Raw genomic sequence first — 461,373 nt, 5'->3', positions numbered from 1 at the left:
AAACTCTTTAATTGTTGCTTCGTAGCACTTCCTTTTACGATAGCGACAGGTTTTTCACCCCAATAACTATCTTTTATACCGACAACAACAATTTCTTCAACAGCTGGATGCGTATATAACACACTTTCTATCTCTTCTGGGTAGATATTGATTCCTCCAAATAAAATCATATTCTTCTCTCTACCAACAATATATATAAAGCCTTCTTCATCTTGGTAGCCCACATCCTGCACTGTCATCCAGCCACCTTCGGACAATTGCGGGATTATAGCTCCATCCGATACATAGCCCATAAAAAACTGATTACTTTTTACATAAACAGTTCCTACCTCGCCTACCTGTACTTCTTCTCCTACTTCATTACATATTCGAACTTGTACATTATGACAAGGTTTCCCTACTGAATTCGGTTTTCTTTCACTCTCTTCATCGACCAATGCCGTTACAAAGCTTAGCTCAGACGCACCATAAAACTCATATCTTTTTGCATAAGGAAACACATTCTTCATCTTTTCTTTTGCTTCAGCTTCCCATTTCGCTCCTGACGAAATAATTTTCATTTCACTTTCAATTACTTTATTTTCTTTATACAAAGACTCAAGCATTGTAGGAACTGTATACATTACAGAAATATTCTCTATCTTTATACTAGATAGCACTTGAACTGGTACAAACTTTCTCATTATGTGTACCGTTTGCCCTAAAAACAATGCACTTATTGCTCCATATAAGAATAAAGAATGAACAAGCGTCCCAGCTATTAAAATAGAATCTGTATTTTTCATATAAAAATCATGTACATTGCAATCAAAACTATGTACCCATGACTGTTGAGCACGTAAAAACGCTTTTGCTTTTCCAGTCGATCCTGATGTAAATCCCATATAAAAAGGAGCGTTTTGTACATTTTCTACAGGATTATATGCAGGAGGATAGTTCTCAATCATTTCTTTCCATTCTTCAATCTCAATAATCCTTCCTTCTTCGCACGATATATCACTAAGCCTATACTGCTCCGCCACAATAATATCCGGTTTACTAATCGTTATTCTTTCTTTAAGTTCATCTCGTTTCCATTTTATATCTAGCGGCACACAAACCCATCCAGCCATTGCGGAACCCGCAAATATTTGTAAAAACTCAGTACAATTTTCTAATACAATTGCTACTGTTTTATTCTTCGATTCTTTTTCATTCAACCAGTTTGCTACTTTACAAACTGACTCGAACCAATCTTTATATGTTAACACTCTATCATTTTCTTTAATCGCTATTTTATTCGGTTGTAAAGAGGCATACTTTTTGTATTCTTTTGTAATCCCCATATGTGACGTCCTTTCTTTACAAAATAATAAAGAGAAACACGCAAGTAACGTGTTTCTCCTTTTTCTTATCCTGCATTTGTAATTTTTTTATTCTTCAAAGCAGGCGTAATAATATGTTTCAATGAGCGATGTAATCTTGTCACAAGAATTGCTGCTATAATCGCTTTTATGCAATCCCCTGGTAAAAATACGACACTTACTTTCATCGTTTCCCATATGGAAATATCCATTACGAAAGCTTGGACAATGATACCAAATACATAAACTACGAAAATACCACCAATTATATTAATGCATAATACTTTTATAATAGAAACTTCACGTAAACGTTCAATTAAATAACCAATTACAAATGCTCCTGCAATGTAACCAAGTAAATATCCCGCACTTGGCCCAACAAATACGCCTGGACCCCCGCGTCCACCAGCAAGTAATGGTGCTCCAACTCCAACTATAAGTAAGAAAATAAGCTGACTTAATGCACCGAGACGTGATCCTAACAGTCCACCAGCAAGCATAACACCAAGTGATTGTAATGTAATCGGAACTGGTGTAATAGCAAGAGCAATTGGAGGTATTAACCCTAACACTCCCATAATCGAACTAAATAAAGCGACGAAAACTAAGTTTTTTGTATTCATATTTGCTTCTCCTATTTGTAAACTTGAAATCTATTTTAGATAACATATTATAGGAGTTATATTATCTTTCTATTCACCTTTTGTCAACTTCAATTTAATTCAAGTTAACAAATATAAGTTCAATTATTTCTCTTTATGCAAATGCTCAAGTTCTTTCCGAAGCGCCTGTTTTAAAAACTTCCCAACAGACGTTTTCGGAATTTCCTCCATAAATACAATATCGTCGGGTAACCACCATTTCGCAAACTGTGGCTTTAAAAACTCATATAATTCTTCTTTTGTAACAGTGCTATTTTTCTTTTGTACAACGCAAGCAACTGGACGCTCTTGCCACTGGGGATGAGGAACTGCAACGACAGCCGCTTCAAATATAGCATCATGTGCCATTAGAGCATTTTCAAGGTCAACTGAGGAAATCCATTCTCCACCGCTTTTAATAACATCCTTCGTACGATCAACAATCTTTACGCATCCTTCCTCGTCAACCGTAACGACATCTCCTGTATATAACCAACCATCACGAAAACCTTCGACAGTACGCTCATCGTTATAATAGCTTGCAGCGATCCATGGCGCTCGTAAACATAGTTCTCCCATCTCCGTACCATCCCACCCCACTTCACCATTTGTACCGACTACTTTCATCTCTACACCAGGGACAAGATATCCTTGCTTTGATCTTATCTCAAGTTGTTCTTCATACGCCAAATCTGTTTCATAGCTTTTTAGACGTGCAAGCGTTACGAGTGGACTCGTTTCAGTCATGCCATATGCATGTACGAAAGGAACATTATATTTTTGCTCAAATGCTTTAATAACACTTTTCGGTGCAGCTGCGCCTCCGCATAGTAATCTCGTTATACTAGATAAATCGTAACTATTATTTTCTAACTCCTGTAAAACACCGAGCCAAATTGTCGGCACACCCGCAGCTATCGTTACTTTTTCAGTTTGAATCATTTCTAATAAAATTTTCGGAGTAAACATCGGCCCCGGAAGAACTTGTTTTGTCCCAAACCAAGTAGCGGCAAAAGGAAGTCCCCAAGCTTTCACATGAAACATTGGCACAATAGCCATTGCTGCATCACTTTCCGATAAAGCTGTCGTATCCGCTAATCCGAGTGCCATACAGTGCAACACTGTACTACGATGTGTATAAACAACACCTTTCGGATTTCCTGTAGTCGCTGACGTATAACACATACCAGCAGGTGTATTTTCATCGATATCTTTAACAAATTGGAAATTTGGGTCGCCTTCTTCTAAAAGTTTCTCATAATGATATACAGGCTGAAGTGTAGTTTTTGGGAGCTCATCTTTATCAGTCATAATAATGTATGCTTGTACAGTCGATAATTCCGACTGGATATTCTCAATGAGTGGTACAAGATCTTCATCAATAAGTAAAATACGATCTTCTGCATGTTGAATAATGTATGAAATATGTTGAGGAGATAAACGAATATTAATTGTGTGTAAAACGGAAGCAATACCTGGAATAGCAAAATATGCCTCCACATGTCGATGATGATTCCACGCTAACGTTCCTATACGCTCGCCTTCTTTAATTCCAAGCTTTTTCAACGCACTTGAAAGTCTTCTTGTCCTTTCCCCTAGCTGCTTATACGTTAGTGTTGTAACTGTATCATGTGTCCGTGAAATGATTTCTTTCTTTGGGAATAGTTTTTCTGCCCTTTCCATCATAGAACTAATTGTTAGAGGTACATTCATCATCATATTGTTTACATCCTCCCTTTAAAGCGTTTTCATTTTGTTCATTATAACAGACTTCTACAAATAATTACGAAATTTTTCTGTATTTTCTGAATTATTTCTTTGGAAATAATTCAGAAAATACTAGGAGAAAATATACTAAAATTCTTTCTTACGATATATAAATACCGAAATAAAAAAAGAAAAGATATATAGGGTAACGCCAAATATTGTATATAGAATTGAAACGTATACAGATGAATTTAAATTTGATATTGGAAATTGTTCTATTAGATAGCCAATTACACTTTGTAATCCAAAATAAGTAACAAGTCCCCCACATGCGCCTCCAATTGTAATAGCATCAGATTTTTCTGCTCCAAAAACATAGAGGAGTGGATAGGCTATTGCTCCGGCATTAAGAATGATGAAAGTCCCTAAAGAAACACTCTTAAATATACCATCATCAATTGGTGTATCTGAAACTAAACCATATACATAAAATATGCCATAAGATAATAAGGTACCAATAATTACAACTAAAAAATAGAAAAAGTAATGGCTTTGCACAATATTACTTCTAGTAACTGGTAAAGTAAGTACATATTTTTCATAACCCGACTTACTCTCATATTTAATAACTTCAAGTGCAGGAATCGCAGCAAATAAGATAATGAACGTAGCAATTAAACGGTACATTGAAGCATCACCAAAATAAAAAACGAATCCCGCTCCCAATATCGCTATTCCCATGAACGTAAAGAAAGTTCGATACACTAGGTAATAGTTTGTCAATAATAAACCTCTCATTTATTTTTCACTCCTCGTTAATAAAACACTCATTTCTTCTATCGAGATTGTTCTATGAGCAATCCCACTTGGTAATTTATGTACATCTGATACGAGTACATTGAAATAAGAACCATGGTTCCTCTTTGCCACAACTATATCTTTGTTGATTAAAGTTAGTTGTTCCACGTCAACATCTACAATGGCGTAACTGCCCAAAACATTATCTTTTTCTTCATTCAATAAAATTTCTCCATCTTTTATAATGATAAGGTGGCTAGCTATTTTTTCTACATCACTCATAATATGAGAAGAAAGTAATATACCACCATTACTTTTACTCACAAAACTTTTTAATTCCTCTAACACACCCTCCCTAGATGAAGGATCAAGACCTCCCGTCGCTTCATCTAGGATTAATAATTTTGCATTATGCGACAGCGCAATAGCTATAGAGAGTTTCATTGACATCCCACGTGAGAATCCACCTACTTTTTCATTGGTAGATAAAGAGAAAGTATTAACTAATCGATAAAAATTTTCCCTATCCCAAGATTCAAACATCTTTTCAAAAACCTTATTTAGTTGTTTTATTGTAAGATGAGCTGGTAGATTCATTGCATCAAATACGACGCCTATCTTTTCCTTAATCTTGGCATATTTACTTATATTTTCTTCACCAAATATTTTTACTGTACCGCTATCTTTAGAAATTAATTCTAGTACTGTTTTAAAGGTTGTTGATTTCCCAGCCCCATTATCACCAATAAATCCAACAATTGATCCAGGCGGCACATTGAAGGAAACATCTCTTAAAACAACTTTGTTTCCAAATGATTTACTCAAATTTTTAATTTCTAGAAGGTTTGACATCATTCCACTCCTATCTTAACTTTTAATAAAAAACGAATAAAAATATGTTTTTTCCTATTAAAAATTGTCTACTTTTTCTCTCACTTTCTTTTTCAGTTTAAAAATGAAACGATTACTATATTCTTTATTTTCTACTAAAATCCGATACGTCTCTAACACTCCTAAAACACGAACAAAAAGATAAAACCCGATAGCAATAAGTACAACACAATAAGGATAATACTGCACGAGCTCTCCTGAAGTAATTCGTTTTTTCTCAAATAAAAATGGTATCGCTCCTGCTGCTATGAAACAAAGCCCAACGATTACTACTGCAGCATACTTCTTTTTAATAGTCGCATATCTTTTTGTCAATTCTTTTAAAAAGTTTGGATCAAATAGTAATTCTTCTTTTTTTAATACATTGTATCGACTCTCTTCTATCGTTACAGGTACCATCATCGCTCCAATGCCAAGGACAGCAATAATAATTACAAGGAATGTAGACATTGTTACATCTTCTTTAAATAATAAATACGGTATTGTAGATAAAATAAGCAAACTAAACCCTAATGCGATATATTTAGAAATTTTTTGCCCATATACGATATACCCTTCTGCCATTTCTTTACTTACATAATATCCATGCTCCTTTTCATTACTTTGCTCAGCAGTTTCTTTTAATAAGTAATCAAGAGATATTTCAAATACATTTCCAATCATTATTAGTTTCTCAGTTTCAGGAAAACCTTGACCGTTTTCCCATTTACTAACTGCTTGCCTTGTCGTGTTTAATTTTTCAGCTAATACTTCTTGCGAAAGGCCCTTTTCCTTTCTTAATTTAAATAACTTTTCACCAAATCCCATGTGTGTGTCCCCCTTTGTTTTCTTAACTAAATTGTATGTAAACATTGCTCTTATCTCTATCTTCCTGCGGTTGCACTTTGTCAACTTACGGTTGCGATTATGTTATATAGCGGTTTTGTATACGATTTAGCTGTTTTTTCTATGATTATTACGTTAATAAAATAATACCTCTCAATAACCAATTATAACAATTAAAGGTGATTATTGTTAAAAAAAACAAAGAAACTCCTTTATTCATTTAAAGGAGTTTTCGTTATGAACCATTCTAAGATGACTACTTTTTCTTCTATATATTTTTCCGTGTATGTAATGAATGATGAGCATCTCATACAGTATATGTTTTTATCTCTTTTTTTAAGACGTACTCATATATATGTAAAATGTCACTTATATTAACTTAATGTAAGATGTTTCGTATACGACGTTTTATATTACCACTTCTCAATAATCATAACGGCTTTTGTTTAAACTTTTCATAATTTCGTACTTTTAATGAGAGAATATGGCCACAATCCGTACAAATATAAGCATCTACTGGAGATGATGTAAACATCGTTTCCTTTTTCCGTATTTGTGCATATCCGACAAACTCACCTTCTCCTATGTTTTGAGAACCACAATTAGAGCATGTCTGCACGTCTTTCTGTTTCATGAGAGCACCACCTTTAATCTGTTTTCACTCCCTTCGACAGTTCACTTCCATTTCCCTTCCAAAAACCTCCTTATTCTCTTACATTTCAACAGGAATCTTAGAATATAAATCGTATATATACTATGAAATATATTTATTGACGGAGGAATTTTAAATGAGTACTATTATGACAATCGATACAGCAAGTGAAATTGAAAACGCAGAAATAGATATGCTATCTTCTAGATTAAAGGCATTACAAGCGATAGCTGGAAATCCAATGCAAGTACAAATGAAAAAGTTCGGGAGTGCCACTGCCTTTTCATCAAAAGTAATTGCTGGTCCTGCTTTTAACACAGTAAAGGGTATTGCATTCACAAGTACAGATGAGATAGATGAAATCATCTCTTATTATCAATCACTACACATCCCTTGTCGTTTTGAAATTACACCGGCTCAAGGCACAACTGAACTATTTCAATACTTATCTCAAAAAGGCTTTTACCAATCTAGCTTCCATACCGCTTTATATAGTATACCGGGACAAGATTTTTCGCTCCCCCCTTCTAACATTTCAGTACGCAAACTGAAAGAAAATGAGTTTCATACTTTTGCAGATATTTATGTTCAGGGCTTTAACATGCCTTCATTTACAAAAGATGGCGTTCGTCGAAATAATGAAATTCTCTACAATCAGCCTGGGTGGCATTTTTTCATAGCCGAAGTTCAAAATACTCCAGCTAGTATAGGGGTACTCTATATAAAGTGAAACTTTAATCAGTGGGGGTTTTGTTCATCCCCCACTGATTATTAGTTGAACCAATCGGGCGTTTACGGGCAGTTGATCTCCCACCTAACTTCTTTGCTCCACCTGAATTTTGAGGTGGGAGTTTTACTGCCCGTTAATGCGGGATAAATAAAGGTGTCGCCTCATTAGCTACTTCTGCTACTTTGCCAGAATTTCAACGTAAAGGTTGTCATACTGCATTAATTCAAAAACGAATTGAGACCGCTGTTGAATCCAATTGCAATTTAATAGTTGGACAAGCAAGGTTCGGTAGCGGCAGTCAAAATAATATGGAACGTGCCCATATGAAAATTGCTTATACAAAATCAATATGGACTGCGAAAGACATCTAATTAACTTTCTTTTTCTTTCCATTACGAATGTATACATTTTATGACAATTCCTTTTCTATCCTGTTACTCATTTGAATATTCAAACTAGATTTGTTACGCTATTACTAGATACATCATTCAACTTGCAATATGAAAAGAGAATTCTAATCAAACTACAAGGAGGAAAAATGTATGACAAATCATGATCATGGTTTAAAAGAAAAAGTAGAAGGTGCCATTGATAAGGTAAAGGGTGAAGTAAAGGAAGTTGTCGGGAAAGTAACTGACAATAAGAAATTACAAGCCGAGGGAAAATGGGATAAAGTGAAAGGCACTGCTAAAGATACTGTCGGTAATGTAAAAGAAAAAGTACATGAATATAAAGAACATAAGAAAGAAAAATAAAAAAAGAGCCATCTGGCTCTTTTTTATTTACCCTCATTCTTCTCTAACACATACAAATCTTCTTCAATATTCGTTAATTTCTCACTTACAAGTTTTCTTGCATCTCCAATTGCTTGATTGTATGCAAATGGTCCTACTAATTTAATCATTTCTTCTATTAAACGTTCTGCTTGGAAACGTCCAATTTCATCTAAATCTTCTTCAACGAAAAATTGCTGAATTTGTGCTACAAGCTCTTCTTTTTTATCAGTTGGTATTTTTATGTTCATCATCATTCGTTACTCCTCTATATTTAAGATAATACTTTTCTTAACTCTACCATAGAAAAGCGATTTCCTGGACAAGTTTTTGTAACCCCTTCTAACTCCCTATGGCCGAGTATATTTCCTTTCTCTATGGCAAACTGCTTCATAAACATTTTACATAAAGAATATAATGAATTCATTTGTGCAGTAGTTGGATCATATTTATCAAAGTTCCCCGTCATACATATTCCAATTGTATCACTATTATTATCTTTCGCATGTGCTCCAATATGTAAACCTCGCCCTTCGACTACAGTTCCATCTTCTTCAATAAAATAATTGTAACCAATCCCGCTCCATCCTCTTACCTTTTGATGAAATTCGTGAGTTTTATACACATCCCATCCATCTTCTGACGTATGGTGGATAATCAGTTTATTTACTTTTTCTAAAGGAACTAACTCATTTTGAAATGTTAAATTTGCACATTTAATTTCCATATGAACATCCTCCTCTTACAAATCGATCATAATAACTGTTTTATCATCTGGTCTTATTCTATTTTCTTCTTCTAGCTCTTCAATGATTGCTACATATTCTTTTATACTATTCTTTCTTATATATATCACAATTTGTTCTAACGACCACTCTGGATGGAACAATCCGTCCGAACAAATAAAGATTCCACTTACTTCAGCTACATGTAATTCACCATATTGTAAATAATCCATAGCTTCTTTCATCCCATTTGCAACTGAGTAGCCATTTGGCATATTTGCAAGATACCGATTGTATTTTAACTGCTCCCGAACATCTTGAAAAACGTGTTCTTCAGGTACAGGTAACCCCTTTTCTCTATCTTCCTCTCTCTTCTTTTTTGCACGTTTACTAATTCCTCGAACCGTATCTTTCGTTAATACTCTCATCGCTCCATCCTGAAGTATTGCAACGATCATACAATCACCTAACTGTGCATATTCGAGTTTCTCGCCTTCTATTTGAACTGCTGCAATACATGTACACCACAGATGGTCTTTTTTTCTCGTATCAACCTTGTACTCTAGCATCTTGTTTTGCACTAGTTCATTCGCCTTTGCAACTTCACCTTGTAAACTATTAATCTCCCGTAACGAAGTAAAATGACTTGCAAATAAATGCGAAGCGATGTATGCTCCATTATGTCCTTCTTCATCACAAAACGGGACGAGCGGTGTTGCTCCATCACATACACCGTACATCATTTTATCTTCATTACAAAAAAATGAATCCTCACACTCTTGTTTTAAAGGACTCTTCTGTTGGTACGTTGTTATCTTCATATTTGTATCCCCTCCCAAATTATTAAACACTTAAACTATTTAGATTAATCTAATTTTCCGAAATAAACTGTTTTTCCCTAAAACTTTCAATTTCATATATAATCTTGAAATAATATGATTATTTAGTGAAGGACGGGAAAGAGATGGTCAGATTTCTTGGTGTTATTTTTGGTTCTATTATTATTGCAATTGCCTTTAATCTTTTCCTTATCCCACATAAAATTTTAAGTAGTGGAATTGGCGGAATTGCTATTATTTTAGGAATTGCAACCCCTGTGAACACAGGCATTATTAACTTTGTATTGAATTTACCTATCCTTATTTTAGGATACATAGGTCTTGGAAAAAAAGTAATTTTTAACACAGTTGTCTCTGTAATTGTATTATCTGTTGCACTATACTATGTTCCTATAAAAGTCGTAGCAACAGACCCACTTTTATCTTCTGTATTTGGCGGTGTCATCGCCGGCGCTGGTATTGGCCTTGTCTTTAACTGCCATGGTTCAACTGGTGGATTTGATATTATCGGTATGTTGTTATCTCGTAAGCGAGATATTAAACTTGGTGGGTTTCTTATTGGATTAAATACAGTTGTTGTTGTCATTGCAGGATTTTTCTTCACTTGGGATGTTGCCCTTACAAGCTTACTTTCAATTTATGTAACTGGTAAAGTAATTGATGCCGTTCATACAAAACATCGTAAAGTTACACTTATGATTGTAACAAATCAAGCGGAAGAAATGAAAAAAAAGCTTCTTTCAACTGTAGTACGCGGAATTACGTTACTTGATGGTGAAGGTGCTTATTCAAACGAGAAAAAACGTGTACTTATGACAGTCGTTTCTCGTGAAGAGTTAGCAAGTATGAAACTAACGATTTCCGAAATTGATCCTCATGCATTCGTTAATATTACAGAAACTGTTGAAGTGTTAGGATTGTTTAGAAAAGCATAAAAAACTAGGTGGACCTTCACCTAGTTTTTATTTTGCATAAATTCAATTCGATTTCCAAACGGATCTGATACGTAAAATCTAATCACGTCTGGTCGTGCATTATCATCTATTACTTCAACACCTTGCTTTATTAACTCTTGTTTAAATTCATCAATTTTCAAAACATAAAAAGCTGGATGTGCTTTTTTAGCTGGATTAAAGTTTTGCTCGACTCCAATATGAATCTCTTGATTTCCACACTTAAACCAACATCCGCCACGCTTCTTTAACCCTTCTGGTTTCGGAATTTCCTTCATACCAATTTTATTACCATAAAATTCTCGTGCTACTTCTTCACATCCTACAGGTGCCGCCACTTGTACATGATCGATCCCTTGAATATAGCTTTTCATTTTTCTCCCCCTCTTCTAGTCTAATGTTATAACGAAAATACATTGATGTAACTTACAAAAAATTAATAAAACAATATAAGATTCTCTTATTACTACCTTTTATACCTTCCACTAAAAATAAAAAAGAAAATTCACTATGTAATTTCCATTTTTTATAGAAATACACATCACACCTATATTATAGTTATTAATAGATCCATCTTTTTTAGATGCCAGTTGTACGGAGGAAATATTATGAGTCGTAAAAAATATTCATCTACTCAAAAAAAGCGTCAACCAAACGTATCTGGACGCCTGCGAAACCATATACAAAATCGTTCCTTAGCAGAAATGTATGCATCTCTTTTTGAACATAACCCTGATAGTATTATTTCATTGAATTTAGAAGGATTTATTTTACATATTAACCCCTCTGCTGAAAGAATATTAGGTTATACTTCTAACGAATTGGAGCGAAAAACAATCACTTCTATTTTAGAAGCACATATTTCTGATCAAGTGCTACAATACATAAAAAACACTTCAGCTGACAATCAAAAAGAGTATATCGTCTCTATTTATCATAAAGACGGATATTTACTAGATGTTGTAACAAAATTAGTTCCTATTTTTGTTAAAAATCGTTTAACAGGTGTATACGCCATTATGAAACCCCTTGAAAAATCAGAAAGAATTGAGAAAGTATTACAAGAGAGTGAGAAACGATTACGCACATTAATGAATTCAATGCCTGCATTTGTTATTTTTAAGGATCATGAAGGACGCTGGCTTGAGGCGAATGACTATGCGCTTTCTTGTTTCAATTTCCATAACGTACCTTATCATGGAAAAAGAGATAATGAACTCATTCAATATAACGAAGCGTACCGAGAATCTTTTTTGCATTGTGAAGAAGTCGATGAACTAACATGGCAAAAAGGACAAATTCTTCACGGAGAGGAATTTATTATACATAGAGATGATTTCGACCTAGTTTTAAGTATTTCAAAAGTTCCACTCTTCCACTCTGATGGCTCACGCAAAGGTCTTATAGTGATGGGAAGGGACGTTACCGAACTAAAAGAAACTGAAAAATTATTACGGAAATCCGAAAAACTTGCAGTAGTAGGACAACTGACAGCTGGAATTGCACATGAAATTAGAAACCCACTCACTTCATTAAAAGGATTTTTAACATTATTACATCCAGAAATAAATGAGGAAAATAAATGGTATGTGGACGTTATGCTGAGTGAGATTTCACAAATGGAATCTATAACAAGCCAATTTATGGCAATGTCTAAACCACAAGTGTTATCTATTCATTCATGCAACATACAAACATTAATTGAAGAAGTTGTAACTTTTATTTTACCAACAGCAATTATGCATAGCGTTCATATCATCATGGACCATTTCGATTATATTTCTGACATTCAATGTGACAGTAATCAATTAAAACAAGTTTTTATTAACATAGTAAAAAATGCGATCGAGGCGATGCCTGATGGTGGTAACATATTCATTCAAACAACTTCATTAGAACATGATTTTGTTTCAATACGCATTATCGATGAAGGTTGTGGGATTCCTGAAGAGCGCATGGCTCGTCTTGGCGAACCTTTTTATAGCTTGAAAGAAAAAGGAACTGGCCTTGGCTTAATGATGTGCTATAAAATCATTCAAGAGCATCACGGAAAATTATTCATTTCAAGTGAATTAAACATAGGAACAACTGTCGATATCCAATTACCAATTGCTACATCTCAGCCTGTAACAAACTCGTAACTATACATCTACAAGATATTATAAGTAGTTCAGTTATTATGGAAAACATCTACACTAAAAAGCTCAAAGTCCCTATATGACTCTGAGCTTTATTTTGTATAAAACACATTTCATTAAATCCACTCTATTCCATGTTCACGAATAAACTGAATATCATTCTCGTAATGTTCAAGGTGTCCTTCATCTATCATCTTTTGGAAGTTTATATCGCCTTCTTTAGCTTTTCTTTTCATATATTTACATAACCCTTCTAATCGTAGCAATACCATCTCAAGACAATCTTCTTCCATACCCCCACCGTAAGCTTCAAAAAACAATTTAACCCTTTGCTTTATACACTCCGCATGCTGTAATGAATTATAATAAACTGCCTCACCTGTTTCCGTATAATAAACTCTACTTAATGGGACACAAGTGTAAAGAGTATAGGCTATGTCCCAAAGTCTTGGTCCAGGACCAGCAACATCAAAATCAATAATACCTACTGGTTTTTCGTTATTAAAAATAATGTTATATATTGCAAAATCATTGTGGCATACAACCTCTATTTTATTTGGAGTATTATCCATTGGTTTCCAATCATCTGCTAAAGGAAAATCACTCACAGCATCATGATACAGACGGAGTATCTTCGCTATTTCTTTTAAAACATCATTAGACCTCATGTACTCTTTTAAAGGATAATTACCAGCTTTCCCTTCAATAAATGATAATATCTCTCTATCTTTATCATCAATACCTAAAAACTTTGGTGCATAACTAAAACCTTTGTTTTCCAAATGATTTAATAGCTTATGAATTTTGGTACTGCCTTGCTTTAATTCTCGTCGAACTGTATCTTCCGAACGATATACGTTTGAGACATTGCCTCCCGTTAGCATTTCTTCATTTTCGTAGTTTGCCATCTAATAGTTTCCCCCATTATTAGAATAATCGACACTCCCGCTCATTAACACAACAGGAATCCCTTTGCTTTTCTTTATATTTTAACATAACTTTCCTATTCCCTTTTAATCCCTTAAATTGCAACAAAAAAACCGAGTATAAAATCTTTATGATTTTACACTCGATTTAGTCTACTATTTATGCATGTGAAAACATTTTTTCATACCATTCTGTTGCCTTCTCTACTTCATTCATCGTTAATTGATGTCCTCTATTTTCCCAATGCATTGTTACATTAGCATTTGCATTTTCTAATAGCACCTTCAATTCCTCTGACTCAGAAGGTGAACAAATTGGATCATTTGTTCCAGCAGCAATAAACACTGCTTTCTCTACTAAATTAGGAAGCTCTATCCCTCTTCTTGGGACCATTGGATGATGAAGAATGGCACCTTTTAATGCATTTTCATAATGGAATAATAAACTCGCTGCAATATTTGCTCCATTTGAATACCCAACAGCTACGATATTATCTCTATCAAATTCATATGTTTTTGCTGCTTCATTTAAAAATTCATTTAATTCCTTCGTACGGAAAACAAGATCCTCTTCATCAAAAATACCTTCTGCTAATCGGCGGAAGAAACGAGGCATCCCATTTTCTAATACATTTCCACGAACACTTAATACAGAAGCTTTTGAATCAATTCTTTCTGCAAGCGGTAGTAAATCTAATTCATTTCCTCCCGTACCATGAAGCAATAATAGCGTTGGTTTTGACTCATCTTTTCCTTTTTGAAAAACATGTTTCATCATTTTTCTCCCCTTTCAATTCCTTATATAATTAGACTAATTCTCTTACTTCAATTGATAATAACCCTTGTTCAATCTGTTTTTTATGCTGATCATATCGCTCTGATAATTTTAATTCCTCACCCATCGTCTTCTCCACGCCCTTTTTTGTTTCATTACAAAAAACGTTTATTTGCTAAAATTCATTATTCATTTTGTCCATATGATAAATTTCAATCCGCAATGCTACTTCATCTTATTTTCGAGATATTCCTCTAAAAACTAACACACTTCATCTCGCTCAGAAATTATCTCGAATTCGAGATAATTAACAAAAAAACTACAGTTCTTATGATTATATTTAAAATATTGATTTTATGATTTTGACTATCCTTCAAAAATGTCTTGAATTCGAGATTTATTATAGTCTAATTAGTTTTTATTGTCAATGCGTATATCGTTTCATTTTTTCATCAAAAAGAATATTCCGACAACTAATCTCCATCAAATAATTTTTTTTAAAAAGAGCAACAGACAAGCGGGAACATACATGTAATAAACTTCTAATTTTTCCATAATCAAAAAAGCCATACAGATGTATGACTTTTTACTCATATTTTTTGTTCAGCTACATATTTACTTCCCAATTACGGAAGGAAACAATTCCGAAAGTGGAACTACTCTCCCCATCTCATCTTTAAACACAATATGCTCTCTCGTTAAATGGCGCGGGCTCTTTACCCCCGCCGCTGCCGCTAATGAAAACAAACTATATCTCATGCTAATAATGTAGTTCATTACTCTCCATTTCTTCTCATATGGATCTAACGCTTTTTGGTAGTGCGGATTCGTAGTTGCAACCCCCGATGGGCATTGCCCTGAATTACATTGAAGCGCCATAATACAGCCACTTGCCATCATGAAGCCGCGTGCTGAATTTACGGCATCTGCACCGATAGCTAAAGCAATCGCTACTTTATCTGGTGTGATTAATTTCCCTGAGGCAAACACCTTTAATTTATCCCGAACACCGTAATGATTCGCCGTATCAATAAATGTAAGTAATGCCGGTATAAGCGGAAGCCCCATACTATCTGCCATCGATTTATATGTTGCACCTGATCCACCTTCTGAACCGTCGATTGTAATAAAATCTGGATAGATGTTTAATTCTTTCATTGCTTTTAATAAATCTTCCAAAGGCTTCTGTTGACCAATTACAATTTTCATGCCCACTGGTTTACCACCTTTTTCTTGCAAATCTTGAATAAAATATAAAGCCTCTGCCGCACTATTAATAAATGAAAATCGATTTGGCGAATTAATCGTTTCACCTTCTCGTACTTTCCGAACGGAAGCGATTTTCTCATTTACCTTCTGTCCTTCTAAATGACCACCACGTATTTTTGCTCCTTGCCCAAATTTCAATTCAAACGCTTTAATATTACTTTCTTTCGCCTTCTCCATAAATTCCTTCATCGAAAAATTCCCGTCCTCGTCACGGTATCCGAATAATCCCGGACCAATTTGCGCAACGATATTCGCACCCGTATGTAGATGTTCTGGAATTACGCCTCCTTCCCCAGTATTAATCCACGAACCACCTGCCATTTTTGCACCAAAACCAGCTGATAAAATATAATTTTCTCCAATCGCACCGTAAGATGTCGCTGACGCTCCAAACATCCCATACAGTTTCCATGGATATTTACGATTTTCGCCGACTATAATTGCATCATCTTCTTCATACAACCAAAGGTTTGTTGTATCCGCTGTCAATTTTTCTCTTCTTGAAAATAACCCTTCTTTATGAATCATATACTTTTTCCCCTCACGTTCTTGCGTGAGATTCACACTTAATTCATCTGTTAATGTGGGGAATAATGTATTAGCAATATAATAGCCAGATGCCTCAAAATCCCGTTTTGATCCAAAACCAAGTATTTCAGAACGGTATTTTGCTAGAAACATAACACTTTGAAAATCGTAGCGCGAAAAAGGCTTTCCGTCAGTATCATGATCAAACCAATATTGCCGAAATTCTGGACCTATTTTTTCGAGTAAATAGCGCATTCTACCTAAGTATGGATGCAGTTTTAATATAGAATGATGCGTCCGTTTTTTAATAAAAAATGTAATGATAAAAAAGACAATTAAAAGTAGCATCAAAAAGAGCAATATACTAATAATAACGAGTAGCGCTTCACTCATTCCGCTTCCCCCTATATATATAAAATTCCATAATAAAAAGAGAACACTCGATGTGTTCTCTTTTTATCCTTATTCACACTAGCGTAGCAAGATGCTCTTTCGCGTCATATTCAACTAAACTTTCAGCATTTTTAATTCGCTGAACAAAATCTGGGTTAGCGATTAATGGTCTTCCGAACGCCGCTACATCAATTGTTCCCTCTTGCAATGCTTCTTCTGCCTCTTTCGGATTCAAATTGCCCACCCCAACAATAGTACCATCCCAATATTTTCTTACTAATTGATGAAAATTCTTTCCGTCAGCAATAACTGCCGTATAATTCATCGTTGAAGGGTGAATCATCGTTAATCCAACTTCTTTGAACATGTTTACAAAAATTTCAATCGCAAGTTCCGGGTTTTCCCACATATAAGCAGGATTATCACCTTTAAAGGCAGAGAAACGAAGAAGTGTTTTAGTAGCTCCAACTGCCTCTATTACAGCCTCTGTTACTTCTTTCATAAATGTTAATCTTTGCTTTAAGTCCCCGCCATATTTATCTGTGCGCTTATTTGCACATTCATAAGTAAATTGATCAATTAAATATCCGTGTGCACCGTGAATTTCTACTCCATCAAATCCAGCTTCGATTGCGTTTTTTGCAGCTTGTGCATATTGACCAATAACTTCTTTTATTTCTTCTATTGTCATTGCTTCTGGTGTATCAAACGGTTTACGAAAACGCGGAACATTACCCTCCGCAGCAATAGCAGACGGTGCTTGCGGCATTTGACCACCCATTATTTCGTGATGACTCATACGTCCAACATGCCATATTTGAGCAATAATCGTCCCGCCTTCTTTATGTACTGCCTCTGTAACAGGTTTCCAAGAATCAATTTGCGCTTGTGTATAAATACCCGGTACTCCCGGATTCCCTTTTGCTCTCGGGCTAATGACAATTCCTTCTGTAATAATTAATCCAATCCCATCAGCAGCACGTTTTTGGTAATACTCTACTACATCAGTACCAACTACCCCAGTCTCATTATTTGCAAAACATCTCGTCATCGGTGCCATCGCTATGCGATTACGAAGAGACCAAGATCCAATTTGAATCGGATTAAACACCTTTGTTTCATCAATGTTTTCAAAAGACCCCCAAGCGTTTATATTTGTTCCTGCATAAATATTTGCTACTTTATTGTTTGAGCTTGTCATTTTTCTTCCCCCTTATAAAAAACTTACTATAATCGCATCATACTTACTTTTAAATAGTAACGTCAATTTATACGTCTTTACCATTAAAAATTCGAATATTAAACAAATAGAATGATATAAACAAAAATTAAAGAGGTTTCCTAATTAGGAAACCTCTTTTAGTTGACCATATAAGGCTAACAATTCTTTTATCTCTTTTACATAAAGAAAATAAACAATTATTATCTCCTCACATATGAAAAATTCCGTAACAATAGAAATGAGAGCGGCTCAGTATTCTTCTAAAAATAAAAACTTATATACCTAAAACAATGAAAGCCCTACCTCTCTTTCATCCTTACGGCTCCTTGTCCGTGCCAGTGTGAATCAGGATTGCAAAAATTAAGTAACTATTTTATCGAAGTATTTAATTAAACTTCGAACATTCGTAAAAGAAATTTAAAAATAAAAATGGATTAAATTGTAGTAATAACAAAAGGGGTTAATGCTCTAAAAGTGGTTTGAAAAAGTTGAATGTCTTTGAAATGATTGATTCTCTATAATTATGTTCCCAAAAAATTCAAGATCTTTTTTGGGATATAATACATTATCTACAATGAATCTTAACAAAAGCTTTTTATTTGATTTTCTGTGATACCTTCAATTAATCCCAGTTCACTAATCAAAAATTCATGTGCATTATCTAACATTTTCTTTTCGCTTGCATTAAGTGCTTTTTCTTTCTGCATACGCAATAAATCACGTACAACTTCAGCACCTTCTTGTATTTTACCCGTCTTTATTTTGTCCGCGTTCGCTTTATACCTTTGTTTCCACGTAAGTAATCTATCGGATTCCCCATGCTGAAAAATATCTATTATGTGTGTTAATGCCTTTATATCTGTGACTGGTCGTATATTTGAAGTCAATACTTTCCCAATAGGAATCATCACTTCCATATTACTAGCCGACATTTTTATAACATAATACTGTTTTTTTTCTCCTGAGATTTCCTTTTCTTCTATGGCTTTAATTATACCTGCTCCGTGCATTGGATAAACTATGTTATCGCCAATTTGAAACAAATAATCCACCTCCATATATGGTAACCTTCTCAATCTTAACACACATTTATTTTTTTAGCAAAATTTTTATAATATCACAAAATTATTTTCTATGTCAATTTATTTACACATAAAAATTCAAGCTGTACAGAAACACTAAAAAACCCGCAATTTTGTTACCTTTTCACACCCATTTCCTTCAATTTTATATACCTTCTAAAACAAAAAAATACATCACTACATATAAGTAGCGATGTATTTTTATATAATGTGCAACATGAAAGACAAAAATGGTTACTTCAAAACTTCACACACGATTCTTCGCTTATATACTAACCTGTTTACTAATCGTTTCGCGCGCTAAAAGAAAACTCATAATCACTTGCGCAGCTACTCTACTCGTCATATCCCTAAAATCAAGAGTTGGATCAATTTCTACTATATCCATCCCTTGAACGAGTGGCTCTTTACCAAGGAATTCAATTGCATCAAGTAAAGTTGTACTATCCATTCCACCAGGACCGATTGCTGGACAGCCTGGCGCAAACGCTTGGTCTAATACGTCCATATCAAGAGAAATATAAATAGAAGTCACACCTTGTTTTCTTAATACTTCAATACTTTCTGAAATAAGGTCTTTTATTTCTCGCTCTCTTACATCTTTCATTGTATACACTGTCACGCCATGCTCTTTTGCATATTCATGGTACGCTCGTGCATTTGAAAAATTACGAATCCCAATTTGAACGAGTTGTTTTCCTGTAATCACATCGTTTTCTAGTAAACTACGGAACGGTGTACCATTTGATGGACCACCATCATCTAAATTACGTAAATCATGATGGGCATCAAATTGAATAATACCGACCTTTCCTTTACTATTTGCAAAACCAGTTATACTCGGAAAACTAATCGAGTGGTCACCACCAAGAACGATTGGTATCATTTTCGGATTTACTTTCGTCAAGTGACCAACTGTTTTCACAATTCGGTTATGACTCTCTTTTATATCTGTCACATGCATCGTAATATCACCGCAATCATGAAGAACACTTTCTTTCATATCGTGTTCTTCTGTAATTGCGTACGTGCTATATGCATCTAACATTGAACGAATTGTTTTTGGCGCAAAACATGCTCCCGAATGACTAATAGATGGTTTAGAAAGGGGTGCTCCAATTAAGGCCGCACCGAATATTTCCTCCCCTTCCTCCCAATCTTTAATCATCTCGCTCCATTTCGTCACTTCACGATCGATAAACTTTGCATTTTTCTTTAAATAGTGGCCGTGCTCCACGATTGTTCACCTCTTGTATATGCTATATTACCATTCTTCCATACTGTATTTACATGACTTACGCCGTAATGGTACGGTACGTAAGCGTAATTATAAGCATCCCATAAAACTAAATCCGCCTTACGACCAACTCTAATTTTCCCAGCTACATCGCCTCGATTAATGGCATAAGATGAGTTAACTGTTACGGCATTCCAGACTTCTTCTGGTGTCATTTTCAGTTTCAGCATTGCAATACTCATAATAAGCTGAATGTTTTCAGTTGGACAGCTTCCTGGGTTAAAGTCTGTAGCTAAAGCAACAGCAACACCTTCATCGATCATTTTGCGGCCGCGTGCGAAACTTTCTTTATTTAAATAGAAAGTTGTTCCTGGTAATAAAGTCGCTACTGTATTAGAATTCGCAAGCATTTCAATTCCTTTATCAGAAGCGCCAACTAAATGGTCTGCTGACGCTGCACCGATTTCAGCGGCTGCTTCCGCACCACCAAGAGGGTCGATTTCATCTGCATGAATTTTCACATCAAAGCCCAGCTCTTTCGCTTTTAATAAAAATTCTTTTGATTCTTCTACAGAGAACACACCTGTTTCACAGAAAATATCAACGAACTCAGCTAATTGCTTCTCTTTCATCTCTGGTAATAGATCTAGCATCCATTGTAAAAATTCTTTCGATCTTCCTTTATACTCTTTCGGAACTGCATGAGCACCTAAAAATGTTGAAACTAAATCAATTGAATGCTCTTTTTGTAATTGTGCAGTTACCTCTAATTGTTTCCATTCTGTCTCATCATCTAATCCGTAACCACTCTTCGCTTCTACGGTTGTTACACCGAAAGATAGCATACGGTCTAAATGAAATTTCGCTTTTTGAACAAGTTCTTCTTTCGATGCTTGTTTCGTTGCATTTACAGTTGCAAGAATACCTCCGCCTTGTTCTAAAATTTCTAGGTACGGAACTCCTTGTAATTTCAGCGCGATTTCATTTTCACGAGATCCACCAAATACAAGATGAGTATGCGGATCTACAAGACCAGGAGAAACCATTTTCCCGCCGCAATCAATAACCTCTTTCGCTTGTAATCCTTTAGCCTCTTCCGCTGTTCCAACGAAAGTAATCACGCCATTTTCAATTCCGACAGCACCGTTTTCAATAACAGGAAGCGTGTTCATCGCTTCCCGTCTTAACAAGCCATCTTCTTGATCCATTGTTAGTAATTGACCGATATTTATTAGTAAAGTGTCCAGCATGTTTCTTCCTCCTTATTTCATCATTGGAATGTTAACGCCTTTTTCTTTCGCAGTTTGAACCGCTAAGTCATAGCCAGCATCAACGTGACGAACAACACCCATACCAGGGTCAGAAGTTAATACGCGTTCAATACGTTTTGCCGCTGCTTCTGTTCCATCTGCAACGATAACCATTCCAGCGTGAAGTGAATAACCCATACCAACGCCACCACCGTGATGAACAGACACCCAGCTTGCACCGTTTACACTGTTAATTAATGCATTTAAAATTGGCCAGTCTGCTACTGCATCACTACCGTCTTTCATAGATTCTGTTTCACGGTTTGGAGATGCTACTGATCCACAATCTAAATGGTCACGGCCGATAACGATCGGTGCTGATAATTCACCATTAGCCACCATTTCATTAATAATGCGGCCAAATTTTGCACGCTCGCCATAACCAAGCCAACAAATACGTGATGGAAGACCTTGGAACTCAACTTGCTGACGTGCCATACGAATCCAATTACATAAATGCTCGTTATCAGCAAACTCGCGTAAAATCACTTCGTCTGTTTTATAAATATCTTCTGGATCACCAGAAAGTGCTACCCAGCGGAATGGTCCTTTTCCTTCACAGAATAACGGACGAATAAATGCTGGAACGAATCCTGGGAAATCAAAGGCATTTTTCAAACCTTCATCGAAAGCAACTTGGCGAATGTTATTTCCGTAATCAAATGTAATCGCACCTTTTTCTTGCATTGCAAGCATTGCTTCCACATGTTTTGTCATACTTTCTTTCGATAATTGTACGTAACGTTCTGGATCTTCTTCACGAAGTTTCGCTGCTTCTTCTACTGTGTAACCTACTGGAATATAACCGTTTAATGGATCATGTGCAGAAGTTTGATCCGTAACTAAGTCAGGGATAATATTACGGTTTACTAACTCAGGTAAAATTTCTGCTGCATTACCTAATAATCCAATTGAAATGGGCTCTTTCTTCTCTTTATACTCGTTTGCAATAGCCAGTGCTTCTTCTAATGATTCTGTATACTTATCACAATATCTCTTTTCAATACGACGATCGATACTACGCTTATCTACATCAATAGCAATTACAACACCGCCGTTCATCGTTACAGCAAGCGGTTGTGCCCCGCCCATGCCACCTAAACCAGCAGTAATCGTTACAGTACCTTTTAATGAACCATCGAAATGTTGACGTGCCGCTTCTCCAAATGTTTCATATGTTCCTTGTAAAATCCCTTGTGTTCCAATGTAAATCCAGCTACCCGCTGTCATTTGTCCGTACATCATTAGGCCTTTTTTCTCTAGTTCACGGAAGTGATCCCAGTTCGCCCATTTTGGTACTAAGTTTGAGTTCGCTAAAAGAACACGAGGCGCATCTTCATGCGATTTAAAAATTGCAACTGGTTTTCCTGATTGAACAAGTAACGTTTCGTCGCTTTCTAATGTTTTTAATGAATCAACAATTGCATAGTAGCTTTCCCAATTACGAGCTGCACGGCCAATTCCTCCGTATACAACTAATTCTTCTGGTTTTTCAGCTACTTCAGGATCTAAATTGTTCATTAACATTCGAAGTGCAGCTTCTTGAACCCATCCTTTCGTTTGTAACTCAGTACCTCTTGCCGCACGAATTGTTTGTTGTACTTTTTCCATTTCAATCTCTCCCTTTTCTCGTTTTATAGTGCTGCATTTACATCCAATCTTTCCTTTATTGAATAGTTCGTTTTTAACCAATGCGTGATATTTTCGATATCCGTTGAGAATATACGGTCATTTTTAATAGAAGGCACTTGCTGACGACCTTGATGATAGAACGTTTTTGTAACTGTACTCATGTTTTCAATCCCGCGATATTCTGCTGCTTGCATCGCACAGATCATCTCAATTGCAAGAACGCGTCTTGCATTTTGAATAATTTGATGCGCATGACGTGAAGCAATTGTTCCCATACTTACGTGATCTTCTTGGTTAGCTGACGACGGAATTGAATCTACACTCGCTGGATGAGCTAACGTTTTATTTTCTGAAACGAGTGAAGCCGCTGCATATTGCATAATCATGGCACCTGATTGAAGTCCTGGTTCTGGACTTAAAAATGGTGGTAAGTCATTTAATTGCGGATTTACTAGGCGTTCAATACGGCGCTCTGAAATATTTGCAAGCTCCGCCATCCCTACTTTTAAGAAGTCCATTGCAAATGCAATTGGTTGTCCGTGGAAATTACCACCAGAGATTACTTTTTCCCCGCCATCAAAAATAAGTGGATTATCTGTTGCTGCATTCATTTCAATTTCTAATTTTTCTTTCACATAATTTAAAACTTGCCAAGAAGCACCGTGAACTTGCGGGATACAACGAAGTGAATATGCATCTTGTACACGAAGTTCTCCTTGTTTTGTAATAAGTTTACTATCATGAAGAATGTCACGAACTCTGCTTGCTACTTCCACTTGCTCTTTATAACCACGCGCTTTATGAACATTTTCATCGAATGCATCAATAATGCCGCGTAATCCTTCCATTGTCATAGAAGCAATTAATTCAGATTGATAAGCCGTTGCTTCAGCTTCTATATAAGAAAGAACCCCTTGCGCTGTCATCGCCTGTGTACCATTGATTAACGCAAGACCTTCTTTTGCTTCAAGTTCAATAGGCTCAAGTCCTTCTTCTGTAAGAGCAACCATCGCATGAACTCGTTTTCCTTTGTAGAACACTTCACCTTCACCTAATAAAACGAGAGCAAGATGAGATAAAGGTGCTAAATCACCGCTCGCTCCTAGTGATCCTTGTTGAGGAACGACCGGATGAATTTTACGATTTACAAACTCAAGAAGCATATTTACAACAAGTGGTCTAACACCCGATACTCCTTTAAGCATCGTGTTCGCTCGTAAAATTAACATACCGCGTGATACTTCTTCCGGGAATGGATCGCCTATTCCGCACGCATGTGACTGAATTAAATTATGCTGAAGTGCCTTTACATCATCTTTTTGAATAAGCACATCACTAAACTTTCCAAATCCAGTTGTAATACCGTAAACGACTTTTCCATCCTCTACGATTTTCTCAACTACTTCGCGGCACTCCGCTACCTTTTGCATACTATTTGGACAAGCTGTTACACCTTCACCTTCAAGTAACAACCTCTTCATTTCTTCAACTGTCAATGTATGTCCTGTTAACGTAATCATTCTTTTTCCTCCTTATAAAGGCAAAAGGGGACCTTATCTTTTTAAGACAGACTTCTGTCCTAAAAAATAAGGCCCCCTTCTAACTAATAGACTATGGGCAAATCATATGTGATTAATTCCTAAACCAATCGCCTCATGCTCAGATCCTTTTACAGGTGCACCAATCGTTCCATAAAGTGCAACAGCAACCCATTCGCCTTCTTTTTTTCCGTCGTATGGTGTACCGCGCACAATTGCAAAGCGAAGTCCTACTGTACGAAGAACGTCTGCTAACTGAATTTGACCTCTCGTCACTCCGTACAAAGCTTCCATAATTGCATGATAAAGTGCATGTGTTTCTCTGTAAACATCTGTTTCAATAACTCGGTTGCTCTTAGCCGCTGTTTCCATTGCTGCTACTACTTTTTGCGAATTCATAGAACCAACTTTCCCAGTACAATATTTCCAACCTTTTGGAATAGATAATACGGGACTTTCATTCTCATCCGCAAGTGCCAACAGCATAGCCATACGACCAATTCGATGTGTTCCTTGAAGAAGCATGTGACTCTCTCATTTCTTTTGAATTATTTGAATATTACTTAATTTAAGAATATATGAAAACGGTTAAATCGTCAATAGTTTAAAATATTATTCAAGAAATTTTTTATCCCTCTCATACTTGTGTACACAATTTATTTACAGATTTTTTTCAGACGTGCTATAGTCTCACTAACAGATACAAAGGGGCGAGATTTCAGTGGCGAAGCGAAAAGATATTCATTTTCGAATTGAAGAAAAATTACTTGCAAGGTTTGAATCGGCACTCCATTACGAAGCTTTAAAGAAAACAGACGTATTAACACATGCAATCCAACAATTTTGCATAAAGGTGGACTGTGAAAAAATGAATGATGTAAAACGCCAATACAACGTAAGTAGCCATTTACAAACACGTATCGATACGCATAAACATTTCGAAGAGAAACGAGTGAATGTAGATGAAGTCGTCATTGAACATTTACAACTCCAAGGGGAGGAAAAAATATTAGAGGTCGGGTGCGCTAACGGAAAATTCCTTTCCCTTTTGCAAACGAATGGTCATAAAGGACATCTAACCGGTTTTGATCAATCAGAAACTATGCTTTCTGAAGCCGCTATAACGAATAATATGATTGAATGGAAACTCGGTGATGCCAGTAAACTTCCTTTCGAAGCTAATTGTTATGATTGGGTAATCGCAAGGCATATGTTATACCACATGAAAGATGTCGAAAAAACTATTCAAGGATTCCATAAAATAATTCGTCCTGGCGGCGCCCTTTTAGCTACAACAAATTCTAAAGTTTCATTGCCTCGTATAGATGAAATGTGTAACAAAATGTTAGTCGCATTTGATTTACCAAAAACATCACCGTCAGCAGCTCCATTTTGTTTAGAAAATGGTAAAGAGCTATTACAATCTGTTTTTCCAACTGTTGAAGAAACAATTATTCATAATGCACTTGTTTTTCATCATGCCACTCCAATCGTAAACTATATTTCTAGCATGTTTCCGTCACTGAATATACCTGATAATATGTCTCTTCACACCGAAATGAAGGACTGGCTGAAAAAAGAAATAGAAAATGAATTAACAATTCATGACGGTATATGGAGCGATCCGAAAACGTTAGTGATTTATCGATGTAAAAAGGAAATAAGCTAGCATTTGCTAGCTTTTACACGTTTTCTGGTAACAGATTCTCCATCATCATATTGCCCTTTCCACTATAAAAATTTGTATTATGTTCATTCACTACTCCAAAATAGGAGGCAATCGCTAGTCCAAATGGCACAAATGCATGTCCTTGTGCTGTAATAATATTTGCGTGCTGTACAACTTCTGTATACACAAAATTTTCTACTGGAAAACAATCTAATTTTTGATAATCTATGGTCACTGTATAAGAGATTTCTTTTAGTAAACCTGCTCTTGCTAACGCATACGGTCCAGCACAAATCGCTGCCACTAATTTTCCTTGCTCAGAAAATTGACGAATAACTGAAAAAAGCAATTTCGCCTCTTTCATATGTATTTCATCTCCGCCCGGAATGATAATCCCCTCATATTCTTCTACACGCACTTCACTTAATTCTATATGCGGCTGTACTTGTAAGCCTGTTTCACTTATAATCATTTCTTTTGTTAAACCCGCTGTAATGATTTCATATTTCTTTTTCAGCAATGCTGTTGCTACCGTTATTTCAAACTCTGCAAATGTCGGGTATACGAATAATAATATTTTTTTCATAGCCTTTTCTCCCTTAGCCACCCTATAAAATATGCCTCTAATTCGTCCACTGATAATATATTAGTGTCCACATAAGTTACGGGAAATTGTTTATACCATTCTTTTTCAACTTCTACTACTTTAAATTGTTCCTCAAATGTACTTCGATTTCTTGTCCTATCATTATTTCTCCTATCATACAAACTCTCTTTCGAAACATCTAAATAAAAAATTGCATCCGAACGGCATTCTCTTAATTTATACAATTCATCTTTTAATTCTGTTTCTATACCCCACTCTTTCCCTATCACTTTCGGATAAAAGAGTGTATAAAATTCAATATCTTCTGGCCCACGATCAAAAATCACGACTGAACTTTTCACATTTTGAAACTCTTTTATTTTTGCTTCAATAAACATTTTTTGATTTGTAATAAACCCCTCTTTTGTACACATATCCAAATTTAATTTTTTTCGCTTTTCTACAATTGGATAAGGATTTTCATATATAACTGAAAGCCCACATCGCTCTAAGCTTTTGGCCAATGTTGTTTTTCCACTTGCCATCGGTCCTTGAAGTGAAATTACGTATACCATCCCTCTCATTCCCTTTTCTTATAATACATTGATAATATACAGAATTTTGAAAACTATCAACAAGATATATATCATCTTGTTTCTTATTCTTATCTAACTTATAATAAAAAATAGAGGTTATGACGGACGCATCAATAATGTAAGCTTGGAAATCCAAGCTTACATTATTTTTTGCTTTCCCTTTTCTTATAAAAAGAGTATACTAGATTAGAACGTATGTTCTTAATAATTACATACAGTAAGGAGATAGAACAATGGTATACGACACAAAAGCAATTTCTTGGAATGAATCTTTAAAACAACTTCAACGCCGCTATACAAACAAACAAGTTGACCGAAAAGAATTTGAAGATATTGAACTGATGGAATTCTTCCGCGATAACGACTACATTCCTTTACCTACACATATAAGCGGCCTATCAACAACACGTTTTACTTCTTACTCTATTTTCACAACTGAAGATAAAGATCGTAAAGTTGGCACACTCATCATTGAATATGTAGAAAATGACAATGATATTTTATGTGTTGAACAACTATACTTCGTTTAAATCACAACGCTTGGTCAAAATGATCAAGCGTTCTTGCTTTCTATGAATCTCATTGCTTATAATATAAATAAAATACAAAATATTGCTTTCGTTAAAGGAGGGCATACAATTGCTTGAAGGATGGTTTAGTTGGTTTATAGTCGTTTGGACTGTTGTATTATTAGGGCTTATGTCCATTGGTGGATATTTCATGTTCAGAAAATTCCTAAAACGGTTACCAAAAGAAGACGGTATGTCCATTTTGGATTGGGAAGATCACTATATTAATAAAACGAGACACTTATGGGCTGACGAACAAAAACAATTGTTAGAAGAACTAGTAAGTCCCGTTCCGGAATTATTTCGCGATGTTGCTAAATCAAAAATTGCTGGGAAAATTGGGGAACTTGCACTACAAGACAATGCCTCTCAAATAACACAAGATTTAATTATTAAAGGATATATTATTGCCACACCAAAGCGTGATCATAAATTTTTAGTTAAAAAATTGCAAGAAAAAAAGATTGATTATTCGAATTATAAAACTTTACTTGCAAAATAATCTTCATTTTTTTCCTATTTTCAACAAGTTAACATCAATGGTAAACGTTTTATACGTCGTGGTTGGGACAGAAGGTGCTAACAATACCAATAAAAAATACAGCGTCAAAGACGCTGTATTTTTTATTTTATCCATATACAATTTTCACGTTAATTTCATATCTTTTTCATTATAAAAACCGTCTTCTTTTTCCATTTCCTTCTGTAATTTTGTAAAGGAACGGTACATTGCAATTCTCCATGAAACAATCATTGCAAACGCAAGTAAGAAGAACATACCGCTAAGTTGTCCTAAATCAAGAGATTGACTTAAGTATGTTTTAAACACGATACGCACTACAAGTAATCCAATTAAAATAAATACAAATGCTTTTGAACGCTTCAAATAAATCTCTTGTCCGCGTATTTCAAATTTAGATGTTTTAATAAGAAAAATAGAAAAAAATAAACCGACACCAATCGCTTCTAACATTTCTGCTGGAGTTAATCGAAACTCTGGAAAAACATACATCAATGCTCCCGTGCTCATAAAAAACGGTGGGAGTATAATTTTTTTCAATGTTGCAGGTTTCTTAGCTGCTTTTAAACGAATAAACATCGCACCGACAGCCATACAAACAGCAACGATACTTGATAACAGAACTATGTTCATATTTTCTCATCCTTTTTTGTGGCTATATGAAAAATATAATTTCATTATATGCTTTTCCGTTAGTATTTCCAACATTTTCACAGAATAATACTAAAAACCGGTAAATCCACCAAATAAACTTGAGAAATATACGATGATTTTCGTCATCCAATTAAAGTATAGGAAGATTCCCATGACAATCATAATGTATCCTCCGACTTTCATGAACGCCATACTATTTCTTTTAATCCAAGACATTTTCGTAATAAAGAATGAAAGTACGAAAAAGGGAATCGCAAATCCAAGTATGTAAGCAATCATATAAATCATTGCCGATTCTGGATTTGTTGCCGCTAATCCAATTACAGACACTAATATAGGCCCAGTACAAGGTGTCCATCCAGCAGCAAATGCCAATCCAATTAAAACTGAACCAAAATAACCACTCGGACGGTTTTTAAAAGCAAATTTACGATCTTGCATTAAAAACTTCGGCTTAAATACACCGACAATAATAAGACCGAATACGATGATAAATATACCACCTAACTGTCTAATTAAATCTTTATAATCCGTAAAAACTCCTCCGATAAAACTTGTACCAAATCCAATTGCGATAAATATAATAGAAAACCCAAGTAAGAAAAACGCTGTATGTATCATACTTCTTTTGCGAAGCATTGCATTTTCTTCTTTCAATTCAGAAACCGACATACCTGTTATGTATGATAAAAATGCCGGATAAAGCGGTAAGCAACATGGGGATATAAATGATAAGAACCCAGCTCCAAACGCTAAAAAAATACTAATATCTTGCATTATTCCACTGCTACTAAAAATATAGACAAATGTACATTCTTAGAGTATTCCTGCTTCTGCGTGTCCTGTCTCGCCACTAATTCGCTACTACAGTTTGCTGTAACACTCCACAGGCGTAAATTCCGATGTAGCCCACCGTACATATATACAATCTATTTACGTTAGTATTGTATATTTTTTTGCTTGTAAAAGGTTGATTGACGCGTTCAAATCTCTATCTATTACATTTCCACAGTCACATTCGTATACTCGGTCGGACAGCTTTAAGTCTACTTTCTTTTGACCGCAACATGAGCATAACTTTGACGAGGGATAGAATGTATCTACTTGACGTAGTTCGATTCCATATTCCTCACATTTCGTCAATAACCATGTTTTAAATGTATAAAAGCACTGCTTAGCAACTGCTTTAGATAGATGTTTGTTCTTCATCATACCTTTCACATTCAAATCCTCCACTGTAATAAACGTTGGCTTGGTTTTCACCACATCATTTACAATAGACTTTACATACGCTAATCGAATATTTGCGAGCCGGGCATGTAGTTTTTGCACCCTAAGAATGTTTTTCTCTATATTCGCTCTTTTGTTAGTAACAGATTGTTCACCTCTCTTTTTTATATTTTCAAATTTACGTGATAAAGAACGTTGCTCACGTCTTAACCGTTTTTCTATCTTTTTTACTTGTATTGTTTTGTTGATGTTTTCATGAACGATACCATCGCTACGTATAGCGAAATCCTTCACCCCTAAATCAATACCTAAACCTGTTTGATTGAGTATTGGCTTCGTTTCTGCTTCTTTCCATTCGCAAAGCACAGATACAAAATATCTTCCTGCTCTTTTACCTATCGTTCCACTTTTTACAATCGCATTTTTGGGGATATACCCATATTCTTTTAACCTCATCCAACCAATCGTTGGAACTTTTACTCTATGTCTTTCTACTGTCCAATCTGTTTTGTTATTTTTCGGAAAATAGCACTTCACATCTTGCTTCTTCTTTTTCTTATATCGTGGAAACTTAGATAAACCCTTAAAAAACCGCTTAAAAGCTTTATCTCCATTCATAATGGCTTGTTTTACAGCTTTACTCGACACTTCTTTTATCCACTGGTCACATTCTTTTGTATAGACATTGTTCAACCATTTTGAAAAGTCATACCCACCTAGAAACTTTCCTTCGGCTTCATACAACTCTTTGTTTTTAGAGATATACATGTTGTAAACATATCTACACACACCAATAGTCTGATTTATTCGGGTTATTTGTTCTTTTGTTGGATGGATTTCTATTAGATATGCTTTTTTCATAGCTCTTCATCCTCCGACATTTTCTTTTGTATTTCCTCAATCCATATACCCTACAACTACATACATGAATGATAGATATCAAATACTGAGCAAGTTCTTCTTGTGGAGACAACTTTTCATTAGTAACAATGATAACTTTGACTCCCATCTTATGAAGAAATCCCTCAAACCAGTCATAACCAAAACGAACAAACCTATCTTTGTGTGTGATGACGATGGTTGAAACATTTCTCTCCATGCAGTCATCAAGCTTATGTTTTACTACGTATGTCCACGTTTACCTATGTTTTCACTTACCGTTGTTTCCTCCTCTCCCTAAATATTGTAGCAAAAACATATAAAAATACTATGAACAATTCGTGAAATCACTTTAGCAACGTGACAATAAGAAAAACTACCCTTTCAAACAGTTTCTAAAATAACGTTTTCATTTCCTTCTATTATATAGAAAAATCTCAATTAGACTACAAAACCTCTCTAATGTTATTAACATAACAAAGATAACATAGTTTCTCAAATGATTAGCATATTACTAGTACGTCTATTTACATATTGCTTAAAAAATATTTTTTTCAAATGCTGCCTTTATACAATACAAAGCTGATTTTACAATACTTCTATTATTACTAATTTCAAGATTATGCATAAATATCATACTTTTATTATTATTCTATAAAATTTTGCACTTTTCTTTCATTTGACCCTTCATTTTTAATTTTGTATACTCCCTCTAGTTATATATGTCCGTTACGGAACAATTTCATATAGATGGGAGGAATTTTTCATGCTTCGTTATTCTCTTTTAGTTTTATTAGGAGCGTGTAGTTATGGGGTTTTAGCTATTTTTGTTAAACTTGCATATGCAGAAGGATTTTCACTTGGAGAGGTAATTGGTAGCCAGTATTTGTTCGGTTGGATTATTTTACTTGCTATTACACTTCTATTTTCTAGACATCGTGTTCCACTAAAACAAATGTTAATTTTATTCGTCGCAGGAACGTCTGCAAGTTTTACCGGAATTTTTTACTACGCTTCTTTAAAAACTGTACCAGCTTCTATTGCAATTATACTTTTATTCCAGTTCGTTTGGGTTGGGATTATCATTGAAGCAATTACAACGAAAACATTACCTTCAAGAGAAAAAGTTATTTCAGTAATTTTCTTACTTGCAGGTACATTTTTATCAAGTGGGTTATTAGAAACATCAGCTGGTGATTTCGATACGACTGGAATCATTTTAGGCTTATTATCTGCTGTTACATTTGCAACATACATTTTCGTAAGTGGTAAAGTTGCCGTTGAAGTACCTTCTTTACAACGCGGTGTCCTTTTAATGGCTGGCGCTTTAACTTTAGTCATGATCGTATTCCCGCCAACATTTATTTTTAACGGAGTGATTTCTCAAGGCCTTTGGAAATACGGCTTAGGATTAGGAATATTTAGTATCGTTATTCCGTCCATTGCCTTTACAATCGGTATTCCAAAAATCGGGTCTGGCTTAGCAACCATTCTTGGCGCAGCAGAACTGCCAGTTACAACAATTATGTCTGTATTCGTTTTAAAAGAAGCTGTACTATCTTCACAATGGGTCGGTGTATCACTTATTTTAATCGGTATTGCAATCCCGCAAATTGCATATGCAATGCGTGGACGTTATAAAAAACAGCATACTCATAAAAAAGTTGCAGCATAAAGTGAAACTTTAATCAGTGGGGGTTTTGTTCATCCCCACTGATTATTAGCCTTCACCAATCGGGCATTTATGGGCAGTTGATCTCCCACTTAACTTCTTTGCTTCAGCCGAATTTTGAGGTGGGAGTTTTACTGCCCGTTAATGCGGGATAAACGAGAGAGGATTTTCATTTGAAAATCCTCTCTTTTATTATTGTGTTATATAATGAATACAAATACTTCACTTAAGAAAGAGGGGGATAATAAGTGGCATCCATTCCAAATCAATTAACAGAAAAACTTATTTCCATTCGTCGGCATTTACACGAATATCCAGAACTATCGTACGAAGAATTTGAAACGACAAAAGCAATAAAAAATTGGTTAGAAGAAGCTAATATTACTATTATTGATTCCAATTTAGAAACAGGAGTTATCGCTGAAATTTCTGGTAATAAAAACGGACCGGTTGTAGCGCTTCGTGCTGATATCGATGCCCTTCCTATCCAGGAAGAAACAGACCTTCCATACACTTCAAAAATACAAGGTAAAATGCATGCTTGTGGGCATGATTTTCATACAGCTGCTATATTGGGTGCGGCTTACTTATTAAAAGAAAAAGAAGCTTCTCTTAACGGAACTGTTCGCTTTATATTCCAAGCTGCTGAAGAAAGTGGAAACGGAGCATATAAAGTTGTTGAAGCTGGACATTTAAAGAATGTGCAAGCCGTGTTTGGTATGCATAATAAGCCCGATTTACCAGTAGGTACAATCGGTATTAAAGACGGTCCACTAATGGCTGGAGTAGATCGATTTGAAATTGAAATTCATGGTGTTGGGACACATGCAGCTGTGCCTGATGCCGGCGTCGATCCTATCGTTGCATCATCTCAAATCGTTATGGCACTTCAAACAATTGTAAGCCGAAATATTAGTTCTTCTCATAACGCTGTCGTAAGTGTAACAAACATTCATTCAGGGAATACATGGAACGTTATTCCTGAAAAAGCTACATTAGAAGGAACTGTTCGTACATTCCAAGCTGAAACACGTGAAAAGATTCCGGCATTAATGGAACGTATCATTAAAGGCGTTTCTGATGCACTAGGTGTAAAAACAGAATTTCGATTTTACCCAGGTCCTCCTGCTGTTCAAAACGATAAAGTACTCACTGATCTTTCTATTCAGATTGCAGAGAAAATGAATCTAAACGTTATCTCTCCTACACCATCAATGGCAGGAGAAGATTTTTCTTTTTACCAACAAGAAATACCAGGTTCATTCGTCTTTATGGGAACAAGTGGTACACATGAATGGCATCATCCAGCTTTTACAGTAGATGAAAAAGCATTGCCTATTAGCGCGGAGTATTTCACCTTATTAGCCGAAGGAGCTATTCATCAATTTATTGCAAACAAAAAGCCGTTAAGTTACCCTTAACGGCTTTGCTTATGCTGTTAAATCTCGTTTTATAAATACAGTATAGGAAACCCCTAAAAATACAGCTAAGTATAGAAGAAGCATACAAGAAGCAAATGGGAATGTTACTCCCTCAATAAAGCTTCCACCCTTTAAAAGCCCATATAAATCTGTATTCGCTGGTAATAAATATTTCGCCCATTCATATCTTGCTGCTGGAATTAGCGCTATTCCTCCTGATAAAGCAAGAAATAAAGAAATACCAATTGCACCTCCGCTCGATCTCGTTAAAACAGAAATCATAAAAGCAAATGCAGCATATACAAGAGTTGGTAACCAAGATAAAATATAATATTTACTTGCTTCTACGAAAATATTTTGTTTTATTATATTTCCATTTTGAACGACAAATTCAGTCCAAGCTGGTTGTTGGAATTTATAAATAATCAACCCGCATAATACGGAAAAAATCATATTAAATATAAATAATAATGCCGCAAATATAACGATGGCCAAAAATTTCGATGTTAAAATTTTAAATCTGCTCGCTGGACGAATCGTTAAAAATTTATATGTTCCCCAGCTATATTCATTCGCAAAAATTGTACTCGCATATACGAGAATAAACGGAAGTAAAATAGGAAAAACAATAAAACCAGTATCTCTCATGAAAGAAAGTGGAGAACTACTTGCTGGCGCTGTATTCGTATCTAAATGCTTCATTTTAAGCTGGTATTCCTTTACAAGCTCGTCCCCTGACTTTTCTGTTAAAATATCCTCTTTTTTCATGCCGAGCTTTTTCTCAATTTCTACAGTGCGTTCTGTATAATCCGCTTTCCACCCTTTTGTTTCTGGCTCTAAATACTTTACCGTAACCCATCCTAACCCAATAATTAATACCGCAATAACTGCAAAAGGAATAATCGTTCGCTTTCGCTTAAATATTTTATACAGCTCGTTATAAACTAAATTAAACAATATCTTTTCCCCCTGTTAATTCTAAAAACTGCTCTTCTAGCGTTTTTCTTTCTTCATATACACGATAAACTTGAATGTTTTTCTCCATCAATGTACGAAGAATTTTTGGGATTTCTTCCTCTTTCACGTTTATAATTAATTCGTTTTCTTTTACTAAAACATCGTATTCTAAAACCTCTGCCGCTTTATTCGCATCATCTACACGTATATGTATTTCTTCTGTTTCTTCCTTTTTATCACTTTGAATATTTTGTGTTGCGACATATTCTCCATGCTGAATAATAATAACCCTGTCACACATTAATTCAACTTCTGAGAGTAAGTGACTAGAGACAAGAACAGCTTTTCCTTGTTCATGCGCAATTTTCTTTATGTACATCCGCATTTCATGTATACCACTAGGATCTAATCCGTTCGTTGGTTCGTCTAGTATTAATACATCTGGATTATGTATAAGTGCCTGAGCAATTCCTAAACGCTGTCTCATGCCGAGTGAATATGCTTTTACTTTACGGTCAATTACTTGTCCCATTCCTAATAGTTGCACTACTTCATCGATACGCTCTTCAGTCACATTCCCATTCATTCGTCCGAAATATGTTAAATTTTCATAGCCGCTTAAGAAAGGATAAAATTCTGGTGTCTCAATTACAGCACCAATTTTCGCAGCAGTTTTTTCAAATTGCTGTTTTACAGATTGACCATCAATCCATACTTCTCCTTCTGTCATGCGAATCATTCCGACCATCATTCGCATTAATGTCGTTTTTCCAGCACCATTTGGTCCTAATAAGCCAACTACTTCACCTTTTTTCACTTCAAAACTAATATTTTCTACTAACGTCTTTGAACCAATTCGTTTTGTTAATCGATCAACTTTTACGATCGCTTGCTCGTTTATCATTCCATACAACCTTTCTTCTTAACTCTTTTTTTCAGTTCTTCCCACTGTATCATGATTAATAACATGTGTAAAATGAAGAAAAAGCCATGATTTCTCATGCCTTTCTCCTTGTTTCATATGACTTTTCACCCTTTAACCTTTGTGTAAACCTACAACATTGCCACATTGATATTATAATGACGGTTATCATAACAACTGCTGTTTCCATTACCGCGTACGTCGTAATCGGTACATTTGTTACTCCTTGGATTCCTACTGCTTTCATAAAAATAATAATAAATAATTTCAAAAATAACATACCATGAATTAGCCCGAAAACGAGTGCTCCTCCGCAAATTAATAATTGCTCCTGACATAATAAACATAACATTTCTTTTCTTGTCATATGCATCACTTCATTCGATGTAAACTCCTCTTTTCTTATCTGTAAAAGAGAAGCTGTCATTTTATATGTAATGAAAATACACACGAAAACTACAAATAGAAACATAGCATAAAACCACTTTGCAAATATAGGTGTATATTCCGCTTTACTTATTACAACTTCATTGAATCGGAATGATATCATAAAAAAACAAAGCATTGTATTCATAGCAATCCACATAAATTGTTTCAACCTTTTGGCAGCAAATGTTTGTATATTTTTTCTCGCTAACCGAAATAAAGACATAATTTCCCCCTACCTTGCTTCATAACATACGCATTCTATACTACTAGTGTATAAAAATATGACATTTTAAACATCGCACTACAATCGGAATCTTCACTAAGTCTTTAGTCCTAGAAACCAAGCATATTTACCTCTTTAGCATTGAACAAAAAAACAAAAAACGGAAATGCACTTTAGTTACATTTCCGTTTTTTGTTTAACGAGGTGAATCTTTATATAACTTAATTATCATGACTGCCTTGTAACTTCATCAACTATTCAACCTTCGCATCTTCCACTTCAATCCTTTTCTTCTCTCTTGCAATTTTCAAAAACTCTAACAACTCTGGATTGTTATTCATTTTTTTATAAGCCACTGACATTTCTGCAACAAAATTAGAATCACATAACTCTTTATATACAACTTCTGTTTTATACAATTTATTTGCGGATACAGGTATTACTGTAATTCCAATACCTGCTGCTACAAGCCCCATGACAGTTTGATACTCCGTTGCTTCTTGTACAATGTGCGGACTAAAACCGACATCGCGGCATAGCGATAAAATTGTATCGTATAACGCTGGCCATACTGGTCTCGTAATAAATACGAACGGTTCATCCCTTAAATCTTCGATATGTATTTCGTCCTTTTCAGCAAGTGGATGCGCCTTCGGTAAACATAACGTACACGAAAGTTTTTGAATTGGTTCTAACTCAAGTAATTGCGTTGGGATTGGCGGACGTAAAAATCCAATATCAATTCGATTATCATGAAGTGCATGCACCTGATCCGGTGTTGACAATTCATGTAATGCAACAGACACTCTTGGAAATTTCTTTCTATACTCCCTGACGATTGACGGTAAAATATCATATATCGCCGCACCTACAAAACCAATTGAAAGTGATCCAACTTCTCCCCTTTGAGCACTTTGTGCAACTTCTACTGCTTTTTCAATTTGTTCAAACGCTTTTTTTACTTCTTTTAAAAACATTTCTCCTGCTTCTGTTAATTCAACCTTTCTCTTCGTTCTTGAAAATAACATAACTCCCATTTCTTTTTCTAATTGCTGAATTTGTTGACTAAGCGGTGGTTGTGTCATTTGTAGACGAGCAGCCGCTCGTCCAAAGTGCAATTCCTCTGCCACTACAACAAAATATTGCAAATGCCGTAATTCCATTTTGGACACCCTTTTCATTTTCGATTAATACATCTAATATATTAATAACATATAATTTATATATTAGACAAATATTTCGAATGAACGTATAGTAGAAATTGTGAATTATTTTTTACAATTTTTATAAAAAAAACAAAGAGGTGGTTACTGTATGAAATGGTGGAAGTTAAGCGGACAAATTTTATTATTATTTTGTTTCGCTTGGACAGGTGAATGGATTGCAAAACAGGCACACCTCCCAGTTCCAGGAAGTATAATCGGTATTTTTTTATTATTAATCTCATTAAAATTTAACATAGTGAAAAAAGAATGGATACAAGACGGTGCAGACTTTTTATTAAAAGAACTTATTTTATTTTTCATCCCTTCTGCAGTCGCTGTCATTCGTTACAAAGATACACTATCACAATATGGAATCGATCTCATTTTGATTATCGTGATTAGTACACTTTGTGTCACTCTCGTAACAGGACTTTTAACAGAATTGCTATTAAAGCGGAAAGGATCAACACAATGATTGGCTTTCTTTGTTTACTATTAACACTATTCACATATTGGGTATCTAAAAAAATGTATCAACGCTGGAATTGGAGCTTACTTTCTCCCCTTCTTGTATGCCCAATCATTTTAATTGCTTTATTACTCGGATTAGATACACCATACGAAACCTACGAATCTGGTAGTCATTGGCTAACAGAATTATTAAAACCTGCTACAGTTGCTTTCGCATGGCCAATCTATAAACACTTTAATTTATTAAAAAAACATGGAACGGCCATTTTAATTAATGTCATTGTTGGTTCATTTCTATCGGTTATTACTTCCGCACTATTAGCTGATTTTTTTCAAATTGACTCTACAATAGAACAAAGCTTAGCACCGCACATTGTAACAACACCTATTGCAATGGCTATTTCAGAAATGATTGGCGGCATGTCACAATTAACAGCCGTTTTCGTCGTATTAACTGCCTTAACTGGAGCATTACTCGGTCCTACGCTCATACGCATATGCCGTATTAAAACAGCGCTCGCAAAAGGGATAATGCTAGGTACTAGTGCGAATGGAACCGGAACATCAAAAGCATTTGAAATCGGTCCTGTAGAAGGTACAATTGCAAGTTTATCAATGCTTTTAACAGCTGGAGCTAGTTTAGTTATCGTTCCGCTTTTCTTATCTTGGATACAATAAAAAAGAAAGTGTTTAAACACTTTCTTTTTTATTTGTATATTTATATAACAGATCATAATCTTCCGGAAACGATAAAGATAATTTTTTCACTTCATCTATTTCATGTATTAACTCATCAGGGTCTTGTATTTTCATGTTACCGCCTATTAACTTTACCATATAGTAATGCACATGAACTGGTATCTATATATTATCTCCTTTTTTTACATAAATTGTCTATAACTTCCATTTTATAACCCGTTTCTTCCCACATACTTCACGAACACAACACTCTTCAAGCTCTTCTTGTCCTCCGCTCGGCACAGACCATCGCTTCTCTTCATTTACTTTTCCTTGTAATACCATTAGAAATTCATTCTTTTCATTCATTCATACATATAGCTGCTGTACCAATCCATCTTTTCATCCTATCTCCCCCATACTAAATTTCTATCTTTTTTATATTTATCCTTGAAAAAAGAGGAAAAAAGTAAAAAGATGACGAAAGTTTACATCAACTTCATGAGCAGTCCCTTCTTAGAAATTCAATATGGAAGGATGAAATTATGATTTCTAAATATGTTGTGGAGTGTGTCTTTTGTGAAGAAAACCGAAAACCTCGGCAAGCCATTGTCACAGTGCCTGCTACTTCTCAGCTACTAGCCATTCAAAAAGTACGGGCTGAATGCAAACGCCGCTTTGGAAAAACTTTATTATTGCAAACAGAAATTAAAGAAGAATTACTCTTTGAACAAAAAGAAAGCTGACCATAAATTGGTCAGCTTTCTTATCCGATCATATTTTCACATGAAGATTAGGGGCATCCTCTTTAAGGATCGGGATTTACCCATTATGTGCGTTCCATAATGGTCATCGAACAATATATTTCTATACAATAAACTATTGAATAGAATAGGGCAAAACTTGTTCGCATTTTTAGAAAAGGGATAGGGATATAATTCAAGTAATACTTCGAATACTCGAACTTTACACTCATTATATTAAAGCAAATCTTTTTATATGTGAAATATGAATTACTTACATAATTCATTCGTAAAATATATTAATAGTTTTCTTTACTCTACTAACAACATACATTCAGCTAGTATCGGTGTCATAATAATTGCCACATATTCCCCTCTCCAATATTCCAATTATCTATCATATGCGCACTTCTATACAAACAAAAAGCACCCTAAACGGATGCTCTTTCTACTTTTCTATATTGATACTATGTACTTACTCTTGATTAATCAAAATAACAGCTGGACCAGAAACAACTACTCCGGCCACTTCTATCTTTTCAAATTCCATCACTGTAATAGATATAACCCCTTCTCTTTCCATCAATTCCTTACTCAGGACATCAGTCGGTATCGCTTTCACCGCCCTACCTCCTTTTCATTTTATACAAAATTATAAAAAACTACCCAATGCCTCTAAATATATGCATCACCTCCGCTTTCATTCCTTATTCCAGTCAAAATTCACATCCCCTTTCTATAACATATTGAAAAATAAAAAAGGCACTCGCCAAAGCGAATGCCTTTCCATTATTTACTCTCTAGTACTTTTAACATTCTATTAATAAATGCTGCCGATTCCCCACGTGTTGCAAAACCTTTTGGCATAAACTCATTATTCTCATTCCCTTTTACGATACCTAACCCATAAACACGTTGAACCGCCTGTTTATCATACGCTAAATTTTGATCCGTAAATGGTAATGGAACTAAATTACCTTTAATATTTTTGTATTGCAATGCACGATCAATCATAATGACAGCTTCATCACGTTTAATCGTATCATTCGGAGCAAATATATCATTTCCTCGTCCACTTATAATCCCAGCACTAGCTGCACGATTAATACCATCTACTAACGATGGATGGGCTGTACTTAAATCTTTGAAATTCGATTTCCCCTCTGGTAATTGCAATGATCTTGAAACTAAATTCGCAAATTCACCACGTGTTACAAGACGTTCTGGCCAGTAAGAACCCTTTCCGTCTCCAACCATAATACCTCTTTTATCTAATTCACGAATATCTGCTTCATACCAACCGCCAGTTATATCATCTTTATGATTCGCATCATAATAAGCTTTCGTTCCCTGTAAAAATGGCTCCCACGCATTATTCTTTATCATAATGGCCGGACAATTCTTTCCGCTCCAAAATTGATGTTTTTTCACATTTTCTAAAGGAATATTTAATTCCCCCATTAAATAGGCTGCTAGTTTGCGAGCATTTTCCACAGCTTTATTATAATCACCATCTTGGTTGACAGCAATTTCAATTGCAATTGATTCTCTATTACCAGTTCCATCTGCTCCATCTCCAGCATGCCAACCATTTTCATTTAATGGTAGATGTTGATAAATTTCTTTATCATCTACTGTAAAATGCCAAGATGCTGAACGATCAGTCGTTCCCGTTGCCTGATCATATAAATATAGTGCATGGTTTCTAGCATTTGCTCCAACACTATAATTGTCTGTCTCATGAATCGTAATATATTTTGGCTTCATAGCATAGCCTGGGCGAATACTTTCATTTCCTGTCGGTACAATCATTTCCTTTAATGTTACACCATAAATATCCGCTGTTTTCTCTTCTATTGGTGCAGCATACATAACGGCTGCACGTTTTGTACGTGTTGGCGTTGTGTCTTGAATAAGCGAGGCCTTTGTCCCTTCAAATTTTGATGAAGGTGAATAAATCCATTTCACCTCATTATCTATTTGGACTTGGAACCACTCTCCAACTTGTCCAATTGCAATAATTGTTTGCGGCTGTAATACTTTCTCTTCTTTATAGGAATTAAATGGTGCGGAATATGTAGCTGTCTCTTCATTAATTACTAACTTTTCATTTGATAAGTGATAAACTTCCTTAACCTCTACATTTCCTTCACTACTTTGTATCCACCCAGATCCAGATGATGTTTCAACATAGTAAGCGTTTCCTTTTCGTTTTTCAGCTTTCACTACTTGATTAGAAAGCTGAACACCTGTCGCTTTTTGTAAATCAGCAGAATCATATAAAGATGCTGAACTTATTATATGTACAAGAAAATCTCCTTGCGTTTCATTTGTTATCCCTTTGTTCTCTCCACGCCCATCTTCATCTTTCATATGGTTTTCAATACTTTTTAAAGCTTGCTCTTCAGTTGAAATGGTTACGGTCTTTTCTACTGTGTCAGCATAGGAAAAACTTGGAATCGTTACCATACTAAATACAATTGATGCAGCTAAAACATTATAAAATCCTTTTTTCATACTAATTATTTAACACGCTTATATCTTAATTCGTGTTAACTTCCCTCCCTAATCTAAAAATTTTAAGGCTATCTAGCAAACTTCTAAACTAAATAACCCTTTACAATATAACAAACTCTATCTCATTCGTATAGATAGGAATGACTACTATTTTCCTACTTTTTCTATATTGGAATATAGAAAAGAAGCTATAAAAGATATAGCTTCTCCTCTCACTATTTCAATCTCGTTGTACCTTATACTCTATAACTCTATCATCTTTATCAAATTGCAAAACAAGACATTCACTATCTATAGAAATAAAACCACGTTCATTCCCAAGATAGTACAAAGTGGTAATTCCCTCTTCCCAATTTCTTGTTTCCATAGGGGGCCCTAATAATTTTGTGATTTCTTCGCTTGATTTCCCTATCAATTTATGCTGCTGTAATAGGTCATCTACCATATGTACTCGTTTTTCTTCATAATTTAACCACCGATCCTGATTAAAGTTTGAAGTATATTTATTTATACTTAATTGTACAGTGCATACTATCAATGGAATGAGACCCACGATCATTATAGTGAACAGTTGTTTCTTACCTTTATTACTTCTTGCCGAAACATGTAATATAAACTTTTGAATAATAACTAATAAAATAAAAGGCATTACTACCACAAACATACTCATTACACTCAATGGCACATGAATCATATCAATAACGAAAATAAACGCAATGTACATTAATATATACAAACAAAAATAAATGTACAACATTCCCCACAATATAGCGCTTTTACCTTTCTCCATCCAAATAACACCTTCTTTATCCCACTATTTGCGGGCAGTTAGACTCCCACCTCAAAATTCGGCTGTACAGGGTAGGAGCCGGGTTGCCCATAAAACCCTACTGATTAAAATTTTACTTTATTTTCACTTGGCAACATAATTCATCTGGCCAATCATATCTCTAATCTTTTGTAGTTCTCGTGCTGTATATATTACTTTACTTGTTAAAACTTCATTTCTGAAAAACGTTACAATTTCCTCTCTATCTTTAAATCTCAGCAATTCTTCATTAGAAAGATCAATAACTTCTTTTCCGCTTTCATTTTCAAAATATACAATCGGTTTTACTTTTTCTTTTACAATATCTACTTGCATTTCTTCCAAACAATTATATAAAGTTTGAGATAGTATTTTCGCTTTATACGCTGGATTCCCTTCATTTCTTACTTGCATAGTTAATGAAGTTCCCTCCGTAATAAATTCAAATGTCTCTTCTTTTTCAATTTCATGTTGATACTTACCAATTTCCTCCATCATAAATGAATATACACCAGCATTTTCTCTCGTTAAACCATGAATTAATGTCCCCGTCCATTCTTTCGTCTCAAGTAGATAAATGCCAGTTTTACATAAGATGAGGTGATGGATTCGATTATCATTTATGTCACGTTTATCTCTATATTTATTACTTCTCATAAAAACGTTCGGTATAATATGAAACTCTTCTTCTAGTAATATTCCTTGCTCAACGAAACCTCGCTTCATATAATGTAATGTTTCATGCACATTCACTTCAGCACCATTTTTGGTATATTCTCGTAAATCCGCAATTAAATTTTGAAACATATGTATTTCACTACTATGCTTATCTTGCATTTCACTACGTTCTTTACTATGTTGAACAGCCAATTGATTTTTCATCATACGCATATTTTCAAGTTCTCTAGCTGTATTCACTTGTAAATCATTATATTTTTTCTGTTCCATATTCTTTAAAGTATCCTGTTGTTCTTTATACCCTGTAATCGTAGCTGCAATCTCATTTTCATACGTTTCAATCGCTTGTTTCTTTTCAAACTCTACTTGCTGACTCTCTGATTCTAACTGTTTATTTTTATAAAACAGTACAAACACTACAGCTAATAATATTAAAATCCCACCTATTAGCACATACTCCATATTATTACTCCTCTATTTCATTTCCGATTATTTTTAAACATATACCAATTACATTATACTATGTTATCAATATATATTTTTAATAAAGTGAAACTTTAATTGGTGGGGGTTTTTTCCATCCCCCACTGATTATTAGTTGAACCAATCGGGCTTTTACCGGCATTTGATCTCCCACCTAACTTCCTCACATTCGCCGGATTTCGAGGTGGGAGTCTTACTGCCCGCAAATAGCGGGATAAAAGGCACCTCAGTCGAGATACCCTTTAATTTCACTTTATTGTTCACCATACTGAATATAACTTGAATCATAGTATACCCATTGATTTGCCCCTAAGCAAAGCCATCCATCTTGCCTACTCCATACTCGATATGATTCACCATGATGTAACTGTCTTATAACATTCCCGTTTAATGATGGGGCGTCTCGTAGATTCACATTATCACCAGAAATAATTGCCACATAATGTTTATACTGAATATAACTAGGATCATTATATACCCATTGATTCGTCCCTATGCAAAGCCATCCATCTTGTTCACCCCAAATTTCATATGATTCACCACGATTTAGCTGGCGAATCACACTAGATTGTAAAGTTGGCCCACTTCGCAAATTTACATTATCACCATTAATTACAGCAACTCCGTATACTGGGGTTGCATTATTAGGCGTGGAAACATTACCTCCACCACTTGCTCCATTTCCTTGTAAAGCTTCTAATGAAACAGCTGCTGATACATCACAATTTCCTACACCTGAAATTTGCCCAGAATCTGTGTACTGCCATGCTGTCCACTCTGTCCATCCACCAGCATCAGCAGGCGGTGTACTAGAATATCTGGAAATCCAAAGTGGAATGTCACTTAACCCGTTAATTCCAAATTCATTAATATACCAAACTCCTGTATATAACATTACATCTTTCCCTGTAGCTTGTTTCACATAATTTACGAAACTTCTTGCCCAATTCGATATAGTCGCACCCGTTAAACTACTATTGCTAGTATCCGTTGGCGATTCTAAATCTAAAACAGGAATTAAGTCCGTCTGATTACTCTGTAATATACTCACAAAATATTTCGCTTCTGAAATTGCATCATTTTGTTTTGGGTGCGCAAAATGATATGCACCGATTAATACATTCGCACTTTTCGCAGCTTGTACATTTTGAACGAAAGTAGGGTCAATATAGTTCACACCTTCCGTCGCTTTTGCGTACGCCGCTGGAATGCCAGATGACTTCACAGCATTCCAATTAATGTTTCCTTCCCAATGAGACACATCGATAAACGTAATATTTGAACTGGATCTATTTTGCATATAAAAGCTCCTATCAAATTTTGTTATTCTGTATACAATATGTACAACTCTAGTTAAAGGACACGACAAACCTCTCACATATTTTAAAAATTTTATTATATGCTTTTAATACTTGAGAGAATAGAAAAAAGACCTTGTAATTCTACAAGGCCTGTTGCAAACTCCCTTTATTTTGTAGTAAGTACATATTGTAGTAAAGTCCTTGTTCACTAAGTAGCTCTTGATGTGTTCCTCTTTCTATGATTTCCCCTTCATGCATAACAAATATTTGATCCGCATCTTGGATTGTAGACAATCTGTGTGCAATCGCTATCGTTGTTCTACCTTTTCGCATTTGCTGCAATGCCGTTTGGATAGCCTCCTCTGTTTCTGTATCAATATTTGCCGTCGCTTCATCTAACACTAATACTTTCGGATTAGTTGCTATCGTTCTAGCAAAAGCAATTAATTGCCTTTGACCACTAGAAAATGCAGCTCCTCTCTCGACAACTTCTGTATCATACTGCTCCGATAATTTTTCAATAAACGTATTCGCTTGCACAAATCGCGCTGCTTCTTCTATCTCTTCATCCGTTATCTCTTCATTATACATACGAATGTTTTGCTTTACATTTCCCGCAAATAAAAATGCATCTTGCAGCACAAGACCAATTTTTTTTCGAATTTCTTGTTCTTCAAACTTCTCTAAACCCACTCCGTCTATTACAATATTACCTGATCTAATATTGTAAAATCTCATTAATAAATTCATAATTGTACTCTTACCACTACCAGTGTGTCCGACAAAAGCAACCGTTTGCCCTGGTTTTACGTGAAAAGATACATTTTTTAAAACGTCACGCTTTCCATCATATGAAAAAGTAACATCTTTAAACTGAATTTCCCCGTTAACTACTCGTGGATTTTCACTCCCCATTTGAACAGGAGCTAAATCTTTATCATCCATTAAATGAAATACACGCGATGATGAAACGAGCGCTTGTTGGAAGAAAGATAGTTTCATCATCATCTCGTTTACCGGCTGGAAGAAGCGATGAATATAGTTAACGAAAGCATATAAAACCCCTACTTCAACAGGACTCTTTAAAGCGTCAATTCCAAATAAACCAAGAACTAACGCAATTGCTACAATATGAACAAGATCTGTCGCTGGACGTAAAAGTAATGCATCTAATTTCAATGTACGACGTCCAGCACTATAATGCTTATTGTTCACTTCTTCAAACTCTTTTCTCATCCGCTTTTCTTGCCGGAACACTTGAACAATATTCATCCCTTGAATGGACTCATTTAACTTTGCATTTAATACACTTAGTTGATTACGTACCTCTAAATAAAAAGCTGCACTTTTCCGGCGATACAGTACCATAATCGCAAACATAATTGGAATTAATATGAGAGAAAATAGCGCTAATTTTACATCTAGTAAAAACATCGCTACTAAAATCCCCACTAAAAAGACTACATTTTTCACGAATGTTGATAGTACACTAACATAAAAATCCTTAATCGCTTCCGTATCATTCGTTATACGAGATACGAGCGTACCAATCGGCGTACGATCAAAGAAGCTTAATGATAACTTTTGAACATGTTCATACACTTCAACTCGCATATCTTGAACAATCTTAAAAGCGATATTTTGAAAGTACAATAAGTCTAAATACGTAAATAATACTTTTAATAAGTGAGCAATAATATACACTACAAATAGAGTAACAAGTGCTGATTGTTCAAAGTTACGTGGTACTAAGTGTTCATCAAGAAATTGTTTAATTAAAAAAGGACCCATCATTTCAGCTACAGTTGCACCAACTAGAAATAAAAAAGCTAACGCTAATAACCCTTTATATGGTCTCATATAAGAAAGCAATCTCCTTAAATCACTCTGCTTTTTCTCAGCCATCATACGCCTCCTTTCTCTACCAGTTCCTCTAACTGCTGGCTTTCATACATTTCTTTATACCAACCATTTTCGTTCATTAGTTGTTCATGTGTTCCTCGCTGCATAATCTTACCCTCATCAATAACAAGAATAAGATTTGCATGCTGAATCGCACTTAAACGATGTGCAGTAATAATCGTCGTTTTTTCTGCTCTTTCTCGTTTCAATGCAGTTAATATAGTTTCCTCTGTTTTTGCATCTACAGCTGATAAACAATCATCTAAAATTAAAATTTCAGCATTCGTTAATAACGCACGTGCAATTGAAATCCGCTGTTTTTGGCCTCCTGATAGCGAAACTCCTCTTTCACCTACTACCGTGTCATATCCTTCCGGAAATTGAGTAATATCATTATGAATACAAGCAATCTCAGCAGCCCTGCTAATTTCTTTATATGTGGCATCGGCCTTTCCAAAAGCAATGTTCTCCCCAATACTCGCTGAAAATAAAAAATGATCTTGCGGTACGTATGAAATTGCAGAGCGTACACCGTGAAGTGTTAAATCTCGAATATCCCGCTCACCAACTTTTAATTCACCATTAAAGTGGTCATACTCGCGAATTAAACATTTTAATAACGTCGTCTTCCCTGCACCGGTACGCCCTACAATTCCTAACGTTTCACCTTTTCTTAAGTTAAAGTAAATATCTTTTAAGTTTAATAGTTCATTCTTTTTATAAGAAAACGAATCAACTGCAAACGAAAGATCACCACTTGCTATAGCATGTATAGCATTTTCCTTATTCACTACATCCGAAGTTTGTGAAAGTATTTTCTCCACACGATCATACGAAGCACGTCCACGCTCCATAATATTAAATAGCCATCCAAAAGCTAACATTGGCCATACAAGAGTCCCTAAGTATGTTGTAAATGTTACTAATTCTCCTACAGTTAATTCGCCCCGTACAACTAATAATGATCCGTAACAAATTGCGATTAAAAATGAAAATCCGACAATTAGAGCAATCGTTGGATCAAATAACGAGTCAATACGTGCGACTAACATATTTTTATGTACGACATCTTCCGATTTCTTCCGAAACGATTGTAGATCCTCTTTCTCTTGTCCAAGTGAGCGAATTACCTTCATCCCACTCATACTTTCTTGTACTTTATCATTGATTTCAGAAAACGATTGCTGTGCTTTATGAAATCTTCTATGCAATAAAGTTCCATAATAATTTGTAGAAATAGCTACAATTGGCATCGGAATTAAACTTAATAACGTTAACTTCCAGCTAATTGTAAACCCCATCGCTACGAGTACACATCCTCCAACAGCTAATGAATCAACGAGTGTTAACACACCTGACCCAGCAGTTTGCTGAATCGCCTGAATGTCATTTGTCGCATGCGCCATCAAATCGCCCGTACGACGTGATTGATAAAAAGATGGGCTCATCTTTGTAAAATGTTCATATAAATTCTTTCGCAGTTGACGAGCTAGTTTTAAAGAAGATCCAAAAATCATAATACGCCATAAGTAACGTAATATATACATCATCATTCCTACAACTACTAATAAAATAACCCAGTTCAACAATTTTTCAGACGTTAATGTTCCATTATTAATTTCATCTACTACAATTCCTAGTACCCTTGGCGCTACAAGTTCAAGAAGCGCGACACCAAATAACATAATAATTCCAATTATGTACGCTCGTTTTTCTTGTTTAAAAAACCAAGCTAAATTTAAAAATACTTTCATATTTATCCTCCTCTCTTAAAATGAGCGATATTTTCAGTTTATCAAAAATGCAGAATTTTTAAAAGTTTTAAATACCTTTTATATCCAAAAGAAAAGGGCACTCGGTAAGAGTGCCCTTTTGCGCTTATTTTGTTTGTTGCTTGTTCATCGCGCTCATCATTTGATTGATTTTCTTTTGGGAAGGTTTTTGTCCCATTTGCATCATCATCATTTTTAACATTTGTTCGTTAATTGGTGGATTTTTTTGTAAGTAATTCATCATATATTTGCGGGCAATGAAAAATCCTAACGCCACGCCTGCTACTAGTGCTACTACGCCCACTAGAATACCTAACCACATTGGCATATCTTTTCCTCCTTCATGTTGTCTACCTTACAGTGTACTAAAACCTTTTCAATAAGACAAGATACTATTCGACATTTTTTACACATATGTTCGTACTTGTTTGAGAGGATTTAACCATCCGTACTTTTTATTTTCATAATCCATCGCTAAAAATGTTAACTCACACTTTCTAAGCACCTCAAAGAAAGTTGTTTCCATGGATACATTTCCAGAAGTATTCATTCGAATATATTGTGGTTTCACCATTATTTCGCCATATTCGGCTCCTGTATAGAGCGTATGAGTATGATGTGTTCTTTCATATTTGCCAAGAACATGCAAAGCTTGTTCTAATTTATGATGAAGTTTCATTACTTGTAACGGCATCGTAATATACGTCATTTGTTTATATAATACTTTCTTCTCCGAAAGGGACCCAGATTCTGAAAATCGAGCAAATAAATCAAAAAACAAATATTCACGACCAAAGTAAGCTTTCGCAATATCCTCTTGAATTAAATACAATTCATACGTTTTCATTTTTTCCCTCCCGATCTGGACAACCTTTTCCCTACATTATATAAGAGAAAATTTGCAATGATTGTCTGACTACGGAGAGAGAAAAAACTTTTCCTGTCGAAAAAACTCAATTACATAGAAAAATCTCCCCATGCTGGAGAGATTTTTCTAAAATCATTAAAGTATTTCTTTTACTTTACGAACAACGTTCTCTACAGTAAATCCATACTCTTCCATAATTTTCTCACCAGGAGCAGAAGCACCGAATGTGTCGATACCTAGTACATCTCCATCAAGACCTACGTAACGGTGCCATCCCATTGTAGCACCCATTTCAATTGCGAAACGTTTCGTTACTGCTTTTGGTAGTACAGATTCTTTGTACTCAGCAGTTTGAGCTTCAAAGCGATCCATAGATGGCATGCTAACAACAGCTGCATCAACGCCGTCTGCTGCTAAAGCTTTTTGCGCTTCGATTGCTAAGCTTACTTCAGATCCAGTTGCAAGTAGGATTACATCAGCCGTTTCTTTCTTGCTTGTAGAAACTACATATGCACCTTTTGCTACTTTTTCATAAGTATCGTCTTTTGCACCTTCTAATGTTGGAAGATCTTGACGAGTTAACACTAATGCAGTTGGTGTTTTTGTAGATTCTAAAGCTAATCTCCAAGCTGCAACAGATTCGTTACCGTCAGCTGGACGAAGAACAGAAACGTTTGGCATTGCACGAAGTGCCGCTAATTGTTCAACCGGCTCATGCGTTGGACCATCTTCACCAACAGCGATACTATCATGTGTGAATACATACGTTACAGGCAATTGCATTAATGCTGCAAGGCGAATTGCTGGACGTAAGTAGTCAGAGAATACGAAGAACGTACCACCGTAAGTTTTTAAACCGCCATGTAGTGCAATACCGTTCATTGCTGCACCCATCGCAAACTCACGAACACCGTACCAAATGTTTTTACCGCTGTAATCAGCTCTTGTGAAGTCTTTTTCGTTATTCATGTATGTTTTGTTAGAACCAGCAAGGTCAGCTGATCCACCAAAGAATGATGGTACAGACTCTGCAATAGCATTAATTACAGCACCTGAAGAATTACGTGTTGCTGCTTTTGATCCTAATTCATAAGTTGGTAAACTTTGTTCCCAACCTTCTGGAAGAAGACCATTCATTGCTGTTTGCAGCTCGTTTGCTAATTCTGGATATGCTTGTGCATATTCACCAAGCATCGTGTTCCATGCAGCTTGTGCAGTCTCGCCAGCATCTTGTACCGTTTTACGGAAGTTGTCATATACTTCTTCTGCTACATGGAAATCTTGTTGAGCAGTCCAAGCATATGCTTCTTTCGTTAATTTTGTTTCGTCTACACCAAGCGGAGAACCATGTGAAGCTGATTTTCCTGATTTGTTTGGAGAACCGAAACCAATTGTCGTTCTTACTTCAATTAGCGTTGGGCGTTTTTCGTCAGCTTTCGCTTCTTCAATTGCTTTTGCAATTGCTTCAATATCATTTCCATCCTCAACACGGATAACTTGCCAGCCGTATGCTGTATAACGATCTTCTACACTTTCAGAGAATGAACGATTTAAATCGCCATCTAAAGAAATGTCATTAGAATCGTATAACACTACAAGACGACCTAATTGTAAATGAGCAGCTAATGAAGATGCTTCAGCAGAAACGCCTTCCATTAAATCGCCATCACCACAAATAGCGTATGTATGATGATCTACTACATTGTACGCATCACGGTTATACTTTGCTGCTAAATGTCTTTCAGCCATCGCCATACCAACAGCTGTTGCAATACCTTGTCCAAGTGGACCAGTTGTTGCATCTACACCTGCTGTGTGACCATACTCAGGATGTCCTGGAGTTTTGCTTCCCCATTGACGGAAGTTCTTTAAATCATCCATTGTTAAGTCATAACCAGATAGATGAAGTAGGCTGTATAGTAACATTGAGCCATGACCTGCAGATAATACGAAACGATCGCGGTTAAACCACGTTGGGTTATTTGGATTGTGTTTCATAAATTGAGTCCATAATGTATAAGCCATTGGTGCTGCACCCATTGGCATTCCTGGGTGACCAGAGTTTGCTTTTTCAATCGCATCAATGGATAATGTGCGAATCGTGTTGATAGAAAGTTGTTCGATTGAATGTGACATGCTATTCTTCCCTTCGCGTATGTTAGTAAACGTTTTATACATTTATATGATAGCTTCCCACGCAAAATTATACAACATGTATCGACAAATATGTTGATGTTTTTTTGATTTTTTATAAAAAAAACAGTGATTCAGGGAATGTATGGGCATTCAATATGACATACTTTTTAATTGTTTTTATTTTAAAAATAAAGATAATTATCTGTATATTTATACAAATATACTATTTTCTGATATATCTCCTTTTTGATAACCTTTAAAAATACAAAAAGCATCTGAATTAGATGCTTTTAAAATTCGTTAAACAATCCGTTTTCGAATCGAACTTGAAATAAAATCAATTATAATTACCATTAAAATGATGCCTAATAAAATAATTCCCACGCGGGACCAATTCCGTGAACTCAGTGCAAAAATTAATGGAGTACCAATACCACCTGCTCCAATAACACCTAAAATCGCAGCGGATCGTACATTAATTTCGAATCTGTATAACGTATACGATAGAAAATCCGGGAACACTTGTGGTAATACTGCATACCAAAGTATTTGAAACCGATTTGCACCTGTTGCGATTAACGCTTCCGTCGGTCCCTTGTCTATATTCTCAATTCCTTCCGAATATAGTTTCCCTAACATTCCGATAGAGTGTAATCCTAAAGCTAAAACTCCGGCGAAAGAGCCTGGACCGACAGCTTTTATAAATAAAAGGGCCATAACTAATTCAGGAAATGTACGAACAAAACTAAGTACAAATTTCCCAGTTACTGAAGTTAATTTTCCACTACTCATATTCGTTGCCGCCCAAAAAGCAAATGGAACAGATAAAAAGGCAGAAATAAATGTACCTAATATCGCAATTGCCAACGTATCAATTAAACCATGTAATAAATCTTCACCATCTGGTAAAGATACATAGGACCAATCTGGGTTCAGTACGCCTGTCATAATTGCTTTTGTAATTTCTCCCGCTGTATCCTTTATTCCCTCTAGCGGGACTCCTGAAAAGGCCCATACATATATAACTGTAAGTGCTATAAAAATAATCCAGCGATATACACTCGGTTTCTTCGGTTTCGGTACGATTATCGTCGTTTTACTCATTATAATTTCTCCCGCAACAATGTACTTACATAATCAATTAGCAATACAACAACAAGAGTATAAATAATAATAGAAGCAGTTTGTTGATATTGTAAAAATCCAAGTGTACGATCGTAATATAATCCAATACCACCCGCTCCTACTAAGCCTAGAACAGCTGCTGCACGCACATTCACCTCAAATGTATAAAGGACATAGGAGACAAAGTGCGCTTTTACTTGCGGAATTACCCCATAAACAATCCATTGCACCTTATTTGCTCCTACCGCTGTCATCGCTTCTAATGGACCTGGATCAATTGATTCAATTGACTCATACAACAATTTCGCCACGAGTCCAATTGAGAAAAAAGTAAGCGCTAAAATACCTGGAAGTGGTCCTATTCCAAAAATAGCTACGAAAATTGCCGCTAATAATAAATCTGGTATTGTCCGGATAAAATTTAAAATCAATCGAGCTGGACTGTACAAAAACGCGCTAGTAAACACATTACTTGCCGCAAATAGTGCAATTGGAATAGCTAAAATCGCTCCTAAAGTCGTCCCAATAATTGCCATGCGTATTGTATCTAACATTGCTGTTGTAATAACTTGAAAATAGCTCCAATCTGGCGGCACCATCTCTTTCAGCAAATCCATCATATTAGGAAAACCAACTACTAGTTTTGCAAATGATGCGTCGACCTGCACACTACTTCCCCACAAAAGTAAAATAACTAGAATAGCTGTTAACATATGTTTCAATTTACTCGGCGGCTTCGGTATCGATTTCGAATATATCGTCACGTCATTCATTTAGCTGCCACCTCTAATAATTCGCTTTTCTGAGCTACGTCCCCATAAATTTCAGCAAATTTTTCATCCGTTGCCTCTTCTACTGAACCATCAAAAACAATTTCACCTGCATGTAATCCAATAATGCGTGTAGCATATTGCCTAGCTAAATCAATAGAATGTAAGTTTACAATTGTCGTAATTCCAAAATCTTCATTGATTTTCTTCAAATCATCTAGCACTTGCTTTGTTGTCAACGGATCTAACGATGCAACAGGTTCATCTGCCAATATGATTTTCGCTTCTTGCGCCAACGCTCTAGCAATCGATACACGTTGCTGTTGTCCTCCTGATAATTCATCAGCCCTCGCATATGCTTTTTCTAAAATATTCACTCTTTTTAACGATTGAAATGCAAGCTCCAAATCCTCTTTTGGAAATAGACCTAACGTTGTACGCAGTGTCGAATGATACCCAACACGGCCAGCTAATACATTCTTCAATACCGTTGACCGCTTTACAAGGTTAAAGCTTTGAAAAATCATACCTATATCCCGGCGCATACGTCGTAACCCTTTTCCTTTTGCAGCAGTAATAGACTCACCTTCTATTATGATTTCACCTTCCGTAATCTCATGAAGGCGATTTACCGATCTGAGAAGTGTAGACTTTCCAGCCCCGGATAACCCTACCATTACAACAAACTCACCTTTTTGAATTTTTAAGTTTATATTATTCAATCCTTTTGTACCATTCGGATACACTTTGGAGACATTTCGAAACTCTATCACACATCTTACCTACCTTCTATGTATTCAAAACGGCAAACTAACTGAAACTACACCCCTTCCAGTTAGCTTCCATTTCCATATGTATTATTGCGTTTTTACTTTCTTTCCGTATTCACGAACGATATCAAATTTACTATCATCAGATTTAACGTATCCTTCATGTGAGTATACTTCTTTAATGATTTTGTGCCCTTCCTCATTCTTTCCTATTTCAATGAAAGCATCCTGTAATTTCTTGCTCCACTCTGCATCTAAATCAGAACGTACAGAAATCGTATCGTTTGGAATTTTCTCCGTAAATTTCACTATTTTCGTTTGATCGAATATATTAGGATAATCTTTTTTTACAATATTACGAGCATCTTGGAATACAACAGCTGCATCTACATCACCATTTAAAAGAGCAATAAGTGACTGATCATGACCTTTTAATGTAACAGGTTTCACATCTTTCAACGGATCAATTCCCTCTTTTAACAATACAGCCGCAGGCCATACATACCCCGCTGACGATGTTACATCTTGATAACCAATTTTTTTACCTTTTAAATCTTTTACACTGTTAATATTAGAATCTTTCTTAACAACAAACTCAGATTTATAAAAGTCTACTAAATCTTTTGTAGGAGCGCCTGTCTCATCATCTACACCAAAACGTTGTGCCTGTAAAATTACATTTGCAGCCTTTTTCTCATGCGCTAACACATACGCTGTTGGAGGTAAAAAGCCTACATCTACTTGCTTAGATGCCATCGCTTCTACAATTGTATTGTAATTCGTTGAAATACTAACTTTTACCGGCATATTTAATTTATCACTTAATAGCTTTTCCAACGGTTTTGCCTTCGCCTCTAACGTATCTGCATTTTGAGAAGGAACAAATTGAACATTTAAAGTCTTCGGTACATAACCTTTTTTCGTATCTTCATTTTTACTTGCACTTGATTCCTTCGTTCCACAGCCACTTAATAATCCCGCTGCTAGTACAACTGTTGTACTCATTACAAAAACTTTTTTCAACATATTAATGCCTCCATTTTTGTTTTTATAAAATAACCTTCCGTAAACATGAAGAAATATATCACACATTTTCACGAATAATCCCCTATTTACAGAATCTTTACACATTCTATACATTCACATTAAATTTCCCTTCATATATTTGATATGCTTAATTAGTAGATAACAATAGAAAAGGTGAATGATATTGAATCAAAATCAAATTGTAACTTTAAACATCTTATTAACAAGCGATATACATGGTACTGTTTATCCAATTCACTACCAAGATAACTCCCAAGCAGACATTGGTTTAGCTAAGATTTCCACTCTTATAAAAAAAGAACGTTCTCAAAACACAAACGTTCTTTTAATTGATAACGGGGACTTCATTCAAGGAACACCATTTACTTATCATTACGCTACATACGAAAAAGATATGGAAAACCCAATGTCCTTATTAGCCAACTACTTAGAGTATGACATTGCAATTATCGGAAATCATGAATTTAATTATGGAATGGATATATTAAATAATGCTGTGGCTACTGCAAATTCCCCTTATCTATCAGCAAACATTTTAGATAAAAACAGAAAAGAACCTTATTTCGGGAAACCATATATAATAAAACATATTGAATCAAATATAAAAATTGCTATTTTAGGGGTGACAACGCATTACATCCCCCATTGGGAACAAGCACATCATATTAAAGATTTACAATTTGAAGATGCATTTGAAACAACAAAAAAATGGGTTTCTTACATCCGTAAACATGAAAAACCAGATTTACTAGTCGTAGCCTATCACGGGGGATTTGAACGCGATTTACAAACCGGAGTACCGACTGAAGTTTTAACAGGTGAAAACCAAGGATATGCAATGTGCCATGAAATTGAAGGCATAGATATTTTACTAACAGGCCACCAACACCGAGAAATCGCTCACACCGTGATGAATGGTGTAACAATTTTACAGACCGGATGCAATGGACACTCAGTTGGAAAAGTAACAGTAACATTCGAAAAAGCAGAACAAAAATGGGTGAAAAAAGAGAGTTATTCAGAGTTATTGCCCGTACAAGGAATTGCGGCAGACCAAGATGTTCTTTCCTTGGTTGACGATTATGAAGAGAAAACACAAAATTGGCTTGATAAACCTATTGGACTAATCTATGGGGACATGCAAATTTCAGATGCTATGCAAACTCGTTTGCAAGACCACCCTTTTATTGAATTCATAAATAAAATACAGATGGATATAGCTAATGTTTCAATTTCTTGCACAAGTTTGTTCCATAATACATCTCCAGGTTTCCCGAAACATGTAACAATGCGTGACATCGTTTCTAATTATATTTATCCAAATACATTAAAAGTAATTAGAATAACCGGAGCGGATATAAAAGATGCTCTCGAACTCTCTGCTTCTTATTTCACATTAAAAGCAGATGGATCCATCATCGTAACCCCTACCTACATAGAACCAAAGCCGCAACACTATAATTACGATATGTGGGAAGGGATTTCGTACGTATTAAACATTTCAAAACCAATTGGTGAGAGAGTAGAGTCTTTGCAGTATAAAGGCACTCCTCTTAATATGAATGAAGAATATGACGTTGTTATGAATAATTATCGTGCAAGTGGCGGCGGGAATTTCTTTATGTTTCAAAATAAACTAGTAGTAAAAGACATACCAACAGATATGTCTGAACTTATCGCTAACTATATATTGAAGCATAAAAGGATAGAAGCAACGAAAAATGAAAACTGGAAAGTTATTAAATAACAATTTTAAAAAATAAAAAAAGATGGGCTGCGCCCATCTTTTAATTTAATTTTGCATTATCTTGCTTTTTTAAAGCTTTTAATTTCGCCGGTGTAACATCCGTTCCTTCTTCGTTAACGACTTTAATTCCTTTTAATTCGTTTAACATATTTTGACGAAATCCTTTTAAATATTGTTCACGTAGCGATTGGCGCTCACGTTGTTCTTCTTCAGTTAAGCCTTCAGCTTTTGCTTTTTTCGCTAAGAAGTTAATGCGTTCAATGAGTTCTTGACTTGGCATCTCGAATCCCCCTTCTACTCAAAACTGATTATTATCATACAATAGTTAGTCCTCTTTATCAAGCAATTGCTTTGTATACTCTACATACCTTCGATGTACAGTTGCTTTTGAAACATCATGACCAAAACCACGAAGTGTTGCTGCAATTTCTTCAAAAGTTAATTCATTCCGGCGCAAACGTACAATTTCCTCAATTGGCACTTCTTTTTTCTCACGTCCTACGCTTAAATGACGATTTTTCAAATTATTCTCTGGACGAAATCCTTTCTCCACTGCTCTTTGCATGCCACGTTTAATTTTTAAATTGTGGATCTTTCTTTGATACTCTTCAACGATCCCAATTATATTTAGCACCATCGAATCAGAATCTGAAAGCTGTAATTCACCACTATGCGTGTGCGTATAAACTTTTATCCCCTCTTTATGTAAACAATGCATTAACGCAATCTTTGCATTTCCTCTACCAAGACGCGTTTCATCTTGTATAAGTAGTACATCAACTTGTTCATCTCGAATTGTATCTAGCACTTCTAATATGCCATTACGTTCAATTGTATAACCGCTAGCCTGCTCTTCAATTACCTTTGTAACATCCATTTGATAGCGCTCAGCTAAATGCAATAATTCATCTTTTTGACGCAATAATGATGTTTCCTGTTCTTCTTTTGTTGTGCTCACACGTGCATAAATAATTGCATTCATTTTGAACCCTTCTTTCTCACTATATTTTCCTTATAGTGTATCATAAATTCGCCTTTCGTTCGAACTTATGTTTGTAGAATGTTTTTTCGCATGTTATACTTAATAATAAGAAAAATGAAAGAAAACGAGGTGTTAGAAAACATGGAAAAGTTAACGAAACGCCAGCAAGACATTCTCGACTTTATTAAGCTAAAAGTACAAGAAAAAGGATATCCACCTTCCGTACGTGAAATCGGTCAAGCAGTCGGCCTCGCTTCTAGTTCTACAGTGCACGGACATTTATCACGACTAGAAGAAAAAGGATATATCCGACGCGATCCAACAAAACCACGCGCAATTGAAATTTTAGGTGACAACCGAACGGAAACACAATCTGTTATTCAAGTTCCAATCGTCGGAAAAGTTACTGCCGGTTTACCGATTACAGCAGTCGAAAGTGTAGAAGATCACTTCCCACTTCCAGCTAGTATCGTTGCTGGAGCAGATCAAGTGTTTATGTTACGTATTTCTGGAGATAGCATGATTGAAGCTGGTATCTTTGATGGTGATTTAGTTGTTGTTCGCCAACAACAGTCTGCAAACAACGGTGAAATTGTAGTTGCTTTAACAGAAGATAACGAAGCAACTGTTAAACGTTTCTATAAAGAAAAAGATCATTTCCGTCTACAACCGGAAAACTCTTCACTAGAACCTATTATTTTAAAACAAGTGTCAGTTATTGGAAAAGTAATTGGCGTATATCGTGATTTACATTAAAAATAATAAAAAGAAGATAATTCCCTTATTTATATAGGGCATTATCTTCTTTTTATATTTTGATAGATTTCCGTTCATTCAAAAGAATTCATTTCATTAATTATTAACGCGTTTCAATAGTAACATCTCCAGCAGCGGTTTTACCGCTAATCTTTTTACTACCATTACCAATCGTTATATTTTTATTGTCCTCTTTAAAAATTGTCACGTCTCCAGCAGCGGTTTGCCCAGTGATAACTGCATCTTGTGGTTTTTCCAATAAAGTAATATCTACATCTCCAGCAGTTGAACTTGCCTCTAAATCATATTTAGAATCATGATCAATAATATCTATATCCCCACTAGCCGTTTTTGCTGTTACTTTCCCTATTACTTTTTTAAAATTCACCTTACCAGCTTTTGTAGACCCCTCTACACTCTTTGCTGTTACATGTTTCAAATCCACTTCTCCGGCGAGTGTTTCAACACTTACGCGGTCACTTTTCACATTACTTATTTCTATTTGTCCAGCGGATGAATTTACTTTTATCTCTTGATAAGAACGTTCAGGTACTAATATAGTCAATCTAGGCGTTTGAAATCCAAAATTGTAAAATGAAAAATCAAATGAAACACCTTTTTCTATTTCCCCTATGACTTTTAACGTATCACCATCTTCAGCAATACGAATCTCCTGTTTACTTACGTCTCCTGTTTGCTTTACATAAAAAGAGGAATCAGGAGATTTTTGGACAACAATATCTCCTGCATCTAACTTAACTTCTACATTTTTTAGCGTTTCGTTTTTAATTACGTCCTCTTTATCTCCTTTTTCTGCAGTTTGTACTGCTTTTTCATATGTTTGTGAAATCCCTATTACTCCAATAATGATACAAGCGATAGCTACTAATAATATCTTTTTCATCATCTACTCCCCTTTTATCATTTTGAAGTTCCAGACTACATAGCGTACACATAATCTTTTAAACCACCTCGTACTATAATAAGCTACAATACATAACAACAAACCTACTCCAACAAACGTTATACTAACGAAAAGATCCAACCATATAAAAGTGCCCATAAATACTTTTACAATAACGAAAAATGGTGTCACTACACTAGCAATCCCACCGACCCAAAAAGAAAATATAAAACCGATAATTGCAACTAACGGGCCTAACACAATAATAAAATTAAACAAGCTAAGTCCAACCGCCGCCATGACAGCTCTTGTTATATTCGAAGTCGATGGATCCTTTTTCATCTCATCAAAGCGATACAAAGCAAGCAAGTCTTTCGCAATTACCTTTGGAGAGCCAAGTCCCTTTATTATTTCTGATTCAGTTTTCCCCTCTTCCATCCCAAACTGAAAGTGCTCTTCATAATCAAATAAAATATCTTGTCGCTCTTCTTCTGGTAACTTTCTAAGATGACTTGATAATTCTTTAAGAAACTGTTCTTTACTCATCCCATTCCACCCCTTCAATAATTTCTTGAACACCTTTAGCAAAATCACGCCACTCTGTTACTAATAACGTAAGTTGCATCTCTCCTTGCTCTGTTAGTTGATAATATTTACGGGGCGGTCCTTCCGTGGATTCTTTTAAATACGTTTGAAAATATCCCTCTTTCGTTAAACGACGTAATAACGGATATACAGAACCTTCCGATATTAAAAATTTATTAGAGATTTGCTGAACAAGTTCATAACCATAACAATCCTTACGTTTTACAAGTGCCAATACACACAGTTCTAACACACCTTTTTTAAACTGAACGTTCAAGGACAATCCCCCTTTCTCATTTTAGTACTGTTCAATACACGGTACCTGCTTTACCCATAATATACCACTCAGTACTATTTATTGCAAGGTACTAAATTATATTTATTCCCTAAATTTACAAAATACAAATATAAAAGCCCGAATAAGATCTGTTATAACTGACCATTATCCGGGCTATCATTCAACTCTAATTACAATAATACAAAATTTCATTCAATCTTTCTCCTCTATGAACCCACTTCCATTTGTGACCCTAATAAATTTCGAAACACACCTTTTCTCTCTTTAGCCAATTGATTAAATTCACCCTTTTGAACAATTTCACCTTTTCCTAAAACAATAACTTGATCTGCATTACGGATCGTAGATAACCGATGCGCAATAACAACAATAGTCATCGTTCCTTTCAATCTTTCTATTGCTGATTGGATCTTTACTTCATTTTCAGTATCTAATGCACTCGTAGCTTCATCTAATACTAAAATGGATGGTTGTCTTAAAATAGCTCGAGCTAGTACAAGTCGTTGACGTTCACCACCTGAAAGTCTCACTCCACGATCTCCAATGAGAGTATCAAGCCCTTTTGGAAGCATTCGTACAAATTCAGCTGCCGCCGCAAAATCTAATGCAGTCCAAATTTGTTCTTCACTCGCATTCGGCTCAATCATCAATAAATTTTCTCTTATGCTTGCATTAAATAAAAAAGGATCTTGTGGCACATAACTAATAGCCCGTCTCAATGACAATAAATTTTCACTTGTAAGAGGAGTTCCATCTATTAATACTTGACCTTTCTCTGGTTGAATCAATCCCATTAAAACATCGATTAATGTACTCTTCCCAGCTCCCGAATGTCCCACAATAGCCGTCATACTATTGATTGGTATTTTCACATTAATATTTTGAAGTGCATACAAATGCTCCTTCTTATTATACCGAAAATAAATATCCTTACATTCAATACCCTGTTCTATACAAATCGGCTTTATATGTTTTTGCTGATGTATATCCTGCATTTCAATCGCTTCAATACATTCCCCTTGTAATTCCCATAATGACTTAAAAGCAGGAATGCTTGCAGCAAGCTGTTCTAAATTTGACTGAATTGTCATAAATCGTGGCCATATCCTCGAAAAGATGAGTATGATTAATAGTAATTGGGCCGGTTGAGCTTTAAATATACTTACTGATAATAATATAAAAAATGCAATTAAAATAGCCATTGAAACTTTATAAAACAATTGAGAGTTCGATCTTATTCTCATATACTCCATTTGTTCGTTACTCATCTTTCCTGTTATAGATTGTAACCAATCTAAACGTGATGCTTCCAAAGTATTACTCTTTATATCTTTAATTCCATTAAAATGATCTGTTATACCAGAAAGATAGCCTTGTGCCAATTTTGAGGTCTTACCGCCTAGTATTCGTGCTTTTTTTATAAAAACACGAGAAGCTACCAAGAATAATAAGCCAAAGACCAAAACAAATATAGTTATTTGGGGTGATAATAAAAACGCAATCCCCACCTGTATGAATGTAAACAGAATAGCAGCTAACAATTGTAAAATTAAATTAACCCCATAACTTACGCGAGCTAATTCTGTAGTTAATATATTTATTAGATTTGTTTTCCTTTTCTCTAAAAAAAAACTCCACTTCGCTTTTAAAATCATACTATATGTTTCTATTCTTAATTCTCGTACAAAAGCTTGTTGCGTTCTCGCATCCCTTAGCGTTATGTTTCTTTGTAGTAGATTTTGACCTAACACTATTAGTATATATATACCTAAAATAGAAATTAAACTTGTTGTTTTAGGGAAATTCTGTAAAAACCTATAGACAGGTGCAATAAAAGCAGTCTCCTCACCTACATTGATTATTCCAGTCATACTTATCATAGGAATTAATAAAATAATACCTATCCCTTCAAGTAAACTTATTAAAACCATACCAAACAAATTCACATACAGAATTTTCCCTGCAGAAGAATATAATTTCTTCATAAAATATATAATATGATTCATCGATGTTCCCCCTATAACAAAGCAAGCTCCTTTGTTTTCCTCCAAAGACATAGAAACGGACGTAAAGGAAAATATAAAAAATGAAGAGATTTAGGTAACGGTAATGTTTTTGCATCAATTGGATAAGGATAAAGTTGGCTCAAAATAAATATAATTTTTTGCTGATTAGACATCAGTGAAAATAAATGTCTACTATGATAAGCAAGTACTTCTTCAGGAACAGGTTCAGAATGCAAGTTGATCATTTTCTTGAAATAAAACAGTGCTTCTTGTGCTAGCTGCTTCGAATGTTTTTTAGCTACTAATCCCGTCATTCTTTCATTTAGTCGTGTACCTAGCAATTGTGATGCCAAAATTAATGCTTGTCCTCCCAAATGAAGTATTTGGTATTTTCTCATTAATTTATGAATCTCATTCCAGTTAAGATCTTGATCGACAATTTTTTTTATGTCTACTAACCAACGTAACCTGGACCAACCATGTCTGGCACCATGAGATACAAGAAATAAAAATAAGTCTTCCTTTCCTAACATATATACCGAATTACTCGTAAGTGTACTTTTTCTCTTTCGCTTCCAAAGTTCTTCAAACCCAGGTTCCTTACCCGGTCCGGGATTTAACCTCCAATGAATTTCAAGTTTGATTCGCCTTGTTGGATGGAAAAATGTTATATGGTGATGCCTCCATTTCCAATCACTTAATATCGTTTGAATATAATCATCTTTCACATATCCTTGCTCTAAAAGTAGTTTTTCTACTTTTTCTAAATTTTGAATAGGAATGAGAACGTCCAAATCGCAGGATGTTCGCAAAGAAATATCTCCATATAAATCCTGAGATAGTACAGGCCCTTTTAGAAACATCGTACGAATCTCATTTTCATTAAAAAGTTTATTTATTCGTTCCATTTCAGCACTTAAATAAAGCATTTGAAATGTATTATTTTTATATTTTCTATTTAAAGTTTGTACAACATGTGAAGGAATTCGTTCCTCATCTACCTGTTTAAGTTTTTTATAAATCACCGGATAAACACGATGATGCATAGCTTGCTCAAGAAAAACCTCCCAATCAATATCTGCAAACCATTCACTACTGTAAGTTTGCAATGTTTCGTCATCTTGTAACTTCAAAATTGCAAAAAGAAATTTCAATTCCTTAGACATGAACTCTACATCAAGACCAAAATCATTCCTCATTTTACTCTCCTTTAATAGTGTCCTCACTTAACCTCTTTGCAAATGATCCAACGACAGTAAACTTCTCCATCCCCTCTGATCCAGTAACATAAAAAGAACCGCTACGTAACCATGCGTGTGCAATTAATTCTCCATTATTATCCTTAGCGGTTCCTAAATAAAGAGTACTATCAATATGACGTTTTTCGAGCATTTTCATCCCAGCTATAGCTTTAACAAGGCACTGACTTTCCCAAAAAGTATAAAGACTCATAATAGAAATTGCTTCGGACACCTTTTTTAGCGTATCTCCGTGCGGTTGAATATGAGTACTTGACGTTTCACTCATGTAATCTCCTAAAGAAGGTGCAACTTTGGAAAATGTAATATTTTTTAGTACACGTGCCCATCCTAAAAAAATAAAAGCCTCTAAAAATAAGAGCTTTGTTTTCATGTTCAGTGATAAAAACATCCTTAACCTTTTCACAATATTTATTAATCCCTTCCTAACAGTTCTTTTGAAATTACGAATCTATCTATTAGGCTGATCTTTTATTTGAATTAACCCTTCTTGAAACAAACACTCTAAAAAGGAAAGAACTTGCTCTTCACAATCTTTTCGTTCAATATCATAGTTAGATACTAGCATAGTAACAAGCTGATTAATTATTATTGGCTTTTCAATAAGCTCCCATATTTCTCCGCCTATTTCACCTAAGTTATAGTAATTTCCTTTCTGGACATTTAACATAACTTTTTCTCCATCCATATCGCTTACTATATTACCCTTACTTTGGACAACGTTATGTTCTAATGATATTTTTCTCGAGTGGACAACCATCAACCATACTCCCTTTCTGTATAGCACTTAAAATAACTTCCACAAGCTCATGAGCTGTAAATCTTGAGGCCGGGCGGCTTACTTGAAACATTTCCATTCCACTTGCAATATTAGTTGAAGTTTCAAAATGCCATTCCATCAATCCTAATTTAGAAATCAAAGAACTCCTAAAAGTATGACGGTATAATTTATACAAGCGTGCGAGCCCTTCTATACGGGTCATCTCAATATCTTCTCCCTGTGTTTTTACTAATTCAATAACACCAGCAAGAGGTAATGGATCAGGAAAGAATTGAGAATTCACAGGAACAGCATACTTCGTTTCTCTTTCAAACAAAGAGCTATATTGCGTTATTCCCATTCCAAACTCATCTAAACTTTCTTTCCATAATTTTTGTTGTGGATAAGATGGATGGACTATTGGGGTATTCTTACATAAAAGAGACACAGCGACTATATCATCACTTAAAAACTGGTATCCTTTACTTAAAAAAGCCGAGGCTAAAGTTGATTTTCCGGCTCCTGAATCACCAATTAGAGCATATGCTTTCCCTTCTATAGCAATTACGCTTCCATGCAACGGAAGTACTTTGCGTTGCATTAAAAGTGCACCCATACAAGTCCCCAGAATATATAGTCGGATTTTATTTTCTTCCGCCCCTGGCATAGGTGAAAAAATAATTCTCTCGCCCGCTTGGACAGAAAATATTGCAGTCTGAGGAACATGAAACATCACTACATCATCTTCCACTACAATTATTTTTTTCTGTTCTTCGCTATATTTATCCCATTGTTCAGATAAATCCGTTATTTCAATTTGAACATCCGCCATTTCTTTCTTTTCATTCAGCTCAGACAATTCGGGTAATGGGATTTCACTTACTATTTTTAACCCGAAGGCTTTGTATAACACATTCTCCATAGAATTGATCATCCTATTCACCCCACATTGTCAATTTTTTGAAAGCTCTTATATAACAAAGTTATATAAGAGCTTATTTTCCAGTGACTTAACTATACTTCACTGGATCATCTGGATCAGGTTGAATCGAGTCAGGATATTTATGTCCAGGCCCCGCCATAGTCATATTAATATTAAGTACTTCTAATACAGGTTGTTTCCATTCCTTTTTCATACGTATCACCTCCTTTCATATTGATTTTTTTATAAATCGATAGAAGATTAAGCTGCGCATTAAAACTCTAAAATCTAGATCAAATGCATACTCTGGTCGAGGTTCTTTACAGAGTTTCGAGATAGCTTTCTTAATTACCTCTACATTTAGAAATTCAGAGATTATTGGATCTACACTAAGTTCTTCAACTTCCTCAATGAATTCATTCCAAAAAGGAGCCATACGGTAAACACCATCTGCACCTTGAACACCCCGAACCCGTTGATTTAATCGTACTTTATCAGGAAGTAAATTTTTTGTAGCTCTCCGAATAAGAGATCGATCTACACCATTTTGAACATACTGTTCTTCCGGGACTGACAAACAAAATTGAACAATCCGTAAGTCATTTGTAGGATCGCGATCCCATAAAGCATAACGTAACGATAATTTCGTTTCATACGTTCCATTTATGCTCCAATAATATGTTTTTTCAAACTGTTCTCTTTTCATGTCATATGCATTTGAGATAGAGGTACCTGTTATATCAATATCCTGTTCTTTGAGTCTATCAAAAACATTCATTTTTTTTGCAAATTCCGGATTGATTATCCTAGGAAAAACATCTTGTTCCTCTGAAGAAAGTAACTGATGTAAAAATGGAAATGCCTTTCTTTTTACCACTTCAAAAACACGTGATTTTTTCACGCCTAGATTTCTACTATATAAATATAGTTCACGATAAAAACGCATCCAATGTAGCTTTTTTAACAACATTGCCTGATAATCTAAAATAGGCCCCCACGATACTGTCCAATTACCTCTTTGGCCACTAAGGAGTACCCCTATTCCATGCTGAGATGCTTTTTCATAAACTCCACTCAACCAAAAAGTATTCTCAAAAAATTTATATGGCATCTCCATTGTTTCCAGCCAATCATCAATTTCCGATAGTGGGCTTCTCTCCGGCAGTTCTAAATAATAATCCTGTATATTCCCTACATGCTTTACAGTTGATTGAATAAATGGTCTTTCGTCGGCTATCCTACCTTTGTGTGTCCAATCTACAAATCCTTCTACTGGGACATAGCTAAACGTATGTAATTTTTTATTTTCAGCACGTAAATCTTTTGCAGCAAAGCTAACGACAGAACCAGAGTCTAGCCCTCCGCTCAAATGAGCTCCTACTTTGTGATGTGTTCTTAAACGTGCCTTCACCGCACTTTGATACACATCTCGAAATGCCTCTTCATACTCTTCATTTGATTTTAAATTAAGCATTTTCCCAGTAGTTGGTGTATAGTATCGCGAAAAATTAACTTTGCCATTCTTTACCGAAATAGTGTGTGATGGAGGCACCTGTTCTATATATTTATAAACTGTTTGCTGTGAATCTACTGATTCGAAATTTACAGGTATAGCTAAAAATTCAGCAAGCCACTGCTCATTCAATTTTTTCTCAACATATGGTAGAGTAAATAACGGATTTATAATAGTGCAAAAAGCAAACTTTTCCTCACCACGATAAAAATAAAGGGTTCGGCTTCCCGAAAAATCTCTTGCTCCAAAAAGGGTTTGTTTTTTCTCATCCCAAATCATAAAGGCAAAATCGCCTACCAAATATTTTGGAGCCGCTTCCCCCCATTTCTGATAAGAGAGTAAAATCAACTCACTATCTGTCATGTTTTTTCTATCTGCATAATCCACTTGTAATTTTTCAAATAACTCATTACGATTATCAATAATAGCATCTGCTGTAATTGCCAGTTGCTTTTCGTAATTATAAAAGGGTAATTGTTCACCAACAGATTCTGGTGTGATCCACTGTGCGTGACATCCCAGAAAAACATTTTCTTTATGCCATATTTGAATATCATCAGCAGGGTACTTTTGTAAATAACTCATTAACTGTGTGCCATGCTGAATCGATATAGTTTCTTCATTAAAATGAATAATACCTGTTATAGCACTCATTTTCCCCACCCCTTATACAACAAGTTACCGCAAAGGTTCTTTTTTATTTAATACAACTTTTCCCCTTGACTTAATTCTTTTTAAAGAACTAAAATATACATTTTAACTCCCAATCAACCATACATCCTAATTCACCTATAAACCTAGGTATAGATACATTTAAATTATCATTATATTACTTTCACGTCAATATAATAATGGAAATATACACCAAATAAACAACGTTAATGTTCATTATAATGAACATTAATATGTACTTGTTTCTCTGTGAATTATCCCATGTTATATAATATTTATAATCGCCTGAACAACTCTCCACTGATCCTCATCCATCATATTGGACCCAGAAGGAAGACAAATCCCCTTTTCAAATAACCTTGCGGATACATCATTATCTTTCTGATGAGAATAATACTTACTTTCTTTAAAAAGTGACTGCATATGTAGTGGCTTCCACGTAGGACGTGCTTCAATATTCTCTTCTGCTAAAGTTGTCAATAATTTTCCAATAGAGATACCCGATTCCTTTTCATCAATCATCATAGTTGTAAGCCAACGATTCGAGCGAGTATTTTCTAATTCCGGCATAAAATAAAATCCAGGTATGTGAGATAATTCTTCATAATACCGATTAAATATACGCCTTCTCGCCCTCACTCTATCTTCTAACACTTCTAATTGCCCTCTCCCAACACCAGCTAAAATATTACTCATTCGATAATTATATCCTATCTCACTATGTTCATAATGTGGTGCTGGATCCTTTGCTTGCGTCGCTAAAAATTTCGCTTTCACTAATGCTTCCGTATCATCAGATACAAGCATTCCACCACCCGAAGTTGTAATAATTTTATTTCCGTTAAATGAATAAACCCCAAACCTCCCAAATGTACCGCTTGCTTTCCCTTTATATGTAGAACCTAGAGATTCTGCTGCATCCTCAATGATAGGAACATCATATTGATTACAAAGCGAAAGAATTTCATCTAATTTAGCACTCTGTCCATATAAATGAACAAGAATAACGGCCTTCGGTAATTTCCCCGCCTTATTAGCATCATATAATGCATGTTCTAGCGCTTGTGGTGACATATTCCATGTTTCCGATTCTGAGTCAACAAACACTGGTTCAGCACCTAAATAAACAATCGGATTCGCACTCGCTACAAAGGTGAAACTTGAACAAAACACTGTATCTCCCTCTTGAACATCTAATAACCGTAAAGCTAAATGAATGGCAGCCGTACCTGAACTAACTGCAGTCCCACCTTTAACTCCTACAAAAGATGCAAGTTCTCTTTCAAATTCATCTACATTTGGGCCAAGAGGGGCAATCCAGTTTGAGTCAAATGCATCTTGAATATATTTTTGTTCATTTCCGCCCATGTGCGGTGAAGAGAGATAGATTCGTTTTTTATGCTGAACTGTTTGCATGTAAACACACCCTTTATACATATTTTAAATATTATGTATCTAAAAACATATGCTTTAATACAGGGATCTCTGGAAGTCTTCTTAAACTATTAATTGTATAATGCGCTTTATAATCTTGCTCAACTATAAGATTACGGTAAATCCCATCTTCTCTATTAATATGAATTGTTATCCAATTTAGTTTCTTAGCAGTTATAAAATCCTTACTTAAATTATCTCCTATATAAACACACTGCTGATGAGGAACCTGTAGTTCCTTACTTATTTTTTCATAAGGAATTTGGCTCGGTTTCCAATATTCTTTTCCAAGCTTATCAGTGAGAATTATCGAATGAAATCTCCCTTTTAACTTTAATGCATTAATCTTCTTTTCTTGGGTAACTAAATATCCGTCTGAAATAAGTCCTATTTTAACGGTATTAACTAAATTATTTAGTACCCACTCCGCTTCATCCAACAATTGAATATCTGGTTTATGAAACCTATACTGTTCTATCAAATTACTAATCAAATTTTCATCGTAAGGAATGTTTAACTTTTCAAGCGTTTTATTAAACACAAACCTTCTTTCCCCAAAATCGAATAATTGAATTGCAGCATTATAAAATCCAGTTTTCTTGTAGTTCTCTTCAATCCACTCATCCACTGCTTTAAAACCACTTACGATATAATCCTTTTCTTTATATAAAGTATCATCCATATCAAAAACAATTGCTTTAATCACCATGTTAAGTACTCTCCGTAAAAACCGCTTCATCATATCTAAGCATCGTTAAGTTTTCTCTCCAATTGAAATCTCGCTCCGTAAACATTTCCCCTTGACACATTTCAATTGTCCATAGTGGAAAATTTGCTCCCGCTTCAATCGATAACGGAATCCCTCCACCAAAACGAGGATTTATTTCAATAAACGTAATTTGCCCATCTTCCTTTTTAAAACATTGTAAAGTAATACATCCAACAGGATTAGGAAGAGCTTTTATTACACTTTCTGCAGCTTTGATAATTTCATTATCCTTCTTGGTCATCCCTTTACTTACCTCACCTGCTCGTGTCTCTATACGTAACCTAGGAACAATCGTTTTTATATTTCCATAAAAATCTACCATTATATCTATAGTATATTCTTCCCCTGAAACATACTCTTGTATCATCGCGTTAGGTATATACTCCTTAAAAAATTCCAATTCCTTTTCATTCATTATTTTTGTTACACCTTTACTAGAACTTCCATCATAAGGCTTAATCAATAATGGAAATTGATATTCTTTTCTTTCAATTTCTTCATCACTATATACTCTGGGCGTTGGTATATTATTAGAAACAAAGAAGTTATACGTGTATTTTTTGTTATTGGCTATTTTATTTAATTCCATACTAGAAACAAGTACTTTTACACCAATACTTTCAAAAACCTTCGCATTATTAGCCAAAAGAATCAATTCTGTATCAATTAACGGAATTATTAGTTTTATGCCTTCAGATCTACATATCTTCAATAACTCATCTATATACCCTTTTTCATTTACACGTGGAACAACAAAATGCTTATCGCTAAAGTAAATAGTAGGAGCAGTTTCTTTTAAATCTGCAGTAATGATGTTCCCGTTCATTTTTTCTTGCTCAAAAACTTCCTTAAATTTTTTTATTAAAGCTACTCTCCTACCAGAACTAGTAAACAAGATATTCATATTATTTTTCATCATGTTTTATACTCCCTTTAAAAATTGGCATAGTTGCGTGGCTACCATTTTGTATGCCTTCTGATTTTAAGACTTTACTAAAAGTTAAATATAAAATTTTTAAATCTAGAAGAAAACTTTGATTCTCAACATACCATACATCCAGTTTAAATTTTTCATCCCATGAAATGCTATTTCTCCCATTTACTTGTGCCCATCCAGTGATTCCAGGTTTTACATGATGTCTTTTAGCTTGTTCATTAGAATATAAAGGCAAGTATCCCATTAATAATGGCCGCGGTCCTACTAAACTTATATTACCTTTTACAACATTTATAAGCTGCGGCAATTCATCTAAACTATATTTTCTAAGAAATTTCCCAAATGAGGTTAACCTAATTTGATCAGGTAAGAGCTCACCATTATTATCCCTTGCATCGGTCATTGTACGAAATTTGTAAAGGTGGAATGTTTTTTCATATAACCCTGGACGTTGCTGCTTAAATATGATCGGAGAGCCTAGCTTAATTCTAACTAAAATAGCTACTATAAGAATAGGCAATGAGAGAATTAATAACAATGAAAAAGAAACTAACAAATCAAAAAGTCTCTTCATATATAATTATACTCCTCACTCAAATTTTTTAGAGCGTCTTCCTAAACCATATCAATATAATAAATAAAAAGAAGGAAGGGCTACTGATTCCCTTCCTTTCACTCTTGAGTCTATTAAAAACAAATCATTTTTTATTAGACTCATAGACAATAATATAAAAAATCCGTACTAACAAATACAATTAGGATTATATGAGGATGATAGGACAAAAAATTGAAAAGAAACTTAACTCGATTAGTTTTACATAAGCCAGATATAATTCATTTTAGTCATTACTACTAATAATTGTTCCTAAAATTCTAAGCAAAAAAAGAAAAGCTACTATGCTTATTAAAAGAACATAGTAGATTTTCTTTTTTCTATATTAATAACTAAAAGTGAATAAACACATTATGCGTTTATAAATCCGAATGTTTTGAATACTGCTAATGACCCAATTTCCTTCCATATAATATTATTATCAGTAACTGCACTACCGGAAACTGATGAAAAGGTAGGCATAGTGGTATATGACGTACCATCATTTAATGCTTCATATACATGATTACCCGAATTAATTCTACTACCTTTCGAATAATATTTAGATGCTACCCATGTTTGATTATTTGCATATCCGCCTGTAGTACAAATCCATCCAACATATCCCGCGACAGTCGGGTTTGAATTTTTCACTTCTTGTCCTAATCCATAATAACCTGATGTTGGGATACTTGACATTCGGTAGTATGGATCAATCACACCGTAAATAATATTTCCTTGCAGAAATTCTTTCCCTGTAATCATCATTGTTGCATTATTTAACACATTGTTTTTCATTACAAGTTGAAGAGTATTACTTGCTGTTCTATTATCAATTCCTACTTGTGCTAAGTTCGTAGCAGTTACATTATTATTTTGAATTACTGCTTGTTTCCCTGCAAAAGCTACATCTAAAATAATAATAGCTCTTGGAAGAGTATCATTTGTAATTTTTATAACATTCCCACTTAACATGATATCATCAGACACATTTTGAATATTTAAGACTGTTCCATTTGTTTTTTCAATGTAACAATTAATTATTTTGAATGATTTGAAATTATTTACTGTAAGTAACGTATTATTTATATCCGTACTAATGATCTTACAATCTCTTAATTCTAACGAATTTGCTGTACTTGATTGTGTGCCTAAAAACACAATGTCTTTAAAGAAACAATTTGTATACGTTCCCGCAAATAAAGTTGGATTTTTCACATTTTTAAATATTGTATTTTCAAAAATCCAGCCTGGTTTAAATGTTCCTGCTGTTGAATAATTTAAATATAATACATCTTGTCCTTCAAATACGCAATTCGATATCGTTTGTGGTTCATTTTTCACTTCTAGAGTCCACTGATACAACGATGACAAAGAGTTAAGTTTATCCACGTCATTAAAAAAACGACAAGAATCAACCCTAACTACATATGGGAATGGTGTATCAATAATCATTTTACTGTTACAAAAAACATTATCAAATATATTAATAGATCTGTTTCCATATACACCTTGAGCATTTATTTGTGCTCCATACACATAATTATTAGAGAAAATAACATCTCCTGCTAAAAAGACCTTTGCTAGTCGGATATTATTCCCTGTTACAATTACTCTATCTGCGCCACCATTAATTGATACCCCAACATAAGCATTTGAAATGGTATTCATGATAGAATTGTTTACTATATAAATAAATTTCCCATTTACAACAATAATGTTATATTTTTGATTGTCATGAAAATTATTTCTTTCAATATAGATATATTGGTTCAAATCATATCCATCTTCAATATCAATTCCACTTTGTGGATCAGTACCTGCGATATGATGAATGTCATTATCACGAATGTACACATTCTTTGCGCCACCTACAGTAATCCCTTGTCTACGACAATGATGTAAGTTGCATTTCTCAATATAAGTATATTGAGAAAAAGAAGGGACCCGAACATTTATTAAACAATTTGTGGGAGCAGGAACAGTACTTTGATGAAGAACGATTTTAGCATAACTTGCTCCATTAGGAACTTCCACTTCATCAAAAAATTGCACATTAATTTTAGCGGATATAAATGCGTTACTTAAATTATAAAAAATAACATCATAATAATCGGATGTTATATCGGTACCCAACCCGCCAAATCCATTCCCATAAAGACCGAAATAACCATACTTTACAATAGCAGCTTGCTTCATATCAATTTGTAATTTGGAGCGTATCTTTGTCGTACTACTTACTAACGAACCATCTGTTGTACTGATTGAGCCTTGTTCAAATGAACTAGCTAATGATGTTGGAAAAGGCGAAATCTGACCAAAAGTACTGTTAAGTGTAATGGCATCTCCTGTACAATTCAAAATATCTAGATTATCTAAAGATACAAATCTTGTATTATTCCCTCCATCGGCAGTCGGAGTAAAACTCCCCACTGCAACGCCGTATCCTCCCTCATGTGTTCCTCCGCTAGAGTAATCATGCGTATCTTTATCTCCCTGGATAATACCATTTGTAACCCTAGAGTAGACTTGATTTTTACAGAAACTCACAATCGCATATCCCGTCAAGTTATTTGTTTCCATTTTTAAAGTTGCACCATTCAAATTTAGCGTTAGGTAACTTTGTGGTTCAATTGGTTTATTTTTATCAATCAAGTACGTTCCTTTTGGTAATACAACTTCTGTATATCCTTGTTGAGATGCCCACTTTAAAGCATTATTAATACCTTGAGAAGTGTTAACGGCATCAGTTCCATCATTTTTAGCATTCCATCTATTTAATTCAAGCACATATGTGTTTGAATTAAATGTATCTTCTGGGGATTTTGGAACCCATTTTGATTTTGTACTATCATAAGTCAAAATATCATTATTCGAAGGCATCTTGCTTGTTAAATCTACGTCACTAAGATCTCCCAGATTAGCCAAATCAATTTACACCTCTTTCTTGTTTTTCTATATATTATGTTTAGCGAGGTAAATTGATTGGATATTAATAATAGAGAAAAGAATAAAAGCGGCTGAACATAAAGTGACTTTATATCTCAAATTTTTACCGTTAGACAGTAGAAACGTTGAAAGAACATGAACAGAGACGTATAGTATGATAGCCGATTTAAATGCTACATTTTTATTCTACTTGCAAAATACTCTATTACTGATTTATCAAAGTTTTGATCAAATTTCCTTGCAAAATATTGATCTGAGCTTTCTATTGAATTGATATCTTCCAAGGTGAAGGTAATCGGATGATTTCGGGTTTTAAAAGTCTGGCCCCACCTCAAGTATATTAAATTATTATTTACAACTTGAGATTTGTACTCCGAATTCATTATTATTGTCTGAAAAAACCATTCATCTGGACATAAAGCATTTTTAAAAGCATCATAGTACCATTCATTTCTTTCTAAAAAATCTATAATATATCTTGCAATATCCAAAGGGATACAAAACCACGATGAACCGTGATAAAGTGAGAACTCTTCAGGCAACTTATATGGGTTGGGAAACATGTTAAATCCCCAACCATATAAACGCATAATTATTCTTCTAAAAACTCTAAAAGGATGAAATACATTGTATTGTTTCCTTGCTACCTTTGGCCAACTGATATTCTGAAAAGAAACATCTGAATTACTCCTTTCAATATGAGTTGCTGTCATAAATATTTTGTTTTTATTATTTAATAGAAAATCTTTAAATCCGTTTTTCACCAATAAATCTTGACCACTTCTAAGGCACACAAAATCGTAACTTTTTTGTGTATCTATTACTTTTTTTAGCAACAAAATCGTAGCATCTATCTGGCTTATATCACCCCATTTTACGTCTATATTCTCATGCAAAACTTCCACATTAGGATTTCTTAATATTTTCCTACATAATTCATTGTGTGTTTTTTTATCAATATGAACAAATACATCGGCTTGTTCTTCTGAGATAATTTGGTTAATAAACCCATTTACTTGATCTGGATTTTTGTGGATTTGTAAGATATATGCTGTACGCGGAACTGTAGTATTCTCAATACGGTTCTTTGAAAGTAATTCAGAAAATTCAGTTAAATTAGGTACCATACCTTTACAGTCGTTCATAATTTCCTCCACTAAAATAAATTGACTAAATTCACACGTTCATTATATAAAACCATGAGAACTAATTTAAGTTAGATATTTTTTGCTTATTCATTTACATTTTCTATACCAGAAAGCTATTATTCCTCATATTGCTCTTCAACTATTTTTAATATTTCTGAAATAAGTTTTTTTTTGTTAATAACTTAGATAGAATTTTGTTAACAATTTGTCTTACTATATCCCGTAAATATTTAAACTCTTCATGTTTTCTAAACGTAATTAAAAAAATTACATTGGGAATAATAAGACACAAAATACTGCGTATTACCATATTTATAAATATATCGGTATAAAAGATATTGCCAAGAGTATCTGTTATGATTACAGAAACAAAAACTAGAAATCCAAACAAACTATATCTAACAAAATATAATTTTACCGATCTTTTGAAAACAAATTTAAATATAACATACGGATCGTACCAAAAATAGGTACACAATCTGCTGATAACAGTACCCAAAAATACACCTGCAATTCCTATTTGCTTCGCGAGAATTATAGAAACTACAATATTTATAACAGCCGCTATAATAGGTCTATATTTTCCTTTTTTAAATAAGCCAGTGGTTTCTCTAAAAGTTGTGGCCGCATTTTGCATTCCAGCAGTAAAAAAATTTAGTATTATGGCAAATATTATGTATTTATTAAACACATAATTCTCACCTAACCATAGAGTTATAAATGGATTCATTAAATTCCAAAGACAAACCGTACAAAATCCATATATCCAAAAATTAGCGAAATTTATCACACGAAAAATAAAATATTTTTTTTCCGCATCTTCTTTAACATTTAAATTCCCGACACTGGCAGTAATAGAATAAAAAAAATACCCTAACAAGGTATTTAATGTGTTTAAAATCAACAAATAGTTCGAATACATACCAACCCAAATAATTCCAATAAATTTAGAGATAACAATATTATCAGTTCCGTTAATTACTACACCACTAATTTTGTATAATAATAAAGCATACAAATTTTCAAAGAATAGCTTTCTATCTTTTTTGGATAGTTTTGCATTATTTTTCCCTTGTAAATATGGATATAATTTATTTGCCTTATTTGCAATATATATATTTTCAATCACTCTCAATGCTAATTGAACTATTAGTACCAAAATATAATTACTTGTAGCTATCAATAAAAAAACTTGTAACGAGTGGGATATGATTGTGAATATACTATGTATTTTAGAAATAACATGATTACGTTGATCAGCAATAATAATTGATTGCTTATACACAAAATAATATGATGAAACTGAACTTACTAAAAATAAGAGATAGATCATGTTAATATTTTCAATTATAGTATGTGCATTCGTTATATAAGGAAGAAATGGTAACAGTGATAACCCTAGTAACAAAACTATTAATCCTATTAATCTGTATGCTTTTTGATATAAGTTCATTAATGCCTGTATTTTATAAATATCATTTTCAGCTAAAGGCCTGTATAAACTATAAATTATAGCAGTATCAAAACCCAAATTAGCTAGTGAAAACATAATTAATATACTTGTAAAAAGTCCATCCACACCTAAATATTCTATGCCGAGTGTATAAATAAAAGCCGTTCTAACAATGAACCCCATACCAATACTGATTATTTGTCCAGACAAACCAAATAATATATTTTTCAGGGAATTTTGTATTCTCATAATAATACCCTCTATTTTTAATTGTTTTGTTTAAGTATTGCATTTACTTTAATACTAATCTTTCTCTTTAAAATAGGAAAAAATTTTGTTATTCTGTATTTTAATAATGCTTTTCTTCGCTGCGCTTTAAAATCATAATCTAAAAACCAATCTAGTAAATCTTTATCTAATATATAAGTGTAGTTTTGCTTCATCCGAACTTGAATTAGATTCCAATACATAACAATAAACGTATTTGTAAAAAACTTAACCTCATTATTTAAAGATTTTTTGACGTACTGAAAAAGATTATTTGGGATATTGAATCCATACTCCCGAGGATCTTTTCCTTCAGCAACAATTCCCATAATAGTTCTTAAACATTTTTCACATTTACAACAATTTTCTTCATTTTTAAAACATACCCTGATGTTAACCGATTCCTTATTAATTGAATAATGGTCCACAACCACTTTAACTTTATCCTGCCTAGTAAGTTCGTATCCATCGTGAAAAACTTCACCCGATGCATATTTTATTTCATTGTCCACTGTTGGGTCAGATGCACAAGTAACTTGATATAAAGGGGAATTAGAACTTGCAATATATATGCATTTTATCTTAAGTTTGAAAGCTATAGGAATAGCTGCAGATATTATTGCTAATCCATGGTGTAATCCATGCCACCATGTATCTTCTAATTTGTCTCTAAAGTCATGATCAACATTCCCAGCGATTATAAAAGTACCATAATTAGATTGTATAAGAATGTTTTCTAATCCATTATCTTTTGCAAAATTTATAACATTTTCTTTATCTGCATCCCACACATTACTGCTCTCTATATCATCTTCATGCCATCCATATTCAGTAACCAATAACGGCTTTTTATCCTTTATTCTTATAAAAGTAGTAAGTGCATCAAGGCCTCCACTAAATAGAGATGATGCCTCTAGTCTAGGAATATAAGTATTGTCAACAATTTTATCTACAACAATAGAACCCATAAATTTGACATTAGGAAACATGTTTTGATATGCATTCTTTATATTATTTAGACAGACATAAAAGGATTTATCTAATTCTTTTATCACTATTGTTGAATCAGTAATCCATATAAGAGGGACTACATTCGCAACAAATGGAATAGCTAAAATGCTATTTGGAATATCAGATAAATCATAGTTGTATTCAAGAAACATATGATTACTTGTTTTAAAATACTTTTGTAAATCCCCCTTGATACTAAAAAAGTAATCCACCCTGTTATTTTTTATTATAATTTTATCAAGAATTATACTATTCATTTTTTCCTCCTAATAAACCACCTATTTTGCCGCATTATTCTAATTAATTAGAGAATTGTCTTAACCATAGATTTACCACATCAAAATCTACCTTAACATCTGTTATTATTTCTGAATTAATCATTTTTTCAAGATTATTAAAATCAGCTCTATCGATTAAATTTAAATTGTATGTCTCGCCCATCCCCTGGGCTCTTTCATCTATTGAAATAATTATTGTACGTTTTTTATGTCGCATTGCAAATATACCGCCATGTAAACGCGTTCCGATATAATCCACCTCTGTATTAAGTATTTTTTCGTATTCTTCTATAGTAGGTGGCACAATTTTTATTTCTTGTATATCTTTTAATTCTTTAAAATATTCAAGATCTCCCGCGTCTTGTATCCAAAAATAAACATTTTTATAATTTTTATTAAGTACATCTATCAATAATTGATCCTTTACACAATTCTTAGAATGATGAGTAAGTGTAAAAACAACTGATTCTGATTTTTTTGTCGGAATTTCCTTACAAAATTCAGGTGTAAGGGACCACAATGTTGCACAACCTGTATTTAAAGCTTTAAACCCCATTTCTTCTAAAAATCTTTTTGTCCTTTCGTCTCTAACACTATGTACATATTCATGTGATAGAACTTTTTTATATAACAACTTTGTATATGCATTTATCTTATTACCTTTCCCTGCACCAACACCAACTAAAATACTCCCTTTTAAAGGAGCACAATTAAACATATTAATATTCCATTGAGGAAAATGAGTAAGCATGTCCATCACTAGCAAGTTTGAACCACCTACAAACTTATATTTAGCACTACTATAAATCTGTACTCGATGTGAATTTCTTGCTACTTGATACCAATGAAATGGTGAAACATGAGTGGGTAATGTTAAAACATATGCATTTTTAGTTATATCAGATAGCTGGTACTTTACACACTTCATTATTATGTCATCGCCCTTGTTAAGAGAACCTACCGACGTATCTAATACTAAAACATTTTCCATGAAAGCAATTCCTCCAAGTATCTTTTATAAACAACAAAAGATTTTTTAATTTTATAACTTAATCTATTATCATTCAATTAATCTATATACCTTTTCCACTTCTGCTTCATTACCATAATTCCGTTGACTAGTATTATTCACAATTTTATTTCTGAATTCGACATTATCAACCATTTTTTTTATTCCCCCTACAATCCCCTCAACACCCATTGGACAAATCCATCCATCTACACCATTCTCTAACTGGCTTTTTGCAGTTGGAAAATTAGTTATAAGTACTGGTTTTTTAAGAATTTGCGCCTCACGTACCGTCACAGCCTTTCCTTCATATCTGGATGGTTGCACATATATATCACATGCTTTTATATACGGATACGGATTGGTCTTCTTGCCTAGCAGAAAGAATCTATCTTGAAGCTCTAGTTTATCTATCAATATTTTAAGTTCAGTTTCTTGAGGTCCATATCCAACAATGTACCACTCAATATCATATCCTTGATCCAATAGTTTCCGAAAGGCATGTATAGCATCATCAATTCCCTTAGCGTGTGAAAGTCTACCTACAGTAACTAGTTTTATCCGTCCAAGATTAGCTGGTATTTCATGAGTAATATCTTGATTAGATTGCTCACGTATAAACTCAGGAGATATTATATTTTCAATAACTTGTACTTTTTTATTAATATAAGGAATGCTACTAAGAAATGTATCTCTACAACTTTCAGAAACAGCCACGATATCATCTACTTCTTTCCACATTTTATATTCCATACTTTTATTAAGTTGTATGTTGGAATAATCTGTATGGATCCACCCGATTTTTCTTTTCGCTCGAACTTTATTACCTATGAAATAATGTGGCCACAAAAAACTAATCGCAACATCGTACTCTTCTTCCAACCTTGGAAGAAATGGAAGAGACATTCTCCAGCCATATTGAATGACAAAGTATCCTGGCTCTTCACTCTTCACACACCCCCCATGCACAGTACCCATAACTTTCCCTATCAATCTTGTTATCCCAATAGAGATATGCCCCTCTTGTACTATTTGTTTAATTGATTTCCTAAAAGTAGTATATTTTTTTAATTCTTGTAACAAATTCGGTTCTTTAGGTAATAAAGAAAAAAACTCTCCCTCATGTTTAAATAACATTAAATCTATATCGTATCTACTGTAATCAATTGTATTTAACAAACCAATCAAGCTTCTTTCTACTCCACCAATTGCTAAATCAAAAGATGTAATCAATATTTTTTTCTTTTTCATCATCGAATACCTCACAAAATCTATTGTGGACTTCTATTTTCCCATATGGTAATTCGCTTTCTCCACCCAACAAATCACCATATAGCTCAAATATACAAATTGGTAATAAGTCAGATTACCTTATGGCTTCCTTACACTCTATTCCATATAACGTTAACCAATCAAGAATGTTATTATTGATATCAAAACCTAATCTTGAAATGTTGTTAATTATAACTCCCCTTTCAGGTCTTTCTTTTAATAGAGCTTTATAAATTTCTGTGGACCATATTTCAATTTTTTCATCTAAGCCCACAAACGAAATTATACCTAATCCCATATCAGTATTTTTAGGTATTGTATCCGCTACAACACAAGGTACGCCTGCACATTGTGCTTCCAATGTCACAATACCAAACCCCTCGAATAAAGAAGGGAATATTAAAACATCAATAACATTCATAATTATCGGAATATCTTTTCTCACTCCCAAAAATCTAATATTTTCATAAATACCTAGTTCTTTTGCTTTCAATTCAATAGAAGTTTTTAACGGACCATCCCCTGCTAAAATTGCGATAAAATTTGTATCTCTCTTTAAAATCTCCTTTAAAACATGTAAGATGAAAATATGATTCTTTGATTCTGAAAAACGACCTATATGCCCAATTAATTTCGCAGCATCCGGTATACAAAGTTCCTTTCTTACACTGGCAATATCCCCTATATTCACATCAATAAATTGATTAATATCTAATCCATTTTTAATCAATTCAACCTTATTATTGTGAAACATCCTTTCACCAAATAAAAAACGTGCAGCTTCAGCACTACACGCACAATAATCTGTTCCAGCATATTTAATAATAGATTGCAGAACCTTCAGGGTAATTCTTGCTGTGACTCCAGATCCTTGTGGCCAATTATTACTATGAGAATGACAAATTCTCTTTTTTATACCAGCCATTTTTGCAGCCAAAGCTACAAAACCACCTTGATAATCCGTATGTGCATGTACAGCTATATATTGACCATTAGACATTATCTTTATAAGTTCTTTAATATATAACAGAGGCCCTACTTGTCCTAAACTTGGTATTCCATATAATCTCCCACCTAATGCTGCTATTTCATCTTCATAATCACATTTCCCACTTCCATGAGATACAAAATCAAATTGAAGCTGCTTTCTATCTATTTTCCTATATATATTCATCAATAAAGTTTCAGCGCCACCCCTATTCATAGCACTGACAATGTGCAAAACCCTTTTGTTTTCTTTAGCCTTAACCATTGAAATCTACCCCAATCTTACAACCAATCCATATATTTAACACTTTATTATCCAAGCAAATTGCTCCTATAGACAATTCTCAAAGTAATTACATGTTCATATACAAAATAAATAAAATAACATACTAGAACTGCATAATAAATAAGCTTTTGATCTTTATCAGTAAATAACTTTACAACCCAAGAAATTAATATTAATTGATACAATCCAAAATAAATCGAAAACCTTGCAAAAATCCAATTTTGAGTTGAAATAATCATGAAAACTAAACCTAATAATGCCATGTTTACGATATAATCACTTTGTGGAAAAAGTGCTCTTAGTTTGTGCCTCCCAATAAAAGCAAGGATGAGCGGAGTTGCTTCCACAACAACCCGAAGAATATTAGCTCCACCTTCTTGAAAATCCTTATAGTGACCATATTGTGTATCCCCTATAGTTGCAAAGAAAACTTCTGCAAATTGATTAAATCCTATTACAATAAGTACTGCAATAAAGAGTAGTATAAATGTTATTGTCGACCAAGCTTTCCTTCGAACTAAAAAATAAATAGGAATTAATACAAGAGCGCTTTGGTGAAAAGTTGATGCAAACAAAACTATCAAAAAATATTTTTTCCAATTCCCATCTAAAATATATTTTGTAGCGGTAAAAATAATTGCTGCTGCTAAATACTGTCTCAATCCATTCATTGAAACTAAATACATACCCGATGCTATATATACATATAAACTTAACTCAATCATTCTTGAATATTTATATAGAACTGCTACTATTAATATATTTGTTATTAAAGCCGTTATAAAAATCAGAACTTGAGGATCATTCGTATACATTTTTAAAATCATTTGCAAAATACTAAACCCGATATTCTTGCTATCTTGAACATTCTCCCAGTTAAAATCAGTAACTTTAAAAGCGTGCATATAAAAATATGTGTCGCCAATATTATTTCTAAAACCAGATACTACTACAAGAGAGAGAGTCGCCATTAAAATCAATAATCGATTCGGCTTTAACATCACAATTCCTGTAGTTACCGGCATAGCAAAATACCTTGCAAAAAATGCGAGTATGAATACGATAAAAAGATTTATCCAAAGTATAGTCATTATTATGTCCTCTCATTTACTTACTAAGTAAATCCCTATATATTTACTTCCATTCTTGTTTTCATTGTAATGTAACTATAAAGAATAATCCCAAATGGTAATGCGCAAATCGTCAGACCTTTGCATGGCGACTCTTGTATAAATCTTTTATTTCTCGCCATGAAGCTGCTTGATACATAATGTACAGCTTGCCTATACTTGAATACTCGATTAGTAAATGGTAATTTCATAAGTTCCTTACGATAAAAAGCAAAACCTCTTGGGTTTTTACGATATTGATTTAGCATATTCATTGATGATCCATCATCCATGTATTCCACATAGCAAAGAGGTTCATTCAACATTAACATTTCATATTGTCGATCAAGCATATAATACTTATATGCTAGTCCTACATATTTTTCATTTTTAAAAATTGGGTATGGATATTTCTTAGTCAATTCTGTGCGATAGACCAATTTTTTATCACCTGTAACACCATGTTTGTTGTAAAGATCAAAAAGCGTGGAGTATTTAAGGTCCTCTGGTAACTTTGAGCCAATTATTTGCCCATTTATATACAAGTCCAGTCCAATTATTCCACTAACTTCATCATTCCCATAACTATTCCAAAAAGAAAGGATTTTTTCTACAGCATCATCTGGCATGTAATCATCAGAATCAATACAAACGTTTAACTCCGTATCAATCATTTCATAGGCTGTATTATGAGCACCATGCATCCCTTGATTTTGTTGCCAATGATACATAATTTTGATATATTTTTCAGCAATCCAGCTATCCACCAATTCTTTTGTGTTATCACTAGATCCATCATCTATTATTAACCATACAAAATCCTTACATGTTTGACGTTTTAAACTCTCATAACAATTTTGAAGACAATACGCTCTATTATAAGTAGGGGTGAAAATCGTTAAATTCTCCAAATTACTCACCTCGAAAGTACGGAATAAAAATCTTGGGTTAATTCTGCCGTATGCTTAATATCGTATCCTTTTTCTAATAATAATTGAGCTGATATATTCCTCGAGAAATTACTAGTTTCTAATTTTTTCATTTTTTCTATCCAAGCCACTTTATCCGTTAGAGGCAAATGTTCAACTAAATTCATTCCCAAGTCCACTTCTTTCGTAATAGTATCCGATATGATACAAGGTAAACCAACCCCTTGCGCTTCTACAAGTGTGACTGGTAATCCCTCATGAATAGATGGAAAAACAAATGCATCAAATGCTTGAAGTATACGTTCTACATCACCTCGTACCCCAAGAAATCTTATATTCTTCTCTATATTCAAATCTTTTACTTTTTTTTCAATTTCCATGCGAAGCGGCCCTTCACCAGCTAATAACAGTATTGAATTTGGCCGGAATTGAGTTAACTGAGCAAATAAATCTATAAGATAGGTATGATTTTTTTGATAAGCGAATCTTCCGACATGACCTATAACAAAAGCTTCCTGTTCAATTTGTAATTCCTTTCTTACTTGTTTTCTTATTTCAGGACGGAACAAAAATCTATCACAATCAATTCCATTTTTTAAGATTTTGGCTGTATCAGCTTTATCTGCAAATAACCATCTCGCAGCTGCATTTGAACATGCTAACAAATGTGTTGCACATGTAGATATAGATTTTCCTGCATGCCATTTATAGATTTTCGCCGCAGTTCCTCCCTCACTACTAGTATTATGACTGTGAGCAATCCTAACCGGTATTCCCGCCTTCTTAGCAGAACGAAGTACAAATCCGCTCATTTTATCCATGTGTGAATGTACAATTCTATATTCTTGATGAGAGGTAAAGAAAGTATCCAGTGCTTTTATATATCCTCTATGTCCAACGTTTGTGATATATGGAATTCTATGAATTTCCCCGCCTAACTTTACTATTTCTTCATCAAACACTCCTTCTTTACATGTTAAAAAATCAAATTGAACTTTGGAACGATCTATATTGCGATATAAATTCATAATTAGCGTTTCGGCGCCGCCTCTATTCATATTTACGACTACATGTAATACTCTTAATGGAGTGCCCAATTTAAATCCTCCATTTCATCCATATATGTTGTATAAATTTCTTGTTTCTCTTTTAACACTTCATTAACTGAATATTCACTTGTAATAATAGTACGTCCACACTGTCCAAACTGAGCTTGTAATTTAGTATTTTTAGAAATAAAATTTATTCTTTCAGACATCGTCTTTATATCATCACGATCTACAATCCAACCATTTTTATTATTAATAATTAATTCCCTATGTCCCCGGTTATCAGTAGCTACAACCGGAAGTCCACAAGCCATGGCTTCCATAATATTAACTGGCAAACCCTCCCTGTAACTGGATGCAACGGCTAGGTCACACATCTGCAGCAAAGAGGCTATATCATTTCTATAACCAAGAAAGTGCACCATACTACTCACGCCTAGTTGCATCGCTATTTTTTTACACTCTTCTATTAACGGACCTTCTCCAGCAAGTAAAAGCTTCGCATGTGGCATTTCATTTTTCAATTGTGCTAATACACGGATTAAAAAGCTTTGATTTTTATTCTTATTAAATTCAGCAGCATAAAACATTAAAAAATCTTGTGATTTATAGCCACATTGTAGCTTTAATTCTCGTTTCTCAAGTTCAGTTACAAGAGTAAACCGTTGTACATCTATTCCTACACCGTGAACTAGCTTAGTATCTTTCACTGGAAAGCGATGTTTAACTGCTAAATCATAATCTTCTTGGTTAATTGTTATTAGACAATCCGTATGAGTAGCTAGAATTCTTTCAATCGGATAATAAAGCAACCAATTCATATACGGTGATCCTTTACAAAAGTGAAATCCATGTGCTGTATATACGACTTTCGTTCCTTGCCGCCTGGCTTTCTGAGCAGCTAAACGAGCAATTACTCCTCCCATAGGCGTATGACAATGAATGATATGATATTTATTTTGATCAATAATTGATTTTAGTTTTTTATATGCGTGGAGGTTTTGTATACTAAGAGGTGACCTTTGAATAGGAATATTATATTTTCGAGTTACGTACGGAAGATGTATATTCCCATTCGCTGCAACATGTACTTCCCATCCTTGTTCTGAAAACCATTTCAAATACGGTAAATGAAAAGCCTTAAAATGATAATCTACAGTTGCACAAAACAGAACTTTTTTAGACACCATCCCACGCACCCGTCTTATATAAATTTTTTCTATTAACCTGATACAGGTATTAACAGTTTTAAAGTTTTACGCTGATTTACTAACTTTAACAATCGTTTTCTTAATTCTACTTCGTTTAAATCTGTATAACTTGAAATAAACTCTTCAATTTCTTCTATACGAACATTCATTTCTTGTCCTACGTAAATCCTCGGATGAATTTGCTTTTCATTCATTTCATCTTCTTTTAGTAATTCTTCAAAAAGTTTCTCCCCTGGGCGTATACCAGTAAATTCTATTCCTATTTCATCCACAGAATTTCCTGATAATCGAATAAGATTTTTGGCAAGGTCGACTATTTTCACTGGTTCTCCCATATCCAATACAAAAATCTCCCCACCTTTAGCTAAAGAACCAGCTTGCACTACGAGTCTTGATGCTTCCGGAATTGTCATAAAATACCGAACCATATCAGGATGAGTAACTGTAACTGGTCCACCATTTTGAATTTGCTTCTTAAATAAAGGTATAACACTCCCTCTACTTCCTAAGACATTCCCAAAGCGTACAGTAACAAACTTTGTATGACTTATTTTATCTTTATGTTGAATTACCATCTCAGCTAATTTCTTTGTTGCTCCCATAACACTCGTCGGGTTCACAGCTTTATCAGAGGAAATCATAACAAACGTTCCTACTCCATGTGCTCTCGCTGCCTCTGATACATTCATAGTTCCAATCAAATTATTTTTAACAGCCTCTTCAGGATTATTCTCCATTAGTGGTACATGTTTATGTGCAGCTGCATGATATACAACATTTGGAAGATGTTTATTCATTATTAAATTCATCTTTTTTTCATCTTGTATATCTGCGATTTCAGGAATAAACGTGCCTTTCATATCTCCATATTTTCTGTTTAATTCCATTTCTATAGAATAAATACTGTTCTCCCCATGCCCTAGTAAAATCAACCTTTTCGGCCTGAATTTTGCAATTTGTCTACAAATTTCCGAACCAATTGAACCTCCTGCACCAGTAACTAAAATAACTTTGTTAGTTATATAATCTGAAATAACATCCACATCAAGTTCTACAAGATCGCGCCCTAATAAATCTTCTACTTGAACATCTCTGAATTCGTTCACCGATACTTTACCCGTTACTAAGTCTTCTAACATCGGAAGAATTTGAGTTTTCACTTCTGTTTTTAAACATCTTTTCAAAATAACATTTTGCTCTCTTTTGTTTAATGAAGGAATTGCTAAAATTATTATTTCAATATTCAGTTTTTTAACAACATACTCAATTTGATTCTTACCACCAATTACTGGAATACCCCAAATATCAAGGTTATGTTTTTTTACATTATCATCAATAAATGCGACTGGCATTAATTCGGCAGCACTATTCTTTAACAACTGCCTTGCAACCATGGTCCCAGCAGATCCCGCACCAACAATTAACGTTCTTTTTTTATCACCCTTTTTTACATAATAAATATCTCTGTACATTCTCCATATAAAACGTGAACCACCAATTAATAAAATATGAATCATCCAAGTTACAACTAACAGCCGAAAATACATTTTTTGCATGATTAGTTGCTGCACAACTGCTGTAGCAATTATAGAAAATGTAACAACTTTGCATATAATGAGTAATTCTCCTATACTTGCATATTCCCAAGCTTTATTATACAACTTATATATTAAAGCAAATAAATGATGACTGACTAATAGAGTGATAGAGCTAATAATTGATGATAAAGTGATAACACTAAAGCTAGCATTTACAAAGAAATAACTAAAGAAAATAGCACTTAACACAATCATTGAATCCATTAAAAGCAATAACGATATCCTCCGCCGATACGTCATGTAACTTCCTCCTTTAATCAATTCCATACTTAACTCTTTCAAATTTAAAGTTTCTAACTATATTCTCTTTATTAAAAGCACATAGTTAGAAACTTTAATAAAACATGGGCATCTAACCCGGCCTCACATTACACTCTTGATGACTCGCATCTAAGGTTGTTTTCACAACCCACAGCATAATCGAGTGCCTCCGTTGATAGCGGTAAGGAGACATCACCACATCGTAGCTCTTTAAAAAATTCTTTATAAAGAACATCTTAATATAAGGATATTAAATTCTTTTTTTAAAAGTACATTTATGTTATTTATACTTTTCCATTCAAAATCGCACCTAATATCCTACTTTTCGTAAAACTTAACGCCCTTTTCGTTTCAAGCGCATCTTCATTCACAGTATGATTATAACGTATCACCAATAATACACCTTCACACTTATCAGCCAATACACTTGTATCTGTTACTTCTAGTACAGGAGAAGAATCAAATAATATAATATCATATCGTTCCATTGCCTTTTGAACTAACATATCCATTGCACTCGAACTAAGTACTTCGGATGGATTGAATGGTACCGGTCCGCTAGTTAATACATCCAGACTTTCCATCTCTGTTTTTTTCACGGCGCCCTCTAAAGTTGTTTTTCCGTTCAATATATCAATTAATCCAATTGTATTTTCTACTCCAAACATTTCATGAATCGTTGGTGTTCGTAAATTTGCATCTATTACCAATACTTTTTCACCTTTTTGTGCTATTGAGACTGCTAAATTAACTGTAATCGTTGATTTCCCTTCACCATACCTCGGAGAAGTAATAACTATAGTTCTGCTTTTATGAATAGATGAAGATAATTGAAGGTTTGTTCGAAGCGAACGATACTGCTCCGAAATTTTCGATCTTGGAGCGGTATGTACAATTATACTTTCTCCTTTAACTTTATTTGTTTTTCGTCTATTTTTGTAAGCCACTCCGTTCCCTCCCCCAATAATACCGTATTTTTTTTACTGAATTTGTCTTTCACATTTTTTCTATTCATTTTAGATATTCCGCCCAAAACAGGGACATCTAACAATTGTTCAATTCGCCGTTCCGATTTGATTCTCTCATCAAGTGAATCCAATAAAAAAATGAATCCAATACTGAGCACCATACCTATAGAGAATGCAATTAGTATCGTCTTAAAGTGATTTATATTTATAGGCATAGAATTTTTTTGAACTGGGTCTTCTGGTAATATACTCACATTATTAAAATTCAGTATATTCGCTACTTCTTTCTTATAAACAGCGGCTGTAGTATTTGCAATTTTATGAGCAAGCACAGGATCTATATCCACTACATTTATTCTCATAATCTGGGACCCTTGCACACTTTCTGTACTTATTTGTCCACTTAATGCACCTGCAGATCTGTTAATATTCAATTCAGCAGCCACTTTTTCTAATATTACAGGCTCATTTACCATCGCTTTCAATGTATTCATCGTTTCAGCATTAGCTTGAACAATAACCCTTGCTGAAGAGGCATATAATGGTGTTTTTACATATATAGTATACATCGCTCCTGCTACTGTAGTGAGAGTTGTAAATAATAGAAGTATCCAAATTCTTTTTCGTATAATAGTAAATAGATTTTTCAAATTTATTTCCTTATCCATAACTTCCCTCCTCATTTAAAACCAATGAGCTTCAACTTGAAATTGGCATCGAAAACTTAAGAAAAAAAACAATATTTTTATTCTTTTTAATATACAAACATTTCTAGTTAATGCCATTTTAGTTCTTTATACAGAACGAGTCAACACAAATTATTTTCACTAAATTACTTCCTGATGACACTAAAAAAAATGCGACAACATTCGAGTTTTTTCACTGTAGATAAATGACGAAAAAGCCCTAATACCGTAGTATTAGGGCTTTTTTCTCTCTTAGTATAGAGACATATATTGATCGCGTTCCCATTGGTGAACTTGCGTGCGGAAAATATCCCACTCAATTTCTTTTGCTTCAATGAAGTGCTCAAGTAAATGATCACCTAATGCGCCACATACGATTTCATTAGATTGTAAAGTAACTAATGCTTGCGCTAATGTTGCTGGTAAGTCAACGATACCTGCTTCCTCGCGCTCTTCTTTTGTCATTACATAGATGTTACGGTCTACTGCAGCTGGTGGAGTTAATTTGTTTTTAATTCCATCAAGACCTGCTGCTAATAATGTAGCCATTACTAAATACGGGTTTGCAGCTGGGTCAACACTACGTACTTCTACGCGTGTACTAATACCACGAGATGCAGGGATACGCACTAATGGACTACGGTTTTGTGCAGACCATGCTACGTAACATGGAGCTTCATATCCAGGTACTAAACGTTTGTAAGAGTTTACAGTTGGGTTTGCTACCGCTGTAAATGCTGGCGCATGTTTTAAAATACCTGCGATGAAGTGACGAGCATCATCACTTAGTTGTAATTCACCGTTTTGATCGAAGAATACGTTCTCACCATTTTTAAATAATGATAAGTTACAGTGCATACCTGAACCATTTACACCGTATAATGGTTTCGGCATAAATGTTGCATGTAAACCATGTTTACGAGCAATCGTTCTTACAACAAGCTTGAATGTTTGAATATCATCGCATGAGCGAATTGCATTTGCATATTTAAAGTCAATTTCATGTTGACCTGGTGCAACCTCATGGTGAGATGCTTCAATTTCAAAGCCCATTTCTTCAAGTTCAAGAACGATATCACGACGACAGTTTTCCCCTAAATCCATCGGCGCAAGGTCGAAGTATCCACCGTTATCGTTTAATTCTAATGTTGGATTTCCTTTTTCATCAACTTTAAATAGGAAGAATTCTGGCTCTGGTCCAAGATTGAAATCTGAGAATCCTAATGCTTCCATTTCTTTTAACACACGCTTTAAGTTGTTACGTGGGTCGCCATCAAATGGAGTACCATCAGCATTGTAAATATCACAGATTAAACGAGCTACTTTACCTTTTTCAGCTGTCCAAGGGAAAATTACCCAAGTATCTAAATCCGGATATAAATACATATCAGATTCTTCAATACGTACGAAACCTTCAATAGAAGATCCATCAAACATCATTTTGTTATCAAGAGCTTTTGTTAATTGGCTCACTGGAATTTCTACGTTTTTAATTACCCCTAAAAGGTCCGTAAATTGCAGACGGATATACTTTACATTCTCTTCTTTCGCCAAACGGAAAATATCTTCTTTTGTGTACCTAGCCATTAAAAATTCCTCCTTAGTCCCTCTAAACACCTTCAGAATCAGTTATCTTTAGTGAAAAAACCTTGAAATGTCACCTTGTCGCAATGAAGTCCGATTAAATCTACCTGTATGTTGTAGTTCATCTCGAAGAATTTTGCGAAGATCGGATTTTGAAATTTCTTTCGTTTCTTCTTTTACTTTCACTGCTTCTGTTTGATTTTCTTTCATTTGCAATACTTGTTTAATTCCGGCCATATTTAAGCCTTGATCTAACAAATCTTTAATTTCCAACAATTTATCTACATCGTTAAATGAAAATAATCTGCGATTCCCTTTTGTACGGGTTGGAAAAATAAGATTATGCTCTTCATAGTAGCGAATTTGACGTGCAGATAATTGTGTTAAATCCATTACAATACCAATAGGAAACAGCGGAGCAGAACGTCTATCTTCTTTCATCATTTCAGTTCCTCCTTCGCCTTAACTGCTTCTCATTTTATACCACGTTATGTTTAGTGTCAATAGATGTTAGCTTTTCTTACATGGTTTTTTATAAATTTTTTCATTCTTTTTTCTAATGGCACAAATCATTACTTTCACACGAAAAAAAGCTGTCGAAATCGACAGCTTCCCTTTAAGAAATTGTTAATAGATTTTTTTCAATTAACGCATCAATTGCAGAACAAATCGCAATTTTCACATGAGAATAAGTCAATCCACCTTGTACGTATGCAACATACGGAGGACGAATCGGACCATCCGCAGATAATTCGATACTTGCACCTTGAATAAATGTCCCAGCAGCCATAATTACATCATCTTCATATCCCGGCATATAGTTTGCATACGGAGTGAAATGAGAATTAATTGGAGATGCATATTGAATCGCTTGACAGAATGCAATCATACGATCTTTATCGTCAAATTGAACAGATTGAATTAAATCCGTTCTTGGTGCATTCCATGCCGGTGATGTATTCAGCCCTAATTTCTCTAAAAATGCCGCCGTAAAAATTGCACCTTTCAGCGCTTGACCCGCCACATGCGGCGCTAAGAAGAAACCTTGATACATTTCTTGCAGACTGTATAAAGATGCCCCTGCTTCCGCACCAATCCCTGGAGATGTTAAACGATATGCACACGCTTCAACATACTGTTCTTTACCGACAATGTAACCACCCGTTTTAACAATTCCCCCGCCAGGATTCTTAATAAGAGAACCTGCCATTAAGTCCGCACCAACATGACATGGCTCGTTTTCTTCAATAAATTCGCCATAGCAATTATCTACAAATACAATAACATCAGGTTTAATCTCTTTAACAAACGCAATCATCTCTTTAATTTGTGAAACTGTAAACGACGGACGAGTAGCATATCCTTTTGAACGTTGAATACCAATCATCTTCGTGTTACTACGGATCGCAGCTGCAACAGCTTCAAAGTCCACAAATCCCTCTTCAGTTAACGGAACTGCGTTATAACCAATATTATATTCTTTAAATGAGCCTACACCTTTTCCGCGCACACCAACGATTTCTTCTAACGTATCATACGGTTTCCCCGTTATGTATAATAACTCATCTCCCGGACGTAAAATACCAAATAAAGCTGTTGAAATTGCGTGAGTACCTGAAATAATTTGAGGACGAACAAGACCGGATTCTGCCCCAAATACATCCGCATACACTTTTTCTAATGTGTCACGACCAATATCATCATAACCATAACCTGTCGTCGGAATAAAATGCGAATCACTAATTTTATGTTTACGAAAACTTTCTAGCACACGAAATTGATTACTCTCAATTACTTCATCCACACGTTTATGCACTTCTATAATTTGACTTTCTACTTCTTTTACGATTGGAGCAATTTTTTCTCCATTTTTCAAACGATCAAACATTATTATTTTCTCCTTCTCCCACTAAAAATCTCTTTAATTGCCCATTAAGCGATGAATGAGCAAATATATATCCTGTACAATCATATACAAATTTATCTTCTAGAAACTCCATTTTAGTTAATAACGTTTCCGTCTTTAAAAGCGTTAACAACCTACCTTCACTCGGAGGAATTTCCACTTGATAATCATCCATTTCTTCCTTCATCTTCATTTCTATCGCTTCTTTTATACGCAGTAAATCACTTTCTTCAAAAGCACTAGTCATTAAGAAATCCCTTTTCGGAAATGGAATGAAGTTTTGATGCAATTTATCTTTTTTATTATATAACGTAATAATAGGAATATGATTAATTTCAAGGTCTGACAATAATTGTTTTACTGTCTGCTCATGCCCTACATAATTAGGATCTGCTGAATCAACAACATGTAAAATAACATCCGCTTCCCCAGCTTCTTCTAACGTAGATCGAAAAGCAGCAATTAGTGACGTAGGTAAATCTTGTATAAAACCAACCGTATCAGTCAAAAGCACTGTATAACCAGAAGGTAACGGCATCTTTCTTGTCGTCGGATCTAGCGTTGCAAACAATAAGTTTTCTTCAAACGTATCAGCTTCCGTTAATCTATTAAACAACGTAGATTTCCCTGCATTTGTATACCCAATTAACGCAACTTGAAACACTTTATTATCTTTCCTTCTCTCACGATATCTTTTTCGATGTTCTACAACAATCGCAAGTTGCTTCTTTATTTCATCAATACGTGATCGAATATGACGACGGTCCGTTTCGAGCTTCGTCTCTCCCGGCCCTCTCGTACCAATCCCACCACCAAGACGTGATAAAGACAAACCTTGCCCCATAAGGCGCGGCATTGTATATTGCAACTGAGCTAACTCTACTTGAAGCTTACCCTCTCTCGATTTCGCACGTTGCGCAAAAATATCTAGTATTAACTGTGTTCGGTCAATCACTCTCGCATCTAATACTGAAGATAAATTCCGAATTTGACTTGGTGTTAACTCATTATTAAAAACAATAACAGCCGGCTCTAACTCTTCCGTCATCGCAGCAAGCTCTTCTAGTTTACCTTTTCCTATATAAGTTGCAGGATGAAACTTCGGACGCTTTTGCGTCGTTGATACTAACACTTCCGCTCGCGCAGTCTTTGCTAGCGATGCAAGTTCTTTCATGGAATGCATAAATTTTTCATCATCATCTTGCGACAATTGACAGCCAACTAATATGACTTTTTCTTTTTCTTCCATCAAATATGTTCACTCATCCTTTTCGAAATTTAAACCTTCTAATATAATAGCAGAGGAAGCATATTTCATCTAGTTAGCGGGGGAGAAAATTCATGGCATGGGAGATTTTTAGCATCATAGGCACAATCGCCTTCGCACTAAGCGGAGCCATTGTTGCAATGGAAGAAGATTATGATATTTTCGGGGTATATATTTTAGGAATGGCAACCGCATTTGGGGGAGGTGCCCTTCGTAATTTATTAATCGGTTATCCAATCGTCGCATTTTGGCAACAAGACATGTTATTCCAAATCGCACTATTATCAATGACGATTATTTTTCTTTTTCCAAATAAATTAATTAGACATTGGAAAAAGTGGGAAAACATCACGGACGCCATCGGTTTATCAGCATTCGCTGTACAAGGAGCACTATATGCTCAAAAACTAGATTTACCAATTAGCGCTACAATCGTAGCTGCTGTTTTAACAGGCATCGGCGGCGGTATTATTCGCGACCTTTTAGCTCGCAGAAAACCTCTTGTCCTCCGAGCTGACGTATATGCGTTTTGGACGATTTTAGCAGGTTTCTTAATTGGCGCTAAAATTATCGTTAGCGATTGGGCTCTATACACCTTATTCATTTTAATTGTTTGCTTCCGCATGATTTCTATTCATTACAAATGGCATTTACCGCATAGACGTATTGATACAAAGGAACGTTCAATGCATAAATAGCACTCTAACCTCTTTACATATCGTAAAGAGGTTTTTCTTTTCTAACGAGTTTTTCTTTACATAATGTTAATACTAATTTTTAAAGCGAGGTGAATACAAATGACAAACCATGTTAATAAAGGTGCTCAAAAAAGCTCAGTAGACCAAATTACACACGATCCTAATTCAGCACACGAAAAAAGCGCTAAAATGGAACGCTTCCATAAATCTTACCAAGAAAAAGCGAAAAAAGAGTAACGTACTTATACATCAAAAAATAGACGCACAGTTTACGTACTGTGCGTCTCCTCTTCAAGCATCAAATCCATACTTGATATCCCAATTAAATCATATTTATCATACGTATCCTCTTGTAACAATCGCATAGCTTGTGTGCGAATTGATTTTTCAACAATATTCCGTACGTATCGCCCATTACTAAACGATGTAATTTGTGACGAATACTTTGCCGCGTGTAAATGATCTCGAAATTTCCACTCTGCTTCTTTCGACAACTGATATTCACGTTCTTCATACATTCTCTTTCCAATTTCCAACAACTGATTTACCGAGTAATCCGCAAATTCAATAATAAACGGAAAACGAGATTGTAATCCTGGGTTTAATGAAAGAAAATGGTTCATCTCTCTTGAATATCCAGCTAAAATTAATACAAAACCGTGTTGCTTATCTTCCATATGCTTCACAAGTGTATCAATAGCTTCCTTCCCAAAATCCTTCTCTCCACCCCGCGCTAATGAATACGCCTCATCAATAAATAAAATCCCTCCCATAGCCTTCTTTATTAAATCCCTTGTCTTTTGTGCTGTATGTCCGATATACTCACCTACAAGATCAGCACGTTCAGCTTCAACTAAATGCCCCTTCGATAAAATATTCATCTCAAACAACAATTTCCCTATCATTCTAGCAACGGTTGTCTTCCCAGTACCGGGATTCCCCCTAAATAACATGTGAAGCACTTGCTTCTCAGACTTCAACCCCACCTCTTGCCTTTTTTTATTTACATAAATCCAAGCATAAATTTCTTTTATTATCTTTTTTATATCATCCATCCCAACAAGTTTTCCCATCTCTTCTTCAATTCTCTGCAACATCTCATGTTTAGTAGTGGTTTCACTTGAAATTACCGTTTTATTTTCTGATGCCGGTAACGAAATTTTCTTTCGATGGTTTAATACAATATTAATTTGATTGTTATTTTTCTTACGCATCGATTGTTCCATACAATCACCTCATTTTATCCACTCACCAAATATTATTATTCCAGTCCCTCTTGCAAATGCCTATTTTCAGAAAAGTTTGCTATAATATAAGAAATAATCAAGGTGGTGGGACTATGGAAACAACGGAATTCCATGATACAATACAAGCCTTTTCTATTTTTTTATTGAATAAAGGCCGAAAGTCTTCAACCATTAAACGTTATGTTTATGACATTGAAGATTTTGGACATTGGTTAGAAAAAAACAAAAAGCTCCCTTCCAGTAATATATGGGCAACACTTTGTACAAAAGACTATGAAGATTACTTTTCAGACTTAAAAAAGAATCGACACTACTCTGAGAAAACAATGCATCGTGTATTTATTGTATTAAATAGAATGCATCATTTTCTTAACATTCCAAATCCATTAAAGAATATGGAAATTACTATTCAACCAAACCGTGCATTGCGTAATGAAGATTTCATTTCATCCGATGAAGAAAAAAGATTAAAGCATATAGTCACTTCATTAGAAGGACTTTCAGAAAAACAACGTCCTGTTCGTCCGTTATTAATGGATCGTAATATCGTCATTTTAAGTCTATTAATCGACTACGGACTATCCTTACAAGAGCTTACAGCATTAACTATGCATCACGTTCATTTTGAAACTAATACACTTTCTATTCCAGCAACCGCAGGAGTAGAAAGAACAATCCCATTAGCAGTCGAAGACAAAAAACAACTGTACACATATTATAAAAGTATTCCAGAACCAGTTCGTCCTAAATACCATAGTAATGACCCATTGTTTGTTGCATTCGATTTTAACCGTGGAACATACAGATGGGTATATGAAAACGACGCACCAAAAGCACTAACAGAAATCGCTATTCAAAAAATGATCCGACTTGAAGTAGCAAGAGCGAATTTACGTAAAGGCATTTCTGGACAACATTTCCGGAACACATTTATTTTACGCCTAATAAAAAAACAAACCCCAGAGCCAGAGATCATAAAATTAATTGGCTTCAAATCAAAAATTTCACTAAAACGGTATTATCAATATGCTGAAAATAAAAAAAACGCCCTATAATAAGGCGTTTTTTTATTTTTTTCTCGAAACAATTAATTTCACTATGACCATTTAACTACTCCCTGCATCTACTATGATGAGTTTCGTTCACATTCTTATTAGAAAGGAGAGATTTAATGTCTCGCTTTAACGACAATCAAAATAAATACTCCAATCCATGCTTTCCAACTAGCGCTGGACGCATTCCAACTACCCCAACGATTCCAATTACTAAAGCGCAAATTAGAACATTCCGCGCAATCATTAACGATTTAATAAAAATAATCCCTAAACTTTTCGCCAATCCATCTCCCAAAAACATAGAGGATCTAATAGATACATTGCACCTACTAAGCAAATTCATCTGTTCACTAGACACTACTTCCGCTCTGAAAGCACAAGGATTAGCCATCATTAAAAACTTAATAACTATATTAAGAAATCCAACCTTTGTAGCAAGTGCTGTATTTATTGAACTTCAAATTTTAATTAATTATTTACTTTACATTACAAAGTTATTCCGAATTGATCCTTGTACACTCCAAGAACTCCTTAAATTAATTGCAGAGTTACAAACTACTCTAGTTAATTCAGCTTCGTTCGGCAGAGGACCTACTGGACCTACTGGACCTCAAGGTAATACGGGCGCTACTGGTGCCACTGGTCCTAGAGGTAACACAGGCGCTACTGGTGCTACCGGACCTAGAGGTAACACAGGCGCTACTGGTGCTACCGGACCTAGAGGTAACACAGGCGCTACTGGTGCTACCGGACCTAGAGGTAACACAGGCGCTACTGGTGCTACCGGACCTAGAGGTAACACAGGCGCTACTGGTGCTACCGGACCTAGAGGTAACACAGGCGCTACTGGTTCCACTGGACCTAGAGGTAACACGGGTGCTACCGGTGCCACTGGACCTCAAGGTGCTCAAGGTAACACAGGTGCTACTGGTGCTACCGGACCTAGAGGTAACACAGGTGCTACTGGTGCTACCGGACCTAGAGGTAACACAGGCGCTACTGGTGCTACCGGACCTAGAGGTAACACAGGCGCTACTGGTGCTACCGGACCTAGAGGTAACACAGGCGCTACTGGTGCTACCGGACCTCAAGGTAACACAGGCGCTACTGGTGCTACCGGACCTAGAGGTAACACAGGCGCTACTGGTGCTACCGGACCTAGAGGTAACACAGGCGCTACTGGTGCTACCGGACCTAGAGGTAACACAGGCGCTACTGGTTCCACTGGACCTCAAGGTGCTCAAGGTAACACGGGTGCTACCGGACCTCAAGGTGCTCAAGGTAACACGGGTGCTACCGGTGCCACTGGACCTCAAGGTGTTCAAGGTAACACAGGTGCTACTGGTTCCACTGGACCTCAAGGTGTTCAAGGTAACACGGGTGCTACCGGTGCCACTGGACCTCAAGGTGTTCAAGGTAACACGGGTGCTACTGGTTCCACTGGACCTCAAGGTGTTCAAGGTAACACGGGTGCTACTGGTTCCACTGGACCTCAAGGTGTTCAAGGTAACACGGGTGCTACCGGTGCCACTGGACCTCAAGGTGTTCAAGGTAACACGGGTGCTACCGGACCTCAAGGTGTTCAAGGTAACACAGGTGCTACTGGTTCCACTGGACCTCAAGGTGTTCAAGGTAACACAGGTGCTACTGGTTCCACTGGACCTCAAGGTGTTCAAGGTAACACGGGTGCTACCGGACCTCAAGGTGTTCAAGGTAACACGGGTGCTACCGGACCTCAAGGTGCTCAAGGTAACACGGGTGCTACCGGTGCCACTGGACCTCAAGGTGTTCAAGGTAACACGGGCGCTACTGGACCTCAAGGTGCTCAAGGTAACACGGGTGCTACCGGACCTCAAGGTGTTCAAGGTAACACGGGTGCTACCGGACCTCAAGGTGTTCAAGGTGACACGGGTGCTACCGGACCTCAAGGTGTTCAAGGTAACACGGGCGCTACTGGACCTCAAGGTGTTCAAGGTAACACGGGCGCTACTGGACCTCAAGGTAACACAGGTGCTACTGGTATAGGAGTTACCGGACCTTCTGGACCTTCTGGTGGGCCTCCTGGACCTACTGGGCCTCAAGGTGCTCAAGGTGGCACGGGTGCTACCGGACCTCAAGGTATTCAAGGTAACACGGGTGCTACCGGTGCCACTGGACCTCAAGGTGTTCAAGGTGACACAGGTGCTACCGGACCTCAAGGTGTTCAAGGTGGCACAGGTGCTACCGGACCTCAAGGTGTTCAAGGTAACACGGGTGCTACTGGTTCCACTGGACCTCAAGGTGCTCAAGGTAACACAGGTGCTACTGGTTCCACTGGACCTCAAGGTGTTCAAGGTAACACGGGTGCTACCGGACCTCAAGGTGCTCAAGGTAACACGGGTGCTACCGGACCTCAAGGTGTTCAAGGTAACACGGGTGCTACCGGACCTCAAGGTGTTCAAGGTAACACGGGTGCTACCGGACCTCAAGGTGTTCAAGGTAACACGGGCGCTACTGGACCTCAAGGTGCTCAAGGTAACACGGGTGCTACCGGACCTCAAGGTGTTCAAGGTAACACGGGTGCTACCGGACCTCAAGGTGTTCAAGGTAACACGGGCGCTACTGGACCTCAAGGTGTTCAAGGTAACACGGGCGCTACTGGACCTCAAGGTAACACAGGTGCTACTGGTATAGGAGTTACCGGACCTTCTGGACCTTCTGGTGGGCCTCCTGGACCTACTGGGCCTCAAGGTGCTCAAGGTAACACGGGTGCTACCGGACCTCAAGGTATTCAAGGTAACACGGGTGCTACCGGTGCCACTGGACCTCAAGGTGTTCAAGGTAACACAGGTGCTACCGGACCTCAAGGTGTTCAAGGTAACACAGGTGCTACCGGACCTCAAGGTGTTCAAGGTAACACGGGTGCTACTGGTTCCACTGGACCTCAAGGTGCTCAAGGTAACACAGGTGCTACTGGTTCCACTGGACCTCAAGGTGTTCAAGGTAACACGGGTGCTACCGGACCTCAAGGTGCTCAAGGTAACACGGGTGCTACCGGACCTCAAGGTGTTCAAGGTAACACGGGTGCTACCGGACCTCAAGGTGTTCAAGGTAACACGGGTGCTACCGGACCTCAAGGTGTTCAAGGTAACACGGGCGCTACTGGACCTCAAGGTGTTCAAGGTAACACGGGCGCTACTGGACCTCAAGGTAACACGGGTGCTACCGGACCTCAAGGTGTTCAAGGTAACACGGGCGCTACTGGACCTCAAGGTGTTCAAGGTAACACGGGTGCCACTGGACCTCAAGGTATTCAAGGTAACACGGGTGCTACCGGACCTCAAGGTGTTCAAGGTAACACGGGTGCCACTGGACCTCAAGGTATTCAAGGTAACACGGGTGCTACCGGTGCCACTGGTATAGGAGTTACCGGACCTACTGGGCCTAGCTTCCCAGTAGCGACAATCGTTGTAACAAACAACATCCAACAAACCGTACTCCAATTTAATAACTTTATTTTTAGTACTGCAATTAACGTAAACAATATTATCTTTAACGGCACAAATACAGTTACTGTTATTAACGCTGGTATTTATGTAATTAGCGTATCTATTTCTACAACTGCGCCAGGATGCGCTCCACTTGGAGTAGGAATTTCAATTAATGGAGCTGTTGCTACTGACAACTTCTCTTCAAATCTAATAGGCGACTCACTTTCATTTACTACAATCGAAACATTAGCTGCTGGAGCAAACATTTCTGTCCAATCTACTCTTAACGAGATTACGATCCCTGCAACAGGAAACACTAACATTCGTCTTACTGTATTTAGAATCGCTTAAATTTCACTATTTATTGTTTATGGCAAATAAAAAAAGAGCGAGAAACTCGCTCTTTTTTGTTATGTACAATAATTCATTACTACTCTAATTCAATTGAAACATTTTTTTGTGGTACAAATGTAGAAATTGCATGTTTATAAATAAGCTGTTGCTTACCTTCTGTTTCCAGTAGGACTGTAAAGTTATCAAAACCTTTAATTAATCCACGAAGCTGGAAACCATTTAATAAGTACAGCGTAACGAACGTATTCTCTTTACGGAGTTGATTTAAAAACTGATCTTGAATATTGATTGATTGCTTCATGTCGAATCCTCCTCTTTTTCTCTACTTAACTATTATTCGACTTTAGTTGTAGCTTTCCTTCTATGTATCGTAAAATTTCTGACGTTTTTTCACCATCAGTAACATCGAACCACGCGACATCCATCTTATTACGGAACCACGTTAATTGACGTTTTGCATAACGGCGTGAATTCGTCTTTAATTGTGATACCGCTTCTTCTAAAGATACACGATTCTCAAAATAATCATATATCTCTTTATAACCAATCGCTTGAATAGATTGACAATCTCGCACTCCTCTTTCATGTAAACCTTTTACTTCTTCTAATAAACCTTGTTCAATCATTAGGTTAACACGTAAGTTAATGCGATCGTATAGCATTTCTCGATCCATTGTCAAGCCAATTAATGAAACATCGTACAGTAACTCATTTTCTTGTTTTTCGAGCTGGTTACTCATTTTTTCACCCGTCGTGTGAAAAATTTCTAACGCCCGAATAACACGCCTTACATTATTGGCATGAATACGCTCCGCACTTTCTGGATCTACTTCTTGCAACTTTTTATGTATATATTCCACACCGCGTTCTAATGCTAATTTTTCCATCTGTTCTCGGTATGTAGCGTCCCCAGCCTCATCTGTAAACTGGTAATCGAATAGAACAGATTGTATATAGAGACCGGTTCCACCAACAATAATTGGTAATTTCCCGCGCTCAGTAATTTCTCGAATGCACTTACGGACACGTTCTTGAAATTCCGCCACAGAAAATGAATCTTCCGGATCTTTTATATCAATCATATAATGCGGAATTCCGTCCATCTCATCTGTCGTCACCTTTGCAGTCCCGATATCCATCGTACGATAAATTTGCATGGAATCACCACTAATAATCTCACCATTCAACGCTTTTGCAAGATCGATACTTAATTTCGTCTTCCCGACAGCAGTTGGCCCAATGATGACAGCAACTTTTTCACGTTGCACTTCTCCCATATCATTCAACTCTCTTTATGTAATATACTCCATCTATTGATTATACCCAATCTTACCAATTTTAACGGCATGATTGCAAGTTCTTTGAATCTAGTACATGAAATTATACATAAAAAAAGAGCATAGCTTGTCCAATTCTGCATATACATGATAAAAAATAGCTCGGAGAGGGTGCAATGACTATGAAACAAGCGACTATCGATTTTCCATTATTAATAAAGGACCTTATTTTAGCGACCGCTACAAAAGAACAAAATTGTTCACAAGAAGAATTATACTTCGCACTAAATTGTTTACTACGTTCCTTTCATTCTACTCTTCAAGAAACAGCATTACATCCAGAAAATAAAAATACAGAGTATATGCAAACTCAATTTTGCACCGCGTATAAAATTATTACAGGTAAAACAATTTACCCTTTTCAATAATTCTTATATAAAAAAAGCGGCCGCTTAGACATTTTCAAGCAGCCGTTTTTTATTTCAATACCTTATTTTATAACTTTCACTTTAACGGATTTACGACCCCAACTATCAGCAGTGCTATCTGAACCAACTAAAACGTCAATACGGTTTCCTTTAATCGCACCACCAGTATCTCCAGCAATTGCTTCTCCATATCCTTCCACCCACACTTTTGATCCAAGAGGAATTACTTTCGGATCAACAGCAATAACTTTCATATTTGGATTCGCTGTTAAATCATGCCCCATCGCAGTTAACACACGACCACCATATGTGCCATTTTCACTCGGATTAGCTGTGTAAGCTGTCGCTTCTACTGTTATTTCACGACCAGCAGGTGCACTTGTTTCAGTAGATTTCGCCACTGGCTTAGCTGCTGGCTTAGCTGCCGGCTTCGCTTGTGCTACTGGTTTACTTGATGCCCCACTTTTAACAGATTCTTTTCCGTTAACTGCCGTATCATTTTTAGCCGGAGTTTTCTCCTTAACTGATGTATCATTTTTAACCGCCGTTTTCTCCTTAGTTGGCGCTTCATCTTGAGCTGGAACTTCTTTTCTTTCAATAACAGGTGCTGTACCTGTTAAAAATGGTACGTGAACATACGCCGCTTTCCCGCCATATTCGAATTGTAACCATTCGTTTTGTACTTGATTTGTCGTTTCAATCAAGTCATCTTTTTTAAGCGTGCCAAGAATTTCTGAATCAGTATTCGCTCCAGCACGAACGTTTAATACGTTTGCTGTTACATAATAAGAACTTTTCGTAAACTCAGCACTTACAAACGCTTCTTTGCCATCTAATTTAATTTTGGACCATCCGTTTTCTGTATTTATAACATCTAATTTATTTCCACTTAACATTTTACCTACAAGCTTTGATTCTACAGTCGGGTTTTCTCTAACGTTTAATACATCTGTTGTTACAATCGTTTCCGCTTTAGCAGAACCTGCAAAAATCCCAAGACCAAAAACTGCTGCTGTTGCTATACCTAATAATTTTTTCATGAATAGCCTCCATTTGCTTTGTTTTCGTGTTCTCATTATAGCAACAGTTTTTTGGGGAATTTCGAAAATCACACAATTACAAAGCACTCGTAATAAACGATTAATGATTTGTAACATAAATTTCCATATTAAAGAATTGTATTCCCATCAAAATTAGCAATAGTTTTCATATATTTCTCACACATTAGCATAAGAATTTTTTTCCAGAAAAAATTACAGTATTACTTTTTTGTTACAAAAAAATCACTTTTCATTACATCTTTTACCAAAATCCATCATAATCCAATTATTAAATTACTTTTTGTAACAAAAAAGGAACAACTCCTATTAGCTGTCCCTTTTTATCTTTTATTTAACTTTCTTCTTCCAAACACCTATCATAATAGCTGAAACAATCGTCCCAATTAATATAGAGAAAATATATAGCAACGGTTTATTCACTAATGCGATAACAAACAATCCACCATGCGGTGCCGGCAATGTAATTTGGAATAACATAGATAAGGCACCCGCGATACTTGAACCAGCAACACAACTTACAATTACACGTACCGGATCGGCAGCGGCAAATGGAATAGCACCTTCTGTAATAAACGACGCTCCCATAATATAATTTGTTAAACCAGATTTACGTTCCGCTTCTGTAAATTTTGTTTTAAAGAATGTAGTTGCTAATGCAATCGCAAGTGGCGGTACCATACCACCAGCCATAACAGCAGAGTGCACTCCAAAATTCTTTGCTTCTATTGCAGCAATACCAAATGTAAATGCAGCTTTATTAATTGGACCACCCATATCAATTGCCATCATACCACCTAAAATAAGTCCTAATAATATAGCATTCGTACCACTCAAACCATTTAACCATCCTGTTAACATTTCATTTAATGCTACTACAGGCGGGTTTACTACTTTTTGCATAACAACTCCTGTAATCAACAATCCAAAGACTGGATATAACAAAACAGGTTTAATTCCTTCTAACTGTACTGGTAATCCTGAAAATAATCTTTTCAATCCTAAAACAACATATCCAGCTAAGAAACCAGCAATTAATCCACCTAAAAATCCCGCATTCGCTTGTGCTGCTAAAAACCCACCTACAACACCAGGCATAAAACCAGGTCGATCAGCAATAGAGCTTGCAATAAATCCAGCTAAAATTGGTACAAGGAATAAGAAGGCTCCTTTTTCTCCACCGCCAATAGCCATTAATATTTCAGCAATAGGACCTTTTGCCTTAATTCCACCGAACATAAACGCTAGCGCGATTAAAATCCCGCCACCAACGACGAATGGAAGCATATTACTTACACCGCTCATTAAATGCTTATAAATTCCCAACCCTTTTTCTTTCTCTACACTTTCTGCCTTCCCATCCTGTTTTACACCCTTAAAGATTGGTGCATCTTGTTTTACAGCTCGATTAAGAAGGATTTCAGTTTTTCTAATACCATCAGCAACCGGCACTTGAATGACATGTTTTCCAGCAAAACGATTCATTTCTACTTGTTTATCTGCCGCAACGATAATCGCTGTTGCACGTTCAATATCTTCTTTCGTTAAACCATTCTTTATACCTGTTGATCCGTTCGTTTCAACTTTAATGGCTATACCTAACTCTACTGCTTTTGCTTTTAAACTATCCGCAGCCATATATGTGTGAGCGATACCAGTTGGACAAGCTGTAACAGCTAATACGTATGGTTCATTCCCTTCTGGCTTTGCTACTTCAACTTCTTCTTTTTCTTCTTCTTTTTCATTCTCTTTTTCATCAAATAAACGAAGAAGTTCCTCTTCATCCTTTGCTTCTAATAATTGTTTACGAAAACCTTCATCCATTAATAATGTAGATAGACGAGACAACGTTTCTAAATGAGTATTATTCGCCCCTTCACTTGCAGCAATCATAAAGAATAAATGAGAAGGCTGTCCATCAAGCGACTCATAGTTGATACCGCTTACACTTCTACCAAAACAAATCGATGGTTGTTTAACGGCATTCGTCTTCGCATGAGGTATAGCAATACCTTCACCAATTCCTGTTGTACTTTGTGACTCTCGCTTTAAAATAGCTTCTTTAAATTCAGCTTTATTATTTAAACAATTCGCACCATTTAATTTCTCAACTAATTCATCTATGACAGCTTCTTTATTTGAAGCTGTCATATTCATAATGACTGTATCCCTTTTTAATAGTTCTGTAATTTTCATATGTTGCTTCCCCCCTATCGCTTAACTACAACTACTTGCGACAACAATTCTTCTACTTTTTCCTTTGTACATAAATCTGCTGAAAATGCTGTTGCACTCCCCGTTGCAACACCATATTGAAATGCTTTTTCAATATCTTTTGTCTGTTCATATTTACCTACAAATCCTGCAACAAGGGAATCTCCCGCCCCAACTGAATTAATTACAACACCTTTTGGAACAGTTGCTTCATATATACCTTCTGCCGTAAATAATAAAGCTCCATCTCCTGCCATTGATACGATAACGTGCTCTACACCTTGTTCGATTAATTTTCTTCCATACGGTAAAATGTCTTCTACTGTTGAAAGCTCCACTCCGAATAACTCACCAAGTTCATGATGATTTGGCTTTATTAAAAATGGCTTATTTTTAGTTACATGCTGCAGTGCACTTCCACTTGCATCTACTACTACACGAATACCTTTTTCGGCTCCAAACGCTGCGATTGATTCATAAAAGGTAGTTGGAATAGAGGAAGGTACACTTCCGGCTAGTACAACACAATCTCCAGATTGCATACTTTCGATTTTTTTCATCAATTGTTCAAATTGCTCATTTGTCACACTAGGACCTTGTCCATTTAGCTCTGTTTCTTCTTGCCCTTTTATTTTCACATTAATTCGGGAATCTCCGTCTACTTGAACGAAGTTTGTTGTTACACCTTCCGCATGTAATACATCTTTAATAAATTTACCGGTAAATCCACCGGTAAATCCAAGCGCTACATTTTCAACATCTAAACGATGAAGAACGCGAGAAACATTAATGCCTTTCCCTCCTGGAAATTTCATATCTTTCTCTGCTCGGTTTACTGTTCCTAAATCGAAAGAATTAACTTGTACTACATAATCAATAGATGGGTTTAAAGTAACTGTATAGATCATTGTTTATCAGCCTCAATTACATTGGTTTGTCTTTTATATTTTTCTAAATCAATTTCTAAATGATTTGTAATAATGCTTGCATCTTCAACATTTGCAATTTTTGCAAACGCAACTTCTGAAAATTTACTTTCATCAATTAAGAAATACCCTTCGTTCGCTAATGTTAATGCCATTTGTTTCAAGAGTGCTTCTTCTGGATCTGGCGTTGTATACCCTAACTGTTCATGTACACCATTAGCTCCTAAAAAACATTTATCAAAGCGATACTTCTGCATACTTTCCTGTGCCATAGCACCAATTAAAGCTTTCGTCCTACTCTTCATCATCCCGCCTAGTAAATACGCACGAATATTATTTTCAACTAAAGCTTCAATGTGCATAAGTCCATTCGTTACGACAGTAACATCTTTATTTATTAAAAATGGAATCATTTCAAATGTTGTACTTCCTGCATCTAAATAAACGCAATCCCCTTGTTCAACAATACTAGCCGCATGCTTGGCAATTTGTTGTTTTATTTGAATGTTTTTGGATGATTTTTCAATCATCGTTGGCTCCTGTCCTTTTCCTGTTAAAACAGAGGCACCACCATGAACTCTTTTTAATAACCTTTGTTTTTCCAATTGTGCTAAATCACGACGAATTGTCGATTCAGAGCTTTCTGTTCTTTCCACTAATTGCTGTAATTTAACCACTTTTTTTTCTTTCACAAGTTGTAGTATCATTTGATGACGTTCAGGAGTTAACATCTTCTTCACCTCTTCTTTGATTACAGTATAATGAAAGTGATCACAAAAATCAACCATAAACAGTCATAAATAATCACTAACAATCACAATCGGTTATAAACAACAAAAAAGAAACCTATTTGATACAACAATCAAATAGGTTTCTTCTCTCGCTTCACTTATAAAGAAGCTTTATAAATTGCAAGAACATCATCTTTATTTAATTTTTTAAAGTTACCGAATTCACCATAAGCCATCGCTTTATCCGCCATCAAGTCAATTTCACTTTCTCTAATAGCGTAATCAGCTAATGTTACTGGCGCTTCAATCGAAGTCCAAAATTGACGTAACACCTCAATTCCCTTTAATGCAATCTCTTTATCGGTCTTCCCATCTGTTTCTACATCGAATACACGAATAGCGAACTGTTTAAAACGACTAATATTTTCATCTACAACATGCTTCATCCAGTTCGGGAATAAAATCGCAAGGCCACCCCCATGTGGTATATCATGAACAGCAGAAACTGCATGCTCAATATTATGGGTTGCCCAATCTCCTCTTACTCCCATTGCTAAAATACCGTTTAAAGCCATCGTTCCGCAATATAAAATCGTTTCCCTATGCTCATAATTTTCTAAATCATTTAAAAGCTTAGGAGCTGTTTCAATTACTGTTTTTAAAATAGACTCACAATAACGATCTTGTAATTCTGTATTCATGCCGTGATGGAAATATTGCTCTAATACGTGCGACATAATATCGACCATACCATAAATTGTTTGGTCTCTCGGCACAGACGCAGTATGTACTGGATCTAAAATTGAAAACTGAGGGAATGTAACCGGACTGCCCCAGCCGTACTTTTCATTCGTTTCCCAGTTTGTAATTACAGAGCCTGCATTCATTTCAGAACCTGTTGCCGCAAGAGTGAGTACAGTACCGAACGGTAACGCCTCGCTAGCAAATGATTTTTTCGTTACAATATCCCATACATCTCCATCATATTTACTACCAGCAGCAATCGCTTTCGTACAGTCGATTACACTTCCTCCGCCAACCGCTAAAATAAATTCGACTCCATTGTCTTTACAAATTTGAATCCCTTTCTTTACTGTTGATAAACGAGGATTCGGTTCAACACCCGTCAACTCAAACACTTCCGCATTTATATCCTTTAAAATAGAAATTACATTATCATAAATACCGTTTCTTTTAATACTTCCTCCTCCATATACGAGAAGAACTTTTTTACCGAACTGTGGAATTTCAGTTTTTAACTGCTCTAATTGTCCTTTACCAAAAATAAGTTTTGTTGGATTACGAAATACAAAATTTTGCATATATCTTTACCATCCCTTCCATATGAAAAGCAACTATACTTTTGTATACCACACTTTTTTAATTTCACAAACAAATTTGCTTAACAAAAAAACCCCAGCCTTAAAGGCTGAGATTTTTTATTGATAATAAGGCGAGATCATTAAGTAAACAATAACACCAGATAAACTTACATATAACCAAATCGGCATCGTCCAACGTACAATTTTACGGTGACGTGTTAATTGATTCGTAAAACCAAATACTAGTGCGAACAATGCAAGTGGTACAATAATCGCCGCAAGGATAATATGTGTAATTAAAATGATGAAATACACATATTTAATGAATCCTTCTCCACCGAAATGTGTTGCTGGTGCCAAGTAATGATACGATAAATATGACACACAAAATAATAAAGTCGTTGTAAATGCTGCAAGAATAAAGCCACGATGCATTTTCACATTCTTTTTAATAATAGAGAATAAAGCTGCTAATAAAAATACAAACGTAAAACTATTAAAAATTGCATTTAACATTGGTAAGATAGTTACATCAAAATGTACTTCTCCTTCATATCCCACGGGTCCAAAGAACAAAAATAAAATAATCGCATTTACAATTACAGAAAGCGTTATCACAATAGGAGCATAGCTTTTCTGATTAGTTGATTGATTCACCAATATGGTCACTCCTCTTCCTTCAAATATGTATACGTAACCTCACTATTTTAACATATTATTCACAGTGTAAATGTGACAATAGTTTGACACAGTAAGACTACACAAAGAAAAAATCCTTCTTAATAAAACTTCTTAAGAAGGATTTTATCGCTTTATTATTTAAATAGCAATGCAATTAGTTTTTATTAAAAAACGTATTGCTATACGCTTGATATATTTCAGACACTTGATATCCCATTAATGAAATTGCTGTTAATGAAAAGAAACCAATCATAAGAAATCGAAACCACATATAAATCTCCTCCTTGTATTTAGCTTAAAAAGCGTTGGCTACATAACAAGTTGGATGGCATTCTTCTTCATCACTTTCCTTCTTCTTCACAATCGCCGTTATAAAACGAATCATAAAGAATATAACAAAAGGAATTTGTTTATCATTTATATTGGCATAGTTTAGCAACGGTTCTCGTTGTAAATCGAACGGGGATGAGAAGGAATAGAACATACCTTGCTCTTCCATATATACGATTACAATTTTCATACAAAATACTATCCCGAGAAACGAAACAATATCTTGCCATTCTGTCGTATATAACAGATTATATAGTTCTAATACGTACTCTTCCATCATCATCCCCCCTTCCTTTTTTACCATTTTGCTCTCCTTCATATAAAAAGTCAAGAAAAAAGTTTATATTCACTATGACAATAGTAATTACTCTTTTCTTTACTTATATATGAAGCTTTTCTAGCAATGATTGGATATACCATTCTTCGAAAACAAGATATCATAGGAAGTTCGATAGCCGAATTCATGCTATCGGTAAAATAATATGTGACGTCAAGAACAGGACGCTAAAACATCGGAATACGAATCTGTACGGTATAGTGATAGTACCTAGCTCACGAACCTATATGGTCTGTCGTGAGAGTGGTGATGGCACACCGCACTCTTGCACGTCAGCGATACCAGAAATGGACTTCGCCTTTGGTAGCAAGAATCCCACTGACATTAGTCAGCTTGCCCCTTTAAGGGTGGGAGTGTCAAATAACCTATTGTTGTTTTTTATTTATGTAAATTACTTTGTCGTATTCACATCTAAAGTTTTAAGAGATTCTTTTCCATCTCTCAAATAACTATTTATGAGACTTAAAAGTAACTTCCCACCAACCAACATCGCACGTTCATCAAAATCAAATTGAGGATGATGATGTGGATATGTTGCTCCTATTTCTTCATTACCCGCACCTGTGAAGAAAAATGCTCCTGGAACATGTTCTAAGTAATACGCAAAATCTTCTCCACCCATAATCGGTGGTACTTCAATGACTCTGTCTCTTCCAAGATCACGTTTCGCAATCTCCATAAAATGACTCGTTTCATCTAAATGATTTATTAATATTGGATAACCGCGTTTATATTGAATATTAACTTCAGCATGAAGAGACTGACAAATCCCCTCAACAACTCGTTTAAATTCCTTCTCCATAAATTCTCTCACTTCAGTATCTAACGTCCGAATTGTCCCTGTAAATGTAGCAGTATCCGCAATAATATTATCTGCTTGACCAGCATGGAATGTACCAACTGATAATACAGCAGATTGCAACGGATCTACTTTTCTACTAACTAAAAGTTGCAATTGATTAATAACTTGTGTTGCAACGATAATGGCATCTACAGTATGATGCGGCATACCGCCGTGACCACCTCTCCCTTGAATCTTCACTTCAAAAGTATCAGCTGCAGCCATCATTGCTCCAGCTTTCGCCCCAACAATTCCTACAGGCATTTGAGAAGATAAATGTGTGCCAAAAACAACATCTACTCCTTCTAAACAACCATCCTCAATCATGGCAATTGCCCCACCAGGTTCTTTCTCTTCTGCATGTTGATGAATAAGGATTATTTTTCCTGAAAGTTGGTCTCTGTTATCACTTAATATTTTTGCAACACCTAAAAGTGTTGCTGTATGTCCATCATGGCCACAAGCGTGCATTACGCCAGGAACCTTTGATCTATATGAAACTTGCTTTTCATCTTGAATCGGCAGTGCATCAAAATCAGCACGCAACGCGATCGTCTTCCCAGGTATTCCACCTTCAATTACGCCGATTACCCCTCTTCCCCCGACATCTATTTTCACATCAATATGAAAACTTTTTAAGATTCCAGCTATTTTTTTCGGTGTTTCTATTTCTTGAAACGATAGCTCTGGGTATTGATGAAAATCTCTTCGCCACGAAACCATTTGATTATATAAACTTTCCAATTCTTTATGCCATGTTTCTATCATAAAAATTCTCCTTTCTTTTTAACACTTTACATAAAAGTACATAATATTCTGCATTTAATCAATAAAAAAGAGAACTTTCTTTAAAAGTACTCTTAATTCTCCAAAATATGAAACATTCTATTCTAATTATTATTTTGCTTTAATACAAAAACTGAAAGTTCAGGTACACTCCAAAACCTGACAGGCATTCGAGTCGTTCCAATACCTCGATTTACATATAAATGTAACGGCTTACTCTTACCTTCTAATTCATACATACCTTCAACATAGCTCTCAGCTAATTTTGTAGTAATTAATGGACCTACAAAAGGAATCTGAACTTGTCCTCCGTGACTATGTCCTGACATTTGAAAATCAACTGGATAACGAGCTACTTTGTCTACAACATCAGGCTCATGTATTAATAGCATATTGAAATCTTGTTGTCTTAAGTTTTTTAAAGTCGAATCTATTTGTGGTTTCCCTAATAAAAAATCATCCAAACCTGATATTGTAATATACTTGCCATTTTCCGATTTAATTTTCTGTACTTCATTTACTAAAACAGAAAAACCAGCTTCCTCCATATACTTTTTGTAAAATAAACTACCACCTCCACCTCTATCATGATTCCCAAACACAGCATATTTTCCTAGGGGAGCATGAATTTTCTGCAAAATGACTTTCGCTTCTTCTCTTTCCTCATTATAAGATCCAAACTTATCTATTAAATCTCCTGTAAAAACTACTATATCTGGATGTAACTCATTCATCTTCTCCACCAAATTTTCTAATTGTTTCAGTGTAAACTCTGGCCCTAAATGCACATCTGAGAATTGCAATATCCTTTTATTATTAAACTCTTTAGGAATCGTCGAAGCTTCTATTTCATTCCACGTGACTGTTACTAGTTTTCGTTCTATTTCTGTCGCATAAAAATACAAGCTTACTGAAATCATTACTATACTTATTAAACCAGTAATGATAATTTTTTTAAAGTTTGATATGTTTTGTTCTTTCTTCACACGATGAGTATTCATGTTTTCACCTCTAGAAGTACTTTAAAGCCTTATTGTTACATTAATGTGACAACATGAACAATGTTAGTTATATCCAATTTCATCCCGCTCACTTCCACAAGTTTATACAGAAGTCACAACATATTTTTATACTACCTTATTTCATATCTTATAATTAAGAAACTACCTTCTAATAAAGAGCAACCTAAAATAAAGAACAAATCTGTATCCGCTTAAATTGAATGTTTATAAAGTGGTCCTAAAAAATATTACAAATATCATTTTTTTTTGCGAATGTATGTACGTACACTTGTTCTCGGATGTTTTATACGTTATAATAACAACTTAAATAGCATTATTTACATATGAGGTGAAAAACATGAATAAAACAGAATTAATTAAAAGCGTAGCACAAAATGCTGAGATTTCTCAAAAGGAAGCTACTGTAGTTTTACAAACTGTAGTAGAATCAATCACTAACACTTTAGCTGCTGGTGAAAAAGTACAACTTATCGGATTCGGTACATTCGAAGTTCGTGAAAGAGCTGCTCGTACAGGCCGTAACCCACAAACTGGTGAAGAAATGCAAATCGCAGCTTCTAAAGTACCTGCTTTCAAAGCTGGTAAAGAACTAAAAGAAGCTGTAAAATAATAAAAAATGGCCTTCTCGTTTATGAGAAGGCTATTTTTTTCATGACATAATTAATAAAAATCTGACCATTGTGCTGTTTCTTTTGTTCCTTTATACAAATAAAACCTTTACTTTCAAAGAAAGGTTTTGCTGTAATACTCGCCTCTGTATATATATCCCTATGCTGCAAGTTCACTGCTTCTTTTTCTAACTTCTGTAATATGTATGAAGCTATCCTTTTCCCTTGATACTCTTTATGCGTAAATAAGCGATCTACGTAATGATCATCATTATAATCCCCAAATCCTACTATCACACCTTTATAATCAGCAACGTAACAAATATTCTTTTCTAAAGACTGTAGCCATCTCTCTCTATCTAGTCGCTCTGGGGCCCACGCCTGTAGCTGTAACTCGGTATAATCTTTTGCATTAACCGTATGGACCGTTTCATAGAACAATTGTAATACTTGCTCTAAATCCTCCTTCTGGAATGTTCTAATTATAATATTTTTTAACATATATGAGTCTCCTTCTTAAACTAACACTTAGCTTTTCTACTATCTAAGATTCAATATTTCTGCTATATTATATCTTTTTTCTTTCTATACGAACAAAAAACAATACTTAATTCAAAGTATTGTTTTTTGTATAAAAGCATCTTCAATTATTCTATAAATTTTATTATTTTAATTTCACTCTTTGTAATCTTAATGCATTTAATACGACTGATACAGAACTGAACGCCATCGCTGCACCTGCAACCCAAGGTGCTAAGAAACCGAGCGCTGCAATCGGGATTCCTAAACCGTTATAAGCTAATGCCCAGAATAAATTTTGCTTAATATTTCTTATCGTCATCTTACTCATAAAGATTGCATCAGCAATACTATTTAAATCACCACGGATTAACGTAATATCTGCCGCTTCCATCGCTACATCCGTTCCTGTTCCAATTGCCATACCGATATCCGCCGTAGCAAGAGCAGGAGCATCATTTATTCCATCTCCAACCATTGCTACTTTCTTACCTTGCGCTTGAAGTTTTTTCACTTCTTCTGCTTTTCCTTCTGGTAATACTTCTGCAATTACATGATCAATGCCAACTTGCTTAGCAATTGCCTGAGCAGTTTGTGTATTATCTCCTGTAATCATAACAACGTCTAGACCCATTTTCTTAAGTCTTGCGATAGCTGCTTTTGAAGTATCTTTTACAGTATCTGCAACAGCAACTATACCAGCATATTCTTTATTGATCGCAATAAGCATTGCTGTTTTTCCTTCTCGCTCTAGTTCTTCCATCGCTTTAGAAACTTCTTCAATATCAATATTAAACTTCTTCATTAATCGGCGTGTACCAATTAATAATTGTTGCCCTTCGACAACAGATTCAATACCAAATCCCGGAATCGCTTCAAACGTTTCTGAACTTGGGATATCAATTTTCTTTTCTTTAATTCCTTCTACAATTGCTTCTGCAAGTGGATGCTCAGAATTTCTTTCTGCCGCACCTACTAAACGTAGTATTTCTTCTTCATGGAATCCATCTGCTACAATTACATCTGTTAACACAGGCTTCCCATTTGTCACAGTACCTGTTTTATCTAGAATAACTGTATCTAATCGGTGCGTTGCTTCTAAATGTTCTCCACCTTTAAATAAAATGCCATACTCAGCTGATCTGCCTGATCCAGCCATAATAGATGTTGGTGTTGCAAGACCTAATGCACATGGACAAGCGATAACAAGTACTGCTATCATTTTTTCAAGTGCTCCGCCAAAATCACCAGGTGTAACAAATATCATCCATACCGCAAATGTGATTATAGCAATCACAACTACAACAGGTACGAAAATACCTGAAATTTGATCAGCTACCCTTTGAATAGGAGCTTTCGAACCTTGAGCCTCTTCCACTACTTTAATAATTTGAGCTAATGCAGTGTCTCTTCCTACCTTAGTTGCCTTAACTTTTAAAAATCCATTTTTATTCATTGTAGAACCGATTACTACATCCCCAATTGTTTTATCAACTGGAATACTCTCGCCTGTTAACATCGATTCATCTATCGCTGATTTTCCTTCTACAATTTCTCCATCTACTGGGATTTTTTCACCCGGTTTAACATAGACAACATCACCAGCTACCACTTCTTCGATTAAAATTTTCATTTCTGTTCCATCTCGCACAACTGTAGCAGTTTTCGCCTGTAATCCCATTAATTTTTTAATTGCTTCTGATGAACGTCCTTTTGCTTTCGCCTCAAATAATTTACCTAAAATAATTAATGTAATAAGTACTGCACTCGTTTCAAAATATAAATCTGTCATATGTTCTGAAGAACCAATTGATTGAATACTTAAATAAACACTATAGAAATAAGCTGCGGACGTTCCAAGTGCCACAAGAACATCCATGTTTGCACTTTTATTGCGTAGCGCTTTATAAGCACCAATATAAAACTGGCCTCCAATTATAAACTGTACTGGAGTTGCAAGAGCTAGCTGCACCCATGGGTTCATAAGCATATCAGGTAAATAAATAAAAGATGTAAATGAAAAATGACTCACCATTGCCCACAATAACGGAAATGATAAAATAAACGAAAAAATAAACTTCTTCTTTTGTCGCTCAATTTCTTTTAAGCGGTGATCTGTTGATGAATCTTGCTCATCTGATTTTACTTCTAATTTATATCCTAACTTTGTAATCGCGCTCTTCATTTCATTTACATTAATTTCATCAGGATTAAAGTCAACTGTAGCCGATTCTAAAGCAAAATTTACTGTTGCTTTATTCACACCTTCTAGCTTATTCAAACGTTTTTCTACTCTATTCGCACATGCTGCACATGTCATTCCCGAAACAGTAAACTCAGCTTTATCACTTACAATTCCATATCCTAACGATTCAACTTTTTCTTTAAATTGTTGCGGATTAGTTTTAGTTGGATCGTATATAATTTTTGTTTTTTCAAGTGCAAAATTTACATTTGCATCTTGAACACCTTCTACTTTTTTAAGACCTTTTTCAATTCTATTTGCACATGCTGCACATGTCATTCCTGATATTTGAAGATTGGCCTCTTTTTGTTCATTCATGTCTCTCACCTCTATATACCCTTATAAGGTATAATTTTTAGCAAAATAAATCGTACTTCGTTTAAAGTACGATTTATTTCCGTATCTAAAAATAATTATTGAACATCGTATCCTTGATCTTCAATTACAGCAACGATATCTTTTAACGTTACAACTGATGAGTCGATAGTAACTTCAACAGTTCCTTCTGATAATTGAACTTTCACTTGTTCAACACCGTTTAGTTCTTTCACGCTGCCTTCGATAGAATTTACACAATGTCCACAAGACATACCTTCAACTTGTAATGTTAACTGTTCCATTTAAAATCCTCCTCTTGTTTCTTCATTGTTTGTTAATCACAACTACATCTTACCATACCCCCCTAAGGTAATCAATGGTTTTGTATCATGATTTTAATTCTTTTCTAAAATCTTTATTTTTTTTCTCCAATTATGAATTTATATATCTTCTCCTATATAAATAAAAGCCAAGCTAGTCAAATACTAGCTTGGCTTTTATGCTTTTGAAAAACGTTCAAATACTGTCATTAATTCTTCAATTGCTTCGTCACCATTACCATTTTTAATAGCTCCTGAAACACAATGACTCGTATGATTTTTTAAGACACCCATTCCTACTTTTTTCATCGCTGCATTAATCGCAGAAATTTGAACTAAAATATCCACGCAATAACGATCATTTTCAATCATATTTTGAATACCACGGACTTGGCCTTCAATTCTCTTTAATCTATTTATAATTTGTTCTTTTTCTTTTTCTGATCTATGTGTTACTGATTCATGGTCCTTATGATCCATATTATCACCTTCTTAAAGTTTCTCTTCATCCAATAAAACAATTACTTTTATGAGTATACCAATTATATCATCAAATATCTATGTAGGATACCCCATATGAGTATATTTTCGCTTTATGATTATTCTTAACACATCATTAGCTTCTCAGTCTCAATTAATATGATACCCTTTCTTTTTTTCAAAAAAACAATAATAAGCAGGGATTGTCCATCCCCGCTTATTATTCATCCACAAATATAAAAGTCTCAATTTTCACACGTGTAAATCGAGGCTTTTTTCTTCCTATATATAATTATTGCTGGTCACATACTTTTGTATCATTCACTACTGAAGTTCCTTCAACGGTTACCGTATGAAAACAGTCATTTACACGAACTGTCACAACATTATCTTGCCGATCAATGATATGATATTCATTAAAATTTTTATTCAGAGCACTGCGAATTTGTTCTCCTTCATAAATTGGAATGCCATGTGATAAAACCCAAATAAGCCCAGCGATAGCAAGAATAGTTTTCATACGATCTACCTCCTTGAGAATATAGTGAACTTTAAATCCGCGCTTTTTCAGCTTTACTAATCATAAATTGAATTAACCAAGCCCTTTTGGAAGTAAGTTCATTTCGTCTATTTTATGTTTATGCTAATTGTGACCGAATTGTGACAACTTTTTGTCTGTTTAGACGAAAAGTTGAAACAAAACTTTCAAAAAGGACAATTCTACTTATAAAAAAGGTTATGGAATGTTTCATCCATAACCTTTTTTCAGCCCTATTCTACAACTCATCCACCGTACTTCATGTGATTTTTGTAGACTTATTTTATTTTTATTCATCAACATCAAAACAAAATCTTGAAAAAACCTCCCACACGAGTTTATTTCTACTACTTACCCCAGTCTTTTCAAAAATGGATTTTAAATGATCTTGTACCGTGTATATAGATATACAAAGTTCATGGGCTAATTCCTTTGTCGACATACCTGTAAGAATTTTACGTATTACTTGCTTCTCACGTGTTGTAAAACTATACGCTTCCGTAATAAGCGGAAAGATTTCTTCCGGTCTTGCTCTTTCGAATAGAACAACATAACCACCCTGAAAACTACTTGTACGTTCTAACTTACTGGCCCGAATGATTAAAAAATGTCCATAGGCTAAAGGTATACAAACTTTTTCTTCTCTATTCATACAACCTACATTATATTCGTTAGCCTTTACTTTCGAACAAACCGCACGTATTGGCCTTGGTATTTCTTTTATATTTAACTGTTCATACTTTCTAAGATTTGAGAGCCAATCGCTGCCATCTTGATTCCAATATAATAAATTAAAATCCTCACTTAATATAATCGTGCCTGTCCCTATTACCTTCTCTTCTGAAAAAGGTTTAGGAAATGCCTTTTTTAAAGCCTCTCCAGCAATCGGGACTACCGTTTCCAAATACTTACAATCATCTATATGAAAAGCGGGACTTGTACTCCCTCGAAATAAACTAAGATGCCCAAAACAGTTCCCCTTACTCATACAAACGCCCCTTAATTCATCTCCAAAACTTGCTGGTTTTAAAATATTTCGGTATCTAGAGCTTTTCTTTTGTTCACCATTTGTCACCATACTAAGAGAAGCAACATGAGGATAGTGTTCTGATAAATATTTAAATTTATTAAAATCATCTTCTAGAAATTCATTCATAAACAATTGTGGATGAATCTTTTCAACACTTTCATCCGTAAATGCCCCAGTAGATAAAAAAGAAATTGGGTCTATAGCTGTAAAACAAGCGGCGTCAAAATCAATGACTTTACGTATTAAGTGGAGAAATGACTCTTGAAATGTCCTTATAGAACTTATACGATTCGCTACCATTGTAATTTCTTTCGTTATTTTTTCATACATCCTCTTCCCCCCAGATTTACGGGATTGTTTCCCTTCATAATTTCATTCCATAATAAACCTATAATACACATACTTAGGAGGTTAAAAATGAATTGGAATGATACTACCGTAAATTCATATGAACAAAGAATTCCATGTAAAATCCCAGGCTACTACAACCTATATGAAATGATGAATCATTTCTTGTTTACTACACTCCCTAAAGAAAATATGAATCCAAATTTACTAGTTATAGGTGCTGGTGGCGGACAAGAAATTCTCTCAATAGGCAAACAAAATAGCAACTTATCTTTTACAGGTGTTGATCCATCTGAAAGCATGCTACAGCTAGCTAAAAAAAGAATTGAAAGCGAAGGCATACAAAATCAAATTCACTTTGTACATGGAACTGTCCATTCATTATTAACCAATCCATTATTTGACGCTGCTACTTGTATGCTTGTTCTTCATTTCATCCCAACTATTAAGGAGAAAAAAGAGCTTCTTAATGAAATTAGTAGTCGCTTAAAACCTGGTGCTCCATTCTTTCTCTCTACAATAAATGGTGTACCCCATACAAGTATGTTTTCTGCACAATTGAATGCTTGGCGCAACCACATGATGCAAAATCAAATTCCATTAGAAGATTGGAACCGATTTGAAAATTCTTTTGAAACAGAAATATTTCCTATTTCCGAAACGAATCTACTAGCTATCATGGAGGAATGTGGATTTACTCAAATCAATCGCTTTTTCACAAGCTTTTTAATTGATGGATACGTAGCAATAAAACAATAATGAAAAAAGGTAAGCAATTGCTTACCTTTTTTCATATACATCTTCTACACTTGACTAATAAATCTCAATCCTTTACTTAAAGAAGTCGGCACAACAGATGCATGATTCTCCCCTTCAGCTTCATAAAACATAAATCTAAACTGATCGTGTTTTACTTGGAGAAGGCGCTCTGATAATTCGTTTGCACCTACAACCATATGCTCTCGTTCCAATGACCCAACTGTAAGGAATACTCCCGTTTCAACTTTAGCATTGTTTAATTCATTTATAAGATTCTTTTCTTTTTCAAGCACGGATTGGTTATTCCACCAAATAGATGGACTACTTATAAAATAATTTTGAAAGGCATTTACGTTTGTGAATAGTATATGTAAAGCAAATAGACCACCTAAAGAATGTCCAAATAACGTTTGCTTTCCTTTATCAATCTCAAATTTTTTTTCAATTTGTGGTTTCAATTCTTCTTCAATAAAAGTAAAGAAATTATGTGCTCCCCCTGTTTTAGGCCACGCTTTACCGTCCGGTTTTAACGGGGCATCTTTTGAAATTACGACAGGTGTAAGATCATAACATCTTTCTTCTCCTGAAAATGCGCCTTCAATTTGATAACCAATACCTACTATAATTGCTGGTGACACACCTGTTTTTTCTGCTCTTACCGATTGTATTTTAATAGCTTCATGGAACGTTTGGAAAAAGGCGTTCCCATCTAATACATATATAATAGGATAACCAGAATCCGGTGCTGGCTGCTTCGGTTTTGAAATATGAATTTGATACTCACGATTCTCTAATGTCGAATACATTTTCCACTGTTCGGTATTAGATACAATAATTTGTTGTTTTTCAATAGCAGTATTCATTATGCACATCCCCCCTTAACTCGTTACATACATCTCTACTTTTTCCTCTTGAAATACACTATCATAACCGAAGCAAACGGGAGCTCCGTTATATGGATCTATCATGACACGCGCATCGATATGAAATACCTCTTTTAGCACCTCGTTTGTAATAATTTCTATAGGACTACCAGTTGTAATAATGTTTCCTTCTTTCATTGCGATAATTTCATCTGAAAATCTAGCTGCGTGGTTAATATCATGTAATACCATTACGACCGTACAATTATGTTCTTTATTCAGTTTCTCAACGATTTGCAGTACATCTAATTGGTGTGACATATCAAGGTATGTCGTTGGCTCATCTAATAATAAAACTTCCGTCTCTTGCGCTAAGGCCATTGCTAGCCATACTTTTTGTCTTTGTCCACCTGATAAATTCGCAATTTGTCTCGTTCGAAACGCTGATGTTTTGGTAATATCTAATGCCCAATCAATCATTTCTTTATCTTTTGAAGTTAACTTATTCACGTTATTACGATGTGGATAACGCCCATAAGAAACCAACTCTTCTACCTTAATCTCTCCCGGGGCAATCGGATTTTGCGGAAGCAAAGCTAACTGTTTCGCGATTTCTTTCGTTGAAATCGTATTTAAATCTTGTCCTTGTAAATATACTTTACCGCTTTTTTGTTTTAAAATTCTTCCCATCGTTTTTAATAATGTCGATTTTCCGCATCCATTTGGACCTATAATTGTCGTTACTTTTCCCTTTTGTATTTCCACATTTAAATCGCGAAACACTGTAAGTTTTTCATAATTTGCTTCCAAGTTTTTTGCACTTAAAATATTCACTTGTGTTTCCTCCTCTTACGCTTTCGCCTTATAAAGTAAATATAAGAAATACGGTACACCGACAATAGCAATAACAATCCCTACAGGCAATTCTGCAGGCATAAAAATTGTTTTTGCGATAAAATCTGAAGCAATTACAAGTAGCATCCCAATTACTCCGCATGTAGGAATTACATATTTATGTTGAATGCCAACAAGTCTTTTGGCTATATGTGGCGCCATTAGACCAATAAATCCAATACTTCCTGAAACAGCAACACATGCACTTACAAGTCCAATACTGCTTAATAATAGAATAGACTTCTCTCTTTCTACTGAAACACCTAGACTTGTAATACTCGTTTCTTCCAATTGAAATAAATCTAGCAAATAAGCTTTCTTTTTTATAATTGGAATTAATATAATAAGCCATGGCAACATTGCAATAATGTATTTCCAGTTTGCATTATATATGCTACCTGAAACCCAGACAGCTGCCATTTCAAAGTCAGTTGCTTTCATTTTCAATGATAAATACATAGAAAACGCTCCGAAACCTGACCCTATTGCGATCCCTGTTAGTAACAGACGCTGTGAATCTAACTTTCCATTTCGCCAAGAAAATATATAAATTAATATAGCCGCGCCTAACCCTCCAACTAAGCCAAACATCGGCATCATCATTATAGAAATCCAATCCGTACTCTTTATTTGTCCTTGGAAAAAGAACATAAAAATTACGATTGCAGTTCCTGCACCAGCATTTACTCCTAAAATACCCGGATCTGCTAAACCATTTCTCGTAATCCCTTGAATAACAGCGCCAGCTATCCCTAGACCTAATCCTACTAGGCCAGCAATTATGATTCGCGGCAGTCTAAAATCAAATATAACTAAATCATGTTCTGGGACTGGATCAATCCGAAAAATTGTTCGAAAGACGTCCATAATTGTAATATCAAATGTACCATTCGTTAAGCTAATATAAATGGTACATAAAATTAAAAGTATAATAGTCCCCATAGTCATTACAAAACGCTGACTTGAGCCTTTAAGCATGTCTCTCTCCCCCTCTTGTACGAATTAAATAAAGGAAGAAAGGAATTCCAATTAGAGACGTAACAACGCCTATTGGTGTTTCAAATGGATAGTTTACAAATCTGCTTAACACATCACATAAAGCAAGAAACACACCACCAATTACTCCAGCACAAGGCACAATCCATTTATAATCTACACCGATTAAAAAGCGAGTAATATGAGGAATAATTAGTCCTACAAAACCTATTTTCCCTACTAAAGCAACTGCTGTACCAGTCAGAAATACAACAGATAAAATTGCAGTCACTTTTATAATTTTCGTACGCTGCCCTAAATTAATAGACACTTCTTCTCCCAGTGAAAGGATTGTAATAGATTTTGAAATGAGAAGTGCTAAAATAATACCAACTATACCAAAAGGAATTGCTAATTTAAGTATATTGGGATCTACTTGATCTAATTTCGCGTTGTACCAAAAACTAATATTTTGAGAGACTTGAAAATAAGAAGCAATTGCGGCAGAAAGACTACTTAAGAATGTCCCTATCACGGTTCCTATAATTGCTAATCTTACAGGTGACAATCCGTTTCTAAGCAGTGAACCAAATCCAAAAACAATTCCCGCACCTAATGCTGAACCCAGCATAGAACATAAAATCATGTTGACTGAAGACATTCCCGGAAGGAATACCATACACATTGTAATAACAAAAGCAGAACCATCCGTCACACCCATAATAGAAGGGGATGCAAGATAATTCCTTGTCATCCCCTGCATAAGTGCTCCTGATATGGCTAGAAAAGCTCCAACTAAAAGAGCTCCAATTACCCTTGGTAAACGAGATGTAACAATAATATTATGATTTACATTACTCGAATCAAAATGAAACAATGCATTCCACGTCGTTTCAAAATCGATATTTTTTGTCCCATATAAGATAGATAAAATAACAGTAAGTAAAATACATATGGGTGCTAAGCATAAAATTATCATTGGAAGTGAATTTATTTTCCGCATATCATTCAACGCACCTTACTAATTTTATTATTTAGTCAAATTTTTCACTGCTTCTTTTAAAAATACTGTTTTACTCCAAGCAGTACCACCTTGTGCAATAGGATCTACAGTATTTACAAATACTTTCTTCTCTTTTACAGCATTTACACTTTGCCAAATTGGATTACTTTCTATTTCTTCTAGTACTTTTGGTTTATTATTTTCACTTGCTTCATATTGTAAAAATACGTAATCTGGATTTATTTGAGCCAGTTGTTCTAAAGAGAGTTTCTCTTGCGCTTTTACATTTTTAAGTTGTTCTGGAGCAGTTAATCCAAGGTCTTTATAAATTACAGGGTTGAAGTATACTCCTTCTGGATAAACGAATAATGTATTCGCTCTTAATCTTATTACAAGTACCTTTTTATCTTTTAACTTATCTCCAATTTTTGCTTTCGCTTTTTCAGCGTCTGCTTTATAATCCTTAATAATTTTTTCTGCTTTGTCTTTTTTACCAGATAGTTCTCCCATTAATTTCAAATTTTCTTCCCAATCTGTAGAAACATGTGATATTGGGATTGTTGGAGCTACCTTCGTAAATTTCTCAGCCGCTTCTGCTGGGAATTTCGTACTTGATGTAATAACATCAGGTTTTAATTGAAGTAATGTTTCAAAGTTGGGTTCCATTTTCTCACCGACAGATTTCGCACCTTCTAAATCTTTTGCAACGTTCCCTGGTAATTTCCCACCAACCGTAATTGCACCTACCGGTTTAATTCCAAGTACTGCCGCATCTTCCATTGACTCTAAACTAGCTGTCGCAATTTTATCTACTTTTGCTGGTACTGTATATTCTTTACCTAAATATGTAATCTTTCGCTTTTCGTCTTTTTTCGTTTCCGTAGCCTTTGTCTGTTGTTTTTGTTCCCCAGAAGTTTTGTCTGCACTATTACATGCTGCTAAACCAACACTTAAAACTGTAACCATCCCTAATGTAAATAACTTCTTGTTCATCTTTATATATCTCCTCTCGAAATCTTCAAATATATTATTTCAACAATGAAACTTAATTATATGAAACATAATCCTCATCTATATTTCACATCATTAATAAATCTACGTAAAATGGAGAGCCATTCTCGTTCACTTCCCCTAGTATTAAATTCTTTACAACCCTCATCCCACGATAATCACTATCGATGATAATGATTATCGTTATTAAGTATATATTTAATATCAGATTATTTCAAGAATGATTTGAAAAATTTTAACAAACTGAACAAAAAAGAAGTATCTCCTTTTTTCAGGAAGATACTTCTTTTTTTTAGAAATCTATATGTAATTCAACTGGACAATGGTCCGATCCCATCACTTCACTATTAATTTTCGCATCGGTAATTTTATGTTTTAGCCTTTCAGAAATCACAAAGTAGTCTAAACGCCAACCGATATTTTTCGCTCTTGCACCCATACGGTATGACCACCATGAGTACGCTCCTTCTTGATCAGGATAAAGATAGCGATACGTATCAATGAATCCCGCCTCTAAAACACATGTGAATTTCTCTCTTTCTTCATCCGAAAAACCAGGATTTTTCCGATTACTTTTCGGATTTTTTAAATCTACTTCTTTATGGGCAACATTTAAATCTCCACAAAAAATAACTGGTTTCTTTTCATCTAATCGCTTAATATAGGCCCTGAAATCATCTTCCCATTCCATTCTGTAATCTAAACGTTCTAATCCTCGTTTAGAATTTGGTGTATACAGCGTTATCATATAAAAATCATCAAATTCTAACGTAATAACTCGTCCTTCTTGATCATGCTCTTCAATCCCTAAACCATATGTAACAGAAATCGGTTCTTTTTTCGTGAAAATAGCCGTTCCTGAGTAGCCTTTTTTCACAGCATAATTCCAATATGTATAATATCCCTCGGGATTTAAATCAATTTGTCCACTTTGTAATTTAATTTCCTGTAAACAAAATATATCTGCATTAGATTCTTCTAGATATTCTAGAAATCCACCTTTTGCAATAACTGCTCGCAAACCATTTACATTCCATGAAATCAACTTCATCTATGTTCCTCCTCTTGATGTGCATTTTCAATTTTCATGCTAACACAAAATAGATACCCTATCATAGTTTCATCTTTGTAATCTTGCTCTTACATTCGTAAATACGTACATACGTACTTTATTCAGGTTATACTAATGCCAGAGGTGATGTTCTGTGCATAATGAAGAGTTCACAGTAACAAATGAGTATTGGCAAGCAATTATTCATAATGACTCCACATATGATGACAAATTCTTTTACGCTGTAAAATCAACCGGTATTTTTTGCCGACCATCATGTAAATCGAGAATACCGAATAAAAACAATGTACGTATTTTTCTTAAGGCAGAGCAAGCATTACATGAAAATTTTCGTCCGTGTAAACGTTGTAAACCAAACGGACTAACTTTACCTAATGAAGAATGGGTAGAGCAAATTAAAGAATATATCCAAAAACATTATTGTGACGTGTTAACCCTCGACTTACTCGCAGAAATATGCCATGGTAGCCCTTATCATCTACAACGTACTTTCAAGAAAATTGTAGGGATTAGTCCAATAGAATATATACAGCAATTCAGAATTAAAAAAGCGACAGAATACCTTTCACATACAAATCAATCCATTATGGAAATTAGTACTGATGTCGGGATAGAAAATCCGGAGTATTTCGCGACTTTATTTAAAAAGAAGACAGGATTTACCCCTACTGAATATCGAAAAAAGAACGGAATAAAAGAGGTATGAAATAATGAAACCATATGAAAATAAAACTATATATTGGACATTGCTTATTCATAAACATTGGCGTATGCATATTGCAGCTACTTCAAATGGATTATGCTTCATCGGATCGCAAAATGAAACTTTTGAAGAACTAAATACGTGGGCTAGCAAAAAACTGCCACAACATACATTCATCCAAAATCCAGATTATCTGCAAACATATACAAAAGAACTTATCGAGTATTTGGAAACCAAACTAGAAACCTTTACAATTCCTATCGATGTTTACGGAACTGCATTTCAATTAGCTGTTTGGAATACGGTACGTGAAATTCCTTATGGGGAGGCACATTCTTATTCAGAGATTGCGGAAAGAATTCAAAAACCTAACGCTGTACGTGCAGTTGGGACTGCCGTTGGGGCAAATCCTCTGCTTATCACTATTCCTTGTCACCGCGTTATTGGGAAAAATGGTAAACTTACCGGTTTTAGAGGTGGTTTAGAAATGAAAAAAGAATTGCTCAAATTAGAAGCGCTTCGGGAGGAGTAAATATGACAGAGGATTGTAATGAAATATTGTCTTTAGTCGTTCCAAAAGAATTTAGTTTTCAAGAAAACTTACGCTATCTATCGCGTTCTAAAAATGAATGTATGTTCCATATTGAAAACAATAAAATCTATAAAGTCATTCCTGTTCAAAACATAAATCCATTAGTTGAAATTGGTTTGAATGCCGATAGTAATATTCAAATACGTTTTTTAGGAGAATCATATGTCTCTGAAAAATGGGCACACGATGCCGTATCTAACTATGTAAAAGAGTGGTTTGATTTAACTACTGATTTAGCTCCCTTCTATAAATTAGCTAAACACGACCCACTCCTTCAAAAACCCATTAAAGAATTTTACGGTCTTCGTACTTTGGGAATTCCGGATTTATTTGAAGCACTATGCTGGGGGATTATCGGTCAACAAATTAACCTCACATACGCCTATACTTTAAAGAGAAGATTAGTCGAACAATTTGGAGACCATGTAGAATGGAAAGACCGAAAACATTGGATATTCCCATCACCTGAAGTAATAGCAAATCTAAGTGTAGAAGATCTCGCATTATTAAAAATGACTACAAGAAAGTGCGAATACTTAATTGACGTCGCGCAGCTCATTACAGAAGGTAAATTATCAAAAGAATCTCTATTACAAATACAAGATGTGAAGCAAGCTGAAAAACAATTAACTAGCATTCGCGGTATAGGGCCATGGACAGCTCACTATGTTTTGATGCGTTGTTTACGATTCCCTTCAGCTTTTCCAATTGATGATGTTGGTTTGCATAATGCAATTAAATTTATAACAGGTTCCGAAAAGAAACCGACTAAAAATGAAATAAAAGAATTTGCATCAAATTGGACAAATTGGGAGTCTTACGCGACTTTTTATTTGTGGCGGGTGCTATATTAAAATTTCCTAATAAAAAATAGATAGGGAAACCTATCTATTTTTTCACATGTAAAAACTTCACACATACTGGCTCTGGAACATTGACGTCCGTCTGTACAAGCGTTAGCTCACCTGTCATTTCATCCCTAGCAAATAAAGTCAAAGTATTAGATCTTTCATTCGCTGCAATTAAAAATTTTTCATCCGGATCTAAAGAAAAATCACGTGGCCAATCCCCTTCTGTCGATACTGTTTCAATAAAAGCGAGCTCTCCATTGTGCTCATTCACTCGGAAAACCGCGATACTATTATGTCCCCTATTTGCTGCGTAAACAAACTTGCCATCAGAAGAAATGTGAATTGCACTTCCGTAACTATCTTTTCTAAAATCTCCAGGTAATGTAGAAATGTATTGTTTTTCTTTAAAACTGCCACTCTTTGCATCATATTGAAGTACAATAATCTCTGAACTTAATTCTGTCATAACATAGGCATACTGCGCACTTGGATGAAATATAAGATGCCTTGGACCACTACCATGTTTTACAGATAACCGTGTAACTTCTATTAGTTCTCCATCACTTTCTTTATATGTAATCACCTTGTCTATTCCTAAATCAACTGCTACTACATATTTTTCATCAGGAGTAAAATCCATATAATGAGCATGTGCCTTTTCTTGCCTTTCCTTATTTGGTCCTGACCCTTTATGTTCTACAATTACCTTAGCAGCATTTAAACTTCCGTTATCCTTTTTCACTAAATAGGACTCAACTGCCCCTTTATGATAATTAGCTGCTACTACTATACTATTCTCCCGATTCACACTTACATAACACGGCGATGCTCCTTCTAAAACTTGCATATTAATCGAATTTAGATTACCGGATTTATTATGAATGGAAAAACTAGCAATTCCACCTAATCCATTATCTTTCGCAACAGAATAAAGGTACTCGTTGTTGTGACTAATCGTTACATATGTCGGACTTCCTATATGAGCTGCTAATTCAATCCCTTTAATCTTTCCAATGTTCGTATCAAGTATAAATTTATAAATCCCTTTACTATCCGCCTTTGTATATGTCCCTACATAACCATGATATTGATTTTCACTCATAATATTTCCCCCTTTTACACATGTCTTGTAAACAAGTTTCACCTTATATTTTTTACTATAGAAAAGAACCAAGTAGTACTTCATTACTACTTGGTTCTCTTTTTAAGCTTGCTCTTCAAAGCGTCTTGCGATTTCTACAATAACTTGAACAGCTTTTTCCATAGTATCTACCGAAACATATTCAAATTTACCGTGATAGTTTTCACCGCCAGTAAAAATGTTTGGTGTCGGTAATCCCATATATGATAATTGTGATCCATCTGTTCCACCGCGAATTGGATGAATATTCGGTTCAATATTTAAACTTTTCATTGCCTCATACGCAATATCAACAATTTCTCTCACCGGTTCAATTTTTTCAAGCATATTATAATATTGATCGTTCATCTCTAAAACAATTGCATCTTCGCCGTACTTTCCTTGCATATTTTTCACAATATCTTGGATGTTATTTTTACGCGCTTCAAAATGATTACGATCAAAATCTCTAATAATATAGTAAGCTTTACTTTGCTCAACATCACCATTTAAAGAAAGTAAATGATAAAACCCTTCATATCCCTCTGTATATTCTGGCGCTTCTTCTACTGGCAAGTATCTATCAAATTCCATAGCGAGTTTACTTGCGTTGCGCATTTTGTTTTTCGCTGTTCCAGGATGTGTATTTGTCCCTTTAAAAGTTAACTTAGCCCTTGCAGCGTTAAAACTTTCATATTCTAAACCGCCTAATGGACCTCCGTCCATCGTATAGGCAAAGGATGCACCAAACGCTTCTACATCAAAATGCGATGGTCCACGGCCAATCTCTTCATCTGGTGTGAATGCTACTCTTATTTTCCCGTGTTTAATTTGAGGATTATGTATTAAATAATTCATTGCCACCATAATTTCTGTAAGACCAGCTTTATCATCTGCCCCAAGAAGTGTTGTACCATCAGTTGTAATAATTGTATGTCCTTTATATGATGGTAGTTCTGGGAACTGTTCTGGCGTTAATACAACGTTTAACTCTTCATTTAACGTAATTGCTTTCCCATCAAAATTTTCATAAATTTGTGGTTTTACGTTTTTCCCTGTAAAGTCTGTCGCTGTGTCTAAATGTGCTAAAAAGCCGATTACAGGAACATCTTTATCTGTATTTGCAGGAAGTGTTGCCATTACATAACCATTACCATCCATCGTCACTTCTGATAATCCAATTTCTTTTAACTCTTCTACTAATAACTTACCAAATTCAATCTGTCCTGGTGTTGTTGGCACCGTATGACTTTCTTCATTTGATTGTGTATCAATCTTCACATATCTCGTAAATCTTTCAATAAGTTCTTGTTTCAAATTCGTTCACTCCTTTTTATATTTCTTTCTCTATTATAATCCTTAAAACGAAATATTTTAACTTTTTTGACTGTGAAGATGTATATTTCATGTACATTGTTAACACTTTAAAAAAAACATAAAAGACATAATATTTGTACATTAAAATTCTAACATGTAATATACATAATTATATAATGGGAGGTTTAAAAAATGAGACTAACTCTCTTTCGCTATTTTCTTTTTTTCTTAGGATTAATTTTCTTTGGGCTCGGAAACGCTCTTGCAGTCAAAGTTAAATTCCTCGGGTTACATCCTTGGGAAGTTTTAAATATGGCTCTCTATGAACGATTCGGATGGACACTTGGTACTTGGAGTGTTATATGCGGGTTATGCCTCGTACTTATTTCTTTACTAGTAGATCCAAAATATATAAACGTAGGCACATTTTTAAATGCATTGCTTATCGGCCCTATTATGGACTTTTTCTTACAATCAAACATCCTTCCAAACGCTACTGATTATTTATGGATAAATTTATTCATTTTGTTTTCTGGTATTGTAATTACAGGTATTGGGGGCGGTATATACGTTGCGGCTGGAATTGGTGCTGGACCTCGTGACGGATTCATGCTTACTATTTCTGACAAAACTGGACTGTCTATTAGTCGGGCTCGAATCATTGTAGAATGCGTTGTACTAGTTATTGGATATATGCTAGGAGGTCCTGTCTTCATCGTAACTTTTCTATACACTTTTATTCAAAGTCCAATCTTTCAGCAATCATTTAAGATATTTCAAACACTCTTACATACTTTACATAACAAAAACAAAGAGAAAATTAATGAAAATATATAAAACATAACTTAATACCAATTACTCTTTTCATTAACTTTCTTACAAATAATTCACCCTATTTACGATTCCCACCGCAAATAGGGTGTTTCTTTTTTCATCCGATAATATATATTTAATTAAACATCAAGAGCATATACTACTCATTCACAATAAAAGTATATACATCATTATAAATACAACCATTGACCCTAATAACATACTTCCCAGGCTCACTAAAACTAATTGTGTATTTGTTTAACTGAATTGCCTCCTTATTTCCAGAAAGAACGTCGATGCTTCTACCACTCAATAAATAAGATTCACTTTGATTCATCGCTACATTAATAGCATTGAACTTCTCCTCTTTCACTTGCGTTGTTTCTGCAGCGCTTACACTTGGTTCTAAAAAAAGTAATCCACTTAATCCAATTGAACCCGCCAGAGCTACTCCTGCAAATTTTTTCATTTTTTTCATCACAATGGCCTCCTTATAATTTTAGTGTAAAGGCGATGTCCCCCCTACACCACAAAGCCTATATGTTAGGAAATGAAAAGTAAACGTGTACAGTAAGACAAAATTCTACATTTTTCTCTCCTATGGAATATAAATCCAGCGTTTGGAGTTTTGTCACATTTAAAATTGTTTCCCTAAACCAATTTTTCAATAAATTATTCAAAAGCTGAATAATTACTTATTTGATTTAACATTCTAAAAATAGTTGATAAAAACTATTTCTCTTCAAAAAAGAGTGTGTTTTAAAAGTAGTTTTTAAAACACACTCCATATAATCCATTTCATTTCTCTCTCCATAATCTCTCTACATTTATTAATTGCTCGTCTTTAAATTCTAGCTTATATACGTCTGGCTTTGATGTATTCATTAAAAATTCAAGCCCATACTGGTTATCAAAATGGTTCATCATCAATGTCATTACAAGCCCATGTGTACCAACTACAATTTTATGTCCTTGAAAATCTATTAATATTTCTTTTAATATTTTCACGACTCTTCTCTGACAATCCACATACGACTCTCCTCCAATTAGTGTGAAATCTGGATTAGAGAACATCTTCTTTACGAGTGGATACACTTCCTTATCTGATATAATCTTATCCTCACTTAAAAACCTACACTCTTTGAGATTTTCATATACTACTATTCCTTTTTCATGGAAATTAGCTGACTTTTCTATCGTTAACATAGCCCTCTTATACGGGCTTGAAATGAAAGTATCAATCCCCTCTGTTTTTAATATCTCAGTTACTTTATGAGCATCTAAAGTTCCCTTCTCAGTTAATCCACGTGTTCTTTCATCCCCTTCTAATTTTGGTGATTCACCATGCCTAACCATATAGATATATGTATTCATACGTCCTCCTTGAAAATATTTATAAGTTAATTACTTATTTTAATCTCTGCCGTCTCAAAACTTGAGTACAATCAAAATATTAATTAATTCTTCTTTTAAACTATTTTATGAACTTTGCTAAACTGTTCGTCTAATCCATTCCCAAACTAAACTCTCAAATAGATCCGGCTGTTCAATTTGCAAATTATGTCCCGCCATATCTAACACCGCTAATGTTGCTCTTGGGTAATCTTCAATAATTCGTACAATATCTTGATAACCTACTGATATATCTTGTCTCCCAGCTAACAATAGAACTGGTTTCTCATATTTCTTACGATGAAAGTCTAAAGTAAGAGAATAATTCTTTTGTAATCTTTCAATAAATTCATTATTAGCAACATCTAGCCCCGACTTAATCTCTTCTTTGAATCGCTTATATGTATATTCATTCGCTACCACTGCTAATTCGCAAAATTCTTCCCTTTCGGTTGAAGTGAGCGTTTTTAAAAATTCCTCATCTCTTACAATTATCTGTTTATCTGGTAGAAGTCTTTTTCCTGGTTGTGCTACAACAACAGGACATACTAATAATAATCCATTAACCCTCCCAAACATCTTTGAAAGTATCCCTCTAGCTAAATATCCCCCCTATGATTCTCCTACCAATAAAAGTTCTTCAGCAGAAATGATTTCCTCAATAAATGTGATAAGCACTTCTACTATACGATCTGAACTATTTATCCAATCTGGAGCATTCGATTTTCCCATGCCAGGTAAATCAATATAAATTCTTTGATAACCTTCATATTTCTGAAATACTGATTCCATACACCTCTTCATTAACCTATGGTCAGGAGCACAACCATGTATGATAATGACTGGTTTACCTTCTCCCACAATTTCATAGTATATTTCTGCGTCCTTAATCCGGCATATCATAAAAAAACCTCCCTAGTTTTATATTTATCTTTAAAGACAACTGTCTCAAATCAACAGGAATATACGTTCTTATTTTATATCTTTTCACAATATTTTTTCAAATTTTAATTTTCAGACTCAAAAACCAAAAAGCTTCCTCCTAGTTTTATTTCTTAGAAGGAAGCCAATATATTTTTACCTTATCGAAATTCGAAACCTTATTCTTATTTGTTTCATTACCCTTTATTCTTCTATTTTCATTAACACAATTCTCCAACCATCCGGATCCTCTATCGTTATCCCCTTATCTTTCCAATATGGATTTTCTGGTTCTACTTCATCGTATCCCATTGCATGCAGCCTTTTGCTCACTTTTTTCATTTCACTATCTTCACGCATGTAAAATACAAGTAAATTGTCTTTTGTTGGAGCCGGACAAGGGCTTCCATCTATATGTCTTGTAAATTCTAAATGATACTCTTCATCTGGTAGACCGAACATGATCCCATCATAACCATCATGATCGTAGAATTCACCTATACGTTTTAAACCTAATCCTTTTTCATAGAATGCTATAACCTCTTCAAATTTATCAGTTGGACGTGCTATTCTAAACTTCACCCATTTCATCATGATTTTCCCTCCATATTAAAAATTAATTACTGTATTACATATTATTGTATATAATCAACACGTTTCTTTAATCCCTCATTAGTATGAGAATAGCTACATACAAAGGTCTTACTTAATACTCTATAATAGCGAAAAACTCACCTCATCTAGAGAGAAGTTCCCATCATTTTATCCCGCTATTTGCGGGCAAATTCGGCGAACGCGAGGGAGTTATGTGGGAGTCGGGCTGCCTGTAAAAGCCCGATTGGTGAGGGCTAAAAATCAGTGGGGATGGACAAAACCCCAACTGATTAAAGTTTCACTTTATATGCAATTTTGCATCTTCACTTGCAAATTACTAAAAAATCTTTAAAATTTACAGGATGACTAAATATACAAATTTCATCTACATTCCTTATAACCTAAAAATTATTAACTACAACATTTTTTCAATTTTAAGAAGTATTATACTCTTCATTTTTTTCTTATAAGCATGCTTTTTATAAGGAAATCTGATACAATCCTTAAGTAATATTATTATGTATAGATATTACGAATATAGTGCATACTTAAAGAAGGTGATTTTATTGAAATTAAATAAAAATTTACAACTGTGTATATTAATTACAACATTAATATGCTATTCAATCTATTTTATGTTTTTCTTTCTGTTCCCTACTCATTTTTCAAATTTCAATGTACGCTTCGCTTCACTCATCGTTGAAGTCATTACATTTATATCGCTAATTTACTCTATACATTCTAAAAAAGTTAGTTCAAATCCTTTTTGGATATGTATTACAATTGCAATTGGTAGTTTTTTATTAGGAAAAGTAGTATATACGTATCAAGATACCTTTTTCGAACTTCCAATACATCATTTTACTATTTCTGATGTATTTTACATGTTTTTTCTATTCTTCTGTCTTATCGCTTTCTGCTATAAGATCTTAAAAGAATGCAATAAATGGGAAAAAGCTTTCTTTATTTGTGATATATGTATAGTACTTACTTCCATATTCACATTAGAATGGTATTTATTTAATCAGCCAAATTTAAATATATTCTCACTTTCACTCGGAGATATTTTCCTTTCATTTCTATATCCAATTGCAGATCTATTATTTCTTCTACTAGGTGTTAGTCTCTTTTTCCGCCCAACAATTTTTAAGTCCAAGCGGAAAATTTATATCTTTATTTTTGTATTAATTAGTTCTGCAACTTTTAACTATATTTATTTTTACTTAAATACCCATTTATCAACTGACACTATAACATTTTTACGTCTTTTATATAGAATACCTATATTGCTTATCGCAATAGCTGGGTCTATTTCAGAAGATGATAATAGCCATAAAAATTATTTCATTGTAAACCCTATACTAGGAAAGAAAGTTTTAGTCGTATTTCCCTATCTTGCTGTTGCAATACTAATCGGGTTTACGTTAAAAGAACAAACATCATCCTCAACTCTCATTACAGGGAATTGTATCGCTTTTGTTTTCGTACTTATTCGCCATTCTATTGTGCGTATGCAAAACGACACCCTAACAAAACGTTTACAAGTATTTAATGCTCAACTAGAAGAAAAAGTTACTTTAAGAACTTCTGATTTAGTCCATAAATCAGAGGCCCTATCTCAGAAACAACAAAAATTCAAATCATTATATGAATATCATCCTGATCCCATTTTTACGATTGATTTAAATGGAATATTCTTAAATGTAAATAAAGCAGGAAGTGTGCTACTCGGAGCACCAACGAACGAGTTACTTGGTGAGACATGTTTTTCTATCATTTTAGATGCAGATAAACATAAACTGATATCTGCATTAGAAAAAATTAAACAACAAGAATCAGCATCCTTACAACTTAGTTCTCAATATAAAGATGGCTTTACTTATTTTTTATACGTTACCATCGTTCCTATTATGATAGATGGACAAATTTCAGGAAGCTATATTATGGTAAAGGATATTACCGCACTAAAAAAACAACAAGAAGAAATAAAATATTTAGCATTCCACGATACTGTAACGAAAATTGGGAACCGATCCTTTTTCCATAGGAAGTTAAGAAAATTTATAAAAAATGCTCAAACAACACAAAGTGAGTTTGCATTATTATATTTAGATTTAGATCGCTTTAAAGTAATTAACGATACACTTGGACATTCGTCAGGTGATTACATATTAGAAGAAGTAGCAAAACGTTTCCAATCATGTCTTCCATCACATACTCATCTGTCAAGAATCGGTGGCGATGAATTTACAATTTTAATCGAAAACTATACGGACCATGATTCCTTATTCAAGTTATGTAACCAATTATTTGAAGGCATGAAAAAACCGTTTGTCCTACATGAGCATAAATTAACTTTATCACTTAGTATCGGCATCGCTATATATCCATCTGGTGGAATCGATACCGCTACACTCTTAAAAAACGCTAATGTTGCAATGTATGATGCTAAGGAAAAAGAGCCTAACTCTGTCTCTATTTATGACGATGTAATCGCTAAAAAAATCGAAAGACGATTACGATTAGAGAAAGATTTACCAAATGCAATTCAAAATGAAGAATTGTTCCTTTTATATCAACCTCAAGTTGATAGCAAATCAAATAAAATTATCGGTGCCGAAGCTTTAATCAGATGGAACCATCCCGAATTAGGTGTTATTTCTCCATATGAATTTATCCCTATCGCCGAAGAAACACTACAAATTATTCCAATAGGAAAATGGACATTACAGCAAGCCTGTCAGGAAATGAAACGTTGGCACACACTCGGATATTCTCATTTGAAAATAGGAGTAAATTTATCTGCTAAAGAGTTTGAACAAGAAGATTTTGTAAAGTCTATTTCTTCTACTTTAGCAACTACAGGTTTACCAGCAAGTTCTCTCGACCTTGAATTAACAGAACGAATTGCAATGATGGATGAGAGAGAAACATTGATAAAACTGCGTACACTAAAAAGTTTAGGGATTCACATTTCAATCGACGACTTTGGTACAGGCTATTCTTCCCTAGCCTACTTACCTTTATATCCAATCGATACGTTAAAAATCCCAAGAGAATTTCTTACAATGTCTGAAACGTGTGAAGATGGAATGGAAATCATTAAAACGATCATCACATTAGCAAATACATTAGGAATGTCTGTCATTGCTGAAGGTGTAGAAACGAAAGAACACGTAAATTTCCTTCAAAAAAATAAATGTCATTTTATTCAAGGTTACTATTACAGTAAACCTATTCATACTAATGCATTTACTGAGCTATTAGAAATCGGTATTCACCAATAGTACATAGCTAATCGGTATAAGTAATAATGAATTTGAGCAACTATAGTAAAAAGGAAAGAAGATACCTTCTTTCCTTTTGTTTTTCTATTACTTCACCACTTCATTTATTATATCTATTAATTGATGAATCCCCTCATCATTTGTTTTCTTATATCCATTCATGTTTTGAATATAGCTCTCCTTATTTGTATACAACTTATTTACTGCATGTGTAAATGTACTACTGTTTACTCTATCTTGAAGTAAAACTTCCGCATATCCTTGTCGTGCAAAATGGTCAGCATTTAAAACTTGATCCCCTCTACTGGAACCATTAGTTAACGGAATAAGCAACATCGGTTTCTTCAAAAATAACAATTCAGAAATAGCAGTAGAACCCGCTCTGGAAACTACAACACTTGCCATATTCAGTATATGTGGTAACTCTTCCCCTATATATTCAAATTGCATATAACCTTCCATTCCAATAGCTGGGTCCACCTTCCCTTTACCACACATATGAACAATATTAAAATTTAATAATAATGTATCTAAACTTTTCCTTACCATATCATTTATCCATTGTGCACCTTGACTCCCACCCATTATTAACAATACCGGTTTATCTTGCTGAAATTTACAATAGCTTCTTCCTCGTAATACGTTACCTCTCTCAATTTCTTCCCTTACAATTGGCCCTACATAAACCTTCTTCTCAGTACTTACATTACCCCCTGTTTGAGGAAATGTTGTGCATAGTTTTTTAGAAAAAGGTAATGCTATTTTATTTGCCAATCCTAACGTACTATCTGGTTCACGTATTATTATAGGTACACGATTTAACCATGCCCCTATAACTACAGGAACTGAAACAAATCCTCCTGCCGAAAAGATAACGTCAGGTTTTATTTTCTTAATTAATTTATAACTTTGTAAGCAGCCTTTTATAATTTTAAAAGGATCTTTAAAGTTCTCCCAATCCCAATATCTCCGGAGCTTCCCCGTTGAAATACTATTGTACTTAACATTTTGAACTAATAATTTTTCAATTCCATTTTGAGATCCAATATACTCAACTCCCCATCCTTTTTCCATAAATTTAGGAATCAATACCATATTAATCATTACGTGTCCGGCTGTACCGCCCCCAGTAAAGAGAATCTTTTTATTCATAACTTATATCCACCTTTATCATTAAAAATCTAGCTTTATATTAATCTTTAACTCAAGTCCTATATCTTGTAAAAGATCTTTGATGAGTTCATAAAAATCATTTCCATACTCACTACACTCATACTGAGCAAAAACTTGAATCACATGCCTAGTTCTAGTCTCTAGTGCTGGCTTTATTCGATCAACCTTTTTTTCTTCCACATACGCTCGATATTGATTTATTGCCTCATAGAGGTGCAACACATGCGCTTCTTCATCTTTCCAATCCAACGTATCAACAATCGAAAGAAATAGCGTACTTTGATTATCTATCGCTTCATAACAATTCATATATTTGTTACATCCTTTTATATTTTTATTGAATGCAGATTTCACTACACTTCGCATATTCAAGTACATCTTTTAATGATTGCTGAAATTGAATTTCTGGGATCCATCCTAATTTTTTTATATCCTCTAATAATAAATTTTCATTTGAGCTGCTCCCACTATTCTCTTTTTCTTTTATAGTAAAATTCAGCTGTGTTAATCCTTTAAATTGCTCCAATACATCTAATAAAGAGCGTTTTACTCCTGATCCAATATTATATTGTTTTCCATTTATACCATCACGTAATAACACATGATACGCTTTAACTGCATCACGTACATCTAGAAAGTCTCTACTATCTTTCAAACTGTTTACTTCAATAATCGCTTTACTTCTACCCGATTCTATATCTATCATTTTTTTTGCGAGAATTGAACAAACACCATTCGATACTCCTGGACCAATTAAATTTGAGGGCTTTGCAATGATAATATTTGAATCCATTAATCCGCCCCAAGCCTCCGCAATAATGACTTGCATAGTTTTACTTAAACTATATGGATTTGAAACTTTTATGTTTTTCATACTATCTGCTTGCAATGCAGATCCTATAACTAATGTTTTACAATGCGAGGCTTCCTGCTTAATGGCTTCTAATAAATATAAAGTCCCTATTACGTTAATCTCTATATATTCCAGAGAAGCTGTCCAAGACTCATTAACTGAGTTTCTTCCTGCTAAATGCAATACATAGTCTGGTTTTATTTGTTTAATTACCTTCATTACTTCACTCTTATTTGTTAAATCACAAGTAATACCATTTTCGATTTTTTCTCTATGTGAACGATTTTGAAACATAGGAATTACATGAAAGCCCTGCTCTAAAAAATATTGGCAAGCATGACGTCCTGTGAAGCCATTTGCACCAGTTATTAAAAGGCTCGCATTTCTTTTCATCGTAAAAACCCTCCTTTTTCTAACATTTGTTTCACCTCATGTTTTGTAAGTAAGTCTTGTTGAGAACTAAAACTCTTCACATCCACAAGCGGATAACTAGCATAATATTCTTGAAGTCCTTCTATAGGAATAGTCGGTAGTACCACAAAATAATTTTGATCAAAACTAATACTTGTTTTACTCTCTACCTCAGATAAAAGCATTTCACTTAATTTTTCACCAGGTCTTATCCCTACCTCTTTTATCTTCACGTTTTCTTTTTTTGAATCTTCAATCAATATTCTTGCTAAATCCGTTATTTTACATGCTGGCATTTTCATAACAAAGATTTCTCCTCCTCTTCCTTCAGATGCTGCTTTAAATAACAATCCAACAGCATCTTCAATGGTTAAGAAAAATCTAGTCATATTTGCATCGGTAATCCCTACCTGTGAAGACTTTTTAATTTGCTTTTTAAAAAGCGGTACCACACTTCCACTCGTCCCTAAAACATTTCCACCACGAACACAAATGAATTTTGTTTTCTTCGTTTGCACATTCGCATGAACCATTAACTTTTCACCAATTGCTTTTGTCATCCCATACGTATTTGATGGGTCGGCCGCTTTATCAGTTGAAACATATATAACTTTCTCAACTTGCTTCTGGATTGATGCTTCAATTACATTTTGCGTACCATGTATATTTGTTTTTATAGCTTCATAAGGATAATACTCACATACTGGAACATGTTTTAAAGCTGCAAGATGGAATACATAATGTACACCTTGGCAAGCATAGACTAGTTGGTCTTTATCACGAATATCTCCAATAATAAATTTTAATCTATCGTCATTTATAAACTGTTGCTGCATTTCAAACTGAACCGTTTCATTCCTTGAAAAAACCCTAATTTCTTTCGGTGATTTTTCTAATAGTTGTTTTATAAGTTCATGTCCCCACGAACCTGTACCACCAGTAATTAAGATTATTTTATTAAGCATTCCTTTTCCTCCTACCATACATTTCAATAAAAATTGTACTTATCAAAGCTATTGAATTATTTTCAATTGATTCAAATCATAATCGTAGTTTGTTACATTTAATTGACAAAATAAAAAAACAGAAACTATTAAAAAATAGTTTCTGTTTTTCATTTCACCTCTTAACAGTAAGATTTTTTCAGACTGTTTGCATGATAACTATATTCCTTGTAGAAAAACACCGTTCATTTATTTCTTATACTCGTAATAAAATAAATAGAATGATTCATAGCCAATGCCATGTTTACATTCATGAAAAAGGGAGGTAATGGAATGTACCGAAGCAATTCAAGCAACACAAATAACGAACCTTCCAAAGTACTCCCTCTCTCCCTATTCGACGTGAAAAATGAGTTAATACAAAAAAGCAACCTCATCCATTCTGATACAATGTGTAAATTAACGAAAGAAGAGCAACTCATCATCGACAACATAAAAGCACAAACAAAACAACTAAATAAAAATAATGTAACAAGAACACGTGCATACTACCAATTTTACATTCAATATCCAGAAATACATTGGGCACTACTTGGGCATATGGTATCACGTAACGGTGGTTGGAATATGACCGATTTAAAGGGAGATTTATATACGAGAATTTTATCAGAGAAAGATCAAATTACATTTTTTTCTTTTTTAGAAAGGGGAAATTGGCTTATTTTCCAAGATGTATATCCTCAATTTTTGCTATATGAACAAAGTGTAAAAAGATCGCAAAGGCTATTTCACCTTCTCCCTCACCTAAATGTTTCGACATTTATGGAAACGATGTGGAACGACTTTTGGAAAACCGGTAACAAAAAAACATTAGCGATTGCAACTATTATTAATGAACAAAACTACTTAGAAAAAAGAGTTATTCAAAATGTACACTTTAAAAAGACTGTACTAAATAGTATTGGATTTAAACTCTTTGATTTCTTTCAGTTTAATCACATCCTTTTCCCATTCTACGAAAATGATAAGAAACAAAAAGTATTACTATTTGGTGATACAATGAAACATTTTACGTCCTTGCATGAACGAATCTTAATTGGAAAAAGGTTGTATTCACTATTATTTCGGGATACACATATTTTATCTCAAATAATAAGTTGGGCCGAGCATCATCCACACACAGGCTCAAGGAAAGATTACTGGCCTCATTTATTTTCAAGTGTAAATGAATCTTTTTCCCGTGAGTTTTATAAACGCCGAATAAAGAAATGCCAGTTGCGTAGTGGTGCATATCGTATATACAGCCCTGCACTCATCTATGCATGGCGCGATATGAAACATGAAGAAGATGAAAGTAAAGATTGGTTTACTGATTGGCAAGTTGTAAATTACTTAGTTGATAAGGAGGAAAGTATAAGTGGACAAATTTCAGAAGACTACTGCAAAACACTCGAAAAAATTGAACTTGCAATTCTCGCAAAGAAAAATGTCCTCCTCCGAGAGGATGAATGACTTTCTAGCTTTAATAATTACAGTTTTTCTCTCTGCTATTATTGGAACTTGTTTAGATGCTTTCTTTGTTAATAAACAAATATATTCTTTTCCAGTTAGACCCTTCTCATCCACATTTTCAGTTAACATAGCTTTCACATTACTCGTACTACCGATTTTAACAGCCTCTTTTATACAAATTTCAAAAACATTATCTACAGTTTCTAGAACTCTATTTATTATTTCAATAGGCGTTTGCGCTAGCATTTTTGAGCAAGTTGCTGAGAGGCTAGGTTTATTTGTACATAATGAGCATTGGCATCATACTTATTCTTTGTTTGGGTATATGATTTTTCTTGCTTTTATTTGGAAAGTATATCGTTGGCTACCAAAATAAAGAGACCGTTTGTATAACGGCCTCTCCCCTTAAGCATAATCTTCAATTCTTACTACTGAACGACTTTGAAGGCTTTTTGATCGCAAACGATATGCAACTACTTTCTTCTTATATTGCTTTATTACATCAATGTGTTCCTCGTAGCTGTATATAGAAAATCTAATCTCTCTTTTTCCTTTCTTCGTCTCCATGACTATCGGTGTTCCATTCCCTTGCGGCGGAAAATAATGCTTATCCAAAAATAAAGCCTCATTAAATTCATGAATAACTTGAAGTTTCATTTCTCCTTCTATACTTTCCCCATCTACTGTTACAATAGTATTTTCCTCATCCAATTTTTGATGTAACTCAAATCTACTAATAATTGATTCTACAACAGAAGTTGGCATACTAGAAACTAATACTTTAAGAGCACCAAAAATAAATAATGTAACTATAAACCATGTTGTCATTTTAATCATCTCCATTACGCTCTAAAATGAGTAGTGTTATACTCCTTATTACGATTCATTAATCTTCAAAATAATAATTTCATTCCATAAGGTACTAATATACTAATAAGTATCCCTGTTACAATCATCGTCACCGAACCGATAGTTGCCTCTTTCTCTCCTTCTTTCACTAGACGACTCACACCAATGATATGTGATGCGCAGCCCATCCCAACTCCTTTTCCAATTGTACTTGTTATCCGGAAAAACTTAAGTACTGTCGGTCCTATGATAGCACCTGTTATTCCCGCAACAACTACAAAACTAGCAGTCATAGATGGAATGCCCCCAATTTGCTCGGCTAATGAAATTGCAATAGGCATCGTCGCTAATTGCGGTATAGTTGTTAATATAAGTTCCTTATCTATATTCAACATTTCCCCAATCACTACATTCAAACTGATTAAAGCCACTATACCGATTACTACTCCGACAAGTATCGATAAGAAGTTTTTCATAAGTATTTTTCTTTCCTTAAATAGCGGTATTGCTAAAGCTACAATCGCAGGGCTCAAGAAACTGGAAAGAACATCTCCTCCATTTTCCTTATAATCTTGATGAGAGATCCCGAAGATAAGAAATATACAAATCATAATCGTCGTAACTGTTAACACCGGTAAAGTAAATGGAAACGTAAATTTTTTATATAGCTTTGTCGCCAATAAATAAATCACTACAGTAATAAAAATTAAGACCATTTGAATAGCGCACCTTGTCAATTTTATTTTTTAGATGTTATTAATAACTGACTTACATAACCTGAAATAATTAACGTTACTAAAGTACTTACAACAACTAGAAAGAACATAATACTACCCTTACTTAAAAGAAATGATCCGTATTCCATTAGCCCAGTCGTCGAAGGAATTAAAAATAAAGGTAAAAATACTATTAGCTTTTCTGCACCTATCTCAAACCATTTTAATGGCAAAATGCGAGTGGAAAGAAGCAGAAAAAGAATTAACATTCCTATTAAACTTCCTGGCATAGATAGATGAAATACTTCCTGAATCCATACACCAACCAAACTAAACATATATAGCACTCCTACTTGAAGTAAAAGCGTCAAAAACTTCAATTGCTACTCCCCATTTCAATACCAAATTCCCACAATTTATTATTGAATCTCGTTTAATGTCTCTGCAAATCTTGTAATTCCAAGCTGAATTTGTTCTACATTCGCTCTGCCAAAAGTAAATCGTATATATTCACTTTTTGAACCTAGGACGCTTCCTGGGACAAATGCTACACCATTGCGTATAGATTCACCTAATAAATGATATTCATCAAACGTTCCTTGCACTTTGCACCATAAATGTATTCCACCCTCTGGAACAAAAAATTCAACCTGGTCCCCTAATATTTCTTCAAGCTTTCTAATTAACTCATCTCTTCTTTGCTTCAGTTGTCCACGAAGCATCGTAATATGCGTATGAAAATCCTCAGATTCTAAAAATTGGTTCGCTACCCACTGTGTAAATACACTATGACCGAAATCAACTTGCTGCTTCGCATCTGCCAATCGCTCAATTACGCGCGTGGGGCCAATTACCCAACCAATACGTAATCCTGATGCAACAATTTTTGATAATGAGCTTACATAAAGAACATTCCCATTTTGATCCATCGATTTCAATGTTGGATTCACTTCTCCATTAAAAGAAGTCAAACTATACGGATCATCTTCTACAATCGGTATACCAAATTCAGAAGATAGTTCTAAAATCTTTTTACGTCTTGCCAACGAAAGTACCGTTCCAGTTGGATTTTGATAATCCGGATTTAAGAACACCATACGAATGCGATGCTTTTTGTGCAAATCGATTAAGTCATCGGGATTCATTCCATGCTCATCAACTGGTAAACGGAATATGTTTAAACCTGCTGATTTAAACATCGGAAGTGAATAACAATAGGAAGGATCCTCAATTGCAATCGCATCGCCAGGCTTTAACAAACATTGAACGATAAGATTAAGTGCCTGCTGAGCTCCAGATGTAATAAGAATAGAGCTTGAATCTGCTTCTATTTGTTTATATTGCTCGACATGTGCCGCAATTGTTTTTCGCAACATTTCATTTCCAAGTGGATGGTCATAACCGAGATTTCCCATAAATGTTTTCTCCGACAAAATTGTTCGAAATCTATCACTCGGAATTAATTCTGGTGACAATTCACCACTCGCTAAATTGATTAAATCATCTTTTTGTGTTTCCGTTCGAATTTGTTGAACAAGTGGTACATTAGGTAAGAACGATCCATCCTCAACGTACCTACCCCAGTTCGGTATTCGTTTATGTGACACACCCCATATGTCTGTATTCACCCGGGTGCCGCTTCCTTTTTGCCGGTCTACTACCCCAAGTGATTTTAATTCCTCATAAGCAGCTACTACTGTACTCCGGTTCACTTGTAACCTCTGTGCTAACATACGCTCAGAAGGTAATTTTCTATCAGAAGGGAATTCACCGGTAGAAATGCCTCTTTCAATGTAATCAGCAATTTGTTTATAAACTGGTATTTTATCTTCACGATTCGGTTGCCATTCCATTTAGTTCCCTCCTCTCCAAGCTGGTGTCCTGAATTCATTAATAATAGTATTCACTGTGAAAATGGTATTAATCAAGCACATGATTTAAAAATGCCTCAACTGTCACATTAAAACTAGTAGGCTGTTCTAAATAAGGCAAGTGCCCACTATTTTTCAACTCAACAAATGTCGAGTTTCTCAAGTGTTTTTCAAATTCTCTCACATACTTTTCCGGAACAAAATAATCATTCTCTCCTCGTATAATTAAAGTAGGACATGTAATGTTAGAGAGGTATGGTCTTTGATCGTAATCAACTAATTCAGCGAATAGCCTTTGAATATGCATCAGATTAATAGTTTGTAGGGATTGATGAAACCCGCGGACAATTGCATCATTATCTTCTACTCCCATTGCTCTCAATAACGTACCGGCCCAAGTTTTCCCGTTATCATTCAAGCTAAGTAAATCATATACTTCAAGTCGTTCTTGACGATCTTCTGGTTCTAAATAGGGAAATGCATTTACAACAATTAAGCTAGAAACAAAACGTGGATATTGAATAGTAAAATCGATACCGACTCTAGCTCCTTTTGAAAGACCGCAAATTGTTACTGATTTTAGCTTTAAATGACTACATAACTCATATAAAACATTTGAATATTCTTTAAAACTAATTTCCATCCCTTCGGATTTCCCATGCCCAGGTAAATCGAGTGAGATCACGGTCCATTTCTTCTTGAAGTATTTTCTTTGATATAACCAATTATTCGAATTTCCTCCAAGACCGTGTAAAAACAATATGACAGGACCCGATCCTTCTATATTGTAATAAACCTTTTGATTTTTATATATAAAATACATATAAATCCCCTTCAGTTATAGCACTACATTTTCTTATTCTTTAATGGATATATCCAAAACGGCTCTCTTTCTAACCACTCAACTGTTTCCGGAACACCTTCTTCATACTCTCTTTCCAGCTCATCCACTTTAGTTGTAAATTGTGATGCATGTGCTCGTAATGCCTCTAATTTTCTTGGAACATATTCTTTCACTTCATTTTTAAAATCCGGAGGCCCAATTTCAGCTTCATGATTTTTCGAAAAAGCTACAGCATAAAAGGCCGGTCGTTTACTTTCCGAAATATTAGCTAATGCCTCTACTACCGCTTCCCCTGTTGCATCGTGATCTGGATGAACTGCATACCCAGGATAGAAAGAAATAACTATAGAAGGATTCAATTCTTCAATACAGTTTTGAATCAGACTTCTTAATTTTCCAGGCTCTTCAAATTCAAGAGTTTTATCACGATATCCCATCATACGTAAATCTTCAATCCCTAAAATATTTGTAGCTCGCTTTAATTCTTTCTCTCTAATAGCATATAAAGACTCACGTGTTGCAAAAGGTGGATTTCCCATTGCTCTCCCCATTTCACCAAGTGTTAAGCAAACATAAGTAAGAGGGACTTTCTGCTCAGTATAAGCCAAAATTGTGCCAGCCACGCAATACGACTCATCATCTGGATGCGGGAAAACAACTAAAACGTGGCGCTCATTTTTCATCAATATATTAACTCCTTTATCATATACACACTCTATAAAATAACGACCGCATACCAAGTAACTCCTACGAGAAGCACTAAAAGAAGAATGATATAAATAGCAGATAAGTTTTTTACATTCCTCTTTGTAGACTTACCGTAATTCTCCTCCACATTTCGTGCAACTAGCACGGTCCCAAACAGTGATACAACTACAATAATAACAACTAGTGAAATCGCAAAACTCATTGTCTTTTCACCTCTCTTAGGCCAGTCTATTTAAACAAAGAAGATACATATAAAATGTCCTTCTTAAGGTATCAATAAAATACTACCTTTCTTCTCTTATCATAATAGAAGTTTGCGAAAAACGGACCAACCACTTTTAGGTTTTTTTGCTCATCCACTTCAAAATAAAAAGCAACTGATCTCCTAGAATCAGTTGCTTTTTTACGAGGCTAATTATATTCATTTTCACTTAAAATTAATCCGATTTAAAAGTTTGGTCTTTTCATAATGAAACATCGATTGAGATAACTCAAAAATGGTTCCATTTACAAGATGAACTGTATTTTCAATAAGAAGTGCCGGATCACCTTCATTTAGTTCTAAAAGCTGTGCATTTTCTTTATTTACTTTTTCACAACTAATAACTTTATCGGCAAAGCCAATATTTAATCGTAAATCTTCAATGAAATAACTGTATACAGAGCTTAATGCTATTTCTTCATTCAAATAAGGAATGATATCCTTTTTGAAATAACTTACTTCAATAGAGAATGGTTTCCCATCTACAATTCTTAAGCGCTTCAAAAAATATAACCTAGTTCCAACTTCACATTGCATCTGCTTTGCTATCTCTTCGTCCGCATCTATTACTTCAAGCTCTAACACTTTCGTTTCAATATTTTGTGAAACAAGGTTTTTCGTTAATCCACGCAAACTGCCTAAATTAATGTAATCTGTTACAGAAGTTTCGCGTAAAAACATGCCACTACCTTGCACTTGAAAAATATAGCCTCTATTCACAAGCTGACTAATTACTTTACGTATCGTATTACGGCTTACTTCAAATCGGTTCATCAACGCTTCTTCTGTAGGTAGTTTTTTCGTTTCATTAAAAAGCCCATCTCGAATGTCTTGCTCTAAAACATCAGCAATTTGTTTATACTTTGCACTCATACACTTTCTCCTAAAATACTCTTTTATCTGTTATAACTCTTCTCCTCTCGTTTCGATCACATGCTTATACCAATGAAACGAAAGTTTCTTCTTACGTTTTAAGTTATCATTATGATCGACAAAAATAAAGCCATATTGCTTTTTATATCCATTTAGCCAACTTAATAAATCGATAACAGACCATGCATAATAACCTTTTAAATTAATTCCCTCTTGAATTGCACGCTTCATTACTTTTAAATGCTCTTCAATAAATTTAATTCTCGGAATATCTACAATTTCTCCGTCAATGATTGGATCTTCATCACCAAGTCCATTTTCCGTTACATACATCTTTATGTCACCGTAGCGTGCTTTCAACATATACAATCCATCTAAGAAACCTTCGGGAGATATTTCCCATCCCCATTTTGTATATGTTTTATCATCCATTTTAACTGTTCGATAAAAACCATCAAAAGAAGGACTACCTGGAGCAAGTGTTGAGTTTTCTCGAGAATGTTCCTCATTCTTTATATCCATATCGTATCTTTCCACTCGTATCGGTTGATAATAATTCAAGCCAATAAAATCATTTTTTTCGGCATTTTGTTTAATAATTTCTAATTCTTCAACCGTCCAATTAGGAGTCCATCCTTTTTCATTTAATTGTTGTACAACATAAGATGGATACTCACCTTTTAAAACTGGATCATAGTACCAATACGTTTCATATTCATTCGCATGATTTGCTGCTAGTATATTTTCTTTTTGATCATCCACACTATAAGCAGGTAAGAAAACATGCGTGATACCAATCTCTCCATATTGTTTCAACTGCTTGTACACTGCAACTGTTTTTGCATGTGCATAAAATACATAATGAGTCGCTTGAAAATACTTTGGAACATCATTTTGTATTCCAGGTGGATGTGCACCTTTTAAGTACCCTAATCCACAAAACATCACTGTTTCATTAAAAGTAATCCAATGTTTAACTCTATCACCAAATGCCTTAAAGCAAATCTCTGCGTACTTTACGAAAGCTTCTGCTGTTCGTTTATTCGTCCATCCACCGTCTTTTTCTAAAGTTAACGGTAGATCCCAATGATATAAAGTTACAAACGGTACAATCCCGTATTTTAAACATTCATCAATTAAGTTGTTATAAAATGCTATTCCTTTTTCATTTACCTCTCCATCTCCAGTCGGCAAAATTCTCGCCCAAGAAATAGAAAAACGATACGATTCTAATCCCATCTCAGCCATTAAGCGAACATCTTCCTTATATCGATGATAATGCTCAACAGCTACATCACCATTTGTCCCATTGTATGTTTTGCCAGGAATTTTTGAAAACTCATCCCAATTCGTAACACCTTTTCCATCTTCATTCCATGCACCTTCTACTTGATAAGAAGCTGAAGCAGCCCCGAATAAAAAATCATGTGGAAACTTCATAGTATATACTTCCGTTTCATTAGAATAAATGAAATTCATCATTACATATAAAATTTATAGGTACAAATTTTATATGTGTAATTATAGCGTAAGTTTCGATTTTTTTCTATCATGAACGCACGCTATGTAAAACTATATTTGATGTTAATTTTCGGAAAATAAAAAAGAAGCGATGTATTTCATCGCTTCTTACAATCAACATCTTTACTCTTTTATAAGTGACTTATTCGCTCTTATAACTTCTTGATAAAGTATTGGTGACCATTTTTCATTTATATAATCTTGAATTATCCAGCCCACTCTCGTAGGATTCTTTTGCTTCATATAGTTTGCAATTTCAGGATTTATGTAGGACGCATAATAATATGGACTATTCCATGCTGTACCACCAGAAGACAAGCTTGTAAAATTAATATACAGATGATCAAAATCTTCACTATTGTTAATCGTTTCATTTATCGTATCTTTAATAGATTTTACTTTCTCATCATAACTCACTTTATATTTATCTTGTACTGTTACATTTACATTTTGATTTACAGTTGTGGTAAACGTCTCGTTATCTGGCCAATAAAAATTATTATATCCTCCAGACTCATTACTGCCACTATATCTTTTTAATAATACAATTTTCCCACGAGCATCTCCAAGGTTTATATTCCCTTCTGTTTTTAAAAAGATAGGATCAAAAAAATATTTTTTTTCAAACGTACTACTAAATGAATCTTCTGCCCCTTTCATATCCTCATACTCTTTTTTTAAAGACATAATAATCGTTTCACTTGGATTATCTTTTAAAAATTGTTTCGCCTCGTTTATAAATTCGTACAATGTTACATAAAGATATAATGGCCCATGATGAAGAACTATCGTATTATCATCTGTTAAACGCCCTCTTATATCAAAAATTCTAGCTCCGTGATCCATTTGGTAACGAAAATCATATTCTTGCGTCATTCCCCATACTTGCTTTATCGGATTTTGCAACTTGAACGTTCCACTATCATGTGTTCCTGGAATTGAAATTCGTGCTAACGGTATGTTATCGGGTATAGGTTGCATCCATCTTGACCAATTTTCAAGTTCATTAATAGAGCTAGCTGCAACTACTTGCTTATCATTTAAAGCAAATACAAATGTACTAAATATAGTACTACATATGAATAATTTCAAAAAAAGTTTCTTATTGCTCATTATTATTCCTCTCTTTTTCTGTTTTTATATCAAACTTATTGAATGTAATATAGGGTAGTTAATAAAAAACCATTCACATATTCTCAATGCATTAGAAAAATTTAAAGTCCCTTTCTACTAGATAAATTATAGTAATCAACAACATAAACTTCAATGGGCTTTCATATGCAATATTTCATATTTGGGTCCTACATGATATAAATAAAAAACTTATGATGATTATTTATTCTGCACGTGCTAATATACTTATATTAAAATATAAATACATACCTTATATACTCTGAACTACATTATTCAACAGTTAAAACTTAATTTTTTATTGGGAGGATTTACAATGAAATTATTAAAAATAAAACATATAATTCCTTTGTCTGCAGCAGCAATTACATTCATATGTAATCAAGGTGCAGCTGAGGCTTCCACCATTCATACAGTAAAAAAGAATGATACACTTTGGGGTATCAGTAAACAATATGGAGTTTCAATACAATCTATTAAACAAGCGAATAATAAAGGAAACGATCAAACTTTTATTGGTGAACAGTTAAATATTCCAGGATCCATGAAATCAAATGAGGTCACTGTTCATCAAAACGACAAACCTAAGAACATCTCTGGACAAATTATTTATCAAGTACAGCCTGGAGATTCATTAGAAACTATAGCAAAGCGTTACAATGTTACCGTTCAATCTATAAAACAAATTAACAATACAGTCGGAAACAAGCTTTATACAGGACAACATTTAAAAATTAATTCAAGTATTTCAGAAAAAGAAAAAGACTTAATGGCAAGCTTAGTTACTGCTGAAGCAGGTGGCGAATCATATAAAGGAAAAGTAGCAGTAGCAAAAGTTATATTAAATCGTGTAAATGCAAAAGGTTTTCCTAATACAATAACAGGAGTTATTTATGAACCTATTAAACACGGATATGCATTTACCCCTGTTACAGATGGAAGAATTAATCAGCCTGCAAGCGCAGAAGCAAAAATGGCAGTAGAAGAGGCTATCTCCACAAATGGAATACATTCTGATTGGCTTTATTTCTATAATCCGAAAACATCAACAAGCAAATGGATTACTACACGTCAAACAGTAGCAGTAATCGGTAACCACGTCTTCGCTAAATAAAACTGTAATTTTCTTCAGATTTATTCACTTAACAACTATTTCAAATGATTAACAGACCTCTTTACTTAAAAGGTCTGTTCTTTTTATATCTAAGCTTTTTATTAACCATATGATAAAATGATTGTTTAAAAGTATCTCTCTTTTCAAATAAAAAACTGTTGTATCTCATTCATCATTTAGAGTAATTGAGAAAGTATCAAATCCACAACTATGACTTTATTAATACAAGCTATTTCTTAACTTTATAAAATTGTTATACACTAGGAAAATAGCTAACAAACTATTCGGTAGCAGGTGAAAAAAATGTATGATATTACAATTATCGGTGCTGGAGTGAGTAGCATTTTTATGGCTTATACATTAGCCAAAAGCAACAAAAAGGTTTTAATTCTTGATAAAGGTAAACCGTTAGAACATCGAAATTGCTCTTTAAAACAAGGGGAAATATGTAACTGTACTGCATGTGATAAATATTTCGGATTTGGTGGTTTAGGAAAGTCTGAAGGGAAATTTAATTATACAAACGGATTTGGAGGCGAACTCGAGCAAAAAGTAGGTAAAGAAGGATTTATGCAACTCATGGCGGAAGTAGATGAAATTCTATGTCAGTTTGGTGGAAGTTCAGTTTCAAAATATTCTACAGAAAATCCAACTCTCACTAAGAAGGCTGAGACATGTGGTTTACAAATGCTAACAACAGAAGTAAGGCATTTGGGTACTACACTTTCAAGTAACATTTTTCAGCAGCTCTATGAATTTTTACTTACCAAAATAGATATCCAATTTCATATAGATGTACAAAATATCGTTAAGCAGAAAGACCATTTTAAAATATATACAAATCAAGAAACTGTCCATTCTAAGAAATTAGTATTTGCAACCGGTCGTTCCGGGGCGGATTGGTTAAAAGAAATGTGCACTTCTCTAAATATTTCTCAGGAGCAAACCCGTGTAGATTTAGGTATTAGGGTAGAGATGAAAGAACATCAATTACGTTCTATATTAAAAGATACATTTGAGACGAAACTTTCTTATGAGCATGAACATTTCACAGCTACTACTTACTGTATGAATCCAAAAGGACGTATTATTCGAAAGTACGAAGAAGGTTTAGTTATGCCTGACGGTCAAAATTTTCGAGAGCAAGGAACTGGCACTTCTAACTTAAATTTCACTTTATTTATCCCGCGCTATTTTCCAACTCTCAAAGAAGCAAATGTATACGCAAGTTCAATTATTAAAAGCATTAACCAAGGACGAGATCGGATTGTTATACAGCGTTTAGAGGACTTAATAAAGAAACAACCTACAACGGAGAACAACATGAAACATAATCGTATACAGCCTACACTACACGGAGATTATGGAGATTTGAATAAAGAAATTCCTCAATTATATATTGAAGGACTCAAAAAATTTTTATTACGTTTAGAACAATTTATCCAAGAACCTATCGATAAAGATACTTTATTATATGGAATTGATGGAAAGTTCTATGCCCCTACGATAAAAATCAATAACCATTTTGAAACAAGTATGAATGGGCTATTTTTAATTGGAGATTGTTCAGGCATCACTCATTCATTATCTCAAGCAGCTGCAAGTGGTCTGTATGTTGGAAAATATTTATCAGACATTTAATTACTCTAATCAAATGGAAAGGGAGCAACTAATTGCTATTGCTCCCTTTTCCCTATTACTTCTCTTATAACACATGATGCAATCTGCTATTAAAAAGAACGTACATATTATACAGATGTAAACAAAAAACAACTCCAAAATCAACTTTTATTGTATATTTTGGAGTTACTTTACGTTTATTCTATGATTGTTTCTAAAGGTAAATCTGTATAGGAATTATCCTCACCTATATTCAAGATTACTTCACATTGACGTAATCTCAATTCAAAGAGCGTTATAGGATCACGATAAACTTCAGGGTTTGATTTCATTTTATGCAGTTTATCTTGTTTTTCTTTTATTTCTAAATGAGTGTTTTTTACAGCTTGTTCCAACGCGCCAAATGGATTTCTAAAGAACATATTAATATCCCGCTCTTGTGTGTTTTCAAACAGCTCAAATTGCAAGAAAAACTTCTTCATAATAGAAGCCGTTACATCTGTATAATCTTCATTTTCTAAATACTGTTTATATTTGTTATATAGCATAGCTTTATTTTTAGGAAGAACTCCAAATAATTTACCGGCACTTTTCAGTAAAAATTGTGCTGGCGTAAATCGGCGTAAAATATTTACTTCTTCCATTTGTATTCTAGTTGTCATTCTATCAGTATCTCTGCGCCAGTCATCAATTACTTTAAAGTCACATTCTAACTGTATTCGATTTTCTCCAAATAAAGAATTAAGTCCTTCACTGGTTTCTTCTAAGTACAATTGACTTTGAAGGAGCTCGTTATTAGAAGTCGCAATCCAATTTTGCATAGAGCGAGCAAGATTAGGTAATACAGTTTGTTCTAGATATTGTTGCACTCTTTCATTCATCGCTGTGTTTAGTTCAATATCAATGTGACCAAAATCGCTTTCTTCACTAATTAAATCGGAACAACTCTGCAATAGTTTCGGAATATGTTCTGTAAGATCATTAGTAATTTCGTTTTTCATTGTACGATATGATTCTGTAATTAAATGAATTTTGTCCTTCTCAAAAGCAGTAAGGTTATTAATACAAGCATTTAGTTTAACTAACATATCTTCATTCCAATTAATAGAATCCACTAGATTATTTTCCCTCTCGACGCGTTTATCCAAAAGATATGTAATTGTTTTTCGAATGAAAAACAATAGCTTTTCAGTACGTTCTGCATCGATATTTTTATGGTTAAAGTTAAAATGAATAAACTCAGTTAAATCGTTTAGTTGTTTACTATTTGTATATAACGAAGAATAAGGGAAAACTCTTGCATTAGGGAAATATGTATTTATTCTCACTTGCGTATCTTGTATAACTCTTTTTGCTTCTGCTTCATTGTAAATGTTATCGATTTTATTTAATAAGAAATGAACTTGTAGATTTGGTGTATGTTCTTGAATACTTAATAGAATGTCACGTTCTTTGTCAGTAAAAGGTGAATCCGTATTCAATACGAATAATAATTCATCTACAGAGTTTAAATATTCAAACACCTCATCTCTCGCGTCATTGTTCCTATTAAAGCTAGGTGTAACAACGAATGTAAGTTTATTTTCACTTAAAAACCTGCATGGTAATTTAAATTCAACACATGCTCTATCTCTATATGTTTGAAGGTGCACTGCCATCATGTTATGGAAATCAGAGAAATTCTCAGTTGTTGTAATTTCCGAATCTGTTATAGCGTTAATTTCTGTATAAGCGTCATTTTTAAAAACAACAACATTTGAGATTGAGTTTTCTAATATATTTTCTCCTAAAATAGAGTTAATAAATGACGCTTTTCCGTTTCCTGAAGTTCCAGTTACTAATAGGCGATTTGTTTTTAAATCTGCAAGCTCGCCTACTAACCAGCTAAATCGGTGACCCATTTCTAAATCATGTTCTTGTGCCCACCCTGTAATAGATTCAAAAAGATGTAAACTATACTCTAAGCCATTCACATGATTAATAGAATATGACAGTAGGTTTTCCGCATATTTTATATCCGCTGAATCTATTTTGGAAGGAAAAATCTCATCCCATGCCAATACTGCTGCAGCTGGAAATACAGCATGAGAGGGATTGACTACCTTTAACCAATTTGTTAACAGATTTGGAATAATATCGTGTAATTGTCTAAGCATATATTGACCTTGAATTAATTCAAAGTATGTTTCTTCGTAAAGAGAAGAAATTTCGTCCCATATATCGGACGAATGCATTTCGATATGTATGAAAAATTCATTTATTGTGTTAAGCCATAATAAGTAATTTTGTTCATCTTTATAGCTGTGCCAAAGTGATGAAACCATTTGCGTAAATTGCACTTGATCTACATTATTTAATGTAACTAATACTTTATAAAAATAATCTGGTGAAATATTTTTAGTAAACCCTTTATCGATATATTCTTTTAGAACCTCAAACCACGGATAAGATTCTGTTCGAATTAACTCGTTCACAGCAAGCTCTACTGCACTATCAAAATCTTGCTGTTCTTCATAAAAGGAACGTGCAATTGTTGTGACGCTTGGATAATCGGGATTTAAAGAAACCGCTTCTTTTATAACAGCGAAAGCTGAATCAAAATTATTTTGCTCGATGTAAAGAGACAGTAATTGCAGTACAATTTCGGTCATAAGTATTTTGTTATCAGTAGTAATGGAAGTATACACGTTTTCAGCAACTGATAATTGGTTAAGTTCGAAGTAAGCATCCGCAATATTTTTTTGTGCCCATGGCGCTAATTCATTACTAATTTTCTCCCATTTAAAAATAGCTGCTTCAAAATCTTGATGGTGATAATAAAATTCACCTTGCGCAAAACGAATATAAGATCCATCAGAAATCTCATTTTTTTCTTCGTTTACATAAGCTTCTCCAAGTACTTGAAGAGGTGGGTGTGTTTCATTCTCCATTAGGAATGTTTCATAATACATCTTTTTTATTAATTGTTTTTCTAATCTCATCTTTTCCCCCACTATATCTCGAAAATACATTTTTCGAGATATGTCAATACTTTTTTGTATGTATGCTTTTTATCTTAACAAAGAATTCCTTTTGGAAAATTTCATTTTCCTTTCATTTTTCAAGTAAGATTGAATTTTTATGAGAAAAGTTTCAGTTCTTTTTCAATTCCCTTTCAATTGTGAAACAACATTAAATGTTCCTAATAGCTTAATACGAGTATAATATCCACATTAAATTATTAGGAATATAACATATATAATACATTATAAAAACAATCTATATTGAATATATATGCGACATTTCCTTCGTTGATAAATGAAAGAGACTACCAAATAATGGTTGTTAGATGAACCAAGATGCCACGTCCCTTTAAAATTTCAGCTACATCACGATAACTTAAAAAACAGCAATAGTAGTTAGCGGCTATCAATACAATATCTTTCTCGAATTGTTTTTCTTTAAAATATTTCAGTATTTATGTAATTTAATTCCATTAACCTATATAAATAACTAGTCCAAAAAAATATATATGCATATCATGTTATAGTAAAGAATTTAGGAAATCCTAAAAAGGAGGCAATCTCATGTTTGAAGATAAATCTAAAATAAATTACCCATATGAATTTACAGAAACTACAACAGTTCCTCTAAAGAACCCCATTGATAAAAAATTCAAGAACGGCACAGATACACATAATTTCCCAATTAAAAAACACTACAAAGAACAGGTGCTATATACTGAAAAAATTAATAATAATAATAAAAATAAATAATTGTATAGATCCTTATAACAATTAACCAAATAAAAATCAATATTTAGCCATGCATAGTTACGTTTTTAACAATGTGTAAATCTTCATTATACAATTCACGCACCTTTTAAAAAGTGCTGATATACAGCGCTTTTTTATACATAGATATATTAAAGCTGTCTTATCCTAGAAATAAACTATCTTACAACCTTAAGTATGTTTGCTCAAATTTGAATAAACTGTAAAATCACTCCACCCTATTCTCGTTTAACAATTAATTCTACATATTAAAAGGGAGCAACATTAATATGTTGCTCCCCTCTTACATCTAATTTTATTATCCCTACATAACCCTCTTAAACATCTTCTCCAACTCATACGTAGAATGATGCACAAGAATCGGTCTTCCGTGCGGGCATGTATATGGATTTGTTGTTGTACGCAGCTCTTCGAGTAAAGCAAATATTTGATCGTTCGTTAAATATTGATTTGCTTTAATCGACGCTTTACAGCTCATCATGATGGCAGCTTCTTCTCGTAGTTTTTTAATATCCACTTTTTTTAGTTTAACAACTTGCTCCATCATTTCGTCGATAATTTCTGTTTCCTGTCCTTTCGGGAACCACGTTGGATGCGAGCGGACGATAAAGGATTGATGGCCGAATTGCTCTAAAAATAGACCAACTTTTTTCAGTTCTTCTAGCTGCTCTTCAACACGTAAAAATTCAGTAAGAGATAAATCAATACGGTACGGTACAAGTAGTTCTTGTACTTCTTGCGTTACTCTTCCTACTTTATCACGGAAATATTCATAGTTGATACGTTCCTGCGCTGCATGCTGATCAATCATATATAATCCATTATCATTTTGAGCGAAAATATATGTTCCATGCATTTGTCCAATTGGATAAAGCGGTGGTAAGTCATTACCGTTCATTTCAATCTCTTTTATTTCTCCGACTTCTTCTTCCAATTCCTCTAATTCAAAGTCGTCATCGTTACTGTTCCACGATTTCTCTTCTCGGATCGGTTCTTCGATTATCGGTTTAGAGGATGGCTGCCAACTTTGCTCTTCTCTTACTAATGACTGTGGTGGTTGCCATTCTTGCTTCGGCGGTTGCCAAAGTTGTGCCGGCTGTTTCACAGTCGTTGGTTCTTCTTGTTTCTCATCCATTCCTGTCGGTAAAACAATATTAGGCATAGATGGTTCTTTCAGCTTCGTATGCTCAAACTGGAATTGCCCTTGCACACTTTCGTCTTTTTCTTTTTTCTTCGTTGTTACTCCAGCATCAGGGATAAGCTGTATTTTTTTGAATGCAGCTTGCAATGTTTCTTCGATAAGCTTTAGCAATTCTTGTTCTTTACTAAAGCGAACTTCTAATTTTGCTGGATGTACGTTGACATCAACAAGCATTGGATCCATTTCAATTGATAAGAAACCGATTGGGTATCGTCCGATTGGCAGTAACGTATGATATCCTTGCTGAATTGCCTTCATTAATACGAAATTTCGAACGTAACGGCCATTTACAATCGTTGACATATAGTTACGAGACGCTCTCGTTACTTCTGGTAATGTTACATAACCTTTAATGGTAAAGTCTAAAGACTCAGCTTCAATCGGAATCAGCTTCTTCGCAACTTGAATGCTGTAAATCGATGCAAGCACTTGTCTTACATCACCGTTTCCTGATGTATGAAGCAATTTCTTTTCATTATGAAACAGTTTTAACGATACTTCTGGATGAGACATTGCAATACGATACACGATATCTGTAATGTTCCCAAGCTCTGTATGAATAGTTTTCATATATTTAAGGCGCGCTGGTGTATTAAAGAATAAGTTTTGTACTGTAATATCTGTTCCTTTTCGGCTCGCCGTTTTCTCTTGTCTTATAATGTCCCCACCTTTAATAATAAGGTGTATACCAGGCGCATCACCTGTGCTTGTGATTAATTCTAATTCACTAACTGAGGCAATACTCGGCAATGCCTCACCACGGAAACCGAGCGTTCTTATACGAAATAGATCATTTTCATCTTTAATTTTGCTCGTTGCGTGGCGTTCAAACGCAACGATACAATCTTCTTCTGCAATGCCATCTCCATTATCAATAATACGAATTTTTGATAAACCAGCTTCTTCTAAGTGGATTTCAATAGATGTACTATTCGCATCGATAGAATTTTCCACAAGTTCTTTTACGACTGAGGCAGGGCGCTCTACTACTTCCCCTGCCGCAATTAAGTTAGAGAGTTGGTCATCGAGTTTGCGAATTTTCCCCATCTACTTACTCATCCTTTCTTTAACTTTTTCTGCAAGCGATAGAGTTCATTCATCGCTTCTAAAGGTGTCATATCGAGTAAATCAATTTTTTTAATTTGCGCAAGTACTGCTGCTTCTTTTTGATCTAACACTGACTTGTCTTGTTTTTTCGAAGACTGTTCTGCACTAAAGAAAGATAGTTGTGATTCTTCTTCAGTCTCTACTTTTGTTTCTTGTATTTCGGCTTGTTCTTCTTTTACAACAACTGGTTCTGGAGAAACTTCTTGCACTTTCACTTCTACTCGTTTCGGAATAATAATTTCTTCCTGTCCTTCTAGTTGTGCTAACACTTCTTTCGCGCGAGCGATTAAGCTATCTGGAAGCTCAGCAAGTTGAGCAACGTGAATTCCGTAACTTTTATCAGCCGCTCCATCTTGAATTTTATGAAGGAAAACTACTTTTCCATTCTCTTCAATAGCTGAAACATGTACATTCTTTAGTTGGTCTAAACTTTCTTCTAACACTGTTAATTCATGATAATGTGTAGAGAATAATGTTTTCGCACCAATTTGGTCATGAATATGTTCAATGATTGCTTGTGCAAGTGCCATACCATCATACGTAGATGTACCGCGTCCAATTTCATCGAATAAAATTAAACTTCTTTCCGATGCATTTGCAATTGCATTTTTCGCTTCTAACATTTCAACCATAAATGTACTTTGACCTGATATTAAATCATCCGCTGCACCAATTCTCGTAAAGATTTGATCGAAGACAGGTAATACTGCTTCTGTCGCTGGTACAAAGCAACCAATTTGTGACATAACAGTAACAAGTGCTAATTGTCTCATATACGTACTTTTACCAGACATGTTCGGTCCTGTAATTAAAAAGACATCCATCTTCTCCGGCATAATACAATTATTCGGTACATACAATTTCCCGTTCAATACTTTTTCAACGACAGGATGACGACCATCTTTAATAAAGATTTCGCGCTTAGTTGTTAAAACAGGTTTTACAAACTGCTCTTCTTCACTAACTGTCGCAAAGCTTTGCAGTACGTCTAGTTCACTAATTACTTTCGCTAAATGTTGTAATTTCGGAATAAATACTTTTACTTCTTCGCGAAGTGCTGTAAATAAATCGTATTCTAATTGTACAATTTTCTCTTCTGCTTCTAAGATTAATGTTTCTTTTTCTTTTAGTTCATCTGTTATGAAACGCTCTGCATTTGCAAGTGTTTGTTTACGCTCATAGCGCCCTTCTGGAAGTGCTGCAAGATTCGCCTTCGTCACTTCAATGTAGTAGCCAAAAATACGGTTGTACCCAATTTTTAATGATTTAATCCCTGTAATATCACGCTCTCGTTTTTCAAGCTCCGCGATCCACGTTTTTCCGTTTTTACTAACGTAACGATATTGATCAAGCTTGTCATTATAACCATCTTTAATAATATCTCCATCTTTAATAGAAAGCGGTGGGTTTTCTTGAATACTTCTTCCTAGTAATTCAGTTAAGGTCTCACATGGATCCGCACCTTGAATTAATCTTGCTGCATAAGCATTATCTAAAAGACTAATCGCTTCTAAAATAGCTGGTACTTGCAGTAAAGAACGTCTTAACTGTAATAAGTCCCGTGCATTTACATTACCAAATGCAACTTTCCCTGCTAAACGCTCTAAATCATATACTTCTTTTAACTTTTCTTTTAAATCTTCACGTAAAAAGTAATCATTTACAAACGTTTCAACCATTTCTAAACGCTCTTCAACTTTTTCTTTCTGGATAAGTGGACGTTCCATCCACTGTTTTAACATACGCCCACCCATAGCCGTTTTTGTTTTGTCTAATAGCCATAATAATGAGCCTGTCTTTTCCTTCGTACGAAGAGTCTCTGTTAACTCTAAATTGCGTTTTGAATGCACATCAATTTTCATAAATTGGTTCGTGTAATAAATTTCTACTGGTTGCAAGTGATCTAACGAACGTTTTTGTGTTCTTATCACATAGTTAAATAAGCGTCCAATTGCTTTAATTAATTTTGCTTGTGAAACATTTTTCACAAGATGTTCTAATCCTTCTGGAATAGTTGTTGCATCTTCATACGAAATCGTCATTTTTAATGTTTCAGTTAATTTATTTAATTCATCTTTTGAAAATGTAGAATCTACAACAATTTCTTTTGAACCAGTCGCATAAACTTCTAATAAAATATCTTCTACTGAACCAGTTAATAACGTCACTGTATTTTGTCCAGTCGTTAAGTCATTACAAGCTAGCGCATAAGATCCATCTTCGAAATGTGTTAATGCTGCTAAGAAGTTATTCTCCTTCTCGTCTATTGTACGCCCTTCCATCATCGTTCCTGGCGTAATTAGTTGTACTACTTCACGACGTACTACACCTTTAGCTGTTTTTGGATCTTCCACTTGCTCACAAACAGCTACTTTATATCCTTTTTCAACAAGTTGTTCAATATAATTTTTAGCTGCATGATGTGGTACACCACACATCGGTATACGTTCACTACTACCACCATCTCGGCTCGTTAATGTAATTTCAAGTTCATGAGCTGCTTTAACCGCATCTTCAAAGAACATTTCATAAAAATCACCTAATCGGAAAAATAAAAAGGCATCTTGATAGTCTGCCTTAACCTTTAAGTATTGCTGTATCATAGGCGTATATTGCGTCATGTCTTTCCTCCATAATTCTTGCATAATAATCTATATTCATATATGTCACACTTCACGGACACCCTATCTCCTATTCCAGGAGTCTTTCCTCATTATAGCACATTTCATAAGGAATCATGTTCATTCAGCACTACTTATGTATTGTAAAAAGCTAGGAAGAACTTCTCCCTAGCTTTCTCTTACTCTTCTTCTGCATCGACGATAAAGTTCGGATCTAATTCTTCAAACTCATCATCATCGACTTGGAAATCCTCGTCTGATTCTACGCAACCTTCAGGATTTACACTTACACAAATTTTCGTTTCCCCAACTACTTCTGTTACAAATTCACGTTCTACCGTCACAACAATTTTATTACCATTTGGCGATACAAGAGCTTCTAAACAATTTGGCGGCTGAATTACACGAGCGATAATTTCTAAATCGTCACCAGAGAAGTTTTTATCACGATACCCAATGCTTACTTCATCAGTGTAGTTAACACGTTCTGTTACAACTTCAGTCTTTGTGTTTCCATCAAATGAATACCAAGTGTTTACATCATAGAAACCTTCAATTTCCACATGTTTCCCATTCTTTCTCGCTTCGTACGAATGGTTAATTACCCAGCACCCTAAAATACTTGTTGGCTCATTATTCGATTCACATGTATGCGTTGACTTTGTATACTTACGTCCTTTTCCAACCACTGCTTTTGTAATAATCTCTCTAAATTCGGACATTCGTAACCCTCCTCAATCACTATTCACTTAATCATATGCGTGACAATAGCGGAATGTGTCATTCTTTTTTTTGAGAAGAATTTCCGATATAACCCACTAAAAAAAAGAGATGTCAATAAGACACCTCTTTAACAACCACAATTTCCTTTTTTACTTTCTACCGCCGCACCAGTTTCACCCTTCAACACATCGCCACCAGTTGAAACTAATATTTCATCTGTTACATTGTTAGAAATGGTACTAGCAACTAGCTGTAGTAAGTCATTTACATATGTTTGTGAAGATTTAAACTCCTGTACAACTGGGATATTATCTAACTTATCTTGAAGCGCATCAATTTCAGCTTCTACTTTTTTCAAAGCTTCCCATTTCCCATAATGTTGCAAGTTTACTGCTTGTTTTTGCAAAGCTTTTATTTCATCAATTGCTCGCTTTACATTTTCATTTTTATTAATTTGTGCTTCTGCTCGCTTAAAGAAATCGACTTCTTCTGTTTCAGAGATCATTTTCGCTAATTCTTTCGCTTGCTCAACAATTTCATCTTTCGTATATACTTTCATCTATTATTTCACCTCAATCGGTTCCTTAACCAATTCCCCGTTAAGAGACCAAGTTTTTGCTTCCGTTACTTTTACTTTCACAAGCTGACCAATTAAAGATTTTGAAGCAACAAAGTTTACAAGTTTATTCGTACGCGTGTATCCGGCAAGTACTTCAGGGTTATTCTTACTTTCTCCATCAACTAATACTTCTACAATTTGTCCTATATAACGCTTGTTTTTATTAACTGCATATTCATTCACTAGTGTATTTAAGCGTTGTAATCGCTCTTTCTTCACTTCCATCGGAACATTATCTTGCATTTTTGCAGCTGGTGTACCTTCACGCGGAGAATAAATAAATGTAAATGCCGTATCAAATCCTACTTCACGATATAACGACATCGTCTCTTCAAACTGTTCGTCCGTTTCATTTGGGAAACCAACGATAATATCAGTCGTTAGTACTGCATTTGGAATTGTTTCTTTAATTTTTCGTACAAGCTCTAAATAGTGTTCTCGCGAATATTTACGCGCCATAATTTTAAGCATATCTGTACTACCAGATTGAACTGGTAAGTGGATATGTTCTACTAGGTTACCACCTTTTCCAAGAACATCAATTAAATGATCATCAAAATCACGTGGATGACTTGTTGTAAAACGAATACGTGCGATATCGATTTTACGAAGTTCATCCATTAAATCGCCAAGACCATATTGTATATCTTCAAAGTCTTTACCGTATGCGTTTACGTTTTGACCAAGTAACGTAATTTCTCTATAACCGTTCGCAGCTAAATGGCGAATTTCTTTAATAATATCTTCTGGACGTCTGCTACGCTCTTTTCCGCGTGTATACGGTACAATACAATATGTACAGAACTTATCACAGCCATACATAATATTTACCCAAGCTTTAATATCACCACGACGTACTTTCGGAAGGTTTTCAATTACATCCCCTTCTTTTGACCAAACTTCAACTACCGTCTCTTTTGAGAACATTGCGTCCTTTAAGATATACGGTAATCTATGAATATTATGTGTACCGAACACCATATCTACATGCTGATTTTTTTGCATAATTTTATTTACAACAGATTCCTCTTGAGACATACAACCACATACACCAATTAAAAGATCCGGATTTCTTCGCTTTAATGATTTTAAATGACCAAGTTCACCGAACACTTTATTTTCAGCGTTTTCACGAATTGCACAAGTATTTAATAAAATCACATCTGCCTCTTCAGTTGAAAAAGTTGGCTCATATCCAAGTGTTGTAAAAATCCCAGCCATTACTTCTGTATCATGCTCATTCATTTGACAGCCATATGTACGAATGTAAAACTTTCTTCCTGCGCCAAAATTACGGAACTCTTCAGGTAAGCCAAAATCTCGTTCAATTTTAACTTCTTCTTTCCCACGCTTTTTCGCCAATTTCAAGGAAGGTGGTTGGTATACACTTTCAAAGTATTTACTATAATCTTTCTCTTCTTTTTTCGTAGAGGAATTTGCTTGTCGACTTGCTAATCGTTGTTGCTCGTTCATCGGTAATCTCCTTTCACCCTTAACTATACACACACTCTGTAGTCCATTTAAATGCGCTTAGACCCATCTCAATGATGTTAGATAGCTTGAGAGATAACTTGCCCTTTGAAACTTGAGTAATCGATCTAATCATCCGTAAGAATGAAGTCTTCCCCACACAAATAGACATTCCCTTTTTATTATTTCATCTTGTCCTATTGAAAAGCATATTGCTTTATCCCTATACACATTATCATAGTATAGAACGTTTAGCCAATTTTAAAGAAGAAGAAGCCTTATCCTATATTACATTTCACAGTTAATGAACATGCTATTTTTATACAACGATTTATATATTATTTTATCATTCTGAATTTTCTAAGTAAACAAATCTATTAATTATTTTTATTCACTCAAAAAGAAGGTTGCCAAGTGGCAACCTTCTCTCCGATCATTACATAAATTCAGCAACAAGCTCATCAAACATTTTCTGATCCATATTTAAATCAGCTTGCACTAAAGGCTTTTCACTATAGTCTTTTACAAGCTCTTGGTAAGAAGGCTGCTTTGTATTTTGATAAATTAAACCTGTTACTAACCCGTTCTTTTCCATTAATGTTTGCATAGCCATCATGCGGTTAGATGGATCGTATCCTTCTACTGTACTTAGTTTCGTTAAATTCTCTTTAAACCAATCATAAGTATTTACTTTATTGTAAGTAACACATGGACTAAATACATTAATTAATGAAAAGCCTTTATGGTTAATACCAGCTTCAATAATTTGCGTTAATTCTTTTAAATCACTTGAAAAGCTTTGCGCCACAAATGTCGCACCAGCTGTTAATGCCATTTCCATAACATTTAGTGATGGTTCAATTGAACCTTGTGGTGTACTTTTCGTTTTAAATCCAGCTTCACTACGTGGTGAAGTTTGACCTTTTGTTAATCCGTAAATTTGGTTATCCATTACGATATACGTAATATCAATGTTACGACGAATAGAATGGATTGTATGTCCCATACCAATCGCAAAACCATCACCGTCACCACCGGATGCAATAACTGTTAAATCACGATTTGCCATTTTCACACCTTGTGCAATCGGAAGAGCACGTCCGTGAATACTATGCAAACCATATGAATTAATATACCCTGAAATACGACCTGAACAGCCGATACCAGAAATAACAGCTAGCTCATCTGGATTTAAACCAACGTTAGCTGCCGCACGCTGAATCGCAGCCTGCACCGAGAAGTCTCCGCAACCTGGGCACCAGTTTGGTTTTACACTGTTACGAAAGTCCTTAAATGTTGCCATTTAATACAACCCCTTTTTTACATTCGTTGTAAATCTCTTTCGGCAAGAATGGATTTCCATCGTATTTTAAAAGACTAGAAATTTTCTCACCATTGCCAAGATTCATTTTCATAATGTTAGCAAGCTGACCAGTTGCATTGTTTTCTACTACTACAACACGCTTCGCTTTTTTCACAAGTGGATCGATTTCAGCTGTTGGGAACGGATGAATTAAACGTACATGGGCATGGTTTACTTTCATTCCTTCTTGTTCCAAACGCTGCATTGCCTCTTCGATCGCACCACGAGTTGAGTTAAAGCCAACTAACAATACGTCTGCGTCATCATGCTTAGCATTTTTGTAAATAGGGGTATTAAACTGCAAGTTCGCCATTTTACGGAAACGTTTGTCCATTTGATCTTTACGATTTAACGCTGATTCAGATGGTTTACCCGTTTCATCATGTTCTACACCTGTAACATGGTGAATACCATTTTTCATACCAGGTAAAACACGTGGTGAAACTCCATCTTCTGTTACTTCATAACGCTTGAAGTATGCTTTATTTTCACGTTCTGGTAATTCTACTTCTAAATCAAGCTTACCGCGACGAATTTCAACTTTATCTAACTTAAGTGGTTCTACTGTTTGCTTTCCTAAAGAAAGCTGTAGATCTGTTAAGAAAATAACAGGTACTTGATACTCTTCTGCTAAGTTAAACGCTTCTACAATATCATAGAAAGCTTCTTCAACTGTACTTGGCGCCATTACGATTTTTGGAATTTCACCATGCGTTCCGTAAATCATAGCCATTAAGTCAGACTGCTCTTGTTTTGTTGGTAAGCCCGTACTTGGACCACCACGTTGTGTATCAATGATAACTAGTGGTGTTTCAGTAATACCTGCCAAACCAATTGCTTCCATCATTAATGAAAGACCAGGACCAGCAGATGCTGTTAATGTACGAACACCAGCGTAGTTTGCACCAATCGCCATTGTACAAGCTGCGATTTCATCCTCGGTTTGGATTACTGTTCCGCCGACTTTCGGTAACTTTTTAATTAAATATTCCATAATTTCAGATGCAGGTGTGATTGGATATGCGGACATAAAGCGAGCACCACCAGCTACCGCACCAAATGCGATTGCGTCGTTTCCAATCATAAACATGCGTTTCTTACCATCAGCTTTTTCAAGCTGCATCATGTTTACTTTCTCACCAAGCAATTCTTTCATATATTGAGAGCCGCGTTTAATTGCTTCCATATTCTTTTGAACGACTTGCTCCCCTTTACGACCAAAGATTTCTTCAACAACCTCTAAATAAGCTGTTTCGTCTAACCCTAATACCGAACTAGATGCCCCAACAGCAACCATATTTTTCATTAATGATGTGCCTAACTCTGAAGCGATATCTGTAAACGGTATCACATATAGATTTACATCTGTATTATCAGGTATTGTTGGATTAAATTTCGCATCTGCAACTACAATTCCGCCCGGACGTAGTTCGTGGAAGTTAAAATCAATTGTTTCTTGATCAAAAGCAATTAAAATATCTAAATCATCTGAGATCGCGCGTACTTCTGTTGTACTTACACGAATTTTATTATTTGTATGGCCGCCTTTAATACGTGATGAGAAGTGGCGGTAACCGTATAGGTAATATCCTAATCGGTTTAATGCAATACAGAAGATTTCCCCTGTACTTTCAATTCCTTCACCTTGTTGGCCTCCAACTTTCCATGAAAGTTGACTAATCATCTCCTACACCCCTTTTGGCTGCATTCATTGTAGTGTATTTTTTTACAGTATTAGTTTAGCATTTTTTATGCAAATAAACTACAATGGACGCAAATTATGCCTCTTCTGTTTTCCCTGAATCTTTAGTATAATGCTATTTTGTTCACCATTCTAGTATTAGGTCTTAAAAAAATCAATAAATTACCGCGAGTAAAATTTATTTTTTTCTGGATTTTTAAAAATAAATAATTAGAAAGTAATACGATCAATAAAATTTTCATACAAAAATCGCTCTACAGTTGATTCACTATACTTTTTACAAAGTTGATTAATTATATTTTCATAATCCCTATATGCTTCTACACCTACAACAGTTTCTAAAATCCCATCAAAATCAGAACCAAACCCTATATTTTTTTCTCCACCTAATGAACAAATATATTCCACATGCCTTAATATATCTGCTATATTCGCTTGTCTTTCATTCGTTAAAAACTGTGGTACGAAAGTAATACCAATAATGCTATTTTTCGTTATAAGAGCTCTTATTTGTTCATCGGTTAGATTGCGTGGATGCCCACAAAGTTGATAACAGTTTGAGTGAGATGCAATTGGGTTTTTAGCAATTTCTATAACATCCCAAAAGCTTCTTTCATTTAAGTGAGACACATCAGTCCATAAATGTAACGTATTAAGTTCTTGTACAACTTGTCTACCAAATGTAGTTAAACCTGCCCCACGTGCCTCTAGCGCTCCATCAGCTAACAGATTGGCATAGTTCCATGTCAATCCAAAGGAACGTACACCTAAGCGATAAAACAAACGTAATTTCATCGCTTCTGTTCCAATTGCTTCGCATCCTTCTAATGTTAATAATGCTCCAATCTCGTCCTGTTTTAGCATGTTAATATCGTTTTTTGTCTGAATAAACTTCATTCCTGGTAGTGATAGAATTTCATTATGAAAAATATCTATCATTTGCAGCGCAACTTCAAAACGATTTTCATACGCTACTGTTTCTGGTACATATATAGCAAAGCATTGTATACTTCCTTTTCTTTTCTTTAATTGTTCAAATGTAATATGTAATTGTGAATCGTTTTGAAAGTCTTTTTTCCCCTTTGCACTCCATAACTGAAAGAGTACATCGCAATGCGCATCAAAAATTTTCATTTTCATTCCTCCATTACAAAAACAACCTGTTTGCATACATGCAAACAGGTTGTTTCAACTTAACGAGGTTCTACAATTAATTTTATTGCTGTACGCTCTTCACCATCAATCATAATATCTGTAAACGCTGGGATACAAATCAAGTCCAAACCACTAGGCGCTACAAATCCTCTTGCAATTGCTACTGCCTTTACCGCTTGGTTCAATGCACCTGCACCAATAGCTTGAATTTCTGCTGTTCCGCGTTCGCGAATAACACCTGCAAGTGCACCAGCTACAGAATTAGGGACCGACGTTGCTTTAACTTTTAATATTTCCATTCCGCGTTTCCTCCTCGTTTCTATAAAAAGTAATAGCAATTATTTCACTTTAACTTATATTCACGAGGAATGGCACGTATTCCTGCTAAATTCCTGTAATTTTTCTAAAAAATTAAAATATGAAAAATTCTCTAACTTTTCGTTAAAAATCAATCAAAAAACGGCTGGTCATCATTAATTAAAATACGCTCAATTTTCTTCGCTTTCCCTGTATTAGGATCCACATCAATTAACACTGCACTTAATTGCGTTCTACCATTCGTCACTTCAAAACGTACTGGTAAGTTCGTTAAAAACTTCTTCAATACCGCTTCGCGATCCATACCTAAAATCCCATCATATGGGCCTGTCATACCAACATCTGTAATATAAGCTGTTCCGCTTGGTAAAATACGATTATCAGCTGTAGGAACATGTGTATGTGTACCTACTACCGCTGTAGCACGACCGTCTACATACCAACCTAACGCCTGCTTCTCACTTGTTGTTTCAGCATGAAAATCAACAAAGATAATGTTTGTACGTTTTTTTGCAATGCTGATCAACTCATCCACTTTACGGAATGGACAATCGATTGGAGGAAGGAAAGTACGTCCTTGTAAGTTAATAACTGCAACTTCTGTTCCATTACAATTTACAAAGATAAGCCCTTTTCCCGGCGTCCCTTCTGGGAAGTTAGCTGGTCTTGCAAGATATTTTGCATCATCAATAAACTCAAATACTTCACGGTTATCCCAAGCATGGTTTCCAAGCGTAACCGCTTGTGCCCCGCACTCTAAAAAGTTTCGATATATTTTTTCCGTAATTCCACGTCCACCCGCAGCATTTTCTCCATTAATAATTGTTACTGTAGGTGTATATTTTTTCTTTAAAGCCGGTACGTACTGTTGAATCATGTCTCTACCAGGAGATCCTACTACATCCCCAACAAATAATATTCTCATATGTCTTACCCTTTCTATGTACTACATTTTTTATTATCATACTATAACGTGAAGCTATTTTCTTACAACAGTTACAATTTATCTATTATAAGTTTCTTTCACTTGCATACTGCTCATAAAGTGAAACTATAATCAGTGGGGGGGGTGTTCATCCCCACTGATTATTAACCTTCACCAATCGGACGTTTTCGGGCAGTTTATCCCCCACCTAATTTCTTTGCTCAAGCCGAATTTTGAGGTGGGAGTTTTACTGCCCGTTAACGCGGGATAAATAGTTTTTTTATTTTACCCAATTCCAACACAAAAAAATAAAGTGGTGTTTCACCACTTTATTTTGCGTATTCCACTGCACGTGTTTCACGAATAACAGTTACTTTAATATGTCCTGGATAATCCAGTTCACTTTCAATACGTTTTCGAATATCACGAGCTAAACGATGAGCTTCTAAATCATCAATTGTATCTGGTTTTACCAGAATACGAACTTCACGTCCTGCTTGAATTGCGAAAGATTTTTCTACACCTTCATAAGACTCTGAAATCTCTTCCAACTTCTCAAGACGACGAATGTAGTTCTCAAGCGTTTCACTACGAGCTCCCGGTCTTGCAGCTGATAATGCATCTGCTGCAGCAACTAGAACTGCAATGATAGAAGTTGGTTCTGTGTCACCATGGTGAGATGCGATACTGTTTATTACAACAGGATGCTCTTTATATTTCGTTGCGAGTTCAACACCAATTTCAACGTGACTACCTTCTACTTCATGATCGATTGCTTTTCCGATATCATGTAACAGACCAGCACGTCTTGCTAGTTTTTCATCCTCACCAAGCTCCGCTGCCATAAGTCCAGTTAAGTATGCAACTTCCATAGAGTGTTTTAAGACGTTTTGTCCATAACTTGTACGGTATTTTAAACGACCTAAAATTTTAATTAAATCTGGATGTAAGCCATGAACACCCACTTCAAACGTTGTTTGCTCTCCGACTTCACGAATATACTCGTCCACTTCACGTCTTGATTTTTCGACCATCTCTTCAATACGCGCTGGATGAATACGTCCGTCCTGTACTAGTTTATCAAGAGCGATACGAGCTGTTTCACGACGAATCGGGTCAAATCCAGATAGAATTACCGCTTCTGGTGTATCATCGATAATAAGGTCAATACCTGTTAACGTTTCTAACGTACGAATATTACGACCCTCACGTCCGATAATACGTCCCTTCATTTCGTCATTTGGAAGATTTACAACCGAAACGGTTGTTTCAGCAACATGATCAGCTGCACATCTTTGCATTGCAAGAGATAAAATCTCTTTTGCCTTCTTATCCGCTTCTTCTTTCGCGCGAACTTCACTTTCTTTTACCATAACGGCAATTTCATGAGAAACTTCACTTTCCACTTTACCAAGAATAATTGCTTTCGCTTGTTCGCGGGTCAGATTGGAAATGCGCTCTAATTCTGTTTGTTGCTTTTGAACTAACTCTCCCACTTTGCTTTCCAACTCTTCAATCTGTTGTTGTTTCGCTACAAAAGATTCCTCTTTCTTTTCCAACTGTTGCTCGCGCTTATCGAGCGTTTCGTCTTTACGATCAAGGTTCTCTTCTTTTTGCATTAAACGATTTTCTTGTTTTTGTAATTCGCTTCTACGGTCACGAATTTCTAATTCAGCTTCTGTACGAAGTGTATGAATTTCATCCTTTGCTTCTAAAAGCGCTTCTTTCTTAAGTGCTTCAGCATCACGATTCGCTTCGTCTAGAATACGTTTTGCTTCATTAGCTGCACCATTAATCTTCGCTTCAGCAATAGACTTTCGAACAAAAAAGCCAACAACTGCACCGACTGTTGCAAGCAAAATGGAGATGAGTATCCAAACTGTACTACTCATGATTTCACCTCCCCTTGCTATGAATGAAAAAAGACTGTCGGCATGTACATTGAATTACAACGTACAGCAAAGACCGTCGTCCCGCTTTTTTAAGGGACTTTCTTCATTTCACAATTAAAATGTCATATTATTATTTCGGCAAGATTTAAGTCTTACTCCGAATATTACTTCTCTTCTTGAGAAGAGTGTATCGTATATAAGAAAAAATATACATTCTCATTGTATCTATCGCAATTTTCATTGTCAAGCGTTGTCTACTTTTACTTTCTTTACCTTCAGCCCTGAATCTTATATGGATTAAAAAAACAGACGGCATATTATCCTGGAAAACCTTAGAAAATCCCAATTCATTCACTTAAAATATATGAATATTCCCCTTTACACATAGCCTTTTGGATAGAATAAATATTTTATCTCCAGCTATATACAACGCTTTCATAGTGGATTAAAAAATAAAAGACACGGGACCGTGTCTTTTATTTTTTAATCTTGACGAGTTGAATCTTCCGTGTCTTCAACACCAGAGTTTTCACCAATTCCGTGATGTTCACGAACAAAGAAGGCAATTTCCTCTCTTAAATCCGTATTCTCTTTTAAGAATTGCTTCGAATTTTCACGACCTTGTCCTAAGCGTTCTTCATTATAAGAGTACCAAGCACCGCTCTTTTGAACGATATCAAGTTCAGAAGCCATATCTAAGATTTCACCTTCTCTTGAAATACCTTCTCCGTACATAATATCAACTTCAGCAACACGGAATGGCGGTGCTACTTTATTTTTAACTACTTTTATTTTCGTTTTATTACCAACAATGTCGTTACCTTGCTTTAATTGCTCAGCACGACGTACTTCAAGACGGACAGTTGAATAGAATTTCAACGCACGACCACCTGGAGTTGTTTCTGGGTTCCCGAACATAACCCCAACTTTTTCACGAATTTGGTTGATAAAGATTGCGATTGTTTTTGATTTGTTGATTGCACCTGAAAGTTTACGAAGTGCTTGTGACATTAAACGTGCTTGTAAACCAACGTGAGAGTCACCCATGTCCCCTTCGATCTCAGCTTTCGGTACAAGAGCTGCTACAGAGTCAATTACGATAATATCAACCGCGCCACTTCGTACAAGTGCTTCTGCGATTTCTAGTCCTTGCTCCCCTGTATCAGGCTGTGATAATAGTAATTCATCTATGTTAACACCTAATTTTTGTGCATATACAGGATCCATTGCATGCTCCGCATCAATGAACGCTGCTTGTCCACCTTGACGCTGTACTTCCGCGATTGCGTGTAATGAAACTGTTGTTTTACCTGAACTTTCAGGTCCATAAATTTCAATAACACGGCCACGTGGGTATCCGCCTACCCCTAGTGCCACATCAAGTGCTAAAGAACCACTTGAAATTGTAGAAATTCTATGCTCCGCTTGTTCTCCTAATTTCATAATTGAACCTTTACCGAATTGCTTCTCTATTTGTTTTAACGCCATATCTAATGCCGCTTGACGATCGCTCATTCAAAATTCCTCCTTAACTAAATTGCTAATCTTATTATACCTATTTTCAATTCAATTTGCCAACAAAAATCGAACATTTATTCGTTTTTTTATTTTAGATCGAATAAAACTAGGTTTTCCAACAAAAAAAACTAGAAGAAATTTATATCTCTTCTAGTTTTTTAAATAAATGATAAAATCCATATTTTGTAGAGCGTTCTCTAATTTGTTGACGACTTCCACTTAAATTAAGCGAGAAGACTACAGCTGGTTCATCTTTAATCACCAATCCAATAAATACGGTTCCTGGTTCTTTATGCTCTGAAGCATCCGGTCCTGCCACCCCAGTGAAACTAATCCCGATATCTGCTTTTAACAGTTTCTTTACATTTTCAGCAAGATAACGAGCACACTGTTTACTAACTGCGCCGTCAGTGCGTAACACTTCTTCAGGTACGTGTAAAATTTGTTGCTTCACATCATTTTGATAACAAATGACACCGCCTTTAAATACAGACGAGACGCCAGCATTTTCTGATACTTGATTTCCAAAAAGACCACCTGTTAAACTTTCTGCACATGCTAAAGTTAACCCTTTTTCCTTCAATAGCCTTATTGCCTTGTAATGAAGGAAATCTTGGTCATATCCGTAGAAAAATTCTCCTACTCTTTCTAAAATCAAATCTTCCACATGCTGAATCAGTTTGTCCGCCTCATCAGCATTTTGATGTTTGGCAGTTAAACGTAATGTCACTTCTCCATCATTTGCGAGTGGTGCAATGGTTGGGTTCGTTTGTCCATCAATTAAATCTTGAACTTTCACCTCTAATTGAGATTCCCCAATACCGAAAAAACGAAGAACACGAGAATAAATATTTTCCCCCGTTGTAAACTTACATAAAAAAGGCTCTACGTAACTTATATACATCGGCTTCATTTCTTTTGGTGGTCCTGGTAATAAAATATAAACTTTTCCGTTCTTATTTACCCCCATACCAGGCGCCATACCGTGATCATTCGCAAATACAGTCGATCCATTTAAAACGAGCGCCTGCTTTTTATTATTCTCCGTAAATTCACGGCCTGTACGCTTAAAATAATCGCTTATCGATGTTAATGCCTCTTCATCATACACAAGCTCTTCATCTAAACTAGACGCTATTGTTTCTTTCGTTAAATCATCTTTTGTCGGTCCTAATCCACCTGTAAAAATGAGCATATCAGCTCGTTCTTCAGCCAATTCAATTGCCTTCTGTAATCGCTTGTTATTATCCCCAACGACAGTATGGTAGTACACGTTAATTCCGATTGAAGCTAATTTTTCAGATAAAAACTGGGCATTTGTATTTGCAATTTGTCCAAGTAATAATTCCGTTCCAACCGCAATAATTTCAGCATTCATCCCAATTCCCCCATAAACTTCTATTTTGAATTTACAAGAGCATCTTTATTTTTCCAGAAATAATCCAATCCTGAAATAACGGTAAAGATTAATGCAATCCATATGAAAATATCTGCAACTGGAATATGAAGTAAATTTAACGGTACATCATGTAATAAGTATGCTGCAATCGCAATAATTTGTGTCCATGTCTTAATTTTCCCTAGCTGATTTGCTGCAACTACTTCCCCTGTCCCAGCAAGTACAAGGCGTAAACCTGTTACTGCAAACTCACGACTTATAATTACAATAACGATCCAAGCAGGTACATATTGCATCTCTACCAACGTGATAAGTGCTGCAGAAACAAGTAATTTATCTGCTAACGGGTCAAGGAATTTCCCTAAATTCGTTACAAGATTATATTTTCTTGCATAATGTCCATCAATCCAATCTGTAGCTGAAGCAATTATAAAAATCAGCGCTCCTACTAAATGTTGAATTGGTAAATTGACATCACCAATTGTATATGAGCCCCAATTAAAGGGCGCTAGCATAATTACCATAAAAATTGGAATTAAGCAGATTCTAGATATTGTAATTTTATTTGGTAAATTCACAGCTATTCCTCCATCATGTCAAAAACATTTGTTCATTGAAAAAAGTCATCGAAGCGATGACTGTTATTGCGCAGGTTGCCCTATCCCTTGGTTTTTTATCACCAATCTTTGGTGATATTCTTTTTCTGGATCTAATGGGAAAGTAACCACTTGGCCATTCAGTTTAATTTCAACATTCGGTGCACTTCCAATATTAAGCCGCACTTCTTTTACTGTTGATAAATCACGTTTTTCTGTTTGACCACTTTGTACTGTAGTGTTTAGAATTTCGTTACCCGCATCATCTTTAACATCTACATAGCTTGCACCCTTCGCTGAAATTTCCAGTTCTAATGTTTTATTATTATGAATTTCCAAAGTAGATACCTTACCACTCGTTCCAACTACCTTCACTTCTTGTTGTCCAGTTGGTTGCACTGGTTGTTCCTCTTTCTTTGGCTCTTCTTTTTTTGGTTCTTCCGCTTTCACTTCATCTTTCTTCGTATCTAGCGGAGAATCTTTTGCTTTTTGAACTTCAATTTTCTCACTTTGAGCATTCGGAACTTGCCTATCATCTTTTCCACTTAACGCTTGAATAACAAACCAGACTACCACTCCAAATGCGATTACTAACAACACAATCAAAATTTTTGGCATATGATCTGCAATTGGCCATGACGAAGATTTTTGCATTGTTTCTTGTGTTTTTTGTCCAGTTGATACTTGTGGAACTTCACGATTTTCAGATTGTGGTATCGTACTCTGATATTCTACAAGCAGTTCCTCTCCATTTAATCCAACAGCATCTGCATATTGCTTAATGAATGCACGCGCATAAAAAGCTCCTGGCAACACACCATAATTGCCTTCTTCAATCGCTACTAAATGGCGTTTTTGAATTTTTGTAATCTCATGCAGCTGATCAATAGATAAGCCTTTCGCTTCTCTTGCTTCTGTCAGCTTTTGTCCTAATTCCGTCACTACTAACACCTCAATATTTCTTTAAAAGTCGAACATAGAGAAATTGTTTTTCGTACCTTGCTCAATTTCATCTACTAAATTATATTGAATTTCTTCATCATAATCGTTACGCAATTCGATAATATAATCAAAATCATCCAATGTGTATTCTGACTGACTCACAAACACATCCGGATGTTCCACAACTTTCGTTGCAGGCAATCTCATGATTTCACGAACGAGCTGCCAGTGTCTTTCATTGGCACGCTTTGTCGACACAATTCCATCTAGTATGAAAATATTATCGTCGCTATACTCATCTTCAATCAATTGGCTACGAACAGTTTGCTTAATGAGAGTAGATGATACGAATAACCATCTCTTATTTGCACAAACACTTGCGGCAACAATAGATTCTGTTTTTCCGACACGAGGCATTCCTCGTATCCCAATTAATTTATGACCTTCTTTTTTCATTATCTCCGCCATAAAGTCTACAAGCAATCCTAATTCATCACGCACAAATCGAAATGTTTTCTTATCATCTGCATCTCGTTGTATGTACCTACCATGTCTAACTGCTAGCTTATCTCTAAGCTTTGGCGGACGATATTTCGTTACCGTTATATTATCCATCGTATTTAAAATTGATTCAAGTCTAGAGATTTGTTCTTGATTATCACACATAAGCAAAAGTCCACGTCGTGCATTATCTACACCATTAATTGTGACAATATTGATGCCAAGCATACCGATTAACGAAGAAACGTCACCAAGTAAGCCAGGTCGGTTTTTATGTATTTCATATTCAAAATACCATTCAATCATCCAAAATCACTCCCCTACGCTTACTTTACACCTACGTACTATATTATATGATTTCATCTTAATAGGGAAGCTAAATGTATAATCTATTCCTCCTAATTATTATACAAAAAAAGTAGAGAGGAGCTTCTCCTCTCTACTTTTACTTATGTTGTACAAACTTCACCATTAAATTTGCGATTGTATGTTGCTCTTGTTCATCAGCAACTTTCCAAAGCTCAGACAATAATTTTTCTTGATCGTTGCGCGCTTCTACTTCATTAGCTAAATAATCCCCAACACGAAATGCCATATCTGATACGGCACCACCATCAAGCCCTTTTCCCCCCGCTTGTTCTAAACGTTCTCCTAAAAAGCTCTTCCACTGATCAAAATTATCTAACACTGACATGTTTAAGCACCTCACTATTGAGTAATAGAATCATGCTTAATTTGTGCATTTTTTTATTTTTTATGTAAGAAATTTTTAACAATGCCAACCGCCATTGACTCCAATAATTTGCCCTGTAATATAGGAAGCTCCTGGCGAAACGAGGAAGGAGATTGTTTTTGCTACCTCTTCGGGTAGTCCTATTCTACCTAATGGAATATCTTCAGCAATTTCATTTTTATCATCTTCTGAAAATACATTTAACATCTCTGTTTCGATTGCACCTGGCGCTACCGCATTAACGCGCAATCCACTTAAAGAAACTTCTTTCGCTAAAGCCTTCACATATGAATTTTGTGCACCTTTCACCATTGAGTACAGCACCTCACAAGACGCTCCTATTTGCCCCCAAATGGATGAAATAATGACAACATTACCACTTCTCCGCCCGATCATCGGTGGAAGCGCCAGCGATAGAAGTCTATATACACTCTTTACTTGAAGCTCCACCATATAATCTAATTCTTCATTCGTAACATCTGTTACTAATCCAAAGATACTCTTTCCAGCTGCGTATACAATAACATCAATAGGATGTTCGATTTGCCCCCACAATTTCTCCGCTCCATCGATAGAAGCTAAATTTGCTTGCACAGGAATCACTACATCAAATTCCTTTTGTAACTCCTTTACCTTCTCTTCGCTTTTATTGTAATGAATATAGACTGTGTAACCATCCTCAATTAACTGCTTCGAAATAGCAGAGCCAATCCCTCCGCTTCCTCCAGTTACTAATGCATACTTTTCCATAAATTCCCTCTCTCATCTTTTATGTATAAATAAATAATACCCTCATCTTACCATTTGGCAATAACCAAACGTTAGATGAGGGATATAGATACTGCGTTTTTTATTCACATATTACTTCACTTTTTTGGTAAAACTTGGCATACACTCATTTTCTCTTCAATTAATAATGTTTTTGCTGCTTGTTGTAGGTCTTGAACAGTTAATCCTTCTAACACTGTAAGAGCATCAAATAAACTAGATTCATTAAACGCATATCGTGTAAACTGATTTGCAATATATTCAGGTGAATTCAACGATCGTAAAAATCCGCCAATTTTCTTTTTCTTCACCCGTTCCAGCGTAGTCTCATCTAACTGATCATAATTCGTTTGTAGTAAAATACCTTTTAATCGCTCTGCCAATTCATCAGGTTGCTTCGTATCTCCACCAACCATTGCAAAACCAAAGTTATTTTCTTCTGTATAGTCATACGAGAACGAATCATCAATAAGACCTTCATTATATAAAGATTCGTAATGAACTGACCCTTTTCCAAATAAATAATCTAAAAGTAATGTAAGCGCAATTTCTTGTTTTAAAAGGGCTTGCCCTTTTTCTTTTAAATTCGTTGCCTTAATACCAACTAAACATTTTGGAGTTTGGACAGGCATTGAAATAATCTTTTTCTTTTCATTTACTTCTTCTGGTTCCTCTTCAAAAGAGCGAACGATTTCCGGTTGATTTTCGTAATCTTTTTTCGCTTGATTTTCACGAACTAAATCCATTGTTTTTTCAGGATCAATCGCTCCAACAACAAATAATAACATGTTGCTCGGATGGTAAAAAGTCTCATAACATTCATACAGTAGATCTTTTGTAATTTTACTAATAGACTCAATCGTCCCTGCAATATCAATTTTAATTGGATGTTTCACAAACAAACTATCGATTAATCCAAAGTATAAACGCCAGTCTGGGTTATCTTGGTACATTTGAATTTCTTGACCGATAATACCTTTTTCTTTTTCAACCGTTTTTTCAGAGAAATACGGTTCTTGTACAAAGTCTAACAACGTATTTAAATTTCTCTCTACATTTGATGTACAGGAAAAGAGATAAGCGGTTCTTGTAAAAGATGTAAAAGCGTTCGCTGAAGCACCTTGTTTACTAAACAATTGAAACGCGTCATGATCCTCTTTTTCAAACAATTTATGCTCAAGGAAATGAGCAATTCCATCTGGCACACGAGTCATGTCTTCTTTTCCAAGCGGAACAAATGTATTATCAACAGAACCGTACTTCGTCGTAAATGTTGCAAATGTTTTGTTGAAGCCTTGTTTCGGTAAGATATATACGTCTAATCCATTCGGAAGTTTTTCATAATATAGCGTCTCTTTTAATTGCTCATACACAATTTTCTCCATTTATTCTCCCTCCGTTCCATGTAAAAAGTAAATTGTATCTAGTTCAATATTATTAGCAACTTTCACAATTTCTTCTTTCGTCACGCTTTCTATGCCCGTTAGCCATTCTTCAACTGGACGCGTACGCTCTGAGATTACCCCATGATAAAGCATTTCAACAAAACCACGTGGTGTATCAATTGCCTCTAAGATTTGATTTTGAATTACACTTTTCGTTTGCTGAATCTCTTCCTCTGAAAAATCACCGCTTTGCATTGCTTTCATCTGTTCTTTAATAATTTCAACAGCTTTTTCAAAGTTCTTCGCTTCAATCCCAGACATAACGAAGAGCAAACCTTTATGACTTTCAAATCTCGATGCTGCATAGTACGCTAAACTATTTTTTTCACGGACATTTACGAATAACTTCGAATGAGAAAACCCTCCAAATAATCCGTTAAACAATTGTAATGCAAAATAATCTTCATCTTTATACGTAATGAATGTGCGATAGCCGATATTTAATTTACTTTGCTTTAGTTCTTGTTTTTCAACAATTTCTTTTTCTTCATTATTTCGTTTATGAAGAAGTACATTTCTTTCTTTCACAACACGAGGTGAAATCGAAAAATACTTATTTACAAGCTCCACAGCATCTTCTGAAATGTCACCAATGATATATAAATCCATTTCATCTTCAGCTAACACTTTTTGATAATATTGATACAAACTTTCATTTGTAATAGAAGCAACACTCTCTTTTTTCCCATTTGCACTTAAGCGATATGGTTCTACTTTGCACATTTCTTCGATTAAACGCTCGTTTGCATAACGCATTTTATCATCATAAGTAGCTTCAATTCGTTGCAAGAGTGCTCGTTTCTCACTTTCTACAATAGAAGATAGAAAACCGTCCCCTTCTGTTGCTGGATGTAAAACAATATCAGATAACATAGAAAGCGCTTTTTCAAATAACGGTGGTGCATCGCGTAAATATGTTTCATTTGCAATGTCTACATAAATAGAGATGATATGGTCTTCCCCTTTTTTACTTACATCTACCGCTAAAGAAGATCCATATAATTCTTCTAAATATTGACGAAGACGAATTACAGAAGGCAGTTTTTCTGTCGCACTTTGCAATACGTACGGCAATAAGGCACGCTCTGTCACCGTCTCCTCATTTAAAGGTGCTTTAAAACGAAATACAAAGGTATTTGTTTTAAATTTATCAGTCGGAATAATATGTACTCGCAAGCCACCTAATTCATGCAGTTGCTGTTCCATTAGTTTCATTAATAGCCCTCCTTTACGTATGTAGGAATATTCCTCTTCAATATACAGTTTTTAGAAATAAAAAATCAACTTTTCTTCCTTATTATGCTTACATTTGAGTCTTTCTAAAAACTTTAATATGTAAGGAACATAGTAAAATTCCGTATTAAATATATTCTATGTAAAAAAGCCCGCACTAATGTGCGAGCTTTTCTTATACTTTCTAAATACTCATCGTTTTCCTTTTTCATAAGGCGTTCCTAATGCTTTCGGAGCTTCAGATCGGCCTACAAAACCAACGAGTGCTAATATTGTAAATACATACGGTAATATCGTTAAGAATACACTTGGAATTTCTTTTAATACAGGAATTGTACCACCTGTTATCCCAAGTGATTGAGCAAATCCGAAGAACAGCGCTGCTCCAAGAGCACCAAGTGGATTCCATTTACCAAAGATCATAGCTGCTAGTGCCAAGAAACCTTGTCCAGTAATTGTAGCACCTGAGAAGTTACCAGAAATCGACATTGCGAAGACCGCACCCCCCACTCCTGCAAACATTCCAGATATACAAACTGCAATATAACGCATTTTATATACATTAATCCCCATCGTATCTGCTGCCATTGGATGTTCACCAACAGCACGAAGACGAAGACCGAACGGCGTTTTATAAATAATGTACCAGACAACAAATGCTAAAATAATGGCAATATACGACGTTAACGGTACATTTGAAAAAAAGATTTTCCCGATTACCGGAATATCCGAAAGTCCTGGAACATCGATTTTTTCAATTCGGTATTGAATAAAATCAGTCTGTCCTTTACCAAAGATTTTCTTAATCGCAAATACTGTTAAACCGAGAGCCAAAAAGTTAATCGCTACCCCGCTTACTACTTGATCCGCGCGGAATGTAATGGATGCTACTGCGTGAAGAAGTGCAAATAACCCACTACCAATAGCTGCAAATAATAGTGCAATCCAAGGAGTCATTGCTCCCCATGTATCACCCATTAATAACGTTGTAACAATACCAGTAAATGCACCAAATAACATTAAACCTTCTAATGCTATATTTACAACTCCAGAACGTTCACTGAACACTCCACCTAACGCCGTAAAAATAAGTGGCGCTGCCGTATATAACGTACCAGTCACAAGAATGGCTAAAACATCTAAAAAGCTCATTTATTTTCCCTCCTTGCTCATGCGTGTAAGTGCCCAGCGTAAAACATAACTGCAAGCAACAAAGAAAATAATACATGCGATAATAACATTAATTAACTCAGAAGGTACATCTGCTTCAAAATTCATTTGTGGGGCTGCACTTTTCAAACCACCGAACAGTAAAGCCGATAATAATATACCAAATGGATTATTCCCTCCAAGAAGAGCTACCGCAATCCCATCAAATCCAATACCTGTAAACGAAGACATCGCTGTCATGTTTTGGAATGTACCAAGCCCTTCCATAGCACCACCAATTCCTGCAAACGCACCCGCAATCGTCATAGATAGCACAACATTTCGAGAAACTTTCATCCCCGCATACTGAGAAGCATGTTGATTAAATCCAACAGATTTCAATTCGTATCCCAATGTAGTTCTATCCAATAAGAACCACATAATAATCGCAATTAAAATCGCTACGATAATTCCCCAGTGCAAACGAGAACCATCCGTTAAAGAAGATAACCATTCAGAAGATAAAGAAGCACTAGATTTTATGTCATACGATTTCTCATTCGCCTCATGTAAAAAGCGCTTAATTAAATCATACGTCACATAAAGTGCAATATAATTCATCATGATCGTTACGATTACTTCATTTACTTTAAATTTCCCTTTCAAATATCCCGGGATAAATCCCCATAAACCACCAGCTATCGCCGCTACTAAAATTGACAACGGAATATGTAAAATCGCCGGTAATGATACTGCATACCCAAACCAAACAGCAGCAAGCCAACCAACTAATAATTGTCCTTCTACTCCGATGTTAAAAAGACCTGTACGGAATGCAAATGCCACAGAAAGTCCTGCTAACACAAGCGGAATCATCGTACGTAATGTTTCACCAATTGCTTGCGGATTTCCAGCCATTCCTTCCCAAAGCGCTGCATACCCGACAATTGGATCATATCCACTAACTAACATTACAATGGCACCAACAAGTAAACCAAAAATAACGGATAATACAGGAACTAAAATGTTAATTGTTCGCTCCGTTAAAAATTTTTTAGCCATTTGTATTCACCTTCTCTTTCTCCGTTCCGCCAGCCATCAACAAACCAAGCTGTTGTTCATTTGTTTCTTTCGCATCGACAATTGCTACAATTTTCCCTTCATATATAACAGCAACTCGATCACTTACATTTAAAATTTCATCCAGTTCTAGCGATAAAAGTAATACCGCTTTCCCGTTATCTCTCTGCTCGATTAATTTTTTATGAATAAATTCAATCGCACCTACATCTAAACCACGTGTTGGCTGTGCTGCAATTAATAAATCCGGATTACGATCCACTTCACGTGCGATAATTGCCTTTTGCTGGTTTCCACCAGATAGTGCACGAGTTAAGGTTTGTTCACTAGGTGTGCGTATATCAAACTGTTCAATAAGCGCTTTTGCTTTTTGTGTGATTTTACTAAAGTTTAAAATCCCTTTCTTTGAGAATGGATTTTTATAGTACGTTTGCAAAACTATATTATCTCTAACAGAAAAATCAAGCACAAGCCCGTGTTTATGACGGTCTTCTGGAATATGACCAATTCCTTCCTCTGTAATTCTTCGAACAGGCCAATTCGTTATTTCTTTTCCTTTAATTGCAATAGAACCTGACTCAACTTTTCGTAAACCAGTAATTGCCTCTATTAATTCACTTTGTCCATTTCCATCAATCCCTGCAATACCAACGATTTCTCCTGCACGAACAGTTAAGTCAAGGCCTTTTACAGCAGGTAATTGGCGTGCATCATAAACGATAAGATTCGCAACAGACAGAACCTCATCTTTCGGTTTGGCCCCTATTTTTTCTGTTTTAAAATTCACTTGACGTCCGACCATTAATTCTGCAAGTTTATGTTCATCCATTTTCGCTACGTCAACTGTACCAATTCCTTTACCTTTACGAATAATTGTGCAACGATTGCAAACTTCCATAATTTCTTTTAATTTATGTGTAATAAGAATGATAGATTTTCCTTCTTGCACAAGCTTTTTCATAATTTGAATCAACTCATGAATTTCTTGAGGAGTTAACACTGCAGTCGGTTCATCGAATATTAAAATCTCCGCACCACGATAAAGCGTCTTTAATATTTCAACCCTTTGCTGCATCCCCACCGAAATATCTTCAATCTTTGCATTTGGATCAACAGCTAAACCGTACTGTTCAGATAATTGTTTAATTTCTTTTGCAGCCTCTTCAACAGCTATTTTCCCTTTTCTCTTCGGCTCATTTCCAAGAATGATATTCTCTGTAACTGTAAAATTATGAACAAGCATAAAGTGCTGATGGACCATCCCAATTCCAAGGTCATTTGCTATATTCGGATTTGTAATTTTCACAGGGTTTCCTTTAATTTTAATTTCGCCCTGTTCTGGTTGATACAAACCGAACAGTACATTCATCAACGTTGATTTCCCTGCACCATTTTCTCCAAGTAAAGCGTGTATCTCTCCCTGTTTTACTTGCAGCGTAATATCATCATTCGCTACAATGCCTGGGAATACTTTTGTAATATTGTTCATCTCAATTACGTATTCCATTTTGTTCCTCCTTCTAGCAGGGAACACTCCCCAATTACACTCTATTAAAAGTATTTTTATATATACAAAGGTTAGTTCTAAGAACTAACCTTTGCTATTGCTCTATCATCATTTCTTTAGAGCAGCTTCGTATGCTTTATATTCATCATCAGTCGCAGGTACTTTAATTTCACCAGCAGTGATTTTCTTCTCAAATTCTTCTACTTTTGTTAAAATTTCTGGGTTTACTTTTTTCACATTATCAGTTGATTTTGAGATACCAACACCATCATCTTTTAAGCCAAACTCTTCTACTTTACCGCCTTTTAACTTACCATCTTTCGCTTCTTGTGCTACTTTTGCAACTGCAATATCAACACGTTTCACCATAGAAGTTAAAGTTACGTTTTCAGGCATACCTTCTTGATTTTGGTCACGGTCAACACCGATTACCCAAACATTTTCACCTTTTTTCTTACGGTTTTTCGCTTCTGTGAATACACCGTTACCAGTTGCACCTGAAGCATGGTAAATTACGTCAACGCCTTGACCGTACATTGCTGAAGCTAATACAGATCCTTTTTCTGGCTTATCAAATGCATCTGCATATTGCGCTACAATTTCGATATTTGGATTTACCGCTTTCGCTCCAGCTTTAAAACCTGATTCGAATTTTGTAATTAATGGACTCTTCACACCACCAACAAAACCAACTTTATTTGATTTTGTTGTCATTGCTGCTACAGCACCAACTAGGAATGAACCTTCATGATCTTTAAATGTAATACTTGTTACATTCGGTTCTTTCACAACAGTATCTACAATTGCAAATTGCTCTTTCGGATATTGTTTTGCAACCTTTTCAATCGAGTCTTGCATTAAAAATCCAATACCAAACGTTGTATTATAATGATCTTTCGCAAATTTCGTTAAATTCGGAATGTAATCAGCATCTTTACTTGATTGAAGGTAACGATATCCTTCATTTTTCTTTAAATCGTTGTCTTTACCAAATTTCGTTAAACCTTCCCAAGCTGATTGGTTGAATGATTTGTCATCAACGCCCCCAACATCTGTAACCATACCAACCTTAAACTCTTTATCCCCTTTTTTGTCACTATCCGCTTTATCCGAGTTACCACATGCACCTAACACTGTACTTGCTGCTAATGTTAACGATAATAAAAGACCTGTTTTTTTCTTCATACTAGAAACCCCTCCTGAAATGTTTTGTCTAATGATTCATACGCTGCTGTCCCTTACTTCTTGCTGTCACCTCCCTAAAAAGGAACTTCCCTACATACGTTTTCTTAATACGTGGAAGCTAAACTTATCAGCTCTAAAGTAATTAATAGAATATAAGATTGGCTCATCATTTTGATCATAGTGCATTTGTTTTAAAACTAGCAGTGCCGTTTCAGGTTCACATTCTAAAATCGGTGAAATTTTCGGGTGATAACCAATCGGTTCAATGTGAGCAACTGCGTATGTGATACGCTTGTGCGTATTATTATGTATTACTGTAAGCAGCGATTCCTCATTGTATCCCGATAAATCTGGTAATATTTCTTTTGCCAGTTTATCAATGCAATATACAACTGGTTCCCCATCCGCTGTACGAACACGTTCAATCATTACTGCGCTAAAACCATCTTCACAATTAAATTTCTCTTTTTCTTCTTCTGTTAAAGTTGTTGTAGATGATGATAAAAAGATTGTTCCTGGTGTTTTCCCCACACTAGAAATCATATCTGTAATACTAGAAAGTTGCTCTATTCCAGAAGAAAATAACGGCTTCGCATTTACAAATGTCCCTACACCATGTCTACGAATAACAACATTTTCTTCTTCTAAAATACGTAGTGCTTCCCTTAAAGTTGCCCTACTTACACCAAGTTCTTTCGCTAGATCAAACTCTGAAGGTAACTTTTGTTTTTCTTTGTAAGCCCCATCTTTAATTTTTCCTTTGATGTGATCAATCACTCGCAAATATAGGTGACGACTATCGGATTTTACTGACATAAGACTCCCCCGCATTTCAATTATTCGACCTCTGATGTAAGACTTCTTTTCTCTTTTTTCAACTTACAACATAGTATAAATTACTAAATACTAAAAATAAGCGTAATAGTCTAATAAATATTAATAATTTTTCAAGATGAAATTTTCACACTTTATTCCATAAAAAAAACTTTGCACCACAAACATTCCTCATATCGAGAAAAAGTTCGGCACAAAGATTCCTTACATCCTTTGTTACACACTTTTCCCCTCATAGTCTAGCAATTCATGGTTGCCAGGTAGAAACTTATGGACCTTATCTCCAAGATTATATGAGGCAGTGGTTCTTTTCGAAGTAATCTTACCACTTGCTCCCATATGTGTCAACAGAATTCAACATTTTTCTACATTAAATATCGAACGTTTCGAAAACCAAAACGATAAGCATTCGTATTCTAAAGAGCTCCCTATTATGTAAGCACTTTCTTTTCTGTTGAATATAGTATATAACAAAAACAGCATATAAAAAAGCCTAATTGTAAAAACAATTAGGCTTTTTTTAAGAACTTTTTTCTTGCACATCTTTAATGAGTACTCCCCTTGGTTTACTACCTTCATAAGGACCTACTACACCATTCATTTCCATGGCATCAATTAAACGAGCTGCTCGCGTATATCCTACTCTAAATCTACGTTGTAACATAGAAACAGATGCTGTTTGCATTTCTACTACAAGCTGAACCGCTTCATCGTATAATTCATCTTCTACTTCCTGCTTTGTTTCAGGAACATCTTGTGGAATCATATCCTCTTGATATTGCGCTTTTTGCTGCGCAATAACAGATTCTACGACTCTCTCAACTTCATCATCTGATAAAAACGCCCCTTGTACACGAACAGGTTTCGATGCACCAATTGGTATGAACAACATATCTCCACGACCTAGCAACTTCTCTGCACCACCACCGTCAAGAATCGTTCGAGAATCTATTTGGGAAGATACAGCAAATGCAATACGCGATGGAATATTCGCTTTAATAACACCCGTGATAACATCAACTGACGGGCGCTGAGTCGCAATAATTAAATGAATACCAGCAGCACGTGCCATTTGTGCTAAACGCATAATCGCATCTTCTACATCCGAAGAAGCAACCATCATTAAATCAGCTAACTCGTCCACAATTACCACAATATATGGTAATTCAGGTTGTTTCGCTTCCGATTGGCTATTATGTTCTTTAATATAATCGTTATACCCTTCCATGTTACGCGTACCGCTATGCGCAAATAATTCATAACGACGCTCCATTTCACTCACAACTTTCTTCAAAGCCTGTGACGCTTTTTTCGGATCAGTTACAACTGGTGTTAATAAGTGTGGAACACCGTTATATACATTTAACTCTACCATTTTCGGATCAATCATCATTAATTTTACTTCATGCGGTTTCGCACGCATTAAAATACTTACAATAATTCCATTAATACATACACTCTTTCCACTACCAGTCGCACCAGCTACTAATAAATGGGGCATTTTATTTAAACGTGCCAATACAGCCTCTCCTGTAACATCACGTCCAAGACCAATTAATAACTTCTCTTCTGGGTGGTTATTCGCCTTTGAATCAAGAACTTCTCTCAGCGTTACCATAGAAACTTCTGAATTCGGAACCTCAATCCCTACAGCTGATTTCCCGGGAATAGGTGCTTCAATACGAATGTCTTTCGCTGCTAAAGCAAGCGCTAAATCATCACTTAAACTAACAATTTTACTTACCTTTACTCCCATATCAGGATACACTTCATACTTCGTAACTGCAGGACCTCTATGTACTTTTGTTACTTTCGCTTTCACACCAAAACTTTGGAATGTACGTTCCAATTTACGAGCATTTTCATAAATTTCCGCATTTTCATTTGTAACTTGCTTATTTTGGGGAAACTTTAATATATCAAGCGAAGGAAGCTTATAATCTTTATTTTCCACATTAGAAAATTGCATAGGAGGTGCTTTCGTTTCACCTTCTAGCGATTCAACGATTTTTTCTCCTCGTTTCTTTTGAGATTGTTCTTCTGGTGTAGGTGGAACTGCCTCTTCAATAAACGGAGGATTGATTAAATCATTTTCTTCTATCTGCTTTTCCGTCTCTTCACTTACTGGATAATTCTCAGTAAAATTCGAAATAATTGGTGGACCAATTTCTATTTCTTCTACTGGCTCAATAGCTTCTTCTTGTTCAGCAACACGTTCACGTCTCTTGCTTCTTGTTGTTTTTTTCTTTTCAGTTTGCTCGGCGACCCTTTGAGATTTCCAATCTTTATAATCCCCTTGCATTACTTGAAATTGACTTCTAAGAATTCTCCCTACCGGAGCAAGTACTTCTCCAATATGCTTATTTGTTATACAAAGTATTCCAAGAATAACTAAAATAATTCCAATGATATATGCCCCTACTTCGTCAAATAAGAAGTAGCACGTTGCGAACATCAGTGCACCGAACATACCACCACCTAAATGAACACTATCCGGGCCCTTTTTCATTTCAAGGAAGAAGTAATCTTTTGTACTAACAATTACAGAAGTATTTTGCACAGCTCCATCTTTCGTAAGAAGGTTAAATAATGTAATATGACTAAACATTAATATTGCTAGTACAATTAAATAAACACCTATTAGCCGTTTATTTAAAAGGTTTGGCCATCCCCGCTTTATTACAAACGCAACAGATAAAGCTATTACACCTAATACACCAATTATGTACCACTCACCAAAGAAGAAGCGAAAAAACAACACAAACGATTTCCCTACAACACCTAGCTGTAAAATCGTAATAATCGAAAGCGCAAAAAGAGTCAACCCGACGATTTCATAATACAAAGTTGGCTTTATCGTACGTCTTGCCTTAGCCTTCGTCCCTCTTTGCTTTTGTTTTGCCATTTCTTCACCTCGTGTTCTAAAAATTAAGTACAACTTTCTTATAAAAAAAGCTCTACTTATATGTCTTTCTCTCTATTTTTCAGGTCTTTATATCTTCTATTTTTACACTTCTTGTAAAATGTTAAATAAACAGAAGAAAGCAGCCTACTCATGGCTGCTCGACCGTCTTGTTTTTTATATTATACCATAGCTCCTAAACAAAATCCTTCTTTTTGCTAAAAGGTAATTTTCTGTCCAGGCTCAAACTCTAGGTAGTGAGACGGATCCGTACTTAATACACGTACAATAGAGTAACATTGATTATCCTCCTCAGAAACCACTAATTCCACGCCATTTATATTCACAACTTTTTGGCTTTCGCATTGTGAATAATCGGCCGGATACACAAGTTGCTCTGGCATAATTGTATATAAAATCATTGTAGCATTGTCCCTTCTGCACTATTATCCATGTGTTCATCAATTAATTCGTTTAATTTTCGAAGTGCGCTACCAATACCACCGACACCATCTATAAGACCATACTTCACTGCATCTCCACCTATTACATTCGTCCCAATATCTCGCGTCAAATTCCCTTTTGCAAACATAAGCTCTTTAAAACGATCTTCCGTTACTTTCGAATGCTTTGTCACAAATCGAATGACTCTTTCTTGCATTTTATCCAAATACTCAAATGTTTGCGGCACACCTATAACAAGGCCTGTTAAACGAATCGGATGAATTGTCATCGTCGCTGTTTCGGCAATAAATGAATAATCAGTTGAGACCGCAATCGGTACACCGATTGAATGCCCTCCTCCTAAAACAAGAGATACAGTTGGTTTTGAAAGCGAAGCCACCATTTCAGAAATCGCTAACCCAGCTTCAACGTCACCTCCAACTGTATTTAATATTAACAGTAAACCTTCAATTTTCGGATTTTGTTCAATCGCGACAATTTGCGGAATGATGTGTTCATATTTTGTTGTTTTATTTTGTGGTGGCAACTGAATATGACCTTCCACCTGCCCAACAATTGTTAAGCAATGAATACGCGATTCATTCATTTGTGGTACATTCGTCTGTCCAAGTTGCTGAATTTTCTCCACTATAGAAGCCTCTTTTGAAACTTCTTTCGGCTCAGCTTCTTTTTCTGCATTTGTATAACGATCACGTTCTGTCATATCGCATCCCCTTTCACTCGTATATAACTATTATTTCTTAAGTTATGAATTTCATTCGATAGGGTTAAAAAAGAAAAAGATCACCTGTAAAGGTGACCTTCTTTATACTTCCATAATAATCGGTAAAATCATTGGCTTTCTCTTCGTTTCTTCGTACAAGAACTGCCCTAATAATTCACGAATATTTTGTTTCAACATAGACCATTCAATTGTATACTCTTTAATTGATTGTTCAACAATCATACGTACAATATCTGTGGATCGTTCGATTAATGCTTCTGATTCACGAACATATACAAAGCCGCGTGAAATAATTTCTGGACCAGAGATTATTTTCTTTTCATCCTTACCTAGTGTTACAACAACAACTAAAATTCCATCTTGAGATAACATCTTTCTATCTCGAAGAACGATGTTACCGACGTCACCTACACCTAATCCATCAATTAAAACATTACCAGCTTGCACTTTACCAGCTATTTTTGCTTCATCGTCACCAAAAGCAATTACATCACCTTTTTCTACGATAAAGATATTCTCTCTCTTAATACCTACATCTTCCGCTAAATATGCATGTGCTTTTTGCATACGGAACTCACCATGTACGGGTACAAAATACTTCGGCTTCATTAAATTTATCATCAGCTTTAATTCTTCTTGGCTACCGTGACCTGAAACGTGAACTTTTCTTTCACCGTAATAAATAACCTCAGCCCCAGATCTAAATAACAAGTCAATAATTTTTGATACAGATATTTCATTTCCTGGAATTGGAGAAGCTGCAATAATAACAGTATCACCTTTACGAATTGAAATTTGTTTATGAGCTTGCTTCGCCATTCTAGAAAGGGCTGCCATCGGTTCCCCTTGACTACCAGTCGTTAAAATAGCTACCTTTTTTTCCGGGAAATTGTCTATTTCTTGTAATGAAATAACCATACCTTCTGGAACATCTAAATAACCAAGACGTCTTGCAATATCTACCACTTTTACCATACTACGTCCTACTACGGCTACTTTCCTTCCAGTTTCAGCAGCTGCATCAAACACTTGTTGAATACGATGTACATTGGAGGCAAATGAAGCAACAATAATACGTCCTTCTGAACTATAGAATACTTTAGAAATCTCTATACCAACTTCTTTTTCCGAACCTGTATAACCAGGACGTTCAGCGTTTGTACTATCAGATAACAAGCAAAGTACGCCTTCATTTCCAATTTGCGCCATTTTTCCAAGATCTGCTCCATTATTTCCGATTGGAGTTTGATCAAATTTAAAGTCTCCTGTATATACTACAGCACCTTTTGATGTATGGAAACAAACACCCACAGAATCCGGAATACTATGTGTCGTTCCGAAGAATGACACAGTTGTTGAATTAAACTCTACTGTTGAATTCGAGTCAATTGTTTTTAAGTCTACACGGCCTAACATTCCTGCTTCGCCAAGCTTTTCTTGTATAAGTCCTACCGTTAATTTCGTCGCATATACTGGAATAGATAATTTACGAAGCACATAAACAATTCCACCAATATGATCTTCATGACCATGGGTAATAAATAGACCTTTTACTCGCTCTTGATTTTCTACTAAATATGTAATGTCAGGAATAACAATATCAATCCCAAACATTTCATCTCCCGGGAACATCAATCCTGCATCTACAATAAAGATTTCAGAATCAATTTCAACACAGTACATGTTTTTTCCGATTTCACCTACTCCGCCAAGAGCAAATACTTTAACAGACTCATTCTCTTTTCTCTTCATGTTGTTGCCTGGTTTAAAAATCTTGCAAACACTGATTTCACTAAAATTGCAGAGACACCAGGGGAAACTCTACAACCACCATATATTCACCGTCCAAGACGAATGTCCTTACCGTTATGCGATATCATGTCCTTGTTAATTTTTTAAACCAGGTTTCACCTCTCTTTCATTATATAAATCAAATATCTTATTCGATATGATATGAAAATTTCATTGAATCGTAATTTTTACTAATTTTGCTAAGCATACCCGTACTAAGCTACTTAGCCATATTATACCTGATACAAGAAATAGAACACAAGTTAAATTATACGAAAGACAAGAGAAGACGCTAAAGCGAGGCTGTAATTTTCGGGGGGGGATTTTCATATCATACTCACTATTTTTCCTACGTAATAGGAGTTTAATGGAAAAATATTCATGTAAGTTCTTTACATAAACATGAAACGATATTCACTAAAAAAATCTTATCTCTGTAATCAGTTTCTTACTAATCCTACCCCTGCCATCCCCTTCTTATTACAGCCTATTAACTATAGCTAATTTTCACCACTTACATATAGTTAGTCAAAATAAAAATGACCTAGTTTCACACTAGGTCATTTTTATTAACGAGGAATAGATTGCATTACAGATTGTAACGTTACTCTTTCTTCTTCCGTTAATGGAAGAAGTGGCAAACGTACAGAACCTACATCTAATCCCACCATTTGTAATGCTGTTTTTACTGGTGTTGGGCTTGGCGCCATAAATAGTGCATCCGTTACTTTTACTAGTAATTGATGTAATTTCTGCGCTTTTTTGAACTCTCCAGCTTGGAATGCAGCAATCATTTCTTGCATTTCATTCCCGATAACATGAGATGCTACAGAAACAATACCTTTTGCTCCAATTGCCATAGCTGGTAATGTTAAACCATCATCACCGCTGTATACTGCAAAGTCGTCCGCTGTTTTTTCAATGATTTCTGTCATTGTTAACACATCGCCGCCTGCATCTTTAATCGCAACAATGTTTTCTATTTCTGATAAACGAACAACTGTATCAACGGAGATTTGTACAATAGATCGCCCTGGAACATTATATAGCATTACCGGAAGCGGAGTACTTTCAGCGATTGTTTTAAAGTGCTGGTACATTCCTTCTTGACTCGGTTTGTTATAATACGGTGCCACTAGCATAACTGCATCAACACCAACTTCAGTTGCCTTTTTTGTTAAATCAACAGAAGCATGCGTATTATTGCTACCTGTTCCAGCGATTACGGGCACCCTTTTATCGACAACAGATACGACATGGCGATATAACGCTACTTTTTCTTCTGATGTTAATGTAGGAGATTCTCCAGTCGTTCCTCCTACCACGATTGCTGTTGTACCGTTATCAATTAAATAATTTACCAATTTCGTTGTCTTTGCAAAATCGATATTACCGTTTTTATCAAACGGTGTTACCATCGCGGTTGCAATTATCCCAAAATCTGTCATGATCTCACTCCTTATTGTTCCAGTTGCTTTTCTTTTGAAAGCTCAAATGCACTATGTAATGCATTCACAGCCTCCACTAAATCGGCTTCTTTTACAAGAACCCAAATTGTCGTATGACTATCTGCTGATTGCAGAATTTGAATACCTTTTTCCGCTAAAGCTGTGACAATTTTCGCTGTAACCCCTGGAATACCTGCCATTCCAGCACCAACGATAGAAACCTTTGCACAATGCTCTGTCACAACTGGATCATATCCAAGTTGCTTTAAAACCTCAACTGCACGCGCTGATACACTATCCTTTACTGTGTAAGCTACACCGGTAGGAGAAATGTTAATTAAGTCCACACTAATCCCTTCATTAGCCATTTCTTTAAACACGTGTTGTTGTAAATCATATGCAGTTTCTTTTGCAAGCACTTTAATTTGCGTTACATTTGACACATGGGCAATCCCTGTAACAGGACGTTCTTCTACATCCTGCCCTTTTGTAGCACCATCATATGCCGCAATAAGCGTACCTTCACTATCAGAATACGTAGAACGTACACGAAGTGGTACTTTTGCATGCATCGCAATTTCAACCGCACGCGGATGAACAACTTTCGCACCTTGATAAGCCATGTTACAAATCTCGTTATATGTTACAGTTTGAAGATGACGCGCATCTTTTACGATACGAGGATCCGCAGTCATAACACCTTCAACATCTGTGAATATATCGATATATTCAGCATGAAGCGCAACACCTAATGCTGAAGCTGAAGTATCACTACCTCCGCGGCCAAGTGTTGTCGTATCTCCATTTTTCGTTTGACCTTGGAATCCAGTAACAACGATAACATCTACATTTTCTAACTCTTCATGTATACGATCGCAATTCATTTCAATAATCTTAGCATTCGTAAAGTCATTATTCGTTACAAAACCAGCTTGTGCACCATTTAATGCTGCTGCTTTTATACCATTCTCATTCAACATGTTAGAGAAAACAATTGCTGAGATTAATTCTCCACATGATAATAATAAATCTTGCTCACGTTTAGAAATATTAGATTCCTCTTGATTTACAAGACTTAATAACGTATCAGTTGCATACGGTTCACCTTTACGGCCCATTGCTGATACGACAGTAACTACTTTATAACCAGCAGCTAACGATTTTTTTATATGGTGAAGCGCATGCTTACGCCCATTGTCATCACGTACTGATGTTCCACCAAATTTTTGAACAATAATTTTCATATTTTGCACCTTCTCTTAGCCGTTTACACTAATTGTAATTTTACTAAGCGCTCTGCAATTTGAACAGAATTCCATGCAGCGCCTTTTAATAAGTTATCAGATACGACCCAAAGATGGAATCCTTTATCATTATTTAAATCTTTACGGATTCTTCCAACGAATACTTCGTTTTTACCTACTGCAGTAGCTGGCATTGGATATAACTGCTCTGCTGGATTATCTTGCAGTACAATACCTTCTGCATTTGCAAGTAAGTTTTTCATTTCTTCTACTGTTACGCCTTCTTTATCCACTTCAATGTACACAGACTCGGAATGACCCGATACAACTGGTAAACGTACACATGTCGCAGCTACTTCTAATTCAGGCATATGCATAATTTTTTTCGTTTCATTAATCATTTTCATTTCTTCAAATGTAAATCCATTATCTTGGAATTTATCAATCTGTGGAATAGCATTAAAAGCGATTTGGAAATGCTTTTCGTCACCTGATACAGGTAAAACATTCGCCTTTACTTCTTCGCCATTTAAGATTGCTTGTGATTGTTCATGAAGTTCTTCAATAGCTGCCGCACCAGCACCTGATACAGCTTGATATGTGGAAACGATTACTCGTTTTAAACCATATTGCTGGCGAACTGGCTCAAGAGCTACTACCATTTGAATTGTAGAACAGTTTGGATTTGCAATAATACCATTATGTTCTTTTAAATCATTTTCATTTACTTCAGGTACAACAAGTGGCACGTTTTCTGTCATACGGAATGCACTTGTATTATCAACAACAATTGCACCGCGCTTTGCTGCTTCTGGCGCTAATTGTTTCGATACAGATCCACCTGCACTAAATAGTGCAATATCTACTCCTTCAAAACTTTCAGGAGTTGCCTCTTGAACTGTAAATTCTTCGCCTTTAAATACAAGTTTCTTACCTGCAGATCGTTTAGATGAAAGTAACGTTAACTTCCCAATTGGAAATTCTCGTTTCTCTAAAGTATTTAACATTTGTTCACCAACTGCGCCGGTTGCTCCAACTACAGCGACATGAAAAGTTTTTTGCTTTTCCATCACTATGCCCCTTTCTAGATACCAATCCTTCTATAACTTAGAATTAGAAGGAGCTTACAATGCCCCTTCTAATCTTAATAACGTTAATTTTATCATATTCTACAGTAAGAATGATGGTTTCAACAAAAATTGTACGTTTTTTTCGTTTTTTAATTCATATATCTGAATTTTTCTACAACAACAGGTTGTAATTGTTTTCCTTGTAACGCTTCTAATACTGTATCTTCAAGTAACTCCATACGAGCTACCATTGAGTTCGGTTTTTTCTCTGGTGCATCTTGGCCGAATGGTACGAAGTAGATGTCTTTTGTAGCCATTAGGCGCATGAGGTTTACACCAACATGATGACACCAATGAAAATATGCAGTTTTTTTATTATCTTCTATTATATATGTAAACAACATGAGAAATTAAATTTGTTTAATTCTCTAAATTATATACATAAATCATTAGCATCAATTTATTACTTTCCCATTAGTGTACTTGCGTGCGGAATATATCCTCTGAATTCATCGTATTTTAAGCTGTAGCGAAAACGTTGATTTATCAAAGTTTTATAAAAGTGATGTTTCATTGTGATTCATCACTCTTTTTATTTTTGTGGTGAATTGTGGGTGTTTTTGTGGGGGATACATAAGTAAACGAATAATTAAATTAGACCATTATCTAATTTTTTATATATAAACATTTAAATAATTACACTCATTATTCTTTTCACTTGGTTTTAAAAAAATATATTCGAAACATGTTTTTTATAAAAAAAACCTAGCCCAATTGCTAGGTTTTTACATAATGTTTTTTCAAACATAAAAATTTAGAAATGAGTAAATATCTTTTATTCATCAAGCTTTCTTCATGGCTGGGTGGTCTGTAATAAAATGAGAAAAGTTAGTACCTGTTTTTAATTCTTTAACTTTCGCTTCTAAAATTTCTAAAAAACTTACTCCATCAGCGATTTTATTAAAATCATTAACATTAAACTCAATAATATAAGTCCTATCTTCTAGCTTCTCCTTTGTCAGAAAAAGTTTTTTAATTAAACCAGCTGCTGCATTCCATCCAGTTCCAGTCAGACCATTATAAGAAAATAGAACTCCTAATTTACAAGCTTGTACACTTAGCAACGAATAAAACTTGCCCGGCCAAGTTACCCCAATTTTCCCCTGATAATTTTTGCATTCACTTAAAAAATATTCTCCTCTGACATCTAAATAACCAGCGTTTTGGAATGCCTTACCTGTACTATTAAGTAATACCAATTGATCAACTTCGTTACTAGAGGTATGTATATTTTCCTTCACTTCAAAAACCGAAGATTTTTTCAATATGAAACTGACTATGTCCTCTAATGCTTTTCCAATATCTTGGTTAGAGTACGCTTTTCTATTCTTATTTACTTCTTTTAAATTACTAAGGAGTTCACTATATGTTTCTTTTTCTGCAGTACTTAACCTTGTTATTTCTTTAAATACTTTTTCTCTATCTTGAAGGATTTGTAAATAATATTCTTTTGCATTTATTTCTCTATTACTTGCCATCATTAATCACCTTATAAATAACAATCGAGTTTACTAATGGTATTAATTCTGCCTCACATCCCTCACCCTCACAACTTAAGTCGTTTGGCATTTGCGAAAAAGTTTCATATATAGTCCCTTCAAAGGTATTACATCTGTGACAATATAATTCATAATTAACTTCCAGAATTCCAATATCCTTCAAAATATCCAGTAACTTATACGCTTTAGAAGATGGTATATCTAATTTTCTAATTAAAACGCCCGGATATAACCATTCCCCCTTTTTATAACGCTTTAGTAACACCAAAAACCTATCTAGTTGATCACCAGACAACAATGACGTACCTTTAAGTTTTTCTTCAATTTTCAATAAGATATTTGGTAACATAATTCATTCTCTCCACCTGTGTTTGACTTCCAAGATACTGAAGTAAGCTATAATCTGCTCCCATATAAAGGTGTTGGAATTTCACGATAATTTCTTTCGCTTTCACATCATTCGTCCAGCGCAAGGCTATCCACGGTAAATCTGCAGTTTCTTCTGTATCATTAATAAAATCTTCTAGCAATTCTTTTATTTTTTCATTTTTATCAAATAAGATTTTATTTCGTTTCATTAATTCTTTAAGTTCACCTAGTATTGGGAGTAAATTATCAGCGTTACCTCCTACTTCTAATGTTGCTTTACCACCTGTTCTTAAACTCATACATTGAGAATGCACCACAACATTATTTGTCTTATCCTTACATATAGCTTCTATTTTTGTCTCAAGATTGACATTTGAAATATTTAATTTTAATACATTTCTTAACCAATGATGTATCATACTAATATTGTCTACATAGAGTGTATCTTTATCCTTGTAGGCATTTTTAATTGTGTCAAACCTGATTTCAAAAACATTCAGTTCCTTAAAAAATACAACCAAAATTGGATATTTAAACTTAGCTATACGCCCCTCCTGAAAAGAGTTGAACTGATATTTAATATTAAATTTTAGAAAAAGAAATTCATCTGTTTCATACTTAGTAGGTATAACAGATTCGGCAAATTCCATTTCTCCAAATCCATTTCTCTTAGTTGATACTAATTCATCAAATGTATCATTAGAAGTAGTAAAATTTAAAACTTCTCCTTTTAATACAGCACTATCAAGATTTCCCTGCTCGAATTCATCGTAATTAAAAATAACAGAATACTTATAGTGCTTATTAAATTCCCATTCTTCTAGAAATTTAGCGACTTTTTCACTTTGTTGTATACTTATTACAAGTTTTTCCTCTTCTGGAATTTCCGACAAATCAAAACTCGCATCATCCAATGACAAATTACCATCATCTTTAACAATTTCGTTTTTTTCTAATCCCTTTAATATATGATTCTGAATATATTTCGGGTATACTTCATTTGTGGTTTCCACCAATAATTGTATATATTCCTCCGATAACATGTTTTCCTCACAGCCTTCATTTTAAGATATTCTAGGAAATTCATCTTAAATCCTTCCTTTTATAAAATACATCATATGGTAAAATTTGAATAGGTATTTTATCCAAATATTTTCTCCATCTAACAAAAACATACTATCTCCTATTGGAAGATTTTTTTTATTTCCATTTGATTTATAAAATAGCAAAGCCCTTTCATTCGAGAAGGGCTTTTTTATTACTTATTTTTTAGTATGTCTATATCATTTCAATTTGTATTAAAAGAATTTGGTATAATAAACTTAATTTAAGGGAGGGAGATAGTTTGAAGGTTGTCAAATCTATATTTAGGGGATTTCGTTTAATAGGTAGAATTATAAATCCTATATTAAAAGCATTATCTAAAAGTAAATTTTAAATATCATAGCAATAAAAAGGAGCCAACTCATAAAGAAGTGTCCTTGATTCTTATGGACGAAGACGGATATAAGAGAGTAACTAATTAAAGTAAGGAATAACGTATATGAAAATTAAAGTATTACTAGCAAGCCTAATCGGACTGATACTCGTAGGGTGTCTATCATCTAAGGATACTATAGAAGACGGGTTCACACATCAATTAGACTTTGAAAACAAGTTAAAAGAGTACTCAAATGGCACAATTGAAATTAAAGATTCAAGTATAGAGTATCGTGAAAAGGAAAACGACAGGGTTTATTCCGCAAACTGGAATGGATTCACGATTTATTCAAAGATGGGTAAGAGTGATTGGGTATCAAACTCCGTTTCAGTTGCAACAAACAAACGAGTATTTGAAGATAAGACAGCATATGAACAGTATCATAAGCTAATGGAGTGTTTGATTCGTATCGCAGACTCAAAACTATCTATAGAAGAGATAGATAAGCTAATCGCTAAAGGGGTAGGAGCAAACGAGTCACCAAACGATTATGATTTTTCATATGAACGATATGTAGGTCAAGACCGAACAAGCAACATTAGATTTACAATAACGGATAGAAAGTGATAAGACCATAGTGATTGGTCTTATTTTTTTGTCTCCTTTTAACCAATAGCATTTTGAAAAAAACACGCTAAGCAACAAATAAAAAAAGCCGCCCAATTAAGGACGGCCCTTGTTTTCACTTCACATACACATAGGCTTCATTTGCTGTTACATAGTATGTTTTGCCTTTGCTATTGTGTACTTTATATTGTGACGATCCATTGACAGTTACTTTCACATCAATTGTGAATCCTAACCCTGCATCTACAGAGCCAGCAACATCTTTATCCTGCCAAGATGGAGCATCATAGAAACGTAGATTGTTAACTTTTGAAACAACACGCTTCCCAACAATAGAAGAATCTACTGTGCTTTTCTTACTAAACTTCACATAAGATGGATCGTTTTTAATCCATTGCTCACCGCCAAGATTTAACCAACCATCCTTTTCGCCCCACACAATATATGATTCTGGTTTATTTAACTGACGAATTTTAGAATAGCTTGTACCTGGTCCTTTACGTAAGTTAACATTGTACCCTTCAATATAAGCGATACCATCTGTTACAGCTGTTGGTACTTCTGCTGGTTTAGATGGCTTTTCAGGAACAGAAACTTCCACATTAGAATTATTGTATGCACGTTGTACATCCGTACGAAATTGAGCTTCTGAAACGCCATGACTACGTAAATAATCAAGTGGATCTTCATGATCTGTTCCACCAAGATATTTCGTCACATCGTAGTGAGTCCATAATCCTTTTTCTACAGATAACCCACGGTCACGGAGAATTTTAGCTAGTAACTTAACGTATTTATCATAGCTGCGCTTAAATTTTGTATAGTCTGCGGTTTCACATAACTCTACATGTACAAATCGTTTATTAGCGCCAGGTCCGCCCCCATAAGCAATATACTTTGTATCCGCAATTTGAATTGTTTCGTTCCAATCGACTGCATAGTGAACGAATGCATTGCGCCATGTACGAGACTCATATTTTTGAATATTAATAGCAGGCGCTTCTGGTGTTGCCGTTGAATGAGCTACAACGCCTTCATAAGCACCTACACCATAACGGTATGGTTGTTTTGGTAAATCAGGAATAATAAGCGTTCTATCAGCAAAAGCACTTGTTGCAAAAGAGCCAGCAAGTACTAGAATCATAAGAAATGAGGTAATATGTTTCATTGTCTTTTTCATTTAGCATCAACATCCTTTTTCATAATTTTTGTGTGGTCAAATAATCCACTTGCTGATAGTCCAATGATGATTCCTTGAAATACATTTGTTTTGATATCTCCGCCAAAAAATAAAACGCCTAGCACAATGCCAAGCGTTAAATTCAATAACGGAACATATTTTGTTTGTAATCCAATTGTTTTTGCAATCTGTGAAAGACCAATTACAATTCCAATCATTACAGTAATTTCAAACATTACATACCACCTCCCTTCAATAGTAAGCCGATAAGTGCTGTTGCGATTGCACCAATAATGATGCGGAGAATCCAGGTAGTATTGGCGCTAATCTTCTCAAGCTGTTTGTTTATATTCACAATGTCCTTTTCATTGACAGTGGTACGTGTTTCTATGTTTCGGATGTCTCGTTGCATATCTTTTTGATCTAACTTTATCTGTTGGATCTCTTGCTTTAAATCTTGAATTTCTTGCATTGGTTCAGCTCCTTTCAAAATAAAAAGAGAGAGACGATTGCTCGTCCCTCTTTGGAATAAATGCCGTATTTTATTCAAAATAAAAAAGACCAGCTATTGCTGCTCCGGTTGCGTTGTATTTTCAGTTGTTTTTACCATTTCTTGCGATGGATTTTTACCTGTCAGTTTGAAATAATCATCTGCACAAATATTTTTTTTCGCAAATCCCATATCTAACTCATAAAGTCTTGCACCACGTCCACACAATTCACATCTTGTTGCAATTCTGAAACAGATTGTTCCGTCGGACATTTCTCTCCACACTTCGACCTTACTAGTGCTATCAGGAATGCCCGCATTATTTAACATATCAGCAGGTATTTGGACAGAAATTCCTGTATCAGTTCTTTTTGCATCTACCAGCCTCCCCATAAAAGGAAAGCTTTCATCTGCTTGAAGTGGCATCATTTGAATATCATACTTATTCATCTATATCTCTCCTTTTTATCCAAGGGCATTGAATTTCCAACCATTCGCACTGCTCACATAAAAACCTGGGCCAAGATTACCATCTGTAAAGCGAATATGCCCCCAGCCTTGAAATGCATTCCCGCCAAGATTTACACCTTGTACAGCTCGTATATTACTAAAAAACTTAACATCTTTTTCTGTTGATATATCAAACGTTTGTCCATCAGGTGCTGGACCTATGTTGTTGTTTACACTACCTACAGCAATCGAATTAAACGGTTGAAGACCAGCGGCTCTTTCTGCTGCCGCTCGATCCCAATTATACATAGATGCATATTTACCACTGTACAGCGTGACACCTGATACGCAAATTGCTGCTCCTGCACTTATTTGCCCATTTGCAGAACACACTTTAATAATTAATGCATGCTCTTGTGGCTTATAGTTTGTTGGTACTTTGAAAGTATATGAATATCTCCTAATCTCTCCGTAAAATGTAGATGGCTCAGGAAAGTCCATTTTTTGCTCATTCCAGATGTCATAAGACACATTATCTCTAAATTTTACACAACATACATGTAATCGTGGTTTTGCTGTTTTACGTACACCATTTATCATAGATGTTCTAAAGTGCGCAGATACAGTATATTCATTTCCAGGATGTATTCCATTGTTAACTACTGCTTCTGGATAGTTATACATGTCTACCCTTGCTGCATTAACCATTTGTTCGTAATCAAATACAGATGTATTTTTTTCTATAACTACATTGCCCTGCGACTTCCAAGAAAGACCATATCCACCTTCAAACCCATAGTAATCTGCATGTCCAATGTTTTTCTTTCCAACACTAGAAAAATCGGGATCTGCTATTAAGTTTCGTCTTGATACTGCTGTTGTTTTTGTTCCCCATTCGTCTTGGAATAGGAAGTCTAGCATTTTAACGGTTACACCATTTTTATCAATGGTAATTTTATCACCATTAACGTTAATGACATTCGTATCAATACCTTTTGCTGTTAGCCATTTCACCATTGTATCTGCATTGATATTTACCTTTGCAACATCAATTACTAATTTTTCCGATGATAAATTAATAGCTGCAATGATATTTCCATTTTTAACTTCCGCAAGAATTCCTTTGTCAAGAACTTCAAGCTTAGATCCGGTTTCTTTGACATAAGCATTAAAAGTCTCATTTATAAAAGTTTCTTGACTTTTGGATATAATTGAAACACCTTTTTCATTTGCACTTATGCTTCTTTCTAACTCTGTTACTTTTTTGTTGTAATCCTCAGTTGCTATTCTATCAGCGATATCTGCTATCATTTTGTCAACATCAGTTTGATCTTTTGGATGTAACCAAAACTCTGTCGCTACAGTACCGCGTTGTAACATAGGTGCGGCACACCACAAACGCCCATTTCTTGTAACGTAATAACGCCATCTTACAAACGATGCATTAGCAGGTGCTTTGTCTGTACATACAGCACGAACCCACGTATTATTTACAACCTTGACATTAGTTCTAGCTGTTTTAATACGAGTTTTTTTGTCAGAAGACCACCATTCAATTTCAATACATGCACCGCCACTATCAATAGGTGTTTTCCCGTCATTATTGAAATAACCTGATGCAACAAATTCCTCGTTAACTTGACACTCAATGAATTGACTTGTTAGACCCCACCAACGATCTTGAGTCTGTCCAGTAACGGTAATTGAGAATGTATTCATACCTTTGTATTTTAAATTTGTATCAACAGAACCAGCAGCCCCATTACCACTATTCCAAATCCAATATTTCTGTCCTAACTTAAAATCAGCATCACGCAACTCGTTTACAGTACCTAAACCGCCAACATAGTCCTCAACATCTTTCTTTTTCATTGTTAGATTCAATGCCTCAGAGTGTTGTTCTATCGTTGTAGCAGCTTCGGTTAATTGTTTTCCTTGCTGCGTTTGTGTTTCTTGTAATTTTTTAACGGTTGCGGTCGTTCCTTCTGCGTTCTTTTCTACAGTGTTAACACGTTCACTGAATTTGTCTTGTGTTTTTTCGACTGTTTTAATGCTTTCTGTAATACCTTCCACACTTTTTGTAATTTCAGTTGCCTTCTTGGTAAATTCATCAATTGAAGTAAGATCATATCTAGAACGTGACCATGCAGTAGGTGTATTGGCTTTTTCCAACTTAACTTTCTTAAAGCGAATGTTTTTATTGTTAGAAGCTGCTACACGTGGAAATCTAATCCGGATAAACCAACCCTTTGCATTTGCGTCTAGTTTGAATGTATATGAAAAACGTTTCCACCCGGCAGTTGCATCAATTTTCTTAATTAGCATTGTTTCATTCCATGCATTATTGATAAATTGGAAAATAATTAAATCAACGCCGTTCATATCATTCTGCATATCAAGGCTTAAAGTTATGTCAGTATTAACCTCAAAATCACGTAAAGAATTATTTATAGAGTTACCGATTTGGTAAAACGAATCTGTATAATCAGAGCATGTTATTCCCAGGTAATCCGTACCAGGCCATGAAGTTGCTTTATTAATTATTACACCTTTATCATCGTACATTGCAGGACGCTCATTTTTTGCGGATGAATTGATGATGTAGTTTTCGCCATCGATTGTTGTATTATCAACTTTCGCTTCTACGCTCTCTAACTTCTCACTAATCGTTCCTGCTTTCTCCGTGATTTCAGTTGTTACTTTTTTAAATTCTGAAGCGGATACTTGATCTTCTGGTGCTGGTTGCCATGGAATATACACATTGCCTTCATTGAATTGTGGATGATGAATTACAAGAGTACCTGTAAAGTCTCGTAAGACAACATTTCCATAAACGGACTTAACATCTTTATCTTTAAATTTTATCGCTGAAAAGAATACTTCGTTTTTATAATCTGTATTTAACTTTATGATATTAGCGATATTACTGTTACCAGATAACCACTCTTTCGAACCATCGACATACTCTATCGCTATTTCTATTCCTATCCATTTATTTGCGCCTAGAGCAGTCACTTTCCCATCAACTTGAAACGATACAATGTATTCTTTGTTTCGATATTTCACATCAGCTGTATCTAATTTATTCATTACTCCGCCAGTTCCAGGGGTGGTTGCTGTATGTTTAAGATCACTCGTTTTAAGAAAAACGTTTCGGACACCAATTTTTTGATTATCTACTTTATACTGCACTTCTGAAATTATCTTTTTCGTACCTTCGGCAGTCTCTACCACTGTATTTAATTTTTCAGTGATTTCACCGTTTTTTTTCGTTAACGCTTCAATATTTTTAGTAAAACCTTCGTTTGTCTGCTGCATACTAGTAACTTTTTTATCTATTTCACCCTGTTCATTTTTCAAAGTAGAAATAGTTCTCGTGACTTCTTGAAGGTTCTCCGTTACTTTGTTATATTGCCCTGATACTTCTTTTTGAGCATCTTCCACTTTTTGATTTAATTCTTTTTTTGTGGCTGCAATATCTTTATTTACTTGATCCAGGGTATCTTTTTTAACGGCTTCTACATCAGGAATAAGAAGCTCCCATCCGTTACCATTCCACACTTTTAAAATACCAGGCTTACCATTACTAATATCACGCCATATGGTTTTACCAACTTTAAGGTTATCAGTTGGTGGATTAGCAGCTTCGATGATGTTAACTGTATTGTTTTTTAGGTTTTCTTGAACTCTCTCGGCTAACTCTTTGGCTGCTTGAGATTCTTTACGTATTGTTTCAATTGTTTTTCCATTCTCTTTCACCAATTTGTCTAGCTGATCTAACATTTCTTGTTTATTGCCTAATGAACTAAGAATTCGATTGTAAATCTTCCTTAATTCTTCGTTCGGATCAACAATCTCTCGATAATTCCCATACACATATTTATCTTGCGTAGGATTCTTATATGATTCATCTCCAGCAATTGCTCTCGCCTCTAAATAAAGCTTGGGTGTAAACCCTGTATCTTTAATCCGGATTGTGTCGCCTTCATTAATCAATTCATGCGCTAAACCAAATACCCGTCCTATAGATGCGGCTTCTACTTCGTAGGAAACAGAAGCATATACACGTTTCTTCATTTCTATTTCCATTAAAGTTTTCAGGCGTTCAGGAAACATATTTTGTTCTTCTGTTTCTGGTGTGTAAAATCCGAATTTATGTTGTCCTTTTTCGTTCCAACGTTGAAAAGCGTCAGAATCTGTAATATACGGAAGTCCATTATTAATCTTCTCTATCGTAATTACGTTATCGCCTTCACCCTTTACAAACCCAATTAAGGCTGTACAAATATTTTGTGAGTTTTCAATTCGATTAATTCCAATTAAATCTTTGCCAAGTTCAATTGTCTTCCCGATATCTTGTCCACGTTTTTTTACCATATCAACGTAACGTTCAATTTGATTCCCTACAACTTCAATTCGATATTGAATTTCTAATTCAAATAAAGAAGCAATCTTCTTTAGAAAACTCAACGGATCAATAAATTCATCAATGGTCATGGAACGGAAACTTTCATAAGGGATATTCCCTTTTTTCCACTTCGTTCCTAAAAGAGCTATATCTACATACTCAGCTACTGTTTTTCCTTCAAACTTTTGCGGGTCAATATAATTTGCTTTTCCAAGTAAAATCCATTCACCAGATGCATAGGTTGTAAGTGATCTATTAGTAGAGTCTTTTTCTGTTTCAGTGATTGTATAAGGAACAATGCGACCATCACGCACTTCTTTTAATACTAAATTTTGCTGTGTAAGAATTGTGGCTTCTTTTGTACCGTCAAAAACGGTGAAATCTAGCTTATCAACATTATTTTTAATTTCCCAATGTCGGTTATCATTCCAATAATCTTTTGGTTGAATAGCTCCTATGATTTGATCCGTTTGTGAATCGACAACATGTAATATTCCGCTTGGTGCCCTCATCTAAATCTCTCCCTAAACGATACAGTTGCTTTCACATCTGGTGGCATAATATCAATTCGATTTTCACCACGTATCACTTTAGGGAAATCACTTAACAGGTCTTTTAAGTTAATTGCATCTTTCCCATTGATTGTGACAAGACTTCTTTCTGTATCAATAATAACTTTATCGCCCACATCGACTATAAATGGTTTCGTATTAGATGGTACTTTGTTGAGTTTCCAAATTTTCAAATCATCTATTTGCATGGTATAAACAGGTGTATTCCTATCCCATCGACAAATCGCAATCATGACCTGAGCAACTTTTCGATTCGTCATCGGATTTTGATTATTACCCGCACCTGTATCAACCCAACGTTCAACTAATAAAGCATCATCTATTTCCGTACCATCTCTGAAACGAGCTACATAAACAGACCATTCATTCCCTCGTCTTGCAATACGCAATTTTCCATTAAAATTATTAAATGTATTAGGATGTGCTCCACTTGTATCAACTAATGTACGAGAGCTACTAGGTGTACCTTGATTTCCAATTCGCATATGCGCTTTCGTAATTTCGGCATCCCAATATAAATCATTCATGTTGATACGAGTTACAACATTACTAGATTCGTCCAAAAGAAGAACCTCCACACGCCCCATTTGATCTATATTTTTAGATTGTAAATGTACTCGTGCTTCTAACTCGAAATCCTGCAAAGGTCCTCCTGGAATGCTTTTCTTTGAAATTCCTCCGTGAAATCCCTTTGTCCCTTCCTCACCATAATAGGGACAGTACAAGGCTGTTCCATCTTTTACTTTTAGTTCTCCTGTCCCTTGCATTTCCTCTACAAATCCCTTAACAGGAGTCCACCCTATAGTAGTAGACATATCATCCCACAGTACACGTTCTCGTTCTTGTATAGTTGCTTCTTGTACGGTTAATGGATAACCAAGTCGAAAGTAATTTCTTTCATGTGGGTATGGACCAAACCATACATCTAAAAAAGTACTTGGTTTTGTTACATCTATTTCAATTAATGCAGGAGCTTCCACGCTGCCCTTATTTATAAAATTAGAAGTAATCTCTGTAGACCAATTTTGTACAAATGGATGAGTTTGTAATTTCCCTAATTTATACGGCATTGGACAAACGAATTTCAAAGTACCTTTACCTAAGGTAACAAACTCCTCAGGATCAAACTCTTCATCAATAACAGCCATATATGTTCGATCAGGAGTTACGTCAAAGACTAATTCAACAGGTTTTTCTGTAATTAACCACTCCGCTATTTCTTCTTTTAATGTTTCTAAATTCGCTCCATCCGGAACAATAATTCCTACAGGCACAGGCAAAACACGCATTTCAGTCTCTGTACTTAATAACCTTGCACCCGGATAACCAGGAACACTTAAAAAATTCCGTTTTAACGGAGCCCATGCAGGTCTTTTCCATCCCTTTTCTATTTGAATAAAATCTTTACGTATATTATTAAAAATAAAAGAGCTCACGTTGACACCTCATTTCATTTAAAAATAAAAGAGACCCAAACTTAAAAGTCTGAATCTCTCTTTTCTTCTCTCTCCTGGTATTCAGTTGTGTATCTATAAGTACCGCGTGCTACTTCTCGACCATCTAAGTTTACAGGTACTTCAATTGCCAAACCGCCACCTTGCATTGGAATTACTCCGTTACCGCTAGGTGATCCTGACGAATAATTAAACACTTGATTTGCAACACTAGCTGTCATTGCTTGCCTGCTGTTTGACATACTTCCGTATACACCACTCATAACGCTCTTTAAGCCTGATAACTGACTCATAGAATTAGCCATCATACGGCTCATATCGCCCATTAATTGATTCATAGTTCCAGTGATACCAAGCGATCTCTCTTTCGAAGATAACGGAGTAACTGTAATTGAATTACCTCTTTTCGTAAACATCTCAGGTCCTTTTTCTCCAGTAATAAATGAGCCATCCCCTACAGGTTTTCCACCTTTAGCAAGCATTGGAACATGCGGAATAGTCGGAGCACTAACACCTGGTATATTATTTAATAATTCTGCTGGTGTGTTAAAGCCATCTATAAATTTATTAATAATACGAATGATTCCATTGATAGCTGTACGAATACCACTTTTAATACCATCCCAAACACCTAATACTGCTGATTTCATGCCCTCAAAAGCTCCACTAACAGCATTTGTTACCCAGCGAACAGGAGTCATAATAGCTTCTTTTAGTCCATCCCAAACTGAAGATGCTGTTGACTTTATACCTTCCCAAATGTTTGAGAGTGTAGATTTAATACCATTCCAGATACTACTGCTTGTGCTACTAATCATATTCCAAACAGTTGAAATAGCTTCTTTGATACTATTGAATATAGAACTTGCTGTGGAAACAATTGAATTCCATAAGCTAGAAAGGTATCCTTTAATCGCATTCCATACCGCACTTGTAGTGGAACTAATCGTATTCCAGGCATTCACAATCCAGTTTTTTATTGCATCAAAAATTGGTGTTACAATAGCGACTAATCCATTCCAACATGCTTGTAAGAAATTCTTCACTGCATTCCACACAGCCATTGTTGCTGAACTGATTGTATCCCAAACTGTTGTAATTGTATTTTTAATCCAATCAAATACAGTTGTCGCAATTGAAACTATTCCATTCCAACAAGTCATTAAGAAATTTGTAAGTGCATCCCACACCGCTATAGCTTTTTCTTTAATTGATTCCCATACCGAAGCTAAAAACTCTCGTATAGACTCGAAAATTGGAGTAGCGAAATATAAAATAGCTGTCCAAATCGCCTGTAAGTATTGTGTAATGAAATTCCATACCGTTTGAATCACTGTTGAAATGCCATTCCAAATCATTGCAAAGAAATCAGCTATCCCTTGTAAAATCGGTGTGATAAAAGCAACTAACCCATTCCAGGTACTAATGAAAAACTCACTAATCGCTGTCCACACTTCGGAAGTGGTTTGGCTGATACTGTTCCAAACTTCTGATAACGTCTCAACTACCCCATCCCAAACTCCAGTCAAATATTCAACTATAGAATTCCATGTTTCCGTAGTAATTTCAACAATCGAATTCCATGTTTCAGATAAAGACTCCATTATTCCATTCCATAGTTCTGCTAAAAACTCTTTAATTGAGTTCCAAGCAGAAGCAGTAGATTCACTAATACTTTCCCATGTTTCTGTTGCCCATTGTACAATACCGTCCCAGATTCCTATTAGGAATTCTGTAATTGAATTCCATACCTCGATGGTCCATTTTTGAATATCGTCCCAATTTTTATAAATTGCAATTCCTATAGCTGCTATAGCGGCTATAATAAGAGGAACAACAGCAACAAACGTGGCTGCTAGTCCTGCCCCGATACCAAACAGACCCATGACCGCCATAACGATAGGAGCAAGTGCCATAACCGCACCAGAAATCACCCCGATAGCTACTGCGATAGCCGCTAAAGTTGCTGCTAATTCCGGATTGTCAGAAACCCATTCTGCAAATTTAGAAACAAGATCTGCTACCACTAATAACACTGGTTCAAGAGCCATTTTTAAATCTTCCATGGCTTTTTGAAACTTAACAGCTGGACTTGCATCTATTTTAGAAGTTGCTCCATGTAAATCTTCTACTCCTTTTTTCAAATCAACTTGCTTACCTTCTGCCTTTAGAATCGTATCGATAATTTTCTTTCCTTGGTCTTCCCAAAGGGTACCGAACATCTTCGTGCCAAGCGCATTTCTGTCTGTCGCATTTTCAACACCAGCTAGAGCTTTGGTTGCTTCAAGCATAGCCTTTTGTCCACCCTCGCCACCTTTGGCGATAGCCTGACCCCAGTTTTCAAACTGATCTGCCGAAATCTTTGTTTTATCTAAAACCTCTTGCATAGATTTATCAACACCGGCACCAAATTCAGCCATTTTAATACGACCTTCTTTAACGCCATCCAATAGGTTGTCTATATTCCAGCTTTTCGTGTCTACACCAGCTGACATAATTCCTTGAACTTCTTTAGCTGTAAAGCCAGCTTGAACCATTTGGTCACCGTATTCAGCAATAATGTCTAATTGTTCAGGTGGAAAACCTGTTTTTAATAACGTGTTAACTAATCCTAAAGCCTCTTCATTAGTAATTCCTAATGTTGCACCAATTTCATTGGTTTCCTGTATAAGTTCGTTAAAATCAATACCAGCATAACTTGCCGCAATCGTTGCCGCTCCTTTAACTACAGCAGCATTCGTTTCATCAGAAGCATCCTTATTCAATGCCCATTGTTTTCGAACACCCTCTAAGGCTTCTTCTGCATCCACACCATAAGTAGTTACGCCCCTTACAGCTTCTTCTACTGATTTTTTCGAAGACTCCGGAACATCAAAAGTGATATCAATCTTTGTTTTTAATTTAGACATGTCCATAGCCTGCTCAACTGCACTCGCAATACCGCCACCAGCTGCCATACCACCTATGACGTTTTCTAATCCTACTTGTAATCCTTCAAACTTTTTCTCAGTCCTGTCAGCTTCTTGTTGTAAATCTCTTAACTCATTTCGTACTTGTTGTATGGAGTTTCCAGCATCCACAGAGAGAAGCGCACGTTGTAATTTTTCTATATCTGTTTCTGCTCCTAAAGCTTCACGACCAATAAGACCAATTGCCTGTTCTAACTGGCGACTTGTAGCCGATCCACTTTTAATTGCATTTACAAGACGATTACCTAATGCTCCTGCAAAGTCATCAACACTTTTTCCTGTAGCACTAAATAAGGTTTCTAATTGCCTGGTGGAGCTTGCTACACTTTCTTGCTCAGCTTTCATGTTTCCAAGCTTATTTTTCAACCCGTCAAGTGATCCTTGTGTAAATTCAATTTCACGCCTAAACGAACGGTACTGTTCTTCTGAAATTTTCCCATTTTGAAATTGCTCTTGAACTTGCTGTTCCGCTGCCTTCAATTTATCTAACTTTTGTGTTGTGTTATCAATTTGTTGAGTAAGTAACTGTTGCTTTTGGGCTAATGCTTCAATATTGCCTGGATCGAACTTCAACAACCGTTCAACATCTTTCAATTCCTTTGTTAAATCATTACTACGTTTATTAACATCTTTCAAAGCATTTTGAAGACCTGTAGTTTCTCCGTCAATAGAGATAGTAATCCCTTTAATTCTTCCTCCTGCCATACGTTCACCACTCTTCCTTAGAAAGCATTAAAGTCTTTTTGAGTTGCTTTTCTTACTTTTTCTTTCTTTGGATTTTCCATTTCAGCGAATTCAGCAATATAATCAAAACAATCACCAATAGTCATTTCTTCTAAATCACCATGTGATAATTTCGCTTTATAACAAAGAGCAAGGAAAGTATCAGTGGATAATTCTTCATCACTGAAATTCCCTTGCTCTTCATTATTTTTCTTTATTTTTTTTTTGCTCCCATCGTACTTTGAATCATATCCATGATTTCTGGAATAATTTCAGAAATAGGGAATTCATCAAATCCATCTAACCATGTAATCGGATCAGCGATTTCTGGGTTTGCTGTTTTTGCATATAACCAAACTAAATCATAAATAACTTCAAAATCTACTTTACTTAAATCAGCATTTGCTAAATCAATAGTAGGTTGTGAACCATCTTGAGGTGTGATTGGTGAAATGATTCCTAATCCAAACATATCCGCAAATAAATCACGTCTAAATTGTGCCTTGTACTTTTTAACTGTTGCCGCTGTGCTTTTTAATCGAACTTGTTTTCCATCTATAGTAATTGTCTTTTCCATTTATAATTACGCTCCTTTTGGTGCTGCCGGTGTTTTTACATATACTTTTTTGTACCAGTCGTTATAAATTACTTGTGTTGTTTTAGCAGTCGTTTTCGTTTTAACCATTGGTCTTCCACCAGGTACTAAAACAATTGGGCTAGAAACAAACTTCAATTCATTTGTATTTGGTTCAGCAGAACTTGTTTTTGTTTTAGATGCAAGTGTCGGACGACTTGCTGAACAGTTATACATAACATGTCGAGTTGCATTGACATCACCATCAAACTCAAATAATAATGCGAATGGTTTTCCTTTTGCATCAGCCAATTCATTTAATACGCCATCCGTTTCGTCTAATTCCTCACCGAGTGCATCAATAGCAAACTTTTCTGGGATAGTAGCAATACTTAATGTTCCATCGTAACCTTGGTTATTACTTGCCGCGTAATAAAGCATGTCATCTGCATAGAATTCAATTAAATCACCGCGTGGCTCAAAAGTTAGTTCGACTCCACCAGGTAATGGAATTGGCGTCCCGAATGTAACTAAAAAATCCTTAGTATCTAATGGTACATAATGTACATTTTTCAAACCGAATGTTACCTTGTTTTCATTCATTTACATCAACCTCGTTTCATATATTTTTTGATACATTTTTTCAGATTCAATAAAAGTCCCATACGATTCATAAGGAATATCATGATCGTCTAGGACTTGTTCTAATTTGGCTTCGGCAACTAAATCTTTTTTAATTGTATAAAGCTCAATATTTAAATCATTTATCTTGTGATACACCTTATTATCAGCCATGAGATTCGCTGAACCGTCCACAAGAAAACAAATATACGGTGGCGCTGGAACCAGATTAGTTGGTGTTGCTGTAAAATGCGAATAAGCCACAGGATAGCCTGTAGCTTCAAGAATTTTTATTAATTCTCCTAATGTTAATGTCATGATTCAATTGCCCTTTCAATACGTCTTGGCAATTCATCAATTACATACTCTTCAACTGGACGAATATGCACTTTCTCCGGTACTCGGCCACCACCAGCTTTCGCATGACCATTTTCTAAAAGGTGCGTTAATTGCCCCTTTGTATTATGGATAACAACGGAGTTCCCATCTTTTTTCTTACGCCAACCTTTACGATAACCACCTGTTTTTTTAGGACTATTTTGTTTTAACTTACCTACAGCAATATCAGCTACATCTTCTTGTGCAGTTGTTAATTCTTCTTCCACAACATTCGCATATCTTTGTAATTCTCTAGCAATCTCACTCGCAAAATCATTCATATTAAACATGCTCCTTTGCGATAATAGTCAATGTTTGATACATTTCATCATCATTCATTGGCGGTTCGATAATGTCAAAGATACGGCCTTTCATATTAATTCGCATTAATTCTGTAATACCTGTTGTATAAGGAATCACAAACCGATAAATTCGTGTAGACTGTGAAGCCGAAGCTTCAATGTACTCCGAACCTTTTACCGTTTTTATCATTGCCCATGCTTTTTTAACTTCTTGCCAATCACCTGTTTCAACTTCTTGATTCAATTCATCTTTTATTACTTCAGGTTGTTCAATAATAATTCGATTCCTAAAATCACCTGTATTTAAAGGTTTTTTGTACTGAAAAGGACGCATATTAATCACCGTCCAGTTTAATTTCTTCTAATGCTTTATCAATACTTAGACTATTAATCTGACTTAAAAAATTCTTATCAAAATACTCTAAAGCATCGTTGTAAACATAACGAGAGCGTTCAAAGACTAATTCCTTGAACACCTCGTCTTTATTAAGATCATAATCACCACAAACTCTGACTAAATCTTTATTGGATGCAAAAAGGATACGTTTTAGGTTGTCATCTTCATCATCACCTAATCGCATCCTATCTTTGAATTGCTGTAATATTGCAGTTGAAATTACTGTTTCCATTCACATCACCCTTGAGCTGGTGGAGTTGGTGCTTCTTCAAGTTTTAATGTGTAAACTTGAGATGTATATTTGTCCTTCGGCTTACCTGTAGCGTATTGTTTAGCGATGTAAAGTGTCGCATCCTCTAAAGCTAATGTTTCTTCATATTTTTTAATTGGTTCAGTTCCGCCCATCGCTGCAATATACTCTCCTTTAACAAAAAACAGGACCTTTCCTTGAGGGACAAACACTGATTCTGTAGGAGTTGGATTGAAAGGTAAGCTTGTCACATATACTCCAGCCGCATTTTGAATTGTTGCATTTGCTTGGATATCAAAAGTATCAAACGGATTTGTTACCATAACGACTTTCCCAGCAATATTTTTGGGTCTGTCTGCATCAGTTTTACCATCAGGATTTAGTTTTTTAGCCAGTAATTTAACAACGCCTTTTAATTCGTTGATTGTTTTGCGACCTGGTTCAAACGTTAAAGTCCCTGCTGTTTTTTTATCTGGATATACTCCTCCAACAACACTTCCACTTGGATCTTTTAACAATCCGATAGGCTCATCTTTACCTGTACCAATTACAAATCCACGTTCTAAACCTACAGACATAGCTTCTGAAATCATTGTACGAACATATCGTTCCACCCATACCGGACCAAGTTTAAGCATGTCATTTGCCAATGGGATAAATGCCGTTAATTTAAGTTGAGAGATAGACTCTTTTCGGAATGTAGCATTTAGTTGTCCTTTAATATCACCGAATAATGGTCCCCATACAGCTGCACCTTCTGGATCTCCATAGATAAATTCTGTCACAGCACCTAAGTTTTCTAATCCGATATGTTCTAACAACGGATGACCTTGAACTAAATCATCAAAAATTCGTTCTTGTGTTGTCTTAGGTAATGTTTCAGTATCTTTAAATCCACCATCTTGAACGACTGCATTAAAGAATTTCATTTCCTCACTCGTTAATACGTTAAAACCACGAGACTGCATAATAGAACGGTCTACAATAGATTCATTGACTTGATTCAAGATATCCGAACGTACATCTGTAGCAAGTGCTTCAATCATGGAATTTAAAGCCACTGTTTGTTCTTCTGGCGTTCCTTCCTGCGTTGCTTTCGCAAAAGCTAGTTTTTTCTCTTCAAAGTTATTAAATTTAATTACCATAATTTATTTTCCTCCTAAATTTAAAAAGAGCGTACCCAGATTCTGTTTCGTATTAACAGGCTCTTGAATAAGCTCTTTTGGTTTTTGATTATTTGGCTGTTTCGTATACTTAGCTACTAAATCTTCTTTAAAATTTTCTACTACTTCCTCTTCTTCCTCTTCTTGCGTATCATCTATTTCGATTTCATCAGCAATTTCATCAGCTAAACCAAGAGCAATTGCTTCCTCTGCTGTTAGCCAAGTTTCATCTTTCAAAAGTTGTTTTAATTCTTCGTCTGTTCCAACAAAACGTTTCTTATAAGATGCCGCTAAAGCTGAATCAATCTTTCGTAAATCTCGTGCGGTTTTTTCAAAAAGGTCTGCATTTCCATATTCAAAGGTACTCGCTTGATGAATCATCATCATAGTATTACTAGGCATAATGATTTTATCACCTGCCATTGCAATTACAGATGCGGCACTAGCTGCCCAACCATCAATATGAACTATAATTTCTGCATCATGCTGCTTTAACTGATTACAAATTGCTACACCATCAAATGCGGAACCTCCACCCGAATTAATATGAACGTGGATTTTTTCTGCTTTAACATCTTGAATTTTTCTTCTTACAGCTTCAGCATTATTTTCACTAAACCATCCACCGATTGACCCATAAACAGTTAATTTATACTCATTCTCACCTTTAGCTTCAAAGCGAATATCTCGTTTTAAATTTAAAAGCTTATTCATGTTCAAATGTTCCATCATTTCTCACCTCCTTCAGATTCATTTAGTTTCGTATAGTTTTTCGTAATATGATGGATATTTAAGTTTGGATCATCAGAACCTTCATAATCTACTTCTGAACGAATCTCATTTCCTGTAAATGCACTTGAAGAAATGAGTTTATCAATACTTGTTGCAAGGTCAAATATACTCTGATAAGCAACAGCCTTAACTTCAATCTTTTGTCCTGAAAGATATTCATTCATTTCAAAGAATTTAACATTCGCTTCATCAGATAGCTTTTTTAATAATGGTCTTACTGTGAAAAGCATATAATTTTTCGTTTGCTTCTCTACATCAGCCATTTCCCCATATAATAAAGCTGTCGGAATACCGATGGCCATTGCTACTTGATTTAAAAACCCATTTGTTACTTTATTGATTTCTTCCACACTTGGGCCATTCGCAACACCATTATATATTTCGTTATAATTAATACCCTTTTGTTGCGGAACAATAGCTATATCTTTTGAACCAATCGACTTATACATGTTGTCTATAAACTCTTGTAACTTCGCTATTTGTTCTTCTGTTTTGGCACTAATCATATCCATATCAACCGTGCCACGAACTTGATTTTTACGCTTCTGTGAGTTTACTATCCTACCAAATAAATCTCCGTAATCCGCAAATAATCCATCGATAAGTGGAGATAATTTATCGTTCCGATACTTTAAGTGAATTACTTCACTTTGTTTAAAACTTCTCTTAAACGTGTAATCTTTTACTATTACATCAGTAAAAGTATCTTCAAACACAGCATACTCATTATGTCGAAATCCATCGGCAATAAGTAAATCACCATCATCAGCTTGTATGACTAAACATTCATTATCATAAATAAGTTTACGAATAAATCTTTCCCAGAAAGTGCTGGCCGTCATGTTTTTGTTCGGTCTAACGTTTAATCGATAATAAAGCTCATTCTTTTCAAATGCTTTACCTTCTCTTACTCTGAATTCAGATTGACTAATCGTTCTTCCTAGAAAAGATACGCATGTATCAAGTGCTAATCGTTTCATATGAACCCTGTTTGCTGTATCAGCAATTAAATCCAGATCGACCATAAATTCTAGTTCTTTATTTCTTTTGAATACTGAACCTAACCATCCAATGGTTACCACCCCCTTTATTAGAATTTAATATCACTTAATATGAAATCTGCTGCTTCTCGTATTTCATCTGCTCGATAAAGAGCATGAACAAAACTTTGGAATCCGTCAGTTTTTCTTCGCACCGGTTCTTTCTTTTCATATATTTTATTTCCGTCACCCTTAATCACAACCAATACATTCTGTGTATACCAACGCATAAGAGGATTATCACCGAAAACAATCTGCTCATTTGCAAATGCCATTTCAATCCGTGGCGCTAATAAACTATGAATTGCCTTAGGGTTTCTTATAACTTCTATTTCAAATCCTTCTGCTACTAATAAAGGTCTTATCGCTTCCATTCGGAAATTATCAGCTATAATTTTCTTAATACCATATTGTTCACGCATTTTTACAAACCAGTCAACAATGTGTTGAGGATTGATAGTTGGTTCGTCCACAACAGTTAGTAAGCCTTGTTCTTCCCATTCTTTTATTGGCGCAAACTTCTGTTTTTTGAACTCACCTGCTTTTTTAGAATATCCATAATAGATATCAACAAATTCTTTTCGCACAAAGGAATGAGTTTTAAAGATATACTCACCAGTTTGTCTAAATAAAAGACCGCATGCCGCGAAATCTCGAATACTTGCAAAGTCTAACGATCCAATACATTCTTGACCATGTAAATCTGGTAACGGTCGATCTGTAGCAAGAATTTCTGACCATTTTGCAACAGAGCGTTCTAAATTAGTAACAGGTAAGTTCATACGCTTTGTCATGAACTCTTCTCGGTTGCTTGGATCATCCTCTAAATCTTCATATTCTTCCTTTATCGTTTCAAGTAATCCCTCAGCATACTCACTTAAAGGCTTAGATAACATGGGATTCGCAAGCTCCCAATTACCAAGATCATCTACTTCAGTTTCGTCATTCAGTTTACAAATAAAAGGAAAGACAGCATTCGGACGTGCTTCGCCGTTTAGTACCTTCATTGCCTTTTCTTTTTGCTTATCTAAGAAACCGTCACGAACATATCCATCTGTACCAATGTAAAATTCACGTGGGTTTTTCTTTTTCCCTAAACCACTGATATGAACACGGACATCTTTATTGCTTTCGTATTGATGTATTTCATCAAATACAACCGCACCATCACGCAAACCATCTTTTGTATCTCCATTTGAAGTCCTAAACTTCAGTACACTTTCAGTAGCCTTTGAAACTGTTTGAGTTAACGTCGTTTTAAAGGCTCTTTTCAAGACCTCATTCTTCTTCACACATTTATGAACTTCGTCAGGGCTTGTTTTTGCTTGTTCTTCACTATTCGCTACAACTGAAATGTTATACTCTGGAATGCCATGCAATTCACTAATTAAAAAGTGAATAATAACAGAAATCAGACCGTTTTTACCGCCGCCACGTCCTAACATCCACAGGAATTTACGATAAAATACACGTCCATTTTTCTTATAAAATAAAAAGACGAATGCTATTAAGAATTTTTGAAATGACTGCAATGGAAAATACCACTTCTCACCGAAGTTTATACAATCCTCAATCATTTCATCATCAAAATACAAATCGTCTCTGTTTAAAACATGTTTTTCTAGATATTCAATTAACAGATCTCTTTCTTTATTGAACTTTACTTTCCCACTTCGATAAAGTTCAATATATTCTTCCACATACTTTTGCTTAATCATGTAAGATCACTTTTGCTATAACCTGTATTAGGGATAGTATTCTTAACAACAAACTTTATATCTCTCCCTAATGCAATTAAAGAACTGTTAATTTTATTCCTCTCACTTATAAGAGGGTGGGCCTTAACGAAAACTTGAGTTCCATTTTTAATTGTTACGGATTCCCCTTCTTTAGTTATCGTTTTATTAATTTTTCGAAATGCTTTAACTAGATCAATATAGCGTTCTACCTTTTCAACTTCAACTAAATCTGTCGTATCAATACTATTCATAAGCTGTTCCTTTAACCTTACAATACTAACAGCCATCTACCCACCCCCCCCTTACGTGCGTATTTTCGAAAAAAACCTGACAGTTAACCCCCTCCTCCGGTGCCCCTTATACGAAAAATTGATGAAATATTTTAAGGGGGGGTATTGTTTCTGAATCATTTTTACCACATTTCATCGTGTTCCCATTTATTCTGTTTCTTTTTGAATGTCCTACCGTGTTCTTTATTGTGGCAATCCACACAGACTGTTTCAAGATTATCTATTTCTAATGCAAGTTCTGGATGATGTTCTAGTTCTTTGATATGATGGACAACTAACTGTATCTTCTTACGCTTCGCACTCTCACTGTACTCATTGGTATCTGTTTGAACACGACCATTGCGTTTACACTCTTGGCACTCATAGTTGTCACGCTTCTTTACTTGCTCTCGTATACTCTTCCACTCACCACTGTCATAGAACTTACGCTTCTGTTGTTTGGTTTTGTATTCATTCACTATCCTTTACCTCAATCACACCTGTATCAATACGCTTCTCTCGGTGTTGAATATCAAGGCACTTCTCACAGTAGAAAGTAGCTGATACATCTACACCATAACGATTAGCATCAGAATAAAAAGAAGTAGTCTCACTATCTAACACTTGATACTTATGCTCACACATCTATATCACTCCTTACACTTAAATCCTTTCTCCATCTATCTCTTTCCAGTAATTCTTTTATTGATGTTTGTTTCAGGTATTTCACGGAATAAAACATAGGTTTCTCTCCATACAGCTTGTAATACTTAACATCTATTCCGGCTTTTTTGTGTGCTTTTTCAAGAGGCTTAAGGTATTTGATATATGCTTTCTTATCAATAGGCATAAGACCAAGTGCAGCAATCTTACCGTTTAAAACGCTGTCCATCTATCCTCACTCCTAATTCTTAATAAATTCATCCATTGTTTTATCGAGCAAACTAATCATTGCTTCTCTCTTTTGCTTTGGTGTTGTATTATCTTCCAACTCATTAAAGATTGGAATTGCACCCTTTAGTTTTTGTTTATCGATATGTTCATTTACAAGGTCTTGTCCTAACATTGAAATGAATGTACCAATCGCAACCGCTTGTTCTTGTTTAGTAAGTTTCATTTATCTCACTCCCTTGATCTCATTCGCTGATATCTTGATAGAATCAGATGTACGTTTAACTAAGGATCGCGCTAATAATTTACCATCATGATATAATTCAACTGTGTCTGTTTGCCCCGTAAACTTACCTATAACCTGTTCTAACTTCGATAATGCAGCCGCACACTCATCAGTAGCCTTCGTTAGTTCTTTAATATTTTCTTGCGCTTCTTTCGTATCGATAATGATTTGAGCCGATGCTACATTTTTGTTTTCCATCATTCATCCTCCATTAATTCATATTCTCTTATTCTTACAAGCGCGTCCTCAAGAGTACCTAAGATATTATCCACGCTATCAATTGCACTTACCTGTCTACTTAACATATCGAATTTATCTTTTAAGCCCTCCACAGTTTGCTCTAATGATATTACCGATTCCTTTAACTCTTGATTTTCTTTAGCTAAATTTGATAGGTATTCGAGTTTCTTTTTCAATTTGATGTTTTCTAACATTTCATCCATTACTTACACCACCTATGTAATTTTCGCATAATAAAAAGCACTCCATAAGGAATGCTCAACTTATTATTTACTGACTTTTTATACTTTTTCTTAAGAAGTAACTTACATATTATTTATAAAACTAATAGCCATAATATATTACCTTCATTAATTTATTAGTTATTGGATTTTTTTTCATAATATGTATACATTCTATTACCGATAATTTTATTTTCTTTCTCAAAGTTTGCTTCTCTCACAACATCTGCAAAAATCGGATCCATAAAATGATCTGGTGGAATATTCCCATGCTCATCTAGGTATTTTCTATAAATCTCTTTTTTGGTTAATGGCTTTTCCGATGCAATGATAATATCTGAAAGCCTTTCGAAAACCAATGGTGTAAGTTTGTAAAGCAAATATTTTTCATGGTCATTCATTAAATTTTCATTAACTATATTTCTGTTAACTTCTTGTGTTAAATTCTCCATTTGTTGTGCAATCATTATTTTAATTTCTTCAGTTGTTAAGCCCTTCTCCCCAGCGGTATCAATTATTTCTGTAATATCCTCTGCCTTTAATTTCAATAAAGATATTACATGGCTTGGGTCCATCTTATCTACTTTTTGATCCATATTATCGAGCTTCGATTCCACTTTTATTAATGTTTCGTGCATTTGATTCGTTAATCTTTGGTTATCGCTATCTTGTTTAAGCGCAATAAAAATCGCTACAAGAGCTAAAGCTATAGATACCGCGCTAGATATTATAGAAAAATTCGCTTCTATTTTGTCATTATTATAAAGCACAGATATAAAATAGATATTTGATATTCCCAAAATTCCTACTATCCATATCCAATCACGATTTCTCCATTTATTATTATCCATTAATTATCGCCCCCAAAAACATTATGCGACAATATGGAATTTTTATCTATATATTTTCATATTAATTTAACAAAATAAGAGCAACCATACACCAGTTGCCCTTTCATCAAAATCTTATGTTATTACTATAAATACGGTAAATGAAGTTTTATTCTTTTTCCAACCACCTAATGTTGTTACATTTTTCTGCACCAATATTATTAAGTAGCTGGAAGAAGAGCAAAAGCTCTCCCCAATAACGGTATCATTCAATCACTACCATCTGCTGGTTACGGATTTTATGTGCCCTCATTATGAATCGTTTAGACAAAATATAAAGGAATCTTTATGAGTTGTGTTTTCCGCCACTTCTCACAATACAAATATAACACGATAATTCCAAAACAACCGGCACATTTACTGCCAAAAAACGGTCACGACTCTGCCACTTATTTTATTCCCGTTATCCTTACTTATAATAGTCCGATTCCACTCAATTGAACATAGTTACTATTAGCCTTCACTTTTTTAACTTCAGCAATGCCCTTAACGTCAGTTACATAAATTGTAGAGAATGTAAACTCCACTTCGTTACCATAGTATGCTGCCATTATAAAAAAATCTTTTGGTCCTGGATATTCAATGTCTATTGTCCATTTACAATTCTTTTCTCTATGTATCTTAAAATAAACTTGATCATAATTAATTTCCTCTCCTAGCCCTTCTATAAAAAGTTTCTTTACAATATATTCCCTCATCTTCTCAACTCCTTACTATTTTAAATTCTAACAGACAGCACCAATCTTGTAACAGCACTTAGTTACCCATATCTTATATTTTGTGTAACTGTCCCTATCGTTGAACCCCTTGATATTCATAGCTTCATAACACTTTCTCTTTTGAATTACACAACACATAAAAAATGGGTAACTATAAAACACAAAAAAAATAAAAAGGATGTTGCTATATTTTAAATTTAATCATAGCTTTATCCATTGCATCTTGGTTGACACCTATGTATCTTAACGTAACTCTTTCGGATGAATGATTAAATATCTCCATAAGTAAGGCTATATTCTTTGTTTGCATATACATGTGATATCCAAATGTCTTACGTAATGTATGTGTACCTATCTCATCTAATCCAAACTCTGATGCCGTACTTCTAAGTATCTTATATGCCATGCTGCGTCCAATCGGTTTATTCTTTCCTTCGCGACTCTTAATTAAATACTCATTGTCATCTCTTTCTTCAATGTACCAACGTAGTTCTCTTTTTAATGATGGAGTTAATTGAATACGTTTCTGTTTCCCTGTCTTCTTTTCTCTCATTGAGATGTGGCTTCCTTTTAAATCACTAACTCTTAGTTTTAAAATATCACTGATCCGCAAACCTGTATTAATCCCCATTACAAACAAAATATAATTGCGCTCATTGTTTTCCCTCAGATATTCTTTAATCTGTTGTATTTGCTCTGGATCACGTATTGGCTGAACAAAATTCATCGGTCATCCCCTCCGTAATGCTCTTCTGCCTCATATACTTCTAATCTAAGAGCAAATGCTAGTTTATAAAAAGCATTAGATTTATTGCGTCTGTATGTACGTTCACTCATTCCAACCTCGTTATAAATCATGTAATCAAAGACTTCTTCATCTTCTAAATATCGCTTTACAATGATGTCTCTTTGATTCTTGCTAAAGCGACTTAATGCCTTATCAATTTGAAAGGATAAGCGTTGTAGTTTCACTTCTCTTTCACTCATTGCAATATTTTTCAACGCAACATCTTCAGCTGGCTTGCCTACCATATTTGTTGAGCCGTGGTATCTTACCTCGCAAGAAGCTGTGACCTTCATCTCATTTCTAATCATCCCAAATTGTCTATAAATACGAACATTTTCAAGAACCTCTTCTAAACGAACTTGTGTTGCTTTACGATCAATTTTAGGTAAGAAAGTTAATTGCGTCATGTATAAAAACACTCCTTGTCTATTTTATTAATAAAAAAACAAAAAGCGGACATCAAACCAAAGGGCAATATTGCTAATGCTCTTTATGGTTTGATGTCCGCTGGTTCTTCCAGTAGGACTAAATATTTAATTTTTATTTATTATACCATTTTCACACAATTAATCTATTTTTCTATTCAAAGAATTATTTTTAAAAATATTAACTAGCAAAATAGTTAGTATTACTAAGCTATTACTCCAATCGTTCTATTTAATTTATACATATATTAATAGTAAACCGAGGAAAGGAGGTTTTTTTATGGGTGAGCATACAAAATGTGTTTGCGAACAATTAGAAAGATTACAGTTAGGTACAGAAGTAGATGTTTTCCTTACAGGAACAACACTAGAGGATCTTATTTTCACTAACTTTAATCCAGATAATTTTTGTGTAACATTTGTGGATAACACAACAGAACCTGGCTCTATTATTGTTTTGGACTGTCGTGATATTCAAGCGCTTAGAATTGAAGCTGAGTAGAGTAAAGATGGGGCTTTGAAAAAAGCCCTATCTCACAATTCCATAAGCGTATTTCAATATAAACTATAAAAAAGAGGAGCCGGAAAAATGTCAGTTTTCATAAACTATGCTATTACTCCCAAAGTATTTAATCCTAATCTAACATCTCTTCCAAATAACCAATCTTCTTTTATCCCACCCCCAAAAGAGAGTTCCAAAGATATTTGCTATCTTTTAGAAACATTTTACTTAGGAAAGAAAATAAAACAACTTTTAGTTAACGGCACAATATTAACAGCTTCTATATTTGTAGGTTTCCATAATAAATCATCCCTTGCTACATTTATAGATGAAAACGGAGATATCACTGTAGTTAACTGCGAGCGCATTGATGCGATTCTGCTCTAATTGTGAATTTACATTTGAATAAATAATCATTATTTTCAAGATACACGTTAGTTCTCACACATAATACCAATAACTGTTACCATAAAAAACTTGGTCCAAAGTGCACTTATATACAGTCTCTTTTTTGTCTGACCGAATAAGTCTCCAGATTCCGTCAATACTGTAGACAACCCATTCTCCAATTCCTCTGGAGCCGAGCAGTTAGCTTTTGCTAGCTGTTCTTTTGTTTTCACCATTTAAGCAGGGTTTGAATATATTAAATTCTACCTCTCTTTATAACGTGAGCTGGCCACTTACGCTATTTTTACAAAGGGCACTAATTGATAGTGCTCTTTTTGGTTTTTTCTACAAAATGAATTTTTTATTAAGCTCCCTTCATTCTGCATAATATTTCCAAACCCGTTTATACTAAAACTGTAACTTTAAGTTACAGTTCATGAAACATTGCTTGTATGGCCTAGTTTCTTTTGTACAACTAGTAGTTAGCTAATTGAGCTAGCTGCTTTGTTGTGCCAAATGTAGTTTTTATTAGGTATTTGCACCTTAATGAATAAATCACATATATTATCATGTGTGCCACACTACTCTCTGAGGGCCTAACTTACTGAGAGCACTACTTGAAGGTGCTCTTTGTAGTTTTGTCTGAATAAATCTCCAATTTCTGTACATACTTTGAATATGCCAATCTGTAACAATTAATTTTCCTCCAAAACAGGGCAGTTAGCTTTTGCTAGCTGCTTTTTTTGAGTTTATTCGAATAAAATTCTAAATTCTGTCCAATACTATAAATGGGCTGATACAGCTTGAATTCACAGTGACCTCTGTAATGTTCTTTTCCCCCTTTCTCTGAGGGCTTAGCAGTTAGCTTTTGCTAACTGCTATTTATATGGATTTTATTAAGTAATTCCATGTTTCATTTCCTCGAATAAAATCTAATTTTCTGGTAACACTAAATACAAGCTGCTTTTTCCCCAAAGTAGTTCCTTTTAGCAGTGCTTGTGAGGGCAGTTAGCTTTTTGTTAACTGCTCTTTTATATTGAACTAATAATAAAATTTTGTTCTTATTTCTTTTTTACATCATATACTTCTAACCTAGACGTATCGCTCATAGAGTTACCTCCTATCTTAAAGAACACTTATGCATGGTGCTCTTTTTTAGTTTCTTTTTTCTACAAAATGAAATTTTTATTAGCTTGTTACTTATTGTAATATGTCATAATAAAATAATTTACACATATAATGAATGGATGAACGAAACTCATTAGATCTCCCCAAAAGGGCTTCCGACCAGTAGACGGAGCTCTTTTGGACTTTTAAAGGTTCATACCAAATAGCTTTTTGGTTAAAAAGCCTTTCACACTTAAACTAGACAAGCATATGTTATTGTATGGAGACCCTCCAAGCATAGTAATCTACCTTTCAAAGAGCATACTTATTAGTGTGCTCTTTTCATTTGCCACTAAATAAATATTTTGTTCACATTGTCCCGATCCATGCATATACTGTTGTATACGATAGCATTTAGACGGCCCTCTTATAGGGCTTTTTAAAATCTGTTTTTATGATGTGAAGAGCATCAGTGATTTCTTGTGTGTCTAAAAACTCATCGCTCCAGTCACCGCAATCCGGGCCATTACATAAGTAACGGTTTTCTTTATTTTTAGCTTTAAATACAATTGTTGGTATTTTCATTCTTCATTCCCCCTTTGTTCATATTTTTGTAACACCTGTACAAGAATTTGTGTGTTAAACTAAGCTCATTCGAAGAAGTCATTCGTTATTGACCCGAAAATTCTTGATACCCTATCCCCTGCCCTAGCTCCCCTTGCTAGGGCTTTATTATTTTCCATTCAAATAACTATTTTGTTAAAGTTTTATTGGTTCATTTAATTTAACTGGAGCTGTATGATAAATAACTTCCTCGCATTCACCTAAAGTGTTCATAACTACATTTCTTACATACTTGATTTCCGAATCACAACATCTACATTCTGTAGTACCTTCATTTCCTTCTAATTCAAATGCATCATGATCAACATACTGACAATACGGACATTCTAACCCGTCTTCGCTTCTTACATTACTTTCTGGATTATTGTTTAACTGAATTTCTTCAACTGCAAGGATTCCTTCTTTAGGAGAACCAGCACATACTCTATATGTCTTTCCATTAATAAGTAGGTTGTAATCAAACAAATCATCTTTTGTTGATTCGATTTCCTTTATAAGCTTGTACTCACTCATATTCCCAAAAGGATTTTCAGAATCATATTCCACGATCTTTTTATACATCTCTCATTCCCCTTTACGAATAGTCTTTTTTTGTATTACACATACTACCTCTAAGCCGACTTCTCCCCGGCTTCACTCTTTCAAAACGGAAAGCGCTCCTCCGTGCAGTGCAAGAGCATAGCGGGCAACTTAGTCAGTTGCCTGCTGTTTTTGTGTATAATCGTAAAGATTCTTGTACATACTGTTTAGAGAAAACATCTTAAGCCATTGGTGTCAAACTCCAGCACAAGGCATTCGTAAGGCCGTTCCGATAAATGGATCGGTCTTATTTTATCTTTGCGTTCCCCTTTTCGACAAAGTAACGCTTTTATTTCTTTCTAGTAAACATTTCAAAATTATGATTTACCATTTCCGCCGTTATCGTAAATACTGTGCCTACTTCGTAGTAATCCGCATAGAACCAAAATTCTTTTGTAACTTCAACAACATCGCCCTCTTTTAATATTTGCAATCTCATCTTTCTCCCTCATTTCTTAATAAAATTCAAATTCTATTAAATCAACTGTGTTTTCCGCTCATCCATACGAGTTACTTTTCCGCTTTTATATACAAAGGACTGTTCACCATGACCGCTTGTTGGCGGCTCAATCGGATGAACTTGTCCGTCTTTTACGACATAAATCATATTTTCAACTAACGAAATTTCTGCCTTCATTTCTGCAATATCTTCTTTAAGAATCGCCACATTCACCACTCCCATGATATAATTACTTTGTCGAAGTTGGTCGGGAGTATTCTCGGCTTTTTTTATTTTTCTACAAATATTGCACAACATTTTCTGGAACGAATGCTTGTTCAAGTGATAAATGAAGCCGTATCGGAACCGGCTCTTTATTATCCCTTGCCTGTTTACATATCTTTTCCGCTTCTTCCCAATCAAATTGTTTATCCTCTGCGCGTTTAAAACGCCAAATGCCAATCGTATAATCTTCAAATAACTCATAACAATCATCAGGTGCTGTTGTTGGTTTTAGCTCGTCAGTTGCTTTTGCCTGCCGCGGTATTTGGACCACAACATCAGCAAAACGTAATCGCGAATTCAAACGATGAATGTGCGCTTTCTTAGGATCAAATGACACAACAGGTTCAACATCAAAGATTGTTAACTGCTTTGGCATCGTTCGCTCCCTCCAATACCTGCAAACTTGCTATTAAAATGCCTTCAAGCTGCGTTAACGTTAGTTGATCTAATGTTTGCCCGTTAATTTCCGCTATCCCTAAACCTAATAATTTGCGAATGATAAACAACTTTCTACGTTCTACCTCTTGACGTAATAACATTATTGAGCCCCCTGTTGTCCATTGAATCTACGTTCTAAGTTAACAAACTTACTAAACTCCTTAACAAATGCTAGTTCAACAACACCTACAGGTCCGTTCCTTTGTTTAGCTAAAATGATTTCGGTTATGTTTTTGTTTTCCGTTTCTGCATCGTAATAATCTTCACGATATAAGAATGCAATCAAGTCTGCATCTTGCTCAATTTGACCATTCTCACGTAAGTCAGATAACAACGGCCTTTTATCTTGCCTGCTTTCAACAGCACGGCTTAATTGTGATAAAGCGACTACACATACATTTAATTCTCTGGCCATCAGTTTCAACTTACGGCTAATCTCTCCAATTTCTTGCATTCGATTGCCTCTATGTTTTGGATCCCCTACGATAAGCTGTAAATAATCAATCGCTATTAACACTTTTTTGTCAGGGTATATACGTTTTAGCTTTCTAGTCTTTGCATAAATTTCTTGCATCGTCACATTTGCTTTATCGTATATTTCTAACGGCAAATCATTTATCAATCCCATTGCCTGACTAATCTTTTCCCAATCTTTAAGATTGCATAACTTTTTAGGATTCTTTAATTTCGTAGCATCTACATTACCGGTACTTGAAATCATACGCTTGAGCAATTGCTCTTCTCCCATCTCAAGTGAGAAAACTCCCGTCGCTGCATTAGAGCTCGCTGCGTGATATGCGATGTTTAATACAAATGCTGTTTTCCCCATCGAAGGCCGTGCACCAACGATGATTAAATCGCCTTCTTGCAATCCTGAAGTCATCCTATTCAAATCATCGTAACCAGTGTTTATACCTGTTAAATCACCAACATCAATTTGCATTTTTTTATATAAATCTACGAGTGTTTCTTTCAAGTTAAAATCATCTGAATAACCTGTTTCTTCAATCGCACTTAGCTCATCAATTGATTTACTAATTACACTCATGTCCTTATCTTGCTGAAGGCCATTATATAAATTACCAGCAACTTCTTGAGCATGTCGCATCTTCCAGGCTTCGATTACTAAACTTTCGTGATAGGAAAAGTTCTTTGTTGCTGAAATAATCTCTGTTAAGTTTACAAAGAACGTAATACCACCGATTTGATTCATAAAGCTGTCTTCAAATTTTCCGACTAAAGCTACAAGATCTATTGGACTTTCAGCATCCTCTAGCTCTCTCATCGCTTTAAAAATCATTTGATGTGTTGGAACAGAAAATTGTTTCGGTTTTAGCTGGCAATCTTTTATCAAATCACCTTCTACGATGATGCTACCTAAAACGCTTTGTTCGGCTTCTACATTACGAATGATTTCGTTACTCATTGCATCATCCATCCATTCTGTTGATTAAGTACTGCAAGTTCTTCTTCCGTAGGGGTGTTTTGTTCCCATGATTCTTGTTGCTGTAATACGTTTTTAGTAGATTCAGATAGGCCCTTCTGTTGGTAAGGAGATTGTTTTTGTGTTTGTACCGTTCGTTGAGCACGAAATACTTTATCAGCCGATTCAACATCTGCTACTGTTTTTAAGCCTTTAAGATGCCAATCTTTTAAAATCGTATTTACGTAAGACATGTTTCTAGTATTTTTTTCTAAAGCAATCTCCATAGCTTTAACAACTAATTCTGCATTTAAATCGTCTACCCAAGCATGAATGCCATCTGCAATAAAAGGTGTAATGAATCCGAAGTTTTGTTCGTAAAAAGAAATTGGATTAACTTCAACAACTTCTTCCGCGCCTGCACGTTCTTCTTGTTGTTGTTTTTCTTTTTCTTTTTCTTTTTCTTTTTGCCCACTTATCGTTGACGTATCGTGGCACGTATCGTTAACAGCAAGAAATTCTTCAAAAATAGCACGAATTTTGTCATTCTTAACTTTTGGAGTAACTAGATGAATCAAACTAATATCAGATACCCCTTCAAGTTCTTTACGAACACAATCCTCTATAGGCTTCCCACCTCTATTAAGGTTGTATTTCCCCCAATTAACGATAGCTAATTCGCGTGTTTCTGGATTGTACACAACCAATTTATGATGGTTTTCGAAACGATCTAAGAGCGCATTAACACTTTCCATGGAATAACCTAAATCAAAAGCCATTTGCTTTTTCGTGATTTGATACACTCCAATTTGTGTAGTGCATGGGTTTGTAAGAAGATACAAATTAAATAGTTTATCTTCAGGAGTCATCTCCTCAATAACTTTTGCATCCTGCCAAAATGAAACTTGAACTGGTCTATAAACCGCCATATTATTCATCCTCCCGTTTACATATCGCAAATCTGTCCTCTACACGTAATAAGCGATAATTCTTGTATCCTATTTTGAGATATTGGTTTACTAAGTAAATTAGGTGTTGCTCTGATGTCGCTTGCTGAAGTATCTTAGGATTCAGCAACACTCTATGTAATGATTTGTCTAAAAGCATGCAACACACTCCGTTGTTATACGAATGCTAATTTGATATAATTAATTCAAATATTTTTTCCAAAGCTATTTATCTATCACTCTGCCAAGTGGTAGATTTTTTATTTTCTACGTGTTACTAAAGAGGCATTAACTCCTCTTGCTCTTAAATCTTTAATCACTACACGATAACTCATCGATGCCTCATGTTCTTCTTTTGTATCACGAAGCATTTTAAATTCTTTCATACATCGCTCCAGTTCTTCTTCCCAGCGATTTGATTCTTCAGCTGATTCTGCATTAAACATGTTATGAATACATGCAACCATACAGTTATGAAGTTTATTCGCTAATGAAAAGTCTCCTGGAAGAACTAGATCATAAAGACGATCGTATTTATTTGTCATGAATTACACCTCCTTTCTATTTGGGTTGATGCTGTACGCATCGTTACAACCAGAAAGGAGTTTTGTAGGGGTATGGGAGGAACAATACCCTTTCTGGTCATAACGACAAGCACAGTGGCTTGTCCAAATAATGAATAAAATGTTATAATTGCTTTGTTAAATGTATTGCGAGCTACTGTTGTCTAGGCGGTAGCTTTTTCTTTTGCCCATTTATGTTTTAAAATGAATGATGCTTCGATAATTTTGATTCGAATCCCCACTAACTTCTTCTCTTGCTTTAACTCAACTGACTTTGAATCCTCACCAAGTGTTTTCGCTATTTTAATTTCACCAGTTAGTTTTGCATCATAGCGAATTAGTTCCTTATATTCTCTTAAACTAGGTTTCTTATAATCTACTGTCATTTTTCTTCCTCCCTTACAGCACTTTTGTTATAGTCATTAAGCTATCCACCGATTGAATAATAACGTTTTCCGCCAGAGCCTTTTGCAACCAACTTCTTTGTGTTTGCTCTATAATGCCAAAATGTACTTGTTCCAAAGCTTGTACTACACATTGAGTTGCTTGGATTGTATCGAAGATTTCCTTTGCATGAACTGCATATTCATGTTTCTTTTTTTCATCGAGTTGCCATGATCTTGTTGTAACTTGTAAATTCATAATTTTCTTGGCTGCTACAATTCCTTCTTCAGCTTGTTTAATGTAGTTCATCAATTGTAAATTCACATCTTGAGTTAAACGTGGATCTGTAGGTGGTAAGCCAACACCATAAATATGTTTAATCGCTTGTTGATTTAACTTTGCTCCTGTTGCATGACACCAATCCATCGCAAGCTCAAATTCTGGTTTAGAAAGTCCAGATTCAATACGAGTTAAGCGTTCATGTGTAATGCCAAGGTACTTAGATAGTCCTTTCTTCGTTTTCAGCTGAACATTATCACAACATTCTCTAGCGTTCTGTAATAATTCCCCTATTGCTGAATTGCAGTATATGCTTGTTCCCATATCTGTTCGCCTCCATATTTAGTTTTCAAATGGTTATAATGAATTTAGTACATACGTAACTTGTCTATTATTCATGTAAAAAGAGAGGAACTATTCCTCAAGGTTTTCTTTCACTTGCATTTCTTTGATGATGGCCCAACCAGCCTTGTAATATGCTTGAAGGATTTTATCAATATCCTTTTGCGATTTTGGTTCAGGAGCCACAACACGGACTTTCGTTTTTCCAAATTCATAAGTCGCTGCATATTCTTCTTGTTGGCTCATGGTGTCACCTCTTGAAGTGCTTTTTATATGTTTATGCTGTTGATCTATTGGTACTGCCATGTTAGTTGCTGTCATTTTTTCACCCACTTCCCACCCATTATGTATAAGATTCTTGTACTTATATACATCAAATTAAATCTTTTACATCACACCCAAGAATGGCAGCCAATCTTATAGCTTTTTCAAGATTTGGATTACTATAACCATTTTCCCAATTACTTATTGTGGATTTTGTAACTTGCATTCTACCTGCAAGTTCTTGTTGCGTTAACTTACTTTTTTTTCTAGCTCTAATTAACTTGATATTTTTGTTCACTGTCTCGCTCCTTGTATAAGTAATTTGTACTTTAATTATAAGTATAAGATTCTTGTACGTCAACACATTTGTACAAATATCTTGTACAAAGTTTAATGTTTCATTTGTATAAGGTACAATATCTTTGTACTTTTTATTAACGGGAGGTGCTAAAAATGTTGAAACAAAGGTTAAAAGAAACACGTAAAATACGTAAACTTACTCAACAAGAATTAGCCAATAAAGTAAATACCACTAAAGGAACCATTAGTAACTATGAGAACGGACATAGCACTCCCTCAAACGAAATGCTAAAAGATTTAGCAAACGTTTTAGGAGTAACAACAGACTATTTATTAGGAAGAGAAGATGAATCAAGAATATCCAATACACTTCCTGACTTAACAAAAAAAGATAGTCGTGATATCGCTCGTGATTTAGAGAAAACTCTAGAACAATTAGAAAACAGTGATGAAGCGTTAATGTTTGACGGAGAACCAATAGACGAACATACAAAAGAAATGATTCGCATCTCTCTGGAGAACTCAATGCGCATGGCAAAACAATTAGCAAAACAAAAATTCACTCCAAACAAGTATAAAAAAGATTGAACGGAGGGAGAAATGAACATTAAAGAATACGCAATCAAAATCGCAGAAAAACATGAAACAACAAATCCATTTAAAATTGCTAGACGAAAAAATATTATAGTGTTGTTTGAAGACCTTGGGAATACTCTTGGTTTTTACAACACATATAAACGCTTCAAATTTATCCATATTAATAATCAAATTAACGAAACACTCCAACGTTTTGTTTGCGCTCATGAATTAGGACATGCCTTACTTCATCCTAAGGCAAATACTCCCTTCTTGCGCAATCAAACATTTTTTTCAGTAGATCGTTTTGAAATTGAAGCAAATACATTTGCTGTAGAGCTGTTACTTACTGACGAGATAATTTCTACATACGAGGATACACATTTGTCAATTCAAGAAGTTGCGGAAATTCATGGAGTTCCAGAAGGATTTGCACGTCTAAAAACGTACGCTCCCACTCAAGAGTATTACAAAAATTAATCTTTACCGAAATTAGAGTAAGATGGGACTTTAAAGATATGTGGTGGGCAGTAAATATCAAAGGAGAGAAGCTTAGTGCTTTCAAATTTAATAAATGACGGTATATTAAAAAACATTGCTGCTATCGTAACTATAGTATCTGCTGTGGGAATAATATTAAAAAACTTTATTATTCTCACCACTACAAGTGATTTTGATAAACTTTTCTTTACTAAAGTTTCACGAGCCATTCTAAATATTTTTGATTTCACCCTAGGAACAATTTTAATTTATTGTGTTGGATTTATATGGCCATCTATTTTTATCTTTGATTATATATCTAATTTGTTTATTAATCTTACTCCAAAGGAATTTTTAATATTTAAATTAATCAGTGGTCTTTTATGGTTTTTTTTAATGGTTCCAATCATTTATTTTATTAAAAGTGCCAAAAGTAAGAAACGTTTCCGTATTCTTAAATGGCTTATAATTTCACATATAATTTTTAGTATTCCTTTTTATAGTATTTTATTTAAGAAACTTATTGAGTGGAATAACATTGAGCAAAGCTTATTAAATATATGTACACCTTTGCTGGTGAGCGCTTTTTATTTTATAGCTATGTTTCAATATAGAAATTTTAATCAACCTGAATTTGTTATCACTATTCTATCAGATGAAGATTTACAGAATCGAAAAATTATACATAAGTATACACTCGATGAAAACAGAACTGTATGTTCCTTTGATGATGAATCAATGGAGAACGTATCTTATGTATTTAACTTCTCGTCTGAAGTATATCTAAAATATGAAAAGATAAAAAAACGTACACACCATAAATGATAAGAATCCTCAAGCTCCTTCTTAGGAGTTTTTCTTTTTACTTCTTCTATTTATTTACTTTCCGTATAATAAACTAATAACAAGGAGGTCTAACTATGAAAACCGCAATCTACCTAAGAAAATCCCGCGCCGATCTCGAAGCCGAAGCACGCGGTGAAGGCGAAACTTTAGCAAAGCACCGCTCTACCCTGTTGAAAATTGCCAAGGAAATGAACTTAAATATTTTAGCTGTCCGTGAGGAAATTGTTTCTGGTGAGAGCTTAGTGAAACGCCCTGAAATGTTGGCGCTACTTGAAGAAATTGAAGATAACAAATATGATGCTGTTCTTTGCATGGATATGGACCGTTTAGGTCGTGGTGGTATGAAAGAGCAAGGAATCATTTTAGAGACGTTTAAACGCTCGAATACGAAGATTATGACACCAAGGAAGACTTATGACCTTAATGATGAGTGGGATGAAGAATACAGCGAATTTGAAGCATTTATGGCACGTAAGGAGTTAAAGATTATTACACGCCGTATGCAACGAGGTCGTATTGCTAGTGTAGAGGCTGGGAATTACCTTGGTACACATGCACCATTCGGATATGATATACACCGTTTAAATAAGCGAGAGCGTACTTTAACAATTAATTCAGAAGAAGCTTCTGTTGTAAGAATGATATTTGATTGGTATGCGAATGAGGATATGGGTGCGAGTGCAATTAGGAACAAGTTAAACGATCTTGGCTATAAGAGTAAGTTAGGGAATGAATGGAATCCTTATAGCATCTTGGATATATTAAAAAACAATGTGTACATCGGAAAAGTAACGTGGCAAAAACGAAAAGAAGTAAAACTTCCTGACGCTGTGAAACGTAGCTGTGCAAGACAAGATAAATCAGATTGGATTATTGCTGATGGAAAACATGAACCTATCATACCCGAAAGCTTGTTTGAGCAAGTGCAAGAAAAATTAAACTCAAGGTATCACATTCCATATAATACGAACGGGATAAAGAATCCATTGGCTGGTATTATTAAATGCGCTAAATGTGGTTACAGTATGGTCCAACGTTATCCAAAGAACCGAAAAGAAACTATGGATTGTAAACACCGTGGCTGTGAAAACAAATCAAGCTATACTGAATTAATCGAGAAGCGTTTACTCGAGGCTTTAAAAGAATGGTATATCGATTATAAAGCTGATTTTGAAAAACATAAGCAAGATGACAAATTGAAAGAAACGCAAGTTATTCAAATGAATGAAGTTGCATTACGTAAGCTTGAAAAAGAATTAGTGGATGTCCAAAAACAAAAAAATAATTTACATGATTTATTAGAGCGTGGTGTTTACACTGTCGATATGTTTTTAGAACGTTCGAATGTGGTTTCTGATCGCATTAATGAGATTACCGAAACAATGGAGAAGTTAAAGAAAGAAATTAAAACAGAAATCAAAAAAGAAAAAGTGAAGAAAGATACAATTCCTCAAGTGGAGCATGTTCTTGATCTGTACTCCAAAACAGATGATCCAAAAAAGAAAAACAGCCTCCTAAAGTCAGTTTTAGAAAAGGCTGTTTATAAGAAAGAAAAATGGCAAAGGCTCGATGATTTCGAACTTGTGCTTTACCCTAAGCTCCCTCAAGATGTCGACATATAAGCGTTCGCGCTTTGTCGTCACCTTGTTGGTGTAATTAGATTTACCCCATTAAGCCCTAAAGCATCATTCGTCGAAACAGCTAACACAACAGGCTTTCCATTTCTAAGCGTCGCTTTTGCTGCCATTAATACTGGAGAATCTGTCATCGCATTCGCAAATTTACTCATCGAATTTCCAGTTAAAGGAGCAATCACCATACAATCTAGCGGGATTTTTGGTCCGAGTGGTTCTGCTCCGACAATTGAATTAATTGCTTTAAACCCTGTTATTTCTTCGATCTTTTTAATCCATTCTTCCCCTTCGCCAAATCTAGTATTTGTTGATTGGACAGTATAAGAAACAACGGGACGTACTTCTGCACCTTCTGCAATTAACTTCTCTAAATGCGGCATAACTTCTTCATACGTACAATGTGAGCCTGTAAATCCGAAACCAATTCGTTTCCCCTTCAAACTCATTTCTCATCCTCCTCCTTTGCGATTGCATCTGCTATTAATAACTGAGAAAGAACATTCGCTAATATTTGTCCTGCTGTTTTCGGTGCAACAATCCCAGGAAGACCAGGTGCTAATAGTGCCTTCACTCCACGCTTCTCCGCATAGCGAAAGTCCGTTCCACCTGGCTTAGAAGCTAAATCAATAACTAGCGTATGAGCTGGCATTTTTGAAAGAACATTCGCTGTCACAACGAGATGTGGAATTGTGTTAATAACAATATCGATATTACCTACTTCTTTCTCTATGTCTTGCATATGAAAAGGAGAAAACATCATTTCTGTAATACGAGCAATATGTTCCGAACGTCTCGCTCCAACTTTGACATGTGCTCCTAATGATTGAAAGGCTCTTGCAACACTCATACCAGTTCTACCAAATCCTAAAACCATTACATTCGATCCATGAATTGTGTAATCAGTATGTTGAATAACCATCATTAGTGTACCTTCTACGGTAGGAATAGAGTTATAGATTGCAACATCATCACGATCAAATAATTTTACAAGTTTGCGATTTGTAGTAGATACGAGATTTTCCAAGTAAGGTGTACCAATACCTGAATATATAGTAAAGTTTTCTGGCGTCTTTTCAATTTGTTCTTTCGTTATGGAAACTTTTTCATTTGAAAAAATAGTATCTACTTCTCCTTTGGCATTCGTCCCTGCAACCGGCAAAATAATCGCATCTAAAGAAGTGAAATTTAAATCTTGTATACTTTCTTTTGCTGCCCCTGTGAAGCCATGGTCTAACTGTTCAAACCCTATTAATGAAAGTTTTGCGTCCAGTTCGACTAGCTTGCGAATTACTTCTAGCTGCCGTGCATCTCCTCCTATGACAGCAATATGCATCTCAGTCAACATTCCCTAATTCACCTTCTTTTTCTTTCATTTATAAGAAAAATGCCTACTTTTTCTTTTTCCTCCACATCATATGTAATGTACGGGTTTGAGGTGATTGAAAAACAAAAAGCACACGTGATTTAACTTCTTTATCCCGCTATTTGTGAGGAGTAAGACTGCCTCCTCAAAATTCGGCTGAAACAAAGAAGTTAGGAGGCAGTCACAGGCTACTCGTAAAAGCCTTCACTTTATATAAAAATAAAAAAAGACAACCAAAATGGTCATCTTTCACTCCGATCTTGAATGGTTCGTAAGATCACAAAGTATCATATCATTTCCCACCTTCTTAATTTTGCTCCACTCTACTCTCACTTCTTGCTGTTCTCTTTTAAAACCTCCCCATTTCCCAGTAGGTATAATAAGCGCTTGTATTTGTCCATCTCTCTCATCAATTTCTAAATCTGCATGACCTAAAACTCCCATTTTTTCTGCTCTTTCTAAATCCACAATCTCTTTGCCACTTAATTCACTTAAACGCATTAAATCTCCCCCTATCCTACTTTTCATGAAGGTTATCCTATAATAAGTACCTATTCTGCATATATAAAAAAAATAACCGTATCTCCTATAAAAGAGATACGGTTATTTCCGAAAGCGAATGCATTACAAAATCGATTAAAGTTTCATCCCTTTTGGCAGTTTTCCATCTGGACTAATAAGTGCCGCAGAGAATTCATCGGTAAACATATTGCGAATTAACTCGTCTACATTTTGCTTTGTTACAGTGTTTACACTTTCAATAATCTCATCAAGAGAACGATGTTTACGAAGAAGCAATTCGTTTTTACCATTACGGCTCATACGACTATTCGTACTTTCTAAACTTAACATTAAGTTTCCTTTTAATTGTTCTTTACTGTTAACAAGCTCTTTTTCTGTAATACCCGTATTTTTCAACGTATTTAACGTTTCTTGCATTGTTTCATACAGTGTATCTAATTGTTTACTACCTGTTCCACCGTAAAGTGTTAACATTCCTGTATCTTCATAAGAAGAGTGATAAGAGAATACTGAGTACGCCAATCCACGTTGCTCACGTACTTCTTGGAATAAACGGCTACTCATACTACCGCCTAAAACATTATTTAATACAATTAAGTTATAAATATCTTCGTGGCCCATTTGCAAGCCTTTATATCCTAAACATAAATGAGCTTGTTCTGTTTCTTTCTTACGCGCTACTTTATTGAAATAGAAGATTGGGCTATGTACTTGTTCACGATTTGTTGTTCCTTCGTAATTACCGAAATATTGCTCTACAGTTTGTAAAAATGCTTCATCAATATTTCCTGCAATTGATACAACAACATTTTCAGGTGTGTAATGATCTTTCATATATTGACGTAACGTATCACCTTTAAATGTTTCAAGCGTTTCTTCTGTTCCTAAAATAGGATATCCAAGCGGATGCGTTTCATATGTTGCTTTCGTTAACATATCATGCACAATATCATCTGGCGCATCTTCGTACATTTTTATTTCTTCACATACAACATTCTTCTCTTTTTTCAGTTCTTCCTCATCAAATGTTGAATTAAAGAACATATCTGCTAAAACATCTAACGCGTATTTAGCATGCTCATCTAGCACTTTCGCATAGTAACATGTATATTCTTTTGAAGTAAAAGCATTTACTTGTCCACCAATGCTATCAAATGATTCTGCAATCTCTCTTGCACTTCGCGTTTCTGTTCCTTTAAAGAACATATGTTCCAAAAAGTGCGAAACCCCATTATTTTTTTCATTTTCATTTCTTGAACCTGCGTGGATCCATATACCAATCGCAACCGAGCGTACAGTTGGTATATTCTCCATAACAATTCTTACACCATTTTTACAAGTATATTTTTTAATCAAAAACTTTCCTCCTAATGCCAGTTTCTCTAAATAATTGCTATTATTTAATGATAACAAGTTTAGAGATGAATGTCATGCAAATGTATTTAATCCACACGTTTTTCATCTAGTAATTCTGTAATATTCCCCACTTTATATCCTTGTTCCTTTAAATTTTTAATCATAGTATCTAGCGCTTCTGTTGTAGATGAAGTAGGATGCATTAGCACAATAGCACCTGGATGTATTTTTCGCATTACTCTCTGCAATAACACACCCGGTTCTGGCCGCTTCCAATCAATTGTATCTACAGTCCACATAATCGTCCCCATTTGGAAATCATCCGCTATTTTTACTACCTCATCCCGAAAGCTTCCGCTTGGCGGAGCAAACCATCTCACTTTCTGATTTGTAGCTGCTTCTATCATTCGATTCGTTTTTTGTAATTGATCTCGTATTTCATCTGTAGACAGCGTTTTCATATCAGGGTGTGTGTAAGAATGATTTCCTACTTCTTGATTTGCATCGACAATCATTTTGGCAAATCGTAAATTTTCTTTCACCCAGCGTCCTTCTAAAAAGAAAGTCGCCTTCACATCATGTTTTTTCAATACCTCTAATATACGTGGCAAATACTCATTACCCCAGGCCACATTAATTGTTAATCCCACCATTTTTTTATTTGGATGTCCTCGATAAATGGGAGCTGGTGGTAAATCTTCTAAGTGAACACTCGGTGATACTTCCTTAAATTCAAGTTGTTTTTGATCAAACTTCTTGATTTTCTTCATATTATTATAGGACGCTTCTATATCCACTTGTTTTCCATTATACCCAGGCGTCGCCTTCCAAATCTTATCAATCATCGCATTTTGCGGCATAATCTCGTACTGTTTTACATGTTTTTGAATCTCTTCATGCAAGTTATCCTGCGCAAAAACGGAATAAGAGCCAAAACCCACATATAAAGAAAATATAAATATGTACGCTAATATACGAGCTTTCATATAAACCCTCCCATTAACTATAAAAAAGAAACCATTTTCTTCTTATCTTTGTTAATTTGAGCGTTATGATGAAAACTATACCTATACTCACATAAAAATCTAAATGAATCACATTTTTTACATAACAAAAAAAGCCAGCTAAACTGGCTTTCACTTATTGTTGCTCTTGTGCGTTTTCTTCTTTAGCTGCTTCTTCTTTAGCTGCTTCTTTTTCTTGCTCTTCTTTTAGCAATACTTTTCTAGATAAGTTTACACGACCTTGTTTGTCAATCTCGATAACTTTAACTGAAATCTCATCACCGATTTTCACAACGTCTTCTACCTTACCTACACGCTCAAGTGCAAGTTCAGAAATGTGAACAAGTCCATCTTTACCGCTAAATAATTCAACGAACGCACCGAATTTTTCAACACGTTTAACTTTTCCTAAGTAGATTTCGCCTACTTGTACTTCGCGAACGATATCTTCGATAATTTTCTTCGCTTTTTCATTCATCTCTTGATTAATTGATGAAATGAATACTGTACCATCTTGCTCGATGTCAATTTTAACGCCAGTTTCTTCAATGATTTTATTAATCTGTTTACCACTTGGTCCAATAACATCACGAATTTTATCTGGGTTAATTGCCATTGTAATAATCTTCGGAGCATACGCAGATAACTCAATGCGAGGTTCAGCGATAACAGATAACATGTGATCTAGAATGTGCATACGACCAACTTTTGCTTGTTGTAATGCTTCTTCTAAAATCTCACGAGATAAACCATCGATTTTAATGTCCATTTGTAGTGCAGTTACACCTTTTGCAGTACCTGCTACTTTAAAGTCCATATCACCTAAATGATCTTCCATTCCTTGAATATCTGTTAAAATTGTGTAATGCTCACCAGATTTCACTAGCCCCATTGCAATACCAGCAACTGGCGCTTTAAGTGGTACACCCGCATCCATCATCGCTAATGTACTACCGCAAATACTTGCTTGTGAAGTTGAACCATTTGATTCTAATACTTCAGATACAAGACGAACTGTATACGGGAAATCCTTTTCAGATGGAAGTACAGGTTCAAGAGCACGTTCTCCTAGTGCACCATGACCAATTTCACGACGACCTGGTCCACGCATTGGTCTTGTTTCACCAACACTAAATGAAGGGAAATTATAATGGTGCATAAAGCGTTTTGACTCTTCTACACCTAGACCATCTAAAATTTGCACATCGCCTAATGCACCTAATGTACAAATACTTAATGCTTGCGTTTGTCCACGTGTGAATAGACCAGAACCATGTGTACGAGATAAAATGCCAACCTCTGATGCTAGAGGACGAATTTCGTCACCTTTACGACCATCTGGGCGGATTTTTTCAACTGTAATAAGACGACGTACTTCTTCTTTTACAATTTTATATAAAATCTCACTTACTTGTCCTAATGTATCAGCATCCGCTTCCTCAGCTTCGTAATGCTCAATTACACGCTTTTTCACTACGCTAATTGCATCTTCACGTGCATGTTTTTCGTGCACTTGAATTGCAGAATGCATATCTGTCTCAGCCATTTCACGTACAGCTTGGTTCAAATCAGCATCCACTTCATAAAGTTTCACTGCTGTTTTCTCTTTACCGACAGCTTGTACAATCTCTTCTTGGAATGCAATTAGACGTTTAATTTCATCGTGTCCAAACATAATTGCTTCTAACATTGTTTCTTCAGGTACTTGATCCGCTCCTGCTTCAACCATGTTAATTGCATCTTTCGTACCAGCTACAACAAGGTGAATATCACTTTGTTCTTGCTGTTCTACTGTTGGATTAATAACGAACTCGCCATTAATACGACCAACTGTCGCACCTGCGATTGGACCTTCAAATGGAATATCTGAAATAGATAATGCTAATGAAGAACCAAGCATAGCTGCCATCTCAGAAGAACAGTCTTGATCAACACTCATTACGATGCTGACAACTTGTACTTCATTACGGAAACCATCTGCGAAAAGTGGACGGAGTGGACGGTCAATTAAACGACTTGCTAAAATTGCTTTTTCACTTGGACGGCCTTCGCGCTTAATAAAACCGCCTGGGATTTTTCCGACTGCATATAAACGCTCTTCATAGTTTACTGTAAGCGGGAAGAAATCTACATTTTTCGGCTCTTTTGATGCAGTTGCTGTAGATAGAACTGCTGTGTCGCCATATCTTACTAATACTGCTCCGTTTGCTTGTTTTGCAAGCTGACTTGTTTCAATTGTTAGCTGACGACCAGCTAAATCTATCGAGAAGACTTGCTTTTCCTGACTCATTTAAGTACCCCTCTCAATTTAAAATATTCAATTCTTCTATGTAAATGGATAGTATATCACAATATTCTTTCCTCTAGTATTGCCGAAAATTAAGTAAGCTATAAAGAGTAGAAGATATATTTTTACCTAACAAAAAAGCGGGAATATTCCCGCTTCTTTGACTATCGACGTAAGCCAAGCTTTGTGATTAATTCACGGTAACGTGTGATATCGCTATTACGAAGGTAAGTAAGTAAGTTACGACGTTTACCAACCATCTTTAATAGACCACGACGTGAATGATGATCCTTCTTGTGAGTACGTAAGTGCTCGTTTAGAGTGTTAATTTGCTCCGTTAGGACAGCAATTTGAACCTCTGGAGAACCAGTATCAGTCTCATGAGTTCTAAATTGTGCAATGATTTCATTTTTACGCTCTTGTGTTAAAGCCATCCTATTTCACCTCCTAATAATTAAACCCCCAGTTACCTAGCAAGCATCGGTGAGTCGCAATGCCAAGTAATGGTTGTCATAAAGTACATAACATAGAATACTACTTTTCATTTGAAAAAGCAAGTATATTCTTTACGCTCGCAAAATATTCTTGGGCAACCTTTTTATCTTGAGCGATTTGCGCAACTAACTCATCAATTCCATTAAACTTTTTTTCTTCTCTTATACGCATGTGCCACTCCACTGTAACACTTTGATCGTATATGTCTTTATTAAATTCAAATAGATGCACTTCAATAGATAATTGACGCTCATTCTCTTTGAAAGTTGGTTTATATCCGATATTACATACACCATCATGCCATTCATCATGAACCTTCAACCTTACCGCATATACACCTACAGGTGGCAACAGATATTCATCACTTAAACCTATATTTGCAGTTGGAAAACCAATTTGACGTCCACGCTTATCACCGTGTACAACTGTTCCTTCTACCGTGTAAGCTCTCCCTAAAATAGATGGAATTTGTTCCATTTCACCGTTTCGAATTAACTTTCGTAATGAAGTAGAACTTACTTTTTCTTCTTGATATTCAACTTTTTCGATCACGGTTTGTGTAAACTCCCCTCTTGCATGAAATGGTAAAGTCTCCATCTTCCCTTTTCCTAAACGTCCATATGAATAATCAAAGCCTGCTACTACATGCTTTACATTTAAACCGATAATATACTCATCGACAAACTGTTGTGGCAATAATCCAGCAAATGGCTCATCGAATTTCACCACATATAAGATATCAATTCCTAAACTTGCGATGATTTCTTCTTTAAGACGCATCGGTGTAATATACTCCACATGCGCTTCTTTTTTCCCTAATACAACAGATGGGTGTGGATGGAACGTCATGACAGCACTTTTACATCCTCTTTCATCCGCTATTTTTTTCGCTGTTCGAATCACACGTTGATGTCCTAAATGAATGCCATCAAAATATCCTAATGCCATTACAGTAGGTGGTAATTCTATTTTATTTTGTTCATGTGGATGAGTTAAATGAATAAGTTTCACGCTTGAATTCACCTTTTTCTGTAATAATCCTTCCAATAATTCATTATAGCTTTAGTTCTTGATTATTCACAAGTACTTTCATTGGCTTTAGCATGCCAGGGTGTTTTGGGTGATGCTCATAAATTGCTAAGCAACGATCATTTTTATCAAATACTGTAATAAATGGTGCTGTTGTTTCTAATTCATTCTTTAAGAACATACCGTTCTTTATTTTTTCAGCTTGCTTTTCATCTACAACCATTTTTGGAAACTTACTTAGCGCCTCATCGATTGAGATGAAAATAGACTCTACTGTTCCATTTTGCACGCTTTCTTCAATTTCTTCAAATGATATGCAATCTTCTAGTAAAAATTCACCAGATGCTGTTCTTACAAGGTGAGACATATGTGATGGAAATCCAAGTTTTTCACCAATCATTACTGCTAGTGTTCTTACATATGTTCCTTTACTACACGTTACACGGAAACGAAATGAAATGTTTTCTCCTTCAAAAACTTCACGTTCATCAAGTAATACAAATTCATGAATTGTAATTGTACGAACTGGACGTTCAACTTCTTGTCCTGCCCTTGCATATTCGTATAGTTTTTTTCCGTTAACTTTTACAGCTGAGAACATCGGTGGCATTTGTTCAATTGTCCCTGTTAGTTCCGCTAGTACCTCTTCTACTTCTTTACGTGTAAGGACACGATTTACATCTTGTTTCTCCACAACTTCACCAGAAGCATCTTCTGTTGTTGTTGAAAACCCTAATGTCACTTCACCTTCGTATGTCTTTGTTTCACTTGTTAAAAATTGCGCAATTTTTGTTGCACGCCCAACGCAAATAGGTAATACTCCTGTTACATCTGGATCCAGCGTCCCTGTATGACCAATTCGTTTCTCACGCAATATCTTTCTTAATTTGAACACACAATCATGTGATGTCATTCCCTTTGGCTTATGTAATAATACTACACCTTCCATATATTCACCTCATCGTTATTCTTTTGTAGTAATTGCAATTATGCAAAACTTATTTTACATTGAAAAAATGGATAGACAAATGTCTATCCATTATTCTTCACGTTTATCGTCTTTATTAATTTGATGTAAAAGTGTATCAATTCGATGACCATATCCGATAGACTCATCAAACTCAAAGGAAATTTCCGGTGTTTTACGAAGACGAATACGTTGGCCAATTTCTGAACGAATAAAGCCTTTTGCCTTCGCTAAACCTTTTAATGTATTTTCTTTCTGTTCTTCGTCACCTAAAACAGAAATATATACTTTAGCAATTTGTAAATCTCCACTTACTTGTACATCTGTTACTGTAACAAATCCAATACGTGGGTCTTTAATTTTACGACTGATAATGTCGCCTAATTCTTTTTTCATTTGCTCGCCCACACGGTTCGCACGTAATTTCATAACTCTTCACCTCATTCAATACCATTCCAAATGTGTTATCGTACGTTCAATTTCAGGAAATGAATCGATATACTCAAGTACACGATTCATTTCTTTTTCACAGACAACACGATTTGAGGATACGGAAACAATTGCAATTTCTGTACGTTGCCATACATCTTGATGCCCAACTTCAGAAACAGCTACATTATAGCGCTGTTTCACACGAGTTAACACACGTTGCAAAATTGCTCGTTTCTCTTTTAAAGAATGCACATCGTAAATCATACACTCGAATGAGAGTGAAGCGACAATCATCGCTTCACTTCTTCCATAACGTATGCTTCAATGATGTCCCCTTCTTTAAGATCATTATATCTCTCAATTGTAATACCACACTCATAGTTTTGTGCAACTTCTTTTACGTCGTCTTTGAAACGTTTTAACGTATCAAGTTTTCCTTCGAAGACTACTACGCCATCACGGATAATACGAACGCCACTATCACGTGTAATTTTACCGTCTATTACGTAACAACCTGCGATTGTTCCAACTTTTGTTACTTTGAATGTTTGACGAACTTCCGCTTGACCGATTACTTTTTCTTCGAATTCTGGATCCAGCATACCTTGCATTGCTGATTCAATTTCTTCGATTACTTTATAGATAATACGGTGTAAACGAACATCAACTTTCTCTAATTCAGCTGTACGCTTCGCATTCACATCAGGGCGTACGTTAAATCCAATTACAATTGCATTAGATGCAGAAGCTAAAATAACATCAGATTCTGTAATCGCACCTACGCCTGTATGGATAATTTTCACTTTTACGCCTTCAACATCAATTTTACGAAGTGATGCTGCCATTGCTTCTACAGAACCTTGTACGTCTGCTTTCACAATTAAGTTAATTTCTTTTACATCGCCCTCTTGGATTTGTTGGAATAAATCTTCCAGGCTGAATTTAGATTTCTCACCACGTTGTGCAACTAACGCTTCTTGTGCACGTGATTCACCGATTTGACGAGCTTTCTTCTCATCAGCGAATGCCATGAAACGATCTCCCGCTTGTGGCACTTCATTTAAACCTGTAATTTCAACAGGAGTTGATGGACCAGCAACTTTTACACGACGACCAATATCACTTACCATTGCACGAACACGACCGAATGATGTTCCAACAACAATTGGATCTCCAACTCGAAGTGTACCATTTTGAACAAGTAATGTTGCGATAGTTCCTTTACCTTTATCAAGCTGTGCTTCAATTACAGTACCAGCTGCATAGCGATTTGGATTTGCTTTATATTCTTCTACTTCACTCACAAGAAGGATCATTTCTAGTAAGTTGTCAATTCCCTCGCCTTGAATCGCAGAAATTGGTACGAAAATCGTGTCTCCGCCCCAAGCTTCTGGAACTAATTCATATTCTGTTAATTCTTGCATTACACGATCAGGATTTGCCGCTGGTTTATCCATTTTATTCACAGCAACAATAATTGGTACTCCAGCTGCTTTCGCATGGCTAATCGCTTCAACTGTTTGTGGCATAACACCGTCATCAGCTGCAACAACAAGAATTGTAATATCTGTTACTTGTGCACCACGAGCACGCATTGTTGTAAATGCCGCGTGACCTGGTGTATCTAAGAACGTAATTTTCTTATCATTTACATCAACTTGGTATGCACCGATATGCTGAGTAATTCCACCAGCTTCGCCAGCAGTTACTTTTGAATTACGGATAGAGTCAAGCAATGTTGTTTTACCATGGTCAACGTGTCCCATAATTGTAACAACAGCTGGACGTTCTTTTAAGTTTTCTTCATCATCTTGCTCATCGATGAATGTTTCAAATTCAGTTTCACTTACAACTACTTCTTCTTCTACTTCAATACCGTAATCAGTAGCAATTAACTCAATTGTATCTTTATCTAAGTCTTGGTTAATTGTCGCCATAATTCCTAGCATGAAGAGCTTTTTAATAATTTCAGATGGCTCTTTGCTTAACTTTTTAGCAAGGTCACCTACTGTAAGGCTTCCAGAGAAAGTGATTTTATCTGGTGTTTCTACTATTGGTGTTTGTTGTCTTCCAGCAAAGTTATCTTGACGTTTGTCTTCATTTGCTTTGCCTTTTTTCTTATTCTTATTGCTGTTCTTTTTACTGCGAACAACTTTCTCTTCTACTTCAAACTCATCTGCAACAGAAGGTTTTTCCGCTCCAGCGCTATATTGATTATCTAATTTGTTTACTACTTCATCTTCTAACATTGTCATATGATTCGAAACCTCGATATTCATCTCTTTTAGTTTTGTCATAAGATCTTTACTTGAGATATTATTTTTTTTTGCATATTCATGTACTCGAATTTTACTCATACCTTCACCCCCGGTAATTTGTATCGAGCATGCTACGTAGCTTTTTCGCAAAGCCTTCATCTAACACAGCTACAACGACTCGCTCGTCTCTCCCAATCGCATGCCCTAATTGTTGTCGATTTTCGACTTTTCTCATTGGTATGTTGTAGTACGTGGTTTTATCAATGATACGTTTTGTAGTGTTCGCTGACGCATCTTCAGAAAGCAATACTAGCTTTGCTTTGCCACTTCGTACTTCTTTTAAAACGAGTTCTTCACCCGAAATAATTTTTCGAGCGCGGTTTGCTAGTCCCAAAAATGATTTCCAATCAGACACTTATTTCGACTCCTTCTCAACAAGCTCAAGAAGCTCTTCGTACAGAGAACTGTCGATTTTCGCTTTTAGATGATGTTCCAAAATATTTTTCTTTTGGGCTTGAATAATGCTTTCTTTATCTTTTGATAAATATGCACCTCGTCCTGATTTTTTTCCTGATAAATCAATAGACACTTCGCCCTCTTTGGAACGAACAATGCGAACTAGCTCTCGTTTTGATTTCATCTCTTGCGTCGCAATACATTTTCGTAACGGAACTTTTCGATTGCTCATACTCATCACCTCTATTCGATTTCGTCTTCAACTGAATCGAATCCAAATGCGATTACGTTATCTTCTTCTGTCACAATACCAAGTTGTTTCGCATCAGACTCACTTTTAATATCAATTTTCCAGCCTGTTAATTTAGCTGCAAGACGCGCATTTTGACCACGCTTACCAATCGCTAATGAAAGCTGGTGGTCTGGAACAACAACAGTTGTTGCTTTCTCTGCTTCATCTACAAGTACTTTAACAACCTGTGATGGACTTAAAGCATTTGCAACATATTCAACTGGGTCATTCGACCAGCGAACGATGTCAATCTTTTCACCTTTTAGTTCATCTACAACGCGTTGTACACGTTGTCCTTTCGGTCCTACACAAGAACCTACTGGATCAACATCGATATTCTCTGCATATACAGAAATTTTAGAACGGTCGCCTGCTTCACGTGCTATAGAGCGAATTTCTACAGTTCCATCATAAATTTCTGGAACTTCCATTTCGAATAAACGTTTTAAAAGACCAGGATGTGTACGTGATACGTAAATTTGTGGTCCTTTTGTTGTCTTTTCTACTTTTGTAATAAATACGCGAATACGATCATGTGGTTTATATTGCTCATTTGGCATTTGCTCACTTACAGGTAATAAAGCTTCTACTTTACCTAAGCTTACATAGATGAAACGAGCATCTTGGCGCTGTACAATACCAACCATAATGTCTTCTTCACGATCACTAAATTCTGAATAAATAACACCACGTTCCGCCTCACGAACTCGTTGTGTTACAACTTGTTTTGCAGTTTGCGCTGCAATACGACCAAAATCTTTTGGCGTTACTTCAATTTCTAGTACATCGCCATCTTGGTAGTTTGGATTAATTTGTCTTGCCTCTTCTACAGAGATTTCAAGACGTGGATCAAATACATTATCCACAACGTCCTTACGTGCTAAAACTTGAATTGTTCCCACTTCTGGGTTAAAGCTCACACGAACGTTTTGTGCTTGGTTGAAATTGCGTTTATAAGCAGAGATTAATGCTGCTTCAATCGCATCAATAATAATATCTTTACTAATACCTTTTTCTGACTCTAATACGAGCAAAGCATCTAACAACTCAGTGCTCATGAAGATCCCCCTTCTTACTAAAACATAACAGCAAGTCGCGCATTTGCAACTTTATCCATTGGAATTTGGATTTCTTTTTTACGTGTTTTAATTGTTAATAGTAGTGTAATTGTAGTACCGTCGTAGGAAAGTAGCTTTCCTTCAAACATCTTCTCACCATCAATCGGCTCATATGTTTTAATTGCCACTTGTTTTCCTACCGCTTGCTGGAAGTCTTTCTCTTTCTTTAATGGGCGTTCCGCTCCAGGAGATGATACATCCAAAAAGTAAAGATGAGGAATTGGATCCTCTTTATCTAAAGCTTCGCTTAAACGTTCACTTACCGCACCGCATTCTTCAATGTCGACTCCCTTTTCAGAATCGATGAATACGCGTAAGAACCAGTCTTGTCCTTCTTGCACATACTCTACATCTACAAGTTCAAGATTTAACTCTTCAACGATTGGCTGCGCAAATGCTTCTACAACTTCTGTGACTTTCTTATCCATAAACAGCCTCCTTCCTGCCGCCATGTACCATTTACAAGAAAAGATCCCGTTCATAAAGACGGTCTATCTTATTCTTTCTCGTTAGCTAACAAAAGCCCCTGCCGTTAAGCAGGGAATATCTGTCTTAGTATTACCAAATTAAAGAAGTAAAACTTGTAACAAAATATGTATATACGACAGAAATATCTTTACTATCTACATAAACAAAATGTAGATAGTAACACGAAAGAGTGGGTTTCCCCACTCTCTTTTTCACAAAATATACATGACATGGTTATCTCGGTTTATAGTATACCATAGCAAATGTTGATTTGCAAAGACTTTTCCTACCTATTAGAACAGTGACAATTGGTTTTGATCCGGTAAATCTCCTAGACAACCTTGACCATCTAAATACTCAATAATTGTTTTAGAAACCTTACTGCGCTGCTGTAAGTCTTCTTTTGATAAGAAATCACCATTTTTACGAGCTTCAACAATACTGAAAGCTGCGTTTGTACCAAGACCAGGCACTGCATTAAATGGAGGAATTAAAGTATCCCCATCAATTATAAATTCGGTTGCATGCGAGCGGTATAAATCAACCTTTTGGAATGAATAACCACGCTCACACATTTCAAGTGTCATTTCTAGTACCGTTAATAAACTCTTCTCTTTCGGTGCTGCATCCAATCCTTTTTGTGCAATTTCATCAATTTTTACACGTATGGATGCGGAACCTTTCGCCATCGCCTCTACATCAAAGTCATCTGCACGAACTGTAAAATATGCCGCATAGAATAAAAGTGCAAAATGTACTTTAAAGTATGCGATACGTACAGCCATAAGTACGTAAGCAGCCGCATGGGCTTTAGGGAACATGTACTTAATCTTCTTACATGAATCAATATACCAACCCGGTACATTGTTATTTCTCATTTCCTCTTCCCATTCTGCTGGTACACCTTTACCTTTACGCACCGACTCCATGATTTTGAAGGCTAATGATGGATCCAAGCCTTGATAAATTAAATATACCATGATGTCATCACGACAACCAATAACTTCACTCAGTGTACACGTACCGTTATAAATTAATTCATTCGCATTACCTAACCATACATCTGTACCATGGGACAGTCCAGAAATTTGGACAAGCTCTGAAAACGTCGTTGGTTTCGTTTCTTCTAACATTTGTCTTACGAATTTCGTACCAAACTCTGGTATACCAAGTGTACCTGTTTTACAGTTAATTTGTTCTTCCGTTACCCCTAAAGATTCTGGATCAGAGAAAATTTTCATTACTTCTGGATCATCCGTTGGGATTGTTTTCGGGTCAATACCACTTAAATCTTGAAGCATACGAATAACAGTCGGATCATCGTGTCCTAATATATCAAGTTTCAATAAATTATCATGAATTGAGTGGAAGTCAAAGTGCGTTGTTCTCCACTCAGCACCTATTGAATCAGCCGGAAACTGAATTGGTGAAAAGTCAAAAATATCCATGTAATCTGGTACAACGATAATACCACCTGGATGCTGTCCGGTCGTACGCTTTACACCTGTACATCCCGCAACTAAGCGATCAATCTCTGCATTTCGAATTGTTAAGTTATGATCATTCGCATAACCTTTCACATACCCATAAGCGGTTTTTTCCGCAACCGTACCAATTGTTCCTGCGCGGTATACATAATCTTCACCGAACAGTAATTTCGTATAGTTATGGGCGCGTGGTTGGTATTCTCCGGAGAAATATAGTGATAGGTAAGCATTTGATATTATCTCTAGCTTTTCCCCCACTCCACACCGTGCGTGAGGCTTTCACACTCACACGGCGTTCCATCGTTAACTTTGTCGAAGTTTATAAGCTCAGTTTTGGATTTCCTACTTCCGTTCTCAGCTTATTTAATTTGTTTAAAGCTTTCGTTTCAATCTTGACTAACATTTTTTTGTAATCTTTATTTGCAATAGGACCTTTATTGTGAATTAACATATGATATTTCTTATTGATAATAATTAAGTTACCATATTCATCACTACCGCCCTGCGCTGTTGAATTGATGTGGTGACATATAGCATTATGAGGAGTCAATCGTTCCCCTGTTATTCCACAACATCCTTTTTGCCCAACATATTTACTTAAACGGTTGTTTTCATACAGAACACTTTTTGCTTTATATATTCCTTTACGAAACATTTCGATTTCCCGCACAGACACACGTTTTATCTCTTTATGAATTGATGCCCTATCCTTTTCATTATAAATGGAGAAGTTAGGATTTCTTTGACCTCGTATATCATGTCGAATTGCTTCAATCGGATAGACCAGTAATCCATTACTTTTAAACCTTGGACAATTGTAATCTCCATAGAATTTATCAATAATGTTATTCGTTTCCTTTGTATATACAAAGATATTTCTGAACATCAATGATTTTATATTCGGATGAATTTTATGTCTCAGCTCATTAAAATCTTGAGAAATTCTGGTCGCAATTTTGTAGTAGTTATGCAATCCAAGAATGTTCGAATTAAAATTCATCACTTTTTCTGGAGTGGGACTTTTCCTCATCTTAACGAGTTGGTAGCGGATAACCCCTAACACTTTCTCTTTTGCTTTCGGTTCCATCTTTGAGTTTACGATATAGCCTGTTTTTGCATTTCCTTTTTGAACGGCTCTAAAGCGGATCCCTAAAAAGTCTGTACCATTTTTCCGCAAGTTTGTCAGTTTACTTTTTTCTTCACTTATCTCAAGACCCAATCTTTCCTTGAGCCATGTTTCAACAGCTATTTTAATCTTTCTAGCGTTTTCGTAGGAATTTGTGAAGATTTTAAAGTCATCCACATACCTTACTAAATACATTGGTTTTAACCTTGTCTTTTTAAGTGCATCCGTTTTATTACGTTTCAATTTGTAAGGTACCCTCGTCGGTTTTGTTTCCCATTGGTTTGACACCCACCAATCAAGTTCATTTAATACAACATTGGCTAGCAATGGAGATAAAATACCACCTTGAGGAGTCCCTTTAACAGGAATACCTTCGCCTGTAATTTCCGCCTTCAGCATTTTTTTGATGATGGATAAAACGCTTTTGTCCCGTATTCCAATTGTCCATAGCTGCCTCATTAACTTTTTGTGATTAACGTTATCAAAGAAACCTTTAATATCTATGTCCACTACAAAATGTTGGTGACTGTGATTGACCATATGATAACACCTAGCTAAAGCGTCATGAGTGCTTCGTTTCGGTCGAAAACCATAGCTTTGCGGATGAAACTTCCCTTCAACAATCGGTTCCAAAATTTGCAGGAACATTTGCTGAATTAATCGGTCTTCAATCGTTGGAATCCCTAAAGGTCTCATTTTTCCATTTGGCTTTGATATAAACACACGTCTTACTGTATGTGGCATATAGTTTTCCAATCTCTTCTTCGTTAATCTGATTAACTTGTCGGCATCTATTTTATTAAGATGTTTTATTGTGTGTCCATTTGTACCTTTCGTTTTACTACCCGTGTTGCTTTTTAAATTACGAAAGGCTAATCGAATGTTTTCTTCAGAAATAATCAGCTCATAAATATTTTTGAAATATCGACCCTTTTTTCTTTCTTCATAAAGATTATCAAAAGTTGATTGTAAGCCAAAATATTCATTGTTTCTTAATTTTTGTATCATTAAGTCAGCCAACTAATCACTTCCTTATGAAGTTTTCGTTTCTCTTTTGTCATACACGAATCTGACTTTTGTAGGTTTTGTTTCGACGTTAACGACTTGTGCCCTTCCCTCTGAAATGTTTTTATCCTCCGACTTGTTGGTTATTCAGTCATCTTTGGCATTTCATTAAGCGGTACTACGGCACTACTGCCACTTCCGTAAAATGTGTTATAGCATTTGCCTTTCCACATACCATCGTCATCGAAGTGCAATCTTCTCTTATGTCGAAAGCTTCACACGTTCCACTATTCTTATCTGTACATAATTCCCTTAGGTTCCCCCTAAATTCCGCCAAGCTTGACTGTGCCTGTAACACAGTATGGATTTTCATAACCAGACGCTTACTCATCCACACTTGGAAGTCCTCTTTGGACCCCGTTACACTTCTGTAACGTGACATTCACGAAAAGTCAGTCGAGGGTTCGTCCCAGTGATTCTACTGATTCTAACCATAGGAATTTTATAGACACCAGACCTATCATTCACAGAAGATTTATATCTCCCTTTCCCCGTCTTTTACGTTAGGGTGAACTTCAGCCTACTTTAACGAGCTTCAAACGATGTTGATGTTTGCAATATCTCTATCGCTTGCCGTAGCTTCAGTGAGTATGTTTCAGGACGTTACTCCATCATTCCATACTTCGGAATAGCAGTTCTACTAGCAGATACTAGTGCTTAACCTTTTCAGTTAAGAACGTGTCGCACTCAAATCGATATCCGGCACCTTATCTCCTTTAAATCCAAGGAACGTTTCGAAAGGAATATCATGCCCATCTTTCACATATGGAACATTACATGTTGGGCATTCTTTATCTGGCAAATCAAAACCAGAACCTACAGAACCGTCATTAAAGAACTCTGATTGTTTACAATTTGGACATACATAGTGTGGTGGTAATGGATTTACTTCTGTAATTTCCATCATCGTTGCAACAAATGATGAACCTACCGAGCCACGCGAACCTACTAGATAACCGTCTACTAACGATTTTTTCACAAGCTTATGTGAAATTAAATAAATAACGGCGAATCCATGTCCAATAATACTTTTCAATTCTTTTTCCAAACGAGCTTCTACAATTTCCGGTAGTTCATCTCCATAGATACTTCTTGCCATTATATAGCTCATATCACGTGTTTCATCATCAGCACCTTCAATTTTCGGTGTGTATAAATCATCTTTTACTGGATGAACATCACCAATTAATGATGCGATCTTGTGTGTATTTGTCACAACAATTTCTTTTGCTTTGTCTTCACCTAAGAATGAAAAACAATCTAGCATTTCATTTGTTGTACGGAAATGTACAGGCGGTAATGAATGGCGATTTAACGGATTAGCTCCGCCCTGCGAACTGACTAAAATTTTCCGATATATCGCGTCCTCTGGATCTAAATAATGCACATTCCCAGTAGCAACAACTGGCTTATCTAACGTCTCACCTAGTTTTACTAGGTTAGAAATTATTGTTTTTAACTGTCCTTCATCTCGAACGAGTTCACGTTCTACTAAATGACGTAACACTTCTGGAGGCATGACCTCAATATAATCGTAGAACTGCGCAATTTCTTCTACTTCTTCAGGCGCTTTTTGCATCATAGCTTCAAACACTTCACCTTTGTCACAAGCTGTTCCTACTATAATGCCTTCACGATATTTTTTTAATAGTGATCGTGGTACACGTGGTACACGATAAAAGTAATTCAAGTGAGAATATGAAACAAGTTTATATAAATTTTTCAGCCCAACATCTGATGTGGCAAGTAATGTCATATGACTTGGACGCCCACGTTTATATGCATCCCCTTGTCCCATACTATCGTTTAGTTGATCGTGATATTCAAATCCCTTTTCAATTACATCTTTTAACATCTTCACAAGTAAATATCCCGTTGCTTCTGTATCATAAATCGCACGGTGATGTTGCGTTAATTCAATATCAAGCTTTTTACACATCGTATTTAATCGATGATTTTTCATTTCCGGGAATAAGAACCGTGCAAGTTCTAACGTATCAAGAACTGGATTTTTCGTTTTTTCTATCCCAGCCTTTTTAAAACCTACGTTAATAAAGCCCATATCGAAGCTCGCGTTATGAGCAACAAGTGTATGGTCACCCATCCATTCCTCAAACTTTTTAAACACTTCGTCCACTTCTGGTGCATCAGTTAACATATCATCTGTAATACCTGTTAATTCAATAATCGTCGCCGATAATGGTTGATGAGGATTTGCGAAAGATTCAAAGCGATCAATAATTTCGCCACCTTTTACCTTTACAGCAGCTAACTCAATAACTGTATCATATACAGCAGATAACCCTGTTGTCTCAACGTCAAAGACAACATATGTTTCTTCTGCAAGTAGACGATGTGCTTCGTTATACGCTATCGGCACACCATCATTAACTAAATTTGCTTCTACACCATATAGAACTTTAACTCCAGCCTTTTTACCAGCAGAATATGCTTCTGGGAATGACTGTGCAACAGCATGGTCTGTAACTGCAATAGCCTCATGTCCCCATTTTCCTGCTTGGGCAACGAGCTTAGAAACAGAAGTAACAGCATCCATTTGACTCATTGGAGTATGAAGATGAAGTTCTACTCTTTTTTCCCCTTCTTTTGCTTTATCTTTACGAGAAGGTCCCGTTATTTCATTTATATCATTTGCGATCATAACTAAATCACGCACGAATGTATCATTTTGAACTGAACCACGCGCTTTTACCCACGTTCCTTTTTTCAAGGATTGTAACATCGGGATATCTTCTTTATCACGTGAGAACATCTTAATCATAATAGAGTCCGTATAGTCCGTTATCTTTAAAGTTAATAACGTACGTCCACTACGAAGTTCTTTCGTCTCTACATGGAAAACATACCCTTGAACGGTTTTTCTTCTTTCTTCATCTTGAATTTCACGCAGCGGCGTAATCTCTTCATCTGGCTTAATAAGGTAACCAAGCACAACTGGTCCTTCATGAACAACATCACTTTCTTCAGCTTGCTTTTTAGCCATCTCTTCCATAGCCTGTATAACTCGTTGACGATCTTCTTCCTGTGTTTGCTCACGAAACTTTTGCATTTCTTCTGTATTTTGCTTTATATGCGTGTCTAACTGAAAACGTGGGAATCCAAAAGCTTCGTATTGATCACCTACTGGTTTCGCAACGTTTTTCTTTAAAGTAGTAGATTCCAGCTCATTATTCACATTTACTAGCAACTTCACGCCATTGACCTGGGGAAGTTGCTTCTTTAAGTACGCAAACATAGGTGAAAATGTAATTCGTTCTGTACAAAGCGGCCAATATGCCTTCACTTCTTCTTCTGTAAATTGTTTATTCTCTGCTTCTAATGCAAATGTTGTTCTTGCAATATGAGAAAATGATTGCTTAAGCTTTGTTTCTAGCAACTCATATAATTCTGTCGGCAAAATACGTGGCACTTGTAAGTCAAAATGCCAACTTTTATTCGCTTTATCAATAACTAGCTTTTCAATTCCACCGCCATGTAAATATTGATTTATAAGGTCTTCTGGTATTTGCAACTGTTGGAGCAAAATTTGAAATCGCTCTTGTTGTTCATTTGTTAATGACATAAGCACTCTCCTTCCATTTGCTATTATAAATTGAAACGTACTACAAAGAAAGATTTCTCCCTTCTTCTTTTACAAAATACGTTTACAAAGAAAGAGAAGGTACCTCATTACGAGGTACCTCTTCTTATTTTAAAATATTAGCAATATATGTTTGAAGTTCTTCTACTTTCACTTCTTCAGACTCGCCTGTAGCACGTACTTTCACTTCTACAATACCTTCATCTGCTTTTTTACCAACTGTAACACGAACTGGAAGACCGAATAAATCTGCATCTGCAAATTTAACACCTGCACGTTCTGCACGATCATCTAGTAATACTTCGTATCCTTGCTCTTGTAATGAGTTGTAGATATTTCCACCCATTTCACGTTGTGCATCAGATTTCATATTTACTGGAATTACATGCACATGGAACGGTGCAACAGCTTTTGGCCAAACTAAACCATTCTCATCATTAAACTGCTCTGCAATTGCTGCCACTGTACGAGATACACCGATACCGTAACAACCCATAATAAGTGGTTTTGTTTTTCCGTTTTCATCTAGGAACGTTGCGTTCATTGCTTCACTATAACGAGTTCCTAATTTGAATACATGACCAACTTCAATTCCACGTGCGAAAAGAATTGTTCCATTTCCATCTGGAGATTGGTCTCCTTCTTGGATGAAGCGTAAATCTGTATATTGACTTACTTTAAAGTCACGTTCTGGATTTACATTTACATAATGGAATCCTTCTTCGTTCGCTCCTGAACATCCATTGACAATTGATGCTACAGCATGGTCAGCGATAATTTCGATATCCCCTGTAACACCAATCGGTCCTAAAGAACCCACTTCACAGTTTAATAACTCTTTTATGTCTTCATGTGAAGCAAGCTCAACGACTGAAGCTCCGTATACATTCTTCACTTTTACATCGTTGACTTCATGATCGCCACGAACAAGTACTACTACTAATTTCTCATCTACTTTAAACACCATAGATTTAATGCATTTTTCCGCTGCAATATTTAAGAATGTAGATACTTCTTCAATAGCTTTTTGATCTGGAGTTGCTACTTTTTCAAGTGCTTTTTCGGCTTCATCACTCTTCGTATACGTAGCAACAACAGGAGCCATTTCAATATTTGCCGCATAATCAGATGTATTAGAATACGCAATTGTATCTTCACCTACATCAGATAACACCATAAATTCGTGTGTATCTTTTCCGCCCATTGCTCCAGAATCAGCGATAACTGCACGGAAATTCAAACCACAACGAGCAAAGATATTAGAATACGCTTTGTATAAACCGCTATATACTTCATCCAAACTTTCTTGTGTTGCATGGAAAGAATACGCATCTTTCATTAAAAATTCTCTTCCGCGTAATAAACCGAAACGTGGTCTTTGCTCATCACGAAATTTTGTTTGAATTTGATATAATGTTAATGGTAGTTTTTTGTATGATTTAATTTCATCACGTACAAGATCTGTAATTACTTCCTCATGAGTTGCCCCTAGCGCAAACTCGCGTGCATTACGATCTTTCATACGCATTAATTCTGATCCGTAAGAATACCAACGGCCTGATTCTTGCCATAATTCAGAAGCTTGCATAGCTGGCATTAATAGTTCTACTGCCCCTGCGTGCTCCATTTCTTCACGAACAATACGTTCTACTTTGTGTAACACTTTTAAACCAAATGGTAGAAAACTATAAATACCAGAAGCATTTTGACGCATAAACCCTGCGCGAAGTAATAATTGATGACTCTTAATTTCAGCATCTGCTGGAACTTCACGTAATGTAGGACTGAATACCATACTTTGTTTCATTTATTCGCACCTCTTCATTTTACTCTTACACGCAATAAAATCCCTCACCTCGAGTTAGGTGAGGGATTTTATTCTACGAGCTCTATTTCATTATAAACTTCTTCTTATTTTACAAGAAAAACTTACGGATGTCATTCCATGTTACAACTAACATAAGCAACATTAATAATGCAAACCCAATAAAGTGAACCATTCCTTCTTTTTGACGATCAATTGGTTTTCCTCGTAACGCTTCAATTAAGAAGAAGAACAAACGTCCACCGTCTAAAGCTGGGACTGGTAATAAATTAAATAAACCAAGGTTAATACTTAAAACTGCCGCTAAACTTAGTACACGCGTAAATCCATAATCTACAACTTGATCTGTTAGATTATAAATTCCTACTGGACCTGACAACTCATTAATAGAAAATTGACCCGTTACTAATTTCACAAGAGAATCAAAAATTAGTTTCGTCCATTCGTATGTTTGTTCAAATCCTGATTTAATAGAACCCATCACTGTTTTCTCTACAGGAGAATAAACACCAATTCTACCAACTTCGTCTTTTCCTTCTTTATCAAGCGTTGGTGTTACTTTCACATTAAATTGCTCACTATCACGCTTTACATGTAACGTAATTTCTTTATTTGGGTTTTCACGTACAATCGTTACAACATCTTTCCATGTACTAGTGTTCTTCCCATTGATTGCTTGAATTGTATCGTTTTCTTTTAATCCAGCTTGTTCTGCAGCACTATTCCCCATTACTTTTCCGACCATCGGTTTATCAACAGGAACTCCTTGTATAAATCCAAGAATCACAAAAATAACAAATGCTAGAATAAAGTTCATTGCAGGACCTGCAAAGATTGTTAAAGCGCGTTGGCCCAATTTTTTAGAGCCAAATTGTCTATTGTACGGAGCGATTTGAATTTCTTCTCCCGCAGAAATGATACGAGCTTTTTCATTCACTCGGAATGTTTGCAGCTCTTCCTCGTACTCTTCATAACCCGAAATTGTAAGATTATGCTCTAAATCAGCTTGTTCGACTTCAATGACACGAACATTTGGATATTTTTCATGTCCGTCAAAAACTAATTTCACAACTTCTTCTTTTTCATTTAATACAAGCCCAACCTTTTTTCCAGGTTTTAACTCAACTGTGTCCGCATCCTCGCCAGCCATTCTTACATAGCCACCAAGGGGCAGTAATCGAATCGTATACACCGTTTCATTCTTTTCAAATGAGAATATTTTCGGACCAAAACCAATCGCAAACTCGCGGCACAAAATACCTGCTCTTTTTGCGAAATATAGATGCCCTAGCTCATGGAAAAATACGAGTGCACCGAAAATTAATATAAAGGCAATCGCTGTATTCAATTCCATAACCACCTTTGCTAAATTTGTTCCATCACAAACCGTCTTGTGGCTGCGTCAATTTCCTGAATTTCCTCTAAGCTCGGACGTGCAATGACAGTGTGATGGTGCATTGCTTTTTCAATGAGGTCTTCCACTGTTAAGAAACCAATTCTCTTTTGTAAAAAAGCTTCAACAGCTACTTCATTTGCCGCGTTCATTACAGCCGGCATACTTCCACCTGTCTTTCCAGCTTCATACGCAAAACGTAGACAACGGAAACGCTCTTGATTCATTTTCTCAAAATGCAATGTTCCCATTTCCCATAAATTTAACTGTTTCGTGTCCGAAAGAGGTAATCTATCAGGATATGTAAGCGCGTATTGAATCGGTACTCGCATATCAGGTGAGCCAAGCTGTGCCATTACACTACGATCTTCAAATTCAACCATAGAATGAATAATACTTTCTTTATGTAGAACAACATCGATTTGCTCATAAGGGATACCAAAAAGCCAGTGTGCTTCAATTACTTCTAGCCCCTTATTCATCATTGTAGCAGAATCAATTGTAATTTTCGAACCCATTGACCAGTTTGGATGACGAAGTGCATCTTCTACGGTCACTTGATGCAATTCATCTCTCGTTTTATCACGAAAACTTCCGCCTGAAGCAGTTATAATTAAGCGAGAGATTCTTTTTTCATTTTCACCATTCAAGCATTGAAAAATAGCTGAATGTTCACTGTCTACTGGAAGTAACGATACATTATGTTTTCGTGCTGCTTCCATTACAAGATGCCCTGCAGTTACTAACGTTTCTTTATTTGCAATTCCAATTGTTTTTTTCGCCTCAATTGCGCGGAGTGTCGGTAACAACCCTACGCTACCTACAACAGCATTCACTACAATTTCTGTATCTGGGTGCAGCGCTACTTCTAATAAGCCTTCGCTACCATATACTACTTTTGTATTACCAGAAACAGCTTGTAATTTTAAAACATCTTCCTCTCTTTGCACAGAGACAATTTGCGGAGAAAATTCTTGAATTACCTTTACTGCATAATCAACATTTTTCCCTACAGAAAAAGCAACGAGACGGAATTGGTCTGGGTGCGAGCGTAACACAGCTAATGTTTGTGTACCGATTGATCCGCTTGCACCTAGTAAACTAATGTTTTTCATGACTCCAACCCCTCGTTCATTTATTAATTGTATTGTAATAAGAAGTATAGAATTGGTAACACAAATAACCAACTATCTGTTCGATCTAAAATACCACCATGTCCAGGTAAGATTGTACCGGAATCCTTTACACCATAATGGCGTTTAAAGGCAGATTGCACTAAATCACCAATTTGTCCAAAAATAGAAATGATAATCGTCAGAACGATTAAAATTCCTACATTCGCTTCAACTGGGAAGAACATGTTATAAACAAGTGCAACAACAATTCCACAAACAATACCGCCTAATGAACCTTCAATCGTTTTATTCGGACTAATTTCTGGCCACAATTTTCTTTTTCCAAATGCTTTTCCTATGAAATAGGCACCTGAATCAGTTGCCCATATGACAAATAGTGCACAGAACACATATTTGATTCCTAATATTCTCGTTTCATTTAAATATAAGAATCCCATTCCAACATATGTCGTTGCCATAAGTAAAAATGAAGCATTGTCAAAAGTAAATGTATTCTTCGAAAGGACTGTATATGATAAAAGTAATAAAACAATCACAAATGTGATTTCTAATTTACCTAATCCAATCCACGTAAACAGTTCTGATGCACTACTCGGAATTAAAATAATCCACAATAATACTGCAGCTAAAACTGTTGGTACCGAAATAAGCGTAAGCTTGTTCATACGAATTAATTCATATAAACCTATAGAAGCAAGTGCATACACTAAAACTGTAAAAGGCACGCCACCGTAAATTACGATGGGAATGAATAGCGCGGCAGCAATCACTCCAGTAATAATTCTCTGTTTCACTACCAAACCCTCTCTTTCTACACGCCTCCGAATCTGCGCCCTCTATGTTGAAAGTCTGTAATCGCATTTAGCAAATGTTCCTCGGTAAAATCTGGCCAATACACATCTGTAAACCAAAATTCCGAATAAGCAATTTGCCATAACATGAAATTACTAATACGTAGCTCTCCGCTTGTACGGATTAACAGCTCTGGATCAGGTAAAGAACTCGTCATTAAGTAAGAAGAAATCATTTCTTCACTTATTTCTTCCGAACGAATTTTTCCTTCCTCACTATCTTTCATCATATGTTGCACAGCAGAAACGATTTCATCTCGACTTCCATAGTTTAACGCGAAATTAAGAATTAATCCCGTATTCTCTTTCGTATCTTCCATGGCTTTTTCCATCGCTCTGCGCGTATGCGTAGGAAGACGATCTTTTTGCCCTATTACTCGGACTTGTACATTTTCTTCAATCAACTCTGGTAAAAATGCACCTAAAAATTCTTCTGGAAGCTTCATCAAATAATCAACTTCTTTTTTCGGTCTTTTCCAGTTCTCAGTCGAAAAAGCATAAAGAGTTAATACTTTCACATCAAGCTTACTTGCAAATTTTGTGATTTTCTTCACAACTTGCATACCTTCATGATGACCAGCAATGCGAGGCATGGCTCTTCTCTTTGCCCATCTTCCATTACCATCCATAATAATAGCAATATGTTCTGGGATATATCCTTTTTTCACTTTTTCAATGAGATGATCAAACGATGTGACCTTTTTACTTTTAAAAAAAGGAAACTTTTTAAACATCATTCATACCCTCCAACAAGCAGACGTATGCCTAAAAGTGTAAAAAGACCCCCTTAAGAAGAGGGTCATATTTGCGAAATTATCGCTATTACACTTCCATAATTTCTTTTTCTTTGTTTTTTGCGATTTCGTCAACTTTTGCAATATATTTATCTGTTTCTTTTTGGATATCTTCAGTATATCCTCTTAAATCATCTTCTGTAATGCCGCCAGCTTTTTCAAGCTTCTTAAGGTCATCATTACTGTCACGACGTACGTTACGAACAGCAACTTTTGCTTCCTCAGCATATTTTTTCACAACTTTTACAAGATCACGACGACGCTCTTCTGTTAATGCAGGGAATGCAATACGAATTACAGTTCCATCATTAGAAGGGTTTAAGCCTAAATCTGCTTTTAAAATTGCTTTTTCAATATCACCGATAGAAGTTTTATCATAAGGTTGAATTACAAGCAAGCGTGCTTCTGGAACTGTAATGTTCGCTAATTGCACAACTGGTGTTGGTGCACCATAGTAATCAACTTGTACCTTATCTAATACAGACGAGCTTGCACGACCAGCGCGAACTGTTGCTAATTCACGAGAATAAGCAGCAACTGCTTTTTCCATTTTTTCATTTGAAGACTTCAATACTTGTTGTCCCATAATTTATTTCCCCCTTACAACTGTTCCAATATTTTCGCCTAAAACGGCACGTTTAATGTTACCTTTTTCCATAACCGAGAATACAATTAATGGAATATCATTATCCATACATAAAGAAGAAGCTGTAGAATCCATTACACCTAAACCTGCTTTTAATACATCTAAGTAAGTAAGTGTTTCGTATTTCGTAGCTGTTGGGTCAATAGATGGATCTGCACTATATACGCCATCCACATTATTTTTCGCCATTAAAATAACGTCCGCTTCGATTTCAGCTGCACGTAATGCTGCTGTTGTATCTGTAGAGAAGTATGGGTTACCAGTACCTGCAGCAAAGATAACAACACGTTTTTTCTCTAAGTGACGAATTGCTTTACGACGAATGTAAGGCTCTGCCACTTGACGCATCTCAATTGAAGTTTGTACGCGAGTTTGAATTCCAATATTCTCTAAGCTATCTTGAAGAGCTAATGAATTCATAACTGTTGCCAACATGCCCATGTAATCTGCTCCTGCACGATCCATGCCCATTTCACTTCCAATTTTCCCACGCCAAATGTTACCGCCACCAACAACAACAGCAACCTCTACATCAAGTTCTGCAATTTCTTTCACTTGTTCCGCAACTGACTTAATAACAGCTGGGTTAATTCCAAATCCTTGCTCGCCAGCTAAAGCTTCTCCGCTTAGCTTTAAAACGACACGATCATATTTCGGTTTACTCATAATGAACCTCCAATTGCTTACATCTTTATTTTAAAAAAGGGAACACAATGTGTTCCCTAATCTGTATTAGTTGTTACCTTTTACTTGGTTCATTACTTCTTCAGCAAAGTTGTCTTCGCGTTTTTCGATACCTTCACCAACAGCGTAGCGAACGAATCCTTTTAATGTTCCGCCTTTAGACTCAACGAATTGACGAACTTTCATATCAGGGTTCTTAACGAATGTTTGGTCAAGTAAGCAAATCTCTTCAAAGAATTTGCCAAGACGGCCTTCTACCATTTTCGCAACGATTTTTTCAGGCTTGCCTTCGTTTAAAGCTTGTTGTGTTAATACTTGACGCTCATGCTCAACTTCTTCAGCTGTTACAGCATCGCGGTCGATGTATTTAGGGTTAACTGCTGCAATGTGCATTGCTACATCTTTAGCAGCTGCTTCATCAGTAGAACCTTCAAGAACTGTTAATACACCAATACGTCCACCCATGTGTAGGTAAGCGCCGAATGCATCTGCATCAGTTTTTGATACGATTTCGAAACGACGAAGTGTAAGTTTTTCACCAATTTTAGCGATTGCTTCATTGATGTACTCTTCTACTGTTTTGCCGCCTTCAATTGTTTGAGCCATAGCTTCTTCAACGTTAGCAGGTTTGTTAGCTAATAAGTGAGCAGCTAATTCTTTAATTAATGCTTGGAAACCTTCGTTTTTCGCAACGAAATCAGTTTCAGAGTTTAATTCTAAGATTAAACCTTCGTTACCGTTTGTTTCGATGAAAGTTAAACCTTCAGCAGCGATGCGGTCTGCTTTTTTAGCAGCTTTCGCAATACCTTTTTCACGTAAGAAGTCAATTGCTTTCTCCATGTCGCCATTAGTTTCAGTTAAAGCTTTTTTGCAGTCCATCATACCTGCGCCAGTTTTTCCGCGAAGTTCTTTTACCATTTGTGCAGTGATTGCCATATTTTTCATCCTCCTAAAATATGTATTTATACCTTTTATAAAGGTGTTTATACCTTAAAAAAGGTGATAAAAGGCCGAACCCCTTATCACCTTTCCAAATTTGTTACGCAGTAACAGTTTCTTCACCTTGTTTTGTTTCAAGGATCGCGTCTGCCATTTTAGATGTAAGAAGTTTTACAGCACGAATTGCATCATCGTTTGCTGGAATAACGTGATCGATTTCGTCCGGATCACAGTTTGTATCAACGATACCGATGATTGGAATGTGTAATTTGCGTGCTTCAGCAACTGCAATACGCTCTTTACGAGGGTCTACTATGAATAATGCACTTGGAAGACCTTTCATATCTTTAATACCGCCTAAGAATTTCTCAAGACGCTCTAACTCTTTTTTAAGTTGAACAACTTCTTTCTTAGGAAGTACTTCGAAAGTACCATCTTCTTGCATTCTTTCGATATCTTTAAGACGCTTGATACGCTTTTGGATTGTTTGGAAGTTTGTTAAAGTTCCACCTAACCAACGTTGGTTAACGAAGTACATACCAGCACGAGTTGCTTCTTCTTTAATAGCTTCTTGTGCTTGTTTTTTAGTACCTACGAATAAAATGTCTCCACCTTCAGCAGCGATGTCACGCATCGTGCGGTAAGCTTCCTCAACTTTTTTCACAGTTTTTTGTAAGTCGATGATGTAGATACCGTTACGCTCTGTGAAGATGTAACGCTTCATTTTTGGGTTCCAACGACGAGTTTGATGTCCGAAATGAACACCAGCTTCAAGCAATTGTTTCATAGAAATTACTGACATAATTTAGTTCCTCCTAAATGGTTTTTGATATCCTCCATTTACTTCATCTCTAAGCGAAACTACGAACGTAGCACCAACACTTAAATCAGTAAACGTGTGTACTTTGTACTGACACCACTGCTTATTATATCATACTGAAATATTACAATCAAGTCGAAAATGCGAACAATGTAAAACTTTCTTTTTTTCACGCTCAAATTCTAGTATTACCAACCTTCAATTCCTTTAAGCAAGGAATTGAAGGTTAATTAATAGTTTTCTAATGAACGTTGTCATGACGCCTTACGTAAGCAAAATCATTCTCTTAAAAAAACAAAAAACTCTCCTCAACCGAGGAGAGTTTTTTTATAAATTAGTTTGTTTTCAATTTAGCAAGTTCCTGTAGAAACTTGTCGTTTAGCACTTTAATGTATGTTCCTTTCATACCTAAAGAGCGAGACTCAATAACACCAGCACTTTCTAATTTACGTAGTGCATTTACGATTACAGAACGAGTAATTCCTACGCGATCAGCAATTTTACTTGCAACAAGTAAACCTTCTGTTCCGTTTAATTCTTCGAAGATATGCTCGATTGCTTCTAACTCACTGTAAGATAATGAGCTAATCGCCATTTGAACAACAGCTTTACTACGTGCTTCCTCTTCGATTGCTTCTGCTTTTTCACGTAAGATTTCCATACCTACTACAGTTGAGCTGTATTCAGCAAGAATTAAATCATCGTCTAAGAACTCTTGACCAAGACGAGCTAATACTAGTGTACCTAGACGCTCACCGCCACCAACGATTGGTACGATTGTAGTTAAACCTTGACCGAATAATTCTCTATTTTCTACTGGGAATGCTGTGTAGTCACTATCCACACCTAAATTTGAAGATGTTTCTGTAACATGGAATAAGCTTTGCGTATACTCTTCTGGGAATTGACGCTCTGCAAGCATGTGCTGCATACGTTCGTTCTCGATTTGTTGGTGAATCGCATATCCTAATAATTTACCGCGACGACTTACAACGAACACGTTCGCTTCAATTACTTCACACATTGTGTCAGACATCTCTCTAAAGTTTACAGGCTTTCCTGCTGCGCTCTGTAATAACGCATTTAATTTTCTCGTTTTTGCTAATAATTCCATTTCAAAAGTTCCTCCTACATGTTACTTACATATTTTTTCATCACTTGGAAACTAGGGCGAGTCACCTGATGACACTATTACAAAATAAACTGGCTCACATCTTTATTTTTAGCTATTGTCGCTAATTTTTCCTCAACATATTGAGGTGTTATCGTTATTTTCTCTAACGTAATTTCAGATGCCTCAAACGATAAATCTTCAAGGAGCTTCTCCATAACAGTATGAAGTCTTCTCGCTCCAATATTATCTGTATCCTGATTAACTTGATAAGCAATCTCAGCAATCTTACGAATAGCTTCGTCTGAAAATTCAATTTCTATACCTTCAGTCGCTAATAACGCCATGTACTGTTTAATTAACGCATTGTCAGGCTCGATTAATATTTTAACAAAATCATCCGCCGATAATTTTGTTAATTCTACTCGAATCGGAAATCTCCCTTGCAATTCCGGAATTAAATCCGACGGTTTAGACATATGGAACGCTCCAGCTGCAACAAATAAAATATAATCGGTTTTTACTGACCCGTATTTTGTTGCTACATTCGATCCTTCTACAATCGGTAAAATGTCACGTTGCACACCTTCACGCGATACATCTACGCTATTCGACTGCTTACCAGCAATTTTGTCAATTTCATCGATAAAAATAATCCCGAGCTGTTCAGCACGATAAACAGCCTCTTGTGTAACTTCATCCATATCAATTAAGCGCTGTGCCTCTTCATTTGTCAAGAGTTTTCTTGCTTCTTTTACAGAAAGTTTACGTTTTTTCGTTTTTTTCGGCATGATACTTCCTAGTGCATCTTGGAAATTCATTCCCATTTGCTCCATGCCAGTTCCTTGCAACATATCAAACATAGAAGACTGTTGTTCCGTCACTTCGATCGATATCACTTCATCTTCAAGAAGGCCTGCCGCAAGCTTTCTTTCCACATCTTGACGTTTCTTTTCGATTTCATCATCTTCCTGTGCATCAGATGTTTGGTTTGAATTTTGATTACCACCAAAAAGCATTTCTAATGGATTTTTAAATCCAGATTGTTTCTCCGGACTCGGCACTAAAATTTCAACAAGACGTTGATTCGCTTGCTCTTCTGCTTTATCTTGAACTTTAACTACCATTTCCTCTTTCACAATACGAACAGATGTTTCGACAAGATCGCGGACCATCGACTCTACATCTCGACCCACATATCCAACTTCTGTAAATTTCGTCGCTTCAACCTTAATAAAAGGTGCTCCAACGAGTTTCGCCATTCGCCGTGCTACCTCTGTTTTACCAACACCTGTCGGTCCAATCATTAAAATGTTTTTAGGTGCAATTTCATCACGTAAATTTTCAACTAATTTACTGCGACGGTATCGATTTCGTAGAGCTACAGCAACCGCTTTCTTTGCATCTTTTTGACCGATGATGTATTGATCTAATTTTTCCACAATTTGACGCGGAGTAAAATGTAAATGCATATAAAATGCCTCCCTTACGATTCTACAATTCTTCAACAATTATGTTGTGGTTCGTATAAACACAAATATCGCCTGCAATTTCTAAACTGGCCTTCGCAATTTGTTTCGCTGTTAAATGTTCACTTGCATGTTGCTTTAAAGCACGACCAGCAGCAAGTGCATAATGTCCGCCTGAACCAATTGCTAAAATACCATCATCTGGTTCAATCACTTCTCCTGTACCTGAAACAAGGAGCATCGTTGTTTTATCCATGACAATGAGCATTGCTTCTAGCTGACGTAGCATTTTATCACCACGCCATTGTTTCGCCATCTCAACTGCAGCGCGCTGCAAGTTGCCATTATACTCTTCTAATTTTCCTTCAAACATTTCAAAAAGAGTAAATGCATCAGCAACTGATCCTGCAAAACCCGCTAAAACTTTCCCTTGGAAAAGTTTGCGAACTTTGCGAGCTGTATGTTTCATTACAACAGCATTCCCCATCGTTACCTGACCATCTCCAGCCATTGCACATTCTCCATTATGATGAACTGCAAATATCGTTGTAGCGTGGAAATTTCCCATAGAAAAAACTCCTTTATATGTTTTTATAGCCTTAAAAGCAATTTATGCCCGCGGGTGATGCTTCATGTACACAGAACGCAATCTTTCTTTAGAGACATGCGTATAAATTTGTGTCGTTGACAAACTCTCATGACCTAATAGCTCCTGCACAGTACGTAAATCCGCTCCTTCATCCAACATATGTGTAGCAAATGTATGCCTTAACATATGGGGACTTATCCGCATTGTAAGTGAAGCTTTCTTAATGAGTTCGTTCAAAACATAACGTACACCCTGATCTGTTAACGGCTTACCTTTCGCATTTAAAAATACCATATGAGATTGTTCTTCAGTCTTTTGAGCTAACTGTTTTCTCCCGTTCTCTATATAAGTAATTAAAGCATCTTGTGCATAGCTTCCGAACGGAATATATCTTTGTTTTTTCCCTTTTCCCATCACTAAAATTGTTCCCACTGCAAAGTCAATGTCCGTAAGTTGCAAATTAACGCATTCGCTTACACGAATCCCAGTTGCATACATCAACTCTAATAAAGCTTGATTCCTTTGACCTAATGGCGCCCCTGTATCAGAAACTTCAAACAATTCCTCTAACTCTTCAGCATATAAAAACTTTGGGATTGATAATTCTTTCTTGGGAAGTGATGCAAGTGCAAACGGATTATCTTTTTGATAACCTTCACGCATCAAAAAACGATATAAACTTCGTAAGCTTGATACTTTCCTTGCGACAGATTTACGGGCTAACTTCTGATCGTGCAACGTCGTCAAGTATAAACGAACATCCGCGTATGTAACATCTAAAAAAGAGGATATGCCTTCTCGCTCCATAAATTGCACAAAATGTTCTAAATCATTTTGATAACTTGCAATTGTATATTTTGAATAATTTCTTTCAATTTGTAAATATCCAACGAATAATTGTAACAATTTCTTCACATTCACATCCATATAACTCACCTCAATAAAGGCTACTAAATCGTATCACAACTTAGTAGCCTTTGCAAGAAATTTAATTAAATATTTACAAAATTTTGAATTGTTTCCAAAGCGCGTGTAGCATATGCTTCATTTCGCTCTTGTTTCTTTTTAATTTTCTTCTCTAACGGTGTAAATAAACCGAAGTTTGCATTCATTGGCTGGAAGTTTTTCGCATTTGTCGCAGTAATATAATTTGCCATACTTCCCATTGCAGTTACAGGTGGTAATACAACTGGCTCTTCACCTTGTACAAGTCGAGCAGCGTTAATACCCGCTAATAATCCTGATGCTGCTGATTCAACATAACCCTCTACCCCAGTCATTTGACCAGCGAAGAATAAATCATCACGTTGTTTATATTGATATGTTGGACGAAGCAAATTAGGCGAATTAATAAACGTATTACGATGCATTACACCATAACGTACAATCTCTGCGTTTTCTAGTCCTGGAATTAGCTGTAACACTTCTTTTTGTGGCCCCCACTTTAAATGTGTTTGGAAGCCCACAATATTGTATAATGTTCCTGCTGCATCATCTTGACGTAACTGAACAACCGCATACGGTGTTTTCCCTGTTTTCGGATCTTCTAACCCAACAGGCTTCATCGGTCCAAATACTAACGTCTGTCTTCCTCTACTTGCCATAACTTCTACTGGCATACAACCTTCAAAGAAAATTTCTTTTTCAAATTCTTTTAAAGGCACTGTCTCAGCAGCAATTAAAGCCTCATAAAAGCGATCAAACTCTTCTTCTGTCATTGGACAGTTTAAATATGCCGCTTCACCTTTATCATAACGAGATTTTAAATATACTTTATTCATGTCAATGCTGTCTTTCTCAACGATTGGCGCTGCAGCATCATAGAAATAAAAATAATCTTCACCTGTTAGTTTTTTTAATTGTGCAGAAAGACCCGGAGACGTAAGTGGACCTGTCGCAATAACAGTTGGTCCCTCTGGAATTTCAGTAATTTCCTCATTCATTACAGTTACGTTCGGATGATTTTTCACATATTCAGTCACTTTCGCCGCGAATTCATGACGGTCTACAGCTAAAGCACCTCCTGCTGGTACAGAGCACTCATCAGCTGCACGAATAATGACAGAATCCATTAGGCGCATTTCTTCTTTAATAACACCGACAGCATTTGTTAATGTGTTTGCGCGAAGTGAGTTACTACATACTAATTCAGCAAATTTATCTGTATGATGAGCTGGTGTTTGCCTTACTGGTCTCATTTCATATAATTTTACTTGGACACCACGCTTTGCAATTTGGTAAGCTGCTTCGCTTCCTGCAAGACCTGCGCCAATGACGTTTACTACCTGTGTTGTCATATATATATCACCTTTCCTTTTCTTCCCGAAAAAAATGTGAGCAGTTACGCTCACATTTGTTGTTCTTCTTCATAATCACACGAAACACATTGTACTTGCACGCCTTTTTTCAACTTTTTCTCTACGAGCATACCTTCACACTTCGGACATTTACGACCAATCGGCTTATCCCAAGATACAAAGTCACATTCTGGATACGTACCGCATCCGTAGAAAAGACGTTTCTTTTTATTACTACGGCGTTCAATAATTTGCCCTTTATCACACTTCGGACAAGTAACACCGATTTCTTTTACAATCGGTTTTGTATTACGACATTCCGGGAAATTCGAACAAGCCATAAACTTCCCATATTTACCCATTTTAAAGACCATCGGGTGACTACATAATTCACAGTCTTCCCCAGCTGGTTCATCTTTAATTTCCACTTCACGCATTTCTTTTTCCGCTTTTTCTAAGCGCGGTTCAAATCCTACGTAGAAATCATCAACAATTTTCACCCAATTTGCATTTCCTTCTTCTACTTCATCAAGGCTTTGCTCCATATTGGCAGTAAATTCAATGTTAATAATTTCTGGGAAAAACTCTAAAATAAGTTCGATTACTATTCCACCAAGCTCAGTCGGAACGAAGCGTTTATTATCTAAAGCAACGTATCCTCTTTTTTGGATTGTTTCAAGTGTCGGTACATAAGTAGACGGCCTCCCAATTCCAAGCTCTTCCAGTGTTCTTACTAGACGAGCCTCTGTATAACGCGGCGGAGGCTGTGTGTAATGTTGCTTCGGTTCTATATCTTTTGAAAATACAGTTTCACCTACTTCTAACGGTGGCAACATCTTATCCTTTTCTTCCGCACCATCATCTTTCGACTCTACGTACACTTTCATAAATCCTGGGAACTTTACAACTGATCCACTTGCACGGAACTGAACATTGTTATTAATGAGTTTCGCTGTAACAGTATCCATTATAGCAGATGCCATTTGACTTGCAACAAATCGCTCCCAAATCAGTTTATACAAACGGAGTTGATCACGACTTAAGAAACTTTTTAGTTCCTCTGGCTTTCTCATTACCGAAGTAGGACGAATCGCCTCATGCGCATCTTGTGCTTTCGACTTTTTCGTTTCCTTCTTCTTCTCTGTTCCTATGTATTCCGCACCAAACGCCTCAGTAATGTAATCACGAGCCTCTGTTTGAGCTGTTTCTGAGATACGTGTTGAATCAGTTCTCATATACGTAATAAGACCTACAGTCCCTTGTTTTCCAAGATCCATCCCTTCATACAGCTGCTGTGCAAGCATCATTGTTTTCTTTGCTCGCATATTTAACTTACGCGCAGCCTCTTGTTGCAAGGAAGATGTTGTAAACGGTAATGCAGGGTTACGCTTTCGCTCTTTTCGCGTTACATTTTCAACCGAAAACGCATTGTCTTTCATCTTTTCGATTATTTCGTTCACTTGTGCTTCGTTCGTTAATTGAACTTTTTCACCATCTACGCCGTAAAAGCTTGCTTCAAATGTGTCTTTCCCTTTCACAAATTCTGTTTTAATTGTCCAGAATTCTTCAGGTTCAAAACTTTGAATTTCTTTTTCACGTTCGATGATTAAACGAACTGCTACAGATTGTACGCGTCCTGCACTTAATCCTTTTTTTACTTTCTTCCATAATAAAGGACTAATATTGTAGCCAACAAGACGATCGAGTATACGCCTTGCCTGTTGTGCATCTACTAAATCCATATTAATTGCACGAGGATATTTAAATGATTCTTTTATTGCATCTTTTGTAATCTCATTAAATACAACTCGGCAATCTGATTCAACGTCCACATTTAACGTATTTGCTAAATGCCAAGCAATTGCTTCTCCTTCACGATCCGGATCGGCCGCGAGATAGACTTTCTTTGCTTTTTTTGCCGCTGATTTTAAATCTTTTAAAACGGGACCCTTACCACGAATGGTAATATACTTCGGGGTGAAGTTATTCTTTACTTCTATCCCCATTTGGCTTTTAGGTAAATCGCGGACATGTCCCATGGACGCGACGACTTTGTATTTTTTCCCTAAATATTTTTCAATGGTCTTCGCCTTAGAAGGCGACTCCACGATTACGAGGTAATCTGACATGCTAGTGCCTCCTTAAGAGGTGGATTCAAGTCTTCATCAATCTTATTGATTTCTCTTGTTTTTGTCAATCAAGAATGAATATACCATACAGCGACAATCTACCATTTGTCAATAATTGTTTAATAAAAACATAAAAATATATGGTTAATTTAAAATTTCTTCAAGGATATCCTCCGCATTTCTTACTAGCTTTGCGCCTTGTTGAATTAGATGATTCGTTCCCGCTACACTCTCTATAAATATAGGTCCAGGAAGCGCAAACACCTCTCTATTTTGTTCTAACGCAAGGTCTGCAGTAATAAGGGATCCACTTCTCGTTTTTGCTTCTACAACTAAAACACCTTTACTTATACCGCTAATAATTCGATTTCTTTTTGGGAAATACCATTTTTTCGGCACATAATGAGGCGGATACTCTGTCAATAACAATATATAATCTTTCCACGTGTCATATAAACCTCTATGTGTCATATAAACCTCTATTCTCCTTTGGATACATATAAGATAATCCGTGTCCTAATATTGCAATAGTCGGGCAATGCTGCCTTACTGTAACTTCATGAGCAATTGTATCTATCCCTCTTGCAAACCCACTAACAATAAGCCATTCTTTTTCAAGTAAAGGTTGTAAAATAAACTTCATACTCTCCTTTCCATATAAAGACGGTTCTCTCGTTCCAACAATCGCTAATTTATTTATCTTGCTAAGAAAATCTCTCTCTCCTTTTCCGTATAAAACAAAAGGGGGATCTTGTATTTCCTGTAATAGTTGCGGATACTCCTCATCCCATATGGTTATATAAAATATTCCATTTTTTTCTAAATAGGATACATATTGCTTTAGATTTGAAGTCTGAAGGAAATTTACTAGTTCTGAAGATTTTTTCGGGGATATTCCAGCGTAATATTCAAATTGTTTCGGACTAAAAGTGTATATTCTCTTCAGTTCCGGATCAACATATAGTAGTCTCTCCATCGCCTTCCAATGATCCGCCAACATGTAATGAAGGTGCAATAAACGTTCTCTTTTCATCTCAATTCTCCTTACCCATAATTTTTATTATGTAAACAAAAAATGTGTAAAAAGACACCCTCTAATAAGAAGGTGTCTTTCAAAAAGATTAGTAGTTTTTACAAGTCTCAAATAATCCCTTTTCTTTTAAAACAGAGATTAATGTTTCACCCATAACAGCTGGTGTTTCCGCTACTTTAATACCACAAGCTTCCATTGTTTTAATCTTTTCAGCAGCAGTTCCTTTGCCGCCAGAAATGATCGCCCCAGCATGACCCATACGTTTGCCTTCAGGCGCAGTTTGACCGCCAATGAAGCCTACAACTGGTTTTGTCATATTAGCTTGTACCCACTCAGCTGCCTCTTCTTCTGCCGTACCGCCGATTTCACCAATCATAATTACAGCATGCGTTTCTTCATCTTCATTAAATGCTTTTAACGCATCAATAAAGTCCGTACCGTTAACAGGGTCTCCGCCGATACCTACAGCAGTAGATTGGCCAATACCTTCTTGTGTTAACTGATGTACAGCTTCATACGTTAATGTACCAGAGCGAGATACGATACCAACATGACCTTTTTTGTGAATATATCCTGGCATAATACCAATTTTACATTCGTCAGGTGTAATAACACCAGGACAGTTTGGTCCAAGTAAACGTGTATGTTTACCCGCCATATATCTCTTAACATTTACCATATCTAATACAGGGATTCCTTCAGTAATACATACTACTAAATCAATCTTTGCATCAACAGCTTCCATAATTGCATCAGCCGCAAAAGCGGGTGGAACGTATACAACTGAAGCGTTTGCGCCTGTTGCTTTCACAGCATCTTCTACTGTATCAAATACTGGTACGCCTTCAATATCAGTGCCACCTTTACCTGGTGTTACACCACCTACAATTTTCGTACCGTATTCAATCATTTGCTTTGTATGGAATAACCCTTGAGAACCTGTAATACCTTGAACAATAACTTTTGTATCTTTATTAACTAATACGCTCATTTTTCTCCCCCGCTTTCTATTAGCCCACTAGTGAAACAATTTTTTGTGCACCGTCTGCCATAGATTCTGCTGCAACAATATTTAAACCAGACTCATTTAAAATTTTCTTTCCTAACTCTACGTTTGTACCTTCAAGACGTACAACTAAAGGCAACTCAAGACCTACCTGCTTCGTTGCTTCAATAACACCTTCTGCGATAACATCACACTTCATAATGCCACCAAAAATGTTAACGAAGATACCTTTTACATTTTTGTCAGAAAGGATAATTTTGAATGCTTCTGTAACTTTTTCAGCTGTTGCGCCGCCACCAACATCTAAGAAGTTAGCTGGGTCACCATGGTAATGTTTAATGATATCCATTGTAGCCATTGCTAAACCTGCACCATTAACCATACAACCGATATTTCCATCTAAAGGAATGTAGTTTAAGTCATATTTAGAAGCTTCAATTTCTTTTGAATCTTCTTCTTCAAGGTCACGAAGTTCTAAAATATCTTTATTGCGATATAACGCATTAGAATCAAAGTTTAATTTTGCATCTAACGCCATTACTTTACCGTCACCTGTTGTAACAAGTGGATTAATCTCAGCGATAGAGCAATCTTTTTCGATAAACGCACTGTATAAGCCCATCATAAACTTCACAGCTTGTCCTACAAGTTCTTTTGGAATATTGATGTTAAACGCGATTCGACGCGCTTGGAAACCTTGTAAACCTACTGCTGGATCAATATATTCTTTAAATATTTTTTCAGGCGTTTTTTCTGCTACTTCTTCAATTTCTGTTCCACCTTCTTCAGATGCCATTAAAACAACTTGAGAAGTTGCACGATCTAATACAAGACCTACATAATATTCTTTTTTAATATCGCAACCTTCTTCGATAAGTAAGCGTTTTACTTCCTTACCTTCAGGACCTGTTTGATGCGTCACAAGTGTCGTTCCTAAAATGCTTTCTGCATATGTACGAACTTCTTCTAAATTTTTCGCAACTTTTACACCGCCAGCTTTGCCGCGTCCACCAGCGTGAATTTGCGCTTTAACTACACATACTTCCGTTCCTAATTCTTTCGCTGCTTCTACAGCTTCTTCTACTGTAAATGCAACCTTCCCGTTCGGAACGCTAACCCCATAGCTTCTAAGGACTGCCTTACCTTGGTACTCATGGATATTCATAGTCCCATCCTCCCCTGTTTTCCTGTTTTACTCAAAAAGTTTTTTAATGTTTAAAAAACATTACATTGCCATTGTATAAGATGATTGGCACGCTGTCTACAATAAAGTGTCAGAAAACTGAAATCGCTTTATTCTTTTTCGAAAATAATAATGTTTATATACCAAAATAAAAAATAAGCTGTGAATATACAGCTTATTTTTGAATCATATCTTTAATTGGCGCAAATGATTTTCGATGTTCCTCTAATACTCCATGTGCTTCAATCGCTTCTAAATGCTGTTTCGTCCCATATCCCATATGTTGTTCAAATCCATATGCAGGATACTTCCCTCCTAACTCTTTCATCATGCGATCTCTCGTGACTTTCGCAATAATAGATGCAGCTGAGATAGAGACACTTTTCGCATCACCTTTAATGATTGATGTTTGTGGAATTGATGTAGGAAGCTTCATCGCATCGATTAATAAATATTCTGGTGTACATGATAAATTAGCAACGGCATCTAACATCGCTTGCTTCGTCGCTTGATAAATATTTATTTCATCAATAACTTGTGGTGATACAATTCCAACTCCAATCGCAATTGCATGCTCTTTAATTTCATCATAAAAACGCTCACGTTTCGCTTCACTTAATTTTTTCGAGTCATTTAATCCTGGAATATAAAAATCTTCTGGAAGGACGACAGCCGCGGTCACAACAGGTCCTGCTAACGGCCCACGGCCCACTTCATCAATGCCAGCAATGTACGTGAGCCCTTTTTCACGTAACTCATTTTCGTACTTTGACATTTCTAGAAATTTCCCTCTTTCTTTTTGAGCTAATTCTTTTTGTTTATACCACTTCAAAATTAGTTTTTGAACACCTTTTCTCTCATCTTTCACTAACATTTGAAAACGCTCGTCTTCTTCACTCATAATTTCTTGCAGCAAACATCCCGCTTCTTGAATAGTCATTTTTTGCATTCATTTACACTCCTTTTAAACGTAACCAAAAAGAAAAGACGTACAAACGCACGTCTTATACTTCTTCTACTTTTTCTACATCTTCCACCTGCTCCGCAAACTCTTCTGGTGTTTCAAATGTCATTTTCCCAAATCTTCCACCACGAAGCTCACGAAGTATAAGCTCAGATGTTTTATCATAATCAATCATTCCGCCGCCCATTAAGCAACCTCTGTTTTTTCCAATTGCATCAAATAACTCCACAATTTCTTCTGGAATGTCATTTAACTTATATCGCTCTTTTAAACGTTCTGGATAATGTTTTTCCATAAAACGTAATGCATAAATAGCTACATCCTGTAGATTTAATATAGAATCTTTAATTGCACCCGTCGTCGCTAAACGAAGACCAACTAATTCATCTTCAAATTTAGGCCACAAAATACCTGGTGTATCTAATAATTCCATTTCTTTCCCAACTTTAATCCACTGCTGAGCCGTTGTCACACCAGGACGATCTCCTGTTTTTGCTATATTTTTCTTCGCTAATTTATTAATCAGTGTAGATTTACCAACGTTTGGAATACCTACAATTAAAGCACGAATTGCTCTTGGTCTAATGCCTTTAGCAACCATTTTATCGAATTTTTCTTTGACAAGCACTTTACAAGCTGCTGCAATTTCTTTCATACCTTGTCCAGCTTGTGCATTAATTGAAATTGCCTTTTGACCTCTTTCATCAAAATATGCAATCCACTGCTTTGTAAGACGATCATCCGCCATATCCGCTTTATTTAAAACAACAAGCCTTGGTTTATGCGTAATAATTTCATCAATCATTGGATTACGAGAAGATAAAGGTAATCGAGCATCTACAAGCTCAATTACAACATCAATTAACTTTAATTTTTCTGTTACTTGGCGTCTAGCCTTTGCCATATGTCCCGGGAACCATTGGATTACCATGTTGCCACCTTCTTTTTCTTTTATTTCACAATACGTGCATCTTTTAACGGCCAATATAGCATATTTGCTTTACCAATCACTTGGTCCATTGAAATTGTACCAATCGAACGGCTATCTTTACTAAAACGACGATTATCGCCTAAAACAAATAATTGACCTTCTGGAACAGTTTTCTTTCCTGTCATTTCTTCAAGAGTAAAATCATATGTAAGCGGTCCGTCAGCAAGTTGTTTTTTCTGCTTATCTAAATACGGCTCCTCATAAGGTTTCCCGTTAACATATAGTTTATCATTACGGTATTCGATTTCGTCGCCTGGCAGGCCAATAATACGCTTAATGTAATCTTTTTCTTCCGTCGCTCGGAATACAATAATATCAAAGCGTTTCGGATCACCTATGTGATAGCCAATTTTATTAACAATCATTCGATCACGGTCATGTAAAGTCGGCGACATGGATACACCATCTACGAGAATTGGGGCAAAGAAAAACTGTCTAATTACGCCCGCTAATACAACAGCAATCAAAATTGCTTTGATCCATTCCCAAAGTGAGCTCTTCTCTTTCTTCATGCTTTCCCCTCCACAGTTATGTAAGCTGCTCGTATTATACCAAAATTTCATATAGATTGGAAAAAGGGAGCTTGTGTATTTACAAGCTCCCATACATGTCTTATCGAATTTCTTTAATACGTGCTTTTTTACCGCGAAGGTTACGTAAGTAGTATAACTTAGCACGACGTACTTTACCACGGCGAAGTACTTCGATGTTCGCGATTCTTGGCGTGTGAACTGGGAATGTACGCTCAACACCTACACCGTAAGAAATCTTACGAACTGTGAATGTTTCACTGATTCCGCCACCACGACGTTTAATTACAACACCTTCGAAAAGCTGAATTCTTTCACGAGTTCCCTCAACTACTTTTACGTGTACACGTAAAGTGTCTCCAGGACGGAATGAAGGAAGGTCAGTTTTCAATTGGCCTTTTGTGATTTCTGTGATCAATTGTTGCATATTAAATTCTCTCCTTTAAACAGATGCTCTTATAAAGTCTTATTAAATTACAGCGGAACATCGTTAATACGGCTACTGATTTCAGTAGCACAAATGTTATAATAGCATATTGCTAGGACTGTTGCAATAGAAAATATATCAAGCCCTTATCGGTCTTCTTTAATCTGTTCCAGCCATTTCTCTTCTTGCTTAGATAATTCTCGTTCTTCCAGTAAATCCGGTCTACGTGTGTACGTACGACGTAGTGACTCTTTATGGCGCCATTCATCAATGTTTTTATGATTTCCTGACATTAGTACATCCGGTACCTTCATACCACGAAAATCAGCAGGACGTGTATAATGTGGGTGCTCTAACAAACCTGTGCTAAAAGAGTCTTCCACTTGTGATGTTTGATTCCCCAGCACTCCTGGCAAAAGACGTACAACACTGTCAGTGACTACCATAGAAGCCAATTCTCCACCCGTTAATACGTAATCCCCAATAGAAATCTCATCTGTTACAAGATGCTCACGAATTCGTTCATCGTATCCTTCATAATGGCCACATACAAAAATAACATGCTCTTCTCCAGCAAGCTCTTCTGCCTTCTTCTGCGTGAAACGCTCTCCTTGTGGACACATTAAGACGATTCTCGGCTTACGGTCTGTTTCCTTAGTTAACTCTTCTACTGCATCAAAGATAGGCTGCGGGGTTAATACCATACCAGCGCCCCCACCATACGGATAATCATCTACACTATTATGCTTACTAGTTGTATACTCACGGAAATTGACAACACGAAGCTCTACCGCTTCTTTTTCTTGTGCTTTCTTTAAAATTGAAGACCCAAATACACCCGTAAACATATCTGGAAACAATGTTAAAATGTCAATTTTCATTATAGTAGCCCTTCCATTACATGAATGGTTACTAATTTATTTTCAATGTTAACTTGAAGTACAACGTCATCAATATAAGGAATTAACAGATCTTGACCTTTTGGACGTTTAATCACCCAAACGTCATTCGCACCAGGAGATAGAATCTCTTTGATTGTCCCTAACGCTTCTCCTTCTTCCGTTACAACGTTGCAACCAATAATTTCATGGTAGTAGTATTCACCTTCAGCTAGTTCGCCTAACTGCTCTTCTGGTACTTTTATTAAAGAACCTTTAAACTTCTCTGCTTCATCTACATTGTTGTATCCTTCAAATGTTAATAAATCAAATGTCTTATGTTGACGATGAGCAGTTACCTTCACTGTAAGATAGTCTGTACCTTTCTCATCCCATATGTATAACGTGTTCCCTACTTTATATCGCTCTTCTGGAAAATCAGTACGAGAAATAACACGAATTTCTCCTTTTACGCCATGAGTATTTACAATTTTCCCTACGTTAAACCATTTTGTCATAAATAGTATGTCACCCCTGGTTTCTATATAAATTAAGCATTTCCATTTCATATATGGAACATGCAATTTCTCTTTAAATGTTAAAAAAGGGAGAGGAAATAACTCCTCGCCCTTTTTACGTTTATTGAATTTCCAGTGTGACGTTCTCATCATTATGATGTCCCACTGAATACAAGAGCATTCGAATCGCTTTCGCAACTTTCCCTTGCTTTCCAATGACTTTTCCAACATCCTCAGGATGTACAGTTAATCGATACTTTATTTCTCCGTTGCAAAGTTCCTGTGTAACTTTTACATCTCCAGGATGATCCACAAGAGGTTTAACAATTGTCTCGACTAACATTTTCATTGTCATTGCCTCAATTACTTACCTTGTTTAGATAAGTGGAATTTCTCCATGATACCTTGGTTAGAGAAAAGGTTACGAACTGTATCAGATGGTTTAGCACCATTTCCTAACCATTTTAATGCTGCTTCTTCGTTGATCTTAACTTCCGCTGGTTGAGCAACCGGATTGTAAGTACCGATTTCCTCAATGAAACGTCCGTCACGAGGAGAACGAGAATCTGCAACAACTACACGATAGAAAGGAGTTTTTTTAGCTCCCATACGTTTTAAACGAATTTTAACTGCCATTTATAAAGCACCTCCGAATTTATTTCACACAGATAATTATATTAGCAAAAAGACTATTGCTTTGTAAAGTATTTTTTCTTAACAGAGCTATCTTTTTTCCTTACATGAATGGAAACTTCAATCCACCTAGTCCTTTTTTCTTACCTTTTTGCATTCCCGTCATCGTCTTCATCATTTTTTTCATATCATCAAATTGCTTGATTAGACGATTGATTTCTTGTACCGTTGTACCGCTACCTTTGGCAATGCGCTTTTTACGACTAGCATTGATTATTTCCGGTTGTTCTCGTTCTACTTTAGTCATAGAACGAATAATTGCCTCAATATGCCCAATTTGTTTTTCATCAACTTGTGCATTTTTCAGCCCTTTAATTTTATTTGCACCGGGAAGCATTCCTAACAATTCGTCAAGCGGTCCAAGTTGACGCACTTGTCCAAGTTGTTCTAGGAAATCGTCAAGCGTAAACGAAAGCGTACGCATTTTTTGCTCAAGTTCTTTTGCTTTCTCTTCATCAACTGTAGCTTGCGCTTTTTCAATTAATGTTAAGACGTCACCCATCCCTAAAATACGGGATGCCATACGTTCTGGATGGAACGCTTCAATTGCATCTAGTTTTTCACCCATACCAGCAAATTTAATTGGTGTATTTGTTACAGCCTTAATAGATAATGCCGCACCACCGCGCGTATCACCATCTAATTTCGTTAATACAACACCTGTTAATCCTAACTGTTCATGGAAACTTTGTGCTACATTTACCGCGTCTTGTCCTGTCATCGCATCGACAACAAGGAAAATTTCATCCGGTTTCGCAACTTCTTTGACTTTCGCTAATTCATCCATTAGTTCTTCATCAATATGCAGGCGACCCGCTGTATCGATTAAAACATAATCGTGATGATCTTCTTTTGCTTTCGCAATCGCTTGTTTCGCAATTTCAACCGGACTTACTTGATCTCCTAAGGAGAAAACAGGCATGTCCAATTGCTTCCCTAATGTTTCAAGCTGTTGAATTGCTGCTGGACGGTAAATATCCGCTGCAACAAGCATCGGTTTACGATTATGCTTTTTACGAAGCAAATTCGCAAGCTTACCTGTCGTCGTTGTTTTACCCGCACCTTGCAGACCAACCATCATTATAACAGTAGGTGGCTTATTAGCAACAGCAATTTTGCTTTGCTCTCCGCCCATAAGTTCTGTAAGTTCTTCCTGTACGATTTTAATTACTTGTTGTCCAGGTGTCAAACTTTTCATTACATCTTGTCCGACAGCACGCTCAGACACACGCTTTATAAAATCTTTTACTACTTTAAAGTTAACATCCGCTTCTAAAAGAGCTAGACGAACTTCTCTCATCATTTCTTTCACATCGGCTTCAGAAACTTTTCCTTTGCCGCGGATTTTTTGCATTGTCTGTTGAAGTCGGTCGGCTAATCCTTCAAATGCCATATTGCCGCCCTCCTAATCTAATTTTTCGATAGCTTCAACAACTTGTTTCATTTCTTCATACACATGCTCTTCTTCGCTGATTAGCTGTTTTAGCTTTGCAACAAGTCGCTGTCGCTCTTGAAACTTTTGAAGTAATACTAATTTATCTTCATATTCTTCAAGCATCGCTTCAGTCCGTTTAATGTTATCATACACGGCTTGGCGACTTACATCAAATTCTTCCGCAATTTCACCAAGAGATAAATCATCTAGATAATAAAGCGACATATAACTTCTTTGTTTTTGCGTTAACAACGATTGATAAAAATCAAATAAATAATTCATTCTCGTTGTTTTCTCGAGCATGTTGGATCATCCTTTGTTAAGTGATTTCCCTTTACATGATTTAGTTTACATGGAGTACAAAAGAGTGTCAAGTTTTTTTCTTAACATCACATATTTTTATAGAAAAAGAAGCGGAAACACCGCTTCTTTCACTTACACTTCTTCTGTTTCTACTAAGTTCGCAAACAAACCATAAACATATTGTTCTGGATCAAACTGCTGCAGATCATCCATTTGCTCTCCTAGCCCAACAAATTTCACCGGAACATCCATTTCGTTACGAATCGCTAAGACGATACCACCTTTAGCAGTTCCATCTAACTTCGTTAAAACAATACCAGTAACATTTGTTGCTTCACGGAATGTTTTCGCTTGGCTTAAGCCATTTTGTCCTGTTGTTGCATCAATAACTAGTAATACTTCATGAGGAGCCCCTGGTACTTCACGCTCAATTACGCGCTTCACTTTCTCTAACTCTTTCATTAAGTTTACTTTATTTTGTAAGCGTCCTGCTGTATCACATAGTAATACATCCACTTTACGGGCCTTTGCCGCTTGTACAGCATCATACATAACCGCCGCTGGGTCAGATCCTGATCCTTGTTTAATTACTTCTACACCAACACGATCGCCCCATACTTCTAATTGTTCAATCGCCCCAGCACGGAATGTATCTCCTGCCGCCAATAGGACAGACTTACCTTCTGATTTAAATTTATGTGCAAGCTTACCAATCGTCGTCGTTTTCCCCACACCATTAACACCAACAAATAAAACTACCGTTAATTGATCCTCTTGTATATTAACTTCATTACTAAAGTCGCTGTCACCTTTGTAAATTCCCACTAGCTTTTCAGAAATAACAGCCTGTACTTCTTTCGGATCTTGAATGTTACGACGTTGCACTTCTTCTTTCAACTGATCAATTAATTCCATCACTGTCGAAACTCCGACATCCGCACTAATTAAAATTTCTTCTAATTCCTCAAAGAAATCTTCGTCTATTTTACGGTAACGGTACACTAAGTCATTTACTTTATCAGCAAATGAATTTCTCGTTTTTTCTAATCCTTGTTTAAACTTCTCTGTTACCGTATCCGTTTGTTTTGAAATTTTTTCTTTTAATTTTTTTAAAAAACTCATACTTCCCATCCTTCCTATCTACTTGCAACAAGTTCTTCGCCATCATCTAAACGAACAGAAACAAGCTTCGATACCCCTGATTCTTGCATTGTGACACCGTACAATACATCAGACTCTTCCATTGTACCTTTTCGGTGTGTAATTACAATAAACTGTGTTTCATCACTAAATTTCTTTAAATACTGCGCAAAACGAGCAACGTTTGCCTCATCAAGAGCTGCTTCTACTTCATCTAGTACACAGAATGGGACTGGGCGTACTTTTAAAATACCAAATAAGAGCGCAATTGCCGTTAAAGCACGCTCTCCCCCTGAAAGTAAACCTAAGTTTTGTAGTTTCTTTCCTGGTGGTTGCGCTACAATGTCAATACCAGTATTTAGTAAATCTTCTGGATTTGTCATTACTAAATCCGCTCTTCCACCTCCGAATAGTTCAGAGAATACATATTGAAACTCTGTTCGAATCCCTTCGAACGTAGTAGAAAAGCGTTTTTTCATCTCTTCATCCATTTCCATAATAAGTTGATGCAATGTCGATTTCGCTTCTTCTAGGTCATCTCTTTGCTCTAATAAAAATGTATGGCGCTCTGCTACACGTTCATATTCATCAATTGCCCCTAAATTTACTGCGCCTAACTCTTCGATGGATAGTTTAATTAGTTTCACCTTTTTACGTGCATCTTCTGCGGGCATCATCATTGTATACTTAAGTTTTGCTGCTTCAAATGAAATAGTATATGTTTCACGTAAATGTTGCAATCTATTTTCCAGCTCTACATCAAGTCGGTTAATTTTCACTTCTTGATCTTTCAGCATCTCAAGAATATATTTATGTTTACCTATTGTTTCTTTCGCACCGCGCTCTAAATGCTCTACTCTTTCTTGCAATGATACGCGTTGGTCACGACGAGAACGAATTAACTCCGAAGTTTGATTACGATCATACGCTTTCTTCTCAATCATATTCGTAATTTGTTCTTCGCCACTTGAATTAGATGTCATCTCTTGCTTTAAGAACGCTAAATCTTCCTTCGTTTTTACAAGCGTCGCATCAGTCTCTTCTTTTTCCTTCGTCAATCGTTCGACTTTTTCTTTTTGATTTGACAAACGTTGTTGTTGTTCAGCAGCTTGTACTTTTAGCTCCGTCATTTCCTTCTGAACTTTTTCTTTTGAAGAATGTTGTTCACTTTTTTGTTTCGTTAAAACGACGATTTTGCTATCTAATTCCACAATCTCCGCTTGAAGAGTCGCTAAAATCTTTTCTAACTCTTCTTTACGCCCTTGCATTTTTACTTGATCTTGTAAAAATCCTTCAATCTCTAAATCGTAAATCGATAAACGATCATTAATACGATGTTCATCTAATTCTAAACGATTAATTTCTTCTCTTAGCTTCTGTTCATCTACACGTTCGGTCTCTACACCTTGGCGTAGCTCTCGTATTTGTACTTCTTTTTCTTGAATCTCTTGCTTTACTGCTTTAACAAAGTTTTCTAGCTTCGTTGTTTTTTCTTCCATGTCAGTTAGTTTTTTAGTCCACTCTTCAAGTTCACGTTGACGTCCCAATAAAGAGGATTTCGCCTGTTTTACAGCTCCACCCGTCATAGAACCACCCGGATTCACTACGTCACCTTCGAGTGTTACAATACGATAGCGGTATTGCAGTTGTTTCGCTAACTCATTTGCTCCGCGTAAATCTTTCGCAACAACAACAGTACCTAATAAACTGGAAACTACATTCTCATATTTATTATTGTACTGCACAAGTTCTGCCGCTACACCGACAAACGATGGATGCTGGTTCACAATGCGTAATTGATCAAATGATAGCGATCGGCTTTTAATAACAGCTTGAGGTAAAAACGTTGCACGGCCATGTTTATTTTGCTTTAAAAATGCAATTGCATTACGAGCATGTTCTTCTGTTTGTACTACGATATGTTGCATCGCTGCCCCAAGGGCGATTTCCATTGCGATTTCATATTCTTTCGGCACAGTCAGAAGTTCTGCAACAGCTCCCTCAATACCTTGTAGCCTATTTTCTCTAGCCTTTAATACTTCACGTACCCCTTGATAGAAGCCAGAATAGTCCTCTTGCATCTCTTCTAACATTTCTTTCCGAGAGCGCGCCTGTTGCACAAATTGATACGCTTGATACAGTTTCGTTTCATTTTCACTATACTGTGACTTACATTTCCCAAGTGCCGTTTCTGTCTTCTGTATGTTAGAAATAATGCCAGCTATTTTCTCTCTCGCTTGCTCATAACTTTCTACAAGTTTCGCCTTTTTCGCTGTAATTCCCACACGCATCTGTACATACTTTTCATTTTCTTCATCAAGTCGTTCGTTTTTAGAGTTTTGCTGTTTTGATTGTTCTTCAATCATAGATAATTCATTACGAAGACTTGCTTGTTGATTTAAAAGTTCAATATAGTCACCTTTTAAATTCTCAATTTGTTCCTCTAAATTCTCAGCAAAAGTCGCAAGTAATTGCTCGTTATCATACAATTTCTTCTCCAATTCTTTTACTTGATTCACAAATTGCATTAACGCTTCTGTACTTGTTTCAATTTCGTCATCATAACTTGTAGCTTTCTCTGTTAACTCAACAATTAGCTTTTCAAGCTGCGCACAATGCGTCGTTGCATTTTGCTTTCTTTCCTTTAACAGCTCGCGTTGCCCTTCTAGTTTTTCTAGTTCTTTACTAGACAGAAGGAGAACTTCTTGTAAGGAATTTACAGATTCATCAACAGCTTGTAATTGCCCGCGTAATTCCTCAAGCTCTTCTTCATTTTTTTGTAAGTTCGCCGACATTTTAGCTTCTTCATCTTTATTATGCCCAAATTGATTTCGAAGCGCTTCCCACTTTTCATGTAATTCTTCGATTTCATGTACAATAAGCGCAGCTTCTACTTTCTCTAATTCTTCTTTTTTCTCAAGATAATCTTTCGCAATAGAAGCTTGTCTTTCTAGTGGTTCTACTTGACTACTTAATTCGTGAATAATATCTTGTACACGATTTAAGTTTTCTTGTGTTTCCGCCAATTTCCCTTCAGCTTTCTTTTTACGAAGTTTGTATTTCAGCACACCCGCCGCTTCTTCAAATACACCACGACGTTCTTCTGATTTACTACTCAAAATCTCTTCGACTTTCCCCTGGCTAATAATTGAAAAAGCTTCTCTTCCCATACCAGAGTCCATAAATAAATCAATAATATCTTTCAATCTACAAGATTGTTTATTAATATAAAAATCACTATCACCCGAACGAGATACACGACGCGTTACACACACCTCGTTATATTCAATCGGTAAGCGTTGGTCTTCATTATTTAAAGTTAATGTAACTTCAGCAACATTAACCGCTCTTCTCGTATCACTGCCGGCAAAAATAATATCCTCCATCTTTGCACCGCGTAATGACTTTGCAGATTGTTCACCAAGTACCCAGCGAATTGCATCAGTAATATTACTTTTCCCGCTCCCGTTAGGTCCTACTACAGAAGTTACACCTGGAACAAAATCGACAGATACACGCTCAGCAAAAGATTTAAATCCTGCTATTTCTAATCTTTTTAAAAACACGAAAGGCCTTCCTCCTATTCTCCGTTGTTGTAAACGTTGTCTATACGAAAACAAGCTACTATACGGATTTCCCACTCCTTTTATTTATAAATAAAAGGAAAGTTTCATTCTATGCATAAGGAATCCCCCTCATTCAAAGGGGGATTCCTTATGATTGTTCTTTTAATTTTTTCAATGCTTCTGCAGCAGCTTGTTGCTCTGCCTCTTTTTTTGACTTACCACTTCCAAGACCTAATGCCTCATTATTTAAAGTTACACGGGACACAAATTCTCGGTTGTGGGCCGGTCCTTTTTCTTGCAAAATTTGATACTCAATATTGCCACTACCATCACGCTGAATCAATTCTTGCAATTGACTCTTATAATCCATCACATGAGAAAAAGCACCTTCATTAATTTTTGGATATACAACTTCTTTTAAGTATCCCCAAACTGTTTCTAGCCCTTGATCAAGATAAAGGGCACCAATAAACGCTTCAAAGACATCCGCTAATAAAGCTGGTCGTTCACGTCCACCCGTCATTTCCTCACCTTTTCCTAATAAAACAAGGCTACCAAATGACATTTCGTTTGCAAAACGAACAAGAGATGGCTCACATACAATAGCTGCACGTAGTTTTGTTAACTCTCCTTCGCTCATTGTCGGATATTTTTGAAACAGATACTGTGATACAGTGAGTTCCAATACAGCATCGCCAAGAAATTCAAGACGCTCATTGTCCTCATGCGGTTTTTTTCGATGCTCATTCACATACGATGAATGCGTAAATGCTTGAATCAATAATTTTTCATCTGTAAACGTAATACCTATCTTTTCTTGAAATATTTTAAAAGCTTCACGATATTTTGTTTCGTATTTTTTTTCTCTATGTTTTCGGTACGGCATAGGTCCCTCCAGATATAAGCCGAGAAGCCCCGTTAAAAAACGGGACTTCACTTAAGCATTATAGATGACTCTCTATGTAAGTCACAGCATCGCCAACAGTAGCAATCTTTTCAGCATCTTCATCAGAAATTTCCATTTCGAATTCATCTTCTAATTGCATTACAAGTTCTACTACATCTAGGGAGTCTGCGCCTAAATCTTCTTTGAAGCTTGCAGCTGGTACTACTTCAGTTTCTTCTACTCCTAAACGATCAACGACAATTTTTGTTACACGCTCTAAAACATCTGCCATTTTATTCACCTCCCCTCAAATATTATATAAAATATTGTCCAAAAAAACTAGGTGAAATCGATTCTTTTATTACATTACCATACCGCCGTCAACATTTAACGTTTGACCTGTAACATATTTGCTTTGATCAGAAGCGAAAAACGTTACAGTATTTGCGATATCTTGTGCTTCTCCAAACTGAGCCGCAGGAATTAATTTTAACATTTCTGCTTTTATATTTTCATCTAATACATCCGTCATATCAGTCGCAATAAACCCTGGAGCAATTGCATTTACAGTAATATTTCGGCTCGCTAATTCTTTTGCTGATGTTTTTGTTAATCCAATTACACCAGCTTTAGCAGCTACATAATTTGCTTGTCCTGGGTTTCCTGTTACACCAACAACAGAAGCGATATTAATAATACGTCCATGACGTTGACGCATCATATAGCGCGATACTGCTTTCGTACATAAGAAAACACCTTTTAAGTTTGTATTAATAACTGTATCCCATTCTTCTTCTTTCATACGCATTAATAAATTATCTTTTGTTACACCAGCGTTATTTACAAGAATATCAACTTGTCCAAACGTATCTACAGTTTGTTTCACCATACTTGTAACATCATCAGCATTTGCAACATCCGCTCTTACTGCAATGGCATCTGAACCTAATTTCTTTATTTCATCAACTACTTCATTCGCCTTTTGCTCATTACCAGCATAATTTACTACAACATTTGCCCCTTGTTTCGCTAAATCAATGGCAATCGCACGACCAATCCCACGTGAAGCACCAGTTACTAATGCTACTTTCCCTTTTAACATCAGCTTTCTCCTCTCAAATTTGAAATGGTATCTTTTAATGTCTCTTCATCGTATATCGCATATGCTTTCACTGAAGAATCAATCGACTTCATAAGACCAGCAAGTACTTTTCCAGGTCCGATTTCAATAAATGTATCTACCCCTTGATTCACCATATACTCAATAGATGGGTACCATAATACAGGCGAATAGAGCTGTTCAATTAGCTTTTCTTGAATATCTGTACCACGTGTAATAACATCCGCCGTAACATTTGCAATAATAGGAATATTCGTGTCTTGAATTGTAATTTCATTTAAAACACTTTGGAATTTCTCAGCAGCTGGTTTCATAAGCGAGGAATGAAACGGTCCACTTACTTTGAGCGGAATTGCTCTTTTAGCGCCATTTTCTTTCGCTCTTTGAGAAGCAAGTTCTACTCCTTGCTTTGTTCCAGAAATAACAATTTGCTTCGTACTATTCATATTAGCAATTTGTACTGCGTATCCTTCACTTGTTACTTCTTCTGTAACTCGTTTCAGCATATCCGGATCCGCACCTAAAATAGCTGCCATTGCACCTTCCCCGCCTGGAACAGCTTCTTCCATATATTCCCCGCGTTTCCTTACAGCATATACAGCGTCTTCGAATGTTAATGCACCAGCAGCTACAAGAGCGCTATATTCACCTAAACTATGTCCTGCGACAAAATCAGGTATAATATCATACTCCTTCAAAGCTGTTAAAATTGCAAAGCTCGTTGTTAATAGTGCCGGCTGCGCATTTGTCGTTAATGTTAACTTTTCCTGCGGTCCTTCAAAAATTACTTCTGAAAGAGAATCATGCAAAACCTCATCCGCTTTTGCAAACACTTTCGCAACCTCTTTATTATTCTCCGCTAACTGTCTACCCATTCCAACTGCCTGTGAACCTTGGCCCGGAAAAAGAAATGCTATTTTTCCCATTTCAAATCCTCCTCTTATTGAAGCGGCTCCTTCTCCATTACACTTGAAATTGTAGGAATTACTTCTTTCGCTACCATTTCTCTCGTTTGACGAATCGCACTAAATATCGATTGGTCATTAGAAGAACCGTGAGCCTTAATGACAGGAGCTTTCAATCCAAACAACGCCGCTCCGCCATACTCCGAATAATCCATTTTATCTTTCAATACCATAAGTTTTGGTTTTAATACCGCTGCTGCTAATTTGCTCGTAAACGAACTCATTAATTGTTCTTTTAACATAGAGAATAACGCAAGTGCTGTTCCTTCTAATGATTTTAGCGCTACATTACCCGTAAAACCATCACATACAACAACGTCTGCTACACCTTGCAATAAATCTCTTGATTCCACGTTTCCAACGAAATTAATTGGTGCATCTTTGAGCATACCAAAGACCTGTTTTGAAAGCTCGTTTCCTTTACCATCCTCTGTTCCAACGTTTAAAAGTCCAACGCGTGGATTTTTAATTCCTCTTACCTTCTCGGCGTAAACAGAGCCCATTACTGCATATTGATATAAATGAATTGGTTTTGCATCAACGTTGGCTCCAACATCTAACATAACAAAACCTTCTCCATCAACAGTTGGCATTGTAGGTGATAAAGCTGGTCGTTCAATTCCTTCCATACGACCAACAACAAACAATCCAGCTGCCATCAAAGCTCCTGTACTACCTGCTGATATACAAGCATCCGCTACACCGTCTTTTACTTGCTGCGCCGCTAGTACCATTGAAGCTTGTTTTTTTCGACGAACCGCTCTTACTGGTTCGTCTGTCGATTCGATTTTTTCGTCCGTATGAAGTATAGTAATTCGCTCTTCACTCGTTAAATATTGACGAATTCTCTCTTCTTTCCCTACTAACGTAATATGTAAATCTGAGTATTCCTTAATAGCTTTCATTGCTCCTAATACTACAGCCTTTGGTGCATGATCGCCGCCCATTGCATCTATTGCGATTTTCATAAGTTGTTACCTTCCTCACTATAATTACTAGATCGATACATTTCAAAAGTGCCTGTAAAGACAAGTTCTTCTCCAACAAAGCTACGCACTTTGACAACCGTCCGTCCTTTATCATTCTCTACATCTTCAACACGTACTTTTGCAACAACACGCTCTCCTAATTTTACAGGACGAATATATCGAATGGTGGACTTTGCAGTTAAAGCTAATTCTTCATCAATAACCGCAACAGCTAGTGAGTTTGCTTGCGCAAACAAATGATGCCCACGAGCAATTTGATTTCTTTTAAATACATGTTCTACCTTTACTTCAAAGATAGAAATCGCATGTCTATCTAATTCTATATCGATAATTTCTCCGACAACCTCTTCTAACGGTAAAGATTTCACGTCTTCTTCATGTTGTTTTGTAGCCACATGCTTAATTCGTTCTCTTAATTCAGGAATAGATAATTCCATACGATCAAGACGAACAGTTTGTATGCTCACTTGAAATTTTTCCGCTAAATCTTCATCCGTTATAAAAGGATTCGTTTCTATTGTTTGTTGTAATAATTCTTGTCTTTCTTTTTTACTTCTTCTTTTTTTCATACCGCACCATCCATTTTTATGACTAGGTACTAAAAGTAGTATATAATCATTAAAAGTAGAATGCAACAAAAACTTTTGCAGACTACTTTTAATCGAGCTTCTCTCCCTGGAACACACCTGTCCCATCAAGATAAGTACGCAGCGAAGCATACTGATCATTATGCCAAAACGCTTCTGAATCAACTAGTATCGCCGCATCTTGTCTTGCTGTTTCTAACGCCCGATAATCATGCACCATATCAGCAACCTTAAATTCTGGTAGACCACTTTGCTTACTTCCAAAGAAATCCCCAGGACCTCGTAACTCTAAATCTTTTTCTGACAATACAAATCCATCATTTGTTTCAGTCATAATGCGCATTCTTTCTTTTCCCGTTTCTGATTTTGGGTCCGCAATTAATAAACAATATGATTGTTCACTACCACGCCCAACACGCCCCCTCAGCTGATGGAGCTGTGATAAACCGAAACGTTCCGCATCATAAATAACCATAACAGTCGCATTTGGTACATTCACACCTACTTCAACAACTGTTGTCGACACAAGAATTTGCACTTTATTTTCACTAAACTGTCCCATTATCTCTTCTTTTTCTTGGGATGATAGTCTCCCATGCATTAATCCAACTTGGCATTTCCCTTGATAATGATGAGTCAGCATACTATGTAAGTCGATAGTATTTTGTACATCAAGCTTCTCAGACTCTTCAATAAGAGGGCAAATAACATATGCCTGTCTTCCTTTTTTTATCTCTTTCTCCACAAAGCCGAGAACACGATCTAACATATCATGTTTTGCCCAGTACGTTTCGATTACCTTTCTACCAGCTGGCATTTCATCGATAATAGAAACGTCCATCTCTCCAAATGCAGTGATAGCTAACGTACGCGGGATTGGGGTCGCCGTCATAAACAACACATCTGGACTTTCACCTTTCTCACGTAAAACCCGGCGCTGCGCCACACCAAATCGATGCTGTTCATCGGTAATAACGAGACCTAACCTATGAAATATAACTTCGTCTTGAATTAAAGCGTGCGTCCCAACAAGGATGTCTACTTCTCCTTGTTCTAATCTCGACAAAATTTCTCGACGTCTCGCACCTTTAACAGAACTTGTTAGCAATTCAACCTTCATACCAAAATGTGAAAACGTCTCCGCGAGCGACTGATAATGTTGTTCGGCTAAAATTTCTGTAGGAACCATCAAAGCACCTTGATAATGAGCCAATTTCGCCGCATAAAGAGCAATCGCAGCAACAACTGTTTTCCCAGAACCTACATCCCCTTGCAATAATCGATTCATTCGGTACGGAGATGTCATATCTTTCATTATTTCATCTACAACCCGGCGTTGTGCACCAGTTAACGGAAACGGAAGTGCATCAGTAAACTCTTGCAATTCTACTAATGAAATTTCTTTTTTCGTCCCTTTCGAGTTTTCCCTTTCCATTTTCCGTAATGTTTGCATTTTCAACTGAAACAAGAAAAACTCCTCATATACAAAACGGCGACGCGCTTGCTTTAAGTCTTCCTGTCCCACTGGAAAATGTAACCCTCTGAGCGCTTCATAGCGTGATAATAATTTATATCGACTTAACAAACCATCTGGTAACACTTCGACTATAGAATCTCCATACTCCTTAAATGCTTGTGCAACAAAACGGCGCATCTGTTTTACTGTCAGTTTTCCTTTCACTGAATATACAGGTTCTACTTCTTGTTGTCGTACAACCAGTCCAAAATTCAGTTCTGATACAGCAATTGTTTGGCGATGCTGATCCCATTTACCAGTAATCGTTACCGTTTCATCTAAATTTAACTTTTGTTTATAGTATGGTCTATTAAAACATACAGCTGTAATTAAATAACGACCGACGAGAACACGAACTGTAAGACGTGACTTCTTCTTCCCATAATATTGCAGTAAAGGAGCACTATGAACTTTCCCCTCAACTGTTACACGCTCGTCATGCTTTACTTCAGCAAGATCTTTCATCGCATAGTCTTCATAGCGGTACGGAAAATGTTCTAATAGATGAGAAACTGTATAAATTCCCATCTCGTGTAACAACTCAGATGTTTCTCCTCCGATTCCCTTTACATCCGTAACAGGAACTTGTACAACTTCATTCAAGATTCTCACGCTCCGTCACATTATTTTCTTTGATTCATTCTATTGATTATCCATTAATATCATTGACATCTGTAATCGCTCTCTTTCACCTTATATATTCTATCATAGGCATTCTAAGAGAAACTACTCTAATCCCTCTGTATAAAGTGAAACTATAATCAGTGGGGGTTTTGTTCATCCCCCACTGATTATTAGCCTTCACCAATCGGGCGTTTACGGGCAGTTTATCTCCCACCTAACTTCTTTGCTCCAGCCGAATTTAGGGGTGGGAGTTTTACTGCCCACAAATAGCGGGATAAAGCAAAGTTGTACAATACGTAAGAAAAGAGCCTCACTATTAGCAGCAAGGCTCTTTTCTATCATCAATATGCTAGCCTTTTGAATAAAAACTAGTAATAAATTTCATATCACTATTTCTTATCCATTAGCAAGTAAGTAACCCATTTATTTTCAAATCGAATCTTTTCTTATTCTACAGAGAAGATGAAAGAATACACCGGTTGGTTCCCTGCATGTACTTCTACTTCTGCATCTTCAAAGTTCTCTTCTACAAACGCAACTAATTCAGCCACTTCTTCATCTGTTGCATCTTCACCTTGTAGGATCGTTACGATTTCAGAATCCTCATCAATTAGCGCTTCTAGTAATTGCTTTGCAGCTCCTACTTTCTCAGCATTTGTAGATACAATTTTCCCATCTGCAAGACACATGAAATCATCTTTTTGAATCGCTACACCGTCAATTTCCGTATCACGAACAGCATACGTAATCTGACCTGTTTTCACATGAGCTAAAGCTTCTTTCATGTTTTCTTCATTCTCTTCTAGCGTTCCAACTGGATTAAATGCTAACATTGCAGCCATACCTTGAGGAACTGTTTTTGAACGAATAACAATAACTTCTTGTTCTACAACTGACGCTGCTTGTTCTGCTGCCATCACGATATTCCCGTTATTTGGTAAGATGATGATTTTTTCAGCATTCGCCTCTTCAATCGCCTTCACAATATCCTCCGTACTCGGATTCATCGTTTGGCCACCTTCGATAACTTTCGTTGCGCCAATGCTCTCAAATAAAGTTTTAATACCCGATCCCATAGCTACAGTTACAATACCATACGGTTGTTTCTCTATTGGCTGATTCGTTTGTTCCGGCACCATGGTAGGTTCATCTAATAAAGCAGTATGCTGTTCACGCATATTTTCTACTTTGATCTTAATTAGACTACCGTAACGTTGTCCATAGTTCATAGGTTCTCCAGGATGTTCCGCATGGATATGAACCTTTACAACCTCATCATCCGATACAACAAGTAGTGAATCTCCGTACACACTAATATCTTCACGGAATTTTTGTTCAGAGAAATTATGTTCCTTCATTTTTTTAGGCTCTAATTTCACCATGAATTCCGTACAATATCCATACTTAATATCTTCTGTACTCAATTGGCTTTGTACACTACGGTGATGTTCTGCGCGTACCATGTCATTCATAGATGGTTGGGCAGGCACATTAGAAGAAATCGTTTCTCCTTTTAAGTCAGCTAAAAATCCTTCATATACAACAACAAGACCTTTACCACCGCTATCTACAACGCCAACTTGTTTTAATACAGGTAATAAATCTGGCGTACGATTTAACGATGCGTTTGCTTCTTTTACAACGTCTTCCATAAACAAAACAAAGTCGCGCTGTTTTTTCGCAACTGTCACTGCATATTTACCCGTTTCTCTTGCAACCGTTAAAATCGTTCCTTCAATTGGTTTCATAACCGCTTTGTAAGCTGCCTCTACTCCAGCTTCTAAAGCTGCAGCAAAATCAACTGTCGTTAATTCTTCTTTTTGTTCAATGGATTTAGAGAAACCACGGAATAACTGAGATAAAATAACCCCAGAGTTACCACGAGCCCCCATTAATAATCCTTTGGCTAAACTTACGCCGACTTTACCAGCATGCTGTGAAAGATTTGCTTTCACTTCACGTGCGCCTGAAGTCATTGATAAGTTCATGTTTGTACCGGTATCGCCATCTGGAACTGGGAATACGTTTAATGCATCAACAAGCTGAACATTATTTGTTAAATTATTGGCTCCTTGAATGATCATTTGTGATAAACGTTTTCCATCAATTTTTTGAATTGACACAGATTTTCCTCCTTAATGCACATTACAAGTTTATTACTTTAACTCCTTGTACGTAGATGTTTACAGAATCTACTGCTAGTCCTACAGTTTGATCTAATGTATATTTCACTTTAGTCTGCACGTTATGTGCTACTTCTGAAATTTTCGTACCATAGCTCACAATAATATACATATCAATATGTACTTCATCTTCATCTTTACGAACAATAACGCCTCTAGTGAAGTTTTCTTTTCGTAAAATGTCTGTTAATCCATCTTTTAACTGATTTTTTGATGCCATACCTACGATACCGTAGCAATCTACTGCGGCACCTCCAGCAATTGTTGCAATTACATCTGTACTAATATCAATTTGACCGTACTTCGTTTTAATTTCAATTGACATCTCGTTTCCCCCTTCATAAATGGTGAAAGTGAGCTAGACTACTTTAGTTACTATCATATAATCTTTTTAAAGAAAATTCCATCGTTCTTTCTTTTTCACTCTCATATTTTATGTTTTAAATTACATTTTTTTATGATGAGCAAAATAGTCCATTGTTATTATACAACATGTACCACTATAATATGTCAAGCAATTTTTCTTGATTTCACCTTTTCTCCATTGACATATGGTGTCAAGTATTTTTTCTTGATTTCTTTTTCCTACGGTGTTGCATTCTCTTTTTAGTTGTGTTAAATTATAGTAGTGTTTTTAGCATCGCATAAAAGGCTAACATTGAAAAATTACGTATGTTACGGTAGTTAAGGGAGGGAAATATAAATGGCTCGTGTTTGTGCTATCACTGGAAGAAAAGCTCGTTCTGGTAACTCTCGTTCTCACGCAATGAACGCTACAAAACGTAAATGGGGCGCTAACCTTCAAAAAGTTCGCGTACGCATCGACGGAAAAGTTCAACGTGTTTACGTTTCTGCTAGAGCGTTAAAATCTGGCAAAATCGAACGTGTTTAATAATAAAAAAAAGAGCCGCTAGGCTCTTTTTTTATTATACCAATGGAAAAAGCACCGGTAATAGGTGCTTTTTTTAGTCTTTTTTGAAGGTATTTAACATCGCACGAACAATTCCACCAAGAAATTTAGGTAACTTAATTGTATAAAATCTCATGGTTTCCCTCCTAATCCCCATTACTCCACTTGTTCACTATATGATGCAAGGAGCAAAATTGTTTCTTCAATCAGTGCTTCTTATCATCATTAATATGCCAGAAGTAAATGAAAAATTACCTTTTTCCTCAATGAGTTCATTACTAATACAAAGTGTCGATCCCCACTCTATTGTTTTATTAGTAAGAGGGTACTTAAAACCGTGAAGTGTAATACCTTCTACCCTTTCAGTAACTGGTACAAATGATACGTATGGAAAATGTTCGTTTCCTTCAATTATATACATACCAAAATTTTTCACCATTATTTCATTTTTATTGTCCACAATACACATTTCTATATTTACTTCTAATCCCTTTAAAAGCATCTGAATATTTGCTAAACCATGATCAAGTCTTCCACCAGTAGCACCAAAAATACGAATTAACTTTGGTTTCTGTTCTAAAGCCCAGCTAATGGCAATTTCTAAATCTGTTTGATCTTTTTCTCGCGGGACAATATGTAATTCATTTGTCTGCTGTCCCATCCATGCTAATTCCTCATCAGTAACTGAATCATAATCCCCAAACGCAACAGCCGGAGTGATTCCCCTTTTCAACAAACGGTACACTCCTCTATCAACGGCCGCCCAAACTACTTCTTCATTTTCATACCGAGAAAAATCTGCGCAGTATTCTGCAGGTCCTCCCGCTAAAATATGAATAATCATTTTTCCTTCCCCTTCTATTGTAAAAAGGCAATCTGCCATTCGGTAGATTGCCTTTCTTCTTATTTTCCACTCTAACATGTATAAATAGTGAAGTCTTACTGAACTAGAAGCTTCACTAGGATAACGGTGCATTCTTTATCCGCGAATTACACGAATTGCTTCACCGCGGTCTTTTTGATTGTATACCGCTGATCCTGCTACAAGAACATTCGCTCCTGCTTCAATACAAAGTCTTGCCGTTTCAGTGTTGACACCACCATCAACTTCAATTTCCACTTGTAGATTTCGCTCTTTAACCATTTCTGCAACTTGTTTGATTTTCGGTAATACAGAATGAATAAATTTCTGTCCGCCAAATCCAGGATTTACTGTCATAAGTAATACCATGTCTATATCTTCTAATACATGCTCAATCGTTGAAACTGGAGTATGTGGATTTAATACAACTCCCGCTTTAATGTCATGAGATTTAATTAACTGAATTGTACGATGTAGATGTGGACAAGCTTCTACATGGACAGTAATAATATCAGCTCCTGCTTTTGCGAAAGTTGGGATATAGTTATCAGGATTTTCAATCATTAAATGTACATCTAACGGTAATGATGTAATCGGACGGATTGCTTCTACAATTAATGGTCCAATCGTAATATTTGGTACGAAATGTCCATCCATTACATCGACGTGAATGTAGTCAGCTCCACCTTTTTCTACATCTTTAATCTCTTCCCCTAATCTTGAAAAATCTGCTGATAAAATCGATGGTGCAATTTTAATCATTACTAATACCTCGGCTTTCTCTCTCTAATTTCTTCTACGAATTGTTTGTAATTCTTATAACGATATTCGGTAATCTTTCCTTCTTCAACCGCAGCTTTCACCGCGCATTTCGGTTCAGCAATGTGTGTACACCCTCTAAATTTACAGTATTGGCTCTCTTCTTTCAACTCTGGAAAACAATATGTAAGATCTTCTACCTCTATATCTATGAAGTCAAGCGAACTAAAACCAGGTGTATCCGCAACAAGTCCACTTCCAACTGTAATTAATTCCACGTGTCTTGTCGTATGCTTTCCACGTCCTAAATGTGAAGAAATATCATTAGTTTTCAATTCTAAATCTGGACGTAATACGTTTAGCATTGAAGATTTCCCAACACCAGATTGGCCTGCAACGACGGAAATACAACCTTCTAAAAATGGTTTCAGAATATCAATACTTTCCGATGTATTTATAGAAGTAAACAACACATCATAACCCATTTCACGATAATCATTTGCATAAGATTCAACAGTTTCTCTCATTTTTTCATCTACTAAATCCATCTTACTAATACAAATAATCGGTTTAATGTTATGATATTCAATCAATACTAAAAATCGATCTAACAGTCCTGGATTAAAATCAGGTTCTACTGCAGAGAAAACAAGAATAGCTTGATCAACATTAGCAATAGGAGGTCTAACAAGTTCATTTTTTCGATCAAATACTTCTAACACATAACCTTCATTCGGATTATCCGCTTGAAAAACAACTTGGTCTCCTACAAGTGGTGTAATTTTATTCTTTCTAAATACACCACGCCCGCGACATTGTGTAATCCCTTCCTCATTCTGCACGTAATAAAACCCACTTAGGGCTTTTACAATTTTTCCTTCTGGCATATAATTCTCCTTTATTTTGTATAAGATGAAACTGCAATTAAATATGAATAGACTAGAGTTCTTTAAACAATTATTTCAAAACCCACCAAATATATACCCAGGTTCATATATTTAATCTACCATCAAATTTGAAATATTATTTACAACAGTATCACTTTTACAGCTTTTTGAATCATATATTTTTGCCTGTTATACAGTCCACGATGTAGACAGCATAACAGGCAAGAGTAATGAATTCCATCTTCTATATAAGGACGATGGAATTCACTATTATTGAGCTGGATATGGTACTTCCTTGTCCATAATCGTTACTCCATCTCGGACAATCTTATAGTGTCCCTTTGCACCTTCTTGAATTACAAATTCTAAAGAAATAATCGCTGACTCAGTAATTGTTCTCGTTTCAACTGGTTTATCCATTTTTTGCTGCATATCTTCTTTATAAATTTCTATTGTTTGCGGCTTTTTATCACCTGTTGCAGAAGCTTCATATGGGATAGAAATGTTATCCACTTTTACCGTTTTCGTCACTTTAGGCTTCGGACCATCGGAGATAACAATCGATACTTTATCTCCTTCTTTTAAAGGTGTCCCAGGCTTTGGTAACTGTGAAATAACAAGGCCTTTATCAACCGTATCTGAATACTCTCTTTTTATATCAGAAACGAGCTTTCTTTCATTTAAATAACCTTTTACACTATTTTCAGTCCACCCTGAAAAATCACCTGGTCTTATTTGATAAGGTCCTTTACTTACCCAAACTTTCAGTTCTTGTTCAGCTTCTATAACCATTTGATCAGGCGTTGGTATTTGCTCTACAATTTCACCTTTCGGCTTATCATTTTCAATATAATTTATTGTAACTTGTTTATATTTTTCTTCTAAATCAGCTCTTATACTCTCGAAATCTTTTCCTGTCAAATCACGCATCTTACTTTTCTTTTTCCCACCTGATTGATAGATAGTAATTTTAGAGTTTTCTTTCACTACTCTTCCTGCTATAGGATCTGTTTTTATCACTTTTCCGGCTTCAACATCATCTGTATATACAAGATTAGGTTCAGTAACTTCAAACCCTTTTTCAACTAATGTATTTACAGCTGTCGTATATTTCATACCAGCCACATCAGGAACCTTCACATCTTTCGGAATAAAGAAGCCTGGAATAACAGTAAGTGCTAAGGTTGTCCCTATTGCTAACAGTAAAAATGTTGTAATTAAAACTTTCAGCCATTTATTACTTCGTTTTTTCTTCTTACCTGATTCAGTCTCTTCTTTTCTTACTTGTTCATCCACTTTACTTCCTTTTAATACAATCGTTTCATCACTTACATTTTGAAATAGTTGTTCTTGTTGAATAATTGGAATCGCTTTCGTCGCTTCCATATCTTCTGGTATGTAAAATGGTTGTTCATTTATTCGTTCTGGGTATAGTGCTGTTTCAATATCTCGTTTCATCGCGTTAGCAGATTGATATCGATGAAATGGATCTTTCGCAGTCGCCTTTAATATAATATTTTCAACACTTTGTGGAATATTTTCATTCCATCTTTTTGGAGATGGCATTTCATTTTGTAAATGTTTTAACGCAATTGCAACAGCAGATTCCCCAGAAAACGGTTGTCTTCCTGTTAACAATTCAAACATAACAATCCCAAGTGAATAAATATCTGATTGTTTATTCGCTATACCGCCGCGCGCTTGTTCTGGTGATAAATAATGCACCGAACCGAGCACCGAATTTGTATGTGTAATCGTTGCTGCACTTGTAGCTGTCGCAATTCCAAAGTCTGTTACTTTTATCACTCCGTCATCTCGAATCAAAATATTGTGCGGTTTAATATCGCGATGTACAATCTCAAAATGATGGGCGTGTGCCATAGCGGACGTTAACTGCTCCATTATATCAAGAGCTTCTCCTATCGGTAACATCCCTCGATCGATTATGTATTGCTTCAATGTTCGTCCAGGTACATATTCCATTACAAGATAATATATACCATCCTCTTCCCCAACATCATACATATTCACAATATTTGGATGCGACAACGTTGTAACAGATTGCGCTTCTCGATGGAAACGTTTAATAAACTCTTCGTTATTTGAATAGTCGAGTCTTAATATTTTTACCGCTACATCGCGGCCAAGTATATCATCATGAGCTAAATATACATTGGCCATTCCTCCACCGCCAATCATTTTCAGCAGCTTATAACGGTCATTTAAGCGTTTTCCAATCAGCACGTTGCACTTCACCTACTTTCGTTTGTCGAATCCGCATAATCAATAATAACGAGGGTGATATTATCTTCTCCACCACGATCATTTGCTAATTGAATGAGATGCTCTCCCTTCGCCTCGAGCTGTTCATTCAATTGTAAAATTTGTTGCATATCAGCCATAGGGACTTTGTTAGACAATCCATCAGAGCAAAGAAGCAATTGATCGTCTTCTTCGAGCACCAATGTTTTAACATCTAGTCCGACTTTTTCTTCTGTTCCTAACGCTCTTAACAGAACATTCTTTTTCGGGTGATATTCTGCATCTTCTTTTGAAATTTCACCGTGCCTAACAAGTTCATTTACAAGTGAGTGATCTTCCGTTACAAGCGATATTTCTCCCTCTGATACCATATAACAACGACTATCTCCTATATGACCTATTGTTACAAAACTAGGTGTACAAATCGCCATGATAACCGTTGTTCCCATGCCATTACATTCTACATGCTGCTGAGAGTAAGCATATATGCGCTCATTAATAATTCCAACGTTAGTATGTAACCACTTTTCTACCTTTTTAGGCTCATTCATATTATGCGTTTGCTTCCAATAATCATGGAATAATTGAATAGCCATCGAGCTAGCTACATCGCCAGCTCGATGACCTCCCATTCCATCTGCTACTACCGCTAAAATATTTCCATCTAAATTGCGAAAAACTCCTGCACTATCTTCATTATGTTGACGAACTTTCCCTTTATCCGATAGAAACACGGCTTTCATCTCGTCACCTCGTCTCTTCTTTGCGCTCCTTTGCACGCAACTGACCGCAGGCTGCATCAATATCATGACCTTGTTCACGGCGAATTGTTACATTCACTCCACGATCTTTTAACGTCTTTTCAAATAAGAAAATTTGCTCTCGTGGCGTACGTACATAATCACGTTCTGGCACGTAGTTTACCGGAATTAAGTTTACATGACATTTTACACCTTTTAAGAGCGTAGCAAGTTCTTCAGCGTGCTCAACTTGGTCATTTTCTCCTCCAAATAAGCCATATTCAAATGTAATACGACGCCCTGTTCTATTTACATAGTATTTAACAGCTTCCATTAAATCAGGTAGCTTATAAGCACGGTTAATCGGCATTAATTTTGAACGTATCTCTGTATTTGCAGCATGCAATGAAATCGCAAAATTGATTTGCATATCTTCTTCAGCGAACTTATAAATTTTTGGAACAATTCCACTTGTTGAAACTGTCATATGTCTTGCACCAATATGAATTCCTTTTTCATGATTTACAATGCGTAAGAATGACATTAAGTTATCATAATTATCAAACGGTTCTCCAATTCCCATAACAACAAGAGAACTTACACGTTCTTCTGTTTCATCAAGCGCACGCTGAACTTCTACTACTTGCGCTACAATTTCTCCAGCCTCTAAGTTTCGTTTTAACCCACCAAGTGTAGATGCACAGAACGTACAGCCAATGCGGCAACCCACCTGTGTTGTTACACAAATAGAATTTCCATACTCATGTCGCATTAGTACAGTTTCAATAGAGTACCCATCATATAACTGGAATAGGAATTTAATCGTTCCATCCGAAGACGTTTGTTTTACTAAAGTGTTTAAAGTAGTAATATCAAAGGAATTCGACAATTTATCGCGCAATCCTTTAGCAAGGTTTGACATATCCTCATAATTTTTTACACGTTTTTTATATAGCCAATCAAAAATTTGTCCTGCACGGAACTTAGGTTCTCCTTGTTCCTTTAACCAATCTTGCATTTCATGAAGTTGTAAAGAATAAATTGATGGTTTCTTTGTCTCTAGATTTTTCTTTTGTTTTTTTACAGTCGTTTCCATGATGCTACACCTTCTTTCTTAAACAAGCAATATAAAAGCCATCTGTTGCAAAATAATGCGGTAAAATTCGTACTTGACCTTCATCAATATACGGATTTAACTTTTCTGGCATACGATCTTTTATCGTAGTATCCCATTCAAATTCAGGATGCTCTTGTAAAAATTGCTTTATTACTTGTTCATTTTCTATTTTTTCAATTGTGCACGTACTATAAACAAGGCGACCACCTTGTTTTAACAATGGTGCTATTTTTTCTAGTATCGCAAGTTGAATCGTTGATAACCTTTCACTATCGCCCTTATCTTTACCTAACTTAATATCAGGTTTACGTCTAATAACACCAAATCCAGAACATGGCGCATCTACTAATATTTTGTCAAAAGATTCATTTGCAAAATGCTCTTGAACTTTTCTAGCATCTAAAGACATCGTTTCTACATTTTCTAAACCAAGTCTCTTCGCCTGTTGTTCAATTAAACGTACTTTATGTGCGTGTAAATCAAGCGCCATTACCTTACCAGTTCCGTCCAAACGCTCTGCAATATGAGTTGTTTTTCCGCCAGGAGCAGCACAACTATCTAGAACTGCATCTCCTTTATTCGGTTCTAAAGCACGTGCTACAAGCATTGAGCTTTCATCTTGAATAGAAAGGAAACCTTTTTTGAACGCTTCTGTATGTGCGACATTTCCTCTTTCAATTTGAATTGCATCCTCTGACAATTCGCCACGTTTTGCTTCTATACCCTCATCAGCTAATAACGCAACCGCTTCTTCTACCGTTACTTTATCAACATTTACACGTGCTGTTGGTACAGGTGGCAACATATTTACTTCACACATTTTCTCTGCTGTCTCTAAACCATATTCGGATGCCCATTCTTGTACAAGCCACATTGGATGACTCGTTGCAATTGCAAGACGTTCTACTGGATTTTCGATTTCTTCTAACGAAGGTACACCTTCTCGCTGAATTGAACGCAATACTCCGTTCACCATACCTGAAATCCCTTTATGCCCACGACGCTTTGCAATCTCAACAGCTTCATGAATAGCCGCTCTTTCGGGAACTCGGTCTAAATATAACATTTGATATAAAGATAGGCGAAGCAACACTCTTACCCACGCTTCAACCTTTTTTCTTAAAAATGGTTGTAAATAATAATCTAGTGTGTCACGACGTTGAATTGTTCCATATACCATTTCAGTTAATAAACCAATATCTTTTCTGTCAATTGTATTTTTTTCGATCAGATTATTTAAAAGTAAGTTGCTATATGCACCACTTTTTTCTACTTGAATTAAGCCATCCAGAGCTAACTCACGAACATTTTGTCTCATGCATTTTCTCCTAACTTCGTACCAATTTCAGGTTTTGTTCCACGTAAAAATTGTGAACAACTCATACGCTTTTTACCAGACGGTTGCAATTCAGTGATTTTAACACCTGTCTCATTCCCTGTTGCAACAACAAATCCATCTTCTTCAAGAGCTACTATTGTACCTGGTTCAGCTTTCTCTGTAATAGAGATCTTCTCTCCCCACCATACTTTAATAACTTGTCCTGCCAAAGTCGTATAAGCAACTGGCCATGGATTCAATCCGCGAATGTGATTGTATACTTCTTCACCTGTTTTTGTCCAATCAATTATCTCTTGCTCACGTTTAATATTATATGCAAACGTCACTTCAGCTTCACTTTGTTTAATTGGTTCTAGTTTACCCTGAATTAGTAAAGGAACCGTTTTAGATAAAAGGTGTGCTCCTGCTTCGCTTAACTTATCAAATAATGAACCTGTTGTTTCACGCTCTTCAATTTCTACTTCTACTTGTGTTAATATATCGCCAGCATCTAATTTTTCTACCATATACATAATTGTAATACCTGTTTTCTCTTTACCTTCCATGATCGCATAATGAATTGGTGCACCACCGCGAAGTTCTGGAAGTAATGACGCGTGGACATTAATACATCTATACTTTGGCGCTTCTAAAATTTCATTCGGTACGATTTGTCCAAATGCCGCTGTTACAATTAAGTCTGGCTCTAGTGCTAATACTTTTTCATATTCGTCTTTTTCACGAATTTTTAACGGTTGTAATACTGGAATACCATGTTTCTCCGCTTCTACTTTAACAGGAGTAGGTGTTAAAACCTTTTTTCTACCAACTGGACGATCCGGTTGCGTTACAACACCAACTACGTCATATCCGTCCTCGATAAGACGACGAAGCACCGGCACAGAAAAGTCCGGTGTCCCCATAAATACTACTTTCATCATTCAAAAACCGCTCCTTTTAAACCTATTCTAATTCGCCTGCTTCATAATATCTTTTCACTTTAGATGTAAATAAAACACCGTGTAAATGATCGATTTCATGCTGAATTGCACGCGCTAAGAAGTCATCCGCTTCTACTAAAAATATTTTACCGCGACGATTTTGCGCACGTACTTTAATGTAATCTGCACGCTCCACTTCACCATAAAGTCCCGGAAAGCTTAAGCAGCCTTCGGGACCTACTTGTTCACCACGTTTTTCTAAAATAACAGGATTAATTAATTCAATTTTACCTGTATCATCACCTATATCAACAACAGCAACTTGTAAGCTTACACCTACTTGTGGCGCAGCTAGACCAACTCCGTCTGCAATTAACATTGTTTCATGCATATCTTTTAACAATTTCACTAACTTTTTATCAAAGTTAATTACTCTTTCGCATGATGTTTCTAACACTTCATTTGGATGCTTTACAATTTCTAAAACTGCCATATTTCCCTCCGCTACATTAACATTGTTGGATTAAAATCAATTGAGATTTGTAGCTCTTTTTGCATTTCTGCTTGATAATGTTCATTTACCATTTTGAGCACGTTCTTTAAGTTTGGTTCCCGTTTGTATTTTATCATGCATTGGTAACGATATCTATCTTTTATCCTTGGAATTGCTGAAGCAACCGGCCCTAACACCATTGTTTGCCTTGAACAATGCGTTCGTAAATGACCGACAATTTTTTCCGTCACTTGGACTGCCTTTAATAATTCCGGATGAGATACAGTTACAAGTACAACGTAGTAATATGGCGGATATTGTCTCATTTGCCTCATTTGCATTTCGTGCTCATAAAATACATCATATTGTTGATTCTTTGCTAATTCTACACTGTAATGTTCCGGCGTATACGTTTGAATTACAACTTCCCCTGGCAATTCATGTCTTCCTGCACGTCCACTCACTTGTGTCAATAGCTGATACGTCTTTTCACTCGCCCGAAAATCAGGTAGATGAAGCATCGTATCCGCCGTTAAAACGCCAACAAGCGTCACCTTCGGAAAATCAAGCCCTTTTGCAATCATTTGTGTTCCAAGTAATATATCTGCTTTCTCTTCACCAAACGCCTTTAATAATTTTTCATGCATTCCTTTACGGCTTGTTGTATCCACATCCATTCGAATGACCCGCGCCTCAGGGAATAGTTTTGTGATTTCTTCTTCAACCTTTTGCGTCCCTGTACCAAAGAAACGAATATACGTACTATTACAAGCAGGACACTCCGTTGGCATATTTTCCTCATGACTACAATAATGACATTTTAAACGATGGTTCATTTTGTGATATGTCAACGAAATATCACAATGCGGACATTGTACGACATACCCACAATCACGGCACATCACAAACGTAGAATGACCCCTTCTATTTAAAAAGAGAACCATTTGTTCTTTCTTTTCTAATCGATCTGCTATTTTTTCATGCAGTGCCTTTGAAAACATTGAGCGATTTCCATCACGAAGCTCTTCACGCATATCAACAATTTCTACAGTCGGCAAAGCTTGTTTGTTCATACGTTTTTCCATTGTAAGCAACCCATAGACACCTTTTTTCGCTCTAGCAAACGATTCAAGTGTCGGCGTTGCACTTCCGAGAACGATTGGACACTTATGGTATTGTCCTCTCCACACTGCTACATCTCTCGCATGATACTTCGGGTTATCTTCTTGCTTATAACTCGATTCATGTTCCTCATCAATAATAATGATTCCTAAATTTTCAAAGGGAGCAAAAATAGCTGAACGCGCACCAACTACCACTTTCACTTCTTTTCTTAAAATTTTGCGCCATTCATCATACTTTTCTCCAACAGAAAGCGCACTGTGAAGAACTGCAACTTGCGAACCGAACCTACCTTTAAAGCGATCTACCATCTGGGGCGTTAGCGCAATTTCAGGAACAAGCACAATTGCTTCTTTTCCTTTCTCGAGTACCGCTGCTATAGATTGTAAATACACTTCAGTCTTACCACTTCCTGTAACACCATATAGTAAAAATGGATTGTAAGTTTCATTTGTAATTGATGACAAAATCGGTGTAATTACTTGTTTTTGTTCCTCAGTAAGCGGAAATGGTTTCGTTTGTTCAAAATCATCATCGTCATACGGATTCCGGTATACTTCTACATACTTTTCTGAGATTAGACCCTTTTTAACAAGTGATTTTATTGGAGCATCTGTTATTTGTAATTCTTCTGTTAAATTTTTTAACGGTACACTTTTGTAGTTTTCTACAAAATAATAGAGTACGTCTTGTTGTTTTTTACTTTTCAGTTCAAATGCTGCTAATTCCAATTTATCTGCCGGTAACTCCGGTTGAACTACTCTTTGTTTCTTCTTCTGCACTTTATCCTTTACTTGATAAACCACTTCAGTCGTACCATTTTTAATTTCTTGTTGAATAGTACGATATAGGTGCGGCTGCGCTTCGATAGCTTCCCAATCTATCGTTTCCTTCCCTTGAAATAAAGAAAGAATTTCTGGCGCAACTTCTTCTTGGTTACGAAGTTGCAGACGCTTTTTATATGTTGCTTTTATCGCCGTTGGAAGCATCACCTGAAAAGCTGAAATCATATAACATAACGTTTCACTTGTAAGCCAATACCCAAGCTTTAATAATTCATCATTTAAAACCGGAGTGACATCTAATATTTCATACAACGCTTTTAACTTTTTACTTTCTAGATCAACCGAATCCTTTATGCCAATAATAAAACCTTGCAATTTCCTCGGACCGAATGGGACTACTACACGCATTCCTGTTTGCACGATATCTTCCCATTTTTTAGGGATAATATAATCAAACGGTCGATCTGTTTGACGTGCAGGTACATCAACAATCACACTTGCAAACTTCATACACGATCATCTTCTAACATCATTTCTATTTGCTTTAATATTTCACGAGCCACTTCTTTCTTCGTTAAAAGTGGCAACTCAATAATTTCTCCATCTTTTCTATACATTGTCACAATATTTGTATCTGTACCAAACCCAGCTCCTTGCGCTTTCACGTCATTCGCAACAATCATATTTGCATTTTTCTCACGTAATTTTCTCGTTGCGTATTCCTCTATGTTTGTCGTTTCAGCTGCAAAACCGATAAGTAACTGTTGGTCCTTCTTCTCACCTAACGTTTTTAAAATATCCACTGTTCTTTCTAATTCAATTACAGCATCGCCATTTTTCTTTTTCATTTTATTATCATGCACATATTTTGGGCGGTAATCTGCAACTGCTGCTGTTTTGATGACAACATCCACATTCTGATAATGTTGAAGGACTGCCTCTAACATATCTTGTGCAGATTCTACTTGTATTCTTGTTACATGTAATGGTGACTCTAATGCTGTCGGTCCTGACACAAGTATGACATCAGCACCTAAGCCTGCTGCAACTTCTGCGATCGCATACCCCATCTTTCCAGAAGAAAAATTCGTCATAAAACGAACCGGATCAATCTTTTCACGTGTCGGTCCAGCTGTTATTAATATTCGCTTTCCTTGCAATGGTTTTTGTTCTGAGAAAGCCTCTTCTAGCCGTCCAATAATCGCTTCAGGTTCTTCCAGTCTTCCTTTTGCTACATAACCACATGCTAAAAAACCTTCCCCAGGCTCAATAAATGTATATCCTAATGTTTTTAACGTCATCATGTTTTTTTGAACAATTTTATTTTCATACATATGCACATTCATAGCCGGTGCAATCCACACTGGAGCTGTAGTAGCTAACAAAGTAGTTGTAATCATATCATCAGCAATACCGCCAGCTAACTTTCCAATGCAATTAGCTGTAGCCGGTGCAACAAGTACAACATCTGCCCAATCCGCTAAATCAATATGAGCGATAACAGCCGAGTCTCTCTCATCAAACGTATCCGTATATACATCATGGCGAGAAAGTGCTTGAAATGTAAGAGGCGTAACAAACTTCATTGCCGACTCACTCATCATTACTTTTACAAGAGCGCCAGCTTGTGTCAATTTACTTGTTAACGCAGCCGCTTTAAAAACTGCAATGCCTCCTGTTACACATAGAAGTATCTTTTTCCCTTTTAGCATATGACTCGTCCTCTTTCTTTTTCAAACTTATTCTACTGAAATAGAATTTCCAGCTCGTCAGTACCAGTATTTCGTTCCGTCTTTTTCAATTCCTTTTCATCCCTATCGTAAAAAAATAACAACCTACTTGTAAATAGGTTGTTACCGTTACATAGAAAATTATAAAGTCTATGTTTTAATTTGTCGAAAAGAATGTCTTAATCGATTATTTTGTCATCGCATGGTATATATTTTAATACTTCTAAATCGATTTCTTCTAATGCTTTACCTACGCATTTATAAGAAACAGGCTTTTCAATAACACAATTGTCAGCAATTTGCATTTCACGTGCACGCTTTGCAGCTACTGTTACAAGTGTATATTTAGAATCGATTTTTGTTAATAATGAGTCAATTGATGGATTTAACATAATTATAGACCCTCCGTCATTTCTTTATAGTATTTTGCCACTCTTTCGCGGCGGCAATGTTCACCAACCACAATTGCTTTAATTCGGTCGCAAGCTAATTCAACTTGATCGTTTTCTACAACATAGTCATAAGCGTCCATCATTTCGATTTCTTCTTTCGCTACAGTTAAACGATTTTCAATAACATCTTCAGTTTCTGTACCACGACCGACAATTCGGTTCTTTAGTTCAGATAAACTTGGAGGTGCTAAGAAAATAAATACACCTTCAGGGAAGGCTTTCTTAACTTGAATTGCTCCTTGCACTTCAATTTCTAAGAACACATCTTTTCCTTCTTGTAACGTTTTTTCAACATAATCAATCGGTGTTCCGTAATAATTACCAACGAACTCAGCCCATTCAAGTAACCTTTCATTACGAATCATTTCTTCAAATTCTTCTCTCTCTTTAAAGAAATAATCCACACCATCTACTTCACCTTCACGCGGTTTACGTGTCGTTACTGAAATAGAGTACTGAAAACGTGTGTCTTCATGGCTAAACAGCTCTTTTCGAACCGTTCCTTTCCCGACACCAGAAGGTCCCGAAAGAACGATGAGCAATCCTCTTCTACTTCTCATAAATATGTAAAACCTACCCTTCCTCACTTAAATCTTCTTTATTATTCAAACGATGTGCAATCGTCTCTGGCTGAATTGGACTTAATACTACATGCCCATCATCCATAACAATAACCGCCCTTGTTTTTCTCCCATACGTAGCATCAAGCAAAGCATTATGTTCACGCGCTTCCTGTACTGTTCGTTTAATAGGAGCTGACTCCGGACTTACAATAGCAATAATTCGATGAGCAGATACAATATTTCCGTATCCAATATTTAAAAACCGCATGGCCATAGTTTGCGCCTCCTAGTAAGTCTATCCGATTTCTCCACCACGTATAACTTTATATATTTTTTGAAAGCTACTCAATATTTTGTACTTGTTCACGAATTTTTTCAAGGTTATTTTTCATTTCTACGACATATTTTGAAATTGTTAAGTCATTTGCCTTAGAACCTATCGTATTTACTTCCCTATGCATCTCTTGCACAATGAAGTCCATTTTCCTTCCAACAGGCTCTGTAATTTGCAGTGCTTCACGAAATTGATCTAAATGACTCTGTAATCGAACTAATTCTTCGTGAATATCTGAACGCTCTGCAAATATTGCTATTTCTGTCAACAATCGTTGTTCATCTAAATCTTGATTATGTAATTCTTTTAAGCGATTTTCTAATCGTTCACGATATTTTTGTGTGACAATTGGTGCATGTGGAATAATTGCATTTACACAATTATGAATCTCTTGCAAACGATATGCTATATCTTTATGTAATCGTTCTCCTTCGCCATCTCTCATCGTTTTCAACATATGAGCAGCTTGGCGAACAGCCTCATATAAACCGGTTTCAAATTGTTCATTTACATTTTCTATTTCTTCAACTGCCGTTACTTCTGGCATTCTCATTAGCTGCCCGAGTGTAATAGAATCTTGTAATTGAAATTTCCCTTTTATATTTTCCATAATGGATTGGTACTGTTCAAGAAGTTCCCAATTCACAGTTAATTTTCTTTCAACAAGCCCTTCACCTGTTATACTAATAGACACTTCAATACGTCCACGGCGAACTTGCTTTGCAATTATTTTACGAATCTTGTCTTCAAACACCATCATTTGCTTCGGAAGCCGAATACTCATTTCTAAAAAACGATGGTTCACCGACTTCATTTCTACTGTTATTTGAAAAGTATCGTTTTCTACCTTCGACCTTCCAAATCCTGTCATACTACAAATCATCTTTATCACATCCAAGCCATGAAATAACTCAATGAAAAAGGCAATAGAGACAAGGCTCTACTACCTTCTGTAAATTATATCATATTTTCATATCATTGACTATTTCAAGTTTAATCCCTTCTTATATAACAGTGGCTTTTTCTTTTTTTCCTTTTTTCTTGTTAATAAGGATCCTACTAATAAGAAGGTAGGAATAGATGATAATCCCCCAATTAACAACCAATCTCGTGCTTGTATCGGCATTGTGCTAAAAATCGGCTGTAATGGTGGATAATATATAACTACAAGCATTAACAGTAAAGAAATAATAACCGCCCCTACTAAATATATATTTCCAAACGGGTTGCGGTGAAATATAGAATGTTCACTACGACAATCAAATACATGAATAAGCTGAGCCAGTACTAATGTTGCGAAGGCTACCGTTTGTGCATACTTCAATTCATTCGGATGCTGGTTAAATGCAATAATAAACGCTACTAATGTCACTGCTCCGATTAGAAAACCACGACTTATAATTTTCCATGCAAGCCCTCTAGCGAACACCCCTTCTTTCGGATGGCGTGGTGTTCTCTTCATCACATCTCCTTCAGCCTTATCCAAACCTAATGCCATCGCTGGTAAACCGTCAGTAACTAAGTTCACCCATAAAATTTGAATTGGAACCATCGGCAATGGCAGTGCCAGTAACATCGCAAATAACATAACTAAAATTTCACCAACGTTAGATGCTAACAAATACCGAATAAACTTCCGAATATTTTCATATATGTTTCTACCTTCTTTAATCGCCGATTTAATCGTAGCAAAGTTATCATCTAACAACACAAGTGAAGAAGCTTCTTTTGCAACATCTGTCCCTGTAATTCCCATCGCAATCCCTATATCAGCTGTTTTAATAGCTGGAGCATCGTTCACTCCATCACCTGTCATAGCTACTATATGCCCCTTATTTTGCAGCGCCTTAACGATTTTCAATTTATGCTCAGGAGACACACGAGCGAATACATACGTATCTTCTACAATATCTTCTAATGCCTCTACATCCATATTCGCAAGTTCTACACCTTCAACAACGCGTCCACCCGCTGGTAAAACCCCTAACTGTTCCGCAATTGCCATTGCTGTCACTTTATGATCTCCCGTAATCATTACCGTTCTAATACCAGCTTCCTTACACTCTTTCACCGCTTGTGCCACTTCTGGTCTTGGCGGATCTATCATTCCTTGTATTCCAACAAGCATAAAATCATGCTCGACTTCTCTTTCGTGTTCAATTGAATCTGTAGCTTTTAACGGTTTAAATGCCACCGCAATCGTTCGTAACGCCTGACTTCCTAAACTATGAATCGCTGCCTGCACTTCTTTTCGATACATTTCACTTAAAGGCTGCTGCTTATTTCCCCACAAAATTGTTTGACTCATTTGCAAAAGAACATCTGGTGCTCCTTTTGTAATAACAAATTTTTTACCTTCACGATCACGAACAATAACGCTCATCATTTTTCTAGTTGAATCAAAAGGAAATTCACGAATGACTTCAAACTTTCCTTTAAGAGCTTCACGTGATATTCCCGCCTTCATTGCAGCCGCAACGAGAGCTCCTTCTGTTGGATCTCCATCTAACACATACGTCTTTTTCTTTTGAATAACATTCGCATTATTACATAAACAGCCAAATGTAAGTAGTTGATACAATGATTTCGTCTTAGTAGGGTCAATTACTTCTTCAGCTTTCATAAACGAACCTGCCGGCTCATAGCCTTGACCTGTTACTTTCCACAATTCTCCGCCTGACCACATATGCGTTACCATCATTTTATTTTGTGTCATTGTTCCTGTTTTATCTGAGCAAATAACAGAAGCACAGCCTAACGTTTCTACAGCTGGTAACTTTCGCACAATTGCCCTCTTTTTAATCATACGCTGTACACCAAGTGATAGCGCAACCGTAACGATAGCTGGTAATCCTTCTGGAATAGCTGCAACAGCAAGCGAAACCCCAGCCAAAAACATGTGATACACTTCATTCCCTTGATATACACCAGCTAATACAACAAGAGCCGTCAAAATAAGAGCAACAATAATCAAAATTTTCCCAAGCTGTTCTAATCTTCTTTGTAATGGCGTTTCCATTTGCACAGCATTTTGCAACATATTTGCAATTTGCCCCATAGCTGTATTCATTCCAGTCGCTACGACTACTCCTGTTCCAGCACCTCTCGTTATCATCGTCCCCATAAATGCCATGTTTTTTTGATCACCAATTGAAACATCTTGGCCTTGTAACGCCTCTACCTTCTTTTGTACAGGCAATGACTCTCCTGTAAGAGCCGATTCTTCAATATATAAACTTGAAGATTCCACAAGGCGAACATCCGCGCCAATACGGTCACCACTAGAAAACTTAATAATATCACCTAGTACAAGTGCTTTTGACGGCGCTTTGATCCACTTTCCATTTCTTAGTACAGTAACTTGAGGGGCTGCCAATTCTTTTAAAGCTTCCAACGATTTTTCAGCTTTCCTCTCTTGAAAGAAACCGAGGACACCATTGATAATAACAATTGCAACGATTGCAATCGAATCAATATACTCTCCTAAAAAAGCTGAAATAATTGTAGCACCAAATAAAACAAGTACCATAAAATCTTTAAATTGCGCTAAAAACACCATAAGCGCAGAAGGCCGCTTTGCTTCTTGCAATTCATTTGTACCAAATTTCTTTAATCGGCCCTCCGCTTCTTGCTCTGTAAGACCTACCTCCACATTCGTATTCGTTCTTTCCTCCACTTCATGTGCTCGCATTTCATACCAATTCATCCTGCCATCGACCTCCTGATTCCAGACATACTCTAATGAAAGCTTATTCAGCCTCGTCCAAAAAAATGCTATAATTAACTTTTAGTTAGAAAGGAGTGTTCATTCATGGCATTCGATGGATTATTTACAAGAGCAATTACACATGAAATTGCAAATTCTCTTCAAACAGGAAGAATTTCAAAAATATATCAACCCTCAAAATATGAAGTTTTATTACATATTCGAGCAAACGGAAAAAATCAAAAGCTGATTCTTTCATCTCACCCTACATATGCGCGTATGCACTTAACAAATCAAAGCTACGATTCACCAGCGCTACCGCCGATGTTTTGTATGCTTCTTCGCAAACATTTAGAAGGTGGATTTATTGAACAAATTGAACAAATTGACTTAGAACGTATTATTCAAATTACAGTCCGCAGTCGTAATGAAATCGGTGACGAATCAGTAAAAACATTAGTAATCGAAATAATGGGACGACACAGTAATATTATCTTAGTAGATACGAAAACAAATGTTATTTTAGATAGCTTAAAACACGTTTCTTTAGCGGTAAACCGACATCGTACTGTATATGCTGGAGCTGAATATGTTGCCCCACCAGCACAACATAAAGTTAATCCGCTTCTTATCGAAACAGAAGATGATTTCATTAAACCGCTCGACTTTTTATCTGGCAACATGGACAAACAACTTGTCGGAGCATTCATGGGAATTTCCCCATTATTTGCAAAAGAAGTTGTAAAAAAAGCAGGTATGGCAAATGAAAAAGCATTATCTGAAGCTTTCTTCAGCTTGCAAAAACCTTTGCTAACACATCAGTATGTGCCAGCAATGATAACAGCAAATGGAAAAGAGTTCTTTTACCTATTCCCTCTTTCTCACTTACAAGGAAATGAAAAAACATTTTCATCTGTTAGTGTATTATTAGATCGTTTCTTCTTTGGTAAAGCAGAGCGCGATCGTGTAAAACAACAAGCTCACGATTTAGAACGATTTATGCAAAATGAGAAGTCAAAAAATGAAAAGAAACTAATTAAACTGGAAAAAACATTACAAGATGCCGGAAAAGCAGATAAATATCAACTATTTGGAGAGCTACTTACAGCCAATATGTACGCTTTGAAAAAAGGTGATAAAGAGATTGAAGTCGTTAACTATTACGACGAAAATGGTGGGACTGTAAAAATCACATTAAATCCTTTAAAAACACCATCTGAAAATGCACAACGCTATTTCCAAAAGTACCAAAAAGCGAAAAATTCAGTTGCTATTGTAGAAGACCAAATCGTAAAAACAAATGAAGAAATTCTTTATTTTGATAGCTTACTTCAACAAATGGAGGCTGCTTCTTCAAAAGATATTGAAGAGATTCGTGAAGAACTGGCCGAAGAAGGTTATGTGCGCAATCGTAAGAAGAAAAATGCAAAGAAAAAACCGACAAAACCAGTATTGGACAAATATTTAGCTAGTGATGGTACAGAAATTTTCGTCGGTAAAAACAATAAGCAAAATGATTATTTAACAACGAAATTCTCCCGTCGCGATGAAATTTGGTTACATACGAAAGACATACCTGGGTCCCACGTTGTCATTCGTTCTCTTGAACCTACGGAAGAGACTTTACATGAGGCCGCTAAAATCGCTGCTTATTACAGTAAAGCAAAAGATTCTAGCTCTGTTCCTGTAGATTTCACAAAGGTACGCCACGTCAAAAAACCGAGCGGTGCAAAACTTGGATTTGTTACATATGACAATCAACAAACATTATATGTAACACCAGATGCTGATACAGTAATGAAATTAAAAGCGTAAATACTTAAAAATGCGTTGCTAGCAAGCAGCGCATTTTTCTATGTTTTCAGCTTAGTTCATAACATCTTTCTTTTGTCATCTTATATTTTTCATCTGCAGCTTTGATATATCTCATCGTTCCATTATTTTCATCTGTAGCAATTGCTTTAACTTTACTTTCCTAATTTCAATATTGTCAAAAAATTTGACAGCGCTATTTCATATTTGTATAAATTTTTTGACAGTGTGTAAAGAAAGTGAATCTTGAGTTGATGTTTTTTTCATTCTCCCAACTGCTAATTGAAGTAATCTGTATTTCACGAGCAGCCCACCCCCCACAAATAATGGGCTAAATTTCTTATCTTCTCTAAAACATATGTAATTCCCACTATCTTTTCTCTAAAGATATTTTTTGGCACGCTATTTGCTTTATTCAATACTGTGAATAGGGGGAATTAACATGACTTTAAAAATTAATAAAATCCAAAATCAACTACAAAACTATGAAATTGACGGATTACTGATTACAAAAAAAGAAAATCGCCAATATGCAACAGGCTTTACAGGTAGCGCTGGCGTCGTCTTAATCTCTGCGGATAAAGCTGTTTTTATAACTGATTTTCGCTATGTAGATCAAGCGAAATCACAAATAAAAGATGCTGAAATTATTATGCATAAAGGAAATTTAGAAAAAGAAATTGCACATCAAGTATCGAAATTAAACATTCAAAAACTTGGAATTGAAGAAAATAACATGACATTGCAACAATATAAAAACTTACAAAAATACGTACATGCGGAAATGGTTCAAGTGTGCGAAATCATCGAAAATATTCGTATTATTAAAGACATGCCTGAAATAGAAACAATGAAAATCGCTGCTAATATTGCTGATGAAGCTTTTCACCACATCCTTACGTTTCTAAAACCAGGAATAAGTGAAAATGATGTCCGAGATGAGTTAGAATTTTTCATGCGAAAAAAAGGGGCTACATCTTCTTCATTCCAAATCATTGTAGCTTCTGGCGTTCGTTCTTCCCTTCCTCATGGAGTTGCATCAAATAAAATAATCGAACGAGGCGACGTCGTTACATTAGATTTCGGTGCACTTTACGATGGATATTGTTCTGATTTAACACGGACTGTAGCCATCGGAGAGCCATCGGAAGAGTTCAAAAAAATATATAACGTTGTATTAGAAGCATTAAAGCGTGGAACGGAAGCAATTAAACCTGGGGAAACTGCGAAAAGTATCGATGATATAACGAGAGATTACATTACTGATCATGGATACGGTCAATATTTTGGACACTCTACTGGTCATGGTCTTGGGTTAGAAATTCATGAACCTCTCCGCTTATCCCAAGAAAGTAAAGCTACTTTAGAAGAAGGTATGGTTGTTACAGTGGAACCAGGCATTTATATACCAGACTGGGGCGGTTGTAGAATTGAAGATGATATTGTCATCACAAAAGATGGCTATGAGGTTATTACAAAGGCAAATCGGGAACTAATTGTTATTCCTTGTTAAAATCATGACCTTTTTAAAAGGAGTTTTTCTCTGCACATAGAATTCCTTCTCTGGAGTAATCGTTTAAAGAGGGGGAATTTTAATTGAACTTTGTAATCGATAAGATAGATGGTTTACATGTAGAATTTTCAAAACTTGTTTCCATGATGAATTACGCTCGCTATACAACAATGCAGGCTGCCCAAGGCTTAACAATTGAAGAACTTGATTATTTATATGATGATGAGGCAAACTCAATTGGTACGCTTTTGTACCATATGGCTGCTGTTGAATTTTACTACCAAATTCATACCTTTGAAGATCGTGAACCAACAGATGCTGAATTAGAACCTTGGTTACCTGCTATTGAGTTAGGAAATCTTGGACGTGAGAAAATAAAAGGAAACTCAATAGAATTTTACATAAATACGTTACAAGAAGTACGCTCTAAAACTATTGAAACTTTTCAATAGTTACCTGATGAATGGCTATTTAAAACGACAGACTTTTGGCATGACAAACCAGCAAATAACTACTTTAAATGGTTTCACGTATTTGAAGATGAAATCAATCATCGCGGACAAATTCGTTTAATTAAAAAGATGCAAAAAGCTCATTCAGTACAATAGGAAAATGCCACCAAATAAGGTGGAATTTTCTTTTATTCATTAGCGAATAGCTTTTCGTTTACTTTTTTAGCGACCACCGCTACCGCTATTAAAATGCATATTAAATATAGCAATTTCGCGATGAATAACCACCCTTGAAAAATTACAATTCCATCTATTATCTCATTTCCTTTCAGTAACAAAAACGGAATCGTGCTAATTACAAATACAAACTCGATACTAAGAACAATTTTCTTTTTTCGACTATATGCTTTCCATTCACTCCAGCGGTACAAAGGAGCAAAAAACAGTACGCCTATACATAAGATAACGCCTATCCATTCACTTTTAAGAAATTGTCCTGAAATGATAGATAATATTAAACAAGCAAGTACAACATAATACCCTATTTTTTCTCTCACTCGTACTACCTCCAATCTATTTCTCCTTCAATTCCATTTTTAGGATTAATTGTATTGTAACATCCATATTTTATTCTTACCATTACAGTACATGAAATTTCATTTTTTCTTTTTCCTATACTCACATACTTTCTCTGCTTTCATACAATAAACTACACGAACGCCTAAAGGATGTGGATGTTATGGGAGTTGAATTAACGCTTTTACATGCTCTCTATGTTCTTTGTTTACTCACTATTATTACCTTCTTTATTTTTAGAAAAGATACGACGATTATTTGTATCGTTTTTATCTTTTTATTAGCATTAACCGCAACTAGTTCTATCCCTCTTGCCATTAGTGGTATCTTTCAAAGTTTCATTTACGCCATTACCGAACTATTACCAACTATATTAATCATCTCCATTATCGTATCGATGAGCAATCTACTTGTTCATACCGGTATAAATGATACGATGATTTCACCATTTACAAAGATGATTCGTACACCTGCACATGCCTACTGGATTATCGGTCTTTTAATGATGACTATTTCCTTTTTCTTTTGGCCCTCTCCAGCTGTCGCTTTAATGGGAGCTATTTTATTACCTGTCGCTGTACGCGTCGGCCTTCCGCCAATTGGAGTCGCAATCGCTATGAACTTATTCGGACACGGCATTGCCTTATCAGGTGACTTCGTTATTCAAGGTGCACCAAAATTAACCGCGGATGCTGCTGGACTTCCTGTTTCTAGCGTTGTTTCTGCCAGTGTTCCCCTCGTTATCGTTATGGGCATTGTGACAACTTCTGTCGCATTTTTCTTCTTACGAAAAGAATTTCATACAGGCTTATCTATACAAGAATCTATCCCATCAACCGAGCCTTCTAAAACGCTCACTTCATTATCTCCTCGGGCAAAGAAATGGCTTGCCATATGTATCCCTATCGTATATATCATTGATATCCTTTGCATGATTCAGTTTAAACTACAAGGAAGCGACGCAACAGCACTTATCGGCGGGACGACTGTTATTATGATTATCATCATTTCTCTCATCGCCTACAAAGGAAATGGCCTGAATAAAACGACCGATTATTTTATAGAAGGACTCCAATTCGGATTTAAAATTTTTGGTCCAGTTATTCCAATTGCTGCACTTTTTTATTTAGGAGATAGCGGCTTTGTGAAAATTATTGGAGACTATTTACCGAACGGTTCACATGGAATTATTAACGACTTAGGAATCGCCTTATCTCAAACGGTTCCTTTAAATCAATATGTATCGGCTGGGACATTAACTATCGTTGGTGTCATTACCGGGTTAGACGGATCTGGTTTTTCTGGTATTTCGCTTGCTGGTTCGATTGCAAACCTTTTCGGAACAGCACTTGGGCATGGAACCGCTACATTAACAGCACTCGGACAAATTGCAGCCATATGGACCGGGGGCGGGACTTTAATTCCTTGGGCGCTTATTCCTGCCGCTGCCATTTGTAAAGTAGATCCATTTGAACTCGCACGCCGAAACTTTTTACCTGTTATTATCGGCTTAATCGTCACCACTATCGTTGCGATGTTTATTCTGTAACGTAAGCAAGGCAATACTTGCTTACGTTTTTTTAGGTTAAGTATTGAAACATCCTGACCTTCAAAAGGGATTATGTATATGTTAGCGAAATTATATTAAGAGAGTAATTATTTCAAAACGTTTACAAGAAACATATTACTTCTACTAGAAAAGGGGACATAACTATGAATGAATTGATTTTCGTCTTATTTCTTTGTCCATTACTTATTTTTATCGTTTCTATTATTGGAACACGTAGAACGAAAACGTATTACGTAATGCCGATTGTAACGTTTGCTAGTTTTTTAATAATAGGTGTTATCGCCTTCACTCCAAAATTTTTCTTTTGGGTTGGTATGTATAGCATCTTCTCATTTATCGTTTCTTATATGACTCTATTGTTTGTGAGAGGATATGAAGTTGCGGAAAATGCTAAGTAGTTATTAGTAAGGAGATTTAAATATGATTTTCTTTGATATCGATGGACCTTTGCATGAAATTTTAGCAATGATATAAAAATACGACCGCGTTCCCCCGCAGTCGTCTTTTTATATATGAGTATTACGCTGTAACCCAAGCCTCGTCAGCTGGATTTTTACGCCACTCTTGTAATTTTTTCGTTTCAGCTTGTCCGATCATACCTTTTTCTGCTGCAACTTCAGTTAATGCACTGTAATCACTTAAAGAATATGATGCTACGTTTGCTGCTTCTAGTTTCTCTTTTCCTGACTCAAGCTCGTACGTGAAGATTGATACGATTCCTAATACTTCACAGCCAGCTTCGCGAAGTGCTTCTACACATGTAATTGCACTACCGCCAGTTGAAATTAAGTCTTCTACTACTACTACTTTTTGACCTTTTTCAGCTTTTCCTTCGATTTGGTTCCCTTTACCGTGACCTTTTGCTTTACTACGTACGTAGCACATTGGTAAATCCATACGATCGCTTACCCATGCAGCGTGCGCAATACCAGCAGTTGCTGTTCCTGCAATAACTTCTACAGTTGGGAAGTGCTCTTTAATTAACTCTTCTAATCCAGCTGCAATCGCTTGTCGTACTTTTGGATAAGATAAAGTTAAACGATTATCACAATAAATTGGTGATTTTATACCAGAAGACCAAGTGAATGGATCATTCGGTTGTAAAAATACTGCTCCAATTTCTAATAAATGCGATGCGATTTCTTTTTTCATACTGTTACACCTTCCCACTGTTGTTTTACTGTTTTATACGCTTCAAGCGGATTTTCTGCTTTTGTAATACTACGTCCAACTACGATGTAGCTTGAACCAAGTTCCCTCGCACGTTTCGGTGTTGCAACGCGCACTTGGTCATTCACATCATCACTTGCAAGACGAATCCCCGGTGTTACTGTTACAAATTCATTTCCGCATACTTCACGTAATTTTGGTACTTCAAGTGTTGAACAAACAACGCCATCAAGTCCACTTTCTTTCGTTAATTTTGCATAATGAGCAACCGCTTCTTCTAACGTTTTCTCAATACCAATCTCTTTTTTCATCATAGCTTCCGAAGTGCTTGTTAGTTGTGTAACTGCAATACAAATCGGTCTCTCTTTTCCTTCTTGCTTACCTTCCTCTAATCCCTCAATCGCAGCTTTCATCATACTACTTCCCCCAGCAGCATGAACATTTACCATATCTACATCTAGACTAGCTAGGCTACGCATAGCGCTTTTTACCGTATTCGGAATATCATGAAGTTTTAAATCTAGAAAAATCTTATGCCCTTTTTCTTTTAAGTACGTAATAATTGCAGGACCCTCTTTGTAAAATAACTCCATACCCACTTTGACAAATAACTCTTCCCCTTCAAAGTGATGTAAGAATTGTTCTACCTCTTGTTTCCCTGGAAAATCTAGTGCAACAATTAGCGACTGTGACATACTTACTTCCAGCTCCTTCCTTGACATTCCGAAATATGATCAAATCCTAATTCATCTAGTAATGCTGGTAATTCTTCAATAATTGTCGGACATACGAACGGATCAATAAAGTTCGCCGTTCCAACTGCAACCGCGCTTGCGCCAGCATAGAAGAATTCAATTACATCTTCCGCTGTTTCAATACCACCCATTCCGATAATCGGAATGTTAACCGCTTGACTTACTTCATGTACCATACGAATTGCTACTGGCTTAATCGCAGGCCCTGATAGTCCGCCCGTACGGTTTGCTAAAATTGGTTTTGCAGTTTTTAAATCTAGACGCATACCAAGCAATGTATTAATCATCGTTAAACCATCTGCACCCGCATTTTCAATTGCTTTTGCAATTTCCACAATGTTTGCCACGTTCGGTGACAATTTCACATATACCGGTACTTCAGAAACCTCTTTTACTCGCTTCGTTAAATCAGCAGCAATTTCAGGATTTGTACCAAAAGCGATACCACCCGTTTTTACGTTTGGACAAGAAATATTTAATTCTAGCGCATGAACATTAGGTGCCTTTGAAATTGCCTTCGCAACCGCTACGTAATCCTCAGCTTGTGAACCCGCAACGTTTGCAATAATCGGAAGATCAAATTGCTCGAGAAAAGGTAATTCAGAATTCATTACCTTTTCTAATCCAGGATTTTGAAGCCCGATTGCATTTAGCATTCCGCCTGGTGTTTCCGCAACACGAGGCGTTGGGTTTCCATAACGAGGTTGTTCTGTTGTCGCTTTAATCATAATTGATCCAAGTACACTTAAATCATAGAACTGTGCATACTCACGACCAAATCCGAAGCAACCAGATGCTGGGATGATTGGATTTTTTAATGATAACCCTGGTAATTCAACTTGCAATCTGTTCATAGTACAACCTCCCCGATTGGAAATACTGGTCCGTCGCTACACACCTTCTTGTAAGAATGTCCACTCGGATCTGCTTGTAAATGGCATACACACGCGAAACATGCTCCGATGCCACAGCCCATACGTTCTTCTAATGAAATGTAGGCTTTTCTCTCCTTATAGCGTCCTTCTAATGCACGAAGCATCGCTAAAGGTCCACATGAGTAGAGAATGTCAAAGTCAATTCCATAGCTATCAATTACATCTGTTACAAACCCTTTTGTACCATGTGTACCATCAACTGTTGCAACATACGTATCACCAAGCTCTGCGAATTTCTCTTCATAGAAGACAACATCTTTCGTTTGGAAACCTAAGATGTGAATAACGCGTACTCCTTTTGCTACAAGACGCTGTGACAATTCATATAGTGGTGGTACACCAATCCCCCCACCAACTAATAGAGCCGTTTGTCCAGATTGCGCTTCTTCTACAGGAAATCCATGACCAAGTGGTCCTAACACATCTACAAGTTCACCTTGTTTTCTTTTCGCTAATGTTTTTGTTCCTTGTCCTTCCGCACGATATAGCATTGTAAATTCGTTCTTGTCTTGATCAACATTACAAATACTAATTGGGCGGCGCAGAAGGGGCGTAATGCCCTCTGCTACCTTAATGTGTACAAACTGCCCTGGATCGTTCATTTGCTGCACTAAATCCCCTTGAAGCACTAATTCGTAAATGTTTTTTGCGATTTCTTTTTGGTTAACGACGATCATATTTTGCTTTTGCATCATGCATGTACCACCTCGTGACGCTTCGTTTGCGTAATTTCTTTCATTGAATGAGCTGAGAATGTCATAGATTCTAATACTCTCAAGATTGCTCTCGTTGTATCAAGTGATGTTAAGCAAGCCACACCATTTTCTACTGATTCACGGCGAATGCGGAAACCATCACGCGCTGGTTGTTTTCCTTTTGTTAATGTATTGATTACAAACTGCGCTTTCCCTTGACGGATAATATCAAGTAAGTTGTAGTCTTCAGAATCAATTTTGTTTACAACTTGCACCGGAATGTTTTGTTCTGTTAGCGATTGTGCTGTTCCTGCTGTTGCTAATAAGTTATAGCCGATTTCATGGAAGCGTTTTGCAATTTCCAGCGCTTCTTCTTTATCTTTATCCGCTACAGTGATGATTACTGATCCGTGCGTTGGAATGTTAATTCCTGAAGCAACAAGTCCTTTATATAATGCTTTTTCAAGCGTTAAATCTTTACCCATTACTTCCCCTGTTGATTTCATTTCAGGCCCTAATGTTGTATCAACTGAGCGTAGTTTCGCAAATGAGAATACCGGTGCTTTTACATACACTTCCTTCTCTTCTGGGTGATAGCCAGTTCCATATCCTTGTTCTACAAGATTTTGACCTAAAATAACTTTCGTTGCGATATTTGCCATCGGTACGCCTGTAATTTTACTTAAGAATGGTACTGTACGGCTCGCACGTGGATTTACTTCAATTACATACACTTCATCTTTGAATACTACAAACTGAATGTTTAGTAATCCAACAATGTTTAAACCTTTTCCAAGCGCAATTGTATGTTCAATAATTTGTTCTTTTAGTTTTTCAGATAAGCTCTGTGGTGGATATACTCCAATTGAATCCCCAGAGTGAACTCCAGCGCGTTCGATATGTTCCATAATACCTGGAATGAATACATTCTCACCGTCTGAAATTGCATCTACTTCAATTTCTTTACCAACCATATAACGGTCGATTAATACTGGGTGATCTGCGTGAACTTTAACCGCATTTTTCATGTAGTGCAGTAATTCTTCTTGACGATATACGATTTCCATCGCACGTCCACCTAGTACGTAAGATGGTCTTACTAATACTGGGTAACCAATTTTGTCAGCAATCGCTACCGCTTGCTCTACAGTCGTTGCTGTTTTACCAACTGGTTGCGGGATACCAAGCTTTGTTAAAGCTGCTTCAAACTTATCACGATCTTCTGCACGGTCTAAATCTTCAAGTGATGTTCCTAAGATTTTCACACCATGTGCTTCTAATTTAGCTGCTAAGTTAATTGCCGTTTGTCCACCGAATTGGACGATAACACCTTCTGGCTTTTCTAAATCGATAATGTGCATTACATCTTCGATTGTTAATGGTTCAAAGTATAATTTGTCAGAAATACTGAAGTCTGTTGAAACTGTTTCTGGGTTGTTATTAACAATGATTGCCTCATATCCAGCTTCTTTTATTGCCCATACAGAGTGAACTGTTGCATAATCAAACTCAACACCTTGACCAATACGGATTGGACCAGATCCTAGTACAACTACACTCTTACGATCTGTTACAATCGATTCATTCTCGTCACCATATGTGCTGTAGTAGTATGGTGTTGCAGATTCAAACTCTGCCGCACAAGTATCTACCATCTTATAAACAGGAGTCATATTGCTTTCTTTACGCATATCGTAAATTTCACGCTCTGTTTTGTTCCAAGCATTGGCGATGAAATGGTCACTGAATCCCATTTCTTTCGCAGATTGTAACACTTCCATATTTCCTACATTCGCTTTTATTTCGCGTTCCATGTTTACGATATTTTCAACTTTTTGTAAGAAGAAGAAGTCCATTTCACACCATTCGTTGATTTCTTCTTTCGTTACACCTTGACGGATCGCTTCTGCTACAACGAACAGACGCTCGTCATCAGCTTTTATAATACGCTTTTTCATCGTTTCTTTATCAAGCTCTTTTAAGTGGTCTAACTCTAGGTGATAAACGCCAAGCTCTAAAGAACGGATCGCTTTTAATAATGATTGTTCTAAGTTACGTCCGATTGACATAACTTCACCAGTTGCCTTCATTTGTGTACCAAGTGTTCTGTTTGCTGATTCAAACTTATCAAATGGCCAACGTGGAATTTTTGAAACAACATAGTCTAATGCTGGCTCGAAGCAAGCGTATGTTTTTTGTGTTACTGGGTTTACAATTTCATCTAATGTTAAACCGACTGCAATTTTCGCCGCTAGCTTCGCAATTGGATATCCAGTTGCTTTAGATGCTAGTGCAGACGAACGACTCACACGCGGGTTTACTTCGATTACATAGTATTGGAAGCTATGTGGATCAAGTGCAAGCTGAACGTTACATCCACCTTCAATTCCTAATGCGCGAATAATTCGTAATGAAGTGTTTCGTAACATTTGATACTCACGGTCACTTAATGTTTGGCTCGGTGCTACAACGATAGAATCACCTGTGTGAACCCCAACCGGATCAATATTTTCCATGTTACATACTACAATCGCGTTATCATTCGAATCGCGCATTACTTCATATTCAATTTCCTTACAACCGGCAATACTCTTTTCTAATAAACATTGTGTTACTGGACTATGTTTTAATCCACCTGATACGATTTCAATTAGTTCTTCTACATTACTACAGATTCCGCCACCTGTTCCCCCCATTGTAAATGCTGGGCGAACAATAACTGGATAACCAATTTCTTTTACAAACTCATGTGCTTCTTCCAGCGTATGAATAATCGTGCTAGATGGAATTGGTTCATTTAATTCCTGCATTAATGTACGGAATAAATCACGATCCTCGGCTTGCTCGATTGCTGATAATTTTGTTCCTAAAATTTCAACTCCGCACTCTTCAAGTATGCCTGATTTCGCAAGTTCAACCGCCATATTCAGGCCTGTTTGACCACCTAATGTTGGTAGGAGTGCATCTGGACGTTCTTTACGAATGATACGGCTTACGAATTCTAATGTTAATGGTTCTATATATACTTTATCTGCTGTTGCAGTATCTGTCATAATTGTTGCTGGGTTAGAGTTAACAAGGATTACTTTGTAACCTTCTTCTCTAAGAGATTGACAAGCTTGTGTTCCAGAATAATCAAACTCTGCTGCTTGCCCAATTACAATTGGTCCTGATCCGATTACTAAAATTGTGTTAATGTCTAGGCGTTTTGGCATAACTCTTCCCCTTCTTTCTTGAAGTTTTCAATCATTGCTAAGAAATCTTCGAATAAATCATTTGCATCTTCTGGTCCTGCAGAAGCTTCTGGATGGTATTGTACTGTAAATGCTGGGAACTTCGTATGACGAAGGCCTTCTACTGTTCCGTCGTTTAACGCAACATGCGTAATTTCAAGATCTATATTTTCAACTGACTCTTCTTCTACTGCGTAACCATGGTTTTGAGAAGTGATTGCTACTTTTCCAGTTGCAAGATTTTTTACTGGATGATTTAAACCACGGTGACCGAATTTTAACTTACTTGTATTTGCACCAGATGCTAGCGCGAACAATTGATGTCCTAGGCAAATCCCGAATAAAGGAACTTTACCAATAATGTTTTTTAACATTTCAATTGCTTCTGGTACATCTTTTGGGTCCCCAGGTCCATTACTTAACATAATTCCATCTGGGCTAAGACGTAAAATTTCTTCTGCTGTTGTATTGTAAGGTACAACAATTACATCACAGTCACGCTTATTTAATTCTCGTAAAATACCATGTTTCATTCCGAAGTCTACAAGTACAACGCGATGACCACGGCCTGGACTTGGGTATGGGTCTTTTGTTGATACGCGTTTCACATGATCTGTAAAGACAGTTGCTTTCAATTGACTCACGATGTCCTCTACATCCACATCCATATTGCAAAGACGTCCGCGTAAAGTTCCATATTCACGAATTTTTCTTGTTAATTTTCTCGTATCAATTCCTGCTAATCCTGGGATATTTCTTTCTTTCAAGTAATCATTTAACGAAATTTCATTACGGAAGTTTGATGGGTGATCACAAATTTCGTTTACGATTAAACCATTTACAGATGGGTGAATTGATTCAAAATCATCACGGTTAATGCCGTAGTTTCCGATTAATGGATACGTAAATGTTACGATTTGACCGCAGTATGATGGATCAGATAAAGTTTCTTGATATCCAGTCATCCCAGTTGTAAATACAACCTCACCTGACTTTTCGATTTCTCCTCCGAAACCTTTTCCAATTAATACCGTTCCATCTTCTAAGATAAGTTGTCTTTTCATACTAATGCACTCTCCTTTTGCCATGCGATCTTACCACCAACGATTGTCATAACCGGCCAACCTTGGCATTTCCAACCTGCGAATGGTGTATTTTTTCCTTTTGATAAGAATGTTGTTGGATCAATTTCTTCTTCTTGTTCTAAATCGATAATTGTAATATCAGCTGTTCTACCTTCTGTTAGGCGCCCTGCTTCTAAACCGAATGTGTCAGCTGGTTTTTCTGTTAAGAATTGAATTAGTTGCTCTAATGTAATGATTCCTTTTTTCACAAGGTTCGTATATAAAAGCGGGAATGCTGTTTCAAAACCAGTAATTCCGAACGGTGCTCTTTCAATCCCTTGCGCTTTCTCTTCTGCAGTATGCGGTGCATGGTCAGTTGCGATCATATCAATTGTTCCATCTAATAGTCCTTCAATTAACGCTGCATGATCTTCTTTTCCTCGAAGCGGTGGATTCATTTTAAAGTTAGGATCAGCCGATGGGATATCATCTTCACATAATACTAAGTGATGCGGTGTTACTTCTGCTGTCACCTTAATTCCAGCACGTTTCGCATCACGGATTACACGTACAGATCCTTTTGTACTTACGTGACATACGTGGTAGTGACAATTTGCAGCTTCCGCAAGTAAGATGTCCCGGGCAATATGTACGGATTCACATACTGATGGGATACCGTTTAATCCGTGTTTCTCAGAAAACTTCCCTTCATGTACACATCCTTTATTAATAAGTGTGTTCTCTTCACAATGTGCAACAACTGCCATATTTAATTTCGATGCACGCTTCATTGCAGCTAACATCATGCTTGCATCTTGCACGCCTACGCCATCATCAGTGAAAGCAAACGCTCCAAGTTCTTTTAACGTTTCAAAATCAGTCATTTCAGAACCTGCTTGACGTACTGTAATGGCTCCATATGGTAATACATTTACATGTGCTTTTTCTTTAATACGCTTTTGCAGGTCTTCCATATGTTCTTTACAATCTGGTACTGGGCGTGTGTTTGGCATTGCGCAAATTGTAGTAAATCCACCTTTTGCTGCTGCAAGTGTTCCTGTTTCAATTGTTTCTTTATGTTCACCACCTGGTTCACGAAGATGAACGTGTACATCTACTAATCCAGGTGCGATTAACTTTCCATTTACATCGATTACTTCAGCATTATCTGCCGTAATATTTTCTGCCACCTTCGCAATTTTACCGTCTTGTACGAGAAGATCTGTTGCTACAATTGTTCCTTCTTCATTCATATAACGACCGTTTTTAAACAAATAATTCATGTTTCATTCCTCCTAATACATTTGGTAATGCGCGTTTTAGTACAGCCATTCTTACGTAGACCCCGTTTTCCATTTGCTTAAATATGCGTGAGCGTTCACACTCGACAAGTTCACTCGCAATTTCAACATCACGGTTTACAGGGGCTGGATGCATAATAATGCTTCCTTCTTTCATACGTTTTTCTCTTTCAACTGTTAACCCATGTTGCTCGTGATACTCTTTCATAATGTCTGTTTCATAATGGTCATGACGCTCATGTTGTACACGAAGTAACATCATCACATCCACTTCTGGAACAAGTTCATCTAAACTCTTGTACGTTCCAAATGTGTTCTCTTCATCTTTCCACTCTTCTGGGCTTGCAAAGTAAATTGTCGCGCCCAGTTTCGTTAATGCTTCTGCATTAGAACGTGCTACTCGGCTATGACGAACATCCCCAACTATTGCAATCTTCAAACCTTCAAATCTTCCAAACTCTTGTTTAATTGTTAGAAGATCGAGTAGACATTGCGTTGGATGATTTCCACATCCATCTCCAGCGTTCAAGATTGGGATATTCACCTGATCTTTTAATTCATCGAAGTAACGATCTTGCTCATGGCGGATGACTACCGCTTTTGTTCCGATTGATTCTAGTGTTCTTATCGTATCGTATAAAGTTTCTCCTTTTTGTACGCTAGATGCATCTGCGGAAAAGTCTAACACTTCAAGTCCTAATCTCTTCTCAGCAACTTCAAAGCTAAATCTCGTCCTCGTACTATTCTCAAAGAACAAGTTCGCAACAAATGTTTGCTCTGTCGTTTTTCTCTCTTTTCCATTCGCAAAATCTTCCGCGTCTTTTAGGATTTCTGAAATTTCTTGTTCCGATAATTCACTCATCGTTAACAAATGGCTCATCGTCATCCCTCATCTTTCTGTTTTTTATGATAACACCATTGAATTTATATAACAATAACTGTATAAAAATACCCTAGCCTTTGAGACTAGGGTGCGTTAAAGTAGCCACCCTTTTCTATCTCACAGGACTGAATTAAAAGGTTATTTTTATGAAGCAATCTGCTTAGATTGTTTTGTTTTGTTGGTTTGTTTCGTCTCTGGTAGTAGTAGATTTAATAGTACACCTACAATTGCTGCTAGTGCCATTCCTTCTACTTGGAACGATCCACCTACGTGTAGTACCGCCCCGCCAATACCGATTACTAGTATAACTGATGCAATCATTAAGTTTCGTTTGTCGCCTAAGTCTGTTTTATCGTCTACCATCATACGTAAACCACTTGATGCGATTACACCGAAGAGTAAGATTGATACACCACCCATAACCGGTGTTGGAATCGAATGAATCAGTGCTGAAATCTTCCCGATAAATCCAAACATGATTGCAAACACTGCTGAACCGATGAATAAGTATACACTGTATGCTCTCGTAATTGCTAGCACACCGATGTTTTCACCGTACGTTGTATTCGGTGGTCCTCCTATTAGTGATGCGATTAATGTTGCTACCCCATCACCGAAGATTGAACGATGTAAACCTGGTTTTTCAATTAAATCTCTTTTAATAACATTTCCAAGTACAATTTGATGTCCGATATGTTCTGAAATTGTTACAAGTGCAACTGGTACCATTAAGAGTACAATTTTCCATGAAAACTCTGGAGTGTATGTTACAAACGGTACTGTGAAGTCTGGTATGACAAACCATTTCGCCTCAGCTACTGGCTTTAAATCTACTAGCCCTTGGAAGTAAGCGAATATATACCCGCCGATGATTCCAAGTAGCACTGGTATGATACTGAAAAACCCTCTCCCGAATATGGAGCAAATGATTGTAATTGCTAATGTTACTAATGCTACTGAAAAGTGTGTAATGCTATACTTACCATCCGTACCGTTCATCGCCATGTTCACTGCTGTATGTGCTAAAGATAAACCGATTACCATTACGACTGGTCCAACTACGATTGGCGGAAGTAATTTCATAATCCATTCTGACCCCGATTTTTTAATTCCGAGTGAGATTAAGATGTACACAAGTCCTGCTAGTAAACCTCCAAGCATCGCTGCTCCAGGTCCACCTGCTGTTTTCGCTGTAATAATTGGTGCAATAAAGGCGAATGATGATCCTAAATATGCTGGTACTTGACCTTTCGTTATTAGAAGAAACGCTAGCGTTCCTAATCCACTTGATATTAAAGCTACTGATGGATTCAGTCCTGTTAAAAACGGAACAAGCACTGTTGATCCAAACATCGCGAACAAATGTTGTATACTTAATAATAACCATTTTCCCGGTTTCGGTACTTCATGAATGTCTAACACTGGCTTTTGTTCCATTGTTACATCCTCCTTCAGTTTTAATTTTTGCAATAAAAAAACTCTTTGTGCCTGTGCACAAAGAGTCCTACACTTTCGTATGTCAAATTTGACATATGAAAGCCAAGACCCTTTGGCAGCCTCACAGGACTACATTTAAAAGGGCTTTACTTATCGTATATGCTTACTCGATCTTGTTGATCTGTCTCTTGCAAATCAACTTCGATACGCTCTTCACTAGATGTTGGAATGTTCTTTCCTACATAATCAGCGCGAATTGGTAATTCACGGTGACCTCTATCAACAAGAACAGCCAATTGGATTTGTGATGGTCTACCTAAATCCATAAGAGCATCCATTGCTGCTCGAACTGTTCTTCCTGTATATAACACATCATCCACAAGGATAACTTTTTTCTTCGTAATATCTACAGGAATATCAGAACCTTTTACAAGTGGTTCTTTATGTTTCGATTGTAGTGTTAAATCATCACGATATAACGTAATATCTAACTCTCCTACTTCCATCTCTTTTCCTTCAATTTGACCAATTCGTTCTGCCAAACGTTGTGCAATAAAAATTCCACGTGTTTTTATTCCGACAAGAACACAATTATCGACACCTTTATTTCGTTCCACGATTTCATGACTAATTCGTGTTAAAGCGCGGCGAATCATTTGGTCATCTAAAACGACAGCTTTCTCTTGCATGCTCTACACCTCCAAGTTTTTTTTTTCTTGCGTGAGAGTAATGGTATAAAAAAAAGTCCTCTCAGCGTGTGCGAGAGGACTTTTGAAAAAAGGGTACAGCAATACCCTAAGTATTTCAAACCGTTACCTTCTCAACCTCACGGGGCTGTGTTAAAGGATCATTATTTAACTGTTGTCAGTATCTCAGTTTTCTTATGATTTGTCAATACTATTTCCGTAAAATATTTAGCGCTTCTTCAAACACTTCTGGAATCGGTGCCTCAAACTCAATATATTCACCAGTACGAGGGTGATCGAAACCTAAAATCCCTGCATGAAGTGCTTGTCCATTCATATCTAATGTTTTCTTCGGACCATACTTTGGATCCCCTGCAAGTGGATAACCAATATATCTCATATGAACACGAATTTGATGTGTACGTCCCGTTTCTAAGCGACATTCTACAAATGTGAAATCCTTAAATCGCTCTAACACTTGGAAATGCGTAACTGCATTCTTACCATTTTCATCAACAGTCATACTTTGACGTTCTTTTTTATCACGACCAATTGGAGCATCAATTGTTCCTTTATCATGTGGAATTACACCATGTACAATCGCTTTATAGCGTCTTGTTACCGTTTTTGCTACAAGTTGATTTACAAGTGATTCGTGCGCCATATCATTTTTAGCAACCATTAATAATCCAGATGTATCCTTATCAATACGGTGTACTATACCAGGACGCATTACACCGTTAATACCTGATAGGTCTGTACAGTGATGCATAAGTCCGTTTACAAGCGTACCCTTCGTATGCCCTGGTGCTGGATGTACTACCATGCCACGCGGCTTATTTACAACTAGTACATCGGCATCTTCATAATAAACTTCTAAATTCATATCTTCCGGTTGAATATCTAACTCTTCTGGCTCGGGAATTGTTACTGTAATTTCATCATTTCCTTTTACTTTATAATTCACTTTAACTGATTTCCCATTTACTGTCACAACAGCATCTTTAATCCATTGCTGCACTTGTGAACGTGACCATTCACTGTTTATTTCTGCAACGAATTTATCAATTCGCTCGCTTTTTTGTTCTTCTGCAACTGTTACTTGTACTACTTCACTCATTCAATTACTCCTTCGTTTTCTTTCCTTCTAATACTGTTTGAATAATAATTAATACAACTCCAATACATAATGCTGAGTCAGCTATATTGAATACTGGATAGTTGTACGAGAAAATATACACGTGAATGAAATCCACTACTTCTTGTCTAAATACACGATCAATAAAATTGCCAATTGCTCCGCCTAAAATTAGACCTAATGAAATACCTAGAAGCTTGTCCGTTTTCGCATATTTTTTCATATAAAATACGATAAATACTACGAAAATGACTGTAATAATGTAGAAAAACCACATTTTATTTTCTAAAATACCCCAGGCAGCTCCTCTATTTCGATGTGATGTTATGTATAATACATTATCGATAATCGGAATGCTCGTACCCAATTCCATGTTCTTTACAATTAGCCACTTCGATATTTGATCGATGGCAATGACAAATAACGCTATTACATAATATATCATTTTCATTTCCCCCATAAAGACAGTGTACCTCAAAATTTTAGCATAGCTGCTGCCTTTTCACAATGAACCTTTATAGAAGAATAAAATAAATTAAAAAAAGGTAACATAATATCGTTGTGCGTATTCATACATTTACCTTTTCATAGAAAAATTCATGAATAGTACGAGCAGTCGGCATTGTTTTCATTTGTTTTGTAGAAATCGCTCTCCCAGTTTCTTCACAAATACCGTACATGTCTATTTCCATTTTAAACAATGCACGTTCTACATCTTTTAAATCCTCTTTTATATCATGTAATAGCAATTTTTTCTTTGTCTCTTGCTTTATTTCATATCCAAGTTCTTGCCCAAATTCCATATAGTATGTGTGCATTACTTCTTTAGCCAGTCTATCTTGCAACTCTTTTCTCATCAATTGCAATTCTTCTTTTATTTCCATATAAATTTCATTCACGTGTACATTCCTCCCAGCTGCAATGTACAATTAGTGTGTCCGAAATTTCCACGCTTACCTCACACACATTTTTCCTTCATAGGAAAGAGAGTGAAAGTTATTTTGATATATCATCAACGAAAAACTGACTGCTATTATGAGCAGTCAGCTTTTTTCATTATTTTACATAATTTTCTTTAACAACCGTTGCACAACGCTCACATAATGTTTCATGTTCCGCATCTTTACCAATTGTTTCTGAAACAACCCAACAACGTTCACATGTGTCACCCGTTGCCTGAGCTACAATAACCGCTGTATGCTCATACTTAGGCGCATCTGCTGGCGCTTCTTCTATCATACCACCAAGTTTATACTCAGAAACGATAAATAGTTGCTTTAAGTCTTCACTAATAGACTCTAACATAGCTTTCATTTCTGCAGTCGGATATAGTGTAATGCTTGCATTTAATGACTTACCAATTACTTTTTCATTACGAGCGACTTCTAAAGCTTTTAATACGTCATCACGTAACGTCATAAATGCATCCCATTTTGTTTTTAAGGCTTCAGCACCATCTACTTCTACAACTTCTGGCATATTAGTTAACTGTACGCTTTCTTCTTCTGCACCAGGAACATACGGCCATACTTCATCAGCTGTATGAGGTAAGATTGGTGTTACAAGTTTTGTTAATGCAACAAGAACATCATATAATACTGTTTGAATTGCGCGGCGATCTTGGTGATTTGCACCTTCAATGTATAAAATGTCTTTCGCAAAGTCTAAATAGAATGAACTTAAATCAATTGTACAGAAGTTATGGATTGCATGATATACTGCTGCAAAGTCATATGCTTCATATGCTTCTTTTACTTTTGTAATTAAGTCATTTAATTTTACTAACATGTAACGGTCCACTTCACGAAGCTCAGCTGCCGCCACTTTATTTTCACTTGGATTAAAGTCATCTAAGTTTCCTAATAAGAAACGGAATGTATTACGGATTTTACGATATACTTCCGCTACTTGTTTTAAAATATCATCTGAAATACGTACATCAGATTGATAGTCAACAGAAGAAACCCATAAGCGTAAAATATCTCCGCCTAATTGATCCATAATTTTCTTCGGTACGACGATGTTTCCAATCGACTTACTCATTTTACGTCCGTCACCATCTAGTACGAAACCGTGGCTTAGAACACCTTTATACGGTGCTTTACCTGTTACAGCAACTGCTGTTGACAATGAAGAGTTAAACCAACCACGATATTGGTCAGATCCTTCTAAATATAAATCTGCTGGACGTTGTAAATCATCACGCTCTTCTAATACCGCTTGGTGAGAAGAACCTGAATCAAACCATACATCCATAATGTCTGTTTCTTTACGGAATTCACCATTTGGGCTACCTGGATGTGTAAATCCTTCTGGTAATAGATCTTTCGCTTCACGCTCGAACCATACGTTAGAACCGTGTTCACGGAATAAATCTGCTACATTGCTAATTGTTTCATCTGTAATAATTGGGTCTCCATTTTCCGCATAAAATACTGGAATTGGTACACCCCATGCACGTTGACGAGAAATACACCAATCACCACGGTCACGAACCATATTATGAAGACGAGTCTCACCCCATGCTGGCACCCATTTCGTTTCTTCAACAGCTTGTAATAATTCTTTACGGAATGCTTCAATAGATGCAAACCACTGTGCTGTTGCACGGAAAATAATTGGTTTTTTCGTTCTCCAATCATGTGGGTATGAATGCGTAATAAATGTTAATTTTAGTAACGCACCTACTTCTTCTAATTTTTCCGTAATTGGTTTATTAGCTTTATCGTAGAATAAGCCTTCAAATCCAGGTGCTTCATTTGTTAACACACCTTTGTCATCAACTGGACAAAGAACTTCTAAACCATATTTCTTACCAACAAGGAAATCATCTTCCCCGTGCCCTGGTGCTGTATGAACACAACCTGTACCAGCATCTGTTGTAACGTGGTCACCTAGCATAACTAAAGAATCCCGATCGTAGAATGGGTGTTTTGCAACTGTATACTCAAGTTCGCTACCTTTTACTGTTTTCACAACTTCAGTATTTTCCCATTCTAACGTTTTTGCAACTGTCTCAAATAGTTCAGAAGCAATAATATATTTCTCATCATTTACTTTCACAATAGCATATTCAAGTTCTGGATGAACCGAAATACCTAGGTTAGCAGGTAACGTCCAAGGTGTTGTTGTCCAAATAATGAACTTCTCATCACCTTCTAATACGTTCTTTCCGTCTTTTACAGGGAATGCTACGTAAATAGATGCTGATTTTTTATCTTGATATTCAATTTCAGCTTCTGCTAAAGCTGATTCACTCGTTGGAGACCAGTAAACTGGTTTCTGTCCTTTATAGATATAACCTTTTTTCGCCATGTCACCAAACACTTTAATTTGTTGTGCTTCATAAGCTGGCTCTAAAGTAATATATGGATTATCCCAATCTGCACGTACACCTAAACGCTTAAATTGTTCACGTTGACGTTCTACTTGCTCATATGCATACTCTGCGCATAATTTACGGAACTCAGCAACTGTCATTTCTTTACGCTTTACACCTTTATTCGTTAAAGCTTGTTCAATTGGTAAACCGTGCGTATCCCAACCTGGCACATATGGTGCACAGTATCCTGTCATTGATTTAAAACGAACAATAAAGTCTTTTAACACTTTATTTAGTGCGTGTCCCATATGGATGTCACCATTTGCATATGGAGGTCCATCATGTAGTACAAATAAAGGACGACCTTTCGTATGTTCTTGTACCTTTTCATAAATATTCACTTCAGCCCATTTTTCTTGCATTGCAGGCTCACGTTTCGGTAAATTCCCACGCATCGGGAATTCTGTTTTTGGCATTAGTAATGTATTTTTGTACTCCATGCTCAATTCCTCCTTAAATATATAAACGACAGACCTTAAAAAAGGGAATAAAAAAGAGACCTCTCATCCCCAAAAAGGGACGAGAAAGTCTCCCGCGGTACCACCCTAGTAGACCATATACAAATGCATAAGGTCCTCTTTATATTCTTAACGCGAATATACGCCTACGCTTACTAAATTTGTTCAGCGCGGAACTCCAGGGTGATATTCCCATTATCTCCTTATCCTGAGCTTACACTATCCTCAGTTCGCTATATAAGGTATGAAAAAGGTACTTATCCCTATCTTCGTTTTTCTTAATAAATATGCTGTTTAAAATTATATGTAATAATGAGAAAAACGTCAAGCTTACACTGTTTCTTCTTTTTTCAACAGTTCGTCCACTTCGTCTTCTAACTCAATTAATTTGTCCCAATCATCGTTGCTTAACATTTCAAGCTGTGTTTCTAACAACATACGGAAACGAGTGCGGAATACTTTCGCTTGTTTCTTTAACTCTTCAATATCAAATGCAACTTTTCTTGATTTCACTAACGCTTCATTAATGATACGATCTGCATTTTTTTCTGCTTCACGTACAATTAATTTCGCTTCTTTTTGTGCATTACGCTTCACTTCTTCAGCAGCTTCTTGTGCGACAATGATAGATTTGTTCAGCGTATCTTCAATATTAGAAAAATGATCTAACTTTCCTTCTAATTGTGCAACCTTTTCTTCTAAAGCTTTTTTCTCACGAATGACTAATTCATAATCTTTGATGATCTGATCAAGAAACTCATTTACTTGATCTTCATCGTAGCCACGAAATCCGCGACCAAATTCTTTGTTATGAATATCTAATGGTGTTAACGGCACAACGCCACCTCCAAGTAGTTATCTAAATTTCCTCTTTCAATTATATCTTTTCTTCGACAAAATAAGAGAATTTCCTTCTAAAAAACCAATCATTTTAGTATACCATACAAAACTCTCCATTTGTCGCGCTTCGTTTTACCTTCTACAGAAAATAATTTACTTCGTCCATACCCTCTAACCGAGAAAACATCACCCGGAAAACATTCATACGAAGTTTGCTCTACTGTTTTCCAATTGACTTTTACTAGGCCACCTTTTATAAGAGGCTGTACTTTCTGCCTAGATATATGCAGCATTTCAGCTAATAAAACATCTAGACGAAGTGACGAAACTGTTCCAGATTTTTCTCCCCACTTTTCACCTACACGCAAAACTTTCTCTACTTGTATAGGAGAGAGTGTGACTTTCATTTTACCTATTGATTGTAAGTTCATTTCAATATAGGATACAACTTCTTTCGCAACTGCAATTTGGGCACGATCTTCTTGAAGCAAAATATCACCACATTTTTCCCTTGTTAAACCAAGTGACATGAATGCACCTAATATTTGCCTATGTTCTAGCGTGAAAAACTTGGAAGGATAGTCAATTTCTAATACTTCTACTTGAAATTCCTCTTCATTTAATTCTAGATAATCTGGATAAATTAGTGCTCTTTTCCGTTCGGCTTCAGGCATCGCACCATCAAACCGTACAGCTACATCTCCTTGCCCTATTACCATAGAAACAATTTGTTGCTGTCTTGGATCAAGAAAATCTGTTAACTTGACTTGATGGTACTCAGCAGCCTGTTTCCACTCTAATACTTTATCCACAAAGACCTGTTCATCAGGTCTAAAATGCTCGTAGATGCTCATGTATTTAACCTCACACTATAAAAAATAGTTGAATAAACTCACTAAACCACCTCTAGCAAGTTTCAAGGCAATAATAGCAACAAGTGGAGAAATATCAATCATACCAAATGGTGGAATAAACCTCCTAAACGGCTCTAAATACGGTTCACAAATACGCGCAAGAATATCTCCAAAAGCTGATTCCTTTGCGCCAGGAAACCATGATAGGAGAATGTAAATAATTAGTGCCCACGAGTAAATCTCGATAGCAGTAAGTAACACTGTTAAAACTGTTGTCATGGCGTATTACCACCTCTTTATATTTGTCTCTTCTTCTTCACCGAATAACTCTGAAATCGCACCAACGATATCAACATTTTCAGGTGTACACATAAATGTTTTCGGGCCTATTTTTTGAATATCCCCGCCTATAGCGTATACAGTACCACTTAAAAAGTCAACGATACGTACAGCTTGATCTGTAGACATTCTTTGCAAATTAATTACAACAGCTCGTCTACCTTTTAAGTGATCCGAAATGCCTTGTGCTTCCGAATATGTACGTGGTTCTAGTAAAACAACTTTTGAAGATTGCTTCGCTGTTTCAATACTCACTACATTTTGCTTCGGTTGCACTTTCGCAAACGGAACATCTTGTTGTTCTGGGGGATCTTGTTGCTTTTTCATGTCTGTTTGCTCCTTTTCATAACTATATTGAGCTGCTTCTTTTTCTTCCGGTGTGTCAAAAAAGAAGTATTTTACTTTTGACCAACTCATAATAACTTTCTCCTTCCTCTTACGCTTTCCCTACTAAAACCGTTCCCAAACGAATATATGTAGCGCCTTCCTCAATTGCAATCGTGTAATCATTTGACATTCCCATTGATAATTCTTTACATGGTGCATGTAATAATTCTAGCTCCTGCACCTCTGTTTGTAGCATGCGCAATTCCTTAAAGCAGCGACGAATCTCTTCCTCTTCTCCTGTAAACGGAGCCATTGTCATTAATCCTACCACTTCAATCTTATCCAATTCTTGCAAACTTTGAATAAAAGAAATTGTTTCTTCTATCGCCAATCCTTGCTTTGATTCTTCAGATGATGTTTTCACTTGAATAAAGCATTTAACTTTCTTATCAGCACGTTTTTGAATTTCTTTTGCAAGCGAAAGACGATCTAATGAATGTAAATAATCAATCTCATTAATGATTTCTTTTACTTTTCTCGTTTGCAATGATCCAATAAAATGCCAATTCACTTTTGAACCGAAATGCTCGTATTTTTGTAAGAAACCTTCATTTCTATTTTCACCTAAATCAATAATTCCTGCGTCAATTACTTCGCTTGTTTTTTCAATTCCTACAGTTTTTGTAACTGCAACGAGCTTAATATCTTTCATCGAACGTCCAGCTCGTACACAAGATTCTTTAATTGCTTCGTTTACATCTGCTAAATTCCCTTGCACTGTCACTTACTTCACTCCTCCTTAAAACCTATGAAACTCAACATTCTCCCCGTCTTACCTTGATCACGACGATGAGAGAAAAATAATTGTTCTTCACAGCTTGTACAAAGAGATGACATTACAATATGTTCTTCTTTTATGCCTGCTTGTACACATAATATACGATTAACTTCTTTTAAATTAATTGCATACTGACCATCAGAAATTACTTTATAGGGAACAGATCCGTTTACTACTTGCTGCGCTGCTGTTAATACACGATCATCAACAACATAACAACATGATCCGATTGCAGGACCAATTGCAACATGAATTTCATCACTTGAAACACCTTCTGCATTCCACTTTTGAATCATTTCTTTCGCAATCTCTGTTACAGTCCCTTTCCACCCAGCATGCGCAAGTCCTATCATATCATGTGATGGTGCATAAAAATAGAGCGGAACACAATCAGCGTAACAAGATGTTAAGAGAACATCTTTGTTAGTCGTATAAATGCCATCCGTTTTTGGAATACCGTCTTCATATGAATAAACGCCTTTCCCTTTTTCTTGCAGTCCTACTTTCTCAACATGATGGTCATGAACTTGTTCAGAGCAAATCCATTTTTCTAATGGTTTTTGTAACTTATTCGCTAAAATGCGTCTGTTTTCATGAACATTCTCCACGATATCATTCACATGTAATCCTAAATTCATCGCATGAAAGGAGCCTGTACTTACTCCACCATCTTTTGTCGTAAATCCAACAGTAATGTTTCCAAGTTCTTTCCACGCTTGTAAATACAGTATACCGTCCACATATTTAAATGGTTCTCTCATAAAGCGGCTCCTTTTAATTAAAATAACAGAAAAAAGCATGGTACTTCCTGTCTATTTTACCATACTTTTATTTTTTCATAATGACAACTGAAAAAAAAGGGGAATTTGTAATATTCTTTATGAAATTGTCGGTGTTTGTATTGATTCTGTTACAGAATTAATATTATCTACTCTGACAAGTATGACATCTTCCCCAATTTTCATAATTTGCTCCCAAGGAATCACAAATTCTACTTCCTTTCCAAAGAGTCCTAGCATACGTGTCTGCTTGGAAATAATAACCGCCCTAATCTTCCCTGTGTCTATATCAAAATCAATATCTCCAATATTTCCAAGCCTTTTTCCATCTAAAATATTTACAACATCCTTCATTTGAAACTCCGAAATTCGTATCATATTCATCCTCTCCCTTATATCATGAATCGTAAGTACGCTCTCAAATAAAGCGAAGCCTTAATCAGTGGGATTTTCCCCATCCCTACTGATTATTAGCCCATGCTAATCGGACTTTTTCGGGTAGCTCCGCTTCCATCTAACTTCTTACTTCAGCCGAATTTTGAAGCGGGTAAACAGTATATAACCGCTACTAATAGAACATCCATTTTATTTTCATTATATGAACCTACCCACTCTACTATGAGAGCAAAATATTATATATAAAAAAGGCCTCACCATAACTGGTGAGGACCTTATCCTTGAATCGTCTTATTCATTTGCTTAATAGCAGACTTCTCCAAACGTGATACTTGTGCTTGAGAAATCCCAATTTCTTCGGCAACTTCCATCTGTGTCTTTCCTTGGAAGAACCGTTTTCGAATAATCATTTTTTCACGATCATTTAAACGCTTCATTCCTTCTTTCAACGCCAGTTCTTCAACCCACTGCTCGTCCTTTTGTTTTTCATCCTTTAATTGATCCATAACAAAGATAGGATCTCCTCCATCATTATAAATCGGTTCAAATAATGAAACTGGATCTTGAATAGCGTCTAACGCAAAGACAATTTCTTCATGTGTCACTTCAAGAACTTTGGCAATATCCATCGCTGTTGGTTCTTTCGAATTTTCAGCAATCAATTTTTCTCTTACTTGCAACGCTTTATACGCAATATCTCGTAATGAGCGAGATACGCGAATTGGATTGTTATCACGCAAATATCTGCGTATTTCCCCAATAATCATCGGCACAGCATACGTTGAAAATTTTACATTTTGGCCTAAATCAAAGTTATCAATGGATTTCATAAGTCCAATGCAACCAACTTGAAATAAATCATCAACATATTCTCCTCTGTTATTAAATCTTTGGATGACGCTCAGTACAAGACGTAAGTTTCCATTCACTAATTTCTCTCTGGCGCTTATCTCTCCACTTTGCATTTCACGAAATAATTTACGCATCTCTTCATTTTTTAGTACTGGAAGTTTAGCTGTATCAACACCGCAAATTTCTACTTTGTTTCTCGTCAAAGTGTTCCCTCCTATCGGGAGTTGCTGTACAGTGTAAAGTATTTCCTTTGAAGGGGATTTTATGCATACGGTTTTCCCATCGTTTTTCACAAACATCATATTTCCTAATGCAAAAAAAAAGAATAAGGCCAGTCTAGATACCGACTGGTCTTATTCTTCACACCATTTTATTAAATTCTTTTCGTAATCTTTTTATAATTCTTTTTTCCAAACGAGAAATATACGACTGTGAAATTCCAAGCATATCAGCCACATCTTTTTGTGTCTTCTCTTCGCCACCAGCGAGTCCAAACCGAAGCTCCATAATTTGTTTTTCACGATCATTTAATTGATGCAATGCTTTCATTAAAAGATGACGATCTACAGTAGCCTCTAAATCTTTTGTAATAATGTCATCATCTGTACCTAACACATCTGATAATAACAGTTCATTTCCGTCCCAATCAATGTTAAGCGGTTCATCAAAAGAAACTTCCGAACGATTTTTATTATTTCGACGCAAATGCATTAAAATTTCATTTTCTATACAACGAGATGCATATGTTGCTAATTTAATTTTCTTTTCTGGATTAAATGTATTCACTGCCTTAATAAGACCAATTGTTCCTATACTAATCAAATCCTCAATATTTATCCCTGTATTTTCAAATTTTCTTGCTATATATACAACAAGCCGTAGATTACGTTCAATAAGCATCGATCTGGCAGCTTGATCTCCATTTGGTAATTTATTCAAAAGAACTGCCTCTTCGTCTTTCGTTAACGGCGGTGGCAATGCTTCACTTCCGCCGATATAATAAATTTCATCGGTCTTAATTCCTAATTTCAGCAATACTTTATACCAAAGGTATACCAAATAAAATTTAAATTTCACCATATTATCCCGCCTCTCATAATTAAGCAATTACCATCTTTTGCGAAATCAACATTTTCGGATGTACAATGCATTGATACTCTCCATTGGTAGATAATTGTTGTGTATTTAATCCAATCAGTACTTTGTTTACAACAACCAAACCTTCATGATAAACTTGCACACAATCTGGCTTAATTGCCCATAAAAATTGATTCTCTACTCCTACTGCTCGGAAAGGAATTAAACGTAGTTTCGTCGCCCACCCAGAATCATTTTCTGGTATTTGAGGAATTTCTGTTTTGGAATAAATTTGTTCTGTTAACCAAGCTGGCAAACAATGTTCTAATGATGAAATATGCATAATCATAACGGGTGTTTTTGTTAACGGGTCATAAAGTTGGTTCCCACTATCAATTAGACCTGCTAGTTCTAGTTCCTCTCCAGCTAATTGAATTTTCACTTTCACGATTTGATCATAGTGTATCTTTGTGACCTCTACGCTTTCTATACGCTTTTTAGAAAAATAATAAATTACTGGAAAACCAAAAATAACAAACAACCAACTAATTGGATCACCGTAAGAAACTGATTTAGATTGAACTAACCCATTTACCATTTCGTTCGTTTGCAAAAAGTAATGCGTTCCAATTAATCCTCCACCAACCATAAAGGTTACAAAATAGAAAGTAAAAACAGTTTGTGCATAATTTCTAAATGTTGAAAACCCAAATGCTGTATACACAATAAGTAACGAGTACAATAGTTTCATAATTGGATGTGTCATCATAGAAGCAAAAGGCGTAAAGGCGAAAATAACAATAGTTGAACCTATAAATGCCCCTAACACAAGCCTCCATCTTTTGATTCTCTTTTTTAACACGGTGGCTGTTAATAAAAGTAAAAGAAAATCAATGCAGGCGTTTAACAACCAAACAATGTCGGCGTAAACAACCAAACAATTCACCTCTTTTTTTAAGTTGAGACTAGTATAATGCATATCCAATAGGAAAGTGTGTCAATTGGTGGAGGGTTTTTTTTGTTATTTTGTGATTTCTAGACATAATCTGTCGGTAAAAAATAAAAGTGTATTTTTCATAGAATAATATAAATTTCTTACTTGTATACATAATAATTGAATTATATATACAAAGTTTATCTTGCTATTTGCGGGCAGTAACACCCCTTCCTCAAAATTCAGCTACAAAAAAGTATAGAAGTGAAGCGGGAGTCGGGCTAACAATCATTTTGGATGAACAACCCCTACTAATTAAAGTTTCACTTTATTTATCACAGCTTATAGCTCCAAAATAGGACTTCTCCATATGCAAAATAATAAAAAAAGATCTGCTTAGCAGATCTTTTCCATTTAGACAACAAAAAAAAGGAGCATGAAAGCTCCTTTTCTTTTATCGTCTACGACGGTTACGTAAGAATGCTGGAATATCGATGTCATCTGAATCTGTATGACGATCATGCATAACCGGCTCTTCACGTTTCATTTCACGCTTAACTTCACGTTGTTTTGAAGGTTGAGCTACTGGTTGTTGTTGCTGTTGCGTGTGATTCGCAGTCGGACGGATAATTGGTTTTGGTGGTTGCGTCGAAGCACTATCATCAAAACCAGTTGCAATTACAGTGACAACGATATCATCTTTTAATCCTTCATTAATAACAGAACCGAAGATCATATTTACTTCTGGATCCGAAGCTGAAGCTACAATGTCTGCTGCTTCTTGTACTTCATATAAACTTAAGTTTGCGCCGCCCGTAATATTCATAATAACACCTTGAGCTCCATCAATAGATGTTTCTAGTAATGGACTAGAAATCGCTTTTTTCGCAGCTTCAGCAGCACGATTTTCACCATTACCAGAACCGATACCCATTAAAGCAGAACCTCTATTAGACATAATTGTTTTTACGTCTGCAAAGTCTAAGTTGATTAGACCTGGTGTAGCAATTAAATCAGAAATACCTTGAACACCTTGACGTAATACGTTATCTGCTTCACGGAACGCTTCTAACATTGGCGTATTTTTATCAACAATCTCTAATAAGCGATCATTTGGAATTACAATAAGTGTATCTACATTTTCTTTAAATGACGCAATACCAGATGCAGCTTGAGTTGCACGTTTACGTCCTTCAAATGTAAATGGACGTGTTACAACACCAACTGTTAACGCACCTAGTTCTTTTGCAACTTGAGCAACAACTGGAGCTGCACCAGTTCCAGTTCCGCCACCCATACCAGCAGTTACGAAGACCATATCCGCACCACGAAGCGCTTCTTGAATCTGTTCTTTACTTTCTTCTGCAGCTTTTTTCCCTACTTCAGGGTTTGCGCCTGCACCAAGTCCACGCGTTAATTTTCCACCAATTTGCATTTTCGTTTCAGCTTTTGATAGATTTAATGCTTGTGCATCAGTATTCACAGCGATAAAGTCTACACCTTGTACACCGTGTTCAATCATACGGTTTACAGCATTGTTTCCGCCACCGCCGACACCGATAACTTTTATATTTGCTAATTGATCTTGAGTAGTATCAAACTCTAACATGTCGAAATCCCCCTAGAACCTCATTTTTCGTGTCCAATTTTAATCCCATAAATAACGGAATACACGTTTTACTTTTGACATCATGCGGTCATCATTTTGATTAGTATTATTTTGATTACGATTTTTCTGTTTCGCAGGTTGCTGTTGTACCGGCATTGGTGCTGGTACTGGTTCAAAATGTTCTTGCTTTTCCTGCACATTTTTCCCACGTAATTTAGCTTTTTGATAAGAATGTTTAATTAATCCAACTCCACTTGTATATTGGGGCTCACGAACACCAATATAATCAGGAGTTGCTATACGAACATTTTCATGTAAAATATCGTATGCAAGATCAAGAACACCTGGCATAGAAGCTATCCCACCAGTTAGTACATATCCAGAAGCAGCTTGCTTTACTCCTAACTTATGCACTTCATCTTGAACAAACATTAAAATTTCCTCTACACGAGCCTCTATTATATCCGATAATTCCAACTGAGAATATTGTTCTGTTTGATCGCTTCCCATAATAGGAACCGTAAACATCTCTTCTTCAGATGCTGTATCATAAAAAGCATGTCCATATTTCAGCTTAATTTGATCTGCATTTTCTGTTGAAGTTTTCAGCCCAATCGCTATATCCTTCGTTATATGATCTCCACCTAATGGCAATACGCTCGTTGCTTGCAACTCTCCATCTTTAAAAATAGATAAGGTTGTAGATCCTCCACCCATATCAACAAGGGCTACCCCTCTATTTCTTTCATCCGAAGATAACGCAACTGTCGCTGCCGCTAAAGGTTGCAGACAAATATCAACAATTTCAAGACCTGCTTTTTCTACACAACGAAGTAGGTTATGTAGTAAAGTTCTCGAGCCTGTAATAAGTGTCCCTTCCATTTCTAATCTTACACCGATCATCCCGCGTGGATCGTTAATCTCGTCAAGACCGTCTACAATGAACTGTCGAGGTACCACATCAATAAATTCACGTTCAGGAGCAATTGACACAACTTGCGCTGCATCTAGAACGCGTAAGACATCTTCATTCCCGATTTCACGATCTTCATTTGAAACAGCAACTACTCCGTGACACGGGAGCAACTGTACCTGGTTTGCATTGACACCTACTACAACTTGCTCAATGTGGATACCCACCATGCGCTCAGCCTGTTCAATTGCTTTTTTAATTGATCGAACAGTTTCATCTATATCAACTATCGATCCCTTCTTCAAACCATTTGATTTTACGTTTCCAACACCAATAATGTTTAAGCTATCATTAACCATTTCACCAATGATGACTTTAACATTGGATGTACCGATGTCAAGACTAACATATATTTCATTGCTGTTCATTCTTTGGCACCTCCTTCTTTATTTATACCATACAACTCAATATATGGAACAACAATCGCAACTTTACTATTTATAAGAAAAATATTCAACGTCTTTATACGTTTCCCTTTTTTAACCCTATATTTTTCTTATTTTTATTTAACATTCATTTAAGAATATCGCAGTAACCTGTGAATAACTGCTCTATCTTGAAATAATTATATTTCAAGTGTAAAGATTACCGCCAAGTATAAGTCTACACTAAGATGTACTTGTAGAAAAGTGAAACTTGTACCAATCCTAGCATGAATCTAAGAAAATTTACATTTTCTTCATCAAATTAAGCATTCTTGCAAATTAGCATCCATATAAAAGAACATTCGTTTCATTTCATACGTAATAACGCAATAAAAACTATCATTCTATTCTTTCTTTTCTTCAGCACCTAGTTCCTTCGTATATGCACCCACTTCTAAGTCAATTAAAACCTTCTTACCAGGTTCAATTGTTTTTAAAATAAGTGGATAAGCTTCCATTCGCTTTGCGAAATTTTGAATAGTGGTGCTCACTTCATATCCTTCATTCATATATAAAGTAAGATGATCTTCATTTGCGTTCGTTGGTGTATAACGAATTTCAGAAATAGACCTTAAAATAGTTGGCGTTAATTTTTCTAGTTCTGCAATTAATTCCTTCATTTTTTCCTCTTTAAATGGTTCAAAAATTGGTGCCGCAACTGGAAGCTTTCCGTTCGGAAGTACATCGAGTGTTTTCCCATTTTCTAATAACGGTTGTAATTTCCCATCTTTGTTTATATAGCCAATTGTTAAATATTCTTCGATATGAACATCAATTTTGTTTGGGAAACGTTTTTTTACATTTACCGCTTTAATTTCTTTTCGTTTCGTTAAGTTTTCTTCTGCTTTATGTGCTGTTACTCGGAAATAACTCGTATCATATGTCACACCTGATTCCTTCATAACTTGTTCATCTGTCATATAATGATTTCCAAACACACTTATCTTTTTTATATTACTAAGCGGAGACCGAAAATAAATTAAAAAGAGTACTAATAAAAATAAAATCGATATGTATAAAATTAACCGATGATTAACAGGTTTCTTATTTTTTTTCTTTTGATTCTTTAATTTTGGTACACGATCTTGTAGTTTAATCACTTTACTATTTTTCATGTACGATCCCCCTATGTAACATAAAGAACGGCATGTTCCTCATGCCGTTCTTATCTTCTTATTATAACATAAATGATAATGAGCGGAACGAACAACCGTTATCTTCCAATTATTTCTACTTCTGTATGCATATCAACACCAAATTTATCCTTAATTGTACGCTTTATCAATGCGATCAAGTCTAATACATCTTGTGCTGAAGCCACACCAGTATTAACAATAAAATTTCCATGCATTTCAGAAATTTGAGCTCCACCTATTTTATGGCCACGAAGCCCTGCTTTTTCTATTAAATCTCCTGCAAAATATGGGACTGGATTTCGAAATATACTTCCTGCACAAGGGTGATTCCAAGGCTGCGTTTCACGGCGATACTCTTTATTCTTTTGCATGCTTCTTACAATTCCCTCGCGTTCGCCTACCTCCAATTGGAATTCAGCTTCTAAAATAATACCAGGGCGTTTCATTTGCAATACAGATGTGCGATAAGAAAAGCCCATTTCGGTATTCGTCAACCAATTAATTGTTCCATTGTCAAACAAAATACGAGCTCTCGTTAATACACTCGATATGTCGGACTTATGAGCGCCTGCATTCATATACACTGCACCGCCAACACTTCCTGGAATACCACTTGCAAATTCCAAGCCAGCTAATCCCTGTCGACTAAGTAAAGTTGACAATTTAATAAGGGGGTATCCAGCACCAACTCTTACTCTATGTTTTTCGACTTCTAAGTGATCTAATCCTTCTCCTAAACGAATAACCACACCTTCTATACCTTGATCAGATACGAGAAGATTTGAACCACGACCAATTGCAGTCCACCCTGTCTTGTACTTCTTTACTAACTCTAGCGTCTTCTCAATACCAGCAACATGCTTTGGCACAATTAAAATATCAGCTGGTCCGCCTATTTTCATAGTCGTGTAACGCGCTAACGGTTCATTAACTAACACGCGACCAACATTTGCTTCTAAAAGCTCTTTTACTAATTGTTCCATAGACAATCTCCCCCATATTAAGTCTCCTTATTACAGTAATATGCAGGGCGTTCACCTAATGTTATTTTTTAATAAGCTTGTTCATTACTTCATATAGCTTATTTGCTGCATCTGGAATACCAAGTTGCTTAGTAGCCAGTTTCATATTTTGTAATGTTTGTGTATCCAATAAAATCTCATCAATGTCACGAATAAGCGTTTCAGATGTTAAATCTTTTTCAAGTAGCATTTTAGCTGCTCCTTTATCAACAACTGATCGTGCATTTTTTTCTTGATGGTTATTTGTTACGTACGGACTTGGAATTAATACACTTGGCTTTCCTAACGCTGTTAATTCTGCAAGCGTTGTAGCCCCTGCTCTTGAAACAACAAGATCTACACCAGTCAGTACCTCTGGCATATTATGAATAAAAGGTTTAATAATAACATTATTCGGATTCCCTTTTTGTTTCACGGCTTCCATAACTTTATCATAATGTACTTCGCCTGTTACATATAATACTTCGTAACTTTTATTCCCAAATTGTTCAATCGCTTCTACAAAAGCATCGTTAATCGGTCTAGCCCCGCGACTCCCACCAAAAATAAGCACGGATTTTTTAGAAAGGGATAGTCCTACCGACCGTTTTCCTTTCATCCCATTTTGGTCCATTACTTCTGATGCACGTGGGTTACCTGTCATAACTACTTTTGACTGCGGAAAATGTTCTGCAGCTGCTTCAAAGCAAACCGCAACTTTATCGACATAACGACTTAAAAATTTATTCGTTACACCAGGTACACTATTTTGTTCATGTACAATAGTCGGAATACCTAATTTAGCCGCAGCATATACAACTGGCCCACATACGTATCCACCCGTACCAATCACAATATCAGGGTTAAAACGACGAATATATCGTTTACTATCTTGAACACCTTTTAGGAAACGCATCACTGTTTTCACATTATCAAGAGATATTTTTCGTTTAAATCCACTTATGACAATAGATTGGAACGGAATACCCGCTTTCGGTACGATGGTACTCTCTAATCCATTCTCTGTACCAATGTATAAAAACCTTGCTTCTGGATTTAGTTTTTTTATTTCTCTAATTAAAGCAAGAGCTGGATAAATATGTCCTCCAGTACCCCCACCACTTACTAATACTCGCACTACTGATTCCTCCACTTCCCTGTTCTTATTCAATCGTATTTTTTCTATATACATATTGTATTTTCACACACACACGAAAAACCCTGTCTTTTAAACAGGGTTTAATAGCGAGAATGGCGACTTATATTCAATAATACACCTACTGCCATTAACATTAAGGTCAAACTTGATCCACCATAACTAAAAAACGGCAAAGTAATACCCGTAACAGGCATCAGTCCTGTTACAACACCAACATTAATCATTACTTGAATCGCAATCATCGCCACAATACCTACTGCTAAAAACGTACCATATAAATCTGGCGCTCCTAATGCTATACGAATCCCACGCCATAATAATAGACTAAATAATAATAACACAAATGAACCACCAATAAAACCTAATTCCTCGGATAAGATTGCAAATATAAAGTCTGTTTGTGGTTCAGGTAAATAAAGAAATTTTTGTCTACTTTGTCCAAGTCCAAGCCCAAATAAACCACCAGGTCCAATTGCGAGTAACGATTGGATAATTTGAAATCCACTTCCGAGCGGATCCGACCACGGATCTAAATATGATGTAATGCGTTTCATTCGATATGGCGCTGATGCAATTAACCCTACAAATCCCGCTGCACCAAGCAAACCAAACATTGCAAAGTGAAAGACCCTTGCTCCCGAAATAAATATCATAATAATACATGTCCCAACCATTACCGTTCCCGTACCAAGATCTGGCTGTAACATAATTATCCCAAAAGCAAGAAATACAAAACTAAGAGCCGGTAGTAAACCTCGTTTAAAAGATGTAATTAATTTTTGTCGTTCCGCTAAAAATTTTGCTAAGAAAATAATCATCGCGAATTTCATAAACTCTGACGGTTGGATAGAAAATGCCCCGATTCCAATCCAACTTCGCGCCCCCCCACGAACGAGACCTACTCCAGGAATAAGAACGAGAATAAGAAGAACGAAACAAACTAGTAAAATTACTTTTGAATACGTACGCCACACCCAATAATCAATTTTCATTAGAAAAAACATAGCTACTACCCCAAGACTTGCAAACAACAATTGTCTTTTTGCAAAAAAGAATGAATCCCCCATTTTATAAGAGGCCCAAACCGCACTCGCACTATAAACCATAATCATTCCGATTGTTAACAGCGCAAGTGTAACGATGATGAGAATAAAATCAGGCGTTTTCTTCATTACCCATGAACACCACCTCTTTGGGCAGAACCTTTTGCCCTATGTAACAAAACATCAGTAGGTGTTAGCCTACTGATGTTTTGATTTACTTTATATAAGTTTATGCACAGCTTGTATAAAAATGTCTCCTCTTTCTTCAAATGTTTTAAATTGATCCCAGCTTGCACATGCTGGTGAAAGAAGAATAACATCACCATCGGTAGAATGCGCATAAGCTTTCACTACTGCATCATCTAAAGTATCGACACTTTCAATTACATCTAATCCTGCTTTTTCTGCCGCTCTTACTAATTTTGGTGCAGTTTGTCCAAATGTTACAATCGCTTTGACATGTTTAAAGTATGGAATTAAATCATCAAATTCATTACCACGATCAAGTCCACCAGCCAATAATACAATCGGTTGTGTAAATGCAGATAATGCTTTTTCTGTCGCTAGCATATTCGTCGCTTTTGAATCATTATAAAATTTACGATTATTAATCGTTGTTACATATTCTAAGCGATGTTTTACACCTGTAAAACTTTTTAACACAGCAGTAATTGCTTCATTAGAAACACCTAGTAATTTAGCAATACTCATTGCTGCTAAAATATTTTCTAAATTGTGCTTACCAGGTAAAACAATATCACTTACTTTAACTACTTTTTCGCCTTTAAAATAAAGAGCATTATCTTTTATATACGCACCATCTTCAATTTCTTTCGTCGTCGAAAATAATACTTTCTGTCCTTTACTATATGCCGATAACGCCATGACATCTGCATCATCTGCGTTAATTACACTATAATCTGTTTCAGTTTGGTTTTTGAAAATATTCGCTTTCGCCAAACCATACTCTTTCTTCGTTCCGTGATAATCTAAATGCGCTTCAAATAAATTTAAAAAGGCTGCAATTTTTGGTTGGAACGATTCCACTCCCATCAATTGAAACGATGAAAGTTCCGTAACGACAACTTCATTTTCTTTCGCCAATTGTGCAACTTCACAAGCTACAGTACCTATATTCCCCGCAATAACTGGGTACTTTTGTCCTTCTTTTAACATTTCAAACGTTAACATTGTCGTTGTTGTTTTGCCGTTAGATCCCGTAATCCCCACAAACGGTGCTGCTGAAATGCGATATGCTAATTCAACCTCAGTTACAATTGGAATTTGCTTTTCCTTCGCCGCCACTAAGAGTAGATTAGAATATGGAATTCCTGGGTTTTTTACGACAAGTGAAATGTTTCTCTCCAGCAATTCTAACGGATGCCCACCACATACAACATCCATTCCTTCCGCTTGTAACTCAGCAGCAAGCACATTACCCACTAATGGTTTCCCATCATTTACAATGACGTTTGCCCCTAATTTTTTTAATAAAGTAGCTGCTGCATAACCACTTTTAGCAATACCTAATACAAGAACATTTTTATTTTGATATTCAGTTACAGTTTTCAATTACATCCACACCCCGATATAAATTCCTAGCACAGCTAATAAAAATCCTACAGACCAAAACGTTACAACAACGCGCCACTCTGACCAACCACATAATTCATAATGATGATGTAATGGACTCATTTTAAAGACACGCTTTCCTGTTGTTTTGAACGAAATAACTTGGATAATAACAGATAAAGTTTCCGCTACGAATACACCGCCAATAATAACGAGTAACAATTCTTGTTTTAACAAAATCGCTACAGCTGCGATAGCACCACCTAAAGCTAGAGAACCTGTATCCCCCATAAATACTTTCGCTGGATTCGCATTGAATACTAAAAAGCCAAGTACGGCTCCTACAACTGCCATACAGAAAATCGCTACCCCAAATTGTTCTTGAGCTACAGCAATAATACTAAATGCTCCGAATGCAATAGCAGCTGTTCCTGATAATAAACCATCTAAACCATCTGTTAAATTAACCGCATTTGATCCACCAATAAGCATAAATAATACAAGAACAAAATATGCCCAGCCTAATTCAAATTTAACATCAGTTCCCGGAATCATGATATAAGTGTGAAATGCTTGCCCTTTTCCAATTAAAAAGAACGCAATAGCAATTACAAGCTGACCAATCAATTTTTGTTTTGATGTTAAACCAAGATTTCTTTTCTTTACTACTTTTATGTAGTCATCTAAAAATCCGATTAATCCGTACCCAAATGTAACTAATAATAGCAATGATACTTCTGCACCTAAATTGTTAAATTTAATCGCCATAATAAGCGTAGTCACCATCATAGATACATATATGACAATACCACCCATCGTTGGTGTCCCTGATTTCTTTTGGTGTGACTTCGGTCCTTCGTCACGAATACTCTGTCCGAACTTTAACTTTCTTAAAAATGGAATAAATAATGGCGAAAGGGCAACAGAAATTAAGAATGCTACCCCAGCCGTTACTAATAAGCCTTGTTCAAGCACATGTAGTCCTCCTCTCATGCTGTTACACTTCGTTGTTTAAACGCTCCGTGATTGCTTCTTTAGCAACTTCACGATCGTCAAAATGATGAACTTCTTTACCAATAATTTGATACGTTTCATGCCCTTTACCAGCAATAATAATAATATCTTCTGCTTTCACTTTCGAGATAGCGGAACGTATCGCTTCTTTTCGATCGACAATTACTTCATAATTATCCCTATTCACATCATTTACCATATCATCTAAAATAGCCTTCGGATCTTCACTTCTTGGATTATCTGATGTATAAATTGCATGAGTTGCATATTTAGTTGCAACACTTGCCATTATTGGTCTTTTCGTTCTATCTCTATCACCACCGCAACCAACGATACAATATACATCACCTTTTGCAAACTGTTTTGCTGTTTTTAATACGTTCTCTAAGCTATCAGGTGTATGTGCATAGTCAACAATAACTGTGTAATTTTGTCCTCCATCAACAACTTCAAAACGTCCAGGGACGCCAGCAAGCTCTTTAATTACATCAATAATTGTTTGTAAGCTCACTCCTGAAACAAGACCTGCTGCCGTAGCAGCTAACACGTTGTATACATTAAACTTACCAATTAATTTCATCGTAACATTTACAGTTTCATACGGTGTTACAAGTGTAAATGTTGTACCGCCACTCGTCATTACGATATCTCGTGCCATAATGTCGCTTGCAACATCTATACCGTATGTTACAACAGTAGCTGCTGTACTTCTCATATACTCTTCTGCTACTGGGTCATCACTGTTTAATATAGCGTATTTTTCACGATTATGATGATAACTATTGCCAAGCTGTGCAAAAAGCAACCCTTTCGCATGTTTATATTCTTCCATCGTTTTATGATAGTCTAAATGATCTTGTGTTAAATTCGTAAATACTGCAACATCATAATCGCACCCGTGTACACGGCCAAGATCTAAAGCATGAGACGAAACTTCCATTACTGTGCTATCCACACCTTGTTCAACCATTTTTGAAAATGTCTGTTGAAGTGTTAGTGCATCTGGTGTTGTATTTTTCACCTCAAATGTTTCATCACCGATTTTCATATTAATCGTTCCAATTAGCCCCGTTTTATGACCATGTGCGCGCATAATTTCATCCATAATATGCGATGTTGTTGTCTTTCCATTTGTACCTGTAATACCGATTAAATGTAACTTGTGTGTTGGTTGGCCATAAAAATAATCAGCTAAAACCGCTAGCGAACGAAAAGTATTTTTCACAAGTACAACTGGAACGTCAACATCAACTGGTCTTTCCGCAACAATAGCAGCCGCTCCTTGTGCGGCTGCTTGCTTAGCAAAGTCATGGCTATCAACCGTATATCCTTTCATACATATAAATAAGCTTCCCTCTTTCACTTTACGTGAATCCGCTTCAATAGATGTTATTTCTGGATTTTCTGTTGGAACAACTGGAAAATCATGCAAACATGATACAAGTGTATGCAACTTCATTTCACTAAACCCTCTCTACATTGTTTATTTATCTCTTATTTTAGCAAGTAACACGTTACCTCCTAATTATATAAAAATAGGAGGTAAGTGCTACTATAGTCTAATCAATAGATTTATTTATTAATGAGACACTTATCGTCTCAAATAAAGCAATTTTTCTATAAAGAACTCACTTCCACCAATTGTACCATAAAACACAATCAGTTACCTTTAATTCCCGAAGTAAATTCTAACTTTTGAACCCTCTTTTACTTTAGCTCCTGCTTCTGGTGATTGTTTAATTACTTTCCCACCATCACCACTTATATCAAGCTTCAAGTCTACAAGTTGCGTTTGTAAATCTTTCTTTTTCATACCGATTAAATTTGGAACTTCCACAGTTGGTGTATCGCCCCATTTATATTCTTTCTCAACTTGCTCTTTTCTCGGTTCCACTCCCATTACAGGAAGTGCGTCACGAAGAATATTCCCAACAATAGGTGCTGCTACAACTCCACCAAATTGAGTGACTCCTTTTGGGTTATCCACTGCTACATAAACAACAATTTGCGGATCGTCGGCTGGAGCAAAACCGATAAATGATACAATATAGTTATTATCTAAATATTTCCCATCTTTCACCTTTTGAGCAGTTCCAGTTTTTCCACCTACACGATATCCATCAATATAAGCCCCTTTACCAGAACCTTTCGCTACAACATTCTCTAATGCGTAACGAACTTTCTCTGAAGTTTCCTTGGAAATAACTTCCCTTTTCGCAACAGGTGTCTTTTTGCTGACAATTTGATTATTCTTTGGATCAATAAATTCCTTCGCTATATATGGCTGATACAAAGTTCCACCATTTACAGCGGCCGCTACAGCTGCTACTTGTTGAATCGGTGTAACAGAAACACCTTGCCCAAATGAAGTCGTCGCTTGCTCGACTGGACCAACTTTATCTAAATTAAATAAAATCCCGCTACCTTCACCTTGTAAGTCAATTCCGGTCTTCTGTCCAAACCCGAAATTACGAATGTATTTAAACAATCGATCTTTACCAAGACGATCACCGAGTTCAATAAATCCTGGGTTACAAGAGTTTTGAACTACCTCTAAAAACGTTTGGCTACCATGGCCTCCAGCTTTCCAACACCGCAATCTAGCTCCACCAACTTCAGCTGCCCCATCATCATAAAATGTATCTTTCTCTAAGTCTACCAAATTTTCATTCAAGGCTGCAGCTAATGTAATAATCTTAAATGTTGACCCCGGCTCATACGTACTCCATACAGGTAAGTTTCTGTTATATACTTCCGGAGAAACACTTTGAAAATCTGCTGGATCAAAACTTGGTCGACTTGACATACCTAAAATTTCACCATTTTTCGGATTCATTGCAATTGCTATCATACCGTCAGGATTATACGTTGATTCCGCAATATTCATTTCTCTTTCCATAATCCTCGTAATGCGTGAATCAATTGTTAATCCTAAATTCAAGCCGGCTTCTGGTTTTTTGAAATCATCTCCAACGTTAGGCATTCTCTGTCCCTTCGCGTCTGCAAAAAATCGCACATGACCTTTATCACCATTTAGCTCTTTATCATAATATTTCTCTAGTCCCATAAGCCCTTGATTATCACTACCCGCAAATCCTAATACGTGTGATAAAAAATTACCGAATGGATAGTACCGGATAGAATCCTCTGCGATGTACACACCCTTTAAACTTAATCCGCGTACTTCTTTCGCTTTGTCATGCGATATTTTCCTTCCGCCTTTATCAAGCCTTACAATCGATTCTTTTTTTGTAATCCGCTTATAAACATCATCTTTTTCCACACCTAATACTGCAGCTAACTTCTCTGCAGTCTCTGCTGGTTTTTCAATTTGCCTCGGCACAACAAAGACGGTCGGTGCACTTTTATTCGTAGCAAGCTCCACACCATTTCGATCTAAAATTTTCCCTCGCTCTGGTTCAAAAGTAATATTACGACTCCATGAATCCTTCGCACGATCCGTTAACATATTTCCAAGAAAAAATTGCACATATCCAAGACGAATATCGATAATGGTGAAAATGAGTATACCCGATATAAGTATAAAAATAAGTCGTTTTCTAACCGTTACATTTGATACACGCATATTGGAACAAGCCTCCCTTACGCCTAGCTTGTTCCAATATATGCTTGTACTTATTTAATTAGAACTTCTTCCCTATTACCATTATGGCTTTTCTGCTTCTTGCTGCGGCTCAAGTGGTGGTACGAGTGTTACACCTAATTCTGTACCAGGTTGCAACACTGTTCCTTCTGCCACACTTTGTTCCGTTACATACCCTGTACCAGAAGGTTTTAAGTTAAGCTTTAATGTTTTTGCTAAATTCATAACATCACGCAGTGCCCACCCCTGTATATTTGGCATTGTAGGTTTATCTCCTACTAAGAAGACTCGATCACCCTTTAATGTTTGTTCAGTTGCTTTTGGCACTTGCTGCTGCACTTTACCTTCACCTAATACGATTGGACGAAGTTTTGCTTTATCAATTGTTTTTTTCGCTTCTTCCATCGTTTTTCCGGTTACATCTGGAACGACAGTTTGTTGTTCTTTCACATATTTTTTCGGGTCTTTTACTTCATTTGGCTTAATCTTTAAGTACTCTAAGCTATTTTTCGTTACATATTTAAAGATATCCGCTAAAGGTTTAGCCCCGTTTTCATCATCTTTTAATTTTGGTTGTTTAACGGCCACATACACAACAAGTTGCGGATCGTCCATCGGTGCCATACCTAAGAATGAGAATATATAATTCTCTCTTCCCGTCATATAGCCACCTTTCCCGTCAGGAATTTGTGCTGTACCTGTTTTACCCCCGACTGAGTATCCATCAATTTTATATGCAGTCCCTGTTCCTTTCGGTGATGTAACAACACGTTCTAGTAATTGCCTTACTTGCGCTGCTGTCTCTTTGGAAACAGGTTTCCCTACTTCTTCTGGTTTATGCTCTAGCTGTACTTTACCTGTTATTGGATCCACAATTTTATCAATTGTATAAGGTTTCATCATTTTCCCATCATTTGCAATCGCTGTTGCAGCTTGTACAAGTTGAATCGGTGTAACTGTAGAACCTTGTCCAAATGCTGTTGTTACTTGTTGTATTTGTTGATCAAATAAAATTGTATTTGACCCTTCACCAGGTAAATCAATGTTTGTTTTTTCATCTAATCCAAAATTATGAATATATTTTCGGAAACGATCTGGACCAAGTTTTTGATCACCTAAAATTGCAAACGCTACGTTTGAAGAGCGCTCTACCCCTTCATCAAAAGTAATAGAACCCCATCCAGCGCCGCCGTTATGATCTTTTATTTTGCGATTACCAACTTGATATGTACCAGACTGATAAAAGTCTTGTCCATTGTATACACCTTCGTTAATCGCCGCTGCTAATGTGAAAATCTTCATTGTTGATCCCGGTTCAAATGCATTTGCAATTGCGTCGTTAAAGAAATATTTAATTTGACGATCATTAGGGTCATAACTAGGTTTACTAGACATCGCTAATATTTTTCCCGTCTTTGGATCCGCTACAATTCCAATTAAATTTTCTGGCTCATAATGTTTACTCGCTTCTTTCATTGCGTCTTCTAAATAACTTTGAATACGTTGGTCAAGCGTTAAATACACGTTATCTCCATTTTTAGGTGCCTTTACATTCACTTTCCCGCCGTCAAGAGATACTCCTTTACGGTCCCCTGTATAAGCTACCTCACCATTAGAAGCACCTAAATACTTATCTAAACTCTTTTCTAAGCCAAATTGACCTACTGCGATTCCGTTTTCATCAGGGCTGGCATGACCTATGACGTAAGATGCGAAATCACCGTTTGGATACACTCTCGCATTTTCGATGATAAAAGAGATTCCCGGCAATTTCAATGCTTCTATTTGTTCTTTCTTTTCTTTCGTCAAGTCCTTACCTAATGTTCCAAATTCCACTTGACTTCTGTCTTCTTTATTTAAAGTAGCTAAAATTTTATCTTCATCTTTTCCGAGTACTCCTGCAATTTTCTTTGCAGTATCCTCTTTATCCTTAACGGCGTTAGCTCCTTTTAACTCGGCTACAAGTTTATAAGAATTTGCATCTTGCGCTAGGACATGACCATTTTGGTCATAAATTGTTCCTCGATTCGCTTCGAGAACTCCCTTTTTACTATGTTTCTGCTCAGCAAGTTTCTTTAAATCATGATTGTCCACTGTTCCTGTTACTTGTATGTAAAAAAATCGGGCTAATAACAGCAAAAAGAGCAGGAGGAAAAATATCATAAAATAACCTGCTCCCTTATTGGTATGAAATTTGGTCATATTTCTCTTCATCTTTTCTTCACACCTATTTGCCTTACTTTAGGCCTTTCACATTATTCGCATTAATTTCTAGCCCGTGTTTTTTTGCAACTTCAGCGATACGTTCATAACGACTTAACTTCTCTACTTCAGCCTGCAATTCTTGATTTTCCTTTTGTTTTTTCACAATTTCTTCTTCTATCGTCGCTGCTTCTACATTAACTTGATATAGACCCGCTTTATTCCCAATAAAAGCTACACAAGCATATAATAAAAATCCAATAAACGTTACGTACAACAGTTTTTCAATTCTTGTAATTTTCGTTTTTACTTTTGGCTTAACCATCTGCTGTGGCGGCGCTTGAATTTGTACCTCTTCTTGCGCCTGTTGTTTATACTTTACAGCTAAATTAGTCATACCTCTCTCTCCTTTTTATCGTTTTTCAGCGATTCTCAACTTCGCAGAACGCGCTCGATTATTTTCTTCTAATTCAATGTCAGAAGGTGAAATCGGTTTCCTTGTAATAAGCTTTAATTTCGGCTTAAATTCATCCGGAATAATCGGTAGTCCTTTTGGTAATTGCGGCGTTGTGCTATTTCGCTTAAACGTCGTTTTACAAATACGATCTTCTAAAGAATGGAATGTTATCACACTAACTCTTCCACCAGGCTTGACCATACCAATTGCAGATTCCAACGCTTCTTCAAATACTTTTAATTCATCATTTACAGCAATACGAATCGCTTGGAATACTCGCTTCGCAGGATGTCCACCTGTTCTACGTGCCGGAGCTGGAATACCTTCTTTAATTAATTCCACTAATTCTCCTGTCGTTTCAATAGCCTTATTCTCGCGATACGCTTCAATTTTCCTTGTTATTTGCTTTGAAAATTTTTCTTCTCCGTATTGGAAGAAAATTCTTACGAGTTGTTCATATGACCAGCTGTTCACAACATCATATGCTGTTAATGGGGCATCTTGATCCATCCGCATATCTAACGGTGCATCATGATGATAACTAAAGCCACGCTCTGGTGTATCTAATTGTGGGGATGAAACACCTAAATCGAATAAAATCCCGTCTACTTCTGTGATACCTAATTCATGTAGTTTTTCAGATAAATAACGGAAGTTGCTCTTCACTGTTACAAATTGTTCACCATACGAAGAAAATTTTTCCTTCGCATTTTGAATCGCTATTTCATCTTGATCAAATGCTATTAATTTTCCACCATCTGTTAGCTGCGATAATAAATAAGAACTATGTCCTCCTCCACCCAGTGTACAATCTACATATGTACCACTCGGCTTTATATCTAAGCCATCTACTGTTTCTTTCAAAAGTACTGTTACGTGTTTGAACATTGCTGCACCTACTCTTTTTCCAATTAATTATGTTAAATACATTTCTCACTCTACAAACATAATTTACTACTAGAGGATGAAATGCTACTAAAGAACGACTCATTTAACTTCCAACAAGGTAGTACGCTATACAAATCGCTATTTTATTTTATTATATACTAAATTTAATCATTTTTTGCGGGAATTTAAACAAAAACCTGTCGAAAAAGATAATAATCCGTTTACATTTTGTGCTATTTTGTCATATATATATACCTGATACATAGCGATTCATTACAATAACATAAGATGGATAATTCAGAAATATTTCACTTCACAGTTAATTCAACAGAATAAAAATAAAATCCTGCTCAAAAGAGCAAGATTTTATAGTTTTATTACATGATGTTTTCCGTCCCATGAAAAAGATTGTTCCATTACCCGGTCAACAAAATCAAGGCCGAACTGATTTAAATAATAACACATATTCCACACACGTTCTTGCGGTGCTCCTAATGGACGAAGTGCAAATTGTAAACGGCGGAATTTATTCAGTTGAACCTCATGTTTCTTCTCAACATTTCTTTTCAACATTCTTTCTAACAGTTCAATTTGCTCATTAATTTTCAGTTCATTTTTCCCAGCAAACTCATTTAACCCTGGATCTATTTTTTTCACGAATTGTTGTAATGATGTATGGATATCCATTATTTCTTTTTTCGCTTCTATAAATCGCTCATCTATCGGTTCCTCTATTTGATTAGAAAGCCAATTGTCACGCAGATTATCTATATTATTTAGAAATGGATCAATTTCTTGCAAATCTAAATCATATAAATCTGTCGCTATATCTCGCTCCATATAAGTAATTGTAATGCGTGGAACAACAGGTGGCATTTGGAAACCAGCCGTATGAAACACTTGTTGCAATTCACTCCAATAAGCTAACTCCCCTGGACCGCCAATAAACGCTAACGTAGGAAACACATATTCTTGCATAAGAGGGCGCGTTACAACATTATTACTAAAGCGTTCTGGACTTCTTTCCATCTCTTCCATCAATTCTTCATACGAAAATGAATGCACTCCATCTTTTCCAATAAACTTCCCTTGATGCTCTTCAAGCAATACTCGCTCATTATCAATTTCCATAAATATATGCACTGCATTTGTCTTCGTTTCAATAATCGGTTTAAATCCTAATTCCTTAATTACTTCCTGTTGATTATGAAGTGCTACTTGAATTTCTTTATATTTACTTATAATTTGTTGTAAAAACGGCACTTCTAATTTTCTTAATGCAGGATGATGTGAATCTACAAGAATTAAACCAGAATTTGCGAACATTTTCGTAATAAGGCGCGCAAAGAAATCTACATATGTATGTGATTGACCTAAAGCATCCTCAACAAATTGTAATACATCCTTTGTAAAATTCGTTTCCGGATATGTTTTAAAAATCTCTTCGACCCATTTTCTACAGTCTTCAATAGAAAGTTCAGACTCAGAAGCACTCGCCTTTTTCGGATAACGATCATGAAAAATGGTCTTTTTTATTTTTTTATTTTTCGTTACAAATGTATGATTAATTTCATCCATATCATGGTCTTCACCAGCAATCCAAAAGACAGGAACAACCCGAACCCCTAAGCTCTCTTCTTTTTCTTTTGCAAGCTGTAAAATTGAAATGATCTTATGCACTGTATAAAGCGGACCTGTTAATAACCCAGCTTGTTGTCCAGCTATAACTACATATGTATTTTCATCTTCAAGCGCTTTTATATTTTGAATTGTAAATTCTCCCGCTTGCAATTGTGTATTATATTCTAATAAATGTGTTACTAAATCTTGACGGAAAAACTCTCTCTCACGTAAATCATGTAATCGCTGTTTAAAAGCATCCTCTGTTAACAGATAATCAAAACATGACTGTATCTCTTTTTTACCGTTCATATAGTCCGCTACAACACCTTGTAGTGGAACAGAGATCTCTTTTATCTCCATATAATTCTTCCTTTCGTATCCTGTTCTCTCACCAACCCACATTGTAGTCAATGTTTCACGTAAAAGCAAAGAAAAACACTTATAATTCCATTCCTTTTATTACATTGAACAAAAATTGAAGTGTCGGAACAGATTGTTGTTGTTCCTTAGCTTCTTCTAGTACATATCCAACAATCGCATTAACTTCCGTTTGTCTATTCGCTCTTACGTCCGCTAACATAGATGAAATATTATGAGATGTTTTTTCACATACTTGGCATACCATTTGCCATACCATTTCCTTATCTTCTTCTTTAACAAGAAATGCAACTTCCTGAAATACTTGCTCCATCATTTGATAAAAAAACGGATTTGAAATTAACTCTCCGTTCTCAACCCGCAATAATGCCGTCAATGGATTAATACATACATTGACTACTAATTTATTGCGCATAATCCCCTTCCAATCATCTTCTATTTGAATCGGAAAATAATCAAAAGGAAAACAATTAAATACCTTTTTAAAACAACTAGATTGACCACGCACTACACCAAACTTTGTAACACCTATTCCAGTATGATGAACTGTATGTCCATCCTCTTTTTTTGCACCATGCTCCACAATCCCGACTGCTATACGTTCATTTCCTATTTTTTGCATAACTTGAAGATGTGACATTCCATTTTGCAAAAAGATTAATGACGATTCTCCCTGCACAAAAGGTAATATATCAGTTATATGATATTGCTTTACAGCAATAAATGTATAATCTAACTGTTTATCCAGCATACTTTCTATCGGTAAAATAGATGGAAATACTGTTTCACGTTCTCCATTCCTAATACAAGTTACACCCGTTAAGTTTAATTCTTCTGCTTGCTCAGCGTTTCTTGTAAACAACGTAACATCTTGATTGCTTTTTTGTAAATAAAATGTATATAGGAGACCAATAGCTCCCGGTCCAACAATTCCAATTTTCATCTTCACACAAAGAACTCATATTAACAAGTGATATAAGTCCCCTTGCCCTTCCCCCTTTACATCTTATTAAATTACAATTACATAGTTGAGGATTCAATTATCTTGTAACAAATGCAACCTCTTCTTTCACTATGTATATACTACCTATATACATAGTTCTATTCTTAGTTTAGCAAATCCTCAAAAAAATAATGAAAGAAATATTCTATCTTCTTCATAAAAATTAAAAAATGAGTTATAATATTATTATAAATATTTTAACTTTTCTGTATTCAACAAGATAAGAAAAGGATGTGATGTAATGGGATTCCCAAAAGTTGAACGCTTGCTCATCAATTATAAAACATTAGATGAATTTAAAAAATTTAAAGGGTGCGGAGCTCAAGAACTATCCATGTTGGAAGAATTACAAGCAAACATTATTGAAAATGATAGTGAGTCTCCATTTTACGGTATTTATTATGGAGGATCGCTAATCGCACGTATGAGTCTATACATGAAAAGGAACGGTGGAGAACCATTTGAAATTACAGGTACTTACCTAGAACTTTATAAACTTGAAGTGTTGCCGACTTTTCAAAAACAAGGATTCGGACAAATGCTTGTTAATTATGCGCAACAACTACAATTCCCAATTAAAACGATAGCACGTATCCAGTCAGCTGGTTTTTGGGATAAATTAAGTTTCCAGCCAGTATCAGTAACTAATGGTGATTTTTATATTTGGCAACCAGAAACAAATTCGAATGCGATTACAAACGAAGAATCTGCATAAGAAATAAAAAAAACAGCTGTTACGCAGCTGTTTTTATTTCTTTAATTTTTCTAATTCTCCATTCGAGCGAGCGCCATTTCTTTCTGCTACCATTACACTTCTTTTTTGATCAATATAATCAAGTAATGTTCTATATTCTTCCTCATATACTGATAATCGCTCCAGAAGACGTTCTTTCTCTGTTTGTAACGATTCAATTTGTTGTTGTAACACCATTAAAGAGCTTTCATCTTTATAATTTCGCAAGAATTCAATAACATCATTCAATGTAATAGATTTTGGCTCTAATACCGTTGTCTCTTTCACTTCATAATTTTCTACCTTACGAAGTTGCTTTGCTTCTTCAATACGTTCTTTATACTGCTTTCTAACGTAAGAATTCCACCTAAATCCACAAGCTGCAGGTGTACGAGACAAATGCCTCCCCACTTCTTTAAAAGCGGAAAGTTGCGTTCCACCTTCACGAATATGCCGGAGTACTACTTCTGCCAGAAGCAAATCTTCATCATCAGTCCAAGCATCTTGTCTTGTTGTCGCCATCTCTCTAGTCCTCCCTATGCATTTTTTATTAAGCATATGCAGTTACTAGAAAAGATAGAATACAACAAATAAAGAATAAGACAAAAAAAATAAACGTAGAAGATATCTTCTACGTTTATTTTTCGCAATTACTTGCTGATTACTTCTTTACCTTTGTAAGTACCGCATGCTTTACATACACGGTGAGCTAATTTCGCTTCACCACAGCTTGGGCACTCTACCATACCAGGTACTGATAATTTGAAATGCGTACGACGCTTTCTTTTTACTGTTTTAGAAGTTCTTCTAAAAGGTACAGCCATTCTTCCCACCTCCTTAAAAGAAATAATTATTTTCATATGAAGGCCTAAACCAGTCTTCCGATTATTTGTCAAAAAACTTTGCAAGTCCTGCTAATCTTGGATCAACAGTCTTTTCTTTGTTTTCTTCCGAAATCACTTGCCAGTCTTGACCTTGCATCGGTGCTCCACCAGAAACATCATCACTGAAAATTTGCATTGGAATCTCCAAAAGTATATTTTCCTTGATTACGGGCAGTAAGTCAAGTACTTCTCCTTCTAAACAATGAATTTCAGCTTCTGTTTCAAATTCTTCTTCTGAAGTTTGGAACACCTCAGTTGTTTTAATGTCAAATGGTAATGTCACATCTACTAAAGAGCGAGAACATGGTAAAACCATGCTTCCAGTTATATGTAGATGAAACGTAAACTTACCGGAGCCAAAATCAACTCTTCCTGTTACATGAACAGGATTAATTTCACGAATATCTTTCTCGACCTCTTTTAGCTCACTTACATCTACCATTTCATTTAATGTCAATCCTTTATTTCTCAATTTATTCAATTGATGGATGGACCATTTCATATCATATCACCTCAAGGCAACAAACAAAATTATAGCTAGCCATTTTATATTTGTCAATGTTTTTTCTTTACACTATAATGAAGTCATCATAGGAAATAATATATACATTATCACGTTTTCCAAAAAGATGCTACATCGAAAGGAGAGATTACCATAAAATCCAGTGGTATTGTTGTCGAATATAACCCTTTTCATAACGGTCATGCTTATCATGTGCAAGAAACAAAAAAGTTAACACAGTCTGATATTATTATCGCCGTTATGAGTGGTCCTTTTTTGCAGCGTGGTGAGCCCGCACTCATCTCCAAATGGTATCGTACTAAAATGGCCTTAACAAACGGCGTAGACCTTGTTGTAGAGCTTCCTTATGCATTCGCAACACAAAAGGCCGAAACTTTCGCAAATGGCGCAATTTCGATTTTAAACGCCCTTGGTGTTTCCGAAATTTGTTTTGGTAGTGAAGATGGACAAACTGAAAATTTCTACACTACCATCGCTATACAAAAAAATGAAGAAAAGACTTTTAATCGTCTTGTGAAGCAATTTATGAATGCAGGTAATAGTTATGCAAAAGCTACATCTGAAGCCTTTCTACACATCTTACCACCCGAAAAAAACGTAGATATGTCACAACCAAATAACATTTTAGGCTTACAGTATATTAAAGCCATTCTCTTACAAAATAGTTCCATGCAAGCACAAACTATAAAAAGATTCGCCTCTCATTATCATGATGAAACATTTCACGATCAACATATTGCAAGTGCAACAAGTATTCGCAAACAGCTATTTAATGAAAACAGTTCCTCTACAACTATTGAGCCTTTTATCCCGAAAATGACTGCTTCTCTTTTAGAAAACTACAAGCAAAACTACGGGACGTTACATAACTGGGAAAAATACTTTTCATTTTTTAAATACAAACTTATGACGATGTCTTCAGAGGACTTACAACATATATATGAAATGGAAGAAGGTTTAGAGCATCGTATTTTATCAAAAATACAAAACAGTTCATCTTTCTATTCATTCATGGAAGCATTAAAAACAAAACGTTATACATGGACTAGATTACAAAGAGCTTGTACACATATTTTAACAAATACAACGAAGGAAGAAATACACAAAGCAAATATAGAGCAACATGCGCCGTATATCCGTCTTCTCGGAATGTCACAAAAGGGACAAACTTATCTTTCTAAAAATAAGAAAAAAATAGAACTCCCAATCCTTACTCATACAAAAACATTCGAACATCCGACTTTAGAAATAGAACGAAAATCAAATGCTGTATATTTCTCCATAATGCAAGAACCTTTGCGGACACAACTGCTAAAACAAGACGCAACGCATCATCCAATTCGCTATGATGAAATAACGAAAAAATTCCTATAAGAAAAACCTCTCTTCTTCAGAGAGGTTCACTTTGTTCTATCCATTTTTTCCAAATACGTTAATGCATCATCCAGTGTGTCCACCGGTACAATTTTCATCTTTGTTTTAATATCTTTCGCAGCTTCAAGAGCATCTTTATAATTCGATTTCTCTACACCTTTTTCATTTGGTGCAAAAAACACTTCAGCTCCTGCATCACTAGCAGCCACTACTTTTTGCTGAATACCACCAATTGGACCAATTTCTCCTTTATCATTGATTGTACCTGTTCCAGCTATTTCATGTCCGTTTGTTAAATCTTCTTCAACGAGCTGATTATAAATTTCTAGTGTAAACATTAACCCTGCTGACGGGCCTCCTATTTCATGGGAATCAATTTTCACTTTCGGATCTACTACTAACTCTCTTTCCGTAACGATAGAGACCCCTATACCGACGCGTCCATTCCCATTAGGGATTGTCTTTACATTTAAATTTTCTTTAAACTTTTTTCCGCCCCGATTGTATTCAATATTTACTGTATCCCCTTCTTTTTTCCCTGTCATATACTCAATAAATTGTTCCGTCTTATCGAATGTTTTTCCATCGACAGCTACTATAACATCTCCAAGCTTAAGCTTTCCTTCTGACGGCATACCCTTTGCTACACCAGCCACTAGTACACCTTTATTTTCAAAAGAAACAGAGCGATTTGCACGTTTATATGCATTATAAATTGCAGCGTTTTGTGAATCTTTCATCGCATAATCTTGACGAAATTGATATTCTTCATCACTCTCACCTTTTTGCAATATTTCTTCCGCCTTCGAAACGTGTGTATATTTATTAAATTGCGCGGCTATTAAGTTCACAACATTTGCAGGCCCCATTGAGACAGTGACAAGCATAAAATCACCAGACTCTTTAGTACCACCATCAACTTGCACGTACGGCGCTAATTTTGCGGCCATACCTGGTTTTGTCACAAAGTATGGCAAACGTACATAAACAAGTAGCATCGCCAATATAACCCCTATTAAAATTGCATATATAAACCGAAAACGCTTAAACATTATGTTTCTCCTTCCACTGCTCAATTAGTAAATAAATGTTTGAAATGTGTTTTTCTGCTTCCACTTCTCCGACCCGAATGATGTCTTCAATATGTGTAAAAGCACGCGAACTAAATTGTTCTACTGCTGGCCGCATCATTAAATCTGATGCTATTTGCCGATTCATCACAAGTTCATGTTGCATAATTTCAATACTTTGCATAATTACATCATAAATCGATGTAACCTCTCCATTCACCTTAATTGGAGATACATCTACAGCAATAACAATATCAGCCCCTAAATCTTTTACAACCGATACGGGAATACGGTCAATTACCCCTCCATCCACTAATAAGCGGCCATCTATTTTCTCTGGAACAAACACCCCTGGCACAGATATACTAGCTCGAACCGCCTCCGCAATCGGACCGCTTGTAAAAACAACTTTTTCCCCCTTCAAAATGTCAGTAGCCACAACAGCCGTCGGGATATCTAACTCTTCTAAATTTTTATTATATGTAAACATTTTAATCATATCTTTGATACGTTTTCCAGCAATAAATCCCATTTTAGGAACTGTAAAATCCAAATAATATTTCCTTTTAAAAACAGCTGCCAATTTATACAGTCTTTCAACGTCACAACTCGCTGCATAGAATGTACCAATTAACGCTCCTATACTACTGCCTGCTATCATATGAATAGGGATACCAGCTTCCCTTAATACTTTTATTACCCCTATGTGAGCAAAACCTTTTGCACCTCCGGATCCAAGCGCTAAACCGATTTTCGGTTCCTTCATTTTTCTCACCCTTTAATTTTTTTCATTCCTTTTTCATACTTATGGTCTAAATTCACCACATATCCACGTATACTGAAATGAACGTTTTTGGGACAAAGGGGGATTTTCTTACATGTACGAAAAATGGAAAACTGCTTTTCTTACCATATCAATGTTATTTTTAACCTTTTCTCTTGTACTTCACCCCCAAGCTGCTTTGCAAGCTTCAATTCGCGGGTTAAATATATGGTGGGAAGTTGTATTCCCTTCACTACTACCGTTTTTCATCATTGCGGAACTTCTAATCAGTATTGGTATTGTAAAATTTATCGGTGTTATATTAGAACCACTAATGCGTCCACTGTTTCGTGTTCCAGGGGTAGGTGGGTTTGTTTGGGCAATGGGAATGGCTTCAGGATTCCCTGCTGGCGCCAAATTAAGCGCTAGACTACGCAAGAGCAATCAACTAACACAAATCGAAGCGGAACGACTCGTATCTTTCACAAATTCTTCTAATCCACTTTTTATTTTCGGAGCGGTTTCTATTGGTTTTTTCAATAATCCGAAATTAGGGCTCGTATTAGCAGCAGCACATTATATAAGTAACTTTATCGTCGGATTACTTATGCGCTTTTATGGTAATAACGATACTTACATAAAAGACAAACATACGAATCAAAAGCGTGCCTTTCAAAACCCTTTTTCCATCCTCCACCAAACACGTATGCAAGAAAAAAGACCGATTGGAAAACTACTCGGTGACGCTATCGTTTCTTCTATTCAAACATTGCTCATGATTGGTGGGTTTATTATTTTATTCTCTGTTTTAAATAAAATGATTACTGTTTTCGAAATTACAGAAGCGCTTTCTTTTATTATGCAACATATTTTATCATTCTTCCAACTTACATCCCAATTTAGTATTCCGATATTATCCGGTATTTTTGAAATGACGCTTGGAAGCCAAATGATTAGTCAAATTAATGAATCAACACTTCTTCAACAAGCGATGGTAACAAGCTTCATTTTAGCATTTAGCGGCCTTTCTATTCAGGCACAAGTAGCAAGCATATTAGCGGAGACAGATATCCGCTTTAAACCATATTTTTTAGCTCGAATTATCCAAAGTATTCTCGCTCCTATTTTCACTTTTATATTTTGGGGGCCATTTTATGAAAAAGTTCATTCTTTCTCGCCTACGCAAGAAGATCTTCCCGTATTTTTATTGAATCATTCTTACACACTAACTGATATTTGGACATCATTTATACACTACGGACCAATCTTCACCTTATTTTGTTTATATTTATATGTTATCTTATTGTTTTTACGCATTCATAAAGAAAAACCCCGTTCACTTTAACGGGGTTTGAAACTTTTCTTTTAAAGCACGCTCTACAATCGGAGGAACAAGGTCTACTACACTTCCCCCATATCTCGCAACTTCTTTCACAATACTTGAACTTAAAAATGAATATTGATTATTTGTCATAATGAAGAAGGTTTCGATATTTTCGTCTAATTTTCGATTCATTGAAGTAATTTGCATCTCATATTCAAAATCAGAAACCGCTCGCAAACCACGTAATATTGCATTTGCATTACGCATTTTTGCATATTCCACCAATAATCCACTATGTGAATCAACTTTTACATTTGGTATATCCTTTGTCGCCTCTCGAATTAACTCTAGGCGTTCTTCTACCGAAAAGAATGGTTTTTTTGATGAATTGTTTAAAACAACTACATATACTTCATCAAATACTTTTGCTCCCCTTTTAATAATATCCAAATGTCCAAGGGTAATTGGATCAAAACTCCCTGAAGAAATAGCTATACTTGTCATTCTGTCCCCTCACCTTCATACTTATAAATCGAAATTGCTGTAATCCCATAGTTTTCTGCCCGTACTTTTACAAGTTCTCCGATTGAATCAGGTAAAACCACGTCATCCCCATGCTCTGCCATAATGATGCCATCTTTATTTAACAATCCATGTTGATCGATCACACTAATTAAAGACACAATTTTTTGACCTTTATATGGAGGGTCTATTAGTATAAGATCGAATGATATTTCACGCTTTATAAGCGCCTTTACCGCACGTTCCGCATCATTTCGATACACTTCAGCTTGTTCTTGTATTCTACAGCTTTCTAAATTTTGATGAATGACTTTTATCGCTTTACTATCTCGGTCAACAAAAATCGCTTTATCAATCCCTCTACTTACGGCCTCAATTCCAAGACCACCACTACCACCAAATAAGTCAAGTGCGATACCACCATCATAATAAGGACCTATCATATTAAAAATAGATTCTTTCACTTTATCTGTCGTTGGACGTGTTGTATTACCAGGTACCGCTTTAAGTGGGTGCCCTTTACATTTTCCTGAAACTACTCTCATCTGTTGTCACTACCTTTATTTCAATCTATCGAGCGATTACAGTAAATACATCTCAAGTCAGTAACCGCTACCAAACCATACAATTCTTCACTAATTCGTTACTTAACCTATAGAGAACTTTAGTTAAAATAACCGTTCGCTATTTCTTGCATATTCATCTCACTATTTGCGAACAAAGACCCTTTATGTACATCAGTTCCACTTTACCTTTTTTATCCTATCATAAAATAAAAAAAAGAAAAATAAAAAGCCTAACATAAATTTTAATTTCATTATGTATATCTTCATTCAGATTGGACATAAATAAATATAACAACATCATCTTCGATGTTGTTGCCAACCGCGGAGAAGACTTACGTTTCCCCATAAGTTCTTCCTCCGGTTTCTCCTCTCCCTTTGCCTTCTTACTAGTAGTACATACTAGTATTAGAAGGGCCCTGCTTTGCAGGGTTTTTTTATTTGTCTACTTTTCATTTAAAAAGTGAGATGGTACAGTAAAAGAAAGAGGAGGAAAAAATATGATTCAACGCTTTATAGAACTCGGAGAAGGCTACTCTGACTTATATGAATTACTTGAAATTGCCAAAACAAACCAAGAACGTGTAACACATATGTTACAATTCGAAACTGTAAAAAACGAAAAAAAAATGTGTTCACTTGTTGTAATACTAAAACCGACAACTACTGGTGATTTCCAACCATTATACATATGTCGTGAAGGCATTCCTTTACTTGAAAATAAGAAAAGTAAACGTGTCGTTTTATTTGAAGAAATGGCGGAACAAATAGGGAAAAAAGTTACTCCCTTTACTGTAAAACCATCAACAACTTTCCCTGAAAAAGAACTATTTTTTAATCATCTAATTGGTATTTTACGAATGAACAATTTCATTCCTCCAATGAAATAACACGTTATTTCAAATAAAAAAATCCCCTGCTAAATTTAGCAGGGGATTTTTTCACTTAGCTATAATCGTATTCTTTTGCCCGATCAGGACGCGAATTTTCGAATTCTGTTTTTAAAAATGGGCGATACGACTGTTCTACTTTTTTCACAAAAGGAAGTTTATTTAATTTTTGCATCATATGCTCAATTTGTTCCATATCACAATATACAACGGCGTATTTCAAACGTTTTGATATGTAATGAATATTACCATATTTCCTTAAAATCTTGGCATGTTTCAATGAATGTAAATAAACAATCATACTTTGTCGTTGCCCGAACATAATCTTCTCCATCTTCTCCTTTTAAAAACTTATATTCTTATATTTTATGAAAACCAATCAAAAATTTATGACATTAAAGGACAAACTCTGTATACGTTTTCTTCTATATTCTAAAAAACAGGGTAAATTACCCCGTTTTTTTACAACCACAACCGCCTCCGGTACCACAACCACCGCCACAGCCACCCGCATCAAAAAATGGATTTCCTGTTGGGACTTTAACGGAAGGTGATACCTCAGAACCTATTGCTACACTAACTTCATCTAATAACTTTTGTAAAGCAGTTTCTGCTTTTTTAAAGGCTGCAACCTTATCATGCATATCTACAGAACGCTTTAATTCCCTCATTTTCGTCGAAACGAAAGTATAATCAGGATGATATTTACCAAAACGTTGCACTTCTTCGTATCGCTCTTTCATCACTGTAAATTGCTGAATTAGCGTCTGAACTTCTATATCTTCTTGTAAATCTTTATAATACTTACGATAATCTTCTGCTATATCTGAACAGATAATCGCTTTTGCAAGCTGCTCTGCCTTATCTAAAATCAATACGCTTTCCAGCGTCGCTACAATCATGAGAGACACCTCCGAGTATTCATCATAACACATTTGGAACAGAACTACTAATTGAAGTGTCTCACCTAAAAGAAAGATATGATTCTAACTACTTTTCATACCATCCCCTTGCACTCTTATACACTAATATGCTCCGCAATATTATATTTAAGAACATCCCATTTCCCGCTATTCTCTTTCACGTAGCTAATACATGCGTTTTTTAACGGCGTTTTAAATGTAATTTCATCTGGTGCAATTGCGTGTAAAATAGCTTTTATTGCATGTGAATGCGCAACAATGATAATACGTTTATCTCCATGTGCTGCTGCAACCTCTTGTAAAGCCGTAAAACAGCGCTCTACAATTTCTTTATCCTGCTCCATTCCTTCTACATTACCTTCTGCAATTAACTCTCTAACGGCCGCAACTGATTTCCCAGAAGCTTCCCCAAAATTACGTTCCATAAATCGCTCATCTAATAAAATAGATGGTAATCCAATAGCCCCAGCAATTTCCTTAGCTGTTTCTTGCGCTCTAATTAACGGACTACTTATAATTATATCCCACGATTCCGCTTGCAAGGCTGCTGCACTTTGACTCGCTTGCTTCTTCCCAACTTCGTTAAGTGGAATATCTTCGCGCCCTTGAATAATCTCTTGAAAGTTCCAATCAGTTTGTCCATGTCGTACTAAACAAATTTCCGTCATGCTGCAACTCCTTTTTTAAATAATGCGATTCTATTGTAACAAAAGTTTTGCATAACGGACATAGTTTTCCCTTCCAATTATGTCGTATTTTGCTGCTTCATATACTGGAACATATCAATCATAATTGAAGCAACCGCCAATTGATTTTGAAATTTTTCCACTTTATCTGGTATCGTTTTTTTGAAATGCTGCATGGCAGCTAACTCAAAAGCTTCTTTTTCTTCTGGGTTACGCGTCAATTTCCGGTACCAGTATGGCTGTTCCCGAATATAGCGAGCTAAATCCTCATCAGCTTTTATAAACTCCATAAGCTCTGCTCTCATCCTCTTTCCCCCTAATCCTTTTGAAAGAAAAAAGGATTATTTTCAGAAGTACTTTGTTCTTGCTGCGCACGGTTCCCTTGAAATTGTTGGATAACTTGTTGCACGCTACCAATCGCACTCGTTACATTCGCTAAATGATGTTGCATTTGTTCTACGTCTAACTTTTTAAAGAAAGAAAGCATTTGCCCCATCACATCAGCAGTTTTTTCCTCTTCTGTTCGACTTTCTTTTTCTTCTTTCTTTTCTTTTACCGAAGAAAAAGCAGGTGCTCCATCAGGTCTATACGCTGTCCATATTTGATCTTCTTCACCAAGTAAGTACCATTCTTCATAAAATTGCTGCCAAGTTTTTTGACCACTTCTAACCTCATGAACCATTTTAGGGTGATGGTTTACAAACTCTTTAAACTGTTGAACCGATGGATGTAACGGCCCTTTTGTTGTTGGCATAATCCTCACCTCTTCATGTATATCTACTATATTGTAAGAAAAAAAAGGCACATGGTTCGCCTATTTTTAGACGATTCATGCACCTTTTTATCTCCCTATTTGTGGACAGTAAGACTCCCACTGATTAAAGTTTCATTTTATTTTCGGATAAAGTTTTGAGTGTAAAATTTATCATATACCCCAACACCTAATCCAGTAAATTGTTCATTTAATAAATTCTTTCTATGCCCCTCACTATTTAACCAACCTTGTACCGCCGCAATTCCATCACTATGTTGCGCCGCTATATTCTCACCAGCAAGTTGAAAAGCCACTTGCCCACGTTGCAAACGATCTCCTAACGTACCAAAAGTAGGTGAATCGTGTGAAAAATAATTATTATCCTTCATATCTTTACTATGGCCAAATGCAACATCTGCAGTTTGTTGGTCCGATGTTAACAACGGTAATTGATGACGACTTCGAATAACATTTGTTAAATCGAGAATTTGTTGCATATTCCCATTTTCAACTTGCTTCATTTTTTCTGGCGTCAGCGGCTGTTCCGCTATTAATTCACCTGAATAAACAAGTTGATATGGTCTTTGTCGTAATAACGTTTCATCATCCATATAACGAAGACCAACAAGCTCATGTGTAAAGTGATCAAAGTATAATTGTGCCCATCCATCTTCTACAGGTACTAGCGGTTGTTCCATTACTTCCGTATCAGATAACTCAAATTGATAACTATTCTTTCCTCTTTTTAATGAAATCTCATGTGAAAGTGGATTCTTTTTATATACCTCTTCATACTTTTCATTTATATAATAGGGAGCCACCTTAACTTGCTCACCAGCAACATACGCCGTTACAACTTTACGTTCAGCAACTCCAAATTGAACATACTGAGCTAAATCTTGGTTATACACCCACCATTCATATCCATAAGCAGACGGCTCTATTCGAGACGGTTCGCCCCACTTCGCTAATAAATTCTCAGAATCCCCACCAATCATACTTAAAACAGTATCTGTGGATTCTTCATTTACTTGCTTCTTCTTTTTCACAATTTTATTTTCTTGCTTAGAGTGAGATGGGGTTAATATATATTGTGATACGAGTAACTTCCCGTATAAATCAACAGCTAAAATTAAAAATGTAATCATTACGATACGCAATAATTTCTTCAAACGATATACCTCCTGAACAAAGCATAAAATCGAGATATACACAAATCCTTTTCTTTCCTTTTTTGTGTGTACCGTACTCTTTTCACTATATCATATTTTCACGAAAAAAGTCTGGAATATCCCTTTTCTCGCAATATGAATTGCACTTTCTTATTATTCATACTATTATAAAAATAATGCACTAACATTAAAAGAAGGAGGTATTCTATGCAATTTACAAATACAAACTTTAATGATGCAGTCGTTGATTTAACTCTTTTAACTGAGATTATGGAAAACAATCATTTTGTACTTGCTGGACAATGGGATTACGAACGCGTTACATATGATTATAAATTTGAAATATTAAAGGATATTTATTATTTACGTGTACAAGGATTTGCTGTTGAAGGTGACATCGGTGGCAGACACGCTCAAGTAAAACTATTGCCACCCTTATTAGGAAAACATTATTATCCTCATGGCGTTGAATATGGAGATGATGAGATTTTCCCAACGAATGTACTTCAAAAAAGCGAACAACTCCTACAAAATATTGAAAAAGAGTTAAAAGAATTTCAAATTATTGAATAACAAAAAAACTAGCGCATTAACACGATGCGCTAGTTTTTATTTCGTCTGCAAATAAGGAGGTAACTCTTGCAGCTGCTCTTTATCCTTTTCACGCTCTCTACGTGCCCAATTAAAGAACACATAACCGATAATCGTACCGTACACTATTTCCTGGACAATTTTCATAATGATACCACCTGTTTGCTGGTCTTGTACTACCGGCATCCAATGTAAAAATTCTGGTCCAGTTATATTTAAATCTGATAAAGTACCCGCCGGTACACAGAGTTCCATTGCCTTCATCCAAGCGGCCGGATCTGTATATGTTGCAAATAATGGTGCAGTCGCAAAAATTATTAACGCACAAGCTGGCGTTAATAACATACCATTAGCAAACATATAACCAAGCTTCTTAATATCACTTAAAGTTTGATATTCTGGCAGTGGATTTAACATCGGCCACCACATCATCATTGCTGCAAAAAACAATATAGCAAGGCAAATTGGATGCGCTATTTGACTTTGTTTTACTGCATCAAAAACAATTGGCAAATGATAAAAGGAAAACAGACCATTAAATACAAACAACGCAATAAGCGGCTTAGCAAAAAACTTTATCACAATTTGAACGAACTTAAAAGAAGTAATATAACGATATAACCAAACAGGTATACCAAGCAGTAATAACGGAGGCACCGCAATATACATTACTGCCATCTCAAACATATGTGCACTAAATATAATATGACCAATTAAATCAATAGGTCCTCCCTTTACAAAATACAAAAGAACAATCCCGGTCGTAAAATAAAAAATTTGCTTCTTACTTACCTTCGTCGCATTTTCAAATCGCGTTCTATATGGTCCAATAATTAAAAAATAACTAATAAGAATCGAGATCATAAATAATAAAAAAATCGGACTCCATAAAGCTTGAAAACCAAATACCCATAAGTTTTTCATTTCCACACCTACCTTTTCAAAATCCTTATATTTCATATAAAAAGAGGGCTATGATAAATCAGAGCCCCCTACTATCACTGTTTAAATCCACACAATTGTCATAAAGGCTAATATTGTTAATAAACCAATTAACAATCCAGAGTACAAGAAGAAACTCGCCGCTTCATGCCCTTTATGACTCATATGCATGAAATAATATAACTGAAATATAACTTGAATGACCGCTAACAATAATATAAATGGAACCGAAAAAATCGGGCTAAATGTTTTCGGATATGCCACCGCTGCAAATGCAACTAATGTTAAAAAAATCATTAGTGAAAATGTAACAACTTGGTGCTTCATTTCCTCTGCACTTTTTCTCTTCCGATAAACAAGATCCACCTTAGGATTATTCGTTTGCTTAACCGCCATTGTTTATCCCACCATTCCCATCAAATATACTACAGTGAAAATAAACACCCAAACTACGTCAATAAAGTGCCAATAAATTGATGCAACATAAAACTTTGGTGCGTTGTATAAATTTAAACCTCTCTTCGCGTTTCTAAAGATTAATGTTAAAATCCAACATAATCCAAACAACACGTGGAGCCCGTGTGTACCAACAAGAGCATAAAATGCAGAACCAAATGCACTACTTCTCATAGTATGCTTAAATTCATGCGTATAATGATAAAACTCATATATTTCAAACCCCAAAAATCCTAACCCAAGCAACACTGTTACAAGTAACCAAAGTTGCATTTTCTTAAAGTTAAAATTTTTCATATGATACATTGCGTATACACTCGTTAAACTACTTGTTAACAAAAGCATCGTCATAATGAAAACGAGCGGCATTTGAAACATCTCTTGAGATGTTGGTCCACCATTTGTAGAGTTCTTTAATGCTAAATATGTGCCAAATAAGGAAGCGAACAACACTGTTTCGCCTCCAAGAAATAACCAAAAACCAACAAACTTATTTTTTCCCTCAAGGGTTGCTTTTTCAGGCTCTGCTGGAAATGTTTCATTCGTTAATTTCTCATCTACATGCATTACGCCTTGCCCCCCTTATCATCTAAATCTTCCTTATGAATATGATATCCATGATCATCAATTACTGAACGAAGGAACATTGTACCAAACGTAATGATTAAACCGATAATCGCTACTAATAACCAAAATTTATCTTTGCCACCCTGCATATACATCGCACCAAAAGCAGCTATAAATAGACCTAGAGAAATAATAAACGGTGAAAATGAAGAATTTGGCATATGAATATCACCGACCGGTTCCGCTGCTGTCATCTCTTTATTACCCTCACGTTTTTCAATCCAAAACGGATCTAATCCACGAACAAATGGTAACTGTTTGAAATTATATTCCGGTGTAGGTGCTGGCATTGTCCACTCTAACGTACGCGCATCCCACGGATCACGACCAGCCTTCTCTTTTGATACCGTTGTTTTTATTACATTGAATAAAAGAACAATCGTTCCAAGAGCCATAAACACCGCTCCAATAGAACTAATCATATTCCCCATTTCCAATCCTTGCCCCTCTAGATATGTGTAGTAACGACGCGGCATACCGATTAGACCCAGGAAATGCTGAATAAAGAACGTTAAATGGAAACCAATAAAGAATAACCAAAATGTTATCTTTCCTAACGTTTCATTTAATACTTTATTAAACATAAGTGGCCAATAATAATGCGCACCTGCAAGTAAACCAAATACAACACCACCAACAATTACATAATGAAAGTGTGCTACTACGAAATAATTATCATGAAACTGATAATCAGCTGGTGCAGAAGCAAGCATAACTCCTGTAACTCCACCCATAACGAAGGATGGAATAAAAGCTACCGCCCACATCATTGGTGTTGTAAACCGAATACTTCCACCCCACATTGTAAAGAGCCAGTTAAATATTTTAATCCCCGTCGGAACTGCAATTGCCATTGTTGCAACCGAGAAGATAGCATTTGCAACAGGCCCAAGACCAACAGTAAACATATGATGCGCCCATACCATAAATCCTAAAAATCCTATTAATACTGTCGCGAACACCATCGAGGAATAACCGAATAATCGTTTTTTCGAAAATGTGGCGAAGATTTCTGAGAATATTCCGAAAGCTGGGAGTATAAGAATGTATACTTCCGGATGACCAAAGATCCAGAATAAATGCTCCCATATAATCGTGTTCCCACCTAGTGCCGGATTAAAGAAACTTGTGCCAAATAAACGATCTAACATTAAAAGTCCTAATCCTACAGTTAATGGTGGAAATGCAAATAAAATAAGTGAAGATGTTACAAATGTTGTCCATGTAAACATCGGCATGCGCATGTAAGTCATCCCTGGCGCGCGCATATTAATAATTGTAACAAGGAAGTTAATACCTCCAATTAATGTACCAATACCTGATATTTGCAAGCCGAGTACATAAAAATCAACACCATGTCCTTTAGAGGCTAAAGCTAAAGATGCATACGATGTCCACCCTGCATCAGGCGCTCCTCCTAAAAACCAACTTAAATTTAAAAATAATCCACCAAAGAAAAATAACCAAAATCCGAGCGAATTCAAAAACGGGAACGCCACATCACGTGCTCCAATTTGAAGTGGTACAGCGGCGTTCATAAATGCAAACACGAGTGGCATAGCTGCGAGGAAAATCATTGTTGTACCGTGCATCGTTAATACTTGATTATAAGCATCCCCAACAAGAAAAGCATTGTTAGGAATCGCTAACTGCAGGCGAATAAATAGTGCTTCTATTCCACCTATTACAAAAAACAATCCACCTGCAATTAAATAGAGAATGGCAATCTTTTTATGGTCTACTGTCGTTAAATAATCCCATATGACAGCACCCATCCCCTGTTTTTTTGCTACAGAACTCACGTTTTCAACCTCCCCTTCGCAAATGATCCCTCTTTACTTTTCAATCTTTAACGTTTGTAAATATGCATTTAATGCATTAATTTGATCATCCGTTAAGTTGCCATATTTACCAGTCATTTTATTACCTGGTTTCATATTTTCAGGATCTTTGAGCCATTTTTTTAAGTTCTCTTCATTATTTTCGGCAATACCAGCAACCATATCGCGATCTGCAAAGTTTGCTAAGTTCGGTGCGATACGAGCAGAAGGTGGTCTACTATCATTTGATCCAACTGCATGACAACCAATGCAGCTTTTATTAAATATTTCTTGACCTTCTTGCGCCTTTGTAGAAGCTACTTCTTTTTTCCCATCAATCTTCTTCATGTCAGCAAGCCATTTTTTGTACTCGCTTTCATCCAGAGCTTTCACTTTGAACTGCATTAAAGAATGTGAGGGGCCACAAAATTCTGTGCAAAAACCATTATAAGTGCCCGATTTATCTGCCTTTAACCACATTTTGTTTACATTATCTGTATTTGTATCCATTTTCCCAGCTAAAGATGGAACCCAAAACGAATGTTTAATATCGGCACCCTTCAAATTCAAATACACTTTCTTACCTGTGGGGATAACTAAATCTTGAGAAGTTACTATTTTTTCTGATTTGTAAGAAAATTCCCACCAATAAAGATTCGCTGTTACATCAACAACGATAGTATCTTTATCAATATTCTTTTTCTCCATCGCACTTACATCCGCAAGCTTGAATGTATATGTAACAGTCGGAACAGCCAAGATTAACAAAAGAATAATCGGAATAACTGTCCATATAATTTCTAGTTTGTGATTTCCTTCAACTTGCTCTGGAATATAATCTTCCTCACCCTTTTTTTGTCGGAAACGCACAATTACATATAAGAAAATAATAGTAACTACAAGTACTACTCCTACCATGATTGCACTCGCTAGCAAGAGCAAATCATATTGCATTTTTGCTACTTCCCCTTGCGGAATTAAAGTAGACTGAAAAGCTTTACCGCATCCCCCTAACAGTAAAGCCAGCAGTGAAACGAACGAAAGCAGTCGCCACTGTTTCTTCATACAAACAACCCCCACTTTCTTTGTGAATTAGATTGTACTTTATAGTTAAGTAAAGTAAATCTCAACGTAAAGAAATCCAATTATGTCGTTGTCTTAGAAGAATGTAACTACAATCATTGACACAAATAAGATTGTTAAGTAATTCAGGGAATAAACAAACATTTTTACGGACCATTTGATGTCATCTTGCTTACGGAAGCCATAAAACCCTAATGCGATCCATCCGATGTTAAGCAATGTTGCAATTACCATGAATGTTATTCCAAGCCCACTCATATAAAATGGTAGTGGTAATAAACATACTGTCCAAATCATAATCTGACGTTTCGTAATATCAAATCCCTGTACAACAGGAAGCATTGGGATTCCTGCATTTCGATATTCATCAACACGCTTCATCGCTAATGCGAGGAAATGTGGGATTTGCCAAATAAACATAATTAAAAATAACATCCAAGCAATTGGATGATTTAAAGACGGATCAATTGCCGCCCATCCAATTAAAGGTGGAACTGCACCTGATATACTACCTACAACAGTATTTAACGTATATTTTCTCTTCGTCCATAACGTATATAAAACAACATATGTGAAGGCACCAATAAATGAGATTAACACTGCCATCGGTGTAGTAAGTAATAAAAATGCAAAGCCAAGAAGTAAAATTACAAGTCCAAATGCAAGTGCAAAGCCAGGTTTATATTTACCTGTTACCGTTGGACGGTTTTTTGTTCTTTCCATTAATGGATCGATATCTCGGTCAATGTAGTTATTTAAACAACATACCCCAGCCATAATTAATGCAGAACCAACGATTGTGAAAAATAGCTTATCTAGATTGTCCATAACACTCAATCCATTAAAATGCAAAGCCAACCAAAATCCTGTAAATACAGTAAGTGTATTTGAGTTTACAATTCCCATTTTAACGAGCGCTGATAAATCTTGTAACCGAGTTGTTTCCGGTACACTTGAAACAGCTGACTCATCATGCAGCTCACTTGTTGCATGGTTCATCACTTTAACCCCCTCTTAAACCTATCATCTTTCTAAGCACATATTTCATGTGAAATATTTCGCTTCTATACAGCAATATTATTACAGTAGAAATATTGTTAACCCATTCTACTACTAATCTACGCCCATACTCCAATATATTAAATCACATTTCCCGAACATTTTGTGAAGAAAACATGAACTTTTTGTGTCGAACATTAAAAAACTTCATTCTAATTTATCCTTATCATAACATGATGTTATCTTCTATAATAAACTATTTTGTCATATTTAGCATGTATTCTCCCCATTTCTTTTCAAAACAGCCTGAATTTCTCCTAAAATATGTATTTAAAATCCCATTTTTTTCTTTATACTACGTACGTTGTCCTCGCCCTCCATTTCTTTGCTATTTTATTATTTTTTATATATCATAGGACTGTAGCACGTTTTATTCTATACATAATGGAATGAAAATATTTCGCAATAACTTCATAGCAGAAAGATGGTGAAAGAGATTGCAACGCTTTATTAAATGGTTAGCAGTCATTACAAGTCTCGATTTATTAGTAGTTTTACTAGGAGGCGCTTTAGTTACAAAAACGGGTTCAGGCCAAGGATGCGGCAAATCATGGCCTCTTTGTAACGGTGAATTTGTTCCATCTAATTTATCAATGGAAACTATTATTGAGCTAAGTCACCGCTTAACATCTGGATCAGCAGGAATCCTTGTTACTCTTCTTTGTATCTTGTCCTGGAAATATTATAAACATGTGCGCGAAACAAAGACGTTAGCAATTTTATCCTTCGTATTTTTAGTTGCACAAGCATTAATGGGGGCGGCGGCGGTTGTTTGGGGGCAAATGCCTGCTGTATTAGCTATTCATTTCGGTATTTCCTTAATTTCATTTGCTTCTGTCATCTTGTTAACGTGTCTTATTTTTGAAATTGATCAGAAATTTGATGCACGTTCACTTATTATGGACAAAAAAATGAAATTTCATATTTATGGTGTAACAATTTACAGTTATATCGTTGTCTACACAGGAGCTTTAGTACGTCACGAACGAGCTACCTTAGCCTGTCCAGACTTCCCTTTATGCAGTAAAAATAGACCTATGCCAACTCAACTACATGAGTGGGTCCAAATGGGGCATAGAGTTGCAGCTATGTTAATATTCGTTTGGATACTATACGCAATGTTTATAGCTATTCGTCATTACAAGCAGCAGCGTGTAGTATACTGGGGATGGATTATTTCATTTATCCTTGTTACACTTCAAGCTATAGTAGGGATTTTAGTCGTATTTACAAATGCTAGTTTAGCAATGGCATTATTACATTCACTCTTCATTTCTTGCCTGTTTGCTGTACTATGCTATTTAGTTATGATAGGTACAAGAAGTACAGTCAACGCAAAAGAAACTGAATCAACTTCTAAGCAAAACAAAATAAAGTAAACCTTTAATACCTTGCCAATTCGGCAAGGTATTATTTACACACAAAAAAGAGCTGCTTTCGCACAGCTCTTTTTCTTTATTTTAATGATCTAATTCAATGAGTAAATCTCCCGTTTGAATTGCATCCCCATCATTTACATATACTTTTTTCACTTTACCACTGAATGGCGCTTGAACCGTCGTTTCCATTTTCATCGCTTCTGTAATTGCCATGGAATCACCTTTTTTCACTTCATCGCCTTCTTTTACAACTACTTTAATAGCAGTTCCCGGCATCGTTGCGCTAATATGATTTGGATTTTCACGATTCCCCTTCACACGCTGTGCAACAGTTGATTTCACGCTTTCATCTTTCACTACGATTTCACGCGGTTGTCCATTAAATTCCAAGTAAAGCACACGATTTCCATCTGGCTGCGGTTCTCCAATGGAAACTAGTTTAACCATCAATGTTTTACCTTGTTCGATTTCTACATCAATTTCTTCACCAAGTCTCATTCCATAGAAGAAAGTAGGTGTATCAAGCACAGATACATTTCCATAAAGCCCAACAACTTTTTCGTAGTCCATAAACACTTTTGGATACAATGCATATGCGACTACATCAAAAATTGTTACTTCGCGTCCAAGTTTGTGGAATAACTCTTCTTTTAAAGCGTCAAAATCTACTGGCTCTAATAATTCACCTGGTCTTACTGTCAACGGCTCTTTCCCTTTTAAAATAATATTTTGTAATTCTTTCGGGAAACCACCATATGGTTGACCTAAATCTCCAGAGAACATTTCAACAACAGATCCTGGGAAGTCCATAGAATCTCCACGCTCTAAAATATCTTGTTCTGTCAGATGGTTTTGAACCATAAATAATGCCATATCACCGACAACTTTAGATGATGGTGTTACTTTTACAATATCTCCAAACATATCATTAACACGACGGTACATCACTTTAACTTCATCAAAGCGATCTCCTAAACCAACCGCCTTCGCTTGTTGTTGAAGATTACTATATTGTCCACCTGGCATTTCGTGCATATATACCTCTGTGTGAGGAGCGTTCATACCACTTTCAAATGGTGCATAATATTTACGTACATCTTCCCAATAATGAGATAGTTTTTCTAATGAGTCTATATTAACATCTGGTTGTCTTTCGTTTCCGCCTAATGCATAGTATAGTGTATTCGCACTCGGTTGTGACGTTTGACCAGCCATAGAACTCACCGCTACATCGACAATATCAACGCCTGCTTCAATTGCCTTCGTATACGTTAAAATACCATTTCCGCTCGTATCATGTGTATGTAGGTGAATTGGAATCGACACCGTCTCTTTTAGTGCTGAAACTAAATCATATGCTGCGTTTGGCTTTAATAAGCCCGCCATATCTTTAATTCCTAAAATATGAGCTCCTGATGCTTCCAACTCTTTTGCTAAATTTTTATAATAATTTAAATCATATTTACTGCGTAACGGATCATGAATGTCTCCTGTGTAACACATTGTTGCTTCTGCAATTTTACCAGTATCTCGTACAGCATCAATTGCAACTCTCATACCTTCTACCCAGTTTAAGCTATCAAAAATACGGAACACATCAATTCCAGCTTGCGCGGAACATTCTACAAATTTTCGAATTAAATTATCTGGATAGTTTTTGTATCCAACTGCGTTTGAAGAACGAAGTAACATTTGGAATAAAACATTCGGCATTTTTTCACGAAGATCTAGTAATCGTTCCCACGGATCTTCTTTTAAGAAGCGATACGCAACATCAAACGTTGCACCGCCCCACATTTCCGCTGAGAATAAGTTTGGTAACATTCTCGCTGTCGGTTCTGCAATTTGATGTAAATCTTTTGTACGAATACGTGTTGCAAGTAAAGATTGATGCCCATCACGGAATGTTGTATCCGTTAAAAGTACACGTTTTTGATCTTGAACCCACTTTACTAATCCATCTGCTCCACGTTCATCTAAAATTTGTTTCGTTCCGTTTTGAATCGTTTCTGAATGTTTCACACTTGGTATACGAGCATCTGAGAAAATTGGCTTCTCTTGTTTCCCTACTCCTGGGAAGCCGTTTACTGTTACTGTACCAATATAATTTAACATTTTCGTTCCACGGTCTTTACGTTTTGGGAACAGGAATAATTCAGGTGACGCGTCAATAAATGAAGTATCATATTCTCCTGATAAGAAGTTTCTATGTTTTACTACATTCTCTAAGAATGGAATATTTGTTTTAATACCACGAATACGGAATTCTTTTAAGTTACGTTCCATTTTTGCAGCAGCTTGTTCGAAAGTAAGCGCCCAAGTTGTAACTTTTACAAGTAAAGAGTCGTAGTACGGTGTAATAACTGCACCTTGGAAACTATTACCTGTGTCAAGACGCACACCAAAACCACCGCCTGATCGATACGCCATAATCTTCCCTGTATCAGGCATAAAGTTATTAAGTGGGTCTTCTGTCGTTACACGAGATTGAATTGCATAACCATGCACAATAATCTCTTCTTGTTTCGGTACACTTACCATCTTGCTATGTAAAGCATGTCCATCTGCAATTAAAATTTGTGATTGAACAATATCGATTCCTGTAATCATTTCTGTAATTGTATGCTCTACTTGAACACGTGGGTTTACTTCAATAAAGTAAAATTCATCATCTTTCACTAGGAATTCAACTGTTCCAGCATTTAAATAATTTACATTTTTCGTTAACTTTACTGCAGCATCACAAATACGCTGACGCAAATCATCTGAAAGCGACACGCTCGGTGCAATTTCAACTACTTTTTGATGGCGTCGTTGTACAGAGCAATCACGCTCATATAAATGTACAACATTACCTTCTTCATCTGCTAAAATTTGTACTTCTATATGTTTAGGTTTTTCAACGAATTTTTCAACGTACACTTCATCATTACCAAAGGCTGCTTTTGCTTCTGATTTCGCGCGATTATACGATTCTCTTAATTCTTCACTAGCACGTACAATACGCATACCGCGACCGCCGCCACCAAGGGATGCTTTAATAATAATCGGGTAATCATACTTTTCAGCAAATTCTTTAACTTCTTCTATTGAATCTACTGGACCATCACTACCAGGAATAATTGGAATTTGTGCTAGCTGCGCTTGTGCTCTTGCTTTAACTTTATCTCCAAACATGTCTAAATGCTTACTTTTTGGACCGATAAAGATAATCCCTTCTTCTTCACAACGTTTTGCAAATTGAATATTTTCTGACAAGAAACCATATCCAGGGTGGATTGCATCTACATGATTACTTTTCGCAATCTCAATAATGCCTTCAATATCTAGATAAGCATCAATTGGCTTTTTCCCTTCCCCAACTAAATAGGACTCATCGGCTTTATAGCGATGATAAGAACCGCTATCCTCTTTAGAATAGATCGCAACTGTGTTTAATCCAAGTTCTGAACATGCTCGGAACACACGAATTGCTATCTCTCCACGGTTAGCTACCAATACTTTTTGAATACGTTGCAGCTTTGTCATGATTTTCCCCCTCTATTTTCTTACCACTCTAGAGATAAAATACATACACACTCTAAAGAGCGTGAAGTTCTTCACTTTCTACATTATATTATACTTAGAAAGCTTCACTTTATTTTTATCCATCATACCTTATTTTTCAACAAATGATAAGTTTTCTGATCAATTTGTTTCACAAAAATAGTATAGCATACCTCTTCCTTTTCAAACAACTTAATTGTATATCACATTAACTTAAATGTGATATATTTTTAAAATAAAAAACCAAAATGATATATCACATTCAGATTTTCTTTAAATCAAAAAACACATTGCGCTCTACAGCACAATGTGTTTTTATTTTACAACTACAAGATGTGGTCCACCTTGTTCTATTTCTTTAGTCATTTCATTTTGTTGCTTCTCTTGTCGCTTTACATAACTAGCAATATTTAACAGTATACCCATTGCAAGTAAATTAGCCAATAAAGAACTACCACCATAACTTACAAACGGTAATGGTACCCCTGTAAGCGGTATTAACCCAGACATACCACCGACATTTATAAAAGTTTGAACTCCAAACAAACTTGCGATTCCAATTGCTATTAAACTTCCAAACGGATCTTTGCACTTTTGTGCAACCCTAAATGCCCGAATAATAATAAGTAGTAAACAGATTAAAATGACAGCTACGCCTATAAATCCGAGCTCTTCAGATATAATTGCCATAATAAAATCTGTTTGCGGTTCTGGTAAGTATCCATATTTTTGCACACTGTTCCCTAACCCTCGACCATTTGGCCCTCCTGAAGCAATTCCAATAAAAGAATTTATTAATTGGAACCCATCATTTTGAGGATCGTTAAATGGATCAAGAAAAACTGAAAACCGTGCTTTTTGGTACGAACTTAACTTATAGTTCCCAATAAAATATAACGCTGGAATCCATACTATAGAAGTTAAGAGGAATCGCTTTATACTTAAATTAACATTAACTCCTGAACAAAAGAACATAATCAGTACAGTTCCACCTATTAGTATATCGGTCCCTAAGTCATTTTGAAGTAAAATTAATCCCATCGCTCCACCGACAACAGCTAGAGGAGGAATTATCCCTTGTACAAAAGCTGTTTGCGTTTCTTGTTTCTTAGCAAAAAAGTTTGCTAACGTAATAATAACCGTTATTTTCACAAACTCAGCTGGTTGTATACCTAATATCCATCCTTTTGCACCATTTACGTCCTTACCGAAAATCAAGGCTGCTGCTAATAGACCAATACTCCCTATTCCCATTGCGATCAAAATTATTCGCTTTCTCCAAAGTGTATAAGGAATAGCAACGATAATCGCTAACATTATCGTTCCAATAGTTAGAGCAATTAATTGTTTTTTAAAAAAGTAATTTGCTGGCCAGTTATGCCTCGAAATCGCAACAATGGAACTAGAACTATATACCATTATAACTCCCAACACACATAAGATAACAAGAGGAAGTAATAATGAATAATCCATCGATTTCCATACTTTTTTCATTTCATTTCCTCTTTCTGTTTCAATTTAATTATTGTTGTATTCCCTATGTATATAGGTTCTTCCTTCTTTATTATACAAATAAAAAGCCCAAACTATTTCAGTTTGAGCCCCCTTATTTGAACCCGTTATTGTTGTTTGTTTGTAAATGCTTCATGAAGTGCAGACAACTCACGTTCGAGCTCTCCTAACATTGCTTTCCCTTGTTCTTCTGCAATAAGACCAAGGCGAACCGCAAAATCGACCTCGCGGGATAGTCCAAACATTTGTGTGTCTAATACTTCTTCATATAATGGACATTGCGGCATTGTAAGATTGTCCATTTGTACCTTAATAAGTCTTAAAATCTTCTCTGCATCCGCTTGTAGAAGGGCTAGTGCCTTTTCCTGATGATTTGATACTGTCTCAGACGCCAAATTGATTCCCTCCGTTTCCGTCCTACTCTCTCATATCTATTAATATTAGCGATAGTTTTAATAAATTGCAATAGAAACATTTTTTGTGACAACAGTGTCTAATACTATTATACTGAAAAGTGGGAGTATAACACAAATGGGGGAACAACAATGAGCGAAATTTTATTTATTAATGGAAAAGTTCGTTTTCCAATCACTATCGATCCAACTGTATGGATTTTCGATGATCGAAAAATAGATTTGACAACTTACTTTGATGAAACTAGAGAAGAATCATCCGAATTAGAAACATACTTAAAACATACTTCAGAGCATTGGGATCGCGAAATCCGTGATGGTGCTGCCTTCCCGCCAATACAACAAAGTGTAAAGAAATATAAAAAAGAACAGCTTATTAACGGGACATTTGGCATACCACTTCATCCATTTCTTAAAAATGCTGAAATTTTAGAAGATGCTACTCAAGTCGAAATTGAAACCACAGACAATTCAATTACACTTCCGTTAGAAACAGCGCATAAAGCTATTCTCGGTTTTTCAAAAGAGGGTAAACCATTACGAGAAGACGGACCTGTTCATCTATATTTCCATGATGGATCTAATAGACAAAATCCGATTCGTAACATCCGTAAATTTACAATCATTTAAATTGTATAATTAAAAGGAAAAAAAGGAGTGAGCTTAGGCTCACTCCTTTTTATAATAAATCCGCTGCTAGTTGTGCTAAATTAGAACGCTCTCCTTTAACAAACTTTACATGACCACTAATACGTTGTTCTTTAAACTTCTCTACAACGTATGTTAAACCATTATTATATTCATCTAAATACGGGTGATCAATTTGCTGAGGATCCCCCATTAATACAATCTTACTTTTTTCGCCTACCCTTGTTAATATCGTCTTCACTTCATGCTTCGTTAAATTTTGTGCCTCGTCAATAATAATAAACTGGTCTGGAATACTTCTCCCGCGTATATAGGTAAGCGCTTCTACTTCAATCGAACCCATTCCAGCTAAAATAGCATCTAGCTCCCCAGGCTTTTTCGTATTGAATAAATACTCTAGATTATCAAAAATCGGCTGCATCCACGGTCTTAATTTTTCCTCTTTCTCTCCTGGTAAATAGCCTATATCTTTTCCTACCGGTACAATTGGTCTCGCGACAAGTAGTTTTTTATATAACCCTAAATCTTCCGTTTGCATTAGTCCCGAAGCTAATGCAAGTAACGTTTTTCCTGTACCGGCTTTCCCTGTTAACGTTACAAGTGGAATATCTTCCCGAAGTAGCAATTCTAATCCCATAATTTGCTGCACGTTTCGTGGGCGTATCCCCCACACTTGCTCATTGTGAAAAATAAGTTTTTTCACCTTCTTACCTAAATGATCCACAATCCCAAGTGCAGAACTAGAACCCCCTAGTGCATCTTTCATTACAACAAACTGATTTGGATAAAAAGGATGATTTGCGATTTCAGATAAAGGTAGTTCACCTTTTTCATAAAAATAATCTAACTGTTCTTTTGATATATACCCTTCTAAAAATCCTGAATATATATTTTCCACTTCGATTACTCGGTCACTTAAATAATCTTCGGCCTGCAATCCGATTGCATCAGCTTTTACCCTTACGAGTACATCTTTACTTACTAAAATAACTGATTTCCCGTCCTCTTTTTCTTGTTCTTCTAAAGAGAGGTTTTTCGCTACCGCTAAAATTCGATTATCATTTGTTTTTTCTACAAAAATATCTTGCAGTTGAACAAATGAGCGATGATTTAATTCAATACGAAATGTACCGCCGTTTTCTAACGGAATACTTTCATGCAGCTTTCCTATTTCGCGAAATTTGTCGATTAACTTAGATACATAGCGAGCATTTCGTCCTACTTCATCCATATAACGTTTTTTCGAATCAACCTCTTCTAATACAACTGCTGGAATCACTACTTCATTTGTTGCAAATGAAAAAATAGATAAAGGATCCTGCAAAAGTACATTCGTATCTAACACATAAATTTTATCCAACCTGTTACCCCCTGACTCCACTTTTAAATTTGTAGAACAAGGGTTTCATCCATAAAATATGGACGAACCATTGTTATAATTATATGTACCGTAAAAACGAGGTAGAATCGAAATTCATAGAAATTAAACCTTTTCTTTATTTTTTATTCATTTCTATTCAATATATTACTTTTTATTATAATTTTTCACATTAAATCACAATACTCACTTGTAAAAGTTTATGAACGATGTTCCTATTCATCTTCTTTATAATTCTTTCATTCCCACTAATACTTGATTATCAAGCTTTTTAGCAGCTCGAAGATCATATGTTTTTTCATATGTTGGTTCAGTAGCAAGTTTCGCACCATAAAACATAACATCACGAACTTCTTGTACATTCACTTCTACTACCGTTAATTTTAGAGGAATCCCTTCCATTCTATCTGTTAAAATTTTACTTTCACCACTTATGGAAAATACGGATTCATTCGCCATTATAGTCAATACAACCCCTGCACTATGCCGTATATTTCCCACAATACGTGAGCGTTGATCTACCGCAAATCGAATACTAGTTTCACTCACTGCATATACCCAAGAAATAGCACTTACGTTAGGGATTTGTTTTTCGAAATCTGTTGTTGCTATCATAACGATACACTCTTTACGCAAAGATTGTACTAAGTCACCTGTTAATGTAGGCTCAACTACATTCGCCATATTTCCACCTCCAAATATTCTTTATATATCCTTATCATAACCTATTTTTCGAATTGCGAAAATATTATTTTTTCCCGCTATTATTCAAAAACATTATACTTCCATGATATACTTATACTGATAGAATTCGTATTGAGGTGACGAAATGAGAGTCAAATGTATGATTTGTGATAAAAAAGATATGTTAGATGACGAAAATCCTATGGCAAAAAGACTGCGTAATCGCCCTATTCATACATATATGTGCATGGAATGTACGGAACGAATTGCAGATCGTACTATGGAACGCCATGCGAGTGGTAAATTCCGATTATATCGTGATAAAAAAGTAGAAGACGATTGGTAAACCGGAAATAAGTCCTTAATCATATAGATAAGGACTTATTTGTATTTTTCTGGGTCACGATTCATCTGATCCAAAAAACAATCAATGGCTTCTACCGGAAATCTTGCATACCTTATTTCTCCATCAATTTCATATGTAATCAAATACATTTCCTCGTTCTTTTCAACTTCTACATTTCGTAATTTATGCTCTTCATATATCATATTTTGAAATAATACATACGTTTCTTGTGCAGCGCTATCATCTGGACGTGCTTCCGCAACCGTTTTAATTGTTAACCAATTATATAGTGCATCTTGTGCTGAGCGCATGAAATCCCCTCCTTTTTTCACCCTGTTTTTTGTTGTTTAGCTTGACGTAAACGCAGTCTATAAATTCCAAGTACAATTGCCGCTACAACGAGCCCCTCTCCAACGGGTAAAAAAACCGCAAAAAAAGTTAATACCGTGCATCCAATTGCTAAAGATGTATATATCACTATATTTTTTAGTACCGATAGCTTCCTTGCAAATCCTAAATTATATACAAGTGCACTTAATAAAATTATTGTTCCATAAAGCAACCACATCCCTAACTCTGGATTTTCATCAACTTTGCAAAGTTTCGCGAAAAATGACATTCTTTCTAACACTATCTTTCACCTCTTCTCATGAAACAAATTCTCTTTATGTACTTAATACAAGAGTAACTCGCAAAAAAAATACTGTCCACAAAAAAGAGTAAATATTCTAAAAAAATAAACATAAAACAAAAAAACAGCTACCTTTATAAAAGGTAGCTGTTCTATTATTTTATGCTTCAACAGATTTCTTTTTCTTAGCAGCTCTTTCGCGCTCACTCTTATCAAGAATCTTTTTACGTAGACGAATTGATTCTGGAGTTACTTCACAGAACTCGTCATCGTTTAAGTACTCTAATGACTCTTCTAAAGTCATTAAGCGTGGTTTTTTCATTGATGAAGTTTGATCCTTCGTCGCAGAACGAATGTTAGTTTGTTGTTTCATTTTTACAACGTTAACTGTTAAATCATTCTCACGTGTATGTTCTCCAACGATCATACCAGCATATACTTCTGTACCTGGTTCAACGAAGATTACACCGCGATCTTCAACTTGCATAATACCATATTGTGATGCTTTTCCTGCGTCAAGTGAAACTAGAACACCTTGGCGACGTCCACCCACTTGTCCAGCATGTACTGGTTGGTAGCAATCAAATGTATGGTTTAAAATACCGTAACCACGAGTTAATGTTAGGAATTCTGTTGTGTAACCAATTAAACCACGTGCCGGAACCATGAAAGTAAGGCGAACTTGACCATTTCCGTTATTCACCATATCTAACATTTCACCTTTACGTGCACCCATTGATTCCATAATAGAACCAGTGTATTCTTCAGGCACATCGATTTGTACGCGCTCTACAGGCTCAGATCTTACGCCATCAACATCTTTAATAATTACTTCTGGCTTAGATACTTGTAGTTCATAACCTTCACGACGCATGTTTTCAATTAAGATAGATAAATGTAACTCTCCGCGTCCAGATACGATCCATGCATCAGGAGAATCTGTATTATCTACACGTAAACTTACATCTGTCTCTAATTGTGAACGAAGACGCTCTTCAATTTTACGAGAAGTAATGAATTTACCTTCACGACCTGCAAATGGGCTGTTATTTACAAGGAATGTCATTTGTAATGTTGGCTCATCAATACGTAATAATGGTAAAGCCTCTTCATGCTCAACCGGACATACCGTTTCACCTACGTTAATGTCTTCCATACCTGAAACAGCTACTAAATCTCCAGCTTTTGCTTCTTCAATTTCTTGACGTTTTAATCCAATGTAACCAAATAATTTAGTTACACGGAATTGTTTTACACTTCCGTCAACTTTCATTAATGCAACTTGTTGTCCTACTTTCATTGTACCGCGGAATATGCGTCCAACCCCAATACGACCAACATAGTCATTGTAATCAAGAAGTGCTACTTGGAATTGAAGTGGCTCTTCGCTGTTATCAATTGGTGCTGGAATATGTTCAATGATTGTATCAAACAATGATTTCATATTCTCTTCTTGATTTGCTGGATTTGAATCTAAGCTTGCTGTTCCGTTCATTGCTGATGCAAATACAACTGGGAACTCTAATTGATCTTCGTTTGCACCAAGTTCGATGAATAAGTCGACTACTTCATCAACTACTTCATCAGGGCGAGCGAAGTCACGGTCAATTTTGTTTACAACAACGATTGGAGTTAAGTTTTGCTCAAGAGCTTTCTTTAAAACAAATCGTGTTTGTGGCATACAACCTTCATATGCATCAACTACAAGTAGAACACCATCAACCATTTTCATGATACGTTCTACTTCTCCACCGAAGTCAGCGTGACCAGGTGTATCTAAAATGTTAATTCTTTTATCTTCATAGTGAATCGCAGTATTCTTCGCTAAAATTGTAATACCACGTTCTCTTTCTAGATCATTTGAGTCCATTGCGCGTTCTTCAATATGTTCATTCGCACGGAACGTCCCCGCTTGACGTAATAACTGGTCAACAAGTGTTGTTTTACCATGGTCAACGTGGGCAATAATTGCTATATTTCGTAAATCTTGTCGTTTTTTCAACATGTCCAACTCCTAATGTCTTTTTAATCCTTCTCTATTATAAGAGCGAAGGGGATACAATGGCAATCAAAATAAAATCAAGAATGAAAATATAGTTGTATTCTTACTTTTGTGAAAGTAAAATGAGATTGGAGGGTGAAGAAATGGAACACATTCAATATCGCTTTTTATTAACAGCAATTATCGGTGTTATCTTCTTAATTGGTATCGGAATTATGATTGCTGAAAATAGTCCCATCGGCATTATTATTTGCATTATCGGCACATTTGTTACAGTCGGATACGGTTTTGTAACAAAAAGAAAAATGCGTAAATCGCAATAACATTAAAAAGTAAGAAGCTTCTTTATGCCTCTTACTTTTTTTTATTATTGCGATACAAATGGTAATAATTCTTCGTATACTCCTGGTTTTGCAACTAACACACTGCTTTTGTCTACAATAGAAAGAGGCGTTCCCGAGAACGTTGTCACTTTACCGCCAACTTCTTCTACAATAATCTGTCCCCCGCCAAAGTCCCATGGCGATAAGCGTGGTGTTACATATGCATCTAATCTTCCCGTTGCAACATATACCATTTCTAACGCTGCACAACCATATGACCTCGTACCTCTCGCCTTCTTAACGAGCATCATCATTTTTTCCATATTAAGCAATGGATTATCAGTAAGCCATATCGCATTCAAAGCTATAATTCCATGCTCTACCGTTCCTTTTTCCAACATGGGAATAGCTAAATCATTGCAAAAAGCCCCTTCCCCCTTTACCGCATGATATAGTTCGTCATGAACTGGATCATAAATAAGACCAATCTTTCCGATACCGTTCTCATAAATCCCGATTGAGATTGCGAAATTCCTTTTTTGATGAACAAAGTTCATCGTGCCGTCAATTGGATCAATTAACCAAACAACCCCATTAGAAGAGGTAATCTCATCTCCGTAGCCTTCTTCTCCTAAAATATTATGAGCCGGGAATGTTTCTTTAATTTTCCCAATTAAAAACTGCTCCGTTTCTCGGTCCATGTTTGTTACTAGATCAGCTGCATTTGACTTTGTTTCTATAATAAGTGTTTTTTTCAGTGATGCCATTAAATGTTCTCCGGCTTCTCGAATCCACTGTTTCGCGTGTGTATCGATGTCTTTCCATACTTCTTGCATGTTTAAACACTCCGATCTATACTGTTCACAGAAAAAACGAACCCTTTATAAGGTTCGCACCAACTAATTATTTATACATATACTATTATTACGCTTCTAAACGGATCATTTCAAGTCTTAACACTTCTAATTTTTGTACGCAATCTTCTTTTTTCTGTTTGTCGTTATCCATCATCGCATCATATAAAGTTGCTAATTCATAATCTAGCTCCAAACGTAGCACCGGAATTCTCTTTTCAGCATCTGTTCTCTTTAACGCATTAATCACCTGTCTCATTTTTTTGCCTCCTCCCAATATTCGTCTGCCCTCGGACTAGAATTGATTCAATTTTCTGATTTTTTGTTTTATACTATACTATGTTGGATAAATCATCTATGCAACACAATTATATTTTTTTATTTAAATTTTTTTGTGCTGTTTTTTTTATGAATAGTACAAGCTATGCTAAAATTAAAACAAAATAGGAGTTGGAGGAACAATCATGACACTACAAACATTCACATCAACTGATTTTGAAGTCTTTACTGTTGATGGTCTTGAAGAACGAATGAGCGCAATTAAAACGAATATTCATCCTAAGCTAGAAGCTTTAGGGGAACAGTTTGCAGACTATTTATCACAACAAACCGATGAAAACTTTTTCTACCATGTAGCAAAACATGCACGCCGCAAAGTCAATCCACCAAACGATACTTGGGTTGCTTTTTCAACAAATAAACGTGGATATAAAATGTTACCACACTTCCAAATTGGTTTATGGGGTACTCATGCCTTCATATACTTTGGTTTAATCTATGAGTGTCCACAAAAAGTGGAGACGGCTCACGCCTTCTTAGAACATTTAAATGATTTAAAAACAAACATTCCAAATGACTTCGTTTGGTCCATTGACCATACTAAACCAGGTGTAAAATTACATAAAACGCTTGAAACGGAAGACTTACAAAAGATGATTGAACGTTTAGCTACTGTGAAAAAAGCAGAATTATTAGTCGGTATTCATATATCACCAGAGGAGTTTTCAGCAATGACCAACGAACAATTCCTTGCTAAGATTGAATCTACGATGCAATCACTCCTTCCTTTATATGCGATTTCTAATCGATAAATCGATAGTAGAAAACGGACAATTTATATTGTCCGTTTTTAGTTGTTATCACATTATAGCACTTTGTATTTTATTTTTCAAAATATTTTTACATTTTAACAATCTTTTTTTCCGCTACTTCTTTTGCTCTTTGAATCGTACGATATATAGAATATCCACTTACTTCTTGAAATTCTTTATCAATTGTTTTCTCCGCTGCCTTCGATGGCACAATCTCTTTAAAACGACGATATAATTCCATCAAATCTTCTCTCAAAACTCCTTTTTCATATACCTTTTCAATCGCTTCATAAAACTTTACAACTGCTACCATTTCTTCATTTGACCAATCGTAATCAAGTGGATATTGATATTCCATTTTTGCACCTCATTCAGTATTCTTTCTTTTTCCATTATGCTACCTTTAAGAGAACCTTTTATTCTTCACTATAGCCACTCTGCATTATACACCATTTATCCATTTCAATGGAATTGTCTTCCTTTTTGTATTATTTAAAATATAACTATTAAACATACTCACCTTGAAAATGAGATTTTTCTATACATCTATAATTATTGGTGATATAATGCTTTTGTTTTATAGAGAATAAAGTGAGACTACCATCCCCAAAAAGACGCTTGCGAATGGCAGAAAAACAAGTCAAGTTCTAAAAGTTTGTCATCTTAATTTCCTTTTAGAATGAGATGAAATCATATAAAACAAACTCTAATAAATATTACGAAGAAGAAGGGGTGTATAGATTGTCCCAATACGAAACACCATTGTTTACCACTTTAGTTGAGCACAGTAAGCGAAATCCAGTTCAATTCCATATTCCTGGTCATAAAAAAGGACAGGGCATGGATCCTACATTTCGCGAATTTATTGGGCATAATGCATTAGCAATTGATTTAATTAATATTGCGCCGCTCGATGATTTACATCATCCAAAAGGTATGATTAAAGAAGCACAGGATTTAGCAGCCGCTGCTTTCGGTGCAGATCATACGTTCTTTTCTATTCAAGGTACAAGTGGTGCAATTATGACAATGGTGATGAGCGTGTGCGGTCCTGGGGATAAAATCCTCGTGCCACGGAATGTGCATAAATCAGTAATGTCAGCTATTATTTTCTCAGGTGCAAAACCAATTTTCATGCATCCTGAGATTGATCCGAAGCTCGGTATTTCACATGGGATCACAATTCAATCTGTCAAAAAAGCTCTTGAAGAGCACTCAGATGCGAAAGGCTTACTTGTTATAAATCCAACATATTTTGGATTTGCTGCAGATTTAGAGCAGATTGTAGAATTAGCTCATTCTTACGATATTCCTGTACTTGTTGATGAAGCTCACGGTGTTCATATCCATTTTCATGATGAACTGCCGATGTCAGCTATGCAAGCAGGTGCAGATATGGCAGCAACAAGTGTTCACAAATTAGGAGGGTCTTTAACCCAAAGCTCTATTCTTAATGTAAAAGAGGGTCTTGTTAACGTAAAACATGTTCGATCCATTATTAGCATGCTTACAACTACATCAACTTCTTACATTTTGTTAGCATCTCTTGATGTTGCCAGAAAACGTCTTGCTACAGAAGGAACAGCTCTCATAGAACAAACAATACAATTAGCTGAACATGTTCGTGATGCTATAAATGTTATTGAGCATCTTTATTGTCCTGGAAAAGAGATGCTAGGTACAGATGCTACTTTTAACTATGATCCTACAAAGATAATTGTATCTGTAAAAGATTTAGGTATTACAGGCCATCAGGCTGAAGTATGGCTTAGAGAGCATTACAACATTGAAGTAGAACTCTCTGATTTATATAACATACTTTGTCTTATCACATTTGGAGATACAGAAAGTGAAACAGATACACTTATTACAGCATTACAAGATTTAGCAGCAACATACAGAAATAGAGCAGATAAAGGTGTTCAGGTACAAGTAGAAATACCAGAAATACCTGTGCTAGCACTTTCTCCTAGAGATGCTTTTTATTCAGAAACAGAAGTCATTCCATTTGAAAACGCAGCAGGTCGTATTATAGCTGATTTTGTTATGGTTTATCCGCCAGGGATTCCAATCTTTACTCCGGGGGAAATTATTACACAAGATAACTTAGAGTATATTCGTAAAAATTTAGAAGCTGGGTTACCTGTACAAGGTCCCGAAGATATGACATTACAAACATTACGTGTTATTAAAGAGTACAAGCCTATCAGTTGATAGGCTTTTCTTTCACCTTTTTTCTCTTTTTTTCATACGATACTAAAGAATTTGACATTCCCACCCCTAATGGGGCCAGCTGACTAACGTCAGTGGGACTCTTGCTATGAAAGGCGAAGTCCATTTCTGGTATCGCTGACGTACAAGATTACGGTGTGCCATCACCACACTCTCACAACAGACCGTATAGGTTCGTGAGCTACGGTACTATACCGTACAGATTCGTGTTCAGGTGTTTTAGCGCTTTGTTCTTGACGACACATATCATGCTTGAATTCGGCTATCAAACTCCATATGATATCTTTTATTCAAGGAACACATTGGCGTTTTAAAGACTTGTACTTGTCTATAGTTAACGTATACCAAAATATAAAGTGAAACTTTAATCAGTGGGGGTTTTGTTCCTCCCCCACTGATTATTAGTTGAACCAATCGGGCGTTTACGGGCAGCCCGACTCCCACCTAACTTCTTCGCTCCAGCCAAATTTCGAGGTGGGAGTCTTACTGCCCGTTAATGCGGGATAAATGTTTTTCTATGAAAAAGCGATACTTTCATCCTATGCTTAAAGGCGGACTAAAGTCCAATATGGGATTTCCCGTATCGCGAAATCTGTAACGTATAGGTGGGGATACCATTATGATTGTGATAGGCCGTTCTATTGTACACCCTTATATCACAAATGAATATGAGCCATTTGCAGCTGAAAAACAACAGATTTTATCCATAATGGCTGGAAATCAAGAAGTTCATTCCTTCCGAACAGCCGATGAACTCAGCTTTGATCTTAATTTACGAGTTAATATTATTACTTCCGCGCTAGAACTTTTTCAAAGTGGCTTTCAGTTTCGTACATTTCAACAATCTTTTTGCAACCCTCAGTTTTGGGAAAGAACATCACTTGGCGGATTTCAACTACTCCCAAACGTACCATCCTCTATTGCCATCCAAGATATTTTTAAAAACGGAAAACTATATGGAACTGAATGTGCCACCGCAATGATTATCATTTTTTACAAAGCATTACTATCATTATATGAGGAAAAAACTTTCAACCGTCTATTCGCAAACCTCTTACTTTATACATGGGACTACGATCGCGACTTAAAGCTCATAACAAAAACGAGTGGCGATATCGTTCCAGGTGACCTCGTTTACTTTAAAAACCCACAAGTTAATCCAGCTACGATTGAGTGGCAAGGAGAAAATACAATCTATCTAGGAAACTTCTTTTTTTACGGACATGGCGTAGGCGTAAAAACGAAAGAGGAAATTATTTATTCATTGAATGAAAGAAGGATTCCTTATGCTTTTATTTCAGCTTATTTAACCGATTTTATTACTCGTATTGATAGCCGTATGATGAGTCAATATGCCGCTCCTAACACGCCACAAACATCAATAGGATTTATTCCTATTAGAGATGATGCAATCGTTGCAACAGTCGGACATACAACTACAATCTATTAAAAAAACGCCTACATGTGTAGGCGTTTTTTCTTAATCATTAAGCTTTTGTATGTTCTGTATGGTCACATTCGCAATTCGATCCACATTTCCCATAAAGTACTGTTGATTTTTCATCTTCAAAATGTCCGATTGTTCCTTCACAAACTTGGCATACGATTGTTCCCATTTTCATTTCCCCCCTGGGTTTTAAGAATAATCTACTTATATATGATTAAGCTTTCGCATTGTCTCTACTAGCACAGTCACAATTCGAACCACATTTTCCATAAAGTACTGTCGTTTTCTCATCTTCAAAATGTCCGATTGTTCCTTCACAAACTTGGCATACGATTGTTCCCATTTTCATTTCCCCCCTGGGTTTTAAGAATAATCTACTTATATATGATTAAGCTTTCGCATTGTCTCTACTAGCACAGTCACAATTCGAACCACATTTTCCATAAAGTACTGTCGTTTTCTCATCTTCAAAATGTCCGATTGTTCCTTCACAAACTTGGCATACGATTGTTCCCATTTTTCATTTCCCCCTAAGTTTATGGTCCTAAAAACTTTTAGTTGTCCATTTCCTATCAATTATTGGGCTTTTGTATGTTCTGTGTGCTCACATCCGCAAGATCCACATTTCCCGTAAAGTACCGTTACTTTCTCATCCTCGAAGTGTGCAATTGTACTTTCACAATCTTGACATACGATTGTTCCCATTTTTCATTTCCCCCTAAGTTTATAATCCCAAAAACTTTTGTAACCGCTTAACTTTCTATCTTTATTTTAATATGTTATACTTTTTACGTCAATAGGTTTTTAGTATAACACATTAAATATTTAAAAATTAAATTAGTATGCGATATTAACACAAAAAAACAGCCGTATTCCATACATACGACTGTTTCTTGTTAATTATTCTTCATACTCCGCATGCAAAGAAGTAGACGGAACAAGAAATTTAAAAAACTGAGCTAATTCCTCCGCCTCCTCTTCCGATCCTAACTTAAAAGTTTCTTGTATATATGAAACATTTTCTACATCATCTCGCCCAAGCAAAGTAGATCTCCCTGTTTGCATACAAACAATAAGTGGCTTTCCAAAAAACATATTTGTATAAATAACTCCAAAATCATAACGTGTATCATGCGTCATAAATCCTAAAAATCGTACCTTCACACTTTCATGCTCATCATACAATTTTTCAAACATGAGTTTCCACCTTTCTAAATAACACTTCCTATTCATAATATATTAAACAAAAAAAGTAATACTCCTTTTAATTGTCAAAAAATTCAGTAGGATGTAGAATGATATTATTCTACTAAACTAGGGGGAAATTTGTATGCAACACGCCTTTATCACACTTGTACCTAAATCTAATCAACAATCTGTTTCAATAGAAGATGTAAAACACCTTTTTCATAACTATAAAACCGTTACTTCCAAGACTGGTGATCAAATTAATTATGCTTATACAAATACAGCTTTTCCTTATGAAATATTAGATACATCAGCAACAACATTAAAACTCCAATCAAGTCACGATCGATATGATTCTATTTATGTGGGGATTGGAATAGAAAAGGAACAATCTTTCATTCAGGTTTCTTTACCTACTACAGCAACATTTGGTGATAAAGGAAAAGCAAATGAATTTAGCCGTTTTCTAGCGAAGAAATTAGAAGGAGAGTTACAACTATTTAATGGAAGAACAATGTATTTCTATAAACGTTAATTTAAAAAAATAGAGAATAGAATTAAAAAGAGTATACAATTCGAACATGTAAGTAATAAAGCCTGCTTCCTTACGTGTAATAGAAAACATGCAATCACATATGCTAAATAAAGAAATACGAAAAAGAGTATTACTTTATAATGAAACTTATCACCATTCGATAATGTTAATACAACGGAAAAACCACTCCATAATAGAAAATGATAAAATATAACATGTAATATTTTCATGGAACCTTCTCCTTTGACATGCTCTATTTTATTAATATATGGGATTAAGTTTGAATCAATTACATATTATACAACGGCATATATTCTAACGATTCATTTAAAGTATTATATATTCATTCGACAAGTACATATAAAGACCTTGCAAGTCATTTTATGAAAATAAAAATAACCCATCTCTTTAAATAAGAGATGGGTTATTTACATTACTTAAATTATTTTACAATGTGAATTGGCATTCCAAGAGCAACTTCAGCTGCTTCCATTGTGATTTCACCTAATGTTGGGTGAGCATGGATTGTTTGAGCGATATCTTCAGCTGTCATTCCAGCTTCGATAGCTAAACCAATCTCAGAGATAATATCAGAAGCACCTGTACCTGCAACTTGTGCACCTACAAGAAGACCATCTTCTTTACGTGTTACAAGTTGTAAGAAACCGTCAGTGCTGTTTAATGATAACGCACGACCGTTTGCAGCGAATGGGAACTTAGATACAGCTACTGTCATTCCTGCTTCTTCAGCTTGTTTCTTAGTGTAACCAACAGATGCTAATTCTGGATCAGTGAAGCATACTGCAGGAATTCCGATGTAATCGATTGCTGATGCATGGCCACTAATTACTTCAACAGCTACTTTACCTTCGTAAGAAGCTTTGTGAGCTAATGGTGGTCCAGGAACGATATCACCGATTGCATAGATATTTGAAATATTTGTGCGGCATTGCTCATCGATTTCGATGATGCCACGGTCAGTCATTTTAATTCCAACTTGCTCAAGACCGATTTCTTGAGTGTTTGGACGACGACCTACAGTTACTAATACGTAATCTGCTTCTACAGTTTGGATTTCACCTTTAACTTCAAAGCTAACTTTTACGCCAGTTTCTGTTTCTTCAACGCCTTTAGCCATAGCTTTTGTATGGATATTTACGTTACCTTTTTTCTGTAGAGCACGTTTAACAACAGAGCTCATAGCTTTTTCGAAACCAGCTAAGATTTCGTCGCCAGCTTCTACTACAGTAACTTCTGTACCGAAGTTAGCATATGCAGTACCTAATTCCATACCGATGTAACCGCCGCCGATTACAACAAGTTTTTTAGGAATTTCAGGTAAGCTTAAAGCGCCTGTAGAGTTGATAACACGTTTAGAGTATTTGAATCCAGGAATTTCGATTGGTGTAGAACCAGTTGCAAGAACAGCATTTTTAAATGTATAAGTTTGTGCTGCATCTTCAGTCATTACGCGTAATGTGTTAGCATCTACGAAGTAAGCTTCACCGCGAATGATTTCAACTTTGTTACCTTTAAGAAGGCCTTCAACACCGCCAGTTAATTTCTTAACTACGCCGTTTTTCCATTCTTGAACTTTTGTAAAGTCAACTTTTACGTTCTCTGCAGTGATACCCATGTCATCAGAATGCATTGCATTCTCATAACGATGACCTGCATTGATTAACGCTTTTGAAGGAATACATCCAACGTTTAAGCATACGCCACCAAGGTTAGCTTTTTCAATAATCGCTACCTTTTGACCTAATTGTGCTGCACGAATTGCCGCAACGTATCCACCAGGACCTGCACCAACAACGACTGTATCTAATTCAATTGGGAAATCTCCTACTACCATTGTTATTACGCCTCCATTACTAATAATTGTGGGTCATTCAATAGACGTTTAATTTGGTTTAATGCTTTTTGAGCAGTTGCGCCGTCAATTAAACGATGGTCAAAGCTTAGAGATAATGCTAATACTGGAGCTGCAACGATTTCACCGTTTTTCACAACTGGTTTCTCAGCGATACGGCCGATACCAAGGATTGCTACTTCTGGGTGATTGATAACTGGAGTGAACCATTGTCCACCTGCAGAACCAATGTTTGTAATTGTGCAAGAAGCACCTTTCATTTCAGTTGGAGCTAAACGACCGTCACGTGCTTTACCAGCAAGTTCATTGATCTCGTTAGAAATAGTAAAGATAGATTTACGATCTGTATCTTTAACAACTGGTACTAATAGACCTTTGTCTGTATCAGCTGCGATACCGATGTTGAAGTAATGTTTATGAACGATTTCTTGAGAAGCATCGTCTAAAGCAGTATTCAACATTGGGAATTCACGTAATGCAGATGTTAAAGCTTTTACAACGTATGGAAGGTAAGTTAATTTAATACCTTTGTCAGCTGCAACAGCTTTGAACTTCTTACGGTGAGCAACAAGTTCTGTTACATCTACTTCGTCCATTAATGTTACGTGAGGAGCTGTATGCTTAGAGTTAACCATTGCTTTCGCAATCGCTTTACGGATACCACTCATTTTCTCACGAGTTTCTGGATATTCACCAGCTGGGATTGGTTGTGCTTTTGGTGCTTCTTCTTTCGCTGCTGCTGGAGTAGCTTCTACTGCTGCTGGAGCCTCAGTTGCTGCTACAGTTTGTCCACCATTTGCAAATGCATCGATGTCAGTTTTCACAACACGGCCGTTCTTACCAGAACCAGCTACTTTATGAATATCTACACCTTTTTCACGAGCATATTTACGAACAGATGGCATAGCAATTACACGCTCATTTACTACTTCTGCAGTTGCTGCTGGAGTAGTTTCCGCTGCTGGAGCTTCTACTGCTACTTCTTCAGCTTTTGGAGCTTCATCATGATCGTCACCTTTAAATTTAAGGTTTTCGTATCCAGGAGCATCAAATTTAATTAATGTATCTCCTACTATTGCAACTGTTCCTTCTTCTACAAGTACTTCAAGTACTTTACCTTTAACAGGAGAAGGGATTTCTACTACTGCTTTATCATTTTGCACTTCAAGAAGTACATCGTCTTCATTTACTTCATCGCCTGGTTTAATAAACCATTTTACGATTTCACCTTCGTGGATACCTTCACCGATATCTGGTAGTTTAAATTCAAATGCCACGGAATTCAGCCCCCTGATTCATTTCATTATTATGGAATATGTACAAAAGAAACCAGCATGTGCTGATTTCTTTTGCACATGAAAAACTAAAAATTAGAAGTTCATTACTTTATTAACAGCTTCAACAATATCTTTATGGTTTGGTAACCATACGCTCTCAGCTTGAGAGAATGGGAATACTGTATCAGCAGCTGCAACACGAACAACTGGTGCTTCTAAGTTTAAGATTGCACGGTCGTTAATTTCCGCTACAACGTTAGCTGCAATACCAGCTTGCTTTTGAGCTTCTTGAACTACAACTACGCGACCTGTTTTTTCAACAGAAGCGATGATTGTTTCGATATCTAATGGTTGAACTGTACGTAAGTCAACAACCTCTAAAGAGATACCTTCTTTTTCAAGTTCTTCAGCAGCTTTTAATGCAGCATGAACCATAGCACCATAAGCGATAACAGATACATCTGTACCTTCACGTTTGATATCAGCTTTACCTAAATCAATTGTGTAATCGCCTTCTGGTACATCTTGACGGAATGAACGGTACAATTTCATATGCTCTAAGTAGATAACTGGATCGTTGTCACGAATCGCAGAGATTAAAAGACCTTTTGCATCGTATGGAGTTGATGGAATAACAACTTTTAGACCAGGTTGTTGAGCCACTAATCCTTCTAAGCTATCAGCATGTAGTTCAGGAGTATGAACACCACCACCGAATGGAGAACGAATTGTTACTGGAGCAGTCCAACGTCCACCAGAACGGTAACGCATACGAGCTAATTGACCAGAAACTGAATCCATTACTTCATAAATGAAGCCGAAGAATTGGATTTCTGGAACTGGACGGAAGCCTTCAAGTGCAAGTCCAACTGCAAGTCCACCAATACCAGACTCTGCAAGTGGAGTATCCATTACACGATCTTCACCGAATTCAGCTTGTAAACCTTCAGTAGCACGGAATACTCCGCCGTTTACACCAACGTCTTCACCAAACACAAGTACGTTAGGATCATTTTTCATTTCAACGCGTAAAGCATCAGTGATTGCTTGAATCATTGTCATTTGAGCCATGGCTTACTTCGACTCCTTTTCTTTGTAAATTTCATATTGTTCAGCTAAGTTGTAAGGCATTTTTTCGTACATGATTTCCATTAAATCAGTAACTTTTTGTTTTGGAGCTTGGTCAGCCTTAGCAATTGCTTGTTTGATATCTTCTTTTGCTTCTTCGATTACTTTCTCTTCAACTTCTTGAGACCATAGGCCTTTGTTTTCTAAGAATGCACGGAAGCGTACGATTGGATCTTTTTGTTCCCATTCGTTTTCGATATCTTTTGTACGGTAACGAGTTGGGTCATCACCAGCCATTGTATGTGGACCATAACGGAATGTTAAAGTCTCAATTAAAGTAGGGCCTTCACCGTTTACTGCGCGCTCACGAGCGAATGCAGTTGCTGCGTATACAGCTAATGGATCCATACCGTCTACTTGAATTCCGTAAATACCTGCTGCTACTGCTTTTTGTGCTACAGTTTTAGCTGCAGATTGCTTTTCTACTGGAGTAGAGATTGCATAACGGTTATTTTGTACAACGAAGATTGCTGGAGCTTTGAATGCACCCGCAAAGTTCATACCTTCGTAGAAGTCACCTTGTGAAGCACCACCGTCACCAGTGTAAGTAATTGCAACAGATTTTTTACCACGTAATTTCATACCTAACGCAACACCAGCAGTTTGGATGATTTGCGCACCGATAATGATTTGTGGAGCAAGTGCATTTACATTCTCAGGCATTTGGTTACCCATGAAATGTCCACGAGAGAATAAGAATGCTTGATATAATGGTAGGCCGTGCCACACTAATTGTGGAACATCACGATATCCTGGTAAGATGAAATCTTCTGCTTCAAGTGCGAAATGACTTGCTAATTGAGAAGCCTCTTGTCCAGCAGTTGGTGCGTAGAAACCTAAACGTCCTTGACGGTTTAAAGAAATAGAACGTTGATCTAGTACGCGAGTATACACCATACGGCGCATTAGCTCTTTTAATTGATCGTCTGATAATTCAGGCATAGCTGCTTCATTCACAACTTCGCCTTTTTCATTTAAAATTTGTAATGTTTCAAATTGAGCTGCGATAGCTTTCATTTGCTCATCAACATTAAATAGGGTGTTTTTTGTTTTAGTACCCATTCCGTTCACCTCTTCCTCTCTTGAACCATATTCTGAAACGCTTTCACTATCTATTAGCTAGACTGAAAGCGCAACAATGTAAACCAACAAGTTTGTCTGTCGGTTGAGAATAATTTTGTGTACCTAACAATCTGTACTAATGTTTTTTCAAAAACATATTAATACAATCTTGATCACGTTTTTTAGTTTACAACTATTCTAATTACGATGTCAATTACTTTGAATACGTTTTTTTATAAATAATATGCAGGTTTCCTCTACACAAACATGTTTTTATTTTTCACATCTGTATTAGTAAGCAATAACCTACTGTTATATTATTCCCTTTTTAACTTATTTTTTCTCTTAGAATAATATGTAAACGATTTAATTCTCTTTAGTTTTTCTCTCTTCTCAATAAAATTATACAAACACTTCTTCCTTTTATAGGTAAATACCTATACATTTCTAATCATTCCTCCATACATTATAGTAACCGCAGTATTAGCGGGAAATGCTAAAGGAGGTCATCTCATGTACGGATACTCATATTGCTATCCAACAACTTGTTCATATCCTTCCTACGGTTATGGCGGTTCTTGTGGCGAATCTGGACGCGGCTTCGCCTTAATCGTTGTGTTGTTTATCCTTTTAATTATCGTTGGCGCTGCTTGCATTCGCTAATTAATGTAAAATGAAACAACTATGGAAAGAAACAGACGGCTTTGCCGTCTTTTCTTTTATTACATAACTTATCTATAGAAGATTTGTTTCCAAGTAGTTCTTCCTTACTTGCCGATGACTTTTTTTATCTCCTTTGGTAGACTAAAGAAGAAAGGAGAGATTACATATGCTTACAATGAATGAGGTAATTCGTGAAGGAAATCCTCTTTTGCGCGACGTCGCAAAAGAGGTCTCCTTACCTGCTAGTGAGGAAGATACAAATACTCTTAAAGAAATGATTGAATTTGTAATAAATAGCCAGGACACTGAAATGGCTGAAAAATATAATTTACGCCCCGGAATCGGATTAGCGGCTCCGCAAATCGGTATTTCAAAGAAAATGATTGCGGTTCATGTAACTGATACGAACGATACTTTATATAGCTACGCATTATTTAACCCAAAAATCATTAGTCATTCTGTTGAACGTACATATTTACAAAGTGGTGAAGGCTGTCTATCTGTAGACCGTGAAGTACCTGGTTATGTCCCTCGTTACACAAGAATTACAGTAAAGGCAACAACGATTAACGGTGAAGACGTAAAACTGCGATTAAAAGGTTTACCAGCAATTGTATTCCAACATGAAATCGACCATTTAAACGGTGTTATGTTCTATGACCATATTAATAAAGACAATCCATTTGTGGCTCCCGATGATTCAAAACCTCTCGAGCGATAATAGTAAAAAGGCGGAAGTTAACCTTCCGCCTTTTTATTATATGAAATGGGTTCCACACTTACTTATAACAAGCCCGCCCACTTTAATCCGTGATAAATACCGTCTTCATTAACATCTTTTGTCACATAATTAGCAAGTTTTTTCAAATCCTCATGACCATTCCCCATCACAATGCCCGTTCCTACTGCTTCAATCATTTCTAAATCATTTAATCCGTCCCCAAATGCATATACTTGTTCACGATTAAATCCTATTTTCTCAATAAACTTCTCAATCCCTTTTGCCTTAGAACCACCATTAGGAATAATATCCATTGAATATGCATGCCAGCGTATAAAATGAAAATCTGGATAATGATGAATAAACTTTTCTTCTTCGTTTACTTCACAAAAAAGAAGCGTTTGATAAATATCGCGTTTCTCATAAAAATCAGGTTCATATGCCGGATGCTCGAATTGTAAGCTTCCAAAACCTTCTTTTACATAATCATGATATTCCACTGACGCTCTCATTTCTTGATGGTCAAGATATACAAGTGGATATCCTTCTTGTTTTGCAAACTGAGTAAACTTATGTAGAGCATCAGGATGTAATGGATTATTAAATAATACCTCATCCTCAAATACAACATACTGTCCGTTAAAACTAACATAATTATGTATATTGAGTTCCTCACGAATATCTTCAAACATAAATGGCGCACGCCCTGTCGCAATCGCTACATGCACACCTTTTTCTTGTAAATCTCTTACTGCATCTCTTGTAGATTGCGGAATTTTTTTATCATGATTTAATAATGTTCCATCAATATCAAAAAAGACAATTTTATCATTCATTTGTCAAAATCCTTTCTGGCACTCTATATTCCTATTTTGATTATCACTTTTCAAATTTCAAAAAAAAGTATAACATATTAAACATCTGTGAAGAAAGCGTTCACTTTCTGACCTTATTTATGAAATGTGCATATACTATTAGTAAAAAAATGTGGATACTTGTTCGGATGAATTTTCTTTTCTATTCTTTCTCATACTATATCTATAACTAACGGCTACTAATCGTTACTACAGGATAACTTACACTATACTAAAAAGAACAAGATTCACTATTCACTTCTAATCTTCTTTCTTGTATGGGAGACGGAGTTATCATTAGTAATATGCATGTTTAAAATAAGGAAAGGAAGGAGTAATCATGCTGAAGAAGCTGAAGAAAAAGCTCAAGCGTTATTTAAACGATTTAGTCCGTAAGAAGACAATCGCTTAAATTGTGCCCATTTCGGGCTTTTTCTTCATTCCCATTCGAAAAAACATGAAAATCGTGACTGTTTGCTTTATAATAAGTAACAGATAATGCAAAACATAGACAAGGAGAGGTTTCCCCAATGATTTTTAAAGTATTTTATCAAGAAAAATTAACTGAGGTCCCAGTACGTGAAAATACAAAAGTTTTATATTTAGAGGCTACGTCTCAAAAGGATGTTCGTAAAAAATTACAAAAGTTCGCATATAATATCGAGTTCGTTCAGTCTGTTACTGGTGCTCATCTTGAATATGAAAAACAAAACGCTGATTTAATATTAGCGGAGATCGTATAGTCATATGAAATTCCTAAAAAATGATCAAGCTGCCGTTTTTGCCCTCGGTGGTCTTGGTGAAATCGGTAAAAATACATATGCTGTTCAATTTCAAGATGAAATTATTATAATTGACGCTGGAATTAAATTTCCAGAAGACGAACTCCTCGGGATCGATTATGTAATACCAGATTACACTTATTTTGTGCGAAACGAAGATAAAATTAAAGGGTTATTCATTACACATGGTCACGAAGATCATATCGGTGGAATTCCTTATCTATTACGTCAAGTGAACATTCCAATTTACGGCGGAAAATTAGCAATTGCCCTAATAAAAAACAAATTAGAAGAGCACGGATTACTTCGTAAAGCAAAACTTTATGAAATTCAAGAAGATGATGTTATTAAATTTAAAAAGACATCTGTTTCCTTCTTCCGTACAACTCACAGTATTCCGGATTCATACGGAGTTGTTGTGAAAACGCCTCAAGGACAAGTCGTTCATACAGGTGACTTTAAATTTGATTTCACACCAGTCGGCGAACCAGCAGATTTAACAAAAATGGCCGAAATCGGAAAAGACGGTGTACTTTGTCTCTTATCTGATAGTACAAACAGTGAAGTGCCAAACTTTACGATGTCTGAGCGCCGCGTTGGTGATAGTATTCAAGATATATTCCGCAAAGTAGACGGTCGTATTATATTCGCAACCTTTGCATCGAATATCCATCGCTTACAACAAGTTGTTGAGGCTGCTGTTGAAAACAATCGTAAAGTAGCTGTATTCGGTCGAAGTATGGAAGCAGCTATTGAAATCGGACAAAACCTTGGTTATATCCGGTGTCCAAAGGATACATTCATTGACACATCTCAGCTAAACCGCCTACCAGCTAATAAAGTTGTTATGTTATGTACAGGTAGTCAAGGGGAGCCGATGGCAGCACTTTCACGTATTGCCAATGGTACACATCGTCAAATTCAAATTATCCCTGGCGATACAGTTGTTTTCTCTTCTTCACCAATCCCAGGCAATACAATTAGTGTAAGTCGTATAATTAACATGTTGTACCGCGCTGGCGCTGATGTAATCCATGGTAAACTCTCAAATATTCATACGAGTGGACACGGTGGACAAGAAGAACAAAAGTTAATGCTACGTCTTATTAAGCCGAAATATTTCATGCCAATTCATGGTGAATATCGTATGCAACGTATGCATATGAAATTAGCGAATGATTGTGGTATTCCAGAAGAAAATTGTTTCATTATGGATAACGGGGATGTTCTCGCTTTACGTTCTGATGAAGCAAGCGTAGCTGGGAAAATCCCATCTGGCTCTGTCTATATCGATGGAAATGGTATTGGAGATATCGGTAATATCGTATTACGTGATCGTCGCATTCTTTCTGAAGAAGGACTCGTTATTGTAGTTGTAAGCATTGATATGAGAGAATTTAAAGTTGCAGCAGGACCTGATATCATCTCGCGTGGTTTCGTTTATATGCGTGAAAGCAGCGATTTAATCAACGATGCTCAAACATTAATTACAACACATTTAGAAAAAGTAATGGAGCGAAAAACAACACAATGGTCTGAAATTAAAAATGAGATTACAGACACATTGGCACCATTCCTATACGAAAAAACGAAACGTCGTCCAATGATTTTACCAATCATTATGGAAATATAAGAAAAAGGACAATGCCGAGGAGGCATTGTCCTTTTCTCTTATCTTAAAAAATGCTTAAAACGATCTACTTCATCGTCATGACCAATTACAATTAATATATCTCCCGCCTGAATGTTTTCTGTAGCTCGAGGAGATACGATAACTTCTTTCCCACGTTTAATTGCTACAATGTTCAAACCAAACTTCGCACGAATATCTAATTCAATTAAAGAGTGCCCATCAATTTTTTTATTTGCGATAATCTCTACAATACTATGCTCATCTGAAAGCTCTAGGTAATCTAACACATTACTTGATGCGATATTATTAGCAATCCTTTTTCCCATATCTCGTTCTGGATGCACAATATGATCTGCCCCTATTTTACTTAACACTTTTTCATGATAGTCATTTTGAGCTTTTACAGTAATATTTTTCACACCTAATTCTTTCAAAATTAACGTTGTTAAAATACTTGAATTCAAATTATCTCCAATAGCAACGACTACATGATCAAAATTACGAATACCAAGACTTTTTAATACCATCTCATCTGTTGAATCTGCAATTACAGCATGCGAAGCTATATTTGCAAACTCATTAATTTTATCCTCATCTGAGTCAATTGCCATTACTTCCATACCTAATTGAGCTAATTCACGGCAAATACTTCCACCAAAACGGCCAAGCCCAATAACAGCAAATTCTTTCTCTTTTTCGCCCACAGGAATTCCTCCAATAACATCAAGTACTATGTACTTTTATTGTAACATACTTTAAATTCGCTACAAAAACCTGTATATACTTCTTATTTTTGTTTTTGCATATAAAAATACTGTTGTAAATAAAACGCGATACCGAAAATTAACATACCAAATACAAATATATTTCCAAATGAACTAAATGTTTCAAAAACGAACAATAGCGTTTCTTGTCCGAAAAAAGCAAATAAAAGTTGTGTAAATGCGAATAACAGTGCCAATATGTAATGATGTTGATGGAATAAATAATGTGTTGCGCCTAAAAAAGCTACAAGCGAAACAATGAAGATCCACCAACTTTCTAAAAACAATTGCCAATTAGTAAATTGATATCCATTTACTAATATCGCAATAATTCCTATAACTGCCATCGTCGGCACACTCCATAATAATGCACGCCCTCTAAAGAAGCGCGCACCTTTTGCATCTCCTTTTTCATTTGCGATGTATGTTAGCACGACAGTACTTATATACAAAACAGAGAGGATTGTTAAAACAATGATAAGCCAAAAATGTAATTGATAATATTCATGTTCTATATTCGTCACAATTGCAGCTAACATACATGGAATAAACATCCCTGTCCAACCATCTATTTTTCTTTCGTTCCAAAACACCGTATTACCAATCCGAATTCCTAATAGCATAAAAATAATGATACCTAGTACAAATAACGTAGTCTTATTCCCTACTAAACTCGTTGAGAAAGCAATTAATCCAATAAATAAAAAAAGAACAAATCCATTCATAATTTCTAGTACAGGTGACAAATATCTTTTCACCCATTTGTATGTTTCTTCATATTCACTATTATTTGCTAAACGATAGGCGTAAAAACTTATCCCAAAATAAACCGCCGCAATAATAACATATGCATATAAGACGAAACATAAAATCGCACTGCTAATTTGCACGTAATTCCCCACCCTTTTTTCTATGTATCACATTGATTTTACACACTTTTCATACTAAAAGTAAACCTGTCTAAGGTAGTTAAATAATTATCTTACCTATTAGTACTAATTAATAATGAGCAGTGGCTAAAAACCCCTGCTCATTATTAAGACGTCAAATTTAACTCTACTCATTTGTATGAAGGTGTCTAACACTAACAAATACAAAAGATGTTTTCGTCTCGGAACTAAAAAATCCCCACTCTAAACTGTTGCACAATTGGCGAGTAAGTTCACTTTCTATTTCCCTTCCACTTCACATATTGATTTAAAAATACAATCGCTTTCTCAATAACCTCTTCGTCTGGTTTTAATTTCGCATGATGTAAACCATATTCTGAATTTACTCCAAGCCAAAACATAAATCCAGGTATCTCTCGAAGCATATAACCGAAGTCTTCACCTGTCATTGCCTCCGTACATGTAATTACGTCCATATTCGTTTGTTCACGTGTAAATTGCATAAACTCTCTCGTTAACTCTTCATGGTTATACACTTGATGATACATCGCTCCGTAGTCAATAACAGCTTCACATTGAAAGGAAGCTTCTATTCCCGCAACAATTGCCTCAATTCGACTTTTAACACGTTTCATTGATTCCACTGATAGCGTTCGAATTGTTCCTTCTAAACGAGACTTTTCTGCGATAATGTTTTGAACTGTACCACCTGTAATTTTCCCAATTGTAATTACCGCACTGTCAAGAGGATTCACATTACGACTAATAACTGATTGAAGTTGTGTAACGAGATGACTCGCTGCAACAATCATATCATTTGCTGTATGCGGATATGCAGCATGTCCACCTTTTCCTTTTAAATCAACGTATAACTCTGATGTATTCGCAAATAGTAAACCTTCTTTTGTCGCAATTGTTCCCACAGAGTATTCAGGCGCAATATGAAGTCCAAGAATCATATTAGGCTTCCATTCTTTTAACTCATCACTTTCTAACATAGGAAGTGCACCACCTGGACCTTCTTCAGCTGGTTGGAATATAAATACAAGATCATCATCTATTCTTTCGCTTACAGCCGCTGTTAGAAGGCCTAAACCGATTGTTGCATGCAAATCATGTCCACATGCATGCATCATTCCTTCATGGACAGAAGAGAACTCATATCCAGTTTCCTCTGTAATAGGTAGACCGTCTATATCTGCACGATAACCTATTATTTTTTCAGGATTTTTCCCATTTACTTTAACAATTACACCTGTTTTCCATGTTCTCACTTCCAAATATTCGTTAGGAAGCTTTCCTATATAATCTAAAATATACTGTTGTGTTTTCCACTCTTTAAATCCGATTTCCGGAATTTTATGTAAATCTCTACGAACTTGGACAAATTTGCTTACTGTCATTTTTGCACCTCTATCTATAAAAAGCGTAAGAGCACATTCATGCTCTTACGCTTTTTGTTTTTTATTTCTCTGGGTTTAATTGACGAAGCTCTTGTTTGATTTCAGTTTTTGCTTTTGTCTTCTCATCAATTTCTTTAATTACACGTGCCGGAGTTCCCGCAACAACTGTATATGGAGGCACATCTTCTGTTACAACAGCTCCTGCTGCTACAACTGCACCTTTACCTACTGTAACGCCTTCTAGAACAACTACATTTGCACCAATTACAACATCATCTTCAACGATAACTGGTTTTGCAGAAGGTGGCTCAATAACACCGGCAAGTACAGCACCTGCACCGACGTGACAATTTTTACCAACCGTTGCACGTCCACCAAGCACTGCGTTCATGTCGATCATAGTACCTTCACCAATTACAGCACCAATGTTAATTGTTGCATTCATCATGATAACAGCGTTGTCACCAATTTCTACATGGTCACGAATAATCGCGCCTGGCTCAATACGAGCTTTAATACCTTTTAAATCAAGCATTGGAATTGCAGAATTACGACGGTCGTTCTCAACTACATAGTCAACAATGTGCTTGTTATTTCCATCAAGAATTGTCTTAATTTCAGACCATTCTCCGAATAATACACCAGATTTTTTATTTACAAATGCTTGTACCGTTTCAGGGAATGTTATTTCTTTTAAATCCCCTTTTATGTATACCTTTACAGGAGTTTTCTTTTCACTGTTTTGAATAAACGAAATAATTTCGTTAGCGTCCATCATTTTCATTCTTGTTGCCTCCTAAATCCATTTATAATGTTACTCTACCAAACGATAGAGCGAGTAGCAAGACAATAATCTTATTTTTCCATTTGAATTTCTTCTATAATGTCTAAAAATGCTTGTACTTGCTTCAACTGCCTTGCCGAGTCACTCGTCAATAACCATGTTTCTCTCGTTAATTGAACAGGTGTTTTATACATATTTTCCTGCACTTCTTTTAAAACAGTAGAAGGTAAAAGAGCATAACCTATTCCATTTAAAACAAGCTGTTTGCACGTTTCAATTTGGTCAACTACAATCGTTCGCTTAGGTGGATTTGAAAATAATCCATACCACCAATTTTGTATTTGTCCATAGTAGGTCGAATCACTTTTAAATTGAATAAATGGTCTATTTGTCTCTTTTAACATCGAAATATCTTTTATTTCTTTATCAACTAAGTATAATTCATCTTCAAATAATTGTTGTTTCTGCCCTTTGTATTCTTGTGATCCTCTCAGTATAGCAACATGAACGTCTCCTTCATAAAATTGCTTTTGCACTTCACTACTCCAGCCAGTAAACAGAGATATCTTCACAGAAGGATACTTATGCACAAATTTTTTCAAAACAGGTGGAAGCCAATATTGCCCAATGACTGATGCAACAGCTATTTTTAACGTACCGTATGTTTCCGTTCTAAAAAGAGCCAGTTCACTTTTAATATCCTCTTCCCGTTGTAACATTTCTTTTGCATAATTTGCAACTTTTTCCCCTTCAGGTGTAATTGTTAATCCTTTTTGTGAACGAATAAAAAATTTCATTCCCCATTGTTTCTCCATAGATTGTAATCGTTGACTAAGCGCAGGTTGGGAAACAAATAAACGTTCCGCCGCTTTTCTCATATTTGATTCCTGAGCTAACACAACCATCATTTGAAAATCATCAATTTGCAACTTTCTCCCTCTTTCCTTAGCTTCCATACACCTAATTTTAATAAGCATTTCATCCTTAATTTAATTGCATACTTTTATACATTAGAACGGTTTGTTAGTTCAAACTTTTCTTATGCTTTATATCTTTTTAAATATAATACATACACAACTGATATGCACGAAAAAAAGTGACTTCGCCTTTTCAGTGAAGTCACTTTCCCTACGTTATCGATTATGCTGTCTCACTTTTTTATTCAATAATTTTAAAATAGCCCGGCGTGTTAAAATACCCTCGAAGTAACCTTCTTCATTGACAGCGCAAATAAAAGGATGATCAATTGTCATTTCTAAAGCTTTTGCAAAAGAATCTTCTAACATAAGAATTGGAATCTCTTCCTTCATCACTTGTTCCACTTTCATATTCTCAAGTCTTTCAAACTCAATGTGATCTAATCCTAAAATACCATCTAAAATCATAGCAGTACTAATTAACCCATGTAATTTATACATAGGGTCTAAAACAGGAATCGCCGAATATCCAGATTTCACAAGAACGAGTAAAGCATGTTCTAAACCATTCCCTATTTGGACATGTGCTACTTTTTCTGATGAAATCATTAAATCCTTCACAAGAATTTGTTGAAACTCATCTTTCGGAATACTAATCATGTTACATCCCCCATTTCCCTTGCTTATATTCTCCAATCCTACTCACATTTTATGATAGCGTTTTCATATTATTATTTTGTCCTAACATTCTTCTAATAAAAATAAAGATACACAGCTATTTTAGCATAGAACATAAAAAAAAGACTACCATTCCGGTAGTGCTTAATACCCTTTATTTTTTAATCGGTAAAACAATCTTGTGATTTTTTTATATTGCGTCACATCTGTCTGTTTTAAACCATTCTCAATGTCTGTAAGCTCCACTGCTAAAATTTCGCTCGCGTAATTTTGCTGAAACAGAATATCCAACAATAAATTTTCTTCTTCTCTTGTTAAAACAAATTCCTTTTCCATATGCTCCTCTCCTTGCACTCTCATTATATAAATTTTTCAGCTCATTCAGTAGATGTAATATTCAGTTTTCGTCAAGGATACTTAACGACTGCGAATATATAGACATCATTTCACATTATTTCGTATATCTGTTCGCATAACTAAATGCCGCATAAGCATCTGGTTTAATTTTTGCTGTTAATCCCATTGCTTGAATTTTCATCGTCATATCTAAAATAAATTCTTTTGTTAAACCATCATTCCCGATATCTAAATGAATTTCCATTATGAATCCTGCTCCATCTTGAGCGTATGGGTGCAATAAATCCCATATTGCTTGTATATGATTTGGAGTAAATAGATAGGCGATTTCTTGACTAAACTGTGTTTCTAAATATATTTTCTCTCGCAACGTTGCTGGCTTATTTTTCACTGATTTATGATGCAAACATCCCCATGCTCCTTTTCCAACCCGATGAATATGTATCGCTGTAATAAACCTCGTATCCTTTTGATGTGCTTGTGAGTCTGTCCCAATAGATAATCGATATAAATTTCGTGGATCCTTTTCAATGAAACTACAAATACGGTTAAATACCATATCAAAATTCAAATGTCTCTCTGAAACATTATAAAATGTATGCTCACCGTCCACATAGTCACGTCCTTTCAATTAGACAGACTTTTCGTATTCTCATTGTATGGGACAAAAATAAAAATTATAACTTACTACCCTTTATTCGTTTCAATATTTCGAATTACATAATTACAAAACCTACATGTATAAATTACATTTTGATTAGACTGGGCGGTTAATACATGATTAATTTCAGCATGACTGTGACAATTAGGACAAATAACAATCGGTAAGCGTTCCATCCTTTGCACCTCCTATTAATATTTACTATCATTGTAGGAAAAATAAAAAATTCCTATACATATACATTCAAAACCTTTTATTTAATCGCGACTTAAATTGCAACTTCTACTACCTGTATAGCCCATTAATTAATATAACTAAAAAAGGTACCGCCATTTGGCAGTACCTTTTTTATATGTATCAATTAATGATATCATAAATCTCAATTGCAACCATATCGATGTTATCGAATTGATACACTTGAGGTTTTTCACCTTGTTGATACACTTCTAATTCATACATTTCACTTTTATCGAAAAATTTCACGCTACATTTGCGCTCACCGTTCACTTCAAAATAGCGTTGTGCTACTTCACCGCTTTCAGCTTGTTCTTGTAGACTAACAAGTCGAGTTAAAATTCCTTGGAGTAGAGACATGAAATCTCTCCTTTCTCTGATCTTCCTACCAATAGGTTTTACAGCTATACTCATTCTATCCGTCATAACAGAAAAAACGTTCCACAATCTAGGATAAAGGTTCTTGGCCAGAAACTCAACTAAAATTTGTCGAAATACGAAGTAAAAAGATGAAAGAGCATCTTTTTACTTCTTTATTGCGCTTTTTATACTGGCAGAATATAATAAAAAACAGAAAAAGGGAGGAATTACAATGAAAAAAATTGAGGTTTATACACAACCTGATTGTCCGCCTTGTACCATTGTGAAAGAATTTTTAAAACATAATAACGTTGTATATGAAGAATTTGACGTAAAAAAAGACGCTGCTGCACGCAATCGTCTTTTATATGACTATGAGTCCTATTCAACTCCAACAGTTGTAATTGACGGAGAAGTTGTCGCAGGTTTTCAAATTGAAAAATTACAACAGCTACTCGGTATAGAATAGGAATAGGGGAGACCTATCCCTATTCTCATAATTGTTGTAACCTTTTTATTTCAGTCAACAGTTCCTGACTTTCATGATACCCTGCTAGTTTCCATTTTCCATTATCCTTTTGCAATGTCACAATTTGATATTGTCCACTCTTTGCCCGCTCGTAGACATATAAATTTTTATGTTCTTCATCATAAGACATTTTTGTTTCTGAATTAAAGGAAAACGGAGCTTCTTTTGCTGGAAGTAAATATTCACCACTTTGTTTTTCATTTCTACTGTTTTCATCTGTAAAAACTTGAAGGAAATTATTTGTAAAATATGGTGATAACGTCTCTATCATCTTATTCATAGATATTTGCTTCCCGCGAATTGAAAATTGCGTCTCATAACCTTTTTGTATCGTTGTAAACACTTCTTTCCGATCCACTTTCACTTCTTCTTTTCCTAAAACAGTTGTGACACTATAGCCAACTAGAAAGGCAACACATATAAATAGAACAAACCATATTCCATATTTCTTCATTTTTTCACCTTCCTTTTAAAAGAGCTTGTCTTTGTAGTATTCATTGTAACAATGATTATGCAAAGAAAGGGATGATTTCGTTCGTAAAATCTTTACAACGATAGACAGCATTTTCATCATCATTTTCACTATTACCAATTTATGATAAAAACAAACAAAAAAAATGCACGAATCTCTTCGCGCATTAAAATAAAACATCTTCCTCATATAAATATTCATACGATAAATCTATAAATAAAAAGTTTTCATCATCAATTGGGAATGAAAATGTTCGTACCATTTCACCAGTTTCGATATCAGCATATAAATCTGAAAGTCTTGCCTTATTCTCAAAACGCATTTTCATTATATTTTCTAGAAAATACGGGCGCCAACTCCAGTTCTTCATATAATACTCTGGCATAATGATCCATTCACCATCTTTTTTCATAACATTACCAGATTGTTGGAAACCATCTTCATTACAAATAAATATCCGAAAACTATATTGTGATATGCTTTGGCTAAATTGTAATAACCAATCATTTATATCTTCATTCTTTTTTTGTTTTGACAGAACATCACCAATTCGATCACGTAACATCTCTGTTAAATTATAAATTTTTTGCAACTTCTTCTTCTCATGCAGAATAAATTGATGACATTCATTACCAAGTCGCTCTTTTAAAACATTCGTTTCAATAAAATCAGGTAAACATTCTTTCAAATAATTACCTTGATAATATCTACCACCGTTTTTCCAAGCATATTGTAGTTGATAAAAAGCATCAATTTCTTCATATAACAATGTCGCACCAATTCTTCTAGCAAGTAAAGATAAGGAATATAAAATATCTTGATAAGATTGTAAAAGTGCAGTTTGCCTTAAATTTGTTAAATCTACTTTTAAAATATCCGGTGCTAACACGCTAATACGCTCTAAATTACTTGTACCCGTTCCGACTTTATTAATCGAAATTTGAATACCATATGTACGATAATACATCAGTAAATGATTAAATTGTTCTATATCTTCTTTACATTCATGTTCTGTTATTTCTAGAACAATGCGTTGTAAGTTCAAACCTTGTTCTTCATACATCAGCAAAAGTTGAAGTAAACTTTCATCTTCATCATTCATTAATACATTAGCATTCCGATGTATAAATAATAATAATTTTTGATCCGTTTCTAAATACCTATTTAACGCTTTTTCTACAATGATGTTATCCGCTTCAAGTTGGAACTCACTCGGAATAGAATCATCATGGAAGAAAGATGCTAAACTTTGTATGCCCTCTTCTGTTTGAATACGTCCTACAACTTCATATCCAATTACTGTATGCTCATCAGCACTAAAAATAGCTTGATAATAAGGAAGGACTTTATCCAAGTTACTCATTACATCTAATGCATCTATCAACGTGCTTCCCTCCCTTTACTTTTCAAAAATTATAACACGATATTTACGGAAAAATAATAAAAAATCCCTTCAGTTTTCCTGAAGGGATTAGAGGGGTAAAATGCTAAGGGGAATTAGCAATTCTACTATGAAGAAAAAAGAGGTCTTAAATATAACGTATATATTCCCCTTTGTAAACACATTTCTCTCACATGTCACAACTTCGTCACATTTCACCAAAGAAAAAATAATAAATCATTCATTTTCCATCCCTTTTAAAATGGATATTGGTGCAAATGCTGGCCACCATCCATTGTCATACAAGTTCCATTTATGTATGCAGCTTCATCTGAACATAAATAATAAGCTAGACCCGCAATTTCTTCTGGTGTCCCCAGCCTACCAAGTGGGACACTTTGTATTGTTCGCTTAGCCATTTCTTCTGAAATCCATAATTTATCGGCACCACCTGTACGTTCAATTGGTCCTGGTGCGATAGCGTTAACTCGTATCCCATATTTACGTCCCCACTCAACAGCAAGCGTTTTTGTCATTGCTAATACTCCAGCCTTTGCTGCAGCTGAATGAATGACCCCTGGACCTGCATCCCATGCATATGTTGCCACCATGTTAATGATATTTCCTTTTATACCTTTCTCAATCCAATATTTCCCGACAGCTTGGCTGCAATAGAATGTCCCATTTAATACAATATTAATGACCGAATTCCAGCCATTCACAGACAATTCCTCTGCTGGACAAATAAAGTTTCCGGCTGCATTATTTATTAAAATATCAATTCGTCCAAACTTCTCATCAATATGTTCAATCATTTTTTGAATATCATCAGTATTTCGTACATCCATTTGTACAGGTAATACTTGCCCTGGAAACTGTTCAATTTCTAACTTTGCTTCTTCTAGCTTTTCTTTTGTACGCCCTGTAATAACAACTCGTGCCCCTTCTTTTGCAAAACGAGTCGCCATCCCTTTTCCCATTCCACTTGATCCACCTGTTATAATAACTACCTTCTCTTTCACATACATCCCCTCCAAAAAATGAATACACATTCATTTTATCACTTTATTTGATAGAAATCTTTATATTTTTCAACTTTTCTGATATTTTGATGTAAAGAGGTTTCTTTTCGTTCATTTTTTTCGTAATCTATACTACTTTTTTAGTGTTTAAAATATTTTTAAAAACCTGAAGGGAGATTCAAGTAAACTATATATGAAGAAAATTACAAGAAGAATTTTTTTGAAATCTGGAATACGCACTTGTCTATATTCATTTATAACCGCTAGTATCGGCTATTATTATGCTAAATATATAGAGCCTTATTTGCTTTCTTTTACGCAACACACACTTAAATCACAACTCATACCAAAAGGGTTTCATGGTATGAAGATTCTTCAATTTAGCGATTTACATCTAGGATACTATTTCTCTCTCCAACATTTATCTCAAATCGTTTCCAAGATTAATGCTGAAAAGCCAGATATTGTCCTTTTTACTGGTGATCTCATTGATAATTACCAAACATATACCGAGGCTCCTTTTGTTGCATCCATTTTAAAGAATATACAGGCACCCTTCGGTAAATTTTCTATTTATGGTAACCACGACCATGGTGGATATGGAACTGAATACTATGACCACATCATGCGCGAATCTGGATTTGAACTTTTGCACAATAGCGAAAAGCGAATTCGTTTACTGGATAATAGTGAAATTTCTATTTTCGGTCTCGATGATATGCTACTAGGTAAACCAAAAATAGCGGAAACTTTACAACATGCAAAACAACATATTTATACAATTGTTCTCGTGCACGAACCAGATATCGCGCCACAAATCGCTACCTATCCAATCAATCTTCAACTTTCTGGTCATAGCCATGGCGGACAAGTACAAATCCCTTTTTTAGGTGCTATTATTACCCCGTCGCTTGCAAAAGAATATATTGAAGGTTTCTATAACATTCAAGGTTTGACTCTTTATGTCAATCGAGGTATTGGAAGAACACGTGTCCCATTCCGCTTTATGTCAAAACCTGAAATTACACTCTTCATCCTACAACATTCGTAACAATTCGCCTATTTTCTTACATATCCTTTCTTGTACGCGCTCATCCACGCTTGGTCCACCATATGATAAAAATGAGTCCAGTAAAGGAGGTTTGTTCATGTATCCATATTATCAACCAATCCCAGTTCGTTCAGCACCTATTGGCCCAGCAGGCGACTCACGCTTCTTACCATTTTTCGGTGTTCCATTTCTAGCTGGAATTGCTGGAGGGTTACTCGGTGGAGCATTAGCTTTCGGCCCTAGACCATTTTATCCACCATATCCACCGCCTTTCCCACCACCAGCACCCTTTCCTTGTTACGGGGGGCCTTGTCAACAACCATACTATTATTAATTTAAAACAACGATTCTTCTAATGTTTTTCTATCAACGAACCGATTTATCACACGCCTATAATAAAAAACTATTCTCTCTACTCATTCTTCCATTTATGGAACATATGAGTAGAGAAAAAATAAAACCTCTTAATTTCGATTAAGAGGTTTTTACTTTTTCTCTATTATTCAGCATCTGTATTTTCGTACGCCATCTTAAATAAATTCACTTGGCTATCGATTTCTTCTATACTACTATTAATTATATAATAATAGTCACCATCTTTATTTTGTTCACGTGTTTTCACATTATCAGCTAAAATTAGCTGTAAAATTGCCTTTATTCTCGCTTTCATTTCAATATCTAAAATCGGGAAGGATATTTCTACTCGTTTTTCCATATTTCGCGTCATCAAATCAGCTGAAGATAAATATATTTTTTCATCTCCATTATGATGGAAATAATAAATACGGCTATGTTCTAAATATCTTCCCACAACACTAACTACACGAATATTTTCACTTACATTTGGAATACCAGGTCTTAAACAACATGTCCCTCTAACGATGAGCTCTACCCTTACCCCCGCTTGCGATGCTTCATACATTTTTTTTATTAACGGTTTATCTGTTAACGAATTCATCTTAGCGATAATATATCCATTTCCATATTGTCTATGGTAACGAATTTCCTCATCTATTAACTCCATAAACTGCTCTCTTATATCAAACGGGGCAACAGATAAATGATGAAAATGCGGTTTTTTTGTATAACCACTCAAATAATTAAAGAAATTTGTTGCATCTACACCAAAGTCTTTTCGCGATGTAATATATCCAAAATCGGTATACAACTTCGCTGTTGCATCATTATAATTTCCGGTTCCAAGATGTACAAACCTTTCAATTTTTCCGTTTCTTCTTCTTACAACTAACGTAATTTTACTATGCGTTTTCAAGTGACTTACTCCGTAAATAACGTGACATCCGGCCTGTTCCAATTCTTTAGCCCAATTAACATTATTCTCTTCATCAAACCTCGCCTTTAACTCCACCAATACCGTCACTTGTTTTCCTTTTTCAGCTGCTACCTTCAACGCCTGAATTATTGGAGAATCTCCACTTACACGATATAATGTTTGTTTGATCGCAAGTACATTCGAGTCATCTGCCGCATCACGGACAAAATCAACGACTGGCTGAAACGACTCAAAAGGATGGTGTAATAAAATATCATGTTCTATCGCTTTTTCAAATACATCTTCCTCATCACCTAAATCTTGAGGAGGTTGAGGAATAAGAGCCGGATATACAAGATGTTCATATAAAGGCGCTAATTTTTTATATAAGGAGAATAAACATGTTAAATCTAACGGCCCATCCATCATGTACACATCTTCATCTTTTACTTCCAACACCTCATACAATAACGCTAGCACTCTTTCATCAATGTGTTCTTTACCAACTTCTAAACGGACGGCAGCTCCCCACTTACGCTTTTTCAATTCTTTTTCAATTACTTTTAATAAATCGCGTGCACCTTCTTCATGGATTGTTAAATCCGCATTACGTGTAATACGGAAACGAGTAACAGGTGATACGTTATATCCTGTGAATAATTTATGGGTAAAACCACTAATTACATCTTCTAATAAAATAAATTTATGTTTTTGCCCTTCACTCGGTAAAAATATGAAACGCTCCAGTAAAGAAGGCACTTGGACAATTCCTAACTTCGTTCGATTTTCTTCCTCTGCCTGTTTCTCATCGTATAAAATAGTAGCTAAATTCAAGCTTTTATTTAATAACATAGGAAATGGACGATACGCATCAATAGCTACAGGAGTTAACACTGGAAAGATTTGTTCATCAAAATACTCTTCGATAAATCCCCTCTGCTCTTTCGTCAAATCATGGAATGTTAGACGTTCAATTCCCTCTAGTTCAAGCGCTGGCAATACGTAACCTTTAAACGTATCATACTGTACAGTCATTAAGTCATGAGCTTTTATCGCAATCTTATTTAACTGTTTCTTCGGTGTTAAACCTGCTTTATTTTCTGGCTGATTAAATCCAGCACTTACTTGATCTTTCAAACCTGCTACGCGCACCATAAAAAATTCATCTAAATTTGAACTAAAAATACTAATAAACTTTAATCTTTCTAAAAGTGGATTATTTTCATCTTGCGCTTCTTGTAGTACACGTTCATTAAAAGCTAACCAGCTCAACTCGCGGTTATTATAATACGCTGTATCATTTAAATTTACTAAATTCCCCTTTAGCAATTCCATTCTCTTCACACTTCCCTTTGAAACTTTTTCACTATAATTTAGTTACTTTTATTTTATCAAATTATAATATTCCAAAGTGTTAATTTTTCGTAAAGACATCCGTACAACTTAACATTCTGATTCGAACAATAAGTTAATATTCGTTTTCAATACTCTTTCTAGCTGCTTTTTTTGTTTTTCAGCTTGCACTTTTTCCGCTAATGCCGATTTCTCACATACAATTCTAAATGTTAATCCTTCTTTACTTTCTGTTATAGATATCGTTTCAACAAGCGCTCTTTGTCTCACATTTAAAGCGGCTGAAAATTGCAAAACAGCTCCTAATAACCGGATTTTTTTTTGTTCACTTTTATCAAACCATCCTTCAAATGGGGCTAAATGTTGTTTAAATAACATTTTTGATTTGTATGAAGCAATAAGTGCTAATCTAACTCGATCTTTATGCATCATGCCATCAATTGTTTTATTCGCTAGTAAATAAAACGTATGTAAGCGGCTCGCTTCTTCATCAATGTACTTCCCTATATTAAATACTTTCGCGGCTTGATGGAATATTTCCCAGTCTTTTTCCGACATAGAAATAAGTCCTACTCCTTCAAGTTGTTTACAAATCAATGTTCCTTGTTTAATAAGTTGAATTACACATTCCATATCCATTTCGTATTCATATGATAATAAATATAAACTTTCTTCTACTACGTTCGGATAGTACGAAATCCCCAAATCTTTCGTTAATTCTTCATAAAAAACACCTTCTCTTAATCCCTTTTTACTCAATATAAATGCCGGTGCCTCTATAACGTTAACAAGCATATGAAAGACTTCGACTGCTGGAATAATTGTATCTGCTCGATCTTTTGCTAACCCCTCCATCTTTTGAAGCTCTATGAACGACAATTCTTTTAATTCCTCTTTTACATGTTTAATATCTTCTTCTTTCATTTTGTATAAATGTAATCCAGCTATAGGATAACAAATTAAATTTTGATGGATTTTCACCATATTCCTCGCACTTCCCCCAATTGCGATAAGGGATAATTCTTTATCGATTAACCATGGTAGCGTTCGAAATTGATACCATAAATAGTTTTTTATTTCCTCTAACTCTTCTGTAGTAGGAATATCACCTTGAATAAATTGTTGCTTTAAAGAAAGTGCCCCAAAAGGAAAGCTATGATATTCTAAAATTTCTCTATTTCGAAAGTATGTAACTTCTGTACTCCCCCCACCAATATCAACTGTAATTCCTTCTGAAAATGAAGTGGAATTCATAACTGCTAAATAACCGTAACGTGCTTCTTCATATTCTGATAAAACTCTAAGAGTAAAATCTGTTTGCCCTTCAACAAGTTTTTTAATTTCATCTTGATTCTCAGCCTGTCTAATTGTTGCCGTTGCAACGCAAAGTACATGATCTAACTTATGGAATCGTGTACTTTCTTGAAATTGAAATAATGTTTGTAATAATACTTCTATTCCTTCTTCACTTAATACACCATTTACTAAATAATTTCTTAACCTAGCGACCACTTTCGTATTTTCAATCTCTTTATAAAAACCCCCGCTTTGTTTTTCATAAATAACTAAACGCATTGTATTAGAACCAATGTCTATAATGGCATATTGTAGTTTTAATATTTTTTTCAAACTTCTCACTCTTTCATTATCAAATTTCTGAAACATATTCTATCACTATTATACAAAATAGTTGTTTTTTGTAACAATATTGCTTTAATATTGAAAATATATACAATTACTTTTTGCATATAATAAAAACCCATTTTATTTATGCTATAATAAGGAAAACTTGAAAGGAGATTCAATATGAAACCTTCACAACCCCAATCTCAATTACATAATCAACATTCTATTAATAGACTAGCTCAATCTATTTTCGTTGTGAATCGTCATGCTAAAGCTGCAACTAACCCTAAGTACTTATATTGGTTAAAAAAGACTGCTTTAGAACGCTTAATTACTGAAAAAAAGGCTATCAAAGAAGGATTACATTTTTCTAGAAATCCACGTTTTAGTCAACAACAATCCGATGTTCTTATACGTTTAGGTGATTATTTTTTCCATATCCCTCCTACGAAAGATGATTTTCGCACCCTACCGCATCTTGGTCACCTTGAATCCTCCTATCGAAATCCGAAAACAACCTTATCTTTAACAATAGCAAAAAAAACACTTCAAGATTATATTGGTCCTGAAGCATTAAAACAAGAAAAAAAATTAAGCGAAGCAGTTCCATGGTATAGCCGTACCTATACAAAAAAATAAAACAGTTTGGCCCATATTAGGCCAAACTGTTTTATTTTTTATCTTCCTTAATTTTAATATTCGCTTGTTTATAGAATGCAACTTTTTCTGTATTATATGATTTCGTATATTCATTAAACTTATCTTTTTCTGTCTCAATATCTTTATATGCTTGGTTTACTAACTTTACTTTCTCGCTAATATCTTTTAATTTTGTACCTTTCTCTTGTAGCATTGTATATAAATCTTTTTCTTGCTTTAAAGATTTATTATAGCTATCGTACATCTTTTGGAATGAATCATGTCGTTTCTCATAAGTACTCTTTACTTTATCCGCCTGGTCTTTTAATTTATTATCTTCAATTTTCTTCACATGCTTATCAGCTGACTTCACTTCTTCTTGCGCTTTATTTAACGCCTCTTTTTCTTTAATAATAACTTTTTCTCGTTCAGCTGTATTTTTCACCGCTTGATCAAGCTTATCCTTAACAGCCTGATTATTATCTTTTCCTTCTTGGACAATTTGATTATATAATACTTGTCCCTCTTTCTCTAATGACTCTAATTTTTTCGCATCTTCAAACATTGTTTTTTCTTGCTTGGCAGCATTTTCAAATGCAACATATAGCTCCTCTTCTGGTTTTGGACCGAAACAACCAGCTAGTAAAGTCATTGATAATGCAGTTACAATTGCTAATTTATTATATTTCAACATCTTTTCCTCCTATTAATAAACGACCATCGTGCCAAAAATCCCATGAAAAACATGTAACTTCTTTATCTATTTCACGCTCGCATCTTTTTTACGAAGATCATCAATAATTATTTATACTGCTTGTACAATTTTCGTACTTGAAATTATGTAATGTCTTAAAACATAGAGGTATTTACCTTAATCTTACCTACTGCAAGAAACACTATAATATTTCACCTGATAAAAGATGATCGTTGACCTCTCACGTCTATCATTCCCTTTCTCACTTTCTATCAAATAACCTCTTTGTCCATTTTACATAGTGCAAAGGTAACCTCGCAACTCTTACAAAGATTCTTTTAATTTCTTAAAAAGGAAAAGTGTAGAGCATGCTTTCCTCTACACTTTTAAAATGAAACGCATTGTGCAAAATGCATTGACACATCCACAGACAATTATATGCTGATTTCATATATTTTTAAAGACTTTTGTTACAAAAAAAAGTTTTCTTGTAACAAAAGTCAAAAAAATGTTACAAAAAATTCTTTATATCATACTTCTTCAAATCAAAGTTTCATTCATGACTTTGCAAGTTTCTATAATTATACAATTGATTTTGTGCCTTTCTAAACAAATCTTCAAAAGTTTGCCCTCCTATCGGATAACTTGCAGCCCCAAATAATAGTGTGACACTTAATAAATCATTCGCTATTTCATTTTGAATATTTTTGATTAATCGATTTGTTATTGTTGACTTTTCATAGCCATTATCAACCGCTACAATAACATACTTATTTTCATCCCATTTAGTAACGACATCACCTTTTCGAATTGTCTTTACAATGGTATGTTCCAATTTTTGCACTAACACTTCCAACCTTTTTTCTTGCACTGTGTCTTTTAATCCTTCCCATTCTTTTACAGAAAGAATGTACACTGTAATATGACGAGAATCTCGTTCCGATAAAGCAGCTACTTTCCCAAAAAAATCAACAACAAAATCGTTGCTTGCCATTCCTCCTGCTTCCGTATTCATACGCCCACTCTCTCTTTTATCATACCAATGTCCAAAATAGCAGCTTAGTATCATTTGCAATATATAAATAATAAAGACGGTATAAAATAATCGCGAATCCAGTTTTGTAATTACGTCCTGCAGCGCAATCCATTCTGTAACTGCCACTGTATTCCCAAGTAGTAATCCACTTATTTTCCCTTTATATTTCATACTTTCCCTCCCTTCTATACTAATATATGCTTCTATAACAATAATGTTTTTCTACAAAATAAAAAATGTACATATTCCATGTACATTTCTACTTAAGCTCGTATACCTTTTCTATTTCATTTCATATATATACTATATATCGTTTTTAGAAAGGAGTGACCTATATGCTTCAAAAAGAAAATCTATCAGATATTATGCGCTTACTAGCTGGCTTTTTATTATCATTAAAATTACTATTTAACTCTTTCGGAATAAACTTCATTACAAACGATCAAATTGACGCTCTAGTAAATGTTATTTCATTTCTATTCATTCTATATTTTGGATACAAAAATAACTATGTTGGAAAAAAAGGAGTGGAACAAAAGAAATTACTCAAGAAGCACAATCTTCATTAAAGTAGGAACCTTTCGCACAGGTTCCTTCTTATCATTTTCTGACAACCACTTCATTTGTTTGTAGCGGTCCATATGATACTCCTTTATATTGAAATGTATATGTAGCCTGAAATAATGAATTGGGAGGCGCTTTATCTTTATTTGCTTTTATTTGACAAATTAATTCTACCCTTTCACTCGGCAATAGATTATCGATTCGCCACCTTACAAGCTGAAATAAAAACTCACTTATTCCCTTATCTGCTTTTAAAGAGTTTGGGATATACGCGAAATAATCACGAATCATATGACTTACAACTACTCGCGAAATCATTTCAACGCCTTTGTTTTCAACTTCAAGTCGAATAATTAGTATGTCATTAACATCATAGATCATCTCATATGAAAATTTTTCTTTATACATACTACGGATTTGCAATGTGACTACTACATTAGATGCTTCCGTGTCCTTTTTAGAACCATCAATCCACAAAACCGGCTGTAACGGTATAGAATACCTTCCTTGATCCGAAATTTGTTTCCATATTTTCATAATATATTCACCTCATTCCAAATATATCATCTATACAACTGTATTCTGCCTCTCTATGCAATAAACTACACTAAGAAAAAATATTGAGCTTGTTACAAACTATTTTAAATTTTTCTTTTCCTTTTATCCTATTCGACAATATAAAGAAAAAACCATTTTTAATAGGTTGACACAGGTTATTCTTTAATTAAATATTTTTTTACAATTTCCTTCCGTAACTACATAAAAAAATAAATTCTTACTCTCTCTTTTCGTCAATATAATAAAGTGAAACTTTAATCAGTGGGGGTTTTGTCCATCCCCCACTGATTATTAGCCTTCACCAATCGGGCTTTTACGGGCAGTTGATCTCCCACCTAACTTCCTCACATTCGCCGAATTTTGGGGTGGGAGTCTTACTGCCCGTTAAAGCGGGATAAAATACTTTGGCTTAAGAAAACATTTACCTTTTAGTCAAATTTGACTATAATATAATTTATGCTTTCCATCCTTTATATCATGTCAATGCAATTTTTTATAAATGAAGAGGGAACGATACAAACTGTACATAAAGTTTGTACGCATTGCACTAAAAAACTTAAGTTAGTTTAATTTTCATTAAAGGAGGGCTATATTTGGAAGCACAACTTTCAAAAAAAGATTCAAGTAAAACAAAATTTGTTGTTGCTGGTTTACTACTTGGTATTCTAATGGCAGCAATGGATAACACAATCGTCGCAACTGCGATGGCAACAATTGTCGGAGACTTAGGAGGGTTCGACAAATTCGTTTGGGTCACATCTGCCTACATGGTAGCAACAATGGCCGGAATGCCTATATTCGGTAAGCTTTCTGATATGTACGGGCGGAAACGTTTTTATATTGGCGGACTAATTCTTTTCTTATTCGGTTCTGCACTTTGCGGGACAGCATCAAGTATTGAACAACTAAGTATTTATAGAGCCATTCAAGGAATTGGTGGCGGAGCTCTTATGCCTATCGCATTTACAATTATGTATGATATATTCCCGCCTGAAAAACGCGGAAAAATGACCGGACTATTTGGTGCTGTTTTCGGAACATCTAGTGTTTTCGGACCTTTATTAGGTGCTTACATTACAGATTATATAAGTTGGCACTGGGTCTTCTATATTAATATTCCATTAGGACTTATTTCCTTCTTCTTCATTACTAAATACTATAACGAGTCTCTAGAATATAGAAAACAAAAAATTGACTGGGCTGGTGCCATTACACTTGTCATTAGTATCATTTGCTTAATGTTTGCCCTAGAACTTGGTGGTAAGGAATATGCATGGAACTCTAATGTGATTATTGGTTTATTTTCAACTGTTATTATTATGCTTCTTATTTTCTTCTTCGTAGAAAGAAACGCAACCGATCCTATTATTTCTTTCCATTTATTTAAAAAACCTTTATTTGCAGCTAGCCAAGGTGTTGCCTTTTTCTATGGCGCAGCTTTTATCATCTGTACAGTTTATATTCCAATCTTCGTTCAAGGTGTTCTCGGTGGTTCAGCCTCAAATGCTGGATTAATTTTGACACCTATGATGGTAGGATCTGTAATTGGAAGTCAAACTGGTGGACAGTTAGCTTCACGAACAAGTTATCGTAACATCATGATAGTATCTGGAGTTTTCTTCGTTCTTGGTATTTATTTACTAAGTACTTTAACAATGGAAACACCTCGTACACTCGTAACAATGTTTATGGTGCTTGCTGGACTTGGAGTTGGATTCTCCTTCTCAGTTTTAAGTATGGCATCTATTCACAAACTAGAAATGAGAGATCGCGGTTCTGCTACATCAACAAATTCATTCTTCCGTTCACTCGGTATGACTCTTGGTGTAACAATTTTCGGTACAATTCAAAATCATGTTTTCACTGATAAATTAACAGCAGTCTTCCCTCCTGAACTAGCAAAAATGGCTCCTAAAGGTGGAGACACAAGCTTTTTATTATCACCAAATGCTACTGAAAAGCTACCTCCTGAAGTACTGAGCGGCATTAAGGAGGCTCTTGCAACATCTATTGCTAATACGTTCTTCTGGGCACTTATTCCGGCCGTACTAAGTATTATTTGTATTTTACTTATGGGAAATGAGCGCCTCTTCACAGGACCAAAAACGAAACAAAAACAAAAGAAAGTAAGTTAGTATAGAAAAAAGAAACGGCATATCCCTTTATGAAAAAGGATATGCCGTTTATAATATGAATAAAGTTTCTATATACAGGAGTTGAGACAGCATGAGTATGAAATTAGTCATTCTCGGCTTGCTACTCGAAGGAGATAAACATCCATATGAAGTGCAGCACATTATGAAAGAACGACACATGGATTGTTATATTAAATACGCAAAAGGATCACTGTACTACGCCTTCGAGCAATTAGAAAAGCAAGGCGCAATTCGTATTACAACTATTGTTCGAGATACGAATAGGCCAGATAAAACAATCTTTCATATAACAGAAGAAGGTAAACGGCTATTTCACACGTTACTATTAAAACAGTTCGAAGCAAAAAACCAAATATATAAACCGATCTATTCAGCACTCTCTTTTGCTCATTTTGGTGATGATCGAGAGTTAGTTCCTATTTTAGAAAAAAAGAAAAATGATACCGTTCAATATTTACATAAAATGCAAACTATATACGATTGTAGCAAAGGGAACATTCCACGTGCACAACTATACATTTTACAAAGCGTTATTGAGCATATTACCGTTGAATTACAATGGTTAAACACCCTCCTTACAGATGCAGTGGCAGGACGTCTTTCAGAAATTGATATTGATGAAGGTTAAGTTTCCGAAGAAGATAGCCCTCTTCTTTGGAAACTTAACCACAATTTATTTCAATTCTCACACCTTTTCTCCCCTCGCAAGAATCAGAATATTAAAATAATAATTAATAAAAAACTTTAGAATTTTCTTATTTTAAAACAGTGGACAAAATTCAAAAAATTGTGTTAGAATTTGTTTCAATATCATATCGCTTGTTAAATTCCTTTCAAAAGGAAAATAGGTACACGGAAATTTCGTTTCGTGTTTAAAAGGGAAGCTTGGTGAAACTCCAACACGGTCCCGCCACTGTAAATGCTGAGATTTCTTTTTGGTGCCACTGTGAAAACGGGAAGGTGAAAGAAATTATATAAAGCATAAGTCAGGAGACCTGCCTGTTTTAACAACACTGATAGACTCACGGATGATGATGAGGTGTTAAAAACAAAAAGGAAGGCTTATTTTTCTATGCCTTTATGCTTTTTGTTATAGGTATTTCCGAGTAAACGGAAATGCTTACTTTCAATTAGGGAGGAATTTAAAATGGCAATTCAAACAAGTAACTTAGGTTATCCACGTATCGGACTACAACGAGAGTGGAAAAAAACATTGGAAGCTTTTTGGTCCAATAAAATTGATGAAGAACAATTTTTAACGACAATGAAAGAAATTCGCCTTCAACACGTCAAAGTACAGCAAGAAAAAGGAATCGAATTAATTCCAGTTGGCGATTTTACATATTATGACCACGTTCTGGATACGGCCTACATGTTAGGATTCATCCCGTCACGTTTTTCAGAGTTTACCTCTTACCTTGATGTATATTTTGCAATGGCACGTGGCTCTAAAGATCACGTTGCTTCTGAAATGACAAAATGGTTTAACACAAACTATCATTACATTGTTCCTGAATATGAAGAAGGATTACAAATCTCTTTAAAAGACAATCGCCCTCTTCGTTTATATGAAGAAGCGAAAAACGAGTTAGGCGTTGATGGAAAACCAGTTATTTTAGGACCTTATACATTCCTAAAACTAGCAAAAGGTTATAACGAAGAGCAATTTGCCACTATTTTAAAAGAGCTAGTTGCACCTTATGTACAATTATTCTCTGAATTACACGCAGCTGGAGCACAAATTATTCAAGTTGACGAACCAATCTTCGCATCTTTAACAAAAGATGAAATTAATCAAGCGAAAGAACTTTACGAAGCTATTCATAAAGAAGTTCCGAATGCTAATCTTCTTCTACAAACATATTTTGATAGTGTAGAAGAGAACTATGAAGAAATCATTACATTCCCTGTTTCTGGTATTGGATTAGACTTTGTTCATGGCAAAGAAGGTAATGTAAATGCTATTTCAAAATATGGATTCCCAGCTGATAAAATTTTAGCTATCGGTTGTATAGATGGCCGTAACATTTGGAGAGCTGATCTTGATGATGTACTTTCTTTATTTACAACATTACAAAATCAAATCACAGCAAAAGGTTTAATTGTTCAACCTTCTTGTAGCTTATTGCATACTCCAATTGATAAAACGGGAGAAACGCAATTAGCAACTGAATTATTTGATGCACTTGCATTTGCTAATCAAAAATTAGAAGAACTAGTCCTTATCCATTCTGCTCTTACTAAAGGTGTAGACAGCATAAGTAGCGATTTGACAACATATCGTAATGCACATCATGCAATCCGCTCATCAGCTGCACGTAATCGTGAAGATGTAAAAGTGGCACGTACATCACTTAAAGAAGATGATTTCTCACGTCCTCTTCCATTTGAAAAACGATATGAACTACAGCAAGTAGCTTTACAATTACCGTTGTTACCAACAACAACTATCGGTAGCTTCCCACAAACATCTGAAGTTCGTCAAACACGTAAACAGTGGCGTAACGGCGATATTACAAATGAACAATATAATCAATTCATTGAAAAAGAAACTGCAAAGTGGATTCGTTACCAAGAAGATATTGGTCTTGATGTACTAGTACATGGTGAATTCGAAAGAACTGACATGGTGGAATATTTCGGCGAAAGACTTGCTGGTTTCTCCTTTACTAAAAACGGATGGGTACAATCATACGGTTCCCGCTGCGTAAAACCACCTGTTATTTATGGTGATGTTGCCTTTATAAGTGGAATGACTATTAAAGAAACTGTATATGCACAAAGCTTAACAGAGAAAGTAGTAAAAGGTATGCTCACTGGACCTGTCACTATTTTAAATTGGTCATTCGTTCGAAATGATATTTCAAGAAAAGAAGTTTCATATCAAATTGCATTAGCACTTCGTCATGAAATTGAATTACTTGAATCTTCCGGAATTAGAGTAATCCAAGTCGATGAGCCTGCACTTCGTGAAGGTATGCCGTTAAAAGAGAAAGATTGGGATGCATACATTACATGGGCAGTTCAATCCTTCCTTTTAGCAACATCTTCTGTAGAAAATGAAACACAAATTCATACTCATATGTGTTACAGTAACTTCGAAGATATTGTAGATGCAATTCGTGCGTTAGATGCAGATGTTATTTCTATCGAAACATCAAGAAGTCATGGAGAATTTATTAATACATTAAAACATACAACATATGAAAAAGGAATTGGTCTAGGTGTATATGATATCCATAGCCCACGTGTCCCAAGTAAAGATGAAATGTTCGCAATCTTAGAACAATCTTTACAAGTATGTGATCCTAAATATTTCTGGATTAATCCAGACTGTGGTTTAAAAACACGAAGAACTGAGGAAGTTATACCTGCTTTAGAGCACATGGTTCAGGCAGCAAAAGACGCTCGTTCTCTCCTAAAAACAAACGCATAATAAAAAACGTGTTATCCTCCAAAAAGGATAACACGTTTTTTTATTCTACACTCTCAAAATAGAAGTCGTATTGTACTTTATACAATTCATCGTCTGTTGGCTCTTCAAGAGGAGTTGCCTGCAAGACTATCATATATTCCCCGTTCGGAATAGGAATATGAAATTTATTAGAAAGAATACTTGTTATATATACTTCTTCATTCTTCACTGTGAAAGGAACTGATATCGTTCTAACCACTTCTTCTTTCTCAATATGATTTCCGCAAGTAACTTCTACTTCACAAGTATAGTCAGAGATTGCTTCAAAAATAATAGCTCCATCCACCTCAGCATAGCCTCTTTCAAAATCTTCAGGAGTCCAATCTACATAAGGCTGCTGACCATCATAATTCATTATCATTAATTGCGAATATGAAATTGTTAATTCCATAACTACCCCTCTCCTCCACTATGAAATGTATGCCAATTACTATTTCACTTCAAATTTCACACGCGTACCATCTGGATATTTGTCTAGCTTATTCCCTACCCAAGAACCTGCACCGCGGTTATCTGCTGGACTTATATATTCAATATGGGCTCCTTTTCCGCCTTCCTTACACATCGCCATCGGCCATTCATCACGATCATAACCTTTCTTCGTCGGATATGGCGCTAACGATAATTTCCTTCTATCCGCTGCACCATTACGATCAATTGTGCACATTTCTGAATGCCCTTCTTTTATAGCATCCGTTATATGTTTCCCGGTCTCTGGATATCGTTCTTTCGGGAACTCTAGAATTTGATCATACGTAGTTGTTTTTTTAGTACTTGTCTCCTCTGGCACAAATACTTCATATACCGCTACCAAAAGAGAAAGAATTGCAATAATTGAAATGATAATACCTTTAAATTGCTTCATGTGTACCTCCGTGTTCCTACCAATTTCTTTTCCTCAGTTATTATAACAAACTTCTTCTAGGTATGTTTTCAGACATTATTTTAGCTCTTCCTCTCCATTTCGCCAAAAACATTCATTTTTCCTCATCTTTTCACTAATGCTGTAGAAAACTAATAACCTTCCGACATTCTTTTTCAAAGGAAGTCCTCATAAAAGATTGAAATGATATATACGATACTTTTTGGGGAGGAACTATCATGGAAGCTATTTATAAAACGAAAGATGTTACAAATAAAACAGGTATCCCAAAACATATAGTCCGAAAATATAGCCAACTCTTAGAGGAACACGGTTATATCATTTCCAAAACAGCTGATGCTCGTATTTATAAATTGGATGATTTAAAACTATTGAAATCTATACATGAAAGAGCTGCTACATTACAAGAAGACATTTCAGAAACAATACCTATTATTTTAAAAGAAAGAGAGGCCCCACCTGTACCTGTTATTCAAGATAAACAAGAGATACAACCGAAAGAAGATGGACGTAACTTTGAGGAGTTCATGTTAAAACTTGAAATGCTTGCTCAATTAAATGAAGCAATTATTCACCAAAACTCTACTCTCATTACACAAAATCGTTTAAAAGACGAGAAATTAGATGAACTAATGCAACAAGTTTATGTAAAAGAAGGCTCTCAAGAAAAAATGTTACAAGAGCTAGTTGTTCACGCCGCTCAAACAGATGCACTCCAAAAAGAAAAGATGGACTTATTAATGAATCATATGTATAAGCGAGAATCCAAACAAGAAGAAAAAATGAATAAACTTGTCAATCAAATTTACAATAAAGATAGCAACCGCGATGCACAACTTATGCAAGTTATTCGCGAAATTCAAGAAACAAAAAAATTAGTCGCCGCCTCAAAAGAGCAAAGCTTCTTTCAATCATTTAAAAGTTTATTCGTTCGAACAAAACAAGATAAAATAAATGAATGAAATTTCGTATATTTTTCTAATGCAAGATAAAATAAAAAGTTACCTTCTACCGGTAACTTTTATTCCTTATATCGTACAGCTGGCAATATAATAATAGCTTCAGTTCCTTTTCCGCTTTCACTTTTATATTCCAATGTACCATTATGCGCTTGTAAAATACTAAATGTTACCATAAGACCTAATCCTGTTCCTTTTTCTTTTAAAGAATAATACGGTTGTCCAAGCCTTGCTAACTGTTCTTTTGTCATTCCAACACCACTATCTTTAACTCTTATTATTATCATTTCATCTTTTTGAATAGCTGTTACTTTTAAATACCCTTTGTTTCCTTGAATTGCTTCAATACCGTTTTTAACAACATTCATAATAGCTTGCTTCAATTTCGCCTTATCGCCGATAGTATAAAGGCTCTCAGAAATCTCAACTTGCAAATAAACGCCCTGCATCGCTGCAAATGATGACATAAGAGTTGTCATTTCAATTAATTGTGCTGATAAACAAATATGTTCTTTTTTTTCAATTTGAGGCCTTGCTAAATTTAAATAATCTGAAATAATCTGTTCAGCACGATCCAGTTCAGCTAATACGAGACGCATATAATCTTTGTTTTTTACGTCTTCCGTACTCTCTAGCAATTGAATAAACCCTCGTACAACAGTGAGAGGGTTTCGAACTTCATGTGCAACACTTGCAGCTAACTCACTTATAATATTAAGTTTTTCTGATTTTTGCATTTCTGTACGCAATAATGCATTTTCATTTAAATACTCAGTCAAATACACTTGAAATACCATTGTCATAACCATAATAAGTGATGCAAATATATACCCACTATATAGATTAGATATGTACGGTGTAAAACCTGTTTCTAAAAGGACATTCAACATCCCGACTACTAATGAAACAAGAACATAAAATGATGCAATCATAAAAGCTAATATTAGCTTCTTATCTCTTGAAAAAAGAGACCATTTCTTTGACAAAAACAATGGAATTATCGAAAGAAATATAACTTCTACGATAGGCAACCAACTGAGCCCCTTAAAAATCCATTCATATGCAACAAAAATAATGGCAGGGATGAGCCCAACAATCCCACCATATAAAAAACCACTAACAATTGGGATTGGATGGAAATTGTATCCGCAAACGGTACCAAAACAAATAGAGTATGTCATGGAGAGAACGAGTGTAACGCTAGATAAAAACATAATAAAGTAGCGATTAGGCTTCGGAAGCATTTCTTGATAACGATTTAAACGAATCGCTTCATATAAAAATAGTGGTAAAATAATGATGGCAATTTGGATCATTAAATCACGAATCAGCTCCATAGCCTCTCATCCCCTATATGTATTTTGATATGATTATATCATTTTATAAGTCTATTTGTTTTAAAATTTTGATTTTTCTTAACATTTTTGTTAATTATTTGTTAACAACTAATAATAAATGTTACAAATTTTCGAAATGATTGTAAACCCTGTACCAAATTTCCTTCATGCAGTATACAATGAATACGGATTACAAAGAAAATAAAAAACACTTCACTAGACGGACAACTATTGCAAAATACAGCATATAATCCATACTATCTATGTTTACAATTAAGTGATCATTACTTTAGTAGGAGGAAGATAAATATGGCGGGTACTACGCTTGTTTTAAAAGAGGAAAATTTGGTTGTGCTTGAAAACGTTGAAAAATCAGTATACGAAGAATTGCAACATAAAGCAGGGGACGAAGATTGTACATGTGCTGTAAATGAATCCGTTGTCCATCTTGGCAGAGTATCTTCCGTACTTTGGAACGAAGATGAAATAGATTGGGAATACGGTTATTAAAAAGTCGCTTGCAGCGGCTTTTTTTGTGTTTATGCTTAAACAAATGGAGTGAAACTTTAATTAACTCACACAGCTTATACTCTTATAGACATTTGAATCCTCACATAATTTCTTACTTCCACTGAATTTTAAGATACGATTCTTATCTTTCACAAATAGCGGGGGAAATTTTATAAACAAAGCGTAATAGTTAAAAATATGATAAAATGAACTTAATTTTCAAACGGAAGAAAGGGAGATACAATGGAACAATTCATTAATCCTAGAGTGAAGGACATCCAAATTTCTGGAATCCGTCAGTTCTCTAATATGATTCAAAACTATGATAATCTTATCTCTTTAACAATTGGGCAACCCGATTTCCCTACACCTTCTCTAGTAAAAGAAGCAGCTAAACGGGCCATTACAGAAAATTATACAAGTTATACACATAACGCTGGTTTACTAGAATTACGCGAAGCAGCTTGTAACTTTGTAAAGGATCGCTACGATTTACATTATTCACTTGAAAACGAAACCATTGTTACAATCGGCGCTAGTGAAGCGATTGATGTTGCATTCCGAACTATTTTAGAACCAGGAACGGAAGTAATTTTACCTGCTCCTATTTATCCTGGTTACGAGCCGATTATTCGACTATGCGGTGCAACGCCTATTTTTATAGATGTTCGTGAAACTGGATTTCGTTTAACCGCTGAGGCATTGCAAAATGCAATTACAGAACGAACAAGATGCGTCGTTTTGCCGTATCCTTCTAATCCAACTGGTGTTACCCTATCCAAAGAAGAATTAAAAGATATTGTATCTGTCTTAAAAGATAAAAATATTTTCGTTCTTTCTGATGAAATTTATAGCGAACTAGTATATGAAGGGCAACACACATCTATTGCTCAATTCCCAGAAATGCGTGAGAAGACTATTGTCATTAATGGCTTAGCCAAATCACATTCTATGACAGGATGGCGTATTGGATTTTTATTTGCTCCTAATTATTTGGCAAAGCATATTTTAAAAGTTCATCAATACAATGTGACATGCGCTAATTCAATCGCCCAACATGCTGCAATTGAAGCGTTAACAGCTGCTAAAGATGCACCTAAGATGATGCGTCATCAATATAAAAAGCGCCGTGATTACGTATATAATAGACTCATTCAAATGGACTTAACAGTCGAGAAGCCAACGGGTGCATTTTATTTATTCCCATATGTCGGAAACTTAACATCTTCATCATTTGATTTTGCACTTGATCTTGTAAAAGAAGCTGGGCTGGCCGTCGTTCCTGGAACGGCATTTTCTGAATATGGTGAAGGCTACCTTCGCCTTTCCTATGCTTATAGTATGGAAACTTTAAAAGAAGGCTGCGATCGTTTAGAAGCCTTTCTAAAGCAAAAAGCTAAGAGTTAAACTCTTAGCTTTTTTTACGCATAATGATCACAAGTTTGGCGCTTCAATAATTTATGCGGAATAATAATGCATTTTGAAGTAGACTCAGAATGCTCTACCTTATCAACTAAAGCTTTTGCCGCTTCATACCCTAATTGATAAATATTCACATCAACTGTTGAAAGCGGTGGACTAGCAATTTCTGATAATAAAGCATTGTTAAAACTTACAATAGAAACATCTTTCGGTACAACAAATCCTTTTTTAGAAAGCGCACTTAACACGCCAAGTCCAATTAAATCATCCGTTGCCATAATTGCCGTCGGTGGTTGCTTTAGTCCCATTAATTCCTCAACAGCCTGTTGACCACTCTCTCTTGAAAAATCAAAGTGTAAAATATACTCTTTCGGTAATATAATATCTGCTAGTTTCAAAGCATCACTCATCCCCGCCAAACGATCTCTCGTTACAAGTAAATCTGATCCACCGCCGATGAACGCGATTTGTTTATGGCCTAATGAAATCAAATATTCGGCTACTTCTCTTGCTGCTGTATAATTGTCATTATCTACATATGTAATTTCATCTTTTCGATCATATGGTTTTCCAATTAATACAAACGGGAAATTTTGATTATGCAAATACTGAATAATCCGGTCATTTTCTCTTGAATATAAAAGAATAATTCCACCAATTTGCCGCCCTTGTACCATCTTTACAACACCATTAAAAATTTCTTCTTCCGTTTCACCTGTCGACATATAAAGCGCATACCCTTCCATATGTGCAAATGAGCTAATTCCTCTTATAACTTCTGGAAAGAATGGGTTTTGAAAAGCTTTACTTGCTGAGCTCGGCATAACGAGCCCAAGTGTTTTCGTTGTTTGATTTGCAAGGTTTCTTGCATTTAAATTTGGGTGATAGCCTAGTTCACTCATCACTTTTCGAACACGGCGCTTTGTCTTTTCACTTATACTTGGATTATCAGCAATTACACGGGAAACTGTCGATGGTGCAACATTTGCCTTCTTCGCCACATCTTTAATTGTAACTGTCATAAAAATCCCCCCTCTCACTTCTCTGCCATATTTCATATATTGTTATCCCGCTATTTGCCGGGCAGTAAGACCCCCACTGATTAAAGTTTCACTTTATCTTGCAACCGGTGCAAGTAATAGGAGAAGTCGTAAACTTTCATCTCTTTGTTTTATCTTGCAAAAATCATCTTATTCTCCCTCTCCATGTATTGTAAGGGATATAGCTCTTTTTTCCTATACTATAATATACTATTTATTTCACATTTTTTCACATTTAATGTCAAATCTCTTTTCATCTCCCTACAAATCCTTTTATAGAGAGATGAAAAGAGAAATGGGACGTAATGTCCCATTTTCATCCTTTCGTACCACCAGCTGTTAAACCAGAAATGAAGTATTTTTGTAATGATAGGAATAAAATCGAAATTGGTATTGCAATTAATACTGAACCTGCTGCAAACGTCGTAAATTCATTACCAAATTTCTTCGCTACCATTTCATATAATCCAACTGCTAAAGTGTAATTTTCCGGCGTGCGTAAAATAATACTTGCTAAAATGAAATCTGTAAATGGACCGATGAAAGTGAATAATGCTACAACCGCTACGATTGGCTTTGCAAGCGGCATAATGATTTGCCAAAAAATACGGAAGTGCCCTGCTCCATCCATGCGGGCTGACTCATCCAACTCTTTCGGAATCGTATCAAAATACCCTTTCATAAGCCAAGTATTCATTGGAATTGCTCCGCCCACATAAATTAAAATTAATGCAAGATGTGTATCAATTAATCCTGTTAACTGCGCTAATACGTATAGTGCGATTAACGCTGCAAAGTTCGGAATCATTTGTAGAATTAAAAATGTTAATAAACCATTTTTTCTTCCGACAAAACGATATCTCGAAAATGCATAAGCAGTAAAGCTAATTGCTAACACAGAAAAAATCATCGTCATAACACTAACTTTTAACGTATTTTTATACCAAAGTAAGTAATTACTTGAATCAAGATCAAGTAGCTTACGATAATGATCTAACGTAGCATTTTTCGGAATAATGCTAGAACCAGATAAACTATCTCCTGGATTAAACGATGAACCAATAATCCATAGTAATGGATAGAAAATAATCGCACACATTATGAAGATAACCAAATAACTTAATGAAAGACGTAACATCTTTTGTCGTTTAATATTCATTTACATCATATCCTCTTCTTGGAATGATTTTGTTCTCTTAAATTGCCATAACGCAACTGTAATAACGATTAACGATAAAATCATTGTAAGAGCTGCTGCTTTTCCGTACTGCGCTGAAGTCATCGTTAACTTATAAATCCATGAAATTAAAATATCCGTTCCACCTGCATCTTGCCCCGCTACAGCAGGACCTCCGCCGTTAAATAGATAAATGATACTAAAGTTATTAAAGTTAAACGTATATTGTGTAATTAAAATTGGTGCTGTTGCGTATAAAACAAGTGGCAATGTAATTTTGCGGAACTGTTGCCAAGCAGTTGCTCCATCTACTGTAGCAGCTTCATATAATTCTCCTGGAATCGATTGCAATATACCTGTTGTCATTGCAAAAACGAATGGGAAACCGAGCCACGTTTGGATCATAATTAAAGCAATCTTCGCCCAAAACGGATCTGTCATCCAAGCAATCTTTTCAATCCCGAATAAAGCTAATACTTGATTATTAATTGCTCCAAATGTTTCATTAAACATACCCGAAAAGACAAGAATAGATACGAATGCTGGAACAGCCCACGGTAAAATGAAGATTGTTCGAATAATTGCCTTACCTTTAATACCAGGCTGATTTACGATAATCGCTAAGAAAATACCAAGTGCAACTTGTAATGTTGTTGCAACAAATGTCCAAATGACAGTCCAAGAAAATACACTTAAAAATGTCTCTCTCCACATTGGTAATGTGAAAATATCAATAAAGTTTTTAAAGCCCACCCAATCTACTAATTTAGCTGGAGGAGAGTGATATAAGTCATAGTTCGTAAATCCAATTAAGATTACAAAAATGATTGGAAATACAACTACAAAGATAAGTAATAGAAATCCTGGTGAAACCATTAAATATGGAAAACCTTGATCTAATAAGTTACGGTATTGCTCTTTTACTGAGTTTAATGGTGTTCCTATATCACGTTTCTTCCCATTTTGGTATGCATCATATAAGTTAAATCCATATATTCCAAGTCCGAACACTATGACGATAAGTGCCAAAATCCCTTCTACTAATAGAAAGACAGAATGGTCACGTGGAACTTCTGTACCGAGCGTTACAATTCCCCATAATCCAATATTTAACAAATCAGCAAATGCTACAATAAATGAACCTGTTAATACTAGAAGAATAAGACCTTTTACATATTGTTTATTATATATTTGGCCCATGCCTGGAATAATAGATAACATGGTCGCCATTTTCCTATGTTTCGAACCGTTCATATCTTTCATTGGTTCCATAGATGTTTGCATGTTCCTTCCCCCTTTTTTCTTCCTACTTGGAAGGGAGAGAATTCGTGCCTCTCATATTAGAGGCACGAATTTCACCTTATTTTTGCTTACTATGATTTGCCTCAATATTTCCTTTAATTTGTTTCACTGCACTATCAAGCGCGGCTTTTGGTGCCTCTTTATCTGTAACAACTAACTGCAGAGCGTCTCCAGCTGGTTTCCATACTTCTTGCATTTCTGGAATATTCGGCATTGGAATTCCATTTTCTGATTGAGTTGCAACTGCTTTTGCAGCTTCATTATCTTTAATAATTGGATCTTCCATTACTGATTTTACTGGAGGAATTTCTTTTGTCTTCTCAAATCTAATTTTTGCGTTTTCTTCGTTCGTTACCCACTCAGTGAATTTTGTAGCTAAATCATTTTGTTTAGAGAAGCTTGTTACATGCCATCCTTTTACCCCAACAAATGTTTTCATCGGTTGACCATTTGGTAATTTCGGCATTGGAGCAACACCATAATCAATTCCGTTCTTTTCCATCGCTTGGAACGCCCACGGTCCGTTCATAATAGATGCTGCTTTTCCTTCATTGAATAATCCATCAGCAGCCGGGCCGCCAGACTCACCGATAATACCTTTTGGGAATAACTTTTCTTTGTACCATTTTTGAAGATATTCAGCACCCTGTACTGCTCCGCTATTATTTAATCCAACATCACTTGCATTTGGCTTTCCATCTTTCTCACCAAATACATATCCGCCCATACCTGCCATAAACGCGTTAGCAAAGTAGAAGTTATCTCCTAATGTTAAAAATCCGTACTTGCCATCCTTCGTAAAGTCTTTTGAGAAGTTAAACAGCTCGTCCATCGTTTCTGGTGCTTTTTGCATTAATTTTTTATTGTAAATAAAAATTGGTGTTTCAATTGCTTTTGGTAAACCATATAATTTCCCGTTGTATGTCTGTGCTTTTATTGATAAGTCAGTAAATTTACTCTTCACTGTGTCATCTGCTTTTACTTCAGAAAGTAAGCCTTCTGTTACTGCATTCCCAATTTGATCGTGTGGCAATGTTACAACATCTGGTCCCGTCCCCGCTGGTCCATCAAGACGTAACTTCTTCACTTGATCTGTCATTTGCATTTCAACAACTTTTACTTTTACTTTATATTTTTCCTCAAAGCTTTTCACGGCCGGTTCTAGACCCACACCTTTTTTATCATCTTCCCAAACGAGAAGATCATAGTCTTTCTTCGCTTTACTTTCTTCTTTTTTCCCTGAATCTTTCGGTCCACATGCAGATAACATGCCGATTGACAATGCTGAAATCGTTAATAGTGATAATGCTTTCTTCATCCCAAAAACCTCCCTAAATTGTCTATGTACCTCTTTAATTGAAAACGTTTGCATTTAATAGTTTAATAGAAGCGCAAACAATATCTAAATCTATGAAAACGTTTGCGCTATTTGTCTATCATTATACATCCTTTTATTCATTTTGCAAATATTAATTTTCAAAATAATCTTATCATACTCTTTATTCATTGACTTTACATAAAATGAATACTACTCTTATAAGCAATATTAAAGTTATGTGGAAAGCAATCGTTTGCAACATAATCTTTATTATTTCGTTTACGGGAACAATATGTATAGAGATATTAAAGGGGGATTTTCTATATGCTTAAAGAAGCGATCTATCATAGGCCAAAAGATAATTATGCATACGCTTACGATGAAAAAACAATTCACATCCGAATACACACAAAAAGAGATGATGTTCACAGCGCCGCCCTCATCTACGGTGATCCGTACGAATGGCAAGATGGGAAATGGATTACAGCGAGTACACCGATGAAAAAAACCGGATCTACTGAGTTATTTGATTATTGGTCGGTTTCAATCAAACCAAAATTTAAACGCTTACGTTATGGATTCGAATTAAAAAACGACGTAGAAACTCTTATTTATACAGAACGAGGATTTTTTTCTAACATTCCAAATGATGATGTTGGTAACTTTTTCTGTTTTCCATTTATTCATGCAAACGATGTATTCAAAGCACCGTCCTGGGTTAAAGACACAGTTTGGTATCAAATTTTCCCAGAACGATTCGCTAATGGGGATCGCACACTGAATCCAGAAAACACCCTTCCTTGGGGAAGTACTGAACCAACTCCAACTAATTTTTTCGGCGGAGATTTTGCTGGTATTATTCAAAACCTTGATTACCTTGTTAAACTTGGAATTTCCGGAATATATTTCACTCCTATTTTCAAAGCTCATTCGAATCATAAATATGACACAATCGATTACATGGAAATTGATCCACAATTCGGGACGAAAGAAACTTTCAAAGAACTCATTGCAGCGTGTCATAAACATGGTATAAAAGTAATGCTCGACGCTGTTTTTAATCATAGCGGATACTTCTTTGATAAATTTCAAGACGTGCTAGAAAATGGCGAGCAGTCAGCTTATAAAGAGTGGTTCCACATTCATGAATTTCCGATCATAACTGAGCCACTTCCTAATTACGATACTTTCGCATTTACACCGTATATGCCGAAATTAAATACGGCACATCCAGATGTAAAAGAATATTTACTTGAAGTAGGTCGTTATTGGGTAAGGGAATTCCATATAGATGGTTGGCGCCTTGATGTAGCAAATGAAGTCGATCACAGTTTTTGGAGAGAATTCCGAAGTGAAATAAAAGCATTAAATCCTGAAGTATATATTTTAGGCGAAATTTGGCACGATGCACTCCCCTGGCTACAAGGTGACCAATTTGATGCTGTAATGAGCTATCCGGTTACAAACGCTCTACTTTCTTACTTTGCTAACGAGTCCATTAATTCAAGTGAATTTATGAAACAAATTACAGATTCTCTACATTCCTACTCTATGAATGTAAATGAAGCGGCATTTCATTTATTAGACAGCCATGACACACCTAGAACTTTAGCAACATGTAACGGGGATAAAAATAAGTTAAAGTTACTCTATGTATTTCACCTTTCTTTCATCGGTTCTCCTTGTATTTATTACGGCGATGAAATCGGTATGGATGGTGGAATGGACCCTGGCTGTCGCAAATGCATGATATGGGATGAAAAAGAACAAGATACTCTTTTATTTACACATATACAAACATTAATTTCATTACGGAAACAATATAAATCATTTGGAGGACACGGTACTTTTCAATTCATTGAGGCAAATGATGAACATAATTATATTTCTTATACAAAAACATATGAAGATGAAACTATCTTTTTCGTTTTAAATCCTACTAACAGTGAAGTTACAACCTCACTCCCTCTTCGTATTACTGGGAAGAAGATAATTAACATTTATACAAACGAAGAATTTTCAGCGGAAGCAAGTGTATTACAAGTTACACTTCCACCGTACGGATTCTCTATTTTAAAATGGTAATAGAAAAATCCTTATGCCAGGGTGGCATAAGGATTTTTCTTATTTCAATTTAAATACCATTGCTTCATATGGTCGTAACGTAATGTTTTCTATCGATACATTTTCTACGTCATAATTGTATATTAATAACTCTGATTCACTATAAATAATATCCTCAGGCAATTCAAATACACATTCATCTGCAGTGAAGTTTGCAATCACCAGAAGCTTTTCTTCTTCATATGTTCTTACATAAGCAAAAATAGAAGGGTTATTTTCTAGTATTAAATCATATGTTCCATACACAACTATTTCATTGTTTTTGCGTAACTCAATCAATTTTTTATAGTAATAAAAAATTGATTCTTCGTCTTGGATCGCATGTTTCACATTAATCTCTTTGTAGTTAGGGTTTACCGCAATCCAAGGCTCACCCGTTGTGAATCCAGCATGTTCTCTATCATCCCACTGCATCGGAGTTCTAGCATTATCTCGGCCCTTTATATATATAGACTGCATCACTTTATCTATATCTTCGCCGCACTCTATAACTTTTTCTTTATACATATTTAATGTTTCAATATCTCGATATTCATCAATCGATTCAAATCGAACATTGGTCATTCCGATTTCTTCTCCTTGATAAATATATGGTGTCCCTTTCATCATATGAAGTACTGTCGCTAACATTTTTGCTGATTCAGTATGATAAGCTCCATCATTACCAAAACGAGATACAACGCGAGGCTGGTCATGGTTATTCCAATAAAGGCTATTCCAGCCTGTTTGTTCTAATGCTTTTTGCCACTTTGTTAAATTTTGTTTCAAAGTAATAAGTGAGCATGGTTTTACATCCCATTTCCCACCTTCTCCAGAATCTAAATCCATATGTTCAAATTGGAATACCATTTGCAGTTCTTTTCTAGCTTCTCCTGTATACAATTTAGCTTCTTCTGTTGTTACACCAGGCATTTCCCCAACCGTCATAATGTCATACTGAGACAATACGTCTTCATTCATTTCATGCAAATACTTATGAATGTTCGGACCGTTCATAAAATGTTTATGCCCTGAAACATATCCTTCTTCATCCGTTTCAACAGCTGGTAGGCCATCTTCTTTAGAAATAAAATTAATAACATCCATACGGAACCCATCAATTCCTTTTTCTAACCAAAACTTCATCATATCATAAACATCTTGTCTTACCTTTTCATTATCCCAGTTTAAATCTGGCTGTTTTTTAGAAAACAGATGCAAATAATATTCATCTGTCATTTCATCATATTGCCATGCAGAGCCACTAAATGCTGCTCCCCAGTTATTCGGCTCTTTCCCTTCATTTCCAGGACGCCATATATAATAGTCTCTATATTTATTTTCTTTTGATTTACGTGATTCAATAAACCAATTATGTTCATCTGACGTATGATTAACAACTAAGTCCATCATAAGTTTCATATTACGTTTATGCATTTCATGTAATAGTTCATCCCAATCTTCCATTGTTCCGAACTCGTTCATAATTTTACAATAATCACTTATATCGTAACCATTATCATCATTTGGAGATTCATAGACTGGTGATAACCAAATTACATCAATACCTAGTTCTTTTAAGTAATCTAGCTTCGCAAGAATACCACGAAGATCACCTATACCATCACCGTTACTATCCATAAAACTACGAGGATAAATTTGATATACTACACTTTCTTTCCACCATTGTTTTTCCATTATGCTACCCCATTTCATCTATACTATTGATTCTTTTTTCTTTTTTTAAGGCGCAAACGTTTTCATTACTGAATGATAACAGATTCCATCCAAATTTAAAATAGCGCTTACAATATTTATTTTCTTTTTCTGATAAAACATGTGAAACTTATTATATATTCATAGGAATAATGAAAACGTTTTATTTTTTTATAGTGTTTTTATTTCTTTTTTGAATCTATTCGTTTATAATAAATTCAAAGAAAACGTTTGCATAAACTTTCTAGGGGGAAATATCATGGCAGAACTTAAATTAGAAAATATTTATAAAATATATGATAATAACGTAACAGCCGTAACAGATTTTAACTTACACATTCAAGATAAAGAATTTATCGTATTCGTTGGTCCTTCTGGATGCGGAAAATCTACAACACTACGAATGGTAGCTGGACTTGAAGATATTTCAAAAGGAGAATTTTCAATTGATGGTAAGCTAATGAACGATGTTCCTCCAAAAGATCGAGATATCGCAATGGTCTTCCAAAACTACGCTCTTTATCCACATATGAGTGTGTATGATAATATGGCATTTGGATTAAAACTTCGAAAAATACCGAAAGATGAAATCGACCGTCGAGTGAAACATGCAGCTCAAATTTTAGGACTTGAACAATACTTAGATAGAAAGCCGAAAGCTTTATCAGGTGGACAACGCCAACGTGTCGCATTAGGTAGAGCAATTGTTCGAGACGCAAAAGTCTTCTTAATGGATGAACCATTATCAAACTTAGACGCTAAACTACGTGTTGCAATGCGATCAGAAATTTCCAAATTACACCACCGCCTTGGTACAACGACAATTTATGTAACACATGATCAAACTGAGGCAATGACAATGGCTTCACGTCTTGTTGTTATGAAAGACGGAAAAATCCAACAAATTGGAACTCCAAAAGAAGTATATGAAACACCTGAAAATATTTTCGTTGGTGGTTTTATCGGTTCACCCGCAATGAATTTCTTCCGTGGAAAATTAACTGAAACCGATTTCGTTATAGACAGTTCACTAAAGATTAAAGTATCTGAAGGAAAAATGAAGTTATTACGCGAACAAGGCTATGCAAATAAAGAAATTGTTTTAGGTATTCGTCCAGAAGATATTCATGATGAACTATTATTTTTAGAAGCTTCACAATCTACTACTTTCACAACAAAAATTGAAGTTGCAGAGTTGTTAGGGGCTGAATCCATTTTATATATGAAACTTGGAAATCAAGATTTTGCAGCACGTGTTGATGCAAGACATACCTTTTCACCTGGTGACCAAATTAACCTTGCTTTTGATATGAATAAAGCACATTTCTTTGATAGTCAAACTGAACAACGTATTCGCTAAGTATACATGCAAATACAACACCTTCTTTTTTAGGTAGAAAGAGAACCTAGCCATGCATAGAAACGGTCAAATCCTCTTCCTATCCCGTGCCACATTAAAACAAAAAAATAGTGGGTACGAAATCACTTGTATGCTGTATAGTTGCTACTTATACGATAAGAAATTAGAATGGCTGAAAATACACACAAAAAAACCGTCCACATATATACTGGGGGCGGTTTTCCATTATTATACTAGGGCTTCTATTGTATGAAATGATTGTCCTCTCGTGCTAATAATACCGAAAACTGGTAAATCACTGAGCACCACTTCTTCTTGCTGTTTCATAAAAGATGACGTTAATTGTTTTATCTCTATCCAAACGTCATTAATACAAAGTACATTGGAATCGTTCTCTTGTTGGCGAGAAAAAATAGAATCTATTTTATACAGACCCGCATTTTGAAAAAGCATATCAACACGACTATATGCCTCCATAGCAAAACTGATAACACGTTGCCAATCTCCTTGTTTTCCCATATCGTAGGATACAAAAAGTGCCTCTCCGCCTAGATTCGTAATTTCCTCAGCTGTTGCTTGTCCACTTTCTTGATCAATGTCCGTCACAATTACTTTTGCGCCTTGCTTAGCCAACAAAAGAGCTGTACTACGTCCAATACCGATGCCACCACCAGTTACAATGGCAACCTTTCCTGCAAGCTTCATTTTCATTACCCCTTCTATAAGTCTTACCGTCATTCAGTATACTCTTTTATTAGATTAATCCGCAAGCAGGAAAAGTTAACTCGAAAACTTATAAGCGATTACTTGTTTGTTTCTTTTTTTTCTTACTATTATACTGATCGAAGGTTAAACCAATAAAAATAAGAATTCCCCAAAATATTAAGCTACCTCCAGTCATTGCAAATCCCCCTTTGTTATATAACGATATTATTTATGTCTATTATACCATTATCTTAATTTTCAATCTATTAAAACGAAAATAGGGTGTTTGAATTAGCTACCGCTTCTTTAAACATCCTTCAGTAATATGGAAGGTACTATATAGGAGATATCCACCCTATATAATCAAATTTTTTACGAAATTAAAAATAAGACTTTTTATATACAAACAATAAAAAGTCTTATTTCATTAGTAGCACTTATAATTTAAATATTACTTATACAAGACTCATCACTTTCGTCTTTGCAATTAAATCATGGAAGCCACAATTATCTTTGCGGAATAACATCATATATACATTGCATATTAATGGAACTCCAAGTAATAATATGCTTGGTAATAATAATACCAAAAATCGTATTATTAATGTTTGTAACGTTAGTTTTTCACTTGTTAACGAGATTATTTTTGTTCTTGTTACCTTTTTACCAAGTGTAGAACCGTTCCAAAGAAAAGGTAACACAATAAAATTTATAGCCATTAATACGAAAACAAGTGTAAGGTCATATCTATAGTCACCTAAACTTATATTAAAACGATTGAAAATAGCACTATAGTTTCCGGTAATAATAGCTACTACTGCACCGTACGTAACCGAGATTAAAAACATGTCAATAAGGGAAGCACCTATGCGATTCATTACAAGCGCTGGACGATGCATCTTTAACTTCATTTTGTGTCGACTCCTTCATATCCTTCTTTACCCGTTTCATCGTACCACTTCTAAAAAACATTGTAAACTGGCGTTTCGCTTACTTTTCTTGTACAATGTTTTACAACAGCATTGTAAAGGAGGTTCCCATATTGAAAAGATGGATAATCCTATTTGCCGCACTCTTATTAACAGGTTGCACAGGCAATACAAACCATTTAACTTATACAATTAACGATGAATATGAACTCA

Annotated in this window: 452 protein-coding genes, 13 pseudogenes, 2 riboswitches and 1 other annotated feature (2 of these 468 only partly in view); of the genes and pseudogenes, 76 read left to right on the top strand and 389 right to left on the bottom strand. The window is 35.7% G+C overall.

Annotated elements, in window-relative coordinates; all coding sequences use genetic code 11:
• The 7 genes from ACE38F_RS11190 to ACE38F_RS11160 form a co-directional block, all read right to left on the bottom strand.
• Positions 1–1,325, bottom strand: partial view of an acyl-CoA synthetase gene (locus ACE38F_RS11190; protein WP_375370886.1) — the 5' portion only. Its footprint begins 139 nt before the window's first position; 1,325 of the gene's 1,464 nt are visible here — the first part of the coding sequence; it begins with the start codon at positions 1,323–1,325; the stop codon falls past the left edge of the window.
• A 65-nt stretch (positions 1,326–1,390) separates the two neighbouring features.
• Positions 1,391–1,966, bottom strand: coding sequence for a biotin transporter BioY (locus ACE38F_RS11185; protein WP_375370887.1), 576 nt, complete (start codon positions 1,964–1,966; stop codon positions 1,391–1,393).
• Between the two features lie 123 nt (positions 1,967–2,089).
• Positions 2,090–3,703 (bottom strand): long-chain fatty acid--CoA ligase, encoded by a 1,614-nt coding sequence (locus ACE38F_RS11180; protein WP_375370888.1) that lies wholly within the window; start codon positions 3,701–3,703, stop codon positions 2,090–2,092.
• A gap of 135 nt (positions 3,704–3,838) precedes the next feature.
• Complete coding sequence (locus tag ACE38F_RS11175; protein ID WP_375370889.1) at positions 3,839–4,489, bottom strand: ABC-2 transporter permease; 651 nt, start codon at positions 4,487–4,489, stop codon at positions 3,839–3,841.
• Positions 4,490–5,341, bottom strand: coding sequence for an ABC transporter ATP-binding protein (locus ACE38F_RS11170; protein WP_341306124.1), 852 nt, complete (start codon positions 5,339–5,341; stop codon positions 4,490–4,492).
• A gap of 57 nt (positions 5,342–5,398) precedes the next feature.
• The gene (locus ACE38F_RS11165; protein WP_375370890.1) at positions 5,399–6,187 is read right to left on the bottom strand and encodes a helix-turn-helix domain-containing protein; all 789 of its coding nucleotides are present in this window, start codon (positions 6,185–6,187) and stop codon (positions 5,399–5,401) included.
• A 448-nt stretch (positions 6,188–6,635) separates the two neighbouring features.
• Positions 6,636–6,839 (bottom strand): hypothetical protein, encoded by a 204-nt coding sequence (locus tag ACE38F_RS11160; protein ID WP_215553817.1) that lies wholly within the window; start codon positions 6,837–6,839, stop codon positions 6,636–6,638.
• Between the two features lie 154 nt (positions 6,840–6,993).
• Between ACE38F_RS11160 and ACE38F_RS11155 the strand changes: the two are divergent.
• The 3 genes and pseudogenes from ACE38F_RS11155 to ACE38F_RS11145 all read left to right on the top strand — a co-directional run.
• A pseudogene (locus tag ACE38F_RS11155) lies at positions 6,994–7,578 on the top strand (GNAT family N-acetyltransferase); the annotation flags it as partial.
• A 152-nt stretch (positions 7,579–7,730) separates the two neighbouring features.
• Positions 7,731–7,958 (top strand): annotated as a pseudogene (locus ACE38F_RS11150) (GNAT family N-acetyltransferase); the annotation flags it as partial.
• A gap of 171 nt (positions 7,959–8,129) precedes the next feature.
• Positions 8,130–8,342 carry a CsbD family protein gene (locus ACE38F_RS11145; RefSeq protein WP_074047420.1) on the top strand — a complete coding sequence of 71 codons (213 nt, stop codon included), beginning with the start codon at positions 8,130–8,132 and terminating at the stop codon, positions 8,340–8,342.
• Positions 8,343–8,365: 23 nt separating this feature from the next.
• Here ACE38F_RS11145 and ACE38F_RS11140 read toward each other — a convergent pair whose 3' ends face one another.
• The 3 genes from ACE38F_RS11140 to ACE38F_RS11130 are packed head-to-tail and all read right to left on the bottom strand — an operon-like array spanning position 8,366 to position 9,906.
• On the bottom strand, positions 8,366–8,617 hold the full coding sequence (locus ACE38F_RS11140; RefSeq protein ID WP_002087817.1) for a DUF2164 domain-containing protein: 252 nt from the start codon (positions 8,615–8,617) through the stop codon (positions 8,366–8,368).
• A gap of 17 nt (positions 8,618–8,634) precedes the next feature.
• On the bottom strand, positions 8,635–9,087 hold the full coding sequence (locus tag ACE38F_RS11135; RefSeq protein ID WP_012261413.1) for a peptidoglycan recognition protein family protein: 453 nt from the start codon (positions 9,085–9,087) through the stop codon (positions 8,635–8,637).
• A 15-nt stretch (positions 9,088–9,102) separates the two neighbouring features.
• Positions 9,103–9,906, bottom strand: a complete 804-nt coding sequence (locus ACE38F_RS11130) for a protein phosphatase 2C domain-containing protein (protein WP_341306121.1) — start codon at positions 9,904–9,906, stop codon at positions 9,103–9,105.
• Positions 9,907–10,049: 143 nt separating this feature from the next.
• Between ACE38F_RS11130 and ACE38F_RS11125 the strand changes: the two genes are divergently transcribed.
• Entirely contained in the window at positions 10,050–10,859 is an 810-nt protein-coding gene (locus ACE38F_RS11125) for a YitT family protein (RefSeq protein ID WP_215553821.1), read from the top strand.
• Positions 10,860–10,879: 20 nt separating this feature from the next.
• Here ACE38F_RS11125 and ACE38F_RS11120 read toward each other — a convergent pair whose 3' ends face one another.
• Positions 10,880–11,251: a VOC family protein gene (locus ACE38F_RS11120; protein ID WP_215553822.1), complete on the bottom strand. Its 372-nt coding sequence runs from the start codon at positions 11,249–11,251 to the stop codon at positions 10,880–10,882.
• Positions 11,252–11,485: 234 nt separating this feature from the next.
• Between ACE38F_RS11120 and ACE38F_RS11115 the strand changes: the two genes are divergently transcribed.
• On the top strand, positions 11,486–13,018 hold the full coding sequence (locus tag ACE38F_RS11115; protein ID WP_375370891.1) for a BA3702 family sensor histidine kinase: 1,533 nt from the start codon (positions 11,486–11,488) through the stop codon (positions 13,016–13,018).
• 113 nt (positions 13,019–13,131) lie between these two features.
• On the opposite strand, the gene ACE38F_RS11110 is transcribed toward ACE38F_RS11115, so the two are convergent.
• From ACE38F_RS11110 to hutP, 10 genes are all read right to left on the bottom strand, one after another.
• A complete protein-coding gene (locus ACE38F_RS11110; protein WP_375370892.1) occupies positions 13,132–13,923 on the bottom strand; it encodes a phosphotransferase in 792 nt (263 codons plus the stop codon).
• A gap of 178 nt (positions 13,924–14,101) precedes the next feature.
• Positions 14,102–14,716, bottom strand: coding sequence for an alpha/beta hydrolase (locus ACE38F_RS11105; RefSeq protein ID WP_215553825.1), 615 nt, complete (start codon positions 14,714–14,716; stop codon positions 14,102–14,104).
• Between the two features lie 615 nt (positions 14,717–15,331).
• On the bottom strand, positions 15,332–16,906 hold the full coding sequence (locus ACE38F_RS11100; RefSeq protein WP_375370893.1) for a glutamate synthase-related protein: 1,575 nt from the start codon (positions 16,904–16,906) through the stop codon (positions 15,332–15,334).
• Between the two features lie 73 nt (positions 16,907–16,979).
• Positions 16,980–18,107, bottom strand: coding sequence for an alkene reductase (locus ACE38F_RS11095; protein ID WP_375370894.1), 1,128 nt, complete (start codon positions 18,105–18,107; stop codon positions 16,980–16,982).
• A gap of 602 nt (positions 18,108–18,709) precedes the next feature.
• Positions 18,710–19,171: a CarD family transcriptional regulator gene (locus ACE38F_RS11090; protein WP_215553828.1), complete on the bottom strand. Its 462-nt coding sequence runs from the start codon at positions 19,169–19,171 to the stop codon at positions 18,710–18,712.
• A gap of 304 nt (positions 19,172–19,475) precedes the next feature.
• Entirely contained in the window at positions 19,476–20,447 is a 972-nt protein-coding gene (gene hutG, locus ACE38F_RS11085; RefSeq protein WP_375370895.1) for a formimidoylglutamase, read from the bottom strand.
• The gene (gene hutI, locus ACE38F_RS11080) at positions 20,426–21,697 is read right to left on the bottom strand and encodes an imidazolonepropionase (protein WP_375370896.1); all 1,272 of its coding nucleotides are present in this window, start codon (positions 21,695–21,697) and stop codon (positions 20,426–20,428) included. Before hutI ends, hutG begins: the two co-directional genes overlap by 22 nt.
• Positions 21,698–21,709: 12 nt before the next feature.
• The gene (hutU, locus tag ACE38F_RS11075; RefSeq protein WP_375370897.1) at positions 21,710–23,368 is read right to left on the bottom strand and encodes a urocanate hydratase; all 1,659 of its coding nucleotides are present in this window, start codon (positions 23,366–23,368) and stop codon (positions 21,710–21,712) included.
• Positions 23,369–23,391: 23 nt separating this feature from the next.
• Complete coding sequence (gene hutH / locus ACE38F_RS11070) at positions 23,392–24,909, bottom strand: histidine ammonia-lyase (protein WP_375370898.1); 1,518 nt, start codon at positions 24,907–24,909, stop codon at positions 23,392–23,394.
• 102 nt (positions 24,910–25,011) lie between these two features.
• On the bottom strand, positions 25,012–25,452 hold the full coding sequence (gene hutP / locus ACE38F_RS11065) for a hut operon transcriptional regulator HutP (protein WP_000926519.1): 441 nt from the start codon (positions 25,450–25,452) through the stop codon (positions 25,012–25,014).
• Between the two features lie 196 nt (positions 25,453–25,648).
• Between hutP and ACE38F_RS11060 the strand changes: the two genes are divergently transcribed.
• Entirely contained in the window at positions 25,649–26,596 is a 948-nt protein-coding gene (locus ACE38F_RS11060; RefSeq protein ID WP_341306108.1) for a class I SAM-dependent methyltransferase, read from the top strand.
• A gap of 13 nt (positions 26,597–26,609) precedes the next feature.
• Here the strand turns inward: ACE38F_RS11060 and ACE38F_RS11055 are convergent, their stop codons facing one another.
• Positions 26,610–27,182: a DJ-1/PfpI family protein gene (locus tag ACE38F_RS11055; protein WP_341306107.1), complete on the bottom strand. Its 573-nt coding sequence runs from the start codon at positions 27,180–27,182 to the stop codon at positions 26,610–26,612.
• Positions 27,179–27,757, bottom strand: a complete 579-nt coding sequence (locus ACE38F_RS11050; protein WP_341306106.1) for an AAA family ATPase — start codon at positions 27,755–27,757, stop codon at positions 27,179–27,181. The genes ACE38F_RS11055 and ACE38F_RS11050 overlap by 4 nt, the downstream gene beginning before the upstream one ends.
• A 254-nt stretch (positions 27,758–28,011) precedes the next feature.
• Here ACE38F_RS11050 and ACE38F_RS11045 point away from each other — a divergent pair, with 254 nt between their 5' ends.
• Together ACE38F_RS11045 and ACE38F_RS11040 are read left to right on the top strand one after the other, a co-directional pair.
• Positions 28,012–28,308, top strand: coding sequence for a hypothetical protein (locus ACE38F_RS11045; protein WP_044443662.1), 297 nt, complete (start codon positions 28,012–28,014; stop codon positions 28,306–28,308).
• Between the two features lie 109 nt (positions 28,309–28,417).
• Positions 28,418–28,849: a DUF2621 domain-containing protein gene (locus ACE38F_RS11040; RefSeq protein ID WP_375370899.1), complete on the top strand. Its 432-nt coding sequence runs from the start codon at positions 28,418–28,420 to the stop codon at positions 28,847–28,849.
• A 144-nt stretch (positions 28,850–28,993) separates the two neighbouring features.
• On the opposite strand, the gene ACE38F_RS11035 is transcribed toward ACE38F_RS11040, so the two are convergent.
• The 5 genes and pseudogenes from ACE38F_RS11035 to ACE38F_RS11015 form a co-directional block, all read right to left on the bottom strand.
• Positions 28,994–29,500: a CcdC family protein gene (locus ACE38F_RS11035; RefSeq protein ID WP_001028439.1), complete on the bottom strand. Its 507-nt coding sequence runs from the start codon at positions 29,498–29,500 to the stop codon at positions 28,994–28,996.
• 90 nt (positions 29,501–29,590) lie between these two features.
• Entirely contained in the window at positions 29,591–30,298 is a 708-nt protein-coding gene (ccdA, locus tag ACE38F_RS11030; protein WP_201031601.1) for a cytochrome c-type biogenesis protein CcdA, read from the bottom strand.
• A 156-nt stretch (positions 30,299–30,454) separates the two neighbouring features.
• Positions 30,455–31,612 carry an RNA-guided endonuclease InsQ/TnpB family protein gene (locus tag ACE38F_RS11025; RefSeq protein WP_201034215.1) on the bottom strand — a complete coding sequence of 386 codons (1,158 nt, stop codon included), beginning with the start codon at positions 31,610–31,612 and terminating at the stop codon, positions 30,455–30,457.
• Between the two features lie 13 nt (positions 31,613–31,625).
• Positions 31,626–31,844: pseudogene (locus ACE38F_RS11020) on the bottom strand (IS607 family transposase); the annotation flags it as partial.
• Positions 31,845–31,927: 83 nt separating this feature from the next.
• Positions 31,928–32,071 (bottom strand): annotated as a pseudogene (locus ACE38F_RS11015) (peptidase T).
• 325 nt (positions 32,072–32,396) lie between these two features.
• Here ACE38F_RS11015 and ACE38F_RS11010 point away from each other — a divergent pair.
• The gene (locus ACE38F_RS11010; RefSeq protein WP_215553839.1) at positions 32,397–33,305 is read left to right on the top strand and encodes an EamA family transporter; all 909 of its coding nucleotides are present in this window, start codon (positions 32,397–32,399) and stop codon (positions 33,303–33,305) included.
• Between the two features lie 245 nt (positions 33,306–33,550).
• Entirely contained in the window at positions 33,551–34,723 is a 1,173-nt protein-coding gene (locus ACE38F_RS11005; protein WP_375370900.1) for a M20 peptidase aminoacylase family protein, read from the top strand.
• A 9-nt stretch (positions 34,724–34,732) separates the two neighbouring features.
• On the opposite strand, the gene ACE38F_RS11000 is transcribed toward ACE38F_RS11005, so the two are convergent.
• The 4 genes from ACE38F_RS11000 to alsR all read right to left on the bottom strand — a co-directional run bounded on the left by ACE38F_RS11000 (position 34,733) and on the right by alsR (position 38,417).
• Complete coding sequence (locus ACE38F_RS11000) at positions 34,733–35,680, bottom strand: ABC transporter permease (RefSeq protein ID WP_215553841.1); 948 nt, start codon at positions 35,678–35,680, stop codon at positions 34,733–34,735.
• Positions 35,673–36,584, bottom strand: coding sequence for an ABC transporter ATP-binding protein (locus ACE38F_RS10995; protein ID WP_215553842.1), 912 nt, complete (start codon positions 36,582–36,584; stop codon positions 35,673–35,675). Before ACE38F_RS10995 ends, ACE38F_RS11000 begins: the two co-directional genes overlap by 8 nt.
• 94 nt (positions 36,585–36,678) lie before the next feature.
• Positions 36,679–37,254 (bottom strand): FtsX-like permease family protein, encoded by a 576-nt coding sequence (locus ACE38F_RS10990; protein ID WP_375370901.1) that lies wholly within the window; start codon positions 37,252–37,254, stop codon positions 36,679–36,681.
• Positions 37,255–37,508: 254 nt separating this feature from the next.
• A complete protein-coding gene (alsR, locus tag ACE38F_RS10985; RefSeq protein WP_375370902.1) occupies positions 37,509–38,417 on the bottom strand; it encodes an acetoin biosynthesis transcriptional regulator AlsR in 909 nt (302 codons plus the stop codon).
• A gap of 151 nt (positions 38,418–38,568) precedes the next feature.
• Here alsR and ACE38F_RS10980 point away from each other — a divergent pair, with 151 nt between their 5' ends.
• Complete coding sequence (locus ACE38F_RS10980; RefSeq protein ID WP_000872360.1) at positions 38,569–38,934, top strand: CidA/LrgA family holin-like protein; 366 nt, start codon at positions 38,569–38,571, stop codon at positions 38,932–38,934.
• Positions 38,931–39,608 carry an LrgB family protein gene (locus ACE38F_RS10975; RefSeq protein ID WP_002111197.1) on the top strand — a complete coding sequence of 226 codons (678 nt, stop codon included), beginning with the start codon at positions 38,931–38,933 and terminating at the stop codon, positions 39,606–39,608. The genes ACE38F_RS10980 and ACE38F_RS10975 overlap by 4 nt, the downstream gene beginning before the upstream one ends.
• 12 nt (positions 39,609–39,620) lie before the next feature.
• Here the strand turns inward: ACE38F_RS10975 and ACE38F_RS10970 are convergent.
• Positions 39,621–40,014 (bottom strand): annotated as a pseudogene (locus tag ACE38F_RS10970) (NUDIX hydrolase).
• A 139-nt stretch (positions 40,015–40,153) separates the two neighbouring features.
• Here ACE38F_RS10970 and ACE38F_RS10965 point away from each other — a divergent pair.
• Complete coding sequence (locus tag ACE38F_RS10965; RefSeq protein ID WP_002121502.1) at positions 40,154–40,354, top strand: DUF3903 domain-containing protein; 201 nt, start codon at positions 40,154–40,156, stop codon at positions 40,352–40,354.
• 472 nt (positions 40,355–40,826) lie between these two features.
• Here ACE38F_RS10965 and ACE38F_RS10960 read toward each other — a convergent pair whose 3' ends face one another.
• The 14 genes from ACE38F_RS10960 to ACE38F_RS10895 form a co-directional block, all read right to left on the bottom strand.
• A complete protein-coding gene (locus tag ACE38F_RS10960) occupies positions 40,827–40,973 on the bottom strand; it encodes a BC1881 family protein (protein WP_002111200.1) in 147 nt (48 codons plus the stop codon).
• Between the two features lie 167 nt (positions 40,974–41,140).
• Positions 41,141–42,868 carry an S-layer homology domain-containing protein gene (locus tag ACE38F_RS10955; protein WP_375370903.1) on the bottom strand — a complete coding sequence of 576 codons (1,728 nt, stop codon included), beginning with the start codon at positions 42,866–42,868 and terminating at the stop codon, positions 41,141–41,143.
• 220 nt (positions 42,869–43,088) lie between these two features.
• Complete coding sequence (locus ACE38F_RS10950; RefSeq protein WP_375370904.1) at positions 43,089–43,658, bottom strand: hypothetical protein; 570 nt, start codon at positions 43,656–43,658, stop codon at positions 43,089–43,091.
• A gap of 123 nt (positions 43,659–43,781) precedes the next feature.
• Entirely contained in the window at positions 43,782–44,816 is a 1,035-nt protein-coding gene (locus ACE38F_RS10945; protein ID WP_375370905.1) for a nuclease-related domain-containing protein, read from the bottom strand.
• A 274-nt stretch (positions 44,817–45,090) separates the two neighbouring features.
• On the bottom strand, positions 45,091–46,137 hold the full coding sequence (locus tag ACE38F_RS10940) for a GH25 family lysozyme (RefSeq protein WP_375370906.1): 1,047 nt from the start codon (positions 46,135–46,137) through the stop codon (positions 45,091–45,093).
• Between the two features lie 142 nt (positions 46,138–46,279).
• Positions 46,280–48,043 (bottom strand): ABC transporter ATP-binding protein, encoded by a 1,764-nt coding sequence (locus ACE38F_RS10935; protein WP_341306092.1) that lies wholly within the window; start codon positions 48,041–48,043, stop codon positions 46,280–46,282.
• Positions 48,043–49,794 (bottom strand): ABC transporter transmembrane domain-containing protein, encoded by a 1,752-nt coding sequence (locus ACE38F_RS10930; RefSeq protein ID WP_375370907.1) that lies wholly within the window; start codon positions 49,792–49,794, stop codon positions 48,043–48,045. Before ACE38F_RS10930 ends, ACE38F_RS10935 begins: the two co-directional genes overlap by 1 nt.
• A gap of 124 nt (positions 49,795–49,918) precedes the next feature.
• Complete coding sequence (locus ACE38F_RS10925) at positions 49,919–50,140, bottom strand: YneF family protein (RefSeq protein WP_001132292.1); 222 nt, start codon at positions 50,138–50,140, stop codon at positions 49,919–49,921.
• Between the two features lie 78 nt (positions 50,141–50,218).
• The gene (gene sirA, locus ACE38F_RS10920) at positions 50,219–50,659 is read right to left on the bottom strand and encodes a sporulation inhibitor of replication protein SirA (protein WP_002160871.1); all 441 of its coding nucleotides are present in this window, start codon (positions 50,657–50,659) and stop codon (positions 50,219–50,221) included.
• A 156-nt stretch (positions 50,660–50,815) separates the two neighbouring features.
• Positions 50,816–52,816, bottom strand: coding sequence for a transketolase (gene tkt, locus ACE38F_RS10915; RefSeq protein WP_375370908.1), 2,001 nt, complete (start codon positions 52,814–52,816; stop codon positions 50,816–50,818).
• A 300-nt stretch (positions 52,817–53,116) separates the two neighbouring features.
• Complete coding sequence (gene phnE / locus ACE38F_RS10910; RefSeq protein WP_215553854.1) at positions 53,117–53,920, bottom strand: phosphonate ABC transporter, permease protein PhnE; 804 nt, start codon at positions 53,918–53,920, stop codon at positions 53,117–53,119.
• Positions 53,920–54,714, bottom strand: coding sequence for a phosphonate ABC transporter, permease protein PhnE (gene phnE, locus ACE38F_RS10905; RefSeq protein WP_002160868.1), 795 nt, complete (start codon positions 54,712–54,714; stop codon positions 53,920–53,922). The genes phnE (ACE38F_RS10910) and phnE (ACE38F_RS10905) overlap by 1 nt, the downstream gene beginning before the upstream one ends.
• Positions 54,711–55,484 carry a phosphonate ABC transporter ATP-binding protein gene (gene phnC / locus ACE38F_RS10900; RefSeq protein ID WP_016100236.1) on the bottom strand — a complete coding sequence of 258 codons (774 nt, stop codon included), beginning with the start codon at positions 55,482–55,484 and terminating at the stop codon, positions 54,711–54,713. The genes phnE (ACE38F_RS10905) and phnC overlap by 4 nt, the downstream gene beginning before the upstream one ends.
• Positions 55,485–55,568: 84 nt before the next feature.
• Positions 55,569–56,507, bottom strand: a complete 939-nt coding sequence (locus ACE38F_RS10895; protein ID WP_002146246.1) for a phosphate/phosphite/phosphonate ABC transporter substrate-binding protein — start codon at positions 56,505–56,507, stop codon at positions 55,569–55,571.
• Positions 56,508–56,691: 184 nt separating this feature from the next.
• Between ACE38F_RS10895 and ACE38F_RS10890 the strand changes: the two genes are divergently transcribed.
• The gene (locus ACE38F_RS10890; protein WP_375370909.1) at positions 56,692–58,275 is read left to right on the top strand and encodes a bifunctional metallophosphatase/5'-nucleotidase; all 1,584 of its coding nucleotides are present in this window, start codon (positions 56,692–56,694) and stop codon (positions 58,273–58,275) included.
• Positions 58,276–58,315: 40 nt separating this feature from the next.
• Here ACE38F_RS10890 and ACE38F_RS10885 read toward each other — a convergent pair whose 3' ends face one another.
• Both ACE38F_RS10885 and ACE38F_RS10880 read right to left on the bottom strand, forming a co-directional pair.
• Positions 58,316–58,555, bottom strand: coding sequence for a DUF896 domain-containing protein (locus ACE38F_RS10885; RefSeq protein WP_002014431.1), 240 nt, complete (start codon positions 58,553–58,555; stop codon positions 58,316–58,318).
• 45 nt (positions 58,556–58,600) lie between these two features.
• Positions 58,601–59,257, bottom strand: a complete 657-nt coding sequence (locus tag ACE38F_RS10880) for a YneB family resolvase-like protein (protein WP_375370910.1) — start codon at positions 59,255–59,257, stop codon at positions 58,601–58,603.
• A gap of 141 nt (positions 59,258–59,398) precedes the next feature.
• On the opposite strand from ACE38F_RS10880, the gene lexA reads away from it, so the two are divergent.
• Entirely contained in the window at positions 59,399–60,013 is a 615-nt protein-coding gene (gene lexA / locus ACE38F_RS10875) for a transcriptional repressor LexA (protein ID WP_375370911.1), read from the top strand.
• A gap of 103 nt (positions 60,014–60,116) precedes the next feature.
• On the opposite strand, the gene ACE38F_RS10870 is transcribed toward lexA, so the two are convergent.
• The 32 genes from ACE38F_RS10870 to hflX all read right to left on the bottom strand — a co-directional run bounded on the left by ACE38F_RS10870 (position 60,117) and on the right by hflX (position 95,874).
• Positions 60,117–60,920 (bottom strand): DUF4097 family beta strand repeat-containing protein, encoded by an 804-nt coding sequence (locus ACE38F_RS10870; RefSeq protein ID WP_375370912.1) that lies wholly within the window; start codon positions 60,918–60,920, stop codon positions 60,117–60,119.
• Positions 60,921–61,463, bottom strand: a complete 543-nt coding sequence (locus tag ACE38F_RS10865; protein WP_341306087.1) for a DUF1700 domain-containing protein — start codon at positions 61,461–61,463, stop codon at positions 60,921–60,923.
• The gene (locus tag ACE38F_RS10860) at positions 61,456–61,779 is read right to left on the bottom strand and encodes a PadR family transcriptional regulator (RefSeq protein WP_002066545.1); all 324 of its coding nucleotides are present in this window, start codon (positions 61,777–61,779) and stop codon (positions 61,456–61,458) included. Before ACE38F_RS10860 ends, ACE38F_RS10865 begins: the two co-directional genes overlap by 8 nt.
• A gap of 227 nt (positions 61,780–62,006) precedes the next feature.
• Positions 62,007–63,806, bottom strand: coding sequence for an ABC transporter ATP-binding protein (locus ACE38F_RS10855; protein ID WP_375370913.1), 1,800 nt, complete (start codon positions 63,804–63,806; stop codon positions 62,007–62,009).
• 11 nt (positions 63,807–63,817) lie between these two features.
• Complete coding sequence (locus ACE38F_RS10850) at positions 63,818–65,005, bottom strand: nucleotidyltransferase domain-containing protein (RefSeq protein WP_375370914.1); 1,188 nt, start codon at positions 65,003–65,005, stop codon at positions 63,818–63,820.
• Between the two features lies 1 nt (position 65,006).
• On the bottom strand, positions 65,007–65,480 hold the full coding sequence (locus ACE38F_RS10845; protein WP_375370928.1) for a lasso peptide biosynthesis B2 protein: 474 nt from the start codon (positions 65,478–65,480) through the stop codon (positions 65,007–65,009).
• Positions 65,481–65,516: 36 nt separating this feature from the next.
• Positions 65,517–65,825: a lasso peptide biosynthesis PqqD family chaperone gene (locus tag ACE38F_RS10840; RefSeq protein ID WP_002128586.1), complete on the bottom strand. Its 309-nt coding sequence runs from the start codon at positions 65,823–65,825 to the stop codon at positions 65,517–65,519.
• Positions 65,788–66,759: an aldolase gene (locus ACE38F_RS10835; RefSeq protein WP_375370915.1), complete on the bottom strand. Its 972-nt coding sequence runs from the start codon at positions 66,757–66,759 to the stop codon at positions 65,788–65,790. The genes ACE38F_RS10840 and ACE38F_RS10835 overlap by 38 nt, the downstream gene beginning before the upstream one ends.
• 76 nt (positions 66,760–66,835) lie before the next feature.
• Entirely contained in the window at positions 66,836–66,961 is a 126-nt protein-coding gene (locus tag ACE38F_RS10830) for a paeninodin family lasso peptide (RefSeq protein WP_002087908.1), read from the bottom strand.
• Between the two features lie 15 nt (positions 66,962–66,976).
• Positions 66,977–68,914, bottom strand: a complete 1,938-nt coding sequence (locus ACE38F_RS10825) for a lasso peptide isopeptide bond-forming cyclase (RefSeq protein ID WP_375370916.1) — start codon at positions 68,912–68,914, stop codon at positions 66,977–66,979.
• Between the two features lie 282 nt (positions 68,915–69,196).
• Complete coding sequence (locus ACE38F_RS10820; protein WP_375370917.1) at positions 69,197–70,348, bottom strand: aminotransferase class I/II-fold pyridoxal phosphate-dependent enzyme; 1,152 nt, start codon at positions 70,346–70,348, stop codon at positions 69,197–69,199.
• Positions 70,349–70,379: 31 nt separating this feature from the next.
• The gene (locus ACE38F_RS10815) at positions 70,380–71,075 is read right to left on the bottom strand and encodes an HAD family hydrolase (protein ID WP_341306079.1); all 696 of its coding nucleotides are present in this window, start codon (positions 71,073–71,075) and stop codon (positions 70,380–70,382) included.
• 1 nt (position 71,076) lies between these two features.
• On the bottom strand, positions 71,077–72,039 hold the full coding sequence (locus ACE38F_RS10810) for an ATP-grasp domain-containing protein (protein ID WP_375370929.1): 963 nt from the start codon (positions 72,037–72,039) through the stop codon (positions 71,077–71,079).
• Position 72,040: 1 nt separating this feature from the next.
• Positions 72,041–72,646, bottom strand: a complete 606-nt coding sequence (locus ACE38F_RS10805) for a sugar transferase (protein ID WP_341306077.1) — start codon at positions 72,644–72,646, stop codon at positions 72,041–72,043.
• Positions 72,647–73,036: 390 nt separating this feature from the next.
• Positions 73,037–75,547 (bottom strand): right-handed parallel beta-helix repeat-containing protein, encoded by a 2,511-nt coding sequence (locus ACE38F_RS10800; protein ID WP_375370930.1) that lies wholly within the window; start codon positions 75,545–75,547, stop codon positions 73,037–73,039.
• Positions 75,548–75,786: 239 nt separating this feature from the next.
• Positions 75,787–76,758, bottom strand: a complete 972-nt coding sequence (locus tag ACE38F_RS10795; RefSeq protein ID WP_341306076.1) for a beta-1,6-N-acetylglucosaminyltransferase — start codon at positions 76,756–76,758, stop codon at positions 75,787–75,789.
• A gap of 148 nt (positions 76,759–76,906) precedes the next feature.
• Complete coding sequence (locus ACE38F_RS10790; RefSeq protein WP_375370918.1) at positions 76,907–78,463, bottom strand: lipopolysaccharide biosynthesis protein; 1,557 nt, start codon at positions 78,461–78,463, stop codon at positions 76,907–76,909.
• Between the two features lie 17 nt (positions 78,464–78,480).
• Positions 78,481–79,749, bottom strand: coding sequence for a peptidase (locus ACE38F_RS10785; protein WP_341306074.1), 1,269 nt, complete (start codon positions 79,747–79,749; stop codon positions 78,481–78,483).
• Positions 79,750–79,792: 43 nt separating this feature from the next.
• Positions 79,793–80,761: a polysaccharide pyruvyl transferase family protein gene (locus tag ACE38F_RS10780; protein ID WP_341306073.1), complete on the bottom strand. Its 969-nt coding sequence runs from the start codon at positions 80,759–80,761 to the stop codon at positions 79,793–79,795.
• A gap of 69 nt (positions 80,762–80,830) precedes the next feature.
• Positions 80,831–82,030 (bottom strand): glycosyltransferase, encoded by a 1,200-nt coding sequence (locus ACE38F_RS10775; RefSeq protein ID WP_375370931.1) that lies wholly within the window; start codon positions 82,028–82,030, stop codon positions 80,831–80,833.
• 115 nt (positions 82,031–82,145) lie between these two features.
• Positions 82,146–83,303 carry a glycosyltransferase family 1 protein gene (locus ACE38F_RS10770; RefSeq protein ID WP_341306072.1) on the bottom strand — a complete coding sequence of 386 codons (1,158 nt, stop codon included), beginning with the start codon at positions 83,301–83,303 and terminating at the stop codon, positions 82,146–82,148.
• Between the two features lie 47 nt (positions 83,304–83,350).
• On the bottom strand, positions 83,351–84,415 hold the full coding sequence (locus ACE38F_RS10765; RefSeq protein WP_375370919.1) for an EpsG family protein: 1,065 nt from the start codon (positions 84,413–84,415) through the stop codon (positions 83,351–83,353).
• A 35-nt stretch (positions 84,416–84,450) separates the two neighbouring features.
• Positions 84,451–85,344, bottom strand: a complete 894-nt coding sequence (locus ACE38F_RS10760; RefSeq protein ID WP_341306070.1) for a glycosyltransferase family 2 protein — start codon at positions 85,342–85,344, stop codon at positions 84,451–84,453.
• Between the two features lie 5 nt (positions 85,345–85,349).
• Entirely contained in the window at positions 85,350–86,459 is a 1,110-nt protein-coding gene (locus ACE38F_RS10755) for a glycosyltransferase family 1 protein (RefSeq protein ID WP_375370920.1), read from the bottom strand.
• Entirely contained in the window at positions 86,444–87,601 is a 1,158-nt protein-coding gene (locus ACE38F_RS10750; RefSeq protein WP_375370921.1) for a glycosyltransferase family 4 protein, read from the bottom strand. The genes ACE38F_RS10755 and ACE38F_RS10750 overlap by 16 nt, the downstream gene beginning before the upstream one ends.
• A 32-nt stretch (positions 87,602–87,633) precedes the next feature.
• On the bottom strand, positions 87,634–89,460 hold the full coding sequence (locus ACE38F_RS10745) for a polysaccharide biosynthesis protein (RefSeq protein WP_375370922.1): 1,827 nt from the start codon (positions 89,458–89,460) through the stop codon (positions 87,634–87,636).
• Between the two features lie 305 nt (positions 89,461–89,765).
• Positions 89,766–90,428, bottom strand: a complete 663-nt coding sequence (locus tag ACE38F_RS10740) for a CpsD/CapB family tyrosine-protein kinase (protein ID WP_016092140.1) — start codon at positions 90,426–90,428, stop codon at positions 89,766–89,768.
• On the bottom strand, positions 90,377–91,117 hold the full coding sequence (locus tag ACE38F_RS10735) for a YveK family protein (RefSeq protein WP_085312168.1): 741 nt from the start codon (positions 91,115–91,117) through the stop codon (positions 90,377–90,379). The genes ACE38F_RS10740 and ACE38F_RS10735 overlap by 52 nt, the downstream gene beginning before the upstream one ends.
• 270 nt (positions 91,118–91,387) lie before the next feature.
• Positions 91,388–92,722, bottom strand: a complete 1,335-nt coding sequence (gene glnA, locus ACE38F_RS10730; RefSeq protein WP_088079154.1) for a type I glutamate--ammonia ligase — start codon at positions 92,720–92,722, stop codon at positions 91,388–91,390.
• A gap of 48 nt (positions 92,723–92,770) precedes the next feature.
• A complete protein-coding gene (gene glnR, locus ACE38F_RS10725) occupies positions 92,771–93,160 on the bottom strand; it encodes a transcriptional repressor GlnR (protein WP_215556623.1) in 390 nt (129 codons plus the stop codon).
• Positions 93,161–93,335: 175 nt separating this feature from the next.
• Complete coding sequence (locus tag ACE38F_RS10720; RefSeq protein WP_375370923.1) at positions 93,336–94,607, bottom strand: methionine gamma-lyase family protein; 1,272 nt, start codon at positions 94,605–94,607, stop codon at positions 93,336–93,338.
• A complete protein-coding gene (gene hflX, locus ACE38F_RS10715) occupies positions 94,600–95,874 on the bottom strand; it encodes a GTPase HflX (protein ID WP_375370924.1) in 1,275 nt (424 codons plus the stop codon). The genes ACE38F_RS10720 and hflX overlap by 8 nt, the downstream gene beginning before the upstream one ends.
• A gap of 92 nt (positions 95,875–95,966) precedes the next feature.
• On the opposite strand from hflX, the gene ACE38F_RS10710 reads away from it, so the two are divergent.
• Both ACE38F_RS10710 and ACE38F_RS10705 read left to right on the top strand, forming a co-directional pair.
• Positions 95,967–96,590, top strand: coding sequence for a trimeric intracellular cation channel family protein (locus ACE38F_RS10710; RefSeq protein ID WP_002111257.1), 624 nt, complete (start codon positions 95,967–95,969; stop codon positions 96,588–96,590).
• Positions 96,591–96,689: 99 nt separating this feature from the next.
• The gene (locus tag ACE38F_RS10705; RefSeq protein WP_002111258.1) at positions 96,690–96,827 is read left to right on the top strand and encodes a hypothetical protein; all 138 of its coding nucleotides are present in this window, start codon (positions 96,690–96,692) and stop codon (positions 96,825–96,827) included.
• A 32-nt stretch (positions 96,828–96,859) separates the two neighbouring features.
• On the opposite strand, the gene spoVK is transcribed toward ACE38F_RS10705, so the two are convergent.
• Positions 96,860–97,816 carry a stage V sporulation protein K gene (gene spoVK / locus ACE38F_RS10700; RefSeq protein WP_215553882.1) on the bottom strand — a complete coding sequence of 319 codons (957 nt, stop codon included), beginning with the start codon at positions 97,814–97,816 and terminating at the stop codon, positions 96,860–96,862.
• Positions 97,817–97,929: 113 nt separating this feature from the next.
• On the opposite strand from spoVK, the gene ACE38F_RS10695 reads away from it, so the two are divergent.
• Both ACE38F_RS10695 and ACE38F_RS10690 read left to right on the top strand, forming a co-directional pair.
• Entirely contained in the window at positions 97,930–98,892 is a 963-nt protein-coding gene (locus tag ACE38F_RS10695; RefSeq protein ID WP_215553883.1) for a tyrosine-type recombinase/integrase, read from the top strand.
• 116 nt (positions 98,893–99,008) lie between these two features.
• On the top strand, positions 99,009–102,713 hold the full coding sequence (locus ACE38F_RS10690; protein ID WP_462782399.1) for a Gly-Xaa-Xaa repeat protein: 3,705 nt from the start codon (positions 99,009–99,011) through the stop codon (positions 102,711–102,713).
• Positions 102,714–102,792: 79 nt separating this feature from the next.
• On the opposite strand, the gene hfq is transcribed toward ACE38F_RS10690, so the two are convergent.
• Together hfq and miaA are read right to left on the bottom strand one after the other, a co-directional pair.
• On the bottom strand, positions 102,793–103,017 hold the full coding sequence (hfq, locus tag ACE38F_RS10685) for an RNA chaperone Hfq (protein ID WP_000813896.1): 225 nt from the start codon (positions 103,015–103,017) through the stop codon (positions 102,793–102,795).
• A 25-nt stretch (positions 103,018–103,042) separates the two neighbouring features.
• Positions 103,043–103,993 (bottom strand): tRNA (adenosine(37)-N6)-dimethylallyltransferase MiaA, encoded by a 951-nt coding sequence (gene miaA / locus ACE38F_RS10680; RefSeq protein ID WP_375369359.1) that lies wholly within the window; start codon positions 103,991–103,993, stop codon positions 103,043–103,045.
• A 182-nt stretch (positions 103,994–104,175) separates the two neighbouring features.
• Between miaA and ACE38F_RS10675 the strand changes: the two genes are divergently transcribed.
• Positions 104,176–104,421 carry a hypothetical protein gene (locus tag ACE38F_RS10675; protein WP_002199601.1) on the top strand — a complete coding sequence of 82 codons (246 nt, stop codon included), beginning with the start codon at positions 104,176–104,178 and terminating at the stop codon, positions 104,419–104,421.
• A gap of 62 nt (positions 104,422–104,483) precedes the next feature.
• On the opposite strand, the gene entD is transcribed toward ACE38F_RS10675, so the two are convergent.
• The 9 genes from entD to ACE38F_RS10630 all read right to left on the bottom strand — a co-directional run bounded on the left by entD (position 104,484) and on the right by ACE38F_RS10630 (position 114,648).
• On the bottom strand, positions 104,484–105,461 hold the full coding sequence (entD, locus tag ACE38F_RS10670) for a cell wall-binding protein EntD (RefSeq protein ID WP_375369360.1): 978 nt from the start codon (positions 105,459–105,461) through the stop codon (positions 104,484–104,486).
• 348 nt (positions 105,462–105,809) lie between these two features.
• A complete protein-coding gene (locus ACE38F_RS10665; RefSeq protein ID WP_215553887.1) occupies positions 105,810–107,675 on the bottom strand; it encodes a PTS fructose transporter subunit IIABC in 1,866 nt (621 codons plus the stop codon).
• A 14-nt stretch (positions 107,676–107,689) separates the two neighbouring features.
• Positions 107,690–108,601, bottom strand: coding sequence for a 1-phosphofructokinase (pfkB, locus tag ACE38F_RS10660; RefSeq protein ID WP_215553888.1), 912 nt, complete (start codon positions 108,599–108,601; stop codon positions 107,690–107,692).
• On the bottom strand, positions 108,598–109,350 hold the full coding sequence (locus tag ACE38F_RS10655; RefSeq protein ID WP_215553889.1) for a DeoR/GlpR family DNA-binding transcription regulator: 753 nt from the start codon (positions 109,348–109,350) through the stop codon (positions 108,598–108,600). The genes pfkB and ACE38F_RS10655 overlap by 4 nt, the downstream gene beginning before the upstream one ends.
• 158 nt (positions 109,351–109,508) lie before the next feature.
• Entirely contained in the window at positions 109,509–110,672 is a 1,164-nt protein-coding gene (locus tag ACE38F_RS10650; protein ID WP_215553890.1) for an iron-containing alcohol dehydrogenase, read from the bottom strand.
• Between the two features lie 117 nt (positions 110,673–110,789).
• Positions 110,790–111,332 carry a DUF420 domain-containing protein gene (locus tag ACE38F_RS10645; RefSeq protein ID WP_341306058.1) on the bottom strand — a complete coding sequence of 181 codons (543 nt, stop codon included), beginning with the start codon at positions 111,330–111,332 and terminating at the stop codon, positions 110,790–110,792.
• Between the two features lie 316 nt (positions 111,333–111,648).
• Positions 111,649–111,987 (bottom strand): hypothetical protein, encoded by a 339-nt coding sequence (locus ACE38F_RS10640; RefSeq protein ID WP_375369361.1) that lies wholly within the window; start codon positions 111,985–111,987, stop codon positions 111,649–111,651.
• Positions 111,988–112,411: 424 nt separating this feature from the next.
• Positions 112,412–113,629: an amidohydrolase gene (locus tag ACE38F_RS10635; RefSeq protein WP_375369362.1), complete on the bottom strand. Its 1,218-nt coding sequence runs from the start codon at positions 113,627–113,629 to the stop codon at positions 112,412–112,414.
• 122 nt (positions 113,630–113,751) lie between these two features.
• Positions 113,752–114,648 carry a metallophosphoesterase gene (locus ACE38F_RS10630; protein ID WP_375369363.1) on the bottom strand — a complete coding sequence of 299 codons (897 nt, stop codon included), beginning with the start codon at positions 114,646–114,648 and terminating at the stop codon, positions 113,752–113,754.
• 358 nt (positions 114,649–115,006) lie between these two features.
• Here ACE38F_RS10630 and ACE38F_RS10625 point away from each other — a divergent pair, with 358 nt between their 5' ends.
• Positions 115,007–115,279, top strand: a complete 273-nt coding sequence (locus tag ACE38F_RS10625) for an HU family DNA-binding protein (protein WP_001043913.1) — start codon at positions 115,007–115,009, stop codon at positions 115,277–115,279.
• A gap of 19 nt (positions 115,280–115,298) precedes the next feature.
• Here ACE38F_RS10625 and ACE38F_RS10620 read toward each other — a convergent pair whose 3' ends face one another.
• The 6 genes from ACE38F_RS10620 to ACE38F_RS10595 all read right to left on the bottom strand — a co-directional run bounded on the left by ACE38F_RS10620 (position 115,299) and on the right by ACE38F_RS10595 (position 121,057).
• On the bottom strand, positions 115,299–115,778 hold the full coding sequence (locus ACE38F_RS10620) for a GNAT family N-acetyltransferase (RefSeq protein ID WP_375369364.1): 480 nt from the start codon (positions 115,776–115,778) through the stop codon (positions 115,299–115,301).
• A gap of 163 nt (positions 115,779–115,941) precedes the next feature.
• Positions 115,942–118,359, bottom strand: coding sequence for a heavy metal translocating P-type ATPase (locus ACE38F_RS10615; protein ID WP_375369365.1), 2,418 nt, complete (start codon positions 118,357–118,359; stop codon positions 115,942–115,944).
• Positions 118,360–118,454: 95 nt separating this feature from the next.
• Complete coding sequence (copZ, locus tag ACE38F_RS10610) at positions 118,455–118,661, bottom strand: copper chaperone CopZ (protein ID WP_002066751.1); 207 nt, start codon at positions 118,659–118,661, stop codon at positions 118,455–118,457.
• A gap of 195 nt (positions 118,662–118,856) precedes the next feature.
• Positions 118,857–119,159 (bottom strand): metal-sensing transcriptional repressor, encoded by a 303-nt coding sequence (locus ACE38F_RS10605; protein WP_002014668.1) that lies wholly within the window; start codon positions 119,157–119,159, stop codon positions 118,857–118,859.
• Positions 119,160–119,451: 292 nt separating this feature from the next.
• Entirely contained in the window at positions 119,452–119,679 is a 228-nt protein-coding gene (locus ACE38F_RS10600; RefSeq protein ID WP_000849103.1) for a hypothetical protein, read from the bottom strand.
• Between the two features lie 307 nt (positions 119,680–119,986).
• Positions 119,987–121,057 (bottom strand): helix-turn-helix transcriptional regulator, encoded by a 1,071-nt coding sequence (locus tag ACE38F_RS10595; RefSeq protein ID WP_375369366.1) that lies wholly within the window; start codon positions 121,055–121,057, stop codon positions 119,987–119,989.
• An 87-nt stretch (positions 121,058–121,144) separates the two neighbouring features.
• On the opposite strand from ACE38F_RS10595, the gene ACE38F_RS10590 reads away from it, so the two are divergent.
• Positions 121,145–121,834, top strand: coding sequence for a class I SAM-dependent methyltransferase (locus ACE38F_RS10590; protein ID WP_002165226.1), 690 nt, complete (start codon positions 121,145–121,147; stop codon positions 121,832–121,834).
• A gap of 44 nt (positions 121,835–121,878) precedes the next feature.
• Here ACE38F_RS10590 and ACE38F_RS10585 read toward each other — a convergent pair whose 3' ends face one another.
• From ACE38F_RS10585 to ACE38F_RS10560, 6 genes are all read right to left on the bottom strand, one after another.
• On the bottom strand, positions 121,879–122,697 hold the full coding sequence (locus ACE38F_RS10585; RefSeq protein ID WP_375369367.1) for an alpha/beta hydrolase: 819 nt from the start codon (positions 122,695–122,697) through the stop codon (positions 121,879–121,881).
• Between the two features lie 15 nt (positions 122,698–122,712).
• On the bottom strand, positions 122,713–123,531 hold the full coding sequence (locus ACE38F_RS10580) for an ABC transporter ATP-binding protein (RefSeq protein WP_061688527.1): 819 nt from the start codon (positions 123,529–123,531) through the stop codon (positions 122,713–122,715).
• A gap of 15 nt (positions 123,532–123,546) precedes the next feature.
• Positions 123,547–124,569: a FecCD family ABC transporter permease gene (locus ACE38F_RS10575; protein ID WP_002087982.1), complete on the bottom strand. Its 1,023-nt coding sequence runs from the start codon at positions 124,567–124,569 to the stop codon at positions 123,547–123,549.
• Positions 124,562–125,569: a FecCD family ABC transporter permease gene (locus ACE38F_RS10570; protein WP_002087983.1), complete on the bottom strand. Its 1,008-nt coding sequence runs from the start codon at positions 125,567–125,569 to the stop codon at positions 124,562–124,564. The genes ACE38F_RS10575 and ACE38F_RS10570 overlap by 8 nt, the downstream gene beginning before the upstream one ends.
• A gap of 27 nt (positions 125,570–125,596) precedes the next feature.
• A complete protein-coding gene (locus ACE38F_RS10565) occupies positions 125,597–126,562 on the bottom strand; it encodes an iron-hydroxamate ABC transporter substrate-binding protein (protein ID WP_002087985.1) in 966 nt (321 codons plus the stop codon).
• Between the two features lie 310 nt (positions 126,563–126,872).
• Entirely contained in the window at positions 126,873–127,631 is a 759-nt protein-coding gene (locus tag ACE38F_RS10560; RefSeq protein WP_193665083.1) for an exodeoxyribonuclease III, read from the bottom strand.
• A 154-nt stretch (positions 127,632–127,785) separates the two neighbouring features.
• Here ACE38F_RS10560 and ACE38F_RS10555 point away from each other — a divergent pair, with 154 nt between their 5' ends.
• The 3 genes from ACE38F_RS10555 to ACE38F_RS10545 are packed head-to-tail and all read left to right on the top strand — an operon-like array spanning position 127,786 to position 129,801.
• A complete protein-coding gene (locus ACE38F_RS10555; protein ID WP_002014656.1) occupies positions 127,786–128,358 on the top strand; it encodes a bifunctional transcriptional activator/DNA repair enzyme AdaA in 573 nt (190 codons plus the stop codon).
• Between the two features lie 4 nt (positions 128,359–128,362).
• Positions 128,363–128,887, top strand: a complete 525-nt coding sequence (locus ACE38F_RS10550; RefSeq protein ID WP_375369368.1) for a methylated-DNA--[protein]-cysteine S-methyltransferase — start codon at positions 128,363–128,365, stop codon at positions 128,885–128,887.
• Positions 128,888–128,889: 2 nt separating this feature from the next.
• The gene (locus tag ACE38F_RS10545) at positions 128,890–129,801 is read left to right on the top strand and encodes a DNA-3-methyladenine glycosylase 2 (RefSeq protein ID WP_375369369.1); all 912 of its coding nucleotides are present in this window, start codon (positions 128,890–128,892) and stop codon (positions 129,799–129,801) included.
• Between the two features lie 34 nt (positions 129,802–129,835).
• Here the strand turns inward: ACE38F_RS10545 and ACE38F_RS10540 are convergent, their stop codons facing one another.
• A complete protein-coding gene (locus ACE38F_RS10540) occupies positions 129,836–130,900 on the bottom strand; it encodes a lactonase family protein (RefSeq protein ID WP_375369370.1) in 1,065 nt (354 codons plus the stop codon).
• A 102-nt stretch (positions 130,901–131,002) separates the two neighbouring features.
• Complete coding sequence (gene pepT, locus ACE38F_RS10535) at positions 131,003–132,235, bottom strand: peptidase T (protein WP_375369371.1); 1,233 nt, start codon at positions 132,233–132,235, stop codon at positions 131,003–131,005.
• Positions 132,236–132,427: 192 nt separating this feature from the next.
• On the opposite strand from pepT, the gene ACE38F_RS10530 reads away from it, so the two are divergent.
• Positions 132,428–133,072 carry a YczE/YyaS/YitT family protein gene (locus ACE38F_RS10530; RefSeq protein WP_002160800.1) on the top strand — a complete coding sequence of 215 codons (645 nt, stop codon included), beginning with the start codon at positions 132,428–132,430 and terminating at the stop codon, positions 133,070–133,072.
• 136 nt (positions 133,073–133,208) lie between these two features.
• Here ACE38F_RS10530 and ACE38F_RS10525 read toward each other — a convergent pair whose 3' ends face one another.
• The 4 genes and pseudogenes from ACE38F_RS10525 to ACE38F_RS10510 form a co-directional block, all read right to left on the bottom strand.
• Complete coding sequence (locus ACE38F_RS10525) at positions 133,209–133,526, bottom strand: hypothetical protein (protein ID WP_098777279.1); 318 nt, start codon at positions 133,524–133,526, stop codon at positions 133,209–133,211.
• A 320-nt stretch (positions 133,527–133,846) separates the two neighbouring features.
• Positions 133,847–134,422 carry a histidine phosphatase family protein gene (locus ACE38F_RS10520; protein ID WP_375369372.1) on the bottom strand — a complete coding sequence of 192 codons (576 nt, stop codon included), beginning with the start codon at positions 134,420–134,422 and terminating at the stop codon, positions 133,847–133,849.
• Positions 134,423–134,539: 117 nt separating this feature from the next.
• A pseudogene (locus ACE38F_RS10515) lies at positions 134,540–135,343 on the bottom strand (alpha/beta fold hydrolase).
• Between the two features lie 222 nt (positions 135,344–135,565).
• On the bottom strand, positions 135,566–135,955 hold the full coding sequence (locus tag ACE38F_RS10510; protein WP_002111302.1) for a VOC family protein: 390 nt from the start codon (positions 135,953–135,955) through the stop codon (positions 135,566–135,568).
• 566 nt (positions 135,956–136,521) lie between these two features.
• On the opposite strand from ACE38F_RS10510, the gene ACE38F_RS10505 reads away from it, so the two are divergent.
• A complete protein-coding gene (locus ACE38F_RS10505; RefSeq protein WP_375369373.1) occupies positions 136,522–139,242 on the top strand; it encodes a putative bifunctional diguanylate cyclase/phosphodiesterase in 2,721 nt (906 codons plus the stop codon).
• An 87-nt stretch (positions 139,243–139,329) separates the two neighbouring features.
• Here ACE38F_RS10505 and ACE38F_RS10500 read toward each other — a convergent pair whose 3' ends face one another.
• Genes ACE38F_RS10500 through ACE38F_RS10485 form a run of 4 tightly spaced genes read right to left on the bottom strand, consistent with a single transcriptional unit; the run spans position 139,330 to position 142,644 of the window.
• Positions 139,330–140,394 carry an undecaprenyldiphospho-muramoylpentapeptide beta-N-acetylglucosaminyltransferase gene (locus ACE38F_RS10500; protein WP_375369374.1) on the bottom strand — a complete coding sequence of 355 codons (1,065 nt, stop codon included), beginning with the start codon at positions 140,392–140,394 and terminating at the stop codon, positions 139,330–139,332.
• A gap of 21 nt (positions 140,395–140,415) precedes the next feature.
• Positions 140,416–140,724: a DUF6572 domain-containing protein gene (locus tag ACE38F_RS10495; RefSeq protein ID WP_060752180.1), complete on the bottom strand. Its 309-nt coding sequence runs from the start codon at positions 140,722–140,724 to the stop codon at positions 140,416–140,418.
• Between the two features lie 25 nt (positions 140,725–140,749).
• Positions 140,750–141,661, bottom strand: a complete 912-nt coding sequence (locus ACE38F_RS10490) for an NAD-dependent epimerase/dehydratase family protein (protein WP_002165222.1) — start codon at positions 141,659–141,661, stop codon at positions 140,750–140,752.
• Positions 141,658–142,644 carry a UDP-N-acetylglucosamine 4,6-dehydratase family protein gene (locus ACE38F_RS10485; RefSeq protein WP_215553916.1) on the bottom strand — a complete coding sequence of 329 codons (987 nt, stop codon included), beginning with the start codon at positions 142,642–142,644 and terminating at the stop codon, positions 141,658–141,660. Before ACE38F_RS10485 ends, ACE38F_RS10490 begins: the two co-directional genes overlap by 4 nt.
• A 312-nt stretch (positions 142,645–142,956) precedes the next feature.
• On the opposite strand from ACE38F_RS10485, the gene ACE38F_RS10480 reads away from it, so the two are divergent.
• On the top strand, positions 142,957–144,135 hold the full coding sequence (locus ACE38F_RS10480) for a DUF2515 domain-containing protein (RefSeq protein WP_215553917.1): 1,179 nt from the start codon (positions 142,957–142,959) through the stop codon (positions 144,133–144,135).
• Positions 144,110–144,511: a CBO0543 family protein gene (locus tag ACE38F_RS10475; RefSeq protein WP_215553918.1), complete on the top strand. Its 402-nt coding sequence runs from the start codon at positions 144,110–144,112 to the stop codon at positions 144,509–144,511. The genes ACE38F_RS10480 and ACE38F_RS10475 overlap by 26 nt, the downstream gene beginning before the upstream one ends.
• Before the next feature lie 29 nt (positions 144,512–144,540).
• On the opposite strand, the gene ACE38F_RS10470 is transcribed toward ACE38F_RS10475, so the two are convergent.
• The 10 genes from ACE38F_RS10470 to ACE38F_RS10425 all read right to left on the bottom strand — a co-directional run bounded on the left by ACE38F_RS10470 (position 144,541) and on the right by ACE38F_RS10425 (position 152,892).
• On the bottom strand, positions 144,541–144,963 hold the full coding sequence (locus ACE38F_RS10470; protein WP_215553919.1) for a YfmQ family protein: 423 nt from the start codon (positions 144,961–144,963) through the stop codon (positions 144,541–144,543).
• 65 nt (positions 144,964–145,028) lie between these two features.
• Positions 145,029–145,700, bottom strand: coding sequence for an LrgB family protein (locus tag ACE38F_RS10465; protein WP_215553920.1), 672 nt, complete (start codon positions 145,698–145,700; stop codon positions 145,029–145,031).
• Between the two features lie 23 nt (positions 145,701–145,723).
• Positions 145,724–146,080, bottom strand: a complete 357-nt coding sequence (locus tag ACE38F_RS10460; RefSeq protein ID WP_098777289.1) for a CidA/LrgA family holin-like protein — start codon at positions 146,078–146,080, stop codon at positions 145,724–145,726.
• Between the two features lie 39 nt (positions 146,081–146,119).
• Positions 146,120–147,553, bottom strand: coding sequence for a MocR-like pyridoxine biosynthesis transcription factor PdxR (gene pdxR / locus ACE38F_RS10455; RefSeq protein WP_375369375.1), 1,434 nt, complete (start codon positions 147,551–147,553; stop codon positions 146,120–146,122).
• Positions 147,554–147,620: 67 nt separating this feature from the next.
• Positions 147,621–148,394 (bottom strand): alpha/beta fold hydrolase, encoded by a 774-nt coding sequence (locus ACE38F_RS10450; RefSeq protein WP_215553922.1) that lies wholly within the window; start codon positions 148,392–148,394, stop codon positions 147,621–147,623.
• Positions 148,395–148,417: 23 nt separating this feature from the next.
• Positions 148,418–149,098, bottom strand: a complete 681-nt coding sequence (gene bshB2, locus ACE38F_RS10445; protein WP_215556624.1) for a bacillithiol biosynthesis deacetylase BshB2 — start codon at positions 149,096–149,098, stop codon at positions 148,418–148,420.
• 32 nt (positions 149,099–149,130) lie between these two features.
• On the bottom strand, positions 149,131–149,325 hold the full coding sequence (locus tag ACE38F_RS10440; RefSeq protein WP_002066705.1) for a hypothetical protein: 195 nt from the start codon (positions 149,323–149,325) through the stop codon (positions 149,131–149,133).
• 225 nt (positions 149,326–149,550) lie between these two features.
• Positions 149,551–150,258, bottom strand: a complete 708-nt coding sequence (locus ACE38F_RS10435) for a GntR family transcriptional regulator (protein ID WP_215553923.1) — start codon at positions 150,256–150,258, stop codon at positions 149,551–149,553.
• A 30-nt stretch (positions 150,259–150,288) separates the two neighbouring features.
• The gene (locus tag ACE38F_RS10430) at positions 150,289–151,698 is read right to left on the bottom strand and encodes a glycoside hydrolase family 1 protein (protein WP_375369376.1); all 1,410 of its coding nucleotides are present in this window, start codon (positions 151,696–151,698) and stop codon (positions 150,289–150,291) included.
• Positions 151,699–151,902: 204 nt separating this feature from the next.
• A complete protein-coding gene (locus tag ACE38F_RS10425; RefSeq protein ID WP_215553925.1) occupies positions 151,903–152,892 on the bottom strand; it encodes a phosphatidylinositol-specific phospholipase C in 990 nt (329 codons plus the stop codon).
• 334 nt (positions 152,893–153,226) lie between these two features.
• On the opposite strand from ACE38F_RS10425, the gene ACE38F_RS10420 reads away from it, so the two are divergent.
• Both ACE38F_RS10420 and ACE38F_RS10415 read left to right on the top strand, forming a co-directional pair.
• Positions 153,227–154,024 carry a cell wall hydrolase gene (locus ACE38F_RS10420; RefSeq protein WP_078181495.1) on the top strand — a complete coding sequence of 266 codons (798 nt, stop codon included), beginning with the start codon at positions 153,227–153,229 and terminating at the stop codon, positions 154,022–154,024.
• A 303-nt stretch (positions 154,025–154,327) separates the two neighbouring features.
• A complete protein-coding gene (locus ACE38F_RS10415) occupies positions 154,328–155,665 on the top strand; it encodes an NAD(P)-binding protein (protein WP_215553926.1) in 1,338 nt (445 codons plus the stop codon).
• Between the two features lie 176 nt (positions 155,666–155,841).
• On the opposite strand, the gene ACE38F_RS10410 is transcribed toward ACE38F_RS10415, so the two are convergent.
• Both ACE38F_RS10410 and ACE38F_RS10405 read right to left on the bottom strand, forming a co-directional pair.
• Complete coding sequence (locus tag ACE38F_RS10410; protein ID WP_375369377.1) at positions 155,842–158,625, bottom strand: dynamin family protein; 2,784 nt, start codon at positions 158,623–158,625, stop codon at positions 155,842–155,844.
• 332 nt (positions 158,626–158,957) lie between these two features.
• Positions 158,958–159,098 (bottom strand): annotated as a pseudogene (locus ACE38F_RS10405) (IS6 family transposase); the annotation flags it as partial.
• Between the two features lie 112 nt (positions 159,099–159,210).
• Here ACE38F_RS10405 and ACE38F_RS10400 point away from each other — a divergent pair.
• On the top strand, positions 159,211–159,399 hold the full coding sequence (locus tag ACE38F_RS10400; RefSeq protein ID WP_071746747.1) for a hypothetical protein: 189 nt from the start codon (positions 159,211–159,213) through the stop codon (positions 159,397–159,399).
• Between the two features lie 322 nt (positions 159,400–159,721).
• Here ACE38F_RS10400 and mutL read toward each other — a convergent pair whose 3' ends face one another.
• The 36 genes and pseudogenes from mutL to ACE38F_RS10220 form a co-directional block, all read right to left on the bottom strand.
• Positions 159,722–161,665 (bottom strand): DNA mismatch repair endonuclease MutL, encoded by a 1,944-nt coding sequence (gene mutL, locus ACE38F_RS10395; protein WP_375369378.1) that lies wholly within the window; start codon positions 161,663–161,665, stop codon positions 159,722–159,724.
• Positions 161,666–161,673: 8 nt separating this feature from the next.
• Positions 161,674–164,346 carry a DNA mismatch repair protein MutS gene (gene mutS / locus ACE38F_RS10390; RefSeq protein WP_215553929.1) on the bottom strand — a complete coding sequence of 891 codons (2,673 nt, stop codon included), beginning with the start codon at positions 164,344–164,346 and terminating at the stop codon, positions 161,674–161,676.
• Positions 164,347–164,525: 179 nt separating this feature from the next.
• Complete coding sequence (gene cotE, locus ACE38F_RS10385; RefSeq protein ID WP_001288802.1) at positions 164,526–165,068, bottom strand: outer spore coat protein CotE; 543 nt, start codon at positions 165,066–165,068, stop codon at positions 164,526–164,528.
• Between the two features lie 128 nt (positions 165,069–165,196).
• On the bottom strand, positions 165,197–165,628 hold the full coding sequence (locus ACE38F_RS10380; RefSeq protein ID WP_002014608.1) for a YlbF/YmcA family competence regulator: 432 nt from the start codon (positions 165,626–165,628) through the stop codon (positions 165,197–165,199).
• Between the two features lie 3 nt (positions 165,629–165,631).
• Positions 165,632–167,161 (bottom strand): tRNA (N6-isopentenyl adenosine(37)-C2)-methylthiotransferase MiaB, encoded by a 1,530-nt coding sequence (gene miaB, locus ACE38F_RS10375; RefSeq protein ID WP_002146135.1) that lies wholly within the window; start codon positions 167,159–167,161, stop codon positions 165,632–165,634.
• 433 nt (positions 167,162–167,594) lie between these two features.
• Complete coding sequence (locus ACE38F_RS10370; protein WP_002088040.1) at positions 167,595–168,461, bottom strand: 2-oxoacid:ferredoxin oxidoreductase subunit beta; 867 nt, start codon at positions 168,459–168,461, stop codon at positions 167,595–167,597.
• On the bottom strand, positions 168,448–170,205 hold the full coding sequence (locus ACE38F_RS10365) for a 2-oxoacid:acceptor oxidoreductase subunit alpha (protein WP_215553930.1): 1,758 nt from the start codon (positions 170,203–170,205) through the stop codon (positions 168,448–168,450). The genes ACE38F_RS10370 and ACE38F_RS10365 overlap by 14 nt, the downstream gene beginning before the upstream one ends.
• A 228-nt stretch (positions 170,206–170,433) precedes the next feature.
• Positions 170,434–171,357, bottom strand: coding sequence for a dipeptidase (locus ACE38F_RS10360; RefSeq protein ID WP_215553931.1), 924 nt, complete (start codon positions 171,355–171,357; stop codon positions 170,434–170,436).
• A gap of 59 nt (positions 171,358–171,416) precedes the next feature.
• Positions 171,417–171,677 carry a stage V sporulation protein SpoVS gene (spoVS, locus tag ACE38F_RS10355; protein ID WP_000404341.1) on the bottom strand — a complete coding sequence of 87 codons (261 nt, stop codon included), beginning with the start codon at positions 171,675–171,677 and terminating at the stop codon, positions 171,417–171,419.
• Positions 171,678–171,826: 149 nt separating this feature from the next.
• A complete protein-coding gene (locus tag ACE38F_RS10350) occupies positions 171,827–172,621 on the bottom strand; it encodes a TIGR00282 family metallophosphoesterase (RefSeq protein WP_002014601.1) in 795 nt (264 codons plus the stop codon).
• Between the two features lie 329 nt (positions 172,622–172,950).
• Positions 172,951–174,513, bottom strand: a complete 1,563-nt coding sequence (gene rny / locus ACE38F_RS10345; RefSeq protein ID WP_215553932.1) for a ribonuclease Y — start codon at positions 174,511–174,513, stop codon at positions 172,951–172,953.
• A 483-nt stretch (positions 174,514–174,996) separates the two neighbouring features.
• Positions 174,997–176,028: a recombinase RecA gene (gene recA / locus ACE38F_RS10340; protein ID WP_341306019.1), complete on the bottom strand. Its 1,032-nt coding sequence runs from the start codon at positions 176,026–176,028 to the stop codon at positions 174,997–174,999.
• Positions 176,029–176,170: 142 nt separating this feature from the next.
• Positions 176,171–177,409 (bottom strand): competence/damage-inducible protein A, encoded by a 1,239-nt coding sequence (locus ACE38F_RS10335; protein WP_375369379.1) that lies wholly within the window; start codon positions 177,407–177,409, stop codon positions 176,171–176,173.
• Between the two features lie 20 nt (positions 177,410–177,429).
• Positions 177,430–178,008 (bottom strand): CDP-diacylglycerol--glycerol-3-phosphate 3-phosphatidyltransferase, encoded by a 579-nt coding sequence (gene pgsA / locus ACE38F_RS10330; RefSeq protein WP_215553935.1) that lies wholly within the window; start codon positions 178,006–178,008, stop codon positions 177,430–177,432.
• 63 nt (positions 178,009–178,071) lie between these two features.
• Positions 178,072–178,968: a helix-turn-helix domain-containing protein gene (locus ACE38F_RS10325; RefSeq protein WP_341306017.1), complete on the bottom strand. Its 897-nt coding sequence runs from the start codon at positions 178,966–178,968 to the stop codon at positions 178,072–178,074.
• A gap of 21 nt (positions 178,969–178,989) precedes the next feature.
• On the bottom strand, positions 178,990–179,775 hold the full coding sequence (locus ACE38F_RS10320) for a DUF3388 domain-containing protein (RefSeq protein WP_002066761.1): 786 nt from the start codon (positions 179,773–179,775) through the stop codon (positions 178,990–178,992).
• Between the two features lie 139 nt (positions 179,776–179,914).
• Positions 179,915–180,163: a DUF3243 domain-containing protein gene (locus ACE38F_RS10315; RefSeq protein ID WP_000114449.1), complete on the bottom strand. Its 249-nt coding sequence runs from the start codon at positions 180,161–180,163 to the stop codon at positions 179,915–179,917.
• Positions 180,164–180,238: 75 nt separating this feature from the next.
• A complete protein-coding gene (gene ymfI / locus ACE38F_RS10310) occupies positions 180,239–180,952 on the bottom strand; it encodes an elongation factor P 5-aminopentanone reductase (RefSeq protein WP_215553937.1) in 714 nt (237 codons plus the stop codon).
• Between the two features lie 116 nt (positions 180,953–181,068).
• On the bottom strand, positions 181,069–182,355 hold the full coding sequence (gene yfmH / locus ACE38F_RS10305) for an EF-P 5-aminopentanol modification-associated protein YfmH (protein WP_215553938.1): 1,287 nt from the start codon (positions 182,353–182,355) through the stop codon (positions 181,069–181,071).
• Positions 182,356–183,630, bottom strand: coding sequence for an EF-P 5-aminopentanol modification-associated protein YfmF (gene yfmF / locus ACE38F_RS10300; protein WP_078172938.1), 1,275 nt, complete (start codon positions 183,628–183,630; stop codon positions 182,356–182,358).
• 210 nt (positions 183,631–183,840) lie between these two features.
• Entirely contained in the window at positions 183,841–184,800 is a 960-nt protein-coding gene (locus ACE38F_RS10295) for an ABC transporter permease (protein WP_002111342.1), read from the bottom strand.
• Positions 184,801–185,859, bottom strand: coding sequence for an ABC transporter permease (locus ACE38F_RS10290; protein WP_215553939.1), 1,059 nt, complete (start codon positions 185,857–185,859; stop codon positions 184,801–184,803).
• Positions 185,852–187,384: an ABC transporter ATP-binding protein gene (locus tag ACE38F_RS10285; protein ID WP_215553940.1), complete on the bottom strand. Its 1,533-nt coding sequence runs from the start codon at positions 187,382–187,384 to the stop codon at positions 185,852–185,854. Before ACE38F_RS10285 ends, ACE38F_RS10290 begins: the two co-directional genes overlap by 8 nt.
• A gap of 108 nt (positions 187,385–187,492) precedes the next feature.
• Entirely contained in the window at positions 187,493–188,569 is a 1,077-nt protein-coding gene (locus ACE38F_RS10280) for a BMP family lipoprotein (RefSeq protein WP_215553941.1), read from the bottom strand.
• A 90-nt stretch (positions 188,570–188,659) separates the two neighbouring features.
• Positions 188,660–189,385, bottom strand: a complete 726-nt coding sequence (locus tag ACE38F_RS10275) for a GntR family transcriptional regulator (RefSeq protein ID WP_002121705.1) — start codon at positions 189,383–189,385, stop codon at positions 188,660–188,662.
• 233 nt (positions 189,386–189,618) lie between these two features.
• Positions 189,619–189,720: riboswitch (purine riboswitch) on the bottom strand.
• 203 nt (positions 189,721–189,923) lie between these two features.
• A complete protein-coding gene (locus ACE38F_RS10270) occupies positions 189,924–192,308 on the bottom strand; it encodes a DNA translocase FtsK (RefSeq protein ID WP_341306014.1) in 2,385 nt (794 codons plus the stop codon).
• A 215-nt stretch (positions 192,309–192,523) separates the two neighbouring features.
• On the bottom strand, positions 192,524–192,727 hold the full coding sequence (locus ACE38F_RS10265; RefSeq protein WP_375369380.1) for a YlzJ-like family protein: 204 nt from the start codon (positions 192,725–192,727) through the stop codon (positions 192,524–192,526).
• Positions 192,724–193,473 (bottom strand): translocation-enhancing protein TepA, encoded by a 750-nt coding sequence (gene tepA / locus ACE38F_RS10260; RefSeq protein ID WP_375369381.1) that lies wholly within the window; start codon positions 193,471–193,473, stop codon positions 192,724–192,726. Before tepA ends, ACE38F_RS10265 begins: the two co-directional genes overlap by 4 nt.
• A 102-nt stretch (positions 193,474–193,575) precedes the next feature.
• Positions 193,576–195,246: a ribonuclease J gene (locus ACE38F_RS10255; protein ID WP_215553945.1), complete on the bottom strand. Its 1,671-nt coding sequence runs from the start codon at positions 195,244–195,246 to the stop codon at positions 193,576–193,578.
• Positions 195,247–195,854: 608 nt separating this feature from the next.
• Entirely contained in the window at positions 195,855–196,733 is an 879-nt protein-coding gene (gene dapA, locus ACE38F_RS10250; protein WP_375369382.1) for a 4-hydroxy-tetrahydrodipicolinate synthase, read from the bottom strand.
• A gap of 11 nt (positions 196,734–196,744) precedes the next feature.
• A complete protein-coding gene (dapG, locus tag ACE38F_RS10245) occupies positions 196,745–197,977 on the bottom strand; it encodes an aspartate kinase (protein ID WP_215553947.1) in 1,233 nt (410 codons plus the stop codon).
• 23 nt (positions 197,978–198,000) lie between these two features.
• Positions 198,001–199,047 (bottom strand): aspartate-semialdehyde dehydrogenase, encoded by a 1,047-nt coding sequence (asd, locus tag ACE38F_RS10240; protein ID WP_002014577.1) that lies wholly within the window; start codon positions 199,045–199,047, stop codon positions 198,001–198,003.
• 149 nt (positions 199,048–199,196) lie between these two features.
• Positions 199,197–199,385 (bottom strand): annotated as a pseudogene (spoVFB, locus tag ACE38F_RS10235) (dipicolinate synthase subunit B); the annotation flags it as partial.
• 504 nt (positions 199,386–199,889) lie between these two features.
• Positions 199,890–200,585 carry an acetylglutamate semialdehyde dehydrogenase gene (locus tag ACE38F_RS10230; RefSeq protein ID WP_375369383.1) on the bottom strand — a complete coding sequence of 232 codons (696 nt, stop codon included), beginning with the start codon at positions 200,583–200,585 and terminating at the stop codon, positions 199,890–199,892.
• Positions 200,575–200,955: a hypothetical protein gene (locus ACE38F_RS10225; protein ID WP_375369384.1), complete on the bottom strand. Its 381-nt coding sequence runs from the start codon at positions 200,953–200,955 to the stop codon at positions 200,575–200,577. Before ACE38F_RS10225 ends, ACE38F_RS10230 begins: the two co-directional genes overlap by 11 nt.
• The gene (locus ACE38F_RS10220; protein ID WP_375369385.1) at positions 200,927–202,018 is read right to left on the bottom strand and encodes a hypothetical protein; all 1,092 of its coding nucleotides are present in this window, start codon (positions 202,016–202,018) and stop codon (positions 200,927–200,929) included. The genes ACE38F_RS10225 and ACE38F_RS10220 overlap by 29 nt, the downstream gene beginning before the upstream one ends.
• Positions 202,019–202,518: 500 nt before the next feature.
• Between ACE38F_RS10220 and ACE38F_RS10215 the strand changes: the two genes are divergently transcribed.
• The gene (locus tag ACE38F_RS10215) at positions 202,519–203,022 is read left to right on the top strand and encodes a hypothetical protein (protein WP_375369386.1); all 504 of its coding nucleotides are present in this window, start codon (positions 202,519–202,521) and stop codon (positions 203,020–203,022) included.
• Positions 203,023–203,137: 115 nt separating this feature from the next.
• On the opposite strand, the gene ACE38F_RS10210 is transcribed toward ACE38F_RS10215, so the two are convergent.
• The 28 genes from ACE38F_RS10210 to ACE38F_RS10075 form a co-directional block, all read right to left on the bottom strand.
• Positions 203,138–204,202, bottom strand: a complete 1,065-nt coding sequence (locus ACE38F_RS10210; RefSeq protein ID WP_375369387.1) for an N-acetylmuramoyl-L-alanine amidase — start codon at positions 204,200–204,202, stop codon at positions 203,138–203,140.
• Positions 204,199–204,438 (bottom strand): holin, encoded by a 240-nt coding sequence (locus tag ACE38F_RS10205; protein ID WP_199675170.1) that lies wholly within the window; start codon positions 204,436–204,438, stop codon positions 204,199–204,201. The genes ACE38F_RS10210 and ACE38F_RS10205 overlap by 4 nt, the downstream gene beginning before the upstream one ends.
• On the bottom strand, positions 204,438–204,674 hold the full coding sequence (locus ACE38F_RS10200; RefSeq protein ID WP_375369388.1) for a hemolysin XhlA family protein: 237 nt from the start codon (positions 204,672–204,674) through the stop codon (positions 204,438–204,440). The genes ACE38F_RS10205 and ACE38F_RS10200 overlap by 1 nt, the downstream gene beginning before the upstream one ends.
• A gap of 93 nt (positions 204,675–204,767) precedes the next feature.
• On the bottom strand, positions 204,768–205,142 hold the full coding sequence (locus tag ACE38F_RS10195) for a hypothetical protein (RefSeq protein WP_375369389.1): 375 nt from the start codon (positions 205,140–205,142) through the stop codon (positions 204,768–204,770).
• 15 nt (positions 205,143–205,157) lie between these two features.
• Entirely contained in the window at positions 205,158–210,062 is a 4,905-nt protein-coding gene (locus ACE38F_RS10190) for a phage tail spike protein (RefSeq protein WP_375369390.1), read from the bottom strand.
• Positions 210,059–211,558 carry a distal tail protein Dit gene (locus ACE38F_RS10185; protein ID WP_375369391.1) on the bottom strand — a complete coding sequence of 500 codons (1,500 nt, stop codon included), beginning with the start codon at positions 211,556–211,558 and terminating at the stop codon, positions 210,059–210,061. The genes ACE38F_RS10190 and ACE38F_RS10185 overlap by 4 nt, the downstream gene beginning before the upstream one ends.
• A gap of 41 nt (positions 211,559–211,599) precedes the next feature.
• Positions 211,600–215,250 carry a phage tail protein gene (locus tag ACE38F_RS10180; RefSeq protein ID WP_375369392.1) on the bottom strand — a complete coding sequence of 1,217 codons (3,651 nt, stop codon included), beginning with the start codon at positions 215,248–215,250 and terminating at the stop codon, positions 211,600–211,602.
• Positions 215,251–215,482: 232 nt separating this feature from the next.
• Entirely contained in the window at positions 215,483–215,845 is a 363-nt protein-coding gene (locus ACE38F_RS10175) for a hypothetical protein (protein ID WP_016097932.1), read from the bottom strand.
• 6 nt (positions 215,846–215,851) lie between these two features.
• The gene (locus ACE38F_RS10170; RefSeq protein WP_375369393.1) at positions 215,852–216,445 is read right to left on the bottom strand and encodes a major tail protein; all 594 of its coding nucleotides are present in this window, start codon (positions 216,443–216,445) and stop codon (positions 215,852–215,854) included.
• A complete protein-coding gene (locus ACE38F_RS10165; RefSeq protein WP_375369394.1) occupies positions 216,446–216,781 on the bottom strand; it encodes a hypothetical protein in 336 nt (111 codons plus the stop codon).
• Positions 216,778–217,122: an HK97 gp10 family phage protein gene (locus ACE38F_RS10160; RefSeq protein ID WP_375369395.1), complete on the bottom strand. Its 345-nt coding sequence runs from the start codon at positions 217,120–217,122 to the stop codon at positions 216,778–216,780. The genes ACE38F_RS10165 and ACE38F_RS10160 overlap by 4 nt, the downstream gene beginning before the upstream one ends.
• A gap of 1 nt (position 217,123) precedes the next feature.
• Positions 217,124–217,477, bottom strand: coding sequence for a phage head closure protein (locus ACE38F_RS10155; protein WP_375369396.1), 354 nt, complete (start codon positions 217,475–217,477; stop codon positions 217,124–217,126).
• A gap of 1 nt (position 217,478) precedes the next feature.
• Positions 217,479–217,772, bottom strand: coding sequence for a hypothetical protein (locus ACE38F_RS10150; protein ID WP_375369397.1), 294 nt, complete (start codon positions 217,770–217,772; stop codon positions 217,479–217,481).
• 5 nt (positions 217,773–217,777) lie between these two features.
• Entirely contained in the window at positions 217,778–218,935 is a 1,158-nt protein-coding gene (locus tag ACE38F_RS10145) for a phage major capsid protein (protein ID WP_375369398.1), read from the bottom strand.
• 3 nt (positions 218,936–218,938) lie between these two features.
• Entirely contained in the window at positions 218,939–219,682 is a 744-nt protein-coding gene (locus tag ACE38F_RS10140) for a head maturation protease, ClpP-related (RefSeq protein ID WP_375369399.1), read from the bottom strand.
• A complete protein-coding gene (locus ACE38F_RS10135; protein ID WP_375369400.1) occupies positions 219,682–220,827 on the bottom strand; it encodes a phage portal protein in 1,146 nt (381 codons plus the stop codon). Before ACE38F_RS10135 ends, ACE38F_RS10140 begins: the two co-directional genes overlap by 1 nt.
• 8 nt (positions 220,828–220,835) lie before the next feature.
• A complete protein-coding gene (locus ACE38F_RS10130) occupies positions 220,836–222,503 on the bottom strand; it encodes a terminase TerL endonuclease subunit (RefSeq protein WP_375369401.1) in 1,668 nt (555 codons plus the stop codon).
• Positions 222,500–222,811 (bottom strand): P27 family phage terminase small subunit, encoded by a 312-nt coding sequence (locus ACE38F_RS10125; RefSeq protein WP_002128755.1) that lies wholly within the window; start codon positions 222,809–222,811, stop codon positions 222,500–222,502. The genes ACE38F_RS10130 and ACE38F_RS10125 overlap by 4 nt, the downstream gene beginning before the upstream one ends.
• A 125-nt stretch (positions 222,812–222,936) precedes the next feature.
• Positions 222,937–223,272: an HNH endonuclease gene (locus ACE38F_RS10120; RefSeq protein WP_375369402.1), complete on the bottom strand. Its 336-nt coding sequence runs from the start codon at positions 223,270–223,272 to the stop codon at positions 222,937–222,939.
• Complete coding sequence (locus tag ACE38F_RS10115; protein WP_165690430.1) at positions 223,265–223,438, bottom strand: hypothetical protein; 174 nt, start codon at positions 223,436–223,438, stop codon at positions 223,265–223,267. The genes ACE38F_RS10120 and ACE38F_RS10115 overlap by 8 nt, the downstream gene beginning before the upstream one ends.
• Complete coding sequence (locus ACE38F_RS10110; protein WP_375369403.1) at positions 223,431–223,685, bottom strand: hydrolase; 255 nt, start codon at positions 223,683–223,685, stop codon at positions 223,431–223,433. The genes ACE38F_RS10115 and ACE38F_RS10110 overlap by 8 nt, the downstream gene beginning before the upstream one ends.
• Positions 223,686–223,697: 12 nt before the next feature.
• A complete protein-coding gene (locus ACE38F_RS10105) occupies positions 223,698–223,910 on the bottom strand; it encodes a hypothetical protein (protein WP_375369404.1) in 213 nt (70 codons plus the stop codon).
• Complete coding sequence (locus ACE38F_RS10100) at positions 223,911–224,168, bottom strand: hypothetical protein (RefSeq protein ID WP_375369405.1); 258 nt, start codon at positions 224,166–224,168, stop codon at positions 223,911–223,913.
• Entirely contained in the window at positions 224,168–224,413 is a 246-nt protein-coding gene (locus ACE38F_RS10095) for a hypothetical protein (protein ID WP_375369406.1), read from the bottom strand. The genes ACE38F_RS10100 and ACE38F_RS10095 overlap by 1 nt, the downstream gene beginning before the upstream one ends.
• A 155-nt stretch (positions 224,414–224,568) precedes the next feature.
• Complete coding sequence (locus ACE38F_RS10090) at positions 224,569–225,282, bottom strand: hypothetical protein (protein ID WP_375369407.1); 714 nt, start codon at positions 225,280–225,282, stop codon at positions 224,569–224,571.
• 452 nt (positions 225,283–225,734) lie between these two features.
• Positions 225,735–226,019, bottom strand: coding sequence for a hypothetical protein (locus ACE38F_RS10085; RefSeq protein ID WP_375369408.1), 285 nt, complete (start codon positions 226,017–226,019; stop codon positions 225,735–225,737).
• Positions 226,020–226,224: 205 nt separating this feature from the next.
• Positions 226,225–226,767 carry a site-specific integrase gene (locus ACE38F_RS10080; RefSeq protein ID WP_088099465.1) on the bottom strand — a complete coding sequence of 181 codons (543 nt, stop codon included), beginning with the start codon at positions 226,765–226,767 and terminating at the stop codon, positions 226,225–226,227.
• Positions 226,764–227,234, bottom strand: coding sequence for an ArpU family phage packaging/lysis transcriptional regulator (locus tag ACE38F_RS10075; protein WP_375369409.1), 471 nt, complete (start codon positions 227,232–227,234; stop codon positions 226,764–226,766). Before ACE38F_RS10075 ends, ACE38F_RS10080 begins: the two co-directional genes overlap by 4 nt.
• Positions 227,235–227,532: 298 nt before the next feature.
• Between ACE38F_RS10075 and ACE38F_RS10070 the strand changes: the two genes are divergently transcribed.
• Positions 227,533–227,754, top strand: a complete 222-nt coding sequence (locus tag ACE38F_RS10070) for a hypothetical protein (RefSeq protein ID WP_002161827.1) — start codon at positions 227,533–227,535, stop codon at positions 227,752–227,754.
• Positions 227,755–227,841: 87 nt separating this feature from the next.
• Positions 227,842–228,141, top strand: coding sequence for a hypothetical protein (locus tag ACE38F_RS10065; RefSeq protein WP_002161826.1), 300 nt, complete (start codon positions 227,842–227,844; stop codon positions 228,139–228,141).
• A gap of 1,521 nt (positions 228,142–229,662) precedes the next feature.
• Here the strand turns inward: ACE38F_RS10065 and ACE38F_RS10060 are convergent.
• The 13 genes from ACE38F_RS10060 to ACE38F_RS10000 all read right to left on the bottom strand — a co-directional run bounded on the left by ACE38F_RS10060 (position 229,663) and on the right by ACE38F_RS10000 (position 236,113).
• Positions 229,663–229,833, bottom strand: a complete 171-nt coding sequence (locus tag ACE38F_RS10060) for a hypothetical protein (protein WP_375369410.1) — start codon at positions 229,831–229,833, stop codon at positions 229,663–229,665.
• A 174-nt stretch (positions 229,834–230,007) separates the two neighbouring features.
• Positions 230,008–230,433 (bottom strand): hypothetical protein, encoded by a 426-nt coding sequence (locus ACE38F_RS10055; RefSeq protein WP_375369411.1) that lies wholly within the window; start codon positions 230,431–230,433, stop codon positions 230,008–230,010.
• Between the two features lie 307 nt (positions 230,434–230,740).
• The gene (locus ACE38F_RS10050) at positions 230,741–230,890 is read right to left on the bottom strand and encodes a hypothetical protein (RefSeq protein ID WP_199715143.1); all 150 of its coding nucleotides are present in this window, start codon (positions 230,888–230,890) and stop codon (positions 230,741–230,743) included.
• A 36-nt stretch (positions 230,891–230,926) separates the two neighbouring features.
• The gene (locus ACE38F_RS10045) at positions 230,927–231,118 is read right to left on the bottom strand and encodes a DUF3954 domain-containing protein (protein WP_375369412.1); all 192 of its coding nucleotides are present in this window, start codon (positions 231,116–231,118) and stop codon (positions 230,927–230,929) included.
• Positions 231,119–231,188: 70 nt separating this feature from the next.
• Positions 231,189–231,551, bottom strand: coding sequence for a cell division protein SepF (locus tag ACE38F_RS10040; RefSeq protein WP_375369413.1), 363 nt, complete (start codon positions 231,549–231,551; stop codon positions 231,189–231,191).
• Positions 231,526–231,714, bottom strand: coding sequence for a hypothetical protein (locus ACE38F_RS10035; protein ID WP_375369414.1), 189 nt, complete (start codon positions 231,712–231,714; stop codon positions 231,526–231,528). Before ACE38F_RS10035 ends, ACE38F_RS10040 begins: the two co-directional genes overlap by 26 nt.
• Positions 231,714–233,039: a replicative DNA helicase gene (gene dnaB / locus ACE38F_RS10030; protein ID WP_375369415.1), complete on the bottom strand. Its 1,326-nt coding sequence runs from the start codon at positions 233,037–233,039 to the stop codon at positions 231,714–231,716. The genes ACE38F_RS10035 and dnaB overlap by 1 nt, the downstream gene beginning before the upstream one ends.
• Entirely contained in the window at positions 233,036–233,965 is a 930-nt protein-coding gene (locus ACE38F_RS10025) for a DnaD domain-containing protein (protein ID WP_375369416.1), read from the bottom strand. The genes dnaB and ACE38F_RS10025 overlap by 4 nt, the downstream gene beginning before the upstream one ends.
• A gap of 278 nt (positions 233,966–234,243) precedes the next feature.
• Positions 234,244–234,528, bottom strand: coding sequence for a hypothetical protein (locus tag ACE38F_RS10020; protein ID WP_375369417.1), 285 nt, complete (start codon positions 234,526–234,528; stop codon positions 234,244–234,246).
• Positions 234,529–234,710: 182 nt separating this feature from the next.
• Complete coding sequence (locus ACE38F_RS10015) at positions 234,711–234,932, bottom strand: hypothetical protein (RefSeq protein WP_016092216.1); 222 nt, start codon at positions 234,930–234,932, stop codon at positions 234,711–234,713.
• Positions 234,933–234,945: 13 nt separating this feature from the next.
• A complete protein-coding gene (locus tag ACE38F_RS10010; protein ID WP_375369418.1) occupies positions 234,946–235,533 on the bottom strand; it encodes a sporulation sigma factor-processing peptidase in 588 nt (195 codons plus the stop codon).
• Between the two features lie 90 nt (positions 235,534–235,623).
• Positions 235,624–235,872 (bottom strand): hypothetical protein, encoded by a 249-nt coding sequence (locus tag ACE38F_RS10005; protein WP_375369419.1) that lies wholly within the window; start codon positions 235,870–235,872, stop codon positions 235,624–235,626.
• Between the two features lie 52 nt (positions 235,873–235,924).
• Positions 235,925–236,113, bottom strand: a complete 189-nt coding sequence (locus ACE38F_RS10000; protein WP_016105994.1) for a helix-turn-helix transcriptional regulator — start codon at positions 236,111–236,113, stop codon at positions 235,925–235,927.
• A 155-nt stretch (positions 236,114–236,268) separates the two neighbouring features.
• Between ACE38F_RS10000 and ACE38F_RS09995 the strand changes: the two genes are divergently transcribed.
• The 4 genes from ACE38F_RS09995 (at position 236,269) to ACE38F_RS09980 (ending at position 239,639) form a co-directional block, all read left to right on the top strand.
• Entirely contained in the window at positions 236,269–236,703 is a 435-nt protein-coding gene (locus tag ACE38F_RS09995) for a helix-turn-helix domain-containing protein (RefSeq protein ID WP_328029677.1), read from the top strand.
• A gap of 12 nt (positions 236,704–236,715) precedes the next feature.
• Positions 236,716–237,171, top strand: coding sequence for an ImmA/IrrE family metallo-endopeptidase (locus ACE38F_RS09990; RefSeq protein WP_375369420.1), 456 nt, complete (start codon positions 236,716–236,718; stop codon positions 237,169–237,171).
• Between the two features lie 75 nt (positions 237,172–237,246).
• Positions 237,247–237,996 (top strand): hypothetical protein, encoded by a 750-nt coding sequence (locus ACE38F_RS09985; RefSeq protein WP_375369421.1) that lies wholly within the window; start codon positions 237,247–237,249, stop codon positions 237,994–237,996.
• A 95-nt stretch (positions 237,997–238,091) separates the two neighbouring features.
• Positions 238,092–239,639: a recombinase family protein gene (locus ACE38F_RS09980; protein WP_375369422.1), complete on the top strand. Its 1,548-nt coding sequence runs from the start codon at positions 238,092–238,094 to the stop codon at positions 239,637–239,639.
• 32 nt (positions 239,640–239,671) lie between these two features.
• Here ACE38F_RS09980 and dpaB read toward each other — a convergent pair.
• The 58 genes and pseudogenes from dpaB to ACE38F_RS09690 all read right to left on the bottom strand — a co-directional run.
• Positions 239,672–240,097 (bottom strand): annotated as a pseudogene (gene dpaB / locus ACE38F_RS09975) (dipicolinate synthase subunit B); the annotation flags it as partial.
• The gene (dpaA, locus tag ACE38F_RS09970; protein WP_193644835.1) at positions 240,094–240,996 is read right to left on the bottom strand and encodes a dipicolinic acid synthetase subunit A; all 903 of its coding nucleotides are present in this window, start codon (positions 240,994–240,996) and stop codon (positions 240,094–240,096) included. The pseudogene dpaB and the gene dpaA, both read right to left, overlap by 4 nt.
• A 267-nt stretch (positions 240,997–241,263) precedes the next feature.
• Positions 241,264–241,515: a YlmC/YmxH family sporulation protein gene (locus ACE38F_RS09965; protein WP_002160748.1), complete on the bottom strand. Its 252-nt coding sequence runs from the start codon at positions 241,513–241,515 to the stop codon at positions 241,264–241,266.
• Positions 241,516–241,650: 135 nt separating this feature from the next.
• Positions 241,651–242,892: a M16 family metallopeptidase gene (locus ACE38F_RS09960; protein ID WP_375369423.1), complete on the bottom strand. Its 1,242-nt coding sequence runs from the start codon at positions 242,890–242,892 to the stop codon at positions 241,651–241,653.
• A gap of 86 nt (positions 242,893–242,978) precedes the next feature.
• The gene (locus ACE38F_RS09955; RefSeq protein ID WP_002111361.1) at positions 242,979–243,878 is read right to left on the bottom strand and encodes a polysaccharide deacetylase family protein; all 900 of its coding nucleotides are present in this window, start codon (positions 243,876–243,878) and stop codon (positions 242,979–242,981) included.
• A gap of 154 nt (positions 243,879–244,032) precedes the next feature.
• Positions 244,033–246,186, bottom strand: coding sequence for a polyribonucleotide nucleotidyltransferase (gene pnp, locus ACE38F_RS09950; protein ID WP_215553949.1), 2,154 nt, complete (start codon positions 246,184–246,186; stop codon positions 244,033–244,035).
• Positions 246,187–246,347: 161 nt separating this feature from the next.
• Positions 246,348–246,617 (bottom strand): 30S ribosomal protein S15, encoded by a 270-nt coding sequence (rpsO, locus tag ACE38F_RS09945; RefSeq protein ID WP_001229392.1) that lies wholly within the window; start codon positions 246,615–246,617, stop codon positions 246,348–246,350.
• A 100-nt stretch (positions 246,618–246,717) separates the two neighbouring features.
• A complete protein-coding gene (gene ribF / locus ACE38F_RS09940; protein ID WP_375369424.1) occupies positions 246,718–247,689 on the bottom strand; it encodes a bifunctional riboflavin kinase/FAD synthetase in 972 nt (323 codons plus the stop codon).
• Between the two features lie 43 nt (positions 247,690–247,732).
• The gene (truB, locus tag ACE38F_RS09935; protein ID WP_215553951.1) at positions 247,733–248,656 is read right to left on the bottom strand and encodes a tRNA pseudouridine(55) synthase TruB; all 924 of its coding nucleotides are present in this window, start codon (positions 248,654–248,656) and stop codon (positions 247,733–247,735) included.
• Positions 248,657–248,746: 90 nt separating this feature from the next.
• Positions 248,747–249,103 (bottom strand): 30S ribosome-binding factor RbfA, encoded by a 357-nt coding sequence (gene rbfA, locus ACE38F_RS09930; protein ID WP_215553952.1) that lies wholly within the window; start codon positions 249,101–249,103, stop codon positions 248,747–248,749.
• 15 nt (positions 249,104–249,118) lie between these two features.
• Entirely contained in the window at positions 249,119–249,400 is a 282-nt protein-coding gene (locus ACE38F_RS09925; RefSeq protein ID WP_215553953.1) for a DUF503 domain-containing protein, read from the bottom strand.
• A complete protein-coding gene (infB, locus tag ACE38F_RS09920; protein WP_215553954.1) occupies positions 249,397–251,463 on the bottom strand; it encodes a translation initiation factor IF-2 in 2,067 nt (688 codons plus the stop codon). Before infB ends, ACE38F_RS09925 begins: the two co-directional genes overlap by 4 nt.
• Before the next feature lie 4 nt (positions 251,464–251,467).
• Positions 251,468–251,779, bottom strand: a complete 312-nt coding sequence (locus ACE38F_RS09915) for a YlxQ family RNA-binding protein (protein WP_001286519.1) — start codon at positions 251,777–251,779, stop codon at positions 251,468–251,470.
• On the bottom strand, positions 251,780–252,052 hold the full coding sequence (rnpM, locus tag ACE38F_RS09910; RefSeq protein WP_002088161.1) for an RNase P modulator RnpM: 273 nt from the start codon (positions 252,050–252,052) through the stop codon (positions 251,780–251,782). It lies immediately after the preceding gene.
• An 11-nt stretch (positions 252,053–252,063) separates the two neighbouring features.
• Positions 252,064–253,170: a transcription termination factor NusA gene (nusA, locus tag ACE38F_RS09905; RefSeq protein WP_215553955.1), complete on the bottom strand. Its 1,107-nt coding sequence runs from the start codon at positions 253,168–253,170 to the stop codon at positions 252,064–252,066.
• A 17-nt stretch (positions 253,171–253,187) separates the two neighbouring features.
• Positions 253,188–253,658, bottom strand: coding sequence for a ribosome maturation factor RimP (gene rimP, locus ACE38F_RS09900; protein ID WP_375369425.1), 471 nt, complete (start codon positions 253,656–253,658; stop codon positions 253,188–253,190).
• Between the two features lie 333 nt (positions 253,659–253,991).
• Positions 253,992–255,407, bottom strand: a pseudogene (locus ACE38F_RS09895) (PolC-type DNA polymerase III); the annotation flags it as partial.
• A 97-nt stretch (positions 255,408–255,504) separates the two neighbouring features.
• Positions 255,505–257,319, bottom strand: a complete 1,815-nt coding sequence (gene ltrA, locus ACE38F_RS09890) for a group II intron reverse transcriptase/maturase (protein ID WP_375369626.1) — start codon at positions 257,317–257,319, stop codon at positions 255,505–255,507.
• A gap of 742 nt (positions 257,320–258,061) precedes the next feature.
• A pseudogene (locus ACE38F_RS09885) lies at positions 258,062–260,959 on the bottom strand (PolC-type DNA polymerase III); the annotation flags it as partial.
• A 124-nt stretch (positions 260,960–261,083) separates the two neighbouring features.
• Positions 261,084–262,784, bottom strand: coding sequence for a proline--tRNA ligase (locus ACE38F_RS09880; protein WP_215553957.1), 1,701 nt, complete (start codon positions 262,782–262,784; stop codon positions 261,084–261,086).
• A 109-nt stretch (positions 262,785–262,893) separates the two neighbouring features.
• Positions 262,894–264,150 carry an RIP metalloprotease RseP gene (gene rseP / locus ACE38F_RS09875; RefSeq protein ID WP_002146100.1) on the bottom strand — a complete coding sequence of 419 codons (1,257 nt, stop codon included), beginning with the start codon at positions 264,148–264,150 and terminating at the stop codon, positions 262,894–262,896.
• Between the two features lie 17 nt (positions 264,151–264,167).
• Complete coding sequence (gene dxr, locus ACE38F_RS09870; RefSeq protein WP_375369426.1) at positions 264,168–265,310, bottom strand: 1-deoxy-D-xylulose-5-phosphate reductoisomerase; 1,143 nt, start codon at positions 265,308–265,310, stop codon at positions 264,168–264,170.
• Positions 265,311–265,333: 23 nt separating this feature from the next.
• Entirely contained in the window at positions 265,334–266,125 is a 792-nt protein-coding gene (cdsA, locus tag ACE38F_RS09865; RefSeq protein WP_002160739.1) for a phosphatidate cytidylyltransferase, read from the bottom strand.
• A 17-nt stretch (positions 266,126–266,142) separates the two neighbouring features.
• Positions 266,143–266,919, bottom strand: coding sequence for an isoprenyl transferase (uppS, locus tag ACE38F_RS09860; protein WP_002111371.1), 777 nt, complete (start codon positions 266,917–266,919; stop codon positions 266,143–266,145).
• An 85-nt stretch (positions 266,920–267,004) separates the two neighbouring features.
• Entirely contained in the window at positions 267,005–267,562 is a 558-nt protein-coding gene (gene frr, locus ACE38F_RS09855; RefSeq protein WP_215553958.1) for a ribosome recycling factor, read from the bottom strand.
• Positions 267,563–267,565: 3 nt separating this feature from the next.
• Entirely contained in the window at positions 267,566–268,288 is a 723-nt protein-coding gene (gene pyrH / locus ACE38F_RS09850; protein WP_002146098.1) for a UMP kinase, read from the bottom strand.
• A 66-nt stretch (positions 268,289–268,354) separates the two neighbouring features.
• On the bottom strand, positions 268,355–269,242 hold the full coding sequence (gene tsf / locus ACE38F_RS09845; RefSeq protein WP_002160738.1) for a translation elongation factor Ts: 888 nt from the start codon (positions 269,240–269,242) through the stop codon (positions 268,355–268,357).
• Between the two features lie 103 nt (positions 269,243–269,345).
• Entirely contained in the window at positions 269,346–270,047 is a 702-nt protein-coding gene (gene rpsB / locus ACE38F_RS09840; RefSeq protein ID WP_002088178.1) for a 30S ribosomal protein S2, read from the bottom strand.
• A gap of 352 nt (positions 270,048–270,399) precedes the next feature.
• Complete coding sequence (gene codY / locus ACE38F_RS09835) at positions 270,400–271,179, bottom strand: GTP-sensing pleiotropic transcriptional regulator CodY (protein ID WP_215553959.1); 780 nt, start codon at positions 271,177–271,179, stop codon at positions 270,400–270,402.
• A gap of 77 nt (positions 271,180–271,256) precedes the next feature.
• The gene (hslU, locus tag ACE38F_RS09830) at positions 271,257–272,648 is read right to left on the bottom strand and encodes an ATP-dependent protease ATPase subunit HslU (protein WP_002146096.1); all 1,392 of its coding nucleotides are present in this window, start codon (positions 272,646–272,648) and stop codon (positions 271,257–271,259) included.
• 22 nt (positions 272,649–272,670) lie between these two features.
• On the bottom strand, positions 272,671–273,213 hold the full coding sequence (hslV, locus tag ACE38F_RS09825; RefSeq protein ID WP_002014538.1) for an ATP-dependent protease proteolytic subunit HslV: 543 nt from the start codon (positions 273,211–273,213) through the stop codon (positions 272,671–272,673).
• Positions 273,214–273,255: 42 nt separating this feature from the next.
• Positions 273,256–274,155: a tyrosine recombinase XerC gene (gene xerC, locus ACE38F_RS09820; protein WP_375369627.1), complete on the bottom strand. Its 900-nt coding sequence runs from the start codon at positions 274,153–274,155 to the stop codon at positions 273,256–273,258.
• A gap of 71 nt (positions 274,156–274,226) precedes the next feature.
• Positions 274,227–275,531, bottom strand: a complete 1,305-nt coding sequence (trmFO, locus tag ACE38F_RS09815; protein ID WP_341306006.1) for an FADH(2)-oxidizing methylenetetrahydrofolate--tRNA-(uracil(54)-C(5))-methyltransferase TrmFO — start codon at positions 275,529–275,531, stop codon at positions 274,227–274,229.
• 50 nt (positions 275,532–275,581) lie between these two features.
• Positions 275,582–277,660: a type I DNA topoisomerase gene (gene topA, locus ACE38F_RS09810; RefSeq protein WP_341306005.1), complete on the bottom strand. Its 2,079-nt coding sequence runs from the start codon at positions 277,658–277,660 to the stop codon at positions 275,582–275,584.
• A gap of 144 nt (positions 277,661–277,804) precedes the next feature.
• Positions 277,805–278,693: pseudogene (gene dprA, locus ACE38F_RS09805) on the bottom strand (DNA-processing protein DprA).
• 88 nt (positions 278,694–278,781) lie between these two features.
• Positions 278,782–279,684: a succinate--CoA ligase subunit alpha gene (gene sucD, locus ACE38F_RS09800; protein WP_000115186.1), complete on the bottom strand. Its 903-nt coding sequence runs from the start codon at positions 279,682–279,684 to the stop codon at positions 278,782–278,784.
• 19 nt (positions 279,685–279,703) lie between these two features.
• On the bottom strand, positions 279,704–280,864 hold the full coding sequence (sucC, locus tag ACE38F_RS09795; protein ID WP_002014529.1) for an ADP-forming succinate--CoA ligase subunit beta: 1,161 nt from the start codon (positions 280,862–280,864) through the stop codon (positions 279,704–279,706).
• 193 nt (positions 280,865–281,057) lie between these two features.
• Positions 281,058–281,831, bottom strand: coding sequence for a ribonuclease HII (locus ACE38F_RS09790; protein ID WP_375369427.1), 774 nt, complete (start codon positions 281,829–281,831; stop codon positions 281,058–281,060).
• A 55-nt stretch (positions 281,832–281,886) separates the two neighbouring features.
• The gene (gene ylqF / locus ACE38F_RS09785; protein ID WP_002066792.1) at positions 281,887–282,777 is read right to left on the bottom strand and encodes a ribosome biogenesis GTPase YlqF; all 891 of its coding nucleotides are present in this window, start codon (positions 282,775–282,777) and stop codon (positions 281,887–281,889) included.
• 20 nt (positions 282,778–282,797) lie between these two features.
• Positions 282,798–283,349: a signal peptidase I gene (gene lepB / locus ACE38F_RS09780; protein WP_002066791.1), complete on the bottom strand. Its 552-nt coding sequence runs from the start codon at positions 283,347–283,349 to the stop codon at positions 282,798–282,800.
• A gap of 100 nt (positions 283,350–283,449) precedes the next feature.
• Positions 283,450–283,794, bottom strand: a complete 345-nt coding sequence (gene rplS / locus ACE38F_RS09775; RefSeq protein WP_002014524.1) for a 50S ribosomal protein L19 — start codon at positions 283,792–283,794, stop codon at positions 283,450–283,452.
• A 146-nt stretch (positions 283,795–283,940) separates the two neighbouring features.
• Positions 283,941–284,675 carry a tRNA (guanosine(37)-N1)-methyltransferase TrmD gene (gene trmD / locus ACE38F_RS09770; RefSeq protein ID WP_002014522.1) on the bottom strand — a complete coding sequence of 245 codons (735 nt, stop codon included), beginning with the start codon at positions 284,673–284,675 and terminating at the stop codon, positions 283,941–283,943.
• A complete protein-coding gene (rimM, locus tag ACE38F_RS09765) occupies positions 284,675–285,190 on the bottom strand; it encodes a ribosome maturation factor RimM (RefSeq protein WP_033710827.1) in 516 nt (171 codons plus the stop codon). The genes trmD and rimM overlap by 1 nt, the downstream gene beginning before the upstream one ends.
• 121 nt (positions 285,191–285,311) lie before the next feature.
• Complete coding sequence (locus ACE38F_RS09760) at positions 285,312–285,539, bottom strand: KH domain-containing protein (RefSeq protein WP_002088196.1); 228 nt, start codon at positions 285,537–285,539, stop codon at positions 285,312–285,314.
• Between the two features lie 14 nt (positions 285,540–285,553).
• The gene (rpsP, locus tag ACE38F_RS09755) at positions 285,554–285,826 is read right to left on the bottom strand and encodes a 30S ribosomal protein S16 (protein WP_000268750.1); all 273 of its coding nucleotides are present in this window, start codon (positions 285,824–285,826) and stop codon (positions 285,554–285,556) included.
• Between the two features lie 100 nt (positions 285,827–285,926).
• Positions 285,927–287,276 (bottom strand): signal recognition particle protein, encoded by a 1,350-nt coding sequence (ffh, locus tag ACE38F_RS09750; RefSeq protein ID WP_215553963.1) that lies wholly within the window; start codon positions 287,274–287,276, stop codon positions 285,927–285,929.
• A gap of 12 nt (positions 287,277–287,288) precedes the next feature.
• Complete coding sequence (locus ACE38F_RS09745; protein WP_002160734.1) at positions 287,289–287,621, bottom strand: putative DNA-binding protein; 333 nt, start codon at positions 287,619–287,621, stop codon at positions 287,289–287,291.
• Positions 287,622–287,753: 132 nt separating this feature from the next.
• Positions 287,754–288,743: a signal recognition particle-docking protein FtsY gene (ftsY, locus tag ACE38F_RS09740; protein WP_002160733.1), complete on the bottom strand. Its 990-nt coding sequence runs from the start codon at positions 288,741–288,743 to the stop codon at positions 287,754–287,756.
• A gap of 14 nt (positions 288,744–288,757) precedes the next feature.
• Positions 288,758–292,327 (bottom strand): chromosome segregation protein SMC, encoded by a 3,570-nt coding sequence (smc, locus tag ACE38F_RS09735; protein WP_375369428.1) that lies wholly within the window; start codon positions 292,325–292,327, stop codon positions 288,758–288,760.
• Between the two features lie 148 nt (positions 292,328–292,475).
• Complete coding sequence (rncS, locus tag ACE38F_RS09730; RefSeq protein WP_375369429.1) at positions 292,476–293,213, bottom strand: ribonuclease III; 738 nt, start codon at positions 293,211–293,213, stop codon at positions 292,476–292,478.
• A gap of 58 nt (positions 293,214–293,271) precedes the next feature.
• Positions 293,272–293,505 (bottom strand): acyl carrier protein, encoded by a 234-nt coding sequence (acpP, locus tag ACE38F_RS09725; protein ID WP_002014515.1) that lies wholly within the window; start codon positions 293,503–293,505, stop codon positions 293,272–293,274.
• 69 nt (positions 293,506–293,574) lie between these two features.
• A complete protein-coding gene (gene fabG / locus ACE38F_RS09720) occupies positions 293,575–294,315 on the bottom strand; it encodes a 3-oxoacyl-[acyl-carrier-protein] reductase (protein WP_016106004.1) in 741 nt (246 codons plus the stop codon).
• Positions 294,315–295,259, bottom strand: coding sequence for an ACP S-malonyltransferase (gene fabD / locus ACE38F_RS09715; RefSeq protein WP_375369430.1), 945 nt, complete (start codon positions 295,257–295,259; stop codon positions 294,315–294,317). Before fabD ends, fabG begins: the two co-directional genes overlap by 1 nt.
• A gap of 14 nt (positions 295,260–295,273) precedes the next feature.
• On the bottom strand, positions 295,274–296,266 hold the full coding sequence (gene plsX, locus ACE38F_RS09710; RefSeq protein WP_375369431.1) for a phosphate acyltransferase PlsX: 993 nt from the start codon (positions 296,264–296,266) through the stop codon (positions 295,274–295,276).
• Positions 296,263–296,856: a transcription factor FapR gene (gene fapR / locus ACE38F_RS09705; protein WP_000747354.1), complete on the bottom strand. Its 594-nt coding sequence runs from the start codon at positions 296,854–296,856 to the stop codon at positions 296,263–296,265. The genes plsX and fapR overlap by 4 nt, the downstream gene beginning before the upstream one ends.
• An 88-nt stretch (positions 296,857–296,944) precedes the next feature.
• Positions 296,945–298,993, bottom strand: a complete 2,049-nt coding sequence (gene recG / locus ACE38F_RS09700; RefSeq protein WP_341305998.1) for an ATP-dependent DNA helicase RecG — start codon at positions 298,991–298,993, stop codon at positions 296,945–296,947.
• Between the two features lie 467 nt (positions 298,994–299,460).
• Positions 299,461–301,137, bottom strand: a complete 1,677-nt coding sequence (locus tag ACE38F_RS09695; protein WP_215553969.1) for a DAK2 domain-containing protein — start codon at positions 301,135–301,137, stop codon at positions 299,461–299,463.
• 22 nt (positions 301,138–301,159) lie between these two features.
• A complete protein-coding gene (locus ACE38F_RS09690) occupies positions 301,160–301,522 on the bottom strand; it encodes an Asp23/Gls24 family envelope stress response protein (protein WP_000021109.1) in 363 nt (120 codons plus the stop codon).
• Positions 301,523–301,900: 378 nt separating this feature from the next.
• On the opposite strand from ACE38F_RS09690, the gene rpmB reads away from it, so the two are divergent.
• Positions 301,901–302,089 carry a 50S ribosomal protein L28 gene (rpmB, locus tag ACE38F_RS09685; RefSeq protein ID WP_000124776.1) on the top strand — a complete coding sequence of 63 codons (189 nt, stop codon included), beginning with the start codon at positions 301,901–301,903 and terminating at the stop codon, positions 302,087–302,089.
• Between the two features lie 73 nt (positions 302,090–302,162).
• Here rpmB and spoVM read toward each other — a convergent pair whose 3' ends face one another.
• The 17 genes from spoVM to ACE38F_RS09600 all read right to left on the bottom strand — a co-directional run bounded on the left by spoVM (position 302,163) and on the right by ACE38F_RS09600 (position 320,178).
• Positions 302,163–302,243 (bottom strand): stage V sporulation protein SpoVM, encoded by an 81-nt coding sequence (spoVM, locus tag ACE38F_RS09680; RefSeq protein WP_001213599.1) that lies wholly within the window; start codon positions 302,241–302,243, stop codon positions 302,163–302,165.
• A 66-nt stretch (positions 302,244–302,309) separates the two neighbouring features.
• A complete protein-coding gene (locus tag ACE38F_RS09675) occupies positions 302,310–302,990 on the bottom strand; it encodes a thiamine diphosphokinase (protein ID WP_215553970.1) in 681 nt (226 codons plus the stop codon).
• Between the two features lie 96 nt (positions 302,991–303,086).
• Entirely contained in the window at positions 303,087–303,731 is a 645-nt protein-coding gene (gene rpe, locus ACE38F_RS09670) for a ribulose-phosphate 3-epimerase (RefSeq protein ID WP_215553971.1), read from the bottom strand.
• Positions 303,732–303,733: 2 nt separating this feature from the next.
• Complete coding sequence (rsgA, locus tag ACE38F_RS09665; protein ID WP_215553972.1) at positions 303,734–304,615, bottom strand: ribosome small subunit-dependent GTPase A; 882 nt, start codon at positions 304,613–304,615, stop codon at positions 303,734–303,736.
• 270 nt (positions 304,616–304,885) lie between these two features.
• On the bottom strand, positions 304,886–306,859 hold the full coding sequence (pknB, locus tag ACE38F_RS09660) for a Stk1 family PASTA domain-containing Ser/Thr kinase (protein ID WP_375369432.1): 1,974 nt from the start codon (positions 306,857–306,859) through the stop codon (positions 304,886–304,888).
• 8 nt (positions 306,860–306,867) lie between these two features.
• Positions 306,868–307,620, bottom strand: a complete 753-nt coding sequence (locus ACE38F_RS09655) for a Stp1/IreP family PP2C-type Ser/Thr phosphatase (protein ID WP_215553974.1) — start codon at positions 307,618–307,620, stop codon at positions 306,868–306,870.
• Positions 307,621–307,624: 4 nt separating this feature from the next.
• Complete coding sequence (gene rlmN, locus ACE38F_RS09650) at positions 307,625–308,713, bottom strand: dual-specificity RNA methyltransferase RlmN (RefSeq protein ID WP_199714954.1); 1,089 nt, start codon at positions 308,711–308,713, stop codon at positions 307,625–307,627.
• Between the two features lie 4 nt (positions 308,714–308,717).
• Complete coding sequence (rsmB, locus tag ACE38F_RS09645) at positions 308,718–310,052, bottom strand: 16S rRNA (cytosine(967)-C(5))-methyltransferase RsmB (RefSeq protein WP_375369433.1); 1,335 nt, start codon at positions 310,050–310,052, stop codon at positions 308,718–308,720.
• A complete protein-coding gene (gene fmt, locus ACE38F_RS09640; protein ID WP_002160723.1) occupies positions 310,049–310,993 on the bottom strand; it encodes a methionyl-tRNA formyltransferase in 945 nt (314 codons plus the stop codon). Before fmt ends, rsmB begins: the two co-directional genes overlap by 4 nt.
• Positions 310,994–311,015: 22 nt before the next feature.
• Positions 311,016–311,486: a peptide deformylase gene (gene def, locus ACE38F_RS09635; protein WP_215553976.1), complete on the bottom strand. Its 471-nt coding sequence runs from the start codon at positions 311,484–311,486 to the stop codon at positions 311,016–311,018.
• Positions 311,487–311,497: 11 nt separating this feature from the next.
• The gene (priA, locus tag ACE38F_RS09630; protein WP_113769754.1) at positions 311,498–313,903 is read right to left on the bottom strand and encodes a primosomal protein N'; all 2,406 of its coding nucleotides are present in this window, start codon (positions 313,901–313,903) and stop codon (positions 311,498–311,500) included.
• Complete coding sequence (gene coaBC / locus ACE38F_RS09625; protein ID WP_113769755.1) at positions 313,900–315,105, bottom strand: bifunctional phosphopantothenoylcysteine decarboxylase/phosphopantothenate--cysteine ligase CoaBC; 1,206 nt, start codon at positions 315,103–315,105, stop codon at positions 313,900–313,902. Before coaBC ends, priA begins: the two co-directional genes overlap by 4 nt.
• A 197-nt stretch (positions 315,106–315,302) precedes the next feature.
• Positions 315,303–315,515 (bottom strand): DNA-directed RNA polymerase subunit omega, encoded by a 213-nt coding sequence (rpoZ, locus tag ACE38F_RS09620; protein ID WP_113769756.1) that lies wholly within the window; start codon positions 315,513–315,515, stop codon positions 315,303–315,305.
• A 2-nt stretch (positions 315,516–315,517) separates the two neighbouring features.
• Entirely contained in the window at positions 315,518–316,135 is a 618-nt protein-coding gene (gene gmk / locus ACE38F_RS09615; protein ID WP_002173127.1) for a guanylate kinase, read from the bottom strand.
• A gap of 13 nt (positions 316,136–316,148) precedes the next feature.
• Positions 316,149–316,412, bottom strand: a complete 264-nt coding sequence (gene remA, locus ACE38F_RS09610; protein ID WP_001251456.1) for an extracellular matrix/biofilm regulator RemA — start codon at positions 316,410–316,412, stop codon at positions 316,149–316,151.
• A gap of 67 nt (positions 316,413–316,479) precedes the next feature.
• Positions 316,480–317,355 (bottom strand): YicC/YloC family endoribonuclease, encoded by an 876-nt coding sequence (locus ACE38F_RS09605; RefSeq protein ID WP_002160720.1) that lies wholly within the window; start codon positions 317,353–317,355, stop codon positions 316,480–316,482.
• Between the two features lie 99 nt (positions 317,356–317,454).
• Complete coding sequence (locus ACE38F_RS09600) at positions 317,455–320,178, bottom strand: calcium-translocating P-type ATPase, SERCA-type (RefSeq protein WP_375369434.1); 2,724 nt, start codon at positions 320,176–320,178, stop codon at positions 317,455–317,457.
• A gap of 105 nt (positions 320,179–320,283) precedes the next feature.
• Here ACE38F_RS09600 and ACE38F_RS09595 point away from each other — a divergent pair, with 105 nt between their 5' ends.
• The 3 genes and pseudogenes from ACE38F_RS09595 (at position 320,284) to ACE38F_RS09585 (ending at position 324,111) form a co-directional block, all read left to right on the top strand.
• Positions 320,284–321,993, top strand: a complete 1,710-nt coding sequence (locus ACE38F_RS09595) for an Rqc2 family fibronectin-binding protein (protein WP_215553978.1) — start codon at positions 320,284–320,286, stop codon at positions 321,991–321,993.
• A 439-nt stretch (positions 321,994–322,432) separates the two neighbouring features.
• Positions 322,433–323,503, top strand: coding sequence for a M24 family metallopeptidase (locus ACE38F_RS09590; protein WP_375369435.1), 1,071 nt, complete (start codon positions 322,433–322,435; stop codon positions 323,501–323,503).
• A gap of 83 nt (positions 323,504–323,586) precedes the next feature.
• Positions 323,587–324,111: pseudogene (locus tag ACE38F_RS09585) on the top strand (DinB family protein).
• Between the two features lie 32 nt (positions 324,112–324,143).
• On the opposite strand, the gene ACE38F_RS09580 reads toward ACE38F_RS09585, so the two are convergent.
• Positions 324,144–324,512: a YoqO family protein gene (locus tag ACE38F_RS09580; RefSeq protein ID WP_375369436.1), complete on the bottom strand. Its 369-nt coding sequence runs from the start codon at positions 324,510–324,512 to the stop codon at positions 324,144–324,146.
• A gap of 182 nt (positions 324,513–324,694) precedes the next feature.
• Here ACE38F_RS09580 and ACE38F_RS09575 point away from each other — a divergent pair, with 182 nt between their 5' ends.
• Together ACE38F_RS09575 and ACE38F_RS09570 are read left to right on the top strand one after the other, a co-directional pair.
• Complete coding sequence (locus ACE38F_RS09575) at positions 324,695–326,080, top strand: hypothetical protein (protein WP_375369437.1); 1,386 nt, start codon at positions 324,695–324,697, stop codon at positions 326,078–326,080.
• Positions 326,081–326,244: 164 nt separating this feature from the next.
• A complete protein-coding gene (locus tag ACE38F_RS09570; RefSeq protein ID WP_215553983.1) occupies positions 326,245–326,499 on the top strand; it encodes a YbeF family protein in 255 nt (84 codons plus the stop codon).
• 121 nt (positions 326,500–326,620) lie between these two features.
• Here the strand turns inward: ACE38F_RS09570 and pyrE are convergent, their stop codons facing one another.
• The 39 genes from pyrE to panE all read right to left on the bottom strand — a co-directional run bounded on the left by pyrE (position 326,621) and on the right by panE (position 370,507).
• On the bottom strand, positions 326,621–327,253 hold the full coding sequence (pyrE, locus tag ACE38F_RS09565) for an orotate phosphoribosyltransferase (RefSeq protein ID WP_215553984.1): 633 nt from the start codon (positions 327,251–327,253) through the stop codon (positions 326,621–326,623).
• A complete protein-coding gene (pyrF, locus tag ACE38F_RS09560) occupies positions 327,250–327,966 on the bottom strand; it encodes an orotidine-5'-phosphate decarboxylase (RefSeq protein ID WP_000083510.1) in 717 nt (238 codons plus the stop codon). The genes pyrE and pyrF overlap by 4 nt, the downstream gene beginning before the upstream one ends.
• A 2-nt stretch (positions 327,967–327,968) precedes the next feature.
• The gene (gene pyrD, locus ACE38F_RS09555) at positions 327,969–328,880 is read right to left on the bottom strand and encodes a dihydroorotate oxidase B catalytic subunit (protein WP_002111413.1); all 912 of its coding nucleotides are present in this window, start codon (positions 328,878–328,880) and stop codon (positions 327,969–327,971) included.
• Complete coding sequence (gene pyrK, locus ACE38F_RS09550; protein WP_215553985.1) at positions 328,877–329,656, bottom strand: dihydroorotate oxidase B electron transfer subunit; 780 nt, start codon at positions 329,654–329,656, stop codon at positions 328,877–328,879. Before pyrK ends, pyrD begins: the two co-directional genes overlap by 4 nt.
• Positions 329,653–332,871, bottom strand: a complete 3,219-nt coding sequence (gene carB / locus ACE38F_RS09545) for a carbamoyl-phosphate synthase large subunit (RefSeq protein ID WP_215553986.1) — start codon at positions 332,869–332,871, stop codon at positions 329,653–329,655. Before carB ends, pyrK begins: the two co-directional genes overlap by 4 nt.
• On the bottom strand, positions 332,856–333,953 hold the full coding sequence (locus ACE38F_RS09540) for a carbamoyl phosphate synthase small subunit (RefSeq protein ID WP_215553987.1): 1,098 nt from the start codon (positions 333,951–333,953) through the stop codon (positions 332,856–332,858). Before ACE38F_RS09540 ends, carB begins: the two co-directional genes overlap by 16 nt.
• The gene (gene pyrC / locus ACE38F_RS09535) at positions 333,950–335,236 is read right to left on the bottom strand and encodes a dihydroorotase (RefSeq protein ID WP_033707133.1); all 1,287 of its coding nucleotides are present in this window, start codon (positions 335,234–335,236) and stop codon (positions 333,950–333,952) included. Before pyrC ends, ACE38F_RS09540 begins: the two co-directional genes overlap by 4 nt.
• The gene (gene pyrB, locus ACE38F_RS09530) at positions 335,220–336,134 is read right to left on the bottom strand and encodes an aspartate carbamoyltransferase (RefSeq protein WP_002128846.1); all 915 of its coding nucleotides are present in this window, start codon (positions 336,132–336,134) and stop codon (positions 335,220–335,222) included. Before pyrB ends, pyrC begins: the two co-directional genes overlap by 17 nt.
• A 147-nt stretch (positions 336,135–336,281) precedes the next feature.
• On the bottom strand, positions 336,282–337,574 hold the full coding sequence (uraA, locus tag ACE38F_RS09525) for a uracil permease (protein WP_375369438.1): 1,293 nt from the start codon (positions 337,572–337,574) through the stop codon (positions 336,282–336,284).
• A 146-nt stretch (positions 337,575–337,720) separates the two neighbouring features.
• Entirely contained in the window at positions 337,721–338,263 is a 543-nt protein-coding gene (gene pyrR / locus ACE38F_RS09520) for a bifunctional pyrimidine operon transcriptional regulator/uracil phosphoribosyltransferase (RefSeq protein ID WP_001156489.1), read from the bottom strand.
• 208 nt (positions 338,264–338,471) lie between these two features.
• On the bottom strand, positions 338,472–339,380 hold the full coding sequence (locus ACE38F_RS09515) for an RluA family pseudouridine synthase (protein ID WP_215553989.1): 909 nt from the start codon (positions 339,378–339,380) through the stop codon (positions 338,472–338,474).
• 4 nt (positions 339,381–339,384) lie between these two features.
• Complete coding sequence (gene lspA, locus ACE38F_RS09510) at positions 339,385–339,843, bottom strand: lipoprotein signal peptidase LspA (protein WP_002111421.1); 459 nt, start codon at positions 339,841–339,843, stop codon at positions 339,385–339,387.
• Positions 339,844–339,967: 124 nt separating this feature from the next.
• Positions 339,968–340,297, bottom strand: a complete 330-nt coding sequence (locus ACE38F_RS09505; protein WP_375369439.1) for a TraR/DksA C4-type zinc finger protein — start codon at positions 340,295–340,297, stop codon at positions 339,968–339,970.
• A 157-nt stretch (positions 340,298–340,454) separates the two neighbouring features.
• Positions 340,455–343,220 carry an isoleucine--tRNA ligase gene (ileS2, locus tag ACE38F_RS09500; protein ID WP_375369440.1) on the bottom strand — a complete coding sequence of 922 codons (2,766 nt, stop codon included), beginning with the start codon at positions 343,218–343,220 and terminating at the stop codon, positions 340,455–340,457.
• Positions 343,221–343,292: 72 nt separating this feature from the next.
• Positions 343,293–343,517: a binding site (T-box leader), on the bottom strand.
• A 51-nt stretch (positions 343,518–343,568) separates the two neighbouring features.
• A complete protein-coding gene (gene divIVA, locus ACE38F_RS09495; protein ID WP_002088249.1) occupies positions 343,569–344,075 on the bottom strand; it encodes a septum site-determining protein DivIVA in 507 nt (168 codons plus the stop codon).
• An 89-nt stretch (positions 344,076–344,164) separates the two neighbouring features.
• Positions 344,165–344,932 (bottom strand): YlmH family RNA-binding protein, encoded by a 768-nt coding sequence (locus ACE38F_RS09490; protein ID WP_375369441.1) that lies wholly within the window; start codon positions 344,930–344,932, stop codon positions 344,165–344,167.
• 15 nt (positions 344,933–344,947) lie between these two features.
• Positions 344,948–345,211, bottom strand: a complete 264-nt coding sequence (locus ACE38F_RS09485) for a YggT family protein (protein WP_002146041.1) — start codon at positions 345,209–345,211, stop codon at positions 344,948–344,950.
• A 6-nt stretch (positions 345,212–345,217) separates the two neighbouring features.
• The gene (locus tag ACE38F_RS09480) at positions 345,218–345,688 is read right to left on the bottom strand and encodes a cell division protein SepF (protein ID WP_002014721.1); all 471 of its coding nucleotides are present in this window, start codon (positions 345,686–345,688) and stop codon (positions 345,218–345,220) included.
• Positions 345,689–345,707: 19 nt separating this feature from the next.
• The gene (locus ACE38F_RS09475; protein ID WP_002088253.1) at positions 345,708–346,382 is read right to left on the bottom strand and encodes a YggS family pyridoxal phosphate-dependent enzyme; all 675 of its coding nucleotides are present in this window, start codon (positions 346,380–346,382) and stop codon (positions 345,708–345,710) included.
• Positions 346,383–346,387: 5 nt separating this feature from the next.
• Complete coding sequence (gene pgeF, locus ACE38F_RS09470) at positions 346,388–347,197, bottom strand: peptidoglycan editing factor PgeF (RefSeq protein WP_002111428.1); 810 nt, start codon at positions 347,195–347,197, stop codon at positions 346,388–346,390.
• 117 nt (positions 347,198–347,314) lie between these two features.
• Positions 347,315–347,593, bottom strand: a complete 279-nt coding sequence (locus tag ACE38F_RS09465; protein WP_033708393.1) for a YlmC/YmxH family sporulation protein — start codon at positions 347,591–347,593, stop codon at positions 347,315–347,317.
• A 293-nt stretch (positions 347,594–347,886) separates the two neighbouring features.
• Entirely contained in the window at positions 347,887–348,666 is a 780-nt protein-coding gene (gene sigG, locus ACE38F_RS09460) for an RNA polymerase sporulation sigma factor SigG (RefSeq protein WP_002014725.1), read from the bottom strand.
• Positions 348,667–348,823: 157 nt separating this feature from the next.
• Positions 348,824–349,543, bottom strand: a complete 720-nt coding sequence (gene sigE / locus ACE38F_RS09455) for an RNA polymerase sporulation sigma factor SigE (protein ID WP_002111431.1) — start codon at positions 349,541–349,543, stop codon at positions 348,824–348,826.
• Positions 349,544–349,562: 19 nt separating this feature from the next.
• Positions 349,563–350,477 (bottom strand): sigma-E processing peptidase SpoIIGA, encoded by a 915-nt coding sequence (gene spoIIGA, locus ACE38F_RS09450; RefSeq protein ID WP_002111432.1) that lies wholly within the window; start codon positions 350,475–350,477, stop codon positions 349,563–349,565.
• A 451-nt stretch (positions 350,478–350,928) separates the two neighbouring features.
• Positions 350,929–352,083, bottom strand: coding sequence for a cell division protein FtsZ (gene ftsZ / locus ACE38F_RS09445; protein ID WP_002066873.1), 1,155 nt, complete (start codon positions 352,081–352,083; stop codon positions 350,929–350,931).
• Positions 352,084–352,122: 39 nt separating this feature from the next.
• On the bottom strand, positions 352,123–353,424 hold the full coding sequence (ftsA, locus tag ACE38F_RS09440; protein WP_002160703.1) for a cell division protein FtsA: 1,302 nt from the start codon (positions 353,422–353,424) through the stop codon (positions 352,123–352,125).
• 401 nt (positions 353,425–353,825) lie between these two features.
• Positions 353,826–354,596 (bottom strand): cell division protein DivIB, encoded by a 771-nt coding sequence (gene divIB, locus ACE38F_RS09435; RefSeq protein ID WP_002111435.1) that lies wholly within the window; start codon positions 354,594–354,596, stop codon positions 353,826–353,828.
• 98 nt (positions 354,597–354,694) lie between these two features.
• Positions 354,695–355,600, bottom strand: coding sequence for a UDP-N-acetylmuramate dehydrogenase (gene murB / locus ACE38F_RS09430; protein WP_375369442.1), 906 nt, complete (start codon positions 355,598–355,600; stop codon positions 354,695–354,697).
• Between the two features lie 61 nt (positions 355,601–355,661).
• The gene (murG, locus tag ACE38F_RS09425) at positions 355,662–356,756 is read right to left on the bottom strand and encodes an undecaprenyldiphospho-muramoylpentapeptide beta-N-acetylglucosaminyltransferase (protein WP_002088269.1); all 1,095 of its coding nucleotides are present in this window, start codon (positions 356,754–356,756) and stop codon (positions 355,662–355,664) included.
• A gap of 101 nt (positions 356,757–356,857) precedes the next feature.
• On the bottom strand, positions 356,858–357,949 hold the full coding sequence (gene spoVE, locus ACE38F_RS09420) for a stage V sporulation protein E (protein ID WP_215553996.1): 1,092 nt from the start codon (positions 357,947–357,949) through the stop codon (positions 356,858–356,860).
• A gap of 90 nt (positions 357,950–358,039) precedes the next feature.
• A complete protein-coding gene (gene murD / locus ACE38F_RS09415; protein ID WP_375369443.1) occupies positions 358,040–359,392 on the bottom strand; it encodes a UDP-N-acetylmuramoyl-L-alanine--D-glutamate ligase in 1,353 nt (450 codons plus the stop codon).
• Positions 359,393–360,367, bottom strand: coding sequence for a phospho-N-acetylmuramoyl-pentapeptide-transferase (mraY, locus tag ACE38F_RS09410; protein ID WP_002014738.1), 975 nt, complete (start codon positions 360,365–360,367; stop codon positions 359,393–359,395).
• Between the two features lie 22 nt (positions 360,368–360,389).
• Entirely contained in the window at positions 360,390–361,865 is a 1,476-nt protein-coding gene (locus ACE38F_RS09405; RefSeq protein WP_215553998.1) for a UDP-N-acetylmuramoyl-L-alanyl-D-glutamate--2,6-diaminopimelate ligase, read from the bottom strand.
• A 210-nt stretch (positions 361,866–362,075) separates the two neighbouring features.
• Complete coding sequence (locus ACE38F_RS09400; RefSeq protein ID WP_215553999.1) at positions 362,076–363,992, bottom strand: stage V sporulation protein D; 1,917 nt, start codon at positions 363,990–363,992, stop codon at positions 362,076–362,078.
• A gap of 81 nt (positions 363,993–364,073) precedes the next feature.
• The gene (locus ACE38F_RS09395) at positions 364,074–366,224 is read right to left on the bottom strand and encodes a penicillin-binding protein (protein WP_445979248.1); all 2,151 of its coding nucleotides are present in this window, start codon (positions 366,222–366,224) and stop codon (positions 364,074–364,076) included.
• A 22-nt stretch (positions 366,225–366,246) separates the two neighbouring features.
• On the bottom strand, positions 366,247–366,609 hold the full coding sequence (ftsL, locus tag ACE38F_RS09390) for a cell division protein FtsL (protein ID WP_002111445.1): 363 nt from the start codon (positions 366,607–366,609) through the stop codon (positions 366,247–366,249).
• A 15-nt stretch (positions 366,610–366,624) separates the two neighbouring features.
• Positions 366,625–367,557: a 16S rRNA (cytosine(1402)-N(4))-methyltransferase RsmH gene (gene rsmH / locus ACE38F_RS09385; protein ID WP_215554001.1), complete on the bottom strand. Its 933-nt coding sequence runs from the start codon at positions 367,555–367,557 to the stop codon at positions 366,625–366,627.
• A gap of 366 nt (positions 367,558–367,923) precedes the next feature.
• The gene (gene bshC, locus ACE38F_RS09380; RefSeq protein ID WP_215554002.1) at positions 367,924–369,540 is read right to left on the bottom strand and encodes a bacillithiol biosynthesis cysteine-adding enzyme BshC; all 1,617 of its coding nucleotides are present in this window, start codon (positions 369,538–369,540) and stop codon (positions 367,924–367,926) included.
• 79 nt (positions 369,541–369,619) lie between these two features.
• Entirely contained in the window at positions 369,620–370,507 is an 888-nt protein-coding gene (panE, locus tag ACE38F_RS09375; protein WP_215554003.1) for a 2-dehydropantoate 2-reductase, read from the bottom strand.
• A gap of 295 nt (positions 370,508–370,802) precedes the next feature.
• Between panE and ACE38F_RS09370 the strand changes: the two genes are divergently transcribed.
• Positions 370,803–371,276 carry an N-acetyltransferase gene (locus ACE38F_RS09370; RefSeq protein WP_215554004.1) on the top strand — a complete coding sequence of 158 codons (474 nt, stop codon included), beginning with the start codon at positions 370,803–370,805 and terminating at the stop codon, positions 371,274–371,276.
• Between the two features lie 33 nt (positions 371,277–371,309).
• On the opposite strand, the gene ACE38F_RS09365 is transcribed toward ACE38F_RS09370, so the two are convergent.
• From ACE38F_RS09365 to ACE38F_RS09355, 3 genes are all read right to left on the bottom strand, one after another.
• Complete coding sequence (locus tag ACE38F_RS09365; protein ID WP_002146023.1) at positions 371,310–371,816, bottom strand: RsfA family transcriptional regulator; 507 nt, start codon at positions 371,814–371,816, stop codon at positions 371,310–371,312.
• 128 nt (positions 371,817–371,944) lie between these two features.
• Positions 371,945–372,118, bottom strand: a complete 174-nt coding sequence (gene rpmF / locus ACE38F_RS09360; RefSeq protein WP_001984764.1) for a 50S ribosomal protein L32 — start codon at positions 372,116–372,118, stop codon at positions 371,945–371,947.
• A 61-nt stretch (positions 372,119–372,179) separates the two neighbouring features.
• Positions 372,180–372,680 carry a YceD family protein gene (locus ACE38F_RS09355; protein WP_000872151.1) on the bottom strand — a complete coding sequence of 167 codons (501 nt, stop codon included), beginning with the start codon at positions 372,678–372,680 and terminating at the stop codon, positions 372,180–372,182.
• Positions 372,681–372,833: 153 nt separating this feature from the next.
• On the opposite strand from ACE38F_RS09355, the gene ACE38F_RS09350 reads away from it, so the two are divergent.
• Complete coding sequence (locus tag ACE38F_RS09350) at positions 372,834–374,075, top strand: nucleotidyltransferase (protein ID WP_375369628.1); 1,242 nt, start codon at positions 372,834–372,836, stop codon at positions 374,073–374,075.
• A gap of 26 nt (positions 374,076–374,101) precedes the next feature.
• Here the strand turns inward: ACE38F_RS09350 and ACE38F_RS09345 are convergent, their stop codons facing one another.
• Both ACE38F_RS09345 and ACE38F_RS09340 read right to left on the bottom strand, forming a co-directional pair.
• Positions 374,102–375,127: a SepM family pheromone-processing serine protease gene (locus tag ACE38F_RS09345; RefSeq protein WP_215554005.1), complete on the bottom strand. Its 1,026-nt coding sequence runs from the start codon at positions 375,125–375,127 to the stop codon at positions 374,102–374,104.
• Positions 375,120–375,911 (bottom strand): patatin-like phospholipase family protein, encoded by a 792-nt coding sequence (locus ACE38F_RS09340; RefSeq protein ID WP_002160692.1) that lies wholly within the window; start codon positions 375,909–375,911, stop codon positions 375,120–375,122. The genes ACE38F_RS09345 and ACE38F_RS09340 overlap by 8 nt, the downstream gene beginning before the upstream one ends.
• Before the next feature lie 112 nt (positions 375,912–376,023).
• On the opposite strand from ACE38F_RS09340, the gene ylbJ reads away from it, so the two are divergent.
• Entirely contained in the window at positions 376,024–377,253 is a 1,230-nt protein-coding gene (gene ylbJ / locus ACE38F_RS09335) for a sporulation integral membrane protein YlbJ (RefSeq protein ID WP_016106037.1), read from the top strand.
• Here ylbJ and coaD read toward each other — a convergent pair.
• Together coaD and rsmD are read right to left on the bottom strand one after the other, a co-directional pair.
• Entirely contained in the window at positions 377,245–377,736 is a 492-nt protein-coding gene (coaD, locus tag ACE38F_RS09330; protein WP_000200601.1) for a pantetheine-phosphate adenylyltransferase, read from the bottom strand. The two genes, ylbJ and coaD, sit on opposite strands and share 9 nt — an antisense overlap.
• Complete coding sequence (gene rsmD / locus ACE38F_RS09325; RefSeq protein WP_215554006.1) at positions 377,733–378,299, bottom strand: 16S rRNA (guanine(966)-N(2))-methyltransferase RsmD; 567 nt, start codon at positions 378,297–378,299, stop codon at positions 377,733–377,735. Before rsmD ends, coaD begins: the two co-directional genes overlap by 4 nt.
• Positions 378,300–378,817: 518 nt before the next feature.
• On the opposite strand from rsmD, the gene ACE38F_RS09320 reads away from it, so the two are divergent.
• Positions 378,818–379,207 carry a DUF7147 family protein gene (locus ACE38F_RS09320; protein ID WP_002111466.1) on the top strand — a complete coding sequence of 130 codons (390 nt, stop codon included), beginning with the start codon at positions 378,818–378,820 and terminating at the stop codon, positions 379,205–379,207.
• A gap of 55 nt (positions 379,208–379,262) precedes the next feature.
• On the opposite strand, the gene ACE38F_RS09315 is transcribed toward ACE38F_RS09320, so the two are convergent.
• The 6 genes from ACE38F_RS09315 to ACE38F_RS09290 form a co-directional block, all read right to left on the bottom strand.
• On the bottom strand, positions 379,263–379,529 hold the full coding sequence (locus tag ACE38F_RS09315; RefSeq protein ID WP_002088292.1) for a YlbG family protein: 267 nt from the start codon (positions 379,527–379,529) through the stop codon (positions 379,263–379,265).
• 127 nt (positions 379,530–379,656) lie between these two features.
• Positions 379,657–380,109: a YlbF/YmcA family competence regulator gene (locus ACE38F_RS09310; RefSeq protein ID WP_215554007.1), complete on the bottom strand. Its 453-nt coding sequence runs from the start codon at positions 380,107–380,109 to the stop codon at positions 379,657–379,659.
• Between the two features lie 116 nt (positions 380,110–380,225).
• Entirely contained in the window at positions 380,226–380,798 is a 573-nt protein-coding gene (locus tag ACE38F_RS09305) for a histidine phosphatase family protein (protein WP_215554008.1), read from the bottom strand.
• A 77-nt stretch (positions 380,799–380,875) separates the two neighbouring features.
• The gene (locus tag ACE38F_RS09300) at positions 380,876–381,121 is read right to left on the bottom strand and encodes a YlbE-like family protein (RefSeq protein ID WP_002014770.1); all 246 of its coding nucleotides are present in this window, start codon (positions 381,119–381,121) and stop codon (positions 380,876–380,878) included.
• 11 nt (positions 381,122–381,132) lie between these two features.
• Complete coding sequence (ylbD, locus tag ACE38F_RS09295; RefSeq protein WP_215554009.1) at positions 381,133–381,570, bottom strand: YlbD family protein; 438 nt, start codon at positions 381,568–381,570, stop codon at positions 381,133–381,135.
• 137 nt (positions 381,571–381,707) lie between these two features.
• Positions 381,708–382,742 carry a CAP domain-containing protein gene (locus ACE38F_RS09290; protein ID WP_078172907.1) on the bottom strand — a complete coding sequence of 345 codons (1,035 nt, stop codon included), beginning with the start codon at positions 382,740–382,742 and terminating at the stop codon, positions 381,708–381,710.
• 207 nt (positions 382,743–382,949) lie between these two features.
• Between ACE38F_RS09290 and ACE38F_RS09285 the strand changes: the two genes are divergently transcribed.
• A complete protein-coding gene (locus tag ACE38F_RS09285; RefSeq protein ID WP_002066906.1) occupies positions 382,950–383,315 on the top strand; it encodes a YugN family protein in 366 nt (121 codons plus the stop codon).
• A 36-nt stretch (positions 383,316–383,351) separates the two neighbouring features.
• Here the strand turns inward: ACE38F_RS09285 and ctaG are convergent, their stop codons facing one another.
• From ctaG to ctaB, 6 genes are all read right to left on the bottom strand, one after another.
• Positions 383,352–384,257 (bottom strand): cytochrome c oxidase assembly factor CtaG, encoded by a 906-nt coding sequence (gene ctaG / locus ACE38F_RS09280; RefSeq protein WP_375369445.1) that lies wholly within the window; start codon positions 384,255–384,257, stop codon positions 383,352–383,354.
• A gap of 81 nt (positions 384,258–384,338) precedes the next feature.
• On the bottom strand, positions 384,339–384,671 hold the full coding sequence (gene ctaF / locus ACE38F_RS09275) for a cytochrome c oxidase subunit IVB (RefSeq protein WP_002014776.1): 333 nt from the start codon (positions 384,669–384,671) through the stop codon (positions 384,339–384,341).
• Between the two features lie 3 nt (positions 384,672–384,674).
• Positions 384,675–385,298 (bottom strand): cytochrome c oxidase subunit III, encoded by a 624-nt coding sequence (gene ctaE, locus ACE38F_RS09270; RefSeq protein ID WP_000557861.1) that lies wholly within the window; start codon positions 385,296–385,298, stop codon positions 384,675–384,677.
• Positions 385,298–387,133 carry a cytochrome c oxidase subunit I gene (gene ctaD, locus ACE38F_RS09265; RefSeq protein ID WP_171903074.1) on the bottom strand — a complete coding sequence of 612 codons (1,836 nt, stop codon included), beginning with the start codon at positions 387,131–387,133 and terminating at the stop codon, positions 385,298–385,300. Before ctaD ends, ctaE begins: the two co-directional genes overlap by 1 nt.
• Before the next feature lie 60 nt (positions 387,134–387,193).
• The gene (coxB, locus tag ACE38F_RS09260; protein WP_002088304.1) at positions 387,194–388,243 is read right to left on the bottom strand and encodes a cytochrome c oxidase subunit II; all 1,050 of its coding nucleotides are present in this window, start codon (positions 388,241–388,243) and stop codon (positions 387,194–387,196) included.
• 93 nt (positions 388,244–388,336) lie between these two features.
• On the bottom strand, positions 388,337–389,260 hold the full coding sequence (gene ctaB / locus ACE38F_RS09255) for a protoheme IX farnesyltransferase (RefSeq protein ID WP_002111479.1): 924 nt from the start codon (positions 389,258–389,260) through the stop codon (positions 388,337–388,339).
• 497 nt (positions 389,261–389,757) lie between these two features.
• Between ctaB and ctaA the strand changes: the two genes are divergently transcribed.
• A complete protein-coding gene (ctaA, locus tag ACE38F_RS09250) occupies positions 389,758–390,699 on the top strand; it encodes a heme A synthase (protein ID WP_215554010.1) in 942 nt (313 codons plus the stop codon).
• An 81-nt stretch (positions 390,700–390,780) separates the two neighbouring features.
• On the opposite strand, the gene pyc is transcribed toward ctaA, so the two are convergent.
• The 3 genes from pyc to ACE38F_RS09235 form a co-directional block, all read right to left on the bottom strand.
• Positions 390,781–394,227 carry a pyruvate carboxylase gene (gene pyc / locus ACE38F_RS09245; RefSeq protein WP_375369446.1) on the bottom strand — a complete coding sequence of 1,149 codons (3,447 nt, stop codon included), beginning with the start codon at positions 394,225–394,227 and terminating at the stop codon, positions 390,781–390,783.
• A 333-nt stretch (positions 394,228–394,560) separates the two neighbouring features.
• A complete protein-coding gene (locus ACE38F_RS09240) occupies positions 394,561–395,739 on the bottom strand; it encodes an FtsW/RodA/SpoVE family cell cycle protein (RefSeq protein WP_375369447.1) in 1,179 nt (392 codons plus the stop codon).
• Positions 395,740–395,864: 125 nt separating this feature from the next.
• Positions 395,865–396,152, bottom strand: a complete 288-nt coding sequence (locus ACE38F_RS09235) for an Fpa/YlaN family protein (protein ID WP_000135698.1) — start codon at positions 396,150–396,152, stop codon at positions 395,865–395,867.
• 150 nt (positions 396,153–396,302) lie between these two features.
• On the opposite strand from ACE38F_RS09235, the gene ACE38F_RS09230 reads away from it, so the two are divergent.
• Entirely contained in the window at positions 396,303–396,800 is a 498-nt protein-coding gene (locus ACE38F_RS09230; RefSeq protein ID WP_215554012.1) for a peptidyl-prolyl cis-trans isomerase, read from the top strand.
• A gap of 49 nt (positions 396,801–396,849) precedes the next feature.
• Here ACE38F_RS09230 and ACE38F_RS09225 read toward each other — a convergent pair whose 3' ends face one another.
• Complete coding sequence (locus ACE38F_RS09225) at positions 396,850–398,178, bottom strand: PhoH family protein (protein ID WP_002088317.1); 1,329 nt, start codon at positions 398,176–398,178, stop codon at positions 396,850–396,852.
• A gap of 246 nt (positions 398,179–398,424) precedes the next feature.
• Positions 398,425–398,880, bottom strand: coding sequence for a PNPOx family protein (locus tag ACE38F_RS09220; protein WP_002033724.1), 456 nt, complete (start codon positions 398,878–398,880; stop codon positions 398,425–398,427).
• A gap of 145 nt (positions 398,881–399,025) precedes the next feature.
• Between ACE38F_RS09220 and ACE38F_RS09215 the strand changes: the two genes are divergently transcribed.
• On the top strand, positions 399,026–399,226 hold the full coding sequence (locus tag ACE38F_RS09215) for a YlaI family protein (protein WP_215554013.1): 201 nt from the start codon (positions 399,026–399,028) through the stop codon (positions 399,224–399,226).
• Positions 399,227–399,261: 35 nt separating this feature from the next.
• Here ACE38F_RS09215 and ACE38F_RS09210 read toward each other — a convergent pair whose 3' ends face one another.
• The 3 genes from ACE38F_RS09210 to typA form a co-directional block, all read right to left on the bottom strand.
• Entirely contained in the window at positions 399,262–399,537 is a 276-nt protein-coding gene (locus tag ACE38F_RS09210; RefSeq protein ID WP_375369448.1) for a hypothetical protein, read from the bottom strand.
• A 17-nt stretch (positions 399,538–399,554) separates the two neighbouring features.
• Positions 399,555–399,857 carry a YlaH-like family protein gene (locus ACE38F_RS09205; RefSeq protein ID WP_002066917.1) on the bottom strand — a complete coding sequence of 101 codons (303 nt, stop codon included), beginning with the start codon at positions 399,855–399,857 and terminating at the stop codon, positions 399,555–399,557.
• Between the two features lie 160 nt (positions 399,858–400,017).
• Positions 400,018–401,862 (bottom strand): translational GTPase TypA, encoded by a 1,845-nt coding sequence (typA, locus tag ACE38F_RS09200; protein WP_215554015.1) that lies wholly within the window; start codon positions 401,860–401,862, stop codon positions 400,018–400,020.
• A 140-nt stretch (positions 401,863–402,002) separates the two neighbouring features.
• On the opposite strand from typA, the gene ACE38F_RS09195 reads away from it, so the two are divergent.
• Positions 402,003–402,182 carry a DUF5325 family protein gene (locus ACE38F_RS09195; protein WP_000400127.1) on the top strand — a complete coding sequence of 60 codons (180 nt, stop codon included), beginning with the start codon at positions 402,003–402,005 and terminating at the stop codon, positions 402,180–402,182.
• A gap of 44 nt (positions 402,183–402,226) precedes the next feature.
• Here ACE38F_RS09195 and ACE38F_RS09190 read toward each other — a convergent pair whose 3' ends face one another.
• Both ACE38F_RS09190 and ACE38F_RS09185 read right to left on the bottom strand, forming a co-directional pair.
• On the bottom strand, positions 402,227–403,018 hold the full coding sequence (locus ACE38F_RS09190) for an inositol monophosphatase family protein (protein WP_215554016.1): 792 nt from the start codon (positions 403,016–403,018) through the stop codon (positions 402,227–402,229).
• An 88-nt stretch (positions 403,019–403,106) separates the two neighbouring features.
• Positions 403,107–403,295 (bottom strand): hypothetical protein, encoded by a 189-nt coding sequence (locus ACE38F_RS09185; RefSeq protein WP_215554017.1) that lies wholly within the window; start codon positions 403,293–403,295, stop codon positions 403,107–403,109.
• 205 nt (positions 403,296–403,500) lie between these two features.
• Here ACE38F_RS09185 and ACE38F_RS09180 point away from each other — a divergent pair, with 205 nt between their 5' ends.
• On the top strand, positions 403,501–404,127 hold the full coding sequence (locus ACE38F_RS09180) for a YktB family protein (RefSeq protein WP_215554018.1): 627 nt from the start codon (positions 403,501–403,503) through the stop codon (positions 404,125–404,127).
• 88 nt (positions 404,128–404,215) lie between these two features.
• Here the strand turns inward: ACE38F_RS09180 and ACE38F_RS09175 are convergent, their stop codons facing one another.
• Entirely contained in the window at positions 404,216–404,485 is a 270-nt protein-coding gene (locus ACE38F_RS09175) for a UPF0223 family protein (RefSeq protein ID WP_002146003.1), read from the bottom strand.
• Between the two features lie 383 nt (positions 404,486–404,868).
• Here ACE38F_RS09175 and speA point away from each other — a divergent pair, with 383 nt between their 5' ends.
• On the top strand, positions 404,869–406,341 hold the full coding sequence (gene speA / locus ACE38F_RS09170) for an arginine decarboxylase (RefSeq protein WP_002146002.1): 1,473 nt from the start codon (positions 404,869–404,871) through the stop codon (positions 406,339–406,341).
• A 637-nt stretch (positions 406,342–406,978) separates the two neighbouring features.
• On the top strand, positions 406,979–407,809 hold the full coding sequence (locus ACE38F_RS09165) for a protein-glutamine gamma-glutamyltransferase (RefSeq protein WP_002111495.1): 831 nt from the start codon (positions 406,979–406,981) through the stop codon (positions 407,807–407,809).
• 37 nt (positions 407,810–407,846) lie between these two features.
• On the opposite strand, the gene ACE38F_RS09160 is transcribed toward ACE38F_RS09165, so the two are convergent.
• The 5 genes from ACE38F_RS09160 to ACE38F_RS09140 form a co-directional block, all read right to left on the bottom strand.
• Positions 407,847–407,975 carry a GapA-binding peptide SR1P gene (locus ACE38F_RS09160; protein ID WP_375369449.1) on the bottom strand — a complete coding sequence of 43 codons (129 nt, stop codon included), beginning with the start codon at positions 407,973–407,975 and terminating at the stop codon, positions 407,847–407,849.
• 45 nt (positions 407,976–408,020) lie between these two features.
• Positions 408,021–408,149, bottom strand: coding sequence for a GapA-binding peptide SR1P (locus tag ACE38F_RS09155; protein ID WP_002033839.1), 129 nt, complete (start codon positions 408,147–408,149; stop codon positions 408,021–408,023).
• Positions 408,150–408,194: 45 nt separating this feature from the next.
• A complete protein-coding gene (locus ACE38F_RS09150; protein ID WP_002033839.1) occupies positions 408,195–408,323 on the bottom strand; it encodes a GapA-binding peptide SR1P in 129 nt (42 codons plus the stop codon).
• Between the two features lie 59 nt (positions 408,324–408,382).
• Entirely contained in the window at positions 408,383–408,511 is a 129-nt protein-coding gene (locus tag ACE38F_RS09145) for a GapA-binding peptide SR1P (protein ID WP_341305977.1), read from the bottom strand.
• 195 nt (positions 408,512–408,706) lie between these two features.
• Entirely contained in the window at positions 408,707–409,003 is a 297-nt protein-coding gene (locus tag ACE38F_RS09140) for a DUF3055 domain-containing protein (RefSeq protein WP_215554020.1), read from the bottom strand.
• A gap of 133 nt (positions 409,004–409,136) precedes the next feature.
• Here ACE38F_RS09140 and ACE38F_RS09135 point away from each other — a divergent pair, with 133 nt between their 5' ends.
• Entirely contained in the window at positions 409,137–409,529 is a 393-nt protein-coding gene (locus ACE38F_RS09135; RefSeq protein WP_002014853.1) for a DUF1885 family protein, read from the top strand.
• Here ACE38F_RS09135 and ACE38F_RS09130 read toward each other — a convergent pair.
• The 5 genes from ACE38F_RS09130 to pdhA form a co-directional block, all read right to left on the bottom strand.
• Positions 409,526–409,759, bottom strand: coding sequence for a hypothetical protein (locus tag ACE38F_RS09130; protein WP_215554021.1), 234 nt, complete (start codon positions 409,757–409,759; stop codon positions 409,526–409,528). The two genes, ACE38F_RS09135 and ACE38F_RS09130, sit on opposite strands and share 4 nt — an antisense overlap.
• A gap of 212 nt (positions 409,760–409,971) precedes the next feature.
• A complete protein-coding gene (lpdA, locus tag ACE38F_RS09125) occupies positions 409,972–411,384 on the bottom strand; it encodes a dihydrolipoyl dehydrogenase (RefSeq protein WP_002145997.1) in 1,413 nt (470 codons plus the stop codon).
• Between the two features lie 5 nt (positions 411,385–411,389).
• Positions 411,390–412,679: a pyruvate dehydrogenase complex dihydrolipoyllysine-residue acetyltransferase gene (pdhC, locus tag ACE38F_RS09120; RefSeq protein WP_078181369.1), complete on the bottom strand. Its 1,290-nt coding sequence runs from the start codon at positions 412,677–412,679 to the stop codon at positions 411,390–411,392.
• A gap of 93 nt (positions 412,680–412,772) precedes the next feature.
• Entirely contained in the window at positions 412,773–413,750 is a 978-nt protein-coding gene (pdhB, locus tag ACE38F_RS09115) for a pyruvate dehydrogenase complex E1 component subunit beta (protein ID WP_000068162.1), read from the bottom strand.
• Positions 413,751–413,753: 3 nt separating this feature from the next.
• On the bottom strand, positions 413,754–414,869 hold the full coding sequence (pdhA, locus tag ACE38F_RS09110; RefSeq protein WP_002160676.1) for a pyruvate dehydrogenase E1 component subunit alpha: 1,116 nt from the start codon (positions 414,867–414,869) through the stop codon (positions 413,754–413,756).
• Between the two features lie 513 nt (positions 414,870–415,382).
• Between pdhA and ACE38F_RS09105 the strand changes: the two genes are divergently transcribed.
• Entirely contained in the window at positions 415,383–415,532 is a 150-nt protein-coding gene (locus ACE38F_RS09105; protein ID WP_002160675.1) for a YjcZ family sporulation protein, read from the top strand.
• 166 nt (positions 415,533–415,698) lie between these two features.
• Positions 415,699–416,253, top strand: coding sequence for a peptide deformylase (def, locus tag ACE38F_RS09100; RefSeq protein WP_375369450.1), 555 nt, complete (start codon positions 415,699–415,701; stop codon positions 416,251–416,253).
• A gap of 62 nt (positions 416,254–416,315) precedes the next feature.
• Here the strand turns inward: def (ACE38F_RS09100) and ACE38F_RS09095 are convergent, their stop codons facing one another.
• Complete coding sequence (locus ACE38F_RS09095) at positions 416,316–417,089, bottom strand: Cof-type HAD-IIB family hydrolase (protein ID WP_197219407.1); 774 nt, start codon at positions 417,087–417,089, stop codon at positions 416,316–416,318.
• A 548-nt stretch (positions 417,090–417,637) separates the two neighbouring features.
• On the opposite strand from ACE38F_RS09095, the gene ACE38F_RS09090 reads away from it, so the two are divergent.
• Together ACE38F_RS09090 and rnjA are read left to right on the top strand one after the other, a co-directional pair.
• Entirely contained in the window at positions 417,638–417,850 is a 213-nt protein-coding gene (locus tag ACE38F_RS09090) for a DNA-dependent RNA polymerase subunit epsilon (RefSeq protein WP_000576437.1), read from the top strand.
• A gap of 4 nt (positions 417,851–417,854) precedes the next feature.
• Positions 417,855–419,522 carry a ribonuclease J1 gene (rnjA, locus tag ACE38F_RS09085; RefSeq protein ID WP_375369451.1) on the top strand — a complete coding sequence of 556 codons (1,668 nt, stop codon included), beginning with the start codon at positions 417,855–417,857 and terminating at the stop codon, positions 419,520–419,522.
• Positions 419,523–419,560: 38 nt separating this feature from the next.
• Here the strand turns inward: rnjA and ACE38F_RS09080 are convergent, their stop codons facing one another.
• From ACE38F_RS09080 to ACE38F_RS09035, 10 genes are all read right to left on the bottom strand, one after another.
• A complete protein-coding gene (locus tag ACE38F_RS09080) occupies positions 419,561–420,226 on the bottom strand; it encodes a potassium channel family protein (protein ID WP_000504032.1) in 666 nt (221 codons plus the stop codon).
• A gap of 83 nt (positions 420,227–420,309) precedes the next feature.
• The gene (locus ACE38F_RS09075; RefSeq protein ID WP_341305973.1) at positions 420,310–421,176 is read right to left on the bottom strand and encodes a cytochrome C oxidase assembly protein; all 867 of its coding nucleotides are present in this window, start codon (positions 421,174–421,176) and stop codon (positions 420,310–420,312) included.
• 272 nt (positions 421,177–421,448) lie between these two features.
• On the bottom strand, positions 421,449–422,579 hold the full coding sequence (locus ACE38F_RS09070; RefSeq protein ID WP_215554025.1) for an N-acetyldiaminopimelate deacetylase: 1,131 nt from the start codon (positions 422,577–422,579) through the stop codon (positions 421,449–421,451).
• A 61-nt stretch (positions 422,580–422,640) separates the two neighbouring features.
• A complete protein-coding gene (gene dapD / locus ACE38F_RS09065) occupies positions 422,641–423,363 on the bottom strand; it encodes a 2,3,4,5-tetrahydropyridine-2,6-dicarboxylate N-acetyltransferase (protein ID WP_375369452.1) in 723 nt (240 codons plus the stop codon).
• A 71-nt stretch (positions 423,364–423,434) separates the two neighbouring features.
• Complete coding sequence (locus ACE38F_RS09060) at positions 423,435–424,319, bottom strand: LysR family transcriptional regulator (protein WP_215554026.1); 885 nt, start codon at positions 424,317–424,319, stop codon at positions 423,435–423,437.
• A 177-nt stretch (positions 424,320–424,496) separates the two neighbouring features.
• Positions 424,497–424,940: a cyclic-di-AMP-binding protein CbpB gene (cbpB, locus tag ACE38F_RS09055; RefSeq protein ID WP_215554027.1), complete on the bottom strand. Its 444-nt coding sequence runs from the start codon at positions 424,938–424,940 to the stop codon at positions 424,497–424,499.
• Between the two features lie 162 nt (positions 424,941–425,102).
• Positions 425,103–425,294: an antirepressor AbbA gene (abbA, locus tag ACE38F_RS09050; protein ID WP_002145987.1), complete on the bottom strand. Its 192-nt coding sequence runs from the start codon at positions 425,292–425,294 to the stop codon at positions 425,103–425,105.
• 115 nt (positions 425,295–425,409) lie between these two features.
• Positions 425,410–425,928 carry a ribonuclease H-like YkuK family protein gene (locus ACE38F_RS09045; protein WP_002033829.1) on the bottom strand — a complete coding sequence of 173 codons (519 nt, stop codon included), beginning with the start codon at positions 425,926–425,928 and terminating at the stop codon, positions 425,410–425,412.
• Positions 425,929–426,002: 74 nt separating this feature from the next.
• Positions 426,003–426,152 (bottom strand): hypothetical protein, encoded by a 150-nt coding sequence (locus tag ACE38F_RS09040; protein WP_002033828.1) that lies wholly within the window; start codon positions 426,150–426,152, stop codon positions 426,003–426,005.
• A 181-nt stretch (positions 426,153–426,333) separates the two neighbouring features.
• Positions 426,334–426,570, bottom strand: a complete 237-nt coding sequence (locus ACE38F_RS09035) for a YkuJ family protein (RefSeq protein WP_002111509.1) — start codon at positions 426,568–426,570, stop codon at positions 426,334–426,336.
• A 232-nt stretch (positions 426,571–426,802) separates the two neighbouring features.
• On the opposite strand from ACE38F_RS09035, the gene ACE38F_RS09030 reads away from it, so the two are divergent.
• Positions 426,803–427,039: a glutaredoxin family protein gene (locus tag ACE38F_RS09030; protein ID WP_002111510.1), complete on the top strand. Its 237-nt coding sequence runs from the start codon at positions 426,803–426,805 to the stop codon at positions 427,037–427,039.
• 25 nt (positions 427,040–427,064) lie between these two features.
• Here the strand turns inward: ACE38F_RS09030 and ACE38F_RS09025 are convergent, their stop codons facing one another.
• The 3 genes from ACE38F_RS09025 to fadH all read right to left on the bottom strand — a co-directional run bounded on the left by ACE38F_RS09025 (position 427,065) and on the right by fadH (position 429,974).
• The gene (locus tag ACE38F_RS09025; protein WP_002111512.1) at positions 427,065–427,553 is read right to left on the bottom strand and encodes a DUF3993 domain-containing protein; all 489 of its coding nucleotides are present in this window, start codon (positions 427,551–427,553) and stop codon (positions 427,065–427,067) included.
• A 184-nt stretch (positions 427,554–427,737) separates the two neighbouring features.
• Complete coding sequence (locus ACE38F_RS09020) at positions 427,738–428,955, bottom strand: EAL domain-containing protein (protein WP_215554028.1); 1,218 nt, start codon at positions 428,953–428,955, stop codon at positions 427,738–427,740.
• Between the two features lie 254 nt (positions 428,956–429,209).
• Positions 429,210–429,974 carry a 2,4-dienoyl-CoA reductase gene (gene fadH, locus ACE38F_RS09015; RefSeq protein WP_098779347.1) on the bottom strand — a complete coding sequence of 255 codons (765 nt, stop codon included), beginning with the start codon at positions 429,972–429,974 and terminating at the stop codon, positions 429,210–429,212.
• Positions 429,975–430,167: 193 nt separating this feature from the next.
• Here fadH and ACE38F_RS09010 point away from each other — a divergent pair, with 193 nt between their 5' ends.
• Both ACE38F_RS09010 and ACE38F_RS09005 read left to right on the top strand, forming a co-directional pair.
• Entirely contained in the window at positions 430,168–431,025 is an 858-nt protein-coding gene (locus ACE38F_RS09010) for a metallophosphoesterase (protein WP_215554029.1), read from the top strand.
• A 97-nt stretch (positions 431,026–431,122) separates the two neighbouring features.
• Positions 431,123–431,359, top strand: a complete 237-nt coding sequence (locus ACE38F_RS09005; RefSeq protein ID WP_002199486.1) for a hypothetical protein — start codon at positions 431,123–431,125, stop codon at positions 431,357–431,359.
• Between the two features lie 165 nt (positions 431,360–431,524).
• Here ACE38F_RS09005 and ACE38F_RS09000 read toward each other — a convergent pair whose 3' ends face one another.
• Positions 431,525–433,633 carry a polyphosphate kinase gene (locus ACE38F_RS09000; RefSeq protein ID WP_375369453.1) on the bottom strand — a complete coding sequence of 703 codons (2,109 nt, stop codon included), beginning with the start codon at positions 433,631–433,633 and terminating at the stop codon, positions 431,525–431,527.
• A 108-nt stretch (positions 433,634–433,741) separates the two neighbouring features.
• A complete protein-coding gene (locus ACE38F_RS08995) occupies positions 433,742–435,316 on the bottom strand; it encodes a Ppx/GppA family phosphatase (protein ID WP_215554031.1) in 1,575 nt (524 codons plus the stop codon).
• A gap of 141 nt (positions 435,317–435,457) precedes the next feature.
• Here ACE38F_RS08995 and ACE38F_RS08990 point away from each other — a divergent pair, with 141 nt between their 5' ends.
• Positions 435,458–435,916 carry a YkyB family protein gene (locus tag ACE38F_RS08990; RefSeq protein ID WP_002066920.1) on the top strand — a complete coding sequence of 153 codons (459 nt, stop codon included), beginning with the start codon at positions 435,458–435,460 and terminating at the stop codon, positions 435,914–435,916.
• Positions 435,917–435,947: 31 nt separating this feature from the next.
• On the opposite strand, the gene ACE38F_RS08985 is transcribed toward ACE38F_RS08990, so the two are convergent.
• On the bottom strand, positions 435,948–436,610 hold the full coding sequence (locus ACE38F_RS08985) for a YkyA family protein (protein ID WP_375369454.1): 663 nt from the start codon (positions 436,608–436,610) through the stop codon (positions 435,948–435,950).
• Between the two features lie 553 nt (positions 436,611–437,163).
• Entirely contained in the window at positions 437,164–437,817 is a 654-nt protein-coding gene (locus ACE38F_RS08980) for a diguanylate cyclase domain-containing protein (protein WP_215554033.1), read from the bottom strand.
• Positions 437,818–437,981: 164 nt separating this feature from the next.
• On the opposite strand from ACE38F_RS08980, the gene ACE38F_RS08975 reads away from it, so the two are divergent.
• On the top strand, positions 437,982–438,215 hold the full coding sequence (locus tag ACE38F_RS08975; RefSeq protein WP_002111524.1) for an SPP1 phage holin family protein: 234 nt from the start codon (positions 437,982–437,984) through the stop codon (positions 438,213–438,215).
• Between the two features lie 31 nt (positions 438,216–438,246).
• On the opposite strand, the gene ACE38F_RS08970 is transcribed toward ACE38F_RS08975, so the two are convergent.
• On the bottom strand, positions 438,247–438,747 hold the full coding sequence (locus ACE38F_RS08970; RefSeq protein WP_215554034.1) for a hypothetical protein: 501 nt from the start codon (positions 438,745–438,747) through the stop codon (positions 438,247–438,249).
• A 614-nt stretch (positions 438,748–439,361) separates the two neighbouring features.
• Between ACE38F_RS08970 and ACE38F_RS08965 the strand changes: the two genes are divergently transcribed.
• The 3 genes from ACE38F_RS08965 (at position 439,362) to metE (ending at position 444,360) form a co-directional block, all read left to right on the top strand.
• A complete protein-coding gene (locus tag ACE38F_RS08965; protein ID WP_215554035.1) occupies positions 439,362–440,903 on the top strand; it encodes an MDR family MFS transporter in 1,542 nt (513 codons plus the stop codon).
• Positions 440,904–440,994: 91 nt separating this feature from the next.
• Positions 440,995–441,552 (top strand): PadR family transcriptional regulator, encoded by a 558-nt coding sequence (locus ACE38F_RS08960; protein ID WP_002160661.1) that lies wholly within the window; start codon positions 440,995–440,997, stop codon positions 441,550–441,552.
• Positions 441,553–441,753: 201 nt separating this feature from the next.
• Positions 441,754–441,941, top strand: a riboswitch (cobalamin riboswitch).
• Between the two features lie 130 nt (positions 441,942–442,071).
• The gene (gene metE / locus ACE38F_RS08955; RefSeq protein WP_375369455.1) at positions 442,072–444,360 is read left to right on the top strand and encodes a 5-methyltetrahydropteroyltriglutamate--homocysteine S-methyltransferase; all 2,289 of its coding nucleotides are present in this window, start codon (positions 442,072–442,074) and stop codon (positions 444,358–444,360) included.
• 40 nt (positions 444,361–444,400) lie between these two features.
• Here the strand turns inward: metE and comJ are convergent, their stop codons facing one another.
• Together comJ and nucA are read right to left on the bottom strand one after the other, a co-directional pair.
• On the bottom strand, positions 444,401–444,790 hold the full coding sequence (gene comJ, locus ACE38F_RS08950) for a competence protein ComJ (RefSeq protein ID WP_215554037.1): 390 nt from the start codon (positions 444,788–444,790) through the stop codon (positions 444,401–444,403).
• 39 nt (positions 444,791–444,829) lie between these two features.
• Entirely contained in the window at positions 444,830–445,264 is a 435-nt protein-coding gene (gene nucA / locus ACE38F_RS08945; protein ID WP_193644952.1) for a DNA-entry nuclease, read from the bottom strand.
• A gap of 236 nt (positions 445,265–445,500) precedes the next feature.
• On the opposite strand from nucA, the gene ACE38F_RS08940 reads away from it, so the two are divergent.
• Positions 445,501–446,244 carry a DUF3967 domain-containing protein gene (locus ACE38F_RS08940; RefSeq protein WP_215554038.1) on the top strand — a complete coding sequence of 248 codons (744 nt, stop codon included), beginning with the start codon at positions 445,501–445,503 and terminating at the stop codon, positions 446,242–446,244.
• Positions 446,245–446,303: 59 nt separating this feature from the next.
• Here the strand turns inward: ACE38F_RS08940 and ACE38F_RS08935 are convergent, their stop codons facing one another.
• A complete protein-coding gene (locus ACE38F_RS08935; RefSeq protein WP_215554039.1) occupies positions 446,304–447,578 on the bottom strand; it encodes a sensor histidine kinase in 1,275 nt (424 codons plus the stop codon).
• 309 nt (positions 447,579–447,887) lie between these two features.
• Here ACE38F_RS08935 and ACE38F_RS08930 point away from each other — a divergent pair, with 309 nt between their 5' ends.
• Entirely contained in the window at positions 447,888–448,088 is a 201-nt protein-coding gene (locus tag ACE38F_RS08930) for a hypothetical protein (RefSeq protein ID WP_002145970.1), read from the top strand.
• A gap of 243 nt (positions 448,089–448,331) precedes the next feature.
• Positions 448,332–449,495 (top strand): aminotransferase A, encoded by a 1,164-nt coding sequence (locus tag ACE38F_RS08925; protein WP_215554040.1) that lies wholly within the window; start codon positions 448,332–448,334, stop codon positions 449,493–449,495.
• A 14-nt stretch (positions 449,496–449,509) separates the two neighbouring features.
• On the opposite strand, the gene malR is transcribed toward ACE38F_RS08925, so the two are convergent.
• The 4 genes from malR to ACE38F_RS08905 form a co-directional block, all read right to left on the bottom strand.
• The gene (gene malR, locus ACE38F_RS08920; protein ID WP_215554041.1) at positions 449,510–450,532 is read right to left on the bottom strand and encodes a maltose operon transcriptional repressor MalR; all 1,023 of its coding nucleotides are present in this window, start codon (positions 450,530–450,532) and stop codon (positions 449,510–449,512) included.
• A 334-nt stretch (positions 450,533–450,866) separates the two neighbouring features.
• Positions 450,867–451,709 carry a maltosaccharide ABC transporter permease MalD gene (gene malD / locus ACE38F_RS08915; RefSeq protein WP_002088365.1) on the bottom strand — a complete coding sequence of 281 codons (843 nt, stop codon included), beginning with the start codon at positions 451,707–451,709 and terminating at the stop codon, positions 450,867–450,869.
• Positions 451,710–453,011 carry a maltosaccharide ABC transporter permease MalC gene (gene malC / locus ACE38F_RS08910; protein ID WP_002160655.1) on the bottom strand — a complete coding sequence of 434 codons (1,302 nt, stop codon included), beginning with the start codon at positions 453,009–453,011 and terminating at the stop codon, positions 451,710–451,712.
• A 76-nt stretch (positions 453,012–453,087) separates the two neighbouring features.
• Complete coding sequence (locus ACE38F_RS08905) at positions 453,088–454,347, bottom strand: extracellular solute-binding protein (protein WP_204208348.1); 1,260 nt, start codon at positions 454,345–454,347, stop codon at positions 453,088–453,090.
• A 324-nt stretch (positions 454,348–454,671) separates the two neighbouring features.
• Here ACE38F_RS08905 and ACE38F_RS08900 point away from each other — a divergent pair, with 324 nt between their 5' ends.
• Positions 454,672–456,432: an alpha-glycosidase gene (locus ACE38F_RS08900; RefSeq protein ID WP_375369456.1), complete on the top strand. Its 1,761-nt coding sequence runs from the start codon at positions 454,672–454,674 to the stop codon at positions 456,430–456,432.
• Positions 456,433–456,471: 39 nt separating this feature from the next.
• Here ACE38F_RS08900 and ACE38F_RS08895 read toward each other — a convergent pair whose 3' ends face one another.
• The gene (locus tag ACE38F_RS08895; protein ID WP_375369457.1) at positions 456,472–458,148 is read right to left on the bottom strand and encodes a glycoside hydrolase family 13 protein; all 1,677 of its coding nucleotides are present in this window, start codon (positions 458,146–458,148) and stop codon (positions 456,472–456,474) included.
• A 277-nt stretch (positions 458,149–458,425) separates the two neighbouring features.
• Between ACE38F_RS08895 and ACE38F_RS08890 the strand changes: the two genes are divergently transcribed.
• Positions 458,426–459,526 (top strand): ABC transporter ATP-binding protein, encoded by a 1,101-nt coding sequence (locus tag ACE38F_RS08890; RefSeq protein ID WP_215554044.1) that lies wholly within the window; start codon positions 458,426–458,428, stop codon positions 459,524–459,526.
• A gap of 228 nt (positions 459,527–459,754) precedes the next feature.
• Here ACE38F_RS08890 and ACE38F_RS08885 read toward each other — a convergent pair whose 3' ends face one another.
• The 3 genes from ACE38F_RS08885 to ACE38F_RS08875 form a co-directional block, all read right to left on the bottom strand.
• Positions 459,755–460,264, bottom strand: a complete 510-nt coding sequence (locus tag ACE38F_RS08885; RefSeq protein ID WP_033710801.1) for an SDR family NAD(P)-dependent oxidoreductase — start codon at positions 460,262–460,264, stop codon at positions 459,755–459,757.
• Between the two features lie 55 nt (positions 460,265–460,319).
• Positions 460,320–460,427, bottom strand: coding sequence for a flagellar motor protein (locus tag ACE38F_RS08880; protein ID WP_375369458.1), 108 nt, complete (start codon positions 460,425–460,427; stop codon positions 460,320–460,322).
• A gap of 259 nt (positions 460,428–460,686) precedes the next feature.
• Entirely contained in the window at positions 460,687–461,142 is a 456-nt protein-coding gene (locus tag ACE38F_RS08875) for an RDD family protein (RefSeq protein WP_002014800.1), read from the bottom strand.
• Between the two features lie 131 nt (positions 461,143–461,273).
• Between ACE38F_RS08875 and ACE38F_RS08870 the strand changes: the two genes are divergently transcribed.
• Positions 461,274–461,373, top strand: partial view of a DUF3997 domain-containing protein gene (locus tag ACE38F_RS08870; RefSeq protein ID WP_002033805.1) — the 5' portion only. 332 nt of this gene lie beyond the right edge of the window; only the first 100 of its 432 coding nucleotides appear in the window; its start codon is at positions 461,274–461,276; its stop codon lies beyond the right edge, outside the window.

The sequence above is a fragment of the Bacillus altaicus genome (genome assembly GCF_042136375.2).
Classification (GTDB): Bacteria; Bacillota; Bacilli; order Bacillales; family Bacillaceae_G; genus Bacillus_A; species Bacillus_A cereus_U.
This window is presented reverse-complemented; position numbering and strand designations above follow the sequence as displayed.

Excerpts from the sequence above, each read along its gene's own strand:
- ACE38F_RS10805 (WP_341306077.1), bottom strand. The coding sequence starts at position 72,646 with ATGAAGAGACTTTTTGATTTGTTAGTTTCTTTTTCATTGTTATTAATT.
- ACE38F_RS10635 (WP_375369362.1), bottom strand. The coding sequence starts at position 113,629 with ATGATAGAAACATGGCATAAAGAATTGGAAAGTTTATATAATCAAATG.
- ACE38F_RS10690 (WP_462782399.1), top strand. The coding sequence starts at position 99,009 with ATGTCTCGCTTTAACGACAATCAAAATAAATACTCCAATCCATGCTTT.
- ylbD (WP_215554009.1), bottom strand. The coding sequence starts at position 381,570 with ATGCCAACAACAAAAGGGCCGTTACATCCATCGGTTCAACAGTTTAAA.
- ACE38F_RS09675 (WP_215553970.1), bottom strand. The coding sequence starts at position 302,990 with ATGGCAGATTGCCTTTTTACAATAGAAGGGGAAGGAAAAATGATTATT.
- fapR (WP_000747354.1), bottom strand. The coding sequence starts at position 296,856 with ATGAAAAAAAGAAGAAGTAAAAAAGAAAGACAAGAATTATTACAACAA.
- ACE38F_RS10720 (WP_375370923.1), bottom strand. The coding sequence starts at position 94,607 with ATGTTTGATCGTTTGAAAAATGGAGAAAAAATTGCTCCAATCGTAAAA.
- trmFO (WP_341306006.1), bottom strand. The coding sequence starts at position 275,531 with ATGACAACACAGGTAGTAAACGTCATTGGCGCAGGTCTTGCAGGAAGC.
- ACE38F_RS10465 (WP_215553920.1), bottom strand. The coding sequence starts at position 145,700 with ATGGTCTTAATTTTTATTACTGTAGTGATTTATTTATTGGCGACAAAG.
- hutU (WP_375370897.1), bottom strand. The coding sequence starts at position 23,368 with ATGGAAAAAGTACAACAAACAATTCGTGCGGCAAGAGGTACTGAGTTA.
- rimM (WP_033710827.1), bottom strand. The coding sequence starts at position 285,190 with ATGACAAAATGGTTTAACGTAGGGAAAATTGTAAATACTCATGGCGTA.
- ACE38F_RS10190 (WP_375369390.1), bottom strand. The coding sequence starts at position 210,062 with ATGAGGGCACCAAGCGGAATATTACATGTTGTCGATTCACAAACGGAT.
- rpsO (WP_001229392.1), bottom strand. The coding sequence starts at position 246,617 with ATGGCTTTAACACAAGAGCGTAAAAATGAAATCATTGCACAATTTAGA.
- ACE38F_RS10925 (WP_001132292.1), bottom strand. The coding sequence starts at position 50,140 with ATGCCAATGTGGTTAGGTATTCTAGTGGGCGTAGTAGCACTAGTAGCA.
- ACE38F_RS10595 (WP_375369366.1), bottom strand. The coding sequence starts at position 121,057 with ATGTATGAAAAAATAACGAAAGAAATTACAATGGTAGCGAATCGTATA.
- ACE38F_RS09160 (WP_375369449.1), bottom strand. The coding sequence starts at position 407,975 with ATGGGAACAATCGTATGCCAAGTTTGTGAAGGAACAATCGGACATTTT.
- ACE38F_RS10570 (WP_002087983.1), bottom strand. The coding sequence starts at position 125,569 with ATGCGGAAAATAAATTCACTTCCAATGATAATTTTATGCTTAGCACCC.
- nucA (WP_193644952.1), bottom strand. The coding sequence starts at position 445,264 with ATGAAGCAATTTAAAGGTATTATCATTTCAATTATTGCAATTCTTTCT.
- codY (WP_215553959.1), bottom strand. The coding sequence starts at position 271,179 with ATGGAATTATTAGCAAAAACGAGAAAATTAAATGCGTTATTACAGAGC.
- ACE38F_RS10430 (WP_375369376.1), bottom strand. The coding sequence starts at position 151,698 with ATGAAGTTTCCACATGATTTTTTATTCGGGGCTGCTTCAGCTTCTTAT.
- lspA (WP_002111421.1), bottom strand. The coding sequence starts at position 339,843 with ATGATATATTATGTAATAGCGTTATTTGTCATTGCCATCGATCAAATA.
- malC (WP_002160655.1), bottom strand. The coding sequence starts at position 453,011 with ATGCAAACATCTATGGAACCAATGAAAGATATGAACGGTTCGAAACAT.
- ACE38F_RS10585 (WP_375369367.1), bottom strand. The coding sequence starts at position 122,697 with ATGAATACTGCTATTGAAAAACAACAAATTATTGTATCTAATACCGAA.
- ACE38F_RS11095 (WP_375370894.1), bottom strand. The coding sequence starts at position 18,107 with ATGACAAGCTCAAACAATAAAGTAGCAAATATTTATGCAGGAACAAAT.
- lpdA (WP_002145997.1), bottom strand. The coding sequence starts at position 411,384 with ATGGTAGTAGGAGATTTCCCAATTGAATTAGATACAGTCGTTGTTGGT.
- ACE38F_RS10270 (WP_341306014.1), bottom strand. The coding sequence starts at position 192,308 with ATGGCAAAACAAAAGCAAAGAGGGACGAAGGCTAAGGCAAGACGTACG.
- ctaF (WP_002014776.1), bottom strand. The coding sequence starts at position 384,671 with ATGGCGGTTAAGCAAACGAATAATCCTAAGGTGGATCTTGTTTATCGG.
- ACE38F_RS10490 (WP_002165222.1), bottom strand. The coding sequence starts at position 141,661 with ATGAAAAGAAATGCGAGCCTTTTAATAACTGGTGCAAATGGCTTCACA.
- ACE38F_RS11035 (WP_001028439.1), bottom strand. The coding sequence starts at position 29,500 with ATGAACATAGTTCTGTTATCAAGTATCGTTGCTGTTTGTATGGCTGTC.
- ACE38F_RS09365 (WP_002146023.1), bottom strand. The coding sequence starts at position 371,816 with ATGGCGACAACAAGACAAGATGCTTGGACTGATGATGAAGATTTGCTT.
- rsmD (WP_215554006.1), bottom strand. The coding sequence starts at position 378,299 with ATGAGAGTAGTTTCAGGAAAATGTAAAGGGCACCCACTTAAAGCGGTA.
- hutH (WP_375370898.1), bottom strand. The coding sequence starts at position 24,909 with ATGATTACGTTAACAGGACATACATTGACAGTTGAAGAAATGAAGAGG.
- ACE38F_RS09540 (WP_215553987.1), bottom strand. The coding sequence starts at position 333,953 with ATGAAAAGACAACTTATCTTAGAAGATGGAACGGTATTAATTGGAAAA.
- pyrE (WP_215553984.1), bottom strand. The coding sequence starts at position 327,253 with ATGAAAAAAGAAATCGCATCGCATTTATTAGAAATTGGAGCAGTATTT.
- ACE38F_RS08940 (WP_215554038.1), top strand. The coding sequence starts at position 445,501 with ATGGAAGCTATTTATAAAACGAAAGATGTTACAAATAAAACAGGTATC.
- ACE38F_RS09165 (WP_002111495.1), top strand. The coding sequence starts at position 406,979 with ATGATTGTGATAGGCCGTTCTATTGTACACCCTTATATCACAAATGAA.
- glnA (WP_088079154.1), bottom strand. The coding sequence starts at position 92,722 with ATGGCTAGGTACACAAAAGAAGATATTTTCCGTTTGGCGAAAGAAGAG.
- hutP (WP_000926519.1), bottom strand. The coding sequence starts at position 25,452 with ATGCTTCTTCAAGGAACACATCGAATTGGTCGTATGGCTATGCTGTTG.
- ACE38F_RS10705 (WP_002111258.1), top strand. The coding sequence starts at position 96,690 with ATGACAAACCATGTTAATAAAGGTGCTCAAAAAAGCTCAGTAGACCAA.
- ACE38F_RS09690 (WP_000021109.1), bottom strand. The coding sequence starts at position 301,522 with ATGTCAATTGAAATTAAAACGAAGTACGGTCAAATTGATATTAGTACA.
- ACE38F_RS09070 (WP_215554025.1), bottom strand. The coding sequence starts at position 422,579 with ATGACAGTAAGCAAATTTGTCCAAGTTCGTAGAGATTTACATAAAATT.
- coxB (WP_002088304.1), bottom strand. The coding sequence starts at position 388,243 with ATGAAGAAACAGTGGCGACTGCTTTCGTTCGTTTCACTGCTGGCTTTA.
- ACE38F_RS10735 (WP_085312168.1), bottom strand. The coding sequence starts at position 91,117 with ATGGATAAGGAAATAAATTTGAAAAATCTATTTACTATTATACGAAAA.
- ACE38F_RS09595 (WP_215553978.1), top strand. The coding sequence starts at position 320,284 with ATGGCATTCGATGGATTATTTACAAGAGCAATTACACATGAAATTGCA.
- mutL (WP_375369378.1), bottom strand. The coding sequence starts at position 161,665 with ATGGGGAAAATTCGCAAACTCGATGACCAACTCTCTAACTTAATTGCG.
- def (WP_375369450.1), top strand. The coding sequence starts at position 415,699 with ATGCTTACAATGAATGAGGTAATTCGTGAAGGAAATCCTCTTTTGCGC.
- ctaB (WP_002111479.1), bottom strand. The coding sequence starts at position 389,260 with ATGAACCATGCAACAAGTGAGCTGCATGATGAGTCAGCTGTTTCAAGT.
- ACE38F_RS09185 (WP_215554017.1), bottom strand. The coding sequence starts at position 403,295 with ATGAGACAGGTGATTAATGCGTTAAAGAGAACAGATGCTGAAAAGAGA.
- ACE38F_RS10560 (WP_193665083.1), bottom strand. The coding sequence starts at position 127,631 with ATGAAGTTGATTTCATGGAATGTAAATGGTTTGCGAGCAGTTATTGCA.
- ACE38F_RS09480 (WP_002014721.1), bottom strand. The coding sequence starts at position 345,688 with ATGAGTTGGTCAAAAGTAAAATACTTCTTTTTTGACACACCGGAAGAA.
- ACE38F_RS10315 (WP_000114449.1), bottom strand. The coding sequence starts at position 180,163 with ATGTCAGTGTTAGATAATTTTGATCAGTGGAAGAGCTTTTTAGGAGAA.
- pdhA (WP_002160676.1), bottom strand. The coding sequence starts at position 414,869 with ATGGGTACTAAAACAAAAAACACCCTATTTAATGTTGATGAGCAAATG.
- infB (WP_215553954.1), bottom strand. The coding sequence starts at position 251,463 with ATGAGTAAAATTCGAGTACATGAATATGCAAAAAAAAATAATATCTCA.
- ACE38F_RS10420 (WP_078181495.1), top strand. The coding sequence starts at position 153,227 with ATGAAATTATTAAAAATAAAACATATAATTCCTTTGTCTGCAGCAGCA.
- ACE38F_RS10615 (WP_375369365.1), bottom strand. The coding sequence starts at position 118,359 with ATGAATGAACAAAAAGAGGCCAATCTTCAAATATCAGGAATGACATGT.
- sigE (WP_002111431.1), bottom strand. The coding sequence starts at position 349,543 with ATGGTGAAATTTAAATTTTATTTGGTATACCTTTGGTATAAAGTATTG.
- ACE38F_RS10335 (WP_375369379.1), bottom strand. The coding sequence starts at position 177,409 with ATGAATGCTGAAATTATTGCGGTTGGAACGGAATTATTACTTGGACAA.
- ACE38F_RS10975 (WP_002111197.1), top strand. The coding sequence starts at position 38,931 with ATGATTGGCTTTCTTTGTTTACTATTAACACTATTCACATATTGGGTA.
- ACE38F_RS10255 (WP_215553945.1), bottom strand. The coding sequence starts at position 195,246 with ATGAAGAGAAAAGAGAATGAGTCTGTTAAAGTATTTGCTCTTGGCGGA.
- ACE38F_RS10485 (WP_215553916.1), bottom strand. The coding sequence starts at position 142,644 with ATGCTTAATAAAATAATCTTAATTACTGGTGGTACAGGTTCGTGGGGA.
- rlmN (WP_199714954.1), bottom strand. The coding sequence starts at position 308,713 with ATGGAAACGACTGTAAAAAAACAAAAGAAAAATCTAGAGACAAAGAAA.
- ACE38F_RS10655 (WP_215553889.1), bottom strand. The coding sequence starts at position 109,350 with ATGTTAACTCCTGAACGTCATCAAATGATACTACAACTTGTGAAAGAA.
- metE (WP_375369455.1), top strand. The coding sequence starts at position 442,072 with ATGGCAATTCAAACAAGTAACTTAGGTTATCCACGTATCGGACTACAA.
- typA (WP_215554015.1), bottom strand. The coding sequence starts at position 401,862 with ATGTTGAAAAAACGACAAGATTTACGAAATATAGCAATTATTGCCCAC.
- rncS (WP_375369429.1), bottom strand. The coding sequence starts at position 293,213 with ATGCCGTACCGAAAACATAGAGAAAAAAAATACGAAACAAAATATCGT.
- ACE38F_RS10015 (WP_016092216.1), bottom strand. The coding sequence starts at position 234,932 with ATGACAGTAGATTATAAGAAACCTAGTTTAAGAGAATATAAGGAACTA.
- ACE38F_RS11045 (WP_044443662.1), top strand. The coding sequence starts at position 28,012 with ATGGTATACGACACAAAAGCAATTTCTTGGAATGAATCTTTAAAACAA.
- ACE38F_RS10625 (WP_001043913.1), top strand. The coding sequence starts at position 115,007 with ATGAATAAAACAGAATTAATTAAAAGCGTAGCACAAAATGCTGAGATT.
- ACE38F_RS10100 (WP_375369405.1), bottom strand. The coding sequence starts at position 224,168 with ATGGAAAACAAAAATGTAGCATCGGCTCAAATCATTATCGATACGAAA.
- ACE38F_RS10160 (WP_375369395.1), bottom strand. The coding sequence starts at position 217,122 with ATGAATGATTTTGCGAGTGAGATTGCTAGAGAATTACAAAGATATGCG.
- ACE38F_RS10475 (WP_215553918.1), top strand. The coding sequence starts at position 144,110 with ATGTCCTCCTCCGAGAGGATGAATGACTTTCTAGCTTTAATAATTACA.
- ACE38F_RS10565 (WP_002087985.1), bottom strand. The coding sequence starts at position 126,562 with ATGAACAAGAAGTTATTTACATTAGGGATGGTTACAGTTTTAAGTGTT.
- ACE38F_RS09030 (WP_002111510.1), top strand. The coding sequence starts at position 426,803 with ATGAAAAAAATTGAGGTTTATACACAACCTGATTGTCCGCCTTGTACC.
- spoVS (WP_000404341.1), bottom strand. The coding sequence starts at position 171,677 with ATGGAAATATTAAAAGTTAAAGCAACGTCGGTCCCTAATTCTGTAGCT.
- ACE38F_RS11165 (WP_375370890.1), bottom strand. The coding sequence starts at position 6,187 with ATGGGATTTGGTGAAAAGTTATTTAAATTAAGAAAGGAAAAGGGCCTT.
- ACE38F_RS10280 (WP_215553941.1), bottom strand. The coding sequence starts at position 188,569 with ATGAAGAAAAAAACAGGTCTTTTATTATCGTTAACATTAGCAGCAAGT.
- ACE38F_RS08980 (WP_215554033.1), bottom strand. The coding sequence starts at position 437,817 with ATGAAATATAAAGGGAAAATAAGTGGATTACTACTTGGGAATACAGTG.
- ACE38F_RS09465 (WP_033708393.1), bottom strand. The coding sequence starts at position 347,593 with ATGATACGAATTTCGGAGTTTCAAATGAAGGATGTTGTAAATATTTTA.
- ACE38F_RS09600 (WP_375369434.1), bottom strand. The coding sequence starts at position 320,178 with ATGAATTGGTATGAAATGCGAGCACATGAAGTGGAGGAAAGAACGAAT.
- ACE38F_RS10145 (WP_375369398.1), bottom strand. The coding sequence starts at position 218,935 with ATGGTAATTAAATTTAATAACTTTGAAGAGAAAAAACTAGCTTTTGCG.
- ACE38F_RS10380 (WP_002014608.1), bottom strand. The coding sequence starts at position 165,628 with ATGAAAGTATATACGAAAGATGAAATTGTTGAGCAAGCGAAAGAATTA.
- ACE38F_RS10170 (WP_375369393.1), bottom strand. The coding sequence starts at position 216,445 with ATGAATGAAAACAAGGTAACATTCGGTTTGAAAAATGTACATTATGTA.
- ltrA (WP_375369626.1), bottom strand. The coding sequence starts at position 257,319 with ATGATACAAAAATTAAGAAACAATGAATATTTTGGCTTACAATCAACT.
- ACE38F_RS10780 (WP_341306073.1), bottom strand. The coding sequence starts at position 80,761 with ATGGAAAATGTTTTAGTATTAGATACGTCGGTAGGTTCTCTTAACAAG.
- hfq (WP_000813896.1), bottom strand. The coding sequence starts at position 103,017 with ATGAAGCAATCAATCAATATTCAAGATCAGTTTTTAAATCAACTCCGT.
- ACE38F_RS10540 (WP_375369370.1), bottom strand. The coding sequence starts at position 130,900 with ATGAGTGAAAATCAATATCATGGTTATGTAGGGACATATACAAAGGCG.
- ACE38F_RS09980 (WP_375369422.1), top strand. The coding sequence starts at position 238,092 with ATGAAAACCGCAATCTACCTAAGAAAATCCCGCGCCGATCTCGAAGCC.
- ACE38F_RS09090 (WP_000576437.1), top strand. The coding sequence starts at position 417,638 with ATGATTTTTAAAGTATTTTATCAAGAAAAATTAACTGAGGTCCCAGTA.
- ACE38F_RS09990 (WP_375369420.1), top strand. The coding sequence starts at position 236,716 with ATGAACATTAAAGAATACGCAATCAAAATCGCAGAAAAACATGAAACA.
- ACE38F_RS10770 (WP_341306072.1), bottom strand. The coding sequence starts at position 83,303 with ATGGTTAAGGCTAAAGAAAACAAAAGGGTTTTGCACATTGTCAGTGCT.
- lexA (WP_375370911.1), top strand. The coding sequence starts at position 59,399 with ATGGAAAAGTTAACGAAACGCCAGCAAGACATTCTCGACTTTATTAAG.
- ACE38F_RS10225 (WP_375369384.1), bottom strand. The coding sequence starts at position 200,955 with ATGTTACCAAATATCTTATTGAAAATTGAAGAAAAACTTAAAGGTACG.
- ccdA (WP_201031601.1), bottom strand. The coding sequence starts at position 30,298 with ATGCAAGATATTAGTATTTTTTTAGCGTTTGGAGCTGGGTTCTTATCA.
- ACE38F_RS08885 (WP_033710801.1), bottom strand. The coding sequence starts at position 460,264 with ATGACGGTAAGACTTATAGAAGGGGTAATGAAAATGAAGCTTGCAGGA.
- ACE38F_RS10095 (WP_375369406.1), bottom strand. The coding sequence starts at position 224,413 with ATGGATGAAATGTTAGAAAACATCAAATTGAAAAAGAAACTCGAATAC.
- ACE38F_RS10945 (WP_375370905.1), bottom strand. The coding sequence starts at position 44,816 with ATGGAGTATGTGCTAATAGGTGGGATTTTAATATTATTAGCTGTAGTG.
- ACE38F_RS10840 (WP_002128586.1), bottom strand. The coding sequence starts at position 65,825 with ATGGTTGTCCACTCGAGAAAAATATCATTAGAACATAACGTTGTCCAA.
- ACE38F_RS10530 (WP_002160800.1), top strand. The coding sequence starts at position 132,428 with ATGAGACTAACTCTCTTTCGCTATTTTCTTTTTTTCTTAGGATTAATT.
- ACE38F_RS08895 (WP_375369457.1), bottom strand. The coding sequence starts at position 458,148 with ATGGAAAAACAATGGTGGAAAGAAAGTGTAGTATATCAAATTTATCCT.
- dapA (WP_375369382.1), bottom strand. The coding sequence starts at position 196,733 with ATGACAGATTTTGGGATAATTGCAACCGCGATGGTAACACCGTTTGAT.
- pyrH (WP_002146098.1), bottom strand. The coding sequence starts at position 268,288 with ATGAGTAAACCGAAATATGATCGTGTCGTTTTAAAGCTAAGCGGAGAA.
- bshC (WP_215554002.1), bottom strand. The coding sequence starts at position 369,540 with ATGGAGATAAAAGAGATCTCTGTTCCACTACAAGGTGTTGTAGCGGAC.
- ACE38F_RS10955 (WP_375370903.1), bottom strand. The coding sequence starts at position 42,868 with ATGAAAAAAGGATTTTATAATGTTTTAGCTGCATCAATTGTATTTAGT.
- def (WP_215553976.1), bottom strand. The coding sequence starts at position 311,486 with ATGGCAGTTTTAGAAATTGTAAAGCATCCAAATGAAGTGTTAGAAACA.
- ACE38F_RS08960 (WP_002160661.1), top strand. The coding sequence starts at position 440,995 with ATGAGTATGAAATTAGTCATTCTCGGCTTGCTACTCGAAGGAGATAAA.
- ACE38F_RS09285 (WP_002066906.1), top strand. The coding sequence starts at position 382,950 with ATGCAATTTACAAATACAAACTTTAATGATGCAGTCGTTGATTTAACT.
- pdxR (WP_375369375.1), bottom strand. The coding sequence starts at position 147,553 with ATGGAATGGCAACCGAATCGTGAAGATAAAATACCAGTTTATAAACAA.
- ACE38F_RS10020 (WP_375369417.1), bottom strand. The coding sequence starts at position 234,528 with ATGACAAATAAATACGATCGTCTTTATGATCTAGTTCTTCCAGGAGAC.
- ACE38F_RS09155 (WP_002033839.1), bottom strand. The coding sequence starts at position 408,149 with ATGGGAACAATCGTATGCCAAGTTTGTGAAGGAACAATCGGACATTTT.
- bshB2 (WP_215556624.1), bottom strand. The coding sequence starts at position 149,098 with ATGAAAAATGAGCGCCACGTTTTAGTTGTTTTCCCGCATCCAGATGAT.
- ACE38F_RS10320 (WP_002066761.1), bottom strand. The coding sequence starts at position 179,775 with ATGATTGAATGGTATTTTGAATATGAAATACATAAAAACCGACCTGGC.
- ACE38F_RS10370 (WP_002088040.1), bottom strand. The coding sequence starts at position 168,461 with ATGGCAACATTTAAGGACTTTCGTAACAGTGTAAAACCAAACTGGTGC.
- ACE38F_RS10775 (WP_375370931.1), bottom strand. The coding sequence starts at position 82,030 with ATGAAAAAGAAAAAAATATTGATTACATCTTTTGATTTAGCAATTGGT.
- ACE38F_RS10050 (WP_199715143.1), bottom strand. The coding sequence starts at position 230,890 with ATGAGATTGCAAATATTAAAAGAGGGCGATGTTGTTGAAGTTACAAAA.
- pgeF (WP_002111428.1), bottom strand. The coding sequence starts at position 347,197 with ATGAGAGAACCATTTAAATATGTGGACGGTATACTGTATTTACAAGCG.
- ACE38F_RS10650 (WP_215553890.1), bottom strand. The coding sequence starts at position 110,672 with ATGCAAAATTTTGTATTTCGTAATCCAACAAAACTTATTTTTGGTAAA.
- ACE38F_RS09355 (WP_000872151.1), bottom strand. The coding sequence starts at position 372,680 with ATGAAATGGTCCATCCATCAATTGAATAAATTGAGAAATAAAGGATTG.
- ACE38F_RS09400 (WP_215553999.1), bottom strand. The coding sequence starts at position 363,992 with ATGCGTGTATCAAATGTAACGGTTAGAAAACGACTTATTTTTATACTT.
- ACE38F_RS11025 (WP_201034215.1), bottom strand. The coding sequence starts at position 31,612 with ATGAAAAAAGCATATCTAATAGAAATCCATCCAACAAAAGAACAAATA.
- ACE38F_RS10750 (WP_375370921.1), bottom strand. The coding sequence starts at position 87,601 with ATGGTGTCTAAAAAAGTTCTGTTTTGTGCAACTGTAGATTATCATTTT.
- acpP (WP_002014515.1), bottom strand. The coding sequence starts at position 293,505 with ATGGCAGATGTTTTAGAGCGTGTAACAAAAATTGTCGTTGATCGTTTA.
- ACE38F_RS10110 (WP_375369403.1), bottom strand. The coding sequence starts at position 223,685 with ATGGACAGCGTTTTAAACGGTAAGATTGCTGCACTTGGTCTTATGCCT.
- ACE38F_RS10005 (WP_375369419.1), bottom strand. The coding sequence starts at position 235,872 with ATGACAGCAACTAACATGGCAGTACCAATAGATCAACAGCATAAACAT.
- ACE38F_RS10785 (WP_341306074.1), bottom strand. The coding sequence starts at position 79,749 with ATGAATAGTATAATTCTTGATAAAATTATAATAAAAAATAACAGGGTG.
- pyrB (WP_002128846.1), bottom strand. The coding sequence starts at position 336,134 with ATGAGCCATTTGTTAACGATGAGTGAATTATCGGAACAAGAAATTTCA.
- ACE38F_RS11105 (WP_215553825.1), bottom strand. The coding sequence starts at position 14,716 with ATGAAACATGTTTTTCAAAAAGGAAAAGATGAGTCAAAACCAACGCTA.
- ACE38F_RS10200 (WP_375369388.1), bottom strand. The coding sequence starts at position 204,674 with ATGCAAGAAATTCAAGATTTAAAGCAAGAGATCCAACAGATAAAGTTA.
- ACE38F_RS10990 (WP_375370901.1), bottom strand. The coding sequence starts at position 37,254 with ATGTCTTTATTTCGGTTAGCGAGAAAAAATATACAAACATTTGCTGCC.
- rpsP (WP_000268750.1), bottom strand. The coding sequence starts at position 285,826 with ATGGCAGTTAAAATTCGTTTAAAACGTATGGGAGCTAAAAAAACTCCT.
- ACE38F_RS10550 (WP_375369368.1), top strand. The coding sequence starts at position 128,363 with ATGAAACCATATGAAAATAAAACTATATATTGGACATTGCTTATTCAT.
- dxr (WP_375369426.1), bottom strand. The coding sequence starts at position 265,310 with ATGAAAAACATTAGTTTACTAGGTGCAAGCGGATCAATCGGTACACAA.
- ACE38F_RS10415 (WP_215553926.1), top strand. The coding sequence starts at position 154,328 with ATGTATGATATTACAATTATCGGTGCTGGAGTGAGTAGCATTTTTATG.
- ACE38F_RS10410 (WP_375369377.1), bottom strand. The coding sequence starts at position 158,625 with ATGAGATTAGAAAAACAATTAATAAAAAAGATGTATTATGAAACATTC.
- ACE38F_RS11145 (WP_074047420.1), top strand. The coding sequence starts at position 8,130 with ATGACAAATCATGATCATGGTTTAAAAGAAAAAGTAGAAGGTGCCATT.
- pyc (WP_375369446.1), bottom strand. The coding sequence starts at position 394,227 with ATGACAAAGCTGCAACGTATTCAAAAAGTATTGGTAGCTAACCGTGGA.
- ACE38F_RS08905 (WP_204208348.1), bottom strand. The coding sequence starts at position 454,347 with ATGAAGAAAGCATTATCACTATTAACGATTTCAGCATTGTCAATCGGC.
- ACE38F_RS09340 (WP_002160692.1), bottom strand. The coding sequence starts at position 375,911 with ATGAAGGAACCGAAAATCGGTTTAGCGCTTGGATCCGGAGGTGCAAAA.
- ACE38F_RS10025 (WP_375369416.1), bottom strand. The coding sequence starts at position 233,965 with ATGGCGGTTTATAGACCAGTTCAAGTTTCATTTTGGCAGGATGCAAAA.
- ACE38F_RS11115 (WP_375370891.1), top strand. The coding sequence starts at position 11,486 with ATGAGTCGTAAAAAATATTCATCTACTCAAAAAAAGCGTCAACCAAAC.
- ACE38F_RS10695 (WP_215553883.1), top strand. The coding sequence starts at position 97,930 with ATGGAAACAACGGAATTCCATGATACAATACAAGCCTTTTCTATTTTT.
- malR (WP_215554041.1), bottom strand. The coding sequence starts at position 450,532 with ATGACAGTTACAATTAAAGATGTGGCGAAGAAGGCAAATGTTGCACCA.
- ACE38F_RS10500 (WP_375369374.1), bottom strand. The coding sequence starts at position 140,394 with ATGAATAAAAAGATTCTCTTTACTGGGGGCGGTACAGCCGGACACGTA.
- ileS2 (WP_375369440.1), bottom strand. The coding sequence starts at position 343,220 with ATGGAGTACAAAAATACATTACTAATGCCAAAAACAGAATTCCCGATG.
- coaBC (WP_113769755.1), bottom strand. The coding sequence starts at position 315,105 with ATGCTAAAAGGGAAAAAGATACTTCTATGTGTAACAGGAGGCATTGCA.
- spoVE (WP_215553996.1), bottom strand. The coding sequence starts at position 357,949 with ATGAAGAAAACGCCTGATTTTATTCTCATCATCGTTACACTTGCGCTG.
- ACE38F_RS11010 (WP_215553839.1), top strand. The coding sequence starts at position 32,397 with ATGCTTCGTTATTCTCTTTTAGTTTTATTAGGAGCGTGTAGTTATGGG.
- ACE38F_RS10070 (WP_002161827.1), top strand. The coding sequence starts at position 227,533 with ATGGGTGAGCATACAAAATGTGTTTGCGAACAATTAGAAAGATTACAG.
- abbA (WP_002145987.1), bottom strand. The coding sequence starts at position 425,294 with ATGGAAAAGGAATTTGTTTTAACAAGAGAAGAAGAAAATTTATTGTTG.
- cotE (WP_001288802.1), bottom strand. The coding sequence starts at position 165,068 with ATGTCCGAATTTAGAGAGATTATTACAAAAGCAGTGGTTGGAAAAGGA.
- ACE38F_RS11120 (WP_215553822.1), bottom strand. The coding sequence starts at position 11,251 with ATGAAAAGCTATATTCAAGGGATCGATCATGTACAAGTGGCGGCACCT.
- ACE38F_RS10865 (WP_341306087.1), bottom strand. The coding sequence starts at position 61,463 with ATGAGTAAAGAACAGTTTCTTAAAGAATTATCAAGTCATCTTAGAAAG.
- ACE38F_RS08995 (WP_215554031.1), bottom strand. The coding sequence starts at position 435,316 with ATGTTTCAGAAATTTGATAATGAAAGAGTGAGAAGTTTGAAAAAAATA.
- ACE38F_RS08890 (WP_215554044.1), top strand. The coding sequence starts at position 458,426 with ATGGCAGAACTTAAATTAGAAAATATTTATAAAATATATGATAATAAC.
- ACE38F_RS10360 (WP_215553931.1), bottom strand. The coding sequence starts at position 171,357 with ATGAAAATTTTTGATGCGCATTGCGATGTACTCTTTCAGTTATGGAGT.
- ACE38F_RS11140 (WP_002087817.1), bottom strand. The coding sequence starts at position 8,617 with ATGATGATGAACATAAAAATACCAACTGATAAAAAAGAAGAGCTTGTA.
- ACE38F_RS08985 (WP_375369454.1), bottom strand. The coding sequence starts at position 436,610 with ATGTTGAAATATAATAAATTAGCAATTGTAACTGCATTATCAATGACT.
- plsX (WP_375369431.1), bottom strand. The coding sequence starts at position 296,266 with ATGAAAATCGCAATAGATGCAATGGGCGGCGATCATGCACCAAAGGCT.
- ACE38F_RS09370 (WP_215554004.1), top strand. The coding sequence starts at position 370,803 with ATGGGATTCCCAAAAGTTGAACGCTTGCTCATCAATTATAAAACATTA.
- pyrK (WP_215553985.1), bottom strand. The coding sequence starts at position 329,656 with ATGATGCAAAAGCAAAATATGATCGTCGTTAACCAAAAAGAAATCGCA.
- ACE38F_RS10950 (WP_375370904.1), bottom strand. The coding sequence starts at position 43,658 with ATGGAGAAAGGTAAAAGCGCTATATTGTGGGGAATGTTGTACATTTAT.
- dnaB (WP_375369415.1), bottom strand. The coding sequence starts at position 233,039 with ATGAGTAACGAAATCATTCGTAATGTAGAAGCCGAACAAAGCGTTTTA.
- entD (WP_375369360.1), bottom strand. The coding sequence starts at position 105,461 with ATGAAAAAATTATTAGGTATAGCAACAGCAGCAGTTTTTGGTCTTGGG.
- ACE38F_RS10180 (WP_375369392.1), bottom strand. The coding sequence starts at position 215,250 with ATGGCAGGAGGAAGAATTAAAGGGATTACTATCTCTATTGACGGAGAA.
- ACE38F_RS10060 (WP_375369410.1), bottom strand. The coding sequence starts at position 229,833 with ATGAAAATACCAACAATTGTATTTAAAGCTAAAAATAAAGAAAACCGT.
- rnjA (WP_375369451.1), top strand. The coding sequence starts at position 417,855 with ATGAAATTCCTAAAAAATGATCAAGCTGCCGTTTTTGCCCTCGGTGGT.
- pyrD (WP_002111413.1), bottom strand. The coding sequence starts at position 328,880 with ATGAACAGATTGCAAGTTGAATTACCAGGGTTATCATTAAAAAATCCA.
- ACE38F_RS09105 (WP_002160675.1), top strand. The coding sequence starts at position 415,383 with ATGTACGGATACTCATATTGCTATCCAACAACTTGTTCATATCCTTCC.
- ACE38F_RS10790 (WP_375370918.1), bottom strand. The coding sequence starts at position 78,463 with ATGAGAATACAAAATTCCCTGAAAAATATATTATTTGGTTTGTCTGGA.
- murB (WP_375369442.1), bottom strand. The coding sequence starts at position 355,600 with ATGGAACAATTAGTAAAAGAGCTTTTAGAAGCAAATGTTGGTCGCGTG.
- miaB (WP_002146135.1), bottom strand. The coding sequence starts at position 167,161 with ATGAACGAGCAACAACGATTAGCAAGTCGACAAGCAAATTCCTCTACG.
- ACE38F_RS10085 (WP_375369408.1), bottom strand. The coding sequence starts at position 226,019 with ATGAGGGAATATATTGTAAAGAAACTTTTTATAGAAGGGCTAGGAGAG.
- spoVM (WP_001213599.1), bottom strand. The coding sequence starts at position 302,243 with ATGAGATTTTATACAATTAAGTTACCTAAATTTCTTGGTGGAATTGTT.
- ymfI (WP_215553937.1), bottom strand. The coding sequence starts at position 180,952 with ATGGAAAAGTATGCATTAGTAACTGGAGGAAGCGGAGGGATTGGCTCT.
- hutI (WP_375370896.1), bottom strand. The coding sequence starts at position 21,697 with ATGCTGGACACTTTACTAATAAATATCGGTCAATTACTAACAATGGAT.
- ACE38F_RS09320 (WP_002111466.1), top strand. The coding sequence starts at position 378,818 with ATGATTCAACGCTTTATAGAACTCGGAGAAGGCTACTCTGACTTATAT.
- ACE38F_RS09195 (WP_000400127.1), top strand. The coding sequence starts at position 402,003 with ATGGAACACATTCAATATCGCTTTTTATTAACAGCAATTATCGGTGTT.
- dpaA (WP_193644835.1), bottom strand. The coding sequence starts at position 240,996 with ATGTTGACTGAGATGCATATTGCTGTCATAGGAGGAGATGCACGGCAG.
- ACE38F_RS09760 (WP_002088196.1), bottom strand. The coding sequence starts at position 285,539 with ATGAAAATGTTAGTCGAGACAATTGTTAAACCTCTTGTGGATCATCCT.
- ACE38F_RS09210 (WP_375369448.1), bottom strand. The coding sequence starts at position 399,537 with ATGCGCTCAGCACAAGATGCACTATATAATTGGTTAACAATTAAAACG.
- comJ (WP_215554037.1), bottom strand. The coding sequence starts at position 444,790 with ATGGAATTAACAATTTCATATTCGCAATTAATGATAATGAATTATGAT.
- ACE38F_RS10450 (WP_215553922.1), bottom strand. The coding sequence starts at position 148,394 with ATGTATTTTATATATAAAAATCAAAAGGTTTATTACAATATAGAAGGA.
- ACE38F_RS10220 (WP_375369385.1), bottom strand. The coding sequence starts at position 202,018 with ATGTTATCGGAGGAATATATACAATTATTGGTGGAAACCACAAATGAA.
- ACE38F_RS10425 (WP_215553925.1), bottom strand. The coding sequence starts at position 152,892 with ATGAGCAATAAGAAACTTTTTTTGAAATTATTCATATGTAGTACTATA.
- rnpM (WP_002088161.1), bottom strand. The coding sequence starts at position 252,052 with ATGAGCAATCGAAAAGTTCCGTTACGAAAATGTATTGCGACGCAAGAG.
- ACE38F_RS09515 (WP_215553989.1), bottom strand. The coding sequence starts at position 339,380 with ATGAGTGAAGTAGTACAAGTAACAGTTGCAGAAGAACAAAAAAGCGAG.
- mutS (WP_215553929.1), bottom strand. The coding sequence starts at position 164,346 with ATGACGCAATATACGCCTATGATACAGCAATACTTAAAGGTTAAGGCA.
- ACE38F_RS09485 (WP_002146041.1), bottom strand. The coding sequence starts at position 345,211 with ATGACAACAGTTTTAACAGTGTTACTTACTGCTATCGAGATTTACTCG.
- ACE38F_RS09095 (WP_197219407.1), bottom strand. The coding sequence starts at position 417,089 with ATGAATGATAAAATTGTCTTTTTTGATATTGATGGAACATTATTAAAT.
- miaA (WP_375369359.1), bottom strand. The coding sequence starts at position 103,993 with ATGGGAGAAGTGCAACGTGAAAAAGTTGCTGTCATCATTGGGCCAACT.
- ftsZ (WP_002066873.1), bottom strand. The coding sequence starts at position 352,083 with ATGTTAGAGTTTGATACTACTCAAGATCAATTAGCAAATATAAAAGTT.
- asd (WP_002014577.1), bottom strand. The coding sequence starts at position 199,047 with ATGGAAAAGCAAAAAACTTTTCATGTCGCTGTAGTTGGAGCAACCGGC.
- ACE38F_RS09405 (WP_215553998.1), bottom strand. The coding sequence starts at position 361,865 with ATGAAGTTGCATACACTTGTATCATGTTTGCATGATTTTCCAGTTGTT.
- ACE38F_RS10745 (WP_375370922.1), bottom strand. The coding sequence starts at position 89,460 with ATGACGTATCGGCGGAGGATATCGTTATTGCTTTTAATGGATTCAATG.
- remA (WP_001251456.1), bottom strand. The coding sequence starts at position 316,412 with ATGGCCATGCGGTTTTTAAATATTGGATACGGAAATATTGTATCTGCT.
- ACE38F_RS10545 (WP_375369369.1), top strand. The coding sequence starts at position 128,890 with ATGACAGAGGATTGTAATGAAATATTGTCTTTAGTCGTTCCAAAAGAA.
- rsmH (WP_215554001.1), bottom strand. The coding sequence starts at position 367,557 with ATGTTCAAACACGTAACAGTACTTTTGAAAGAAACAGTAGATGGCTTA.
- ACE38F_RS09175 (WP_002146003.1), bottom strand. The coding sequence starts at position 404,485 with ATGGAATATCAATATCCACTTGATTACGATTGGTCAAATGAAGAAATG.
- ACE38F_RS10590 (WP_002165226.1), top strand. The coding sequence starts at position 121,145 with ATGAATTGGAATGATACTACCGTAAATTCATATGAACAAAGAATTCCA.
- rpe (WP_215553971.1), bottom strand. The coding sequence starts at position 303,731 with ATGATTAAAATTGCACCATCGATTTTATCAGCAGATTTTTCAAGATTA.
- ACE38F_RS10880 (WP_375370910.1), bottom strand. The coding sequence starts at position 59,257 with ATGAATGCAATTATTTATGCACGTGTGAGCACAACAAAAGAAGAACAG.
- carB (WP_215553986.1), bottom strand. The coding sequence starts at position 332,871 with ATGCCAAAACGCCTAGACATTAACACAATTTTAGTAATCGGATCAGGA.
- spoVK (WP_215553882.1), bottom strand. The coding sequence starts at position 97,816 with ATGGAACAATCGATGCGTAAGAAAAATAACAATCAAATTAATATTGTA.
- ACE38F_RS10885 (WP_002014431.1), bottom strand. The coding sequence starts at position 58,555 with ATGCCAAGTCAAGAACTCATTGAACGCATTAACTTCTTAGCGAAAAAA.
- ACE38F_RS10440 (WP_002066705.1), bottom strand. The coding sequence starts at position 149,325 with ATGAGTTTTGCGATTTCACTAGTTGTTATTATTGTAGTTGTATCACTG.
- dapG (WP_215553947.1), bottom strand. The coding sequence starts at position 197,977 with ATGAAAATTATTGTTCAAAAATTTGGTGGAACATCAGTACGTGATGAC.
- ACE38F_RS10165 (WP_375369394.1), bottom strand. The coding sequence starts at position 216,781 with ATGACATTAACATTAGGAGAATTAATAAAAATTCTTGAAGCTACAGGC.
- ACE38F_RS10765 (WP_375370919.1), bottom strand. The coding sequence starts at position 84,415 with ATGACTATACTTTGGATAAATCTTTTTATCGTATTCATACTCGCATTT.
- copZ (WP_002066751.1), bottom strand. The coding sequence starts at position 118,661 with ATGGAACAGTTAACATTACAAGTTGAAGGTATGTCTTGTGGACATTGT.
- ACE38F_RS09305 (WP_215554008.1), bottom strand. The coding sequence starts at position 380,798 with ATGACGGAAATTTGTTTAGTACGACATGGACAAACTGATTGGAACTTT.
- ACE38F_RS10600 (WP_000849103.1), bottom strand. The coding sequence starts at position 119,679 with ATGAAAACTATTCTTGCTATCGCTGGGCTTATTTGGGTTTTATCACAT.
- ACE38F_RS09130 (WP_215554021.1), bottom strand. The coding sequence starts at position 409,759 with ATGAAAATATTACATGTTATATTTTATCATTTTCTATTATGGAGTGGT.
- ACE38F_RS10195 (WP_375369389.1), bottom strand. The coding sequence starts at position 205,142 with ATGAATAAGTATGATATTCAAATGATGCCACTTCAAGCAGATGAAAGC.
- yfmH (WP_215553938.1), bottom strand. The coding sequence starts at position 182,355 with ATGGAGAAAATTGTGTATGAGCAATTAAAAGAGACGCTATATTATGAA.
- lepB (WP_002066791.1), bottom strand. The coding sequence starts at position 283,349 with ATGAAGAAAGAGAAGAGCTCACTTTGGGAATGGATCAAAGCAATTTTG.
- fmt (WP_002160723.1), bottom strand. The coding sequence starts at position 310,993 with ATGATGAAAGTAGTATTTATGGGGACACCGGACTTTTCTGTGCCGGTG.
- ACE38F_RS10850 (WP_375370914.1), bottom strand. The coding sequence starts at position 65,005 with ATGAGGAATGATTTTGGTCTTGATGTAGAGTTCATGTCTAAGGAATTG.
- recA (WP_341306019.1), bottom strand. The coding sequence starts at position 176,028 with ATGAGCGATCGTCAAGCGGCATTAGATATGGCGTTAAAACAAATAGAG.
- ACE38F_RS09190 (WP_215554016.1), bottom strand. The coding sequence starts at position 403,018 with ATGCAAGAAGTATGGAAAGACATCGATACACACGCGAAACAGTGGATT.
- ACE38F_RS10830 (WP_002087908.1), bottom strand. The coding sequence starts at position 66,961 with ATGAAAAAGGAATGGAAACAACCTGTATTAGAAGTACTTAATATTAAT.
- pnp (WP_215553949.1), bottom strand. The coding sequence starts at position 246,186 with ATGAGTCAGGAAAAGCAAGTCTTCTCGATAGATTTAGCTGGTCGTCAG.
- ACE38F_RS09745 (WP_002160734.1), bottom strand. The coding sequence starts at position 287,621 with ATGCTCGAGAAAACAACGAGAATGAATTATTTATTTGATTTTTATCAA.
- ACE38F_RS10800 (WP_375370930.1), bottom strand. The coding sequence starts at position 75,547 with ATGCCTTCGAATAATGATATTTTGACTTATGATAGTACAAAATCAAAA.
- ACE38F_RS11135 (WP_012261413.1), bottom strand. The coding sequence starts at position 9,087 with ATGGAAATTAAATGTGCAAATTTAACATTTCAAAATGAGTTAGTTCCT.
- ACE38F_RS10175 (WP_016097932.1), bottom strand. The coding sequence starts at position 215,845 with ATGGAAAAGACAATTACTATAGATGGAAAACAAGTTCGATTAAAAAGC.
- divIB (WP_002111435.1), bottom strand. The coding sequence starts at position 354,596 with ATGAAAAATAGTAAAGTGATTAAACTACAAGATCGTGTACCAAAATTA.
- ACE38F_RS09220 (WP_002033724.1), bottom strand. The coding sequence starts at position 398,880 with ATGGCGAATGTAGTTGAGCCTACATTAACAGGTGACTTAGTACAATCT.
- ACE38F_RS10400 (WP_071746747.1), top strand. The coding sequence starts at position 159,211 with ATGTTTGAAGATAAATCTAAAATAAATTACCCATATGAATTTACAGAA.
- ACE38F_RS10150 (WP_375369397.1), bottom strand. The coding sequence starts at position 217,772 with ATGGAAACAGTAATTTCAACTGCAATATTACAGCAATTCAAAGATAGG.
- ACE38F_RS09025 (WP_002111512.1), bottom strand. The coding sequence starts at position 427,553 with ATGAAGAAATATGGAATATGGTTTGTTCTATTTATATGTGTTGCCTTT.
- ACE38F_RS09230 (WP_215554012.1), top strand. The coding sequence starts at position 396,303 with ATGAGCGAAATTTTATTTATTAATGGAAAAGTTCGTTTTCCAATCACT.
- hslU (WP_002146096.1), bottom strand. The coding sequence starts at position 272,648 with ATGCATTTACATTTTACTCCGCGTCAAATTGTGGAAAAATTAGATCAA.
- ctaE (WP_000557861.1), bottom strand. The coding sequence starts at position 385,298 with ATGCATGTAGATGAGAAATTAACGAATGAAACATTTCCAGCAGAGCCT.
- ACE38F_RS10205 (WP_199675170.1), bottom strand. The coding sequence starts at position 204,438 with ATGTTTGAAATTACTGTAATGATTGGAATTGTAATTGGTCTTTCACAG.
- frr (WP_215553958.1), bottom strand. The coding sequence starts at position 267,562 with ATGGGACAACAAGTATTGAAGTCTTCAAATGAAAAAATGGAAAAAGCA.
- ACE38F_RS10125 (WP_002128755.1), bottom strand. The coding sequence starts at position 222,811 with ATGGCTGTTAGTATTGTAAGGTTAAAGGAACAGCTTATGAATAGTATT.
- ftsA (WP_002160703.1), bottom strand. The coding sequence starts at position 353,424 with ATGAACAGCAATGAAATATATGTTAGTCTTGACATCGGTACATCCAAT.
- pdhB (WP_000068162.1), bottom strand. The coding sequence starts at position 413,750 with ATGGCTCAAATGACAATGATTCAAGCAATCACTGATGCTTTACGCGTT.
- ACE38F_RS09955 (WP_002111361.1), bottom strand. The coding sequence starts at position 243,878 with ATGAAAGCTCGTATATTAGCGTACATATTTATATTTTCTTTATATGTG.
- ACE38F_RS11055 (WP_341306107.1), bottom strand. The coding sequence starts at position 27,182 with ATGAAAAAAATATTATTATTCGTATACCCGACATTTGCAGAGTTTGAA.
- ACE38F_RS09145 (WP_341305977.1), bottom strand. The coding sequence starts at position 408,511 with ATGGGAACAATCGTATGTCAAGATTGTGAAAGTACAATTGCACACTTC.
- ACE38F_RS10605 (WP_002014668.1), bottom strand. The coding sequence starts at position 119,159 with ATGGATCATAAGGACCATGAATCAGTAACACATAGATCAGAAAAAGAA.
- ACE38F_RS10265 (WP_375369380.1), bottom strand. The coding sequence starts at position 192,727 with ATGATTTTATATACAATTATGCCAGAGCAACTTGTGTATCCGGCCGAT.
- ACE38F_RS10640 (WP_375369361.1), bottom strand. The coding sequence starts at position 111,987 with ATGGTAAAAAAGGAAGGGGGGATGATGATGGAAGAGTACGTATTAGAA.
- ACE38F_RS08900 (WP_375369456.1), top strand. The coding sequence starts at position 454,672 with ATGCTTAAAGAAGCGATCTATCATAGGCCAAAAGATAATTATGCATAC.
- pyrC (WP_033707133.1), bottom strand. The coding sequence starts at position 335,236 with ATGAATTATTTGTTTAAAAACGGTCGTTATATGAATGAAGAAGGAACA.
- ACE38F_RS10495 (WP_060752180.1), bottom strand. The coding sequence starts at position 140,724 with ATGAATTGTTATGAAGCGATAGATAATCAAAGTACGCTATTTCTTTCG.
- ACE38F_RS10155 (WP_375369396.1), bottom strand. The coding sequence starts at position 217,477 with ATGCGTCCTTTTCAGTACAAAAAACCTTTAAATACAGGTGATTTTAGG.
- ACE38F_RS10075 (WP_375369409.1), bottom strand. The coding sequence starts at position 227,234 with ATGACGCAATTAACTTTCTTACCTAAAATTGATCGTAAAGCAACACAA.
- ACE38F_RS10035 (WP_375369414.1), bottom strand. The coding sequence starts at position 231,714 with ATGTTATTACGTCAAGAGGTAGAACGTAGAAAGTTGTTTATCATTCGC.
- ACE38F_RS10995 (WP_215553842.1), bottom strand. The coding sequence starts at position 36,584 with ATGATAAACGAGCAAGCGATCGTAAAAGTTGATCGATTAACAAAACGA.
- ACE38F_RS09240 (WP_375369447.1), bottom strand. The coding sequence starts at position 395,739 with ATGAAAAAAGTATGGAAATCGATGGATTATTCATTATTACTTCCTCTT.
- ACE38F_RS10870 (WP_375370912.1), bottom strand. The coding sequence starts at position 60,920 with ATGATGAAAAAGATATTATTAGTAGCTATCGCTTGTATCATTATTGGA.
- ACE38F_RS09590 (WP_375369435.1), top strand. The coding sequence starts at position 322,433 with ATGACTTTAAAAATTAATAAAATCCAAAATCAACTACAAAACTATGAA.
- priA (WP_113769754.1), bottom strand. The coding sequence starts at position 313,903 with ATGAAGTTTGCAAGTGTGATTGTTGATGTACCTGCACGTCAAACAGAT.
- truB (WP_215553951.1), bottom strand. The coding sequence starts at position 248,656 with ATGGAAGGTGTAGTATTATTACATAAGCCAAAGGGAATGACATCACAT.
- ACE38F_RS09880 (WP_215553957.1), bottom strand. The coding sequence starts at position 262,784 with ATGAAACAAAGTATGGTATTCAGTCCTACATTACGTGAAGTTCCAGCA.
- ACE38F_RS10525 (WP_098777279.1), bottom strand. The coding sequence starts at position 133,526 with ATGAAAAAAATGAAAAAATTTGCAGGAGTAGCTCTGGCGGGTTCAATT.
- ACE38F_RS10575 (WP_002087982.1), bottom strand. The coding sequence starts at position 124,569 with ATGCTTAAAGGCTCAAGTCAGCGTTTTGTAATGACTATGGGGACTATT.
- ACE38F_RS10055 (WP_375369411.1), bottom strand. The coding sequence starts at position 230,433 with ATGTATAAAAAGATCGTGGAATATGATTCTGAAAATCCTTTTGGGAAT.
- ACE38F_RS10855 (WP_375370913.1), bottom strand. The coding sequence starts at position 63,806 with ATGAATCATATTATATATTTTATGAAGAAATTATATTCTTCTGCAGGG.
- ACE38F_RS10480 (WP_215553917.1), top strand. The coding sequence starts at position 142,957 with ATGTACCGAAGCAATTCAAGCAACACAAATAACGAACCTTCCAAAGTA.
- ACE38F_RS09300 (WP_002014770.1), bottom strand. The coding sequence starts at position 381,121 with ATGAGAGCAGAGCTTATGGAGTTTATAAAAGCTGATGAGGATTTAGCT.
- malD (WP_002088365.1), bottom strand. The coding sequence starts at position 451,709 with ATGAATATTAAACGACAAAAGATGTTACGTCTTTCATTAAGTTATTTG.
- ACE38F_RS10140 (WP_375369399.1), bottom strand. The coding sequence starts at position 219,682 with ATGGAACATTTGAACATGAATAAGCTTTTAAATTTAAAACGAGATATT.
- ACE38F_RS10275 (WP_002121705.1), bottom strand. The coding sequence starts at position 189,385 with ATGTCAGTAAAATCCGATAGTCGTCACCTATATTTGCGAGTGATTGAT.
- alsR (WP_375370902.1), bottom strand. The coding sequence starts at position 38,417 with ATGGAATTACGGCATTTGCAATATTTTGTTGTAGTGGCAGAGGAATTG.
- ACE38F_RS09000 (WP_375369453.1), bottom strand. The coding sequence starts at position 433,633 with ATGGAATTGCTAAAGGGGAATTTAGTAAATTTAAATGATACAGCGTAT.
- ACE38F_RS10040 (WP_375369413.1), bottom strand. The coding sequence starts at position 231,551 with ATGCCAAAGCAGTTAACAATCTTTGATGTTGAACCTGTTGTGTCATTT.
- ACE38F_RS09180 (WP_215554018.1), top strand. The coding sequence starts at position 403,501 with ATGACACTACAAACATTCACATCAACTGATTTTGAAGTCTTTACTGTT.
- ACE38F_RS10285 (WP_215553940.1), bottom strand. The coding sequence starts at position 187,384 with ATGGAATACGTAATTGAGATGAACAATATTACAAAAGTATTCCCAGGC.
- ACE38F_RS10365 (WP_215553930.1), bottom strand. The coding sequence starts at position 170,205 with ATGATTAGTCAACTTTCATGGAAAGTTGGAGGCCAACAAGGTGAAGGA.
- ACE38F_RS09490 (WP_375369441.1), bottom strand. The coding sequence starts at position 344,932 with ATGAGCATCTACGAGCATTTTAGACCTGATGAACAGGTCTTTGTGGAT.
- ACE38F_RS09035 (WP_002111509.1), bottom strand. The coding sequence starts at position 426,570 with ATGTCTCTACTCCAAGGAATTTTAACTCGACTTGTTAGTCTACAAGAA.
- gmk (WP_002173127.1), bottom strand. The coding sequence starts at position 316,135 with ATGAGAAGTAGAAGAGGATTGCTCATCGTTCTTTCGGGACCTTCTGGT.
- ACE38F_RS10130 (WP_375369401.1), bottom strand. The coding sequence starts at position 222,503 with ATGATTAAGCAAAAGTATGTGGAAGAATATATTGAACTTTATCGAAGT.
- rimP (WP_375369425.1), bottom strand. The coding sequence starts at position 253,658 with ATGGATAAGAAAGTCACAGAAGTTGTAGAAGCATTTGCGCAGCCAATC.
- ACE38F_RS10980 (WP_000872360.1), top strand. The coding sequence starts at position 38,569 with ATGAAATGGTGGAAGTTAAGCGGACAAATTTTATTATTATTTTGTTTC.
- ACE38F_RS10105 (WP_375369404.1), bottom strand. The coding sequence starts at position 223,910 with ATGAAACTTACTAAACAAGAACAAGCGGTTGCGATTGGTACATTCATT.
- ACE38F_RS09315 (WP_002088292.1), bottom strand. The coding sequence starts at position 379,529 with ATGTTCGGGCAACGACAAAGTATGATTGTTTATTTACATTCATTGAAA.
- ACE38F_RS08935 (WP_215554039.1), bottom strand. The coding sequence starts at position 447,578 with ATGGAGCTGATTCGTGATTTAATGATCCAAATTGCCATCATTATTTTA.
- ACE38F_RS11170 (WP_341306124.1), bottom strand. The coding sequence starts at position 5,341 with ATGTCAAACCTTCTAGAAATTAAAAATTTGAGTAAATCATTTGGAAAC.
- ACE38F_RS09575 (WP_375369437.1), top strand. The coding sequence starts at position 324,695 with ATGGGAGTTGAATTAACGCTTTTACATGCTCTCTATGTTCTTTGTTTA.
- ACE38F_RS10290 (WP_215553939.1), bottom strand. The coding sequence starts at position 185,859 with ATGGCTAAAAAATTTTTAACGGAGCGAACAATTAACATTTTAGTTCCT.
- ACE38F_RS10295 (WP_002111342.1), bottom strand. The coding sequence starts at position 184,800 with ATGAGCTTTTTAGATGTTTTAGCCATTCTTGTGACTGGTACGTTATAT.
- ACE38F_RS10090 (WP_375369407.1), bottom strand. The coding sequence starts at position 225,282 with ATGGATAATAATAAATGGAGAAATCGTGATTGGATATGGATAGTAGGA.
- ctaG (WP_375369445.1), bottom strand. The coding sequence starts at position 384,257 with ATGAAAAACTTATGGGTATTTGGTTTTCAAGCTTTATGGAGTCCGATT.
- pyrR (WP_001156489.1), bottom strand. The coding sequence starts at position 338,263 with ATGCAAGAGAAAGCTGTCGTTTTAGATGACCAAATGATTCGCCGCGCT.
- ACE38F_RS10215 (WP_375369386.1), top strand. The coding sequence starts at position 202,519 with ATGAAAATTAAAGTATTACTAGCAAGCCTAATCGGACTGATACTCGTA.
- ACE38F_RS10470 (WP_215553919.1), bottom strand. The coding sequence starts at position 144,963 with ATGACAACATGGTTTATAGTTACATTATTTATTTTTGGTGCTCTTAAA.
- pfkB (WP_215553888.1), bottom strand. The coding sequence starts at position 108,601 with ATGATCTATACAGTTACTTTAAACCCATCTATTGATTATGTAGTACAA.
- ACE38F_RS10820 (WP_375370917.1), bottom strand. The coding sequence starts at position 70,348 with ATGCAAACAGTTCAGCATAAAAAACGAATCTATCTCTCTTCACCGCAC.
- ACE38F_RS10230 (WP_375369383.1), bottom strand. The coding sequence starts at position 200,585 with ATGGCAAGTAATAGAGAAATAAATGCAAAAGAATATTATTTACAAATC.
- hflX (WP_375370924.1), bottom strand. The coding sequence starts at position 95,874 with ATGGAAGAAAAAGAAAAAGTCATATTAGTTGGCTGTCAATTGTCGCAA.
- ACE38F_RS10510 (WP_002111302.1), bottom strand. The coding sequence starts at position 135,955 with ATGATGAAATGGGTGAAGTTTAGAATAGCACGTCCAACTGATAAATTT.
- ACE38F_RS10810 (WP_375370929.1), bottom strand. The coding sequence starts at position 72,039 with ATGAATATCTTGTTTACTAGTTCTGGTAGGAGAGTAGCTTTAATAAAA.
- rbfA (WP_215553952.1), bottom strand. The coding sequence starts at position 249,103 with ATGAAATTACGTGCGAACCGTGTGGGCGAGCAAATGAAAAAAGAATTA.
- topA (WP_341306005.1), bottom strand. The coding sequence starts at position 277,660 with ATGTCAGATTACCTCGTAATCGTGGAGTCGCCTTCTAAGGCGAAGACC.
- ACE38F_RS09570 (WP_215553983.1), top strand. The coding sequence starts at position 326,245 with ATGAATGAATTGATTTTCGTCTTATTTCTTTGTCCATTACTTATTTTT.
- fabG (WP_016106004.1), bottom strand. The coding sequence starts at position 294,315 with ATGTTAAAAGGGAAAGTAGCATTAGTAACTGGTGCTTCACGTGGGATT.
- ACE38F_RS09010 (WP_215554029.1), top strand. The coding sequence starts at position 430,168 with ATGAAGAAAATTACAAGAAGAATTTTTTTGAAATCTGGAATACGCACT.
- ACE38F_RS08990 (WP_002066920.1), top strand. The coding sequence starts at position 435,458 with ATGAAACCTTCACAACCCCAATCTCAATTACATAATCAACATTCTATT.
- rsmB (WP_375369433.1), bottom strand. The coding sequence starts at position 310,052 with ATGAGACAAAATGTTCGTGAGTTAGCTCTGGATGGCTTAATTCAAGTA.
- ACE38F_RS11050 (WP_341306106.1), bottom strand. The coding sequence starts at position 27,757 with ATGGTATACGTAATTTCACTTCAAGGACCGATGGCAAGTGGAAAAACA.
- ACE38F_RS09135 (WP_002014853.1), top strand. The coding sequence starts at position 409,137 with ATGCAACACGCCTTTATCACACTTGTACCTAAATCTAATCAACAATCT.
- fabD (WP_375369430.1), bottom strand. The coding sequence starts at position 295,259 with ATGGGAAAAATAGCATTTCTTTTTCCGGGCCAAGGTTCACAGGCAGTT.
- dapD (WP_375369452.1), bottom strand. The coding sequence starts at position 423,363 with ATGAAAATGATGGACGCTAACGAAATTATTTCGTTTATTCAAAACAGT.
- ACE38F_RS11175 (WP_375370889.1), bottom strand. The coding sequence starts at position 4,489 with ATGAGAGGTTTATTATTGACAAACTATTACCTAGTGTATCGAACTTTC.
- ftsL (WP_002111445.1), bottom strand. The coding sequence starts at position 366,609 with ATGACTAATTTAGCTGTAAAGTATAAACAACAGGCGCAAGAAGAGGTA.
- ACE38F_RS09310 (WP_215554007.1), bottom strand. The coding sequence starts at position 380,109 with ATGATTGTAGCGACGCTGGAAAGCGTATTGATTTTAGATAAGGCAGAG.
- ACE38F_RS09925 (WP_215553953.1), bottom strand. The coding sequence starts at position 249,400 with ATGATTGTCGCTTCACTCTCATTCGAGTGTATGATTTACGATGTGCAT.
- ACE38F_RS09345 (WP_215554005.1), bottom strand. The coding sequence starts at position 375,127 with ATGTTTAAGCGTTTTCGGTTTATATATGCAATTTTAATAGGGGTTATA.
- uppS (WP_002111371.1), bottom strand. The coding sequence starts at position 266,919 with ATGATGTTTAAAAAGTTTCCTTTTTTTAAAAGTAAAAAGGTCACATCG.
- rpmB (WP_000124776.1), top strand. The coding sequence starts at position 301,901 with ATGGCTCGTGTTTGTGCTATCACTGGAAGAAAAGCTCGTTCTGGTAAC.
- ACE38F_RS09995 (WP_328029677.1), top strand. The coding sequence starts at position 236,269 with ATGTTGAAACAAAGGTTAAAAGAAACACGTAAAATACGTAAACTTACT.
- ACE38F_RS08970 (WP_215554034.1), bottom strand. The coding sequence starts at position 438,747 with ATGAAAATATGGAAACAAATTTCGGATCAAGGAAGGTATTCTATACCG.
- rplS (WP_002014524.1), bottom strand. The coding sequence starts at position 283,794 with ATGCAACAATTGATCACAGAAATCACAAAAGGCCAATTGAAAACTGAC.
- ACE38F_RS10065 (WP_002161826.1), top strand. The coding sequence starts at position 227,842 with ATGTCAGTTTTCATAAACTATGCTATTACTCCCAAAGTATTTAATCCT.
- ACE38F_RS10965 (WP_002121502.1), top strand. The coding sequence starts at position 40,154 with ATGATTTCTAAATATGTTGTGGAGTGTGTCTTTTGTGAAGAAAACCGA.
- ACE38F_RS10630 (WP_375369363.1), bottom strand. The coding sequence starts at position 114,648 with ATGAATACTCATCGTGTGAAGAAAGAACAAAACATATCAAACTTTAAA.
- ctaD (WP_171903074.1), bottom strand. The coding sequence starts at position 387,133 with ATGGGTGCTGTCATATGGGATTATTTAACGACAGTAGACCATAAAAAG.
- ACE38F_RS10930 (WP_375370907.1), bottom strand. The coding sequence starts at position 49,794 with ATGAAAGTATTTTTAAATTTAGCTTGGTTTTTTAAACAAGAAAAACGA.
- ylbJ (WP_016106037.1), top strand. The coding sequence starts at position 376,024 with ATGTACGAAAAATGGAAAACTGCTTTTCTTACCATATCAATGTTATTT.
- ACE38F_RS10210 (WP_375369387.1), bottom strand. The coding sequence starts at position 204,202 with ATGAAAAAGACAATGAAACATATTACCTCATTTCTTATGATTCTAGTA.
- ACE38F_RS10895 (WP_002146246.1), bottom strand. The coding sequence starts at position 56,507 with ATGTTGAAAAAAGTTTTTGTAATGAGTACAACAGTTGTACTAGCAGCG.
- ACE38F_RS10795 (WP_341306076.1), bottom strand. The coding sequence starts at position 76,758 with ATGAACGACTGTAAAGGTATGGTACCTAATTTAACTGAATTTTCTGAA.
- uraA (WP_375369438.1), bottom strand. The coding sequence starts at position 337,574 with ATGGAACAAAAGCCAGTGTTAGACATTCATGAAGTACCGAAACCGGGA.
- ACE38F_RS10675 (WP_002199601.1), top strand. The coding sequence starts at position 104,176 with ATGAAACAAGCGACTATCGATTTTCCATTATTAATAAAGGACCTTATT.
- ACE38F_RS11130 (WP_341306121.1), bottom strand. The coding sequence starts at position 9,906 with ATGAAGATAACAACGTACCAACAGAAGAGTCCTTTAAAACAAGAGTGT.
- ACE38F_RS09395 (WP_445979248.1), bottom strand. The coding sequence starts at position 366,224 with ATGAAGAGAAATATGACCAAATTTCATACCAATAAGGGAGCAGGTTAT.
- ACE38F_RS08875 (WP_002014800.1), bottom strand. The coding sequence starts at position 461,142 with ATGAAGTTAAAGATGCATCGTCCAGCGCTTGTAATGAATCGCATAGGT.
- sucC (WP_002014529.1), bottom strand. The coding sequence starts at position 280,864 with ATGAATATCCATGAGTACCAAGGTAAGGCAGTCCTTAGAAGCTATGGG.
- ACE38F_RS09790 (WP_375369427.1), bottom strand. The coding sequence starts at position 281,831 with ATGCAAAAAATGACTATTCAAGAAGCGGGATGTTTGCTGCAAGAAATT.
- phnE (WP_215553854.1), bottom strand. The coding sequence starts at position 53,920 with ATGAGTAAAACGACGATAATCGTACCGAAACCGAAGAAACCGAGTGTA.
- ACE38F_RS10825 (WP_375370916.1), bottom strand. The coding sequence starts at position 68,914 with ATGAGTGCTATAACAGGTATTATTCATTTTAATGAAGAAACTATATCG.
- ACE38F_RS10350 (WP_002014601.1), bottom strand. The coding sequence starts at position 172,621 with ATGAGAATATTATTTGTTGGGGATGTAGTAGGATCTCCTGGTAGAGAC.
- rpoZ (WP_113769756.1), bottom strand. The coding sequence starts at position 315,515 with ATGTTAAATCCATCAATTGACTCATTATTAACAAAAATCGATTCTAAA.
- ACE38F_RS10520 (WP_375369372.1), bottom strand. The coding sequence starts at position 134,422 with ATGAATACATATATCTATATGGTTAGGCATGGTGAATCACCAAAATTA.
- ACE38F_RS08925 (WP_215554040.1), top strand. The coding sequence starts at position 448,332 with ATGGAACAATTCATTAATCCTAGAGTGAAGGACATCCAAATTTCTGGA.
- ACE38F_RS11160 (WP_215553817.1), bottom strand. The coding sequence starts at position 6,839 with ATGAAACAGAAAGACGTGCAGACATGCTCTAATTGTGGTTCTCAAAAC.
- ACE38F_RS10665 (WP_215553887.1), bottom strand. The coding sequence starts at position 107,675 with ATGAAAATTACAGAACTATTAAAAAGGGATACAGTCATTATGAATATG.
- cbpB (WP_215554027.1), bottom strand. The coding sequence starts at position 424,940 with ATGATTAGTATTCCGAAAGATGAGTTTCAACAAATTCTTGTGAAGGAT.
- ACE38F_RS09655 (WP_215553974.1), bottom strand. The coding sequence starts at position 307,620 with ATGAAAGCCGTGTTTCTATCGGATAAAGGGAAAGTTCGTCAACATAAT.
- ACE38F_RS10835 (WP_375370915.1), bottom strand. The coding sequence starts at position 66,759 with ATGATCAATTCTATGGAGAATGTGTTATACAAAGCCTTCGGGTTAAAA.
- ACE38F_RS10815 (WP_341306079.1), bottom strand. The coding sequence starts at position 71,075 with ATGGTGATTAAAGCAATTGTTTTTGATATGGATGATACTTTATATAAA.
- ACE38F_RS11100 (WP_375370893.1), bottom strand. The coding sequence starts at position 16,906 with ATGAGTGAAGCGCTACTCGTTATTATTAGTATATTGCTCTTTTTGATG.
- ACE38F_RS10010 (WP_375369418.1), bottom strand. The coding sequence starts at position 235,533 with ATGGGAACAAGCATATACTGCAATTCAGCAATAGGGGAATTATTACAG.
- glnR (WP_215556623.1), bottom strand. The coding sequence starts at position 93,160 with ATGAAAGAAGATAGACGTTCTGCTCCGCTGTTTCCTATTGGTATTGTA.
- coaD (WP_000200601.1), bottom strand. The coding sequence starts at position 377,736 with ATGACAAGTATAGCTATTTCTTCAGGGAGTTTTGATCCAATTACCCTT.
- sirA (WP_002160871.1), bottom strand. The coding sequence starts at position 50,659 with ATGAAAACGTATGAATTGTATTTAATTCAAGAGGATATTGCGAAAGCT.
- phnE (WP_002160868.1), bottom strand. The coding sequence starts at position 54,714 with ATGAATGACGTGACGATATATTCGAAATCGATACCGAAGCCGCCGAGT.
- rpsB (WP_002088178.1), bottom strand. The coding sequence starts at position 270,047 with ATGTCAGTAATTTCTATGAAACAATTGCTTGAAGCTGGTGTTCATTTC.
- ACE38F_RS08930 (WP_002145970.1), top strand. The coding sequence starts at position 447,888 with ATGGCGGGTACTACGCTTGTTTTAAAAGAGGAAAATTTGGTTGTGCTT.
- ACE38F_RS09005 (WP_002199486.1), top strand. The coding sequence starts at position 431,123 with ATGTATCCATATTATCAACCAATCCCAGTTCGTTCAGCACCTATTGGC.
- ACE38F_RS11110 (WP_375370892.1), bottom strand. The coding sequence starts at position 13,923 with ATGGCAAACTACGAAAATGAAGAAATGCTAACGGGAGGCAATGTCTCA.
- ACE38F_RS09215 (WP_215554013.1), top strand. The coding sequence starts at position 399,026 with ATGAGAGTCAAATGTATGATTTGTGATAAAAAAGATATGTTAGATGAC.
- ACE38F_RS10940 (WP_375370906.1), bottom strand. The coding sequence starts at position 46,137 with ATGCAAAATAGATCCAGTTCAAATATTACGTTTATCGATGTGTCTCAT.
- rsgA (WP_215553972.1), bottom strand. The coding sequence starts at position 304,615 with ATGCCAGAAGGAAAAATTGTAAAAGCCCTAAGTGGGTTTTATTACGTG.
- tkt (WP_375370908.1), bottom strand. The coding sequence starts at position 52,816 with ATGTCACATTCAATCGAACAACTTTCTATCAACACGATTCGCACATTA.
- ACE38F_RS11180 (WP_375370888.1), bottom strand. The coding sequence starts at position 3,703 with ATGATGATGAATGTACCTCTAACAATTAGTTCTATGATGGAAAGGGCA.
- tsf (WP_002160738.1), bottom strand. The coding sequence starts at position 269,242 with ATGGCAATCACTGCACAAATGGTAAAAGAACTTCGCGGAAAAACTGGC.
- ACE38F_RS09150 (WP_002033839.1), bottom strand. The coding sequence starts at position 408,323 with ATGGGAACAATCGTATGCCAAGTTTGTGAAGGAACAATCGGACATTTT.
- ACE38F_RS09140 (WP_215554020.1), bottom strand. The coding sequence starts at position 409,003 with ATGTTTGAAAAATTGTATGATGAGCATGAAAGTGTGAAGGTACGATTT.
- ACE38F_RS11125 (WP_215553821.1), top strand. The coding sequence starts at position 10,050 with ATGGTCAGATTTCTTGGTGTTATTTTTGGTTCTATTATTATTGCAATT.
- ftsY (WP_002160733.1), bottom strand. The coding sequence starts at position 288,743 with ATGAGTTTTTTAAAAAAATTAAAAGAAAAAATTTCAAAACAAACGGAT.
- ffh (WP_215553963.1), bottom strand. The coding sequence starts at position 287,276 with ATGGCATTTGAAGGATTAGCCGACCGACTTCAACAGACAATGCAAAAA.
- ylqF (WP_002066792.1), bottom strand. The coding sequence starts at position 282,777 with ATGGTAATCCAATGGTTCCCGGGACATATGGCAAAGGCTAGACGCCAA.
- ACE38F_RS10935 (WP_341306092.1), bottom strand. The coding sequence starts at position 48,043 with ATGGCTGAGAAAAAGCAGAGTGATTTAAGGAGATTGCTTTCTTATATG.
- yfmF (WP_078172938.1), bottom strand. The coding sequence starts at position 183,630 with ATGAAACTAATGGAACAGCAACTGCATGAATTAGGTGGCTTGCGAGTA.
- ACE38F_RS10620 (WP_375369364.1), bottom strand. The coding sequence starts at position 115,778 with ATGTTAAAAAATATTATAATTAGAACATTCCAGAAGGAGGATTTAGAG.
- tepA (WP_375369381.1), bottom strand. The coding sequence starts at position 193,473 with ATGACAGAACGTGATCGTTATACAAATGCAGAAAAAGAAGCTGAGCCG.
- ACE38F_RS09965 (WP_002160748.1), bottom strand. The coding sequence starts at position 241,515 with ATGCGTTTAAGTGAATTAAGTGGCAAAGAGATTGTGGATTTAGAAAGA.
- ACE38F_RS10435 (WP_215553923.1), bottom strand. The coding sequence starts at position 150,258 with ATGAGTGCAAAGTATAAACAAATTGCTGATGTTTTAGAGCAAGACATT.
- ACE38F_RS08975 (WP_002111524.1), top strand. The coding sequence starts at position 437,982 with ATGCTTCAAAAAGAAAATCTATCAGATATTATGCGCTTACTAGCTGGC.
- sucD (WP_000115186.1), bottom strand. The coding sequence starts at position 279,684 with ATGAGCGTATTAGTTAATAAAGATACAAAAGTTATTGTTCAAGGTATT.
- ACE38F_RS11185 (WP_375370887.1), bottom strand. The coding sequence starts at position 1,966 with ATGAATACAAAAAACTTAGTTTTCGTCGCTTTATTTAGTTCGATTATG.
- ACE38F_RS08880 (WP_375369458.1), bottom strand. The coding sequence starts at position 460,427 with ATGACTGGAGGTAGCTTAATATTTTGGGGAATTCTTATTTTTATTGGT.
- trmD (WP_002014522.1), bottom strand. The coding sequence starts at position 284,675 with ATGAAAATTGACATTTTAACATTGTTTCCAGATATGTTTACGGGTGTA.
- nusA (WP_215553955.1), bottom strand. The coding sequence starts at position 253,170 with ATGAGCACTGAGTTGTTAGATGCTTTGCTCGTATTAGAGTCAGAAAAA.
- ACE38F_RS09060 (WP_215554026.1), bottom strand. The coding sequence starts at position 424,319 with ATGGAAGCTAAGGAAAGAGGGAGAAAGTTGCAAATTGATGATTTTCAA.
- ACE38F_RS10710 (WP_002111257.1), top strand. The coding sequence starts at position 95,967 with ATGGCATGGGAGATTTTTAGCATCATAGGCACAATCGCCTTCGCACTA.
- ACE38F_RS09040 (WP_002033828.1), bottom strand. The coding sequence starts at position 426,152 with ATGGAACGCTTACCGATTGTTATTTGTCCTAATTGTCACAGTCATGCT.
- ACE38F_RS10115 (WP_165690430.1), bottom strand. The coding sequence starts at position 223,438 with ATGTGTGAGCATAAGTATCAAGTGTTAGATAGTGAGACTACTTCTTTT.
- rpmF (WP_001984764.1), bottom strand. The coding sequence starts at position 372,118 with ATGGCTGTACCTTTTAGAAGAACTTCTAAAACAGTAAAAAGAAAGCGT.
- ACE38F_RS09605 (WP_002160720.1), bottom strand. The coding sequence starts at position 317,355 with ATGATTTGTAGTATGACAGGATTTGGAAGGTCGAAGGTAGAAAACGAT.
- pyrF (WP_000083510.1), bottom strand. The coding sequence starts at position 327,966 with ATGTCACAGTCGCTAATTGTTGCACTAGATTTTCCAGGGAAACAAGAG.
- hslV (WP_002014538.1), bottom strand. The coding sequence starts at position 273,213 with ATGGGAAATTTCCACGCTACAACGATATTTGCAGTTCATCATAATGGA.
- ACE38F_RS10080 (WP_088099465.1), bottom strand. The coding sequence starts at position 226,767 with ATGAATTTTGTTCAGCCAATACGTGATCCAGAGCAAATACAACAGATT.
- rny (WP_215553932.1), bottom strand. The coding sequence starts at position 174,513 with ATGAGTAGTACAGTTTGGATACTCATCTCCATTTTGCTTGCAACAGTC.